The organism is Natrinema thermotolerans, assembly GCF_031165565.1.
Lineage (GTDB): Archaea > Halobacteriota > Halobacteria > Halobacteriales > Natrialbaceae > Natrinema > Natrinema thermotolerans.
Genome location: NZ_CP101873.1, coordinates 1448862 through 1899305, shown reverse-complemented (window position 1 = coordinate 1899305; position 450444 = coordinate 1448862). Strand labels below are relative to the sequence as shown.

Below are 450444 nucleotides of genomic sequence, written 5' to 3'. Positions count from 1 at the left end.
GTCGTAGCGCGGACAGGTCGGATCCTGTCGACAGCCGGCCGAACACTGCTCCTCGAGCGAGTCGGGACCGGGACCGTCTCGCGTGAAGATGACTTTGAACATGCTGTCGGTGCCGGTGACGGTGTAGCTCGGTGCCTGGTCGGCGACGATGTCGCTGAGCCCGCTCCGGAGCCGGTCGCCGAGCCCGTTGACGTGGTCGTAGACGTCGTTTTCCGCGGCGAATTTCAAGGTCTCGAGGCCGGCGGCCATCGTGACGGGGTGGCCCGAAAAGGTCCCGGCCTGGAAGACATCGCCAGAGGGCGTGAAGTTCTCGACGATTTCGGCGCGGCCGCCGATGGCGCCGACGGGGAAGCCGCCGCCGATGATCTTGCCGAACGTGGTCAGATCGGGGGTGACGCCGAACTCGCTTTGGGCACAGCCCAGTCCGCCCACGCGGAAGCCGGTGATCACTTCGTCGAAGATCAGCAGGGAGCCGTGTTCGTCGGTGATCTCCCGGAGGAACTCGTGGTAGCCCTCTTCGGGGTAGACGATGCCGTAGTTCCCGAGGATGGGTTCGGTCAGCACCGCGGCGATGTCGTCGCCGTGTTCCTCGAAGACTTCTCGGATGGCGTCCTCGTCGTTGAACGGCACGGGGAGGGTGTGTTCGGCAAAGGACTGCGGGATGCCGGCCGAGGAGGGTCGGGGGTTCTCGGCGTCGCCCTCGACCAGCGTCGACTCCTGTGCGCCGTGGTAGCCGCCCTGCATGACGACGATCTTGTTCCGGCCGGTGTAGCCCCGCGCGAGCCGCACTGCGGAGGTAGTCGCCTCGGTGCCGGAGTTGACGAAGCGGATCTTCTCGACGCTTGGGACGTGACGGACGACGAACTCCGCGAGGTCGACCTCGATCTCGGTCGGGGTGCCGTACATCGGCCCTTCGCTTGCCTTCTGCTGGACGCTCGCCTGGACGGGGTCGGGTAGGTCGTGGCCCAAAAGCAGCGGGCCGAGCCCCATCACCCAGTCGATGTAGCGGTTGCCATCGGCGTCGATGACGTGGCCGCCCTCGCCCTTCCGGACGAAAAACGGATAGGGTTCGATCGCTGCGCGAACTGCGGAGTTGACGCCGCCGGGCAGCACCGACAGCGCTCGATCGTACAGGTCACGCGAGTTGTCGTCGCTCATATCGCTGCCTTGGAAACCCGACGGGAAAGTAGTACCGAGGTCTCCTCGCTGGCGGTTCCGGACCGGCGGTTCAGACGGCTACGAGTCGATTTCGGTGCGGTCGAGACCCATCCATCCGTCACCGAGCCGACAGCCTGTCTCAGTAATCGCCGGCCTTCCGCTCGGATTGGCGCTGCCGGATCGTGTTCGCCACGTCGTCGTAGTTCGGCACGCCCGAGAGTACCAGCGAGTTCGTTCGGCTGAACCCCTGCGTGAACCCCTGCGGGATCACTGCGTTCGAGACGGCGATCGTTCCGAACCCCCGGTCGCGGCTGAAGGCGGTCGTACTCGTCTGTAGCCCGCGGATGTCTTCCATCCACGTCTCGGTGGTCTTTCTGGCGGTAAATCCCGCGATCACGACGATCCGTCGATCGGTGACGAGATAGCGGACCCGGTTCCGTCGATACCAGATATAGCCCCCGACCACGAGCGCCGTGACGAACCCGAGCAACGCCGCCGCCGTACTCCCGACTGCGAGGCCGACTACCCCGACCAGTCCGGCCAGTCCGCCGACGACGGCGTGGCCGATCCAGTTCCACCACGTCGGCTGTGCGTCGACGAGGACCTCCTCGCCCTCGAGAAGCGAAAGTGGGCTCGTCGAGTCGGTTCGATCCGACCGGTCCGGATCGCGACCGACCGTTTGAGCTTCGTCGTACGCTACGTTCGACCCGTCGCGTTGCTGACTCATTCACGATCCGTCTCGGCGGCAGATAAATCAGTGTACTGGTCGGTTCGCTCGAGCATCACGCGAGCGCTCGGGCGACACACGAGGGGGGAGGACCCACAGAAGCAGTGAAACGGGGTGTGGCCGCGATCAGACCGCGTCCCGGCCGGTCTTGCCGGTCCGGATCTGGGTCGCGCTCTCGACGGGCATGACGAAGATCTTGCCGTCGCCGGGTTCGCCGGTTTCCGCGCCCTCGCGGATGGCATCGACGACCTCTCCGGCGGGGATGTCGGCGACGACGCACTCGATCTTGACTTTCTGGTGGAGGTCGACCGTGTACTCCTCGCCGCGCCATTGGCCCTTCTTCGCGGGCTGGGAGCCGCGGCCGGAGACGTTGGTGACCGTCAGCGACGGCGCGCCGGCTTCGGCCAGCGACTGCTTGATCGCCCCGAGGCGGTCGGGGCGGACGATCGCGGTGACCATCTTGATCTCGCCGTCGTTCGGCTCGCCGCCGTCAGAGCGAAGCTCTGACGAGGATCGCGACTCGTCGAGTCGCTCACCCCCGTCCGCGCGGATGACTTCGTCGGAGCCACCGTCGGTGGCGACGTCGGGCTGGCCGAACTCGGGGTAGGTGTCGACGCCGTGTTCGGAGACGTCGAGCCCGTCGCGTTCGTGTTCCGGCGAGACGCGGGCCTGGCCGGTAGCCTTGAACGCGTACCAGATAACGCCGGTCGCGACGATCGTCCAGGCAGCGATGACGACGACGCCGATGACCTGGGCGACGAACGCGTTCACGATGCTATCGACGACCCCCGGTGCGGCGACGAAGGGGAACAGCAGCGTCCCGAGGACCCCGGCCGAGCCGTGGACGGGGAACACCGCACAGACGTCGTCGATCTTCAGGTACTGCTCGACGAACTCGAAGACGAGGGGCAGTTGCACGCCGGCGAGGCCGCCGACGACGAACGCGCCCCACCACGCCGTGGTGTCGGGGATCGCGGTGATCGCGGCGAGGCCGGCCAGCAGCCCGTTGGCGACGTACAGGGTATCGACTTTGCCGGTCTTGAGCCACGCGACGAGGCCGGCCCCCATCGCACCGCAGGCCATCGCGGCCGTCGTGGTCAAGGCGACGCGACCGAGCTGATCGCCGAGGAACGCGCCCTCGCCGATGATCGCCGAGGTACCGACGTTGAAGCCGTACCAGCCGAAGGCGAGGATCAGCGTGCCGAGCACGGCGAAGGTCAGCGAGTGACCGGGAATGACGTTCGCGCTCCCGTCACTGTTGTATCGGTCCATGCGCGGACCGAGGACCCACGCGGCGGTGAGACCGGCGATACCGCCCATGCCGTGGACGATCATCCCGCCAGCGAAGTCGTGGAACAGGACGTCGCCGTACGCGAGGTGTTCGCCGGCCCACGTGAGACCGGTGACGACCGGGTAGATGACCGCCGCCAGCAGGAAGGTGTAGCTGACGTACGCACGGAGTTTCGCACGACCGGCGACGGCACCCGAAACGATCGTCGCCGCGGTCATGGCGAAGACCGCACCGTACAGCCAGTCGAGCCAGCCCGCGGCATCGCCTTGGAAGGCCGGCACGAAGCCGTCACCGGCGACGACGCCCTCGACACCCACGCCGATGAGGAAAAACACCGTCACGCCGACGCTCCAGGTCAGCAGGTTCTTCGTCAGTTGGTTGGCGACGTTCTTCGAGCGCACCTGCCCCGCCTCGAGCATGGCGAAGCCGGCGTGCATGAAGAAGATCAGGAACGTGGCGACCAGGATCCACGTGTAGTTGACCGCCTCGATCAGCATCTCCGTCTCGGACTGCAGGAGCGTCGGCTCCATCACGCGTCCACCCCCGCTTTCCACGCACCGCCCCATTCATCGACCAAACGATCGTCTTCTTCTAATGCAATCGCGTTCATGTTTGACCTCTTAATCACGTTTGAGTTCGTTGCACTTACATCATTTAAGGGTTAGCGTTGACAAATGGCTAAAGTTACGGGTGTAATAGGGTCGTCCGTTCAAAGCTAAAGCAGATTTAATGTGTATAAGGGCATCAGAAATAACGTCTCTTTCGATCGGCGGTTATATTTTGCATGTTTGTAAACCGGCTTCGTTCGGCAGCTCCGCTCGATGTTGCGAGAATTGCCGGTTATCGACGCCCGAACGGGGCGTATCAGTGCGGCTACGCTCGCGCGCGGCAGATATTGCCACACCCTGGCCCGCGGCGGACTGCTAATTGACGATCGTCTATTATTCGGTCCAGAGCGGTCAAACGTGGTCGATTCGACGGTGGCAGACTACGGGCGGGTCGACCGGCAACCCGACCGATCTACAGTTGCTTTGCGATGTCTTCGGCGAAGTAGGTCAGAATCAGATCCGCGCCGGCTCGCTTGATCGACAGCAGCGACTCCGTCGCGACCGCCTCGAGGTCGAGCCAGCCCTTCTCGGCGGCCGCATGTAGCATCGCGTACTCGCCGGAGACGTTGTAGGCGGCGACGGGGTGGTCGAACTCCCGGCGGACCGAACTGATGATATCGAGGTAGGAAAGCGCGGGCTTGACCATCATCACGTCCGCGCCCTGCTCGGCGTCCAGTCGGACTTCCCGCATGGCCTCGCGGGCGTTGGCCGGATCCATCTGGTAGTGTCGGCGGTTCCCGAAGGTCGGCGCGCCGTCGGCGGCGTCCCGGAACGGCCCGTAGAACGCGCTCTCGTATTTGGCCGCGTAGCTCATGATCGGGACGTTCGCGAACCCCTCGCGGTCGAGCGCCGACCGGATGGCCCCGACCATTCCGTCCATCATTCCGCTGGGCGCGACCATGTCCGCGCCCGCCCGGGCGTGAGACGCCGCGATCTTCTCCAGGGCCGCGAGCGTCGCGTCGTTGTCGACGGTCATCGTGGGCTCGCAGGCCGGACCGTCCGCGGCGACGCCGCTCTCGCTTCGCAGCTCCTCCTCGAGCGGGCCGCAGTGGCCGTGGTCGGTGTACTCGCAGAGACAGACGTCCGTGATGACGTAGGCGTCGGTCTCGCTCGTGATTCGGCGCAGCGCCTCCTGGACGACGCCGTCCTCGGCCCAGGCGCGGGTCCCCTCGGGGTCTTTCGATTCCGGGATCCCGAACAGCATGACGGCCTCGACGCCCGTCTCGAGGACGTCCTCGACGCGGGCGACCGACTCCGCGATCGGGACCCGCTCGTGGCCGGGCATCGACTCGATCGGCCGGCGCTCGTCGGTCGTCGCGTCGACGAACACCGGGGCGATCAGGTCCGAGGGCTCGAGGCTCGTCTCGCTGACGAGCCCGCGAACCCGGTCCTGTCGGAGCCGCCGGGGGCGATGTGTGAGGTCCATACCCGAGTATTCGACGGGAGCCGCAAAAGCGCCTCGTTCCCGGACTCGTCGGTCAGAAGCCCGCGTCCCGGAGTCGCCGCGTGACGCTCGCAACCGTTGGCAGCCGCTGTTGGAGGCGCGCCAGCGCGAACATCCCGCGAGCGTACCACGCGGTCGGTACCCCCGGCGGGACGTCGAGCGGTCCGGTTCGGGAGGTGGCGATCGTCCGGGACTCGAGGTAGCGCTTGATTCCCTCGGGGCCGTGCCGGCGGCCGAGCCCGGAGTCGCCGAAGCCGCCCATCGGCGCGTCGACGGCCGCCCAGCCGGAGACGTAGGCGTCGTTGACACAGACGGTTCCACAGTCGATCTCGCGGGCGACGGCGACGCCGCGCTCGCGGTCGCCGGTCCAGACGCTCGCGTTCAGGCCGTACTCGGTGTCGTTGGCTCGCTCGATCGCGGTCGCAACGTTCGGGACCGACTCGACCGACACGACCGGGCCGAACGTCTCCTCACAGGCGGCCGTCGCCTCGGGTTCGAGGTCCGTCAGGATCGTCGGTTCGTAACAGAACGGCCCCACCTCGGGTCGGCGCTCGCCGCCGGTAAGTACCGTCGCACCGCGCTCGCGCGCGTCCTCGACGTGACGCTCGACACGCTCGAGTTGGTCGCTGTCGATCAGCGAGCCCACGTCGTCCTCGTAGTCGAAGCCGGTTCCGAGGGTCAGGTCCCGCGTCGCCGCGACGAAGGCCTCGACGAACTCGTCGTGGATCGAGTCGGCGACGTAGACCCGCTCGGCCGCGAGACACAGCTGGCCGGCATTCGAGAAACAGGCCTGGACTGCGCCGCGGGCGGCCTCCTCGATGTCGGCGTCGTCGAGGACGAGCAAGGGGTTCTTGCCGCCGAGTTCCAGCGAGCAGCCGATCAGGTTGCGGCCCGCCTGTTCCGCGACGAGCCGGCCCGTCTCGGTACTCCCGGTAAAGGAAATGTAGTCGACGCGGTCGATCAGCGCCGGCCCGACGGTCGCGCCGCGGCCGGTGACGATCTCGAAACAATCCGCCGGAAGCCCGGCTCGCTCGAGCAGGTCCGCCAGTGCCAGCGCGGTGTACGGCGTCTTCTCGTCGGGTTTGAGGACGACGCTGTTGCCCGCGATGAGCGCGGGGAGGACGTCGGTCAGCGAGAGCGTGAGCGGGTAGTTCCACGGGGAGATCGCGCCGACGACGCCGACCGGCTCGTAGGTCACGCGAGCGGTCGTCGCCGGCGGGATCGCGCCGCGTCGCCGCTCCTCGCGAAACGCCGCGTCCCCGCGATCGGCGTAGTACGAACACGTCAGCGCCACGTCGACGACTTCCTCGACGGCGTGGCGGCGGGATTTACCGGTCTCGAGTTGCAGGATATCGAGCAGCTCCGCCCGGTGTTTCAGGACGAGGTCGCCGAACCGGGCGACGATCTCGCGGCGTTCGTCCATCGCCGTTTCGGCCCACGACGATTGGGCCGCTCGAGCGCGGTCGACGGCCCGCTCGACGTCGGCGCCGTCGCAGTCCGGAACCGCACCGACTGCGGTGTCCGTCGCCGGCGCTCGTACCTCGATCGTCTCGCTGCCGTCGGCGTCGACTCGATCGGCCAGCGCCGCGAGTCGACTCGCGGAGATGCCCGTCGCCGCGAGGACGTTCGCTCGGGATTCGGTCTCGAGTGACATGTGTACTCATCTCGTCTGTGCCTGCACCCATACGCCTTTGTGTCGCGGAGGGTCTCGATCGGTCTCGGCCGCCGAAGCGGTTCCCGTGTCCCGTTTCGCTATAGTAGCCACTGACGGTCATTGCACACCTGACTGCACGACAGCGTTGCGATCAGTGTGTGAATCGTTTCAGTGGCTACTATAGCGGAGGCCCGGCCGACCGGAACGCGATCGGCCGTCCGGACCTACGGCCGGAATCACGGCTTCGCCGTCTGGACCCGCGAACTGCTCGACGACCGGGTGGCGGACCGCGACGCGGACCGGACGACGGGCGACTGCATTCCTGCGACCGCGTCCTGCGGTCGCTCGAGTCGGCGAGTCACGCGTCGCAACGAGTACGCAAATTTAAGTGCGCGTCCCGCATTGAACCTGTTAGCAATGGCCATAGATCCGCAGTTCAATGAGAACCGCGAACAGGTCGACGAACACGAGGGCCACGCGGTCTGGGGCCCGGTCGAGGAGCCGGAGGAACTCGGCATCCACGGCACCCACGTGGCGGTCGATTTCGACATCTGCATCGCCGACGGGGCCTGCGTCGAGGACTGCCCGGTCGACGTCTTCGAGTGGATCGACACGCCGGGGCATCCGGAAAGCGAGGAGAAAGCCGACCCGGCCAACGAGGCACAGTGTATCGATTGCATGCTCTGTGTCGACGTCTGTCCGGTCGACGCCATCGACGTCGACGCCGGACGAACGGCCTGATTACTCGGCGCGGTCGACGTCGACCTTCTCTTTGAGGCTCTCGAGCCCGTCGGCTTCAGCGAGTTCCTGGAGGCGCTCGCGGAAGTGTTCCTCACAGAGGCCGACTTTGAGTCCATCGGACTCGGCTGCGAAGGCGGCCTCGCGGTCGCAGTAGTGGCAGTTCATACTCACGCGTTGGGACCACGTCGCATTGAACCCTCCGCTAGCGGCCAACGTTTGGATCAATCGACTCTCAACTCGAGTCGCTCGAAGGCTTCTCGCGAGAGGCCCGCGACGCCGATTCGGTCGTCGTGGGCGTCGCTGCCGCCGGTGACCAGCAGACCGTGGCGCTTGATTGCCCGTTCGACGGGGGCGCGATCGACGTCGCGGCCGTACGGATATCGCAATTCGACGGCGTCGAGATCGGCCGCCAGCGCGAGCGCGCTCTCGGGGTCGCGATACCGCAACGGGTGGGCGAGCGAGACGAGCCGACACGACTCGGCCAGTGCCGCCCGCCCGCGCTCGAACGACGGCACGTCCCGCGGCACGTAACACGGGCAGTCCGAGCCGATGAGGTGATCGAACGCGCCCTGGTAGTCGTACGCGGCCTCGGGGTGGGCCTCGATCGCCCGCGCGATGTGGGGCCGTCCGAACCCGCCGTCGACCGTCACGTCCAGCTCGAGCCCCAGCCGGGACTCCACGCAGTCGACGATCGCCCGGCCGCGCTCGATGCGGTTCCCCTGAATCGTCTCGAGGATCGCCTCGAGGTCGCCGCTCGGCTCGAGGCCGTAGCCCAGCAGGTCGAGCCGCTGGCCGCCCGGCGTCTCGACGCGAAGCTCGATCCCGTGGATGAGCGTCACGCCGTCGCGTTCGACGACCGGGCCGTCGAACGGCTGGACCCGGTCGTGATCGGTCACCGCGACCACCTCGACGCCGCCGCGGCGCGCGGCCTCGGGCACCACCTCGAGATCGAGGCTCCCGTCCGACCGCGTCGTGTGAACGTGTAAGTCCGCGTGAGGCATACGCTATCCGAACCGGGCCGCTCCTAAAGGCATTTCTCCGTGCCCGCGTTCTGTTTTTCGCGATCTCTAGGGGTCTACTAGGTGTTCTAGGTCTACAGTGCGACTAGGAAACATAGATGGACAATGTTTATAATCATTGTTCACGGAGGATCTGGTGTAATGCTGCTCAATGGCACCGGCGACGTCATCGACGACCACGAGTACCCCGCCACGACCGAGGAACTGATCGAGGAGTACGGGGACCGCACGCTCGAACTCCCCAACGGGACCGAGACGGTCGGCGATGTACTCGCCCGCCTCGAGTCCGAAACCTTCGAAAACTCGGAGGACGCGCGCTTTGCCGTCTACTCCGCCGTCAGCGACAAGGCCGTCGGCCGCGTCGGATACAGCGACCGCGACCCGACGCCGGTCGGCAGCCCGTACGCGCCCGACGCCGTTTCCTTCTAGAACCGAACTTTTGCTCTGCGGGCGCGGCGAAGCCGCGCCCTCGGCAAAACTTCGATGAAAAGCACTCCTCCTTCCTTTCCGTTCGCGTTGCTCACTCCAAGTCAGTCGTCGGCCCGCTCGCTCCCTACGGTCGCTCACGGGTGGTAATAGTTGATTCCCACCTGTGGTAAGTACAAGTAGCTGTACTGAGCGCGAGCGAAGCGAGCGAGGATCCCGCGCAAAAAGTTTGGTTCTTAGAACTCGTCGATAACCGGAATGCCGACCGTCTCGAAGTCGGTCATCGACTCGAGTTTGTCGCTGACGTCCTCGAGGCCGATCGTCTCGGAGACGACTTTCTCGGGCTCGAGTTTGCCGGTCGAGACCATCCGGAAGATCTCGTCGTAGCGGGTCGGTGGCATCCCGAGCGAGCCGATGAACTCGATCTCCTGCATGACCATCGCGTCGGACGGCAGCGAGATCATCCCCTGTTCGTCCTGGGTCGTCAGCCCGACCTGAATGTGCTGACCGCGGGCGTCGAGGCTCGAGACGGAGTTTTGGCTGGTCGTCGCGATACCCAGCGCGTCCATCGAGACGTGAGCGCCGCCGTCGGTGATCGCCGAGACCTCGCCGGGGACGTCGCCGACGTCGTCCGCGTTGATCGTCTCAACCGCGCCGAGGGACTCGGCTTTCTCGAGTTTCTCGTCTTTGAGATCGACCGCGACGACGTTGGCACCGAGCGCGTCGGCGATGTGGACCGCCGAGAGACCGACGCCGCCGCAGCCGTGGATCGAGACCCAGTCGCCGGCACCGACGTCCGCGCGGTGGGCCAGCGCGTGGAACGAGGTCATGAACCGACAGCCGAGGCCGGCCATATCGACCGACGAGACGCCGTCGGGGAGTTCCACGAGGTTGTGGTCGGCGACGGGGACGTGGACCTGTTCGGCGAACGCACCCTGTGCCTGCTCGATGAACCCGAGCGGCATCACGTTCTCGCAGATGTTCGAGCGGCCGCGCTGGCACCGCGGACAGGTCCCGTCGCCGAGGTTGAACGGGACGGCGACGTGATCGCCTTCCGCGACGTTTTCGACCTCGTCGCCGACGGCGACGACGTGGCCGGCCGGCTCGTGGCCGAGGATCTGGCCGGGCTGGGTCTCGAGGCCGAGCCAGCCCCAGTCGCCCTGCCAGCCGTGCCAGTCGCTCCGACAGACCCCGCATGCTTCGAGTTCGACGACGGCCCCGGTCGGTGCCGGCTCCGGCGCGTCGACGTCTTCGATCGAGAGCGGTTCGCCGTGTTCTTCGAGGACTGCTGCGCGCATGGCTGTGGCTATCGTTGCCAGTGGTCAAATACACCCGACCCCGTCTCAGAACTTGATAATTCACGCGTCCGAACGGTCGGCGGCCGCGCTCAGTCCAGAAAGTCGATCGCGTCGGCCAGCTCGAGCGGGACCGCGCCCTTCCGGTAGCCCTCGACGTGGCCGTTCGGCCGGGTGCGGTAGACGACCGCGGGGCGGTGGCGTACGTCGGGTTGTTCGCCCCGAACGGCGGCCCACGCGTCGTCGCGAAAGCTCGAGCAGTCGACGAAAAGGGTCGCGCCGCCGCCGTGTTCCGCGAGTTGGCCGTTGGTCTTGGTCTCGGCGGTATCGCGGACGGCGGCCACGGGGCCGGCCGCAGCGCGGTTGATCGGCGGCTGGGGCCGCGTGACCTCCACGAGGACGTTCGTCTCGGCGTCTTCCGCCCGGAAGTCAAGCGAGTGGCCTGTCGTGACCTCGATCTCCGGGACCACGTCGTAGCCGGCCTCGGTGAGGATCTTCGCGGCGATGAACTCGGCCATCGCGGCGCTCATCCGGACGCGATCGACGTGGTCGCTGGTGCCGAGTTTGCCCGACATGACGTGTCGGTACTCGTCGAGGACGCCGGTCGAGAGGAAGTCCTCGAAAAAGCGGGTCGTCTCCCGGCGGCCGGCATCGGGGAAGCCGGCCGCATGCTCGCGGAAGAACGCGCGGGTCGACTCGCGGCCGTCCTTGGACATGAACACCGGGAGGAAGAACCACGAGAGATGCGGATACTCGGCGAGCCACGGATCTTCCTCGTGCAGCGTCGCGGTCAGTTCCCGCGTCGCCCACCTCGAGACGGGGTAGGGAATCTCGCGCCAGCCGAACTTGTCGGTCTTCCACAGCGCGGAGGGTGTTTCGGTGTTGCCCATCCAGTAGGCCTCCCCGTCGGTGCGCGCGAACAGCGCGATGTCGCCGTTCGCCATCTCGAAGCGGTGTGTCTGCCAGTCGCCGCCGATCTTGAACCACGGCGTGACCGACTGTGCGCCGATGTTCGACTGCAGCGGCTGGAGAATCTCGTTGTGAACTCGCCCGTCGCTCCACGACTGGGGCGAGTACCGAAAGCGAAGCGGCCGTGCCACGGCCGTCCCTACGGGTCGAGGTCGCATATATCGTTCGTTGCGCGTCTCGACGGCGCGCCTACGTTTCACTCGTCCGAGGGGTGTGAGGGACCGTTACATTCATACCTACCACGCGTCTACTATGTACATACCTACCATGTCAATGGGTGCCTATGACGAGGACGAACACGAGCGTCGCGAACAGCAAGCCTCGAAGGTGGACACCGATTTCGACGACGAGCGGACGATCTATCACGGCGAGGTCGAGTACGACTCCGGCGACTCCGCCGAGGACCTGCTAGACACTTTCGAGCAGATCAAATCCGAGTAACGACGGTCGTTCGCTTCTCCCTTCTTCGCCGCCGGACCTTCGACACACCCGTCGCCGCCCGCGGCGACGGACCGTCACTCGAGGGCGTCCCAGCCCGGCGTCTCGGGCGCGCCCCGATCGGTCTCGACGGCGTCGGCGACGGCCGGTGACGGTACCGTGCCGTCGGCGTCCCGAAAGCGGCGCTGCCAGTCGCGGATCGCCGGCCCGACCCACGAGGACCGCTCGTTGTCCCCCTCGAAACTCGCGTCGCCGTCCGCATCGCCGAGCATGCGCTCTCTGGCTCGCTCGTAATGGTGGTCGGAGATGGCCAGCGTTCCGGGGCTCGAGGCGGCTGCGATCGCGACGGGTTCTGCCCGATCGTCCCGCGTGAGTTCGCCCGCCGCAGCCCGGCCGACGATCCCCTCGAGTTCGGCGGGCTGGGGGTGACAGAACAGTTTCGCGCCGATTGCCTGCGAGCCCAGCAACAGCCCCTCGGGATCGTCGTGGTCGGCATCGAGCAAGCGTTCGCCCCCGACGGTCGCCTCGACGCGTTCGCATTCGGTCGTTCCCTCGAGCGCGAGATTGTGTTCGGGATACGCGCCGCACTCGTCGGGAAAGCGCTCGTCCCCGTGGATCCGACACTGCAGCGTCGTCGGATCGAGGAAGACGCAAGTCGGGAGCCAGACCGGCTCCGCGAGCCCGAACGGGGCGACGGGCTTTGGCGGCTTCCGGAGGCCGACGAAGAAGGCCGGCCGGCCCGCGACGGCGGCGAGGGTGTGGCCGTCCACGTCGACGCCGTCGTCCTCCTCTCGAGCCGCCCAGAACCGCGGCGTCAGGACCTCGCCCATCCCCGCCTCGAGGAACCCGCGTACCTCGTCGCGGGTCAGCGCCACGAAGTTGGTGTCGTCGTCGAGGGGCTCTCGAGACGGTCGTTCGCCCTCGCCGCCGGTGAACGGGTCGTCCCGCTGCCGGTGTCGGTGATCGGTTTCGCCGCCCTCGCCGTCGTCCTGAGGCGCGGATCCGTGTTCCTCGAGCAGCGATCGCCAGTCCATGCAACAGCCGGCACAGCCCTCGCAGTTCACCTCCATGTGCGGCCGTATGTCACTGGTACCCATAACCGCTCTGCGGGCCGTTGCAGGAGTCCGTCCCGGCTGGTGGTCGTGGGCGAACGACTTTCATCGTCGGGCACCGACGACCGTGTATGTCGAAGGACTCCTGTGACGGCTGTGGTCGTACCGTCACCGTCTCGGGCGGGATCGCCAACATCTGGTCGTTCGGGACCGACGCCGGCACCGTCGGAACCGCGATAACGCTCGAACTCGATGACGGGGGGTCGTACCTGCTGTGTTATCCGTGTCTCGAGGCGTTGCCCGATTATCCGACCGACGCGGACATCGATCAGCTGGAGCAGGTCGACGAGGAAACCTCGCGAGTCGGATCGCCGTAGGCCGCGGTCGGCAGTGTCGTGCCGTGGTCGCTACTGCTTCTGGTCCGTCGGCGCAAAAAATACGGAGTCGGCGGCCTCGAGAGACGGGTCGGTCCACCGCATCGCTCGAGCGTGAGTACGGCCGGGCCGGTCGGACCGCCGCGGTCCTCGCGGCCGGAAGCGGAAGGGGTGGGATTCGAACGCCACGAGGCGAAATGCCGCCGCGGACCCGGATGGTACCGCGGTACTCTACCGCTGAGCGACCCTTCCGTACCTGAACCGAAGGGCGGAGTCCGTATTTGTAATCGGTCGGTTACCGGCCCGGTTGTGGACAGCCGTCGGCGGTAGGCGGCTGCTACCGGCCGGTAGACGGTAGTTTCGGCCTCGAGCGTCGGTCGCCGTCGATCGACCGCTGGCTCTCGTCGACCGGTCGTTCGTCAGCGGGCGCGACGCTCCGTAGCCTTTAGGACGTGGCCGCGCCCTGCAACGAACGGTGAATCCCGAGCGGATCTTCGAGGAGTTCCCCGCGCCGAGTTACCGCGGGACGCAGGAACAGGCCCTCCGCGACGTTCGCGACGCCTTCGCGGCCGGCAACGACGTCGTCCTCGTGCGCGCGCCGACCGGGAGCGGCAAGTCCCTGCTGGCCCGCGCCGTCGCCGGCTGTGCGCGCCGTGCCGGCGCGGGCGATCCCAGCGACGCCACCGGGGCCTACTACACGACGCCACAGGTCTCGCAACTCGACGACGTGGCCGCCGACGATCTGCTGGCGGATCTCAACGTCATCCGCGGGAAGTCGAACTACACCTGTATCCTGCCCGAGGAACGCGAGACACCGGTCAATCAGGCCCCGTGCGTTCGAGAGCGGGGGTACGACTGTTCGGTCAAACACCGGTGTCCGTACTTCTCCGACCGCGCGATCGCCTCGAACCGCGAGATCGCGGCGATGACGCTCGCCTATTTCATGCAAACTGCCGGCAGCGACGTCTTCCGCAAGCGCGACGTCGTGGTCGTCGACGAAGCCCACGGCCTCGCCGAGTGGGCCGAAATGTACGCGACGATCCAGCTTGGCCCCCGGACAGTGCCGTTCTGGGACGACCTGCGGGTCCCCGAGGTCGACTCGATCGAGCGCGCCGTCCGCTACGCCGAGAGCCTCGCGGGGACCTGCGAACGCCGGAAAGACGACCTGCTCGCTCAGGACTCGCTGTCCCCCGCCGAGGTGCGCGAACGCGACCGCTTGCAGGAACTCATCGGCGACCTCGAGTGGTTCGTCTCCGACTTCCGCGACCCCCAGAGCCCGACGACGTGGCTGGTCGACCAGTCCGACCCGCGTTCCAGCGGGCGAGACGGCGGCGACGGGGACGACCCGCAGGGCGGCCCCTTGACGATCAAACCGATGAGTCCCGAGAAGTACCTCCAGCATACCGTCTGGGACCGGGGCAACAAGTTCGCCCTGCTGTCGGCGACCATTCTGAACAAGGACGCCTTCTGCCGGCAGGTCGGTCTCGAGCCCGACCGGGTAGCGCTGGTCGACGTCGACCACACCTTCCCCGTCGAGAACCGCCCGCTGTACGACGTGACCCAGGGGAAGATGACCTACGACGAGCGCGACGAAACGACGCCGAAGATCGCCCGGACGATCGTCCGGCTCATGCAGCACCATCCCGACGAGAAGGGGCTGATCCACGCCCACTCCTACGACATCCAGGACCGACTCGCCGACCTGCTTTCTGACTTCGGTGTCGGCGACCGGGTCCGCACCCACGACCGGGACGGCCGCGACGCCGCCCTCGACGCGTGGAAAGCGAGCGACGACCCCGACGTCTTCCTCTCGGTGAAGATGGAGGAAGCGCTGGATCTGAAAGGCGACCTCTGTCGCTGGCAGGTCATCTGCAAAGCGCCCTTCCTCAACACCGGCGACTCGAGGGTCGCGCATCGCCTCGAGGAGGGCCAGTGGGCGTGGTACTACCGGACGACGCTGCGGACGGTCATCCAGGCCTGCGGCCGGGTCGTCCGCGCCCCCGACGACTACGGCGCGACGTATCTGGCCGACTCGAGCCTGCTCGATTGCTTCGAGCGCGCGCGGACGGACATGCCTGACTGGTTCGCGGCGCAGGTCGACCGGATGGAGCGACCGGAGCTGCCGCCGTTCGAGCCCCGGGCCGCGCTCGAGGGGACGGACGCGGGCGGTCGCTCCGGCCGCGGGTCCCGAACCGGCTCGCGCACGGCGACGAGCGGGTCGAACGCTGATGGGAGCGGCGGCTCCGGGCGGTCGTCGCGCTCGAGCGGGTCGCGACGGTCCTCGGGCTCGAGCCCGCTGGCGGACGTCTGGGACACCGACGAGTAGTACGGGCTAGAAGATGGCCGTCGCGCCCCAGGCGACCATCGAGGTCACCATCAGCAGCGCGAAGACGACGGCGATGAGCTGATTCTTGTCCATACCCGGCCACAATCGTTGCTCGAGCATCAATGCCACGACACCTGGTGACCGTCACCGCCCGATTCTACGCGAACCGGGCGTCGACGACGACGTGTGTAACACCCGCACTGTGGCTCTTGACCCGTCGTTTCTCGAGGACCTCGAGATCGCGTCCGGCCGCGTCGGCGGCCGCCTCGAGGCGTTCTCTCGGCCGCTCCCACAGTAGCGATTCGGGCGTCGCCTCGTGGTAGTGAACGACGCCGCCGGGGACCAGTGCCGCGAGGGCATCCTCGAGGAAGTCGTGGGCCTCGTCGCTGCGCGTGCCGTGATCCGCGGTTCCGTCTCCACCGCCATCGCCGTCGGCGTGCCCGTAGTAGCCCATGACGACCCGATCGGCCTCGATCTCGCTCGCGAGGTCGCGACAGTCGGTCATGTAGGCGTCGACCCGGTCGTCGACGTCGTTGAGGACGGCGTTCTCGAGCAGGTAGCGGAAGGCGGTCGGGTTGATCTCGGTCGCGGTCACCCGCGCGCCGGCCTGGGCCATCGGGAGGGTGAAGTAGCCGATGCCGGCGAACATGTCGAAGACGCGTTCGTCGCTACTCCCGAGTTCTCCCATCCGGACCCGCTCGGCCTGGTTGCCGGGCGAGAACATCACTTTCGCGGGGTCGAGCCCGTACTGCGTCCCGTGTTCGGTGTGGACCGTTTCCGTGTTCGCGTCGCCGGCGAGCAGCCGTGTTCGGGGCTCGCGGTGGGCGCCGGCCGCACCGTCGTTTGCGATCCCTTCGTCGGCCAGCACGCTGTCGGCCTCGCCGTGGAGTTCGAGCAGCGCCTCGCCCAGCGCCCGCTCGTCGGGACAGCCTTCGGGCACCGTCACGAGGATCACCGACCCGATCACGGCCCACGAGCCCGGCACCGACTCGAGGTCGCGCTCGCTCCAGCCCCGGTCGGCGAGCAGGTCCTCGAGATCGGGGCTCCGGGATTCGGGCTCGAGTTGTCGGACGATCTCGAGGACGTCGGTCTCGGTCGGCGGCTCGGTGATCGGGAGCGCGACCCTGTCGGGGCCGTCTTCCCGGACGCGCCGCGTTTCGTCGTAGACTCCCTCCGCACGGAGCGACTCGGCGGCCGTCTCGGCTCGGGGTTTCGCGACGACCGCGGCCAGCGGGCCGTCGGCCGTCGCCCGCTCGAAGACCTCGTCGGCCGCCGGCTCGAGGTCGGCGTCCTCGTCAGTCATCGTCCTCGGGCAGGATGTGCAGGCCGGCACGGCTCTTCAGCACGGGGACGGTCTCGGCGTCGGGATCGAAGTAGTCCGGCCGAGCGACCGTCGTGGCCCGGAACGTCTCGGGATCGAGGACCTGCACGGCGTTGTCGTCCTCGACGGTGACGACTGTCGCCTCGGCCGCGTCCTCGAGGTCGCCCAGTTTCCGTGCGTCGGGGGAGTTGCCCTCCTCGTAGCCGGCCTCGTAGCGCTCACCGGTCGTCACGCGGACGCCCTTGAGGTTGCCGCGAGCGCTGCGGACGAGGACGGGGCCACCATCGTCGTCGGCGAGATCGATCACGTTGCCGGGCCTGTAGGGCGGCAGGCGGACGGCGAAGGTGACCCGGTAGACCTCGTTGCCGTCCTCGTCCTCCGTGACGAGGGTTTCGGCGTCGTTGACGGTGCCGCCGAACTCCTCGATCATCTTGTTCGAGATCTTCTTCCCGATCTTGTTGGTCGAGACCTTGATGTTCAGCCCGTCGTCTAGCTCGCCGATCTCGGTGACGAAGGCGTTGCGGTCGCCCGTGGCCTCCATGTCGGCGACGATCCCGTTCGCGATCTCCTTTGCCCGTTCGATCTCCTCGGTCGTCGGGGTCCGGTCCTCGGCGCGGATCTGGACGATGCTGGCGTAGTAGTCGCCGGCGATCCGTCCACAGCGGGTACAGGTCTGGCGGGCGATCTTGACCGGCACGGTCACCTCCTCCTCGACCGGCGTTTCGCGGACGACGCCGGTGAAAAACGAGTGCATCCGGATCGTGTTCTGATCGACCTGCTCGGGATCGATCTGCCAGGCGACGTCCTCGACGTCGACGTGGACGCCAAGCGCCTCGCTGACCTCCTCGATGGCGATGTCCGTGTAGTCCTGTGCGCCGACGTCGACCCATCGGTTCCCCCGGTAGACCGCGCCACATTGGGCACAGACCCGGACGTCGATCCGGTTCGGCGCATCGACGAAGTCGAAGTCCTCGAAGTAACAGGAATCGCAGAGTTCGACCTCGGCACCGGGGCGTAACGGATCGTTCGCGTCGGTGGTCGACCGCTCGGGGACCGGATCCCCACACCGGGGACAGAACGCGCGCGACTCACTCATTGGCCCCGTTTGGGACCTCGCGGAGTTAAGCGGCCCGTCTCCGTTCGAGAGCCGTCCGATCGGCCCCCGTCGCTTCCGGTCTACGACCGGTGCGGTTCCGTGACCCTCGCACCGCTCTACGCGGAACGGGGGAGAGTAGCAAAACGTCAGACAACCGTCACACTACAGCCGGTACGGTCGCGTCAGACGTGACTCCGTCACAGGGTCTCCATGCGAAACGAAGGGGTTCGATCGACCGACTCGCGACGTATCAACTGCGATTACAATACCGCCGGCGGGCACGACGCGGAGCCGTCGCCGGTCACTGCGTCCCGTCGCTTACCGCGTCGCGTTCGGCTTCGATACGCTCGACGTATGCGTCGGTGACGGCGTCGAAAATCGCCTCGCCGGCGTCGGCCGTGGCCTCGCTGGGATCTCCCAGAACGCCGTTCTCCGTGATCGATTCGAACCCCTCGCTGAGCAGTCGCGCCGTTGAGAACGATCCCTCCGGTCCCGTCTCGAGGCGGTCCGTCCGGACGAGCCCCTCCTCGATCGCGAGGATCATGGCCGTCTCGGCGGCACCGGCGTGGATAACATCCTGTTGATACTCGAGACCGGCCTCCCGAAGACCCTCGTTCAGCAGTTCCATGTGATCGTCGAGGTCCGCGAGGGCGATCACGGAGGCATCGATCTCGCGAGCGATTTCGGGCGCGACCGTCGAGACCGGCGCGAAGTTCCCGCCGTGGGTCGGGACGAGGACGACGTGGTCGAACCCGTGATCGTCCAGCGAGCGACAGTAGGCGCGGATCACGTCCATCAGCGTCTCCGGCGGCATCGTGATCGTCCCCGGAAACTCCATGTGGTGGCCCGAGCAGCCGGGGCGGATCGTCGGGGCAGCCAGCGCGTCGCCGAGTTCCGTGGCGATTCGGCGTGCGAGTTCGTCGCCATCGAGCGTGTCCATGTTCAGCGGCAGGTGCGGTCCGTGTTGCTCGATCGACCCGACCGCGACGATCGCCGTCCGCGTTCCGTTCTCGAGTGCCGTTTCGACTTCCGTCCACGTACACTCCTCGAGGCGTACCGACTGTGGGGAGGGCATTGCTGTTTCGTCGAAACGCGTCGACCAAAATATACGTTTTCACGGACTGGTCCGACGGCTCCACCCCTCGACGGGCCGGTGCGTTTCTCGGCCCGATGGTCAAGGTACTTATTTCGGCCCAGCCCGTTGCTCTAGGCATGAACTGGCAGGCGGACTGGGGATTGCGACTTCGGATGTTCGTGACGATGTTTCTGCTCTTTGCGCTGTATATCGTCTTCGCGGCCGTGATCACCGCCTACGTCGGCGGCGGATTGCTGGTCTTCGGGCTGTTCTTCGGCGGCTTCTCGCTCGTACAGTACTACTTCAGCGACACGCTGACGCTGAAGAGTATGGGCGCGAAGACGGTCTCGGCCGACGAGTACCCGCAACTGCACGCCTCGATCGAACGGCTCTCCCAGCAGGCCGACCTCCCGAAACCGAAGGTGGCAGTGGTCGACTCGAACACGCCAAACGCCTTCGCGACCGGCCGCAATCAGAAAAACGCGGCCGTCTGCGTGACGACAGGCATCCTGAACACGCTCGAGCAGGACGAACTCGACGGCGTCCTCGCGCACGAACTCGCCCACGTCAAAAACCGCGACATGATGGTGATGACTATCGCCTCCTTCCTCTCGACGATCGCGTTCATGATGGTCCGCTGGGGGGCGTTCTTCGGCGGCGGCCACAGACGCGGGGGCGATCGCCAGGGCGGGGGCGGTATCGTCGTCGCCATCCTCGTCTCGTTGCTGGTCTGGATCATCAGCTACCTGCTGATCCGGGCGCTCTCCCGGTACCGCGAGTACGCCGCCGACCGCGGGGCCGCGGCCATCACCGGCAACCCGTCGGCGCTCGCCTCCGCACTGTTGAAGATCTCGGGCGAGATGGACAAGGTTCCCAAGGACGACCTGCGCGAGGAGGCCGAGATGAACGCGTTCTTCATCATCCCGATCAAGTCCGGCGTCGTCGGCCGCCTGTTCTCGACGCACCCGCCGACCGAGAAGCGCGTCGAACAGCTCCGCGATCTCGAGCGCGAAATGCAATCGTTCTAAGGTACGGCGCCCGTCACTCGAGGTATGGGACTGCTGGACGGGCTGCGGGCTATCCTCGGCTCCCGGGCCGAGGCCGACGCCGGCCGCGACGCCGACCCCGACGACCTCTTCGGGATGAGTACCGCCTACCTCACGATGCAGGCCGATCTGGGCTACGAGTCGCTCGACGTCGGTGCGCTCTGTTTCTCCGGCGTCGACTCCGCGGATTTCCGCGACGCCGTCGACGAGGTCGAGGCGATCCTCGAGGCCGGCCGCGAGGAGACCGGCACCGAGTTTTCGGTCACCAGTGACGACCACGGCTATCACTGGGTCGTCCTCGCGGACGACGACCCCGAGGACCTGATCACGAGCATGCACTTCGCCGCGGACACGTTCATCGAACACGGCTACGGCTCGCGGCTGCTGGCGGCCGTCTTTGCGTACGAAAATCGTGACGGCGATCCCGCGTACTGGATCTATTCGTTTCGGCGCGGTCGTTTCTACCCGTTCGTTCCCCGACCGGGCCGCGAGCGCGACTCGAGCGCGGAGTTCACCCTCGAGTCGGCGCTGGACGGCGAACTCGAGATCGAGCGCGAGAAGGAGTACTGGTACCCCCTCTGGCCGAGCGAGGGCGGCACGCATCCCTGGGAGTGAGCGGCTTGAGAGGGAGTGGGTCAGCAGTCGTCGCAGACGCGCTCGCGCTCTCGAGCAGTAGAGTTCTAAATTGTGTTGGGAACACCGGTACTGCAGGTTGGTCCATCCCAGAAAGTACGCCGCAAGAGCCCCACAGACAACCATCGAAACTCCATTATTCCAACTGCGCCATACACCGGTGCTCCCTTTTCCTGCCGCTCCTCCTTCCGTTCTGTGATACCTTGATTAACTGACGCCGTTATTCAAATCTACAGGGCTGCGCTCCAAAGACCGAAGTCTTCTATTAGAGGCATATTTTAACCACATATAATATAGGAAAAACTAAGTGGCAGTAGAAAATAACATATATTATGGCTATTCAAAACGGATTCCGCATTTTATTCACTGCAGTTATATATGCTACTGCTATCTCTCTTGCCAGTTTTGTGTTTCTCCCAGACCAAACTAGTCTATTGTTCTTAGTTCCCATAATCTGCGTCTCGCTTCTATTTGTAAATGCCGTGATCACAAATCATGTAGATGAACTAGGATACGCGATTATGGCTGTATGGGTTACTATTCTGGTTATTTCTGTTTTTTCTGGTGTCTCAACTCGCCTTTTGGAAGTTGATAGCATAAACTCTGGAGGTCTACTTGGTATCGTTATAATCTCAATGATCCTGGTTTCGGTGTATTCTATATCTTCGTATTATCTTTAGTGCCCCTAACCTCAAATAGAAACTAATATATGTGTGTAGATTAAATGTAGGAAGTACATGCCTAAAAACATTAGCGAACGAAGAAGGAAAGTTGTGAAGGGTATTCTTGCAGTCGGCTCTACTACGATGGCAGGAACAGCTTCCGCTGGTTCAAGCCCAGATTTTGAATCCGGTCCTGAGAGCCAACTCCGTCGGCTTACTAAGAAACACGGAAAGTTCCGTATTGGGCGGGGATATTTCCTAAATGATGAAAATGAGGTCATTGTTGATACCACTGGCAAACGCCATTCTGGCTTTGATGCAAACTATAGAACTGATGTGGTAAAATTCAAACAACAACTGCACTTTGAGGACGGCTATAGTACGCACACGGAGACTGAACTTAGACTCGATAAAAAACAACAACTATCCACCATGTCTACAAGCGATTCTCTGTCTGATCCTCATTTCAATTCTGGTACCCTTGTCAGCAAAGTCGGTGACAAGAAATATGAAAACACCTTCTCAAAAGAAGAATTTATAAATAATAGTCATATATCCCGGGAAGTAGCACAGAGTAACGAGGGCGTCAATAGTAGTGGTAATGTAAACTCAAATGTTGTGACATCGAACAGCGGATTGCGGTATATTGGAACTTCTGATGACGGTACTGAAGACCTTGATCAGGGCCTCCCAGTTATTAACTCAGTAGGCGCTAATTATAAAACCAGTGACAACCGGTGTGGAGTTTCCCAACGAAGTACATACCTGACAGTAAACTCTGGTGCTACAGCAGAGGTTTATCAAACAATCTCGGTTGATCAAGACCTTCCTAACGCTACGGTCGAATACGAAGGCGATGTGGAAGGTGTCGTTTCAAGTGTTGGAATGGGCGGCTCCGTTACAGCAGAGGGTTTTGTTAGGGACAACTCCGGTGAAAGATCGACACTAATTATGGATATTAGTACAGGAATTGCTGAAATCCCGTTCATCACAAATTCTGGTGATGTTGATGAAGGGTTTGGACCTAATGCCGGTACCGTTGGAGATCAGTCATACCTTGACTATCAGATGACTACAGACATTGAGGCAGGTAACGTAGAGGTAGGTGTTCGAATGAATGTTGAATTTAATGGCCTACGTGGCGGCATCACTCAAACCAATTTCATGCCAGCAGAACAATTCTATCAGCCTAGCGGTTTAGGAACAAGATATTCTAGTATTACTATAGATTATTAACATAACTATTTACGAAAGGATACGACTGTTTGGTCTCCTTCGACAAGTGCCTCGATAACGGTGTCTGCTTCAGGTTCGAACCAGTATATGATTTGATATTCATATTCGTAGCGTTGGTATCGACACATAGTGATTGGGTGGCACCAATCTAGTGATACCCACAACTCCGGGCTCTAGCGCGACCTTGATGGCCCCTCCCGCGTGAGCGAGGCCTGAACGACCGATCTCGTCGGATCGCCTGTCTGTAACTGTAACATTGTCTATATGAGGGCGAGCCGCGGGAACTGCTCCCCGCTCGAGGCCGAGACGGGCGAACGGCTGTGGGCCTACGAGACCGAGTCGGCGGTCGTCGGCCAGCCAGCGATCGCTGACGGCCGCGAGTACGACCGGCCTCGAGCGACCCGTAGTCCGCTCTCCGAACCGCCCGACTCGGACCTGTTTGAGGACGAATAGTGAGAATCAGAACAGCGATGGATCGACGAGCGCGCGTTCGCCGGGACTGAGGACGGGACCGTGTCCACCCTCGAGTCGGCCTTAGACGGCGAACTCGAGATCGAGCGCGAGAAGGAGTACTGGTACCCGCTCTGGCCCAGCGAGAGCGGGACCCACCCCTGGGAGTAGCGGCCGTCTCCGAACCGGCGGCACTCGCCGCTGGCCGGCGAGGCGATCACGTCGTCGGGTTCTCCCCTGCGGGCCGGCCGACTCCCAAATCGTGTAGGAGTCAGCCGTATGCCCGTGCCCCGTATAGGTGGGAGTACGCGGCAGGAAGCCACATCATCATCATCACAACTGCGCCATACACCAGTTGCTCCCTTTTCCTGCCGCCCCTTCCACGACTCGGCGTAGCGCCGCCGCTGCCCCGCCGTGAGACGCGCCGTCCTCGAGTGGACCACGCGTGAGCGCCAGCGGAACGGCGACCGACGGCGTCCGCCGTGGCACCGTCGCCGGGCTCGATTCCTCGCTCTGACTGACTGTATCCGCGCTTGATAGCAGGCCAGTGGAGTTATGCCGGTCGCTTCGTACGGGTTAGTGAACGACTCGTAATGACCGGCCTCTCGAATCGATCCGTCGGGTGGGCCCTCGCCGCGGCGGGCGTCGTTCTCTCCGTCTTCCACCTGGTAAACATCGCCCGTCGCGGCGTGACGCCGCTCCAGTTGTTCATCGAGGGAATTCCGCTCGTCCTCTCGATCACGCTGGCGATCGTCGGCGCGCTCCTGGCTCGCGACCGGCTGATCGCGCCGGGGTTCGCCGGGCGGATGCTGGCGTGGATCGCCGCCGGCGTGGCGTCGCTCTGTGCGCTGGGCGCGTGGCACTTCTCGATCATCATCATCCTCGGCTCCTCGCTGCCGCTGTTGGCGGCGATGCTCGACGTCGCGACGTTCGGCGCGCTGGTCGGGGCGCTCGTCGGCATCTACGACGTCCGCGGCCGCGAGCGCCAGCAGTCGATCGAGCGGTTACACCGCATCAACGACACGATCCGCATCGCGACCCAGGAACTGGTCAACCGGACCGACCGCGACGCCCTCGAGCGGGCGGTCTGTGACCGGCTCGCCGAGTCCGACCCCTACGAGGGGGTCTGGCTCGGCCGGTACGACGCCGACGCCGCGCGGGTGCGACCGAGCGCGTGGGCGGGGCTCGAGGACGAGTACGTCGAGTCGCTCGACGTCACCGTCGACGACAGCCCGACCGGGACCGGGGCCGGCGGCCGCGCGATCAAGACCGGCGAGATCCAGTGCGTTCCCGACGTCTTCGCGGACCCGTCGATGGAGCCGTGGTGGGACGAGTTCGAGCGCCGCGGCGTCACGTCGATCGCGGTCGTCCCGATCGCCCACGACGAGACCGTCTACGGCTTCGTCAGCATCTACGCGGACCGCCGGACCGTCTTCGACGACTACGAGCAGGCGGTGCTGGCCGAACTCGGGGAGTCGATCGGCCACGCCGTCGCCTCGCTCGAGGCCCGCGACCGCCTCGCGAGACGCGAGGCCGAACTCGCGCGCCAGAACGACCGGCTGGACGCCTTCGCCGGCATCGTCTCCCACGACCTCCGGAACCCGCTGAACGTCGCGCTGGGCAACGTCGAACTCGCGCGCGAGCAACGGGACGGGGACGACGGCCCGCTCGAGGACGCCGCGGCCGCCCTGGAACGCATGGAGGCCCTCATTCGCGATCTGCTGGTCCTCTCGCGGCAGGGCGAGACGATCGACGACCTCGAGGCGGTCCCGCTCGGCGACGTCGTCGACGCGGCGTGGTCGACGACGGCCGGCTCGTCGGCGGCGACGCTGCGGATCGACGGCGACCTCGGGACGATCGCCTGCGATCGGGACCGGCTGCGACAGCTCCTCGAGAACCTGTTTCGCAATAGCGTCGACCACGCCGGTCCCGACGTGACCGTGACCGTCCGGCGGACCGACGCGGGATTCGAGGTCTTCGACGACGGTCCCGGTATCCCGTCGGACCTCGAGGACCGGGTCTTCGAGGCGGGCGTGACGACCGACGACGACGGCACCGGGTTCGGTCTCGATATCGTCCGGACCATCGCCGACGCCCACGACTGGTCGGTCTCGCTCCGTGAGAGCCCCGACGGCGGTGCCTGTTTCGAGTTCGCCGGGGTCGAGACGCCCGACAGTTATACCGATGGCGTCGGAACCGACACGCAGTGACCGAGTGGAACCAGTTCAAGGGCGATCCGCACAACTCCGGGCTTCGGCGTGAGATCGACGGGCCCGCCCGCGTGACCGAGGGCTGGACCGCCGATCTCGCCGGACTGCCGGGATCGCCGGTCTGCGACCGCGACACCGTCTACGTCGGGACGGCGCGGGGGAACTGCTACGCCCTCGAGCGGGCGACCGGCCGCCGGCGGTGGGTCGTCGAGACGACGGCCGCGACCGATACCGCGCCGCTCGTGACCCGCGACCGGCTGTTTCTGGGGACCGCCGACGGAACGGTCCGCGCGCTCGATCCCGGCACCGGCGAGGTGCGGTGGGCGGTCGACCTCGCGGACGAACTCGCGGCCGCGCTCGCGCTCTCCGACGGTCGGCTCTACGCCGGGCACGCGGACGGGCTGACCGCGCTCGAGCCCGAGACGGGGACCGAACTGTGGCGCCACGAGACCGAATCGGCCGTGGTCGGCGCGCCGGCGGTCGCCGACGGCCGCGAGGGACGGCGTCGTCGTTCGGCCCTCGAGCGGGACGACCCGTCAGCCACGGACTCGCTCGAGTCGACGCCCTCGGCCCCGCTCGAGACGGGCCGACCCGCCGACACCGACGGCGAATGGGCCGGGGATCGTCTCTTCGCCGGCACCGCGTACGGGGCCGTCGTCGCCGTCGATGCCGAGACGGGCGAGGCGGTCTGGACTGCGCCGGCCGACGGCGCGATCGAGGCCGGCCCGACCGTCGCCGACGGCCGGGCCTACGTCGCCGACGACGAGGGCACGATGGTCGCGATGGACGCCGGTACCGGCCAGTCGTGGTTCACCTACGAGATCCGCGACGCCTTCACCACGTCCGCGACCGTCCTCCCGGCCGCCGAGACAACCTTCGTCGGGGCCGCGGACGGCTACTGCCACGTCACCGATACGACCGTCGGCCGGCGGAAACTGCGGGGCTGGCTCTTCTCCCGAAAGGGGATCGAACTCGACGGCCCGATCCGGTCGTGTCCGGTCGTCGCCGGCGATGTCGTCTGCGTCGGCGACGCCAGCGGCTCGATATACGGGATCGATGTCGCCGACGACTGCGACCTCGCGTGGCACGTCGCTCTCGAGGACGGCGTGATCGGCACGCCCGCGATCGGGGACGGCCGGCTGTTCGTCGGCTGTGAGGACGCGCGCCTCCACTGCCTCGAGTGGGACGACGAACCGCGGCGCTGACCGCTGCCTGCTGACTCCGTCGACCGCGCCTTTCGTTCTAAACCCATTGCTTCCGTTCCCGTGTCCCCCGCTGCCCGCTTGCACTTTCACTTTCACTCCCCTGTAAACGAGGGTTTATGGGGGGTCCGGCACAACGGAGGAGTATGCCCGAAGCAGATCTCGAGGAACTCCCCGGTGTCGGACCCGCGACCGCAGACAAACTCCACGATGCAGGTTTCGACTCCTTCCAGAGTCTCGCCGTCGCCTCGCCGTCGGAGCTGTCGAACACGGCCGACGTCGGTGAGTCCACCGCTGCGGACATCGTCAACGCCGCCCGTGACGCCGCCGACGTCGGCGGCTTCGAGACCGGCTCGACGGTACTGGAGCGGCGGAACGAAATCGGCAAGCTCCGCTGGCACATCGACGAGGTCGACGACCTGCTCGGCGGCGGGATCGAGACCCAGTCGATCACCGAAGTCTACGGCGAGTTCGGGGCCGGCAAGTCCCAGGTCACCCACCAGATGGCCGTCAACGTCCAGCTTCCACAGGAAGTCGGCGGCCTCCACGGCAGCGCCATCTTCGTGGACAGCGAGGACACCTTCCGGCCCGAGCGGATCGACGACATGGTTCGGGGCCTGTCCGACGAGGCCATCAACGCGACCCTCGAGGATCGCGAGATCGAGGGCTCGGCCGACGACGAGGACGCAGTCGACGCACTCGTCGAGGACGTCCTCGAGAAGATCCACGTCGCGAAGGCGTTCAACTCCAACCACCAGATGCTGCTTGCCGAGAAGGCCAAGGAACTCGCGAGCGAACACGAGGACAGCGAGTATCCGGTCCGTCTCCTCTGTGTGGACTCGCTGACCGCCCACTTCCGCGCGGAGTACGTCGGCCGTGGCGAACTCGCCGACCGACAGCAGAAACTCAACAAGCACCTCCACGACCTCGACAAGGTCGGCAACCTCTACAACACCGCCGTCATCGTCACCAATCAGGTCGCCTCGAACCCCGACTCGTTCTTCGGTGACCCGACCCAACCGATCGGTGGCAACATCCTCGGCCACAAGTCTACCTTCCGGATCTACCTGCGCAAGTCCAAGGGCGACAAGCGGATCGTCAAACTGGTCGACGCGCCAAACCTCGCCGACGGCGAGGCCGTCATGCGCGTCCAGGACGGCGGCCTGAAGCCCGAGTAATCGGTTTGTCGCCTTTTTCTACCGATCTCAACCGTCTCGCCGCCCCGCCACTCACGCGGCGGCCGCTTTTACGCGCTCGCGTCGAAGCGCGACCATGACCGAGACGGTCGCCGTCACCGGTGGCAACGGTCGCGTCGGCCGGACCGACGACAGGCCGGTACTGGACCCGTCGCCGGCTCTCTGACTCCCCTCGATCCGGGGCCGACGGTGGACTGCGGCGTCCGAACCGATCCCTCAGTACGACGGCTACTTAAATTAACCCGCCCTGTTTCGCGGGTCGGCGTCGGGACGGTCCGATCCTGAACCCGGCCGGGTAGCGGTAGTTACCGCCTGCTACCGGTCGATCCGGCGACCGGCTGCCGGCCGCTGATTCCGCGGTTCGGACCCGATCACTGGCTGCTTCAGTGGGTCGATTCGTCCACTGTGATCGCCGCTTAGCTCCGTTCCACGCCGTTTTGCTTTCTTTCAGCACTTCCCGTATAAGCTTTAGGTTGGCCTAAAAACCGACACGCTTTTCAATATTTAGGCTGGCCTAAAACCTGCATGACGACGCGACGACTACTACCGACCCGACTCGAAGATCGGTCATCGGGTGAGCGACCGTGACCGACAGCAGTTCGTCGGCCGAGCAGCTCCTCGCACAACAGGCCCGGCGCGAATCGAACGCGCGGACCTACCCCCGATCGCTGCCGCTGGCGATCGAACGCGCCGACGGGGCGATCCTCGAGGACGTCGACGGCAACGAGTATATCGACTGTCTGGCGGGTGCGGGGACGCTCGCGCTCGGCCACAACCATCCGGCGGTCGTCGAGCGGATGGAGGAACTGCTCGAGCGGGGACGTGCGATCCACACGCTCGATCTGACGACGCCGGTCAAGGAGCGGTTCGTCGATCGACTGCTCGAGAGCCTCCCCGACGCGTTCGCCGAGAACGCGAACGTACAGTTCTGCAGCCCGGCCGGGACCGACGCGGTCGAGGCCGCGCTGAAGCTGGTCAAGACCGCGACCGGGAACCGGTCGATGCTGGCCTTCCAGGGCGGCTACCACGGGATGACCAACGGCGCGCTCAGCCTGATGGGTGACACGGCGGCGAAAGAAGACGTGCCGGGGCTGATGCCGGACGTCCAGCATCTGCCCTACCCCTACGCCTATCGGTGCCCGTTCGGGCTCGGTGGCGAGGACTGCTGGCGGACGAGCGCCGAGTACGTCGAGCGAACCCTCTCGAACCCCGATAGCGGACTGGTCGACCCCGCCGGCATGATCCTCGAGCCGGTCCAGGGCGAGGGCGGCGCGGTGCCGGCCCCCGCCGACTGGCTCCGCGAGATGCGCCGGATCACCCGCGAACGCGACGTGCCGCTGATCGTCGACGAGATACAGACCGGGCTCGGGCGAACCGGCGAACTGTACGGGATCGAACACGCCGACGTCGTCCCGGACGTGATGACGCTCTCGAAGGCCATCGGCGGCGGGCTCCCGCTGTCCGTCGTCGTCTACGACGAGTCGCTCGACGTCTGGGAGCCCGGCGCACACGCCGGCACGTTCCGCGGCAATCAGCTCGGCATGGCCGCCGGCGCGGCGACCATCGAGTACGTCCTCGAGAACGATCTCGAGGACCACGCCGCGGCGATGGGCGATCGGTTGCGGGGCCGTCTCGAGGAGACCGCGGCGACGTTCGAGGCGGTCGGGGACGTCCGCGGGCGCGGCCTCATGCTCGGCATGGAACTCGTCGATCCCGACGGCGAACCGGATTCGCTCGGTCACTATCCCGCCGACGGTGACCTCGCATCGGCCGTCCAGTCGGCGGCGTTCGATCGCGGCCTCGTCGTCGAGACCGGCGGTCGCGACGGGAGCGTCGTCCGGTTCCTTCCCCCGCTGACGATCTCGCCCGCCCGGATCGACACGGTCGCCGAGATCGTCCACGAGAGCGTTCGCGCGGCCCTCACGGCCGGACAGGATCGCGCGGAGGCCCCAGCATGACCGGCAGCGACCTCGCCGGGCGGCGTCGCCCGGCGGGCGATGGTCCGACGCCGCCGGACGCGGCCAGCTCATTCCTCGGCGACCCGGACGGCAACGCCGCGTACGCGGCGGCGATCGACCGGGCCCGCGACTGCCTCCTCGAGTCGTTCGCGACGGTCGATGGCCCCTACGCCGGAACCGATCACGAGACGCTCCGTGCGCGGATCGACGAGCTAACGGTCGTCCCCGAGACGGGCGATTCGCTCGCAGCCGTCCTCGAGACGGTCGGCGACGAGATCCTCACCGACTCGGTCCGGGTCCACGACCCCGACTGCGTCGCGCATCTGCACTGCCCGCCGACGATTCCGGCACTGGCCGCGGAGCTGTTGCTTTCGGGAACCAACCAGTCGCTGGACTCGTTCGATCAGGCTCCCGCCGCCTCCGTCCTGGAGGAACGGGTCGTCGACGCCTGCTGTGACCTGTTCGACTATCCGGCCGGTGCCGACGGCGTCTTCACCGGCGGCGGCACGGAGTCGAACCTCCTCGGGCTCTTGCTGGCCCGGGACTGGTACTGCCGGACGCGGTTCGACCGCGACGTTCAGTCGGCCGGGCTCCCGCCAGAAGCGGCCGACCTCCGGCTACTCTGTTCGGACGCCGCCCACTTCACCGCCGACCAGGCCGCCCACCACCTCGGGCTCGGCGAGGACGCGGTCGTGACGGTACCGACCGACGACGACCGCCGGATGGACCTCGCGGCGCTGGACGAGGCCCTCGAGGCCCTCGCAGCCGACGGCCGCCGCCCCTTCGCGATCGTCGGAACCGCGGGCACGACCGACTTCGGGAGCATCGATCCGCTCGCGGACCTGGCGGATCGGGCCGCGGAACACGACCTGTGGCTGCACGTCGACGCCGCCTACGGCGGGGCCTGTGCGATCAGCGACTCGCTCCGATCGAAGCTCGCGGGGATCGATCGCGCCGACTCGATCGCGGTCGACTTCCACAAGCTGTTCTACCAGCCCATCGGCTGTGGGGCCTTCCTGTTGCGCGATGGCGACCGCTATCGGTTCCTCGAGCGCAACGCGGCCTATCTCAACCCCGAGCGCGACGACGCGGCGGGGGTGCCGAACCTCGTCTCGAAGTCGCCGCGGACGACCCGCCGGTTCGACGCGCTGAAGCCGTTCGTGACGTTCAACGCGCTGGGCCGGGCCGGCGTGGCCGACTGCGTCGAGTACGTCTGCGAGCTGGCCGACGCCGTCGCCGCTGAGATCCGGGCCGAGCCGGCGCTGGAGCTGTGTTGTGGCCCCGAACTCAGCGCGGTGGTCTTTCGGTATCGGCCCTCGGACTGCGGCGCTCGAGCGGGCGAGTCGGACGACCGGCCCGGTTCCGCGTCTCGGCCCGCGCTCGATCGGCTCAACCGCGGGATCCGCGACGAACTGTTCGCCGACGGCGAGGCCATCCTCGCGCGGACCGAAGTCGACGGTACGGCCGCGCTGAAACTCACCCTGTTGAACCCGAAAACGACGCTTTCCGACCTCCAAGCTGTCCTCGCGGCGGTCGTCGACCGCGGCGAGGCACTCGAAGCGGAGACCGATTCCACATGACAGTACGACCCACGACACGGACGAGTACGTCCGACGACGGCGTCGACGCGACGCGAGTCGCACGCGACGCGACGGTGCATAGCTTCCTGAACTGCTACTGCCTCGAGACCGGTGCCGGCGAGTTCGTTCCCGCGGCCGAGACGCCGATCGACCGCCGGCCCGAGAGCGGGCTCGTCCTGCGGTGTTCGCTCGCGAACCAGGGGATCGACCTCTTCGTTCCGGTCAGGTACCGGTCCCCGACGGGCCGTCATCTGTTCGATCTGCCGGCCGCCTACCGGGCCGGCGACGGCGAGCCCCAGCCGTTGGACTACGCGACGCTCGCGACGCTCGCGACGAAGGAACTCGAACTCGCCCGCGGCGCGGACCCCAACCGCGACGACCTCCTCGAGCGGGTGGTTCGCTCCTGTCGGAACGTCGAGCGGTACGTCGAGGCCCGCGCCGACGACGGCGAGACCCTGTATGGCTCGGCGTTCACCTTCCGCGAGGCCGAGCAGTCGCTGGTCTTTGGCCATCTCCAGCACCCGACGCCCAAGAGCCGTCGGGGAATGGGCGCCGACGCCGAGCGCTACGCCCCGGAACTCGAGGGCTCGTTCCGGCTGCACTACGTCCGCGCGGACGCCGAGATCGTCGAGAGCGAGTCCGCCCGCGAGGACTCGGCCGCCGACTGGGTCCGCGAGGCGCTCCGGGCCGATCCGGCCGTCGCCGACTCGGTCCTCGAGGGGTATCTGGGGGACGACGACGTTCTCCTGCCCGTCCACCCCTGGCAGGCCGAGCGACTCCTCGATCGCCCCGACGTGCAGGATCTCGTCGCGGCGGGGAAACTCGAGTCCATCGGTCCGCTGGGACGGGAGTTTTCCCCGACGACGTCGGTGCGGACGCTGTATGCCCCCGAGTCGCCGTTCATGGTCAAGGGGTCGCTGGCCGTCGAGATCACCAACTCCCTGCGAACGAACAAGCGGCCGGAACTCGAGCGCGGGGTCGCGATCTCGACCCTGCTGGCGACCGAACTCGGCGACGACCTGCGCGACCGGTTCCCCGATTTCGACGTGATCCGCGATCCGGCCTACCTAACCGTCGATCCAGACGCGCTGGCGACCGACGGCGACGAGTCCGGCTTCGAGGTCGTCCTCCGGGAGAACCCATTCCGTGGCGAGGACGCCCGGCAGACGACGCCGGTCGTCGGGCTCTGTCAGGACGCCATCGGTGACGGCCGCTCGCGGCTGGGTCGGATCGTCGCTTCGATCGCCGAGCGCGAGGGCCGCGACCCCGCCGCCGTCAGCGAGGAGTGGTTCCGGCGCTACCTGTCGATCTCGGTGCGACCGCTGCTGTGGCTCTACCTCGAGCGGGGGATCGGCCTCGAGGCCCACCAGCAAAACAGCGTCCTGACGCTCGACGAGGCGGGGTATCCCGACGAGTTCCGCTACCGCGACAATCAGGGCTACTACTTCCCCGAGAGCGCCTACGACCGGCTCGAGGCGGTCTGTCCGGGGATCGGCGAGCGGGCGAACTCGATCTGTCCCGACGCGGTCGCCGACGAGCGGATCCGTTACTACGTCGTGTTGAACAACGCGCTGGGCGTGATCAACGCCTTCGGGACCGCGGGGCTGGTCGACGAGACGCGGCTGCTCGCGATCCTCCGCGAGGAACTCGAATCGCTCCGGGAGTTCGACCGGCCCGGCACGTCGATCCTCGACCCGCTGCTCGAGTCCGAGACCGTCCCCCGCAAGGCGAACCTGCTGACGCGGTTTCGCGGACTGGACGAACTCGACGCGCCGTCGCTGGACGAGCAGTCGGTCTACGCCGAGGTGCGGAACCCGCTGGTCGACGCCGGGGACGCGGCCGGTACCAGTACGGGGCAGTCGTCGGGACCGGAGGTGAACCGATGACGGCCCGGACGCCGGAACGTGGCCCCCACGCCACCGCCGTCGCCGAGTACGACTTCGAGTACTACGACCGGACCATCGACCGACACATCGGCTTCCGGCCGGTCGACCTCGAGCGCGACCTCGGTCGCCTGCACGCGTGGCTGGGTTCGGACCACGTCAAGCCCTCCTGGGACCTCGACGAGCCGCTGCCCGAGTTCCGCGAGACGCTCCGGGAGAAGCTCGCGGACGACCACCAGTCGCTGTATATCGGCTGTCTGGACCACGTCCCGATGAGCTACTGGGAGCGCTACTGGGTCGCCGAGGACGACCTCGCGGCGTACTACGACGCCGAGCCGGCCGACCAGGGGATTCACCTCCTGCTCGGTCCGCCCGAGTACGTCGGCGAGGGGGACGCGATCCCGTTGCTCCGGGCGATGACGGCCTTCCAGTTCAGCCACCCCGAGACCGACCGGGTCGTCGGCGAGCCCGACGCCCGCAACGACGCCGTGTTGACGGTCGCCCAGCAGTGTGGCTTCGAGTTCCGGCGACAGTTCGAGTTCCCCGAGGAGGAGAAGACGGCCAACCTCGTCGTCTGCACCCGCGAGCGGTTCGAACGCGAGGTCTGCCCGCCGACCGCCGACGGGGCCGCCGCGTCGCCGACCGAGGTGGACGACGATGACTGAAGGCAATGCCGACGACGCCGACGAACCAGTCGTCGATCGGGGTCACTACGACGTCCTCGGCGTCGGCCTCGGTCCGTTCAACCTCGGGCTCGCGGCGCTGCTCGACGGCGCGGACGCCGATCTCGAGGCGGTCTTTCTCGAGCGCGACCCCGCGTTCGCCTGGCACGAGGGGATGCTGATCGAGGGGGCCACCCTCGAAGTCCCGTTCCTCGCCGATCTGGTGACGATGGCCGACCCCACCAGCCCTCACAGCTTCCTCAACTACGCCCGGGAACGGGACCGTCTCTACGAGTTCTACTTCTACGAGACGTTCCAGATCCCCCGCCGGGAGTACGACGATTACCTGCGCTGGGTGTCCGAACGGGTCCCGACGACGGCGTTCGACCGCGAGGTCACGAGCGTCGAGTACGAATCCGACGGCGACTCGGAGGGAACGGAGCCGGACTCGAGCGGTGCCGACCCCGGCGATGGCGGGACCTTCGTCGTCGAGGCCCGCTCTCCCGAGACGGGCCGGCGCTACCGCTACCGGGCCGCCGACCTCGTCATGGGCGTCGGCTCCCGGCCCGCCCTGCCGGGGTTCGCCCGCGACTACGCCGACGGAGAGGCTCCCCTGTTTCACACCGCCGACTACCTCGAGCGCCGCGATGCGGCCCTCGAGCGCGACGCGATCACCGTCGTCGGCTCGGGACAGAGCGCCGCCGAGGTCGTACTGGACCTACTCGAGCGCCAGCCCGATGGCGGCTACCGGCTCGACTGGCTCACCCGCTCGGACGGGTTCTACCCGATGGAGTACTCGAAGCTCGGCCTCCAGCACTTCACGCCCGAGTACTCGCGGTACTTCTACGACCTCCCCCAGTTGGAGAAGGACGACCTGCTGGCCGACCAGGACCTGCTGTACAAGGGGATCGATCCCGAGACCAGCGAGCGGATCTACGACGCCCTTTACGAGCGCTCGATCGGCGACCGCGACCCCGAGTTCGGCATGCTCGCGACGACCGCGGTCCGGGACCTCGAGCGCCTCGAGGGCAGTTACTGGCTCGCCTGCGAACAGCGCCAGCAGGAGCGGTCGTTCGCCCTCGAGACCGACGCCGTGATCTTCGGGACGGGGTATCAGCGGCCGACGCCGACCTTCCTCGAGCCGATTGCCGACCGGATCGCCTTCGACGACCGGGGCCGGTTCCGCGTGACCGAGGACTACCGCCTCGAGGGCGCGTTCGGCGGCCCCGATGCCGGCCGCGTGTTCGTCCAGAACGCCCCGCTACACGCCCACGGGGTCGGGACACCCGACCTCGGGCTGGGCTGTTACCGGAACGCCATCATCGTCGAACAGCTCGCCGGGCGCGAGATCTACCCCGTCGACCGGGACACCGTCTTCCAGGACTTCGATGTCGACCAGTTCGCCGACCACGCGTCAGTTCGTGCCGACGCGCCCCAGTCGCTGTCGCTCAACACGGAGTAATCATGCAACACACACGACACACCACGGACCAGGAGTACGGATTCGACGGAACCGACACGCTCGAGACGGTGCTGACCGAGGCCCGCTGGGACGACGCCGGCCGCGAACTCCTCGCGAAGATCGTCCGGGAGTTCACCTACGAGGACATCCTCGAGCCGGAGCCGGTCGCCGACCCCGACGGCGAGTGGACGACCTACGAGGCCGACCTCGACGGGACCCGGTACCGCTTCGACGCCGTCGAGCGGTTCTGGGACTCGATCAGCGTCCGCGTCGACTCGCTCGAGCGCGACGACGGCGACGGGTTCGAGCCCGCCGCCGACCCGCTGCAGTTCGTCGTGGATCTCGAGCCGACGATCGAGATGGACTCGATCACGGCGGGGCATCTCGTCCGCGAGTACACCAACACGCTGCTTGCGGACGCCCACATCGACGCCGACGACGGGGCCGACGCTGACGCCGCCGATGCGACGGCCCGCTCCGTCCTCGATATGCCCTACGCCGAAATCGAGGGCGAGATGACCGGCCACCCGTGGCTCACGTTCAACAAGGGCCGGGTCGGCTGGGGGTACGACGACTACCGCGACTACGCGCCCGAGCGGTCCGAACCGATCCGGCTCTCGTGGTGTGGCGTCTCCCGCGAGGCCGCCACGTTCGTGGGCGTTTCGGGCCTCGATCACGAGGCGCTGCTCGAGGCTGAACTCGGCGACTACTACGGGCGGTTTCGGGACGACCTCGCGGACCGCGGGCTCGACCCGGACGACTACCTGTTCCTGCCGGTCCACGACTGGCAGTGGGAGAACGCGATCGTTCCCCTGTTCGGCCGCCAACTCGCGACCAACGACATCGTCCCGCTGGGTCCCGGCCCGGACGAGTACCTGCCGATGCAGTCGGTCCGCACCTTCGTCAACGCCGACGAACCGGCCAAACACAACGTGAAGCTCCCGCTGCAGATCGTCAACACGCTCGTCTGGCGCGGCCTCCCCGGCGAGCGCACCGAGGCTGCGCCGCTGGTCACCGAGTACGTCAAGGATGTCCGGGATTCGGACCCGTTCCTGCGCGACGAGTGCGAACTCGTCTTGCCCGGGGAGATCGCCGGCGTCAACTTCGATCACCCCACCTTCGACGCGCTCGAGGCACCGCCCTACCAGTACAACGAACTGCTGGGCTGTGTCTGGCGCGAGAGCGTCACCGACCTGATCGACGACGATCAGCGAGCGATGAGCCTCGCCGCACTCCTTCACGTCGAGGACGGCGAGCCGGTGGTCTCGAAGTTAGTCGAGCGCTCCGATCTGTCGCTGTCGGCGTGGCTCGACGAGCTGTTCGAGACGATGTTGCCACCGTTGTTGCACTACCTCTACCGGTACGGGACCGCGTTCTCGCCCCACGGCGAGAACACGATCCTCGTCCTCGAGGACGATCGGCCCGCCCGGCTGGCGGTCAAGGACTTCGTCGACGACGTCAACGTCGCCGATGCGCCCCTCGCGGAACTGCAGGGACTGCCCGAGGACCTCGACGACGTGTTGCTGTCGGTCCCGCCCGAAGAGCTGCGGCTGTTCGTCGTCTATGGGCTGTTCGTCGGCGTCTACCGCTATCTGGCCGACCTGCTGGCCCGCCATCACGATTACCCCGAAACCGAGTTCTGGGGCCGGGTCCGGGCCGCCATCGAGGACTACCACGACCGCTTCCCTGACCTCGAGGAGCGGTTCGAGCTGTTCGACCTGCTCGAGCCGTCGTTCCCGAAGCTGACGCTGAACCGCAATCGGATCGTCGACGTGGGGTACGGCGACCTCCCCGAGCGGCCCCACGCGATCGAACACGGCACGGTGCCGAACCCGCTGGCCGAGGTCGATCCCCAGCGGTGAACTGAGTCGGGAGGCGGCGGTTCACGTGCTGCTGGAGAAACCGATAGCACCCGCGAGCGAACGAGAGCGCGGCGCGCAGCGCCGCGCCGAGTGAGCGAGCGGCCGTCCTCGTGAACGCAGTGAACGAGGGCTCGGAAGAGCTGCGCTCTTCCGGTGTTTTTTTGGTCCAGATTTTTGCTTCGAGTGGTGCGCTCGCGCAGCGAGCGCACCCGAGAAGTAAAAAGGTGGGTTCTAGTCCTCGGTCGTCGTCTTCTCCACGTCGAGTTCGCCCTCGTAGATCTCCGCGCCGTCCTGTGCGACCTTCTCGGCCAGCACGGCACATTTGACTCGCATGGGCGAGACCTCGACCCCGAGCATGTCGATCACGTCGTCGCGATCCATCTCCTGGAGTTCCTCGAGGGTCTTGCCGACGAGTTCCCCGGAGAGCATGCTGGCGGAGGCCTGACTGATCGCACAGCCGTCGCCCTGGAAGGCGACCCGTTCGATCGTCTCTCCGTCGTCAGCGAGGTCGATGTCCATGCGGATCTCGTCGCCACACATCGGGTTCTCGCCGATGTGTGTGTACGTCGGATCCTCGAGTTCCCCGTAGTTGCGTGGGTTCTTGTAGTGGTCGAGGATCTGCTGTCGGTACATATCGGAGCCCAGTCCCATCGTTGGCTACGGATAGGCCAGTGAGTTGTAAAAGGGTTCCGGGGCCGAAACGGCCGATCGCGTCGGTTTCCGACGGGTTCGGGGCCGTCGGGTCCGGTCGGCGACCGGCCCCTATCGCTCGCCGACGACCTCGCTATCGAACCGCTCGAGGTACTCGCGAACGAACCCGACGCGGTCCGCAGCGAGGTCCCGGCCAACGTCGGTGTACATCCGCGCCGGCAGGTCGAGGATCTTCTTGTGGAAGTGGTTGTACTGTGTCGCGCCGGCGTCGGTGTCGTCTTCCGCGATCGGCTGGGCCGGATCGTGGATCGGATCGCCGATCTCGCCACCGTAGGCGAACACGCGGGCGATGCCGACCGCACCGAGCGCGTCGAGGTTGTCCGCGTCGGCGACGAGTTTCGCCTCGAGCGTCGCGGGCTCGAGGTCGTTCGAGTAGCGGTGAGCCCGAATACAGTGTTGGACTCGCTCGATCGTCGCCGTGCCGGCCCCGCACTCGCGCAGGATCCCCTCGGCTTCCCGCGCGCCCCACTGCGCGTGGTCGTCGATCTCGCCGCGGTCTTCCTTCGTCCGGCCGACATCGTGACAGTAGACGGCGAGGCGGACCACCCGATCGTCGACGGCGTCGGAGTGGCGCTCGCACAGCGTCTCGGCCAACCGCTCGACCCGCTGGACGTGGTGCCAGTCGTGGGCCGGTGACGCGTCGTCGAAATAGGTGCGGGCACGGTCGCGAACTGCCTCGAGCATCGTCCCCGCCTTTCGCCGGCCGGAAAATAAACGCGCCGTCCTCGCGGCGGTCACTCGGCGGACTTCTGGACGATCGCGAACCAGAAGTCCTCGACGGACCGGACGAACTCGACGAAGTCCTCTGGTTCGACGGGCTTTTGCAGGTAGGTGTCGGCCTCGAGGCCGTGGGACCGGACGACCTGCTCGCCCGCATCGGAACTCGTGAGGACGACGACCGGGATCTCGTTCAACACGGGGTCGTTCTTTAGTTCCGAGAGGACTTCGATCCCGCTCTTGCCGGGCAGTTGTGGCTCGAGCAGGACGATGTCGGGTCGGGGATCCTCGGCGAACTCGCCACGCTGGTGGAGAAACGCGAGGGCCTCGTCGCCGTCGGAGACGGTGTGGATGGTGTTGAGCAACTTCGCATCCGTGAACTGCTCCTCGAAGAGCCGGCTGTCGCCGGGGTTGGGCTCGACCAGCAGGATATCGATCGGATCGTCCGTGCCCTCGTCGTCCGTGGCCATCGCCGTTACGTAGCGAGCGAGCGGGTAAAACGTCCGTGTCACTCGCGTTGAACAGTGTTCGTTCCCGACCGGTCGCGATTCGGCTCGGCTCGAGTCGATCGTTCGTCCGTGCCGTCGCAGTACTGGTCGGTCACTGACGGTCGACGGGGGGAGCCGTCGCCACCCGCGCGAGCGGAGAACTACGCTTTCCAAAATCCACTGAAACACTCCCCAGGCGTCGACGAACGGTAGTTATGCGAACAGCTGCCGGGCGTCGTCGATCGCCGCGACCAGCTTGTCGATCTCCGCTTTCGTGTTGTAGATGTAGAACGAGGCGCGAGCCGACGCGGCCACCCCGAGCTTGTCGTGTAGCGGCTGGGTACAGTGATCGCCGGCGCGGATCGCGACCGCGTGGTCGTTCATGATCGAGGCCAGGTCGTGGGCGTGGACGCTCTCCAAGTTGAACCCAACGAGGCCGCCGCGTTCGGGGCCGGGTTCGGGACCGTAGATCTCGATGCCGGGCTCGGCGTCGAGCTGTTCGTAGGCGTAGCGGGCCAGTTCCTCCTCGTGGGCCTCGATGCGTTCCATGCCGATCTCCTCGAGGTAGTCGATGGCGGCCACGAGCCCGACGGCTTCCGCGATCTGTGGCGTGCCGGGTTCGAATTTCCAGGGGAGGTCGTCCCAGGTGGAGTCCTCGAAGGTGACCTTGCGGATCATGCCGCCGCCGTAGAGGTAGGGTTGCATGTCCTCGAGGATCGATTTCTTGCCGTAGAGCGCGCCGATGCCGGTGGGGCCGGCCATCTTGTGACCGGAGAAGGCGTAGAAGTCGGCGTCGATCGCCGCGACGTCGACGGGGCGGTTGGGGACGGCCTGTGCGCCGTCGATGAAGGCCAGCGCGTCGTGGTCGTGGGCGATGTCGACCAGGTCGGACACGGGGTTGACGGTGCCGAGCGTGTTCGAGACGTGGACCGCCGAGACCATCGCGGTGTCGTCGGTGATGATCTCGCTCGCGTGGTCCATGTCGAGGCGGCCGTCCTCGTCGATCCGGATATACTTCACCTCGGCCCCGGTGCGCTTGCCGATCTGTTGCCACGTGACCAGCGAGGCGTGGTGTTCCATCTCGGTCAGCACGATCTCGTCGCCGGGGCCGAGTTCGTTCAGTCCCCACGAGTAGGCGACGAGGTTCTCGGCTTCGGTCGTGTTCTTCGTGAAGACGATCTCCTCGCGGCCGCCGCTGGCCCCGATGAACTCGGCGACGCGGTCGTGGGCCTCCTCGTAGGCGATCGAGGCCTCCTGGCTGAGGTGGTGGATGCCGCGGTGAACGTTGGCGTTGTACTCGCGGTAGTAGTCGCTCATCGCGTCGACGACCGGGTCCGGCGTCTGGGTCGTCGCCGCGTTGTCGAGGTAGACGAGTTGCTCGCCACTGAACTCCCGCTGGAGGATGGGATATTCCTCCCGGATCGCCCCGACGTCGAGCGCCTCGAGGTTCTGTTGACTCATTGGCGACTAGCAGGGACCGCACGCAAAACACTCCTTCGGTCCAGCGGTGGCCGACGTTCCGGAATCGCGTCGAATCGGCCGCGTCGGTTCGGGGCCGCGATCGCCGGCCGGTCGGCTTCGGACGCGTGGGCGAAACGGACGGTGGGTGGGGAGGAAGGGGGTGGGGTGAGGCGGGGTTCGGGAGGTGACGGCAGGGGGGGAGTGGGGTCGGATCTGGTGGGTGCCCTGCCGCAGTGGGTACGTGGAGCGCCACGGGGATACGGCTACCTCCAAACGATTTTGGGACGCCGACGGCGCGAGTGACGAGCCCGGCTGCGGACCGACGGATGCGGGACCGGAGACGGCGAGCCACGGTGGCCGCGTGGTTCACTCCGTCGGCGGTTCGCTGAAGACCGACGGCTGGGTGCCGTCCAACACCAGTTCCGTGTACCGGGCAAACAGCCACGCGACGGCGTTGAGCAGGTGGAGGACGACTAGCCCGACGAGGACGCCGACGGCCGAGACGACGAGCGCCGACGGCAGCGCGTCGACGTACACCGACACCAGTTCGCCGTCGGTGATCGACAGCGGAATCGGCGAGGTCAGGTCGATGGCCCAGTCCTCGTGCTGGTAGGTGAGTTCGGGGACGATCTCGATCGGGTCGCCGATGTGGATCCCGACCAGCTGGTTCCGGTAGTGAAGCGGTGCGGCGACGAGGACGTACGTGAACGCAAACCCCATGATGACCGCGATAAACGAGCAGAGTCCGAACACGAACTTGCTGAACAGGTAGCCGACTCCCTTCCACGTCCCTCGATCGAAGACGAGCCGGCGGGCCCGCTCACGGATGCTGTCGGCCGGCTCGCCGGTTCGGACGTCCGCACCGAGCAACCGCGTCGCCAGCAGCCGCTCGAGGGCGGTCAGTTCGATCGACGCGAACAGGACGCCGGCCACGAGCGGGCCGCCGATACACACCAGGACCAACGAGAGCGGAATCCCGGCGATAAGCAACGCGATCGGCTCCGTCATGGCCATATCGACGACCGCGAACCCGAGCCCGATCGGGATCGCCGCGCCGGTCACGAGGACGGTGAAGTAGCCGATCCCGAGCGGGAACGACAGCAGCAGGTACGCGATGTTGGCGTAGGTCCGCTTGCGGGCGACGACGCCGAAGAACCAGCGGCTCCAGGCGCGGACGCGGTCGAATACGGTTCCGACTGTCGTACGTGCTGAAGTCATGGGTGTGGATGTCATGTCGAATCGGGCCTCCTGAACGAGCGAACGATCGCGAGCAGTCCGAGCAGGTGCGAGACGGTGACGACCAGCAACACCGTCGCATCGGTCGCGTCGGTGCCCCAGTCGACCGCGTACGACGAGACGAACGGTACGACCGTGAGGAGGGCGATGCCGACGGCCAGAAACAGCATCGGCCGACTGTCGTTTCGCGCGTACCCCCGATAGGCCGTCCACGCCACGACCGTTCCGAGCGCGGCGCTTGTCAGCCCCGTCAGGAAGATCGTCGTCGCCTCGTCGAGCCCGAAGACGGTCGTCTCGAGCGCGGCCGTCGCGAGCCCGGGCCCGGTCATCGGCCCCACCTCGCGCTCGCTCGAGCGGGTCGGCCGCTATCGGTCACGGCCGCCCGTAGACGGTATAGAGGATCGCGACCAGGCCCGCAATCTCGCTGCTCGTCGCGAGGACGGACGTCGTCACCGACGACGCACCGAGTACCGTCGGTAACAGGAACCGAAGGACCGTCGGCACCGCGGCCAGCAGCGTGATCCCGAGAGCGAGCCACAGCAGGGGCTTCCGGCGGACGTCCCGGTAGCCGTCGTAGGACCGCTTTGCGATCCAGCACGCGACCACGAACGCCGTCGCCTGCCCGAGGAAGACGGCGACGGCGATCGCCGTCGTCCCGCCTTCGCTTTCGACCGTTTGTAGTAGTGGTCCGAACATGACGCTCACAGGTCTTCGAACAGTCTGGTGAACCGGTCGGCGGGATCCTCGTCGCGGCGGTACACGTCCATCTCCATCGAGCCCTCGGCGATCTCGATCGCCACGCGCTCGAGTCGCGTGCTGTAGGTCTTGTAGTGGTGTCCATCGGGATCGAGTTCCTGATACTCGTCGAGGAACCCCTGGTCCGCGAGCCGCTCGATCCGCCGGTAGATCGTCGGCGGCGAAGCGTCGCAGCGTTCGGTGAGGCGGTCGACGGACATCGGTTCCTCGCTGGCCGCGATGAGGATGCGACGCGCGTACTCGTCGTCGAGTAAGGCGAGTACTTCTTGGTCCTCATCGTCGGTCATTCGATCGTTCGTATGACAGGATGATATAAAAGACCCCACAGTTTCCGACCGTGAAACCGTGGTTCCAGCCCTATACACGTGCCCGCTGTAGCCCCGCTCGAGATGGTTGCCATCGAAACGACCGGTCTGACCAAGGAGTACGGCGATCTCACCGCCGTCGACGATCTGGATCTGACCGTCGACGACGGCGAGGTGTTCGGCTTCCTCGGCCCCAACGGGGCGGGGAAGTCGACGACGATCAACATGTTGCTCGACTTCGCGCGGCCGACCGCGGGGTCGGCGACGGTACTCGGCTACGACGCACAGGCCGAGGCCGACGCGATCAGCCCCCGCGTCGGCGTCCTCCCCGAGGGGTTCGACGTCTACCCCCGGCTGTCCGGCCGCCGCCACATCGAGTTCGCCGCCAAGACGAAAGGGGCCGACGACGATCCCGACGACCTCCTCGAGCGGGTCGGGCTCGATCCCGCGGACGCCGAGCGGCCGGCCGGCGACTACTCGAAGGGGATGCGCCAGCGGCTCGCGACCGGCATGGCGCTGGTCGGCGACCCCGACCTGCTGATCATGGACGAGCCCTCGACCGGGCTCGATCCCCACGGCATCCGCGAGATGCAGGACCTCGTCCGTCGCGAGGCCGAGCGCGGGACGACCGTCTTCTTCTCGAGTCACATCCTCGAACACGTCGAGGCGGTCTGTGACCGCGTCGGCGTGTTGAACGAAGGCGAACTCGTCGCCGTCGATACGATCGCGGGGCTGCGCGAGGAGATCGGCGGGGGCGCGACGATGACGCTGACCCTGGCCGATCGGAGCGGGGCCGACGCCCGCGATCTCGTCCGCGACCTGGCCGGGATCACCGACGTCACCGCGTCCGGGCGTACCCTCGAGTGTACGGTCACCGAGCCGCCCGCGAAGGCCGACGTCGTGACCGCCGTCGCCGACGCGGGCGCGTCGATCGCGGACGTGCGGATCGAGGAGGTCTCCCTCGAGTCGCTGTTTACCGCCCTGACGAACGGCGACGCGGCCGAGAACGGGGGGATAACGGGGGCGGCCGAGGCGGACGCGACCGCGGTCGAACCGGAGGTGACCCGATGACCTCGCACATTCCGACCGTCGCCCGCAAGGAGTTCGACGACGCCGGCCGGTCGAAGCTCCTCTGGTCGCTGATCGGGCTGCTCGTCGGGCTGGTCGTGATCGGCTACACCGCGATCTGGTACACGGTCGACGACGTAACCGCGGCCGAGGTGCTGAACTTCCTCGGGCTCCCGCTGCAGGTGATCATTCCGGTCGCCGCGCTGATCGCCGGCTACATGGCCGTCGTCGGCGAGCGTCGATCGGGCAGTATCAAGCTCCTGCTCGGCCTGCCACCGAACCGGACCGACGTCGTGTTCGGCAAGCTACTGGGCCGCACGGCGGTCGTCGGGGTAGCGGTCGGCCTCGCGTTCCTCGCCTCGCTCGTCCTCGGTGCCGTCTTCTTCCGCTCGGTGCCGTTCGTCGACTGGCTGGGTTTCGCCGCCGTCTCCCTGCTGTTCGGGACGACCTTCGTCGGGCTGGCCGTCGGCGTCTCCGCGGCCGTCTCCTCGCGGGGCAAGTCGATGGCCGTCGTCGTCGGGTGCTACATGGTGTTCGTCGCGCTCTGGGAACTGCTCACTGCCGGGCCGTACTACCTCCTCTACGACGAGGGGCCGCCGATCGAGGCCGAGACGTGGTATCTCCTCCTCGAGCAGTTCAACCCCATCTTCGCGTACACCAACTTGGCCAGCAGCGTCGTCGAGGGGACGATCTATCCCTTCCAGTTCCAGTACGGCCTGCAGTCGCCGGAGGCCTATCAGATGACCCCTGCCGAGCGGTTCCCCGGCGACGCACCGTTCTATCTGCAGGACTGGTTCGGCGTCGTCGTCATGCTGGCCTGGCTGGCTGTGCCCGTCGCGATCGGCTACTACCGGTTCAAGCGAACCGATCTCTGAACGCTCGAGCCGACGGCTCTCCGGACGAATCCGCCATAGAACCCTCGATGACGCTCGTGTCGCTCCGATCGTAGCGGTCCCCGCTGACGCCCGACCGGACCGCCCTACTGCATCCGCAGCAACTGCGCGTGCAGCGTCGCCCCCACCTCGAGGACGTTCGCCTCGTCAATAAAGCCCTCCTCGACGGCGAGTTCGACGGCGCGGGTGCCGACGATATTGGCCACGTCGGCCTGCGCGAGGCTCTCGACGACCGCGGCTTCCTCAACGACGTCGCCGCCGTAGAACTCCTCGGTGACGGTTAGCGAGAGGTCGCCCTCCTCGAAGGTCTCGCCCAGCACGTCCTCGTCGCAGACCGAAACCAGCAGCCCCTCCTGAGTGTCGCGCTCGTTGACGATCATCCGATCACTCGAGTTCCCACTCGCGGTCCTCGTCCTCGTCGCCGGTGTCGAGGTCGCCCAGGCCCAGGTCCTCGAGCCCGATGTCGCCCTGCTGGGGACGGGACTGCCGGCCGGTTCCCAGTCCGGGCTGGCCGCCGGCGCCCGGTCCGGCACCCATGCCGCCGGCCCCGCCGGGGCCGCCCTGGCCCCCGCCGAGAGTCTCCTTGCGGTCGTCCATCATCTCCTGTTCGGCCCGCTCGCGCATCTCGTTCGCCTCCTCGGCGATCTCCTCGGCCTGATCGAACTCGCCGAGTTCCTCGAGGATCTCGGCCTTCTCCTCTAAGACCTTCGCGTTGCGCAGGCCCAGCCGGATCGCGTTGTCGATGCAGTGGAGCGCCTCCTCGGAGAGGCCGCGCTCCGAGAGGAAGAACGCGCGGTTGAACCAGCCGGCGGCGAAGCGCTCGTCGATCTCGATGGCGCGTTCGGCGTGTTCGAGCGCCTCGGTGGTCTCGCCGAACTCCCAGAGCGCGTAGGCGAGGTTCGTCTCGGCGGTGGCGGCGTGTTCGCTCTCGTCGTCGATCCGCAGCGCCTCGCGGTGGGCCCCGATCGCCTCGTCGTACTCCTCGAGTTCGGCGTGGGCGACGCCCTTGTTGACCCAGGCCTCCTGCTCGAGACGGTCGTCCTCGGCGTAGCGGGCGGTCCGCTCGAAGGCCTCGGTGGCCTGCTCGTAACGGTTGATCTGCATGTAGTTCAGGCCGACGTCGAGCAGTTCGGTGGCGTCGACCTCGTCCGAATCGATGTTGTGTTTGTCCAGCGTGTCGGTGACGACGCGGGAGTCGACGGGATCGACCTTCGAGGGGTCGACGCCGAGTTCCGGCGGATCCAGATCGAACTCCTCGTAGGGATCGCCGAAGCCCTCGCCCTCGGAGAACTGATGGTCGCGATCGTCGTCTCGGTCAGTCATTAACAGGAATTGGCGACGGCGACTGTTAAGGGCTGCGACCCGGGTAGCGGCGGGGCTCGGGCGTCAGATCCGCTCGCCGAGCCGTCTGGTCACGCCCCGCAGCGACTGGGTCACCGCGGCCGGATGGGGGAGCCCGAGCCGGTACCGGACCCGGTCCTGGCGCTTGAACGGTTCGAACACGCCGGGCTCCTTGAGGTCCCAGATCCGCGCCCGCGAGCAGCGGGCACCGCGTCGGTCGAGGACGGCGTTTGCCGCCCGTCGGCCGGCCTCGTTGGCCGACTCCATCGAGGCCAGATCCGAGTTCGTCCGCACGTAGTCGCTGGCCAGCGCGAGGTTTCGGACGCCGACGTCGGCCGGCGGCCGGTTCCGGAGCGAGCCGACGGTGTTGATGAGGAGCGGCGAGCGGTTCTCGACGCCGCCGTCCGCGCGTTGCGTCTCCGACGCAACGCTCTCGACGATCGACGGATCGAGGAACCAGTCGACGAGATGGTCGTCCCGCAGTCGCTCGTTGGGACCGTTCAGATGCGCTTTCAGCTGCGCCCAGATCTCCTCGGCGATCTCCTCGCGGGTACACTCCCGGGCCGGCTTCTGGTGGACGATTCCCGGCGTGTCCCAGTCGGAGGCGATCACCGACAGGACGCCCTCGACCCCGTCGGGACCGCGCCCCTCGAGGTCGTAGTCGGTCCAGAACTGCCGCTGTGAGATCGAGGTCAGCGCCCACGGGGCGTCCGCGTAGACCTGATGCCCCCGCGTCAGCTCGATGTCCGTCGAGAGGTAGAACTGGATCCCGTTCATCCAGGCCGTCTCGAGGCGTTCGATCCGCCCCAGCTCCGGTGCGGCCCGGCGCAGTTGGGGCGTGACGAACTCGGGAGCGACCTCGACCGGCACCGCCAGTACGTAGTCGTCGGCCGCGACCGTCTCACCGCCCGCCAGCGTGGCGCCCGTGACCCGGTGGCCGTCGAACTCGAGGGCTCGAACGGGCGTCTCCGGCCGGAAATCGACGCCCAGCGACTCGAGGTGGCGGACCCAGGGGTCGATCCAGGCCTCGTTGGTCGGTGCGTTCAGGATCCGCTCGGTCGGCGCGGTCGGGTCGAGCTGGCCGAACAGCAGCTGCAGGTAGATCGTCCCGACGGTCCGGGCGCTGCCGACCTGCGGTCGGAGCGCGACCAGCGCCTGCGTGGCGTAGGCGAGTCGGTCCCGGAACTCCGGCGAGCGGTTCTCCGCGTCGATGAACTCCCACCACGAGACGTCGTCGAGTTCCTCCTCGCGTCGCTGCTGACAGGCCGTCAGCAGGTAGAGCAGTCGCTCGAGGAGGTATCGAACGTCCTCACGGGGCAGGTCCTCGGCGAAGGCCGGGCGCAGCGCCGCGAGCCAGCCACGGACCGAGTCGGGCGTCTTCGTCTCGGCGGTCCGTTCCTGACCGTCGGTACTCGCGATCAGGGTCGCTTCGGTCTCGACGAGGTTGTCCGCGACGACCCCGTCGCCGTCGGGGATCCGCTCCATCGTCTCGATGACGTGCCGGTAGAACGCCGGGAAGAACCGGAAGCCGTGTTCGCCGTGTAACGCGTCCGGCTCGTCCGTGATCGGCATCGAGCGCGCTTTGCCGCCGAAGCGATCGTTGGCCTCGAAGACGGTCACCTCGAGTCCCCGCTCGGCGAGTTCGTGGGCCGCGGTGAGGCCGCCGATCCCGCCGCCGAGGACGGCTACGTCGGTCATTACCCTCTCTGGGGTCCCAGCCGTCATAACGCGACCCCCTAACTACGAACTGCCCGGGGCGGACGCCGCCGGTTCGGGTACCCGTCACGCTTGAGTGGCCCGCCGACGAGGCTCCGCGTATGCGACTGTTCGCCAGCGTCGACCTCCCCAACGACCTCGCTGAGCCGGTCGCCGATCTCCAAGACGAGTTCGCGGACGCGAGCGGCCTCGAGTTCACCGACCCGACACAGGCCCACGTCACGATGAAGTTCCTCGGTGACGTGGACGAGGACCGACTGCCGGCCCTCGAGCGGGCACTCGGGGCGGCGGTTGCCGACGCCGCCGTCGACCCCTTCACGGTTCGCTACGGCGGGCTGGGTGTCTTCCCGAGCCTCGAGTACATCAGCGTCGTCTGGCTGGGCGTCGCGGACGGCGGCGAGGAGCTGACCCGGCTGCACGAGGCCATCGAGGATCGAACGACGGCGATGGGGTTCGATCCCGACGACCACGACTTTACGCCACACGTCACGCTCGCCCGGATGACGCACGCCGGCGGGAAGGAACTGGTCCAAGAACTCGTTGAGGAGCGCGAGCCGGCGATCGGCGAGGCCCGCGTCGACGAGGTCCGACTCACCGAGAGTACCCTCACCGACGAGGGGCCGGTCTATTCGACCGTGGCGTCGTTCCCGCTCGAGTGACCGTCGGGGACGGACCGGCCACGCCGTACGTGACGCCCGTTCTCGGGCGGCGGTTCGAGAACCGAACCCCGTCTTCGGGACGTGTTCGCGCGGTCTCGTGCCCGTTCGAGGGCCGACCGGCCGGCCCCACCAGATGGACAAGATTTTAAGCCACCGCGGGCTACGTCCGGCTACTATGGGTAAGAAATCGAAGGGCAAGAAGAAGCGACTTGCCAAACTCGAGAACCAGAACAGCCGCGTGCCGGCCTGGGTCATGATGAAGACGGACATGGAAGTCCAGCGCAACCCCAAGCGACGCAACTGGCGGCGCAACGACACTGACGAGTAACGATGAGTGCAAGTGATTTCGAGGAACGCGTCGTCACCGTTCCCCTGCGAGACGTCAAGAAGGGCGCGAACCACGAGGCCGCCGACTACGCAATGCGACTGGTCCGCGAACACCTCGCGAAACACTTCGCGGTCGAGGAAGACGCCATCCGACTGGACCCCTCGATCAACGAGGAAGTCTGGTCGAACGGGCGCTCGAACCCGCCGCGAAAGCTTCGCGTCCGCGCGGCCCGCTTCGACGAAGAGGGCGAAGCGGTCGTCGAAGCCGAGGTCGCCGACTAAACTTGCAACGCCTCGCCTTCGCCGGGTCGGCCTACGTCGGCGTCTTCGCCCGCGCGACCGACTCGTGCGTACTCGTTCGCCACGATGTCGACGACGACGTCGTCGCCGATCTGTCCGACGAACTCGAGGTCCCCGTCGTTCCCACGACCGTCGGCGGCTCCTCGACGGTCGGTGCCCTAGCGACGGGTAACGAGAACGGCCTGCTCGTCAGCTCCCGGGTCCTCGAGTACGAACTCGAGACCCTCGCGGACGAGATCGACGTGCCCGTCGCCGAACTGCCCGGCAGTATCAATGCCGCCGGCAACGTCGTCCTCGCGAACGATTACGGGGCCTACGTCCATCCGGATCTGCCCCGCGAGGCGATCGGGATCGTCGAAGACACCCTCGAGGTCCCCGTCGAGCGCGGCGACCTCGCCGGGGTCCGGACCGTCGGCACCGCCGCGGTGGCGACCAACACCGGCGTCCTCTGTCACCCGAAAGCTACCGACGAGGAACTCGACGCGCTCGAGGAGGCCCTGGACGTTCGGGCCGACGTCGGCACGGTCAACTACGGCGCGCCGTTGGTCGGCTCCGGCCTGATCGCCAACGAGGCCGGCTACGTCGTCGGCGAGGACACGACCGGCCCCGAACTCGGCCGGATCGAGGACGCGCTGGGCTATCTCGACTGACGGTCAGTCCCCCCGATTTCGATTCTCACGTCTTCTCGAGCGGCCGCGATCGACGCCGCTTGACGCCGGTATTTCGTCTTCTCGAGACCGTTCCCGACCGATGTCTATATTTACTCGGTGGCGAGTACCCTCTGTATGGTCTGGCAGGATTTGCTTTTCATGGCCGGTAGTCTGCTCTCGGTGGTCGTTCTCGCGCCCGCGCTTCGGGACGTAAACGCGCGGATCCCCCTCGCGACGAGTCTCCCCAAGATGGCGTTGGGCGGCGTCTACGCGATCACGTTCGCGACGATGGGCATGTCGCTGGCCGCGGTCGGCCTCCTCGCAACCGGGCTCATGTGGGGGCTGCTCGCGGCGTATCGGTCGCCGTCGGCGACCGCGCCCGCTCGCTCTCGCCCGAACGCGCCGGTCGGTGCGGTCGCGAACGACGGACAACGGCCGCTTCGGCGACTCGAGGACTGAGGCCTACTGCCGTTCGAACCGATGGCGGACGACGTCGCTGTCGTCGTCCCACTCGAAGTTCTCGTGAGCGTGATCGAGCATGCGTCGATACCCCTCGAGGTCGTCCATCCCTTCGGCTCGGGCGTCCTCGTCGGTCAGGTCCCCGAGCGTCCGCTCCCGAACCGCAGTCACCTCGAAGGTCGTGTCGTCGATCACGAACGTGTCTCCTTCGTCGGCATACTGCTGGCCGCGATGGATCTGGGTGACCGCGCCCTCGAGGGCCTGCTCTCGCATTCGCTCGCTGGGCAACAACTCGTCGGGATCGAGTTCGCTCATGCGGCCGGGTTCGATCGCCCGTCGGAAAACGCTTGACCCTTCGCTCGTGGGGAACGTCGGGGAGAGACCCTCGCTCCGGCACCTCGCGTCGGTCGGCGGCCGTCGAATGGGAAGGGAAGATTCTTCCGACTGCCTGCCGGAGGGATAGGCATGAGTCAATTTACGGTCAGTGGTCGGTTCAAGAACCGCGACGGGTTCGCGGAGTTCGAGACGACCATCGACGCCGAGAACGAGAACGTCGCTCGCGAATACGCCTACACGCAGCTCGGAAGCCAGCACGGGCTCAAACGTACCGAGATCGAACTCGAGGAGGTATCCCAATAATGGGTCAGCAGCAACTCCAGCAGCTGTCCCAGGAGCTTCAGGAGATCGAAGAACAGATCGAAGGTCTGCAGGCGAACGTCGAAGCCCTGCGACAGGAACAGACCGAGGTCGACGAGGCCATCGAAGCGATCGAGACCCTCGAGACCGGCTCGACGGTCCAGATGCCGCTTGGCGGCGGTGCCTACCTGCGAACGACGATCGAAAACATCGACGAGGTCATCGTCGACCTCGGCGCCGACTACGCCGCGGAGTTCGAGGAGGGCGACGCCGTCGACGCCCTCGAGAACAAGAAGGATCACCTCGACGACCAGATCGACGAACTCAACGAGGAGATCTCGGAACTCGAGACCGAGAGCGACGAACTCGAGCAGCAGGCCCAGCAGCTCCAGCAGCAGGCGATGCAACAGCAGATGCAGGGAATGGGCCAGGGCCAGCCCGACGAGTAACGCGGCGTAGATACTTTCATCGCCAGCCATGTTCGATAACCTGAAGGACAAGCTCGGAAGCTTCCGCGACGACGCCGAAGAAGCCGCCGAGGAGAACGTCGAGGAGGTCGACGAGGAAGACCTCGAAGCGGACGAACTCGCCGACGGCGACGCCGATACCGAACCGACGGAGTCGGCCGACGCGGAACCGGCGAGGTCGGCGGACGCGGAAGCCACCGATACTACCGCCGACGCCGAGACGGCGGCCGCCGCGGTCGAACCGGACGCGTCGGTCACTTCCGAGTCGGGAACGGAGCCGACGACCGAGACCGCCACCGCGGACGCGGCCGAATCCGCGGGGCAGGAACCAGCGACCGGCCCCGATCTCGAGGCCGACGACGCCGGTTCGGCCCCGGACGAACCGGTCTCGGACGAGGGGCCGGCCGTCGACGAAGACGACGAGGCCGCGGCGGACGACGAAGACGACGGCGGTCGGACCGGGCTCGGTGCCAGAGCCCGCTCGCTCTTTTCGGGGTCGTCCGACGACGAATCCGATGCCGACGAAACCGGCTCCGACGACGAGCCGGTCGACGCCGCGACGCCGGACGAGGCGGCGGCAGAGACGGCGACGGTCGACGACCCGGCCGCCGAAACGGCGGTCGACGAGGGGCCAGTCGCCGGGGACGCCGACGAGACCACGGATGAGGCCGACGCCGACGAGGACGATGCGACCGCCGACAACGGCGGAACCGGCTTCGGCGCGAAGGCCAAGTCCCTCGTCAAGGGGAAGTTCGTCATCGAGGAAGAGGACCTCGAGGGGCCGCTGCACGAACTCGAGATGGCGCTGCTTTCCAGCGACGTCGAGATGGGCGTCGCCGAGGAGATCCTCGACAACATCCGCGACGAACTGATCGGGGAGACCCGGACCTTTACGACCTCGACCGGCGAGGTCGTCGAGGACGCGCTACACAACGCGATCTACGACGTGATCAGCGTCGGTCAGTTCGACTTCGACGAGCGCATCGCCGAGGCCGACAAGCCGGTCACCATCGTCTTCACCGGCGTCAACGGCGTCGGGAAGACGACCTCGATCGCCAAACTGAGCCGCTACTTTGAGGAGCGGGGCTACTCGACAGTGATGGCCAACGGCGACACCTACCGCGCCGGTGCCAACGAGCAGATCCAGGAACACGCCGACGCGCTCGAGACGAAACTCATCAGTCACGAACAGGGCGGCGATCCCGCTGCGGTGTTGTACGACGCCGTCGAGTACGCCGAGGCCAACGATGTCGATGTCGTGCTGGGCGATACCGCCGGCCGGCTCCACACCGACGAGGGGCTGATGGATCAACTCGAGAAGATCGACCGCGTCGTCGGCCCGGACATGACGCTGTTCGTCGACGAGGCGGTGGCAGGACAGGACGCGGTCAACCGCGCTCGGGAGTTCAACGACGCCGCCGAGATCGACGGCGCGATCCTGACGAAGGCCGACGCCGACTCCAACGGCGGCGCGGCGATCTCGATCGCCCACGTCACCGGGAAGCCGATTCTGTTCCTCGGCGTCGGGCAGGGGTACGACGACCTGGAGCGGTTCGATCCCGACGAGATGCTCGATCGGCTGCTCGAAGACGAGGAGTAACGTCGATCCATGCTTTCTTTGCCGCTGGACCCTCGAAATCGGTTACCCGAGGATTCAAGGACTGAACAGCGATTGCGTCGATTTCATGTCGGCCGACGCCGACTCCAACGGCGGTGAGCCGAGCGAAGCGAGGCGATCCTCGTCGGACCGGAGGTCCGACGTTGGCGCGGCGATTTCGATCGCTCACGTCTCCGGGAAGCCGATCCTGTTCCTCGGCGTCGGGCAGGGATACGACGACTTGGAGCGGTTCGATCCCGACGAGATGCTCGACCGGCTGCTCGAGGACGAGGCGTAACGCCCATTCGTCGCCGCTGGATTCTCGAAAGATCGTCCGCGGAGTCGAAGGCTTGAACGACGATTCTCCCGATCTCACGGCGGGTAACGAGACCCCAACGGCGGTGAGCCTCGTCGGACCGTCGGTCCGACGCTGGCACGGGACCTCGATCGACTGCTCGAGGGGTCGGAGACCCGACCGTACCAGTGGATCGATCGTTCTTTCAGAAGATACTTATTGTTAGTTTGAGACGTTAGCGTATGAACCGCCTCCGACCTCGCCGCGGGTTCCTCGCGTCGGTCGTCACGACCGTCGCGGTCACGACGGGCGGTTTCGAGTACGCGTCGGACGGGCCGACCGGCCCGCCGCTGGACTCCGGAACCGTCCCGGCCGATTGGTTCGAGTGTGACGACGTCAACCGTCCCGATCCCGATCCGCCGGACGACGCCCCGCTCGAGCCGCGGACGTATCCGTCGTCGCCGTCGTCGCTGGACGATACCATGGTCGAGTACGTCACGACGTTCGAGCGGGCGTATCGACACAACGCGTTTCTCGGCCAGTACGGTGCCGAAGCGCGGACCGTCGACCTCCGCCGAACGGACGGCCGTGTGGCTGCCGTCGGGTCGGCGACGAACCCGGACGCGGTCATGGTCGCGATCCGATACGACCTGACGACCGGGACCGGCCGCTCGAGCGTCGACTCGCGTGACAGGTGGGACATCCGCGCCGTCTATTACGTCGACGAGAACGTCGTCCTTCGATCCCGGTACCACGGACTCGCCGAGGAGTTGCGCTTCGAGCCCGATCCACGAACCCAGGGCGAACTCGTCGCCTGTTTCGACTAACCGTCCCTGCTCCGAATCCGGCGTCGCCGTCGGGTACGGTACCGGAATCAATTACCGCTACCGACGACGCGTGGCGTCCCGGTGTCGCCTCGTTCCCGCCCGTGCCGGTGTCTTGCCGACGATTTCCATCCGCCCCCCTCGTCGGTGGCACCACGTCGGGGCAATATTTACTGGTGGGAACGACCCACGTCATGATTCGCCGAGTTGCGGGGGTGTATACGAACGGGGTTGCATTACCCGCTAAACAATGGTCCTTGAAGATAGTCCGACCGCTCGAGCGGCTGCCGACCGGCGGTGGTCCCGATGAACACGGTCGAGCAGCACAAACAGGAGAAACATCCCCTCGACGTCATCGACGACGTCTACGACTACGCCGACGAGGAACTCTCCTTCGAGGAGATCGAAGCGCGCGCCGGCGGCGGCGAGTGGGAGCGTCTGAAGTGGGCCGGCATGTACGCCCAGAAGCAGGAGGGCTACTTCATGATCCGGACGAAGGTCCCCGGCGGGAAGCTCACGCCGGAACAGGCCGAGGTCATCGGCGAGGTCACCGACGACCTCGCGGTCGCCCCCGAGGAGTACGGCGGCGAGGAACAGAACGAACTCTGGGGCGACGCGTACCTCGACATCACGACCCGTCAGGACATCCAGAAACACTGGATCCGCGTCGAGGACGTCCCCGAGATGTGGGACCGATACGACGAGGTCGGTCTGACGACGGTCCAGGGCTGCGGTGACTCGGCCCGGAACGTCCTTGGCTGCCCCGCGGCCGGCCTCGACGATCACGAGTGTTTCAACGCACAGCCGGTCATCGAGGCGGTCTCGGACTTCTTCACCGAGAACCGCGAGTACGCCAACCTCCCCCGGAAGTTCAAGATCACGATCACGGGCTGTGCCCACGACTGCGCCCAGTCCCAGATCAACGACGTCGGGCTCGTCCCCGCGAAAAAGGAGATCGGCGTCTCCGGCGAAGCCGGAGGCTCGTCGGACTCGTCCGACGGTGGCGAGTCCCTCTACGGCTTCCACGCCCGCGTCGGTGGCGGCCTCTCCGACGGCCCGCGGATGGGATCGGAACTGGACGTCTTCATCAAGCCCGAGGACGCCGTCGAATTCTGCCGCGCCGTCGCCCAGACGTTCAAGGAACTGGGCGACCGGAACAACCGCGGTGTCTGTCGCATGCGGTATCTCGTCGAGCAGATGGGGGCCGAGAAGTTCGAGGAGGCCGTCCGCGACCGCTGTACGATCGACCTGCCGACCGGCGGCCAGAACCTGACCGTCGGCTACCAGAGCGACCACGTCGGCGTCCACGAGCAGAAACAGGACGGCCTCAACTACGTCGGCTTCAACGTGATCGCCGGCCGCATGGGCGGCGACGAGTTCGCCGCGGCGGCCCGCGCCGCCGAGAAGTACGGGACCGAGGACGCCTCCGTCCGCCTCGCGACCGACCAGAACTTCCTCATCACCCACATCCCCGACGAAAACGTCGACGACCTGCTGGCCGAGCCGTTCGCCCAGGAGTACAGCCCCGATCCGGGGGCGTTCTCCCGCGGCGCGGTCGGCTGTACGGGCAACGAGTTCTGTAACTACGCCATCATCGAGACCAAAAAGCGGACCAAGCGCTGGGCCCGTGAACTCGACGACCGCATCGACGTCCCCGACGACATCGAGTCCATCCGGATGCACATGTCCGGCTGCTCGGCCTCCTGTGCCCAACCCCAGATCGCCGACATCGGTTTCCGCGGCGAGACGGTCAAGCTCGAGGACGAGGACGGTGACGACATCGTCGAAGGGATGGACTTCGGCCTCGGCGGTTCGCTCGGTGCCGACAACGAGTTCCTCGACTGGGTGGAGAGCGCCGTGCCCGCCGACGCCGTGATCCCCGCCCTCGAGCAGCTGTTCGAGGCCTACTCCGCCGACCGTGACGACGGCGAGGAGTTTTACGAGTGGTGTCGCGGCGTCGACAACGGGCAGCTGCGGTCGATCATGCAAGGGGCCGACGCCCCGGTCGCACGGGGTGTTGCCCATGGGGATTGATAGCGAGGCCGACCGACGGGAGGCCTCGAAGAAGCGAGCGGGAGCGGCGGGATCCGAGCAAGGCGAGGAGCCCGAGAATGCGAGCGGTGAAACCGCGAGCGAGAAGCGACACGCGAGCCGCGAGGACGAACGCCGTTTCCCCCACGTTCCGGCCTCGGACGACGATGACGACGCCGTCGTTGTCCTCGACGCCGACAGCGGTGCGTCCCGGTCCCGGGAGAACACCGCCCACGCTCGAGAGGGCGCCATCGCTGCGGATGGCGGCGAGCGAACCGACGCAGGTACCGAGGGCGAGAGTTGCTCGCCGACCACCTGTACCTGCGGCGAGAAAACGCCCCCCGACGCCGAGTCCCAGACCCAGCCCGTCGCGACGGACGGCGGTGACGCGAACGCGGTGAGCGGGTCCTCGTCAGAGCTCCGCTCTGACGGTGCGGGCGTCGCGAACGTCGACGAGATGGGCGAACTCGGCGACCTCGAGTTCACCGAGCCCGCAGAGGACGTCAGTCAGGACGTCTACGACGACGCCCCCGACACGCGCGTCGGGATCCCCGAGGGCGTCGATCTGGACACGCCGGAGTATTCGATCCGGTCGCGAATGAACGACATCGAGACGCCCGACGAGAAGACCTGGTTCATGGAACTGGACGAGGCGGTCATCGACGAGGGCCGCTGTATCCAGTGTGGGACCTGTGTCGCCGCCTGCCCGTCGGACTCGATCGGCGTCGGCGACGACGGCCTGCCGGAACTGGTCAAGATGTGTACCGGCTGTTCGATGTGTTGGGACTTCTGTCCTCGCGGCGGCATGCGCTACGAGCGCCAGTGGAAGATCACCGGCGGCGAGGACAACGTCAAGGGCGCGGGTGACCCGATCACGGAGTTCTCCGCGAAGGTCGAGGACGACTGGACCGACGGGGCCCAAGACGGCGGCGTCGTCACGGGCGTCCTCTCGACGCTGCTCGAGGAAGGCGAGATCGACGGCGCGCTCGTCGCGACCGAGAGCGAGGAAGAGGAGTGGAAAGCGGAGAGTTACCTCGCGACCACGACCGAGGAACTCATCGAAAACGCCGGCACCGTCTACAACCAGACGCTGGCGCTTGGCAACCTCGACTTGGAGCAGTGGGAACACAAGCTCCCCGACAAGGACTGGGACGACCTCTCGCTGGCCATCGTCGGTACGCCCTGTGAGATCGAGGGTATCCGCGCCCTGCAGGACTTCGAGTGGGACTACCAGGCCCAGAACGAGGGTATTCGGGCCGTGGACTACACGATCGCGCTGATGTGTACGAAGAACTTCAACTACCACAGCCTCATGGGCGAGCAGTTGGAGGAGCAACGCGGCATCTCGCCGTCGGAAATCGGCAAGATGGACGTCCTCGATGGCAAGATGATGGTCTACGACCACGACGGCGAGATGATCGTCGAGGAGGACATCGAGAACTTCCACGACGCCGCCTTGAAAGGCTGTGACGAGTGTGCCGACTTCACCGGCTTCTGTTCGGACATCACCGTCGGCTCCGTCGGCTCGAGCGACGACTACTCCAGCGTCATCATCCGCACCGAACAGGGGATGAACGCCTGGGAACTGACCGAGCCGAAGCTCGACTACCACGACTTAGAGGACAAGTCGGCGGTCGGCAAGCTCCAGGGCTGGGACAAGAAGAAGGCCTTCGAGAGCTTAGAGCGGCCCTTCGATCCCGACGCGCCGCGGTTCATCGACTACACCGACCACGCCGAGAACTACGGTACGGCGCTGAACCCCCACGATCAGGGTCACTGAGCGGTCGGGTTCCGTCTTTTTCCGTCGTTGCGCTCCGGTTCGTATCGCGCTCCGATTTCCCTGTGTCGGACTATCGTAGCCGCTGAAACGATTTACACACTGATCGCAACGCTGTCGTGCGATCAGGTGTGTAATGACGTTCAGCGGCTACGATAGCAGTCGATACGTTCGGCGTGAAAGGAGCGGATGTCGAACGCTCGATATCGAGGTATCAGTCACTGGACCGAAATATTCGTAACGGAACCCATAGTGAATTGACGTATGAATAGAACGGATTGGTTCCTTGCGCTCATTACGTTTTTATTGGCCGTAATCGCTCTTGAAACCGTCTCGGACGCGACGAACGAACTCTTCCGAGATATCGGTGGCAGTGTCTCTCTATTGGTGATCTTTCTCTTGCCACTCTATCTCCTCGCCCATCTCGTGATGAACCATCACGACGAACCGGACTGGTAGCTGAATCCGCTTTACTGACCGTGGTTTCGGAACCGTTCCGAATACGCGAGGGGTCTCTCTACTGGTCCGTTCGGTCGCTCGAGCCAAAAGGGGGTATGAGCCCCGGTTCGCCGCCCCCAACGTCCCAATCGTGGCGCTCGCGGTGTCGGATCGGTCGGCGTGATCCACCTCCGGATCAGTGTCAGTTCCGGACGCGGACCATGGTTGACTGTGGGAACGAGACGCATAGTCCTTGGCCCGACCTATGCATGGACGGCGCGCAGGCACGCGATCTCGGGTCCGAGCGACGGCGAGGTGCCGTTCCGAGCCGGCCGAGTTACCGGTGGCCGCGAGCCGTCACCCACCGCCCTCGTTCAGATTACGACGCCGGACTGCAAGAGTGCGATCAGGGCGGTCAGTATCGGCACCGACAGCAGCGTCGTCAGGAGGACGCAGGTCGAGACGTACTCCGAGACGAGAACTCCCTCCGTTCGCGCGCCGTCCGCGAACTCGATGACCAACACCAGCGGCGTCACCGCGGCGGGCATGGCCGTCTCGAGGACGAACACGCGCGCAACGGTCGGGTTCTCGAAGCCGATCAGCAAGGCGACGCCGACCCCGACCAGCGGCGCGACGACCGTCTTGAGCGCGGTCGCGGGCCAGGCCCGGGAGACCGCCGCGGCGGTATCGGCTCGCGCGAGTTGGATCCCGAGGATGAGCAACATGAGCGGGATCGAGGCGTCACCGACGAGTCCCAAGGTCTCCATCGCCGCGGTGTCGGCGGGCGGAACGAGACCCAGCGCCCGCGCACCCAGCGCGGCGGCGACGGCGTAGACCAGCGGGATGTAAAACACCCGGCGGACGCCCTCGAGGCCGGCGGAGCCGCTGCTCCGGGAGGCGACGTAGACGCCGACGGTGTACATCAGTACGGACTGGACCGAGAGGAAGAGGACGGCCGTCTGGCGGCCCACCGCGCCGAACGCGAAGTCCGAGACCGGAACGCCGAGGTTGCCGGAGTTGGTGAAGATCGCGACGAGTACCAGCCCGCTCAGGGCCGGTTCCCGTTCGCCGACGGCGCGGCCGGTCAGTTCCGCGACCGCCCACATCGCCCCCGTGAAGACGCCGATCCCGACCGTCACTCGCACTAGCGTCGCCGCCTCGAGTTCGGTAGTAGCGAGGCTGTGAAAGACCAGCGCGGGCGCGAGGACGTAGACGACGGCGGTGTTCAGCGGCTCGGGATCGATCTCTTTGACGGTAGCCAGCAGATAGCCCACCGCCGCGATGGCGACGATCGGCCCGATCGCCGACCCGAAGATGGCGAGCAGGTCGGCCATCGGTCAGCGCGCCCCCTCGCGTCGCGCTCGTGGGCTCGCGGGACTCATCGATCGGTAGGCGGTCGCTCGCTGCATTCGCGGGCAGCTACTCGCCACGCCGGGTATGGCACTTGCGATGGCGGCGCGGCGCCGACCGCTGGGAGAGCGGTCCGCGTTCGTCGTTTAAGTGGCTCTGGTCACAAGATGTAGATACGACGGGAGAACGGTCCCTTCTCGAGGCAGTCACGATCGGCCAGCGACGCGTCCCGGCCGTCGTCGGAACGCCCGGCCGCATCGTCGGCGTCGTTCGGCGGACTTATTCGCCATCGCACGGGAGCCACGACCATGCCTTCCGACGTCCGGATTCGCGTCGCGACGCCGGCCGACGCGGCCGCCGCTCGCGACATCTACGCGCCTTTCTGTGAGTCGACGACAGTCACCTTCGAAGAGGCCCCACCGACCGAGAGCGAGTTGGCCGACCGGATCGAGTCCACCCTCGAGCGACATCCGTGGCTCGTCTGCGAACGTGACGGCGCGGTCGTCGGCTACGCCTACGCCGGCCCGCTTCGGAAGCGCCGCGCCTACGAGTGGGTCGTCGAACTGTCGGTCTACGTCGCCGACTCGGCCCGCGGGTCCGGCGTCGGCCGCGGACTCTACGAGTCGCTGTTCGCCGTCCTCGAGCGCCAGGGGATCCGCGACGTCTACGCCGTGACGACGGTCCCCAACCCCGAGACGGAGCGGTTCCACGAGTCGATGGGATTCGAGCGGCTGGTCGACTTCCCGGCGATCGGCTACACCCAGGACGAGTGGCAGGACGTGGCGTGGTGGCGCCGTCCCCTCGCCGAGAAGTCCGGCTCACCCGACCGACCGCGGCCGTTTCCGTCGGTCCGCGAGGACGACGACTGGGAGGCGCTCGTCCGGACCGGGGAAGACGCGCTCGAGCCCTCGCCGTAGCGCTCGGTCGGCGAGCGGGTGGCGGTCGCCCGCGGTCGGTGTCCGACCGACACCGCTTAGTGGCACTACCGACTGGTACCGCCCGTGAATCCCTCGAACTGGCGGACTTACCTCGTCACGCAGGCGTCGCTCTCCGACGGTCGGTCGACGCCCGAGATCGTCCGCGCGGCCATCGACGGCGGCGTCGACGCCGTCCAACTGCGCGAGAAGGACACGAGTGCCCGCTCGCGGTACGAACTGGGACTCGAGCTACGCGAACTCACTGCTGAGGCGGGCGTCGACCTGATCGTCAACGACCGGATCGACATCGCCGAGGCGATCGACGCCGACGGCGTCCACGTCGGCCAGTCGGACCTGTCAGTCGGGGTCGCCCGCGACCTGCTCGGACCGGACGCGATCGTCGGTTGTTCGACGTCGACGGTCGCCGAAGCCCGCGAAGCCGAACGCGAGGGTGCGGACTATCTCGGCGTCGGGGCCGTCTACGGCACCTCCTCGAAGGACGTCGAGGACGGAAAAGACGGAATTGGCCCGGAACGGATCGCCGAGATCGTCGACGCCGTCTCGATCCCGGTCGTCGGCATCGGCGGTGTCACGGCGGACAACGCCGCGCCGGTGGTCGAAGCCGGTGCGGCCGGGGTGGCCGTCATCAGCGCGATTACGGCGGCCGCCGATCCGGTGGCGGCGACCGCGGCGCTTGCCGAGACCGTCGAAACTTCGAAGGGAGTCGCCGACGGAGGTCGAGGCGCATGAGCGTTACCGACATCGCCGCCGTCGACCTCGCCGACTCCGTTCGGACCGTCCGGGAGACGGAACCGCTCGTCCAGCACGTGACCAACACGGTGACGATCAACGACGTCGCGAACCTGACGCTGCACTGGGGCGGACTGCCGGTGATGGCCGACTCCTTCGGCGACGCCGGCGAGATGACCGCGGCCGCGCGCGCCCTCGTCATCAACATCGGGCAGGTGCCCGACGACCGCGTCGAGGCCATGCACGAGGCCGGCCGGAAGGCCAACGACCGCGGGGTTCCGGTCGTCCTCGACCCCGTCGGCCTCGGCTCGACCCCCTCGCGCGAGGCGGTCACCGAGAGCCTCCTCGAGGCGGTCGACTTCGCCGCGATCAAGGGCAACTACGGCGAGATCAGCGCCCTGGCCGGGGTCGAAGCGAACGTCGAGGGTGTCGAATCCATCGGCGACTACGAGGCGATCGAGGAGACCGCTCAGTCGGTCGCCGACTCGACCGACGCGGTCGTCGTCGCCTCGGGCGTCGACGATGTCGTCGCCGACGCCGACGGCGCGGTCCGCATCACCGCCGGCCACGAGATGCTCGGCGAGGTCGTCGGCACCGGCTGTATGCTCGGCGCGACCGTCGGCACCTTCGCCGGCGCGCTCGAGGATCCCCGCGAGGCCGCCGTCTACGGGACGCTCGCGTTCGGCATCGCCGGCGAGCGTGCGGCCGCGATGGACTACGCTGGTCCGGGCAGTTACCGGACGAACTTCCAGGACGCCGTCTCCGGCGTCACCGGCGACGACCTCGAGTCGGCCGACCTCGCGGACCGGCTCGAACCGGCGCTGTAGCGCGACGCGAACCCGTTAGTTCGACCGGTGTTCCCGATTTCCGGAACGTACTGCAACGATTTTAGTCCCACCGGGCGAACCCGTTCGTATGGCTCGAGACGAACTCGAGAACGCGGCCGACGCCATCGAGGCGGCGGCAGCGGCCGCGGCAGACGACGAGGCACAGGAGCGACTCGAGAACCAGGCGGCGAAGTTCGCGGAGTACGCGGACGCCGACCGCGGGCCGGACCACGGCCAACTCGCCCGTCACGAACACATCTTAAACGACATCGCCGACGAGGAAGGCGGTGACGTCGCGTCGAAGCTCGCGGACGCGCTCGAGTCGATCAGCGCGTTCCGGGAGACGGTCGAGGGCGTGTAGCGATTCCGGCGATCGGCTTTCTTCGGTGTTCGTCTGGATAGTCAACTCATGGAGGCCCTCATAGAACTATTCACAAGGGGCTGATTTCACCGCAGAACTATCTGAACGCACTGGTGAGTGGATCTGCGAACTGAACACTTCAACTCCCGAAAACACTTACCAGTTGTACCAGAAGGCGGATTCATGAACCGGCGAACTCTCCTTACTTCGATTTCTGTGGGCGCGGCTACAGTCGCTGGCTGTACTGGAGGGGTCGAAAACGACGAAACTGGGAGGAAGTATGAGGAATGTAATCTACCCGCCCTCCAATATGGGACGTTGCCGGAGGATGTCAGGGCCGAGGTTGATACGGCATTCAATGAGGGGCAGTACGAGACCGACGGGGAGTTGCTATGGCAGCAGGTTGCAGGGCCGGGTGTGGAATTCCTCAAGAAGGGAGGGCCGTGGTATACTCCAGACGGGACGTACTATACTCCACAAGTGGATAGTGACAATGGTGTTCACACCCTTCAGTTTGAGGAGACGACGCCACAGCTTGATTCAACGAAATATCTCCATGTGGAAGACGTGCCGGAAGTGCCGGTGAATATTACTATTAAATATACGGATGGAACTGTTCTTGAGGATCATACTATCGAAGAGAAGGATGATTATCCGGAGGTGCCGGTCTCCAACAAGGTCGGGACATATTTAGTGGAAGTTACGGTCAAGGACTGGGGGACCGTGACCGAGGAGTTTGGAATCGATCATTTTACTCAAGAACTCAATTTTGGTATTCATAGAGAGTCTGAGTCATCCTTCTCGGTGTCGATACAAGATAACCCAGCCACCTATCCAGCCTCCTGCCCTTGGGAATAATAGCAGTGAGGGGAAACCGTGTTCAAGATACAGAGAATTAATTCAGCACGACGTTCTTGACAGAAGTCGATGAGACTAACCGACACTCCGTTACTTGCCTACCCTGTATTGATCGATTCTGGAGAGTTGGAATACAGGTGTGCCAACTGCTCTATGACACCCTCGACTCGCGTGGTGACCGGGCTGACGGTTCGATAGGACCGTGCAACGGGACGTGTTCTACTATCGTGGCGGAACGGAGTGGCCACGCCCTCCCCAACCGATTCGCTCGGTATCGCGCCGTGGCTCACCGGCGGTTCGCCACGACCCAGCGCGCGCCACCGCACGGCGGCTGCCCGGTTCGCCGGACCCCGCTAACAGACCGGCTTCGGGTTCGCGCCCATTCCCTCGAGCGTCTCGACGTACTCGTCGTAGGCGGCCTGGATCGCGCCGCTTGCGGCCTCCTGAGCGCGCTCCCAGTCGTCGTCGCTCTCGCAAACGTCGCCGAGGAGGTCTTTCGCGCGCTCGAGTTGGTCGTCCAGGTCCTCGCCGAACCCGCGGAACAGGCTGGCCGTCTGGGGGTCGGCGTCGCCGACGAAGTAGCCGACGACCTGGTCCTTCGAGCGCTGGCTCGCGAGGATGCGGCCGACGAGCGCGCCGACTCGTTCGACGGTGTCCTCGCGGTCGCGGAGGTACTCGTGGAGCTGGGGCGTCTCGGTCGGTTCGTAGTCGTCGGCGTCGAGTTTCCCGTCGACGGTCTCGTAGTGGTCCTGCTCCTCGTCGGCCGTTTGCTCGAAGGCCGCGCGCGCTTCGTCGTCGGCCTCGTCGTCGGCCCACTCGAGGAAGGTCTGCCAGGCGGCGTACTCGGCGTCCGCCGTCGCCTCGAGGACGGGCTCGGTGTCGATCTCGCCGCCGGTGTCGGCATAGAGCGACTTCGAGGAACCGAGTCGCGAGAGCGCGGTCTGGTTGTCGTCGTTGACGGTCTCGACGAATGCGTCCGGATCGGTCATAGGCGGGCATTCGGGCAGCCGAGTGTTAGGCCTATCGTCACGAGGGGGCATGCGAGCCCACCCGACGATTACTCGCCGTCGGTACGGAGCAACCACCCAAGAAACAGGACGATCGCCGCGACGAGTATCAGGATCAGCAGGCTCTCCGCAACGACCCGTATCGCCGCGGGGCCGATGTCGCCGACGCTGACGAAGCCCGCGGCGAGGACGACGATCGCGAACCCGAGCAGTCGGTTCGTCGTCTCGCGACTCGCGAGCCACGAGTCTTCGCCGTCGCTCATCGTTTCGGATAATTAATCGGTTCGTAATATCGGTTCCGGTCCGGGCGATCGGTCGGCCCCGATCGGGGACCGCGTCGGGAGACCCGTCGCCGGTAGTGATCACGTTCCCGTCGAGACGCTCCGCTGATCGATCGGAAGCAGGGAACGAAACGACGACGGGACGACCGCGATGGTCGTGTCCCGCGTCGGACGGGCGAAGGACCGCGTTAGTTGCCCTTCTCGATCGGCGCGTTGACGAGGTTGCCCCACTCGGTCCAGGAGCCGTCGTAGTTGACGGTGTCCTCGTAGCCCAGCAGTTCGTGCAGGGCGAACCAGGCGACCGACGAGCGCTCGCCGATCCGGCAGTAGGCGACGGTCGTCTCGTCGCCGTCGATGTCCTCCTCGGCGTAGAGGTCCTCGAGTTCGTCGGGGGCTTTGAAGGTGCCGTCGTCGTTGGTCACGGCGGCCCACGAGATGTTCTTCGCGCCGGGGATGTGGCCGCCGCGCTGGGCGGTCTCCTGGAGTCCCGGGGGCGCGAGGACCTCGCCGGAGTACTCCTCGGGCGAGCGAACGTCGACCAGCGGGACGCCGCGCTCGATCGCCTTCTCGACGTCGTCGCGGTAGGCGCGGATGCTCTCGCGCGGGCCGGCGGCGTCGTACTCGGTTTCGGAGAAGTCGGGCTCCTCGTCGGTGGTCGGGTAGTCGTTCTCGAGCCAGTATTCGCGGCCGCCGTCGAGCAGTTTCGCGTCGTCGTGGCCGTAGTACTTGAACTGCCAGTAGGCGTAGGCGGCGAACCAGTTGGAGTTGTCGCCGTAGAGGACGACGGTGTCGTCCTCGCTGATGCCGTGGTCGCCGAGCAGGGCCTCGAAGTCCTCTTTGTCGAGGATGTCCCGCTGGGTCTGGTCCTGAAGCTGGGTCTCCCAGTTGAACCCGATCGCGCCGGGTGCGTGTTCTTCCTCGTAGGCTTCCGTGTCGACGTCGACTTCGACGAGTCGGAGGTCGGAGTCGTCGTCCTGGAACTGGTCGAGTCGGTCCTCGACCCAGTCAGCCGAAACGAGTACGTCTTTGGCGTAGTCGTCTGCCATGGACGGTCCTACGATGGCGACACACAAAGGGACTTCTTAACCGGTCAATTCGGACACCGGTCGACCGTGGGGGAAACTTTTGCCGCGTCTTTTCGCCGTGATTCGGCTCGCGCTCGGGAAGAGCGACGCGTTCGGCGGTCAGACGCCGCTCTCGATAGATACCCGTATTTATAGGCTGGCTCCCTCGGCAAACAGGGGCAAGAGTTGCCACTGTCCCGGTATCCGCCGCTCGCCCCGAAACCGGTGCGTACTCGGGGCTTGGCTTCCTATACCGGCCCAATGGACGAATCCGTCGTCGTCTCCCCCGACTGGCTCGCATCGCGTCTCGACGATCCCGCCGTCCGCGTCGTCGACGTCAGGGACGCCTGGGAGTTCGATGGGATCGGACACGTTCCCGGCGCGGTGAACGTCCCGTTCGACAGCTACCGCGACGAGAGCGACGTCGACCGCGGAACCCTACCCGGTGCGGACGCCTTCGCGACCCTGCTCGGCGACGCCGGGATCTCGCCCGAGGACACCATCGTCGCCTACGACGATACCCACGGCGTCTTCGCGGCCCGCTTTGTCCTCACCGCCCTCGAGTACGGCCACGACGACGTCCGCCTGCTCGACGGCGACTACAGCGCCTGGAACCAGGCCTACGAGACGACGAGCGACACCCCCGAGATCGACCCGGTCGACTACGAGGCCGACCCGCTCGAGCCCGCGGAGAGCCCGCTGGTCGACTACGACGCCGTCGAAGCGGCCCTCGAGCGCGACGTCCTCTTCGTCGATACCCGCGAGCGCGACGAGTTCGAGGAGACCCGTCTGCCGGGTGCCGTGCGGTTCGACTGGCGCGACGTCATCGACGACGAGACGCGCCGACTGAAACCCGAAGACGAACTCGACGCACTGCTCGCCGATCACGGGATCACGCCCGATCGCGAGATCGTCCTCTACTGTAACACGGCCCGCCGGATCAGTCACACCTACGTCGTCCTCAAAGCGCTCGGCTACGAGGACGTCATGTTCTACGAAGGAAGCCTCACGGAGTGGCTGGCCAACGACGGCGAGACCGAGAGCGGACCGGTTTCGACCGAGTGACCTCGCCGTCCATCTGTTACTCGGCCGGTTCGCCGGCCGCTCGCTCGAGTCGCTCGAGGCCGATCCGTCGGTCACCGGTGATCGTGATCTCGTACCCGTGGTAGGTAAACGTCACTCGATCGGGTGTTCCGGCCGTTCCGAAGCCGTCGCTTCCGAACAGTGCGTCGAGTGCTTCCGGGTCGACGGCAGTGTACAGCGGGTCGAGCGCCGTCGTTCCACCGGCGGTACCGCCGGTCGGAACCATCTCGGCGTCCGAAGCGGTCGCAACCGCCGTCACGACCCCCGTACTGATCGACTCGTCGTCCGCAAGCTCGTACACCGTGGCCGTTTCCCCCCGCCGCTGGTCGCTCGTTTCCATCACGTGGGGATACTCCGGGTGGACTGGTGAGTCACCGTCTTACCTATGTAGTCTATTTATACGGCTGGTCGCTGCTCTGTGGGTCCCCGACGATCGTTCCCTCGATGAGGTTCCGATACCCCCGCCTGAGTCGGGACGAAAACGCCTGTCTCGAGATGCCGAGCTGGGAGGCGAGCGTTGCCTGATCGGTCTCACGCGTATCGCTGTAGTACCCCTGATTGTAGGCCAGCAACAGCGCCTCGCGCTGTTCCGGCGTGAGGCCGTACTCGGCTCCGGCCGTCATCTCCGAGAGGCGATTGAGCCGCGTGAGCGTCACCTCGATGTCGTGGTCCGCACAGTACTGCTGGAACGCCGAGAACCGATCGACGGACCCCGCACGGAGTTCGAACACCCAGCCCGTTCTGGTCCCGGTCGCCGAGACGACCGTGACGCCGGTTTCCGCGATCGCTCGCATGATCCCCATGTACTCCGGCTTCCACTCGGCGCGATAGAGGCCCCGGTCACCCAGGTCCTCCATGAGAACCGCCGAGCGAAGCTCCGGCAACCCCTCGAAGATATCCAAGATTGCCGCCAGTTCCTCGTCGGGATCTTGTACCCAGAAGTACGGCATGACCGTGTCACCGCTCGGGACGACGCGGTCGAGATCCAGCGTCACCTCGGGTCTGTCCTCGAAGACTCGCCCGAGTGGAAAGTCCGCCGGCGCGAGGGTGAACTCGGCGATCGAAGTCATAGTGACCCTTGGCGCTCTCGACTGTTAAGCCTCACCACGGGCGGGATCCTCGAGGGCCCTTACCCGTCGCCGACGTCCCGCCAGTCCGGGGCCGTGGAGTACGCCCGCGATGAGAGTTCGTCGAACGCCGCGTGGACGACCTCGTTCAGCGCGGGGTGGACGTGAACCGGCCCGGCGACGTCATCGACGGTGCCGCCGCCGTCCATCGCGACGACGACCTCGTGTAGCAACGTCGGGGCCTGTGGCCCGACGATGTGACAGCCCAGGATCTCGCCGTCCGGTCCGGCGAGGACCTTCACGAACCCGTCGTCGGCCTCGAGGATCAGTCCCAGCGGCGCGGCGTCGTAGGGAACCGTCGCGACCTCGTACTCCCGGCTGGCGTCCTCGAGGTCGCCCTCCGTTCGCCCGACGCTCGCCACCCGGGGCTCGGTGAAGATCGCGTGGGGCATCGCCCCGTAGTCGACCGTCCGGTCCGCGTCGTCGAGGACGTTCGCCATGACGAGCCGCGCCTCGTAGTCGGCCGCGTGCTTGTACGGCTGCCGGCCGATCACGTCGCCCAGCGCCCAGACGCCGTCCACGGCCGTCTCGAGGCGGCTGTCGGTCTCGATATACCCCTCGTCGTCGGTCTCGATGCCCGTCGCCTCGAGGCCGAGCGCGTCGGTGTTGGGCCGGCGACCGGTCGCGAGCAGGAGGTCGTCGGCGGCGAGTTCGACCGCCTCGTTGCCGTCGTTCCCGTCGTCGCTCGGCTCCGCGGTAACGACGATCCCCTCCCCGCCTTGCCTCTCGTCGGCCGGCTCCACTTCGGCCGCCTCGGAGCCGGTGTAGACGTCACAGTAGTCCGCGAGCGAGTCGGTCACGGCCGCGCTGACGGCGTCGTCCTCGCGGGGCACCAACCGCTCGCTTCGGCCGACGATCGAGACATCCGTCCCCAGCGCGCCGAAGAAGTAGCCCAGTTCGGCCCCGATGTAGCCGCCGCCGACGATCACGAGTTCGTCCGGCCGCTCGTCGAGGAACAGCGCGTCGTCGCTGGTGAGGAAATCGACGTCCTCGAGGCCGTCGACCGGCGGGACCATCGGTCGGCCGCCGACGGCGATAACGACCGTCTCGCCCGTTATCTCCGCGGTTCCACTTCCGTCGTCGGGGGCGACTGCTATCGTCCGGTCGTCGACGAACCGTCCCTCGCCACGGTAGCGCGTCACGTTCGCCGTCTCCCGCATGCTCGAGGTCTGGTTGTCAGCCTTCGCGTAGACGGTGTCGTGAATCGCGTCCGTAATGCCGTCGTAGTCGACGTCGTGTACCCCCGCATCGATACCGAACGCCTCGGCCCCGCGGATGTCCTCGATCACGTCCGCGCGGTGGATGAGCGCCTTCGAGGGAACGCACCCGCGGGTGATACACGCGCCGCCCAGCGGGCCGGGTTCGACGACCGCGGCCTCGAGGCCCCGCTCGGCCGCCGCGGTCGCGACCTGACTGCCCGAGCCGCCGCCCAGAACCACGATATCGTACCCCTCCATACCCCCTCCGACCACGGACGGCCGCCTAAAACGAGCGCCTGCTATGCGAACGCGGGTCGCGAGCCGGTCCGCGTCGCTCGTCGCTCAGAGCCAGTCGTCGCCGGTCTCGTCCGACTCGGCCTCGCGATGGGTCTCGACGGCGGCCGCGAGGTTCGCCAGCGCCGCCTCGGGAGTCTGGCCCTGACTCGAGATTCCAGTCGCCTCGTGGTCCGCGATGTGCAGTCCGTGTTCGTTCTGTCGCATGGTGACGTCATCGCCCGCGAGGGCCTCGTAGTCGTCGGGATCGACGTCCGCGTCGGAACTCATGGACGGCTCTTGTCGCGGTCGCGTGAAATACGCATCGACGCCGCTCGAGCGAGTCGTACGCCGCTCGAGACGGCAACCGCCGCCGTGATCGCACACATATTTGCGAACCCGCACACATATTACTGTGAACCACGTCGATACGACCATGAGCGAGTTCGATCCGGTACCGGATTCCGACGCCGTCGACGACGTCCGCCAGCGGTGGCGCGAGACGACCGATACGTTCGGCCGGGTCTACGAGACCGCCCTCGGGGTCACGGAGCCGACGACGTATCCCGAGATCGCGTCGACCGCGGACTGCTCGCCTAACGCGGCGAAGAAACACCTCGACCGGCTCGCGGAGATGGGCATCGTCCGGGCCGACACCGACGCCCAACCGGCCCGGTACGAGCGCGACGACGGCTATCTCGAGTGGCAGGAAGCCAGCCGGATCGCGAGGGAGCTGACCGTCGAGGAGATCATCGATCGCGTTCGCCAGCTGGAAGCCCGCCACGAGGCGTTCGTCGATCAGTTCGGAGCCGACGATCCGTCCGCAGTGTCGCTGCTCGAGCGCGACGACCACGAGGAAATCCACGAACTGATGGAACGGCTCAGTGACTGGGAGGCCGTCGAACGGGACATCCGCCTCTACGAACTCGCACGTCGGCTGGCACAAAACGACGGGCATCTCATTCCCGCATAGATGGGCCCGGAACGGGAGAGCGGGCCATCGTCACCGGGGCCGCCCGATCGTCGGACGCTTCGACTCCTCGAGCGTCGCCTCGCGGACGACCCCCTCGTCGCCGGGACCGCGTTCGATCCCGATAGCACCGAACCGCGGGTACTCGAGGCGCGTCTCGATAGTGACCTGTTTCCACCGTCGATCGACGGTGCCCGGTTCGATATTCGCTGGTTCACGACCGACGATTTCACGATCCATTACGTCGAGACCGGAGCCGATGGCCATCGATGGGAGTGTCGCTGGGATCGACATCCGAACCCGCACGACCCGCGATTGCACTTTCACTACCCGCCCGACGGAACCGAGACGGCCGCCCTCGAACTGCCGTCCGTCCATCCGCTAGATGTCATCGCAACGGCTCTCGCCGCTGTCGAGGAACGGATCGACCGAGCATGGGACGCTCGTGACTGATGGCAGTCACGTCGATCGCGATCGCCCGGTCCGGACGAAACTGAAGCGACTCGTTCGACGGACCGAACGATCGCGTCGCGCGTAGAAAAAGCCTTTAACGCTATCGCCTCGTACACCCAGCAAATGGTACTCGACGATCTCGGGAGTTCTCTGCGGGGCACCCTCGACAAGCTCCGCGGGAAGTCGCGACTCAGCGAGGAAGACATCGAGGAGATCGTCAAGGAGATCCAGCGATCGCTGCTCTCCGCCGACGTCGACGTCTCGCTCGTGATGGAGCTGTCGGACAGCATCAAGGAACGCGCCCTCGAGGAAGAGCCACCCGCCGGCACCCCCGCGCGGGACTTCGTCCTCCGGATCGTCTACGAGGAACTGGTCGATCTCATCGGCGACTCGACCGAACTGCCCCTCGAGGAACAGACCATCCTGCTGGCGGGGCTGCAGGGCTCCGGGAAGACGACCTCCGCGGCGAAGATGGCCTGGTGGTTCTCCACGAAGGGGCTGCGCCCGGCGGTCATCCAGACCGACACCTTCCGGCCCGGCGCGTACGACCAGGCCGAGGAGATGGCCGAGCGCGCGGAGGTCGAGTTCTACGGCAATCCTGACAGCGAAGACCCCGTCGAAATCGCCCGCAAGGGCCTCGAGGAGACGAGCGAGGCCGACGTTCACATCGTGGACACGGCCGGTCGCCACGCGCTCGAGGACGACCTGATCGACGAGATCGAGCAGATCGAGGGCGTCGTCGAGCCCGACACCTCCCTGCTCGTCCTCGACGCCGCGATCGGGCAGGGGGCCAAAGAGCAGGCCCAGCAGTTCGACGAGTCGATCGGGATCGACGGCGTCGTCATCACGAAACTCGACGGGACCGCGAAGGGTGGCGGCGCGCTGACTGCCGTCGACCAGACCGACTCCTCGATCGCCTTCCTCGGGACCGGCGAGGAGGTCCAGGACATCGAGCGCTTCGAGCCCGACGGCTTCATCTCGCGGCTGCTCGGGATGGGCGATCTCTCCCAGCTGGCCGAGCGCGTCGAGCGCGCGATGGAGCAGACCGAGATGGAGGAAGACGACTGGGACCCCGAGGACATGCTCCAGGGCCAGTTCACCTTGAACGACATGCAAAAGCAGATGGAGGCGATGAACAACATGGGGCCGCTCGATCAGGTCATGGACATGATCCCCGGGCTCGGCGGCGGGATCAAGGACCAGCTCCCCGACGACGCGATGGACGTCACCCAGGAGCGGATGCGGACCTTCAGCGTCATCATGGACTCGATGACCGACGCCGAAAAGGAGTACCCGAAGGCCATCGGTGCGAGCCAGATCCAGCGCATCGCCCGCGGCTCGGGCACCAGCGAGGAAGAGGTTCGGGAACTGCTCCAGCAGTACAAGATGATGGAACGCACCATCAAGCAGTTCCAGGGCATGGGCTCGGAGAAGGAGATGCAGCGCATGATGCAACAGATGCAACAGGGCGGCGGTGGCGGTGGCGGCGGGATGGGCGGCATGGGGCCGTTCGGGTAACGCCGCGCCCATCGACCCACTGCCACAGACCGCTCCGTCCTCGAATTCTAAGCGACATTGACACTCTCGGTGCCACTACGTTAATGCCCTTCTAGACGAACCCTCGAGTAGGAATGAATCGTCGGCAGTATCTCGCTCGGACCGGCGCGGCCGGTGCGAGCCTCGCGACCGTGACGGCGCTTTCCGGTTGTCTTGACGCCCTCGAGGAGTCGTCGGACGAGACCGACATCGAGGTCGCCGATCGCAGCGGCCAGCGGGCGCTCGACCGGGCCGCCGGAAACCTGAACAAGGCGGCCCAGCAACTGGACGAAGTCGAGGGGTTCGAGGACCCCGAAACCATCGAGTTCGACTCGACGCAAGCCCGAGAGTACCTCTCGGACGCACGAAACTACCTCGAGACCGCCGCGTCCGAACTGGGCGACGATCGGTCGGCCGATCTCGAGACCATCCGCGCGTACGCGTCCGTCCTCGAGGGACTGGTCTCGGTGACGGTGACCGTCACGGACGATACGATCGAGGACGATATCGACGAGGTCACCGCCGCGGTCGAAGAAAACGGGGACATCGAGGGCGCGAACCAGACGGTCGACGACCGCCACCGGACGGTCGTTTCGGCCGCCGATCGACACGCGCAGGTTCGAGAGACCGTACAGTCGATCGACGGCGAGCGGCTCGCCGCGCTCGCCGGCACCGAGATCGCCGATCTCGAGGACGGCGTGACGACCCTCGGAGACGTGGTGACGTCGCTCGAGACGCTGACCGGGGCCTACGATTCGATGCTGGATCTCGAGACGGGATACGGCGCGCTCGAGGACGGCCGAACGCACCTGGATAACGAGCAGTTCGGAGCGGCACAGGAGTCCTTCGAAACCGCCGAAGCGACCTTCGGCGACACGCTCCAGCGTCTCGAGGACGGGACCGAGAACGCGCCGGACGGACTCGCCGACTACTTCGAGACGGCTCGGTGTCAGAACGAGCATCTCGCGGCGGCGTCGGGGCACTTCGCCGACGCGGCGGCGGCGGCCGAGGACGGCCGCTATCGGACCGCGAGACGAAAGCGGACCGACGGCGAGGCGGCGCTCGACGACGTCGGCGACTGTACGAACTAGGCGTCGACCGGCCGCCCGTCTTCGGTCGGCGGCGCGATATGGTCGACGTACTCCTCGAGGCTGGGTTCCTCGACGCGGACGCGAACGGCTATCTCGCCGAGTTCGTCGGGTTTGCCCACCGAGAAGTTGATGTAGTCCTCGAAGGCCGCCTGCTTTTTCAGCGCGAAGGTGAAGGTGTCGCCCTCGCGATTGGCGAAGAACTCGCCGCGGGCAGTGTCGAGGATCTCCTGTTGGTGGAGCAGGTCCGAAAAGTGATCGAGGGCGTGGGCCTCGCCGCGGACTTCGCCGAACTCCTCCTCCAAGTCGGCGTTGGGGAAGATATTGGCCACGGCGTCGACCACTCGGTTCGTGACTTCGGTGTCGTAGATCGGTGCCGTGATCTCGACGTCGACGCGGTAGATCTCGCTCATGGGTCGGCTTCGGCCTCGGCGGGTTTCCCGTCGTCGGTTCGGATCACCGACCGGATCGACTCGTGGAAGGCCGCCAACGAGTCGGTGTTCTCGACGACGACGTCGGCCCGGTCCATCGCGTCGTCCATCCCGAAGCCCCGTTCGCGTTCGTCACGCGCCGCGAGGCTCTCGCCGCCGTCGGCCTCGCCTGCGTCCCGGCCGCGCTCGTCGATCCGCTCGGCCCGAGTCTCGAAGGGGGCCTCGATACTGACCAGCGTGAACGCGTCGCCGAACCGCTCCTCGAAGACGTCGACCTCGACGTCCGAGCGGATCCCGTCCACGAGGACGGTGTCGTGGTCCTCGAGGCGGTCCTCGATCATCGGGAGCGACCGCTCGGCGATGGCCGTCGGGCCGTTCTCCTCGCGCAGCGCCTGCGCGACCGTGCCGTGGTCCTTCGCGGGGTCGAGCCCGCGGTCGGCCGTCTCCTGGCGAACGACGTCGCCCATCGTCACTACGGGAATCCCGTCCTCGCGTGCGACGGTGGCCGCCTCGCCCTTGCCGCTGCCGGGGAGTCCCACCGTTCCGATGACGTGCATCGAGCCCACGTACCGGCGAGACGGGCATAAACGCTGTGTTCGCCGTTCGGCCGTCCGTTGTTTCCCTGCAACGGTTTTGCAGCCGCCAATTGCCACGCTGGGAACCGCCTCGGTGGCCGCTCGAGGCGGGGTCGGCGTGATCCGGCCTCGCTCGATGTCGGGCGCTTATGCGGGTGCTATCGGTCGGTTTGCCTGCGTCGAAACGATTATCTCGCCGGTAGCGACTCGCCCGCTCGCTCGAACTCGAGATAATTCAGGTGAACGCTGACTGATCGATGAAACGGAACTACGTCGTTATGTGGCTGTCCGTCGCGGAGACTGGTGTCGCACGATGACAGACACGCCACTCAACAGGCGGCGATTCACGGCCGGACTCGGTGCCGGACTGGTCGCCGCGGTCGCAGGATGTATGGACGACGGCGAATCCAGCGAGGCATCGCCGAGCGACGACTCGGACGGACCGAGCGATGGAGCCAACGACACCAACGGTCTCGGGCCCGATGACTCCGCGGACAACGGGTCCGACGGCAATATCGGAAACGGGTCCGCTGGCGGAATCGGAAACGAATCCGACGACGGAACCGATAACGAGTCCGACGATATGGGCGCGGACAACGAGTCCACTACCGACTCGACCGACGACTCGACGGAAAACGGGAGCGACGACGGTTCGGAGATCGATTACTGACGTCTCTCAGCGGCGTCGGTCACGTGGTTCAGGAGCGCTTCTCTTTTTTCCGTCGAGTCGACGAATAGCTCCGGCGACTCGTCGTCGAGTTTCGTTCCCGGACGGGCTCGAAGCAGGCTCGACTGCGACCGGAAACCCCAACTGCTTATACCGTTTCGCCGCCGACTCGGACTCGAGGGCGCGTAGCTCAGTCCGGAAAGAGCGTCGGACTTCTAATCCGACGGTCGTGGGTTCAAATCCCATCGCGCCCGTGCAGCGAACGAAGTGAGCGAACTGGCACGTGGGATTAAAGGAGGGAACGGCGAGCGATAGCGAGCCGTTCGCGTGGTTCAAATCCCATCGCGCCCTGGTTCTCGCCGGACTCGTCGCCGATCGCCGACGCTCGAGCGCGCTCTCCGAGGCGGTAGCCGAGACGGTTTGGTCGAAAATATACATCTAGTGACTGGTTCCGGTACACTAATGTCGGCAACTAACGTTATATACGGCGTCGGCAGCGCCGGCCGAACGGCACTACAGGGGATACGGGGGACACGGATCATCGCCACACGACGATCATTCCCCACTGCCGACTGTGTACACCCTTCGATACCCGACGAACCCTCGCCAGCGACTGCCTTTCTCGCATACGATTTCGTCACACCGATCGTGAATGGGCGATACCGGTCCGTCCGCGCTCGTCCTCGAGCCGGAACGCATGAATAGTCGGAGCAACGACACGACGGCATGACCGGTCGCTTGCGACGACTCCTCATCGAGCCCGCGGCGTTTTTCGACGCCGAGTCGCCCTCGCTGTCGCGGTCGGGCGGCGTGTTGCTGGCCGTCGGGGTGGTCTCGCTGGGAATCGTCCCGCCGGTCGTCTCGCTGTTGCGGTCGCCAGTGATCCCCGACGACGTGGTCCTCGATGCGTTTCCGTCGTTGCGATACGTCACGACCGGCTGGGAGGTGTCCGTTCCCGGTGTCGTCGGCCTCCTGGTCGGGGCCCTACTGGCGATGCCGGTACTCTTCTGTCTCCTGTTCGCGGCGTTGTTTTACCTGCTCTCGTGGCCGGTCGCGAGCGAACGGGGATTCGGCCGGACCGCCGGACTCGTCGCCTGGGGGTTCGTCCCGCAACTGGTCGCGAACGTCCCGGCGATCGCCGCCCTCCTCGTCGCATTCCCATCGACGCCGACCGAGGTCTGGGCCCTCGGAATGACCGTCCCCGCCCGGGTCTACGCGTCACCGCCCGCGTTCGATCCGCTGTTCGCCACGGTGACCGCCGTCGGCGTGATCTGTACGCTCTGGTCGGGCTACCTGTGGGCCCACGCCGTCGCGGCCGCTCGCGGACTGTCGCTCCGGCAGGCGATCGCCGTCGTCACCGTGCCGACGATCCTCGTTCTCGGCCCGATCTAGGGCGCTCGAGCCCGCCGCCGCTCGAGGTCGGCCTCGAGCCGGTCGGCGGCCCGGAGTCGCAGGCGTTTCGCCTCCCGGTCGGTGAGCCGTCCGTCGGGCATGTGATCGGCGATCGGGTCGTAGTCGGCGGGAGTGAATCCGAGCCCGCGCAGGTAGTGGCGGACGCCCGTGCCCTCGAGGCCGTCGCGGATGGCCGCGTCGGTGACCGACTCGACGGTGTCGAACGCGGGGAGCCGGAGGGGCTCGTCGGCCGCGTTCGAGTCGACGATTGCGTCGGACGCCGTCCGCGATCCGGATCCGTCGTCGACGACCGTTCCGTTCGCGTCGGCGCGGGCGACGACCGACCGGACCTCGCTCGCGAGGCGTAGCACCTGACTCGGCAGGGCCGCGTCGGGTGAGCGCCACTCGACCGTTGGCATCGCTTTGCGAAGGCGAACCGGGTTCCAGGCCGCCTCGTGGGGGTCGAACGCCTCGTCGAACCGGGCCGGATCGACGCCGCGCTCGAGCGCGCGCTCCCGGAACGTCTCGTAGTCGGCCTCGAGCCGCCGTTCCCAGTCGGCGACGCTGTCGACGTAGGGTCGCAGCTGGCCCTGTTCGGGACAGGGCCCGTAACACGAGCGCCGGTAGAGGAACGGCCGGGCACACTGGTGGAGCCGCTCGCCGCGGTAGTGCGAGGCGCTGGTCACCAGCGCGAAGGCCGGATCGATCGCGGTCAGGGCGTTGAGCTGGTCAGCGACGCTGGACTGCTCGATGTGGAGGTGGGTCCCGGCACAGACCCGGGCGTCGTCGAACGTCGGGCCGACGATCCGCCGCTGGAGGTCGGTGGCCGCCGTCTCGCGGTACGGGACCTCGGCGGGCGAGGCCGACAGCGGCGTCGCCAGCGGGACGAGCCGTTTGTCCTGTCGGCGTGCCGCGTCGGCGACCCGTTCGATTCGGCCGAGCAACTCCTCGCGGAGTTCGGGCATCGACTCGCAGGGCGTCGTCTTGATTTCGAGCATCGGCTCGACGAACTCGGGATCGACTCCCGGCGAGACGTCGAGCAGCGTCTCGGGCGCGACGAGGTCGCCGTCCGTATCGACGACCCAGTACTCTACCTCGAGGCTGGTTTTCATGGATGTCTCCGTTGGAGCGTTCCGAATGGCCCTCGAGCAAGCCGTCACTGGGCCACGTTAGTCGGGGACGATCGACGACCGAGTTTCGTGGGAACTCGGGTCGGCCGGACCGGTACCCCGTCGTCTCCTGTTGGATCCGCCGCTACGCCCGACTAATGCGAAGGGGTTGAGCCTGCGGCTGCTGGCAGTGATAGGTGGTACCGCCTCTCCTGAAACCCGTTCGTCCCCACTGACATCGGTGTTACGTGGTGGCCCGCGGGTTGCTGCTGGGTTTATACCGCTGGTAACACAATGTGACTACACATGAGCGACGAAGCGACTGCAGACGCGTCAGTGATCGTAGTCGGCGGCGGCCCCGCCGGACTGAGTGCGGCGCTGTTCACCGCGAAGAACGGCCTCGAGACGACGGTGTTCGACACCGACGGAACCTGGATGCACAAGGCCCACCTGTTCAACTACCTGGGCATCGGCTCGGTCGGCGGCAGCGAGTTCATGGCGACGGCCCGCCAGCAGGTCGACGACTTCGGTGCCGAGCGCCGACAGGGCGAGGAAGTGACTGCCGTGAGCGAGTCCGGTGACGGCTTCTCCGTCGAAACAGACGACGGCGAGTACGAGGCGGACTTCGTCGTCCTCGCGACGGGCGCGAACCGCGACGTCGCCGAAGACCTCGGCGTCGACTTCGCCGAGGACGGCACCGTCGACGTCGGCGTCGAGATGGAGACCAGCCTCGAGGGCGTCTACGCGACCGGCGCGATGGTCCGCGCCGAGGAGTGGCAGGCGGCAATCGCCGTCGGCGACGGTGCCGCCGCGGGACTGAACATCCTGTCGGCAGTCAAGGGCGAACACTACCACGACTTCGACGTCCCCGCCGACGCCGAGCGCCTCTTCGGCGAACAGCTCGCGGAGTAATCCGACCGACCCGGCCGCGGGACCGACCCGATACCCGATTCAGCTACCATGTCCGACGACCCAATCAATCCAGTCACCGCCGAACTACCCGACAGCCCCGTCCACACCACGGGGACCGACCACATCACCATCTGGGGCTCCAACGAGGAGGACACGATCGAGTTCTATCAGGACTTGCTCGGAATGCCGCTGGTGCTTCGCCAGCCGAACCTCGATGATCCGTCCCAGACCCACCTGTTCTTCGACACGGGCGACGGCCGCATCCTGACGTTCTTCGTCAGCGACGACCGTGCCTCCGCCCGCGGCCAGCGTGCCGGCGTCGGCGCGGTCCATCACCTCTGTTTCAGCGTCGACCCCGACGAGTACGAGGAGACGATGCAGGCCTTAGAAGACGCCGGCCACGGCTACAACGTCTTCGACCGCGGCATCTTCCACTCGATCTATACCCGCGACAACAACGGGCTCGTGATCGAACTCTCGACGGACAAATACGAGATCCCCGACGACCGCCGCGGCGAGGTCTTAGCGAAGGCACAGCAACTCCGCGAGGACGACGGCGCCGACTACGCCAAGGACGAACACCTCCGCGGCGCGATCGAAGCGCTCGGCCTCGAGGTGATCGAACACGATCTGCCCGAGGCCAGCTCGGGCGTCGGTGGTGTCGAATGAGCGCCGACGGCCCCCATCAGGGCCAGCCGCTCGTGACCGGTGGAACCGATCTCGCCGACGCCGAGGCTGTGCTGGTGCTGACCCACGGTCGCGGGGCAACCGCACAGGGGATGCTCCAGTTGGCCGACGAGATCCACCGTGAGGGCGTCGCCTTCCTCGCGCCGCAGGCGGCCCGCAAGACCTGGTACCCGAACTCGTTTCTGGCACCGGTCGAGCGCAACGAGCCCGGCCGGACCTCCGGCCTGGGGGCGATCCGCCACGCCATCGACGAGGCCACCGGTGCCGGCGTCCCCACCGAGCGGATCATGCTGGTCGGCTTCTCGCAAGGGGGCTGTCTCGCCAGCGAATACGTCGCGCGCAACCCGCGCCGCTACGGCGGACTGGCCGCCCTCAGCGGCGGCCTCATCGGCGAGGAACTCGACGACGAGTATCCCGGCGACCTCGAGGAAACCCCCGTTTTCCTCGGCTGTAGCGACGTCGACCCACACATCCCCGAGAAGCGGGTCCACGACACGGCCGCGGTCCTCGAGTCGATGAACGCCGACGTGACAACGCGGCTCTACGAGGGGATGGGTCACGGGGTCAACGAGGACGAACTCGAGTTCGTCGCCGGAATGGTCGCCGAACTGCTCGACTGAGTCGACGGGCTCGACTCTCCGGTTCGAATCGCGTCAGCGGATGACGGTCACGGGGACCGGCGAGCGGCGGACGATCTTTTCGGCGACGCTTCCCAGGAGGACTCGAGAGAGCCCCTCCCGGCCGTGGCTGCCGATGATGATGTGATCGATCTCGTCGTTTTCGTCCGCGAACGAGACGATCTCGCGGGCGGGGTCGCCGACGGTGGTCTCGGTCCGGAACTCCCTGTCGGGATCGCCGATCAACTCCGCGATATCCTTCGGGAGTTCCTTGGCGACTTTCTCCTCGCGTTCCCGAAACATCTCCTGTGCGAGTTTGATGCCGGCTCCGGTCGATCCCTCCGCCGCTTCGACGACGCGAATGAGGACGACCTCCTCGTCGGGATAGGTCGTAAACGCGTGTTCGACGGCGTCCTGTGCCGGTTCGGAACCATCGTAGGCGACGAGTACTGCCATACCTGTGGTCGGTCTTTCAGGAATATAAACCCGTCCGGTAGTTCCCGCCCGCTTTGCCCGCCACCGCTCGTGAAACACCGTCCGGAAAATCGGTCCGCTTTACCCGTTGCTTGCCGTCCCTACGCGTCGAAGCCGTCTTCGAACCGGAAGGTGCCGTTCCGCTGGACTACTTCGCCGTCGACTTCGATGAACGAATCGTCGCTCATGTCGACGATCATGTCGACGTGGACCGCCGAATCGTTGGCCTCGTTGCCCTCGCCGACGGTATCGTCGTAGGCGCGGCCGACGGCCATGTGGACCGTATCGCCCATCTTCTCGTCGAACAGCATGTTGTAGGTGAACTGGTCGATGTCGCGGTTCATTCCGATACCGAGTTCACCGAGTCGGCGCGCGCCGTCGTCCGTGTTGAGGACCTCCGTCAGGACGTCTTCGTTTTTCGCCGCCGAGTGGTCGACCACTTCGCCGCCCTCGAACTCGAGGTAGACGTCCGTGATCTCCCGGCCCTGATGATAGAGCGGCATGTCGAACAGCACCTCGCCCTCGACGCTGTCGGGCTGAGGGGCAGTAAAGACCTCGCCGCCGGGCAGGTTGTGTTCGCCGTGGTCGTTCAGCGTCGGGTTCCCCTCGACCGACATCGTTACGTCCGTGGTATCGCCGCTGACGATCCGGACCTCCTCGGCGGGATCCATGATCTCGACCATGTTCTCCTGGTGTTCGCGCTGGGCGTCCCAGTCCTTGTTGACGGCGTCCCAGACGAAACGCTCGTACCCCTCGGTACTCATCTCCGCGAGCTGGGCGTTTGCGGGCGCGGGGTACTGCGTGAGACACCACCGCTTGGAGAGGCGCTCCTCGAGGATGGGGCGGTGGGCCTGTTGGTGGGCCGCTTGCGTTTCGGGGTCGACGTCGCTCGTCTGGGTCATGTTGTCCGTCGCGCGGATGGCGATGTAGACGTCGGTGTTCTCGACGAGCGCGAGTTCGTGGTCGGGCGTCTCGAACTCCTCGTCTGATGCGCGTAGGTACGCGCGTTGCTGGCGTTTTCCGGTTCGCTGGCTCGTCGTGATCGGGTTCGCGCCCCGATCGCCGATCACTTCGTGGAGGGCGACGACGAGGTCCTCGGCGACCGGATGGGCGTCGATGATGACGTTGTCGCCTTCCTCGAGGTCGACGGAGTGGTTGGCAATGATCTCGGCGTGTTCGCGAATGCGCGGGTCCATATCCCGACATTACTCCGGGAGGAAAAAAACGGTTCGTAATGGCGACCCCGTCATCTAGTGGTCCGTCGTTGGGTCGATCCGCCGCGAACAGGACGTATTTCACCCTCGATCCGGTAGCGAGTTTCATGATTGACTTCCGAAGCGATACCGTCACCACTCCCGACGAAGCGATGCGCGAGGCCGCCGCCACCGCCGCGGTCGGGGACGACGTCTACGGCGAGGACCCGACGGTGAACGAACTCGAGGCCCGCGTTGCCGACCGCCTCGGTACCGAGGCGGCGCTGTACTTTCCGACCGGGACGATGGCGAACCAGACCGCCGCCCGCGTCCACACCGAGCCCGGGCAGGAAGTGATCGCCGATCGGGAGAGCCACGTCGTCAAATACGAACTCGGCGGGCTGGCACAGCACTCCGGGCTCCAGCTCCGGACGCTCGACGCCGACCGCGGGGTTCCTTCGCCCTCGCGGGTCGACGCGGCAATCGTCGACGAGGACCTGCACCGCCCCGGCACCGGACTGTGCTGTCTCGAGAACACGCACAACGCCCGTGGCGGGCTCGCGATCGAACCCGAGGCGATCGCCGCGGCGGCTACGGCCGCCCGCGAGCGCGGCGTGTCAGTCCACCTCGACGGCGCGCGACTGTTCAACGCCGCGACGGCGCTCGACGTTTCCGTCGCCGAACTCGCGGCGCCGGTCGACTCCGTCATGGTCTCGCTCTCGAAGGGACTGGGTGCGCCCGTCGGTTCGATGCTCGCCGGCAGCGACGAGTTCGTCGAACGGGCCCGCCGGACGCGGAAACTGTTCGGCGGCGGGATGCGCCAGGCCGGGATCGTCGCCGGGCCGGCCCTCGAGGCGCTCGAGAACGTCGCCGATCTCGAGCGGGATCACGAGAACGCGCGGCAACTGGCCGCGGGACTCGACGACATCGACGGGTTCGACGTTCGAGAGCCCGAGACGAACATCGTCATCGCGGACGTCTCGGGGACGGGCGAGGCTCCGTCGACCGTCGTCGACCGCCTCGGTGAGCGGGACGTGCTGGCGTCGCCGTTCGGCCCGACGACGGTCCGGTTCTGTACGCACCGTGACGTCTCCCGCGGGGACATAGAGCGGGCGCTCGAGCGAATCGGCGACGAGTTCGCCTGATCGCGGCCGCGTCGTTTGTGCTACCGCTCGCCGCGCATCCCGTCTCGAAACTCCAGGACGGTCCGTCGCAGGAGGAGATACGAGAAGAAGACCAGCGACAGGAGGATGACGACGACCGCGATGATGACGGGATCGTCGGGGACGAGACCGGTCAGGGTGTCCAGCATACGCGGGCGGTACACTGTCAGCGTGGTTAATCGTTTCGACCTCGATCGGTCGTATCCGTACGGCTACGTACCTAACTAAAACTCGAGTTTCAGCTTGCGCCGACTATAACGTGGGCCGGCGCGTATCCCCGAATGCGCCTCGATCGCCGGCCCGCTGCCCTCCACGCCCGTTCGGGTCGGCTCGGGATCGAGGCCAGCTTCCCCTGACATCCGTTCCGATCATCCCCCGACCGCCCGCGGCCCGCTCCGTTCGACAGCCAACCGCCGCGGGCGGTCGTTTCCCACTGCTGGCCGTTCCGCCCTGGACCCCCTGACGCTTGCACTCCCACTGACCGGTTCGCTGTCTACACGCTTCTCTGTTTCGTCGCCCGCTGATTTACGCAAGATTCGAGGCGAACGCCTCGCCGTTCACGGCGGGGACGAAACCACCCGACTGGCGCTCATTCTCCCGCGAACGCCACTGTCTCGAGGACCGTCCCGTCGGGCTCGCGGATCTCCCCCTCGAGTCCCCCGCCGCGCTCCTCGAGGACGGCGAAGCCGGGCCGGTTTCCCCGCGGATCGGCGTGGCTGCCCGGATTCAGCAGGACGACGTCCTCGGTCTCGACGACCGTCGGCCGGTGGCTGTGCCCGAAGACGACGAGGTCAGCCCCGCGTGACCGGCCGAACATCGCGAGTCCCGTTTCACCCCCGTCCCGTCGGTGGGTCACCGCGATCCGAACGCCGCTCGCCTCGACGACCCGGGCCGTCGGCAGCCGGTCCCTGATCGCCATGCTATCGGCGTTGCCGTGGACCGCGAACAGGCGGTCACACTCGTCTCGAAACGCCTCGAGCGCCGCGTTGCTGGTGAAATCGCCCGCGTGGACGACGACGTCCGCCTCGCGCGCGGCGGTCAGGGCCGCGCCCTCGAGTTCGTGGCCCGTGCTGCTGTGGGTGTCGGAAAAGATCGCGATCATGGGCGGGCTTCGGTCGGCGCCGACAGGTGGCTTTCGGACGCGACCGACCGGCGGGCCGTCGGCCACGTCCCGTCCGTGGCCTCGAGCCCTGCCGGAACCGGCTCTAGAACGCCTTACATTTTAGGGACGCCCCTTCGTAGTCCCCGCCGATGGCCAGTAGCACCTCCGTCGTCCTCGCCGCCCTGTTCGCGAACGGCGCGATCGCGGTTCTCAAGTTCGGCGGGTATCTGTTGACCGGCAGTCCGGCGATGTTGTCGGAGACGTATCACTCCATCTCGGACACGGGGAATCAGGTCTTCCTGTTGGTCGGGATCAAGTACGGCGCGCAGGAAGCCAACCGGTCCCATCCGTTCGGCCACGGGAAAGCGCAGTTCTTCTACAGCCTGCTCGTCAGCGTCATGCTCTTTGGCATCGCCGGTTGGGAGAGCGCGCGCCACGGCTACGACGCCTTGACTCACGGCGGCGTCCACCGCGTCGCCGAAGACGTTACCCTGTTGGGTCAGACCTTCGATCCGGTCTACGTCAACTACGCCGTGTTGCTCGGCGCGATCGCCTTCGAGTCCTACGCGCTCTGGAAGGCCTATCAGGGGATCAGCCGCCAGATGGACGAGTACGGCTGGACGACCCTCCGCGAGGCCTTCGCAAAGACCAGCGACGTGACGACCCTGACCGCGCTCACCGAGGACACCATCGCGCTGGCCGGCGCGGGGATCGCCCTCTTCGGGATCTACCTCACCCGGACCACCGGGAACCCGATGTACGACGCCGCTTCCGCGCTCCTCATCGGGATCATGCTGATGGGCTTCGCCATCGCGCTCGCCTGGCAGAACAAGCGACTCATCCTCGGCGAGAGCCTGCCGAAAGAGGACGAGGACGAACTGCGCGAAATCGTCGCGGGCTGGGACGATGTCACCGAACTCGTCGACTTTCGGACCGTCTACTTCGGTGCCGAGGAACTGCTTGTCACCGCCGACGTTGCCTTCGAACCCGATCTCGATGCCGAGACGGTTGCCGAACGCATCACCGAGATCGAACTCGCGCTGATGGACCACGACGGGCAGGTACAGAAGGTCTACATCGAGCCCGAGACCTAGCTCGCGGTCGTCCGACCGCGCTATGCGTCGCGTTCGTCGTCCGTATCGTCGTACCCCGCGACCACCGTCGAGCCCGGCGGCCGATCGTTCAACACCGCCGTCACCGTCGTCTCCTCCAGGTCGACCGTCGACTCGAGCGGTTCCCAGCCCGCCTCCGTTTCCACGGCGACGGCCACGTCGGTCGGGCTCGCGCCGGCCGGCAGCCGCGAGGGGTCGTAGACGAGCGCGATCCGGACGGCCTCGATCGCCTTCAGGTCCTCGCACGCCACGAGGTCGACCGGGTCGGCCAGCGCATCGACCGGCGGTTCCGTGCCGCTCTTTCGGAGGGCGAACGCGTCCGGGACGACGCCGGCCACGAGGTCGACGCGGGCTCCCACCTGCTCGAGTGTATACTCGGCGACGGTACTGGAATCGTATCCGGGAATCGTCATACGGGAGGCAGGTACTCGAGACGTATGGCCCTGTAGCGCGCGTTCGCCGGCCGGGCCGGTCGGCGAGTTGGCAGGTATCGCGTCGGCGTTTAAAGGGACCGACGGAATCGAGACGAATCCTTTTATCGGAGCGCGAACCTATCCTCCCATGTGTCCGAAACCGGGTATATGCGCTTTTTCCCGTACGATCGGCCGTACGAGAACCAGCGCGAGGCGATGGACCGCATCCACAACGCCCTCCACCGGGGACAGGACGTCCTCTTCGAGGGGGCCTGCGGGACCGGCAAAACCCTCTCGTCGCTCGTCCCCGCCCTCGAGGTGGCTCGCGAGCAGGACAAGACTGTCGTCATCACGACCAACGTCCACCAGCAGATGCGTCAGTTCGTCGCCGAGGCCCGCGCGATCACCCGCGAGGAGTCGATCCGCACGGTCGTCTTCAAGGGGAAGGGCTCGATGTGTCACATCGACGTCGGCTACGAGGAGTGTCAGACGCTCCGGGACAACACCCGCGCCGTCGTCGACGCCGAGCAGGATCGCGAGCAACTCGAACGCCGCCAGCGCGAGTTGCTCGCCGAGAGTCAGGACGGCGACGGCTCGGCGGCCGACGCCCGCTCGGCGGTGATGGACGAACTCGAGGCCATCGAGGAGCGGCTCGAGGACCTCGGAGACCAGAACGTCTGTGACTACTACCGCAACAACCTGACCGAGGACACGGACGACTTCTTCGGCTGGCTCTTCGAGGACGTCCGCACGCCCGACGAGATCTACGAGTACGCCGAGCGGCAGGAACTCTGCGGGTACGAACTCCTCAAGGAGGGGATCGAGGGCGTCGATCTGGTCGTCTGTAACTACCACCACCTGCTGGATTCGACCATTCGAGAACAGTTCTTCCGGTGGCTGGGTCGCGACCCCGAGGACGTGATCGCCGTCTTCGACGAGGCCCACAACGTCGAGGACGCCGCCCGCGAACACGCGACCCGGACCTGCTCCGAGCGGACGTTCGAGTCGGCGCTCGAGGAGTTGGCCGACAGCGACGACCCGCGGGCCGAGGACGCCGCGAACGTCCTCTCGGCCTTCCACCGCGCGCTCGTCGAGATCTACGAGGACTCCTTTGGATTCGGTGATCGGGAGGGAGTCGGTGAGAACTGGACGGACGTCCCCATTGCCAACGACGACCGCAAGGACGATCTCACGCTCGAGTTCCTCCAGCGCTACTCGGGTCGGGGAATCGACGACGATCTGGAGGCGGCGATGAAGTTGGGCCAGGAGTTAGACGAGGAGTACGAGGAGGCCTATCGGGAGGGCGAGACGGCCACGCGAACGGAGTGTCAGACCCTCCAGGCAGCGGCCTTCGTCAGCGCGTGGATGACCGAGGGTTCGACGGAGGGGTTGTATCCGGTCGTCGCCGTCACCCGCGACGCCGGTACGGACGAAATATACGGTCGCGTGGAGCTGTACTCCTGTCTGCCCCGGCAGGTGACCGGCCAGCTCTTCGACGAGATCCACGCGACCGTCCTGATGAGCGCGACGCTCCAGCCGTTCGAGGTCACCGAGGACGTACTGGGAATCGAGGACGCGGTGTCGATGGCCTACGGTCTCCAGTTCGCCGAGGAAAACCGCCGAACGTTCGCCGTCGAGACGCCGCCGCTTTTCTCCTCGGATCGCGACGACCCCGCGGTCCAGGCGGACGTGACCGAGACGATCCACGACGCCGTGCGGATGACGCCCGGTAACACGCTGGCCTTTTTCCCCAACTACGGCGAGGCGAGCCGGTACGCCGACCGACTCGTCGGTCGGACCGACCGGACGGTATACGTGGACGAGCCGGGCCAGTCGGCCGAAGACCTCCGCCAGCAGTTCGTCGCGGACGACGGGGCGGTGCTGTGTACGTCGCTGTGGGGCACCCTCGCGGAGGGGGTGAGCTTCGACGGCGACGACGCCCACACGGTGTTGGTCGTCGGCGTTCCCTACCCCCATCTCGATGACCGGGCCGAGGCGGTCCAGGAGGCCTACGACGCGGCGTTCGACGGCACCGATACGGGCTGGCGCTACGCCGTCGAGTTCCCGACGATCCGCAAGACGAGACAGGCGCTCGGTCGGGTCATCCGGTCGCCGGAGGAAGTCGGGGTTCGCGCCCTGCTCGACCGGCGCTACTCCCGGCAGGCGAAGCCCGATCTGGGCAAGTACAGCGTCAACGGCATCTTCCCCCACGCGGAGCGGGAGGAGCTGATCGATATCGAGCCGGGAAAACTCAAGTTCGCGATGCTCAACTTCTACGGCGGCCACGACGCCTACGACGGCGAGCCGCCGACGCCCTGACTCAGGACGGCAGCGAAACGCTGCTGACCGGTAGCTTGTGGGTCCCGTCCCAGAACTCGAGTTCGCCGACCGTCCAGCGGACGGGCTCGATCTCTCGGTCGGCCAATCGCCGTGCCGTCTCGCGGTCGCCGCCGCGCGCGAGGGTCACGTGGGGGACGTAATCGCTGCCCTCGAGTCCCTCGACGGCGTCGAAGGCGTCGGTGAGGTCGGCGTGGATCCGCTCGAGCCCGGGGCTCTCGACGGTCAGGTAGACGACGGGCGCGGAGCCAAGCGGCGGGTCCGCGAAGTAGTCGATGCCGGTTACCGCGGCCTCGACGGCGGGCTCGCCCTCGAGCGCGCGGTGGGCTCGGTGTTGGAGCTGTGCGACGTGGTCTGCCTCGCCGAGTCGCTTGAGCAGACAGGAGTGGTCCTCGCGGACGGTCTCGAACCCGATCAGCTCGGGGTGGAGCCGGTTCGCCAGTTGCCGGACGCGACCGGGGAGAGGGACGTTGACGCTGTACACTTCGTTCGCCTTTCGTTCGAGACGGCTATCAGTTTGCTGGTCTCTCTCTCAGAGTCGGTCGAGCAGCCAGAGGACGATCAGGACGGCGATCACCAGCGCGATCAGCGGTCCCAGCAGACCGATGATGGTCCCGACGATCGCCTCGAGAACCTCGATAACGAGCAACACGGCGAGCAGTCCGAGGACGATCTTCAGCAGCGTTTCGACCTCGAGTTCGCCGCGCGTGTCGAGCATACCGGTCGATACGCGTGACTGTCTCAAAAACGCACCGACGCGTTCGTCGGAAAACCTATCTGGACGGCTGAGGCATGTCCGATAATGGACGCGAGGGGGCTGCGAGCCCTGAGTATCGTGCTGGTGGTGGTTTGTTCGGTCGCCGCCGCGGTGGCTCCGATCGGTGCCGCGGCCGACCCGGGGAGCCGACCAGCGGCGCTGCAAGCGGAGGACGAACTGGCCCTCGAGGACGCCGATCAGATCGTGATGGACGTTTTCATCGCGGAAAACGGCTCGGCGCTGGTCACCGTCGACTACCAGTTCCGCTACGGCGAGAACGGGACGTCCAAGGCGGCGTGGGAACGGCTGCGGACGGACGTCGAGTCCGACACTGAGGCCTACGTCGACGCGGAGCGGACCAAGTGGAACGACACCGTCGCCGACGGGGCAAACGAGACCGGGCAGAACATGTCGCTGTCGAACCTCTCGATCGCGACGGAAAACGAGACCGCACTACAGAAAATCGGCCACGTCGAGGTCTCTTTCCGCTGGGAATCGTTCGCGGCCGTCGAGATCAACCAGCTCACGGCGGGGCCCGCACTCTCCGGGTTCACGCTGGACGACGATACGCGATTGCAGTTTCGCTGGCCGGCCGGGTACTCGATCTACGAGAACGACGGTCAGCCCCAGATCGATCCGTCGCCGAGCAATCGGACCGACGACATGGTCATCTGGCGGGGGAGCGAGGTCGGGTTTGCCGACGAGCGGCCGTGGATCGTCCTGATCGAGGACGGCGGCTCGAACGCGAACACGACCGCGACGCCCTCGAACGAGGGGCCGACGATGCCGTGGACGATCGTCGTTCTGGCACTGGCCCTGCTCGCGGCCGTCGGCGCCGGCGGGTGGCTGCTCGGCCGCGAACGGACCGCCGACAACGGGAGCAAACGCGAGGCCGAACGGCCGACACAGCCCGACGGATCGACCGGTTCGGCGTCGAACGCAGCCGACGGCCCGCCACCGGAACTGCTCAGCAACGAGGAACGCGTCCTCCGCCTGCTCGAGGAACGCGGCGGTCGGATCAAACAGCAGGCGGTGGTCTCGGAACTGGGCTGGACCGAGGCCAAGACGAGTCAGGTCGTCGGCGACCTGCGCGAGGCCGACGAGATCGAAGTCTTTCGGATCGGCCGGGAGAACGTACTGTCCCTGCCCGAAGAGGACGAGGAGTAGCCGGCCACCTCATCGACGAGCCGCTCGCGGCGTGTCGGCACAGTCGTCGCCGAACCGAACTCGGAAAGGTTTTAATACTCGGATTCCCCATCCCCTACCAATGAGCCACTCCGTCGGCACCACGCTCGCCGTTCTCGGTACCGACGGGACCGTCGCTCGGCGGCGACCGCGACGACTTCGACGGGCCTTTTGAGCCCGTCTACCCTTTCACTCCACGTCTCCGATTCGTTTCATCGATCCCGAAACTGCAGATTTTTCGGTTAGCAGACGCTCTACTGCTTATTTTCAAGCACTAAACCAATGGGCTTAAGGCCGTCCGCTGGTGTCGTTCGAGTACGACATGACCCGCGTTGCACTCGCGTTCTCGGGCGGCCTGGACACGACCGTCTGTGTCCCGCTGCTCGAGGAGGAATACGGATATGACGACGTGATCGGCGTTACCGTCGACGTTGGCCAGCCGGCCGAAGAGTTCGACGAAGCCGAAGAAACCGCCGAGGCGCTCGGCCTCGAACACTACGTCGTCGACGCGCGAGCGGAATTCGCTCAACTCTGTCTCGAGAGCGTTCGCGCGAACGCGACCTATCAGGGCTACCCGCTCGGCACGGCGCTTGCCCGTCCCGTGATCGCGGAAGCGATCCTGGAGGTCGCAGAGGAACAGGACTGTACCGGCATCGCCCACGGCTGTACCGGCAAGGGCAACGACCAACTGCGTTTCGAGGCCGTCTGGCGCAGTTCCGATCTCGAAGTGATCGCCCCCGTTCGCGAACTCGGACTCACCCGCGAGTGGGAACAGGAGTACGCCGCCGAGCGTGACCTGCCCGTCGAGGGTGGCAGCGGCGGCGACTGGTCGATCGACACCAACATCTGGAGCCGCTCGGTCGAGGGCGACGCCCTCGAGGACCCCAACTACGTCCCGCCGCGTGACATCTACGAGTGGACCGACGAGCCGGGCACCGAGACCGAGGAGATCGAGATCGCCTTCGAGAACGGCTACCCCGTCGCCGTCGACGGCCAGCAGTACGAGCCGGTCGCACTCATCGAACACCTCAACGACCTCGCCGGGAGCTACGGCGTCGGCCGCACCGACATGATGGAAGACCGCATGCTCGGGCTGAAGGTCCGCGAGAACTACGAACACCCCGGCGCGACGACGCTGCTGAACGCCCACGAGGCCCTCGAGGGGCTCGTCCTCACCCAGGAGGAACGCCAGTTCAAGCAGCAGATCGACCAGCAGTGGTCCCAGAAGGGCTACGAAGGCCTGATCGACGCACCGCTTGTCAGCGCGCTCGAGAGTTTCATCGACGAAACCCAACAGCGCGTGACCGGCACGGTCACGATCCGCTTCGAGGGCGGCCAGGCGCGCCCGGTCGCTCGCGACAGCAAGTACGCGGCCTACTCCGCCGAACACGCCTCCTTCGACACCGAGACGGTCGGGAAGATCAAACAGGAGGACGCGACCGGCGTCGCGAAGTACCACGGCTTCCAGCGCCGCCTCGCGAACGAGGCCATCGCCGCGAACGCGACCGACGAGGACGAGTAAGCATGACCGAGGAGAGCGCTCACGGGGGCGGTGCGGCCGAACGGGCGATCGCGACGGACGGCGGCGAGCCGACCGACGGCGACGAGGGTGTCGTCCGCCGGGACCGCTTCAGCGGCGGCCCCGCCCGGAGCTTCCTCTCCTCGCTCGCGGCCGATCGGCGCATCTTCGCGGCCGACCTCGAGGTCGACCGCGCTCACACCGTCATGCTGGCGGAACGGGACATCATCGGGGACGACGTAGCCGGCGAGATCCTCACCGCACTGGATGCGATCGAGGTCGACGGCCACGGCTCGCTGCCCGACGGCGAGGACGTCCACGAAGCCATCGAGACCGCGGTCATCGAACGCATCGGTGCCGAGGGCGGGAAGATGCACACCGCCCGCTCGCGCAACGACGAGGTCGCGGCCTGCATTCGCTACCGCCTGCGCGAGGATGTCCTCGAGGCGATCGAGACGACGCTCGCGCTGCGCGAGTCGCTGATCGACGTCGCCGACGACCATCGGGAGACGATCATGCCCGGCTACACCCACCTCCAGCCCGCCCAGCCGACCACCGTGGCCCACTGGGCGCTGGCCTACGAGGGTGCGGTTCGCCGCGACACCGAACGGCTGCTCGCGGCCTACGGCCGCATCAACGAGTCGCCGCTGGGTGGCGCGGCCTTCGCGGGCACGACGTTCGATATCGACCGCGAGCGGACGGCCGACTTGCTGGGCTTCGAGGGCGTCGTCGAGAATTCGATGGACGCCGCCTCGAGTCGCGATTTCCTGCTCGAGACGACCCAGGCACTGTCGACCCACGCGACGACGCTGTCGGGGCTGGCGGAGGACGTGATCATCTTCGCGAACCGCGGCTTCGTCGACCTGGCGGACGACTACTCCTCGACGTCGTCGATCATGCCCCAGAAGAAGAACCCGGACACGCTGGAACTGGTTCGTGCGGTCGCGGGCGACGCGGCCGGCGGCGTTCAGGGGCTGACGACGACGCTGAAGGGGCTGCCCCGCGCGTACAACCGCGACCTCCAGCGGGCGACGACCCACGCCTGGGAGACCGTCGACGCGGTGACCGAGGCCAGCGAGGTCGCAGCGGGCGCGGTCGCCACCGCCGACTGGGACGAGGAGACGCTGGCCGCGGAAGCCGGCGAGGGCTTCTCGACGGCGACCGGCGTCGCGGACCTGCTGGCGGCGAACGGGTTGCCGTTCCGGACCGCCCACGAGTTGGTGGCCATCGCTGCCGAGGGCGGTGCGGACTACGACGCCCTCGAGGCCGCGGCTCAGGAGGTCCTCGGCGAGTCACTCGAGGCCCACGTCGATCGCGAGGCGGTCAAAGCGGCCCTCGACCCGGTCGAGAGCGTCGCGAGCCGCGACTCGCAGGGTGGGCCCGCCCCCGAGGCGGTCGCCCCGCAACTCGAGGCTGCACGGGAGTCGCTGGCGACCGACGCCGACGACCTCGCGTCGTTGACCGACGCGCTCGAGGCCGCCCACGAGCGGTTGCGCTCGGAGGTGAACGGCTATGTCTGAGGTCGTCAGTTCGCCAGTGTCGGCGGAACACCGGCCGCAATCGCCCCCCGCCGACCGGCCGGTACGACGACGATCCCCGCGAGGGGATCAATTACCGAACACATGATATGTCAAAGTAGACCTGCCGTAATGTAGCTCCGACGGACCGTTAGCGTGGCGTGCAGATAATGTAATTTTGCTGTTAAGTTCGAAGGCTTTAAGGGATCCCGGCACCCACGTTGGGGTACAATGACCGAATGTGTCGAGTGTGGGGCTGAGGTGTCCCTGCACGACGATCTGGAAGTGGGAGAAATCGTTGACTGTACGACCTGCGGTGCCGAGCTGGAAGTCGTCGATACCGAGCCGCCAGTCCTCGAGCAGGCCCCCGAGCTGGAAGAGGACTGGGGTGAGTGACCTTGCAGACGGCTGGGAAACTGCCGTCCTCCGCTGCGACGGTTCGTGGGGCGCGTAGCGCCGCGGCCCTCAATCAGAGGTGGCTCGCGTGAACGTCGGCATACTCTACTCACGGATCCGCAAGGACGAGAAACTCCTGCTCAACGAGCTTCGCGAGCGCGATCACGAGATCACGAAGATCGACGTCCGCAAGCAGACCTTCGACATCTCGGACGCGCCCGCGGCGTTCGACGGGCTCGACATCGTCGTCGACCGCTGTCTCGCCACGAGCCGGAGCCTGTACGCCACGCAGTTCTTCGAGTCGTACGGCATTCCCGTGGTCAACAGCCACGAGACCGCCGACGTCTGCGCGGACAAGGTAAAGAACAGCCTCGCGCTCGAGGACGCGGGCGTCCCGACGCCCGCGACCAAGGTCGCGTTCACCAAGGAGACCGCGATGGCGGCCATCGAGGAGTTCGGCTACCCCTGCGTCCTCAAGCCGGTCGTCGGCTCGTGGGGTCGCCTGATGGCCAAGATCGACTCGGAGTCGGCCGCCGAGGCGATCCTCGAACACAAGGCGACGCTCGGCCACTACGAACACAAGGTGTTCTACGTCCAGGAGTTCGTCGAGAAGCCCGGCCGTGACATCCGCGTGCTGGCGATCGACGGCGAGCCCATCGCCGGGATGGTCCGGTCGTCGGACCACTGGATCACCAACGCCGCGAAAGGCGCGGAGACGGACGTCTTCGAGATCGACGACGAGGCGCTGGACCTCGTCGAACGAGCCAGCGACGCCGTCGGCGGCGGGTTGCTCGGCATCGACCTGATGGAGACCGCAGACGGATACACCGTCCACGAGGTCAACCACACGGTCGAGTTCAAGGCCCTCGACGAGGCCGTCGAGACCGACGTCGCCGGCACCGTCGTCGACTGGCTCGAGGCGAAAGCACAGGCCGCCGATCCGGAACTCGAGGTGTCCGCTCAATGACGGTAGGCAACGACATCGGTGCCGCGCCGGACGCCGAGGCGGTCACCGCGAGCGTCATCGGCGGCAGCGGCTTCACGGGCGGCGAACTCCTGCGACTGCTCGCCGGCCACCCCAACGTCGAACTCGTCGAAGTCACGAGCCGGTCGAAGGCCGGCAAGAGCGTCGGCTCCGTCCACCCGCCGCTTCGCGGGACGGACCTGCGCTTTACCGAACCCGACGACCTCGAGTCGGTCGACGTGCTGTTCGCCGCGACGCCCCACGGCGTCTCGATGGGACAGATCGACGACTTCTTCGAGATCGCCGACACCGTCGTCGACCTCTCGGCGGACTTCCGCCTCGAGAGCGAGGCCCAGTACGACGAGTGGTACGACGGCCACGAGGCCCCCGAGTACCTCGAGAAAGCGGAGTACGCGCTCCCCGAGATCAACCGCGAGAACCTCGCGGGCGCGGAACTCATCGCGGGTGGCGGCTGTAACGCCACCGCGACGATCCTCGGGCTCTACCCGCTGTTCGAACACGGGATCCTCGAGGGCGGCGAGCAGATCGTCGTCGACGTGAAAGTCGGCTCCTCGGAGGGCGGCGCCGGCGGCGGCGAGGCCTCGAGCCACCCCGAGCGCTCGGGCGTCGTGCGTCCGTACGCGCCGACGGGCCACCGCCACGAGGCCGAGATCGAGCAGTTCCTCGACACCTCGGTCGCCTTCTCCTGTCACGCCGTGGATATGACCCGCGGCGCGAGCGCGACGAATCACGTCTTCCCGTCGGGACCGGTCTCGAAGGGGGACCTCTGGCAGGCCTATCGGGGCTGTTACGAGGACGAGCCGTTCGTCCGCATGGCTGCCGGCGGCTCCGGCGTCTACCGCTACCCCGAACCGAAGGCGGTCGCCGGGACCAACCTCGCCGAGGTCGGTTTCGAACTCGACCCCTCGAACAAGCGCGTCGTCGTCTTCTCGGCGATCGACAACATGATGAAGGGCTCGGCCGGGCAGGCGGTCCACGCCGCCAATATCGCGCTCGGTCTCGAGGAGACGGCCGGACTCGAGTTCACGGGGCTGCACCCCGTGGGGGCACCGTAAATGACGGTCGTCGTCAAGATCGGCGGCGCACGCGCCGTCGATCCCGAAGGCGCGCTTTCCGACGTGGCTTCGCTCGTCGCGGACGGCGAGGACAGCGCGGAACAGAGTTCCGCTGGCCGTTCAGGCGGCGTTGAGCCGCCTGAAGACGTCGTCCTCGTCCACGGCGGCTCGACCGCCGTCGACGAGACGCTCGAGGACCTCGGCAAAGAGCCGACCTACGTCGAAACGCCCGGCGGCGTCGTCGGGCGCTTTACCGACGAGGAGACGATGGACGTCTTCAAGATGGTCATGCCCGGCAAGCTCAACACGGACCTCGTGGAGAGCCTGCACAACGAGGGCGTCGACGCGGTCGGGCTCTCGGGCACCGACGGCAAACTGCTGGAAGGCAAGCGCAAGTCCGCCGTCCGCGTCAAAGAGGACGGCAAGAAGAAGATCAAGCGCGGCGACCACTCCGGGAAGATCGAGTCGGTCAACGCCGACCTGCTCGAGACGACCCTCGCGGGCGGCTACACCCCCGTCGTCTCCGTTCCCATGCTGGGCAAGGAGAAGTCGGGCGGCTACACGGCGGTCAACGCCGACGCCGACCGAGCCGCGGCCGCGATCGCGGGCGCGCTCGAGGCCGACCTCGTCGTGTTGACGGACGTCTCGGGAATCTACGAGGACCCCGACGACGAGTCGACCAAGATCGAGTCGGCTGCCACGCCCGAGGAATTCGAGGCGGTCAAAGACGCCGCTGAAGGCTTCATGACGAAGAAGGTCATGGCCGCCGAGGAGGCCCTCGAGGGCGGCGCGTCGTCGGTCATCGTCGCGACGGCAAACGCCGACGACCCGATCACGGCCGCGCTCGCGGGCGAGGGGACGACCCTCGAGCCGGGCGTCCTCGCGGACGACGAACCGACACAGGAGGCCACAGAATGAGCGATCACGACTTCGTTTCCGGCGGCAAGCCGATCGGCATCGAACGCGGCGAGGGACCGTTCCTCTACGGAACGGACGGCACGGAGTATCTCGACGTCGGCGCGAGCTACGCCTGTACGCCGCTGGGTCACTCTCACCCCGCGGTCGTCGACGCGGTCCAGGAGCAGGTCGCCGATCTGACGTTCGTCGACTCCTCCTACCCCGTCCAGTCGCGCGAGGACGCCTACGCGGCGCTCGTGGCGTCGACGCCGGCGGGTCTGGATCAGGCGTGGTTCTGCAACTCCGGGACCGAGGCCAACGAGGCCGCGCTGAAGTTCGCCCGCTCGGCGACCGGCGAGTCGAAGATCGTCGCCGCGACCCGGAGCTTCCACGGGCGGACGATGGGGGCGCTCGCGGCTACCTGGAAGGACAAGTACAAGAAACCGTTCGAGCCGCTGGCCGGCGACGTGGAGTTCGTCCCCTACGGCGACGGCGAAGAACTCGCCGCGGCCGTGGACGATGAGACCGCGGCCGTCATCCTCGAGCCGATTCAGGGCGAGGGCGGGATCAACGTCCCGCCCGCGGGCTACCTCGAGACCGCCCGCGAGGTCACCGACGAGGCCGGCGCGGCGCTCGTCTTGGACGAGGTCCAGACCGGCATGGGTCGGACGGGATCGATGTGGGTCTGCCAGAACGCGGGCGTCACGCCCGATATCCTCACGACGGCGAAGGGCCTGGGTAACGGCCTGCCCGTCGGCGCGGTCGCGGTCCGTGACTGGATCGCCGACGGCGCGGCCTCGCACAACGCCACGTTCAGCGGCGGTCCCGTGGTCGGTGCGGCCGTCCACGCGACGATCTCGACGCTGGTCGAGGAGGAGTACCCCGCCCACGCCGCCGAAGTCGGCGATTATCTGGTCACGGAACTCGAGGCGGCACTTGGCGATTCGGTGCGTGAAGTCCGCGGCGAGGGCCTGCTCGTCGGCGTCGAGTTGAAACGCGGCGCGAACCGCGTCGCCCGCGATCTCGCGATGAACCACCAGGTGCTGGCGCTGCCGGCCGGTCGAACCGTCCTCCGACTGCTCCCGCCGCTCGTCCTCGAGCGGGCCGAGGCCGATCGAGTGGTCGACGCGATCGCCGACGTCCTCGGACCGACCGACGACTCATGAGCGCGAACGCCGACCCCTCGAGCGACGTGTCGACCGCGGCGGCCCGCGAGTTGCTCGTCGATCTCGTCTCGATCCCCTCGCCGACCCGCGAGGAACGCGAGGCGGCCAAACGGCTCGTGGACTTCTTCGAGGCCCACGACCGGGAGGTCTGGATCGACGCGGTCGGGAACGTCCGTGCGCCGGCGGACGATTCCGTCCTCCTGACCTCGCACATCGACACCGTGCCGGGGGACATCCCCGTCGAGGTCGAGGAGACCGGCGACGACGAGATCCTCTGGGGCCGCGGCAGCGTCGACGCGACGGGGCCGCTCGCCGCGATGGCGGCCGCCGCCGTTCGCACCGGCGTCTCCTTCGTCGGCGTCGTCGGCGAGGAGGTCGACTCGAAGGGGTCGCGTTATCTTGTCGACGACCGCGACGAGTCGCCCGAGGCCGTCGTCAACGGCGAGCCGTCCGGCGCCGACGGGATCACGCTAGGGTATCGCGGCCTGATCGCCGGGACGTACGTCGCGACCAGCGAATCCGGCCACACCTCTCGGCCGGACCCGAACGCGATCCAACACGCCGTCCGCTGGTGGTCGGCCGTCGAGGAGTACTTCGAGGGCGACGAGTACGAACCGGTCTTCGAGCAGGTGACGACCAAGCCGGTCGACATCGAGGGCGGCGTCAGCGACGACGGACTCTCCGTCGAGGCGACGATGGACGTCCAGTTGCGCGTGCCGCCGGCCCTCGACGTCGGGACCGTCCGCGAGGCCGCCGAGGCCGAACTCGAGGTCGGGACCGTGACCTGGAAGGACAAGGTCCCGCCGGTGATGATGAGTCCGCGAACGCCGGTCGCCCGGGCGTTTCGGGTCGCCATCCGGAAGGAGGGCGCCGATCCGCGTCTGGTGCGCAAGACCGGCACGAGCGACATGAACATCTACGCCGGGGCCTGGGACTGTCCGATGGTCACCTACGGGCCGGGCAACTCGGACCTCGATCACGCGCCCGACGAGCGACTGTCGCTGTCGGAGTTCGACCGATCGGTATCGGTCCTCGAGCGCGTCGCACGGACGCTCAGTGAGCAATAACGTTTCAGACGAGCTATCATACCATGACAACAGCAACGAACGAGACGGAGCCGAGACACTTCCTCGACGTCGATGACCTCTCCGAGGCGGAACTGCTTGCAGTGCTGGACAGGGCCGACGAGTACAAACGCGCCGTCGACGCCGGCGATGACCACGCGGACCTGTCCGGCCAGACCCTCGGGATGCTCTTCCAGAAGGCGAGTACCCGTACCCGGGTCTCTTTCGAAACGGGCATGACCCAACTCGGCGGGCACGCGATCTTCCTCGGGGAAGACGACATCCAGCTCGGCCGGGGCGAACCGCTGAAAGACACCTCGCGTGCGCTCTCGCGGTACGTCGACGCCGTGATGGCCCGCGTGTTCAAACACGAGAACGTCGAGGTACTGGCCGAGTACTCCTCGGTGCCGATCGTCAACGGACTCACCGACGACGCCCACCCCTGCCAGACGCTCGCGGACCTACAGACGATCCGCGAACACGAGGACGGCTTCGAGGGCGTCTCGGCGGCCTGGATCGGCGACGGCAACAACGTCGCCCAGTCGTTCGCGCTCGGTTGTGCGCTGACCGACATCGACCTGACGATCGCGACGCCGGAGGGGTACGAGGTCGACGGCGAGGTCCTCGAGCGAGCCCGTGAACTGGGCGGCGATCCGACGGTCACGACCGATCCCGTCGAGGCCGCCACCGACGCCGACGTCATCTACACGGACGTCTGGATCTCGATGGGCCAGGAGGACGAACGCGACGTCCGGATGAACGACTTCGAGGGTTTTCAGGTCAACACGGACCTGCTCGAGAACGCCCCCGACGCCTCGGTCATGCACTGTCTCCCCGCCCACCGCGGCGAGGAGGTCACGGATGACGTCATCGAGGGCGATCGGTCGATCGTCTTCGATCAGGCCGAGAACCGACTCCACGCGCAGAAGGCGTTGTTGAGTTGGCTGCTGGAGTAAGCGGCCGATCACGAACGGAGTGAGTGATCGGTTTTTTGGTCCAGATTTTTGCGTGAGCGGTCAGCTCTGCTGACCCGAACGGAAAAAGGTGGGTTGTAGAACCGACTCCACGCGCAGAAGGCGTTGTTGAGTTGGCTGCTGGAGTAAGCGGCCGATCACGAACGGAGTGAGTGATCGGTTTTTTGGTCCAGATTTTTGCGTGAGCGGTCAGCTCTGCTGACCCGAACGGAAAAAGGTGGGTTGTAGAACCGACTCCACGCGCAGAAGGCGTTGTTGAGTTGGCTGCTGGAGTAAGCGGCCGATCACGAACGGAGTGAGTGATCGGTTTTTTGGTCCAGATTTTTGCGTGAGCGGTCAGCTCTGCTGACCCGAACGGAAAAAGGTGGGTTGTAGAACCGACTCCACGCGCAGAAGGCGTTGTTGAGTTGGCTGCTGGAGTAAGCGGCCGATCACGAACGGAGTGAGTGATCGGTTTTTTGGTCCAGATTTTTGCGTGAGCGGTCAGCTCTGCTGACCCGAACGGAAAAAGGTGGGTTGTAGAACCGACTGCACGCGCAGAAGGCGCTGTTGAGTTGGCTGCTCGAGTAGGCGTTTGATCACGAACGGAGTGCGGGCGGTTTTTGATCCGTGTTTTTGGTGAGCGAAACGGGGTGCCGAATCTCAGCCACGGTAGGTGTCCAGCCGCGGGACGACGGCCGCGTACACGACTCCGAGGCCGAGACCGTAGACGATGTGATCGACGATCGGGCCAGCCGCCAGCGGATCGATCGGCGTCGACATCGAGAGCAGGTGTGGCGCGAGAACGAGGTTCCAGCCGATGACGATGTTGCCCAACCACAGGGCGACCCCGTAGCCAAGGCCGAGGACGGCACCCGTGGGAATCGATTCCGAAAACGGCCGCAGCCGGTGATGGTAGACGATCAGCCCGTATCCGGTCGCGAAGACGGCGCTGTATCCGATGTGGAGGACCCACCACAACTGCATTTCGGGCAGCGTCGTGAGGACTCCCGTGGTCGGTCCGATATCGGCAAAGATCGTCAGGGCCGGCCGAATCACTCCGACCAGTCCCCCGAGAAGGACTGCGTACGGCCAGTACGAGTGGACGACGAGCGATCGGTCGGCGTGGTGAGCATGGTCAGTCGACATACGCGATGCTTGGGATGGGATTCGAATATACGTCCAGTGACGTTTCCATATGCTGGGAACGAGCGCCCGGCAACCGGCCTCCGGCCCGTTGAACGGTGGCAGTATCATCCCGCCTGAACGTCCTGCTACTGATCACACGGTGGCTATTCGGTCGGCCGAACCGACTCGCTGCTCGGGGCTTCCCGCTTCGTGACCGTCAACCGATGACCCGCTCCGCTTCCGATTAATCGGTTGTTTCTCCGATATAACGTCTCCCATACCTGTTGAAACGAAAGGAAGTATTATACTGCGGGTGATAATCACTGAAATTTACAATGTGGTTTCGATTCGTACTCGCCGCACTGCTCATGCTACTGGGGCCGACGGCGGTACTCGTCGTCTACCTGTTGTAGCGGGGCGAACCCACGGCCGGAGCCGTTCGTACCGTTCCGACTGCAACGGGTATTTTGAGACGGTCGTCCATAGGGATCGTATGGCCGAGCCCCACCAGCATCGCCTCGGAGAACTGATGGAGGAATCGGACCCGGCGTTCGAAGCGGTGATGAGTTGCGTGTTTGGGATCGAGGATCACGAGACACGGACCTATCTCGTCCTGTGTGACCGGCCCGGGAGTACGATCGCGGAACTGGCCACGGCCCTCGAGCGCGACCGGAGTACGGTCAACCGGTCGCTGTCGACGCTCCGGGACCGCGGGCTCGTGTACCGGGACCGGCGGCTGCTCGACGGCGGCGGCGACGTCTACCAGTATACGGCCACGTCGCTGCCCGAGGCCAAGGCAATGCTCCACGAGGCCCTGGACGCCTGGACCGCGACGGTCCACGACGTGATCGACGAGTTCGACGACGGGGCCGACTGAGACGTCCACCGCGGAATCCACCCACTTTTTGCCCCTGCGGTCCTCCCCTCCGACAATGAGTCTCAGTCTCTCGGCCGAGCAACCCGATCAACCCGCCGACGCCGACGAGGGCGTTTGGCTCGAGTGCATCGAGTGCGGCGAAACCTTCGCTCCGTTCGACGACGTCCGCTACACCTGCGACGACTGCGACGGCCTCCTCGAGGTCCGCTACGCCGATTTGCCGACGTTCGACGATTTCGAGGGCGAGGGCGTCTGGCGCTATGCCGACGCCCTGCCGTTCGAGGCCGGCGTCTCGATTCAGGAAGGGGCGACCCCGCTGTACGAGGTCCCCCGTCTCGAGGACGAGATCGGGATCGAAGCGCTGCGGATCAAACACGAAGGGATGAACCCGACGGGGTCGTTCAAGGACCGCGGCATGACCGTCGGCGTCAAGGTCGCAAAAGAACTCGGCGTCGGCCGACTGGCCTGTGCTTCGACGGGCAACACCAGCGCCGCCCTGGCCGCCTACGGCTCCCGTGGCGGAATGCAGACGCTCGTCCTCTTGCCCGCGGGCAAGGTCGCCGCCGGCAAGATCGCCCAGGCCAGCCTCCACGGAGCCCGCATTCTCGAGGTCGACGGCAACTTCGACGCCTGTCTCGACATCGTCCAGGAACTCGCGGGGCAGGGCGAGGCCTACCTGCTGAACTCGCTGAACCCCTTCCGGCTCGAGGGTCAGAAGACGATCGGCCTCGAGATCCTCGAGGGCTTTCTCGCCGACTACGACGCCGTCCCGGACCGAATCGTGCTGCCGGTCGGCAACGCCGGCAACACGTCGGCGCTGTACAAGGCCTTCCGCGAACTCGTCCAGGCCGGCGCGCTCGACGAGGACGACGTGCCGAAACTGACCGGCGTCCAGGCCGAAGGGGCCGCGCCGATGGTCGAAGCGATCGAGAACGGGGCCGACGAGGTCCGCCGCTGGGATGACGTCGAGACTCGCGCGACCGCGATCCGGATCGGGAACCCGGTCAACGCGCCGAAGGCACTGCCCGGCATCCGGGAGACCGGCGGGACCGCCGTCGCGGTCTCCGACGAGGAGATCACCGAGGCCCAACGGGACATCGCCGCCGAGGGGATCGGCGTCGAGCCGGCCTCCGCGGCCTCCGTCGCCGGCCTGCGAAAACTCCGAGCCGAGGGGATCGTCGACGACGACGAGCGCGTCGCCTGTCTCACCACCGGTCACCTGCTCAAAGACCCCGACGCCGCCGCTGCGGCGGGGAGCGAACCCGAACCCGTGCCGGCCGACACCGACGGCGTCCTCGACCATCTCCAAGAGTGACGTCGGCCGGACGCACGACCGGCGTCGGACGCGTCTGACACTCGACTGACTGACCTTTTTCGGATCCAGTGTCGAACCCGTAAGCGAGCCATGTCCACCGAGCAACGAGGTCCCACTCCGGCCGCTCCCGCCGACGAACGGACTCGTCTCACCGACCACACCCCGACCGCCCGACACCACACCCGGCGGTCTCGTCCCCCGAACGGGTCCGCGGGCCGTCCCGATTCCCACGAAGTGCCACTCTCCGCTCGGATCGAACGAACCCGACTCCGACTCCGGATCGCCGCGCTCGAGCGACTCCTCGCGAGGAGCGAAACCCGCCGACAGGCCGTCATCGAACGGTACGAACGGTTGTTAGCGGACCGAGACGATTCGACCCAGGACGCCGCAACTTCGTCGTCGTCATCGCTGCTGGCTCAGCTACGCAGTCTCTGACCCTGCCCTATTTAATTCAAACAGTCCTACATTTTAAATATCAGGGGTTGTCAATCTATTGTAGGGAGAACAAATAACCGATGGCAGATACGGCTGCAGTCTGTCCCGAATGCGATGGCAGATTACGGCAGAGAGGTACCGAAATCGTGTGTGAGGACTGCGGACTCGTCTCCGGCGAGGATTCGATCGATCGCGGCCCGGAATGGCGGTCCTTCGAGGACGAGGACACCGATCGACGACGGACCGGCGCGCCGCTTACCCGCTCGAGACACGATCGTGGACTGTCGACGGAGATCGGCTACGGCTCCGGCTCCGATTCGGGATACAGCTCCCGGCTGACCGGCCGGAAGCGTCGACAGATCGCTCGCCTCCGAAGGGAACACAACCGCGCACGCATCTCCTCGAAAGTCGAACGGAATCAGGTCTACGGGTTCGCCGAAATCCGACGGATTACCGCCTCGCTCTCGCTGCCGGAATCGGCCAGAGAGCAGGCCTGTGCCCTCTTCGAGTCCGCACAGTCCGAGGGGCTCTTCCAGGGCCGCTCGCTCGAGGGGTTTGCGGCCGCCGCCATCTACGCGACCTGCCGGACCCGGTCGATCGCCCGGACGACCGACGAGATCGCCGAGACGGCCCGCGCCGACGGCGACGAACTCTCCGTCGCCTACGACGCGCTGAACCGCGAACTCGGGCTCCCGACCGGGCCGATCGATCCCGCCGAGTACCTGCCCCGATACGCCTCGAAACTCGAGGTCGGAACGGCCGTCGAGCAACGCGCCCGCGATCACGTCCAAACCCTGCTCGAGTCGGGACGGATCGGCGGGCGAAACCCGAGTGGCGTTGCGGCGGCCTGTCTCTACAAAGCCGCCGGGGAACGCGAGGACTGGCCCACACTCACGCAGGCCACGGCGGCCGAGGTCGCCGACGTCGCACCGGTGACGATCCGGTCGACCGTCGTCGATCTCAGGGAACTCGGGTCGGCCGAACTGGTATCCGCTCCGTCGGACTGACCGGCAATCACCGTTTCTCGGTACCGAGTGGCAGTGGCACCTCGCTCGACGCGTAAAAACACTCTCGTCCCGTTCAGCGGCCCCGCTTGATCACGTCGTCCGGAGCGTATTCGTACTCGGTTCGTAGACCTCGCCTTTCTGTTTGAGCTTGTCGATCTCGTGTTCGGCCTTTGACTGGTCCATGCCGATCTCCTCGGCCCGCTCCATGACGATGTCGACCGGCGCGCCGTCGTCGTATTCCTCTTCGATGTCCCCGATGAGCTGTTTGAGGTTCTTGATCCGGTCGCGCTGGGACTTCGAGGTCCCGGCCTCGACGATGTCCGCGTCGAACTCGCCGGTCTCGGGATCGACGCCGACGTCTTGCAGACACGAGCGGACGATCTCGATGACTCGCTCGGCGTCCGCCTCTTCGACCGTATCCGAGAGCCGAACGCGGGCGCTGGCCTCCGAGAGCCGCACCAGCGCCTCGAGCTTGCGGGCCGTGACCGGCACCGCGGCGTCCTCGTCAGTCCCTTTCGAGCGCAGATCGACGTAGAAATCCCGGATCGCGTTGCGGGCCGCCTCGGTCATCCGCGGGTGGCAGTTCTGCTTGGCGTAGGCGATGTATTTCCGCAGGAGTTCGGCGTCGATCTCCGGATCGACCTGGTCGGTCATCTCGTCGATCTCTCCCTGACTGACCTCGAGACTGGACATCTCCTCGCGCTGGGTGGTCAACTCGCCGGCGTAGTTGGTGGTGATGATGTGTTCCGCGAGGTTGCGGTCTTTCTCCTCGTCGGGCGTGTCCGTCACGGTAAAGATCAGATCGAACCGCGAGATCAGGGCCGGCTCGAGGTCGATCTGCTCGCTGATCGGCTCGTACTGGTCGAATCGGCCGTACTTGGGGTTGGCCGCGCCAAGCAGCGAACAGCGAGATTTCAGCGTGGCGTTGATGCCGGCCTTCGAGACGGAGATCTTCTGTTGCTCTAAGGCCTCGTGCATGGCCGACCGGTCCTCCGGTCGCATCTTGTCGAGTTCGTCGATGGCCGCGATCCCCTGATCGGCGAGGACGAGCGCGCCGGCCTCGAGGCTCCACTGCTGGCCGTCGCCGAAGTCGTCGCGAACGGCCGCGGCGGTGAGACCCGCCGAACTGCTGCCCTTCCCGGAGGTGTAGACGGCCCGTGGCGCGATGTTCTCGATGTATGCCAGCATCTGGGAGTTATGCGAAACGATGCCGTTCGAAACGTAGTTGTGCGTCCCTCCGACCTCGAGGTCGTATACCCAGTCGTAATCGGGGTCGACTTCGTCGATGGATTCGATCCGTTCCCAGCAGATATCGCCTTCGGCGAACTGCTTGAGAGCAGTGACGTCCTTTGCGACCGCCCCTCCGTCAGTCAGAACTGCACCCGTGTTCGGATGCTCGCTTTTCGGCAACGCATCTTCGAAAGCCGAAACGATCTGGCGGAGACTGTCTCGACTCGGATTTCGCGACCCCCGTTCGTAATGCTGGTACGTCGATCGGGGCAACCCACATTCGGCCTGTGTGAGCGAGAGCGCTTCACGAATTCGTCGAAGCTCCGTTCCGAGATTCGGGATGATGTCGAGATTGGTGTTCCCGTCCGTGTCAGCGTACTGTCGCGCGGTCCGCTGTTTCCGCTGAGTTACGAACCCGATATTGGAAACGTATTTCTCGAATTCATCGCCGCTTATTCTGAGCCGGTAACTCCCGTTCTGTCGGTCGTGAAGCTGTGAACGAATCCCCAGTGAGAGAAGCAGTGTCCTCACGTTTTCGAGGAGTTCACGACTCGTCGAGGCAGCAGTTATCTCTCGCTGAGATTCCGAGACGTGCCCTTCTCCTTCGATGAACGCTTTGAGGAATTCGGATCTGATCGACTCGGTGGTCCGGAAAATCGGATCGGGAACGCATTGATTGTCCGAGGACTGTAGAAGCTGTTCTGCTAATGTGTCGAGGAAGCTTACGAATTCGCCCGCTGAACAGAGCAGTTCGCGTGCGTCCTTGGACTCATGCGGGTCCCGTTCAGTAACATTCAGCCCCAAGTCCGCTAGTGCATTCGCTGCGTCATCTAACACTTCTCTATCGTTGTTCGTAATCGAAACGAAGCCTGTCTGATCGTCTCGCTGCTCGACGTATCCTTCTGCAACGATGTATCCGATTAGACGTGCCAGTGATGGAGTCCATTTCTCGGGCAAATCAAGCTGAACCGCATTTCGGGACTTGGATCGTCGGAAATCAACCTCAAGGGTATCGTCGCTGTTCGTCTCGACACTTCGCGGGGTTGCGATAAACTGTCCCTCGTTGAGTTCATCAGCAACGATCGGCATGAACCGTCCGTCCTGTTGGACGAACAGGGGATGCGACGGTGTCACCTCGAGTTCCCGCCCGCCTGCAGTCCGGAGTCGATACATCCGGTCGGGAGCCTCTCGTTTCCAGACCTTTGTCGCACGCTGTGGATCGATCTCCCCGTTTTCTTGCAAGGAGGGGACGTCGATATCGATCTCGTCGTACCAGCCGTCGTCGATCGGTTTCGGATCGTCGAGGTTCGATTCGACGAGGTCGCGGATGGGCACGTCACGCCCGTCTGCGAGCGTGACCTTCGTATCGCCGCGGACGCACTTCCCCGTCCCGGGGTCCCCGATGAGAAGCATGTGCAGGTCGCCCCGGATCCGCGAGCCGTCGGGCAACTGCTTCGTGACGCCGGAGAACAGCTGGAGGATCATCGAGAGCTTCTCCTGGTCGTAGCCGTAGATCGAGGGGGCGATGGAGGCGACCATCTTCTCGTAGATGTCCTCGGAACTCGAGAGACGGACGATCTCCTCTTTGTCCTCGCCGGTGATGTCCATGTCCTCGAACTGCTCTTCGTCGATCTCGACGGACATGCCCTCCATGTAGAAGTCGAAGACCGGCGACGGATCCTGTTGGTCGCCCTGTTGCTCGAGGCGGAGAACGCCGGTCGCGGAGACGTGGTCGCCGGGGGTGACCTCGCCGGTGATGTCGTCCTCGATGTTGATATCCAGTGCTTGTGGCGTCTCCCCGCCGCGAAGCCCCTCGGGACTCTCCTGGACGCGGAGCTTCTGGGAGTCGACGAACTCGGACTGGTCGAAGTTCACGCGGAAGGGACCCTGCCGCTCACAGCCCTGACATTCGTGGGGTTCCTGGAAGTCGCCGCTGGACTGGGGGACGCGAGTGAGCGTCCCACAGAGCTGGCACTCGAAGGCGGCCTCTTCGATCTTCGGGCGGACGTCGGTGGCCTTGCGGACGATGCCGTGGACCTGCACGAGGGAGTTCATATCGCGGGCGCGGATCTCGCGGATCTCGGGCGACTCCGTCTCCGGGAGGTTCCGCACGCGGACGTGGGCCTGGCCGAGGCTCACGTCGATCGGGAGGTCGTACAGCCGCAGCGCCTCCTCGGCGTATCGTTGCAGCTGTTCGGGCTGGTTGATGAAGTCGTCGGCAAGATCGGGATCGAACCGGTAGAGGTCCTGCCAGTCGACGTGCAGCGACCGCTGCTCGTTGGGGTACTGCTGGGCAAGCTGCTTGATCTCGCTGTCGTAGTAGTTCCGGAAGAACTGCTCGAAAGAGTCGACGAGTTCGGAGTTTCCCGCTTGCGCCATTGCACACCGCTAGGGCCGCCATCGGGTATAAATGGTCGTATACCGGGGCGAAACTGGTTCCGGACAGTCACGTCGCCTGCCGCCGCTCAGTCGCCGGCTTTGGCCTCGCCGAGGCTGTCGGCGGCCACGCCGAGCGTCGCGATCGACCGGAACGCCTCCTCGACGGTCAGGTCGACCTCGTGGACCTTCTCGGCGGGCATGTGCATGACGTAGCCGTTCGTGGCGGGGTTGGTCGCGAGCGGGACCATCAGCGTCACCATCTCGTCCTCGCCCGCGCTGGCCTCGACCATGGTGGTGTCTCGGCCGTGAGAAAGCCGAGCATGTACGCACCCTCGTGGGGAAACTCGACGAGTTTCACGTCTTTGAACTGGTCGGACTCGTCCTCGACGAGCAGTTTGCTGGCGCGGCGAACGCTCTCGTAGACGGTGCTGACGCCGGGGATCGTCTCCATCGTCGCGTGGACCTGTTTGGAGAGGTAGGTTCCGGGAGTGTATTCGGCGACCAGTCCGACTAGCAGGAAGACCCCGATCACCGACGCGAGCGTCGCGACCAGCGGAATCGTGATGATGACCCCGCTGATGAACAACCGCTTGACGCTCGAGGCAGGATCGGCCATGCGTCCTGTCACTTGCGGTGACGCCGAAACCGTTGGGCTTGCGGGCGGATCAAGCACGGACCTGTTCCGGTCGGAGTGTGTCCCCCGCAGTCATGTGTTTGGCCGCTGAGGGCTCCGGTTCCGTGGGTCGGCGCTCGGCCGTGGCCGCCGGCTCGAACTGATCGTTCTCGCGGACGGTCCGCTTTGGTCCTCCTTCACATTTTGGAACGACAGTGATTGCGATGGAGGGCGTTGTTGTACTCGATGTCGACACACTCCGACCCGACGCGAGCCGCGGTCCGCTGTGAGGGCTGTGGCGTGATCCTCGTCGCGGAAATCACGGGCGACGACTCGATCCGTCCACTCGGCACCAGCGAGGACTGCGTCTGCGGCGACGGGAGTTTCGTTCGACTCGAGCGACCCGCGACGGTCGCGCACTGACCCGGTCTGTCGGTCGGTTCCGTCGCAGTCGGTCGCCGTCCCCTGTCCTCGAGCGTTAATTGGTCACAAACACCAGTGTCCGTGTTCCAGAAATCGAACAGTGTCGTACTGAGCTGATCTGTATGGACATTCGTTTCTCTTCCCCGCATAGACTACATCTATTGCGCTAGTGGGAACCTTTATTATTGAACGGGCGATACAGTGGTGTGAGGTGATGACAACGAACACAGACACGACCAATGCAGCACCGACCCGCCCACTGTGGCCATTGTGACCGCTTGTCCATACACCCCTCGTGGTTTGACACTGGACGCCGCTTGTTCCCGCCGTGGAACGTCGCCATCCACGGTCGTTTACCCCGTCTGCGTTTTCGTCTGTCCCATCGAAGCGCCCGCTATCGGTATCTCCTGTTCCCACCGTGATCGTCGGTCGCCGTCGCACTCGAGACCGCGAGACGGTCCCGTCTCGAGCGTTCGATCGCTACCGGCCGGCTCGAGCGACCCCGCCGTTCGGTATCGTGACCGCGATAGTAGCCACTGCAAGTCATTGCACACCCGACCGCACGACGGCTGTGTGATCGGTGTGTAACCGTAGAGTACGGCGATCTGCCCCACCTCTGGACAAGAGTGATTGGTTCCATCGGATGGGTACCAAACCGGGGCAGATCACGCGAATCTTGCAAGCGTTCCTACAAAACCTCTCTCATTTACTGTCGGTGAACGACTCGTCCCCGCGCTGGTACTGGTCTCCTGTCGATACGTGTCGGCGGTTCCGACTCGCGGACTCGTCCACACGGGCCCTCGCTTTTCGGCGCACTATCGTAGCCACTGCAAGTCATTGCACACCAGTTCGCACAGTCGTCGTGCGATCGGTGCGTAAATCGGTTCAGTCGTTACTATCGCTGGTCGATCTCCCACCGGCGGTGCCCGGTCGAAGAATCAGAACCCGAGCGACACCAACCCGTAGTAGTCGGTGACGACATCGACCGCTCCGGACGCTACCGCCAGGATCACGGCCGCACAAAGCAGGAGGAACAACACGACGAGAGAGACGATATACGTGAGGCTCTCGGAGTCCATACTACTCGATCAGCGACTCTCCGACAAAAACGTGGTGTTGATCCGTTTCCGGGATCGCCTTGGGGTCATCCGGCGCACCTGGGGCACAGCGGACGTAGATCGGGCCCTGTAATTTTTCGGCATTGTCGGCCTCGGAGACTCCCAACAAGGGCCTTTCGCACGAAGCGCGAACCGGTTCTGCCGGCGTTGCCGTCGCTATTGGTCGGATTCACAGACTCGTACACACGCCCCCCGAAATCCGCGTGCTTTCGACTCACTGAACGGCCCCGTTTCAGTCCAACAACGACGGGCCCTCGTGGTCCAGTCGTACAGAATATCGTCTCGAGTGATGGCTCGACTCGAGAGATGCACACGCGGTGTCGCGACTCGTGTGCATATTCGGGGATCGGATTCTGTCGACGTACATCTTCAGGGGGTGGAAGGAGAGAGTTCATCAAAACACTATGAGTGGTAATTAGACGAAACAAATTTCTGACTTTGATCTCATCTATTGATATGGACAGTTTTGCGAATAAAGTGGTGATAGGTGGTGTGATGCTACTGGGCTTCTTCATCGTACTCAATACTATTGATAGTGTTATCGCTGGAATCATATTTTCCATAGCACTAGGTGTTCTTAGTTGGATGTTAGGACCTACAGTAGGAAAGATCATACAAGAATATTTCTCAAGAAAAAAGGATAAGACCAGATGGTTTCGAGAAGAATTAGCTCGTCCACTTCTTGACGAAGTTTCCGAGGCAGCAAACGGTAACTTGCCTGGAAAGCCCGGAGAATACCAATCAAAATGGACAACAGAATTGGATGAAGCAACTCGACAACGGGATACTGAAATCAGGGATCTGTTTGAAGAGTATACAAATTATCTCAAACAGGCTAATACATGTGTTGACCAGCAGTACAGAATAGCGCCGACATTTATTAATGACCTCCCAGGCGGTCGCTTTGGCCCTCCGTCATATATTATAGGTGATGTTATGACGACTGGTAACCACAGGCATCAATCAGAGACACAAGCAGTAGCTACAGGACCGGCTATGGCACCAGAACCAGAGGGTGAAGAAGTGATATTCAAGGATTGGATCCAAGACATATGGCCTGCTTTTGAGGAAGCCGGATCAGCTACTGAATTCAAGTCAGAGTTGCAGTCACAATATCATAGTTTACCCTATGACAACGAAGTATTCAGCTACTGGGAAGTACAAGAAGGGGATCCTAACTGGGAAGATACTTTCTGGGATTACTATGAAAATGACGTGATCGAGGAGTACTATGGAGCAGCAATGGAGAGAGAGGAGTATGAAGAAAAGGCAATGAATCTTGCGGATACGATAGAAGAGATAATGCAAGCAGAGATCAGAAAACGATATGGGTAGTCCTAAGTAGTGCGTATCCAGCGACTAAAAAAGGGTCTATAGGCACAAGAGGTTTGCTGGTTGAGTTCATAACTAAGCTAGCAAGCGTTGAACACCAGCTACAGTGAGTCCAACTAAATCGAATGTTCAAGCAACATAGTAAAACTGACTCTGACTTCGAAATCCCAAAAGTGGTTGACCGAGTGACCACTGTAGCTACTGTAACAATTTCTTTGTCGGGGGAGTTAGCAACCGAGGATTTAATCAGAGATCTTCGGGAGAAGGTGGGAGAGTTTGATGAGAGAGTTCACTACGGGGGAAGATTATGGACAAAGATTGATTCTAAGAAGGTATCCTCAGTAATAACAGTGAACTCTATAGCCAGTCAATCTCCGCAAACGAACCCATCTACAGAAAATACGGATCGATCAGATAGAATCCGAATCAATTCAAAGACTACTGTATCACCTGAAAACATCATGGATGGTCTACATATTTCACTTCGTCGTACCAGAAATATCTCTGAAGATCTTAATTCCCCTTCTCGGAAAAAAGGGGCATACAGCTTCCTTGTGAAAGTCCATTCAAATATTGATGGTGAGCTGTCTTTCGGCCGCAATGGCCTAACAGACCGGTCTAAAACCGACAATGGCTATTTAGCAGAATCTTTCGAAAACAAGATCAAAGTTAAACAAATCCCAGAATCTGAGTCAGAAGTTGCTCTTGTAGATTTGAAAACGCTCGTTGAGGAAAAGCTCCAAGATTTAGATTAAGACATCGTAAATATAATCCTCCATCTCATCACGATCCCAGCTATTTGTCCAGAAAACTACCGAATTCTGGTTCGCAGATAGGCCAACAGAACCAGGATAGTTTTGAGATTCGTATTTTAGATAAGTCACGTTACCAGCGTTATCGAAGTCAGCAGCGTAGGAGGATTGATCGACATCGCCATAAATTATCCCAGTGTCGGTGTCATTATCGATCCCTTCCCACGAACCTTGTTCTTCTCGTTGAGCATCTTGTCCAGCAGCACTAGCGATCACTCCCTGAGTGATTGAGAAGGGCGTGTAATCACTTTCAGATATTTTTAGTAATTCGCGTATTTCAGATAGTTCTCTACCAGTATGTTTTGATCCGATAATGATGAAATGGTCGGGCGTGAACCGTACTGGTGTTTGCTTTACATCGATATACCATTGCGACATTCCTGGTCGGGCTCCGCGTTTGGCGGCGTAGTCATACCTAAGTGTACAAGAGAATCCTCGAGATGTATCGTCTATATTTAAAAGATCAGTTTCTAGCGTGTTCCCAGAGGAATTATGATTTCGGGTATTACTGTAGTTATTTTCTGCCCGAGATTTGACTGCGCTGAGATCAACGGAGGTTTCAATTTCGTACAGTAGACACGATGTTGGCATATGACCTACAACTGGACTTTAACTATTTATTAGTTATCACTCCATATTTACTTTGAGACTGTGAAGTCAATAACTTCATCTAATATATAGTTGACAAATTCCTTCGAGTCATAACTACTAGGCTGATAAACATCAATATATCCACTTTCAGTGAGGAATACCTTTACGCTTTCCGAATCAAATGAGTGTTCTATGCCGATTTGGTTCTTTTCAGTTTGGCCTAAAACACCTCCAACTTCTTGATCCTCGAGCAAGTCATGTCCATGAAGAACACCATTTTCGGCGTTTGCTCCTCTATCTTTGAATCCGAGCTTCCAGACAAGGGCATCATCATGGTCCAAAAGATAGCCATTCAGATCGATATTGGTTGGTGTAACTGAATGGTCGGTTTTTACATTTAGTAGTTGGAACAAGAAGGTGCCAGCGCTATTTTCGACAGCTATGAAAGAATCTGGAACGAAAAGGAATTCAGTATATTTTGTTTCTTTATTTACTGTAGTGCTTGACGAGACTGTTCCATCCGAACTGATCTCAGACACTTCCTGCTCAGATAACTCCTCTATCGCAGCACGTCCTTGATAAATTGGTTTACCGCTTTCAAGGGTCAGTTCACTCCGGATTTCGATACATCTCTCCGATTCGGCGAAAGGAGCGTCGTTATCGAGCGGAACTGAATCATGAAACTCTTCTAGAGACCTTGGACCATCAACAGTCGCGATAACTCCCGATTCCATACTCACTGCCAACGAGCCAACTGTTATAAATCTTAAACTCCACCTCTAACCCCAAATTTTTCGCGCACATCAAAAGGGTGTGTTTCCCCTGCTTCAACTGGAGATTTTCATCCGTCGGTAGGGGGGATGTGCTGTAATTTTTTGGCACTGTCGCCTTGGCGACACCCGCCAAGGGGGCTTTCGCGCGAAGCGCGAAACGACCCCGCCGGTGTTGCCGTGCGATCGCGGTGCCGACCCCGCCCTCGAGCCACTGGCTACAACCAGAGTTGCATACGAAACCGTGGTAGTCAACCTAACTTGCAGAAAAGAGGGGTTCAGAGAGTGTTGCCACTACTCAGACCGGTTCACCGATCCGCGACCGCGCCGACGAATCCGGTTTCAGTCCCGCCGCCCGGAGTCTTCCAGGTCAGCTCGGCGCCGCGAAGAATCGTCGGATCATTCCCCGACTTCGCCCACTTCTCGAGGCCCTCGCTGGCGATCGTTGCGACGGTCTCGACGCTATCGGCGTTCAATTGCGAGCGGATCGTCTCGTCCGCGTCCGGCGCGGGTTCCCGTTCTCGTCGCACTCGAGGCCATACGCTTCTCGCGTCTCATTTGGAACTCGAGTCACGCTCGAGAACCTGCGCTCCGCGCAGAACCTTAGAATCCGATCTTGTAGCCACCGCTTACCGATCGGTCACGATAACGGAGGGATCGCCCGGATTTGAACCACGCGAACGGCTCGCTATCGCTCGCCGTTCTCTCGTTCGAATCCGGGCTCGTTCCAATTGCTGCTGCTCGCGATTTGCTCGCAGCAGCAATATGGGATCGCCCGGCGTTGATACGGGCTAATTTTCGCGGTTGTGCGGCTCTCAGGTTGGTGATTTCGGTGGACATAGGTCTTATTCGATGTCGAGTTTATGTAGGTGCGGTCGTCGGCGCTGTTCCATCCGCTCTTGGCGAGATGCCTTGTCGTAGTACTCGTCGATCACGTCTTGTGAGGCGTTCACCCGGTTCTCGGTGACCTCCTTGGGAACGCCTCGATCACGGTGCCAGGTGATCGAGCCGGTACGAACGTGGTGGGGGGCTCGCGAAGACGGGCACTGACTGCTTTTCGAATGACACCGAAACTCACAGGCTGCTTTCTCGTAGCCGTGCGGGCACTCTTCGTGCAGACACGGGAACGTCGCCATGTACATCCAGATCCGCACGGTATTCGAACTCGGCCGACCCTGCATCGACGTGAACAGCGGTTGCCGTCCATTCTCGTCGTGCTTGTCCCAGCGGTCGCTCTGAATGTACTCGACGATCGTCTTGCTCACCTGCTCGCTGATCCCGACGATTCGCTCACCGTTGTTCTTGTTCTTCAGCGGTGTGTCCGTCTCTGGCCGGTGGACGAATTCGAGCGTCCGTTCTTCGCGGTCAAAATCACGGAGATCGAGGCTTCGGAGACCACCGAGTCGAGCACCCGTATGCCAAGCTGTTTCAAGAAGCGCATGACTCCGGGTTCCGCTCAACGTATCGTCGTTGCGATAGTTCTGGATTAGCGGGATCGCTCGATCGGCTGAGAGCTTCGTCTCGCGGGAGCGTTCCCCGCGTGGAATATCGGGCACGTTCACCCGCTCGCCGAGATCGTCGTCGACCGCCTCGATTCGTTCGAGGTATTCGACGAACGACTTCAGCGTCTCCATTTCGTTATGGATGGTCGTTGAAGCGATGTTCTGTCCAGCTCGGAAGGATTCGTACTGGTCAAGGAGCCAGCCGTCCAGCTCGGCGACCGTCTCGATTCCGTTGTCTTCACACCACTCGGTGAAGAGTTTCAGCCGGTAGTGGTACGTCGACGCTGTTTCCTCGGTCAGCTCCGTCCGTCGACTGTTAAGATATCGGTGCCAAGCTTCGCGTGGTGTGAGCTTCCGCGGGCCCGACATGCTTAATCGCACTGCTCCGTAGCACAATCTCTGCATGATGCAACTGGCCTTTCAGCATCAATTCCTTCAGCCTGACCGCCGCAGTAGCTACACTTCCCATTGAAGTTATTTGCGTTGCGCCTGTTTCTCTCACTGGGGCTTTGCCCCGTACTGGTTCCACTCATGGATTCCTGATGGAACCACCTCAGGCCAGCGCTGGGACGCTGGCCCTTCTTCACCACCCTACAAAATCATCATCGCCCTACTGGGTAGTTCCGCATTTCGTGAATGTAATCATCGGCACATAAGTGTTATCACTAGATCGTGATCACGAATTAGGGAACAAAAAGAGGAGATCACTTTTTAGCGTTCACTGGCAAGGATGTCTCAATGAGTGACGAAGATCCATTTGAAGACTCCGTACCCGACGACTGGACGGTTCTTGGTCCATTTCGAGTGCTGAAGGAACCTGACTGGATGACGGGAACTGATCTCCAAATAATAGACGCACTGGGTAGAGGCTTGACTCTATCACCGACTATTATCTCAGATAACACCGACAAATCTCGTGAAGCCATCTCTCGCCGATTAAGCACTCTTCAAGCAGCTGGCTATGTAGAAAAAACTGGTCGAGGACGGTATGAGATCACAGAAAAGGGTATGGAGTTCCTTGAGGGCAGAGTATTACCTAACGATGATGATTGGGCTATCAATCCAGACGACGATCGAGCGAACGAAGAGAATGGGGAATGATTTTTGACAGTTCAGTAGGAGTTCCATGTATGGCTAAATACAGAGTATATTGCGAAGATTGTGGGCTTGATAAAACATATGACGACGAAGAGCCGCCACAAAGGGATATCAACTATTACGGAGATAAAGAGAGTGCAAAGAGAAACTGGTCAGCTAAGGCCGCAGCAAAAGGGAAACGAGATAATCACAAGTCATCGGAATTCCGTGATTACGAAGAAGGCACTCGCCACCGAGTGCACATGGAAAAAGTATAAATTGAGGAAATCTCCCTATCTTTGATTCTATTAAACTAAGTTCTGTCCATGTTCAATACCAGTCATGCATAGTGACATTGGGCGAACCTTCGATGTGATTTATAACAGCGGTTTCATTGTGCCTGTTATCGAGGAAGAATCATTTGGCACGGAGCCAACGGACCCTCAATATCCACGAGACCATCCGCTTGTATCTCCATCTAAGCCTCCTGCAGAGGCATTTCAGGACCTTGAACATTTGCGTGTGGTTGGCGCATTAACGTTAGAAGAAATATATGATGAGGAGATGTACGTACTCACTGAGAAGGGATTTGAAATCGCTCATGATAGGGAGATAAACAACAGAAAAATTGAGCTAGAAAAAAGGAAAGCGAAGCGGCAAAGAGAACTCAGTAAGGGTGTTGGGTTGGTATCCTTTGCATTAGTCTATGTAAGCACGATATCTTTGCTCTATCAAGATATGCAAAGATGGGCAGCGGACTGGCAAATATTGTTTATCCTTTCAACTACTTTCGGTATTGTGGTTGTATCGTATGTTTATCTCATAAAACAGTTCAATCAGGCAGATAACGCTGGCTGGGAGAACATATAGGAATATAGTGGTAAATTTTCCATGAGTCTATGTTTAACAGGTAGTTGTCACTAACGCTGCCAAATCCAACGGAACGACTCATTCCACTATTTGTGGAATAGGCCGTTTGCGGTGTTCAGTAGCTATCTAATCTCTGATTTTCAGATCTTGGTTGCGGTGGTGTATTGGGTTGTGAATTAGGTGGATCAAGGTGCCGGGCATCATCGATCGTCGCGAAGACTACACTTGAGCGAGCAACATCGTAGCGGTCTTCACCTTCTTCATCAACGCGCCCGATAGAGTCAATCGACCAGCCGGGATTGACGACCTCAAACGGGAGTACGTCACTCTCTGGATTCGCATGCTTGTCTGGTTTGAATTCCGGATTCGATAGCATGATCGTCTCTTGGTCGTCGCAATCGTCGCGTTCTCGCCTAATCAGTTCGTTCGCACCCGCACTGAATCGGACGAGTTGAGTACCGGTTGCCCAGACTGCCGCACGGAATTGCAGCTCGTCAAGACCACGGTCAAACAGCGGCTCCCCGTAGGCACCGATATATTCGCCGATGTAGCTCCCAACGTTCCCAACCACGTTGCCACGGTTGGTGTCGATATCAACTGGGTCGAGGCTCGGATCAACGGACCGAATCGAGACCGGGCGGTCTGAATCCTCGGAAGCGTGGTAGTTATGGGCGTCTCGATGAGCAATCTCGCACTGGCGGAGATGTGCGTCAATCACCGGATGGAAATCCGATTCGGTGACTGTGCCATCGACAAATACCGCACAGTGGACGTGTCCGTACCCGGATTTGTGTTTCTCCACGACGAGACCATATTCCCACTCCATTCCGCTGAGCGCGTCACGGAGCGCGTGATAGACGCCACGACCTCGGTTCGGTCGCCACGAATCCACGACGTCGCGCAGATGATCGGCCGGGCAGCGCCAGCCGCCGTTGGCGTTCCTCGTCGAGCCGGTGAACGTCAGCATGGCGATATGGAGATCGTCGTACTCGCGGATCATCTGGCGTTCGAGGGCCTTCAACCGGGCGTAGTACTTGTTCCCGTAGCGAGGCTGATGCGAGTTCGGCATCTGCGCGCGCACCTCGTTGCCGTCGGGATCGGTGAAGACGAGGTGTGCGTGCCGATACCCGTTGTACCAGTCGAGAAACTCGTTCAGCACGCTACTCCACGTCTTCGCCCGACGGCCGCCGTCGTGGCGCTCGGTCGTGCATTCCTCGCGGAGTTTCTGGTCGTCTCGGACGGAGATCGGCCGCGCAGCGCGGGCCGATCGAGACTCGATGAACTCGTCTACGATGTTGTTCTTCTGCCGCCACCAGTAGGCGTGCCACGAATCGGGAACGCCGTTTTCAGCGCCGCTATCGCCGGTTGTACAGTTAGTCTTGGAAGGCCGAGAAGCGGCGGATGCCAAATCCGCGTTACCGATAGCAGATGATGAATCGGTGTTTCGGCTCATCGATGATCCCCCGACTCAGCCGTCTCGATTGCGCTACGAACTTCCTCATCTGTGGCCTCAGTCGGTGACCGTAATGGTGAGAGGAGAATCAACCGCTGTACCCACACAGTCATCTGATAGCCACCGTCAGAAACCGCTGTAACTGAATCCCTCGCGCTCCCTCCCTCGCCGGAACGAGGCCGGTCGCTCGCTTCGCTGCGCTCCCTGCATTCCGGGCTTCCGCTCGCGTCCACGGCGCCGACGGACGCAGTTGCGTCGGCGCCGTTCCCGCTGCGCGTTCCGGGCATCTGCCCATCCGGCACTCGGTCGCGCTCGGTCATGCCACTCTCACCGCTTAGGGAACCGGACCGCCAGTGGGAGAGATCAGCCAGCCGGTCGCGGTCGTCCTCGAGGGCGATCGACAGCAAACGCAGCTCGGGATGGAGCCGCTCGGTGATCTCTTCCTGGAGCGCGTCGCGGTCGCGATCGTCGACGCAGTCAGAACAGAGTCTGAGCCAAGTGGTCAGTTCGTCGGCACGGTTAATGCATTGCTGCCGACAGCCCCCCATTCGGCATCGGTAGCTTACAAAGCGCGCCCAGTGAGTATTTTTGCAGACCGCGCGGGACCCGTTAGAGGGCCCCGCGGCGGTCTGCTCTACCCCGGTAGGTTGGGGGGCAGGAGAGTCGGGATCGGCACTCATGCTGACACCCTCTCGATGACAGCCGCTTTACGATCAAACACCAGACGACCGCAATCTGTGCAGTAGAACGACGGAGAACAGGTTTCCCCACCACTGTCTTTCTGCGTGCGGTTGGCGTCAGGGTGACCACAATCACTTGAATAGCTGCTGAAAGCTGGATCCTCACGCCGCTCGGCCGGCGACATTCCGGCGAAGCGGCTCATGCGCTACCACCTCTAAGCAGCACGTAGGGGTCCCTATGAGCAGACTTGGTTGCTGTGTCGAACCGGGTATTACGGGAAAACCCTCCGTAATACTTATTCTCGCTATGGGATCGCCCGGATTTGAACCGGGGTCACGGGCACCCAAGGCCCGAAGTATACCAAGCTAACCCACGATCCCGTACCATCCGCTACCGTCCCAACGCCATAAAGCGTTTCGTTACGGTCCGAACGGTTTTGGGGGCTGCCGTGATACCGCCGCTATGACCGGCCTCGAGATTCTGGTGTTGGTGGCAGTCCTTGCACTCGTTCTCGTTGCGGCCCAACTCGTCAGAGCGGCCAGCCCCTTCATCGTCAACGCGATCGTCGGCCTCGTCGTCTTGTACCTCGCCCAGGCGGTCTTCGGCCTCGCGATCGCGATCACGCCGGTCGTCATCGCCATCGTCGCCCTCGGCGGTCTTCCCGGCTCGATCGTCGTGATCGTCCTGTCGGTCCTCGAGATCGCGTTCGTCTGACTATCGGCTGAGGGTTCGCGCGATCTCCTCGTCGGTGGCCTCCGAGTCCGCCGTGGGCTCGAGGTCGTCGCTTGCCTCGTCCTCCCACTCTGCGAGGAGGTCGGCGACTTCCTCGTCGGTCGCTTCCGGGAGCGACTCGTCGGTATCGTCGGCGACGACCTCGTCGAAGATCGTTCCGAACGTCGAGACGACCCGGTCCTCGTGACGGGTGGGATCGAAGTGAAAGTGGGCGTAGGCGTCGACGTTCGCCAGCCGGTTCGTGAGGACGTGTGCGAACTGGAAGACCGCCTCGGGCGAGGTATGCCGGAGGAGTGCGTCCAGCGAGTCGAAACAGACGGCGATGTCCTCGTCGGCCGCGGACCAGTGCTTGCAGAACCGACTGATGGCGACGCCGATCTCGGAGAGATCGGTCGGATCGGTGACCGAGTCGGTGACGACTGTCTCGCCGAAGTTGGGGGACGACTCGGTCCCCGAATCGGCCAGCACGTCCCCGATGGTGAGCAGGCCTCGCTTGCCATCGACGTCGTCCGCGGCCGGTGGCTCCGGTGTCTCGTCCCCGAAGGTCACTATGAGTCGTGCCGTCTCCGCACCCTCGTGACACAGTTGTTCGCAGGCGTCGGGCTCGTCGCAGTCGGGATGGACGAGCAGGAGGTTCGCCGGCGGCTCGATCGCGGCTGGCGTAAGCGGATCCATGATAAGGCCGGGGAGATCCCCGCGTTGGCCTTCGATTGCGCGCTCTCGTTCTTTATGGTTCCGGCCGGATCGAGACCGCGGGCACGGCTGCCGTCACCGATCGTCGACGGTCACAGCTCCGCGTCGCGTAACTCGATGTCGGCGACGAGTTCGTAGGGGTGGGCGTCCTTCCGGATGCCGTCGAGCAGGGTAAACGCTTGGCCGGGCGCGAGGAAGTGTTCGGTGACGACCTGTCCCAGCGGCGTGGGCTCGAAGCCGTCGATGAAGTCGTACTCGAGCAGTTTTCCGATGGCGTGTTTCGTAGGGACTTCGCCGAGCATGCGGTCGTTCAGGGCCTTCGCGGCCTTGCCGCCGACCGCGACGTTCGCGAGGGTCTCTTCGACGGCGGCGGCCTCGTCGTAGTGGGTCATCACGGACTCCATCTCCCCTTTGAGGAGTTTGAACGCGACCTCGTCCTCGGTCATCTCCATCGAGTTGTGGTAGGCGGTGTCGGGTTCGACCAGCACGTACACTTTCCCCTCGTCGTGGTAGTCCGGCCGTCCGGCTCGTCCGAGCATCTGGTGGAACTCCTGGACGGAGAGCCACTCGATGCCCATCGCCAGCGAGTCGAAGACCACCTGCGAGGCGGGAAAGTCGACACCGGCTGCGAGCGCGGCGGTCGTGACGACCGCCGACAGCTCCTGCTCGCCGAACTTGCGCTCGACTTCCTTGCGGCGTTTGTAGTCCAAGCCGGCGTGGTAGGGCGCGGCCGAGTAATCGAGTTTGCGCGAGATTTCGTGACAGCGCCGCCGGGAGTTGGTGAAGATGATCGTCTGCCCCCGGTACCCCTTCGACGATTCCGTATCGAATTCGCGTTTGACGAGCTTGTTCTCGACCCGAACCTTCTCCTGGCCGTCCGCGAAGGTGACGTGGCGTTCGATTGGGACCGGCCGCTCTTCGAACTCGATGAGTGTCGACTCGAGTACCTCGGCGAGGTGTTCGGGGTTGCCGACCGTCGCCGAGAGGTAGACCCACTGCGCGCCGCCGTAGTCGTCGCGGCGCTTCGCGCGCTGCTCGCAGGTGTACTTGAGTCGGGAGATCAGCCCGTCCAGCCGGTGGCCCCGGTCGTCCTCTTTCAGGGTGTGGACCTCGTCGATGACGACGGTTCCGATGTCGCCCATCTCCTTGCCCGTCCGCAGAGCGTGGTCGATCCCCTCGTAGGTGCCGACGATGACGTCGGCCTCGGGATCGAACCGTTCGCCCTCGTCGGCGATCCGGCTCGCGCCCACGCGAATGGAGACGTCGACGAGGTGGCCGTACTCGTCCTGGAAGTCCTCGTACTTCTGGTTTGCCAGCGCCACGAGGGGCACGAGAAAGAGCATCGTCCCCTTATCGTTCAACACGCGGTTGATGCCGGCCAGTTCGCCGACCAGGGTCTTCCCGGTCGCCGTCGCGGAGACGACGAGCTGGTCGTCGCCCTCAAAGAGACCGTGTTCGACCGAGAGGCTCTGGACCGGTAGCAAGGTATCGAACCGGTCCTCGAGTAAGTTCTGCAGGCCTGGATGCAGGTTCAGCGAGTCGGTCCGGACGGGGTCGACCTCGTCGGTCGTCGCCGAGATGGTATCGAACTTCGTCAGATCGGGATCGAGCCGCCCCTTGAGGAGGTTGACGATCCGTTCTAGGTCCTGGACCTCCATCATGAGGTCCTCGAGGCGTTCCTTTGCGGCACCCGAGACCGCGCCACCGCCGGAAAAGGACAGTTGGCGCTCGAGTTCCTGCCGAGCGCAGTCGCGACAGATCCAGTCGTCGTCGTCCTTGACGGCGGTGTCGGTCGTGATCGGCGAGTACCGCCCCGCGCCGGCACAGTACCGACAGGTCCGGACGGTCTTGGTCTTGTCCTCGAGCTGGTAGCCCGCGAGCATCTCCCGTAGGTCCTGTCGGCCCGCGGCGGAGGTCTGTTCGGAGATACGGATCCGCTTGGCTCGGCGGGCCAGTTCGACGAACTCGTCGGGCTGGCGGGGCTCCTCGCTCGAGCCCTGTTTCAGCCGGAACTTCGCGGGGCGTGGCCCGGCCGAAGTCTCCGAGAGTCCGAGTTTTGCGCGGAATAGCCGTTTGCCGTCACGTTCGACGACGACGAGGTAGTCGTCGCCCGTCTCGTGACAGAAGATCGTTTCGACCTGCTGGACCTGCTTCGACACGGAACGGAGTAGGCCGTGACGGTATTTCAGCGATTCGGACTGCGGCGACGGCGATGGCGTCCATATCCGTCGGGACCGATCTATAGCCGTATATATAATTCTTAGCGAGGTACATATCGGGGGCGTCGGAATCCGACGCTGTATGGGGATACTTTCGTGGGAGACCGTGCCGGGAGTCCGCCGCAGCTACGCGCTCCGGTTCTTCGCCGCGCTCGTCGCCATCCTCGTGGTGATCGGGGCGTTCGGGGGCAGTATCTACGCACACACCGGGACCGAACTCGAGTCCGAGGTCGAATCGCAGCTGGTCGGCGACGCGAAACAGGACGCCGATCGGCTCGACATCTGGTTCCGGTCGACCGAACGGCAGCTGGAGTCGCTGCCCAGATCGGCGGCGTTTCGCGGCGACGACCGGGTCGCGATTGCCGATTCGCTCAACCGCCTGACCGACCGGACCGCCGTCGAAGGGGCCTACTACGTCGGGTCGGACGGCACCGTTCACGTCGACGCCGGGACGGACGCGGTCGTCGACGACGACCGGACCGTCAGTCCGGCGGTCGCCGACCGGCTCTCGAACGCGGCGGCGGACGGGTCGCAGGTCGTCTTTTCCGAGGCGTTCGAGACGGGCGACGGGCGACCGGCGATGCTCGCGATCAGTCAGGTCCCGGGCGAGTCCGACCGGGCCCTCGTGGCGCTCGTCGACCTCGAGTCGCTGTCCCGGTACATGGTCGGGGGCGACGACACGAACGAGGTCGTCGTCACCGACGCGAGCGGGACGGTCGTCCTCGCCGAGGACCGCTCGCTGTTGCTCGGAAACGATACGGTCGCGCCGACGGGTGACGGTGACGACGCCGGAACCACGTCGATCGAGGGCGAGGACGACGAGACGCTCGTTGGATACGCGGACCTCGGGAACGCGGACTGGACGCTGACGACCCGCGTGCCGGCCTCGCAGGCCTACTCGCTGCAGTCGGACATCTCGAACTGGATCCTCGCGATGCTCGCGGTCACCTTCGGGGGGATACTCGTCCTCGGCGCGACCGTCGGCCGGTCGACGGCCCGATCGCTCCGGTCGCTGTCCGACCGCGCGGCCGCGATCGAGGACGGCGATCTCGCGGAGCCAGTCGAGTCGGACCGGAGCGACGAACTCGGGGAGCTGCACCGCTCGCTCGATCGAATGCGCCGATCGCTGCGCGATCGCCTCGAGGAGACCGAGGCCGCCCGGACAGAGGCCGAACGGGCCCGTTCGGAGTCCGAGGCGTTCTCCCGGCACCTCGAGCGGACGGCCGACGAGTACGGCGCGACGATGCAGGCCTGTGCCGAGGGCGATCTCACGCGGCGGCTCGAGCCCGATACCGAGAGCGAGGCGATGGCGACGGTCGCCCGCGAGTTCAACGCGATGATGGACGACATCGAGGCGACGGTCGCCGCTGCACGGGCCTTCGCCGACGCGGTCGACGACGCGGCCGCGTCGACGGCCGACGGCGTCGTCGAGGTGCAGTCGGCCTCTCAGCAGGTGACGACGTCGGTCCAGGAGATCGCCGACGGGGCCGAGCGCCAGAGCGACCGGCTCGCGTCGATCAGCACCGAGATCGACGAGCTGTCGACGACGACCGAGGAGATCGCGGCGACCTCCTCGCAGGTCGCCACCCTCGCGGAACGGACCGCGACCACGAGTACCGACGCCCGCCGGGCCGCTCGCCGCGCCATCGAGGGGATGAACGCCATCGAGGACGAGGCCGACGCGGCCGTCACCGAGGTCGACCGCCTCGAAGCGGAGATCGAGGCGATCGACGACCTCCTCGAGTTCATCGGCGGGGTCACCCAGGAGACGAACCTGCTGGCACTCAACGCGAGCATCGAGGCCGCCCGCTCGAGTTCCGACGACGCGGAGTTCACGGCCGTCGCCGATCAGGTCAAGTCACTCGCTGCGGACACCCAGGAAGCCGCCGAAGACGTCGAGGAGCGCCTCGAGCGGGTCAGCCGCCGGACCGAAGCGGTCGCGGCCGTCGTCCGCGAGACCGACGACCGGATCGCCGACCACCGGGAAGCGGTCGAGACCACGGTCGGAGCGCTCGAGGAGATCTCGGACTACGCCGCGGAGACCAACGACGGCGTCCAGGAGATCTCGGCGGCGACCCAGCAACAGGCCGGGGCGACCCAGGGGCTCGTCTCGATGACCGACGACGTGACGGCGATCAGCGAGGAGACCAGCGCGGAAGCGGAGACGGTCGCGGCGGCCGCGGAGGAACAGACGTCGTCGCTCGCCGCGGTGTCCCGGACCGCGACGTCGCTGTCGGACCGTGCGCGGGAACTCTCGGACGCGCTGTCGACCTTCGAGGTCGACGCCGAGCCGGCGGACATCGTTTCGAGCGGGACCGAGGGCGAACCGCCGGCGGTCGACGATTACGCGGCCGACCCGGACGCCGACGAGCGCGGGGTCGCGGACGAATCGTCGGCCGAGCGGCCGTTCGACTGGCTCGAGGCGCAGTAGACTAGAAGTCGCCGTTGACGATGTCGCTGACTTCCTGCGGGTCGTACAGTTGCTCGTCGACGCCGTAGAGCTGCTCGGCCAACCGCTGCGTGGCGACGAGGTTGATGATCGGGCCCTGATAGAACGGGACGGTCTTGTATACGTTGTCGTTCTGGACGGCCGTCAGTTTCTGCCCGGCGTCGTGGCTCTGTATCGGTTCGATGTAGTTTTGCTGGAACTCCTCCTCGCTGAGGTATTGCTCGGTACGAAGCAGGATGTACTCCGGATCGACTTCGAGGAGCGTCTCGTAGTCGATCGATCCGCGGGTGCTGTGGAAGTTCTGGACGTCGGAGTTCGCGAGCGCGTCCTCGACTCCGAGGTCCCGTAGGTGTTTGTAACTCGTCGACTCGTCGATGGTGTAGGGGAGGAACGAGTCGTCCGCTATCTGCGGGTACAGGACTGCAGCCTCAGGTCGATCGCTCGAGGGAACGACGTTCTCGAGTTCCGACTGGAACTCGTCGTGTAGCGTCTCGAACTCGTCGTAGCGTTCCTGTTCCTGGAAGACTTCGGCGAGTTTCTCGAAGGCCTCGTACATCGTGAGGTAGTCGTAGTCCTCATGCCACGAGTAGCCCCGAGAGGTGATACTGTTCCCGAAGAACGGCGTCCCCGTCGATTCGATCCGCTCGATGGCGTCGCCGCTCCAGTCGGCCCGTCCCGTGAGGAAGTTCGGATCCATGACGAGGGCATCCACGTCCTCGGCAAGGTCCATGAACTTCTCGGGGCCGAACTCGTCGTCCCACAGTGTTTCGATATCGTCCGGGTCGACGCTCACGTCGGGAATGTCGTCGTAATACCCCGTATGTAATCGCCCTGCGATATAGAGTCCCACCGGCGGCTCCTGACCCAGTGCGACCCCCATGTCGGCCCAATCCGCGGTGCCGGCGGCCCACGTCTCGGGGACCGACTCGAACTCGACGTCGCCGACCGGCGGCATCGAGACCGTGTACGGATCGACATCGCCCTCGTCGTCCGATCCGTCACCGCTGATACAGCCGGCCAACGCGCTCACGCCCGCGATGGTCCCGCTCGTTCGAAGCACGTTGCGCCGCGTCCACGTCGGTTCGTCACTCATAACTTTTAGGCTGGCCTAAAACAATAAAAGTGTTCCGAACCCGACGCTGTCTCGCTCCCGCCGAGCATCACTCGCCGGTGACGATATCGCCGACGGCCTGCCGGTCGAACAGCTCCTCGCCGCCGAACTCGTCGGGATAAATCCCCTGTGCCGCCCGCTCGAGTTGGAACAGGTGGATAATCGGTCCCTGATAGGTCATGCCACCGTAGACGACGCGGTCGTTCCGGACCGCACGGAGTTCACTCGCGACATCGTGATCGCGCATGAACGAGACGATCCCCCGTTCGAAATCCGACTCGGTGGTTTCCCCTTGCTGTCTGATCGCGATGACGTCGGGATCGATCTCGAGCAACGTCTCGTAGTCGATGGTGCCACTCGCCGCCTGCGCGTCGCCGACGCCGTTCGCGGCGAGCGCGCCGTCGACCTGCAGATCGGCCCAGTGTTTGGACTGGGTATCGTCCTCGATGTGGTACGGGTAGAACGCGTCCGGCTCGGCCGAGGCGGGGACGAGGACCGCAACCTCGGGCCGCTCGTCGGGGAGTCGGGACTGCACGTCGGCCAGCACGTCATCGTGGAGCCGTTCGAACGCCTCGTAGCGTTCTCGCTCCTGAAAAACCTCCGCTACCTTCTCGAAGGCCTCGTAGAGGGTGTAGCGAGGGTAGTCGTGCCACTCGTAACTGGCCGAGAAGACGGTGTTGCCGACGAACGGCGCGACGTTGTCGGCGATTTCGTCGACCGCTTCCCGGCTCCAGCCAAGCCGGTTGATCATGAAGTTCGGATCGATGAGGTGGACGTCGGCCTCGAGTTCGTAGAACACCTCCTGCCCGGTCCCGTCGTCCCAGAGTTCGGTCAGGTCGTCCGGTTCGACCGAGACGCCCGGTAGTTCGTCGTAGTAGTGGGTTCCGTACCGGCTCTGCAAGCCGATTCCGACCAGCCCGTCGGCCCGTCCGAGCGCAACGCCCATGTCCGCGTAATCCCCTGTATAGGGGAGCCACGTCTCGGGCACGGAGTCGAACTCGACGGTACCGACGGGCTCCATCGTGACGGAGTACTCGCTCTCGCCGTCTCCCGTCCCCTGCGAGCCGAGACAGCCAGCGGTCATACCGAGCCCGGTGATCGCTGCTCCCGTTTTCATCAGGCGTCGTCTCGTCCGTTTCGATTCGGTGGCCATTGATGTTTAGGCTGGCCTAAAAATACAAAAACGTTCCGACTGGCGGCGTCAGCTCCGGCTATTCGAGAGCGCCCGCTTCGGCAGTACCTGCAGTTCGGGCTCGTACTCGACGGTGGCCTCGACGCCAAAGACGTCGGCGAGCAACTGTTCCGTCACGACTTCCTCGGGCGGCCCCCAGTCGTAGAGTTCGCCGTCGCACATCGCGACCAGATAGTCCGCGAACCGGGCCGCCTGTGAGATGTCGTGGAGAATGACCGCGACCGTCACGCCCCGTTCCTCGTTCAGTTGTCGAATCGTCTCGAGGACGCGGAACTGGTGGTGAATGTCCAGAAACGTCGTTGGCTCGTCGAGCAACAGGACGTCGGTGTCCTGTGCCAGCACCATGGCGATCCAGGCCAGTTGCTTCTGCCCGCCGCTCAGCTGACCGAGTTCCGACTCCCGGAGGTGGTCGATTCCCGCCAACTCGATCGCGCGTTCGACCGCCTGCTGGTCCTCCTCGCTGACGCCGTCGAAAAAGCCCCGATGCGGGTAGCGGCCGTGATAGATGAGATCCTCGACCGAGATCGAGCCGAGCGAGTCGTTCTCCTGCGAGAGGACACCCATTTCGCGCGCCAGTTCCTTGCGACTGAACGCATCGAGGTCCTTGCCGTGTATCTGTACGGACCCCGCGTTCGGCTCGAGATGCTTCGAGAGCGCCTTCAGCAGGGTACTCTTCCCGCTGCCGTTGGGTCCAACGAGCGCGGTCACCGCTCCCTCGGGGATGTCGAGGCGCGCGCAGTCGACGATGGTTTCCTCGCTCGTCGGATAACTGAGTTCGAGGTCATCGCCGACCAGTGCGCTCTCGACCGCGTTGCCGTCGTCGTCGGTGATCCGCTCCTGTTCTCGATCCCCGCTCTGCTGTGTGCGTGACATTATAGCTCACCCATTGATTGCTGCTTCCGCATCAGATAGAGGAAATACGGGCCGCCGATCAGTCCGGTGACGACGCCGACGGGCATCTGGGCCCCGCCCAGCGCGAGTCGCGCACCGACGTCGGCGGAAACCATCAGTGCGGGTCCGGCGAAGAGACACCCGACCATCAGGCGTCGGTAGTCCCCACCGACCGTGTTCCGGACGATGTGGGGGACGACGAGGCCGAAGAAGCTGACGATACCGGCGACGGCGATTGCGGCGCTGGCGGCCACGATCGCGACGGCCGAGAGAGAAAACCGGACCCGTTCGACGCGCATACCGAGCGAGCGAGCGGTGCTTTCACCCAACATGAGGACGTTCAACTGCCGCGCACCGGCGAGCGCGATCGCGATCGCCACGGCCGCTGGCAGGACTGCGATCCGTACTTCTTCCCAGCCGGTGCCCGTGAGCGATCCCGTCAGCCAGGCGATCGCCGTCTGGACGACACCCAGATCGTCCGCGAAGAAGAACAGCCCCTGCTGGAGCGACTGAAAGACCATGTTTACGACAACGCCTGCGAGTACGAGTCGGACGGGGCTCGTCCCGCCCTTCCAGGCGATCGAGTAGACGGTCACGAACGCGGCCGTCCCGCCCAGGGCGGCGATCAGCGGCAGGAACGGCGTGAGGCCGCTAAAGACGACCAACGTTGCCAGCACGGCGAATCCAGCGCCGGAACTGACGCCGAGTACGAACGGACTCGCCAGTTCGTTCCGCGTCACGGCCTGGAAGATCGCACCGGAAATCGCAAGCGTCGCACCGGCGATGATCGCGACGAACACCCGCGGCATTCGGAGGGTCCAGACGACGATGCTCGCGGTACTCATCTCCGGCAGGTCCGTCCCGAAGAGGAACGCCGACCAGGCGTGGAGGTTGAATATCACGCTGGGCTCGAACACCGCTTGCCAGGCCTCGAGGAACGTCATCGAGTACTCCCCGAAGCTCACCTGTACGAGTCCGGCGACGACGGTGATGACCGTACTCGCCAGACAAAAGAGGACAAGCCGCCCGGTTACCCATCCCTCCCGCTCTCGGGCGGACCTGTGTCCCTCGACCGACTGCGCTTCTCCCATCACATTTAGGTGTGCCTAAAAGACGTTTAGTAGTTGCGGTTGCAGAACGATGTGACAATCGCTGCCACCAGCCGGAGTCGGTCGGTTCTCCCGACTCGATCCCCACGACGGGCCGTGCCGTTACTCGAGCAACTCGATCTCGTCGTCGCCGTTTGGCACCGCACAGATGAACGCGCCCGGCCGGTCGCTCTCGTTGCGGTACCAGTGGACCGTCCCCGCGGGGATAAGCAGCGAGTCGCCGGCTTCGACCTCGTACTCCTCGTCCTCGAGCCCCACGGTGTACTCGCCCGCGAGGACGTACTGTTCGTGTTCGACGTCGTTGGTGTGTTTCGGTACCTCGGCGCCGGGCTCGAGGACGAACCGCCGGATCGCAAACGTCGGCGCGCCGTGATCGTCGTTGAGCAGGACGGCCTTCTCGAGGCCGTCGGCCGCCTCGACGGTCTCGTACTCGAGGTCCGCGCCGCGGCGAAGCAGTGGCTCGGTCATATCGGAACACAAGCGCCGTCGCTACTAAAGGCCAGTGTCACGGCCACGAGCGCTGCGGCTCGGGGATATAAAATACTGCAGTCAAGTGCCGATACCGTTACGAATCCGCTCTACAGGCGCTCGACGTTCGTCGCGCGCGGGCCCTTGGGGGCCTGCTCGATGTCGAACTCGAGTTCCTGTCCTTCTTCCAGGTCCGGGCCGCCGATGTCTTCCATGTGGAAGAACACGTCGTCGTCCGCGTCCTCAGTCTCGATGAATCCGTAGCCGCCAGTGTCGTTGAAGAAATCAACGGTTCCTTTCGCCATTGCTTCTAAAGAGAACGGCCGGGGAGTCTTAAACCCTGTGACTCCGGAGTCGTCTCGAGAACTGTCGGATACGACGCGCTCGGGCCCTCAGATACTGTCGCCGTCCTCGAGGCGCTGGACCGAGATAGCGATGAAGTACACCAGCATGAACACGAAAAAGCCCCCCGAGAGGCCGACCAGTTCCACCGTTCCCACGCCGTCGGGGTTGATAAGGGCGAAGGCCGCCATCCCGACGACGAACACGGCGATGATGAAGCCGCCGACGGCGTAGTAGAAGCCGAGATCCGACTCGAGTCGTTCGCGCATGCCTTCCCCTTTCGGCTCCCAGTATAAGTATTCGGAGTCTTGGGAGCCGAAGTACCTTATAGCCGCCGCGGCAACGAACGCGTATGGCGGAGTACGAGCTGGACGCGGTCGACCGGGAGATCCTCTACGCGCTCCAGGAGGAGGCACGGAACCTCTCCTCCAGCGAGATCGCCGACCGGACCGACGCCTCCTCGAGTACGGTCCGCAAGCGCATTCAGCGACTGGAGTCCGAGGGGGTCATCAAGGGCTACAGCGCCAACATCGATTACACGAAGTCCGGCTATCCGATCCGGATGCTACTGTTCTGTACGGCACCGATCCCCGACCGCGGGGAGTACATCGACGACCTGCTCGAGATTTCGGGCGTCGTCTCGGTGCAGGAGTTGATCACGGGCGAGCGGAACCTCCTCGTGACCGTGGTCGTCGAGAACGACAGGGCCGTCACGCCGATCGCACAGCAGATCGCGGACATGGGACTGACGATCACCGACGAAGTCCTCGTCCGCAGTCATCGATCGACCTCGTTCGACGAGTTCTCTTCCTAACGCGGTCGTCGGGAACCCCGACCTCGACGACCGGCGCGAGGGGACCGGGCCCGCGGGCTTCGTATCGACAGCCGGAGGCGACTTCGTCATGCGATTCAGCCGAAAGCCGCCGGCTCGGCGCTCGAGCGGCCGGTTACGAACGATCGTAACGGCCCGTGTCGCCGACTAACGAACGATTTGTTCGAACCGAAGGCTATAATAACCGCTCTGTTCACATATGGGGTAGAGACGACCGGTTACGCAAGTGTTGCCGCGAACGACACGTCGCGACGGGACCCGGTCCCGTACTGGTCGACTACGATACATGACCGAGGACACAGCAACGATCGACGACGACGTCGCACAGCGCCCCGAACCGACGCCGCCGAGTTCGGCCGTGCCGCGAGCGTCGACCTGGACGGTCTGGACGCTCTTTCTGGCCAGTCTCGGCGTTCTCGCGCTGACGGTTCGAGGGGGTGCCGGCTGGGAGTTTTCGACGCTCCTGCGGGTTGACGGATTGACCGCGGTCATGTGGGTCGTGGTCACGTTCTTCAGTGGGATCGTCCACAGCTACTCGCGGCGCTACATGGCCGGCGACCGTGACATCGAGCGGTTCTTCGGTCGCGTGTTCGGCTTTACCCTCGCCGTCATGACGATGACCGCGGCGAACCACGTCGCGCTGTTCGTGGCCGCGTGGCTGGCGATGGGCCTGCTGCTGGCCGGTCTCATCGGCCACGTTCGCGACTGGCCACAGGCCCAGGCCGCCGGCCGAGTCGCCCGCCGCTATTTCCTCGCCAGCAGCGCCCTGCTCGCCGGCTCGGTGGCGCTGCTCGCCTGGGCGACCGGCGCGATGACGCTCACCGGGATCCTCACCGGGCTCGAGGGCGTCTCGCCGACGGTCACGCTCGTCGCCGCCGCGGGGGTCGTCCTCGCGGCGATGGTCCAGTCGGCGCTCGTGCCGTTTCACGGGTGGCTGCTGTCGTCGATGACCGCGCCGACGCCGGCGTCGGCCCTGATGCACGCCGGGTTCGTCAACGCGGGCGGGGTCCTGTTGACCAGGTTCGCGCCGCTGGTCGGCAACGAACTCGTGATCATGTCGGCGATCGTCCTCGTCGGCGCGGTCAGTGCCCTGCTCGGGCAGGCGATGATCCTCGTCCAGACGGACGTCAAGCGCAAGCTCGGCAGCTCGACGATCGCCCAGATGGGCTTTATGTTACTCCAGTGTGGGCTCGGCTTTTTCGCCGCGGCCATCGCTCACCTCATCCTGCACGGTTTCTACAAGGCGTATCTCTTCCTCTCGTCGGGGGCTGGCGTCGAGCGCGTAGCTCCCAAAGATGCGGGCCACACCGAACTCGGCTTCCCCGGGATCGCCGTCAGCCTCGTGACGGCCGTCGGCGGCGGCGCGCTCTTTGGCATCCTCACCGGAAAGGCGACGAGCCTGACGCTGAACAGCGGCACCATCCTGACGCTGGTCGTGGTCCTGACGACGCTGACCGCGGCCCGCGATATCCTTCGCCGCTCGACCCTGCCGACGATGGTCCGGTTCGTCAGCGTTCCGCTGGTCGTCCTGACCGCCATCGGCGGCTACGCCGTGATGTTCAACGCCGTCTCGTCGATGCTGTCCGGCGTCCCGATGACCCACGTTTCGACCGAGCTGACCGTCGTCCACTACCTCGTCGTCGCCCTCTTCGTCGGGGCGTATCTCGTCGCGGAACTCGGCTGGTATCGCTCGAGCGAGCGTCTCTACGTCGCCTTGCTGAACGTCTCCCAACCCGATCCGTCGACCGTCCTCACCAACACGGAGGAATACAATGACGCGTAACACCGACGACGCCCGTCGCATCGAAGCGAGCATCGACAGCGCGGCCGAGCGCATCGGCTCGGTCTGGCCGCTGCACTCGTTCGTCACGGCCAACCCCCTCTCGGGGTTCGAGGACGAGCCGTTCCACCGCGCCGTCGCGGAAGCCGAAGAGCTGTTCGGCGGCCGGGGCTACCCCCACCCGTCGGTCTTCCGCCGCGCCTGGGAGTCGGGCCGTATCGACGCCGACACGCTCCGGGCGGAACTGGCGGCCCACGGGATCGACCGCGATCCCGAGACGCTGCTCGAGGAGATGGCCGACGCCGAAGCGGAACGCACGGCCGCAGACCCCGACGACGCGACCGAGACCGTCGATCGGGTCCTCTCGAAGTGGCTCGCTGCCTTCCTCGACGAGGGGCAGGCCAAGTGGCCGATGCCCAACCGTGAGGCGGGGTTCTATCGGGCGTGGCGCGCGGTGGCCCCCCACGACGGCGACGTGCCCGGCCCCGCCGACGCCGACGACCTGCCCGAGACGGCAATCGAGGCGCTCGAGTCGGTCCTCGGCGACTACCCCGAGGGGCGCTGGGTCGAGATCCTCGAGGCCCATCTCGCGGCGTTGCCGGGCTGGAGCGGGTTCATCACGCAGCGGACCGACGACGCCGTCGATCCGTGGCAGGAGCAGTACCCGATCACGCTGGCTCAGTACCTCGCCGTGCGGCTGACGATCACGGATCTGCTCGACGCGCCGATCGATCTCGACGCCGGCGACGGGATCGACGCCGATGCCGACGAGGTCCCGCTGCCCGAGATCTGGCTGACCGCCTGGGAGAAGAGCTACCGCGAGCGACTCCTCGACGGGATCGACGACGCCGTGACCGGTCCCGAAGCCGCCGGGGACGGTGGTCGTCCGGCGGCCCAGCTCGTGTTCTGTATCGACACGCGCTCGGAAGTGATCCGCCGCCACGTCGAGACACAGGGCCCCTACGAGACCCACGGCTACGCGGGCTTTTTCGGCGTGCCGATGCGCCACCGCGGCTACGAGGCCGCGGCCGATACCGACGCCTGCCCGCCGATCGTCGAGCCCGAACACCGGATCGTCGACCGGCCCGCCGACGCCGAGTCGGCGGCCGCCCGCGACCGCTGGACCGGACTCGCCACGGCCGCGCGCAAGCATTTCAAGACGCTCAAGTCCAACCTCGTCGCGGCCTTTACCTTCGTCGAGGGGGCCGGCAGCGCCTACGGCTCGGCGATGGCGGCCCGCACGCTGTCGCCGTCGACGATCGCCACGCTCGAGTCGGCTATCGCGGAGCGTGTTCCGAGCCGCCACGAGGCCGCCGCACCCGCCGTCGACTACGACGCGTACGACGATCACGACCACGCCGACCACGACCTCCCGAAGGGGCTGAGCCACGAGGCGAAAGTCGAGTACGCCCGGAACGCCTTCGAACTCATGGGCTGGACCGAGTTCGCCCGGCTGGTCGTCTTCACGGGCCACGCCAGCGAGACGACGAACAACCCCTTCGGCTCGAGTCTCGACTGCGGGGCCTGTGCCGGCAACCCCGGCGGCCCCAACGCCCGCGTCCTCGCGGCGATCTGTAACGACCCGGACGTCAAGGCGGCGCTGCGCGAACACGGGATCGATATCCCCGAGGACACCGTCTTCCTCGCGGGCGAACACAACACGACGACCGACGAGATCACGCTGTTCGACGACGACGTGCCCGAGAGCCACCGTGAGGACCTCGCGTCCCTGCGCGCGGACCTCGCCCGCGCCCGCGCCGAGGCCGCCGCCGAGCGCACCGCGTCGGCCGACGACGAGGCGGCCGTCGACGAAGTCGAGCGCAAGGCGGCCGACTGGGCCGAGACCCGTCCCGAGTGGGGGCTGGCCGGCAACGCCTCGTTCGTTATCGGGCCGCGCGAACTGACCGCCGACCGCGACCTCGACGGCCGCGCGTTCCTCCACTCCTACGACTGGTCGGTCGATCCGGACGGCGACGCCCTCGAGGCGATCGTCACGGGGCCGCTCGTGGTCACCCAGTGGATCAACAACCAGTACTACTTCGCGACGGTCGACAACGGCGTCTACGGGAGCGGCTCGAAGGTCACCCAGAACCCGGTGGGCAACGTCGGCGTCGTCCAGGGCAACGGCGGTGACTTGTTGACCGGCCTGCCGCTGCAATCGCTCAAACTCGACGACGAGCGCCCGTTCCACCAGCCGCTGCGCCTGACCGCGGTGATCCACGCGCCCCGCGAGCGCGTGACCGAGATCCTCCGCGACCACGAGGACGTCAGGGAACTGCTCGACAACGGGTGGATCGGCGATCTGACCGTCGTCGATCCCGAACGCGACAACGAGTCGTTCCACTACGCGGGCGATCTCGAGTGGGCGAGCCACCGCGAGGAGGCGACTCCGGAGGCGGCGACGCCGACGGAGACGACGCCGGTCGCGGAGTCGACGGCCGACGACTGACGCTGCTCGCGGTCGCCGTCACTCCACCGATCCGTCGCCGTACAGCAGACTTTTCACCGCTGACTCGTCGCCCGATGGCACCCGTTCGGCGAGGACGTCGGGATCGGTCTCGCCGTCGACGCTGACGAGATACGCACGCCCCGGTTCGTCGCCGTAGACGCCCTGAAAGTCGTAGACGAAGCCGTAGACGTCGACCCGGTCCGGGATCTCGTCGGCGGCACACAGCGAGCGGGCCTGATAGTCGACGTTGTACTCGACGAGCCGGTTGATGACGGCCTCGTCGTCGGCCGCGCGGTCGATCAGCCCGCTCCCGAGGGCCTCTTCGATCACGGGGACGAGCATATCGACCCACTTGTCGACGCCGCGCGGCCCGGGCGGATCCCCACCGGTCGCGACCCGATAGGCGGCGGTGACCGCTCCACAGCCGGTGTGGCCCACGACGGCGACGGCGTCGGTCCCGGTGTGGTGGATCGGATAGAGGACGCCGCCGTCGACGATCCGCTCCCCGTTGTCGTCGTCCCAGACCTGATTCCCGATGTTGCTGGGCGTAAACACCGTTCCCGGCCGATCGACGCCCCACATCCCCTCGTGAGAGACCCGCGAGTCGGAACAACAGACCGCGACGACGGACGGGTGCTGGCCGGTCTGGACGTCCGCGAAATGCTCCTCGGGCAGCGACTCGACGTGGCGGCGGTTCCCGGCGAGTAGCCGCTCGAGGGTATCGCGATCGGTTCCCATACTCGACCTACACGAACGGTGATGAAAAAGGTTCGAGGCCAGTATCCCGTCGTGGGAAGACGACGTCCGCGCCGACGCCGCGAGGTTCCGCGAGCCCAATCTTCACCTATGACCGTCTCCATGAGTGGGTATGGCAGAAACCAGACAGTGGCAACTTGCCAGTCGCCCCGTCGGCGAACCGACTCACGACAACTTCGAACTCGTCACCGTCGACCGGCCCGAACCGGACAACGGTGAGGTACTGGTCGAGACGCTCTATCAGTCGGTCGACCCGTACATGCGCGGTCGCATGCGCGACGCGGAATCGTACGCCGAACCCTGGGACGTCGGCGACCCGATGAAAGCAAGCGTCGTCGGCGAGGTCGTAGAGTCAAACAGCGGCCGGTTCGCCGAGGGCGATATCGTCACCGGCGACCTCCTGTGGGCGGAACACGCCGTCGCGGACGCGAACGAACTCCAGCGAGTCAATCCCGACCACGGGCCGATCTCGACCGCGCTGGGCGTCCTCGGAATGCCCGGCGTCACGGCCTACTGGGGGCTGAACGACGTCGGCGACCCGAAACCCGGCGACACGGTGGTCGTCTCCGCCGCGGCGGGCGCGGTCGGCTCCGTCGTCGGTCAGCTCGCCCGCCTCGCGGGCGCTCGAGTGGTCGGTACCGCCGGGAGCGAGGCGAAGATCGACTGGCTCACCGACGACCTCGGTTTCGACGCCGCGATCAACTACAAGGAGACCGACGACCTCTCGGCCGCGATCGACGAGACCTGTCCCGACGGCGTCGACGTCTACTTCGACAACGTCGGCGGTCCGATCACCGACGCCGTCTGGCCTCGGCTGAACGTCGACGCTCGCGTCGCGGTCTGTGGCCAGATCGCGCTCTACAACGAGACCGAGGTGCCGACCGGCCCGCGGAAACTCGCCAAGCTCATCGAATCCCGCGCGACGGTCGAAGGGCTCCTCGTCAGCGACTACCAGCCCCGGTGGGGCGAGGCCCTCGAGCGACTCTCGACGTTCGTTCAGAACGGCGACGTCCAGTACCGCGAGAACGTCGTCGAAGGCTTCGAGAACGCACCCGACGCCTTCCTCGGACTGTTCGAGGGCGACAACATCGGGAAGCAGTTGGTGCAGGTCGCCGAGTACGAGGGGTAAGCCGCGCCTCGCCGGCGGCGGTCGTTCCGGTTCTTCAGATGATGTCAGGAGTCGCCGGATACGACCACGCCTCGCCGTCGGCAGCCTTGACCGCGGCGATGGCACAGAACGCCAGATCGACGACCGGCAAGAGCAGTACCGGGACGATGCCGATGATCGCGAGGACGAAGACGGCCGAGACGAGCATGTAGAACGTGAACGCGATCTGCCAGTTCAGCGCGTTCCGCGCGTTCTCCTCGACGAACGGGTCGTCGGTCGCGATGAGGACGATCAGCGGCCCGATGGCCCACGTGAATATCGCGAGGACGTGGGTGAGCGCCGCCATCGTCGTGTCCCCGTCGGTCCGGCGGCTCGAGCCATATTCCGTCCGCGAGTCGCTCCGCGAACCGTCCGAGTCCCAGCTACTCTCCTCGCTCGAGACGCCCCACGAATCGTCGTCAACCGCGTCACCGCACTCGCTGCAGTAGTTCGCGGTCGGCGAGAGCGAGGCACCACAGTTCGGGCAGCTGTCGGGAACCATGGTCCCACATCGAGTCGACGGACAAATAATTGTATCCCGTCCGGTCCGTCGATCGCTATCAGTCGGTCAGCCCGTACCCGATCTTGAACAGGTAGACGTCGATCGCCAGCACCGCCGCAGTGGCGGTCGTCAGGATCCCCAGCGCGAACAGCGGCGCGAAGTCGGCGTAGGGCGCGGGCAACACGCCGACGCCGATCAGGTCCGAGTGGCCAAGCAGCCCATAGCGGACGCTGTCGACCATGTAGACCATCGGGTTCAGCAGCGAGAGGGTCACCTGCCAGCCCTGCTCGAACGTCTCGAGCGAGTAGAAGACCGCGCCGAAGAACACGAGCGGTCGGAGGATGAACTGGTTCATGACCGTCAGGTCGTCGAAGTCCCGCGCGACGAGCCCGCCGATAATTCCGAGCCCGGCGAACAGCGCCGTGATGACGACCATCGTCGCGATCAGGAACAGGCCGTGTTCGAACCCGATCGGGACGAACAGCCGGCCGACGGCGGCGATGATGATCCCGACGACCAGGCCACGCACCGCGCTGGCACCGACGTAGGCGACGACCATCTCCGCGTAGGACAGCGGCGAGGTCAGTGTCTCGTGGATGTACTCGTTCCACCGCCCGTGGAAGATCGAGAACGAGGCGTTCTCGAAGGCGTTCGAGATCGCCCCGAGGACGATCAGTCCGGGGACGATGAAAAGAATGTAGGGATAGCCCGCGATCTCGTCGATCCGGCCGCCTAGGATCACGCCGAAGACGGCGAAGTAGAGGACGTTCGTGATCGCCGGCGGCATGAACGTGTTCTTCGGCCGGCGGACGAACCGCAATACCTCGCGCCGAAAGAGCGCCCGGAAGCCGACTGACAGCATCAGGCGACCCCCTCCTGTTCGCGCTCCGGTTCACGGCCTTCGGCGGCGCTCTCGCCGTCCGCGCTCTCAGCCGACGATCGCGTGACGGTCCGGTCCTCGCTGCGGGTCAGATCGACGAAGATCTCCTCGAGCGAGGTGCGGGTGATCTCGAGGTCGGCGATCTCGAACCCGCGGGCCTCGAGGTCGTTGAGCAGCCGCGGCGCGGTTGCGCCGCCGTCGTCGACCCGGACCTCGAGCCGGTCGCCCGACACCGTCGTTTCGTGTGCGTAGGCCCCGAGATCCGGCGCGGTCGACGGCTCGGACTCGAGTCGCACGGCGATGGTGTCGGTGCCCCGCTGTTTCAGTTCGTCCGGGGTCGCGACGGTCACCTTCCGGCCCTCGTTCATGATCGCGACCCGATCACAGAGCCGTTCGGCCTCCTCGATGTAGTGCGTAGTGAGGAGAATCGTCGTCCCCTCCTCGTTGAGTTCGGTGACGAGTTCCCAGAGGTCGTGGCGGAGTTGAACGTCGACGCCGGCGGTCGGCTCGTCCAGAATGAGGAGATCGGGATCGGTGACGAGCGCTCGAGCGAGCAGCAGCCGACGTTTCATCCCGCCGGAGAGCCAGTCGAAGCGTTCGTTTCGCTTGTCGTAGATCCCGACGCGTTTGAGGACCTCGTCGGCCCGTTCGGCGGCCTCGTCCTCGGGGATTCCGTGGTAGCCGGCCTTGTGCATCAGCACCTCCTTGATGGGGAAGAAGCGATCGACGTTGAACTCCTGGGGGGCGAGGCCGATGGCGTCGCGAGCTTGCCGGTAATCGTCCTCGACGTCGTGACCGAAGACCCGTGCGTCGCCGCCGGTCTTGCGGACCAGGCCGACCAGCGTATTGATAAACGTCGTCTTGCCCGCCCCATTGGGGCCGAGCAGGCCGAAGAACTCGCCTTCCTCGACGGTCAGTGAGAGTTCCTGCAGCGCGCGGAGATCGCCGTACTCCTTCACGAGATCGACGGTTTCGATGGCCGGTGGCATCGCCATGGCATCGGCCCCCGCCGCGGTTAAGAATGTTGGTATCGGCACTCGAACCGGCCGATACGGCCGATATCGTTGCTCACACTGGGGGCGCTCAGTCCGCGGTTCGGGGCCGGCTCGAGGGCGCGATCGAACCGCTTTGCTGGACGATATCGAGGGCGGTCATCACGTCGCTGCGCGAGATCAGCCCGACGAGGTCGCCGTCTTCGGGTCGGGCTTCGCCGAACGACCCGCCCGCGTCGGGGGTCTCGACGACGAGGAGTCGGCCGATCCCGTGTTCCTGCATCCGTTCGATTGCGGTCATCGCGTTCGAGTCCGGCGTGATCGTCTGCAGGTCGGTCGTCATCACGTCCGCGACGGTGTAGGCCTCCCGTTCGACCTGATCAATCTCGCGGGCGTCGGACAGGGTCACGAGCCCGACGAGGCCCTCGCCGGTCGCACTGCGTTCGACGACCGGGTAGCCGGTGTGTCGCTCCCGGAACATCCGTTCGATCAGCACCGCGACCGTCGTGTCGGGTTCGACCGTGTGGAGGTCCTCGACCGGCGTCATGATGTCGCCGACGGTGACGTCCTGAAAGGCCGCCTTCATCGTCACCTGCTGGGCCTCGCTCGAGGCGGCGATGAAGACGAAGAAGGCGACGCCGATGAGGATGATGTTCAGTGCGAACAGTCCAAACAGGCCCATGAAGACCGCGAACAGCTTCCCGACGCTCGCGGCCTGTTGGGTCGCCTGCGCGTAGGGGCGGCCCCGGGCCAGCAGCGCGCGCAGCACGCGGCCGCCGTCCATCGGGAACGCGGGGAGCATGTTGAAGACGGCGAGCGCGACGTTCAGAATCGCGAGATAGCCGAGGACGAACCGCGTCCCGCTAAGCAGTCCCGGCGATGCTCCGCCGAGGACTTCGGGCGTGAGGACGAAGAGACCGTAGGAGCCGATGCCGACGAGGACGCTGACGATCGGCCCAGCGATGGCGATGTTCAGTTCCTGTCGCCAGTCTTCGGGCATCTCCGAGAACGAGGCGATACCGCCGAACAGCCAGAGCGTGATCGAATCGATGGGGAACCCGTACCGCTGGGCGGTCAGCGAGTGGCCCAGCTCGTGAAGGACGACGCCGACGAACAGGCCGACAGCGGCTGTCAGCCCGAGGAGCCACGGAATCGGCCCGCCGGTGATGGCCCCGATGTCGATCCCGGCTCCCAGCACCTCGTTGAGGATCTCGGCGACGGGTTCGATCCGTGTGCCGATCAGGTACGCAAACAGCGGCAACACGAGCAAGAACGTGAGATCGAGCTTGATCGGGATCCCGAACAGCGAGCCGATCCGGAAACTTCTCATAGTCGTTTCTTTCGGCGGCGGACCCTTAAGCGCGCCGACGACTCGACGTTTGCGGTCGAAGCCGCGCGGCGCTCGAGCGGTTCGACCGCTCGAGCAGGCTATCGGGACATATAATTGCAATAATACTACCTAGCGTCTCGATACTATGCCTCCCATAGCGTTATATGCGAGTTCGTGGTTTCGTGTTCGTACACTGATGGAAACGACCACCCACTCACCGCGCGTCGACGAGCTACCGGCCGAACTCGAGTCCGCCCAGTCGAAACTGGTCTACCTCTACCTCGAGGCGGCCGGCGAAGCGACCGCGACCGACCTACAGCAGGCGCTTGGCCTCCGAAAACTGGCGATTCTGAGCGTCGTCGGCTCGCTCTCGAGCCGGGGGCTGCTCGAGGAAACCGAGGCCGGCTACGTGACCGCGGCCGCCGCGACCGACCCGATCACGGCTTGACATCCTCCCCGCGCTAAAGCGCGAGGATTCCTCCGTTGGGGGTTCGGCTACCGACCCACGGAGGCAACTTGCGGGTTCGTGCGCACTTCTTTGGGACCTTCATGAGGGTATGGTTTCCCCGACCAGTCGTGGTCGTCCCACTCGAATCGCACGGGCCGTGCCATCGGCCTGACTTCGCAATCGCTGTTTTCTCGAAGGAACGTCTCTGACGCTGTGAGGTCGGCGTGCCCCTCGAACCCACACGGACACGACAGCGTATCCTCGTGGCGAACCGTCTCCTCGTGGTCGCCACACTCAGGACACGTCTGACTCGTCCATGCTTCCGACTCGACTTCGAGAGAGATGCCGTACTCCACACAGACACACGCGAGACGGTGGATGAACTTCTTGAACGCCCAGAAGTTGTGCGTCTTCTCGTTCACCCTGTCCGACCAATGTGTTTCCAGCACGTCGGTCAAATCGCCCACGTACACCGTCGCCACGCCCTCGTCGTACAACCGTTCAACGAGGTCACGCACTAGCGCGTTCTGCGCGTGGTCACGGCGCTTCGTCCGCTGTCGGTACAGCCGTCGAATCCGCTTGGAACTGTAGCGTCCCTCTCGGAGTTTCGACTGTAGGCGGGCAATTTCGTTGGTCGTCTCGCGGAACCGTCCGAACAACTCACGACCGTCGTAGAGGTACTGGGTACCAGTAGTTGTGGAACACGCGACGAGATTGTTCGCGCCAACATCGAGGGCGGCTTCTTCGGAAGCCAGTGGTGAATCCAGTCGAGAATCAGGGACAGTGACTGGTTGAAAAGCCCTGAACGTGTCGCTAACCCCGTCGTACTCGAGTTCCAGACGACCCTGTTCGCCGTTCCACTTCGGGTTGCCTCGGACTTCGAGGCGGAGTCGTTCGTGGTAGCCGAGTCCGTATTCGTCTTTCAGTTCTTGCCCGACAGGAATTTCGAGACGGCTACGATCGCCCCACTCAATCGTGTACTGGTTGTTGCGGATGTAGGTACGGAGTTCGCGTCCGTCTTCCTCGTTGCCCCAGTACGACGGTGGGTTGGCGTCCTCGCCTTTCTCTTTGAGGGCGAAGAACGACCGCCACGCTTCGCTGTTCTTGCGCGTGACCTGTTGGACGGTCGCGCTTCCGACGACGCCGTTGTAGCGCCCTCGATACTCGGAAGTGTCCCACACGTCGCCGTCACCGAAGTAGTTCTGACGACGTTCGTAGGTCAACTCGTTCCACAGAGAGGCGGAGGCGTCAAGTAGCCGTAGGAGGCACTCTTTGTCGTTCTCGGTCTGTGGAACCACCTCGAAGGTGTTGACGCGCTTCATTCGCCGTCACCTTCCTGTTCAGCGATGTACTGTTCGACAGCGCCCTTCGAGGCGCTTCCCGCTGTTCCGACGTAGTACGAACGAGTCCACTTCACGCGGTCATCGTACCGCTGATTGTACTTGCGGGCGGAGATGCCCTTCACCCAGTTGACGATGAGTGACGGGGCGTTCTTCGGTGGACTCCCGATGAACAGGTGTACGTGGTCAGGCATGACCTCGGACTCGGCCAGTTCGAGGTCTTTGTCGTCACAGATTTCCGCGAAGATGGTTTCGAGACGTTCCTTCGTCTTCTCCGTCAGGTGCGAACGCCGATACTTCGGCACGAACACTATGTGGTAGTAGAGTTCGTATTTCGCGTGACGGGTACTCTTTACCATCTATGCATACTATTACGGTCAGATGATTAAAGACTGCGTTGGAACCCCGTCTATGCCATCGTCGGCGGTTGAATACTGTTGGTCGTAACTCCCCGACAGCGACGGACGCGGCGCTTCGAAGCCTTTATCCGCTCGGTGGGCTTCCGTTTTCGTAAGTAACCACCATGTCCGACAAACCTGCCTCCATGTACCGGGAGATCAGTAAGCCGGCCTACACGCGCCGCGAATACATTACCGGCATCCCGGGTTCGAAGATCGCACAGCACAAGATGGGCGACGCCCAGGCAAACGCCGAGGACTACCCCGTCCAGATCAGCCTCATCACGGAAGAAGAGGTCCAGATCCGCCACGGGAGCCTCGAGGCCTCGCGCCTCTCGGCGAACCGTCACATGCTGAAAAACGCCGGCGAGAACAACTACAAGATGGTCCTGCGCAAGTTCCCCCACCACGTCATCCGGGAGAACAAGCAGGCGACGGGCGCAGGGGCAGACCGTGTCTCCGACGGGATGCGCCAGGCCTTCGGGAAGATCGTCGGCACCGCCGCTCGCATCGACGCCGGCGAGCGCATCTTCACCATCTGGTGTGACGTCGACGACGCCGAGTTCGCCAAGGATGCCCTGCGGCGCTCCTACAACAAGATCTCGCCGCCGTGTCGCGTCGTCGTCGAGCGCGGCGAAGAGCAGCTGATCGCGTAAAACGAAGTTTTGCTCTGCGGGCGCGGCGAAGCCGCGCCCTCGGCAAAAATTCGATTAAAAGCACTCCTCCCTCCGTTCACTCGCTCCTGATAGTCGCTCGTTCACATCGGTTGTCGGCCCGCTCGTTCGCTTCGCTCACTCGCGGTCGGTACCGGTGAGCGCCTGCCCTCCCCCGGGTTGTGCGTCTCTCGCAGTCGCTCGAGACGCACTCCCGGCCACTGCGGTTTGATTCCGGATCGCCGCCTCGAGCAGTTTTTTGCCTCCCTCGCCCCGAGTCCCACGTATGATCGATCTCGCGGTCGCGAACGACCAGGAGACGTTCGGGCGGATGCGAGAGCCGCTGGCCGAGCGGGGGATACGGGTTCATCACGTGCCCGCGAGCGAGCGCGTGATCCCGCTGGGGGACGACGCGCCGTGGGCGGCCGGCGACTACGACGTCGGCTTCGTCTACCCCGGCCGGCTCATGGAGGGCGGGGTCGCTGACGCCCTGCTCGAGATCCCGTGGCTCAACGACCACGAGGCCGTGTTGACCTCGCGGAACAAAGCCGAGGTGCTGGCCCGCCTCGAGCGGGCAGACCTCCCGGCGCCGCGGTCGGTCTACGTCTCGAACGACGTGAGCGAGGACGAACTGGCGGCGGTCTTCGACCGCTTCGAGCCGCCAGTGGTCGTCAAGCCCAACTCGACGACACGGGGGACTGGCGTGGCGAAAGCCCACGACCTCGATTCCTTCCTGGGGATCTGTGACTACCTCTCGCTGGTCCACGACTACCGGGCGACCGGCGACCGTTCCTTTCTCGTCCAGGAGTACCTCCCGAACGCGACGGACTACCGCGTCATGGTCCTCGAGGGCGAGTACGTCGGCGCGGTCGAGCGGCGACTACCCGACGACGCGATGCAGGAGGGCCAGTGGAAACACAACGTCCACCGCGGGGCCGAGGCCACCGGCGTCGATCTCCCCGCGGAGTGGCGCGCCCTCGCCGAATCCGTCGCCGCCGAACTCGAGATTCCGTTTCTGGGTGTCGATCTGCTCGAGACCGATGACCGGCTGGTAGTCAACGAAACGAACGCCCGACCGACGATCGACGCCGAGACGAAGTACGAGCCGGACTTCTACGACCGGCTCGCGGCTGCGATCCGCACGGCTGCGGAGTGACGGTCGTCGGAGCGCCGACTGGTCGTTCGAAACGCGGCCTGAAATGCTGCGCTTCCACGTACGCATACGGATGGAGATGCGGTGGCGCGCGCTGTCGACTGCCTGAACGATAGTGAAGGCAGTCGAGGACACCGTGCGAGGGATGAGCGAGGGAACGAAGTGACTGAGCGTTAGCGCGGAACCGACGGTTCCGCGAACCATACGAACGGGCACTTCGTGCCCGTGAGTAGAAATCGGCTGGGGAGGGCGTGGCCATTCAGTATTGCCACGATAGCAGGACGCTTTCTGCCCCAACCGTGTCAAAAGGGATCGTTCCATTTCCATTAGATCCCGCCGATCCGCCCGTCTTGCCCGTGAACTCCACAATCAGTTAGCCATAGAACCAGCTCCGAACGCCCAATGACGAGACGGAAAACGAGGGGTCGACCGCGACTGCCCGACTACTCGAGACTGATGTCCGAGGACTGTTCGGCCTGCTCGAAGACGACCTCGAGGACGCCGTTGTTGTAGGTCGCCGAGGCGGTGTGTTCGTTCACGGGCGACGGCAGGGAGACGCGCTCGTCGTACTGGCGGTGGTCGCTTTCCGCGGAGATAGTCAGGGTCGTCCCGTCACACTCGAGTTCGATGTTGTCCTTCTCGACGCCGGGGAGGTCGGCGACGACGCGGACCTCGTCGTCGGTCTCGTGGATGTCGACGTGGGTGTCCATGCCGAAGCCGTTGTCGACGTCGCTCGAGGAGTCGAAATCGACGTTTGCGTCCGCGCCGTTCATCATCTCGTTCATCATCCGCTCGATCTCGCGAAACAGGTCGTCGAAGGGTTCGTCGCGGTCGTCTCGGCGCATGTGGCGGTCTAGGGGACCGCGTGGCAAAAACTTTCTGTCGTCGCTATAGGAGCGGTGGCCGCGTCCGACCGCCGGCGGCCCGACCCGACGTCGTCCCGGCGTTCTCGACGCCTCGAGCGGGCCTCGACGTCAGTTTGAGAACCGGCGTTCGATCGCGTCTACAGTCCGATGCCGAGCGTCTCGTTGGTCGTTTCGATGCTCTCGGCGGCGTCGGCGCTGCCGGTCACGGCGCGGATCGCGTCGACGTTCTCGGGCACGACGTCGCTCTCCTGGTGGATCCCCTGGAAGAGATAGAGGTCGTCGCCGACGGTCGAGATCGACTCCTCCCAGATGCAGTTCTCCCAGATGTCGCCGCGCGGACGGCCCGCGTCCATCGCGTACTCCTTGAGCTTGCCGCTGCCGTCGATGTCCATCCGCTCGGGGATCAGGAACAGGCGCGACTCGTCGGCCAGCAGCTCGCGGACCTCGGCGGCGTCGACCTCCGCCTCGAGAGTCACGTTGAGGCTGTGCATGTGCATCAGCGTCGCGGGCACCTTCATCCCGAGCGTGTCGATGTCTAAGTCGTCGAAGATGGTCTCGACGTCGGGGCCGTGGTGGGACGGAATGGTGACCGGGTTCGGGAGAATGTCGTTGATCGGACCGCGGGAGGTCTGGCCGGGGTCGCCGCCGCGTCGAACCAGCGTCGCGCGGACCTTCTCGACGCCGTATTCCTCGCGCAGCGGGGCGATGATCCGCGAGAGCCCGGTCGTGTTACAGGAGACGACGCGGACGTGGTCGGCGTCGGCGGCGTCCTCGAAGTTCGAGCGCGCGTTGAAGCTCGTGTCGACGAGGTCGGCGTCCTCGCCGCCCTGATAGAGCGCCGGGGTGTCGTACTCCTCGTAGAGGGCCTTGTTCTGGGCACCGATGCCCGACGGCGTGGCGTCGACGACCACGTCGGCCTCGGCCACGAGGTCCTCGACGGGGCCGGCTATCTCGAGGCCGGCCTCGTCGAACAGGTGTTCGCGCTCCTCGACGGCCGCGTACAGCGGGAACCCCTTCTCGACCGCCGTCTCGGCCTCGAAGTTGGGGCGGGTCTTCGCAACGCCCAGTACCTCCATGTCGGGCTGCTGTCGGACCGCGTCCGCGACGCGTTTGCCGATCGTGCCGTAGCCGTTGATCGCGACCTGTTGCATATGCTCGGGAGTGGACCACCGAGCGGGATAATCGTTTCGAGCCGTCACAGTCGACGTTTACTCGGATCGGAGTTTTCGATCCCTCTCGAGGCCGATCTCGGCGCTCGGACGGCGCGCTCGAGCCGCCGGCCTACCGCGCCGGGACCGTGCGGACCGCGTGCCGGCGACGGGCCGAGGGCAAGACATATCGGCCCGCTTACCCCAGGGTAGTGTATGGCAGCACTTCGATCGGCGGCGGAGACGGCCGTCCGTCAATGTCTGGCTCTCGACGCGGCGGAGTCGTGTGCGATCGTCACCGACGACAAGCGCGAGCGGATCGGCGAGGCGCTCTACGAGGTCGCCTCCGAGATCACCGACGACGCCGTGATCGTCAGGTATCCGCCGGGCGACACGCACGGCAGCGAGCCGCCCGAGCCCGTCGCGGCGGCGATGGCCGGGGCCGACGTGGTTCTGGCACCGACGACGAAGAGCCTGAGTCACACCCGCTCCCGGACCGAGGCCAACGAGGCCGGGGCACGGGTCGCCACCCTGCCGGGGATCACCGAGGACGTGTTCACGACGGGACTCGAGGCTGATTACGAGTCGATCGCGGCCCATTGCGAGTCGGTCCGCGAGCAGGTCGCCGACGCCGACGAGATCCGGGTCACGACCGAAGCTGGGACCGACATCACCTTCGGCGTCGCCGGGCGGCGGTGGCTCTCGGACACCGGCATCGTCCACGAGTCCGGCGAGATGTCGAACCTGCCCGCGGGCGAGGTGTTCATCAGCCCCGAGACCGCCGACGGCACCTTCGTCGTCGACGGGACGATGCGGCCCCACGGGCTGCTCGCGGACGGCCAGCGGCTCACCTTCGAGGTCGAGGACGGCCTCGTCACCCGCATCTCCGACGACGAAATCCGCGAGACCGTCGAGGGCGCGGCCGAAGACGTCGGCGACGCCGCGCACAACCTCGCGGAGCTGGGCATCGGGACGAACGTCGCGGTCACCGAACTCGTCGGCTCGGTCCTGCTGGACGAGAAGGCGGGCGGGACCGTCCACATCGCGATCGGCGACGACGCGGGGATCGGCGGCGACACGGACGCGCCGATCCACCTCGACGGCATCCTCCGCGAGCCGACCGTCTACGCCGACGGCGACCCCATCGATCTGCCGACGCCGACCGACGCCTGACCGGCTTCGATGCGTGCCGGAAGTGTGCGAATATAGTGGATTCAAGTGATGGTGCCGTGTGGCCCCAATCATGAGCGATTCTCGAGCGTACGACATTCGGGGTCTCGAACTGACCGACGACCGCTACACGGTCGAGCAGGGACTCGTCCGGAACAAGTACAGAGCCCTCGATAGCGACGGCAACACCGTCCTCAAGGGGAAGCAGAAGATGCTGAAGATGAAAGACGAGTTCCCCTTCGTCGACGGCGAGGGCAACGAGGTCTTCACCGTGAAAGCCGGCGGGATCCTCGACGTCGCGGGCAACTACGTCCTCACCGACGCCCGGACCGGCGAGGACCTCGTGGTTCTGGACAACGACTACTCGCTGTTGCAGGACACGTGGACGATCCGCGACGCGACGACCGAAGAGAAACTGGCCGCCATCGCTTCCCGCGGCGCGATGGTGACGCTGGTCCGGAACGTCGTTCCGTTCGGCGAGCTGATCCCGCACAAGTACGAGATCACCGACCAGTCGGGCGCTCACGTCGGCTCGATCGACGGCCAACTCGGGCTCCGTGACCGGTACGAGATCTCCATCGACGACGCCAGTTCCGTCCCGAAAGAGCCGATCGTGGCCGCGGCGATGGTCATCGACGCGATCCAGGACAACTGACGACCGCCGTTCGAACGGGCGCGACGGGTTCAATCGCCTTTTCAGTGCGTAGCGTCTAGACAGCCTATGAGCGAGACACCGGATCGGGTTCCGACGCCCTGTCCCTCCTGTTCGCCGGACCTCGAGACGGTCCATGAGGTACTGACGGAAGGCGGCGGCACCTACACCGTTCGTTGCAGCGAGTGCAGTCACGTCCACAAGGTCCAGCCCGACAGCGAGCGCGAGGTCACGATAGACGTCGTCGTCTCCCAGGGCGGCGAGTCCTTTACTGCGAACGTCACCGCGCCCGAAGACGAGTCGATCGAGGTCGGCGACGAGTTCATCTTGGAGACCGAGGAAGTCCTCTCGACGGTTCGCGTCACGAGCGTCGAACTCGACGGTCACAAGCGGGTCGATGAGGCACCCGCGGACGAGATCGAGACCGTCTGGACCCGCGAGGTCGACAACGTGGCGGTCAACGTCACCGTCCACCCGCAGGACGGCTCGAAAGACGACAGCCGCTCCATTACGGTCCAGGTGCCCGGCGACTACGAGTTCGAGGTCGGCGCGGTCGACTCGTTCGGCGACGACGAGTTCGAGATCGACGCCTTCGTCGTCCGCGGCGACGCCGAGGGCTACCGCCGAGACCGCTTCGAGGAACCGGGCGACACCGGCTTCGCGAAGGACATCAAGCGCGTCTACGCCTACGACGAGCAAAGCAGCGCCTGGTCGGCCTGGTAGTCGGACGACATCACGAACCGTCCGGTTCGTGTCGGTCTCCCCACTGGTACCGACCGACGGGTTCTGCCTCGAGAGTCAAACCCGATCCCGTCAGCCGCGGCTCCGGTCGGTGCCGGTACCTGCTACCCGACCGCATACGTGGCCCGAGCCCGTACCCCCGACCATGTCCGACAGCTACGAGGCCGCCCGTCGGCGGATGCTCGAGACCGTCGCGGCCCGCGTCGACGACGACCGCGTCCTCGCGGCCCTCGAGGCGGTCCCGCGCCACGAGTTCGTCCCGCCGGACCGCCGGGACGGCGCCTACGCCGACCGACCGCTCCCGATCGGCGACGGGCAGACGATCAGCGCGCCGCACATGGTCGCGATCATGGCCGACCTGCTCGCGGTCGAGCCCGGCGACGCGGTCCTCGAGATCGGCACCGGCTGTGGCTACCACGCGGCCGTCACGGCCGAACTGGTGGGCGACGAGGGCGTCTACAGCGTCGAGTACAGCGCCGAACTGGCCGACCGGGCCCGCGAGCGACTCGCCGAACTGGGCTACGACGGCGTCTCGGTCCGGGTCGGCGACGGCCGCGAGGGCTGGCCGGCCCACGCGCCCTACGACGCCGCCTACTTCACCTGTGCCGCCGCCGAGTTCCCGGCTCCAGTCGTCGAGCAGGTCCGGCCCGGCGGACAGCTGCTGGCCCCCGTCGGCACCGGCCGCCAGACGCTCGTCGACGCGACGAAACTCCCGGACGGCTCGCTCGATCGGACCGAGCGCGGCGGCGTCCGGTTCGTCGAGATGCGCGGGTGACTGCCCCACCCTACTCGATCGCGCTCGCTGAGGAAGGGGGGAGTAGCGTCTCACTTCAGCTAACCGTGTGACGGCGTCCCCGCGCAAGCGCGCCATTCATAACCGCCGCCCCGATAGCTGACGTATGGACCCCGCGGTACTGCGCGAGGACATGGTCGACGGCCTCGAGTCCCCGCCCAGGGACGTACTGGGCGACGAGGACGTGGCCGTCGCGATGCGCGACGTCCCGCGCCACGCGTTCGTCGACGACGAGCGGACGGCCTACGCCGACCGCGATCACGAGGCGCTCGGGACGCGCGTCCTCGCCCCCAGCACCGTCGCCCGCCTGCTACAGGCGCTGTCCCTCGAGGCCGACCAGACGGTGTTGATCGTCGGTGCCGGCGTCGGCTACACCGCCGCCGTGACGGCCGAGATCGTCGGCGAGACGAACGTCCACGCCGTCGACATCTCTCGCCCGTTAGTCGTCGCGGCTCGAGGCAACCTCGCCGAAGCGGGTTACGAGGGCGTCCTCGTCGACCGCCGCGACGGCGCGGACGGCCTCCCCGAGTACGCGCCCTTCGATCGCATCCTGCTCGAGGCGGCCGCGGTCGATCCGCCCCGCGCGCTGCTCTCGCAGTTGACCGACCGCGGCCGGCTCGTCTTCCCCCGTGGCACTCAGCGACAGCGTCTCGAGGCCGTCTCGAGCGACGGCGGGATCGACCGGTTCGAGCCGGTTTCGTTCGATCCGCTCCTCGTGGAGGGCGAGCAGTCCGGCGCGGTCGAGCGCAACCGGACGACGCGCGAGGACCGCGAGCGCGCCCAGCGACGCGCCGAATCCCGCCGGGGCTGGGAACACGACTGGATCGAGTGGGAGGACGCAGGCGACGGGCAGTCCCGGCGACGAACGTCCCGTTGACGTCGTTGTCCTATAGTGGCCACTGAACGTCATTGTACACCTGATCGCACGACAGCGTCGCGATCAGTGTGTGAATCGTTTCAGTGGCTACGATAGCGCACGGCCAGTCGCACCGTTTTGCCGGTCGGTTTCGCCACTGATGCGGTCCGACGTCGCTGTCGCTGAACGGGTCGTGTCGGGAAAGGGGGTGGGGAAGGGGGAAAGGGGGTGGGGGGTGGCGACAGTCTGTCTCGTATCGCCACTTACGGATACGTGCCGGTTGGGGTTAAGAATGGCTTCTAATCTATTAGTGCTGCTGAAGCATCGATACTAATCAGTTAGTACCGTATTAGACAATAACTACTGGCAGCTACTATCCACCGTCGGGTTCGGGCGTCCATCCGACTCGATCGTCGGCACGAATGGCGAGAACCAGCGGTCTCTCTCGAGCGCGAGTTCGGCGAAAGGGTGGGGGGATTGGGGGTGGCGACAATCGATTGCGGATCGCCGGTCGTCGAGACGACCCGAGATTACGTAAGTATAGTCACTAATTCTTCGGTGTCGACACCGAACGGATACTATAGTAGCCGCTGAAACGGGTTACACACTGATCGCAACGCTGTCGTGCGATCTGGTGTGCAATGACTTTCAGCGGCTACTATAGTCAGGTAGAACTCCCGTCGAACGCCAACGAAACGAGCTTTCGTTCGGCCGCCCGGAGGTGGTAGTGGTAGGTCGGCGGCGACACGTCCAGTGCGTCCGCCAGCTCCTCGCCGGTACTCTCGCGCGGCCACTCGAAGAACCCGCTGTAGTGGGCCGCCTGCAGCGCTTCGAACTGTTTGTCGGTGAGTCGCTCGGCCAGATGCGTATCGAGCTGTCGCGCCGATATCGTCCCCGTCCGCTCGCGTTTGGCCACCAACTCCGTCTCGGGATACGTCTCCCCGATCGCCTCGACCAGCGACCGGGTTTCGACCCCCTGTGGCACCTCGAGGACGAGCGTCGCCGTCCCGCCCTCGGCCGTCGCCATCCGTATCTGTACGTCGTACGTCCGTACGACGTCGAGAAACGGCGTCGACGCGACGGTGAGTTCGAACAGCCGTTCGTCGTCGCCCTCGGAGACGACCGACAGCGTCTCGACCGACGCCCAGTCGGCCTCGAGGTCGGTCAGCGACGCCGTTGCCGGCGCGCTGATGAAAAGCACGATGCCGTCCTCACCGCGATCGACCACGCCCTCGAGCGTGATCGGCCCCGCGCTCGCGGCGTGGTCGGAGAGGCGGTTGAGTAACAACCGCGAGTCACCGATCGCGAGTTCGAGTTCGAGGCGGCTGTCGGTCACCATCGCGCGGGTCCGTTCGACCGACCGGATCGCGTGGCCGATCGTCTCCCCGAGTTCGCCGAGGACCTCGCGCTCGCTCTCGCCGACCGAATCGGCCCCCGCGACGTGGACCACCAAGGCGCCGTACCGGCGCTCGTCGGCGACCAACGGCACGCCGAGGACCGTCTGATAGCCGTAGGTCAACGCCTCCTTGCGCCGCGACTGCCACCCGTCGGCCTCGAGGACGTCCCGGACCGTCCGGACGCCGTCGCCCTCGAGCGTCTCCCGGACCAGTCCGATCTCGGGTGCGCGCTCCCCGTCGTCGCGGATCCGGTCGATGTAGGCGGCGTCGATGCCGGCCCAGCCGGTCGGTGCGGGCGGGTCGTCGTCGCTCGCGGCGATCCAGGCGAAGCGATACCGGTCCGTCTCGGCGAGTCGATCGCAGACGGTCACTTCGATTTCGTCCCGCGTCGACGCCTGTGCGATCCCGTGATTGATCTCCCGGACGATCTCGTTCGTGTGATTGAGTCGGGTCAGCTCCTCGTTTTGCTGGGTCAACGTCCGGTCGTGATCCCGAAGCAACTGCTCGCGCTCGGCGCGATCCAGTGCGGCCTCCGTGTTGGCCCCCAGGATGTGCAACAGCTCCGTCATCGTCTCGTCGAATCCGCCAGTCCCCTCCGTTCCCGCGACTAACACGCCGTGGGTTCCAAGCGGTACGATCGCCTCGCACCGACTCACCGCCTCGATGCCGTCTCCGCGAGTGACGTCCGTGTAACAGGCACTTTCCCCTTCGGAGAACACGTCCCAGACGAGCCCCTCGCCCCGCTCAAAGCGCGTCTCGGGATCGCCCAACTCCAGTGACTGCCCCGTCGATGCTGCGTGTTCGAGAACGCCCGCGGTCGGCTCGAACGCGTAGGCCGCGGCGACGGCTACCTCGAGGATCTCGTCGGCCGTCTCGACCGCCGACCGATAGATCTCGTCTTTGGTTTCCGCGCGCATCAGGTCCCGCGTCGTCTCGTGAAGCGTCGTCAGCGTTCGCTCGTACCGGCGCTCGCTCTCCCGGAGTTCCGTCTCGGTACGGTACTGGGCGACGGCGTTCGTGATCTGGTTGGCCAGCAGGGCATACTGCTTCGTGCCCGACTCTTTCTGGCGGTACTGTGTGACCCCCGCCGCGATCGCCTCGCTGGCGATCTCCTCCGATCCCCGCCCCGTAAAGAGAATAAAGGGGAGATCCGGATCGTCCTCGCGGACCCGCTCCAACAGCTCGAGGCCGGTCATCTCCGGCATCTCGTAGTCGCTGACGATACAGTCGACGTCCTGCCGCTCGATGACTGCCAGCGCCTCCCGGCCGTTCGTCGCCGCCTCGGCGACGATCGACTCGCGTTCGCGCTCGAGCATCTCGCCGGTGAGGTCCGCGAATCCGGGTTCGGTATCGACGATGAGTACGGTGATCGGGTTCGTCATTGCCTTGGACGCTACTCCTCGTTTTCCGACGTATTGGTGAGCGGGGACTAAATGATTAGCATTCCGTTCGGGCCGACTCGAATTATCTAGTGTCCGCATCGGTCGCGGGAGTCACGGCAGCCGCCCATCGAACTCGTACTCCGAAGCCCAGTTGATCGCAGGGTGATCGATCTCGCCGTCGAACCGCAGCTCCATCTTCTGTGCCGTCGCTTCGGCCGCGTCGATGCAGTAGAATCGTTCGGTCCCGGGATAATAGACGAGGAACGCGTCGACCGAATCGTGATACGTCGTCTCGTGGTACTGTCCGTCCCGCGTCATCTGGGAGTGCGTGTTGAATCGCAGCGTTTCCGGCTTGTTCGACCAGCCGGTCTTACACTGAATCCGCGTGAGTTCGGAGCCGTCGTCGGCGATGAGGTCGTACTTATCGTTATCGCCGAACGGAATCGAGACGCTGTACCCGTGGGCGACGAGCGTCGCGATGGCCCTCGCTTCGGTCTCGTTACCGATCGCTTTCGAGTTTCGCATGCTGCGATTCGCCGTCCGTTGGCAGAAAAACGATCGGACGGGACACCTTCCTCGCGGCCAGTAAGCTGACCGCTCGTGGACGTTGAGATTGGAAAAGCGCCCGAGGCGGGATTTGAACCCGCGTCACAACCGTGACAGGGTTGTATGATGGGCCACTACACCACCCGGGCTCGCAACTCTTCGTTTCGCCGTCGGAGTATTAAGGGTTTTGTTCCCCGACCGTTTTTGATACTGACTGACACGTTATTCTCGCGGGTCCCGTAACAGCGTACCGTGTCGTCTATATAATGTGTCTGCCGGTGGCAACTGTGACACGGTGCAGTTACTCGAGTGAGCGTTCGATCCGTTGACCCGTCTCGTTGTGATCCTCCATCGCGACGTTCTCCGCTTACGGCGTCGGGGTCGTCTTTGCGTGATACGTAGCGCTACACATTGCTGTCGGTTAGTTCATGAAAAACGCCCGAATACCGCTGTTCCGATCCCGGACTACTCGCGGCCAGTAAACTGGTCGCTGGTGGAAGTTGAGATCGGAAAAGCGCCCGAGGCGGGATTTGAACCCGCGTCACAACCGTGACAGGGTTGTATGATGGGCCACTACACCACCCGGGCTCGCAACTCTTCATTTCCCGGTTACAGTATTAAGGCTTTTCAATCGAACCCCGTGTGGTACGGTCAATCGATCCATGATCGCCGCCTCGAGCGCCCCTCTCGCCAGTATCGTGATACCGGATCACACGACCCACAAGGAATATAACTGAGAACCGGCTACTCTCGAGTGTGATCGTTCGCTCCGGTCAGGTTCGCCCGGCCGGGTAGCCCTGCTTGTGCCCCGAGTTAGTAACCGTTAAATGGTTCCCGCCGCTATCTGTCTGTAGTATCTCGTGACAGCCGCTTCTCTCCCGATAGCAGACACGCACACCCACACATGGTAGACGTAAGCCAACACGAACTCGTTCCGGAGCATACCGTCCTCGAGGACGACGAACTCGAGGAAGTGCTGACGGAATACAACATCGATCGTACAGATCTGCCGAAAATAAAGCGCAACGACGCCGCGCTCCCCGACGACGCGGCGGTCGGCGACGTCATTCGGATCGTACGCGACTCGCGGACGACCGACCAGTCAGTCGTATACCGACTCGTGGTGGAATAAATGGCAATGGAACTCAACCGCGACAAACGACGAGAGATCTCGCGCGAATATTTCTCGAAGGAACGGATCGCCGAACACCACTACCGCTCGTTCAACGCCTTCCTCAACCGGGGGATGCAGGAGGTCGTCGACGAGAAGGCGACGATCGACACGGACATCGGTGACAAGGAAGGCGAGGAGCCGGTCCACGTCGAGCTGGGCGACGTCCGCGTCGTCACGCCCCGCGTCCGCGAGGCCGACGGCTCCGAGGAACTGCTGTACCCACAGGAGGCCCGCCTCCGGAACATCACCTACTCCGCGCCCGTCTTCATGGAGATGTCGATCGTCAAGGGCGAGGAGGGCGACCAGCGGGTCGTCGACTCCACGGAGACGAAGATCGGTCGGATGCCGATCATGGTCGGCTCCGAGAAGTGTAACATCGCCGGCTTCTCCGACGAGGAACTCATCGAGATCGGTGAGGACCCAGCCGACCCCGGCGGCTACTTCATCGTCAACGGCTCCGAGCGGGTCCTGATGACCAGCGAGGACCTCGCACCGAACAAGATCCTCGCCGAATACGACACCAAGTACGGCGACGAGATCCAGGTCGCCAAGACGTTCTCCCAGCGCCGTGGCTACCGCGCCCTGGTGCTGTGTGAACGAACACGGGACGGCCTGCTCGAGGTATCGTTCCCGTCGGTCTCGGGCTCGATCAATTTCGTCACGCTCGTGCGCGCCCTCGGACTGGAGTCGGACGAGGAGATCGTCCACAAGGTCTCGAACGACCCCGAGGTCGTCAAGTACATGCTCGAGAACTTAGAGGAAGCGGAGGTCCAGACCGAAGAGGAGGCCATCGAGGAACTGGGCAAACGCGTCGCCTCCGGGCAGGGCAAGAACTACCAGCTCAAGCGCGCGAACTACGTCATCGACCGCTATCTCCTGCCGCATCTCCACGAGGACGGCGTCGAGGAAGAGGACGTCCGCATCAACAAGGCCCACTACCTCTGTCGGATGGCCGAAGCCTGCTTCGAACTCGCCTTGGGCCGGCGCGAGTCCGACGACAAGGACCACTACGCGAACAAGCGGCTGAAGGTCAGCGGCGACCTGATGAAGGACCTGTTCCGGACCGCGCTGAACAAGCTGGCCCGGGACGTCAAATACCAGCTCGAGCGCGCGAACATGCGCAACCGGCAGCTCTCGGTCAACACGGTCGTCCGCTCGGACGTCCTGACCGAACGGCTCGAGCATCCGATCGCGACGGGCAACTGGGTCGGCGGCCGCTCCGGCGTGAGCCAGCTGGTCGACCGGACCGACTTCATGGGCGTTCTCTCGCACCTGCGTCGCCTGCGCAGTCCGCTCTCGCGCTCGCAGCCGCACTTCGAGGCGCGGGACCTCCACGCGACCCAGTGGGGTCGCATCGGTCCCTCCGAGACGCCGGAGGGTCCCAACTGTGGGCTGGTGAAGAACTTCGCCCAGTCGATGGAGCTGTCCCAGAACGTCGAGGACGAACAGGAACTCAAACGCGAACTGGCATCCATGGGGGTCGAGGGCATTCCCGGCCTCGAGGGTATCGAACGAACGGCGGCCTCAGGGGACGACTAAATCATGAGCAGCCAAGAACGAGAGGCGAAAGTCTACGTCAACGGATCGCTGGTGGGGACCCACCCCGATCCGCACGAACTCGCAGAACAGATCCGAGAAGCACGACGCATCGGCGACGTCTCCGAGATGGTCAACGTCTCGGTCAAAGACCGCACCCGCGAAGTGATCGTCAACGCCGACGCCGGCCGCGCGCGACGACCACTTCTGGTCGTCGAGGACGGCGAACCGCGCATCTCCGAGCAGGAAATCGAGGCGCTCCAGGAGGGTGATCTCGAGTTCGAAGATCTGGTCGATCACGGCTACATCGAATTCATCGACGCCGAGGAGGAAGAGGACATCCTCGTGGGCGTCGACGAGGACGATCTGACCGAGAACCACACCCACCTCGAGATCGACCCGTCGCTGATCTTCTCGATCGGTGCGGGGATGATCCCCTACCCCGAACACAACGCCAGCCCCCGCATTACGATGGGGGCGGGGATGATCAAGCAGTCGCTCGGCCTGCCGAGCGCGAACTACCGCATTCGGCCGGACACGCGCCAGCACCTGCTGCATTACCCGCAGCTCTCGATGGTCAAGACCCAGACGACCGAACAGATCGGCTACGACGAGCGGCCCGCCGCCCAGAACTTCGTCGTCGCCGTGATGAGCTACGAGGGGTTCAACATCGAGGACGCGCTGGTCATGAACAAGGCAAGCGTCGAGCGTGCGCTCGCTCGCTCCCATTTCTTCCGGACCTACGAGGGCGAGGAACGCCGGTATCCGGGCGGCCAGGAGGACCGCTTCGAGATCCCCTCCCAGGACGTCCGCGGGGCCCGCGGCGAGGAAGCCTACAATCACCTCGACGAGGACGGACTGGTCAACCCCGAGACGACGGTCGACGAGAACTCCGTCCTGCTCGGGAAGACGTCCCCGCCGCGATTCCTCGAGGAGCCCGACGACATGGGTGGACTCTCACCCCAGAAACGACGCGAGACCTCCGTCACAATGCGCTCGGGCGAGTCGGGGATCGTCGACACCGTCACGCTCATGGAGGGCGAGGACGGCTCGAAGCTCTCGAAGGTCTCGGTGCGTGACGAACGGATCCCCGAACTCGGGGACAAGTTCGCCAGCCGCCACGGCCAGAAGGGGGTCGTCGGCCACCTCGCACCCCAGGAGGACATGCCCTTCACCGAGGAAGGTGTCGTCCCCGACCTCGTGCTGAACCCCCACGCCCTGCCGTCCCGGATGACCGTCGGCCACATCCTCGAGATGATCGGCGGCAAACTCGGCTCGATGGAAGGTCGCCGCGTCGACGGGACGCCCTTCCTCGGCGAGGACAAGGACGAACTCCGTGAGGGGCTCGAGGAGGCCGGCTTCGATTCCGCCGGCAAGGAGACCATGTACTCGGGCATCACGGGCGAGAAGATCGAGGCCGAGATCTTCGTCGGCGTGATCTTCTACCAGAAGCTCTACCACATGGTCTCGAACAAGCTGCACGCCCGCTCGCGCGGGCCGGTGCAGGTGCTGACCCGCCAGCCCACCGAGGGGCGGGCCCGCGAGGGCGGGCTCCGTATCGGGGAGATGGAACGCGACGTGTTCATCGGCCACGGGGCGGCCATGACGCTGAAAGAACGACTCCTCGACGAATCCGACCGTGAGTTCATCCACGTCTGTGCCAACTGTGGGATGAGCGCGGTCGAGAACGTCGAACAACGGCGTGTCTACTGTCCGAACTGCGACGAGGAGACCGATATCCACGAAATCGAGATGAGCTACGCGTTCAAGCTCCTCTTGGACGAGATGAAGGCGCTGGGTATCGCACCGCGACTCGAACTGGAGGACGCCGTCTAACCCATGCAAGACACGACACCCAAAGACATCGGAGCGATCAACTTCGGGCTCATGGAGCCCGAGGAGTACCGGGAGATGAGCGCGACGAAGATCATCACCGCCGACACCTACGACGATGACGGCTTCCCCATCGACATGGGGCTGATGGACCCGCGGCTGGGCGTCATCGACCCCGGCCTCGAGTGCAAGACCTGCGGGAAGCACTCGGGTTCCTGTAACGGCCACTTCGGTCACATCGAGCTGGCCGCGCCGGTGATCCACGTCGGCTTCACGAAGCTCATCCGACGGCTCCTGCGTGGCACCTGCCGGGAGTGTTCCCGCCTGCTGCTGACCGAGGACGAGCGCGACGAGTTCCACGACCAGCTCGACGAATCGCGGAAGCTGAGCCGGGATCTCAACGACGTGACCAAGGCGGCGATCCGGCAGGCTCGCAAGAAAGACCGGTGTCCGTTCTGTGGCGAAATCCAGTACGACATCGATCACGAGAAGCCCACGACCTACTACGAGGTCCAGCAGGTCCTGACCAGCGAGTACTCCCAGCGCATCGCCGGCGCGATGCAGGGTGACGAGGAAGAGGGCATCGAGCGGACGACGCCGGACGAACTCGCCGAACAGACCGAGATCGAGCTGACTCGAGTCAACGAGATCCTCTCGGGCTCGTTCCGCCCGCGCGAGAGCCAGCGCAAGGCCATCGAGAAGGCCCTGGACATCGACCTGACCGAGGAGGACACGAACAAGCTGATGCCTTCCGACATCCGGGACTGGTTCGAAGCGATCCCGGACGAGGACATGGAGGTTCTGGGGATCAACCCCGAGCGCTCCCGTCCCGAATGGATGATCCTCACCGTCCTCCCGGTACCGCCGGTCACCGCGCGGCCGTCGATCACGCTCGACAACGGCCAGCGCTCCGAGGACGACCTCACGCACAAGCTGGTCGACATCATCCGGATCAACCAGCGGTTCATGGAGAACCGCGAGGCCGGTGCGCCCCAGCTGATCATTGAGGACCTCTGGGAACTACTTCAGTACCACGTCACCACCTTCATGGACAACGAGATCTCGGGCACGCCGCCGGCACGACACCGTTCCGGACGGCCCCTGAAGACCCTCTCCCAGCGACTCAAGGGCAAGGAGGGTCGCTTCCGGGGCTCGCTGTCCGGGAAACGTGTGAACTTCTCCGCCCGAACCGTCATCTCGCCGGACCCGACCCTCTCGCTCAACGAGGTCGGTGTTCCCGACCGGGTCGCAAAGGAGATGACCCAGACGATGAACGTCACCGAGCGCAACGTCGCGGACGCCCGCCGGTTCGTCTCGAACGGCCCGGAAGGCCACCCCGGCGCGAACTACGTCCGACGACCGGACGGTCGTCGGCTGAAGGTGACCGAGAAGAACTGCGAACAACTCGCCGAGAAGGTCGAGGCCGGTTGGGAGGTCAACCGCCATCTGATCGACGGCGACATCGTCATCTTCAACCGGCAGCCGTCGCTCCACCGGATGTCGATCATGGCCCACGAGGTCGTGGTCATGCCGTACAAGACGTTCCGGCTGAACACCGTCGTCTGTCCGCCGTACAACGCCGACTTCGACGGCGACGAGATGAACATGCACGCGCTCCAAAACGAGGAGGCCCGCGCCGAAGCGCGTGTCCTCATGCGCGTCCAAGAGCAGATGCTCTCGCCGCGGTTCGGTGAGAACATCATCGGGGCCATTCAGGACCACATCAGTGGGATGTACCTCCTGACCCACGACAACCCCCGATTCAACGAGACGCAGGCACTGGACCTGCTCCGTGCGACCCGGATCGACGAACTGCCCGACCCCAGCGGCGTCGACGACGAGGGCGAGCCGTTCTGGACCGGCTACGACGTCTTCTCCGAACTGCTGCCCGACGATCTGAACCTCGAGTTCACGGGCACAGTCGGTGACGAGGTCGTCGTCGAAGACGGCCAACTGCTCAAAGGGACGATCGCCGAAGACGAGGTCGGCGAGTTCGGCGGCGAGATCGTCGACACGATCACGAAGGTCTACGGCAACACCCGCGCCAGAATCTTCGTCAACGAGGTCTCGACGCTGGCGATGCGTGCCATCATGCACTTCGGGTTCTCGATCGGGATCGACGACGAGACCATCCCCGGCGAAGCACAGGCCCGCATCGACGAGACCATCGAGGACGCAAATGACCGCGTCGAAGAGTTGATCGAGGCCTACGAGAACAACGAACTCGAGAGTCTCCCTGGTCGAACGATCGACGAGACCCTCGAGATGAAGATCATGCAGACGCTCTCGCGTGCGCGTGACAACGCGGGTAACATCGCCGACGAGCACTTCCAAGACGACAACCCCGCCGTCGTCATGGCAAACTCCGGTGCGCGTGGGTCGATGCTCAACCTGACCCAGATGGCCGGCGCAGTCGGCCAGCAGGCGGTTCGGGGCGAGCGAATCAACCGCGGCTACGAGGACCGAACCCTCTCTCACTACGAGCCAAACGACCTCTCGGCCGAGGCACACGGCTTCGTCGAGAACTCCTATACGAGCGGGCTCACACCTCGAGAATTCTTCTTCCACGCGATGGGTGGCCGCGAGGGCCTGGTCGACACGGCAGTCCGGACCTCGAAGTCCGGCTACCTGCAGCGGCGGCTGATCAACGCGCTCCACGAACTCGAGACCCAGTACGACGGCACCGTCCGGGACTCGAGCGACACCATCATCCAGTTCGAGTTCGGCGAGGACGGCACCAGTCCCGTGAAGGTCTCCTCGGACGATGACAACGACATCGACGTCGAGCAGATCGCCGGCCGCGTGCTCGACTCCGAGTTCGACTCCGAGACGGAACGAGACGAGTTCCTCGGCACGCGACCCGCGCCGACGAACCTCTCGGAACACGCCGACGATCGACTGACCGACGGCACGGAGGTGACCTCCGATGACTAACGTCGAGTACGCCGTCGACGACGACACGATCGCGGTCGTCGAGGACACCGATCTGCCCCGCCGGCTCAAAGACGAGGTCTACGAGACCCTCGAGGATCGCGGCGACGCGACCGTCGAGGACGCCGACGAACTGGCGAAGGCTGTCGAGACCCGGTATCTCGACACCCGCGTCGATCCGCTCGATCCAGTCGGTACCGTCTCGGCCCAGTCGATCGGCGAACCCGGGACGCAGCTGACGATGAACACGTTCCACTACGCCGGCGTCGCCGAGATCGACGTGACCCAGGGGCTGCCCCGGCTGATCGAACTGGTCGACGCCCGGAAGACCCCGGACACGCCGATGATGACCGTCTACCTCGAGGGCGAGTACGCCACCGAGCGCGAGAAGGCCCACGAGGTCGTCTGGAAGATCGAGGCGACGAAGATCCTCGCGCTGGGTGACGTCTCGACGAACGTCGCTGACATGCGCGTCCAGATCTCGCTCAACGAGGACACCCTCAAAGAGCGGATGATCACGCCCGACGAGGTCGCGGGGATCATCGAGGACTCGCTGGGCGTCCAGACGGTACAGCAGGGCACCGAGATCCAGTTCGGCCCCGAGGAGCCGTCCTACCGGGACCTCCTCCAGCTCGTCGAGGAGCTGCGCGACATCACGTTCAAGGGAATCGAGGACATCTCCCGCGTCGTCATCCGCCGTGAGGAACTGGACAACGGCAACGAGGAGTTCGTCCTCTACACCGAGGGGTCGGCCTTCGGCGACGTCTTGGAGATCGAGGGCGTCGACGCCTCACGAACGACGTGTAACAACATCCACGAGATCCATCGAAACCTCGGCATCGAGGCGGCTCGCGAGGCCATCATCGAGGAGACGAACAACACGCTGGCCGAGCAGGGTCTCGACGACGTCAACGTCCGTCACCTGATGCTGGTCGCGGACATGATGACCAACCGCGGCGAGATCGAGTCGATCGGTCGCCACGGGATCTCGGGCTCGAAGGAGTCCGTGCTGGCCCGCGCGGCGTTCGAGGTGACGGTCAACCACCTGCTCAACGCCGCGATCCACGGCGAAGTCGACGATCTCGACGGCGTCACGGAGAACGTCATCGTCGGCAAGCCGATCAAGCTCGGCACCGGCGACGTCGATCTCCGGATGGGGTCGACCACCTCCGGCAGCGGTCAGGCCGACTGATCGATGGGCGTTACCCTCGACGACGACGCCCGGCAGTATCTGGCGGCCTTCGAGGACGTGACCGGCGTCGACGGGCGGGACTGTCTCGTCACCGACGGCGGTGACAGTCTCCTGATCGTCGTCGAACGCGGCGGCATGGGCGAGGCGATCGGTCCCGACGGCCGTACCGTAAAGCGGTTCGAGGATCGTGCCGATGCGCAGGTCCGACTCGTCGAAGACGCCGACAACGCCGCGGAGTTCGTCGCCAACGCGCTCGCACCGGCGGCGGTCTACAACGTCACGATCAGCGAAAACGACGATACCGTCGCGTACGTCGAGGTCGCGCAAGCGGACCACGGCGTCGCGATCGGCACGAACGGTCGCACGATCGACGCCGCCCGCACCCTCGCAAAGCGCCACTTCGGAATCGACGACATCCAGCTGTTGTAGCCCGTTTTTGGTTTCTCTCTCGAGGCGGAGCGACGCGACCTCCGACGCGGAGGTCGGCCGATCAGAACGCTTTTCGCCGCGATTCTCAGCCCAAGTCGCCGACGTTCGCGCCGCAACCGCCACAGCCGCGGCCGGCGTCACCGAAGACGTCCTCGTTCCACTCGGTGACCTCGGGATCGTCCGGAACCCAGTCGGGGTCGAGGTCGAGGGTCTCGATCTCGTGTTCGACCAGTGCGGCCAGTAGTTCCGCGAGTGCGGCGTAGAACGTCCCGTCGTCGTGGCTGCCGACCTCGTCGGCGAGCCGCCAGTACCACCGGCCGAGGTGGTCCTCGAGGAACGAGCGCCGCGCGTCGACGACGATCGCGACGCCCTCGTCGTCGCCCCTCTCCCGGAGCGAGGCCTCCCGGAGACAGAGCGCACTCAGGAACACCGTCAGGTAGCAGACGTGATCCCCGCGGTCGGTCCCTTCGTCGGCCAGTGAGAGGTCGAACGCCTCGTAGCCGTCATCGTGCCCTCGTTCGAGCGGATCCGCCGGACGATCCCTTTCGAGATCGGATCGCTGCCGTCGGGCAGTTCGATCGCCCGGAACGGCTCGAGGGAGTCGCTCTGCTGTGCCATATCGGCGTGTAGGCCACACAGCGCGTAAAAACCGGACTCGCGTTCCCGCCGGGTGAAAAACGGCTGTCGCGGGTTTCGATCCACTGCGTGTCCGATCGTTTTCGGGACCCGCTCGCCCGGCGAGCGGCGCTGGGCCACCTTTTCCAGTCGCTCGAGCAGCGAAACTCCCAGCGTCGGCGGGGGCATGCATCTCGGACGATCCCGATAGTCCGCTATCGTGAATGTCGGATCCAAATGAATAAGCCGGGCCCACCGATAGGCAGACTCACATGACGAATACGAGTGCAGAATCAGCCGACGAGATCGCCGTCGATGACCTCGAGATCGCGCCGGAAACCGGCTGGAACGCCCTGTATCTCGACGGAGAGTGGGTTCCCGCGGGTGACCGTGACCTGATCGACGTCGAAAACCCCGCGACGCGGACGTCCCTGACGACGGTCCCCTCGGGCACCGAGGACGACGTCGACGAGGCATACGCGATCGCGGAGGAAGCGCAAGCGGAGTGGGCACAGCGACCGCCCCAGGAGCGTGCCGGGATCGTGTCCGAGGCCTGTCGGTTGCTGGGCGAGTACGCCGACGACCTCGAGACGTTGTTCGCGGTCGAGTGCGGCGGTGTCGGGCTGAAAGCGGACTTCGAGACCCAACTCGCACAGGGGACGATGGAGGTCGGTGCCGGACTGGCGATGCGCGACGGCGGTCGCCGCAAGGACTCGGTCACGCCGGGCAAGGAGAACCTGCTCGTGCGCGAACCGGCCGGCGTCGTCGGCGTCATCACGCCGTGGAACTTCCCGCTGTATCTCTCCAGTCGCGTCGTCGCACCCGCCATCGCGCTCGGCAACAGCGTAGTGCTAAAACCGGACGAACACACCCCGATAACGGGCGGCCTCGTCCTCGCGAAGGTCTTCGAAGAGGCCGGCCTCCCGGCGGGCGTTCTAAACGTCGTCCCCGGCTACGGTCACGAGATCGGCGACCACTTCTCGGGTCACTCGGTCCCGTCGGTGATGTCGTTTACCGGCTCCTCGGAAGTCGGACGCGGCGTCGGCCAGCGTGCCGTCGGTGCGTACACGGAACCCGCACTCGAGCTGGGCGGCAACAACGCCCACATCGTCCTCGAAGACGCCGACCTCGAGCGGGCGATCGACGCCGGCGCGTTCGGCTCGTTCACCCATCAGGGACAGGAGTGTATTTCGATCAACCGCCATCTGGTCCACGAATCGCTGTACGACGAGTACGTGGCGGGGCTGGCCGACCGCGCCGAGCAACTCCCCATTGGCGATCCGCTCGAGGAGGGGACCCTCGTCGGCCCGGTCATCAACGAGAGTCAGCGCGACAAGATCGTCGGCTTCCTCGAGGAGTCGGTCGAACGCGGCGCGACGGTCGAGGCCGGCGGCGACTACGAGGGACTGTTCGTCGAGCCGACGGTACTGTCGGACGTCACCAGCGACATGCCGGTCGCCTGCAACGAACACTTCGGGCCGGTCGCGCCGGTCGTTCCCTTCGAAACCGACGAAGAGGCGATTCGGATCGCCAACGACACCGAGTACGGGCTGTCGGGATCGGTTCACTCGGCGGACGTCGCCCGAGCGCGTGACGTGGCCGACGCGATGGAGACGGGCATGGTCCACATCAACGACCAGCCGCTGAACGACGAACCGCACGTCGCGTTCGGCGGTGTTGGCGCATCAGGAATGGGTCGGTACAACGACGAGTGGATCCTCGAGACGCTGACGTCGGTCAAATGGATCTCGGTCCAGCGCGAACCGAGAGAGTATCCGTACTGAGTCGGTCTCCTCGTTCCGAAACCGGAACGACTGGGTCGACCGGCTACGTCGCCGGTCGCGACACGACCCCCATCAAAGCCATTCGACGCGATACTCACAGCGGTGATCGCCGTCCGATCGACACTGGTCGCCGACTTCCTCGACCTGGACGGGGTTGTCGGCGAACTTCTTCGCGACGCCCTTGATGAGCCCCTTATCGAATTCACACGGATAGGGGTTCTCACAGATCATCACACCCGCGTTCGGACCCTCTTGTTGGAACTCGTAGGACCCGATCTCGCTGCCGCGGTGGTTCTGGTGGTAGGCCGTATCGATCGCCCGTAACGCGTTATCGACTTCGGACAGGTCCGGCGGAAATTCGACGTGTTCGGGGACGTTCTGGCCCATGTTTCGCATCCTGACGTCGCCGTATTCGTCGCGCATATCGTACAGCATGGCAAGCGGGACCTGGAGCGGATACCATTCGTCGGGTTCGATCTCCTCGAGTCCGTACTCGGCGAGTTTGGACGTGATCTCTTTCCCCACGAACGCGGAGATCGATTCGCCGGCAGCGATATACGACAGGGGACTTCGCCCGATCACTTCCGCGTCCTCGAGTGAGGCTTCGAATCCGATTCGGTCATCGACTGCCTGCAGTTCGTCGCTGGACTGGGACTCCTCGTCGGCGCTCCCGACGAGTCGCTTGATCCAACTGTTCAGTGTGGCCATAACGAGTACAGAACAGCCCTAGTCTATCTAATAACTTTAGCTATCGATCCGGTAAGATTATATGTCTTGGGTTGCCCCGACTCGCGATCGGCGACGTTCCGGTCGCTTCGGATCGCAGTTGTCGGACGGTTCGCGGCAACAAACTCACTCCCGATCGCGCTTCGAGACGAAAGGCGGGCCACGACTCGACGCGCAGCGAGGCGAACGAGGTGTCGATTGCCGGACTGCGTCGGGAACGAGTGGTCGTCGCGAACGGCACCGATACCGATCCGAACGCAGCCGATCCGACGCCAGCGAGCGCCTCCGGCGACGAAACGCGCTGAAATCGCTTCGTTCCCCCTCGTCGCCGATTCTCGAGCCGTAACGCGCGACTCGAAACGGGTCGCTTAAGTGCCTCCGTCGGATAGCGACGCCCATGGCAAACGGCAAATACGCCGCGCGCAAGCTCAAGAAGGACCGCCAGAATCAGCGGTGGTCCGACTCGGACTACGCGCGCCGCGCCCGTGGACTTCGCGAGAAGTCCGACCCCCTCGAGGGCGCACCTCAGGCCCGCGGTATCGTACTCGAAAAGGTCGGCATCGAGGCCAAACAGCCTAACTCGGCGATTCGGAAATGCGTCCGGGTCCAGCTGATCAAGAACGGCAAGCAAGTCACCGCGTTCTGTCCCGGTGATGGTGCTATTTCGTTCATCGACGAACACGACGAAGTCACCATCGCCGGGATCGGTGGGGCCAAGGGTCGTGCGATGGGTGACCTCTCCGGTGTCAACTACAAGGTCGACAAGGTCAACGGCGTCGCACTGAAGGAACTCGTTCGCGGGAACGCGGAGAAACCGGTGCGATAACCATGGCGGCAGAAGACCAACCCGACCCGGACGCGCCGGCCGGCGGCGCGGACGTTTCGGCCAAGCTGTTCGGCGAGTGGGAGATCGGCGAAATCGAGTACGCTGACCCCTCGACCGAACGCTACATCACGGTATCACCCGTCGCTCACACCGCGGGTCGCCACGCCAGCAAACAGTTCAAAAAGTCCGAGATCTCCATCGTCGAGCGCTTCATCAACCGCTTGATGCAGACCGAGGAGAACACGGGCAAGAAACAGCAAGTCCTCAACTACGTCAGCGACGCGTTCGACATCGTCCACGAGCGCACCGAGGAGAATCCGATTCAGATCCTCGTGACCGCTGTCGAGAACGCGGCCCCGCGCGAGGAAACCGTCCGCCTGAAATACGGTGGTATCTCGGTCCCGAAAGCCGTCGACGTCGCTCCCCAGCGCCGCGTCGACCAGGCCCTGAAGTTCCTCGCCGAGGGCGTCTACAACGACTCGTTCAAGACGACCACTGACGTCGAGGAGGCCATCGCGAACCAGCTCGTCGGCGCGTCCAACTACGACGTTGGCACCTACGCCGTCAGCCAGAAAGAAGAGAAAGAGCGCGTCGCGGCAGCCGCACGCTAACGCGTTATACCGTTGCGTTTCGGTTTTCTTCGGACGGGATAGCTTCGCCTTCCGGTAGCGAGCGGGCTGCTCGTGACCGCGGGCCATTTTCGACGGACATAGCGGTTCGAGATCGCTTCTCCGAGTCGAGCCGCTTCCGCCGGCCGACTCGAGGCCGAAGATAATTCCGGTCGGTTCTTGCACCCGCGTTCTACTGATGTTCCACATCATTGATATTATTAGTTTGGCATATCTTATATTAAGATAGATTTATGTCAACAGACAACTATTAGTCAAATGTACCATGACGGATGTTACACAGTACCTGAAGAACCACCCACGACTGATCGGCGCGCTGTTTACGATCCTGTTGTTACTCGGACAGACAGGCAACGTCGCAGCGACGAACGCGAGTACCTTCGTCGGCCCCTAAACCGGAAACCGCGGACCGGGAGCTGAGTTCGTGTGCCAGTGTTGACCGCCGTCGGGTATCGACCGCCGTGATCGATTCCGTCCGTCGGACTCGAGTCAGTCGTCGACGAGGTCGGTACTCCACTGGACGTGTCCGTTCCGTATTACAGGGAACAACGCCTCATCGAAAAGCGCCTCGAGTTCCGACTCCGTCACCGAAATCGGCCCCGTCTCACCGGGAACGACGAAATACGACTCGACCGAATCGATGTGTGGCGACAGGACGCTTCCGTGCCGTCTGTTTGCCGCCGTGTACGCGACGATGTTCGCCGTGAGCGTGTCACGTTCCCCGGAGACCAGACAGACGTTCGGGATTCGCGTTTCGGACTGTGTGATCGTCGTTCTTCCATCACCGACTAACTGGTACTGTTGCCCGACGATGTTTTCCTGCCGGGCGATGTCCAGCGTGCTGTAGAGGGAGAACCCGAGGTTCAACAGCTGGGAAACGAGGACGCCGACGCTGACTGCGCCGCTGTTGACGACGTTACTGAGCGTGACGATTCCGCCGATACTCCCCCGCTCGACGAGATGCAGTCCCTGCTCGTGGGATCGACATGCGTTCAATAAGAACGCTTTTATCCCGACGGTATCGACTGTGTGGGCATCTAACTTCCCGTCCGAACACTGGAATCCCTCGTCGTCGATGTGTCCGATGTAGTGTAAGAAGTCGCTGTCTTTCGCGAGAACGGCCGCGAGGTCGTTCGTGGTGAGATCGTAGTGGATCGTCGTCTCGAACGGGAGTCGCGTCCGGCTCCCGTAGGTTCCGTTGACGCTTTCGAGTTCCTCGCGCATATCCGGGTCGTTACAGACGACCTCGATTTCGATGGGGCCGTCTTTCGGCGTTCGCCCGATATCGTTCCGGTAGGCCGTGACAGACGTGGTGCTGACGATTTCCGTATCGTCGATACCGGTCCACGACTGCTGGACCGTCGGGACGGCCGACTGTTCCGTTGCCGTCTCGACGCGTGTGTCCCCACGGACGGAACTGGGCTGTGTGCTTCGCACGAAATCGTCCCGCGTGAACGCGTCGATCGCCCGTTCCGCGACCGGCTCCGGCCCCGCCCGGTCTCGGTCGCTTTCTCTCGTCGTGACGACCGCGAGATCGTCGGCGAGAAACGGGAGAAACGGCACGTGATCGGCGGTCGGCTCGAGTCGTGTCTCGAACTGCCAGTCCGGGAGATGGGGTTCCAGTTTCTCGTATGGAATCTCGAGATAGCGCTCGAGCCGTTCGGCCAACGGTCGGTCGTACGTGTCCGCGATATCGAGGTCGATCACCGGTTCGATCGATCGTCGTTCGCGTGACGGGAGCGGCGTGTTTCCTTCGGTCCTGACGACACAGTCGAGGAGGAACGTTCGTTGCAGGGCCCGCTTGACTGCCGGTTCGAACCCGTCCGAACCGTCGAGTGACTGCGTGTATCCGCTTTCGGTGACGATCCGTGGACTCGATCCCGGAACGACTTCCGCATCGAGATAGTACGCGAGCGGTGCGACGACGAACACGTGCCGGAGCGTCTCGGGAACCGCTATCCGAACGCTGTGATCTCGATCGAGTGGGGCCGGTATCCGGAGTTCGTCGCCGAGTTCGAGACGGGGCGGATGCCCCCGCAGCGTCGGATACGCCCGTTCCGGTGACGTCGTCTTCAACTCCGAGCCGAACGCCGACACTGCGGCCATCAGATCGGTCGGCGCAGTCGTCGTCGTAATCGTTCTCGCCGGGCGCTTGTGTAACGATCTGGCCCCGAGGTGGACGGCCGTCTCCGTCCCGAAGGTGAGATACGTCTTCTCCCGGTCCGAAAACACCTGTACGGAACCGGTAACACGAGCGTATACTTTCAGCGGACCGGACAAATCAAGCGTATACTCGTCCGGCGGGAGCCCCACCTGCTCGGTCGGGCTTACCTCGGTGAGCATCAGCCCGTCCGAGTCCCGAACGAGGACCGTATCGGGCTTCGGTAACGTGATCGAATCGGTCGTCACCGTCACTGCGGACCCGATCGGAAAGCCGATCCGATCAGTATCCGCTGCCGATGGGGTTACCGGACTTCCGGTCTCGAGATGGTAGCGGTGTCGTTCGATCGGATCGATTATTTCTACGCCGCGTCGTGTGGGCTCGAATTTCGGTTTCATTGGAACGGTCACTCGTGCGGTCGCCCGCGAACCGCCGGGGTCGTCGCTCGGAACTGGGCTGGCTCCGAGCCGTTACTCGGCGCCGACCGATACCCAACCGGAACGGCGGTCGCCGTCTTCGATCGTCCAGCGCTCCTGGTAGTCGCCGTTCCGCTCGCGGAGTTCGACGATAATATCGAAAAGCGGCGAGAGAGTCTGGACGATTCTGGCGTCGCGCTCGACCGGCAGGTGGTAGTGGGCCATCCCATTGACGTCCCGCGTTCGTCCGTTGATGAGATGAAGGAATTTGAACACTCGCTGGCGACCGTCCGCCTCGAGCAACGGGAGCAGCGAGTCGATCCCCAGCCTGACTTCGCCGGGTTCGAGCGCGGCGGTACTGGTTTCGAAGTTCTCGATCCCCTGTTCGATGGCGAGTCCGAGGTCGGCGAGCGACTCCGCTTCGGTCGTTTCTGTCCCGACCGACGGTGTCTCCCCCGGCTCGGCCGTTGTGACGTTGCGAGCCTGCGTCTCGTAAGCGATGACCGAGAGGGCCGCCGACCCGGCCTCGTCGATGTGGTGTGTGGCGTGGTGTGGGCCCGCCGTCGTCGAGACGAGGACGCGTCGCCGGACCCGATCGGCATCACAGCCAAGCAGCCGTCGACAGGCGTCCCGACACTGATCGGGTTGGACGGAGCCGACGACGAGAACGCTTGCCCCCCGGCGTTTCAACCGCGATAACTCGTCGGAGAATCCCCTGTCAGTAGCCCCCACGCCGTCCGTTCCCGAGAACATTCTCTATGTTCCACACGTTCTTGGCATCAAACAATAAACGTTCGGGCCGAACTGTAGGCTGGCTCGAGCGATGGGCGTCGCGTTGTGCGCTGTGGGTGTCGATGCCGGACCCGCACGTCACGACGGTACTCAATCGGCCGCAAGGCCGTCACCGCCGACGTACGACCGGGTCGCATCGACCAGCACCTGTCGGTACGTACTCGCGTCGGTCTCCCGCCCGAGTTCCCGGAACCGCCGTTTGAACCCTTCGAAGTCGATCTCCGGGGCGTCCATCGCTGCCGCGTGCGCGAGATCGTAGAGTCGGTGGTCCCTGTCGACGAGGTCGTGTCGCTCCGCGAGCGCGAGCGCGAAGGCCGCGTTCACCGCCGTGATCTCGGGGTCGGCGCTGGCGGACAGCCGCTCGAGGCCTGGACGGGGCGGCGTTTCGGGCCGATCGGCAACCGCCGCGGCCAGACTCGACTCGAGGAAGGAGAGCAGTTTCTCGCCGGGACCGACCGAGAGGGTGATGTCGTCGGCGTAGATGTCTTTCATGTGGTTGGCGATCTGGTAGCAGTGCGAGAGCTTGCGGCGTTCGACGCTCTTGCCGGCCAGTGCCAGGTAGAGAACCTCCTCGGTCGACTGGGTGTGTGAGGGGTGGTCCTGTTCGTGACGCGCCATGTGTGCGAACTCGTGGAGGGCGAGTTCGCGGGCCATCGCGCTCGAGGCGGCCTGTCGCGAGATGTTCAGGACGTGGCGATCGTCGTAGTGGGCGGCCCAGGTCCGTTCGTCGGGATCGTCCCGAAGCTGGACGTGGACCGGCAGCGAGAGGTCGTGTTCGGTTTCGAAGAGGTCCCGGGCGCTGAGGAATGGAGAGGTCGGGCCCGGTCCCTGCACGCGAATATCCATGTGTAGTTCTACCAAGAGCCGACGGGATTTGACTCTTTTGTGCGTTCGCACGTCATCGACTCCGTCGCGTTCGTCGTCTCACATCGCGGGCGGCAACCGACTCGCGGCCGGATCGTCATAATATTGGGAGTGATTCACTCACTCAAATTGGATATTCCAACGTTCAAACCGGGAACGACGGCGGATTTCGGCGCCGACGAAACACTACCCTTTTGACCCCGCTGCCGGTAATGAGGGGTATATGGGCCGACGCAAGAAGATCGTCCAAGAGTGTGAACGGCTGATGGACGAACCGAAGAACATTCGGAACATCGCCATCGCCGCTCACGTCGACCACGGGAAAACGACCCTTACGGACAACCTGCTGGCCGGTGCCGGCATGATCTCCGACGAGACCGCCGGTGAACAGCTCGCGATGGACACCGAGGAAGACGAGCAGGAACGCGGGATCACCATCGACGCGGCGAACGTCTCGATGACTCACGAGTACGAGGACGAAAACCACCTCATCAACCTCATCGACACGCCGGGCCACGTCGACTTCGGTGGCGACGTCACCCGCGCGATGCGGGCCGTCGACGGTGCCCTCGTGGTCGTCGACGCCGTCGAAGGGGCCATGCCCCAGACCGAGACGGTGCTGCGACAGGCACTGCGAGAGGGCGTCAAGCCGACGCTGTTCATCAACAAGGTCGACCGCCTGATCTCCGAGCTGCAGGAGGGTCCCGAGGAGATGCAACAGCGTCTCCTCTCGGTCATCCACGACGTCAACGAACTCATCCGCGGCATGACCGAGGAGATGGACGACATCGAGGACTGGACGGTTTCCGTCGAAGACGGTACCGTCGGCTTCGGCTCCGCGCTGTACAAGTGGGGCGTCTCCATGCCGTCGATGCAACGCACCGGGATGGACTTCGGCGAAATCATGGAACTCGAGCGCGCCGACAAGCGCCAGGAACTCCACGACCGGACGCCGCTGTCGGACGTCGTCCTCGACATGGTCTGTGAACACTTCCCGGACCCCCTCGAGGCCCAGCCCCGTCGTATCCCGCGTATCTGGCGCGGCGACGACGAGAGCGACCTCTCGGAGTCGATGCGCCTCGTCGACGAGGACGGCGACGTCGTCCTGATGGTTACCGACATCGGGATCGACCCCCACGCCGGCGAGATCGCCGCGGGACGTGTCTTCTCGGGTACCCTCGAGAAGGGCCAGGAGCTGTACGTCTCCGGGACCGCCGGCAAGAACCGCATCCAGTCGGTCGGGATCTACATGGGCGGTGAACGCGAGGAGGTCGACGAGGTTCCCGCCGGGAACATCGCCGCCGTCACGGGTCTCAAAGACGCCATCGCCGGCTCGACCGTCTCGAGTGTCGAGATGACGCCGTTCGAGTCGATCGAACACATCTCGGAGCCGGTCATTACGAAGTCCGTCGAGGCCCAGAACATGGACGACCTGCCGAAGCTGATCGAGACGCTGCGACAGGTCTCCAAGGAGGACCCGACGATCCAGATCGACATCAACGAAGACACCGGCGAACACCTCATTTCGGGACAGGGTGAACTCCACCTTGAGGTCATCACCCAGCGTATCGAGAAGAACCAGGGTATCCCGGTCAACACCGGTGAGCCGATCGTCGTCTACCGCGAGCAGCCCCAGGAGCCCAGCGACGAAGTGGAGGGCATCTCGCCGAACCGGCACAACCGCTTCTACATCTCCATCGAGCCGATGACGGACGACCTCGTCGAGACCATCAAGCGCGGCGAGGCCTCGATGGACATGCCCGAGCAGGAACGCCGTGAGGCCCTGCAGGAGGCCGGCATGGAGAAGGAGACCTCCCAGAACGTCGAACACATCCACGGGACGAACGTCCTCATCGACGACACGAAGGGGATTCAGCACCTGAACGAGACGATGGAACTCGTCATCGAGGGGCTCGAGGAAGCCCTCGACAACGGCCCGCTCGCCAACGAGCCGGTTCAGGGGACGCTCATCCGCCTGCACGACGCACGGCTCCACGAGGACACCATCCACCGTGGCCCGGCACAGGTCATCCCCGCGACCCGCGAAGCCGTCCACAAGTCGCTGATCGACGGCCAGATCAAGATGCTCGAGCCGATGCAGGACGTCCGCATCGACGTGCCCAACGACCACATGGGCGCGGCCTCGGGCGAGATCCAGGGCCGTCGTGGCCGCGTCGACGACATGTACCAGGAAGGCGATCTGATGGTCGTCGAGGGCATCGCGCCCGTCGGCGAGATGATCGGCTTCGCCTCGGACATCCGCTCCGCGACCGAGGGCCGCGCCTCCTGGAACACCGAGAACGCCGGCTTCGAGGTCATGTCCAACTCCCTCCAGCGCGACAAGATCATGGAGATCCGCGAGCGCAAGGGCATGAAGCTCGAACTGCCGCCGAGTATCGACTACATATAAGGCCGCCGTTCGAAACGGACAGCCTCGCACCCACGTGCTGATCGGACGCGTTCGGTTCTCTCCGATCAGCCGCGCTTTCTATCGACCGCGAGTGGAGACGCTCTCACGGCTCGTCGACACCGTGTTCCAGTTTCGCCCGTCGTTCCGACGAAACCCGTCGTGACGTGGAACTGCGTGATGGCTCTCGAGGAGTCCTGACGTTGTCGTGTCGCAGCCGTTGATTCGCCACGACCCGTTCTCGATGCATCGTCGATCGGCATATTGACTGGCTGTTACTTTAATAAATCTAAAAACGGTTGAAAATTATTTGTAATTTATAATCGAAAATATTTATCACTGGGGGCATAGTTTGTTGCGCCACTCACACGCAAATAAGTCGCGTTGCGAACGCGGTCGGTCAGTGCAGGTAACCGACGAGTGGCAATGCTGTGAGTCCGCCAGCGCCGGGCGTCGTACGGCGTCAGAGAGCAACAATGAATCGACGCAAGTTCATCGCGAGTACAGGCGGTATCGGCACGGCAGCTATCGGCACTGCAGTAGTGCTTTCGGGTTCAGCAGCAGCAGAAATCGGCGACTATCGGTTCACCGGAACTAGCATCAGCGGGGAAAGTGACGACGGGTCCCTCTCGGACATCCGTGCAGGTGCGACCAACGTCGTCTTCCAGTACGAAGGACTGGACGAGAACCCAGGGGAAGCGACGGTCGAACTCCAGGTAGTCCACGGCGGCAACGCGGCGACGATCGACGAGGCGACGACTTCGGTCAGCGGCACCAGCCAGTCGGACGTTTCCCTCGGAGAGGACCTTTCGGGGAGCGTCCTCGATCACGACGGTCTCTCCGCATCGGATTTCCGAGCGGCAGAAGACGGCAGTGTGACTGAAAAGAACGTCGCCCTCCGCCTCGTGGTCAGCGTCAACGACGTCAGCGGCTCGAGCGAGACCGATCTGAACGTCGTCATGCGCAACGCGGCCGCGGACGCCGGAATCGGTGGCGAAGCCGACGGTGAGGTCGTCACGGAAGAAGAGGACGAAGATCCCGGCGATGACGGCCCCGTCGCGGAGATCAACGCCATCATCGAGGACATCAACGCGGAACTCGCAAACGTCGAGCCGGTCGGGACGATCGAGGACACCGACGACGAGACGATCGGCGCGCTCATCGAGGAGATCTTCACGCAGGTCACGGCCGAGATCGAAGCGCAGGCCGGCGTCGAGTACGACGTCAGCACGCCCGCTGAGGCGCGGGAAGCGGCCGAGGAGGCCTCGTTGCCGCCGATCGCGGACGCGCTGAACAACGCGGCCAATGCCGTCGAGGAGATCGCGACTATCGCCGACTACACTATCGACGACGGCGGTGACGACGGTGGCGACGACGAACCGGTCGCGGAGATCAACTCGATCGTCGAGGACATCAACGCACAACTCGAGAACGTCGAGCCGGTCGGGACGATCGAGGACACCGACGACGAGACGATCGGCGCGCTCATCGAGGAGATCTTCACGCAGGTCACGGCCGAGATCGAAGCGCAGGCCGGCGTCGAGTACGACGTGAGTACGCCTGCGGAGGCACGGGAAGCGGCCGAGGAGGCCTCGTTGCCGCCGATCGCGGACGCGCTGAACAACGCGGCCGACGCCGTCGAGGAGATCGCGACTATCGCCGACTACACCATCGACGACGGCGGCGACGGTGACGACGGCAACGGTGAGGACGGCGATAGCGAAACGGTCGCGGAGATCAACTCGATCGTCGAGGACATCAACGCACAACTCGAGAACGTCGAGCCGGTCGGGACGATCGACAGCGCCGATGCCGAGACGATCGACGCCCTCGCCGAGGAGATCTTCACGCAGGTCACGGCCGAGATCGAGGCCCAGGCCGGTGTCGAGTACGACGTGAGTACCGTCGAGGAGGCCCGTGCAGCCGCCGAAGACGCTACGCTGCCGCCGATCGCGGACGCGCTGAACAACGCGGCCGACGCCGTCGAGGACATCCGGAACTTGGCCAGCCAGTAACGCCGTTAGTATCGGTGCGGGCGACTGACCCGGGGGCAGTAACCCGGCCATCGACGGTGATTCCGTCGCGGTGATCCCCCGAACTGGCCGCCGGCGCGCGTTCGCGGCGATCGTCCGCCGTCGGCACCCCTACCCGTCGAGTCAGCAACGGACGACCCAGTCGTCGACGAGGATCCGATCGCACAGTATTTCTCACCTCCACTGGTCAGCATATCCCGCCCCAGACGTATCGACTCCGGACCCGAGATCACCGTTCTGACGGGCTATCGTAGCTCTTGAAAGTCAATGCACACCCGATCGAAGGACAACGTTGCGATCGGTGTGTAAATCGTTTCAAGAGCTACTATAGGTGATTCCGGACAAGGGAGACCGGCGGGAGCGCGCTACTCGCGTTCGCCTGCACCCAGCGCCGACTCGCCGACCTTCTCGTGGCCTTCGATGACCTCTTTGCCGCCCATGTACGGCCGCAGGGGTTCGGGGATCGTGACCGTGCCGTCCTCGTTCTGGTAGTACTCGAGGATGGCCACCATCACCCGGGGGATCGCGAGTCCCGACGCGTTCAGGGTATGCAGGTACTCGGCCGACTCGTGGCGCTCGGGTCGGTAGCGCAGGCCGGCGCGTCGGGCCTGGAAGTCCTCGAAGTTCGATGCGCTCGAGACTTCGAGCCAGCGCCCGCCTTCCTCGGGGCCGTCGTCCATGTCGTCGCCGGGGGCCCAGACCTCGATGTCGTAGGTCTTGGCGGAGGCGAACGTGAGATCGCCGGTACAGAGTTCGAGGATGCGGTAGGGCAGGTCGAGCCGACGGAGGACCTCCTCGGCCTCGTCGAGCAGGTCCTCGAGGCGGTCGTAGCTGTCCTCGGGTTCGACGAAGTTGACGAGTTCGACCTTGTTGAACTGGTGGACGCGGACGATGCCCCGGGTTTCGGTGCCGTGTTCGCCGGCTTCACGCCGGAAGTTCGGGGTGTAGGCCTGGTGTTTCAGCGGGAGGTCGTCGTCCAGCAGGATCTCGTCGGCGTACATGTTGGTGACCGGGACCTCCGCGGTGGGACAGAGCCAGAGGTCGTCGTCGTCGTAGGCTTCCTCGTTGTTGCCGCCCAGTCGGTAGGCGTCGTCGGCGAACTTCGGCAGCTGTCCGGTTCCCTGCATCGACGAACTCTTGACCGGGACCGGCGGGAAGACGTCGACGTAGCCCTGCTCGCGGTGGACGTCCATCATGAACTGGATCAAGGCGTGTTCGAGCTGTGCGCCCTCGCCCTTGAGGAAGTAGAAGCCGGCACCGGTCGTCTTGGCGGCCCGTTCCTCGTCAATGATGTCGAGTTCCTCGCCGAGTTCGTAGTGGGGGGTGACCTCGTCGGGGAGGTCGTGGTCCTCGTCGAAGCCCCAGCGGCGGTCCTCGACGTTGTGGCGCTCGTCGACACCCAGTGGCACGCTCTCGTCGGGGAGCTGGGGGACCTCGAGCAGCCGCTCCTGGAGTTCGTCCTGCAGTTCGATGGCCTCGTCCTCGACGTCCTCGATCTCGGCTTTGAGGTCCTGGGAGCGCTCGATGGCCTCCTCCCGTTTCTCGTCCTCGCCGTCGGCGACGAGCTGTCCGATCTTCTTGGTGATCTGGTTGCGCTCGTGGCGCAGGTCGTCGCCGCGGGCTTTCAGCTCCCGCCAGCGCTCGTCGAGTTCGAGTAACTCGTCGATATCGACGTCGGCCCCACGGTCATCGAGGGCCGAGCGCACCTCGTCTGGGTTCTCGCGTAGATCGGTCCGGTCGAGCATGCTCGTGCGTTCTCTGTGCCCGGGCAAAACCGTGTCGGAAGGCTGGCTCGCGGTCGGCCGCGGGATCGGCGGGAAACGCTTTTTTCGTCGGCGGGCGGACTCTCGAGGTATGGACCCGCTCGAGGGCGAGACATCGTCGGCATCGATCGAGTACGAGCCGGTCAGTGTCAAGGACGTACTCGTCGAGATGAAAGACACCGCGGAGCTGTTGATCGACCTCTCGTACTCGGCGGTCCTCCATCGCAGCGAGGAACTCGCGACGGAGGTCCTCCGACTCGAGGAGCGAATGGACGTCCTCGAGATGCGCGCGCGGATGAGCCTGCTGATGGCCGCCCGGAAACCGGCCGACGCCGAACAGCTCGCGCCGGTGCTTGGCATCGTCGGGGCTGCCGACGAGATCAGCGATGCCGCCGGCGACATCGCGAAGATCGTCCTCGAGGATATGGGGCTGCCCGAAGCGATGCGGGCGGCCCTGCCCGACGCCGCGGAAGCCCTGCTCCGGGGGGTCGTCGCGGCTGACTCCCCATACGCCGGCCGGACGCTGCAGGACATCGACCTCGAGTCCGAGACCGGCGTCCGAGCCATCGCGCTCCGGCGGGGCAGCGAGTGGCTACTCAACCCGGGGCCGACGACGCGGATCGAGGCCGACGACGTCGCCTTTCTCCGGGGGCCCGAGTCGGCGATCGGCGACGTCTGTGAGACCCTGACCGGGGAGGTCTACGAAGCGCCCACGGTCGAGAGTCCCGATATCGACGATCTCGAGCGGGCGGTGGACACGATCATCCACATGAAGGACTTCTCGGAGCTGGCGGTCGATCTGGCCTACAGCAGCGTGCTGTTCGACAGCGAGGAACTGGCCGAGGAGGTCCGCAACTTGGAGGTCGAGGTCGACGCGATGCAGTCGCGGTTCGAGGCCTGGACGTTGCGGGCGGCCGCGGACGCGACGGATCCGGTCGTGTTGCGCGGACTGATCCAACTGGGCAGCAGCACCGAGCGGATCAGCGACACCGCGATCGAGATCAGCGAGGGCGTCCTGCGCGATATCGACGTCCATCCGGTCGTCCAGTTGGCGGTCCAGGAGAGCGACGAGATCATCGCCCGCATCCCGGTCGAACGGGGCAGCGAACTCGACGGGACCGCGGTGACCGAGGGCGTTCCCGACGCCGACTCGACGATGTCGGTAATCGCCATCCGCCGGCCGGACGAGGGCTGGCTGCTGGTGGCCGACGCCGATGCCGAACTGCGCGGCGGCGACGTATTGATCGCGAAAGGGACCCGGACGGCCGCCGCCGCCTTCCGGGATCTCGCGTCCGCGTAGCCACGCGGAGGGCGGGTTCGGGGCCCACCGGGTCGCTCGCCCTTTAAGTAGTTCTGGTCACAAGGTGAAGATACGACGGGAAAACGGTCCTTTCTCGAGTCGGCTGTGACCGGTGAGACGCCAGTCCGGCGTTCGAGCCTTGAGTTCCGTTCGGGACGGTCTCAGTTCAGGACGACGATCGCAACCCCCGAGAGGACGATCACGCCGAGGATGTCACAGACGTTCGTGACGACCGGGATCGTCGTGTCGTCGGGGTCCAGCCCCTGTTTGTAGGAGACGTAGGTCGCGAGGACGCTGAGGACGATCGCCAGCCCGGCCAGCACCATCCCGCTGACGACCGAGATGACCATGAGGTCGACGAGCGCCATCGGTTCGGCGATGAACTGGCCGACGAGCCAGGCGACGATCCCCAGCGCGGTAAAGATCGTCGCCGCGAGCCCGAGTATCGCCAACACGTTCGTCCACAGCACCTCGTCGCGGGGGTCGAACTCGAGCAGGCCCAGGTGGAGCCGCGTCGAGAGCCGCGAGGAGAGGATCGCGCCGAGGTTGCCGCCCATACCGATCATCACGGGCACCAGGACGAGCAGCGTGGGATTTGCGAGGTAGGTTGCCTCGAGTTCCTCGAGGACGTAGCCCGACCCCATCTCGAGGATCGAGAGTGCGATCAGGATGGGAAACATCGTGGCGACGATGCTCCGGACCGACCAGGTGTTGACCGACTCGTCGGGATCGGTCGCGCCCATCAGAAGATCACCCCGACGACGGTGATCGCGACGAACAGGAAGACGACGCCGAAGATATCGCCGAGTGTGGTGACGATCGGCCCGATCAGGTTGTCGGGATCGAGCCCGTACTTGTAGCTGGCAAACACCAGCGCCAGCATGCCGAAGATCAGCGTGAACGAGGTCAACACGCCCGAGACCAGCATGATACCGACGAGTTCGATCAGCCGCGCGGAGTCGCGACCCAGCAACTGGAGAATTCCCCACGAGAGGACGGCGATGAACACCGAGATGCCGATCCCGTTGATAAAGGAGGCCGCGACGGCGTTGACGAGTCGCCGGTCCCACGAGAACTCCGGATCGATCATCCCCTGATGGAGGCCACTCGAGATGCGCGCGCCGAGCGCCCCGTAGACGTTCCCCCGAGTCGCGAGGAATGCGGGCAGGAGCAACAGGAGGCCGGGGAACCGCTCGAATCCCGCAGTCATCCCCTCCGAGCCGAGGACTGAGCCGGCGAAAACCCCGCCGGCGAGGCTGACCACGAGGATCGGCAGTGACTCGCGGTAGATGCGCCACGCGTCTTGGCGAGCCGCCATAGCGTCGTCTAACGCAGGCCGGACATATACCTACCACGGGTCGAACCCGAGCGGATCGCGCGAACCCATGGGGATAGGTACCGTATCTGGGGGATCGCTAACGTGTTTCGACCGGGCCGGCGTGGTGCCCGGAGCCGGGCCTCAGAGGGCGGCGACGAGTCCCCACGCGAGGCCGATCGCGGCGAGCGACCCGGCGAGACCGGCCGCGGCGTTGCCGATCGCGAGGACGCGGTCGCCGTCCTCGTACAGTCGAACGGTCTCGACGGAAAACGAGGAAAACGTCGTGAACGAGCCACAGAACCCGGTCGCGACGAGTCGTAGTGTCGACTCGCTCGCGCCCGCGAAGACGACGAGCCCGAGCAGGAAGCTCCCGACGACGTTGACGACGAACGTCGCCAGCGGGAGCCGCCCGCTCTCGAGGCGACTCGAGACCCAGTGGCCGACCAGGTACCGACAGACCGCCCCGATCGCGCCGCCGGTGCCGACGACGTGGGCCGGCTCGGGGTCGACGGTGACGGTCGCGCGGGCGAGCGCCTCGAGCAGCGGGGCGCTCAGCAGTGCCGGGCTCACGCCGTCTCACCACCGGCGGGTCGGGGACCGCCGAGGCGACGCGCGAGCGAACGACCCGCGAGTACCCCGGCAAGTCCGAAACCGTAGTTGGCGGCGACGATGCCCAGCAGGGCAAGCGGCGTCGACGCGAGCGCGGCCTGCAGCGCGAACGTGCTGTAGGTCGACAGCGAGGAGAGGAATCCGGTCGTAAAGACGAGTCGCGCCCGCGACGACAGCCGGCCGGCGGCCTCGGCCTCGTAGACGACGACGGCGAGGACGGCACTGGCGACCGCGTTGACGAGGACGATCGACGCCGTATCCGGGACCACACCCATCGCGAAGAGCCGGAGGTTCGAGCCGGCGAACCCGCCGATAGCGATCAGTGCGACCGTCTCGAGTCGAACGAGGGGATGTGAGTCTGCCATGGCTGGTGGTGGCAGGGACCGTCAGCCGACCGGCGCCCACGACGCGGGGGCGTCACGGCCCGGTCGCGACGGTCGGCAGTTGGGTCAGGCGGGCCCCATCGCCCGGATACGACGCGGTTCGTCCAGGCGCGAAATGAACGTTGCGAACACCGTCACGCCGTGACGAGCGAGGAGGGAAAGACCCAAGGTTAGACTCGCTCTAAACCGAGCCATGGCCGAAGACGTCCCCGCGGACGGTGGTCGGTCGGCGTTCGCGCGAGCGTCGTGGGCGAACGTCCTCGGTAACGTCGTGAAGATCGTCGCCGAGGGAAGCGCGGGGCTTGCCTTCGGCAGCGTTGCCCTGCTCGCCGACGCGGCCCACTCGCTGGCGGATCTGGTCGCCAGCGTCGTCGTCCTCGTCTGGGGGCGGAGTTCATTCGACGAACCCGACACGACGCATCCACACGGGCACGACCGGATCGAACCGCTGACGGCGCTTTTCGTCGGGGCGATGATCGCACTGCTCGGGCTGAACCTGCTCTACCGGTCGGTCGAGGGACTCCTGGCAGGCCCCGATATCGAGTTCAGCGTCCTGTTGCTCGCGGCGCTTGGCTTCTCGATCGGCGATATGTACCTGGTCTATCGCTACACCGTCCGGATCAACGACCGTCTCCAGTCGACCGCACTCGCCGCGCTCGCGAAGGACTGTCTGAACGACATCTACACGTCGATTGCCGCCATCGTCGGCGTCCTCGGCGTGCTGGTGAACTACCCGATCCTCGACCCGATCGCCGGCGGCCTCGTCAGCCTGCTCGTCGTCTATCAGGGCGTCGAGATCGGCCGGGAAAACGTCGACTATCTCATCGGTGCTGCTCCCGGGCCCGAGAAACGGGGGGAGATCACTGGGGCCCTCCGTCGCCACCCGGCCGTCGAGGGCGTCCACGACCTGACGGTCTTCTACGACGGTACCGTCCTCGAGGTCGAGGTCCACGTCGAGGTCGACGGTGACATGCCGTTCCGGGAGGCCCACGACATCGAGTCGGCGTTGGTCGATCGCCTCCGGGGCCTCGAGGACGTCGGTGACGCACACGTCCACCTCGATCCATCGGGGATCGGCGAGTGGAAGGAGTCGGCCGAGCGGTGACGGGCAGTCGCCTCACTGCGAACGCTCGGCCGCATCGACGTCCGCGTCGGTGGACGCCGCGCGCTGTAAGGTCACCCCGAAGACGCTGCCGTCCGGGCCGGTCTCGACGAGTTCGACGCCGCCCCCGTACCTGTTCGCGAGGATCCGCGAGAGGTAGAGCCCGAGCCCGTGGTTGGTCGATCTGCGTTCGAACAGCGTTTCCCTGTCGGCCTCGGCAATTCCCGGGCCGTCGTCGGCGACCCTGACGACGACGGTTTCCGGCCCCCGCTCGGCGGTGACCCGAACGCGGGCCCGCCCCTCGTTGTGTTCGATCGCGTTCTCGAGGAGGTTCGCGAAGATCCACTTGACGCCTTCGTTAGCGCTGACGTGGGCAGTTTCCGGCAGGTCGGCCTCGATGTCGACGTCGTCGAACCGGGTGCGATACTCGAGGAGTTGGGCCTCGAGTACCGCGACGAGATCGACCGCGGTCCCGCTCTGTGGCCCCCGATTCGCGTCCAGCATCGCCCGAACGTCCTCGATGACGCCGACGAGGTTGTCACTCTCGCGTTCGATCGTCTCGAGGCGGTCGCGGACCGCCTCGCGGTCACACTCCGCCTGCAGGAGCGTCGCATGCCCTCCGATGATCTGGGAGGAGTTGAGGACCTCGTGTCGCAACAGGTCGTTCAGGTACGCCAGCAGCTCCTGTTCGTCCTCGAGTTGCCGGGCGCGGACCGTGGCGGCCGTCGCTTCGACCTCCCGCTGGATGGCCCGCGCTTCGACGTAACCGACGGCGAACCCGCCGACAGCGCCCGTGTTGAGCGCGAAGTGGGCCCAGGTGGTGTTGGCGGCCACCGAGTCGGCGGGAAAGAAGACGATCGATAGCATGTTGACCGCCAGAAAGGCGACCGCACCGCCGAAACACCACTTGCATACTCGGCCGTACCGGCTCTCATCGATGTCGCTTTCCGTGAGCCGGTGGCCGCCCCAACCCAGTCCGACGGCGGGGACGCCGATCGAGAGCAGGGTGGTCAGGTAGGCGGTGGCCCCGATCGTGTCCGCGAAGGCGAGCCACCAGCCGACGAGGCCGGCGATCGAGAGCCCGCCGAACGCGGTGACGAGCCAGGGCAGCGACGACCGCTCGAGCCACAGTGGGGTGCCGACGAGTCGGCTCGAAGCCGGCGTATCGTGGCTCATATCGGCTCCGATGACGGTGGCGATTCGCGGACGATGCGGGTCATTTACACTGTCCATGAGAGCGAGGTGTGAAATCTGTACCGGCTCTGGGCCCAGGGTCGCCGCGACGCGAGCTTTTATCGGGTCCCATGACGGCGTTTCGATATGGCAATCGGAGACGTCCGCGAGGTCACCGCCGGCGACTGTTCGGACTGCTACTACCTCGATACGGGAATGTACGAAACCAGCGGCTACGGTGCCGTTTACATCCTCGACGATGACCGCCCGGCCGTCGTCGATACGGGCATCGGTACGAACTACGACCTGCTTCGGGAGGCGCTCGCCGAGGTCGGCATCGACCGCGAGGACCTCGCGGTCATCGCGCTGACGCACGTCCACCTCGATCACGCCGGCGGGGCCGGCTTTCTCGCCGCCGACTGTCCGAACGCCGACGTCTACGTCCCCTCGCTGGGGGCCGATCACATCGCCGACCCCTCCCGACTGGTCGCGGGGACGAAGGCGGCCGTCGGCGACCAGTGGGACCACTACGTCGAACCCGAACCCGTCCCCGAGGACCGGATCGTCGCGATCGAGGACGGGGACCATATCGATCTCGGGACACACGAACTGCGAGTCCACGCGGCACCCGGCCACGCCCCCCATCAGGTCGTCTACGAAGATCCCGCAAACGACGCGGTCTTCGTCGCCGATGCCGCCGGCATCTGGGTCCCCGACGTCGAACGGATCAGGCCGACCTCGCCGCCCTCGAACTTCGACCTCGAGCAGTGTCTCGCGGACGTCGAAATGCTGCAAGCCCTCGACCCAGCCGTCCTCCTGTACCCGCATTTCGGCCCTCGATTCGTCGGCGACGACGCCGAACGGGCCCTCGACGAATACGCGACCGTCCTCGAGGAGTGGGTCGACCTGGTCGCCGACAAACGCCGTGAACTCGCCGACGACGAGGCGGTGCTGGAGTACTTCGCCGACGAGGCCGAGCTGGCCGACGTCTGGGGCAGGGAGAAAGCCAGCGAGGAGGCGAAACTGAACACGCGTGGCGTGTTGGGCTATCTCGACCACCGGGAGTGACCGGGTAGCGTCGCCGCCATGGCGACTCGGTTCCATCGCTCGGAGCCGATTTCGAAACCAGCGCTCGGATCTTTTCGGTTGAGCGCCCGGTTTCGGGGCGCTCGCGGGTTCTCTCCCGTACGGCAGCGACGAGCGATAAACGTAGTGATAGATGAAACAAGTTTCATCACGTTTTATCGCACGGGAGCAACTCTCACACACATATGAACTGGCGGGACGCGGAACGAGAGTACGAGGACGAGGTCATCGGCGAGACGAATCTCGCACGCATGTTCGAGGACGCGGCCGAGCGGTACACGAACCGTCCAGCCCAACAGTACAAGGGCGGTATCTACGATCGGTCGCTGACGGACGACGTCGTCCCCGCCGCGACGCCCGGCGAGTTCCGGACCCTCTCCTATGCCGAGATGCGCGACATCGTTCGCAACCTCTCGGCCGGCTTTCGCGAACTGGGGGTCGAAACGGGCGATCGGGTCGGTATCTTCTCGAACACGCGCATGGAGTGGGCCCAGACCGACTTCGCCCTGCTGTCTGCTGGCGCGGCCGTCACGACGGTCTATACGAGTTCCTCGCCCGACCAGGTCGCGTACCTGCTCGACGACCCCGACGCCGACGGCGTCGTCGTCGAGAACGAGGACCTGCTCGAGAACGTCCTCGCGGTCGAGGACGAACTCGACCTCGAGTTCATCGTCACCATCGACGAGGTCGACGGCTACGACGATCGCGACGACGTGCTGACGCTTGGCGAGGTCTACGACCGCGGTGAGGACGCCTTCGACCTCGAGACCTACCAGGAGCGCATCGATGGGATCGATCTCGACGATCTGGCGAGCCTGATCTACACAAGCGGGACGACGGGCAAGCCAAAGGGCGTCCAGCTGACCCACTGGAACTTCCGATCGAACGTCAACGGCTCCCGGAAGCGGTTCGGTCCGCGGCCGGACAAGGACGACGACGTCCCCGTCCTCGACGAGGAGTCGGTAGCGATGTCGTATCTGCCGTTGGCTCACGTCTTCGAGCGGACTGCAGGCCACTTCGCCCTGTTTGCCGGCGGCACCTGTATCGCCTACGCGGAGAGCCCGGACACGCTCCAGGAGGACTTCAGCACCGTCCAACCGACGACGGCCACGAGCGTTCCCCGCGTCTACGAGAAGATCTACGACGGCATCCGCGAGGAGGCCAGCGGCTCGAGCGTCTCCCGGCGGATCTTCGAGTGGGCGACCGACGTCGGCGTCGCGTACCAGCAGGCGGAGTCGCCGGGGCCGATCCTGAAGGCCAAGCAAGCCCTAGCCGACAAGCTCGTCTTCTCGACGGTTCGGGAAGCGCTCGGCGGCAACATCGAGATCCTGATCAGCGGCGGCGGGAGCCTCTCGCCGGAGCTGTGTCGGCTCTATCACGCGATGGGGCTGCCGATCTTCGAGGGGTACGGGCTGACCGAAACCTCGCCCATCGTCGCGACGAACCCGCCCGAGGGCGCGAAGATCGGGACCATCGGGCCGACGCTGTCCAACGTCGAGGTGAAAGTCGACGAGGCCATCGCCGATCAGGACGCCTTCACGGACGACGCCGGCGAGGTCGGCGAACTCCTCGTCAACGGACCCAACGTCACGCAGGGCTACTGGAACAAGCCCGGTGCGACCGAGGGCGCGTTCACCGAGGACGACGACGGCACGCGCTGGTTCCGTACCGGCGACATCATCCACGTCCGCCCCGACGGCTACCTCGAGTTCCGCGATCGCGTCAAACAGATCATCGTCCTTTCGACGGGGAAAAACGTCGCGCCCGGCCCGCTCGAGGACGCCTTCGCGGCCAGCGAGGTCGTCGAGCAGGCGATGGTCGTCGGTGACGGCGAGAAGTTCATCGGTGCCCTGCTGGTACCGAACACGAACCACGTCCGCGAGTGGGCCGACGCGGAGGGAATCGACCTGCCCGACGACCCGCAGGCGATGTGTGACGACGAGCGCGTCCGCGATCATATTCAGGAAGAGGTCGATCGCGTCAACGAGAACTTCGAGAAACACGAGACGATCAAGCAGTTCGAACTCGTGCCCCAGGAGTTCACCGAGGAAAACGACATGCTCACCCCGACGATGAAAAAGAAGCGACGGGTCATCCTCGAGCGGTTCGAGGATCGGGTCGACCGGATCTACGAGGACGCCTGATCGGTCCGGCTTGCCGACGGCCGACGCGTTCGATCCCGCTCGGCCGCGATCGACGCGGCAGCAGTTACCCTTCGGCCATTCGTACGGATTTCTCACAGGAGTTAACCGCATGGACTGATTCCTTCCAACCGAATGGACGGACGAGTCGCACCGGGACGGCGATCGGGTATGGAGCGCCGGGTCCGACAATGACGGGTGCAGAGGCCAGTGGCGACCTTCTGATACTGGTCGCCATGATCGTCGGACTCGGTGTCCTCTCACAGTTGTTGTCGGCACGGTTTCGGGTGCCGAGTGTTCTCTTTCTCATCACCGCGGGGGTCGCGATCGGCCCGGAGGGGCTCGGCGTATTGACCATCGACTCCTTCGGCGAGAGCGGACTCTCGACGATCGTCGGGCTCTCGGTAGCCATCATCGTCTTCGAGGGTGCGTTCCACCTCAAGGCCGAGAAGATACGGGAAGCGCCGGCAGCCGTGATCCGATTGACGACGGTCGGTGCGGCGATCGCCTTTCTGGGAACCGCCGGCGCAGTCCGCTTTTTCCTCGGGGCGAACTGGGACATCGCGCTGTTGATCGGCGCACTCTTGGTCGCGACGGGACCGACGGTCGTCACGCCGATCCTGAAGGTCGTCCCCGTCCGTGACCGGGTCGCAGCGACCCTCGAGACGGAGGGGATCGTCAACGACGTGACGGCGGCGATCCTCGCGGTCGTGCTGTTCAAGTCGATGACCGTCAGAGAGGCCCACGCGGACGTCTACCTGCAACTGTTCGCCGAGCGGCTCGGAACGGGCCTGCTCGTCGGCGTCGTCGTCGCCGCGGTCGTCTGGGCGGTGTTGCAGTACGTCGACATTTCGCCAGACGATGCGCCGCGGAACGCACGATTGCTGACGTTAGCGGGGGCGATCGTCGCCTTCGGGACGGCCGATTACGTTTTCGCCGAGGCGGGCGTCGCGGCCGCGGCGACGGCCGGCCTGATCCTGGGCAACGCCAACCTCCCCTACGAGGAGGAGATCGAGGCGTTCAAGGGCGATATCACCCTGCTCGTTCTCTCCTTCGTCTTCATCACCCTCGCGGCACTGCTCGAGTTCGACCAGCTGTTCGCGCTCGGGCTCGGCGGCGTGGCGGTCGTGGTGGCTGTCATGCTCGTCTTGCGGCCGTTTCTGGTCTTTCTCTCGACACGGGGTGGCCGGTTTACGTTCAGAGAGCGGCTCTTTATGAGCGCCGTCGGGCCGCGGGGGATCATTCCGGCCTCGGTTGCGACGCTGTTCGCGATCCGACTCCAGACCGACGCAGCGCCGACCAACCCGGCCGGTGCGGACCTGCTCGTCGGGACGGTCTTTCTCGTCATCCTCGTGACGGTCGTCCTCGAGGGCGGCCTGGCCCGGCAGATCGCGGAGACACTCGACGTGATACCCATGCGTGTACTCATCATCGGCGGCGGCCGCGTCGGTCGCTCGCTGGCAGAACGACTCGAAGCGCGCGGCGAAAACGTGGTCCTGATCGAGGCGGACAAGACGGTCCTCGAGGAGCTTCGCAACGACGGGTTCACCGCCCGCGAAGGCGACGGCACCGACACCGAGGTGTTACGCGAGGCGGGCGTGGAGAACGCCAAGACCGTCGTCGCGGCGTCCGGCGACGACGACGTGAACCTCCTCGTGGCCCAGCTCGCGAAATCGAACTTCGACGTCGAGAACGTGATCGCTCGGGCGAACAACCCGTCGAACGCGTCGGCGTTCGAGGACCTCGGCGTCCAGACGATCTCGGCGGCCGAGTCGACCGCGTGGGCGATCGACAATCGGATCGAGCGGCCCGCGCTCTCGGACTGGATGTCCGAACTCGGTCGCTCCGGCGACGTACAGGAGATCGAGATCACCGACGAGGATCTCGTCGGGCAGCGGATCGTCGACGTCGGGGGCGAACTCCCGAACGGCGTTCTCATCGCGCTCGTGAGCCGGAACGGGACCAGCGAAGTGCCGACCCCCGACGTCGAACTGCAGGCGGGGGATCACATCACGCTCATCGGCCGCACGGAGGCCGTTCAGGAGGCGATCAACCAGTGTGGCAAACCGGTCTAACACTCGGCTTCTCGCGGACGGACTGACTGATCAGGTCGCGACGAGGCCGACGGCGACGACCGCGAGGACAAGTCCCGCGACGTTCGTCGCGCTGAGCTGTGCCCCGAAGTAGAAGACGCCGACGATGGCCGGGATCACGAAGTAGAGCGCGGCGATCGCGGAGACGATCGCCATGTTGCCCCGGGCGAGGCCGGCGTAGAAGCAGATGGAGGCGGCCGCGAGGAACGCGCCGGAGACGAGGGCGGCGGCGACGTCGACGCGGGTGCCGGAGACGGGACGGCGAAGCGAGAGGACGTAGCCGCCGGCGATGACGAGGCTCGCGACGTACGAGAGGAACACGGCGTTGACCGGCGAGAGCGAGCGGGTCGCGACGCCGCCGGCCACCGCCCAGCCGCCATAGAGGAGCAACGCGCCCAGTGCGAACAGGATCGACGTACTGACCATGCGGCCGGCTTCGCCGTGATTCGGAAAAACGTTGCGTTCGCGCCGACTGTCTTACGCGTCGTCGCGATCGTCCCCGCGACGATCGGGGGCGTCTATCGGCCGATGCTCGGCTTCGCCGGGGAGAATATCGCCCAGCGAGCCGCCAAGCGCCATCGCGGTGAAGACGACCGAGACCTGACAGAGATTGACCCACGGCTCGTCCCACGCGATCCGCCCCCACAACGTCATGAGCCCGGCCGCGGTCGAGAACGCGATGAGCAGGACCCAGACCGGGCGACGCGGCACGAGGCCGAAGTAGGGGTTATGGATCTGCACCTCCCTGAAGTCGGCGACGTAGAGAATGCCGACGACGAGCCCGACCGTAAACAAGAGGTTCGCCGCCAGCAGCGCCGGATGGGTCGCGAGGAACGCGCCGATACTGAAGACGCCGTCCTCGACCAGCATCGGGAGCCCGATGACGACGCTGCCGACGAACGCCTCGGCCTTGTCCTTGTAGGTGAACCGGGTGATGACGTTCCCGACCGCCGCATTGTGCGAGAGCCGGCCCAGTAGCCGCATCGTCCGCCGCACCTCCGTCCGCTCGTCGGCCGTGTCGACCGTCTCCTCGAGCGTCTCGAGTTGCTCGTAAACGTCGTCGATGGTCGCGCCCTCGAGCGACTCGTCCGGTTGGGACATACCGGGACCAGACGTTGCGAGTGGATAAATCCGGGCCGACTCGGGATCCGCCGGCCCGATCGCAGCCGCCGCCCGAACGGCTCAGCGTCGAATCCCGCCCGAAAAACCGATACCGTTTTGCGGCCGTGTCCACCACTGTGGTACTATGAAACACTCATGGGGACCGCTGTGTTCGATCGATGTCGGGGACCGAACCGTCGAGACCGAGGACATCGACGACGTCCTCGAGTCCTATGTCGGCGGTCGGGCGCTCGGGACGAAACTCGCCCACGAGCGGATCCCGTTCGATGTCGATCCGCTCGGAGCCGACAACCGCCTGTTCTTCGCGACGGGGCCGCTTCAGCACTCGACGATGAGCTTCACCGGGCGGACGTCGGCGACGACCGTCTCGCCGCTGACCGACGGGCTGCTCTCCTCGAACGCCGGCGGGTTCGTCTCGCGGAACTTTACGGGGACCGGCTACAGTGCCGTCGAGATTACCGGCGCGAGCGACGACCTCGTCGTCGTCCACGTCACCGACGACGGCGTCGAGTTCGAGGCCGTCCCCGACCTCGAGGGGGCGACCGTGCCCGAGACCTGCGAGTACCTCGAGGACGAACACGATCTCGGGCCGGAACACACCGCCGTCATCGGGCCGGCCGGCGAGAACGAGGTCCGCTTTGCCTCGGTCATGACCTCGGAAGAACGGGCCTTCGGCCGCGGCGGGCTCGGCGCGGTGCTGGGGTCGAAAAACGTCAAGGCGATCACCTTCGACGGCGACTCGACCCGCGAGGTCGAGATCCCGGCCGTCCAGATGGAGATCCACGGCGAGGCCGCGCAGGCCGACCACCCGATGAAGGCACAGGGGACCACCTCGGTCGCCGAGTACGCCAACATGGTCGAGGCCCTCTCGAGTTACTACTTCGAGGACCTGTCCTTCGAGGGGATCGACGGGATCAGCGGCGACCGCGTCGAGGAGAAGAAGTACAAGAAAGGCACCTGCTCGTCGTGTGCCTTCGCCTGCAAGCTGCCGACCCGCGACGAGGAATCCGGCCTCGAGACGGAAGGGCCGGAATTCGAGACGCTGATGGCCTTCGGCTCGAACTCGGGCGTCGACGACATCGTCGACGTGATGCAATCGAACAAGCTCTGTGACGTCTACGGGCTCGACACCATTTCGACGGGTGACACCATCGCGGCCTACCTCAAGAGCGAGGACGAGTTCGGCAACGTCGATCTCATCCACGACCTCGTCGAGCAGATCGCCCACCGCGAGGGCGTCGGTGATACGCTCGCGGAGGGCGTCGACCGGATCCACGACGACCTCGGGGTCGAGAACTGGTCGGTCAAGGGCATGGAATTTGCCGCCCACGACGGCCGCACCCTGAACGGACAGGGGCTGGCCTTCGCTACCTCGAACCGCGGTGCCGACCACATGTACGCCGAGTTCTACCCCTACGAGTACCCGCTAGTCGGCGAGGAAGACGCGTTCCAGAAGGAGGGTCTCGAGGGCAAGCCGCCCAAGCTCGTCGAACTCGAGAACCTAAACGCCGTCAAGGACAGCGCGATCTTCTGTAAGTTCTCCCGGGACTTCCTGACCGAGGAACGCATCGAGACGCTGCTCGATGCCGACTACGACGACCTGCTCGCCCTCGGTGGCGAAGTCGTCGCCATGGAACGGCACTTCAACAACCAGCGCGGCTTCGACCGCGGCGACGACCGGCTCCCCTACGAGCTGCCCGACTTCGAACAGGGCCTCGAGGAGTACTACGCCGAGCGCGGCTGGAACGACGACGGCACCGTCCCCGACACGAAAGTCGGCGGAGGCAGCGCGGCACCGGCCGACGACTGATCGCGACTCGATTTGCCCCGGTCGGCGCGAGCGACTCGAGCCCGCTCACTCGATCGGAATTCGCGTTACCGTCCGTGCGGGCGTTCTGATCGGGACCGACTCGGTCCGCTCGGCGGCGTTGCGCTCGCCCTCGAGCGTCGCGAGCAGCCGCTCGATCCCGTTGTGGTGGCCCGCGCCGACGACTGCGACGACGTCGTGACCGTCACGACGGAGCGCGTGCAGTCGCCGCGCCATCGCACGATCCCGGCGGTCGATCAGTACCGCCGCCACCTCGGGGAACAGCCGCCGTAGGTGGTCGATCGCCGGCTGGACGTCGTCGCCGTGTGAGATCTCCGCGACGGGTTGCTCGAGCAGCGCCAACTGGTCGACGTACGCGTCCGGTCCCATCGACTGCGCACGGAGCATACTTCGAGGGATCGTCAACGGCCCGACGCGACGGGCGAGTTCCCGCAGGGTCTCCGCCACCGGATCGTCGATCAGCGCGACGTCGGTTCCGCGCTCGGCGGCCGTCTCGATGGCGGCCTCCATATCGGTGTAGTCGGGATCGAGTCCGGCGAGGCGAACGACCGTCCGCTGGAACGCACGCACCGCGCTGTAGGCAGCCGCGGCCGGCGGCGACAGCTCGCGGGTCAGTTCGGCGAGGTCCGGCCCGCTATCGGCCTCGAGGCGCTCGAAGCGCGACTCGTCGAGTTCGACGGCCACGAGGTCCGGCTCGACCGCACGGATCCGTTCGCGGACCCGCCGGCAGTGGCTCGGCGAGAAGTGGACGCTGGGGACGAGGGTGACTGTGCCGTGGTCGGACATCCCCTGTGGGTTCACCGGCCAGCGGCTTGAAGCCACGACCCCGCCCGCTACTCGTCGTCGGTTTCCTCGAGTTCCGGCTCGAGGCGGTCGTCACCGCGTGACGGCAGCGACGTGTCGTCGGCGCGCGAGGGGTGGATGTTGACGTTGTGTCCCCGATAGGGGTCGCTCTCGGGGTCGTAGGAGAGTTCGCTGCGCTCGAAGATGTAGATGAAAAACCCGATCAGCGGGATACAGAAGGTGATCGCCGCCCACTTCCACTGGGGCTCGAGTCCCACCCGACCGGCGTCCCAGTAGGCGACCGCGGTGAGCCCGAGATGCCAGGCCAGCGGGATGCCGACGATGATCGCGAGGAGGCCGATGCGCATACGCGGCCTACGGACTCGAGGCTACTAAACGACCCGCCACCTGACGGTGGCTCGAGGACGGTGGCAGTGAGAGGACGGGGTGCTGTTAGCTCTCGTTGGCCCCGAATCGTCCGAACGCGTACTCCAGACCGAACATGACAAGCGCCATCGTGAGCGCTCGAAGGAGGAGGAGGTCTCGACTCAACAGGAACCCGGCTGCGAGGACGCCGATACCGGTCATTAGCCCCAACACGGCCGCATACGGTCCGCGAGAGAGCCCTCGGAGCCACGCATCAGTGCGCTCGTAGAGACGTTTCACACCGCGCATCTGTAACTACAACAACTCGAGCGTGAATATCCTATCGGAGCAACAGTACTTTTGTCTCGGACGACGCTCCCGTGTTGTCCTCGCAAAATCTGGACCAAAAAGTCCAGTCCCCGCTGCTTAGTTGACGTCGAACTCGATCGCCGCGCCCTGGCCGAAGCCGACACACAGCGTCGCCAGCCCGAGGCCGCCGCCGCGCTTCTGGAGTTCGTGGATCAGCGTCACCGGCAGACGCGCGCCCGAGGCCCCCAGCGGGTGGCCCAGCGCGATCGCCCCGCCGTTGACGTTGAAGATGTCGGGGTCGATGCCGAGTTCGTCGCGGGAGTAGAGCGACTGGCTCGCGAAGGCCTCGTTGAGTTCCACGAGGTCGTACTCGTCGATGTCGCGGTCGTTTCGCTCAAGCAGGCCCCGCGTCGCGGGCACCGGACCGATCCCCATGACGGTCGGGTCGACGCCGGCGACGTTGTTCCGGCCGACTTCGGCCATGATCTCGAGGTCGTGTTCCTCGGCGAAGGCCTCGCTGGTGACCAGCAGGGCGGCCGCGCCGTCGGAGATCTGGGAGGCGTTACCGGGCGTGACGCTACCGTCCTCCTTGAAGACGGTGGGGAGTTCGGCGAGTTTCTCGGGGGTCGTGCCCGGTCGGATGCCCTCGTCTTCCTCGACGGTGCCGTCCTCGGTTTCGATCGGGACGATCTCGTCGTCGAAGCGGCCCTCCTCGGTCGCCTCGGTGGCGCGTTGCTGGCTGCGGGCGGCGTACTCGTCCTGCTCTTCGCGGCTGACGCCGTACTCCTCGGCGACTTTCTCGGCGGTCATCCCCATCTGGAGATCGCCGAGGTCGTACAGTTCGGAGATCTTCGGGTGAATGTGGCCGTAGCTCTCGCCCATCGCGACGCGGCTCATGCTCTCGACGCCGCCGGCGATGATGGCGTCTCGGTTGCCGGCCGCGATGGCGTCGGAGGCGGAGATGACCGACTGCATCGAGGAGGCACACCAGCGGTTGATCGTCGTCGCGGGAACCGACTCGCCCAGCTCGGAGAGCAGGGCGATGACGCGGGCGAGGTTGTTGTCCTGTTCCTCGCGCTGCTGGGCACAGCCCCACATCAGGTCGTCGATCTCCTCGCCGGAGAGGCCGGTTTCGGCCAGGATCTCGTCGATCAGTGGCACCGAGAGGTCCTCGCTGCGAACGTCCGCGTACACGCCGTCTTCTTTCCCCTGTGGCGTCCGTACCGCCTTGACTACGACTGGCGTCTGTGACATATACTACCGCATGCCCCTCACGGACTTAAATCCGGTCGAACTCCGGCTGGCGGGAAAAGTGTTTACGGGCCGAGTTGCGGGTCCGCCGGCCGGCCGTCGTCGCCGACCTACGACCCGCCGGAGTCGACGGCGGGGGTCGATCGCGCCGCCCTCGAGCCGGTCGGCTCGAGAACAACCCTTATCTCGGATAGCTGGTAATACGCGGGCATGGACGAGGACGGACTGGACGCGTCTCGGTTCGAGGGCGACGACGCCGAATCGGACCGCGATCCCGAACCCGAACCCGCTGGGACGGCAGACGAGGACGGCGACGGCGGCTCGATGCCGGGGGTGCCGGACCCCGACCCGCAGGACGACGACGTCCCCGAGGACGTACAGAAGTATGCCCGGTTCACGAAGATGGACGGCGCGCAGTACGACCGGGTCAACGAGTTCCTCCGGGACCGCACGTACATCACCGCCCGCGAGTGGGCCATCGCGCGGCTCTGTTCGGACTTCCGGACCGAGACCGGCGTCGAGATGACCAAGATCGGCGAGAACCTCCCCGAACTCGTCCCCTTCATGACCGACACCTACTCCCCGCAGGCGGTCAATCAGGCACGAGCCTCCTTCGAGGAGAAGGTCCGAACCGCCGGCGCGACCTTCCTCTACGGCGCGATGTGTGATTTCTTCACCGCCGAGGAACTCGACGACGTGATGTACGAGGCCACCGAGGTCGCCAAGTTCCTCCTCGAGGTCGAGGGCGTCGACCTCTCGGTCGAGGAGGAACTCGAGGCCGAAGAGCGCATCTCGAGCGTCATGCGGGAGGTCCGCGAGGCCAGCGAAGAGTTGCGCGCGGCGGACCTCGCCGAGAGCGAGGAGTAGGCGAGTGACAGAAAACGGTAATATGGCTGTAGTGAGTCGACACGGATATGAACGACTCTCGTGACGAACGGTCGGGCTCGGCCGACGACGGCGACCGCTCGCCCGGACTGATCGGTGCCGGCATTGGCGTCCTCGAGTTGCCGGTGTTTGGCTATCTCGGGCTCGTACTGTTCGGCCAACCGATCTTCGGCGCGTTCGTCGGGCTCGTGATGGGGCTCGGAACGTACCTTTCTTTTCCCGCCCTCGTGGCGGACGACGACTCCAGCGAGATCGAGACGACTCCGGAACCCGTCGGCGACCAGCTCCGTCGATTCCACCGCACGGCGGCCGGGCTCGCGCTCCCGCCGGCGGGGATCCTGTTGCTCGCGTGGCGGTTCGTCAACGAGAACGTCCTGCTTGGGGTCCTCGCGACGGCCGTGATCGGCCTGGCGATTTACGCCCCGCTTGCAGTGTTGCTGCCGCGCCGACTCTCCTGACGCGGCCGATCGTTGCGCTTGCGCGTCCGCTACTTATGCCCGCTCGAGGGCTATGCCACTCGCATGACGGACCTTCCACTGGCACCCGACGGCGGCTGGGAATCGCTCTATCTCGCGGGCGACTGGACCGACAGCGGCGATCGCGACGCGATCTCCGTCGAGAACCCCTACACGCGCGAGGCGATCGCGTCCGTCCCGGCGGGGACCGAGGACGACGTCGACCGGGCCTACGAGACCGCCGCGTCGGCACAGGAGGCGTGGGCCCAGCAACCGCCGCAGGCCCGCGCGGGCGTGATCAACGCGGCCGTCGAGTTCGTCGGCGACCACCGCGAGGAGGTCGCCGAGCTACTGGCCCGCGAGTCGGGGAGTACGCGAGTCAAATCCGAGGCCGAGTTACAGACGGCGAGGGGGATGATGCAACAGGCGGCCAGCTACCCGTTCCGGATGGACGGCCAGCACGCGGACTCGATCACGCCGGGCAAGGAGAACGTCGCGGAACGAGTGCCGGTCGGCGTCGTCGGCGTCATCTCGCCGTGGAACTTCCCGCTGCATCTCTCGATGCGGGCGGTCGCGCCCGCGATCGCGGCCGGGAACGCGGTCGTCCTCAAACCCGCCTCGAACACGCCGATCACGGGCGGGCTGCTGCTCGCGCGGATCTTCGAGGCCGCGGGCGTCCCCGAGGGGGTCCTCAGCGTCGTCCCCGGCCGCGGCTCCGAGATCGGCGACGCGGTCGCCGGCCACGAGGTCCCCCGGACCATCGCCTTCACCGGCTCGACCGAGATCGGACAGGGGGTCGCCGCCACGGCGGCTCGCAACTGCGCCCTGCCCGCCATGGAACTCGGCGGGAACAACGTCCACGTCGTCACCGACGACGCCGACCTCGAGCGGGCCGTCGACGGCGGCGTCTTCGGTTCCTTTCTGCACCAGGGCCAGATCTGCATCTCCATCAACCGCCACCTGGTCCACGAGGACGTCTACGACGAGTACGTCGACGCGCTGGCCGACCGGGCCGCGTCGCTGCCGACCGGCGATCCGACCGACGACGACACCGTCATCGGTCCCATCATCGACGAGAGTCAGCGCGATCAGATCCTCGAGTACGTCGAGGAATCGGTCGACGCGGGCGCGACCCTCGAGACCGGCGGCGACCACGATGGACTCGTCGTCGAGCCCACAGTCCTCTCCGACGCCGACAACGACATGGCCGCGGCCTGCAACGAACACTTCGGCCCCGTCGCGCCCGTGATCCCCTACGCGAGCGACGACGAGGCGATCGAACTGGCCAACGACACGATCCACGGTCTCTCGGGGTCGGTCCACAGCGAGACCATCGAACGGGCTCGCCGGATCGCGGACGGGATCGAGACGGGGATGATCCACATCAACGACCAGCCGGTCAACGACGAGCCCCACGTCCCCTTCGGCGGGATGAAGCAATCGGGCATGGGCCGGTACAACGGCGAGCAGATCCTCGAGGAAGTGACGACGACGAAGTGGATCTCGATCCAGCACGAGCCTCGCGAGTACCCGTTCTGAGTGCCACTTGGTCCACGGATCCACGGCGGTTCCGACCGTCTCGGTCCGTCGCTGTGTCCGATTCGATCGGGGTCCGCCCTCGCCGCTTCGTCTCGCTTCTCCCGGTTGGAAGCGTGGTCCTTATGACAATATAAGTTCACCAACTAGTAGGCATGGAACGCCGAACCTACCTGGTCACCGCTGGCATCGGCACCTCGTCCCTCCTTGCGGGCTGTCTGAGCGACGGTCCGAGCGACGACGAATCCGACGGCGACGACGAATCCGACGGCGACGACGAACCGGACCCCGATGGCGACGAGTCCGAACCCGAAAGCGAACCGGACCACGAACAGGTCATCGAAACCTACCTCGAGGCCGCTCAGGCCGAAGACCCCGACGCGATGGCCGCGGTCGTCCACAGCGCGAGCCCGTTACAGGGGCTGCTCACCGATCCGGAGTGGGAATTCGAATCGAGCGGCTCCGCCGATCTCGACGCCCTCGAGACCGAGGTCGTGACGGCCGACGGCTCCGTCGCGGACGTCCGCGAACTGGAGGGTGCCGAGTTCTGGTTCGCGGAGTCCGACCTCGAGTCCGAGATCGACGACGCGGAGATCGTGCTGGTCCGCGCCGAACTGGACGATGCGGCCGTCGGCGACAGTGCCGGCGTCTACGCGCTCGTGACCGAAGGCGACGAGTGGAAGATCTTTTGGATCGACAGCGAGGACGACACCCCGGAAAACCCCGAGGAGGCGTTCGAGCCGGAGATCATCGACACCGACGACGACGTCGTCGAGCGGATCGAGTGGGGCGTCGACGCGGTGAACGCCCCCGAAGGCTCCGACTCCGACACCGGATACTACGCCCGCGTCCACCTTACCGACGAGCCCGGCCGCAAGGCCGATCTGATCCGCATCGAATCGACGATCGCCGACTCGAAGTTCGAGTTCTACGGTGAAGACAAGACCGAGCCGTCGACGTCGTGGGCGGGGACTTGGGCGAACGTTCGGCTCAACGCCGACGGCGATCAGATCGTCGTGACTGCCGTCCGCGGGGATACCGAGACGGTCGTCCATCGGGAACACTACGAGCCGTCGGACTGATCCCGTCGATCGGGATCGCGGATTTCGGCTCGAGGGCTGTCGTTGTGCTGCTCGCGGATTGCTCGCAGCGACATGCGAGGGTTGGGATTTGAACCACGCCCGAGAACCTGCTCGCGTATTCGCAGAATCTCGGTCTGATTCGAATCCCGCGTCTCGCAGACACGACTCTCACTGTCGTTCGAGTCGGTATGCGAGGGTTGGGATTTGAACCCAAGGACTCCTACGAGAGCGGGTCTTAAGCCCACCGCCGTTGGCCTGCTTGGCTACCCTCGCACAGAAGGCGTTCGATGGTTGTTCCGGGGTGGGGATGTGCGTTTCGGTGTGCGTTCGCGCCGTCGGCCTACCAGTCGACGCTCAACGTGCCGTCGCCGTGGGGATCGGGCGCGATCTCCTCGTCGGTCCGGCGGTCGACGACGTGGATACAGCCGTCGTCTTTCTTGGCCGGACAGACCTCCGCGGCGCGGACGTTGTGATCGAGGTCGTCCTCGGCGATGAAGTACTCCTCGGGCTGGGCCATTCCGGAGGCGATCGACATCTCCCAGTTGTCGCTGACCTCGGCGCACTTGCCCGCACCGAAGCACTTGTTGGCCTCGAAGATGATCTTGTAGGGTTTCTCGTCGACCGGGGGCGCGTCGCCGGAACCGACGTCGCTGGCCTGCTGGATACCGTCGTCGTCGCTCATGTGTCCCCGTTCGAGCGAGCGGCCTTTCGCGTTACGGTTGGCGCGAGTCACGGTATCGATTCCACCCGCCGTGAACCAGCGACGCCACTGCTGGGTTCGATTCGAGACCGGTTCGGCCGCTCGTCGTCGTGGCTGCTCTGTGGCGGGTGATTCGTCTCTCGGTATCGGGTGGCCGATCGCATCTCCCAGAAGTACCAATACGGTCATGTTATTGCACAACGCACAATATTGTTTCTAAAGAACAATACAATATCGGGGACAGGATCGCTGTTGCTACAAAACCTGCTGAGTGCGTTCACACTTTGGCCTAGTCGTGAAACGCATGGATACTGTGTCGAACCTCGTTTTGTTTCGGCAGTATTGCCCAGAAGATGTGTTTATACAGTGAATAAGGAATTGAGGAACTCATATACTCGACAAGGCTTATCGAGTGTCGGTACGTCTGCCGTTTCAAAATAGTTTTATGGTCTCTATCTCTTTGCCAGCTATTGTTTGGTAAATATGCAATAGTGTATGCGGGCCTCGGTATAGTTGTCGGATAGCTATATTACCACATGAGAGCCTCCGTTTCCGTGACGTGACCCCGCCGCATCGACCGGGACGGAGCAGCTGACCCGGCGTTGAAACCCACGATCACGATTACAAACATATGTGTGTAATGGGTGTCAGAACAGCGTGGACTCGAGCGATCCGATTTCGTCTCGAAGCAGTTGTGCCAACTCCTCGGCCGTCGACTCGTCGGTCGCCATGCGATAGGTCGGTCCGCCGACCGAGAACGCCCCGACGACCTCGCCGTTGGGGTCGGTTACGGCCGCCCCGATGGACCGATAGCCGTCGATCAACTCCTCGTCGTTGACCGCATATCCGCGACGGCGGATCGCCTCGAGTTCGTCGAACAGTTCGGCCTCGTCGGTGATGGTGTGGTCGGTCGTCGCCGGCAGCCCCCAGCGCTCGAGAATCTCGCCGACCCGGGATTCGGACATCGACGCCAGCAAGGCCTTTCCGGAGGCGCAGTTGTGCATGTAGAACCGGTTGCCCGCCCGGAACGGGCTGGATTCGGACAGACTCCGTCGGGACGACTCGCCGATCGCGTACTCGAGGGAGTACGCGCGGCCGTTCTCCTCGACGATGAAGTCGGCTTCGTGGCCGGTCGTTTCGGCGAGGGAGTAGACGTGCCGGCGCGCCGTCGCGTACAGCGGGTTTCGTCCGCGTGCGTGTTCGCCGAACGCGAGGAACTGGAGACCGACGTGGAAGGTGTCGCCGTCCCGGACGAGGAACCCCTCGTCGACCAGCGTGTGGAGGTGGTTGTGGACGGTGCTTTTCGCCAGCTCGAGGCGGTCGGCCAGTTCGCTCAGCGTGGCACCGTCGCTCTCGCGGACCGCGCGAACGAGTGCGAGCGACGTTTGCGTCGTCTTGACCGGCCGAGGGCGATCGTCGGTCATCGTTCGAAGTCGTCGTGTCGTCCGTGCATAAGGGTTCGGAATGTGTGAACCGTGTTCTGGGAGGATCGTCGAATTCACGGTTTATTTCTTGATGATTTACGATGCCAAATCGGTATTTGGGTAGTACCCTATCCGTCTATATATGCGTCACAGTACCACAGGCGATCGGTGGTGTGGCGTGCCGGGCTCCGGCTCCCGTCGGTGGCCGTCCGTTCGGAATGCGTGAACGGAAGACGGCGAACTCGATCGGCGCGGTCGATTCCGGCCGTTATCTCCCTCGTCGGCTCGGATTCGGTGTTCCGGCGTTCGCACCTTCGGAACGCGCTGCCGTCGGCGACCGCGGGCGGATCCGCACGACTGGTTCGGGCGGTGATCCGGTCGACCGGCGCTAATCGGCGCCGCAGTGGTTCGTCCACCCGCAGTGCTGACACCACTCCTCCGGTGTGTCTGTCAGTCGCCCACAGAGCGGACAGTTCGTCTCAGTCATCGTCGGTCGTAATGTCGGCGGACAGTCCCTGAGCCATCTCGATGTCTTTGGAGTTGTTCAGCGTCCAGGCGGTGCGCTCGGTGACGGCCTCGATCACTTCGCGACCGCTCGGGTAGCCGTTCCCGGACTTGTTGACGCCGCCAAAGGGCAGGTGAACCTCCGCGCCGATACACGGCAGGTTCCCGTACGCGAGTCCGACCTCGGCGTTGTCGCGGTAGTAGTTGATCTCGCGGTAGTCCTCCGAGATGATCGCTCCCGCGAGTCCGTACTCGGTGTCGTTGTGGATCTCGACGCCGTCCTCGATGTCGCCCGAGTACGTCATGAGCGCGACGTGGGGGCCGAAGACCTCCTCTTGTGTACATCGGAGGTCGGCGTCCGGGTCGGCCTCGTAGACGAACGGGCCGATCCAGTGGCCGTCCTCGTGGCCGTCGGGCACTTCTGCGTCGGCCAGTTCGTCGCGGTCGACGAGGACGTTCACGTCTTCGCTTCGCGCGAGTTCGTTGTACTCGAGGACCTTCTCCTTGTGTTCGCCCTCGACGAGCGGCCCCATGAACGTGTCTTCGGCCAGCGGGTCGCCGACCGCGATGTTCTCGGCGATCTCGACGAAGCGCTTTTTGAACTCGTCGTAGACATCCTCGTGGACGATCAGCCGTTCGGCGGAGACACAGCGCTGGCCGGTGGTCTTGAACGAACTCATGACCGCCGAGTGGACGGCCGTATCGAGGTCGGCCTCGTCGCTGATGACGACGGCGTTCTTGCCGCCCATCTCGCAGGCCGCGAGCTTGCCGGGCTGTTCGGCGACGGTTTGAGCGACCTCTTGACCGACCTCGGCCGAACCGGTAAAGAGAACGGTGTCGACGCGTGGGTCGTCGACGATCGAGGCCCCAGCGTCGCCGAAGCCCTGTACCATGTTGAACACGCCGTCGGGGATCCCCGCGTCCTCGAACATCTCGGCGATGATCTGGCCACACCACGGGGTCTGCTCGGCGGGCTTCCAGACCACGGTGTTGCCCTCGACCAGCGAGACGGCCATGTGCCAGAACGGGATCGCGACGGGGAAGTTCCAGGGCGTGATACAGCCGACGACGCCCCGGGGCTTGCGGCGCATGTACGCGTCCTTGCTCCCGATCTCGGAGGGGACGACGTCACCGTGTGGGTGGCGGGCGTTGCCCGCGGCCCACTCGACCATGTGTGCGGCTTCGACGACGTCGGCTTTCCCTTCGGAGATCTCCTTGCCACACTCCTTGGTGACGATCTCGCCGAGTTCGTCCGTCCGCTCGCGCAGTTCGTGGTAGATATCCCAGAGGAACTCCGCGCGGTCGATGTGCGACAGGTCGCGCCACTCCTCCTGTGCCGCCTCCGCGGCCTCGAGGGCTCGATCGACGTCGGATTGCGTTCCGCGGTGGAAGGTGCGCAACGTCTCGCCAGTCGCCGGGTTCTCGCTTGCGAAGGTTTCCTCGCCCTCGCCGTCCGTCCATTCGCCGTCGATGTAGTGTCGGTCGGGTTGCTCTGTCGTCTGCTGGCTCATACAGTACGGATGACGGATCACGGCGGAATAACCACGGCCTCCCATGGTCGGGCGCGCCGTCCCCGGTGACGATCGACGATGGAGATCGCGACGCGACCCGTGCTTTCGGCTCGCGGCGCGGTACGGGTCCGACACGAGTCCACGACCGGTCCATGATATCGGTATTCAGTATGTTTATAGTCCTCACGGCGTACTGTCCGAGTAGAATCGACACATGAGCAGTACGAGTTCGACGACGACCACGACAGGGGCGACCGACGGGACGCGACTCACGCTCGATATCTGGCATCCGAACTGCTGGGGCCTGCAGGCGACCGAGGCAGTCGACGCCGGCTTGCTCGTCCACACCGTCCACCGAACCGTCGAGGAGACGGTCAAGGGTCACTTCACCGTCTACGCCGACACGACGGCACAACTCGACGAGTTCGTCGCGTTCGCGGCCGAGTCTCCGCTAACGCACTCGACGGTTGAACTCGGCCAGCGCCCCACGACGGCACCGAACCCGGGGAACGCGACGCGCGAACTGTTCGTCGAGTACGAGCCCGAACACAGTATCAGCGACACGCTCGTCTCGCATGGCTTCATCCACGACGCGTCGGTGCGCGTCGAGGGCGGCGTCGAACACTGGCCGGTCTTCGTCGCCGGCGGTCGCGACGAGATCCGGCGTCGACTCGAGGCCATCCGGGCCGAGACGGACGCGGAGATTTCGATCAGTCGGGTCGCCACGCCCGACGGCGGTCCGTCGGAGACCGCCGATCGGACGGATCTCCTTACGCCGCGCCAGCGTGAGGCGTTCGAACTCGCCTGCGAGCGGAACTACTACGCGTGGCCCCGCGAGATCAGCACGCGCGAACTCGCGGACGAACTCGGCGTCTCGAAGACGACGCTGCTCGAGCATCTCCGGAAGGCCGAAGCGAAACTGCTCAACCCCGACGACGTCTGATCGCTATGTATTATTTCGCGTTTTGACGGGCGAATCTTTTGGTCGGGTATCCATTTAGGTGCCTGTCGTCCCAGCAGTCCGGTATGATACCACCGATCGCGAGCCGGTTCGTCGCCGGAACGACTGCGTCAGGCGCTCTGGACCACGTTTCGGAGTGTAACGAAGCGGGGATGGGCGGCATCCTGAACCTCCTCGGCGAACACTACGACGATCCCGAACCCGCCGCGGAGGACGCCGACGCGTACTGTCACCTCGTCTCCGAACTGGCCAGTCGTGGCCTGAACGGCAGCGTCTCGGTCAAACCGTCCCAGATCGGTATCGACGTCGGACCGGACGTCTTCAGGGAAAACTTCGAACGAATCGTCGAGACGGCGGCGGCCGAGGACGTGTTCGTCTGGTGTGACATGGAAGACCACACGACGACCGACACGACGCTCGACGCCGTCGAAGCGACGGCCCGGGACCATCCCCACGGCGTCGGCGTCGCGATTCAGGCGAACCTCACGCGGACGCGCGATGACCTCCGTCGCCTCGCTGACGTTCCCGCCGCCGTCCGGCTGGTGAAAGGCGCCTACGACGAACCGTCGTCGGTCGCCCTCGACTCGAAATCGGCCGTCGACGACGCCTACGAGGACCACCTCGAGTTCCTGTTTCGCGAATTCGACCAGGGTGTCGCGGTCGGGAGCCACGACCCGGCAATGCTTCAGGTCGCGGTCGACCTCCACAAGGAGTACGGGACGCCGTTCGAGATCCAGATGCTGATGGGGGTCCGCGAGGACGCCCAGCGCGAACTCGCCGCGAAGGGGTACGAGGTCAATCAGTACGTCCCCTACGGCGACAAGTGGATGCAGTACTTCTACCGACGGATCCGCGAGCGCAAGGAGAACGCACTGTTTGCGCTCCGCGCCGTTGTCGGCGTCTGATCGGACTACGGGGTTCGCGACGGCGTCGTCTACCAGCTCGCTCGAGCGTCGGCTCTCTGATTCTTCCGCGCTGATACGTGCGATATAAAGGGTGCAAATTCGGTATATTTATTTGTGGGTAGTAAGCACACGCCACTATGCCAGAGAGTGGATCAGTCGAATTGATCTGGTTATTCGGACCGTTCGTCCTGTACCTAGCGATGCTCGTCGTCTACTACGTCTGGGAAGGGAAGCGAGAGAAACGACTCCGCGAGCGCTACGAGGAGGCGAAACATGGCCAGTGAGGGGTTAGCCGGCTCGGCCGGGAGCTGGGTCCTCGGAACGTTCGCCGTCTACCTGCTTGTCCTCCTCGGTATCGGACTGTACTCCTCGCGTCTCATGGATTCCGTCGACGACTACGTCATCGGCGGTCGGAGCGTCGGCCCGGTCGTCACCGGCTTCTCCGAACGTGCCTCCGAGATGAGCGGCTGGCTCACGCTCGGTGTCCCGAGTGACGCGTTCGGGACCGGCGTGATGGCCTTCTACAACGGGCTCGGGATGATCCCCGCCGACCTGTTCGCGTGGGCCGGCATCGCGAAACGCCTCCGGAAGTACACCGAGATCGTGAAGGCAGTTACGTTACCGACCTTCTTCGAGACACGTCTGCAGGACGACACCGGCTACGTCAAAGGCGTCTCCGCGTTCGTCCTGATGCTCTTCGAAGGCGGATACGTCGGCGCACAGATCGTCGCCGCCGGGACGTTGCTCGAGGTCCTCACCGGCGTCTCGTCGCTGGTCGGGATCCTCGTCGGCGGCGTCATCGTCGTCGGCTACACCATGCTCGGCGGCTACTTCGCGGTCGCGTGGTCGGACTACGTCCAGGGTGCGATCATTCTGGTCGCGTTCATCATCCTGCCGATCATCGCCTTTACCAACTACGGGCTCCCGTTCGGCGACCTCGCGTCCGTCGGGAGTTCGTACACGAGCGTCACGGCCGGCATGACCGGTTGGGCCGCGATCTTCGGGATCATCAGCTACGCCGCCATCGGGCTCGGCATTCCCGGGAACCCGCACGTGATGGTCCGATTCATGGGGATCGACGAGGTCGAGAACATTCGTCTCGCGGCGCTGGTCGCCCAACTGTTCATGTTCGTCGCCTACATCGGCGCCGGCTTCGTCGGGCTGTACGCGCTGGTCGTCTTCGGGCAGGGCGGCATCGAGGACCCGAACAACGTCATGCCGCTGCTCACGCTCGAGTTCTTCCCCGGTGCGATCGCGGGGATCATCCTGGCGGCCGCTCTCGCCGCGATGATGTCCAGTGCCGACTCGCAGCTGCTAGTCGCGACGAGTGCCATCGTCGAGGACGTCTATCACGGCTACGTCAACCCGGACGCGAGCCAGGAGCGGCTCGTTCGCTACTCCCAGTACGTCACGCTCGGACTCGGCGCAGCCAGCGTCGCGTTTGCGCTCCTCGCACAGAACACGCCGATCTACACGCTCGTCCTCGACTACGCGTGGGGCGGCCTCGGCGCGGCCATCGGACCGACGCTCATCGCGGCCGTGTGGTGGAAACGGGTCACCGCGACGGGCTCCGTCGCGAGCATGATCGTCGGGACCACGACGATGGTCATCTGGACGCAGCTGTCGACCATCCTCGAACTGCTCGGCCTCATGGGGGCCATCGAGGGGTCGTCGTTCCTCACGGGGCTGGTCGGCGTCTACGGGCTCTTCCCCGCGTTCATCCTCTCGACGGCGACACTCATCGTCGTCTCGCTGCTGACGACGCCGCCCGAGGGCGTCGACGATCACTTCGATTCCTTCAACAAACCGCTCTCGTCCCTCTCGAGCGCCGACGATCCGACCGGGACTCCCGACTACGTGACCGACGGCGGTCGCGACGTCGAACCAAAGGCCGTCACGGAAACCGACACCATTCGCGCACACGTGACCGCCAGCGAGTACTGGGACGAGGGTGACGAGTAAATGAGCGACGCGCGCCGACGCTCGGTCGAGCCCGCGACGCTCACGGGCGAGTCGCATGACCGAGCCGCCCTTACCGTCATCGAACCGACGGTGACGCGCGAGGACGTCGACTCGAGCGGTCGCGTCGGCGCGGTCGCGTACCCGTATCGGATCTACGACGCCGTCGCGACGATCGAACGACCGCTGCTTTCGGACCGCGACATCGAGTACGTCGTCAGCGTCGACCGCGCTCGCCGGCTCGCCGTCAGGGCCGACGTGTTTCCCGACACCGTCACGGAAACCGTCGACGACGTCCTTCTCCTCCCGTCGGAACTCTCCGACGCGCAGGTCCGAGACAAGGCCGAAGACGCGGTGTTCACGTGGACGCTCCGGAAAGTCGCCGTCGGCTCCGCGCCGGACCTGACCTTCGAACGGTCGGTCGACGCCCACAAACTGTTCTGGATCGCGTCCCGCCCCGACGGGGACGTCATCGTCGATAGCGTCCGCGGCACGGAGATGCCACTGACGGAGTGAGCCGGGACGGGGATCGACTCGGCCGCCGCCCCACGCGGCGCTCGTCTCGAGTCTGCCCGTCTCCACCGACCCTGAGAAGTCGAGATCCGCGTGCTGATTCCGCGTTCCGGTTCGCTTCTTCCACAAACCCACCATTCTCAATCACATATTGGAATATTGGTGTTATCTGACCGTAGCGAACCAAGCAGCGATACACACCGATCGATCGTGTACCGTCGGTGAAGACTACGCTAAGGGCACAAGCGCACTGTAAAACTCTTCTAACAGAGTTTTGCTCGGTTTCTTGAGACGAGGACGAAAGTCGGTCGCCACGTCTCGGAACGGAGGCCCTACTTTCGTCACTTCCCTCGAGATATCGGTGGCTCAAGGCCGGAAGGCCCGTATCTCTCTCGACGCCTGGTCGACTACATCGAGCGATCCCACGTCCGTCGCCGACCGGGGACCTGCGAGCGGTTGACGGCCCTCGAAAATGAACTCAAAATGGTTGGTAAGAGGACGTCTACTCATGCCGACATACTTTCGTGACAGTCGTCGTCGGTCCGCAGTTCTAGTGTCACTATAGTAGCCACTGAAACGATTTACACACTGATCGCGACGCAGTCGTGCGATCAGGTGTGCAATGACTTTCAGTGGCTACTATAGGTATCGAACGCAACCGGTCTCGTTCATGGAGGGCAGTTCCGGGCGATCCGGCCGGTGCCGAAGCGGCCCTCGGTTACGCCGGAACGTCTGCTGCCGGCGTCGGCAGATCGTACGTGACGCCGGTCAGTTCGCTCGAGACGCGCCAGAGCCGTCGGGCGGTGTCTTCGTCGTAGGAGCGGTCCGAGGAGGCCTGGCGTTCGGGCGTACCGCGCATGTTCATCAGGCCGCCAGGGCCGTAGTAGGCTCCGCCCTCGGCTTCGGGCGCGGTGGCGGCATACAGGGTCGGGAGCGCGCCCATCGCGGCCGATTGGGCTGCGACGGTGTTTAGTACCCTCATCGCGGCTTTGCGGAGTCGGCTGCCGCTCTGCTCGGGGCCGCGCAGCTGTAACTGGGTGTTCGCGTAGCCGGGATGGACCGCCATGCTCGCCGCGTTCGCGTCGGCGGTGAGCAGCCGGCGCTCGAGTTCGTAGGCGAACAGGACGTTCGCCAACTTCGACTGGGCGTAGGCGTCCCACTTGTCGTAGGACGTCTCGTGCTGGAGGTCGTCGAAGTCGATCTTGCCGTTCTCGTGGACGCCGCTCGAGACGGTGACGACCCGCGAGTCGGGCTCGGTCTCGAGCCCGAGGTTCTCGAGCAAGAGTCCGGTCAGCGCGAAGTGGCCGAGGTGGTTGACGCCGAACTGGGTCTCGAAGCCGTCGTCGGTCTCCGAGCGGGGAATCGCCATGACTCCGGCGTTGTTGATCAGGACGTCGATCGATTCCTCGAGCCGGCCCGCGAAGTCGCGAACGGACGCGAGGTCGCCCAGATCGCAGGCCTCGACGCGGAGGTCGGCACCGGGGATCTCCCCGCGGATATCGTCGGCCGCGTCCGCGCCGCGCTCGGTGCTGCGACAGGCCATGATCACCGTCGCACCGTTGCGCGCGAGTTCGCGCGTGGCCTCGAGGCCGATGCCGCTGTTCGCGCCGGTGATAACGATCGTCCGTCCGCTTTGGTCGGGGATGTCGTCGGCTGTCCAACCCATGGTGGTCGTACGGGCCGGCGGCCCTAAAACGGACGCGTCGATCACGCCTCGATTCCACGCGACGCCCACGGCGTGCGTGCGGTCACATCGCCCGGCCGAACGGCTCGAGCGAGTTTACTCGTAGTCGACGGAGACCGACTCGAGGACGACCTCTTCCTGAGGCTGGTCGTTGGCGTCGGTCTCGACGTTTCCGATCTCGTGGACGACGTCCATGCCGTCGGTGACCTTGCCGAACACGGCGTGGCGGTCGTCGAGATGGGGCTGGGCGTCGAGCGTGATGAAGAACTGCGAGCCGTTGGTGTCGGGCCCGGAGTTGGCCATGCTCAGGATCCCCTCGTCGTCGTGGCGTAGTTCGTCGTGGAACTCGTCGTCGAACTGGTAGCCGGGACCGCCGCGGCCGGTCTCGGTCGGGTCGCCGCCCTGAATCATGAAGCCCTCGATGACGCGGTGGAAGGCGACGTCGTCGTACAGGGGCTCGCCGTCGATCTCCTCGCCCGTCTCGGGGTCTTCCCAGGTCTTGCCGCCGGTCGCGAGCCCGACGAAGTTGTCGACGGTTCGGGGGGCCCGCTCGTCGTAGAGTTCGACCTCGATATCGCCGCGGTTCGTATGCAGGGTGGCAGTAACGTCTCCCATACCATGCGCGACGGCGGGCCGAGGGAAAACGGTAGTGGTCTCGAGACGGCGGGTACCGATTCCGACGGCGCTGTGACGGTCTCGAACGACGAGGGCCGGCCGCAGTTACATACCGTCGGCCGTGGAACGACCGATATGACTGACGGCGCACACACGGCGGAACGGGTGACGCTCGCGCGGCTCCCGTCGGGCGTGGCACTGACGACCACCGTCCACACCTATCGCGGCGCGGAGCCGGGGCCGACGCTGTACGTGCAGGCGGCCCAGCACGGTCGCGAGATCAACGGCACCGAAGTCCTCCGGCGGTTCCACGAGCGACTTCCCCTCGAGTCGCTGTCCGGAACCGTGATCGCCGTCCCCGTCGCGAACCCGCTAACGTTCGACCGGGTCTCGTATACGACGCCGAAGCAACTCGACAGCGTCCACCCGAACATGAACCGGATCTGGCCGGGCGACGCCGAGGGCAGCCTCCACCAGCGGCTGGCCGCCCGCCTCTGGGAGTACGTCACGGCGGCTGACGCCGTCGTCGACCTCCATACGGGGAGTCCCGACATGCTACCCCACGTCGTCTATCGCGAGGGCGACGAGCGCTCCCGCGGTCTCGCGGCGGCGTTCGGCACCGATCTCCTGCTGGCCGAGGGGGCCGGCGAAGACGCCCCCGACGAGTGGCATCGACGCGGTTTCGAGGGGAAGCTTCGGGTCGCCGCCGCCGAGGCAGGTATCCCGTCGATCACGCCGGAACTCGCCCACAACAAACAGATCCTCGAAGACGTCGTCGAGACGGGCGTGACGGGGCTGGTGGACGTCTGTCGACACCTCGACGCGCTCCCCGGTGCTGTCCCCGAGCGCGACCAGCGGAGCGCCCGCAACCACCTCGGACAGGTTTCCGCGGCCGACGCCGGACTCTTCCGGCCGACGCCCGGGCTCGCCGTCGGCGACGAGGTCGCCGAGGGTGCGCCGATCGGAACGGTGTACGACCCGACGACCTACGACGCGCTTCAGGAGGCCCGCACGGACCGTGGCGGGCTCCTCTACGCGCTCACGCGCGAGGCGACGGTGACCGCGGGCGATCAGCTCGCAAGCGTGGCCATCCCCGCCGAGCGGTGATCGGATCGGCGCTCAACCGTCCACGATAGCCGGGAGCGCCGACAGCGTCTCGATATCGTACGTCGGCGTGACCGAGAGTTCGTCGTCGCGACAGTGCCGGCGACGGACGAACGCGGAGTCGATGCCAGCGCGGTGGGCCGCGATCACGTCGTGTTCGCTGTCGCCGACGTAGAGTGCCGAATCGGCCTCGAGATCGGCGAGAGCCCGCTCGAGGAAGTGGGGATCCGGCTTCTTCACCTGCAGGCTCTCGATCGTCTTCGGGCGACCGTAATAGGTCTCGAACAGCGAGTCGAGTCGAACGCATCCAGGACGAATTCGATCGTACTGTGGTGGTTGTTGCTCACGACGCCTCGGTCCTGTGGAAGGTCCGCGATCGTCGCCACGTCGTCGTATCGGTCTCGAGTACCGGCCCTGAACGCTGCGAACTGGGAGCGTTCGTCGTGGCGTTCGCGGGCTTCCCAGAACGTCGTCGGCTCGAGGTCGTACTCGGCACAGATCTCGTGTAGGACTTCGACGGTCACGCCGCTCACGATGTCGTCGAGGTGATCGGGGGCGACGTCGTCGACGCCCGCTTCCCAAAATGCAGCCTGCGTCGCCTCGAGTTGGGTTTCGGACGCCGGCGGCTCGACGAGTATCCCGTCGCTGTCGAATAGCACTGCGTCGTATCCTGTCACGTGGTTACGCAATTCAGAACGGCGAATTGGGCGTTTCGATTCACCGGCTTGCAGCGGTTCCGAACGACGACACGGGGTCGCCGTACTCACGGAACGCCGTTAGCACGTCGAGAATCCGCCGTCGACGACCAGCCCGTGGCCGCTGACGAACGAGGCCTCGTCGCTGGCAAGAAAGAGGATGGCGTTCGCGATCTCCTCGGGCTCGCCCAGTCGCTTGAGCGGGTAGTCCTCGATCATCTCCGCTCTGGCTACCTCCGGGTCGTCCTGCTGTGCGAGAAAGCCCTCGAGCATCTGTGTCTCGGTGAAGCCGGGACAGACGGCGTTGGCGCGGACGCCGTAGGGGCCGGCCTCGGCCGCGACCGTCCGAGTCATGTTCAATACGGCGGCCTTGGTCGTCGAGTAGGCCGCCTGCTTGGGGAGCCCGAGAATGCTCGCCAGCGAACCGACGTTGACGATCGAGCCGTGGCCCTGGTCTTTCATGTGGGGCAGCGCGGCCGAACAGCCGTTCCAGACGCCCTTGATGTTGATGTCGATCACGAAGTCCCGGGTCTCGTCGTCGAGGTCCTCGAGGTTCCCGCCGGGATGGCCGGTGCCGGCGTTGTTGACCATCACGTCGATGCCGTACTCCTCGGCCACGGTGTCGACGACGTCGTGGAACCCCTCGCTGTCGGTGACGTCGAGTTCGGCGAACTCCGCCTCGCCGCCGGCCGCCTCGATTCGCTCGACGGTCTCCTCGCCGCCCTCGATATCGACGTCCGTGACGATGACGCGTGCCCCTTCCTCGGCACACCGCTTGGCGGTCGACCGACCGATCCCCGACGCCGCGCCTGTGATAACTACTGTCTTGTCTTCGAGTCGCATACCGTCCGTATCGGACGGCCGCCACATAAATTCGTTCATAATTTGCCGGCAGTACTCTGCCGATGTTCATCGGAACTCTCCGTCACGAAAACAGTGTAATCCCTTGCTCGAGTCCGACCGGCCACTCGCGGTGAGTCCGGCCAGTACCGTCAACAAATACTGGATAGTCGATACTATTCGAAACCACTATTTTATTTATAACTTTGATGGATCGGACCGCGGCCGCTCGGTCCTCTCCCGGATCGATGCCACAGTGGCTATACGATTTTGCCCGGAAAGCCGTTGTTGACTGTGGAAATACGTACGAACAGTGTGGCGGTAGCGACGAATAGGGGCTGGAACGCCGTCCGAGCCGATTGCCCCGTCTCGTTTCCGAGTAGTCCGGTTAAAGGACTCCATTCGTTCGATTTGGAACTATTTGGAACGACCCACGGACGATACCGGATTTTCGAACCAATCGCTCGAGGAGGAAGTTCTATCAGTAAAATAGTATACTTTGTACTCCGTTAGATAGGGTTTCGAACACCACTCGATGGGACCGGCGCCCCGGTCGCTCGTCGGCCGGCGACTGCCTATCGAACGCCGGCGGGGCCGCGGCGACCACCGGCCGACCACCGGCCGACTACCGGCCGACCACCGATGTCCTATTACAATCGTATGGCTGTAAATCCCTTGGGGAACGACCGCTTTTCGTGCCCGTCCACGGTTGCTGGGTTCCAACCGGCGTTCGTCTCGCTCTGTACTGCTGCGTTCGGCCTGACTGAACGGCTACGAGAACATCACGTTCACTTCGATCGTGTTCGCCGTCGACAGCAACCGGTCACGCAGGTCGTTTTCCTCCCACTCGTTCTCGAGGCGGTGTTGTGGGCCGGCGACGGTGACCGCCCCGTAGACGGTGCCGTCGTTGCCCAAGATCGGAGCGCCGATCGCGCTGATTCCCCGGAGGTACTCCCCGTTGTTGTACGCGACGCCGTCCTCCCGGATCGCGTCGAGTTCGTCGTAGAGCGTCTCTCGGTCGGTAATCGTGTTTTCGGAAAATGCCGGGAGCCCCCACTGTTCGATCACGTCTTCGACGCGCTCCTCGGGAAAGTGAGCGAGCATCGCCTTGCCGCCGGCCGAACTGTGGAGATAGGTGTGCGTGCCGACATCGATGTCGCTGGTAAAGGAACGGGTCCCCTCGCTGACGTTGATGACCGTCCCGAGCCCGTTCTGGTGTGTCGAACAGAGGACTCGCTCGCCGACCTGCGCCGACAGTTCGTCGATCGGCGCGTCGGCGGCCTCGTACAGCGGCTCGGCGTGTTTGACGTGTTCCCCGAAGGAGAGAAACCGGAGGCTTAGCCGGTATTCGTCGCCGTCCTGGACGACGTATCCCTTCGACCGCAGTGTCGTCAGATGGGCGTGTACCGTACTCTTTGCCACCCCCGTTCGCTCGGTGAGTTCGGTGACGCCGGCCCCTTCGGCCTGCCACAGTGCCTCGAGAATATCGAGGGTCTTCACCACCGCTTCGACCCGATTCCCTCCATCTACGCCCGGTGTTGTCATACACCACGTTCAACGATGGGTGCCAAAACTGTTCCGCTCTGCTGAACGCCGGTTACGGACGAAAAAATCGATTCAACTCCGAACCGACGCGGTTTTGGGCCCGAACCGGCGGATTCACGGCGATCGGCCCACTGCATGTCGACTGAAAACGAGTGTCATGGTAACGTTTATGTAGGGCGTCATGTGACGTAGATTATGGACTTCAGCGAACCGTCCGAAGCCGTCCAGATCAAGAAGGCACTCGACGAGTTCATCGATCAGGAGGTCGCCCCGCTCGAGAACGAGTACGACGAGTTCCTCGGCGCGGACTACGAGAAGGAGATCGTCGACGACGAGCATCGGCAGGTCCCCGAGTACCGCAATATCGTCGAGGAGATCCGCCAGAAATCCGTCGAGGCGGGCTTTTACGGCATGACGATGCCCGAGGAGGTCGGCGGCGGCGACGTCGACATCCTCACTCGCGCCATCGTCGGCGAACACATGTCCAATCGGCCGCCGGGCTTCCACAGCTCGATCTTCGGCGGTGCGGGCGGTCCGACGCCCATCCTGCTCGCCTGTGACGACCGACAGCGCGAGGAGTACCTCGAGCCGCTGATGGACGGCGAGATCACGACCTGTTTCGCGCTGACAGAGCCGGGCCACGGCAGCGACGCGCACTACATGGATACCACTGCGGAGAAAGACGGCGACGAGTGGGTCATCAGCGGGCAGAAGTGTTACATCACGAACGGACCGTACGCCGACTTCGCGATGGTGTTCGCTCGCACGAGCGGAGAGGACGGCGATCTGGGCGGGATCACCTGCTTCCTCGTCGACAAGGACAACCCGGGCTTCGAGGTGGGCAAGATCCACCGCGCGATGGGGATGACCCCCGGAACGCACTCGGAGTTGTACTTCAACGACTGTCGCGTCGGCGAGGAGCAGGTGCTGGGCGAGGTTGACAAGGGGTTCCAGTCCGCGATGGACTGGATCGGCGGCGGCCGGATCAACATCGCTGCCGGCTCCGTCGGGACGGCGCAGTTCCTGCTCGACATGTCGGTCGAGTACGCCCGGGAACGGGAGACGTTCGAGAAAAAGATCGGCCACCGACAGGGGATCTCCTTCCAGCTGGCCGAACTCGCGACCGACATCGAACAGGTCCGCCAGCTCTACCGCTACGCCGCCTGGAAGATGGACAACGGCGAGCGCGCTCGGAAAGAGGAGTCGATGGCGAAGCTCCGTGGCGCGAAACTGGCCAACGACGCCGCCGACATCGCGATGCAGGTCCACGGCGGGGCCGGCTTCATGAAGGACCTGCCGATCGAACGCAACTACCGCTCGGCGCGGGTCTTCCGCATCTTCGAGGGGACCGACGAGATCCAGAAACGGACGATCGCTCGCGAACTCATCTGAGATGGGTGAGTCGACGGAGCGGGGCGCAAGCGCCGCCACGGGGCAGGTGTCGCGAATCGACTTCGACATCGAGTGGCCGCCGAAACACGCCGCGGCCTATCTCATCGAGGAACCCGCGCCGATCCTGATCGACACCGGCGACCCCGAAGCGCGCGCCGAGGCGACGATCCGCGACGGGCTGGCGGCGGCGGGGTACGACCTCGAGGACGTCGCTGCGGTGGTCGTCACGCATCCCCACAGCGATCACATCGGGCAGGTCCCGCTGTTGCGCGAGGCCGGTGCGACCGTCTACGCTCCCCGGCCCGTCCTCGAGCAACTCGAGCGCGAGCCGACCGACCTCGCGGCGGGGGTCCGCGAGATCGGCCGGTCGGCGGGGTACCACGGCGAGGCCATCGAGCGCGAGACCGAACGCGCGAAATCGTCGCTCGAGCGCAATCGCCGGCTGCTCGAGCCAGAGGCGGCAGTGCCGTTCGCGTTCGACGAGCCGGTCACCGTCGCGGGACGGGCGTTCGACCCGATCCACACGCCCGGCCACCAGGTTCACCACGCCAGTCTGGCGACCGAGGTCAACGGCGAGCGCGTCCTCTTCTCGGGGGACGCGCTCATCGAACCGTTCCGTCCGGGCGCGATCAACGTCGGCCTCGACTACGGTGCCTACGACGCCGTCGACGACTTCCACCGCGCGATGGAGCGGCTCGAGGGCCGCGCGGTCGATCGGGTCTTCCCCGGGCACGGTCCGGTCTTTACCGACTACGAGGGAGCCATCGAGAGTACGCGGTCGGCCCTGGAGTCGCTCACGGCCGAAACCCTCGAGGCGGTCAGCGCCGTCGGCCCGGCGACGCCCTTAGAGATCACCCGGCATCGCAGCGGCGAGGTTCGACACCCCGCCCAGTTGCTCGACACGCTCGGAGCGCTCGGCACGCTCGAGGGGCGAGACAGGATCGAACACGAGGTCCGCGACGGCGCTCGCTACTACTCGTTCAGGAAGGCCTCCCCGTGATCGAGCGGGAGGACGACCCGATCGGCGATCCCGCCGTAGACCGCCCGCGCCTCCGCGAGTAGTTCTTCGGGCGGCGCTTCGATCGCGAACGTCGACACCATCTCGTCGGTCACGAGGTCGGCCATCTCCTCCCACTTCCCGTCTTTGGAGAGTTCGTGTAACTCCTCGCCGACGGACTTCCAGCCGTGGTGTTCGAGGACGTCGTGATAGGTCCGGGTGCTGCCGTAGAAGGCTATTCGCCGGCGCACCTCCCGGCGAGACTGCTCGCGTTCGTCCTCGGTCTCGCCCGTCACGACGAACGGACTCGCGGAGAGGGCGACGTCCTCGAGGGACCGCTCCCCGCGATCGGCCCCCTCGGCGACGGTCGGCGCGATGACGTCGTCGGTGTAGCCGGGGGTATTGAAGACGTGCATGTCCAGTCCGTCGCAGAGTTCGCCCGCGAGTCGGATGTTGTACTCGTTGACGCCGGCGATGTAGATCGGGACGTCGGGATGGTCGATCGGCCCCGGATTGAAGTTGTCCGTCATGAGCGAGAACGAGTAGTGGTCGCCCTCGTAGTCGAGGTCGGCCTCGCCCTGGAATACGTCGAAGATGTGACGCAACGACTCGACGACCTCGCGCAGTCGCGGGCCGGGCGACTCCCAGTCGATGCTGAAGCGGCGTTCGTTGTGGCCTTTGACCTGCGTGCCGAGGCCGAGGACGAACCGGCCGTCGGTGTACTGTGCGAGGTCCCAGGCGGTGTAGGCCAGCGCCATCGGGCTGCGGGTGAACGAGAGTGCGATTCGCGTCCCCTGCTGGATCTCCTCGGTTCGGTTGGCGATCACCGGGTGCGGCAGGAACGCGTCGTTGTCCATCTCGGGGGTCCAGACGCCGTCGAACCCGAGTTCCTCGGCGCGGGCGGCGGCCTCGCCCGAATCGTTCGCCAGCTTCGGTACCATCGCGTCGATGCGAAGGTCTGACATACCCGATGGTCGACGGGTCGACCCTTCAATCTATGGACGGGTGCAGCCGCGAGCGGAGTGGAAAAATCAGACGACGCGGTTCTCGAGCGCCTCGCCGTCGCGGAACCGATCGTAGTTCCGGAGGAAGACGTCGGCACAGCGCTCCCAGTAGTGGGGCGTGCTGCCGGCCATATGCGGCGTCACGAGGACGTCGTCGCGGTCCCACAGCGGCGATTCCTCGGGGAGGGGTTCCTCCTCGAAGACGTCAAGCGCCGCGCCGCCGAGGTCCCCGGCCGCGAGCGCCTTGACGAGCGCTGACTGATCGACGACCTGCCCCCGAGCGATGTTGACCAACACGGCGTCGTCCGGGAGTGTCGCGAGCGCCTCGTCGTCGAGCAGCCCCCGCGTCTCGTCGGTCAGCGGACAGGCGACCACGAGGTAGTCGCTCTCGGCGAGGACGGACTCGAGGCCGTCGGGACCGTAAACCTCGTCGACGCTCTCGGGCGCGTCGGTCGGGTCCCGCTTCGTCCCGATCACGCGGGCTTCGAAGGTCCGGCAGTAGTCGGCCACGTTCGAGCCGATCGCGCCGACGCCGACGATCCCGACGGTTCGGTCGCCGAGTTCGCCGCCCATGTAGCGCTCCCACTCGCGGTCGTCCTGCTGGGCGATCGCGCGGTCGAACCCGCGCTCGAAGTGCAACAGATACCCCAGGACCTGCTGGCCGATCGGCTTCGCGTGGATTCCCGAGACGTTCGTCAGCGCCACGCCGCGGTCGGCCAGCGCGTCGCGATCGAAGCGGTCGGTGCCGGCACTGAGCGCCTGTACCCACTCGAGGTCGGCGGCCGCCTCGAGAACCTCGTCGGGGAGCCGGTGGGTGACGAGGACCTCGGCATCGGCGACCGCCGCCGGGAGGTCGTCCGCGTCTTCGACGTACTCGAGGTCGATCCCCGGCCGACGCTCGCGGATCTCGGCGGTGACCAGCGGCCCGCCGCCCGCGAGGACGTGCGGGGAGACGACGACGCGCACGAGTTACCGGTCCTCCGTCCCCTCGCCGTCCTCGAGTTTGTACTTCTGGATCTTCCCCGAGGTCGTCCGGGGCAGTTCCTCGATGAACTCGACCTCGCGGGGGTGTTTGTAGGAGGCGACGTTGTCGAGGAAGTACTCCGTGATCTCCTCGCTCGTGATATCTTCGCCGGGCTCGACGCCCGGTGCGGTGACGACGTATGCCTTCGGCACCTCGTTGCGTCGTTCGTCGGGAATCCCGACCACAGCGCCCTCGGCGACGGCCTCGTGTTCGGCCAGCAACTCCTCGAGTTCGCTGGGGTAGATGTTGTAGCCGGCCGAGTTGATCATGTGCTTTTTCCGGTCGACGATCTCGTAGTAGTTGTCCGCGTCCCGTCGAGCGATGTCGCCGGTCCGGAAGAAGCCGTCCTCGGTGAAGGCCCGCTCGGTCGCCTCCGGCATCCCGTGGTACCCCTTCATTACCTGTGGGCCCCGAACGAGGAGTTCCCCCTCCTCGCCGATCCCGACCGTCTCCCCGCTCGAGTCGACGATCTTGGCCTCGGTCATGCGGGTCGGCTGGCCGATCGTCCCGTGGCGCAGGCCGAACGTCGAGTTGCGCTGGGAGTGGGTCGCGCCGTTGGTCTCGGTCAGCCCGTACCCTTCGGCCATCTCGACGCCCGCGGTCTCCTCGAACTCCTCCTGGACCGCGACGGACATCTTCGCACCACCCTCGCCGGCCGACTCGAGGCTGGTGAGGTCGTACTCGCCGAAGTCGTCGCTGTTGATCATGTCGACGTACATCGCGGTGACGCCGACGTAGTGGGTGATTCCTTCTTCCTCGATCAACCGCATCGCGGCGTCGCCGTCCCAGTTGGCCGCGCTGCGCAGATAGACGCTCCCGCCGCGGACGAGGGGCTGCCAGGCGGTGTGCGTGAAGCCGGTGATGTGATAGAGCGGCAGCCAGACGAGGCTCTTGACGGCCTCGCCCTCGAGGGTCTGCTCCTGTGCGAGGACGGAGAACGTCTGGGCGCGGAAGTTCCGGTGGGTGAGTTGAACGCCCTTCGGTTTCCCGGTCGTCCCCGAGGTGTACGGCAGCAGCGCCACGTCGTCGTCGGCCCGCTCGACGAACCGCTCTTCGCCGCGGACGTCGTCGAAGGCGTGGACGCCATCGTCGTCGGTGTCGCTATCGACGGCGATGACGATCGGATCCCAGTCGATCGCCTCGAGTGCCTCCTCGAGGTGGGGTTCGAGGGCCTTGTGGGTGAGAACGGCCGCGGCCTCGGTGTCCTCGAGCTGGTAGGTCAGCTCGCGTTTGCGGTACTGAGGGTTGACCGGCGAGACGATCACGCCGGCTTTGAACGCGCCGAGCGCGCCGATCAGGTACGGCGGGCAGTTCGGCAGGTACTGGAGCATGACGTCGCCCGGCTCGAGCCCGAGGTCGGCCAGACCGCCGGCGAAGCGTGCGCTCTCGGCCCTGAGGTCGTCGTGGGTCAGTGTCTGCCCGTGGTACTCGATCGCCTGCGCGTCGCCGTGTAGCCGAGCCGTCTCGTCGTGGAGCCGCGCGACGTTCCCTTCCCTTGCACTCTCGCTAACGCTTGCCAAATCCATGTCACACGATATCACGGAATGGTATAAAATAGTATCTCTCGGTAGCCGACGACGGCGGGGTCCCACTGCTGTGTGACTCGATGGCCCACGACCCGTGGTATCTTCTACCACAACTTATTTGCGTTCGGTCGAGATATCGGGAGACGATGATACGACCGGTACGACGGAGGGACACCCGTGGCTGAACCGATTCTCGCGGGCGTCGCCGAGAGCGACCTCGGCGAGACGCCCGACCGGAACTGGCTGGACAACGCTGCGATCGCGACAGTGCGAGCCCTCGAGGACGCCGGCTGCCAGCTAGCGGACGTCGACGGCGTCGCGGTCGCGGGCGGCAACGACTACATGCCCGCGCTGGTACTGTCCGAGTACCTCGACCTCGACGAACCCTCGTTTCTCGAGGGGACCGAGATCGGCGGCTCGTCGTTCGAACACTTCTGTGGCCACGTCCGCGACGCGATGGCCCGCGACGAGGCCGACGTGGTGGTCGTCGCCTACGGCTCGACGAGCAAGACCGGCCCCGGCAGGGACCAGTCGCTCGAGGAGACCCACCCGATCGACGGCTTCGTCCGGCCGACCGGGCTCTTCCGGCCGCCGGGGGCCTACGCGATGGCCGCGCGCCGGCACATGCACGAGTACGGCACCACCGAGGAACAGCTCGCGGAGGTCGCCGTCGCGACCCGCGAGTGGGCCGCGATGAACCCCAAGGCGGCCCAGCGCGAGCCGATCACCGTCGACGACGTCCTCGAGTCCCGGGAGATCGCCGCGCCGTTCAACCTGCTGGACTGCTGTCTCGTCTCGGACGGCGGGGGCGCGGTCGTCCTCGTCAGCGAGGCAAAGGCCGCGGAACTGGGCGTCCCGGAGATCGCCGTCGCGGGCGTCGCCTCGACGAGTACTCACCGTCAGGACATCAGCGAGATGCCCGACATGACGACCACCGGGGCCGCGGTGACCGGCCCGAAGGCGTTCGACCAAGCCGGGATTACCCACGACGACGTCGACGTCGCCGAGATTTACGACTCGTTTACCTACACCGCCCTCGTGACCCTCGAGGATCTGGGCTTCTGCGAGAAGGGCGAAGGCGGCGAGTTCGTCTCGGGCGGCACCACCGCGCCGGGCGGCGAGTTACCGATGAACACGCAGGGCGGCGGCCTCTCGTACTGTCACCCCGGTCACTTCGGGATCTTCGTCCTCATCGAGGCCGCCCGGCAGCTCCGGGGCGACTACGAGGGCGACCGACAGGTCGACGACGCCGAGGTGGCGGTCGCCCACGGTACCGGGGGCTTACTCTCCTCGAGTAGCACCGTCGTCCTCCGGAGGGAATCATGACGGGACGCGTCGAGGACCGCCGCGAGGAGTGGGAGGGGCCGGTACCGGTCCCGAGCGGCGCGACGGCCCCCTTCTGGGCGGGCACGCTTGAGGGCGAACTGCGCTATCAGGACTGCGAGTGCGGCCACCGCCAACTGTACCCGCGGGCGGTCTGTACCGCCTGCGGGGCCGAGGACCCGCCGTTCGCCGACAGCGAGGGCGTCGGGACGATCTATACCTACACCGTCTGCCACGTCCCCGGCGAACCCGGCTTCAGCGAGCGGACGCCCTACGTCGTCGGCGCGATCGACCTCGCCGAGGGACCACGCCTGCTCGCCCTGCTCGACGCCGATCCCGACGACCTCGAGATCGGCGCGGCCGTCGGGGTGGCGTTCTGGCAGGTCTCAGAGGAAGCCGCGATTCCGGTGTTCGTACCGGAGTAACGGTCCGAACGCGTCTTTTTACTCGAGGTCGGCCGTCGCCGTCCCGGCCAGCAGCGTCTCGCCGTCGGTCGTCCGGGCCTCGAGTGCCGCCTCGACCGTGCCGGCGTCGGGATCGACCTCGGCGACCTCGCCGCTCGCGACGACGGTGTCGCCGGGGAACACGCGGGACTGGAACCGGACGCCGAAGCTCGTCACGTCCCGCAGATCGAACCAGTTGGCGACGACCCGCGAGGTGACGCCGGCGGTGAACATCCCCTGGCCGAAGACGCTCTCGTTGCCCGCCCCGGTCGCGTACGGTTCGTCGTAGTGGATCGGGTTGAAGTCGCCGCTTGCCCCGGCGTATTTGACGAAGTGCTGGCGCTCAAGGTCCTCGACGACGACCGTCGGGCCGGCGTCGCCGGGCTCGAGGCCGTCGACGGTCCGGACGCGCTCGAACTCGTCGACGGTCGGCGAGGGCGTCGTGGGGTCCGCTTCGGCGGTGCCGCCGTCGGGTTCGGCCGGCTCGCCGTCTCTCGCGGAGTCCTCGGCCGCACTCTCGTCGCCGCCGTCGTCGATCGCGCCCTCGGTTTCGATCGCCGTCGAGCGGTCGGTCAGGACGAGTTCGCCCTCCGGCGTCCGGTACTCGGTCTCGAGGACGGCGAAGGTCATCGTCCCCGCCCGACCCCCTTCGCGCTGGAAGACGTCGGCAAGGGTGGTCGTCCCCTCGAGGACGTCGCCGACGTAGACGGGGCGTTCGTACTCGTGGGCCTGTTCGCCGTGGATGACGTACTCCGGCTGGAAGGCGAGGTCGAAGCCCTTGCCGTCGACGTCGGCGGGGGTGTATCGCGGGAATCGGGCGACCTGCGAGTAGGTCAGCGGCGCGGGAACGCGATCGTGGCCCCGCTCGGCGGCGACCGACTCGTCGCGGAAGACGGGATCCTCGGCGGTGATCGCCCGCGCGAACTCCTCGACTTTGCCCGGCTCGATCCGGAACGCCTCGGCCGTGACCGTGGTGTCGCCGACCATCGCCTCGAGTTCCTCGATCGGTCTATTCGGCATCGTGGCCCTCCGTGGCTCTTCCGGTCGTCGCGGGCTGGTCGATCGTCGCGTCGCGTCGCGCCTCGGTGCTGTGTCCGCGCTTCATTGCCGCCATGGTTTGCGGACGACTGACATAACAGTACCCCTCTCGGACGCCCTTCGTGCTGACCGGTCGAATAGCTTATACCGACGGTCGATGAACCCGCATACGCTCATGGCAGTGACTGTCACACTCGGGTATGGAGACCGGTCAGTAGAACGAACACACATCGTGGAGGGCGACCGATGACAGTCGACCAGTTCAGCGTCGACGGTGAGACCGCGATCGTCACCGGCTCCTCGAGCGGGATCGGGAAAACCATCGTCGAGCGATTCGCCGACGACGGCGCGAACGTGGTCGTCACCTCGCGGGACATCGATAACGTCCAGCCGGTCGCCGACGACATCAACGAGAGCGAGCGGCCGGGCGAAGCGATCGCGATCGAGTGCGACGTGACCGACCGCGACGCGGTCGGGGACCTGATCGACGAGACGGTCGAGACGTTCGGCGGGCTCGACATCTTGATCAACAACGCGGGGGCGAGCTTCCAGGCCCCACCCTCGGAGATCAGCGAGAACGGCTGGAAGACCATCGTCGACATCAATCTCCACGGCACCTTCCACTGCTCGCAACTCGCCGTCGAGTACATGCGGGACAACGGCGGCGGCCGGATCGTCAACTTCGCCAGCGTCGCGGGCACCCGCGGCTCGAAGACGATGAGCCACTACGGCGCGGCCAAGGCCGGCGTCGTCAACTTCACCACATCGTCGGCGGCCGACTGGGCCGAGGACGGGATCTGGGTCAACTGCATCGCACCCGGACTCGTCGCCACGGAGGGCGTCCGTACCCAGATGGGGGTCGAGGACGACGCCGACGAAATCGCCCGCACCTCGCCGGATCGTACCATCGGCAAACCCGAGGAAGTCGCCGACCTCGCGCAGTTCCTCGCCAGCCCCGCCTCATCGTACATGGTCGGCGAAACCATCGAGATCAAGGGCATCCCTCGCCTCGGCGAGTAACGACGCGTCGCCGCGAGCGCCCGACTCGAGTTCACGGTGGCCTCGGAGCCGACGCCCGACCGTGCGAGACGGGGCCGAAACACGAACCGTGTTACCAGTACCCATATACTTTTCAGGTCGAACGACAAATCAGGGCCAACATGGAGCTCGATATCGTTTCCGCGGAGACGCTCATGGAGCCGCCCTACGACGGCAACGTCGCCAACCTCCTCGAGCGAGCGGTCGCGGAGCATCCCGACACGATCGCGATCGAACACGCTGGCGAGACCATCACCTACCGTGAGTTCGGCGACCGCGTCGCGCGCTTTGCCGACGGTCTGCGGGAACTCGGCCTCGCGGCCGGCGACCGCGTCGGCGTCTACATGCCCAATGGCATCGACTTCTGTACCGTCGTCTGGGCCTGCTGTCACGCCGGGATCATCGCCAGCCCGCTGAACCCCGAGTACCGCCGCCGCGAGATCGAATACCAGCTCGACCACGCCGACGCCGAGGCGGTCCTCGTGGAGGGGTCGGCCGACGAGTACGTCCGCGAGGCCGTCGCCGACATCGAGACCGACATCGTCAGCGCGACGGCCGGCAGCGACCACCCCTCCCTGCCTGAACTGGGTACCGATACCGAGGCGGCGGTCGTCGACCGCGAGGACGAGGACGTCCTCCTCCAGCCCTACACCTCGGGAACGACCGGGAAGCCGAAGGGTGTCCTGCTGACCCACCGCAACTTCCGGGTCCAGATCGCTCAGGCCGTCTCGAGCTACAGCGCCGGCCCGATCAAGGGCGACGGCATCATCGTCCTGCCGATGTACCACATCACGGGGATGGTCGGCATGATGTCCTCGCTGTGTGCCGGCCGGACGCTGCACCTGCTGCGGCCCGATCAGTGGGACCCCGAACTCGTCCTCGAGAAACTCGACGAACACGACATCCCGGCCTTCGTCGGCGTCGCCGCGATGTTCGTCGACTTGCTCGAGGCCTACGATCCCGACGAGTACGACCTGTCGACGCTCGTCCGAGCAGGGCAAGGCGGCGACAAGCTCCCGCAGCCGACCCGGGAGGGGTTCGAGGAGGCACTCGACGTGCCCCTCACCGAGGGGTACGGGCTGACCGAGACGACCGCGACGAGCCACACCATCCGGTGGTCGTCGCTCGGCAACCGGCCCGGCAGCGTCGGCCAACCGGTGGGTCACACCCGCTCGAAGGTCGTCGACGAGGACGGCGAGGAGGTCGAGCCCGGCGAGGAAGGCGAGATCCTCATCGCCGGCTCGCAGGTGATGAAAGGCTACTACAAGAACCCCGAAGCGAACGAGGACGTCTTCACCGAGGACGGCTTCTTCCGGACCGGCGACATCGGGACCCGCGACGAGGACAACTACTACTACATCAGGGGTCGCGAGAAGGAGATGATCCTGACCGGCGGCTACAACGTCTATCCACGCGAGATCGAGGACCTGCTGTACGACCATCCTGAGATCCACGAGGCCGCGGTCTTCGGCGTCCCCGACGAGCGCCGGGGCGAGACCGTCGCCGCCGCGATCACGCCCGCCGAGGGAGCCGAGATCTCCGCCGAGGACGTCGAGTCGTACGTCCTCGACGAACTCGCACCCTACAAACACCCCCGCATCGTCGAGGTGCGCTCGGAACTCCCCAAGACCGGCAGCGGAAAGATCCGCAAGACGAAGTTGCGCGACGAGATCGCCGACGAACGCGGGCTCGAATCGTGAGACGGATACCCGTGCGCGCTCGAGTCGTCGCCCACTGGCACCATGTCTGAGGAGGCCACCTACTCGACGGGGGAGATCCGGACGATCGCGCTCGCGGTTATCGCGGGGGTTTTCTTCGGCGGCGTCGCGACCGGGGTCGCGTTCCCGACGCTGCCGTTGCTCGACGAGAAGCTCGTCATCTCCGCGGTCATGCTGAGCGTGATCCTCTCGGCCAACCGGATCGGGCGGCTGTTCATGAACACGCCCGCCGGGACGATCATCGACCAGTACGGCGCGCGGACGCCGATGATCTTCGGGCTGTTCACGCAGGCGCTTGCCCCCTTCGGCTACGTCGTCGGCCTGCACACGCCCCCGACCCACCTCGGAACGGTGCCGCTGCTGGGGGACGTGTCGCTGCCGGGGCTGGTCTTCGTGCTGGCGCGGCTGTTCTGGGGGGTCGGCAGCGCCTTCGTCTTCATCGGTGCGTTCGCGACGATCACCTACGTCACCACGGCGGACAACCGCGGCCGCTGGGTCGGCTACATGCGCGGCGGGCAGTCGCTGGGCTTTCCCACCGGCCTCGTCGTCGGCGGCCTGTTGACCGACCTGGCCAGCATGCAGACCGCCTTTCTCACGGCGGGCGTCCTCGCGCTGGTCGCCGGCACCGTCGCGACGCTCGTCCTGCCCGACGTCCACGGCGGTGCCGACGGGGGCAGAGCCGCCAAGCTCCGGGAGGTCCCCGCCCTGCTCGCGGCCAACCCGACCGTCGTCCTGATCGGCTACGGCAACTTCGCCGTCCGCTTTCTCTGGGGCGGGATCATCCTCTCGACGCTGGCCCGCTACGCCAGCGACTACGGCCTCGAGCTGTCGGCGCTGGGCGCGGCCGGCATCAGCGGGATCGTGATGGGACTGGGCGTGATCACCTCGGGATCCATGACGATCGTGACCGGCTGGATCTCGGACATGGTCAGCGATCGGACGCTGCTGACGGTGCCGGCGTTTCTCGCGATGGGGGCGGGCTTTCTGGTGATCGCCTACGTGCCCACCATCGAGGCGCTGCTCGGGGCGATCGTCCTCGTCGGCGCGGGGATGGGGGCGGCCGCGCCCGCATTGCTGGCGATCATGGGCGATCTCACCCCCGGCGACGAACTCGGCCGGATGGGCGGCGTCTATCAGGTGATGGGCGACGTCGGGCTCAGTCTCGGCCCCCTTGTCGCCATCCCCGCGGTAGACCTCTGGTTCGGCTACCAGCTGACCTACGTCCTCTGTGCGGCGCTCGTCTTCAGTTGCCTGACGATCGTCTCGCTGCCGCTGCTGCGCAACCCCGAAGTCTCGCGGGCGGGCGTGAAAGCGGACTGACGACGCCGGGGGCTCGGACCCGTAACCGCCCGTCCCTACTCACGTGCGCGAAGCTTTCATGTTCGGGCAGGAGTATTGCTATATGTTACCATGGTGGGTTCACGCGTACGGAGTGCGGTCGTCCGGGTGCGACCGTGGCTGCCCGCGGTCGCGGTGGCGCTCGCTGCGGGACTGGCTGCCGTCGCGGGGTCGTATCTGGCCGTCGGCCGGCGGCCGGCGTTCGTCGTGACGCCGTTCGACCGGCTCGTCGTCGCGCTCAGCCCCGACGCGCTCATCGCGTTCGCGATCACGCAACTCGGGACGCTCGGGCATCAGCTGGCGTTTCTGCTGGCCATCGCGGTGGCCTGTCTCGCGTTCGGACTGGCCGCCCTCCCCGGGGTGGCGCTCCTGCTGGGACGCGGTCCCGCCGCCGGGCTACTGGACCGGGGACGTGGGAAAGCCGTCGTCGGCGTCCTCCTCGGGCAGGCCCTGCCGTCGGCGCTCGCGTTCGGACTCACGCGGTCCCGGCCGTCGGCGCTTGGCACCGCCGCCGGCGTGGGGATCGTCCTGCTCGTGGCCGCCGTGGCGACCGTCCTCGCCGCCGGTACGGATCGCCCACTCGGCTCGCTCGAGCGGCGACGCGTCCTCGGCTCCCTCGGGACGGCGATCGGCGTGAGCGCGCTCGCCGTCTTCGTCCACGGTACCGGCGAGGAGTCGTTCCCCTCGCCCCTCGAGATCCCCGAGGACGCCCGCCCCGCGGTCCGGGAATCGCTGACGCGCGCGAAAGAGCAATCGCTCGCAGTCGAGGGCCTCGAGCCGCTCGTCAGTACGGACTTCTATCAGGTCGACATCGGCAACGTCGACCCCGCCGTCGACCGCGACGAGTGGTCGCTTTCGATCACGGGGGCGGTCGCCGAGGAGCAGGAGTACGACTTCGCCGACATCGAGGCGATGGCGCTGGAAGACCGCTTCGTCACGCTGCGGTGTGTCGGCGATCGACTCAACGGCCGTCAGATGGACACCGCCCTCTGGAGCGGCGTGCCCGTCGCCGACCTGCTCGAGGCAGCGGAGCCGTCGGGCGATCGTGTCATCCTGCACGGTGCCGACGACTACTACAACGAGTTCCCGATCGATGCGCTGTGGCCGGGGCTGTTGGCCTATCGGATGAACGGGCGGCCGCTGCCCCGGGCACACGGGGCACCGTTGCGCGCGCTCGTGCCGGGCCACTGGGGCGAGATCAACGTGAAGTGGTTGACCGAGATTGAGGTCCGGGACGAGGACACCATGGGCTACTGGGAACACCGCGGCTGGCACGGCACCGGGCCGGTCGAGACGGTCGCCAAGCTCTGGCAGGTCAATCGCTTCGACGGCGGCCGGTACGAGGTCGCCGGGCACGCCTACGCCGGCACCAGGGGGATCGAGGCCGTCGAGGTGTCGACCGACGGCGGCGACACGTGGACCGAGGCCGACCTCTCCGAGCCCCTGCCCGGCGACGACGTCTGGCGACAGTGGCGACACGAGTACGGGGCCGGCGGGCGCCACGAGGTGATCGTCCGGGCCCGCGATGGGGACGGGAACCTCCAGATACCCGAGGAGGACGGCCCGAAGCCGGACGGCGCGACCGGCTGGGTGTCCGAAACCGTCGGCCCGCAATGACCGGCCATGACCGGGTGTTTCCCCGCCTGACCGTCGGCCGCCCGCCCCCGTGACCTGTCCGCGTCCACGTTTTATACCTATACGAGATATTATGATAACTCTCCGTCAGGACGGCTAACGGAGGTGCTTCGGGTGAATCCTCCGAGTAAACTGGTGGAAAAAACATGAACGTTTATATGGGAGTAGCAGGATGTTAGCAGTGGACAAGAGTGATTGTGAACCAATGACACGGGATTCCATCAACAGGCGACGGGTGCTTACGGGTGCAGGTGTAGGACTCGCGGGGGCAATGGCCGGTTGTCTCGGTGGCGGTGGCGGTGACGACGACGTCCAATTCCTGACGGACTACTACAACGACGCGTGGCAATCGGTCTGGGACGACCTCGAGCCCCAGTTCGAGGACGAGACCGACATCCCGGTCTCCATCGAGGAAGCGGGGATGTCCGGGAGTCAGGAGTCGCGGCTCTCACAGCTGATTCAGTCGGGCAATCCGCCGGAAGCGAACACGTCTACGTTCGACCAGGTGGCCGACATCTGGGAGACGGACCAGCTCGAGACCGTCAACGACGTCGTCTCGTCGATCGAGGAGGTAAACGGGGAACTGAATGCTGGCGGCGCATTCCTCGGTGAGGGAGACGACATCTATCAGATCCCCCACGGCGTCTACGTCTCGAACTTCCAGTACCGCCAGGACGTCTACGACGAACTCGGACTGGACGAGCCCGAGACGTTCAGCGACGTCCTCGAGAACGCCGAGGTGATCGACGACGCCGGCGGTGATCTCGAGGGTATGCGCGGCTACGGGCTAGCCGGGGCGAAGACCGGCAAGAGTCAAGACGAAATGCTCGTCCTGCTCGCGAGCGCGGGCATCTCCGGCATCGGTCTCCGTTGGAAGGACCCGGACGCCCGCGACGAACTCGAGATCTGGTGGCCCGAAGACACGGTAATCGAGGTACTGGAGTACGTGGACGAACTCTCACAGTACTCGCCGGATCCGACCAATATCGGCTGGGCCAGCTCGCTCAGCAGCTGGGTACAGGGTGAATACGCCCAGTGTTACCACCTCAACGCGTGGCCGATCGGCGTCACCGCACAGGCCGCCGAGGCCAACGACAGCGACGGGCTGCGTTCGGTCGCCGAGAACACCGAGATCATCCCGTACCCGATGCAGGACGGCGTCGATCCGAGCGAGAACTGGCTGTCCTCGCCGGCCCCTGACGGCTACCACATCTTCGCGAACTCCGAGCGGCCGGGCGACGCCAAGGAGTGGTTCGAGTGGCTCTACGCCGATAGCATGGAGCGCACCGTGAGCTTCTACGAGACGGACCCCGGTCGGTTCCTGCCGACCTACTCCGACGTGCTGGAATCGGACGCGTTCCAGAACCAGGACATCTTCGAGAATCACGGCCACTTGCTCGAAAAACTCCAGTACGTCCAGGACGAGATCTGGGGCAACCACTACGGCAGCGTCGATGCGGCAAACACCTCTTCGCCGGTGTCACTGTACATGCAACGGCAGTGGTTCTACGGCGAGATGATCAACCGAGTGGTCACCGACTCGATGACGCCACAGGAGGCCTACGACTGGGGGTACGGGGAACTCGAGGACGCCTTCGCAGAGGCACAGGACACGTTCGGATAATCGGTGCCGGACAGCCGACCCTCTTTCGGCCGTGTGAGCGCCGGAGGGAATCGTTTATAGCCAACCGTGAGATTAACATACATGCACGCAGAGGAAATCTAGATATGGCCAGTGAAACCGGAGAATCGATACGGCCTGGCAGGGCGTACATTCCGTGGGACGACCTGCCGGTAAAGCGGGAGACGGTCGCGGGAATCGGGACCGTGCTTCCGGTCGTCGTCCTGTACTTGCTCATCGCGGTGTTGCCAGTCGCGTTCGCGTTCTGGGCATCGTTACACGAGATCCACACGCTCAATCCGGAGTGGCAGTGGGCCGGCCTCGCGAACTACCGGGAGGTCCTGAACATCTCCACGTTCTGGGGCTCGCTGTGGCGGGGGATCGTCTACATGGTCGGCAGTACCCTCCTCCAGCTCGCCGTCGGGCTCTGGATGGCGCTGGTGCTGAACCGCATCACCCGCGGACAGAAACTGCTCACTGCGGTGGTCTTTACGGCCTACCTGATCCCGACGATCATCGTCTCGCTGGTGGCGCTGCGGGTGTTCGATCCGGCCGGCGGCGTCTTCCAGATGATCGGCGCTGAGTGGCTCGGCCTATGGGGCGGACGGGAGGCCCCGCTGGGCTCGCGCGACTGGGCGATGCGGCTGCTGATCCTTGTCGGGACCTGGAAGTTCGCCGTCTTCGTCACCATCTTCACGCTCGCACAGTTGCGCGCGATTCCCGATCGGTTCTACGAGGCGGCGAAGGTCTGTGGCGCGAACCGCTGGCAGATGTTCCGCGACATCACGCTGCCGCGTCTCATGGGGATCGTGACGGTCGTCGTCCTGCTCCGTTCGGTCTTCATGTTCAACAAGTTCGACATCATCTGGCAGCTCACTGAGGGTGGCCCCGGTAACGCCACGACGACGCTGCCCGTGCTGGCCTACAAGACCGTGTACACGGACCAGGCCTACGGCCTCGCCAACGCGATCGCCGTGGTCATGTTCCTGTTCCTGCTAGCGTCGGCGATCATCTACTTCAAACTCTTCAACCCCAGCGAGGAGGTTGAGACGACGACATGAGCCAAAGCGAACCACCGGGAGGCGTCTTCGGCCTCTCATACGACCGCGAGACGCGTGTTATCGAATCACTGAAAGTCGTCAGCACCGCGATCATCGTCCTCGTCGGTGCCTGGCCGATCTACTGGATGACCCAGTTGGCCTTTACCGAGTACGAGACGGTCGAAGACACAGTCACCGTCTTCCCCACGCCGGACATCTTCACGCTGGACAACTTCAACGTCCTGACCGAACCGGAGATGTACACCTACATGTTCAACACGGTCGTGGTGGCTATCGGGACCATCGTGACGGTCGTCCTCGTCTCGCTGATCGCCGGCTACGGCCTCGCGCGACTGGACTTCCCGCAAAAGGAGAACTTCGCGCGGATCCTCCTGATCGGCTACCTCTTCAGCCCGATCGTCATCGGGATCCCGCTCTACCAGATCTGGCAGAACATCGGCCTGCTCGGGACCCGATTCGGGCTCATCATCGCCCTCTCGGCGATCTCGATGCCCTTCGCGGTCTGGCTGATGTGGAAGTACATCATGACGATCCCGGAAGCCCACGAGGAAGCCGCGTGGGTCGACGGCGCGTCGCGGTGGCGGGGCTTTCGTGACGTCGTCGTGCCGCAGTGCCGACCGGCGATCATCGCCGCGGCGCTGTTTGCCTTCGCGCTCGCGTGGAACGACTTCACGTTCGCGCAGATCCTCCTGCCCCAGACCGATACCACGACGTTCGCGCCCGGTATCCTCCGAGCGATGGGACAGGCACAGTTCCTGCCGCAGGCCTACCTGATGGCGATCTCGCTGGCCATGACGCTGCCACCGCTGCTGTTTGCCTACTTCATGCAGAGCTACCTGCTGAAGGGGTTCCAGGTCAGAGCCCTCTGAGCGTGCATCACCTTTACAACTAACACCACGAGACATACCAACATATGCCAGACATCGAGATCCGGAACCTGACGAAAGTGTACAACGAATCGGGTAACAGCATCGTCGCCGTCGACGACGTCGACCTCACCATCGAGGACGGCGAGTTCGTGACGCTGGTCGGCCCCTCGGGCTGTGGCAAGACCACGACCCTACGCTGTGTCGCGGGGCTGAACAAGCCGACCAGCGGGACGATCAAATTCGGCGACCGTGACGTAACACAGAAGCCGGTTCAGGAACGCAACATCGCGTTGCTGTTCCAGGACATCGCGCTCTACCCCCACATGAGCGTTCAGGAGAACATGGCCTACGGGCTCAAGATCTCCGGCTTCTCCCGGGAGGAACGCATGGCCCGCGTCGAGGAGGCCGCCGAGTTGCTCCAGATCACGGACCAGTTAAAGAAGATGCCCGCGGATCTCTCGGGCGGCCAGCAACAGCGCGTCGCACTCGGGCGATCGCTCGTGCGGGACCCGGAGATCTTCCTGTTCGACGAGCCGATGTCGGACCTGGACGCGAAGCTCAAGGCCGAACTGCGGCCGGTCATCGAGAAGGTGACCGACGAGATCGGCTGTCCGACGCTGTACGTGACCCACGACCAGGAGGAGGCGATGACCATGTCCGACCGCGTCGCCGTGATCAACGACGGCGAACTGGCACAGGTCGCTCCACCGAAGGAGGTCTACGACGAGCCGGCCTCGCAGTTCGTCAGCCAGTTCATCGGCCAGCCGTCGACGCAGTTCTTCGAGGGCAACGTCGGCGCGGTCAACGGGACCGCCGAACTCGACGTCGGTGGCTACGAGTACGCCCTCGCCCGCGACGGTCTCGAGGGCTGGGCCGGCGAGGACGTCCGCGTCGGCCTCCGGCCACAGTACATCCGGGTCAGCGACGATCCTGACGCCGGTATCCCGGCGACGCACCTGCTCGACGAGCCGCTGGGCGATGCGACCCACAGCTTCTTCGACACCGAGTTCGGCGAGATCGTCGTCGTCACCGATCCCGACTTCGAGGGCAACGGTGGGGAGTACGGCCTCGTCTTCGAGGACGACTACATCCAGCTGTACGACAACGACTCCGGCGTACGGATCGCCTGATTCCGGTCAGTTCTTTTCGTCGCGGCTCGCTCGAGCGGCCGCGCTCGTCTCCGTGTCGGCAGCGACCGCCGTCTCGAGATCCGCCGGTGCCGTCGAGCGAACGACGATCGTGCCGGCGGCGAGATCCCCGACGCGTCGGCCGTCGGCCACCAGCGCCGAGACGAGCCCGAGTACCAGCGGCGGGACGCCGAGTAGATCGACGTACCGACAGAGGTTTCGGACGGCGCTTGCCCGGAGCGTACACTCGCGACCGTCGGCCATGACGACCAGCAGGCCGCGGTTGACTTTCCCCGGCGTCCGCCCGTAGCGCCACTCACAGACGAAGGAGTAGGTAACATAGAGCGGCAAGAGCGCGACCAGCGACAGGAAGACGACGTATCCACCCAGCGCCTCGTAGGGCCCGCTGAGGACCACGCTCGCGGCGTAGATCAGCGGGAACTCGAGCAGGACGTAACAGAGAACCAGGTCGATCGCCGCCGCCGCCACGCGGGCGAGCAGCACGTCTCGGTCGGCCGCAGTTTCGACTCTTGGGGCCGGTTGTCGCCGGGTCGGGAGGAACCCGTCCAGCGTCCAGTCGATCACGGTGCGACCGCCTCGGCGTTCATGCGGGAGTCATTCAGTAGCGGACGGGAAATAGCTGCCGTCGTCCGACGGCGTTACTCCATCCGGATGTCCGTTCGCAGCGTCACGAGGAAGTAGGCGAAAAGAGCGAGCGTGATGCCGCCGAACACCTGCGAGTCGATCGAAAGGTAGCCGTCGATCTGGTACAGCAAGACGCTAGTGATCGCCAGCACGACGATGGCACCGAGCGTCCGCCAGCGTTCGATCGTTTTCTCGACGGCGATCCCCGCCGTGGACTTCTCGACCGCATCCGACGCCTTGCGGATGTTCTCGAGCCCCGCGCTATCGGATTTGCGTGATGTGGTATCTCCACTCATATAGTGTCGTTATTCCCACCGAGAAGTAAATATCTATGGGTACAGGTGACACGATTTCGCCGACGGGGTTACACGGGCAGACAGGCCAGCGGCTCGGCAATGGCAATCTGCCCCGACAAAACCGGCCGACGGCGACAGCCGTCGAGTCGGCGACGATGGGGCACGTGGAACCCGGCGGCGAGGCCGGGGACTCGAGGCGAGCGTTACTCCTTGAGTTCGTCGTTTCGCAGCTCTTCGTCGAACTGGAGGGTGTTCTCGATCTCGGTCTCGTCGACGTCCTCGAACGCCCAGCGGGCGATCGAGCGACGGTGGACTTCGTCGGCCCCGTCGACGATACGGAACGCGCGGACGTTCTCGTAGAAGTGTGCGATCGGGATGTCCTTCCCGATCCCGTTGCCGCCACAACACTGCAGCGCGAGGTCGATCGTATCGTTGGTGACGTTCGCGGTGAACATCTTCGACATCGCGACCTCGATGCGCGCGTCGCTGCGATCGAGTTCCCGCGCGGCGTGGCGAACCATGGTTCGCGCGGCGTGCAGGCGGGTTTCGGCGTCGGCGATGCGGTGGCGCAGCGCCTGCTTGTCCTCGAGTTTCGAGCCGAAGGCCTCCCGTTCCTGAAGGTAGGCCTTCGCGATCTCGAGCGAGCGCTGAGCCATTCCGGAGTAGCGCATACAGTGGGTGAGCCGACCGCCGCCGAGGCGCATCTGGGCGATGCGGAACCCGTCGCCTTCCTCGCCGAGGGTGTTCTCGACGGGGACGCGGACGTTGTCGAACTTCATCTCGGCGTGCCCGCCCTCGCGCTCGGTGATCCCGTGGCCGCCCAGGTGATCGACGTTGCGGACGACCTCGACGCCGTCGGCGTCACGCGGCACGAGAATGATCGAGGCACCCTCGTAGGGATGGGCGTCCAGATCGGTCCGGACCATCGTCAGATAGTAGTCCGCACCCAGCCCGTCGGAGGTCCACCACTTGTGGCCGTTGATGACCCACTCGTCGCCGTCCTTGACGGCGGTACTCTGGAGCATCTTCGGGTCCGAGCCGGCACCCACCTTGGGCTCGGTCATCGCGAAGGCAGTGGAGATCTCGCCCTGGACGAGCGGGCGCAGGTACTCCTCTTTCTGCTCGTCCGTGCCGACCATCTCGAGGGTGTGCATGTTCCCTTCCTGGGGCGCGTTGGCCCGGATCGCGATCGCGCCGATCAGCGAGCGGCCGACCTGCTCGAACGACGGCAGCATGTCGCTGAAGTCCAGTCCCTGCCCGCCGTACTCCTCGGGGACCTGGGGCGCGAACAGGTCGCGCTCCTTGGCCATCTCCCACATCTCGTGGATCTCGTCCATGGAGATCGTCTCACCCGTCGCGAGTGCCTCTCGCTCGCGTGGAATGACGACTTCGTCCATGAAGTCCGCTACGCGGCCCGCAACCTCTTTTGCTTTCTCGGAGTCGTGGTACTCCATATCACCCATAACCGCATACAGCATTGTAAAGCTATAGGTAAGGAAACGCATACATTGGCAACGAACGGGTGGCGAATCGACTACGCGTTCCGAAGCGATGCCCGCTTCCAGTCGGCTCCCGACGGCGGTCGTCCGCTCAGACCCGTTCGAGGATCGTCGCGACGCCCTGGCCGAAGCCGATACACATCGTCGAAAGCGCGGTGTCCTGGCCGGTGCGCTCGAGTTCGTGGGCCAGTTTGGTCAGCAACATCGCGCCGGTCGCGCCCAGCGGGTGACCGTGGGCGATCGCCCCGCCGTTGACGTTGACGTCCTCCCAGGACGCGCCGGTCTCCTCGAGCCAGGCCGCGACGACCGAGGCGAAGGCCTCGTTGACCTCGAAGAGATCGATATCGCCGACGCCCATGTCGGCTTTCTCGAGGACGTTCTCGGTCGCCGGGATGGGGCCGCGAAGCATCGTGACGGGGTCGACGCCGACGACCTCGGTCTGGACGATGCGGGCCATCGGCTCCCAGCCGTGTTCTTCGGCGGCCGCCTCGCTGGTGATCAACAGCGCACAGGAGCCGTCGACGATCCCCGAGGAGTTGCCGGGGTGGTGAACGCCCTCGCCTTCTTCGCGGAACGACAGCGGGAGTTCGGCGAGCGTTTCCTCGTCCGTGCCCGGCCGCGGGTGTTCGTCCTGTTCGACGACGATCTCCTCGCCGTCGAGTTCGGTCTCGACGGGCGTGATCTGGTCGTCGTAGCGGCCCTCGTCCCAGGCCCGCTTCCAGCGCCGTTGGGAGTCGGCGGCGATCTCGTCGAGTTCCGAGCGCGTGAGGCCGTAGTTCTCGGCGATGCGTTCGGCCCCTTCGCCCTGCGTGGTCAGCTCGTCGAAGTACTCGAAATACGTGTCGGTCGGCGCGTCGCCGTCCGACCCCATCGGCACGCGGGTCATGTGTTCGACCCCGCCGGCGATGAGGACATCGTGCTGGCCGGCCATGACGTTCGCGGCGGCGAAGTTCGCGGCCTGCTGGCCGGAGCCACACATCCGGTTCAACTGGACGCCGGGGACGACGTCGCCCCAGCCGGCGACCATCGGCGCGAGCCGCCCGATGTTCAGCCCCTGTTCGTCGACGGGCGTGACACAGCCGTAGATGACGTCCTCGATCGTCTCCGGCTCGAACCCGTTGCGCTCGCGCAGAGCCTCGAGCGGTTCGGCGGCCAGGTCCTGCGGGTGCGTGTCGCTGAACGACCCGTCGCGTTTCCCGAACGGTGTCCGGACGGCGTCGACGATGACTGCGGAGTTCATGACGTGGACTTGAGTATTCCGCGATCCGTCATAGAAGTTGTGCATATATTCGTGATCGACCGTGCTGGACTCTTTTCGGGGTACTCAGGTTCGCTGATCGGCGTGTCGGTTGGTAGCTCCCCACAACGATTAAATCAGATCGTGTAGTATTCGCTCGGGCGATGGATTTCGGACTACAGGACCGGACCGCCGTCGTCACCGGCGGGGCCGGACGCATCGGAAGCGCAGACTGTCGACTGCTCGCCGAGGAAGGCGCGGACGTCGTCGTCCTCGACGTGGACGCCGACGGCGCAGGGGAGACCGCCGCGGCAATCAACGAGACCGCCGGGGGCGGCGAGGCGATGGCCCTCGAGTGCGATCTGACCGACCGCGCGGACGTCGCCGACTCGATGGCCGAGGTCCGCGACGCGTTCGGTGGCGTAGACGTCCTCGTGAACAACGCCGCGATGGTCGACGCCCGCTCGCGCGTCGGCGACTACGACGACGACGTCTGGGACCGCGACATCGAGATCAACCTCACCGGCACCTACAACATCAGCAAGGAGCTGTTCCCGCGGATGTGCGAACGCGGCTGGGGCCGGATCGTCAACATGTCCTCGATGGCCGGCTGGTACGGCGGTTTCGGCCAGTTTTCCTACTCCGCGACGAAGGCCGCCATGATCGGCGTCGGCCGGACGATGGCGCTCGAGGGGGCCCAGTCGGGGGTCACCTCCAACGTCATCGCGCCAAACATCGTCGTCGGCGACTGGGCCGACATGGATCCCGACGAACTCCGGGAGAACGTCGACGAATACTACGCCCGCATCGCCGACGCGACGCCGATGCGCCACCTCGGGACCGAGGAGGACGTCGCCAATATGGTCACGTACCTCTGCTCGGAACAGGCGAGCTACGTGACCGGGCAGGTGATCGGCGTCACGGGTGGGATCGACCTCTTTAGCTTCTGACGGCGACCACGAACCGACTGCGGACAGTTCTCTCCTACTCGGGATACGCGTCGTGCCACGGCCGCTGTCGTTCGACGGCGGCGCTGGCCGCGATGACCGCGTCGTCGTCGTGTCGCTGCCCCGCGATTTGCATCCCGACGGGGAGCCCGTCGACGAGGCCGGCCGGGACCGAGGCCGCCGGCTGGCCGGTGAGGTTGAACGGCTGGGTGAGGACCCAGCCCCGATACGGTTCGATCTCGACGCCGTCGATCTCTTCCGGTTCTTGGTCGTGGGGGAACGGCGTCGTTCCCGCCGTCGCCGTCACGAGGAGGTCGTACTCCGCGAACAGGTCGACCAGCCCGTCGAGAACGTGGGTCCGGACCACGTCAGCGCGCTTGTACTCCCGCGTCGTCGGCTCCTCGGCGTCGACGATCAGTTCGACGAGATACGGCCGCAGGCGGTCGCGGTCCTCGCCGAGCGGGTCGAACCCCTCCGCCCGGAGGTTCTCGAGCAGCGACCCCCACCGCACGGTCGCCATGGTGTAATAGGCCTCCAGTATCTCCTCGTTGTCGTGTCCCAGGTCCGGATCGACCCGATCGACCGTCGCGCCGGCGCGCTCGAGCGCCGAGACGGCGTCCTCGAGGACCTCGCGGACGGCGGGATCGACGGGATAGACCCCCATATCGGGACTGAAGGCGATCTCCATCTCGTCGATCGGCCGGTCGACGGCGTCGCGGTACTCGTCCCCCTTCGGGACCGAGAACGGGTCCCGCGGGTGGGATCCCGCCATTACGTCCAGCGAGAGCGCCGCGTCCTCGACGGTTCGGGCCAGCGGCCCGTGCGTGGAGAAGGGAGTGTGGCTCGCGAACCCGTTCGGTCGACTGACGTTTGGGATCACGCCCTGCGTGGGCTTGAGCCCGTAGACGCCACAGAAACTCGCCGGAACGCGAACCGAGCCGCCGGCGTCGGAGCCGGGTGCGAGCGGGACGAGCCGGTCGGCAAGCGCCGCGCCGGCCCCGCCGGAGGAGCCCCCCGAGACGCGGTCGGGATCGAACGGCGTCCCGGTCGGCCCGGCGACGCGGTTGTCGGTGGTCGTCCCGAGCCCGAACTCGGGCGTGTTGGTCTTGCCGACGACGATCGCGCCCGCCGCCTTCAACCGGGCGACGAACGGCGAGTCCGACTCGGCGACGCGGTCCTCGAAGAGCAGGGAGCCGGTGGTCGTTCGGACTCCTTCGACGTCGTCGAGGTCTTTGATCGCGACGGGGACACCGTGCAGCGGCCCGAGCGGCTCGCCCTCGTCGATCGCCCGCTCCGCGTCCGCGGCCATCTCGCGGGCGAGGTCGTCGGTCACCGTCACGAAGGCGTTCGTCCGCTCGTTTCGTTCGTGTATTCGCTCGAGGACCGCGTCGACGACCGCGGTCGGCGAGAGTTCGCCGTCGCGGATCGCCCGCGCGAGCCCGGCGGCAGTCCGGCCTGTGTGCCCTGTTACCATGATACGAGTCATAACCGTACCGAGTGAAAAGCGTTCGTCTCGGCGAACCGCAGTTGCGACCGCGAGCTGGGACGCGAACCCCCCTCCCCAACGAGCGAGCGGGGCCATCCCCTCGAGCGGAGCAGTGGAAGGCAGTTACTCCGTGATGCCCATCGTCTTCGCGATCGTGTTGAGCTGGATCTCGTCGGTTCCCTCGACGATCCGCAGGATCCGCGCCTGGTGGACCAGATCCATGTAGGGGCTCTCCTCGGCCAGCCCGTTCGCGCCGTTGACCTGCACCGCCGCATCGGCGACCTCCCAGAGGACGTTCGTGGCGAACCACTTCAGCACCGACGAGTCCATGATCGTCCGTTCGTCCTGGGCCATCTTCCAGGCGAGTTTCAGTCCCGCCGCGTCGGCCGCGTAGGTCTTCGCCTTCCCCTTCGCGAGCTTCGCGGAGACCTGCTGGAAGTTCCCGATCGGCTCGCCGAAGGCCTCGCGCTCGGTGACGTACTCGCCGGCCTCTTCGAGCAGGTACTCGCTGTACCCCACGGCTTCGGCACCCAGCTCGAGTCGCCCGAGCGAGAGGAACTCCATCGCGGCGTAGAAGGCCTCGTCGACTTCGCCGAGGACGCGGTCCTCGGGGACGCGAACGCCGTCGAGAACGATTTCGGCCTGTGACCCCTCCGCGCCGACGGCGTTGTTGTACGACCCGATCTCGTACTCGTCTTCCTCGACGATGAAGCAGGTGATACCGCCGTAGCGACCGCCCTCGTCCTGTGGCGTGGTCCGGGCGAACAGTTGGACGAAGTCGGCGTAGGGCGCGTTGGTGATCCACTGCTTGCGCCCGTTGATGAGCCACTCGTCGCCGTCTCTCTCCGCGGTGGTCTCCATATTCGGCGAATCCGACCCCACGCCGGGCTCTGTCTGGCCGAACGCCGTCGACTTCTCGCCGCGGACCACGGGCTCGAGATATTTCTCGCGTTGGTCGCCCTCGGCCTGTAACAGCAGTGGCTTCGGTCCCTCGGGGCCGGCGAGGACGTACCGCTCGAGGCCGCCGCCGTGGCTCGCGAGGTGTTTCTTCGCCCGATACCAGGTGACCGGTGAGATGCCGTCGCCGCCCGCGTCCTCGGGCAGGTTCATCGCGTAGAACCCCGCCTCGGCCGACTTCCGCCGGATCTCCTCGCGGGCCTCGAGCAGCTCGTCGGTCCACCGGCCGTTCTCGTGGTGGCCCTTTCGGGGGTTGGTGTAGGTGTCGCCCAACTCCTCGACGATCGGCTCGACCTCCCGATGGATGAACTCGTCGATGCTCTCGAGGATCAGTTCGGTCTCGTCGTCGGTGTCGAAACTCACGCCGTCTGTGGTGTTTGCTACCATATGAGATTTCGTGAGGTCGCTTACTGCTGTGGTGCCTGTTCGTCGTCTTCCGCCTCGAGGACCACGTCGAACTGGTCTCGGAGCGTCTTCTTGTCGAACTTGCCCGTCGAGGTCTTCGGAATCTCGTCGACGATCTCGTAGACATCGGGCAGCCACCACGAGGGGAACGTCTCGGCGAGGTGGGCCTCGAGGTCGTCCGCGTCGACGGTCGCGCCGTCCCGCGGGACGACGACCGCCATGGGCCGTTCCTGCCAACGCTCGTGGTCGACGGCGATGACCGTCGCCTCGCTGACGGCCTCGTGGCCGATCAGTTCGTTCTCGAGTTGGACCGAGGAGATCCACTCGCCGCCGGACTTGATGACGTCCTTGTCGCGGTCGACGACGTCGATGTACCCCATCTCGTCGCGGGTGGCGATGTCGCCGGTCCGCAGGTAGCCGTCGTCGGTAAACGCCTGCTCGTTCTCCTCGGGCCGATTGTGGTAGCCGTCGGTCACCCACGGGCTGCGGACCTGCAGTTCGCCCATCGTCTCCCCGTCGGCGGGGACCTCCTCGCCGTCGTCGTCGATCACCCGGGTCTGCATCCCCGGGACGGGGATACCGGCCTTCGCGCGGTACTCGTATTGCTCGTCGCTGGGCAGTGCCGCCGTCTCCTTCCGGAGCGTACTGAGCGTGCCAAGCGGCGAAGTCTCGGTCATCCCCCAGCCCTGGAGGATCGGCGCGTCGTACTCCTCGTCGTACTTCCGGATGAGCGACTCCGGTGGCGCCGACCCGCCGACCGTCAGCCGGTCGATGTTCGAGATGTCGACCTCGGGGTTCTCGTCCAAGAACTCCGCCATCTCGAGCCAGATCGTCGGTACGGCCGCGGAGAAGGTCACGCCCTCCTCGTCGATCAGCCGGGCGATCGTCTCGGGATCGGTGTGGACCGAGGGAAAGACCTGCTTTGCTCCCACGAGCGTCGCGCCGTAGGGGAGCCCCCAGCCGTTGGCGTGGAACATCGGCACGACGGGGAGAATCGTGTCGCGCTCGCCGATCCCGTTGGCGTCGACGTGGCCGCCCATGATGCTGTGGAGGTACATCGCCCGGTGGGAGTAGGCGACGCCCTTGGGCAGCCCCGTCGTCCCCGAGGTGTGACACATGCCGTACTCCGCGTCCTCGTCGATGTCCGGCCACTCGTAGTCGGTCGGCTGGCCCTCGAGCAACGACTCGTAGTCGGTCACCGGCTCGAGGTCGGTATCGGGGACCTCGTCGTCGAGGACGACGTACTGCTCGACGGTATCGAGGTCGTCGGCGTTGGCTTCGACCTTCTCGATGAGGCCGGGATCGACGAAGATCACCCGGTCCTCGGCGTCGTCGATCGTATGGACGAAGTGGTGGTCGGGCAGCCGCATGTTGCACATGTGAATCGACCGTCCCGAACACGCCGGCCCGAAGTACAGTTCGTAGTGGCGGTAGTGGTTCGTCGCGACGACGCCGACCCGATCGCCCCGATCGAGTCCGAGGTCGTCGAGCGCGGACGCGAGTTGATTGATCCGGTCGTACGCGTCGCCGTACGTGTACCGATGGACGCTCCCGTCGGGCAGTTTCGTCACCAGTTCCCGATCGGGGTAGAGGTCGACCGCCCGCTCGAGTACCTTGTCAAGTGTTAACTGGACACCCATCATGGTCGTCGCCACTATTCTGTCCAGTACCTTATGATTTGGGGCGAGACGGCGGTTGCGCCGTCGACGCGGCGATTAACGGATCGCACCGCGGTCGCGAAGCGCGGCACGTTCGTCCGCGTCGTATCCCGCGGCGGCGAGCAGTTCGTCCGTATGCTCGCCGTGGCCGGGGACCGATTCGTCGCGGCCCTCGGGGGCGTTCGACCCCAGCGCCGGGAACCCGACCCGCGGCGGCGCGTCGTCGGGCCGTTCGACCAGCCCGCGGGCCTCGAGTTGCGGATGCTCGAGCGCCTCGGCGGGCGTACAGACCGGCCCGGTCATCGTCTCGTCGCTCAGTTCGTCGAGCCAGTCGTCCCGCGTGCGGGTCGCGAACAGGGTCTCGAGTTCCTCGCGGACGGCTTCGAGTTCGGCCGGATCGTCCGTTCCGTGTAGGTCCGTCAGGTCCTCGCGGCCGACCTCCTCGCAGAAGGCCGTCCAGAACTTCGGCTCGAGGGCCGCCAGCGTCAGATAGCGGCCGTCGGCGGTCTCGTAGACGTCGTACCAGGGGAACCGGCCAGTAAGCGCCGTTTCACCCGGTCGAGGATTGTCGCCGGTCAGCGCCTCGTGACTGATCGCCTGCGAGAAGGAGGCGACCACGTCGGTCATGGCCACGTCGACGTACTCGCCGCCGTTGCCCAGTTCCCGCGAGAGGAGCCCGCCGACGATCGAAAACGCCGCGAACAGCCCGCCGCCGAGGTCGCCGATCTGATAGCCCGGGAGCTGCGGGGCCATTTCCTCGTCCTCCCGGGTCATATCGAGTAAGCCGGCCACCCCGACGTAGTTGAGGTCGTGGCCCGCGCGCTGGGCGTACGGGCCGGTCCCCCCGTAGCCGGACAGCGAGCAGTAGACCAGTTCCTCGTTGTACTCGACGAGCGTCTCGTAGTCGATCTCGAGCCGGTCGGCGACGCCGGGCCGGAACTGTTCGAAGACGACGTCGGCCTCGGCGACGAGGTCATAAAACGCCTCGCGGCCGCCCCCCGATTTCAGGTCGAGCGCGACGCTGCGTTTGCCGCGGTTGACGCTGTCGAACAGCGCGCCGACGTCACGCTCGGTCGTCGGCGGCGTATAGCGGGCGTAGTCGCCCGCATCCGTGTCCTCGACCTTGATCACGTCGGCACCCGCGTCGGCGAGCAGTTGCGTCGCGTACGGGCCCGGCAAGAGCCGCGACAGGTCGAGTATTCGAACGGAATCGAGCTGCATGGTACCACGTTTCGATCCGGTCCCAAAAGTCTACTGTCGGCGGTCGGTCAGGGCTGTGGCCCCGCAGCCACGACCGGACGCGGATCGCTCAGTCGTCGCCCTCGAGTGCCACCAGGTCGTCGACGTCCGGAATATCGGCCGCGGCGTCGGTGATCTGTTGCATCCGGTCGGTGTGTTTCTCGATCGCGTACTCGGCCAGTTCGCCGGACTCGAGGCCGCGGCGATCCGCGGGGTCGTCGGGCTGGAACCGCTCGTCCTCGGTGATCCCCTGGACGAGCGGGAGCAGCTCCTCGACGGTCTCCTCGATGAGGTGGGGGTCGACCCCCTCGGCGATGAGCTTCTTGAGCTGGTTCATCCCGAAGCCGACGTGGCGGCCCTCGTCGCTGCGGATCTTGGTAAAGCCCTGGACGAGCCCCGGCAGGTGCGGCAGCCCCTCGAACTCGCCGCCGTAGGAGGTCTGCATCCCGTAATAGCCCGTCTGTGCAAGGATGCCCTCTACCGTGAGGTGATAGTGACAGTACGCTTTCGCCCTGTTTTCGGGTGTGTCTTCCTCGAGCAGCCGGAACTGCGCTTTCCGATTGCGGTCGAACAGCTCGATGTAGGGGTCGTTGAACCACCGCTCGTGGCGCGGGTTCGATCGCTCCCAGCCCAGTTCGTCCTCGACCGTCCAGATGACCTCTCGCCAGTAGCGATCGAAGAAGTCCGCGTGCTTGGCCTCTTCATACAGTTGGGTCGTCAGGAACAGCTGGTCGTCGATGTTATCGAGGACGGCCCCCAACGGCGCGAGATCCTCGGTGACGGCGTCTTCCCCCGCGCCGAACTTCGCGATGCCGTTGAGGGTGCCATACCACGACTCTCGGTCGTAGCCGTCCGTCTCCTCCATGAACGCGAGCAGGTTCTCGACGTCTCGCTCGAGGGCGATCTCGCCGGGGTCCCAGTGGCGCTCGACCGCGTTGCGGTAGTAGCGGTTCGATCGGGACTCCCGGTCCATCATCTCGGTTGGCGTGTACTCAGTTGCCATACCACATACTACTCGTCGCGGCTATTAAATGTGCAGTCCCTGTCACGCGGATCGAGTCCGTCGGGGTACCCGGACGCCGCTCGAGCGGTCAGTCGCCGCCCTCGCCGGCGTCCGCTCGCGGGGTATCCCCGCTCGCGTCACCCGAGGCGTGGTGTGCCTCGCTCTCCTCGACGCGCTCGTGGCGGTCGAGGGAGGTCATCGTCCGGTAAGTCTCGGCCCGGTCGGTCTTCGCGAGCCGGTAGCGGTAGTAGCCGTAGGCGACGACGAACCAGCCCACGAGGACGACGCCGACGATCGGCCGCTGGAGCAGCGTGACGATCCAGAACGCGCCGGTCGCGACGGCCCCGCCGAGGACCGCGAGGAGGAGCCCCCGGTATCGCCGGAGTCGGAACGGGGCGTTGGCGTAGTGGGCGGGGAACTCCCGGGGCAGGTTCCAGAGCCCGATCGCACAGAAGAAGTACGCGGTGAGGCTGGCCAGGCCGATGAACACCGAGAGCCCCACGATCTCGTCCGCGATCGGCACGAGTACGAACGGCGGGAGGCCAAGCAGCGCAACGGCGTAGTGGGGCGTCTCGAACCGCGGGTGGATCCGGGCGAGCGACGCCGGGAGGATGCCGTCGCGGCTCGCGCGCATGAGCGTCCGGGAGAAGACCAAAAGCGTCGTGTTCACGGTCGTGACGACCGCGAAGACGGCACCGGCAGCGACGACGTACTCGCCCCACCACGGGAGAAATTGCGCGGCAGCCATCGCGAGATCGGCTTCGGCCCCCAGTTCGGTGTAGGGAACGACGCCGACGAGGACGGCGATCAGCGCCACGTAAAACAGGGCGACGATCCCGATGCCCAGACCGAGCACTATCGGGATCGTCCGGCCGGGGTTCTCGATCTCCTCGCCCAGTTCGATCAGCAGTCCGAAGCCCAAGAACGGGTAGAACAGGGCGACGACCGCGAGCCCGAACGCGCCGTAGTCCGGGAAAAACGGCGCGTAGTTGGCGGCGTCGACCGCGGTCGCGCCGGGGACGATAAAGGTCAGGAGCGCGATCACGAGGCCGGCGAAGAAGACGAGCTGGACCTGCGCGACGACCCTGAGCCCGATCAGATTGATGAGCAGGACGAACGCCAGCAGGACGTAGATCAGCGGCGTCGACGGCACGTCGACGAAGATCCGGGTGTACTCCGCGAAGCCGGTCGCCGTGATGAGCAGTGACGCCCACGCGACCAGCGGGATGGTAAACGGCACCAGAAACCCCCAGTACGGCGCGGTGAGCCGGGAGATATAGACGTACAGCCCGCCGGCGACCGGCATCGCCGACCCGAGCAGGGCGTTGTAGAGGACGACGAACGACGCCGGGATCGCCGCCAGGAGGATTGCCACCACGAGCGACGGGCCCGCGGTCCCCGCCAGCGGCCCCGGCAGGACGAATATCGGCACCGAGATCGCGTTCCCGACCAACAGCGCGAGGACGCCGACGATCCCGATGCTCGAGGACAGCGTCGCCGCGTCGGCGTCGCCGGAGGCACTCATTCTGCCGTCGTTCGATCGGCCCGCAGGCGTCGGACGGCGGCGTCGCGGACCCGTCGACCGAGGGCGAACCCGACGACGCCACCGAGAAACGGTGTCACAGCGAGCAGCGCCGGGGCCGTAACCAGCGGGAGGACGATTCCGAGCCCGAGGCCGACCACCAGCCCGCCCTCGGGATACTGCGCCGCGGCGACCTCGCGCTCGACGTCGTCCATCTCCGCCGGCTCGTCGCGGTACTCTCCGATTGCCATGTAATGCCCCACCATACCACGGGTAAAATAGCTTCTGGACGTTGACACCAGCTGAACGTCGGTCGGCGGTGTCGGGACCGCGTCCGCCTCGCAGCGTCGCGTCGCGCCAGCGATCCCGTCGGCGGGTCGGTGAGCGGCTCGAGCCGGCAAACGACACCGGCCTCCACGCACGTTGATAAGAACTAAGTCGGTACCCGTGAAGGTTGGTGCCATGGCACAAAAGAGTGCTGCCGTCGTCGGTGGCGGCATCATGGGCGCCGGTATCGCACAGGTACTCGCACGGAACGGCTACGACGTGACCGTCCGCGAGATCAACGAGGAGTTGGCCGACGAGGCTCGCGAACGCGTAATCTCGGGCAATTACGGGCTCGAGGACGCCGTCGAGGGCGGGTATCTCTCCGCGGACGAGAAAGACGCTGTCCTTGAGCGGATGACGTTCACGACGGATCTCGACGCGGCGACCGACGGGACCGACTTCACGATCGAGGCGGTTACCGAAGACCTGGCGATCAAGGGGCAGGTCTTCCGCGATCTGGACGAGGTCACGGACGATCAACCACTGTACTCGAACACGAGCGGGTTCGCCGTCACGTCGATCGCCAACGCCGTCTCCGACCCCTCTCGGGTCGCGGTGACGCACTTTTTCAACCCGGTCGCGGTCATGGACATGGTCGAAATCGTCCAGGCACCGGAGACTGACGAAGCCGTCGTCGAGCGCGCCGAGGAACTGGTCGACGAACTCGGGAAGACGCGGGTCACCATCGACGACGATCCCGGCTCCTACGGCTTCCTCGCCAACCGCTGTCACGCGGCGATGCGCGAGGAGGCCAAGAAGATCGTCGACGAGGGGATCGCCACGGAGGAACAGGTCGACAAGGCGCTCGAGGACGGCTACAACCTCCCCGTCGGCCCGTTCTCGCTGACCGGCATCGGTGAGGAGTGGGACTGACGATCGGTTTCGGTCCCGGACGGACTCGGTCCTATCCAGATCGACGAACCGGTTGCAGTGGCGTGCGCTGTCGATCGGTCGGAGCGGTAGCGACGGCCGATCGATGACCCCGCGCGAGGGATGAGCGAGTGTACCGAGCGAATCGGCTGGGGAGGGTGTGGTTATTCCGTGTAGCCACGATAGCAGCGCACTCTCTCGGTCGAAGATATATAATGACCGGTCGTTAGAATTGACAATCGAGTACGTCCTGCTATCGTGGCAACTAGGGATTCCACGTCCTCCCCAGCCGATTCGCTCACGCCCTTCGGCGCTCGCTCATCCCTCGCACAACGTCGTGTCGCGGTTCGTTCGCCCTCACCGCGACACAGCGCGCGCCACTGCAGATCGTGAACTCAATCCGAAGTGGAACGCCGTCCGTTCGTCCGTCGCCGTTACTTCCCGTCGAACTCGGGCTCGCGGTCCTCGGCAAACGCCGCCGCGCCCTCCGCGTGGTCCTCGGTCTTGAGCAGTTCCTGAAAGAGCTGGTTGTCGTAGGCCAGCCCTTCCTCGAGCCCGCTGTGAACTGCCATGTCCGCGGACTTCTTGATCGCCTGGATCGCAAGCGGTGCCTGCCCGGCAAGATCGTCGACGAACGCGTCGACTTCGTCCTCGAACTCGTCGTCGGCGTAGACGTGGTTGACGATGCCTTCCTCGCCCGCCCGTTCCGCGGAAATATGCTCGCCAGTCATCGCGAGTTCCTTCGCGACGGCGGGGCCGGCGATCTTCGTGACGTACTGGACGCCGCCGGCACCCGGCAGGATACCGAGGTTCACTTCGGGGAAGCCGAACGTACTGCCCTCGCTGGCCAGTCGGAAGTCACAGGCCAGCGCGGTCTCTAAGCCGCCGCCCAGACAGTAGCCGTCGATCTTCGCGATGACCGGCGCGGGGAAGTCCCGAATGAAATCGTAGTGGCTCCGGGCCGAGGTGCCGCCGGCCGACGCGTCGGAGAAGCCGCCGATATCCGCGCCGGCACAGAAGGCCTTCTCGCCGGCCCCCTCGAGGACCACGGCACGTAAGGCGACGCCGTCGGCACCCTCGTTTTGCTCCTCGAGCAGTTCGAGGCCCGCGACGATGTCGTCCCTGAGCTGGGCGCTCAGCGCGTTCAGCGCGTCCGGCCGGTTCATCGTCAGCGTGCCGACGCCGCTGTCTTCGTCGAACTCCACTAGGACTGTCTCGAGTGATTCGTCCATGGGTGACGGTCACGGCCACCGATCAAAAAGGTGTCCCGTTTCACACCCCGGCCGGCGGACGACCGCAGTCACTGGCCGGCACGTACCATCCTGCTGTCGTCGCCGTCGGTTTCGGGATCGAGTCCGCGCCGGGAGCGACCGCTCGAGCGCTTGTAGTCGCTGAAAACATACTGAAACTAGTCTTTCGGACGATGGGTGTCGGAGTTACCCGAATACGCGTTCCGATCCGATTGCACAACTGAGAGACGATCCGTCTTTTCCGAACGCGGCCGAGAGGTCGGCCCGGCAACCCGTTCCCATCGGACCGATCGATCGGCGAGCGGACCGGCGCTCGGTCAGAACGCCTGCAGGTCCTCGAGGACGGCCTGTGCGCTGCCGTCGTCGATGACGTCACGAGCCCGCTCGAGGCCCGCGTCCAGGCTCTCGACGTCCTGGCGGGCGTACATCCGGAACGCGCCGTTGAGCGCGATGGCGTCGGCGAAGTGGTCCTCGCGGTCGCCGGACAGTACCTCCGCGGTGATCGTCGCGGAATCGACCGCGATGTCGTCGACGGCGAGGTCTTCGCGTTCCATGTCCATCCCGTACTCGGCGGTCTCGATCTCGTAGTCCTCGAGGTCCTCGCCCTCGTCCCACTCCGCGACTTTGGTGTAGCCGGGTCGGATATCGTCGTAGCCTTCCATTCCTTGGAAGAAGATGGCCCGCGAGTAGTCCAGCCGATCGCTCTCGCGGACCAGGTCGATCATCTTCTTCGCGAACGCGAGGTGGTAGAACGACCCCAGGTGGACGTCCGCGTTCGCCGGGTTGGCGACGGTCTCGATCGTGTTGACGAACGTTCGGACGCCCATCTCGTCGCGACGGTCGAAGAGGTCGTCGATGACGGGGTTGAACGCGGGCTGGTAGTAGAAGCCGAAGCCGGTCTCGTCGACCATGTCGGCGCTCTCGCCCGGCTCGAGTTCGGTCCGAACGCCGAGTTCCTCGAGGACGTGTTTGTAGGGGGTCGCCTTCTGGGAGGGAACACGGTCCCCGGAGTGGACGACGACCGGCGTGCCCGCGGCGGCGGCGACGACGCCGGCACCGACGCCGAGGATGGCGGAGGTGTCCTTGCCGTCGTAGTTCGCGCCGCAGTCGACCGGGTCTGCCTCGGGCTCGGCGGTCACGACCGACTCCTCGCGCATGACGTCCGTGTAGGCCGCCAGCTCCTCGGAGTTGTTGCGCTTCCAGCGATTCGCCAGCCAGAACGCGCCGAGGGTGGTCTGATCGGGCTCGCCGGCCAGGATCCGCTGGAAGGCCTCGCGGGCCTGCTCGCGGTCCATGTCGTCGGCCGATTTGGGGCCGGAACCGACTACCTCCGTCATCAGGCGTTTCAACGGCCAATCGCCGAACTCCTGGGATGCCTGCGCCATGGGCGAGGCTTCGGACGGCCACCGCAAAAACCCCGCGTTTCCGGGATTCCCACGGCCGTCAAACGACGGGTTCGATGTCGCTCGAGCGACGCGGCGCCACGGCGATCGTCCGCCGTTCCCGACCGCCGAGACGACCCGAAAACGATACGGTCCCCTTCTCCCTAGGACGACCAATGAGTGCCCTGTCGGGGAACTGGCGCGACGCCATCGACGACGTGGACGCGGCGCTGATCGACGGCTATCAGAGCGGGTTCCCGATCGAGGAACGCCCGTTCGACCGCGTCGGTGCCGACCTCGGGATCGACGAGTCCGCCGCGGTCGACCGCGTTCGAGCCCTGCGAGAGGCGGGGATCGCCCGCCGGTTCGGAGCCGTCCTCAACCCGCCCGTGATCGGCTCTTCGACGCTTGCCGCGATCCAGGCCCCCGCGGACCGCTTCGACGAGATCGCGGCGATCGTCAACGAGTACCGGCAGGTCAACCACAACTACGCCCGCGACCACGAGTGGAACATGTGGTTCGTCGTCACCGCCGGCTCCCGCGAGGCCCGCGACGAGATCCTCGCCGAGATCGAGACCCGAACCGGCTGTGACGTGTTGAACCTGCCGATGCTGACCGACTACTACATCGACCTCGAGTTCCCCGTCGTCAACGCCGACCGCTTTGCGCGCGAATCGCTCGAGGCCGGCACCGACTCCTCGGCGACCCGGATCAGCGAGGCGGCGACGGGCGATCTCTCCGCGCTCGAGGCCGACCTCCTGCTCGAGATTCAGGACGGCTTCCCCCTCTCGGCGACGCCGTACCGGGACATCGCCGCGGAACTCGACGCCGCCGTCGAGGACGTCCTCGCGGCCGTCGAACGCCTGCTCGCGACCGGCTGTATCAAGCGGATCGGCTGCGTGATCAACCACGTCGCCACGGGCTTCGACGCCAACTGCATGGTCGTCTGGGACGTTCCAGACGAGGACCTCGATGCGTGGGGCGAGCGGGCTGGCGGGTTGCCCTACGTCACCCTCTGCTATCATCGGCCCCGCCGGCCCGAGCAGGACTGGCCGTACAACCTGTTCACGATGATCCACGGCCGCGATCCCGACGCGGTCGACGAGAAGATCGACGAACTCGCCGCCGATTACCTCCCCGTCGACCACGAACGACTCTACTCCACCGAGACGCTGAAACAGACCGGCGCGCGCTACGACGCCCTGCTCGGTACGTAGCCGGGACGACCGCTCTCGTCGGTGTCGACGCCGCTACTCGAGCAAGTCGGGAGGCGGGAAACGTATTTCCCTTCTCGTCGCTTACGAGGGGACACAATGATGGCGACGACCCACGCGCTGCTGGGACTGCTCCTGGCGTTGCCCCTGCTAGCGGTCGCTCCGGACCTCGCGCCGGCCGCGTTCCTCGCGGGACTGGTCGGTGGGGTGGTTCCCGATCTCGACCTCTACACCGGCCATCGGAAGACGCTTCATTACCCCGTGTACGGCTCGATCGCGACGGTGCCGGCGGTCGTCATCGCGGCGCTCGTCCCCACGACCGTGACGGTCGCGATCGCCGTCGGTCTCGCGGCCGCGGCGCTTCACGCCGTCGCCGACGCGGCCGGGAGCGGCCTCGAGTTGCGGCCCTGGCAGGGGACCTCCGAGCGGGCGGTCTACAGCCACTATCACGGTCGCTGGGTTCGCCCGCGACGGTGGGTCCGATACGACGGCGCTCCCGAGGACCTCTTCGTCGCCGGGGTCGTTGCGGTGCCGCTCGTCATGCTCGGCGACGGCCCCGTGACTGCTCTCGCAGTCGGCCTCGTCGCGGTGTCGGCCGTCTACGTCCTGTTGCGCAAGCCGCTCGCGACCGTCGCCGAGCGACTCGTTCCGTTGCTCCCGGCGGCGGTTCGCCCTTACGTCCCCGCGCGGTATCTGTGACGGGTCGGCACGACTGAACGGTATTTTTATCAGTCAGCGCTCCAACCGATTCCGCAATGAACGGAGAACGGACGGCCGAACGCGGCGTCCGAGCGGCACTCGTCGCCGTCCTCGTCGCGGGCGTACGCCAACGCGATCCGGGTGCGGTCGTCAACGCCATCGTCGCGTTCGCGGCGACCTACACTCCCGACGTCGTCGAACGCGTCTTCGGGCTCGAGTTTCGCCCGTGGCAACGCGCGTACGTCGACGGTGCGATGCTTACCCACGCCATCGGCATGCTCGGCCCCTACGACGACGTCTGGTGGTGGGACCACCTGACTCACGCCTACTCGTCGACGCTCGTGGGCAGCGCCGCCTTCGCGGCCGCCCGTCGCCGCGGTGACGATCCCTCCCCGCGCGTCGTCGCCGCCGTCGCCGTCGCCGGCTGCTGCTGGGAACTCCTCGAGTACGTCATCCATGCGACCGCGAACCGGCTCGGTCTCGAACCGGTACTGGTCACCTACGGCAAACGTGATACCGCGCTGGATCTCGTCTTCAATCTCGTCGGGGCCGCCGTCGTCCTCTTGCTGGGCGACCACGCCCTCGAGAACTTCGCCCGAGCGCCCGCAACCGACGACTGATCGGCCGCTTCGGAATACGGACTTCGAAGTCGTTCCGGCGGACCGTCTCACTCGAGCGCCTCGGCGACGACTTCGATCGGCGTCGGCGGTTCCTCGGTGGCGTCCGGCCGGTTCTCGAGTTGCGTGCGACAGGACGCGCCGGGAGCGACGACCCGGCCCCCGGGACTGTCCTCGACCTGCTCGTAGAGGATCTCGGCGATGGCGTCGCTCATCGAGGCGTGTTCGGACTCGTAGCCGAAACTGCCGGCCATCCCGCAACAGCCCGAATCGAGCGGATCGACGGCGTAGCCCGCTCGGCGAAGGATGCCGACGGCGTGGTGGTCTTTCGCGACCGACTGCTGGTGGCAGTGGCCGTGATAGACCAAGTCGTCGGTGGCCGCTCGCTCGTCGAAGGCGATCCCCTCGTCCAGTCGGAAGGTGTCGAGGTACTCGCAGACGCCGTACGTACCCCCCGCCAGCCGCTCGGTGGCGTCCGAGCCGAGCAGGTCGAGGTAATCGGACTGGAACATGACCGCGTCGGAGGGCTCGATGACGACAACGTCCCAGCCGTCGGCGACTCGCGGCGCGAGCGCAGTGACGTTCTCCCGGGCCGTCTCTCTGGCTTTCTCGAGGAACCCCTTCGAGAACGCGGGCCGGCCGGTGTCGCCGAGGTCGTCCGGGACCGCGACGTGAACGCCCGCGGCCTCGAGGACGCGGACGGCTGCCTTCCCGGCCTCGGGGTGGCTGTAGTTGGTGTAGGTGTCGGGGTAGAGGACGGCTCTACGGGTGGCCTCGGCCTCGCTCGCGCGGCACCCTCCGCGCTCTGCTCGCGCCTTCGACGCTCGCTTTTTCGAGGCGGCTTCGCCGCCTCGCTCGTGGAACCAGTCCCGGAACGTCTTCGCGCGGAACGTCGGCAGCGGCCGGTCCGAATCGATCCCGACGACGGCCTCGAGGGCCGTCCGAGCGCCCGGCAGTTTCGGGAGGACGTTCGACAGCGGCGCGAGCCGGCTCCCCCACTTCGAGAGGGTCCCGACGTTGGCGAAGAGTCGATCGCGCAGCGTCGCGCCGTTTCGCTCGTGGTACTCGTGGGTGACTTCGGCCTTGAGCTTCGCCATGTCGACCTCGCTGGGGCAGTCGATGGCACAGCCCTTGCAGCCGATACAGAGGTGCATCACCTCCTCGACGAACTCGTCGGAGACCGCCTCGTCCGGATCGAGATCGCCGCTCATCGCCCCCCGGAGCGCGTTGGCCCGACCGCGGGTGGCCGTGATCTCCTCGTGGCTCGCGCGGTAGGTCGGACACATCACGCCGCCGGTCGTCGACTGCTCGCCCCGACAGCCGCCACAGCCGTGACAGAGTTCGACCATCCCCTGCATCCCGTTGTCGGTGTCCCACTCGAGTGTCGGCTCGAAGCCGGCGTCGAACTCGTAGTCGGGATCGAACCGCAGGTTCTCCCGGAGGTCGGTCGGTTCCGCCTCGCGGAAGACGACCTGTCCCGGGTTCAGGATCCAATCGGGATCGAACGCCGTCTTGAGGTCCTGAAAGGTCTCCCAGAGGTCGTCGCCGTAGCGCTTGCGATTCCACTGGGTACGGGCGCGGCCGTCGCCGTGTTCGCCCGAGACCGATCCCCCGAGTTCGACCACGAGGTCCGTCACGTCGTCCGCGATGCCGTGGAGTTGCTCGAGGCCGATCTCGGTCTTCGTGTTCACCAGTGGCCGGACGTGAAGCACGCCGGGCCCGGCGTGGGCGTAGAAGCTCGCGTAGGTGTCGTGGGCCTCGAGGATCGCCTCGAAGCGCTCGACGAACTCCGGGAGGTTCGCGGGCGGGATCGCCGTGTCCTCGATAAACGAGATGTGCTTCGCGTCGGTGGTCCGCGAGAGCAGGATCGGGAGGCCGGACTTCCGGAGCTTCCACAGCTTGGCGCGCTCGGGTGCGTCGTAGGCCTCGAGCGCTGCGAGAGCGGGGGTTTCGGTATCGCTTCTCGGTGCGTCGTCGGCCGGCTCCCCCGCCGGCGTCGCCGACGGGACGCGGTCGGCCAGCAGGCCCGCGACCTGCGCTTTCCCGTGGTCGGCGTCCGCGGCGTAGAACTCCACGAGCAACACGGCGTTGGTCCCTTCGGGGAGGGTCTCGGTAACGGGGCCGAACTCCGCCGTGTCGCGGGCCAGATCGAGCAACACGTCGTCCAATACCTCGACCGCCGCGGGATCGTGTGCGAGGATCGGCTCGACGTCTTCCATCGCCTCGTGGAGGTCACGGTAGCAAAGCAGGGAGACGGCCTTCGTCTCGGGGACCGGCTCGAGCGAGACCGTCGCCTCGGTGATGATCGCCAGCGTGCCCTCGCTGCCGGCCAGTAGCCGCGCGAGGTTGACAGTGCCCGGCTCGCCGGTGTCCTCGCCGCCCGGCAACGTCTCGCCGCGGGCCTCGGCGACGAGCCGGTCCAGATTGTACCCCGAGACGTTGCGCTTGAGGTCGGGGTAGGTGTCCGCGATGCGGTCCGCGTCCTCCTCGAGGATCCGCTCGACTTCGGCGTAGATCCGGGCCTCGAGGTCGCCGTCGGGGTCGGCCCGCTCGCCGATCTCCTCGCGAGTACTCTCGCCAAAGCGCGTCACGGTGCCGTCCGCGAGGACGGCCTCGACCGCTTCGATGTAGGCATCGGTCTTGCCGTATTGCAGCGAGTGAGCGCCCGTCGAGTTGTTCCCGATCGCGCCGCCGATCGCGCTCTTGTCGCCCCACGCCGGATCGGGGGCGAACTTGAGATCGTGTGGCTCGAGGGCTTCGTTCAGCGTCCCGAGGATCGTCCCTGGCCGGACCGTCGCGGTCCGGCCCTCGGGATCGATCTCGCGGATCCCGTCCATGTGCCGGGTGAAATCGAGGACGACGGCCCGGTTGACCGTCTGTCCGGCGAGGCTCGTTCCCCCGCCCCGCGGGAGGACCGGGATCTCCCGCGCCGCACAGTACTCGAGGATCCCCGCGACGTCGGCCGTCGACTCCGGGAAGGCGACGGCGATCGGCGTCAGCTCGTAGGCGCTCGCGTCGGTCGCGTACAGCTGCCGGGAGTAGGAGTCGCCCCGCACTTCGCAGTCGACGACGGCCTCGAGGTCCGCGACCAGCGCCGGGCGGTCGACGTCGTCGCTCCGGTAGTCGTAGTTCGCGCGCCGGTCGGCGGCCGGGTCAGCGCTCGGCTCGAGGGACATGCGTTATCCTTCCACAGGCGCGGCTAAAAGCGCCCGCATTGCCGACAGTACTGGGGCTCGCTGGCGTCCGGTCACTCACGAGTCAATGGGAAGCGACCGGACGGCCGCTCTCGAACCGTCCGGCCCGCACGTGGGGGCGAGGTGCTGGGAGTGGTGACCGAGCGAAAAGTGGCCCCGTCGTTTTCCCACGTGCGCCCCCGGGGCCGCCGTCCGATCTCGCGGACGGTATCCGCTTCTATGGGGGACGCCGCAACAAACGATCTGCCTAACTAGTTGGGGGTTGTGCGCGCTCGAGCGGCGACGACTGCGGCTGTTACACCACGGCCGTCATGTCGCCGTTACTCGTCCCAGTCACCGCTCGTGCCGACGCGTTCGCCGTCCTCCCAGACGTAGTAGCCCTCGCCGGTCTTCTTGCCGAGCTTGCCGGCCCGAACCTTCCGGCGCAGCGACTGCGGTGGCTTGAACCGCTCGCCGAGTTCCTCGCGGAGGTATTCGGCGATGTGCAGGCGGACGTCCAGTCCGACGTGGTCGGTCAGCTCGATCGGGCCCATCGGATGGCCGTAGCCGATCTCCATCCCCTCGTCGATGTCCGCCGGGCTGGCGACGCCCTGTTCGACCATCCGGATCGCCTCGAGCCCCAGCGCCAGTCCCAGCCGCGAGGTGGCGAAACCGGCCGTGTCCCGGACGACCACGTCCTCCTTCTCGATGTCCCGGACGTAGTCGATCGCGAACTCCTCGGTTCGCTCGTCGGTCTGCTCGGCGATAATGATCTCGACGAGATCCATGATATGCGGCGGGTTGAAAAAGTGCAGGCCGACGGCCCGTTCCGGGTTCTCGAGGGCGCTTGCCATCTCGGTCACCGACAGCGAGGAGGTGTTCGACGCGATGACCGTGTCCTCGCCGGTCGCGTCCTCGACGGCCGAGAACACCTGCTGTTTGAGGTCCATGTCCTCCGGTACCGCCTCGATGACCAAGTCGGCGTCCGCGACCGCCGCCTCGAGGTCGGTCGTCCCCTCGATGCGCTCTAAGGCCGCCGCCATCTCGTCTTCGGTAAGCTTGTCCCGGTCGACGCCGCCCTGAAGGTTCTCCCGGATCCCCTCGAGGCCGTCCTCGACGAGGTCGTCCTCGACGTCACGGAGGACCACGTCGTGGCCCGCCGTCGCGGAGACCTGCGCGATGCCGTGTCCCATACTCCCGGCTCCGAGAACTGCGATTTGCATGTGCGAATCCACAGACGAGTTGCGATCAAAAGCGTTCCTATCACTCCCCAGCGGCCGGCTGCCGACGCCTTCCTGTGGACGACTTCTGGCGATGTCAATAATATCAGTATGATGGCCAAAAAGAGATACTATATTATTTCTTTGATTATGCAGTCAATACGTCGGGCCATCCATCGAACGTAGTATACTCCCTTAGCTGGCCGCGTTCGCCAACAACTGCCGGTCTGCAGCCGTACTGTACTCCGGGCGGTCCACAGTGACTCGGTCGACGATTCGAGACCGTTTCAACTCGAGGTGATCGATAGTCCGACGATAGCGCCTCGAACGGTCGTTTCGCCACGAGGCGTTCGTCCCGTCGCGTGAGTCGGGCCCTCGGTCGCCTCGAGTTATCTCCGATGACATGTCTGAACCATATGTATTATGAATAGATTACAGCTTAGTTCATCGACGACCATCGAATGCGTTCGTTGCCACTGGCGGTCGGGTTTGCCGGCGTTCGCCTTGGGTCGCCGGTCACCGGCCGTTATCTGTCTCCGTACACGTGCTTTCGGTTTTACAGGCTCTGTTCGGACCCTTTGCTGACGCGCGATCAATTGGCGCCCGATAACAGCCACAGTTCGTACGCTACAAAGAGAGGTGACCGGATCCGGAATGTACGAAACAGTGAGCGGTTTTCGACGTCGTTCTGATATCGACCGGTATCCCTGTCAACTGGACACTGCTTCGATGTTCGAGAGGCAGTCTGCTGCGTATTTCGCCGAATTACCGACGTATCGAGTCAGGTCCGGTTCCACTCTCCGTATCACGGAACCCCGTCGCCGCGGAGCGATTGGCTACACGAATCCGTTCTGGCAAACAACTGCATCTCACTATTCGAAAACTTCCGTCACGCATACCCATGCCCGTCGATTTGGCTGGCATCAAACGCCTCTCCAACCGTCTCGTCTGATTGCTGTGACAGAGCGACCAGGAGTTTGATTCGGGCCTTGTGGGCGGGAAGGTTCGATGCGAACAGCACGCCCTCTTCCTCGAGAGCTGCGCCACCGCCTTTGGACCCGTACACTGGCGAGACGACACCGTTGCGACACCGCGTCGCAATAACGACGACAACGTCGTTGTCAACGGCGTCACCGATGGCATCTGCAACGTTTGCGGGAACATTTCCGAGTCCGAGCGCGTCGACGACGATTCCATCGACGCCGCGATCGATGGCGTGACTGATCTGTCTTCCGTCGGTGTCCGTCGACGTCGGTACGACCTCGACGGTCGCCGTGATATCTCGTGTGGGGAGCGTCACCGATAGACTCTCGGGTCGCCGGTAGAACCAAAGACCGTTCGGTGTCCGATCGGCGACCGGTCCGTAGTTGCCCGAACCGTACGCGTCGGGATTGCTGCTATGTTCTTTCGTTACTGGTCGCGCTGCGTGAAGACGATCGTTGAAGAAGACGTAGGCACCCGTCCGAACGTGATCGTGACTCGCTGCCGCGAGGGCCCCGTGAATGTTCGCCGGCCCGTCGGGACTACGACTATCGTACGGTCGTTGTGCGCCAGTGAGGACGACTGGGACGTCGACGTCGAGTACGAGATCGAGGTAGTACGCGGTCTCTTCGATCGTATCGGTTCCGTGGAGGACGACGACTCCATCGATATCGTCGGCAACGGCTCGCACACGATCACTCAGTGTCACGAGATCGTCGATTGTCAACTCCGAACTCGGGGCTTGCGTGAGTTGCTCCAGTTCGATCTCGACGTGTTCGAACGTCTCCGGATAGGCCTGCACTAACTCCTGTACTGACTCGGTCGGGACCGTCCCGGTGTCGCTCGAGGTACTCACGATCGTGCCGCCGGTAGCAATGACGTACACAGTCGACATACGTCGTACTGCCCGAACAAAACCTATATCGGTTATGATTGACATTGGTCACGACGATCCCCGCTCGGTAAGAGAACCCTGCCGGTTACCGCACGGAGAATATCTCGACGAATCGGTCGTGCTGTCTCTGGTACCCGGACGATGCGTAGCCGGATACACTTTCGTCACCAAAAACGCTGCGACGGAAGTCCCGATCCTCGCCTAGAAGCCGAGGGTCATAAACCCGAATACCAGGCAGAGATAGGCGATAACGATCCCGACTGCGGTCAGCGGAATCGATTCGACGAAACTGTACCGTCCGTTGATCCGGGTTCCGTCGGTTTTGCTTCCGTTCTCGATCGCATCGACGTCGATTTCACCGTTGTCGATGGCGTCGGTCGTCGGCATGACTTCGGGCAGATTCTTGCGGCGAGCATCGAACTTGTTCAGTGCGATGACAGCGCCCGCAGTGAGGACGACTGCTAGCGGGAGCAACACCAGCGGCGACGTCACACCGACTGCGTACAGGAGCAACATGAGGACCGTCACGCCGGCTGCGGTCATCGCGAACGGAATCTGTGTCGTCACGTGATCGATGTGGTCCGAACCGGCGAAGATCGACGACATGACGGTCGTATCGCTGATCGGTGAGACGTGATCGCCCCAGATCGCGCCGCCGAACAGCACTCCCATGAGAACCGGCAGGATCGACAGTCCGGACATTTCGTAGCCAAGCGGAATCGCGAGCGGGGTCAGAATAGCCATGGTCCCCCACGACGTTCCCGTCGTAAACGCGATGAACATCGCCGCAAGGAAGATCAGCAGCGGTAGGAACGAGCCGGGGATGCTACTGTCGACCATGACGTCAACGATATACTGGGCGGTTCCGACCTGCTCAGCGGCGTGACCGATACTCCACGCGAGGACGATGATCGCAGCCGCGATCATCATCGTCTTGAATCCGCTAATCACGGTATCGCTCGCTTCCTCGAGGTCCATGGTTCCGAATCCGACGGCACCGAGCATGCCGACGGCCATGAACGCGAACGAACCGTATAGGAGACCGAGTGCGACATCGGTTTCCTGGAACGCAGTCGCGATATCGACACCGGACTGGTGGCCGCCACCGAGCCACCACATCGAGACGAGTCCGACGACCAGCAGCGACAGAATCGGTGCGAAGAAATTGATCAGCGTCGGGTTCTTCTCGCTCGGCTCACCGACGTCGGTCGTGATGTCCGAGAGCGGCGTCGCGTCGTCCCGTCGAGTTTTCTTTTCTTTGCGCGCCCGCCACTCCGCGTTCAGCATCGGCCCGTAGAATCGCTGCGTAATCGAAATGAATCCGACCATAAAGAACGCTAGGAAACAGTAGATGTTCCATGGAATGCTCTGCAGGAAGAGTCCGAATGCGGTGATACCGACTTCCTCGGCGGTGAATCGGGCAGCTTCGAACCCAACGATGATCATCGATACTTGGTACCCGATCCAGTTCGAGACGGGTCCGAAGGTCGTCACCGGCGATGTCGTCGAGTCCAGCACGTAGGCGTGCATCTCTCGAGAGGTGTTGTTTTCCTGAGACAGCTCACGAGTCGCGTTTCCAGTCACGATGGTACTCGTATACGAGTCGAAGAAAATGAAAATCCCAATGAGCCATGTGAGGATCTGCGAGTCTCGTGCCGTGTTCACCCGATGACCGATCCAGTTCTGGAGTGCGATGATCCCGCCTGACTTGTAAATAAACGCGGCACCAGCGCCCATGAACATAATCAGGATCAGAAACTTGGTGTCAAACGGTGATCTGACGACCTCGACGATCCAGTCCATTGACAACGCTGTTGCTGCGATCGGATTCCAGTCGGCGATCATCAACGCCCCGATCCATACCCCGGCGAACAACGACACGAGTACTTGGCGCGTATACATCGCGAGTGCGATCGCGATAATCGGCGGTGCTAGCGCTAGTGCCGCAATCGGAAGGGATTCGTATGACATACACACCCACTGTCTGAGTTGTACTATTTTAATCTTTTGAAGGAAAATCGGGAGAGCGCGCGGATGGGTGCCTGTAGTGCCGTCTTTGCGGGATATTCAACGGATATCGCGGCAAAATCTATACGGACACCATTCGAGTTGCCCGTATAGCGGCTACAATCGATCGATCATCTCCTCTCTCGTCGATCCCGGGGTCGATTACAGGAGTCCCTGTGAGACCAGTTCTGTCTCGAAATTCGGGACGACTCGCTGCAGGATGTCGGGAAATTCCTGGTGAAGATCGGCGTCTTCGATCCGGTACGCCGGACCGGAGACGGTGAATCCGCCGATGACGGCCCCATTGGGGCCCTCGGCGACGACACCGGCAACGCGTTTGCCCGGAATCGACTCTTGATCGTTGATCGCGTAGCCCCGTTCCCGGATGCGCTCGAGTTCGGCATCGAGTTCCGCCCGTGACGTGATCGTCTCCTCGGTGAGTTCCGGGAGGCCCCACCGGTCGTCGATTTCGTCGATGCGTGACTCCGGCAATCGAGCGAGGATCGCCTTCCCGATGGCCGTCGTATGCATGTACTCGTAGTTGTTGAGCCGGGAACTTGGCTTGGCGGAACTACCGACCGAATCGAATAGCGTCACGATGCGACCATTCTCCTCGATTCCGAAATCGGATTCCTCGTTCGATTGCTCGGCGAGTTCAATGACGTACTTGCCCGCCAACTCGTATACTTTGCTGCGGTTTCGAACGTACATCCCGATGTGATAGAACCGCGCCCCGAGTCGGTATTCGTCGCCTTCGGAGGTGACATAGCCGTGTTTCGCGAGGGTATAGAGGTGTTTGTAGACCGCACTCTCGGATAACTCGAGTGCCGCCGCGAGTTCGGCTGGCGTCGCCCCGTCGAGTTCCTGAATCGCCTCGATCACTGCTAACGATGTTTCGGTCGTCGTCAGCAGTTGGCTGTCAGTCATACTTTCTCCGTCCGTTCGAGCCCCTATAAATCCATGTATCATGGAACCACTGCCATTCAGTACAGCGACAACCCCACGATGACGTCGATAGTTGTGTCCCTCCCTTGCTCAATACGAGCAGCCTGGTAACCGTGTGTCGTGATTTGTCGCTTTCCGCTTCTTGGGAGAAATCGGCCGTCTTCGGTATCCTACCTGAATCGCTGAACCGGAAGATGGGTACTCCATCCTCCCTGTCCCATCGCTTCGATCCACCACTGCTATTACATTCATATATGTGTAAATACGATCTCCCGATCCATCGCAAAACTGCGCCGGAAGCAATCCATGTATGGTAGAACGAACCCGCGATCGGCGTGGACACAGCCCGAAATCAGGTCTCACCCTGATTTGTATTTATGTGTATCCAGCAACCTCTCTCATTATCGATGGTTGGGAACTATCTAGTTCTGTACCCCCTCGACTATCACTTTTCAACCAAGAGTTCAATGTGGTCATTGATGGTGGCAGTATTGTATAAAAACTTCAAGAATGGGGCCCGATGCTTATCCGATTTCCCACTGACGAAGTATAGGCGCGGTCAACTCACTGTGATAGCCACATCGACCGACGAGAAATCTGTCCTCGGAACGATCGTTCTTTCGCGGAGGTTCTGTGGAAATTCAGCTGCCGATCCGTCCCATACCGACCAGCTAATACAACATCGAAAATCAACTTTGTCTCGAGGTGTATTGTAACATACAACCAAGACCACTTTTCGTTGATATTGTCAGGAATTCGCTAATAGGGGCCTACAATGGTGTCGCTGTCCTCAGACTGATTAATGTCATTTTGTATATTGTATTACTTTGGGAACATTTCGTATCGAGTGGCGAGCGAACCGCAGCGATGATGGCAATCGACAATACTGTCGTCACCGGAGTATCTATCGGATGGCCAAACGGGGTCGCTCGAGGGCGGAGATGGCCGGTATTCTCTGCCGGTTGTGCGAGCAGGTGCGCAATGACTTCCAGTTGCCACTTAGCGGTTCGCCGTTCAGGCCACTGATGCGGCACAGAACGGTGCGTCTTTACCGCTGTAGCGAGAGGGAACAGTTACCAATGAGCGACCGCCAGCCAGTCGTCGTGCAGGCAGTCAGAACTCCACAGGGGAAACACGGTGGCGTCTTCGCCGAGACCGGCAGCGAGGAGTTGTCGGTCCCGCTCGTCGACGAGATGCTCGAGCGGACGGGCCTTACCGGTGAGGACGTCGACGACATCCGGTGGGGCTGTGCCAAACAGGTCAACGAGCAGAGCAACAACATCGCGCGGGTGATCGCTCTCCTGTCCGATCTCGGTGAGGGCGTTCCCGGCACGACGATCGACCGGCTCTGTGCCTCCTCGGCGGAGGCGATCATGAGCGCCAGCGACGCCGTCCGGGCGGGCCAGCGCGACGTCATCGTCGCCGGCGGCGTCGAGAACATGTCCCGCAACGAGCGCCGGAAGGGGATCGACTCCTACGCGGGCATCGCCGAGCAGTACGACGCGGCCGGGCTCGCGATGGGCCAGACCGCCGAGAAAGTCGCTGAAGAGTTCGACATCGGACGGGATCAGCAAGACGAGTACGGTGCCCGGAGCCAGCAGCGCGCGGTCGAGGCGACCGAGGACGGGAAGTTCGACGAGGAGATCGTCCCGATCGAAACCGAAGACGGCACGATCACCGAGGACGAGGGGCTCCGTCCCGGCACGACTAAAGAGAAGATCGCCGGCCTTCCGCCAGCGTTCCGCGAGGAGGGTACCGTCACCGCCGCCAACGCCTCGCAGGTCTCCGACGGCGCTGCCGGCGTCCTCATCACGAGCAAGGCGTTCGCCGAGGAGCAGGGCCTCGAGATCATGGCCGAGATCGAGGACCACAACGTCGCGGGCGTCGATCCGACGATCATGGGTGTCGGCCCGGTCCCCGCGGTACGGGGAATCTGGGAGCGCAACGGCCGCTCGGCCGACGACTACGACCTCGTGGAACTCAACGAGGCCTTCGCGAGCCAGACGATCTACTGCCGAGACGAACTCGGCTTCGACGACGATCGGTTCAACGTCAACGGCGGGGCGATCGCCATCGGCCATCCGCTCGGCGCGTCGGGTGCCCGCTTGCCCGTCACGCTGATTCACGAACTCCAGCGCCGGGGCGGCGGGCTGGGGCTCTCGACGATGTGTGTCGGCTACGGGCAGGGTGCGGCCGTCGAGTTCCGCGTTCCGGAGCAGTAACGACGCCGTTCCGTCTGCGGTCCTTCTCCGGGTTCCGTGCCGGAAAACCCGTTTCAACTCGGTTGATCGCTCCTCGAGAGCCGTGGGACGGCCCTCTCGGCGGGCGGCAACCACCGCGAAAAAGACGGCGTGGATCCGTGATCGTCGTGCCGGTCTAGAGGATCTGGTCGGCGATGATGTTCTTCTGGATCTCGCTGGTGCCCTCGTATATCTTCGTAATGCGGGCGTCGCGGTAGTAGCGCTCGGCGGGGTAGTCCGTGACGTAGCCCGAGCCGCCGTGGACCTGAATGCCCTCGTCGGCGACCTCGACCGAGATCTCGCTCGCGAAGTACTTCGCCATGCTCGAGTACTGCGCGGCGACGTCCTGGTTGTTCTGCTCGACCTGGGTCGCGGCGCGGTAGGTCAGCGAGCGGGCGGCCTCGACCTTGGTGGCCATCTCGGCGATCTTGTGCTGGATGGCCTGGAACTCGGAGATCTTCTGGTCGAACTGCTCGCGCTGGTTGGCGTACTCGATGGCGGCGTCGAGTGCGCCCTGGGCGGCACCGACGGCCTGTGCGGCGACGCTGGTGCGGCCGGAGGCGAAGAACTCCATCAGCTGGTAGAAGCCCTTGTCGACCTCGCCGATGACGTTCTTCTCGGGGATGCGGACGTCGTCGATGACGACTTCCGCGAGGTCCGAGGCACGGATCCCGAGCTTGTTGCTGATCTTGTCGGTCGAGACGCCGTCGCGGTCCATCTCGACGAGGAAGGCGGTGATGCCCTTGTGGCCCTCGCCGGGGCTGGTCTTGGCCATGCAGACGCCGACGTCGGCGACGGTCCCGTTGGTGATCCACATCTTGTTGCCGTTGAGGACGTACTCGTCGCCGTCCTTCTCGGCGACCGTCTCGATGCCGGCGACGTTCGAGCCGTGGGCGGGCTCGGAGATCATCGAACAGGAGGCGGTCTCGCCGTTGGCGATCTGGGGCAGCCACTCCTCTTTCATCCACTCGTCACCGAACTCGACGATCATGTCCGTCCCGAAGCCGGCCGAGCCGACGGCGGAGCCGATCCCGGGGTCGGCACGCCAGAGTTCCTCGGTGACGATCGTCGAGGAGATCTTGTCCATCCCGGCCCCGTCGTACTCGAGCGGGATGTTCGGCGCGACGAAGTCGTACTCGGCGGCCTTCTTGCGGAGTTCCTCGGGGTATTTCCCCTCCTGATCGTGTTCCTCCGCGACCGGCTTCATCTCGTTCTCCCCGAACTCGCGGACGGCCTCACGGATCGCTTCGTGTTCGGCTGACAGCTGGAACGTCATAATAGATTGCTTGGGTTCGTCTTACAAAGTAGCTTCGGATACAATCCCCGGTTGGTGTTGTTAACCCGACTGCCGGATCGTCGGTCACGATGGAAACCGGCGACGGCCGGCGGCGGGCCGCCCGCGATCAGGCTGTCGGGGCGGGTCTCAGCCGTCTATTGCTCGTTTTCGCCTTCGCCACGGAGTTCGAACTTCTGGACCTTCCCGGTCGTGGTCCGGGGCAGTGCCTGCACGAACTCGACCTCGCGGGGATGTTTGTACTCCGCGAGGTTCTCGAGGCAGTACTGCTTGATGTCTTCCGGCGTCGCCTCGGCGTCGGGCGTCGTCACGACGAACGCCTTCACGGTCTCGCCGCGGCGCTCGTCCGGCACGCCGACGACGGCGGCGTCGGCGACGTCCTCGTGTTCGAAGAGGAGTTCCTCGACTTCGCGCGGGTAGACGTTGTACCCGCCCGTGACGATCATGTGTTTCTCGCGGTCGACGACGTAGAAGAAGTCGTCCTCGTCCCAGTAGCCGATGTCGCCGGTGTGGAACCAGCGCTTGCCGTCCTCGTTAGTGAAGGCCTCCTCGTTGGCCTCCGGCAGGCCGTAATACTCCTTCATCACGTTGGGGCCGTGGATGACGAGTTCGCCGGTGATGTCGTGGATCGCGGCCTCCTCCTCGTCGATCGGGCCCTCCGCAACGCGGGGGACCTCCTCGAAGTCCTCGTCGACGATCTTCGCCTCGACGCCCTCGAGGGGCTGGCCGATGCTGCCCTTCCGACGGCTCTCGTTGGTGTTGGCGTGGGTGACCGGACTCGTTTCGGTCAGACCGTAGCCCTCGTTGAGCTGGACGTCCCAGAGGTCCTCGAACCGCTCGAGGACCTCCAGCGGGAGACTCGAGCCCCCGGAGTTGGCAAAGCGCAGGGACTCGAACTCGTAGCTCTCGGCGTCCGGGTGGTTGATCATGTCGTTGAACATCGCGGGGACGGCGAACATGATGGTGATCTCGTCGTCCTCGAGCTGGTTCATCACCTCGGTGGCGTCCCACTCCGGCACCGGGTAGTAGGTGCCGCCGCTGTACATCGCGCCGTTCATGACGACGGACATGCCGTAGATGTGAAACAGCGGGAGCGTCCCGATGAGTCGGTCGGAGGCCTGGAAGCCGCCCGGTGGGATGACGGCGTTGGCCCGGGTCGTAAAGGCCAGGTTGTGGTGGGTCAGCAGGACGCCTTTCGGCGTGCCCGTCGTCCCGGAGGTGTAGGGCTGGACCGCGACGTCGTCGTCCGCACGATCGACGACGGCTTTGGTGTCCTCGGCGAGGAAGTCGTCGAACTCGGTCGCGCCATCGACGTCGGCCCCGACGCTGACGACCTGCTCGACGTCCGTATCGTCCTGTACCTCGAGGACGTTGGGGACGAGGTCGGCAAGCGCCACGACCGCTTTCGCCCCGCTGTCGCCCAGCATGTGGCTGATCTCACGGGACTTGTACTGGGGGTTCATCGGGACGATGATCCCGCCGGCACGCAGGGTCCCGTAGAAGGCCGTGACGAACTGCGGCAGGTTCGGCAGGTAGATGCCGACGCGGTCGCCCTCGCCGATGCCACGATTCTCGAGGGCCTGTGCGAACTGTCCGGCTCGCTGCCAGAACGCCTCGTAGCTCAGTTCGGTCCCTTCGTACGCGATCGCGGGCGATTCCGGGTTCGCATCGACGGTCTCGACGACCTCCGTCACGAGGTTTGTCATACCTTGTGTATGGTTACCCCGGTCGCAAAAGGGTTGTCACTCGGCGCTTCCATTTACTTCGGTTGTTTTCGAGAAAGCGCGACTCGAGTGCCCTGTCGGGCCTCGATCAGTCGAGCGTCGTCGGATCCACGCCGGACTCGGTGCCGGTGTCGTTCGGCAGGTCGTAGCCGACGACGTATCGGGCGTGTAGCAACGCGGCGACGATCGCTGCTGCGGCGACGAGTTGGACGGCGATGTGGACGATCGAGCCGAACATCGCGATTAACGCTAGGACGAGATAGAGCGCGCGAGTGATCGCGGAGAGACTCTGCGCTCCGTCGAATCCGATCGTCGTGACGATCAGACCGACCGTGCCGGCCAGCACGACGGGAAACGCGAGCAGCGTCTCGCTCGACCAGTAGATGAGACTCTCGTTCGCGATGAACGCGTAGGGGATGACGAACCCGGGCGCACCGAGCCGGAGCGCCTGCTTACACGACTGGAGGAAGCTCGCGCCCGCGATCCGTGCGCCAACCGCGACCGAGATCGCGACCGGCGGCGTGATCGCCGACAGCATCGCGAAGTAGAACACGAACATGTGCGTCGCGATGACCGGCGTCCCGAGATCAGTGATCGGCTTCGCGACCAGGATCGCCACGAGGATGTACGCCGCGGGCGTCGGCATCCCGAGCCCGAACAGGATGCTCGCGATCATCGCGAGGAACAACACGACGAACAGCCCGCCGCCGAACCCGAGGAGGCTCACTTCGCTCATCCCGATGATGCTCGTCGCGACGCGGGCCGTCAACCCGGTCCCCTCGAGGAGCTTGATAATCACACCCATGGCTGCAAGGACGCCGACGAGCGGTGCCATGTCGATGCCGCCCTGTTTGAACCCGTCGAGCGTCTGTTTGGTCGTCCGGGCTACACTTGCGGCGATTTCGTAGCCCGAGACGTCTTTCGTCTCGAGTTCGACTCCGTCCTCGAGATCGACTTCGAGGAATCTGACGACGAGGTTCCGGACGTACATCACACCGATGGTCGTGAAGATGGTGTACATCCCCGCCGCGAACGGTGAGTATCGGAGTACTACGAGCGTCACCAGAAGCACACCCATCGGGATGGTAAAGTGCAAGCCCCGGAGGAGGAGCCGCCAGTTGAACGACGTCAGGTCGCTCGAGATCCAGCCGAATTTGAGTATCGTGAAGTGAACGGCGAGACAGACGCTGAAGTAGAACAGCGCCGCCGGAATGACGCCTGCCTGCACGATGTCCAGATACGGGACCTGAATGATGTCGGCCATCAGGAACGCCGCGACGCCCATCACCGGGGGCAGCATCTGCCCGCCCGCGGAGGCGACCGCCTCGATCGAGGCGGCGACGTCGTCGCCGACGCCCTGGTCCTTGATCATCGGGATGGTGAAGCTGCCGGTCGTCGCGGTGTTGGCCGCCGCGCTACCGGTGATCGAACCCATGATCATGCTCGAGATGACGGCGATCTGGACGACGCCAGTCCGGAGACTCGTCCCGAGTTCCTCGCCGATCTCACGGACGAAGTCCATCAGACCGTAGGTCTTCGCGAGGCCGGCGAACATGATGAAGATCGCGACCCACGTCGACCCGACTCGCATGAGCGTGGGGTCGTAGACGCCACTGATCCCGACCGCGCCGTTCTCGGCGATCTGTTGCCAACTCATCCCCGAGTGGCGAAACACGCCGAACAGCTGCGTGCCGACCATCGAGTGAGCGTACAGGACAGAGAGGACGGCGACGGCCGCGATGACCGTCCCGAACGCTCGGCGAGTCACGTCGATCGCGAGTGCGATCAGTATCCCGCCGATGATGTGATCTGTCGTGTTGTATCCGAGGATGAACGCGTCTCCCTGAAGCCGGGTGAAGTTGAAGTAGACGTAGGCCGTCGCTGCAACGGCTGTCACGGCTAACGCGACGGCGACGTAGGGGTCGATCACCGCATAGATGCGACGGAGTCTCGCTTTGGCGTCCAAATCCGGCGATTGCGATGGCGATTCGACCGTTACATCGTCACCGGCTCCGTCGTCAGCGCTCTTCCCCGTCACGCCGAACCGATCCCCGGCGTAATCGAGATAGTACAGCGCCGTCCCCATCCCGAAGAACAGGATCATGTACCGTTCGACCCGCGTCACCCACGCCGGCTCGCCGACGATTCCCTCTAGCGGCCATCCGAACACGAGCGAGACGGCGTACAACAGAGTGAACAGCGTCAGACTGGCCCCTAACGCGTAGGTGGTGAGGTCGAATGCGCGCAGGGGAACCCCTCGTTCGGAACGCCGATTCGTTGGAGACATCGATACTACTTCTCGTCGGCTCGCTCGAAGTCCTCGTTCCAGACGCCGAGTTCGTCCTTGTAGAAGTCTGCCGCGGCGGGGTGGAACGGAACTCCGTCGTACATGTTCTTGACCCAGAAGTCGTTGCTCTCGAAGGTTCCTAGGAGACCGTGGTAGTCTGCGAGTTCCGCCTTCTTCTCGTGCATCGCCGTGAGGAAGTCGTAGACGGTATCATAGTCGAGGTCGTTACGCGCGACGAAGTTGTATGCGAACGTCGGAGCGGACACCTCGCCCGGCGTCGTCGCGTTCTCGATCTGGCCGGTGTCGACCGTCTGGGACAGCAACCGTTCGTCGTCCTCCCACGACTGCGCGGTCGAGTCTTCAACGTCGAGGACCTTCATGTCGACCTCGCTCGCGATCTGCTGGAGCCAGCTCGGTGTTATCGAGAAGTTCATCAGCGTCCCCACTCCGACGTCGAGTTGGTTCTCGTTCATCGCACCGCCCTGGCTACCGTAGCTCACGCTCGCGCGCTTGTAGCCGTCCGTAGCGTAGCCGAGCGCCTTCTCGAGGGCAGGTGCGGTCCCGGACCCCTCCGGCGTCGGCGAGACGTTCGTACCGGACCCGATGTCCGACAGCGTCTCGAGATCCGAGTCGTTGGTGATGAAGAACCACGGTAGGTCGTAGTAGTGGAAAATCTGGACCATGTCGAAGTTGAGCTGGCCGTACGGGTCGTTGCCCTGCTGAACGTCGTAGGCCGACCAGTTCTGGATGTAGACCATCTCGGCGTCCTCGCTCTGGAGAGCGCCGATGTTCGCTTCGGTCCCCTGGCTCGTTTGCGCTTCGACGAAGAGGTCGTCGGTCTGATCGTTAACCGCACTCGCGAGACCCTGGTTCGCACCGTAAGCCGTCGTATTCGAGGTCGAAGTTCGCATCCGGACGGTCTGCTCGTCGCTGTTTCCGCTCCCGGAACAGCCAGCCAGTGCCGTCGCCGCACCGACGCCTGCAGCTGCGAGAACTGATCGTCGAGTCGAATGCCTATCCGTGTGCTTGTGTTCCTTCGCCATGGGGCATCTCTTCATAGTTACCTGTTATAGTCCTTCCGCTATCTGTTGGAATTGGATCCTTATTGATGGCGCCGGATTGCAGTCATCCAGCCGACAGTATTGCTGACGGACGGGCTCCCTGTTCGGTCAGTGACGGTTCTGAGCGGCCGTCCGCCGTCGTTTCGGTGATCGCTAACGTGGCAAGCGGTATCGCAATACCTATTGTGCCATTCCCGTAGGTCTAGGTATGCTGGATTTCGTTCAGCTCGAAGAAGACCTCGATCAAGAAGAACGGATGATCCGGGACACGGCCCGGGAGTTCGTCGAAGAACACGTCAAGCCCGACATCGGCGACCACTTCGAGGCGGGGACGTTCCCGAAGGAACTCATCCCGAAGATGGGGGAACTCGGCTTCTACGCCCCCAATCTCGAGGGCTATGGCTCGCCGAACGTCTCCGAGACGGCCTACGGCCTGTTGATGCAGGAACTCGAGGCCGGTGACTCCGGGCTGCGTTCGATGGCGTCGGTCCAGGGCGCGTTGGTCATGTACCCGATCCATGCTTACGGGAGCGAGGAACAGAAAGAGGAGTGGCTGCCGGAGATGGGACGGGGCGAGGCGATCGGTTGCTTCGGCCTCACCGAACCCGAACACGGCTCGAACCCGTCGGCGATGGAGACTCGCGCCGAGCGCGACGGCGACGGCTACGTCCTCAACGGCTCCAAAACCTGGATCACGAACTCGCCGATCGCCGACGTCGCTATCGTCTGGGCGCGTGACAAGTCGGCCGAGGACGACCCCGTTCGCGGGTTCCTCGTCGAGACCGACCGCGACGGCGTCACGACCAACAAGATCGACGACAAGCTCTCGCTGCGGGCCTCGATCACGGGCGAGATCGGCCTGAACGACGTCCACGTGCCCGAGGAGAACGTCCTCCCCGGCGTCGCCGGGATGAAGGGGCCGCTGTCCTGTCTCACGCAGGCCCGCTACGGCATCGCCTGGGGCGCGGTCGGTGCCGCCCGCGACTGTTTCGAGGAGGCCCGACAGTACGCGAAGGATCGCGACCAGTTCGGCGGCCCGATCGGTCGGTTCCAGCTCCAACAGCGCAAGCTCGCGGAGATGGGCACCCAGATCACGCTGGCACAGTTGCTGGCTCACCGGCTCGCTGAACTCAAAGAGCGCGGCGAGATGCGGCCACAGCACGTCTCGATGTCGAAGCGAAACAACGTCCGCATGGCCCGAAACCAGGCCCGCATCGCCCGCGAGATGCTCGGCGGCAACGGCATCACCACCGACTACTCGCCGATGCGGCACATGTCCAACCTCGAGACGGTCTACACCTACGAGGGCACCCACGATATCCACACGCTCGTCCTCGGCGAGGAGTTCACCGGCATCCCCGCCTACCAGTAACGCCGCGTCGCCGGTTCGCGTTCTCTCCCGTTTTCTCTCCTCCGTCCCAACCACTGATTCTACTCCGGCGGGGATCTCTCCGACCGAACCGACTCGGCTTCGGAAACGGCCGTCCCGCTCGCCAGTACTCACGTTCCAGTATCCGAAATATTAATTGCGCTGTCCGAACAGTATCCCACATGGGCATGGATCGAGATGGGGACGACGGGGCCGGGGTTTCCACGACGCGGAAGACGTTCCGGCTCCTCGAGGCACTCAAAGACGAGGAGGGGGTCACCATCGCCGACCTCACCGAGCGGACGGATCTTCCCAAAAGCACCGTCTACCGCCACCTTCGGACGCTGACGGAGTTAGGGTACGTGATCGAACGCGACGGTCGCTACTACGTCGGGTTTCGGTTCGTCGAACTCGGGGAACAGGCCCGGTCCCGGAAGACGGGATACTCGGCCGCGAAGCGAGCGGTGTTCGAACTCGGCACGGAGACCGACGAACGCGCGGTATTCATCGTCGAAGAGGACGACGACGCGGTCTACGTCCACCGCTACGGCAGCCTCTCGAATTCGATGATCGGCCAGCGTCGACCGTTGCACTCGATGGCCTCCGGCAAAGTGATTCTCGCGGAGTGGGACGACGACGCCGTCGCGGCCTACGCCGAGCGGAGCGGCCTCGAGGCACACACGGCGAACACGATCACCGATCCCGACGCGCTCTTCGACGAACTCGAGCGGGTTCGGGACCGCGGCTACGCGGTGAACGAGCAGGAACATATGGACGGCCTTCGCGGGATCGCTGTGCCCGTCTATACCCCCGACGACGAGTTCCTCGGCTCGCTGGCCGTCTTCGGGCCGACGAGTCGGTTCACCGACGCCTACGTTCACGACGATCTGGCGACTCGCCTCCGGGACAAGGCGGGCGAGATCAAAGTCACGCTCGCGTACGGGTGATTGTGCCATCTCGCTGCCCGACTACCGTTCGGTCCCCCTGTTCCGCTGGCTGGAACGTGATCGATTCTTTCGTCTCGAACGACCAACAATCCGTCACGCGACCCGATTCTCGGGTTGAGTGTTCCGCTATGTGAAACACGTCTTTCGAAATGTTCGAAGGCCGCCGTCGGCACCGATACGCTTTTCCTCGCTCCGTAATCGGTCGCACGATGACCGAGACGACGGATCCCGGGCCCAACGGTGTCTACCGGACGGGTAGGCGGTGGCCCCCAGCCGAGAGTTTATACGACATTCCGCGGCCAAGCGGGGTATGTCGGACCACACCCGACGACCGCGACGCACGATCCTTCAAACGCTCAGTACCCTCGGCATCGGGGCAGCCGCCACAGTGACGACTGCCAGTGCGGCTGACGACTCTCACCCCGATGCTTCCCCAGCTCGTGGACGGCCGCCAGTCGACGACGCGGCGACCGGCGATGGAATCGACGGCAGCGATCTGTACGTCGGCGTCGTGGATCGGATCGTCGACGGTGACCACGTCGTCCTCCTGCTCGAGGACGGTGAGGCAGTCGTCGACCAACTCGTGTTGCCGGCCGAACGATTCGACGGCATGGAACCGGACGACGTTTTCCTGACTGCCGTCATCGACGGCGAGTTACGCGCCCGCCGACGCCTGCCGTCGAAACCGACTGACTGTCACGACGACAGATTCGACCGCATTTCGGAGGAGTTGTAAGCCGGTTTCACGGTCGCTCCGATCCGATCGTCCCGGAACAGTCCTACCGGCTGAGCGGTGTGAACTGCCCACAGGGCCGGAATCAGCAAGTCCAAGGCGTAATGCTTGGCGGCCCTTCGATCCGACCACGATGGTGGACACAGCGGACGCGTTCGGAATCGGATTGGATCGACCCGGGACCACCAGCCTCCGTACCGCTTTCTTTGCCGTCTGGTTCGTCGACCTCGTCGCGACAGTGGGCTTTTTCACCGTCCCGTACGCCTACGAACTCAACCCCGTGACGGTCTTCCTCCACGATCTCTTCGGGCTCGCCGGTGTCGTCCTCGCCGCCGTCATCTACGCCGGTGCCGTGATCGCGATCGGCTACGTCCTCTCGAGGCCGTTCGACGTCGGCTTCGTCGTGGCCATCGTCTGCTGCTACGCCCTCTTCGCGAGCAACAACGTCGTCCTGTTGGTCTCCCGGGAACCGCTACTGACGCCGTTGATGCCGTGATCGGCATCGACTGTGGCGACCGGCCGTCACTCCGTTTCGGTTCCCCTCGAGTCGCGGCCAGCATCGGGAAACGCATATCCCCTGTCGCGCAGGCGGATCCAGTCCGGTGTTGCCGGTCGAGACAGTCGCCCGACCGTCACTCAAACTATTACAGATATATGCCTGTATAACTCGGCTGGCCGGGCGTCCCTTTTCGATGATCGCTCGATCGTCCGTACCGTACGCGTAGTCGGCGAATCCGATCGATTTCGCCGCTGTTGGCCGCTGTTTCACGGTGGGCAGATACACTGGCGATCGGTTCTGGAGAACCGATCGATACCTGCCTCCGTTCGCCGTACTGCCCCACGTTGGTCCCGGGTCGTAACGGGGACTAATACTGTCCACCGACTCGGTACGGCCGATTCGGCGAACACAGTTTGAATGTCTTATATCCGACTATACATAGATACTACCAGAATTAATATACTAAAGACTCTCTATCGCTCTGGCGATTCGTGCGTGACTAAGATGCTGATAAAAGTCTCAAAACGGCAGTATTCAGTGCTTGACGTAACCAGTGTTTCTCATTGATGTGAGTCAACTCGTTTCGAGATCGGCAACCTATAACCGGCAGAGAGTACGCTATTTAGCTTTTGGCATCCATAGGACCTTCTTCGGCTCCTGGGCCCTCGAGATCGGTGCCTCCTTCTATCTACTCTTTCGTAATTATCTCTAAATCTGGTATGATTATGTCACTCACGTGGTTCGGACTACGGATTGTCGCGTTCGCGTGAGTGGTGCCCTGTGTTTTAAGCGGCCACAGCTGTCGCTCAGCGACAATTGGATCTTCCGCCGGCTCACGTCCGTCGCCTCGAGACGCGGTCCGGTCGCGCTCTCTGTGTGGCTCGAGGAATCGCTCGCCGCAACCGTCTAGATCGACTCGGAGTCATCTCGGAGACGGACGGCCCGGTCACCAACTGCGGCTGCTATGGCACAGGTCCTCGTGGCAGCGCGTATGCATGACTTTCGTGGTCGATCGTCGCGAGAAGTGGGTCGATTGTCGTTCCGCCGCTCACAGCTCTCTACGTTCGCGTTGTTCGCAGTAGAAATAGGCTAACTCGGATTTGAACTACGCGAAGACGGTCCTGCTCGCCTCGCTACGCTCGGCTGTGCGAGCGTGCGACTTCCGTAATTCAAATCCGAGTTGATTGTATTTCCGCTGCTCACGGCTCACTACGTTCGCGTTGTTCGCAGCAGAAATGGGCCAACTCGGATTTGAACCGAGAGCCTCCACCTTATCAGAGTGGCGCTCAACCTAATTGAGCTATTGGCCCGCGTCCGTCCTTCGCACTCAGTAGTTGCTCGGTGGGACGTTTAAGCGTTTCTTTCTTCCCGACCCGTGCGAACCGCTACCGAGCGAGGGGATCGTCCTCGTCGTCGCCGTCGTCCGGCCGCTCGTCCTCGAAGTCGATCGTGTAGGCGTCCTCATCGTCGACGCTGTAGGCGTCCTCACCGAGATCATAGGTTTCGCCGTCGCTCGAGTCGCCGACGTCTCGAGTCGGGTCCTCGTCGGGGAAGCCGAACGTCCAGACCCCGCCGCTGGCGAACCCGCCGGTCTTCTTGTCCGCGTAGGGGACGACCACGTAGCGTTTGAGGGCCATCCGGATCGGGACTCGGGTCAGCGGAACGGCCAGTAGGAACCCGAGCAGGTCAGTCACCAGTCCGGGGGTCAGCAGGAACGCTCCGGCGGCGATCAGCAGGCCCCCGTCGAGCAGTTCGTTCGTCGGAGGCTGTCCCTGAGCCATCGACCGTTGCATCTTCCGGATCGTCCGCCGGCCTTCGGCGCGGACGAGGAGCATCCCGACGAGGCCGGTCAGGACGACGAGCAGTATCATCCCGACCCAGTTCAGGAACCCGAACTGGGTGACGATCACCGCGAGCAACACGGCGTCGAGAAACGGGATGAGCAACAGCGCGAAGATCCACCGGAGCATACGACGATCTAGCCGCCGACGGGTGAAAATCTTTTACTCTCAGCCTGGCAACGGAACCGAGCCGCGTCGGGCCGACTGCGATACGCGAACGAAGGGCTTACGCCCGCGACTCCCGTCGCCCCGGTATGGACGATACGACCCGCGTCGAGTGGCGCGAGTGGGGACAGGCGGCCTTCGACGAGGCCGCCGAGGCCGACCGCCCCGTCTTGCTCTCGCTGACCGCGACGTGGTGTGACCACTGCCACGAGATGGACGAGGAGACCTACGCCGAGCCCCGGATCGCGGCCAACCTCAACGACAGTTTCGTCCCCGTCCGGGTCGACGTCGACCGGTACCCGCGGGTCCGCGACCGGTACAACATGGGCGGCTTTCCGTCGACGGTCTTTCTCGCCCCGAACGGCGAGGTCCTGACCGGTGCGGGCTATCTCGGCCCCGACGGGATGCGTCAGGTCTTAGACAGCGTCCGGACCATGTGGGAGACGAAAGGCAGCGGCGCGGCCCGCGTTCCCCGGCCGCTGCGGGAGGACAACCCGCCGGCCGGCGAGCTGACCGCCGAGATCGAACAGGGGATGCTCGGCCATCTCACCGACACCTACGACGAGACCGCCGGCGGCTGGGGCCAGAGCCCGAAGTTCCCCCTGCCCGACGCCCTCGAGTTCGCGCTCAAACGCGACCGCGAGATGGCGCTGCGGTCCTACGACGCGGTCAGTGCGAACCTGTTAGACGAGTACGACGGCGGGTTCTACCGGTTCGCGACCGACCGGGACTGGTCGGGACTCCAGCGCGAGAAACTGCTCGACTCCAACGGCGCGTTGGTCCGGGCATTCGCCAACGCCTACCTGCTGACCGGGAAAGACGAGTACCGCGACCCCGCCGCCGACACTATCGACTACCTGACGACGACGCTGTGGAACGACGAGGTCGACGCCTTCGCCAACAGTCAGGCCCCGGGCGACGCCGACGCCCACAGTCTCGACGCGACCGATCGCGCGGCCGCCGACGAGCCGCCGGTCGATTCGGGCGTTTTCGCCGGGCCGAACGCGCTGGCCATCGACGGCCTGTTGACCTACTACGCCTACACCGACGACGAACGGGCCCGCCGCTACGCCGAACGCGCGCTCGAGACTCTCCGGACGGACCTGCTCGCCGACGGCGTGGTCGCGCACGCACGCGAGGACGCGATCGAACGCGACGGGGACGGCGATGCGCTTCCATTGCTCACCAACCAGGCCCGCACGCTGGCGGCCCTGACGACGGTCGCGAGTACCATCGAGACGGACGCGCTCGCGGACGCGGCGGCGGTCGCCGACGCGACGATCGACCGACTCCACGACGGGGACTCGTTCCTCGACGGCCCTGCCGAGGGTGTCGGGCTCTGTGATCGCCCGCTGCGGCCGCTGGACGCCAACGTCGCCCTCGCGGACGCGTTGATCGATCTGGCGGCGCTGTCCGGCGAGGACCGCTACCGCGAGTACGCACGGAACACGCTCGAGGCCTTCGCAGGGGCCAGCGAGCGCTTCGGCGTCCAGATCGCCCAGTACGCGACGGCGACCTCCCGACTGCTCGAGGGCCCGCTGGTGATTCGCGTTGGCGACGACCCCGGCTCGGACCTCCATCGGGCGGCGCTGCGGATGGCCGACCACGAGAAGGTGGTCGTCCCCGATGCCGACCGCGAGTCGGGGACGGCGCGGGCCGAACTGGGCGAAGCCGTGTCAGCCACTGCCGAAACTCCAGCCGAGTTGAGCGACGCGGTCCAGCAGCTTCTCGACTGACGTTCGGTCCCCTCACGGCCGACGCCGTCGAAACGCCAAACTACCACAGTGTTTATGTCTCTTCAGCGGGTTGCTCTCGGACATGGCCAGTCTCAGGGATCTCGGGCTCTCCGAGTACGAAGCTCGAGCTTACCGATCGCTACTCAACACCGGCCCCACAACGGCCAAAGAGTTGTCCCGGGCGAGCGACGTCCCGATGGGGCGGATCTACGACGTGTTGAACAGCATCGAACAGTACAATCTCGTCCGCAGCCAGACCGCCAGCCGGCCGAAGAAGTACGTCGCCGTCGAGCCCTCGACGGCGCTGGACCGGCTCCTCGAGGACAAGAAACGCGAACTCGAGGAGAAGGCCGACCAGTACGAGTCGATCGTCGACGACCTGGCCGACGAACTGGACGCGGCCGAGCCAGTCGAGGAGCAGTTCTGGACCGCTGCGGTCGGCCCCGAGGAGACGAAGGACCTGCTTCTGGAGCGGTTGGCGGCCGCCGACCGTGACATCGTGATGGTTTCGTCTCACCCGTCGCCCCAGTGGGACATGCAGGCCGCCAGCGAGGAGATCAACGCCCAGCTCGAGGACGCCCTCGATCGAGGCGTCTCGATCGACCTGTTGATGACGCGGGAAATGGTCGGCTCGATGTCGGAGGAAGTGGGGCGGCGCTACCGGGAAACCCTCCAGCAGCGAGACGACTTCGACGTCCGTACGAACGACGACATTACGGGCTCGTTCAACATCATCGACGGCGTCGAGGTCTGTATTCAGGTCCCTAACCCGCTGTCCTCGGGCGAGGCCTTCGCCATGATCGATCTGAAGGATCCGGAGTTCGCCGCGAACGTCCACGAGGAGTTCGTCCCGCGGTGGGACGAGGCCGAGTCGCTCGAGTTTTAACGGTCGATCTCGTCGCGCAGCGTTCCCAGCTTGACGACCCGCTCGGCGTGGGCGTTGTGCTGGTGGATCGACTCGTCGTTGGACTGACTCATCGTGATCACCGCGTCGTCGTCGAGGTGGTCGAACTCGTCGACGACGCCCTCCGCCAGCGCGCGCACGCAGTCCTCGACGAACTTCGCGTCGGCGTGGGCCGCGTAGGTCATGTGGTCCTCGTCGGGCCGTTTCGCGAGGTTGTAGATCCGCGCGCTCATCGAGTCCCGGGCGATGTCGATGATGTCGTTTAGATCGACCTCGGGGTCGCCGCTGGCCTCGACGGTCAGCGTCGCGTGCCCTCGCTGGGAGTGGCCCGGCTGCGGGACTTCATCTAAGAACTCCGTGATCGTTCCCTCCTCGACGCCTAAGTCCTCGAGGGTCTCCTTCGCGCGGGCGGCGGACATCCCCTGCGAGCAGGGACAGACGGTCATCCCGGTGACCGTCGCGCCGATCTCCTCGCGGGTCCCCTCGTCGGTCGCCGTCGCCGAAGCGACGATGTCGACGGTGTGTTGGGTCTCGCGGTCGCTCGCGGGGGTCTGCTCCCGGCGCATGAACTCGGCTTCCATCGAAACCTCGGTCTTCGAGGTGTAGTCGTGTTTCTCGAGCAGCCGTTCGGCGGCTTCGCCACAGACCTCCTCGACGCCGTAGGCCTCCTCGCGGGTCGCGTCCTCGAGGATCTCGTCGATGACCTCCATATTGCGGCTCATGTCGGCCCCTTTGCGCCAGCCCGGAAGGTCGACGAAGACCTCGAACTCGGCGGTGAGGACGATCGGTCGTTTGCCCTCGCGGGCGATCTTGACGAGCTTGTCGACGCCGGTGACGCCGACCTGACTCAGGCCGACGGTGACGTCGGGTGACGTGGCCTGCACGTCCGGCAACTGATGACTCATTGACCGCATTCAGGGTAGCGGGCGATTCAACCTTTCGGAACCGGGGGTCGCTTGCGCCTCGATCTCGACGGCGGCTCGAGCCGTCATCTCTTTAAGTATCTCTGGTCACAAGGTGGAGCTATGACGGGAGGTCGTCGTTCTCCGGGATTTCGTTCGACAGTCACGACGCCGTTCTCGGCCGGCGTCGGACGGGGTGGCGCCGACATCGGTACTCACGAGTCGCGCGACCGATCTGCCAGACGCTCCGCTATGTTCCACGGGATCGAGAGGGCGACCAGAAAGACCACCATTGCACCGAGGCCGATGAGGACGTCGTCCGTGACGCGTCGTGCGAGAAAGACGGCCAACGCGGAGCAGCCGATCCTCGCCACCCGGCTCAGGTCCCACTCGAACAGTGCGGCCCGGAGAGCGGACATCGATACAGCTAGCACGGCACGAGTTATAACGCTTCTTGACTGGCCGACATGTTTCCGCCGGGACGCAGGGCTCGTCTCCGCAGTCTCTCACTCACAGCCGTCGTTTCTTTAAGTATCTCTGGTCACAAGGTGGAGCTATGACGGGAAGACGACGGCCGTTCTCCGTGTGTTCCGTTCGGCAGTTGCAACGCTCCCTCCGAGCTATCGCGACGGCCGGGGGTCGGCCTTTAAGTGCCTCTGGTCACAAGGTGAAGCTACGAAGGGCATTCGTCACCCGGTCTTCTCGCGGTGTCGTTCTCACCGGCCTCGAGCGACAGCTATGACTACCGTCTCGGCAGTCGCCCGTACGACCGTCGACGACCACTTGACGACGATCGAGCGCGCCCGCGACGTCGCGGTCCCGTTGGCGGTCGCCCGCGGCAGCCACGCGTGGGGTGCGGCCAGTCCCGACAGCGACTACGACGTGGGGTTCGTCTTCGTTCCGACCGACCTGCGTCGGTACGCCCACCTCGAGGGCCCGCCGGAGACGATCGTCGAGGACCGCGGCGAATTCGAGTATCAGGGCTGGGACGTGCGGACGTTCGCGGGGTTGCTCGCGGACTCGAACGACGGCGCGATCGATCTGTTGCGGAGTCCGATTCGATACCGTCGCGCGTACGACCCCGCCCCGCTTTGGCAGTACATCGAGCGGACGTACAACCCGATCGACCTCTATCACGCGTGGCGCGGCATCGCGACGAGCAACTACCGGAAGTACATCTCGTACCATCTGGTCCGAAGCGACGACGAACTGTTCCCCATTCTGGAAGCGCGCGACGACGAATACGTCGTCGAGACCGACGACGGGACGACGGCGGTCGCGGCTGCCGACGAACGCTTTCGGGAAACCCAGACGAAACCCACAGTGAAGCGAAACCTGACCATCTACAGGGCGGCGATGGCCGCGCGGTACCTCATGGCGACCGGGGACCGCGGCGACCACGACCTGCCCGCGCTCGAGTTCGAGTCGTTTCTCACCGAGCAGGCACCGGCCGTCTTCGACGCCGACCGGATCGAACGGGCTCGAGACCTCCTCGAGCGAAAACGAGCCGGCGAGGGCGGCGAGCGAGTTGGCGACGCCGTGGGTCGGCCGTTCGCCCAGCCGCCGCGGGAGATCGATCCGGACGTTCACGCGCGGGCCGGCCCCGACCCGGCCCGACTCGACGGGTTCGTCGACGACCTGATCGCGGCGGTCCGATAGCTCGCGCCGGCGTCGTTCTTTAAGTGTCTCTGGTCACAAGGTGAAGCTACGAAGGGCTTTTCGCGAACCGCCAACACCCTCGAGCGACGGCGTTGCTCTCCGAACCGGCAGTGAACCGTCCGCTCGAGGTTCCGCCCGCCCCGGAAAACCTGTTAGCGGACCTGTCAGTCCGTCCAGCCGATCGATCCCACGGAGCGAGCCTTTTTCACGCTCCCTCTCCGAGCGACAGACGATGCAAGACGACGGTGCCGACTCCGGTCCAGCTACCGAGCCAGTCGCGGCCGAGACCGACGGCTCCCACGCCGATCCGGACGGCGAGCGCCGCCTCGAGACCCGACCCGGCTCCGGCTCGCTCTCGCGGGCGGACGTCCAGCGCGACTCGACGGTCCGCCAGTGGGGCGTCGTCACGCCGAGTGCGACGGTCATCGGGCGGGCGGAGTCACCCGACGCCGACCTCTCCGAGAGCGTGCGCCGTCTCCACGACGAACAGCACGCGGCCACGCCGGGCTACAGCGAGCGCGCCCACCACCTCGATCGACTTCGGACCACGCAAGCGCTGTGTAACGCCTTAGAGGTGACGCCGTGGCAGCGCGATCTGGCACTCGGCGTCATGGACGAGATCGATCTCACCGAGTTCGGTAGTCAGCGCGCCATCGAGAAGGTCGCGCTGGTGGTGATCCGCCACGTGGTCGACGTCGACCGGAAGCAGTACTTCGGGCTCGAGGAGATCGACGCGCAGGCGCTGTCGGCCGACCGCATGGAGGAGCTGTTCGCCCAGTACCGGGCCCACGACATCACTGACGAGGAGACGTTCGAGCGGCTCGCAGCCGACTACGGGCTGGATACGACGAGCCTGAACCGGCTCCGTCGTGTCCTGAAGGAGCAACTCGAGGACGAGTTGCCGGCCTACGGCCGCAATCCCTACCGCGATCCGAACCTGCCGGACGCGACCGAGACCGGTGACGCATCGCCGTCCGAATCGGAGTCGTAGGCGGCGTCCGCTGGACTCCGTTCGCACCGTCTCTCCGGCCGCGGCCTGAGCCGCGGCCGCCGCTGCCGGGGACCGGCGACTTTTCCCTCTCAGAACCCTACCGGTGTTATGACCGACGCTGACACCGGCCCGACTACCGAGGCGACTGATCGTATCGAGATCTACGCCGACTACGTCTGTCCGTTCTGTTATCTGGGGACCCGCTCGCTCGCCCAGTACCGCGAGGGCCGCGACGAGCCGCTTGCCGTCGAGTGGCACCCCTTCGACCTCCGACGCGGGAAGCGAAACGCGGACGGCTCGATCGATCACGACGTCGACGACGGCAAGAGCGACGAGTACTACGAGCAGGCCAGACAGAACGTCCGCCGGCTGCAGGAGGAATACGACGCCGAGATGGCCCAGGAGATCGCGACCGACGTCGACTCCTTCGACGCGCAGGTCGCCTCGTGGTACGTCAAGGGGGAGTACCCCGAGCAGTGGGGGGCATTCGACGAGGCGATCTACACCGCACTGTGGCAGGACGGGCGTGACATCGGTGACGTCGACGTGCTGGCCGATCTCGCCGACGACTGCGGGCTACCGGTCGATGAGATCCGCGACGCGGTCGCCGACGACGGCATCCGGGCGGAACTCGAGGACCTGTTTGCGGAGGCCCAACAGACGGGCGTCACCGGCGTTCCGACGTTCGTCTCGGACGGCCACGTCGCCCGCGGCGCGGTGCCGCCGGAACACGTAGAGAGACTCGTCGACGGCCAGTAGTCACTCGAGTTTGTCGAGGCCGTCGAAGAAGTTGGCCTGCGGGCCGACGAGCGTGACCGGGTCGGCCGCCAGCGAGACCGTCACCGTCGCGGGCGGCTCGAGTTGCTGTCTGTTGCGGCCGTCGCTGATCGCGTAGGCGGTGTCGGCATCGGTGACCGTGAGGCTGATTTCGGTGTCCGGTTCGACGACCAGCGGCGGCATCGACTCGGTCGCGGCCATCTGCGTGACGATGACGGCGTTCGTCGCGGGGTGGACCAGCGGCCCGCCCTCGCTCAAGTTGTAGGCGGTCGAGCCCGTCGGGGTCGCGACGAGGACGCCGTCGGCGTGACTCTCCGCGTACGACTGGCCGTCGACCCGGACCTCGATCGTCGCACCGCCGCCGTGGCCGCGTCGCCGCCCGTGGACGACGATCTCGTTGAGCGCGGGCGCGAGCGTCCAGTCCTCGTCGACGCCGGTCGCCCGGAGCCGCGCCAGTTCCCGGCCCTCGACGCGGCCCGTCCGCGCGATGTCCGCGACGACATCGGTGACGACGTCGACGGCGTTTTCGGGGGCGACGGCGTTGAGAAAGCCGACCTCACCGAGGTTGACTCCCATGATCGGCACGGGGCTGACCTCGCGGGCGACGAACAGCAGGGTCCCGTCGCCGCCGATGCTTACGACGAGGTCGCGATCGTCCATCGAGTCGACCGGTACGGGGGTCGCCGCGATCGCCGCGCCCGTGGCCTCGTCGACGACTGCGCTCGCGCCGGCCGCCTCGAGTGCGTCGACGAGGGCGGCGGCGAGGTCCTGTGCACGCTCGTTGTCGCGCTGGGCGACGATTCCGACGGCGACGTCCATCGGCGGCGGCTACCCGCCGCTACGTCAAAAACCCACGCTTGTCCGGCCAGCGGCAACAAGCTTAATCCGGATGGAACGATTCCGGTCAGGTGAACCCCTGCGACGACCCCGTCGCAGTGTCCAGTATGGCGTCGGCTTTCCCGTCTCCCACCGGCGATCGCAGTCGACACCAGCGACCGCTTTCTCCGAGGGCCGCGCTCGACAGGTGGTCCCCGTGAGCGACGACGCGGACGATCCGGACGACGACTGGTTCGAGCGCGCACTCGACGACGAGGCCGATGCCGCGGGCGACCCGGACTCGAGCGCGGGCGACGATCCGGCGGCCGTGGACGACGACACCGGCGACCCCACTCCCGAGGACGGCGACGAGTCCCTCTTCGAGGAGGACTTCGGCTCTGCCCTCCACGATACTGACGCCCCGGCCATCGACGCCGACGTCGGCCCCGGGACCGACGGCCCCGAGGGGTTCGACGACCTCGATTTCGTCCTCGGCGGCGACGAACCCGACTTCGACGAGGCGGTCGACTCGGATCTCCCGCGACTCGACCTCGGGATCGAGGGACTCGACCGGATGATTCAGGGCGGCATCCCGGAGCGGTCACTGCTCGTCGCAATGGGCAGTGCCGGCACCGGGAAGACCACCTTCGGCCTGCAGTTTCTCACCCACGGCCTCGAGCAGGGCGAACGCGCGGTCTTCATCACGCTCGAGGAGAGCCGCGAACGCGTGATCAACAGCGCGACCGAGAAGGGGTACGGCTTCGACGAGTACGTCGCTGACGGCCAGCTAGCCGTCGTCGACGTCGACCCCATCGAGATGGCAAACAGCCTCGCCTCGATCCGCAACGAACTCCCCGCGCTCGTCGAGGAGTTCGACGCCTCGCGGCTCGTCCTGGACTCGGTCTCCCTGCTCGAGATGATGTACGAGGACCGCGCGAAACGCCGCAACGAAATCTACGACTTCGCCCGGAGCCTGAAGGAGGCGGGCGTCACCGCCATGTTAACCAGCGAGGCCTCCGCGGAGACCGCCTACGCCTCGCGGTACGGGATCGTCGAATATCTCACCGACGCCGTCTTCGTCCTGCAGTACGTCCGTCCCGACGACTTCCGGGAGACGCGGATGGCGATCGAGATCCAGAAGATCCGCGACGCGAACCACTCCCGGGAGAAAAAGCCCTACGAGATCACCGGCGAGGGGATCTCGGTCTACCAGCAAGCGAACCTGTTCTAATGACAGTTCACATATTGGTACATTCAATCTGGTCGGTACAGGCGTTCATGGCCCGGTAAGTGCCACTTATCGATGTGTTCAAGCCCCATACTTTTGCGGGCGGCAACCGGATATGCCCGTATGGCGCAACGGACGACGGCCGACGAAACACTGCCACGAGAGGAACTCGCGGCCTACCTCGAGGAACTCGCGACGGAGTTCGAGGGCGAGAGCGAGGCGGTCTCGATACGGGTCGGCAACAAGAACGTGTCGCTCAACCCGCCACAGAACATCGACGTCTCGGTCGAGACGGTCGAGCGGTCCTCGATGCTGCGGGGCGACCGCGAGACGGTCGAGATCGAACTGAGCTGGAAACCCTAACATGGCTGCCGCAGACTCGATCCTGATCTTCGTCCTGAGCCTGCTGGTCGGGACGATCGGTATCCTCGCTGGCGCGCGGTTGGTGCTTGACAGGGACGCGAGCTTCGTGAACGCGGCGATCACCGCCCTCATCGGGGCGGCCGCCTGGGGGATCACGAGCTTCTTCGTCGGCTGGGTCCCCATCCTCGGCGTGTTGCTGATGCTGGTCATCTGGGTCGGCGTCATCAACTGGCGCTACCCCGGCGGCTGGGGGTCGGCGGCCGCGATCGGCTTCGTCGCCTGGATCGTCGCCGTCGGCATCCTCTATGCGCTGGCTGCCGTCGGCTTCGTCACCCCCGACGCGCTCGGCATTCCGGGCATCTAGGACGTCCGCCCGGATCGCGTCGGTGTTCCCGTCGCCGGAGACGGAGGGAAACCCCTTTTTCCGTTCGGGCGAGTGGTCCACCTAGACAGCAATGTACGAGACGATCCTGCTTCCGACGGACGGCAGCGACCACGCGGCGACCGTCGCGGCCCACGCCATCGACGTCGCGGCCACCCGTGACGCAACCCTCCACGTCCTCTCGGTCGTCGACGACCGTGCCTTTCTCGTCCTCGACGACAACCGCGTCGAGCAGGTCCGCGACGACCTCGAGGCGACCGCCCGCGAAGCCGTCGACGAGGCGGCGACCCGTGCCGCCGACCGCGGCGTCGAGACGACGACGGCCGTCGACACCGGAAACCCCGCCGAGTGCATCGTCGACTACGCCGCGAGCGAGCCCGTCGACCTGATCGTCATGGGGACCAGCGGCGACGAGTACGAACGGAACGTCGTCGGTAGCGTCTCCCAGCGGGTCGTCCGCGAGGCCCCGGTCCCGGTCACTACGGTCGGCCCCGACGTCTGAGTCCCGGCCCGCCGATGGTCGTCCGGGGGCGGTCCGAACCGTGCCCGAAACGGTCGGCATAATTACACACGGTTTGATATATACCCCGTCGCTAGTCCTTGAGAGATGCGTCGCTCGATCGTCATCGGAGCGGTACTGATCGTCCTCGCGTTCGTGTTCGTCGGCGGTCCCTCGATGTTGCTGTCGCTGTCATCCGACCAGACCGCGGCCGGCGGACCCACGGACGGGGAATCGAAGCCGACGCCGGAGTTGGTCACGCCCGAGGACTCCGAGAGCAGCTTCTGGGAGTATCTCAGCCCGCGAAAAGGCTTCCAGAAGCGCAGTCCGATCAACGTGATCGTCCGCGGCGATACCGAAGACGTCGAGCGAGTCCTGATCGAATCCGACGGCGGCGACTGGTCCGAAGTGAACGAGTCGGAGGAGGTGGCTCTCCCCGATACGTACGCGATTACCGCCGGCAACGAATCCGACAACGAGACGGACCCGATCGCGGAGTCGGGAGCGAACGACACCGCGGGTAACGTGACCGCCAACGACACCGAGAACGCGACCGCCAACGACACCGAGAACGACTCGTCCGGTCGCTCGGGCGTCCTGCCGAACCTCAACTGGGGCCAGGCCGACGGCGGCACCCGCTACGCCTACGTCGATCCCGGCGGGAACGAGAGCGGCTACTGGACGACCGAGACGCGCCAACTCGAGGACGGCACCTACTACGGCCAGCGCTATCACATCAGGCTCTACGAGAGCCCCAACGAGGACGACGACTGGGTCATCATGCAGACCCACTCCGAACACTTCGACTGGTTCACGCTCAGACACCGGGTCCACGGCTCACAGGACGCCCAGACGAAACTCGAGCAGGAGTTCATGGAGCATCCGGGCGTCGACGTCCAAGACGACGTCCGACGGATCTACCTCGACAACAGCAACTCCTCGGACGCCGACGGCTGGGCGACGCTCGTCGAACTCGCCGGGCTGATCGTCGTCCCCACGCTGGTCGGCGTCGGAACCGGACGCTGCCGCCTCGAGGCCGGCGGGAGCGCCGAGGGATCGACCGAAGAGCGGGTCGAGCGGCATACCCCCCATGCGATCGACGATCACCTGACCGACGTCGACCGCCAGCGACTCGCCGCCGCCTACGACCGCCTCGAGGCCGGACACGTCCTGTTGGTCCTGGCTATCCTTGCGCTGTTCCTGGGGGTCCGGATGGGCGGCCTCGTCCTCGAGCGCCGAGCCGCGTCGCTGACGCCCCACCAGATCGCCGCGATCCTCTATCCGGTGATCGCGATCGGGATCCCGACCGCGACGTACCTGATCGCACGCGGGCTTACGCGGCGACTCGACGCCGCCGTCATCGCCGCGGGCTCGCTCGCGGCCGCCATCTGGATCGATTACGGCTGGCTCGGCATCACCGCCCTGCCTGTCGACGTCGTCCTCCAGCGGATGCTCGTCGTCGTCGCGCTCGGATTGATCGCCGGCGGCGCGGCCAAACGCGCCGCGCGCAGTTCGAAGTTCAACGACATGCTGCTGGTCGGCTCGGCGATGTGGGTGCTGGTACTGGCCGGCACGCTGTTTGGCTACTTCTGAGCCCGCTTCCGGTCGTTTTTCGACCCGACAGTGACCCTCTCACCCGTTCGAGGGGGTGCGTCCTGTGCCGAGACCTTAAGTCCTTCCGCCGTCGTTACCAACATGACATGGCAAGCCCCACCCGCCAGCGCGAACGCGATCCTGAAACGACAGAAAAAACGCAGGAACCGGAGCGCGAGCGGGTGTGTGACGAGTGCGACGGCGGGACACTCGTCAAAAGCGAGGACCAGGGCGAACTCGTCTGTGACCAGTGCGGCCTGATCGTCGAGGGGAGCAACATCGACCACGGTCCCGAGTGGCGCGCGTTCAACCACTCCGAGCGCCAGAACAAGTCCCGGGTGGGCGCGCCGACGACCCAGACGATGCACGACAAGGGCCTGACGACCGCCATCGACTGGAAGAACCAGGACGCCTACGGCCGCTCGATCTCCTCGGACAAACGCAGCCAGATGCGCCGCCTGCGCAAGTGGCAGGAACGCATCCGCACCAAAGACGCCGGCGAACGGAACCTCCAGTTCGCCCTCTCCGAGACCGACCGGATGGCCTCCTCGCTGGCCATCCCCCGCTCGGTCCGGGAAGTCGCCTGCGTCATCTACCGTCGAGCCCTCGACGAGGACCTCATCCGCGGACGCTCGATCGAGGGCGTCGCCACCAGCACCCTCTATGCCGCCTGCCGGATGGAGGGCATCCCCCGCTCGCTCGAGGAAGTCGCCGCCGTCTCCCGCGTCGAGCGCAAGGAGATCGGCCGCACGTATCGGTACATCGCCCAGGAACTCGGCCTCGAGATGGAACCGGTCAACCCCAAGAAGTACGTCCCGCGCTTTTGCTCGGAACTCGAACTCTCCGAGGAGGTCCAGGTGAAGGCCAACGAGATCATCGACGTCACGACCGAGAAGGGACTGCTCTCGGGCAAGTCCCCAACCGGCTACGCCGCGGCCGCGATCTACGCCGCCTCCCTGCTCTGTAACGAGAAGAAGACCCAGCGGGAGGTCTCCGATGTCGCCCAGGTGACCGAGGTAACGATTCGGAACCGGTATCAGGAGCAGATCGAGGCAATGGGGATCCACGAGTAAGCCGGTCAACCACCGTCCTATCGCCGGTTTCTTCTCTCAGTGACTGCTTGTCAGAAATCGGAATCACAGCGGCTGTAAGACCATTTTATCGGAAAAATGCGCCGGCCGGGAATTGAACCCGGGCCGCGAGCTTGGGAAGCTCGAGTCCTACCACTGGACCACCGGCGCTCACGTTGTTCGCGCCGTAGATCGCAGTTCCGAGGGAACTGCTCACCACCGGCGCACTACGCTCACTTCGTTCGCTTGTGCGCCGAGGATCGCAAATCCGTCGGATTTGCTCACCACCGGCGTCACTCACGTCGACACTCGAGCATACCCACCGATCCCACTTCAACGTAGCGCTCTCGAGCGAGTCCGACGACCCGCGAAAAGAACCCGGTCTCGAGTTGCGGGTTCTGCGGACGGTCCGTGCCCTTACCGATCGGCCGTGGTAGCGAGGAACGGCGAGACAGTGTGTCCGGGTTGGGGTAGTGGCCATCCTTCATCCCGTCTCGGCTGCGACGCGCAGTTCGTTTCTCGCACCCGGACCTCCCCTGTTCGATCGGCACAACCGTCACACAAGCCGTTCAGTGACGACAGAACCGTTCCATCGAAACCGAACGGCCGGTCACTTTTTTCCGGTTAGGCGAGCCTATTAGGTCACCGCAGCCGTACCCTCATGTATGATCGATCTTCGGTTTTCGGAGTCGGAACTCGAGCGGCAGCGCGAACACATCACGTCCTTCATCGACGAGCGGGTCGCGGCCGCGGGTGCCGACGGTGCCGTGCTGGGCCTTTCGGGCGGAATCGACAGTACGCTGACGGCCTATCTCGCCGTCGAGGCGATCGGCACCGAGAACGTTCACGGGCTCGTCCTCCCGGCGACGGTCAGCAGCGCGGAGAACATGAGCGACGCCGAACGGGTCGCCCAGGATCTGGGGATCAGCTACGACGTCCTCGAGGTCGAGCCGATCGTCGACGCCGTGCTGGCGGCCTACCCCGAGGCCGAGGGCGACCGCGAGGCGGTGGGCAACGCTCGTGCGCGCGTTCGGGCGGTTCTGAACTACCTCGTCGCGAACCACGAGGAGCGACTCGTTCTCGGGACGGGCAACCGGAGCGAGGCCGCGGTGGGCTACTTCACCAAGTACGGTGACGGCGCGGTCGACTGTCATCCCATCGGCAACCTGTATAAGGGGCAGGTCCGTCAACTGGCCCGCCACGTCGGCGTCCCCGAGGAACTCGCCGCCAAGACCGCTACCGCGGAGCTGTGGGCCGACCAGACCGACGAGGACGAACTCGGGATCGGCTACGATACCCTCGACTCGATCCTCGCGACCCACATCGACGGCCCGCTGTCGGTCGCGGCGACTGCCCGACTGCTCGAGGTCGACGAGGACACGGTCGAACGGGTTCGCGGCATGTACGAGCGCAGTGCCCACAAACGCACCGCCCCGCCGGCTCCCGAGCAGCTGGACTGACTACGACTGCCGGTCTCGCCACTCGTCCTCGAGCAGCCCGTACCAGTGAGTGTCATGGTACTCCCCGTCGACGAACTCGGACTCCCGGCTGGTCCCTTCGCGGGCGAACCCGACCGACTCGAGGAGCCGCTGTGAAGCCTCGTTGAACTCGAACACGTGGGCCTCGATCCGGTGGAGACCCAGCTGGTCGAAGGCGTACGCGACCATCAGTTCGGTCGCCTCGGTGCCGTACCCCTGCCCGTGTTCGTCGGGGTCGATCCAGTAGCCGATCTCGCCGCGCCCGGCCTCCCAGTCGATCTCGCGGAGGCCGATCGTCCCGACCGGCTCGCCGTCGGCGGTGATCAGCAGGTGGACGCCGTCGTCGGCACAGACGACGTTCTCGAAGAACTCCTGTTCCTGTGTGCGGTTGATCGGACGAGAGCCGCCGATCGGTCGCCAGATCGCCGGATCGTTGATCGCATCCCGTAAGTACTCGAGGTCGTCTTCCTCGATCGGTCGGAGATCGACCCTGTCGCCGGGGAGGAACGTCGAATCGGGCATGGTCCCGGATCTCGTCACATGGAGAAAAAGATTATGGACAGCTCACATGTCTCGTCACTCGAGCAGCGCGTCGACGTCGTCGGCGTGGGCGGCCACGAGGTCGGCGAAGGCCGCGGCCTCGCGTCGCTCCTGGGTCGCGCGCTCGCCGTCGTCTCGGAGCCGGCGTTTGAGGACTGCCAGCGCGTCCGTCGCGTTGTCAGCGATTTCCGCGGCGACCGCACGGGGCTCGTCCTCGATTCGCGAGATCAGTCCCATCCGCAGGGCCGCCTCGGCGTCGATCGCCCGTCCCGAGAGGGCAAACTCGAGGGCGTCGCCCTCGCCGAGGACGCGGGGCAGCCGGACGGTCCCGCCCCAGGCCCCGAACAGGCCGAAGCTGACGCCGGGTTCGCCGTAGGTCGACTCGGGGGTTCCAACGCGGACGTCACAGGCCAGCGCGAGTTCGAGGCCGCCGCCCCGTGCGGGGCCGTCGATGCCCGCAACGACGACTGCGGGCGAATCCTCGATCGTTCGGGCGACCCGCTGTCCCAGCCGCGCGAACTCGGCCGCGCGGTCCCGATCCCCATCGAGGGCGGCAACCTCGTTGAGATCGGCACCGGCGGAAAAGGCCGGTCCGCGCCCGCGCAGGTAGATTACGGGTTCGTCGGCATCGGCGACCGCCGCTTCGAGGGCCTCGAGCCCGTCGACGGTGAGTGCGTTGCGGGCCTCGGGGCGGTCGATCGTCACGGTACGAATCCGTCCGTCGGCGTCGATGTCGATCATGCCAGCAGTCGATCCGGCGTTTCCAAAGGTCTTTGGCTCCCCCGTCGTAACCCCCCGCTAATGGACAAGGCCGACAGCTGTCGGCGTGCCGCCGCCGAGGCCGTCGCGGACGTCGAACCACCACAGCTACACGAGTATCTCGGATCCGTTCTCGATCGAGCGTCGATGATACCCGCGGCGCTCACGCTCGAGAGCGCCGCCGCGATGGCGACCGAGGGCCACGGTTTCGACGAACAGCACGACCACGGGTTGGCCGACGGGACGACCCCCGACCGGGACTACTCATCTAGCGGTGACCACGACGTCGTCACCCACGCAGCCGGCGTCCAGCTCATCTACGAGGGGCTGCGACTGACGCGGGCGCTCGCCCACGACGAACCCTGGACGGCCAACGACGCCGACGCGGGCGACGGCGACCTCGCGATCCTGGCCGCCGACATCCTCGTCGCGCGGGGCTTTTACCTGCTGGCTCGCACCGAGGCCGCCGGTACAGCCGTTCGCACCGTCCAGTCGTTCGGCCGCGACCAGACGCGGCGGGCCGACCTCCTAACGGATGACGATCCCGACCCGACCGGCGCGATCGACGACGACCCCACGGCGATCGACGCCAACCTCGAGCGCGACGTCCTCGAACTCGCGGTCCGCACCGGAGCCGTCGCCGTCGGCGAGACGCCCTCGCCGCGGCTGCTGGCCGTCGCCGAGGACCTCGCCGACGCCGCCGGCACCTCGTTTCCCGCCGTCGAGGACTGTCTCACCGATCTCGGGCCGTCGGTCTCCGACCGCTCGCTCGAGGACCACGCGACCGACCGGGCCACGTCGGCGACCGATCCCTGATCCGGCCTCGAGACTCCGAGACGGCACCGCGACACACCGCCGCATGGCTCCCGTGGATCGAAACGCATAAAGACATCTCCGATCAACGAAGAAGTACGCGCCTGGGTAGCTTAGCGGTAAAGCGCGTCCTTGGTAAGGACGAGAGCCCGGGTTCAAATCCCGGCCTAGGCTTTTCGTTTTCGTCGCCTCGAGTCACCGAGCCCTAGCTATCGGGTTCGAGTCCTGATCAGCGCGGTATCGGACGATCCTCCTCGAGGAGCGTCGTCGACACCGGGCCGTTCTCGGAGAACTGCAGTTGCACGGCGCTTACGAGTCGGTTGCGATCGCAGGCAGTTCGGTAGTGATCGTTCCGCCGGTGTCTCGTGTTGGTGTCTCGGATGCCCGTTTGTACGTCCTGTCAGCAGCCGGTTTCGTACGACTTCGTGCGCGCACACGGCGATAGCAACAGTGTCGACTGGTGTCCGCGCTGTCGGACGGCATAAAACGACCTCGAGCGGCTGCCGATCAGTGGTCGGTCAGCAGGCGTCGCAGGATGTCCCCGTAGGCGGGCCGGGTGATGAGGACCCCGATGAACACCCCGAGGATGGTGATGATAGCGAACCCGCGGAGATCACCGAGGCTCAGCACCGCGAGCGGCGAGAGGGCGACGACGGTCGTCGCGGCGGCGGCCCCGATGACCCAGAACGCCTTGCGGAACCGCGATTGGAAGACGCGTTCGGAGCTGACGTCGCCCTCGTCCATCACCTCGTCGGCGATGATCACGAGGTCGTCGACCCCGGTCCCCACGACGGCGATGAACCCGGCGACGTGGGAGAGATCCAGCGGCATGCGTATCAGCGCCGCGAAGCCAAGCAGGATGACCACCTCGGCGATGGCCGTGACGATCATCGGGAGGGCGACGCGGGTGTCGGTGTATCGAGCGTAGACAACGCCGCTGACGGTGAGGACCGAGAGCAGCCCGATCAGCAGCGAGTACTGTTTGAACTGGTCGGCGTGGCCGGGCTCGATCGAGTAGACCTGTTCCTCACTGAAGTCAAGCGGTGCGCGCAGGCTCCCCGCCCGGAGGTTGACCGACAGGCTCTGTGCGTCCTGTTGGTTCTGTGCGCCCATCTGGAACGTCGGGTCGTTCACCCACGTCTCCTCTCGCATATCGGTCGCGAGTCCGTTACCGCCCCGGTCGCCCATACTGTGTGCGTCGACGACCTCTCCGTCGACGACGGTCAGGAGGCAGTAGTGTTCTCCCTCCTGGTCGAAGTCGATGCTCTCACCGTCGCCGCGGAGGCCACACCGCCCGACCCCTTCGCTGGTGAACCCGAGGTCGTTCATCTGCTGTTGGAATCCCGGCGCGGCCTCGTCGCTGACGAGTACCGGCACCGCGTAGCTGTCCTCGCCTTGCTGTTCCGGTGGGTCGACGTCGACGATGTCGCCGCCCCGCAGGACTGTGTCGTTCGTCTGTGTCCCGTTCTCCGGATGGTAGGCGACGACCTCGACCTGGCCCCGCTCCGAGAGGATGGTCCGGAGTTCGTCGGCGTCCATGTTGGGGACCTCGACGACGATGTAGTGGTCACCACTTACCGTCGTCGACTCGTAGGCCGTCCCGCCCGAGAGGCCCGCGGCGTTGATCTTCGTCTGGATCGTCCTGATCATATTGTCGCGGGTACTCTGGGTGACGCCGTCGCGGATGTCGTCCTCGGTGGCGTCGACGTCAGCCGTCTGCAACGCCGCGGCGAACTCCGACTGGCTGACGTTGTCGTTGAACACTTCGGCGGTGACGGTCCCGTCGTCTTGGACGTCGACGCTGACGTCCGCCTGATCGAGCTCGAGTTCGCTCTGGAGCGTCGACTCGACGCCGTCGAGCCGCTCCTGATCGACTGTCCCGTCGTCGCTGACCGCGCCGGTGTCGATGTCCTCCGCGGTCATACCGGCGACCGGGACCCGGATCCGGGTCCCGCCCTCGAGCCCGAGCCCGAACTCGAGGTTCGTCGGGCCGCTGTCGACGCTGTCACTGGCCAGACCGTCGTCGGCGACGATCCCGCCGGGGATAAAGAGCGCGACGACGGCGAACACGAGAAACGCCCCGAGCAGGAGGACGCGCCAGTTGCCCTTGATGGCGCCGATCGGACTCATGAGCGGACCCCCTCGAACTTGTACCAGCGAAGCAGGCTCAGGTTCAACATGTAGGTGTTCAGCAGGTCGGCGGCGAGACCGACGAACAGGATGATCCCGATCGATGCCAGCAGGCTGATCCCGAAGACGTACGCGGAGACGCCCATGACGAGCATCGCGACCATCGACGTGACCGTCATCGTGACGCCGGTCCGCATCGCACGGTGAGTACTCTCGTAGAAGTCACCGCTCCGGCGCAGGACGTGGTTGTTCAACAGGATGTCGGAGTCGACGGAGTACCCGATGAGCATCAGCAGGCCGGCAACGGTGCCAAGCGAGAGCGGGATGCCTGCCAGCCGCATGAACGCGAGCGGGATCACGAGGTCGGAGAACGCGGAGATGACGATCGCGATCGAGGGCACGAACGTCCGAAAGAGCAGGAAGGCGATCGCGCTCATGCCGACGAACGCGATGACGAGCCCGAGCATGGCCGTCTGCTGACTGTTCTGGCCGAAGCTCGCTGACGTCGACGACACCGACTGGACGACCTCGGCGCTGCCGTCTTGCTCGAGATTGCCCTCGGCCTGATCGCTCAGGGCCTGCGAGTCAGTCGACGAGAACTGGACGATGTACTGGTTCTCGGTGCCCGTCCCGGTCACCGACTCGGGCTGTTCGTCGAACGCCGCGCCGATGTTGCCTTCCGCCGTCGTCGTCTGGACGGTCAGTTCCGTCCCGCCGGCGAAGTCCATGCCAAGCGGCACCGGCGTTCCGTACGCGAGGAACGCGCCGCTTAACACGAGCAGTGCGACCGCGAGAACCGCCAGCGGAACCGCTGCGAGCTGGCGATTACTGTACCGGGTGTAATCGATCTCCGGTACGTCGAAATACCCCATATACCGGACTACTTACAGCCCCTCGAAGTAAGCCTTCTCAATTCGGCACGGGCGAGCGGCCGATCGGACCGTGGTCAGTCCGGCAGGTAGCGGACGCTCAACACGCCCTCGTCGGCGGCCGACCGGACCTCGACCCGGACCGCCTCGAGTCGGGCGGCCCGGGCGATCGTCTCCTCGTCTTCGAGGACGTCGTCGGCGGCGGCCACGACCTCGTCGCCGGGGACCCGGAAGACGTGGATCTCGCCGGTGCCGGCCCGCTCCTCCTGGACGAGGTCGCCGATCTCGGCGTCGGCCGCCAACTCTTTCTCGTAGGTGGTCGGCTCGAGGTCGCTGTCGACCAGTTCGATCGAGCGCCGATCGTCGACCTCGATCACCTCCCAGGTGACTTCCATCGGCGGCTCGGGAGCGACTGTCGCCTCGAGGACGTCGTGGACCTCGAGGCCGGGGTTGGACGCGAGGGTGTGTACCTGTGCGGTCTGGACGTCGCGGACGACCGCCGAGTCGGGCTCGGCGTGGGTCACGACGAACGTGCCGGTTCGTTCGGTCATAGGCGCTCGTAGCCGGCGGATCGGTTTCCGGGTTTCGGCTTTCGATCGCCAGTCGACCCTCGGTTCGGTGGTCGATCCCGCTTCGACGATCGCTCGAGCGGTGTTCGGACCGGGGCGCGAGTCATCGAACGGCCGTCAGGGCGACCGCCCGGAACCGACGGCAGTCTTTTCAGCGCCGTCGTGTAAGTCGGTCTCATGGTCGATGCCGAACCGGAGGTCGTGCCGGCCGTCGAATCCACCGCCGACGCCATCGCCGCGATGGAGATTCGGGGGGCGGCGACGATCGCCGACGCGGCCGCGGCGGCGCTGGCGACCCAGGCCGAGGGGAGTCCGGCCGAGACGCCGGCGGCGTTTCGCCGCGGGCTTCGGGCGGCCGCCCGAACCCTCTACGAAACCCGTCCGACCGCGGTCAGCCTGCCGAACGCGCTCCGATACGTGCTTCGGGGAGCCGACGGCGACACCGTCGGCGAGTTACGGGCGTCGACGATCGACCGCGCCGAGTCGTTCCGTCGCGACCTCGAACACGCCCGGGAGACCCTCGGCGGGATCGGTGCCAACCGGTTGCGAGACGGCGACGTCGTCCTGACCCACTGCCACTCGACGGACGCGCTGGCCTGTGTAGAGGCCGCCCTCGAGGACGGGAAGGCCCTCGAGGCGATCGTCAAGGAGACCCGACCCCGCAAGCAGGGTCACATCACGGCCGCGCAGTTGCGCGAGTGGGGGGTGCCGGTGACGCTGATCGTCGACGGGGCGGCCCGGCGGTACCTGGACGCGGCCGACCACGTGCTGGTCGGGGCCGACAGCATCGCGGCCGACGGCAGCGTGATCAACAAGATCGGAACCAGCGGACTGGCGGTGACCGCCCGGGAACGCGGCGTGCCGGTGATGGTCGCGGCGCAGACGATCAAACTGCACCCGGACACGCTGACGGGCCATACCGTCGCGATCGAGACCCGCGACGAGCGCGAGGTGCTGTCGGACGAGGAGCGCGCGTCGATCCGCTCGAGCGACGCGCCGGACGGGTCGGCCGGCGAACCCGGAAGCGAGGACGGGCTGACCGTCGAGAACCCCGCGTTCGACGTGACACCGCCGCGGTACGTCGACGCGATCGTCACCGAGCGCGGTCAGTTCCCGCCCGAGAGTATCGTGACGCTCATGCGAGAACTGTTCGGCGACACGACCGACGAGCCCTGGGCGGAGTAACCGACGGCCTCTCGGTGGTCGGAACGTCGACACGGCCCCTCGAGATCTCGCCATCGTCCGGACGGTCGATACGCCGGTTCTCGGGCGTCTAATGGTCCGAACCACGTTCCGCGACGACGGGAGCGCGGCCGAAAGCTTCAACACTGTGAATCGTCCGGGATCGGAAAGTGTTAGTCACTGGTGACAGCCATTGCCCCGTATGGTGTTACCCGAGGGGTTCGTCGTTCCGCCGTGGTACATGGTGGTGCCGGCCGCCGTGATTCTCGGGGGGGTGATCGCGCTGCTGTGGGCGATCGAACCACCCGTGACCGACCGGACCGTGTTGGCCTTCGCCCCGTGGATGATGTTCGGCGCGACGTTACACGTCCTCTACAAGATGGGAGCGTTCCCATCGACCATCGAGCCCCTGTTTACCGCGCCGATGGTCTACGTCGTGACGGCGATCATCGCGGGACTGGCCTGGGTCGTCGGCGTCTTCCTCCACGTCGGCGGCCTCCAGCCGACGATCCCCCGTTTCGTCGGCGTTGCCGGGACGGCCTTCTTTACCGTTTTCACGATGTTCGCGCTCTTCCGGAGTATCCAGACGGGGACGTTCGACCCCTTCTGGCCGGTCATCACGGTCGTCATCGCCGGCATCGTCACTGCACTCGCCTGGCTCGTCCTGAGCCTCTGGTTTACCGACGTCGCGGCGACCACGGGTACGACCGGCGCGCTCGTCGTCTTCGCACACACGCTAGACGGCGTCACGACCGCCGTCGGCTACGACGTCCTCGGGGCCGGCGAGAACGTCCCGCTGTCGCTGCTGTTGCTCGAGGCGGGGGAGGCGCTGCCGACCGCGGAGTACGTCGGTGCCGGCTGGCTGTTCGTGCTGGTCAAGGTCGCCCTCGCGCTGGTCATCGTCGGGCTGTTCCGCGAGTACGTCGCTGACCGGCCACAGCAGGGTCGGACGGTCCTCGCCCTCGTCGCCGCGGTCGGGCTCGGTCCGGCCGTTCACAACGTCCTGTTGTTCACCGTGATGTGACCGTGGGCCGGTTTCCCCGCGTCGTTCGCGTCCGTCCCTCAGCGTCTGCCACCGAAACCTAGGTTTTTGCCGGCCGGTCCCGTCCCTTTACTATCGGCGAATGGATTCGATCACCGTACTCACGGCCGGCCACGTCAACTGGGACGTGACCCTCCGTGTCGACAGACTGCCCGAGAGCGACGGCGAGGCGGCGATCCGCTCGCAACGCCAGTCGGGCGGCGGCAGTGCGGCCAACGTCGCCGCGGCGCTTGCCGGCCTCGGCGTCGACGTCGGCCTGATCGGCAGCGTCGGCGACGACGACAACGGCCTGCTCGCCCGCCGCGAACTCGAGGCCGCCGGCGTCTCCCTCGCGGGGGTCCGCGTCGTCGAGGACGCCGCAACGGCGGTGAAGTACCTGCTGGTCGACGACGACGGCGAAGTCGCGATCCTCGGCAACGACGGCGTCAACGAGGCCGTCGGGCCGGCGGCCCTCGAGCCGTCGCGGATCCGGGCGGCCGATCACGTCCATCTCACGGGACAGCGACCGGAGACGGCCGCCGCGATCGCACGGATCGCCGACGAGGCCGGTATCGGGATCAGCTTCGATCCCGGTCGGCGGCTCGCCGACCGCGAGTACGGCGAGCCGCTCGCGCTGGCTGACGTCGTCTTCGTGACCGACCGGGAGGCCGCCGCCCTGTTCGACGACGACCCCGACGGGGCCGCCGACGACCGGATCGTCGTCGTCACCTGTGGGGCCGACGGCGCGGAAGCGTACGCGCCGTCGGGAACCGTCGTTCACGCGGGGTTCGACATCGACCCCGTCGATACCGCCGGTGCGGGCGATGCCTTCGCCGCCGGCTTTCTCACGAGGTGGCTCGCGGACCGCGATCTCGAGCGGGCGCTTGCGACCGGCAACGCCTGCGGGGCCGTGACCGCGAGCCGCGAGGGGGCCCGGAGCGCACCGACCGACGCGGAACTCGAGGCGCTCCTCGAGCGCCGCCCCTGAAAAGGCGTAACGATCGGTCGCGCACCGTCACGTCGCCGCCGTGTGGTTCTCACCCGGTGTCGTCTGACGGTAGGTATATGGGCCGGGCCGTTGGCCACTCGACTGAACAGTCACGATCCCGTGACTGAGAGACATGACGGAAGGAAGGGTAACCGAGTCCCACGGATGCGGCCTCAGACGGCGCATCCAGTACGACCGAGACGCTGACGAACCGCCGAGTATCGCCGCTGCGACCGCCCTGGCCCGCTATCACGGTCACGATGTCACGGCGGCCAGCACGCAACTGTACGACTACGTCGACCCCGACGCGCTCGACGCACTGTTCGCCGACACCAATCGCGGCGACGCTCGAGCGACGGGGATCGTCGAGTTCGAGGCCGACGGCGCGATGGTCACGATTCGGCCCGATTGCGTCGAAGTGCGTCCGACGGGCTGATCGGGGACGGGAAGGGGGTGGCGTCGAGAGTTGCCGAGCCGAACCGGTCGCTTCTCGACCCTTCCTCGAACCTTTTTTCTCACCGCCCGCGGAATCCGAGGGTATGGCGACGCAGCCACACCTGCTGGTCGACGACGGCGACCTGACGGACATCGCATTGCTCCCGGGCGATCCCGGCCGGGTCGATCGCATCGCCGACCACTGCGACGAGTCGGAGACGATCGCACGCAACCGCGAGTACAAGGTCGTCAACGCCACCTACGAGGGACGGGAGCTGACGATCTGTTCGACGGGGATCGGCTGTCCCTCCGCGGCGATCGCGATCGAGGAACTGGCGAACGTCGGCGTCGAGACGTTCCTCCGGGTCGGGACGACCGGGGCACTCCAGTCGGGGATCGAGATCGGCGACATGATCGTCGCGACCGGCGCGGCAAAAAACGAGGGGACGAGCAAACGGTACGAGGCCGTCGAGTACCCCGCAGTACCCGACTACGACGCGCTGTCCGCGCTGGTCGACTCGGCGGAAGCCAACGGCGAAGCGGTCCACGTCGGCCCGATCGCCTCCGACGACGCCTACTACGCCGAGACCGACGACGCCGTCGACGACTGGGAGGCCGCGGGCCTGCTGGCGGTCGAGATGGAGGCCGCCGCCGTCTTCTCACTGGCCCGCCGCAAGGGACTCGCCGCCGGCGCGATCTGTACCGTCGACGGCAACCTCGTCGAGGGCACCCAGAAGGGCACCGACACCGAGGACGACGAACTCCCGGACAAGGCCAAAAACAACGTCGGCCGCGCGATCGACATCGCGCTCGAGGCCGCGACCGAGCTGTAACGGCCGCGACGGTGCTTTCACTCCTCCGAGCGACCGAACAGCCGTTCGCGTAGCGACCGCTCGGTCGGTCGTTCGGCCAGCAGCACGGAACACTCGAGGTCGTCGACGACGTCGGAGACGAGCGAGCCGCGGACGAGCCGCGAGAGTAGCCCGCGCTCGGTCGCGCCGACGATCACGAGCGTCTCGTCGGCGGCCTCGCGGGCGATCGCGCCCTCGACGTCGCCCGAGGTGTCGACGGTCAACACGGCGTCGCCGATGTCGTGGTCGGCGGCCCACTCGGTGAGGAACCGTTCGCCGGCCTCGCGCTCGCTCTCGTCGTCGACGACGTGGAGCAGGTCGATCGAGGCTCCCGTCGCCGAGCGCAGCGTCCGCGCGACCTCCGCGCCGAGATCGGAGTCGGGGCCGCCGGCGGTCGGCAGGAGGATCCGGCTCGGATCGTACCCGCGGTCTTTCAGCACGAGGAAGTCACACGGGAGGTCGCGGGCGACTTCGTCGAGCGGCCCTTCGGCACGGCCCGCAGTCCACGGTCGGTCGCCGCCCCAGCCCATGACGACCAGATCGGCGTCGTGGGTGCGGGCGGCGTCGAACACCTCCTCGAACGACCGGTGCGAGACGATCGTCGTCGTCTCGAGCGGTGCGTCGTACTCCGCGGCGTGGTCGCGGGCCCGCTCGAGCAGTTTTTCCGAGTCGGCGTCGATCCGTTCGAGTCGCTCGGCACCGCAGTCCAGCGGCGTCTGGTCGGGGACCTGCACGATGTGGACCGCGTGGACGACGCCGTCGCGGTCGGCCGCGAGCGTGCTGGCTAATTCGATCAGGTGTTGTTCCGTTCGTGGGTTGGCCAGCGGGACCAGCACGCGGTACTCGCTCGAGCCGTCGGGCTCGACCGTCGACTCGGTCATTCGACTCCCTCTAGGCTCGAGACGGCAAAAAGAACGAGGGACCTACGCCGCCGTTAGCCGTTCGGCCAGCGTCGTCGTCCGATCGGTCAGCGTTTCCGTCGTCGCCGAGGCTTCCTGCAGGCGGTCGTTGATCGTCGCGAACAGCCGATCGAACGCGAGGGTCCCGTCGTCGTCCTCCCAGTCGGCCGTCTCGCGGACCGCGAGCCCGCAGGTGTCACAGGTCGGCCCCGACTCGAGCGCGTCGAAACAGCCGTGACAGCGATCGAGCCCGGTCGCGACGGTTTCGCTCAGCGTCACGACCTCGCGAAGCGCCGACTGGAGGTCGGTCGCGGTCTCGGAAAACGCCTCGAGGGCGTCCGCGGCCGCCGGCTCGTCGGCGTCGCCCTCGAGCGCGGCCAGTCGCTCGAGGCGGGCGTCGACGACGGCGATCGAGAGCAACACGTCGCGTCGGTGTCGCCGGTACTGTGCGATCGATTCCTCGAGGGCGGCGTCTTCCCCCTCGTCGTCGAGTGCGGACTCGAGGTCGCCGGGGAGTGCGGTCGCGACGGAGGCGAACGAGGCGACCGTCGAGATCGTCTCCCCTTGGATGCGGGTCGTCTCGCGGACGTGGTGAAACAGCTCTTCGGCGCCGGTCGGCGTCGCTGACGGCGAGTCCGACAGCGTCCCGAAACAATCCGCACAGACGGTTACGAGCGCGCTCTCGTGGACCTCCCCCTCGAGCGCCACGTCGCCGACGGGGTAGGCTCGAAGCGCCTCGGTGTCGTCGGCAGTCCCGCAGTGTCGACAGGTCCGCGCGTCGCGGTCGAAGACGGCCTCCCGATCGGCGTGCCAGTCGCGTGCAGTCACGAGCGAGCGAAGGAAGGGCGTCGACAAAAACGCACCGACAGGGTGCCCGGCACGAATCGAGGCCAGCGCGTGGGAAACACTAACCCGTCGCCTCCAGTACACGTCGGTATGGTGGCTTCCGACGAACCCGACGACGAGTTCGAACTCGAGCGCGCACACGACCGAACGGAACTCGCGGCCGTCTTCCGCGAGTTCGCGACCGCCTTCGAGTCCGGCCGCCCGGTCCGGCTGAACGGCGAGGAACGAAGCGTCAGGGTCGCCGTCCCCGAGCGGGTCGTCGCGGCGTTCGAGGCCGGACTCGGGGTCGACGAACCCCAGGTCGGTGAACTCGAGATCGAACTCGAGTGGGACGATCCGGCCGGCTCGAGCGTACGGATCACCGACCGCCCGGCTGACGGCGACGCTGCGGGTGGTGATCGGGACGAGACGTCGGCTGCGGCCGACGTCGACCCCGCGGCAGCGGTGATGCCGCTCGAGGGACTCGCCGGCGACGGCTCGACGGGGGACAGCGGGACGGACGAGACGCCGGTGACGGCCGAGGGGGACGACACGGCAGAGGCCGACGAGACGAGCGAGACCGGCCGGACGAGCCGGTTCGAGGTCTACGAGGACAGGGGCGGCGAGTGGCGCTGGCGGCTCGTCCACTGGAACGGCAACATCGTCGCCGACAGCGGCGAGGGGTACGCCTCGCGGTCAAACGCCGAACGCGCGGCCAGAAGCGTGATGCGAATCGCGCCGAACGCGACGATCGAACGCCTCGAGTGAGGGCCGGACCGTCTGCCGACTCGAGCGTCGACCTGCGGGGTCTAGGCTACCGCCGGACCTCGTCGCCCTCGAGATCGACGTCCAACTCGGCGGAGTGGTCGACCCGTTCGTATTCGAGCGAGGGGCCGGCGTCGGCCGGGACTGCGTTGTACTCACGGAGAAACGCCACGATGCCGCGGCGGCCGCCGAAGTCGCCGCGATAGCGTCGGAAGAGTCGGGGGACCGTCGCCGTCTCGGTTTCCCGGTCGTAGCTGACGTTTTCCTCTAAGAACCACTCGATGGCGATGTCGAGTTCCTCGTCGACGTCCTGGGGCGAGTAGACCGCGATCGGCGGACAGTGATCCGTTGCGTGACTGATCGCGAAGTGGATCCGGGGATCGCAGTCGTCGAGGCGAAACTGCCGTTCGAACGAGGAGGGAAACGGGCGCGGGAGATAGCCCATTCCCCACGGCAGCTTCGAACTCCGGAGCAGCCCGTGTTCGATGTCGTTGAGACTCAGCCAGACGCCGCCGACGGGGACCCGATCGCGGGCGAAGAACTTCCACGCCTCGAGCAGCCCACCCTCGTGGAGGTCCGGCTCCTCCGACTCCAGCAGGAGCTGGGCGTAGGCGTTGTAACAGTTGAGCCAGAAGGCGAGTTTCCCCTCGCGGCTGGACAGCGCCCGCTCCAACCGCGACCGATCGATCGTCGCGAGGTGGTCTCGCAACGGCTCGGCGTCGCCCTCGGTCTTGACCGTATACAGGAGATCAGCCGAGAGGGAAAGGGGATCGATCTGAGTCGACATTCGGCTAGAAATACACGTACCAGCCTCTTGAAGCCGTGTGACGCCTTGCTACGACAGTCCAGAGTGGCGATACGTTCATGCCGTGGTTTTATGCCAGCGAACGGAGAAATAATGGGCGTGAATATCAGCAAGGGATTTCTGCTCGTTCTCGTCGGGCTCTTCGCCTATCTCTCCCTGTTGCTCGTGTTGCCGTTCTCCCAGTACGTCCTCGGCGCTATCCTCATCGCGTACGTTCTGTATCCGCTCCAGCAACGCCTTGAAGAGCGGGTCGCGCCCCCGATCGCCGCGTTCGCGCTCGTCGGACTCGCGGTCGCCGGCTTCGTCGTTCCGCTGGTCGTCATCGTCGCCGCGATCGCCAGCGATGCCCGGCGGCTCCTCGAGCAGGTCAACACCGACTCCATTCAACTCGGCGAACTCGAGCGTGCCATCGAGGAACAGACCGGGCAGTCGGTCGATCTCCCGTCGGCGCTGGCCGACGCGGCACAGAACGTCGGGACGATGGTTCTGGAGAGTTCGACCGAGTGGTTCAGCGCGATCACCCACACGCTGATCGGGCTCGGGCTCGCGATCTTCCTGCTGTACTACCTGCTCAAGGACGGTAGCGACCTGCTGAGGTGGATGCGAGAGCTGACGCCGCTACCTGACGACGTACAGGACGACTTTTATCAGGAACTGGACGAGGTCATGTGGGCCGTCCTCGCCGGCCACGTCATGATCGCGATCATTCAGGGGACCATCGCGGGACTGGGACTGCTGGCGACCGGCGTCCCGAACGCGGCGTTCTGGACCGCGATCATGATCGTCCTATCGCTGATCCCGCTGATCGGGTCGTTCATGGTCTGGGGGCCCGCCGTGATCTATCTCTTCCTGATCGAGGAGCCGCTGCTTGCGGTCGCGCTGTTCGTCTACAGCATGATCGTCGTGGGCCTGTCCGACGACTATCTCCGCCCCATCCTCGTCGATCGGTACGCGGAACTCAACCCCGCCGTCATCATCCTCGGGGTCCTCGGCGGCGTCTACGCGTTCGGCGTCATGGGGCTGTTCTACGGGCCCGTCGTCCTCGGCGCGCTGATCGCGGTTCTCGACGTGATGAACGACCACTACGACCGGCTCGAGGACGAGCCCGGGATGCGGTGATCGGCGACCGACTCGAGCGAGCCGCTACGACGAGTCACCGGTCCCTGCAAGCAGTTCGTCGACGAGCCGCGTGAACCGGTCGACGAGCCGATCGGGAACCGTCGGCGTCACCGTCGTCAGGAGCCGTCCCGTCGTCTCGGGATCGGCGAGGTCGAGGACGACGCGGTTCCGGTTGTCGTAGCGTTTCTCGACGATGTCGTGTGCGACGAGCCGATCGACGTGGTACTCGAGGGTGCTGCGTGCGATCCCGAGGTCGTCGGCGATATCGGCCGGCGCGGCGTCTTCGGTCTCCGCCAGTGCGACGACGATCTCGCGGGCCGTCTCCCGGCGAAACAGTGCCAGCGCGGCCCGCTCCCACTCGTCGTAGGTCGGCGGATAGTAGTGGGTCCGGCCGTAGAACTCCTCGCGGACGAGCCGGCCGTCCTCGAGCAGCCGCCGGATGTGGTACTGTATCTGTCCCGGCGCGAACGCCGACTCCCTGACGAGTTCGTTGAAGTGGACGCCGGCGTTGTCGTCGACGTGTGCCCGAATTCGCTGTCGCGTGTCGGTCATATGAGTCCCCGCAAACCCTGGCGTCGGCTAGCGCCGGGGGGCATATAACGGGTGGCTCGCGTTCCCGGCCGCCGAGAACCGCGGCCGATCCCGGTCCGATCGGGCCGACGGTCGTGGTATCACGACTCTCGGAAGGGTTATCCGTGTATTGCTCCTCTCTTTGGTTGTAATGGCGAAAGGCAACGTTGATTTCTTCAACGACACAGGCGGCTACGGTTTCATTTCGACTGAGGATGCGGACGATGACGTGTTCTTCCACATGGAAGACGTCGGCGGCCCGGACCTCGAGGAAGGCACCGAGATCGAGTTCGACATCGAACAGGCCCCCAAGGGTCCCCGCGCGACGAACGTCGTCCGCAACTAACGTCGCCGTCAGTGTCGGTTCGACGGCGCTGTACGACGATTCGATTTTTCGAGACGCTCCGTATCGAGCCGCGGCTCCCGACTCCGGTGAGTGAGAGCCGAGCCCGACGGCGCGGGGGCGACTCGAGCCCGACACCGAAGCGAATAGGTAGCCACCGGTCCGAGTAGCGGTATCGATCGCATGGTGCCCGCAATGTCGGTCGCCGAGGGGTGGCTCGACCCGCAACTCGCGCCCGTCCTCGTCGCGATCATCGTGCTGGCCGCGCTCGGGACGACCGCGCTGTTCGTCGTCGGCGTCGCCGCCTACGCCCGGCGTCGAACGGCTCGTTACTGTTTGATCGCGGTCGTACTGGGTGTGCTTGTCGTCCGGTCGATAACCGGACTGGGAACCGTCCTCGGGCTCGTCCCGATGACGGTCCATCACCTCGTCGAACACGGCTTCGACTTCCTGATCGCACTCTTGCTTCTCTATGCGGTCTATCGGAGCGGCACGGCCGGCGACGGCCGAGCCGCCGAGTTCGACGACTAGAAACCCGTCGGGTCCGTACCGCGACCATGCGCGTCCGTCGTTACATCTACGACTCCGATCGCGCCGCCGACCACGTCGACGACGTCCTCGAGCGGCTCGCCGCCCGCGAGGAATCGATCGACCGACAGGACGTCGCCGCGGCCGCGGACCGGGACGACGCGATCCGGGAGGCGATGCTCGCGGTCCGTGAGTCGGTCCGGATCGGTTCGAACCCCGACGAGATCTACGACGAGAACGGCGACCCCGACTTCTCGGCTGGCGTCCTCATCACCCAGGCACCGACGGGCCGGCGACACCTCTACACCGGCCGGGACGCGCTCGAGGCGCTGTCCGAAGCGACGGGGGCCGATTCCGACGGCACGTGATCGTCGCGTCGACACCGCGTGAACCGATCCCGGAGCCGTGACGACCGGGATCCGTCGGGCTTTTGGCCTCCCGCGCCCGATGGATCATCGAACGGATGGCCCGGTATCACATCGAAACCTACGGCTGCACGTCCAACCGCGGGGAGAGCCGCGAGATCGAGCGGCGACTCCGAGACGCGGGCCACTACCGGGTCGACGGCCCCGAACAGGCCGACGTCGCCATCCTCAATACCTGTACCGTCGTCGAGAAGACCGAGCGCAACATGCTCCGGCGGGCCGAGGAACTGGCCGACGAGACGGCGGATCTCTTCATCACGGGGTGTATGGCCCTGGCCCAGGGCGAGGAGTTCGCGCGGGCCGACGTGGACGGACAGGTACTGCACTGGGACGAGGTCCCCGAGGCCGTCACCAACGGCGAGTGTCCGACGACGACCCCCGACGCCGAGCCGATCCTGGACGGCGTCGTGGGTATTCTCCCGATCGCGCGGGGCTGTATGTCCGACTGTTCGTACTGCATCACCAAGCAGGCCACCGGCAAGATCGACTCCCCCTCGATCGAGGAAAACGTCGAGAAGGCCCGCGCGCTGATCCACGCCGGCGCGAAGGAGATCCGCATCACCGGCCAGGACACCGGCGTCTACGGCTGGGACGAGGGCGAGCGCAAGCTTCACCGCCTCCTCGAGCGGATCTGTGCGATCGAGGGCGACTTCCGCGTGCGAGTGGGGATGGCCAACCCGAAGGGCGTCCACGGCATCCGCGAGGACCTCGCCGACGTCTTCGCCGAAAACGACGAACTCTACGACTTCCTGCACGCGCCCGTCCAGTCGGGCAGCGACGACGTCCTCGGGGACATGCGCCGCCAGCATCAGGTCGAGGAGTATCTCGAGGTCGTCGAGGCCTTCGACGAGCGACTGGACTACTGGACGCTGTCGACGGACTTCATCGTCGGCTTCCCGACCGAGACCGATCACGACCACGCGCAGTCGATGGCCCTGCTTCGCGAGACGCGGCCGGAAAAGATCAACGTCACGCGCTTCTCGAAGCGGCCCGGCACCGACGCCGCCGAGCTGAAGGGACTGGGCGGGACGATCAAGAAGGAACGCTCGAAGGAGATGAGCGAAGTCAAGCGCGAGATCGTCGGCGAGGCCTACGCCGACATGGTCGGCGAGGTCCGCGCGGACTGTCTCGTCGTCGAGGACGGCACCGCCGACTCCGTGAAGTGTCGCGACTCGGCCTACCGGCAGATAATCGTCCAAAACGCCGACGACTACGGCATAGCGCCCGGCGACTTCGTCGACCTCGAGATCACGGCCCACGAGACGATGTACGCCTTCGGCGAGCCCGTGTAGCGAGTCGGTAGCCGACCCGACTCGTACAGACCAATCCTCAGTTGCCGGGAACCGGCTCTGGGAGCAAAGTGGCTCCGGTGCGTATCAACGAATATGAACGAGTCAGCCGACCGGCCGACCCGCTGTCCGCGGGAGAAACGGGACGGCGAGATGGGCTGTGATCCCTATCGGGTCATGGACCTGCTCAACGACGACGACGCGCGAGCGGTGTATCTGTACGCCGAGGAGCCGACGACGGTAAACGAGATCGCCGAGGCGCTGGATCTCCCGCAGTCGACGGCCTATCGGAAGGTCGAGAACTTGGAGGAAGCGGGACTGCTCTCACAGCTCAACGAGCGGTCGCGGACCGGCATGCCCGCCCATTACACGCAGGCCATGGATCACGTGTCCGTGACCTACGACGATCCGCTCCGGATCGAGTGTGAGTGCAACGGCAGGACGCTGTACTGTGAACACTGAGACGGTCGCCTGTCCGTCAGTGTCGGTGGGATCGGCTCGTCCTGGGCCCACCGGGAACGGGACAGCAACCCGTCTGCCGTCCCTACAGCTCCGCGACGGCGGCCTCGATCTCCTCGCGGGGGAGCGGCGAGATCCAGTCGTCCGCGACGAAGGCGTACTGGACCTCGCGATCCGCGTCGAGGACGAACGCCGACCGCCACGGCGTCGAGACGTTCGCCATATGGTCGCGGTCGGCCAGCAACTCGAGCGACTCGCTGACCTCACCGTCGACGTCGGCGAAAAAGCGGAACCCGGGCTCGTCCAGCCAGCGCAGGAACTCGTTTTGTGCGTACGGGCCGTCCCGACTGATCCCGAGGACGGCGACGTCCTCGAACTCGCCCCAGCCGGCCCGAACGAACTGTTTCCACCAGTTCTGTGCGATCGCGCTGAACGCGAAGCCGGTACAGATCAGGACGCCGCCGCGGTCCTCGAGCGCCGCGGACAGCGCCGTCGACCGGAACGTCTCGCCGTCACACAGCAGCGCCTCGAACTCCGGTACCGTCTCGCCCTCGGTCGGTGGCATACCCCGAATCGACCGCCGACCGACTAAAACCTCCGTGCCGCGGCAGCCTCCCACTCGCGACGGGCACCCACGCTTTTATCGCCGCGACCCGAACGGGCGGGTATGGTTACCCTGTACCAGCTCGAGGGCTGTCCGTACTGCGAACTCGTCGCCGACCGCCTCGACGAACTCGACGTCGAGTACGACAGCGTCTGGGTCGAAGGACTCCACTCGAAACGCAACGAGGTCAAGCGCGTCTCCGGCCAGCGGCAGGTCCCGGTCATCGTCGACGAGGACCGTGGGATCACGATGGCCGAGTCCGAGCGGATCGTCGACTATCTCGACGCGACCTACGCCTGAGACGGGTTGCTGTACCGATTTACCGGCGCAACTGCGACCGCTCTACAGTTGCACCGGTACTGACATACAGGAGACCGTATGGGAACCCCGCCTCGCTACTCCTCGTCGAGCCCGTGGGGATCCAACCCCGGGTCCTCGACCGCAGGTGCGCCGATCGCGAGGACGACGCCTTCCTCGTCGCCGACGTTGCGGTGGCCGTGGCCGACCTCCGGCTTGGCGACCCAGAACGTTCCGGGGCCCGCGTCGACGTACTCCGCCTCGCCCGAGCGACCGAGTTTCAGCGAGAACTCCCCCTCGAGGACGTAGTATAACTCCTCCTGCTCGGCGTGGGCGTGATACTGGATCTCCTCGCCGGGCTCGAAGTACCACAGCTTCAGGTTGACCGCGTCGGTGTCGAAGAAGTCATCGAGCGCGCGGATCCGCAGGTCCGGCGGGATTTCCTCGACCTCGGAGAGATCGGTCATCGGGACATCGTCGGTGTGGACAACGTCGTAGTCCATGCTACCGTATGGCACTACCGGGACCAAAAGCGTCCGGTCGTCCCGCACGGATTGCTGGCTCTCCGGGAGCGCCCGTTCGCGACCGCCCTCGAGCCGTCGTCGCTACTCGAAGCTGATCGCGTCGTCTTCGCCGGCGACGGTCGCCCCCTCCTGTGCGGCGAAGGCCTCGCGCACGCGCTCGTACGTTTTGTCGAGCGCTTCGACGATCACCGAGGTGTCGCCGATGACCGGCATGAAGTTGGTATCCCCCTCCCATCGCGGGACGATATGGGTGTGGAGGTGGTCGTCGATGGAGCCGCCGGCCCCGTCACCGAGGTTCAAGCCGGCGTTGAACCCGTTCGGCTCGAGTGCGGCATCGAGCGCGTCGAAGGTGCGCTGTTTCAAGCGGGCGTGATCGAGCAGGATCGGGTCTTCAAGGGCCGCGTACTCGCCGGTGTGGGTGTGTGGAATCACCATCGCGTGGCCCGGGTTGTAGGGGTAGTTGTTCAGCATGACGAACGCGTGTTCGCTTCGCGCAACGATCAAATTCTCCCGATCCGAGTCCTGATGGGGCAGTTCACAGAAAACGCAGTCCTCGATATCGGCGTTTTTGTCCTCGCGTTCGATCCACTCGATCCGCCACGGTGCGAACACCTGCTCCATGTCGGATACCACTCGAGGCGCGCCTAAAGCGTTTCAGTCCCGCCGCTCGGGGCGATTGTAAGGGAATTTGTTGCCGCTTTCCGGCCGTTGTCTCGGGAATAAACGCTCGTAACGCGTCGAGCGTTGTCGATAAACGAAATAGGACGCTCTCGTCCGGTCTCTCGAACGAAGGCAACGCCGTCTTGCGGTTTTGACGACTCACCCTTCAAAATGAAGCGTGGGTTTAAGATGGGACTACTGCAAGTAATCAGGTAATGGCAACGACTGACGACTCCTTTAACGGGATGACCGAACACTGCGAGGAGTGCGAGTTGGAAACGCTTCACGAGGTTTCGGTCCAGATCAGAACCGAGAGCATCAAACAGGAGAACGCCCAGTTCTCCCGCGAACCGTACCGCGTGAGCGAGTGCCAGCGCTGTGGCAATCGCTCGAGCCAGCGGATGAACAACGCCTGAGAACGCCGCACTGACCGCGGCCGGTCGGTCTCCCGTTTTCTCCCCCTCCGCGGATCCCTCGTTTCGGCCCAGTGCCGATTTCGGTTCGAAACCGACTGCGTTATTCAGTCGTTACTTCGCAGCCGTCCTCGGTGACGATGATCGTGTGTTCCTTCTGGCTGACGAGGAAGCCGTCGTCTTCCTTGAGAACCGGATAGCTGTGGACGATGTCGTTGCGCTTGAGCCGCCGCAGCGCCATCTCCGGCCGGTCCGTCTCGAGCCAGCGGGTCGCAAACGGCAGCGTCCGGAACTCCTCGGTGATCTGCTCCAGGGCATCGCGGGCCTGCCGGTTGCGGACGGTGCCCTCGCGCTCGAGCGAGAAGATCTCCTCGCTCGCGCCCTCCGAGACCTTGCCGCCGCCGTCGGTCGCGAACGGTTCGATCGCGACGACATCGCCGGCCTCCAGCGTCGTCCCCTGCGAGACGGCGCGGTTGGGGATGTTCGGACTGGTGTGTTGCTCCCAGTGGCCCAGCCCGTGTCCGGTGAGGTTGACGACGGGGTTGTAGCCGTAGCCGTCGATGACGTCTTCGATCTCGGCTCCGATCTCGCCGGTCCCGACGCCGGGTTCGACGATGTCGAGCGCGGCCTCTAAGGCCTGTTCGGAGGCCTCGGCGAGTTCCGGATTGCCGGAGAGGTCGACGGTGACGGCGGTGTCGGCCAGCCAGCCGTCGACGTGGACGCCGATGTCTAAGTTGATCATCTCCTCGCCGAATGTCGTCTCGTCGTCGATCGACGGCGTCGCGTGGGCCGCCTCCTCGTCGACGGAGATATTGACGGGGAAGGCGGGTTCGCCGCCCAGTTCGCGGATGCGATCCTCGGCCCACGTCGCGACCTCGAGGTGGCTCGTGCCGACCTCGACGCGCTCGGCGGCCTCCGCGCGTACCTGCGCGAGGATCTCGCCCGCCTCGCGGTGTTTCTCGTACTTTTCGGACTCGAGGTCCACGTCGGATTCGGCCATGCACCGGGGTTGTACCGGTCGACAAAAAGAGGTTCCGTCTCTCCGACGGCCTCGGTCGGACCGATCAGTCACAACGCGGCCGATCCGGTCGGTCGGTGATCCACTGACAGTCGGGACAGGCGTCGATCCCCTGGACGTTCGCCAGCGGTAACCCACACTGCGGACACCGCCGGATCGCGTGCTGTGGTACTCGGAGCATGGTTCCCCAGATGAATACGTCGATAATAAAACTACTTCACGACGATCGTCGAAACGCAGGCGATAGCGTCCCGCTCGTCGGGAGAGCAGTCGAGACGGTCCGGTCGCGAACCCGACCGTTCGAGGAAGAAACGACGTGTATACCGCGTGTGGCAACGATAGAGACTGCGCCGTTAGGTGCTTTCCGGCCGGAAATCCCGCGACTGGGAATCTCGCTTCCGGTAACCCCGAAACGGCCGCCACGCGTTATACCGATCGGCGGACTCGTCCCGAGTAGCGTGAGAGACGCCAGCCGGGCGCGTCACTGGCACGCTGATTCGTCCGAAACGCTCGCCGTCCCGAGGCCGGCAGCGAGGACGACCTCGGCGGGTGGATCCCGGGTTCGGGACGGCACCCACGGCCGGTTCGCGGTGAAGTGCTGGTTTTGCGGCGAACGCACCCATCATTTAGTGGATTTTTATCCCGTGGTGGACAGTCATCGAGAGCGATTCCCCGCTCGTCGGCCGTTCTCCGTCGGTTTCGGGCCCAGTAAGTCGACTGCGCATCGGTCAAGTTTTGCCGGCCCGCGATGGAAATGGTAGACCTTTTACCCCCATCGAAGAACCGTATAGACGAGATGAGCTACGACAAGATCGAAGTCCCCGAAGACGGGGCGCAGATCACGCTGAAAGAGGGTACCGACGACGAACTCGAGGTACCTGACAACCCGATCATCCCGATTATTTACGGCGACGGCGTCGGCAGCGACGTCGGCCCCGCCGCACAGAAGGTCCTCGAGGCCGCCGCGGAGGAGACCGGCCGCGAGATCAACTGGATGCGTCTCTACGCGGGCGAGTCCGCACGCGAGAAGTACGACGAGAACCTGCCCGACGAGACCGTCGAGGCGATCAAGGAACACCGCGTCGCGATCAAGGGCCCCCTGACGACGCCCGTCGGTGCCGGATTCCGCTCGCTGAACGTCGCGCTGCGGAAGAAACTCGACCTCTACGCGAACGTCCGACCGACCTACCACCTCGACGGCGTCCCGTCGCCGGTCAAGAACCCCGGCGAGATGGACATGGTCACGTTCCGTGAGAACACGGAAGACGTCTACGCCGGCATCGAGTGGGAGGCCGGTACCGACGAGGTCCAGGAGGTCAAGGAGTTCGTCGAGAACGACATGGGCTTCGACAGCACCATCCACGACGGCCCCGTCGGCATCGGCGTCAAGCCGATCACGGAGTTCGGGACGAAGCGACTCGTCCGCCGCGCCATCGACTACGCCCTCGAACACGACCGCGACTCGGTCACGCTGGTCCACAAGGGCAACATCATGAAGTTCACCGAGGGCCAGTTCCGCGACTGGGGCTACGAGGTTGCAGAAGAAGAGTACGGTGACGAGGTCATCACCGAGGACACGCTCTGGGAGGAGAAAGACGGCGAAGCGCCCGACGACGCAGTCGTCGTCAACGACCGCATCGCGGACAACATGCTCCAGCAGATCCTGACCCGGACCGACGAGTACGACGTCGTCGCGACGATGAACCTGAACGGGGACTACATGTCCGACGCCTGCGGTGCCCAGATCGGTGGCCTCGGCATCGCCCCCGGTTCGAACTTCGGCGACGGCCTCCTGCTGGCCGAACCCGTCCACGGCTCCGCGCCCAAGTACGAGGGCCAGGACAAGGTCAACCCGACCGCCATGATCCTCTCGGGCCGCATGATGCTCGAGTACCTCGGCTGGTCCGACGCCGCCGACCTCGTCCGCGACGCCGTCGAGGAGACCATCTCCTCGGGCAAGGTCACCTACGACTTAGAGCGCCAGCTCGAGGACGCCGAGAAGCTCGCCACCAGCGAGTTCGCCGAGGAAGTCGTCGCGAACATCGAGAAGCTTTCGTAGAAAGCTTCTCGCGCAGTCAGAACGCCGTCGCGTTCTGACGATATCGAGAAACTCTCGTAACGGGTTTCTCTCACTCACGCGGCATCTCTCTGTCTCGATTTCTTTTGCCATCGCCATCGACCAGCGATGGCCGACTCGGTCCGTTCACCCGTCGAATCCGCTCGAGCGACGGCCGCTCCATTCGCTTCGTAACGCTCTCACGGGCGGCCGTCGTAGCCCCCGTCGATGGACGAACGCGACCTCGCGGTCCGGATCGCCGACACCGACCGAAAACGAACGGACGCCTTCGACGTTCGCCACGCGGTCTTCGTCGCGGAACAGGGCGTCGACGAAGAACTCGAGTACGACGACCACGACGAGACGGCGACCCACTTCGTCGCCTACGACGGCGCGGAGCCGATCGGCGCGGCCCGGCTGCGCGAACCCGAGGACGGCGTCGGCAAGGTCGAACGCGTCGCCGTCCTCGAGTCCCGCCGCGAGGAGGGCGTGGGACGGGCGCTGATGGCGACGCTCGAGCGTCGGGCCGCCGACGAGGGACTCACGGCGCTGAAACTCCACTCCCAGACTCACGCCGCCGACTTCTACCGCGAACTCGGCTACGAGCGCCACGGCTCGGAATTCGAAGAGGCGGGGATTCCTCACGTGGAGATGCGTAAGTCGCTAGCGTGATCCGTCGGGGCCGCGGTCGTCCGTCGGCGCTCGAGCGAGTGCCGTCCCGCCGCCGGCGTCGGCCGCCCGTCTGACTGACTTTCAAGAGTGCGGCCGTGGGCATCGGAGCTATGCAACAGGACAGCTACGTCCCCCTGACCGTCCCCGAAACGACGCTGACGAGGCTGCGAACGACCGGCCGAATCGTCCTCCCGCTCGCGGTCGCGGCCGCCATCACCTGGCTCGGGGTCGTCGTCTTCCTCGAGGTCGTGACGACGTTGCTGACGTAGGGGACGGTGGACTGGCGAGGCACGCTCGAGGCGGTTCGTCGAACCGCTCTCGAGTACGACGTGGGAGCCGCTGGAGCGACCGACGGCGGTTCCGCGTCGAGACGGCGGTGATCGACGGCGTCATTCCCCGCGCCAGCTCGGGTCCTTCCGCGGCGGGCTGAAGACGTCGATGCCGCGGACGACTTCGTCGCCACGGTTTTCCGCGGCATGGGGCTGGTCGCCCGGAATCGCGTAGGAGTCGCCCGGACCGCAGACGATCTCCGTTCGCCCGTCGCGGTCGTCGCCACCGACGAGAAAGGTCAGTTCTCCCGAGCAGATGTACCCGGTCTGTTCGTGTGGGTGGCTGTGTTCCTCGACGACCGCGCCCGGTTCGATCTCGAAGTGCTGGACGTTCATCGAGTCGGTACCGGCAAGCAGCGCCAGATGGACGCCATCGGCGGCCTCGGCCGGCTCGCGGTCGGTCAGGGAGACGCGTTCCATACGACCGTCGAACGATGATCGCCGATATAATTCCACGGGTTCCGATCGATTCTGGCACCCACCGATCGACCCGGGCCGGGACGTGGGTCGCCGACGACGGATCGCGACCGGAAAGCGTATCAACTACATGTGATAACGGAATAACATGAATCCGTACGTACTGCTCGCCGGGGCGATCCTGTCGGAACTCGTCGGTACGACGGCGCTCAAACTCTCCGAGGGGTTCTCTCGGCCGCTCCCGAGTCTCGTCGTCTTGCTCGGCTACGGCGTCGCCTTCTACCTCCTCTCGTTGACTCTCGAGGAACTGCCGGTCGGACTCGTCTACGCGACGTGGGCCGCGCTCGGAATCGTCGGCGTCGCGTCGATCGGCGTCGTCGTCTTCGGCGAGCGCCTCGATCCGGCGGCCGTCGTCGGGCTGGGACTCGTCCTCGCTGGCGTCTACTGTCTCAACGTCGTCTCGGACGTGGCCGCCCACTGACGCCCGCGGGGCAGTAGCGAACCGCTGGCGATCACGTTCGCCGTGCGTGGCGAAGGTTGAACTGTCCCGAGGAGCCATCTCGAGGCATGTACGCCGTCGTCGGCTGTAGCGAGTGTTCGAACCTCTGGATCATCGAGGGCCGTTCGGAGACGACCCAGTGTCCCCGCTGTGGCGCGCGCAAAGCCTACGAGAAACGCAAGAAGTTCGTCGAGACCGACGATGCGGCTCACGCCCGCGACGTGCGCGCCTCGATGCTCGCGAACCGACAGGGCGAGGGCGAGGCCTTCGCCGAACTCGATTCCTTCGACGCCCTCGAGGACGAGGTCGCCGACGGCGTTGTCGACGACGAGGAGTACCTCGCGGAGTCCGGACTGGACGTCGACGCGGTCGACGCCGCCGGCGAGCGCGACCCGCGCGGCCCGACCCGAAGCGGGAGCAAGCGAGAAATCGTGGAGGCGGCCCTCGAAGCCCTCGAGGAGCCGACTGAGGGCGAAATCATCGATTACGCTGCCGAACGCGGCGTCAAACCCGAGTACGTTCGGGACGCTCTCGAGAAGCTGACGCGCCGGGGCGTCGTCAGCGAGAGTCGCGGCCGGTATCGGCTGCTGTGAGTCTCCCGTCGCGGTGCCGGCCTACCGACCGAGGTCCTCGTGGGCACTCGCGAGGTGGTTCGACGCCAGCGCGCCGAGCAGGGAGAGTTCGCCGGCGAGCGCGCCGACGGCGATGATTTCGGCCAGCGCGTCGGCGTTCGATCCGGGCGGGTCGCCCCCGCCTCGCAGCCCCAGAACGTCCAGCGCCTCGGCCTGGGTCGGGAGTTTCGTGCCGCCGCCGACGGTCCCGACCTCGAGCGAGGCCAGCGAGACGCTGGCGTAGAGGTCGGTGGTGCCGTCCTCGCGCTCGCGGGCGTCCATCGTCGTGATGGTGTTGGCGGCCTCGACGACCTGGGCCTCGTCCTGTCCGGTCGCGAGGAAGGCCGCGCCGACGACGTTGGCGGCGTGGGCGTTGAACCCCAGACTGCCCGCCTTGGCGCTCCCGACGAGGTTCTTGCGGGTGTTGGCCTCGGCGATGGCGTCGGCGGTCGTGTGCAACCGGTCCTCGACCAGTTCGCCGGGGATCACGGCGTCGGCGGTGACCGAGCGACCTCGTCCCTCGACGGCGTTGATGGCGGCGGGTTTCTTGTCCGAACACATGTTGCCCGAGAGCGCGACGAGCGAGGCCGGCGTCTCGCGCTCGACGAGTTCGCAGGCCTCGCCGGTGGCGATCGTGGCCATGTTCATGCCCATCGCGTCCTTGGTGTCGTAGGCGAAACGTAGGTAAACGGAGTCACCGACGACGTAGGGCTCGATGTCGAGCAGTTCGCCGTGGCTGGTGGTGGACTCGGCGGCCTCGGCCAGCGCCTCGAGGTTCTGAGAGACCCAGTCGACCGTCTCGGCCGCCTCGGCGACGCCCGCGACCCGAAACACCGGCGCGCGGGTCATCCCGTTTTTCGTCACGCGGGCATCGGCACCGCCCGCGGACCGGATCACGCCCAGCCCGCGGTTGACCGACGCCAGCAGTGCCCCCTCGGTCGTCGCCAGCGGCAGGTAGTGATCGCCGTCGGCCGCACCGCCGTCTACCGGGACCGGCCCCACGACGCCCATCGGCACCTGTGCCGCGCCGATCATGTTCTCGATGTTGGGCTCCGCTCGCTCGGCGTCGAAGGCGTAGTCGCCGATCGCCTCGAGGTCGGTCCCCGACTCGCGTTCGACCAGCAGCCGTCGGGCCGCGGCCGCGGTGTCGTGGTCGGCGTGGTCCTCGAGTTCGTGAATGCGGAGGTCCCCCTCCTGCACCCGGTCGGCGAGGGTCTCGGGATCTGTCATGGGTAGGCCGAGACGGGGCCGGCCCCTAACAGTTGCTGATTGGCCGCGGTCACTCCGAACCGAGATCGAACGAGAAGTCGCCGCCGGCGGCCCGATACCCCGTGACCCCCTCGTAACAGACCAGCGCCAACAGCGCGCCGGTCCCGATCGTGGCGATGACGAGTTCCCGGAGTCCCTCGGCCTCGGCGGCGAACGCGACCGCGAACACGGCCGTCGCGAGCGCGGCGAACCGGAGCCTGCTTCGGGGGCTGATCGCCGCGTCGGTGACCGCGAGATACAGCTGCGGGACGGCGACGGCGACGCCGGCAAACAGCAGTACCGCGACCACCGGGCCGTCCCGAAGCGAAACCCCGAACTGTCCCTCGAGGACGACCGAGACGGCGACCGCGAGGACGAACACCAGCAGCGAGCCGAAGAGGACGCGACCTTCGCGATCGATCATACTGGCCGGTCAACGCGGGGCCGGGTCAACGTTGCGCTCGGTTGCAGTCTCGGCGACTGTCGGCGTCGCAGTCGCGGGCGGGGGCGGTCCCGTGTCACCGATCCACGGGACCGCTCGAGGGGGTCGATTTTTGCCGCTGGATCGAGAGGACGGGAGCATGGACGTCGGACTCATGGTGACGGACTTCGGCGAGACCGATCTCGCGGACGTGGCTGTCCGCGCGGAGGACAGCGGCTACGACGCCGTCTGGCTCGGCGAACTCTGGGGGGCAAGCAGCATCGTACAGGCGACCGAGATCGCCTGCCGGACCGACGAGATCGGCGTCGGCACCGCGATCGTGAACGTCTACTCGCGGACGCCGGCCGTCCTCGCGATGACCGCCGCCTCGCTTCAGGACGTCTCGGACGGCCGGTTCACACTCGGCCTCGGAACGAGTACCGCGACCGCCGTCGAGGGGCTTCACGGTCTTGACTTCGACCGCCCGGTGCGACGCGCCCACGAGACGATCAAACTGGTCCGCGACCTGACTGCGGGCACCGGCGAGCCGGTCGACTACGACGGCGAACTGCTCGAGTCGTCGGCGTTCCCGTCGATCGACGTCTCGGTGCCGATCTATCACGCCGGACTCGGCCCGGCCAACCGCCGGGTCGTCGGCCGATTGGCCGACGGCTGGATCCCGCACAACGTTCCGTTCTCGCGGCTCGAGACTGCCTTCGAGGAGGTCGCGGCGGCCGCACGAGAGCGCGACCGCGACCCCGACGCGATCGAGATCGCGCCGTACGTTCCGGCGGCGGTCAGCGACGACCCCGAGGAGGCCCGCGAGACGCTGCGTCGGCACGTCGCCTACTACGTCGGGAGCGGCGAGGGGTACCACCGGGCGGTCGCGACCGAGTTCCCCGACGAAGCCGATCGGATCGCCGAAGCCTGGCGGGCGGGCGAGAAGGGCGAGGCGGCGGCCGCGGTGACCGACGCGATGATCGCGGATCTGGGGGTGGCCGGCACTCCCGAACGGGCCCGCGAACGGCTCCGAGAACTGGTCGCCGAGACCGGGATCGACCACCCGATCGTCGTCGTTCCCGAACCCGCTTCCGACGCCGTCGCCGAGGCGACGATCCGGGAACTCGCACCCGAGCGGCTGTAGACGGCTCGAGCGACGCCGGAGGCGGGGTATCGCCCGAGGCCGATTCGCCGACCGATCCCCGGCGGCGCTATCGCGACCGTCGGTCCGCTACTCGAGCCCCACCCGACGCCCCGTCTCCGCCGACTCGTAGGCGGCTTCGATCGCTTCGAGGTCCGCGACACCGTCTGCGCCGTCGGGTTCGGGGTCGGTCCCGGTCAGTACGCAGTAGCCGAAGTAGTCGAACTCCTCGCAGACCTCGTCGACGGACGGGCCGGTGTACTCCATACAGACGTCCCCGCTCTCGACGACCATCTCCTGTGGAACGACGCCGCCGAACGGCGACTCGATGTGGACCTTTCCGTCGGTGCCGACCAGCTCGAGCTGGCTATTGGCGTGGGCGTCGAAACTGGCGGTACACGAGGCCGTCGCGTCCGTCCCGAACTCGAGTTGGACGGCGACGTGTTCGTCGACGGCCGCGAAGGGGCCGCCGCTCGAGTGTGTGGTCGCGTACACGCCCGTCGGCTCGCGATCGAGCAGAAACCGGATCGTGTTGAGCGGATAGATCCCGAGATCGACCAGCGCGCCGCCGCCGGCGAGGGCGGGATCGAGCCGCCAGCTGTCGGGCCCCGCGGTCTCGAGCAGCGGGTTGGAGAAGCAGCCGTGGAGCTGGACGACATCGCCGATTGCACGCTCGCGGACGAGTTCTCGGGTACGACGCACCGTCGGTTCGGTCTGGAGCCGGTAGGCCGTCATCAGGGTCACGCCGGCGTCGGCACACGCGTCGACGATCTCGCGAGCGCGGTCGACGGTCGTCTCGAGCGGTTTTTCGCAGATAACGTGCTTGCCGCGGTCGGCGGCCGCGATCGCGTACCGTCCGTGGGTCGCGTTCGGCGTCGCGACGTAGACAGCGTCGTAGTCGTCCGCGCGATCGCCCGCGAGGAAGGCGTCGTAGTCGACGACGCCGTCGACGTCGTACGTCTCGGCGACGTCCGTCGCCCGATCGGGGGAACTCGTCACCAGCGTCGTCGTCTCGCAGTAGGCCCCCACGTCGATCGCCGGCAGCGCGCGCTGGCGTGCGAAGCCGCCGATCCCGACGACGGCGAGGCGAACCGTGCCCGCCGCCGATTCACGCTCCCAGTCCCGTCGGGTGAAGTCCGCGAAGGCGTCCTCGAGTGCCATACCGTCGCTAGGGCGGCGAACGGAAAGGCTCCAGTGTCCCGATCACGAACTGTCTCGGCTACGGACCGGTCGGTTCGCCCGAACAACTGATAGCTGGTTTTCGATCGTTCTACCAGCCGATGGTATTCCCCCGGAACGCAGTATCGAAGGAAAAAATTATTCAATATGCGTCTCTGAGTTGTAGTCACTCACAGGTGACGTCCAATGGCTAACATGGAAACGGCGGAGCTGGAAACCGACCTAAGTCTGTTCAAATACGACAACCTAGAGCAGTTGCCCCCCCAGTACCGGGATCTCGAGGAGTCGGAACGAACGGACCGCATCGAGGCGGCCCTCGAGGAGTTGGGCGACGACGTCGTCATCCTCGGGCACAACTACCAGCGACGCGAGATCGTCGAACACGCCGACTTCATCGGGGACTCCTACCAGCTCTCGACGGAGGCGGCCGAGGCCGACGCCGAGTACGTGATCTTCGGCGGCGTGACGTTCATGGCCGAGAGCGCGGACATCATCACCGACGACGACCAGTCCGTGATCCTCCCGAGCATGGAGGCCTCGTGTCCGATGGCGGGGATGGCCGAGGCCCTGCAGGTCGACAGCGCGTGGGCCGAGATCACGGCCGCCGCGCCCGACGACGACATCATCCCGATCACCTACATGAACTCCTACGCGGACCTGAAGGCTTTCTGTGCGAGCCAGGGTGGGCTCGTCTGTACCTCCTCGAACGCCCACAAGGCCTTCGAGTACGCCTTCGACAAGGGCGATAAAGTCCTCTTTCTCCCGGACAAACACCTCGGGGAGAACACGGCCCACCGGCTCGGTATGGAAGACGAGATCGCCCAGTGGGACCCCTGGGATCCGGCGGGGAAAGACGCCGATGAGGTCGCCGAGAGCGACATTATCCTCTGGGACGGCTACTGTCAGGTCCACGAGCGGTTCACCGCCGACCACATCGCCGAGATCCGTGCGGACCACCCCGACGCGAAGGTGGTCGTCCACCCCGAGTGTCGCCGCGAGGTCGTCGAGGCCGCCGACCGGGTCGGTTCGACCAGCACGATCTGCGAGACGGTCGAAAACGCCGACCCCGGCGAGACGTGGGCCATCGGCACCGAGATCCACCTCACGAACCACCTCCAGCGCTGGCACCCCGAGGTGAACGTCCTTCCGCTCTGTGGCGACGCCTGCATGGACTGCAACGCCATGCGACAGATCGACCCCAACTACCTCACCTGGGTCCTCGAGGAACTCGTCGCGGGCCGGGAACACAACGTGATCGAGGTCGCCCCCGAGGAGAAGGAACTCGCGGAAGTGGCCCTCGACCGCATGCTCGAGATCTGAGATGACCGAAACCGACACCAGCACGGCGACGACGACCGACGGCGAAGTTACGGACGTTCTCGTCGTCGGCAGCGGCATCGCGGGCTGTGCGGCCGCTCTGTCGGCCGCCCGGGAGGGCGCGGAGGTTCTCCTCCTGACGAAAGCGACCAAACCCGACGACGCCAGCACCGACTGGGCCCAAGGTGGTATCTCCACGACGCGGGGCGACCCCGACTCGCTCAAATCGGATATCATCGACGCCAGCGACGGTACCGCCGATCCCGACGCCGTCGAGACGCTCGTCGCGAACGCCGACGACGCCGTCGAAGACGTTCTCGTCGACACCCTCGAGGTCGCGTTCGACGAGAGCGAGGACGGCGAGTTCGACTACACCCGCGAGGCGGCCCACTCCGAGTACCGGATCCTCCACGTCGACGCCGCGACCGGCTCGCACATCCTGCGCCCGTTCCTCAACTACGTCGACGCCCACGAACACATTGAGGTCCGTCAGGACACGGCGGCGCTCGAGTTGATCACCGCCGAGGGGCGGGTCCATGGCGTGGTAAGTGACGAACAGTTGGAGGGTCACCCGATCTACGCCGGCGCGACGGTGCTGGCGACGGGCGGCATCGGCGCGCTCTACGGCCGGTCGACCAACCCCGACGGCGCGACCGGCGACGGCATCGCCATGGCAGCACTCGCCGGAGCCGACGTCGAGGACATGGAGTACGTCCAGTTCCACCCGACCGCCTATGCTGGCGACGATCCCTTCCTGCTCTCGGAAGCCCTGCGCGGCGAGGGTGCGGTGCTTCGCAACGGGGACGGCGAGCGGTTCATGACCGAGTACCACCCGCAGGGTGATCTCGCGCCGCGGGACGTGGTCGCTCGCGCCGTCGAAACGGAACGCGAGGAAACTGGCGAGGTCGTCCTCGACGTGAGTCCCCTCAAGTTCGAGGCGGAGTACCCCGCCATCGCCGAGAAGTGCCGGGATCGGGGTATCGAGGGCGACGAGATTCCCGTCGCGCCCTGCGAACACTTCCTGTGTGGCGGCATCGCCGTCGACGACCGCGGTCGCACCTCGCTCGACCGGCTCTACGCCGCCGGGGAGTGTGCCCGCACCGGCGTCCACGGTGCGAACCGGCTGGCGAGTACGAGCCTGCTCGAGGGGCTCGTCTGGGGACTGCGCGCGGGTGAGGACGCTGTCGGGTTCGATCCGGAGCCCGTCGAGGCCCCCGAACTCCGAAACCGCGACCCCGACCTGCCCGACCGGTTCGCCGCCGAGAAATTCACCCGTCTCACGCGGACGATGGACGAGTACCTCGGCCTCGAGCGCGACCCCGAGGAGATCGCCCGCGCGGGTTCCGTCCTCCGGCGGCTCAAGGGCGAGGTCGACGCCTACGTCCGCACGCGGACGACACGCAGCCTCTACGAACTGCGCAACGCCAGCGTCGTCGCGCTGTTGATCGCGCGTGCGGCGAGCGAGAACACCGAGTCGATCGGCTGTCACTACGTCGTCGACGCGGAACGTCCGCCTCGAGCCTGACCGGACGACTCCTGGTCGCAGTTCCCGTTCCGCTTTCGGAACGCTTGAAGTCACCTATGGAGAATGTCGTGCGTGGCCCGCGCTCGCCTCTTCGCCTCCCTCTGTGGACTCGTCTTCTTCGTCAACCTCGCCAGAATCGTCTTCGCACCGCTGCTCGACGTGTTCATCGGCGAGTTCGCGATCGGCGAGGCGACGGCCGGACTCATCGTGACGCTCGCGTGGGTCGGGAGCGCGTCGCCCCGATTGCCCACCGGCTGGCTGCTCACGAAGGTCCCGAGACACTACGTCGTGATCGGTGCGGGCACGATCCTCGCGGTCGCGTCCGGCCTCGCCGCGACCGCGACGACGGTCCGTCATCTCATGATCGGCGCGTTCCTCATGGGTATCGCCTCCGGGGTGTACTTCGTCTCGGCGAACCCGCTGTTGAGCGAACTGTACCCGACGCGGATCGGCCGCGTCATGGGGATCCACGGGGCCGCCAGCCAGCTCGCCGCGGTGGTCGCCGCCCCGTTCGTCGCGCTCGCCCTTCTCGTCGACTGGCGGCTCTCGCTGTGGGCGATCGCCGTCGGTGCGGCGGTCGTCACGGCCTACGCGTGGTACGCCGCGAGCGGGACCGAGATGCCGGCGGCCGGACGGGACGACCGCGACTTCGTCGCCGGCGCGCTCTCGGAGTGGCGGATCATCGTGACGGCGCTTGCCATCGTCGGTGCCGCGTCGTTCGTCTGGCAGGGCGTGTTCAATTTCTACGAACTCTACATGCAGTCGAAGGGGCTCTCCGACCGCGCCGCGGGGACGATGCTCACGGTCGTCTTCGCCGCCGGGGTGCCCGCGTTCTTCTTCGGCGGCGACCTGGCCGACAGACTCCCGAAGGTCCCGTTTCTGCTCGGGATCGTCGGTGCGTTCTCGGCGTGCCTGCTCGCGCTCACCGCCGTCGACGGACTAGTCGTGCTGGTCGCGCTCTCGGCGGTCATCGGGTTCGTCATCCACACGCTGTTTCCGGCCACGGATACGTATCTCCTCGATACGCTCCCGGACTCCGCGCGCGGCAGCGCCTACGCCGTATTCAGTTCCGCGTGGATGCTCACGCAGGCACTCGGCTCGTCCACGCTGGGGCTGTTCATCGAGCGGGGATACACCTACGACGCGGTCTTCGCCGTCGCCGCGCTTGTTCTCGCCGCTACGATCGCGGTCCTCGTCGCCCTCGAGCGGACGGGCCGACTTCCCGAGTAGCCCGTAGATCGCAACGAACCGACTCGGTCGCGAGTTCGAGGCCGCACCAAGCGGGTCGCTTTTTTGCCGGGCGCTCACAGACTCGCGTATGATCACCGACGTGCAGGTCGAACGCTGGCTCCGCGAGGACGTGGGCCATCACGACGTGACGAATCAGGTGCCCGGCGAAACGACCGGGCGACTCGTCGCGAAAGAGTCGGGCGTCGCTGCCGGCCTCGAGGCCGCGACGGCGGTCTTCGACTACCTCGACGTACCCGTGACCGACCGCCTCGAGGACGGAACCGAGATCGAACCTGGCGATGAACTCCTTCGGGTCGAAGGGGCCGCACGCGAGGTGTTGCGGGGCGAGCGCGTCGCCGTGAACCTCGCGGGCCACGCGTCGGGAATCGCAACGCGGACCCACGAGGCCGTCACCGCGGCGCGAACCGAAACGGACGATGTCGCGATCGCCGCGACCCGCAAGACCACCCCCGGCCTCCGCGGGGTCGAGAAGCGTGCGGTCGTCGCGGGCGGCGGCGACACCCACCGGCTCGATCTCTCCCACATGGTCATGGTCAAGGACAATCACATCGAAGAGATGGGCCTCGAGGGGGCGATCGCCCACTTCGACGAGCGGACGTCGTTCGCGACGAAGATCGACGTCGAGGTCGAACGCGTCGAAGACGCCCCGCGTGCGGCCACAGCGGGTGCCGATATCGTCCTGCTGGACAACATGACGCCCGACCGGACGCGGGACGCGGTCGCGGAACTCGCCGACTACGACGGCGTGTTGGCCGAGGCCAGCGGCGGGATCGCCGTCGCGGACGTGCCCGACTACGCCGCCACCGGTGTCGACGTGATCTCGATGGGGTCGCTGACCCACTCGGCGCCGTCGCTCGATCTCTCCTTTCGAACCGGGAACTGACGCCCACTTACTCCTCGCTCCAGGCCTGAACGTCCGACTCCTCGAGGAAGAGCGAGGGATCGTCGTGGGAGAACGTCACCCAGCCCGCGACCGGATCGGCCGCGACGTGAACCAGCAACTCCGCCTCCAGCAGCGCGGTTTCGAAGACGGATCGACACGCCGAGACGTCGTAGACCAGTGGGACGAGGACGGCCGTCTCGGTTTCCTCGTCGCGTTCGACCGCAAGCGCCACCCGCCGATCGCCGTCGCCCTCCTCGAGGGGCCGGTAGTAGACATCGGCCGCGGAAATCGTTACGTCGCCGTCCTCGATCAGTCCTTCGACGAGTTCGTACGCCGACTGCGAGACCGCGACGTCGAGTCCGGTCCGGTCGTCGCTCTCGACCGGTGAGACGTCGGTCGGTTCGAGGACGACGGCGTCCCAGCCCTCCTCGCGGTACTCTTCGGCGATTCCCGCCGCGTCCTCGAGGAGGTCGTCCCAGACGGCGTCCGTCCCCATCGAGTCCTCCGCCGTCATCGCCGCCCCTCCGGTCCCGTCGGTGTGTGCATACCCGGGGGAACGGCGTGGAGACGAAAAACGTTACCTCACTTCGGGGATCGTGGTAGTGGTCCGATATTATTAGGTGATGGCGAATCGACACGTTACGTATGTCCGCCCGCGACGACTCGGGACGCGATCGCAAACCGTTCCCGAAACGACTGGGTGAACTCGCCGTTTCGATCGTCGTCCTGACCGGCGTGACGGTCGTGGTCGGCTACGGCGGCTGGGCCGTCCTGACGCTGCTCGCCAAGCTGGGCGGTCCCGATCCGGAGACGGCCGACGGGGACCCGCTCAGGGAGCGACTACTGGCCTGGCCCGAACGGAACCGCGAGTTCATGCGAAACGACGGCTGGGGGGAACTCCCGCTGAAACCGTAGCCCGACGCGAGCGGCCGACTCGTTCCGTCACGGCTCGGACTCCGCGTCGTCGATCGAACCGACAGTCGCATCGCCGACCAGTTCGTCCTCGAGCGCCCGGCGGACGGGCTCGGGATCGGCCGGGCCGTCCGCGTCCGCGACGGTGCCGACCGACGCCGGCTCGAGCGAGAGCCCGAGCGTGCCGTAGACTCCCTCGAGAACGTCTGCGAGTCCTTCCCGGTTCGCGACGAGGACGACGCCAGCGACGAGCGCGGCGTCCTGCCGGACCCGCTGGGCGATGCCGACGACCTTCCGTCGCTGCCCGTCCCTCCCCTCGGTCGACAGCGAGTGGGTCCCCGGACAGAACGCGTCGTCGGGCTCGCCCCTGACCGGCGAGGGGCCCAGTCCCTCGAGCGCGCGCTCGACGGCGGCCGTGGCGCGCTCGTAGCGGTCGGTCGTCCCCTGCCGATACTCCGCGACCGGCTCCGCACGGGCAAAGGCCAGCGTCGTCTCGCCGTCGTAGGCGACCGCCCGCCCGCCGACCGACCGCTCGATCGGCGGGAACCCCCGGTCGTCGGCCGTCTCGCGGGCGCGGTCGTACCCCTCGAGTTCGGCGTCCCGGCGGCCGAACGCGACCTGTCGGTGGGGGACCCAGACCCGGACGGCGGGCTCGCCGTCGGCGGCGCTCGAGAGCAGTCGGCGGGTCGCGTCGCGATCGGCGGGGATCGAATCGGCCCGTCCACGAAGCACGCGCATATCGGCCGTTCGACTCGGTGGGTCTAAACGGTCACGCCACCCAGCGTCGGACGACCGATGGCCGTTACGCTCCCCGAAGCAGTCCTGGCCCAGTACGAGCGCTTCTCGCTGTACAACTCGCCCTATCCCGCCCACGACGGCGGCTGTGCGATCGACCTCTATCCGGGGACGCTCGCCGACGGGCGGACGACCGCCGCGCCGAGCCCGGTCGCCGGCACCGTCCGGGAGACCCGCACCGTCCGCGCGCCGCCGAAACCCTACGCGCCCGACCACGACCACCTGATCCTGCTCGAGCCAGCGGCCTCGAGCCCGCTGGCCGGCCGCACGGTCCGGATCCTCCACGTCGAGCCCACCGTTGCGGCCGGCGACCGCGTCGAGCGGGGCGACTCGCTGGGGCGGCTCGTCCGCGCGGGCTTTTTCGCGCCGTGGGTCGACAACCACCTCCACGTCGGGTTCCGGAGGCCGGATCAAAACCCCTACCGGGCGTCGGGGTCGCTCCCGCTCGAACTCGGGGTCTCGGTCCGGCCGCTCGAGTGGGACGGCACCGGCCGCGTCCGATCGGCCGGCGACACCTACGCGGTACTGGATGCGCCAGTGCATCCGAATCCCGGCGCTGAATTCGTCGGCGTGGGGGCCGACGGCGGCGTCATAGACGGCGGTCTCCCCCACTACGACGGCGGCGGACTGCTCGAGCGCGGCGAGTCGCTCGAGGCCGACGACCCGGCCGAGACGGTCGTCTCGCTGAACGGCGATCGCCTCGGCGTCGCGACCGGCCGGACGATCGCGTGGGACGACCTGACCGTCACGGCAAACGGCGAGCCGATCACCGGGGTGTCGCTGTTCTGTGCCCGCGACGGCGCGTTCGGTGCGAAACTGATCTGTCCCGATCGCCGCTTCGAAGTCGGGACGGACGTTCGCGTGCGGGCCCGCTCGAGCGACGAGCGCTGATCGATGCCCGTCCCGGACCGCGGTCCGCGAACCAACGGCGGACAACGGGAACGACTAGAAACGTAGCTGTCAAGAGCGTCGCCGAGAGACGGGCGGCTATGACCGAGGACACCCCGACGGAGGCCATGCTCGAGGAGTTCGACGATCGCGAGAGCATGCTGCAACACTTCCTCGACGAGAACCAGGAGTTCCTCTCGTGGCTCGGGACGAGCATCGATCACGTCGGCGACGGCACGATGACGATGTCGATCCCCTACGACGAGAAGTTGACGAACACGCGGCCCACCGCCGCCGACGACGAACGGGCGGACATGCACGGCGGCGTCGCCGCGACGCTGATCGATACCGTCGGCGGCCTCTGTCTGCGGACGGCCATGGACGATCCCTTCGGCGCGCGGATCGCGACCATCAACCTGAACCTCAACTATCTCCGACCGGCGACGGGGGATCTCGTGGCGACGGCGGACGTCGTCCGGGTCGGCGGCAGCGTCGGCGTCAGCGAGATCGTTGTCGAGAGTACGACGCCCGACGGGGAAACCCACGAGGTCGCGATCGGGCAGGGCGCGTATCGGGTCTTCCGGGGCGACTGATCCCGGTCACGGCCGCGCTCGTCGCGGCTCCGCCTCGTTCTCGCTCTCCGTCGGTCACCGATCGGCGTCGTCTACGAGTCGGCGGTCAGTATCCGCAATCGAGCCACGAACGCCGCGGTAACGAGTCCGAAGACGAGCGCGGGCAGAAACGCACTCGCCGAGACGTAGTACCAGAACACGTACGCGCTACCGGCGGCACCGAGCAGGTACACCGGCAGTAACCGCCGTTCGTTCATTCGGACGGTCCCTCCATCGTCGATCCGTCGCTCGAGTTATCGCCGACCACCACACGTACCGATCGAACCCCGCTCATACCCCTTCGTTCGACTGACGGGGGTAAACATCTGCGGACCGACAACCGTCGGCCGAGCGTCCCGCTCTCGCGAGCGACCGTGTCCCCGTCGATGGCAGTCCTCGAGTGTCGGCGGCGCAGCGACTCAGCCGTCGGTGGATACCATCCGCAGCCGAACGACGAGATAGCCCGCGACGAGGGCGAACGCACCGGCGTACAGCCACGTCCCGTTCGTAATCGCGTAGCTGAACGCGATAGCGTTGAGCGCGATACCGACCAGATACAGCGGACGCAGTCGCCGCCGGTTCATGTGCGATCACCGCCCGTCGCCGACTCGAGGCGCGGACCGTCCGCTTCGTCGTCGAGTCGTGATCGACCGGAGTCCATAGCCGACCCTTGGATCGACGGCCGTGAAAAGGCAGGGGCCGAGCGAGCCACCGTCGACGGGCGGTTACGCGAACGCGATCTCCGCGCTCGGTTCGACCTCGCCGAACAGCCACGCGGCGTGATCGAGGGCGTACTCGCGGTGGTCGTCCTCGATCGCGCCGATGCAGTCCTCGAGCATGATCGGCCGGAAATCCCGTAGCCCCGCACTACCGCCGGTGTGGAGAACACAGACGTTCGCGAGGGTCCCACAGATCACCAGGTCGTCGATCCCGCGGGCGTTCAGCCATCCCTCGAGTTCGGTGTTGTAAAAGGCGTCGTAGGTGTGTTTCTCGATCACGTGGTCCCCGTCTTCGACGGGCAGCTCGTCGACGATCTCGGCCTCCCACGAGCCCTCGAGGACGTGTTCGCCCCACTGGTCGAACTCGTCGTAGTAGTGGGCGTCGTCGAACTGTTCCGGTGGGTGGACGTCGCGTGTGAAGACCACCTGCGTCCCGGCCTCGCGAGCGCGCTTGAGGAGGTCCGCGATCGGCTCGATGACGGCCTCGCTGCCCGGCGCGTACAGCGAGCCGTCCGGATGACAGAATCCGTTTTGCATGTCGACGACCACTACCGCCGTGCGCTCCGGCTCGAGTTGCATGCCTGGCGGTACGAACGGGATCGTCAAAACGTTCGCGCCGGCCTCGAGGCGGTTCGCGTATCGCCCACAACTCGCGGCTCACCGCCCGACCGCCTTTCATGCGACTGCCGAATACGGAACCCGCTGGGACGAGAACATCGCTCCGTTCCGCGAACCCCTTCGATCCGATCATGAAGTACGAACGCCTCGAGGAGTACGGCGCGATCGGCGACGGAAACACGGTCGCCCTCGTCGGCCGCGACGGCTCGATCGACTGGTGTCCGTTGCCCCACGTCGAGTCGCCGAGCGTCTTCGCCGCCCTGCTCGATGCCGACCGCGGCGGCCGCTTCGCCGTCCGCCCCCGGCAGTCGTTCGAGTCCGTCCAGCGCTACCGAGATCGGACCAACGTCCTCGAGACGACGTTCCGGACCGCCGGCGGCGCGGCGACGGTGACCGATTTCGTGCCCGTCACCGACGCCGACGACCGGCCGCCCGCCGTCTACCGGAAACTGGACTGCGAGGACGGCCCGCTCGAGGTCGCGATCGAGTTCGACCCCCGATTCGACTACGCGCGGGACGTGCCCGAGATCGAGTCGACGGCCGACGGCGTCGTCGCGACCGGCGACGACGAGCGGGCCGCCCTCGCGAGCGACCTCCCGCTCGAGCCCGCGAGCGACGGCCCCGGAGCGACCGCGACCGCGACGCTCGCGGGCGGCGAGACGCGCTGGCTCGCGCTCGGGTACGGCGAGGGAATCGCCTTCGAACCGTCGCGGTATCGGGAGGCACTCGCTGGAACGATCGACTACTGGCGCGACTGGGTCCACGACTGCGACGGCGGGGAGCGTCCCGTCGGCGACCGGTGGCACGACCTCGCGGTCCGGTCGTCGCTCGTCCTCAAACTCCTGATTCACCGCGAGACGGGCGCTGTGTGTGCGGCCCCGACGACCTCGCTGCCCGAGGACGTCGGCGGCGTCCGCAACTGGGACTATCGCTACAACTGGATCCGCGACGCAGCCTTCACCGTCCGGGCGCTGGCCGAACTGGACCACCTCGAGGAGGCGCGGTCGTACTTCCGGCTGTGTCTCGACCACTGTCGGCACCACGACCCGGCCGACGTGCCGCCGGTCTACGACCTCCACGGCGGGGCCGACCTCGAGGAGCGCGTCCTCGATCACCTCGAGGGCTACCGCCGTTCGGCCCCCGTTCGCGTCGGCAACGCGGCCCGGAAGCAACACCAGCTCGACGTCTACGGCGAGTTGATCCTCGCGATCTACGAGAGCGTCCGCTACGGCGAGCCGATCCGGGCCGACGACTGGGCGGTGGTCCGTGACTTCGTCGAGTACGTCTGCGACGGCTGGGACGACCCCGACGCCGGGATCTGGGAGGTACGGAGCGACCCCGAGCAGTTCGTCTACTCGAAGGTGATGTGCTGGACGGCGCTCGATCGCGGGATCGAACTCGCCGCGGCCGCCGACGGCGTCGACGCGCCCCTCGAGCGCTGGCGGGCCCGTCGCGAGGACGTCCGCGAGGCGATCCTCGAGCGGGGGTTCAGCGAGGGAACGAACAGCTTCGTGCGCGCTTTCGACGACGAGGACACGCTCGACGCGGCGAACCTGCTCGTTCCGGTCGTCGGGTTCCTCCCGCCCGACGACGACCGCGTCCGGGGGACGATCGACGCGACGCTGGACCGGCTGGCGACCGACGACGGACTCGTCCGGCGCTACGAGGGCGACGACGGCCTGCCGGGGGTCGACAGCCCGTTCGTCGTGTGTTCGTTCTGGCTCGTCACTGCGCTCGCGCTCGCCGGGCGGACCGACGAGGCCCGCGACCGCTTCGAGTCGGTCCTCGAGTACGCCAGTCCGCTCGGCCTGCTGTCCGAAGCGATCGACGAGGAGACCGGCGAACAACGGGGCAACTATCCGCAGGCCTACAGCCACATCGGGCTGCTCAACGGCGCGCTGTACCTGGCGGACGCGACCGGCTCGGGCGACGCGTCGCCGGCACCGCTCGGGAGCGAGGCTGACGGCCTCGATTCGGAGACGGAGATCGTCCGGCGATCGAACGACGACGAGTGAGACCAATGAGCGACGACAACACCAACGACTCGAGCGAGGAATCGACTGCGGTGACGACAGACGCGCGAGAGCGCCGTTCGCGACCCGACGACGGCGACGGAAGCGGAGCGGACGGCTCGAACGGGAGCGGCGCAAACGACGGTGGCGACGGAAACGGCGACGGCGGCGACTCGATGCGGCCGGGCGAGATGATGCTCAAACATCCAGTAAAGGAGACCTGGGTCCAGTACGCCGTCATCTCGCTCGGTATCTGGCTCGTCGCGAGTACACCGGCCCTGAACTACGGGAGCGCGTTGATGGTCTGGAACGGCGTCGTCAGCGGGCTCCTCCTGATCGCGCTGGCCGGGCTCACGATCTACCGCGAGAGCGGCTACGCCAACTACGCCAACGGCTTCGTCGGTCTCTGGCTCGTGTTCGCGCCGATCGCGTTCTGGGCCCCGACGGCCGCGGCGTACGCAAACAACGCGCTCGTCGGGACCATGGTGATCACGTTCTCGGTGCTGATCGTGATGCGCTCCGAGATGGACGGCCCGACGATCCCGCCGGGCTGGTCGTACAACCCCTCGACGGGGGCCCAACGCGCGCCGCTGATCGCGCTCGGCATCTTCGGCTTCTTCGCCTCGTGGTACATGGCTGCCTTCCAACTGGGCTACATCGAGCGCGTCTGGGACCCGCTGTACGATCCGGGAACCGCGGCGATACTGACCTCGAGCGTCTCGGAGGCGTTCCCGGTCTCCGATGCGGGTCTCGGCGCGGTGGCCTACTCCGTCGAGGCCCTGATGGGCTTCATGGGTGACCGTCGGCGGTGGCGGACGATGCCGTGGATGGTCGCCTTCTTCGGTGTCGTCGTCATCCCGCTGGGCTTCGTCCAGGTGCTGCTTGTCATCAGTCAGCCGATCATGGTCGGGACCTGGTGTACGCTCTGTCTGCTCTCGGCTTTCGGCATGCTCTGGATGATCGCGCTGACCGTGGATGAGGTCGTCGCGATGGGGCAGTTCCTCGTCCGGCTGATGCGACAGGGCGACAGCCTCTGGACCGCGTTCTGGATGGGTGGAACGTTCCCTGAAGACGAGGCCGGCGTAAGCGAGAACGCGATGAGAGAGATCGACGACCGTCCCGCCAGCGAGCCGTTCTGGGGCGTCTCGACCCCGTGGACGCTGCTGGGAGCGATGGCGCTCGGCGCGTGGCTCATGCTCTCGCCGACCGTCTTCGGAACGACCGGACTCATGGCCGACAGCAGCCACCTCGCCGGCTCGCTGATCGTTTCCTTCACCGTGATCGCGACCGCCGAGCCCGCTCGCGCGGTCCGATTCTTGAACGTGCCGCTGGCCGCGTGGGTCGCCGTCGCCCCGTGGCTGCTCGACGGCGTCCCGACGCTCGCCGCGATCAACGCCGGCGTCGCCGGGGCGCTCGTGGTGCTGCTCAGCGTCCCGCGGGGCTCGTTCGAGGACCGCTACGGCGGCTGGGAGGAGTATGCAACCCTCCGGACGTTCGATCGGCTCAACCCACTCAGTAGCTAACGATGGCAGGATCCACTGACTCCGAAGTCGTCGTCGTCACGGGTGCATCGGCCGGCGTCGGGCGAGCCACCGCTCGCGCGTTCGCCGAACGGAACGCGAAGGTCGGTCTCCTCGCACGCGGCGAGGACGGTCTCGAGGGCGCGCGCGAAGACGTCGAGAACGCGGGCGGCGAGGCGGTCGTCGTCCCGACCGACGTCTCGAACTACGACGAGGTCGAGGCCGCGGCCGAGACGGTCGAAGACGCGTTCGGCCCGATCGACGTCTGGGTGAACAACGCGATGGTGTCGGTGTTCTCGCCGGCCGCGAAGATGACCGCCGACGACTACCGCCGCGTCACCGCGGTCACCTACCTCGGCTACGTCTACGGCACGCAGGTCGCCCTCGAGCGGATGCGCCCCCGCGACGAGGGGACGATCGTCCAGGTCGGTTCGGCGCTGGCGTATCGCGGCATCCCGCTCCAGTCGGCCTACTGCGGCGCGAAACACGCGATCCAGGGCTTCACCGAGTCCGTCCGGACCGAACTCATCCACGACGACTGTGACGTGCAGTTGTCGATGGTGCAGATGCCCGCGATGAACACCCCGCAGTTCGAGTGGTCGAAGAGCCGGATGCCGAAACAGCCCCAGCCCGTGCCGCCGATCTATCAGCCCGAGGTCGCGGCTCGAGCGATCACGTGGACCGTCGACAGCGGCGAGGACGAACTGTGGGTCGGGCGGTCGACGGTGAAAGCGATTCTCGGGAACCGTCTGATCCCGCGACGGCTCGACAACTACCTCGCCAGCGGCGGCTACGACTCCCAGCTGACCGACGAGCCGACCGATCCCGACCGGGAACACAACCTCCACGAGCCGGTGGCGGGCGATTTCGGTGCGCACGGTCCGTTCGCCGACCGAGCGCGCGACCGGAGTTACCAGCTCCAGGCGTCGATGCATCGGCGGGCGCTCGCCCTGCTCGTCGGGCTGGCGGTCGCGATCGCGAGCGCGGTCGTCGGCCGCCGACTCGTCTCGCGCGATACCGACTGGTGACCGCCCGCGTCGGCGGGCGCGCGGCGTAACCATTGTCCTTTTTACATTCCTGTTCAAACGGATAGCTATCACATCGTATGAGATCGACCTCCGCCCGTTCGTCCGTCGCCCTCCTCGCAGTCGTCCTCGCCGCAGTGTTGGTAACCGGCGGGGTCGCCGGACCGGTCGTAGCGACGACCCCGACTGCCGACTCGAGTAGCGCGATCGATGCTTCGCCCGCCACCGAGTCGATCGCTGCCTCGAGCGCAGTGACGGAACCGCAGGCAGACCGCCCCGCCGACCCCTCGACCGAGGACACCGTCGGCTACGTCGAGGGCTACTGGTACGACGACGAACTACCGGTCGACGACCGCAGTGACGCCGTCGTCGACGAGTCCGAACTCGACGCCGTCGTCTACCGGTCGATGGCCCGCGTCGAGCGGATCCGGAACCTGACCTTCGAAGACGGCGTCGACGTCGATGTCGTCACCCGCTCGGAGTATCAGGAAACCAACGACGACCGGTTTACCAATGTCACCGACGCCGACCGTCTCGAGGGCAACGTCGGGTACGAGGCGCTGTTTATGGTCGACCGGGACACCGACGCGATGAACTCGACGAAGTCGGTCTACGGCGGTTCCGTCGCCGGCTACTACGACCCCGAAACCGACGAGATCGTCATCGTCTCGAACAACCCCGAGACGCCGGAGTTAGACGAACTCACGCTCGGTCACGAACTCGTCCACGCCTTGCAGGACCAGCGGTTCGATCTCGAGTCGCTCGAGGGGACGACCCAAGACAGCGATACCGGGATAAGCGGCCTCGTCGAGGGCGACGCCAGTCATGTCGAAAACGAGTACGAGCGTCGGTGTCGTACCGACTGGGACTGTCTCACGCCCAGCGGTAGTGGTGGGCAGGGCGGCGTCGGCGACGTCAACTGGGGGATCTACTTCAGCATCTACCAGCCCTACAGCGACGGCCCCGACTACGTCGACCACCTGCGCGAGCAGGGGCCGGGCTGGTCCGCGGTCAACGCCGCCTACGACGACCCGCCGACGACCACGTCGGCGGTGATCCACCCCGGAACCGACCGCGAACCGGCGACCGTCTCGGTGCCGGACCGCTCGAGCGAGGACTGGCGACAGCTCAGGATCGACGGCGAGGTAGCCAACGACACCGTCGGCGAGGCGGGGATGGTTGCGATGTTCGCTGCCGACACGGTCGATCGGAACCGCGAGTCGGTGATCAGCGCCGACGACTTCTTCCGGGGCGGCACCGGGGAGTACGACTACGACCAGCCGGCCACCGACGGCTGGGCCGGCGACGAACTGGTCGTCTACACGAACGACGACGCCGACGCCGCGAGCGGCCCCGGTGCGGCCGGCGACGCCGGCTACGTCTGGCGGACACAGTGGGACACGGTAGACGACACCGAGCAGTTCGTCGACGCCTACGGTCAGTTGCTCGCGACCCACGGTGCGGAATCGGTCGAGGACCGACAGGACACCGCCGTCATCGAGGACGGCGGCTACGCCGGCGCGTACTACCTCGAGCGCGACGGCCGAACGGTGACGATCGTCCGCGCGCCGTCGGTCGCGGAGCTGCCGAACGTCGAGGCCGGTGCCGCGCCGGCAGGCGAGAACGAACTCCTGACCCTCGAGGAGGGAGCCGAGACCGTTCCCGGCTTCGGCGTCGGGGTCGCGGCGATCGCGCTCGCACTGGCGGCGGTTGTCGCCCGCGTCGCCGCCGGCCATGGACGGAACTGACCCTCGGGCGGATCCCGGTACGGCCCCCCGACCGATGACTCTTTGATCGCGTCGCCGAATACCCACCCAATGTCTCGAGTGCGGCTGTTCGCCGTCCTCGCGCTCGTCGTCCTCTCGGGCTGTGCCGTGCCCGGCACCTCCGACGGGTTCGACACCGATCGCGACCTCGGCTACGTCGACGACTACGCCCACGACGACGTCTTTTCGTTCGACACGAGCGACGGCCTCACCGAATCCCAACTCGAGGCCGTTAAATACCGCTCGATGGCGCGGATCGAGGTCGTTCGCGGGCTCAAGTACGAGCGCGACGTCGACCTCGAGATCGTTACGCGTGAGGAGTACCGCGCCCAGCGAGGGGCGACCCGCGGGAACGGCTCGGCGTTCCGAAACGAGGTCTGGCGCGGTGCCTTTCTCGTCGACGGCGAGACCGACGTCGACCAGGCGTTCGACGACCTCTATGCCGATTCGATCCAGGGCTACTACGTGAACGATCGGATCGTCATCATCGCCGACGACGCCGACGAGATCCGGATCGACCGGCGGACGCTGGTCCACGAACTGACCCACGCCCTGCAGGACCAGCACTTCGGCATCGGCCGCGAGAGCGAGACGATCGACGGCCTACGTGCCGAGAACGGGCTGCTCGAGGGCGAGGCGGGCTACGTTCCCGCTCGGTACGATCGACGCTGTGGCGCGGCGTGGCAGTGTCTACCGGACCCACAGCCGCCGGCAGCCAGCGGCGAGGCGCTCACCCGGCGGCCGTTCAACGCCGGGCTCTTCCTCTCGATCTACGCTCCCTACGCCGCGGGGCCGCCGTTCGTCGCCGATCTCCACGACCGTGGCGGGTGGGCGGCCGTCGATCGCGCTCACGACGATCCGCCCCGGAGTACCGCACAGCTGCTCCACTCCGAGCGGTATCCCGACACCGAGCCGGTTTCCGTCGAACTGACGGATCGCTCGAGCGACGGCTGGGACCCCGTCTCGGACGACGGCGAGCCGCGAACGGAGACGATCGGCGAGGCGACGCTGTTCGCGACGCTGTGGGCAAACGGCGTCGTCGACCGGCCGCTCACCCGCGGAGCCGGCGAGCGATCGCCGTACAACTACAGCCATCCGGCGACCGCGGGCTGGGCCGGCGACGGGTTGCAGGTCTATCAGGCGACCGACGACACCGACCGGACGGGCCACGTCTGGCGGCTCGCGTGGGACAGTTCGGCCGACGCACGCGAGTTCGCCGACGCCTACCGCGGACTCCTCGAGACACGCGGGGCCGAACGAGTCCGGACGGCCGGCGACGGCGTCTACCGCATTCCCGATGGCGAGTCGTTCGACGGCGCGTATCGTGTCTCCGTCACCGACGACCGCGTCGAAATCGTCGGCGCGCCGACCGTCGACGCACTCACGGCGATCCGCCCCAGGGAAACGGACACGCGGCCAACGCCGTCGCTCGAGGCGGCGGACCGACCGTTGTCGGCCGCCGCTCCCTCGGTCTCGCCGGCGACCGTCGCGGCGCCGTAGACGGGCAGTTTTTTTGTCTCCCACGGGAAACCGACGATATGTCAAACCCGTTCGGCACCGTTCCCCCGGACGCGATTCTCGCGGGGGAAGCCACCGACGCCTACTTCGAGCGGACCCGGGCGACGCTCGAACACGCGGACAAGAACCCACACGTCGTCGCCGAAGTCACCGCCGATCAGTTCCCGACCGGCGATTTCGACGTTTTCACCGGCGTGAAAGACGTCGCGACGCTGTTCGAGGGCCGCGACGTCGACGTCGACGCGCTCCCCGACGGCCAACTGTTCGACGGCGGCCCCGTCTGCCGGATCGAGGGTCCCTACCTCGAGTTCGCCGCACTCGAGACCGCGCTGCTTGGCTTTCTCTCCCAGCCCAGCGGGTTCGCGACGGCCGCGCTCGAGGCGCGGGTGGCCGCGCCTGACTCGCTGGTGCTTTCCTTCGGTGCGCGCCACGTCCACCCCTCGATCGCGTCGACGGTCGAGCGGGCCGCGCTACTGGCCGGACTGGACGGCTTCTCCCACGTCGCGGCCGGCGAGATCCTGGGAAGGGAGGCCGGCGGCACGATGCCCCACGCGCTCATGTTTTGCTTCGGCGAGGGCAACCAGGCCGACGCCTGGACGGCCTTCGACGAGGCCGTCGGCGAGGACGTGCCCCGCATCGCGCTGGTCGACACCTTCTGGGACGAGAAAAGCGAGAGCCTGCTGGCCGCCGAGACGCTCGGCGACGACTTGGACGGCGTCCGGATCGACACCACGGGATCCCGCCGGGGCGACTTCCGCCACATCATCCGCGAGGTCCGCTGGGAACTCGACGCCCGCGGCCACGAGGACGTCGACGTCTTCTGTAGCGGCGGGCTCGTGCCCGAGACGATTCGCAACCTACGGGACGTCGCCGACGGCTTCGGCGTCGGAAGCCACATCACCGGCGCGGACTCGGTCGACTTCAGCCTCGACATCGTCGAGATCGAGGGCGAGCCGATCTCCAAGCGCGGCAAGCTGTCGGGGGTCAAAGACGTTTCCCGAACCCCCGACGGCGGCCACCACGTCGCGCTGGCCGATCGCGAGGCACCCGACGACGCCGAGTCGCTGTTCGAGCCGCTGGTCCGGGACGGCGAGGTCGTCCGGGAGTTCGACCTCGAGGCGGCGACCGATCGCTGTCTGACCGACGCCGCTGCCGTCGACTTCGGCTCGACACTCGAGGAGTAGTTCCGGACGACAGCCGTCGCTGTGCGTTCGAGACGGATCGAGCGGCGGAAAACAACGTGGCGTCTAGATCTCTTCGATGCTGCCGTCGGCCTCGCGCTCGCGGAAGACCTGCCCCTCGAACAGCGTCACGACGACGTCGTCGTTCTGCCAGGCCCCCGGGGCGAGCTTCGCCTTCCGGCAGGTCCGATCGAGGTACTCGCGGGCGCTCCAGTCGTTTTCGACGGGTACCGTCGGGTAGAGCCAGCCGCCCTCGCCGCCGTCGATGGCGACGCCGTGGGTCCCCAACTCGAGGTCGGCCAGCGGATCGTCCGTCAGGACGACGCTCTTGACCGTACAGACCGACACCGTGAGGTTCGGCAGCTCCGAGGGGCTGACCTCGGAGCCACAGGAGTCCTCGCTGGCGGCCTCGATGGCCGCGTCGACGATGACGTGGCCGAGCTGGTCGTCCGAGTGGTAGCCGCCCGCACAGCCCCGCAGGCTCCCCCGGCCGCGGGTCGACTCGAGGCGGACGAACGCCCCGGTCCGCTCGTAGAAGGCTTCGCGCATACTGCCCGGTTGTTCTCGTTGCCCGTGTTGTACGTAGGATTCGACGGATTCTCGCGCGAGTTCGACCGCGCGAGCCCCGTCTTCGTAGGAGAGGTCGACGCCCTGTCGCTGGGACATACAGATGGACAAGGGGATAGTCGTCCTAAAACGCTTCCATTCGTCACTGGGTGGTTTTTGAGACCCCGATCGGGGGACTTATTCGCCCCACGAGCCTATACCCAGTGGGAGAGAGAGCCCGGCCGCCGCGATGGTCGTACCGGTGACGGTATGACCACCCAACGTGATCCATCCCGACGGGATGCATCACGCTCTAACGTGGCCCATCTCTTCGAGATGCGCCACGCCCGCGAGGAAAGTCCCCCCACCTGTTCGGGCAGGTGACCGGACGCAAGTCCGGAGCGGGAGACCGCTGGCTCTGGAACAGAAACGACACGTCTCGGCCCGACCGATGACGCGTGCGAATCCGACCGAGAGGAAGGAGAGTTGACCCGCAGAGGGCGGCGGTCGCAGTGACGTGGTTCGAAACCACAGGTCGTGTTCGTCACGGCCGACCGCTCACGGACGGCCGAGGAACGATGGAACGGCGAACCCTCACCGGTGCAAGTCCGCGCCGTGGTAGCCCGAACGCCCCGCGGCACCGCCGCGGACGGCGCGGACGCTCAGCCGAATGCCGGGCCGAACAGAAGGGGGCTTACTCCTCTCACCCTGTTTTCGCCCTCGAGCGGTCGCTATCCTCGCAGAAACCTCTGACAGAAGTTATTTATTCGCTGTCACGCTCGGTTCTGATATGAACAGCCGCGAAGTCGTCGTCTATCTCGGAGCCATACTGCTGGCGTTCATGGGGTTACTCGTAGCTGGTTTTGTGGCGTATGTCCTCGAGTTCAACTCAGACATGGTGGAAATCGCAATGTTGCTCGTGTTCTACGGGATCGCACTCGGCGGCGGCCATCTGTACCTCGCGCTCCGAAACGAGGGCAGCGACGTGCCACCGTCCGCACGATGGCGATATCTCGCGGTTCTCATCATCCTCCTCGTCGCAGGTGCCGCACTCGCCGTTAACGGTGAGCAGACCATCGCAACGATCAAACTCAGGACGATCGGACGGGCCGTTATCGGCGTGACGATCGTCGGCTACGTCCTGACTGAAGCCGTCGACGGCTATCGGACGGTTCGCTCGAGTTGATTCGCCAATTTCCGCGGACACGTTTCATCGACATCAGCCGCTCGCTTCGCTCTCGGGTTGTCTTGGCAGAAACGCGTCCTGACGGAGTCCAACGCGAGCGCTAGCGAGCGTTGGGCACGGAACGTCGGAGACGTTCCGAAGATTTGAACACGGGAAGACGGTCGCTCCCTTCGGTCGCGCTGTCGTTCGAGAGAGCTTCGCTCTCTCGTGACTGAGCGAATCGAAGATTCGCGAGGTCCGCGAAACCGAAGGTTTCGCTTGATGACGAAAGACGCCTTTGGCGTCTTTCGAACCACGACTTCCCTGCTCAAATCTCCGTGTTAGAGTTTCGCCGACACCAGCCGCTCGCTCCGCTCGCGGTTTGGTGTCGGCAGAAACGCGTCCTGACGGAGTCTCACGCGAGCGATAGCGAGCGTGAGGCACGTCAGGACCGAACACGAGAGCGGATGCTGAACAACGTGAAGCATCCGCGATAAGTGAGCGTCCTGACGGAGATTTGAACTCCGGTCCCTGGCTCCGCAAGCCAAGAGGATAGTCCACTACCCTATCAGGACTCATCTCTTCATACCCCGGTGAACATTAAAGCCCTTTCGAAAGGCCCCCGTCGTCGTCCCTGATTCACATGGTCTGCACGTGAAGGTTTATATACAGAACCGGGGCCAGTCGAGGGCGTGACTCCCCACTGGCACCCCCTCGAGCGAGCGGTCGACCGCGGCGGTTCGACGCGATCAGAATCGACCGACGGAGCCGGATCGTCGGCCGCCGTCCGGGCCTGGCCGGGACGCCGAATGGATAACGCTTATGCGCGGGCTACCCATGCACGAGCATAGAATGAGCGATATCGAGGGCGTATACGAGGACCTCGAGGCCGACGTCTCCCTCGAGGAGTTTCGCGAGGCCGTCGAGCAGAAAGTCGAGCAGATGGGTGGGCTCGCGGACGAGGAGACGGCGGCGATGCTCATCGCTCACGAGATCGGCGAGAGCGAAGTCGGCGGGATCGCCGACATCGAGCCCGGCATGGAGGAGGCGAAGTTCGTCGCCAAGGTGATCTCGATCGGCGAGAAACGAACGTTCGAACGCGACGGCGAGGACGAGGACGGCCAGGTCGTCAACGTCGAGGTCGCCGACGAGACCGGCTCGGTGCGGGCCGCCTTCTGGGACGACCACGCCGAGGCCGCGATCGGGGAACTCGAGGAGGGACAGGTCCTCCGGATCAAGGGCCGTCCCAAGGAGGGCTTTTCCGGCGTCGAAGTCAGCGTCGACGACGTCGAACCCGACGACGACACCGAAGTCGAGGTGCAGGTTTCCGACACCTACGCCATCGAGGACCTCTCGCTCGGCCTCTCGAACGTCAATTTGGTCGGTCTGCTGCTCGATACCGACAGCGTCCGCACCTTCGACCGCGACGACGGCTCGGAGGGGAAGGTCTCGAACCTCGTGCTGGGCGATTCGACCGGCCGAATCCGCGTCACGCTGTGGGACGAACGGGCCGACCTCGCGACCGAACTCGAGGCCGGGACGACCGTCGAGGTCGTCGACGGCTACGTCAAGGAACGCGACGGCCAACTCGAGTTGCACGTCGGCAACCGCGGCGCGGTCGAGGAGGTCGACGAGGAAGTCGAGTACGTCCCGGAGAGTACGCCCATCGAAGACATCGAGATCGGTCAAACGGTCGATCTCGCCGGCGTCGTCCGTTCGGCCGACCCAAAGCGGACCTTCGACCGAGACGACGGCTCGGAGGGACAGGTCCGTAACGTCCGCGTTCAGGACGCGACCGACGACATCCGCGTGGCGCTGTGGGGCGAGAAAGCCGATATCGATATCGGCCCCGGCGACGAGGTCGCGTTAGGCGACGTCGAGATTCAGGACGGCTGGCAGGACGACCTCGAGGCCTCCGCGGGCTGGCAGTCGACGGTGACGGTCCTCGAGTCCGACTCGGGGGCGGCCGGCGAGGGGGAGGCCGACGGCTCGAGCGACGAGAACGCGGGCCTCTCCGCGTTCGCCGGCGACGGAAGCGCGGCCGAGGAGACCGCGGCCGACGGAACCGGTACGGCGGACTCGACTGGTGACGGCGAGTCCGGCGACGCGGCGGCTAAAACCGCCGCCACCGACGGCGCTGCCGTCGCCTCCGACGAGCCGACCGACGGCGAGGAACTCGAGTTCACGGGCGTCGTCGTGCAGGCCGGGAGCCCGGTCGTCCTCGATGATGGAGAGACGACCATGAGCGTCGCGACCGACGTCGACGTCGGGCTCGGCGAGGAGGTAACCGCCCGAGGGGTCGTCCGCGACGGCCGCCTCGAGGCAAACGACGTGTTCTGAGGTCGCGAGCAACCTCATCGAGCGCCTAGGAAAAGCGTTAAGGGAGTTAGCTTCGCCTATGAATATATGAACGTCGAACTCCCGTTCGCCCCGGTGGATACGATCATCCGGCGGAACGCGGGCGATCTTCGGGTGAGTGCCGACGCGTCGAAGGAACTCGCAACGCGGATCCAGGAACACGGGAGCGAACTCGCGATCGACGCCGCCGAGGAGGCGACGGCGGACGGGCGCAAGACGCTGATGGCCCAGGATTTCGGCGTCGAACGCGTTGTCGACAAGGACGACCTCGAGTTACCGGTCGCACCGGTCGACCGCATCGCGCGACTCGAGATCGACGACCGATATCGCGTCTCGATGGACGCCCGGGTGGCACTGGCCGACATTCTCGAGGACTACGCCGACAACGTCGCCCGCGCGGCGGCGATCCTCGCGCGCCACGCCGACCGGCGAACGATCACCGACGACGACATCGAGACCTACTTCTCGTTGTTCGAGTGAGCAGATGCAGTTCGGCTACAGCGAGATCTGTCTCGCACACGATCCCGGTTCGCGCCACCCCGAGTCGCCGGACCGGCTACGGGCGATCCGCAAACGGCTGCAGAAGAAACACGGCGTCGAGTACGTCGAGGCCGACCCCTGCGACCTCGATGCGATGGCGACCGTCCACGAGCGCGAGTACCTCGAGTCGGTCCGGGAGTTCTGTGCTGACGGCGGCGGCAGCTGGGACCCCGACACCACCGCCGTCGAGGAAACGTGGGACGCGGCCGCCCGGAGTGCGGGGTTAGCCTGTTGGACCGCCGAAGAAGCCCTCGAGGGAGCGACGGGCCGCGAGACGCCCTTCTCGATCGGGCGTCCGCCGGGCCACCACGCGGTCTACGACAACGCGATGGGGTTTTGCTTCGTCAACAACGTCGCCGTCGCCGCCCAGCACGCACTCGATCACGACGCCTACGACGTCGATCGGGTCGCGATCATCGACTGGGACGTCCACCACGGCAACGGCACGCAGGACATCTTCTACGACCGCGGTGACGTCTTCTTCGTCTCGCTCCACGAACAGGGGCTCTATCCTGGCTCCGGCGATATCGACGAGACCGGTGCGGGCGACGGCGAGGGGACGACGATGAACATTCCCATGCCGGCCGGTACCGACGACGGCGAGTATCTCGCCGCCGTCGACGGCCCAATTGCCGCCGCACTCACCGACTTCGATCCCGACCTCCTGTTGATCAGCGCGGGCTTCGACGCCCACCGTCACGACCCCATCTCGAGGATCCGACTCTCGACGGAGGCCTATGCCCTGTTGAGCGACCGGGTTCGAACCCTCGCCGAAGATACCGACGCCGCGCTTGCTTTCATTCTCGAGGGAGGATACGGCCTGGACGTCCTCGCCGACAGCGTCGCGATGGTCCACGAGACCTTCGACGGCCGCGAACCGATCGAGCCCGACGACGAGCCCGACGACAACGCCGAATCGACCCTTGAGGACGTCCTCGAGGCACACGACCTCGACGTCGAACTGGACGATCACTACTAGCGATCCGGCTCAGGGTCGCGGCTCGAAATAGGCCGCGAGTTCCGCACCGAACGTCGCGATCAACGCCGTGACCTCCTCGCCGACCAGCACTTCGTATCCGTCCTCGAGCGCCGTCTCGACGTGTGCGCCCAGTCCCACGTCGAAGAGCCGGTCGCTCTCGAGGAACTCGCGGGCGGTCGTGAACTCCCGCTCGCGCTCGGTGACGTACCGGTCGTCCTCGATGAACGGGCCGTACGACTTGGGATCGTCCGCGTAGGCGCCGTAGAACCCGTCGGCATGGTCACGAACGTGGACCGGTGGCCCCTCGTGGCGCTCGACCCCGGGCCGTTCGCTCACTGCGAGTTCGACGAAGACGACAGCGGTCCCGTCGGCCATCGTCGTCGCCCGGAAGACATCGAACCCACGATCGTCGAGCCCTCGCGTGATTCCCTCCAGTGACTTCCGGAGCTGTGGATAGAGCTGGTCCTCGACGAGGTCCGGGGCGTCGAAACGGACGGCGACGGGGGTCGTCCCCCGGCGCTCGAGGTGGTCGCGCAGCTCCGCTTCGGTCAGCGGCGCAACCGTCTCCGGCTCGAACCATGCCGACCGCGGCGATTCGAGGAACGCCCGGGCGTAGTGTTGGAACCGGGCGACGTTCGCCGCCGAACAGACGGCGGCGACGTTGCGCTCGGGATCGGTCGGATCGATGATCACCAACGGATCGTCGAACGTCTTCGTCCCGTGGTCCTCGGGATCGAGTTCCACCGGCGGCCGCCAGTCCGCTGCGGCCTCGAGCAGCGGTCGAAAGCCGCCGTACTCACACACGAGGAGTTCCGTGAGATAGCCGCTGAACCCCCGCGTTCGGAGGTCACTCCCGTAGACGCCGATCCCCTTGAGGAACTGCTTCGTGAGCCGAACGTCCCCCGCAAGCTCGTCGTCGAGCCATTGCTGGAGATACTGCGTATGAAACGGCGTGCGGTCGACGGCCGACCGAATCTCCGTCGCGGACTCGAGCCGGAAACAAGGGACCACGTCGATATCGAACCCCTCGACCTCGCCCTTGACGTAGGGGTGTTCGGCGTACTCCTCGTGGCCCGACGGCAGGGTCGCGTGGCCGACCGCGAGGCCGTACTCCTCGAGAGTCTCACGGTCGAGTTCCGGCGGAAACCGAACGAAGATGTCGATGTCGCGATCGCCGGCGATCCAGGTGTTCCGGGCGGTCGAGCCGACCTGCAAGACGTCGGCCCCGTCACAGCGCTCGGTCGCCGCGGCCTCGGCCCGGTCGATGAGATGGTCGGCGACCTCGCGAAGCCGCGTCCGTTCCGCCTCGTCGGGGGTCACGCGATCACGAACCTCGGCGAGTACCGCCTCGAGATCGCGATCTCCGTCTCCATCCTCGGGTCCGTCCCGGTCAGCGTCCTCCTCGCTCATCGACCGAGCGTACTCGAGCGGTGCGTGAAAGGGTGTCGAACCCGCTGCAGGCAAAACGAAAGCCCTATCAAATACACCCGACTATCGGAGGATAGGCCGAAGTAGCTCAGATGGTAGAGCACCTCGCTGTTAACGAGGTTGTCCCAGGTTCGAGTCCTGGCTTCGGCGTCTTCTTCCCAACGCCGTGATCGATAGCATCGACTCTCCTCGCAGGTCGTAGTCGCCCGCCGGAGCATGGCGCAGATGCACTCCCTGCGTCTCAGCGATGGCAGCCGATGCATAACCCTGCCTTCGGGGGAGGGATTAACCACCTCCGCCAGCCATGTGTACCTATGACCGCCGATCACGACGATCGCCGGAGTACCGACGACCACGGCCACGACCTCATCGACCCGCTCCACGTCGGCATCGTTACCGTCTCGAGTTCGCGCGCACGCGAAGACGATCCTGACGACCCGGGCGGAGACACTATCCGTGACTGCTTCGAGGGCGACGGCCACGAGGTCCGAGCCCGACTACTGGTCCGAGACGACTACTCGGCGATCCGAACCGCCGTCCGGCGGCTGGTCGCCCGTCAGGACATCGACGTCGTCTGTACCACTGGCGGGACCGGTGTCACCGTCGACGACGTCTCGCCGGAAGCGACGTCGTCCCTGTTCGAACGTGAACTGCCCGGCTTCGGTGAACTGTTCCGCTCGCTCTCCTGGGACGAAGTCGGCACGCGGGCGATGGCATCACGCGCGACCGCAGGTATCGCCGTCAACACGCCGGTCTTCTGTCTGCCCGGTAGCAAAAGCGCCTGCGAAACCGCCTGCGAGGAACTGATCGTCCCCGAAGCGCCACACCTCGCGGGACTGGCGACTCGCCATCGGACCGGGGCGACCGATCAAACGCTCGCGGAGTACCGAGACGAGTAGCCGGCACGTCCACCGGGCAGTTGGATCCCCTACGTTTCCCTCGAGCGGACCGGACAGCAAACGTTAATTAGTGCGCACGATTGGTCCCGACTGGAGGGCCCTTAGCTCAGTCCGGTGAGAGCGCTCGGCTCATAACCGAGTGGTCGATGGTTCGAATCCGTCAGGGCCCATGGAGTGCTGCTCGCGTCTGCTCGCAGCACAGAATGACTCCCTATTGATTCGAAGCAGGGAGGTACTTTGCTCCGACCGGGATTCGAATCCGTCGGGGCAATGATTACTGGAGACCACACGCTTAACCCTTAAATCGGAGATATTCGTTATTTTGTCGGCTTCGGCCCAATGATCAGCCATGACTTGCAGGGTCTGAGACGGCTATCTTCGAAGCAATTCTCGATCTTCATACCCGTACGTATACAGTGTCTTAGGACGATCGTTTCGGGAGATGAAGCCCTATACCGAATGCAACGTCCTCTTATTGCCTCTGTCGAAGACCGTGCTGGCTCACTGCGACACCAGGTGGAGTTACAACTGAAATGGTAGACGTGTCCCAGTCACCGATCCCCCGATCGTACCGGCTCGCATCGCTCGCGACGCTGGTGCTGACGACAGTTGCCACCAGCGTCGGACTGTTCGTCCCGAACTTCTACCGCGATCACCCAGTATTGCTCCCCCAGATATACGGGCAAGACCTGTTAACGCTCGTGGTTGGCGTCCCAGCTCTCGCTATCTCGCTGTACTACGCGAACCGTGGGTCGCTACGGGGCTACGTCATTTGGCTCGGCGTGACTGGCTACCTATTGTACACCTACGCCTCGTACGCCTTCATGACCGCGTTCAACGAACTGTACCTCGTGTACACGACGTTGCTCTGGCTGACGTTGTTCACGTTCGTCGGTGGGATGGTTCGACTCGACGCAGCAACGCTGAAACGCGACCTAGGCAAGGCGTCCGTTCGCCCCTACGTCGCCTTCCAGCTCTCGCTGGCCGTCTTGGTCTCGTTGCTATGGCTCTCGGAGATTTTGCCGGCGACCCTTGAGGGGACGTCGCCGCTGGCCATCGGCGAGGCGGAACTCCCTACCGCAGTTATTTATTCGCTGGATCTGGGCATCATCGTCCCTGCATTTGTTCTGACAGCCTACTGGCTCTGGAACCGTCGGGCCTGGGCATACGCGTTCACCGCCGTTTTGCTCGTGAAGATTGCCACACTCGGTGGCGCCGTCCTCGCAATGATCGTTTTCATGACCCTCGAGGGGCAGGCTGTGCCGCTGCCCCAGATACTCATCTTCGGAACGCTAACGGCTATCAGTCTGTGGCTGATGGGTCGATTTCTGATGGCGATCGGTTCTGAGTCCAACCCGGTCCGGGAAAGAACATCGTAGATGGGCCTCGGGTATCCGACGACTGTCCGTGAAATACGCTTAAGACGCGGGCCGCGGTCCTGTACCTATGCGATACGTACGTATTCTCAAACGCATTATCAGTGTGTCCGTCGCTCTCTTCATCGTCGCTCTCGCCGGAACCGTCTGGCGCCAGCATGAGACGGCCCGCGCGTGGACGAACTTCGTCAGTCCGCGAACAGTGGGTTCGAGGCGGCGTTCACGGACGACGACGTCGAAGGAGTACCTGGCCCTGTCCGTGAGTACCTGACTAATGTACTCCCACAGGGACAACCGTATGTTGACCAGGTCCGACTCGAACAGACCGGTAAACTGCGCCTAGGTGATGCGTCGTCACCGTGGAAGCCGTTCACCGCGACACAGCACGCCACCGTAGATCCGCCGGGATTCTACTGGGACGCGTCGATCAGACTCGCCCCGCTTCTCTCGTTGCGCGTCCGTGACCTGTTCTGTGACCGCGAGGGCACTGCGAGCGTGTCCCTGTTCGGTGTCATCCCACTCGACAGCGCCACTTCGAGTCCGGAGTTAGAAGAAGCAGAATTGATGCGCTATCTCGCCGAGGCGGTCTGGTATCCGACTGCGCTCCTTCCCGCAGCGGGTATCGAGTGGGAGTCGATCGATGACAGTACGGCAAAAGCGACCGTCGAGGACGGGGAGTATCAGCCTCCCTTCCGTTCTCGTTCAACGAAGACGACGAGGTGACCAGGGTCTACGCCGATCGATATCGACGCGTGGACGATGGCTACGAACTGATGCCCTGGTCCGGTTACTGGCGGAACTACGAGACACAGAACGGCGTGACCGTGCCAACAGAGGGGGAGGTCGTTTGGCACCTTCCGGACGGTGACGTACACGCATGGCAGGGAAGGGTCACGGATATACAGTACGACGAACTTCGTTCCTGTCGTGGACGTAACCGATGACCCTGACTCTCTTTGCCTCGTCCGAATCCGATACCGGACAATGACTCCCCCTTCGTCCACCGACACTGCACGAGGCGGTCACAGCCCATGACGGTCTGTGAGTCGACTCGAACGGCACGGATCAGGCCGACAAGCGAAGCGAACTGTCTCCGATGTTTGATCGGCTCTCAGTATGAACGACTGTCATTTCGGGGGAGATAATTGGAATACTGTCCCATAACCGTGTGTGGGACTCCCTCTCTGTGAAGTATCGGTTCGTAGGCCTTAAGTAGTAACCAGCGATTGTGAATATATACGAAGAAAGAGGCGGCGTGCGTGACGCACTCCGTCTCCACGGATGATTCGAACCCGAAGGGGTTATATACTCCAGACGGTCTACGAATACATCCGAAGGAAATGAGGATTCCACCCCTGCGGTCCGCCGTACAGATGGGATCTGATGTTAGCCTTGGTAGTTCGGTGACGCTCGATCGGTCAGACGACCGGCGTCAGCGAACGTGGACCCATGTGTGAGTGTGTACCAACATTCACCGCCAAACAGACCCTCCCCAACTGGGGAGATCATATAGCATTCCGGTTGATCCTGCCGGAGGTCATTGCTATTGGAGTCCGATTTAGCCATGCTAGTTGCACGAGTTTAGACTCGTAGCAGATAGCTCAGTAACACGTGGCCAAACTACCCTATGGATCCGAATAACCTCGGGAAACTGAGGCTAATTCGGAATACGATTCACTGCCTGGAGTGGCATGAATCCGAAACGCTCCGGCGCCATAGGATGTGGCTGCGGCCGATTAGGTAGACGGTGGGGTAACGGCCCACCGTGCCCATAATCGGTACGGGTTGTGAGAGCAAGAGCCCGGAGACGGTATCTGAGACAAGATACCGGGCCCTACGGGGCGCAGCAGGCGCGAAACCTTTACACTGCACGAAAGTGCGATAAGGGGACTCCAAGTGCGAGGGCATATAGTCCTCGCTTTTTGCGACCGTAAGGTGGTCGCGGAATAAGTGCTGGGCAAGACCGGTGCCAGCCGCCGCGGTAATACCGGCAGCGCGAGTGATGACCGCTATTATTGGGCCTAAAGCGTCCGTAGCTGGCCATGCAAGTCCATCGGGAAATCCGCGCGCTTAACGCGCGGGCGTCCGGTGGAAACTGCATGGCTTGGGACCGGAAGACCAGAGGGGTACGTCCGGGGTAGGAGTGAAATCCCGTAATCCTGGACGGACCACCGGTGGCGAAAGCGCCTCTGGAAGACGGATCCGACGGTGAGGGACGAAAGCTCGGGTCACGAACCGGATTAGATACCCGGGTAGTCCGAGCTGTAAACGATGTCTGCTAGGTGTGGCACAGGCTACGAGCCTGTGCTGTGCCGCAGGGAAGCCGTGAAGCAGACCGCCTGGGAAGTACGTCCGCAAGGATGAAACTTAAAGGAATTGGCGGGGGAGCACTACAACCGGAGGAGCCTGCGGTTTAATTGGACTCAACGCCGGACATCTCACCAGCATCGACAATGTGCAGTGAAAGTCAGGTTGATGACCTTACTGGAGCCATTGAGAGGAGGTGCATGGCCGCCGTCAGCTCGTACCGTGAGGCGTCCTGTTAAGTCAGGCAACGAGCGAGACCCGCACTCCTAATTGCCAGCAACACCTAGCGGTGGTTGGGTACATTAGGAGGACTGCCAGTGCCAAACTGGAGGAAGGAACGGGCAACGGTAGGTCAGTATGCCCCGAATGTGCTGGGCGACACGCGGGCTACAATGGCCGAGACAGTGGGATGCAACCCCGAAAGGGGGCGCTAATCTCCGAAACTCGGTCGTAGTTCGGATTGAGGGCTGAAACTCGCCCTCATGAAGCTGGATTCGGTAGTAATCGCGCCTCAGAAGGGCGCGGTGAATACGTCCCTGCTCCTTGCACACACCGCCCGTCAAAGCACCCGAGTGGGGTCCGGATGAGGCCGGCGCAACGCCGGTCGAATCTGGGCTCCGCAAGGGGGCTTAAGTCGTAACAAGGTAGCCGTAGGGGAATCTGCGGCTGGATCACCTCCACAGACCGGGACCGGGGCGCTGCCCCGGCCCACCTTAACTCGTGGCGCTTTGCGCCACGTGGTTTCACGTTCGATCGAGCCACGTCGTGGCCGATCGGGCACCTTTGAACTACCAAGGCTAACGTTTCACGCTCTGTCCGCCCTCGTGGCGGACGTGGGCCCATAGCTCAGTGGTAGAGTGCCTCCTTTGCAAGGAGGATGCCCAGGGTTCGAATCCCTGTGGGTCCATGTCTCGGAGGAAATCTCGGATCGTGCCCCTTAAGTGGGAGACGACCCGAGGATTGAATCCGAACGAACCGATGCACCACCCCGCGCAAGCGTGGGTGGGAAGGGTTAATGCAGGCCGGCCGTCTACCGGCGTGCAGATGATACCGTGTGTACGTGTAGTCCAGGCGTCCACTGGACCCGTTCCCGGGTCACGATGTTGCGACTCTGTCGCAACGCCGATCCGATGAACGTGGCTACTGTGCCAGCTGGTGGATCGCTCGGCTTGAGAGCTGAAGAAGGACGTGCCAAGCTGCGATAAGCCCAAGGGAGCCGCACGGAGGCGAAGAACTTGGGATCTCCGAATGGGAATCCCCACCGCAATTGCTTCGCGCAATGGGGAACGTCGAGAATTGAAACATCTTAGTACCGACAGGAAAAGAAAGCAAACGCGATGTCGTTAGTAATGGCGAATAAACGCGACACAGTCCAAACCGAAGCCCTCACGGGCAATGTGGTGTTCGGACTGACGATCACTTCCCGAACGGCGACGCGAAGTCTCTTGGAATAGAGTACGAGACAGGGTGACAGTCCCGTACCGTCGGCAAGTAAGGAACGAGTCAGCTCCAGAGTATCGGGGGTTGGATATCCCTCGTGAATATCGCGGGCATCGACCGCGAAGACTAAACACTCCTCAAGACCGATAGCGAACAAGTAGCGTGAGCGAACGCTGAAAAGCACCCCACGAAGGGAGGTGCAATAGGGCGTGAAATCAGTTGGCGATGGAGCGACAGGGCACACAAGGTCCCGGACAAAATGAATCAGGTGCGAACCTGTAGTAAGAAGTTTGGGAAGCCGGTGTTCTGTCGTACGTTTTGAAAAACGAACCAGGGAGTGTGCCTGTTTGACGAGTCTAACTCGATCATCGAGGAAGGCGAAGGGAAACCGACATGGCCGCAGTGCTTTGCACGAGGGCCGCCGTGTTCAAGCGCGGGGAGTCAAACGGGCACGACCCGAAACCGGACGATCTAGGCGTGGGCAAGGCGAAGCGTGCCGAAAGGCACGTGGAGGCCTGTTAGAGTTGGTGTCCTACAATACCCTCTCGTGACCTACGTCTAGGGGTGAAAGGCCCATCGAGTCCGGAAACAGCTGGTTCCAACCGAAACATGTCGAAGCATGACCTCTGCCGAGGTAGTTCATGGGGTAGAGCGACGGATTGGGGGACCGCACTCCGAGAGGAGTGTGCCCCCCTGTCCAACTCCGAACCTATGAACGCCGCTTGACGCAGGGAGTCCGGTGCACGGGGTAAGCCTGTGTACCGTGAGGGAGACAACCCAGAGCTGGGTTAAGGTCCCCAAGTGTAGACTAAGTGCGATCGAAGGTGGTCTCAAGCCCTAGACAGCCGGGAGGTGAGCTTAGAAGCAGCTACCCTCTAAGAAAAGCGTAACAGCTTACCGGCCGAGGTTTGAGGCGCCCAAAATGATCGGGGCTCAAGTCTACCACCGAGACCTAGCAGCACCACTCAGACTGGTGATCTCGTAGGTTGGCGTTCTGTTCGGGTGGAAGCACGGCTGAGAAGTCGTGTGGACCGTTCAGTAACGAAAATCCTGGTCATAGTAGCAGCGTTAGTCGGGTTAGAACCCCGACGGCCGAACGAGTAAGGGTTCCTCAGCAATGCTGATCAGCTGAGGGTTAGCCGGTCCTAAGTCAGCCCGTAAGTCGAAGCTGACAACAGGGAAATAGGTTAATATTCCTATGCCAGTGTGTACTCAAAGCCAACGCTTTGGGGCCGCCTCTGCCGGGCTTTCGCCCGGTCGAACAGTCGAAGTTCGTGGAAGCCGTAATGGCACGAATCGACCGAATGGCTGGATAGCGTAAGAGAGGTCAACCTAGAGCCCGTGAAAAGGCGAACACACTGTCCGTACCGAGATCCGACACAGGTACTCGTGGCGGCGAAAGCCAAGGTCTGTCGGGAGCAACCGACGTTAGGGAATTCGGCAAGTTAGTCCCGTACGTTCGCAATAAGGGATGCCTGCCCTGCAATGGGGCAGGTCGCAGTGACTCGGGCGCTCCGACTGTCTAGTAACAACATAGGTGACCGCAAATCCGCAAGGACTCGTACGGTCACTGAATCCTGCCCAGTGCAGGTATCTGAACACCCCGTACAAGGGGACGAAGGACCTGTTAACGGCGGGGGTAACTATGACCCTCTTAAGGTAGCGTAGTACCTTGCCGCTTCAGTAGCGGCTTGCATGAATGGATCAACGAGAGCGCCACTGTCCCAACGTTGGGCCCGGTGAACTGTACGTTCCAGTGCGGAGTCTGGAGACCCCCAAGGGGAAGCGAAGACCCTATAGAGCTTTACTGCAGGCTGTCACTGAGACGTGGTCGCCATTGTGCAGCATAGGTAGGAGCCGGTACACAGGTACCCGCGCTAGCGGGCCACCGAGGCAGCATTGAAATACTACCCGATGGTGACTGCGACTCTCACTCCTGGCGGAGGACACTGGTAGCCGGGCAGTTTGACTGGGGCGGTACGCGCCTGAAAAGATATCGGGCGCGCCCCAAGATTTCCTCATCCGCGTCGGAGACGCGGAAAAGAGCGCAAGAGCAAACGGAAGTCTGACAGTGTCCGGCACAACGACGGACGCTGACGCGAAAGCGTGGTCTAGCGAACCAATTAGGCTGCTTGATGCGGCCAATTGCTGACAGAAAAGCTACCTTAGGGATAACAGAGTCGTCACCCGCAAGAGCACATATCGACCGGGTGGCTTGCTACCTCGATGTCGGTTCCCTCCATCCTGCCCGTGCAGAAGCGGGCAAGGGTGAGGTTGTTCGCCTATTAAAGGAGGTCGTGAGCTGGGTTTAGACCGTCGTGAGACAGGTCGGCTGCTATCTATTGGGGGTGTTACGGTATCTGACGGGAACGTTCGTATAGTACGAGAGGAACTACGAATGGGTGCCACTCGTGTACCAGCTGTCCGAAAGGGCACGTGCTGGGCAGCGACGCACCACGGGGTAAGAGCTGAACGCATCTAAGCTCGAAACCCACCTGAAAAAGAGATACCACCGAGGCCACTCGTAGAAGACGAGATCGATAGACTCGGGGTGTACGCACCAAGGCAACGAGGTGTTGAGCCCGCGAGAACTAATCGGCCAAGCCACACACTCATACACTACATCGCATTGGATCCGTGACGCGTGAACGGGTCCGGACGCAAACTGGACTACACGTACATTCGGTCTTGGACACACCACCGATATTGGCATGATCGCGGTTCGATTCCGTGAATCGGCATTACGGCGGCCATAGCGGCGAGGTGCCTCCCGTACCCATCCCGAACACGGAAGATAAGCTCGCCTGCGTTTCGGTCAGTACTGGAGTGGGCGACCCTCTGGGAAATCTGATTCGCCGCCACCATTCATATCGGCCAATAGAGCCGAAATATACCGATCGTGGTCTGACGGCGGTTCGATTCCGCCGGTCGGCATTACAGCGGCCATAGTGGCGAGGTGCCTCCCGTACCCATCCCGAACACGGAAGATAAGCTCGCCTACGTTACGGTCAGTACTGGAGTGGGCGACCCTCTGGGAACCCCGTTTCGCCGCTTCCATTCATACTTCAACCCGCATAGTCGCTACTATGCGGGTTTTCGTATTTATTGTCGCACACTCTATGCTGTTTGTAACTGAGAGAAGAGAAACCGCTGTTGGCTAACTCAGACGAGTTCGATGATATTCCCGTTCGAGGTGACGTGCAGATCCCGTCCGAGCTTGTATCCCTGATTCGTGGCCAGATCGACGTATCCCGAGAAGCCGCTCATGTTCTGGTGTGCCGGAATCACGTGTTCGGGCTGCAGCGCATCGAGCATCTCGTAGTGACCCTCCTGACAGAGGTGCCCCGAGACGTGAATATCGTCGTAGATGCGCGCACCTTGCATGCGGAGGAGTTTCTCGGCCTGGTAGCGCTGGCCCTCGTTGGTCGGTTCCGGAATCACCCGTGCCGAGAAGACGACTTTGTCACCGTCCTCCAGTTCGTAGGGCGTCTCGCCGCGGCCCATACGGGTGAGGGTCGCACGCGGCTCGCCCTGATGACCGGTAACGACGGGGAGGAAGTTTTCCTTGCCCTCGTTCATGATCCGCTCGAACGTCTGCTCGATGGATTGGCGGTAGCCGACCATCTCGACGTCGGAGGGGAAGTCGATCCCGATTTGTTTCGCGGTGCCGGAGTAGGTTTCCATCGAGCGGCCCAGCAGGATCGGCTGCCGGCCGATATCTCGAGCGAACTCGATGAGAGACTTCACCCGTGCGATGTGACTCGAGAACGTCGTCGCGACGATGCCGCCGTCGTAGTCCTCCATGCTGTAGAGGACGTCACGGAGGTGTTCGCGGGCGACGCTCTCGGAGGGAGTCCGCCCCTTCTTGTTGGCGTTGGTACAGTCTTCGATGTAACAGAGGACACCCTCACCTTCGCGACCGATCTCACGGAACCGTTCCATGTCGATCGGGTCGCCGATGACGGGGGTGTGGTCCATCCGTTTGTCCAGCCCGTAGACGACGGCGCCTTCGGGCGTGTGGAGGACGGGGTTGATCGCGTCGACGATGGAGTGGGTGACGTTGACGAACTCGAGATCGAGGACGCCGCTGTCGCCGATCGACGTCGTTTCGCCGGGATCCATCGCGATCAGATCGTTGTCGGCGTCGAACTTGCCCTCCTCCTCGAGTTCGCCTTTGACCAGTTCGAGCGTGAACGGGGAGGCGATGATGGGGGCGTCGTATCGGTGTGCGAGTTTGCTGATCGCACCGATGTGGTCGAGGTGGCCGTGCGTCGGCACGATCGCCTGAACGTCGCCCTCGAGATCGCTCATGATCCGGTCGTCCGGAATGGCACCCATGTCGATCAGATCGAGACTGTGCATGCCTTCGGTTCGGATGTTGTCGTGAATGAGTACCTTCGACAGGTTCAGACCCATGTCGAAGATCACGATGTCGTCGCCAGCGCGGACAGCCGTCATCTGTCGGCCGACTTCCTCGTAACCGCCGATCGTCGCAATTTCGATTTCCATTGGTGGGACCGATCAGAGCAGTCCTGTGGACAGTCATGCGGCCAGAACGGTTGCCGGACGGATGTGCTGCACGGCGAGAACCGGCTTCGATCACGTCTCGGGCGGTCGAACCGATATCCGGCCCCGACTGCGCCACGGACAGCGCCTTTTTCGGATAGTATAGCAACCGCTCTCCCGACGTAAGTAGCCCCGGGTTTCAGCGAGCGAGGGAGCGATCAGCCGGGGGTCGATTGGTGTGAAAACTGGTAGTCGCGGGAGCCGGGAACCGAGACGCGACGGTGAATCGCATCGGCACCACATTTTGGGTCGGATGGCGGCTCGAGGCGGTGCTGACTGGGTCGAGCGGGATGGTCGGGACAAGGGCCTATTCGGTACTCGTGGCGTCGGGCGGTTGCCGTCCGTGGCGGCCCCGTGGTATCGACCTCGTGTGGCGGTCGGCGGAGATTAGTCGCTGATATATTGTTGCTCCCACTCGCGGCGTCGTTCGATGGCTTGTTGGCCGCTGTCGCTGATCTCGTAGTAGTTCGTCCGGCGGTCGAGTTGCCCTTTCTCGACGAGATCCTTGTTGACGAGCGTATCGAGGTTCGGATACAGCCGCCCGTGGTTTATCTCGCTGTTGTAGTACGTTTCGACTTCGTCTTTGACGTCTTGGCCGGACGGCTGATCGGCCCCCGCGATCACGTACAGAAGGTCTCGTTGAAACCCAGTCAGATCGTCCATTGTGTACTCGGGTGGACGAACGGGAATCCGACTATTTGTTATCGATTTCGTATCAACCGTTCCGAAGTCGTTTCGGGCAACTAATTGAGGCTCTCGGATCGATGGGTCCGATTTCACTCGGTAACGACCGACTATATCCGAGCGACGAGGGGGTCGTTCTCCCTCGCTCGGGCGAACGCAGTCGCTCGAGGCGTCTGCGTTACGAAGAATGGTATTCGAACTGTGAAACCCGTTACCGAACGCAAGTAGCCGTATTACAGGCGGGTGACGTTGGTGGCGCGGGGGCCCTTGGGGGCCTGTTCGATGTCGAATTCGATCTCTGTGCCTTCTTCGAGGTCCGGACCGCCAACGTCTTCCATGTGGAAGAAAACGTCATCGTCCGCGTCGTCAGTCTCGATGAAACCGTAGCCGCCTGTGTCGTTGAAGAAATCAACGTTTCCTTTCGCCATTGCAATTCCAGAGAGACCCGCGATGCGTATAACAGTTGTGCAATTATTCCGCAGCCGAAAGAAAAATACTGAGCTATAATAGGAAACGGGTGACGAGCGAACTGCAGAGAAACAGCGGAACCTGTTTTTCTCGAGTGGCGAGTGGCGGAATCGGACGGAAACCCACGGAACAACTCTCCAACTGGATGTACTCCCCAACTGTCCCCGTAGTCGTCCGTTAAATACGTCCCGAGAGTTCGTGACACTGGCGATATCGTTGGGTCAGATTCGAAGCGGAGTGACCGTCCGTCAAGAACGCCTTCGGACCGCTTTCGTCTCGAGGGCGCGCGTTCGATGGGGGGTCGAACAGTGGACGCGGATTATCGTCGATGCGTCCGACCGCCGTTCGAGGAGACGGGCGGCGCGATCGCGGGGGCGAAGTAGCATCGTTTAGGTGAGTCCGACGGATACGCGGCGGCATGAGTCAGGAACGATCCGTCGGCGTCCCGACGACCGCACAGGTCGCGTTGATCGGGCTCTTCGTGACGGCGCTCGTCACCGCACAGTTGACCGCGTCGAAGGTGTTGGCCTTCGAACTGCCCGTCGCGATCCCGATCACCGGGGCACAGCTCGCGTTGCCGGGGGCCGCGCTCGCCTACGCACTGACGTTTCTCGCGAGCGACTGTTACACCGAACTGTACGGTCGCCGCGCCGCACAGGTGCTGGTCAACGTCGGCTTCGTGTTGAACTTCGTCGTTCTCGCGCTGGTCTGGTCGACGATCGCCGCGCCCGCCGCCCCCTCGAGCGTCGATCCGGGCGCGTTCGAGACCGCGCTGGGGGCGTCGACGAACGTGGTACTGGGGAGCCTCCTGGCCTACGTCGTCAGTCAGAACTGGGACGTTCTCGTCTTCCATCGGATCCGCGAGTACACCGGCCCCGAGAAGCTCTGGCTTCGGAACATCGGGTCGACGGCCTCCAGTCAGGCCATCGATACCGTCATCTTCGTCGTCGTCGCGTTCGCCGTTGCACCCGCCGTCCTCGGCGTCGGTACGGTCCTCAAGCCCGACCTCTTGCTCTCGTTGATCGTCGGCCAGTACCTGCTGAAACTCGCGATTGCCTTCCTGGACACCCCGGTCGTCTACGCCATCGTCTCGCTCGTGCGCTCGCGCGAGGGGGTCCCGGCCGAAGACGCCAGCACCGCCTGATCGCTCGCGGCTCGCAGTCACCCTCCTCACAGCCCCGGAGTTTTCGGTCCGAACGGGGAGCGTTTAGTAGCCCGCTCGAGAGGTGCGGGTATGGACGAACGGGTCCGCGAACACGCCGAGGTACTGGTCGACTGGAGCGCGCGGGTCGAGGCGGGCGACGACGTGGTCGTCTCGGTCGGGCCGGACGCCCACGAACTGGCCGTGGCCGTCGCCGAGAAACTCGGCGAGCGGGGCGCGAACCTGCTCGCGACGTACAGTTCGGGCGAGGTCACGCGGGCATATCTGCAGGCCCACGACGACGCGTTCGACGAGGCCCCCGCCCACGAACTCGCGCTCGTGGAGAACGCGGACGTCTACCTCTCGCTGGGCGGCGGGCGAAACACGAGCGCGACGGCGGACGTGCCGGGCGAGCGCCGGCGGGCCTATACCGAGGCCAGAAACGAGATCCGGGAGACGCGACTGGGGACCCGCTGGGTGTCGACGGCGCATCCGACGCGCTCGCTGGCCCAGCAGGCGAACATGGCCTACGAGGAGTACCGGGACTTCGCCTACGACGCTATCCTGCGCGATTGGGAGTCGCTGGCCGACGAGATGGCGCAACTGAAAAACCTCCTCGATGCGGGCTCAGAGGTGCGGCTCGTCTCGAGCGATACCGATCTCACGATGTCGATCGAGGGCCGAACGGCGGTCAACAGCGCCGCCTCCGTCGCCTACGATTCCCACAACCTGCCAAGCGGCGAGGTCTTCACCGCGCCGTACGCGACCGAGGGCGAGGTGACCTTCGACGTGCCGATGACGATCCGGGGCGAGTCCGTCCGGAACGTCCGCCTCGAGTTCGAGGACGGCGCGGTCGTCGATTACGACGCCGAACAGGGCGAAGGCGTGATCGGCGATGTCCTCGAGACGGACGACGGCGCGCGCCGGTTGGGCGAACTCGGTATCGGGATGAACCGTGGGATCGACCGCTACACGGACAACATTCTCTTCGACGAGAAAATGGGCGATACCGTCCATCTGGCGCTTGGCCGAGCGTACGACGCCTGTCTTCCCGACGGCCAGTCGGGCAACGATTCGGCGGTCCACGTCGACCTGATCACCGACGTTAGCACGGACTCCCGCCTCGAGATCGACGGCGAGGTCGTCCAGCGAAACGGGATCTTCCGGTTCGAGGACGGGTTCGATGCCTGAACGCTCGAGCTGACTGGCCGGTAGGGAATGCTTACCGTCCTCGAACGCGCTCGGAAACGCCGGAAGCAATACCATACTAATCCGTACGGAGCCCCTCACAACGGATACCGCCGCACCGGTGGCGGCCAGTAACCGGTTGGGATCACACGTCCCGGAATCGACCCGTCCACAGTCGTCTGCCCGCCCTGCCGGAGGCGGTACGCGTCGTCGGGCGGCGACGGGGCCGTTCGCTCCCGGTGCGTCCCCGGTCGCTCCTCGACGAGGTATCCGGCGGTCTCCGTTTTCGTCACGTTCTCGAGTTTCGAGCCCCAACCACGGCTATGCGCGATCACCTTCGATCGGGGGCCGCGATCTTCAACGCCGGCCACTACCACGCCGCCCACGACGCCTGGGAGGACCGCTGGCTCGAGTGCGAGTCCGGCAGCGACGACGAACGGTTGCTTCATGGACTCATCCAGTACAGCGGTGCGGTCTACCACGCCCGCGAGCGAAACTGGGAGGGCGCGGTCGGGCTCGCCGAGAGCGGCGGCGAGTACCTCGCGGGGCTGCCCGCGGACTACCGCGATCTGGGACTCGAGCCGATCCGGACCGCGCTGTCCGAACTCGCGACCGATCCCGAACGGATCGAGCGAGGCCCGCCAGTCCCGATCGAACACGAGGACGGGCCCCCCTCGCTTTCGGGGCTCGCGTTCGAGCCGACGGCGATCGCGGCGGTCGTCCTCGCCGAGGAGTTCGGCTACGACCCGGAGCCGGTCGCACGGGCTCGGGAGTACGCCGAGGACGCCCTCGAGGCCGGCGAGGACGGCAGTCAGTTCATCACGCTGGTGTTCGATTTCGTCCGAGAGGACGAGCATCGGGGGATCATTTATCAGCGCCTGACGGACCACGTCGGCCGGCGGCGGGCTCGCGAGGAGGACGTCGAGGGACTGTTCTGATGCGTCGGCGCTCGAGTCTCGGGTGACGATTCGCCAGGTGACGTTCTGAGCGGCACGTGGTCGGCCAGCGCGCCGATAGCCGCCGTCGTTCGCCGGCGGCCGGAGGTTCAAGTCGGCCCCGTCCGAACGCCGGGGTATGGAAATCGGTACCGTGTTACCACAACTCGAGATCGGCTACGACCCGGAGACGCTCGCCGACTACGCACGGCGGGTCGAGGCCTCGGGGTACGAACACGTGCTGGCGTACGATCACGTCCTCGGGGTGAACCCGGACCGGGAGGGATGGGACGGCCCATACGACTACGAGAGTACGTTCCACGAGCCGCTGACGACGTACTCCTATCTGGCTGGGCAGACGGAGGCGTTGACGTTCATGACGGGGATTCTCGTCCTGCCACAGCGCCAGACGGCGCTCGTGGCGAAGCAGGCCGCCCAGCTGGATCGGTTTACCGACGGCCGATTTCGGATGGGGGTCGGCGTCGGCTGGAACGAGCCCGAATACGTCGCGCTCGGCGAGGACTTCTCGCGACGCGGGCAGCGCATCGAGGAGCAGGTCGAGGTCCTGCGGTCCCTGTGGACCGACGAACTCGTCGAGTTCGACGGCGACTTCCACGAGATTCCCGATGCCGGTATCCGACCGCTGCCGGTCCAGCAACCGATCCCGCTCTGGATGGGCGGGATGGCAGAGCCGGTCAAGCGCCGGGTCGCCCGGCTTGCGGACGGCTGGTTACCCCAGTTCCAGCCGGGCGACGACGCCGAGGCCCACCTCGCGGACCTCGCCGAGTACGCCGAGGAAGCGGGCCGCGATCCCGACGACATCGGCCTTGCCGGCCGGATGTACGCCGTTCCCGACGAGGAAGACGAGTGGATCGAGCGCGCCCAGGCCTGGCGGGAGCTGGGGGCCGACTACCTCTCGATCACGACGATGTACCAGGGTCTCGAGGGCGAGGAACACACGGCCCACCTCGAGCGGGTCGCCGAGGTGTTGACCGAGACCGGCCTGCTATAGTTTATTGGTGTCCGGCCACCGGCAACGGCTCGTACGGTTCCTCGAGGTACTCCATATCGGAATCCGAGAGGTCGATCTCGAGTGCCTCGACGGCGTCTTCGAGGTGTTCGACGCTGGTCGTCCCGACGATGGGCGCGTCGACCCACTCCTTGTGGAGCAGCCAGGCCAGCGAGATCTGGGCCATCGAGACGCCCTTGTCGGCGGCCAACTCCTGAATCCGTTCGTTGATCGCCTCGCCGCCGCCCTGGAGATAGGACATCTGCTCGAGGTACTGGTCAGTCCGACCGCGCGTGGTCGACTCGATCTCCTCGTGGGGGCGGGTCGCGACGCCGCGGGCCAGCGGTGACCACGGGATGACGCCGACGTCTTCCTTGTCACAGAGGGGTAACATCTCGCGTTCCTCCTCGCGATAGAGGACGTTGTAGTGGTTCTGCATCGTTGCGAACCGCTCGAGGTCTAACGCATCGCTCGTTTGCAAGGCGTCGGCGAACTGGTGAGCCCACATCGAGGAGGTGCCGATGTAGCGTACCTCGCCGCGGCGGACGGCGTCGTCGAGCGCCCGCAGCGTCTCGTCGATCGGCGTCTCGTAGTCCCAGCGGTGGGTCTGGTAGAGGTCGATGGTGTCCATCCCGAGTCGCTCGCGGCTGGCCGCGAGTTCCTGCTCGATGGCTTTGCGGGAGAGGCCGCTGGCGTTGGGGTTGCCGGGATCCATCTCGCCGAAGACTTTCGTCGCGACGACCTGTGAGTCGCGGTCGTAGCCCGCGAGCGCGTCGCCGAGGATCTCCTCTGACTCGCCGGTGGAGTAGACGTTCGCGGTGTCGAAGAAGTTGATGCCGAGATCGATCGCGCGGTCGATCAACGCCTTGCTCTCCTCGGGGTCGAGCATCCACTCCCGTTCCGTACCGAAGCTCATACAACCGAGACAGATTCGGCTGACCGTCATCCCGGTCGAGCCGAGCGTCGTGTACTCCATGGATCACGATCCGACCGGCGGCGACAAAAAATCGGGCTCGTCGGAGTCGGTTGCCGGCTCTTGTCAGGCGTCCGGTTCGACGACTTGCTCCTCGCCATCGTAGTACGCGGAGTTGTCCTGCGGGTCGTAGCCCAGCGCCGCTCGAGCGCGCGCGATCGAGTAGTACTTGCGGTCGTTGTCGGAGATGCCGTAGACGATCTCGTAGTCGTAGTCGGCGCGGATACAGCGGTCGAACAGGTGCGCACAGTCGCGGTAGGAGAGCCACATTGCTTGCCCGCGCTCGTAGTCGATCGGCGGGTGGCCCTGCGTGAGGTTGCCGATGCGCACACAGGCAACGGAGAGGTCGTGTTCGTCGTGGTAGTACCGACCCAGCGTCTCGCCGGCGGCCTTGGAGACGCCGTAGAGGTTGCTCGGGCGGGGGAGTTCGGTCCCGTCGAGCAGGTAGTCGTCGTCTTCGCGATACATCTCGGGCGTTCGCTCGTCGGTCTCGTAGTTGCCGACGGCGTGGTTCGAGGACGCGAAGACGACCGCCTCGACGCCGGCGTCGACGGCCGCCTCGAAGACCGTCTGGGTCCCGTCGATGTTGTTCGTCAAGACGCTGTTCCACGGCGCTTCCGGCCGCGGGTCGCCCGCGAGGTGGATCACGACGTCGATGCCGTCCATCGCCTCTCGGACGGCCTCCGCGTCGGTGATGTCCGCGACGACGAACTCGCCCGGCTGGTCGTCGGTCGGCGGCTCCCGATCCAGTAATCGCCACTCGTAGTCGTCCGCGAGGCCGCCGAGGATGGCGTCTCCGACCCGCCCCGCAGCCCCGGTGAGCAGGACTGACTGTGCCATTCGTTCGGTGGAAGGGAAAGCGTCGATAAGTACCATGCGGTTTGCCCGGCGTGCGGTCGGCGATGGCACACGCCCCCCGATCGACTCACTCTCGAACCGACTCGAGTCGCATCAGCGGATAGCCGTCCTCCATTTCCATGCGGGTGACGACCGTACAGCCTTCGTAGTCGACGACGATTTCGACCTCGAGGAAGCGCCCCGTCAATTCGGTGTAGTCGGCCGTCGACTCGGCGAGTGCGGCCTCGAGTTCGTCGGTTCGGACGTCGACGGTGACTTCGCGACAGTGGGGCTGGTTCTCGATCGATTCCGCCATCGCCGTCGCGAGGCTGGGCGCGCTTTCGGGCGAGACGGGCGTGCCGGCGAACTGGTGGTACAGCGAGCCGAACTTGATGCCGGCCTCGAAGCAGGCCGTCTCGGCGTCGGTCGGTGTCTCGGAACTCATACGATGGGTCTCGTCTGCGGCCGGCAAGGGGATTCCGATGTTCGTGGAGCGACGATTGCGACGGTCCGGACACGTCGCTTGCGTCTGGCCGTCCGTCCGGAGCGGTCGTCGGCTCGCTGCCGACCGGGGCGGACGCGAGCGATCCGCCGCCGGACCGAGGACCTCCCTTTCGAAATCGTGCCGCCGTTCGACCGATATCGACCCGCTCGCGACTGATTTCACTTTCACTTTCGGGCTATCTTTTAACCCCCGTGCCCGCAAAGACGGTGACATGAGCCAAGCGACGCTCGGCGACGACGAGGAACTGTTCGGGGAAGCCGCCAACGAGATGCGCGAGGACGTCGAGTCCTCGCTCGAGGCGGCCTGGGCGGCCCTGCCCGACGCCGACGACGTCTGGGAGACCGACGCGGACAACGTGTTGGGCGCACTCAACGGGCTCAACTCCGCGCTGGAAGTCGGCGACGCCGAGGATCACCTCCGCGACGCGAAGAAGTGGTTCACGATGGGCCAACGCGCCGACGCCTTCGACGACGCCGACGACCTCGAGGCCGAGATCGAGGCCCTCGGGGACGCGATCACGGACATCGCCGAGGCCGGCGAGCAGGTCGGCGAACTCACGTCGACGATCCCGGCGCTTCGGGGCACGCTGCAGGACGCCGGTCCCGCCGACGACGAGGCGGCCGACGCCGCGGACGAAGCGGACGACGAGGAAGACGAGGAGTAATCGGCCGCCCTCGGGTTCGCCGACCTATCGGTCCGCGGGCCGCGAGACGTCGCGTTCGGCGACCGCCTCGAGCAGCCGAGCGAGCGCGTCGCCGGCGAGATCGAGCAGTTCCGCGCCGCGAGCAGCGTCGCCTTCACCCGGATCACCGACGACTCCGTTCTCCGTAAACTCGGCCGCGTCGTAGGCCAGGTTGGCGTGACTCGTCCACTCGCCCCAGCCGTCGGCAGCGCCGTCGCGGGCCTCGTCGATGCGGTCCTCCCGAACCGAGTCGGGATCACAGTGACGTAGTAGGGCCGTCTCGAGGGGGCCGCCGTGGCCCATATCGGCGCTGTGGTCGCCGACGGCCTCGAACCAGGTGAACGGGGCGACGTAGGCGTCGCCGTCCCGCGTGAGTCGCCCGCCGACCTCCCGGAGGGCGTCGACGTTGCCGCCGTGGCCGTTGACGAGGACGACCCGGTCGAAGCCGTGGTGAGCGAGGCTCGCGACGGCCTCGCCGACGTAGTCCCGGAACGTGTCCGCCGAGACCCACATCGTGCCCGGGAACTGGCGGTGTTCCTCGGCGATCCCGACCGGAATCGCCGGCGCGCGGACGACCTCGCGCTCGCAGCGGTCGACCCCGGCGTCGGCGACCGCCTCGGCCGTCGCCACGTCCGTCCCGAGCGGGGCGTGGGGCCCGTGCTGTTCCGTGCTTCCAACGGGGACGACCGCGAGGTCGGTCTTGAGGTCCCGAACGTCGGTCCACGTGTTCTCGGAGAGGTGCATGGCCGAACACTCCGACCGCGCGGGCATCAAACCCGCGGTGACGGTGACCGCGACTCGCCTGCGTCACGGCGAACGCAGGCCCAACCCGTTTGCGTCGCCGACTCCTTTCACGACCCATGCCCGACGATAGCCGCGAACGCGGCGTCGAACTCGGCGGCTTGCAGGAGACCCTCGAGAGCGAGTCGTACCCGATCAGCCACGACGAACTCCTCGAGAAACACGGCGACGAGACGATCGAGATGAGCGGCAACACGACGACACTCGAGGACCTTATCGGCCCGCTCGGCGAGGACGAGTACCGCGACTACGAAGAAGTCGAGGGGGCGATCATGAACATGGTCAGCGACGAGGCCATCGGACGGAAGAACTACAGCGATCGGACCCCGCCCGCCGCGGGCGAGGATAGACAGGACGAGGGCGGCCCGGATCAAGACGACCAGGACGGACAGGAATCGTTTTAGTTCAGACCCTCTCATACGGCCTACTGCAAGTCATTGCCGGTGGGACCGCAGGACGTTCGCGGCCCAACCGGTACATCGTTACAGCAAACCGTTTCAGTCGTCGCCGGCTTCGGTTCGGGCCTGTCGTTGCTGGGCGCGTTCGATGAATTCCTGCGGTAACTCGTCGATCTCGCCGGCCTGGACACCCCAGAGATGCGAGTAGAGCCCGCCGTTTTCCAGCAACTCTTCGTGGGTACCCCGTTCGACGATCTCGCCGCCCTCGAGGACCAGCACCTGATCGGCGTCCTTGATCGTCGAGAGCCGGTGGGCGATGGCGAAGGTGGTCCGGTCTTCCGCGAGGTCGTCGATCGAGCGCTGGATGAGCATCTCCGTCTCGGTGTCGACGTCGCTGGTCGCCTCGTCGAGGACCAGAATGTCCGGATCCTTGAGGATCGCGCGGGCGATCGAGAGTCGCTGGCGCTGGCCGCCCGAGAGCTTGACGCCGCGTTCGCCGACCTCGGTGTCGTACCCCTCCGGCAAGTTCTGGATGAACTCGTGGGCTTCGGCCATCTTCGCGGCTTCGATTACGTCCTCCCGGTCGGCGTCGAAGGTGCCGTATTTGATGTTTTCCTCGACGCTGCCGTAGAACAGGAACGTATCCTGGCTGACGTAGCCAAGCGACTCGCGCAGGCTCCGCAGCGTCACGTCCTGTACCTGCTGGCCGTCGACGCGGATCTCGCCCTCGTCGACGTCGTACATCCGCAAGAGGAGTTTGAGGACCGTCGACTTGCCGGCCCCGGTCGGACCGACCAGTGCGAGCGTCTCACCGCCCTCGACGGTGAAGTCGATGTCCTCGAGGATCGGCTCCTCGTCGTAGCCGAAGGAAACGTTGTCGTACTCGACCCGGCCCTCCGTTACCTCGAGATCGGGTGCGTCGGGCTCTTCTCCGACCCGGTTGGGTTCGTCCATCAGCCCGAAGATGCGGGCGCTCGAGGCGCGGGCCCGCTGATACATGTTGATTATCTGTCCGAACTGGGCCATCGGCCAGATAAAGCGCTGGGTGTAGAGAATGAAGACGACGAACATCCCGGTCGAGAGGCCGCCGGTGAACGGTCCCGGCGGGCCCTGTGTGACCCAGAGTCCGCCGACCGTGAAGGTGATGACGAAGCCGATCCCCGCGAGGACCCGCAGGCCGGGGAAGAACTTGATCCGGGTACGGATCGCCCCCCAGTTGGCGTCGAAGTACTCCCGGGAGACGTCCTCGACGCGGTCGGACTCGTAGGACTCGGTCGTGCTGGACTTGATCACCTGAATGCCGCCGAGGTTGTTCTCGAGTCGGGAGTTGACCTTGCCGACGGTCGAGCGGACTGCCGCGTACTTGGGTTGGATGGTCTGGATGAACAGGTAGGTGAAGACGGCGATCAGTGGCACCGGAAGCAGGGCGACCAGCGCGAGCTGTCTGTTGATCGCAAACAGCAGGCCGCCGATCCCGACCACCATCACGAGCAGCCGAAAGAGGGAGTTCATCCCGTCGTTTAAGAACTTCTCGAGGCGGTTGACGTCGTTCGAGAGGATCGACATCATCTCGCCGGTCTGTTTGTCCGCGAAAAAGCCCATGTCCAGACGCTGCATCTCGTCGTAGGTGTCGGTCCGGATGTCGTGTTGGACGTTCTGGGCGAAGGTGTTGAACCCCCAGTTTCGGGTCCAGTGAAAGACCGCCGACAGCAGGAAGGAACCGGCGATGATTCCGACCGTCAGCCAGAACTGCGCCATTCGGCCGTCGGGGACGTACGGGCCGACGAACCCGCTGCCGATCGGGAACGCCTCGGCGTACGGGATGTCCTGTCGGATCACGGCGTCGATCGCGATCCCGAGCATGAGCGCGGGGAGCAGATCCAGGATTCGGGCGAAGAAGCTCGCGATGATCCCGACGACCGCGGCACCGGTGTAGTTCGATCCGTACTCGAGGAACAACCGCTTCATCGGGTTCTCGATCTCCTCGCGTTGTTCCTCGAAGGGATCGTCCTCGTCCAAGTCGGCGCCACTCATTGCACACGGCTCCGGGATCGCCGGCAATAAGGGTTATCTACGAATCGAAACACGTCAGGGGCGAACGGCCGCCGTCGGGGCTGCGTCGGGATCGGCCAGCGCCCACTGCTCGAGCGTGTCGAAGCCGGGGGTAACCTCGAAGATCGACGTCCGGTTCGACTCGAGGTCGATCTCGACCCGATCGCCGACCTCGATCCCGGTTTCGTTCGCGTAGCCGCGGGGCACCTCGAGGACCCACTTCCCGCGGCCCGAGTACTCGAGGTCCTCGCCGTCCTCGCCGGGTTCGGGTGCGCGGGCGTGGTGTATCTGAGTTATCTCGCCGTCGGCGTCGATGAAGATGATGTCGATGTCGAAGTCCATCTCGCGCATGACGTATGTGAGTTCCTGCTCCCGATTGTGGACGAACAGCATGCCGTTGCCTCGCTCGAGGGTGTCGTGATCGCTCAGGCCGGTGTAGCGTTCCGAGCGGTCGTCGGCGACTTCGACGTCGACGACGGCTTTGGGTTCGGCGCTGGTCCCGTCGTCCGTGGCACCGTCGTCGCTGGCACTCGAGCCGTCGTCAGCGTCAGTGGAACCGCTGTCGTCCGTGTCACTACTGGCATCGCCGTCACCGTCGTCGGTGGCGCTGCCGCCGTCAGTCCCACCGCTGGAGCCGTTCCCGCTGTCGGCTTCGTTCGCGGTGCCGTCTCCGGTATCCGATCGCGTCGTCGACTCGCCGTCGGTCTCGTCGTCGAAGATCCGGACTTCGCCCTCGTCCGGTCCCCACGGAACCGAGACCAAACCGGCTTGCACGAGGACGACGCCGATGATCGAGACGGCGGCGATCACCAGCAGCCCCTTCCAGACGGACTCGAGCGCCATGCACGATTCCTGTGGGGCCAGAGAGTAAAGGTTATTCGGACGGACCTACTCGTCTCGGGTGCGGGCTCGTGGTCTAGCTGGTCATGACGCGGCCTTTACAAGGCCGAGGTCGGTGGTTCGAACCCGCCCGAGCCCACTTCCTGCTGCGAGCAAGTTCGCGAGCAGCAGGTATGTGGACCGAGGGCGGTTCGAACGAGAGAAGGCGACGCGAACCCAGTGAGCGAGTCTTCGCGTTGTTCGAACCCACCCGAGCCCAGCCGAGACTTTACCGTGTTCAAACCCGCCGCTCCGAGCGGTCCGGCAAACGGGGAGAAACGACCTCGAGTCGAGACGTCTGACCGACCAACGCCGGCCGTAGTGCTGGCGTTACTGTTTGAGTCGGGCGACGTTTTCACGGATCTGACCGAGCAGGCCCTCGCCCGACTCGGTCTGGAGGGCGGCATGCAGCGTCGAGTTCTCCGGTTCGTCCTTGACGACGATCCGGAGGTACGGCTCGAGTTGGTCGAAGTTGTCCGCGAGGACGACGGTGTGGTTGTCCTCGTCGTGGTCGACGACGCCGGCGTCGTCCAGTTTCGGGACGTGACACTGGACCGACGACACGTAGACGCTCTTGTACTCGTTTTTCGCGACCTCGTCCGGCGGGACGTCGTGTTCCCAGCCCGCGACCGTTTCGGCCAGCGTCGAGAGTTCGATCGGGTCCTCCCGACCGCGAAGGGCATAGAGGAGGTAGCGACGCCGGCGGTTCGCTAACAGCTCGAGAATCGTGTCGGCGTCGAGTTCATGGGCCTCCTGACTCGAGGTAAGGGCTTCCATAACACGGTATTACCTCCCGGGGCGCAAAAGGGTGTCTTGAATATCCGAAATTCCAACAGACGCCGGTAATGGCATGTAGAGTCGCGTGTATCGCCTCCATTACTCACGAATCACACCCGTACTCGAGCGGTCCGGTCGCCGGCCGGCCACCTGTAAGCCGATCGGAACGACGATCGCGATTCGAAATCCTTTTTTATACGATGGACGGAGAAAGAGATGCGCCGCCTTAGCTCAGACTGGGAGAGCACTCGACTGAAGATCGAGCTGTCCCCGGTTCAAATCCGGGAGGCGGCATACTCCTACGGTTCGTTGTGTATTGACCGTACAGCGGCGGATTTCGGCAGTGTTACCCCCGCGATTCCGGAGAGATTTGAACCGGCTCATGAACGCACCCTTCGCTGGCGGGCGTTTCATTCCATTGTACGTACCGTCGACCAGCATTCTCTGTCGGAATCGCTCGAGTCGGGAACGGAACTCGAGGCTGAACGGCTCGTGAACGAGGCGTAGTCGCTCTCTCACTCGAAGAAGGGCCACTACTCGTCGGTCGTCGTGTCGATCCCGAGCGCCTCATTCAGCCCGCAGAAACACGTTGTCGCGTTGAAGCCGAGCCCGAGCGCCCCGACGAGGGCAAGCAGGCCGGTCTTGCGCTTGCCGTTTCGGAGCGTGGTTGCTGCGACGAGCGTCAGCACAACGGCGAGTAGTGCGCGGACGAGTCTGTCACGGCCACCGACGTTCTGGTCGACCATATCCGACTCATGGGCCGCCTCGGCCTTGTATTTTCCCGAGCGGATGCTAACTCCACATCTAGCCCCTGCAGCGAAGCAAGCCGGACCCCCGGATCAAATCCAGGACGGTGTTTCCGTTCGGTCCATCTCCGAGAGCCTGCTCTGTGAGGCCAGGTATCGATTCATATCGTCGAAACTGCCGTGTTCTCCAGTCGAACTGATGATGATCGATTAATTTATTGTATTTGTATTCGAGAACGAATGCTATGGACGCGCTCAAAACCGTCGCCGAGATGATCGAGGGATACCTCTCGGGTGGGACCGAGGAGGCAGTGTCTGAGGGTGTCGAAGAGACGGCGGAAGAAGCGACGGGAGAGGACCTCTAACGCGAGCGGTCGGCTCGGATCCGAGCCCGTCCGTGAAAGGCGCGCCGCCGTGCGCGGACGACCGACAGTGTCGAAACCGGGGTATCGAACGCGTTCGATCGGCCCTCCCAGCGCTCAGTCGTCCGGCTCGTAGTCGAAGATGTCTTCGATTCGGCAGTCGAAATAGCGTGCTAACTCGAACGCAAGCTCGAGGCTCGGGTCGTACCGCCCGCGTTCGATCGCGTTGATCGTCTGTCGCGAAACACCGACCTGATCGGCGAGTTCGGCTTGCGTGATGTCGGCTTTCGCCCGCCAGACGGTGAGATCGTTCTCCATCGTTCACATGACCCGTCCGTAGTACCAGATCGTACTCGGCAATACGAGAAACGGCACGATCATGAGCCACGTCAGCGGTTCGAGTACCGGCGTCGTGAGATCGGTACTGCGCTCGAGGGTCGTCCAGACGGCGACCGCCCAGAAGAACACCCAGAGGGAGACCGCCGTTCCCCGGAGGCCGATCTTGAGATACCGTTCGTCGTAGTCGTTTCGTCGCTCGGCGAGGCGAAACGACCAGACACCGACGAGCGTGATGAGGAGGCCGCCGCCGATCGCGAGGGCGGTGCTGATCTCCGGATCGGGTGCCACGTCGGCACCGACGGTCAATGCGATGACGCCGGCGATCATGAGTCCGATCCCGACGGAGAGCTTACGGGAGTACGTTTCTGCCATCTCGTGTAAAGCATACTTTCCAATACGTTATAAGAATTTTCCATACTATCGGAGAGATACGACGCTCGAGTGACGACGGCTCACGGAACTGACTGCAGAACGGCCCACGACGAACGGCCCTCGATCGGTTACCTCGATCCGTTCGAGAGCGGTCAAAGCGGCGTCGTACAGCGACGACAGTACGTGAACTCGGCGTCGTTTTCCGTACCGCAGCGACGACACGTCACGCGCGTTCGATCCGCCGTGTCCGCCTCGAATGCTCCGGGGGGCCTGCGGTCGAACTCCTCGTCGTCGGTGTCGCGCTCCAGTTTACCGGCCCGTCGCTTGCGGTGGCGCTCGAGGCCATCCCGTGCGATTCCGACGAGAACCGGGACGCTGACTCCCAACGCGACGAGCAGGAGAACGCCGATGATGACGGCATACAACTGCCCGGGGTCACCCATATCGCCGTTACGGTCGCTCGACAGTTAGCGATTGGGGCATGATACCATACGATACTAGTCCGGCGAGACGAACGGTGGTATCCCTCGAGTCGGACGGCGAAACGGAGCCAACTGGCGTAACCGGCACATCGTTCGGGAAGCCGACTTCTCAAGGGGCCCGAGGCTGACATACGGACGTGAGCAGTAACTCGATCACAAACGAGAGCGACACGTTCGAGATCGGCGAGACGACGGTCCATCGGCTCGGGTTCGGGGCGATGCGGATCACGGGCGAGGACATTATCGGCGCGCCCGACGACGAGGCGGCCGCCCGTGAGGTCGTCGAACACGCCGTCGACTGCGGTGTCGACCTCATCGACACGGCCGACTCCTACGGCCCGGCAACCAGCGAACGACTCATCGGCGAGGCGATCGGCGATCCCGACGACGTGCTGGTCGCGACCAAGGCCGGCCTGTTGCGCAACCGCGAGGGCGACTGGCTCGCCCACGGCGACCCCGACTACATCCGGAATCAGGTGCTGACGTCGTTGGACCGGCTCCGGACCGACACCATCGACCTCTATCAGTTCCACCGGCCAGACGACGACACGCCGTTCGAGGACTCCGTGGCGGCGTTTGCGGAACTCAAAGACGAGGGATTCGTCGATCAGGTCGGCCTCAGCAACGTCTCCCCGGAACTCATCGATCAGGCCCGGGAACAGGTCGAGGTCGCGACCGTCCAGAACCGGTACAACCTGAACGACCGCGGCGCGGCCGATTCCCTCGAGGTCTGTGCCGAGAACGACATCGGCTTCATCCCGTGGGCCCCGATCAACGGCGACGACCTGGCCGAACACGGCGACCTCTTAGACGAGATCGCCGAGACCTACGACGCGACGCGCCGACAGGTCGCGCTGGCGTGGCTCCTCGAGCGCTCGCCGGTCATCCTCCCGATTCCGGGTACCTCGGATCCCGACCACCTCGAGTCGAACGTCGCCGCCTCGCAGCTGTCGCTGTCCGACGACGAGGTGCAGCGACTGACCGACGCGGCCGAGTGAGTTACGAGGCCGCGAGTCGGCCGGCGATGCGCTCGGAGAGGTCGGTGAGATAGAACGAGCCCCAGACCGCGGCGACGACGGCCCCGACGGTATCGTAGACGAGATCGCTGATCGTGTCGTCGAGCCCGTGCTGGGCCAGCACCGCCTCGAGGCCGAGCCGCTGGGCGCTCCAGTCGATGCCGAACTCCATGAGTTCCCAGACGACGCCGAAGGCCAGTACGAACACGAGGATGAACGCGAACAACATCGCGGGCGGGACGTAGATCTCGTCGGTATGGAGGTCGATCGCTCGGACGACCGCGTAGCCGCCCGCGGCGACGATCGACGCCGAGACCGTGTGCGTCATGCTGTCCCACTGACCGACGAGCGCGTACATGCCGGCCGATCCGAGGACGTGCAGGAAGACGGCCGCCGTGAGCCAGAACACCAGCCCCGGCTCGAGGGGCAACTTGGCGTCGCGCTCGAGGAGCGCGGGGAGGAACGTGATCGCGAGCGCGATGGCGGCGTTCGAGACGGTCGTCAGATCGCGGCTGACGACGCCGTATACGAGGAGGATCGCGAGCGCCGCCTGCATGCCTCGGGAGAATCGGACGACGATCCCATCGGGGACGTTCAGCTGATCGCGGATCAGCGTCGGGACGGGATCCGGCTCCTCGTCGGGCGAGGTGTCCCGCGGCGTCTCGACCACCTCGTCGCCGTAGGACCCGAAGTAGCGGCCGAAGAGGACGCCAGCGAACAGGCCGGCCACCGCCGCGTACCCGAAGTCGATCATCAGCGTGCGGTTGGCCGCGTCCTGTGAGCGCCCGTTCAGTATGTACTCCGTCCCGAACGTTACGTCGGCCAGCCACTGGGCGACGTTCCACGCGCCGGCGACGGCGAGCGTCGTCAGTACGACGAGCGCGACCGCGAAGGCGTGGTTCATCCGGACGGCGGTGAACTGGTCGATCTCCACGGTGACGACGAGCGCGACCGCGGCGACGGCGACGTAGACGGCGATCGACGTCAGCGCCGACTCGCCGAGGACCGTCGCGTCGACGACGGGGAGCAAGACCAGCACCAGCAACTCCCACGGCGGCATCACGAGCGGATCTCGAAACGCGACGACGGGAAGCAGGACGATGGCGACCGCGAACGCGGTAAACGCGAACCAGCGGTACGAGTCCGCGAACCCGTGATTGATCGCCAACGCGACGAGCGCGATCGTCAGCGCCCACGCGAGTACCGCGTTTCCCTGCGTGTCGTCGAACAGGCCGTCGAGTCGAGCGTCCGCCATACGACGCTGTACGGGCCGACGGCCCTAAACGCGAGAGCATGACAAAGCCACCGCCCGGCTCGACTGCCTCGAGCGACTCCGAACGGCCCGACTCGCCACCCCGTTTCCGACGGAAGCCTGATACGTCAGTCCCGCAATGGTGACGTATGGTTGCACGTGACGACCTCGAACACGGACAGGCCCGCGTCAACGACACGAAACTCCACTACGTGACCGCCGGTGACGGCCCGCCACTGGTGCTGTGTCACGGCTGGCCACAGACCTGGTACGAGTGGCGGGACGTGATCCCGTCACTCGCCGACGACTACACCGTCATCGCGCCCGACCTCCGTGGGCTGGGTGATTCCGCGACCCCGACCTCGGGATACGACAAGGACACCGTCGCGACCGACGTCCGGGAACTCGTCGCCCACCTCGGCTTCGGCGACGATCGGATCGCGCTCGTCGGCCACGACTGGGGGATGCCGACGGCCTACGCCTACGCCGCCCAGTACCGCGACGAAGTCCGCGCGCTCTGTGTCCTCGAGGCCGGCCTGCCGGGGATCAACGAAGACGGAAAGAAGAAACTCTGGCACACACGATTCCACGGCGTTCGTGACCTGCCCGAGCGGCTGGTCGCCGGCCGGGAACGGCTCTACCTCGACTGGTTCTACAAGGAGGGCGCGTACGATCCGTCGGCGATCGACGACGCGGCCCGCGACGAGTACGTCCGCTGTTACTCACAGGCCGGCGGCCTGCGGGGCGGCTTCGAGTATTACCGTGCCTACGAGACCGATGCCGAACACAACCGTGCCCACGCCGAGGACCCGCTCGAGCTGCCGGTCCTCGCACTCGGCGGCGCGGCCTCGTTTCGGGAGCTGCCGATCAGAGACATGGAGGCGGTCGCGACCGACGTCGAGGGCGAGGTCGTCGACCGTGCCGGCCACTGGATCCCCGAGGAACGGCCGGCATACTTCGTCGATCGGTTGACGACGTTTCTCGACGACGCCGCGTGACCGACGCTCGAGCCGGTCGTGACTACGCGCTCAGTACTGTTCTTTGACCCTGTCGATCTGGCAGTCGAGACAGAGATCGTCGGCAAAACAGGCGACGTTGTCGTAGGGACAGTCGTACGCCTCGACGTCGACGGAGAGGCGGCGTTTCGCGCGTTCCCACTCGGTCTCCCAGTCGTCGATCGTCATCTCCGCGGAGGTAAAGACGACATCGCCGCCCCGGTCGACGATCTTCGCGACCGTGACCGAGCGGTGGTTGGCTTTGACGACGTCGATCGCCTCCTCGTAGGAGCCACAGCGGATCTCCTCCCGGCCCGACTGATCGTCCAGCAGGTGGACGGCGATAGAGCCGTCGTATTCCTCGGTCGGCTCCAGTCCGTGGGTCATGTGGTCCACTGTCGGAGTCGCACGATAAAAAGTCCCGCTTCGGGACTGGAGGTCGCTTTCTTCCGGGCGGCGCATTGCCCGGTGAGTAGGCCATCGCCGGCGCGTGGAGCGTGGTCCCGATCCGGCGGTCTTTGAACGCCGCCGCCGTTGGCCACGCGATACTGGTATCGTCCTCGACTCACAGCACTTCCATCGACGCACTCCCGTTCGTCGATCACGCATCGCGATCACGTGGTGCCGGCAGCGTAAACGAGAACGTCGACCCGTCGCCCGGTTCGGAGTCGACCCAGATCTCACCGTCGTGGCGCTCGATGATCCGCTCACAGAGTGCCAGCCCGATACCGGTGCCAGCGTGTTCGTCGGGGCCGTGGAGCCGCTGGAACACCTCGAAGACGGCCGCTTGGTCGTCAGGATCGATCCCCATCCCCTCGTCGCTGATCGAGACCACCCAGTCCCGTCCGGCCCGCTCTGCAGAGATGGCGATCCGTGGCGGCTCGTCTCCCGCGTACGTGACTGCGTTATCCAGTAGATTCTGAAAGAGTTGGCGCAGCTGGCTGGCGTCTCCCTCGACACGGGGCAGTGACGCCGCCGTGATGTCGGCGTCCGTTTCCTCGAGTTGCAACTGTAGATCGGCGAGAACGTCGTCGAGTACCGCGTTCAGATCGACCGGTTCGGGCGGGTCTCCCTCCGTATCGACACGAGAATACTGCAGCAATCCGTCGACCATCGCACGCATCCGGTCTGCGCCGTCGACAGCGAACTCGAGGAATTCCTCACCCTCCTCGTCGAGCGTATCCTCGTACCGCCGTTCGAGGAGTTGCAGGTAGCTCGAGACCATCCGCAGCGGCTCCTGCAGATCGTGGGAGGCGGCGTAGGCAAACTGCTCCAATCGCTCGTTCGATTTTTCGAGTTTCTCGACCGTGTCCTCCAACTGTTGTTTGCGCTCGTTCTGTTCGGTGATGTCCTGGGCCATCGTCATTCCGGCAAAGACCTCACCATCATCGTCGGTCACCGGCACGGCGTGAACTCGCCAGTCTCGGTTTACGTACTGAAACTCGACTGACGTCTCGTCGCCGTCAAGCGCCGCCCGGAGTGCAGGTTCGAGGTCGGCAGCAACCGTGTCACCCCACACCTGTGCTGGTGTCCGCTCTTCGACGTCGGCCGGCGAGATCGGTAACTCCGCGAACGCCTGTCCCGCGGCGAGCGTGTACTCGAGGTCGGCACCGAACAGCGTGACGATCCCGTTCGGGAAAAACTCCGCCAGCGTGCGATACCGACGTTCGCTCTCTTTGAGTTTGCGCTCTCGCTCCTTGCGTTTCGTGACGTCTCGAAAGTAGACCGAGAGTCCGGATTCGGAGGGATAGGCGTGAACCTCGAACCACGTGCCAAGCGGCGGGTAGTACTCCTCGAACGATGTGGGTTCCTGCGTTCGTACCGCCTCCCGGTACTCTTCCTCGAACGTCGTTCCGAGCGCCGGTTCGAACACCTCCCAGAAGTTCTCGCCGACTAAGCCCTCGTCTTCGGGGTCGAGGACGTTCTTCCCCCGCTCGTTCGCGTACGTAATGGTCCAGTCCTCGTCGAGACCGACGAATCCGTCGGTGATCCGTTCGAACGTCCGCTCGAGTTCGGTCTCTCGCTCCTCGAGTTTCCGTTTGGCTCTCGTTTCCTCGATCGCTGCTGCGAGGACGTTCGCGACGTTTTTGACGAAGGTAACGTCGTGGTCGGTGAACTCGTGCTTCTCGGTGGCGTGTACACCGAGGATCCCCCACGGGTTTTCGATCGAGCCGATAATGACGCTGATCCCGCCGACGACGTCGTGACTGGTGAGGAGTTCGGGGCCCGAAAAGCGTTCCTCGGTACGCAAGTCGTCGACGACCACGGGCTCTTCAGAAAGCAGCGTGTAGCCCGCCTGTGAGCCCCGGTCGGTCGGGACTATCGCGCTCCCGACGAGACCCTCCCGCCAGCCGACACCCTGCCGAAGGAAGAGTTCGTCACCGCCGGGCAGCAACTCGAGGACCTTACAGTAGTCGTTGCTCAGCGTCTCGGCTACTGCAACGCATGCGTCGTGCATCAACTGATCTATGTCATCGGTTTCGAGCGCCTGTTGGCCGAGTTCAGCGACAACCACTTGGTGTCGAATTCGGGGGTGTGGATCTGTATCGGCCGATGAAGCCATGCCCAATTCAAACGGCGTGAGACGGGTAAAGCCTTCTCCGGGTATCGCCAGTCGACGAGCTATCGTTCGGAATCGAACACAGTCACCACGGACCGCAGCAAGCACTCGACGGAACCGTGCCAGTCGGGGACACTCGTCTCGCGTGGTTCGATCTCGGTCGGATTTGCGCCGCTCACGGATTTGTTCGCGGCGACAAAGTCCGGGTGCGAGAATCGAACCCGCGTCTCAGCCTCCACAAGGCTGAAGGATAACCACTACCCCAACCCGGACACGCTTACACCTGAACCTACAGCCGGTTGGACTAAAATACGTTACGACTCCCGGACGCGGTGTGTGATGCCCTCGCTCGGTTTCGGCCGGCGGATCTCGGCTGCCCCCGCGGGCCGTTCGCGACCGAGACGTTTTTCGATCCGCGGGCGTTAGTCCCGCCAACGCGTGGCCATCACCGACAAGATCTACGTCAAGAATCACCGCCAGCTCAGCTCCCAGCTCGAGACGAACATCCCCAAAGGGGCGTTCAAGGGGGCGACGCTGGACATGCTCTTCCAGGGCGAGGGCCTCGAGAAACTCGACGACGCGACCCGCGAGCGGGTGCTGGATTTCACGCAGGACTTTCTGGACTGTAGCTGCGACAACAACCCCTACTGTGGCTGTCCCGAGCGCAAGTTCATGACGTACCTGCTCGAGTTGCGCGCCGAGGGACTGGGCCCGGACGCGATCGTCGACGTGATGACCGACGACTACATGGTCTATGCCTACTCCGGGGACGTTCTCTCCTTCCTCGATAACGCCGTTCGAACCCTCGAGGCCGCCGAAGGGTTGGCGCGAGTGGACGGTGCCGGGGAGAAACACGACGAGATCCGGCGGGCGAAACGGAACCTCGAGCGGTAACCGACTGTTGTTCCGTTCTCCGATTCCGCCCTTACACCCTGGTCGACACGCCGTCTCTCGGTTGTAGTGGCCACCTACGCGTTTCGAACATTATTAATAATCTATAATCATCGAGCGCGACATCAGTGGTCCTCCCCTATCGAGAATCGATGCCGGACACGACGATAGAGACGATCAACACGATGCTCGATAGCGTCCAGGAGGAACTCGAGGACCCGGACCTACGGTTCAAGCTCCGGACTGTGCGGCAGTTGCTGTTGGTGGTCGAAGAACGACACGACATCGGACGAGACGCGCTCGCGGACGCCGATCTCGACGACTCGACCCGCGAGGACTTACAGCAACTCGGGTATCTGGGCGCGGACGACGACCGCTAGGTGCGTTCCAACCGGGACCGATCGTCAGCGCAACTGGTAGGATTCGTCTTCGTCGTCGAGTTCGTCGAGCAACAGGATCTCCTCTTCTTCGTCCTCGAGGCGGTCCTGGAGGTCGTTGACGTAGGCCTTGTACTCCTCGAGTTGCTCCCGGAGGTGTTCGGCCTCGAGTTCGAGCCGCTCGTGTTCGCGGACGAACCGCTTTGGCACCTCGACGGTCGGTGGGAACGACACGTCCTCCCCCTCGTCCGTGCGGGCCTCGAGGTCGGCCTCGGGGACGACCTCGACCTGACCGTCGTGTTCGACCAACTGGTCGACGTAGTCCCGGAAGACGGCCGACAGCGAGATGTCGCGCTCCTCGGCGATCGCCTGCAGCGCCTCGAAGGCGTCCTCGTTGACCCGGAACGAGATGGTCTTGTTCTTGTTCCCCATCGATACCCCTAGTCGTCGTTCACGGAACTTAACTATTAGTCAGACACGGGGCGTCGCGGTGACCGCTGACCGCGCTCGAGCGCCGGGCGAGAACCGCCATGACCACTCGGGACCCGACACGCTATGCGCCTCGAGTCCCAACACGGCGTATGCTGACTGACACGGCGGGACTCCACCACGTGACCGGGATCGTCGGGGACGCCCAGTCGGCGATCGATTTCTACGGCGGCGTCCTCGGGCTCCGGCTCGTCACGCAGACGGTCAACTTCGAGGATATCCTCCAGCATCACCTCTACTTCGGCGACGCCGCCGGCCGGCCGGGGACGGTCCTGACCCACTTCGCGGACCCCCACGGCGAGCCCGGCCGGTTCGGGGCTCCCCAGCCCGAATCGGTCGCGTTCGTCGTCCCCGACGGCTCGCTCGCGTACTGGGCGGATCGGCTCGCGGACCACGAGGTCGCGGTCGAGGGGCCCCTCGAGCGGTTCGACGAACGCGTCCTGCGCTTTGCCGACCCCGCGGGAACGCGACTCGAACTGGTCGCCGGCCCGCCGGTTCCGGGCGACGTCGAGCCGTGGACCGAAGGACCGATCCCGACGGACCGCGCGATCCGCGGTCTCCACGGCGTCGCGACGCTGTCGGTCAACCCCTACGCGACCGCGGGCGCGCTCGAGACGCTCGGGTTCGAACACGAGGCGGAAGACGGCGATCGGATCCGGTATCGTGCGTCCGGCTCACGAGCCGCAGTCGTGGATGTCCTCGATCGCGACGCGGCGTTCGGCCGCGAGGGACAGGGAACGCTGCATCACGTCGCGGTCCGGGTCGAGAGCGAGGACGCCCTCCACGAGTGGCGGGACCTGTTCGACGAGCGCGGCGACGACGTGTCCCGCGTGAAAGACCGGCACGTCTTTCACTCACTGTACGTCCGTGAACCAGGGGGCATCCTCCTCGAACTGGCGACGGAGACCGACGGCGTCGCCGCCAGCGGGCCGACCGGGGGTCCCGGCGAGTCGCTGTACCTGCCCGAGTGGTTCGAACGCGACCGGGAGCTGATCGAGAGCCAACTCCCCGAGTTGACGGCGCCGACCGGGAGTGAGACTGACGAGAGCGGCGACTCTCCAACGGACCGATGACCGACTCCGGCCGCTCGATGGACGGCGTCTCGGGACCCCACGCCGGCCGACCGCTGCTCACTGCCGGCGCGCCCGCGCTGGCCGCCGACGCCGCGCTCGTCGCCTGTCACGGCCGCGGCGCGACCGCGCAGGGCGTTATCAACCTCATGGAACCGGCCGTCCGCCACGGCGTCGCCGTCCTCGCGCCGGACGCCGAGCGAAGCCGCTGGTACCCCCGCCGGGCGACCGCCCCTCGAGCCGAGAACGAGCCGTGGCTCTCCTCGAGCGTCGACTGCGTGGCGGCGGCCCTCGAGGCGGCAGCCGAGATCGGCGTCCCGCCCGAGCGTACCGTCGTCGCGGGCTTCTCGCAAGGGGCCTGCGTCGCCGCCGAGTTCGCCCGCCTGAACCCGGCGCGGTACGGCGGGATCGCCGTCCTCTCGGGTACGCTTCCCGGGACGCTCGCCGAACTCCGTGCGACCGCGATCGACAGCTCGCTCGAGGGGACGCCGGTACTCTTTGGCTACGGCGCCGACGACCCACACGTCGATCCGGACCACGCCACCGAAGCGGTCCGGATCTTCGAAGAGGCGGCCGCCGCGGTCGACGAGCGGTGGTATCCCGAGACCGGCCACGAAGTCACCGACGACGAGTTCGACGCGATCGGGGCGATGCTCGAGGCCGTGCTGTAGCTCGCGGTTCGATCGAAACGAAAAATCGCACGGACCCGTTCCCGTCAGACCGTCGCTTCCGCGTCGTCGGGCTCCTCGATGTCCTCGAGTTGCTCGAGCGCCTGAATGACGTCGTTGCGGTAGTTGACGACCGGCGAGTCGTAGCGCTCGCGGGCCATCTCGGCGTACTCGTTCGTGGGTGCGGTCGAGCCGCTTTCGGGCGCTTCCTGCTCGGCCTCCCAGGCCTCGAAGGCCTCGATGCGATCGAGGGTCCGTTCGGCGGTTTCGACGACCCAGCGATCGCGAGTGGCATCGTCGACGACCGCGATGGACTCGGGTCGCAGGGAGACGTTGACCGTGCCGTCGTCGGTCTCGTAGGTCCGGGGTTTGCCGACGATGGAGACGTAGGCCGGCGGTTCGGTGTCCCGCAGGACGGCGGCGGCCTCGGGCTGGTACTGGCCGGCGTAGACGAAGAACGTCCCGGTCGGGTCGACGACCCGGCCGCGCCAGTACTCGCTTTCGTCGCCGACGTCTTCGGTCTCGGTCAGGGTACCGGTGACGAACACGCGGTTCGCGCGGTCGCCCGTCGGGAGGAGCGCGTAGTTGGGCGCGCGCTCGTCGTCGCTCTCTTTGAAGGTGTACGTCGAGTCGTTGAATTCCGATGCGAAGACGCGGCGGGCGACTTCGCGGGTGAGTTCTGCCTGGCTCATATCACATCGACCTCGCTTTGATCAGCAGTTCCTCGCCGTCGATCGGCCCGTCGAGTTCCTCGACGTCGTCGGCCAGCACGTACCGGCCGAAGGTCGGTCCCTCGATGCGGTAGTAGGTGCCGACGATGTCCTCGCGGATCTCGTCGGCGACGATGGTCGTGTCCAGGGCGTCCATCGCCATCTCTTTGGCCTCCTCGAGGCTCAGTCCCGTCAAGTTCTCCGTGGCGTCCTTGTCGAAGATGACCTCGTGGGCGTCGATACCGTCGTCGACGACGGCCTTGATACGGAGGTCGAACTCGCCTTCGCCCTCGCCGTGTTCGTTACAGCGGCCGTTCTGGAGAACGCGGGTACAGCCCTCCTCCGGACAGCGCTTGATGAGGCCGCTGCCGCTTTGCATGTCGACCAGCGCGCCCTCGACCTCGCTGGTGTCGTTGCCGACCTCGAGGTCTTCCTCGAGCTCCTCGATCACCGTCGTCGAGTTGAGTTTGACCGAGTACCGGCCCTGATACTCGTCCGTGACGACGTTGCGAAGCTCGTAGACCGTCCCTTCCTCGAGTGCCGGGAGGTCGGACTTGGCCCATTTGGTGAACTTGATCGTCCCCGTCGGGTCGCCGAGCAGGCCGACCTGCGCGACCGAGTCGCTGCGGGGGTCCCAGAGTTCGATGACCTTGGCCGTCAGGTCGATCCACTCCTCGGGTTCGTCGACGTCCTCGACGCTGGCTTTCTCGCTGTCGCCGCTCGAGATATCCTCGCGCTCGAGGCCGGCCTCCTCGAGGTAGTGGTTAGTGACGCTCCGGCGTGCCTCGTCCATCGGCACTTTGTACTCGTCGACGAGCGTCGTCAGGCGCTCTTCGACGTCCTCGACATCGACGTCGAGGTGGTCCGAAAACTGCTCGTGGATGTCGTCCGCGTGTTGTCGTACGTCGCTCATTGGCTTCACGCCTCCTCTTCGGTTTCAGTGGGAGGCATACGTCCGTTCGCTCCCGATGGTATTTAAACTACCGCCACCGGAGCGAAAGTGAACGCCCGGGGAAGAAACCGCAAGAAGGCGTTGCGGAGCCGATTCGGAGCGCCGGTCGGCGGCGGTTGTATAGTAGCCACTGAAAGTCATTGCACACCTGATCGTACGACAGCGCTGCGATCAGTGTGTGAATCGTTTCAGCGGCTACTATAGCCGGGTTTCGCCGGCCGTAGCCGGCGGTTACTGCCCGCCGACCTCGAGCGCCGCCTCGAGGGCGTCGCCGATCGCCTCGGTCCCCGCGTCGTCGACGGCGACCAGCGGCGGGCGGACCTCGTCGGACGGGACGACGCCGCGCTCGGTGAGGGCCGTCTTCGTCGCGGGCGCGAAGCCGTGGCTCGTACAGGCCTCGAACAGCGGCGAAATCGCGTCGGACTGCAACTCTCGGCCGCGCGCTTCGTCGGCTCGGTCGAACGCCTCGCCCAGCACCTCGGGGACGACGTTCGACAGCGCGTTGATCCCGCCGTCGGCCCCCATCCGCAGGGCGGGGACGAGCAGGGCGTCGTACCCCTGCAAACACAGGAACTCGTCGGGCGCTGCCCGCAGCACCGAGAGGAAATAGGCGAGGTCGCCGCTCGAGTCCTTGATCCCGAGGACCCCGTCGCGATCGGCGACGGCGGCGACGGTCTCGGGCTCGATGCGCCGGCCCGTACACTGCGGGATGTTGTACAGCAGGACGGGGAGCGCGGCGTTGTCGAGAACGGCCTCGAAGAACCGCCGGTTGCCCGCGGGAGCGTTCGCGGTCGTGAAGTAGGGTGCGACGATCGCGGCGGCGTCGGCTCCCGCCTCGGCCGCCCGATCGATGGCCGCGACAGTGTTGGCGACGCTCGTGGCGGCCGCACCGGCGACGACCGGGACGTCGACGCGGTCGACGGTCGCCTCGACGACCCGGCGCTGCTCGTCGGCGGTCAGGCTCGGAAACTCGCCGGTCGTCCCGCAGGGAAAGACCGCGTCGATGCCGCCGTCTTCGAGATGGGTGAGCAGATCGGTCAGGGCCGCCTCGTCGATCGCGCCGTCGTCGAAGGGGGTCACCGTCGGTGCGGTGATCCCGCGGAGTGCATCGCGGATAGCCATGCTCGTTGCCTCCGTCGGGACGATGAAAATCGTTCGCATCGGTTCCGCGAGCCGTCGCCGCGCCTCCGACCACCGGCGGGCCTATGTGTCCGGCGGTCGAACCACGGGGCAATGGCGGATCGGCGTCGACTCGAGCGGTTCCTGCGTACGACGCTGCAGGGAGCCGGCGAGCAGTTCGAGGAGCTTCGCAGATCGACCGACGACCAGCTCGAGGAGGCCCGCGAGGCCTACGAGGTGGCGCGAAACGCCCGCGAGTTACCCACCGACGAGGCGGGCCGAGCGAAGATCGTCTGTCGGCGTTACGCCCAACAGCGGGCGGCGAAGTTGGACGAGGAGTACCGACCGGCCTGTTACGAGGCGGACCACCCCGACTGCGAGGGCTGTGCCGAGGACGTCCGACGCGGGCGGATCGAGACCTGGTAAGATGGATCGGCCCATCGTTGCCTGTGTCCTCGCCGGGGGTATCGGCAGCCGGCTCTACCCCGCGAGTCGCGGGGAGCGCCCGAAACAGTTCCTCGAGTTCGGCGGCGACCGCTCGCTCCTCTCGCAGACGATGGATCGGACGGCGTTCGCCGACGAGCGCTTCGTCCTGACTCGCGAATCGTTTGCCGACGAAATCCACGAACACGCGCCGGAGGCGGGCCTGCTGGTCGAACCCGCCGGCAAGGACACCGGACCGGCGCTGGTCTACGCCGCATGGCGGCTCCGAAAACGGTTCGACCGCGACCCCGTCCTCGTCTGTCTCCCCAGCGACCACCACGTCGGCGACGACGCCGCCTTCGCCGCCCACCTCGAGCGCGCCGCCGAGATCGCCGCCGAGACCGACGGCCTCGTGACGCTCGGCGTCGAGCCGACGCGGCCGGCGACGGGCTACGGCTATATCGTCCCCGCGAGCGACGACGGCGGCCTCGAGGGGGCGAGCGCGGACTACGACGCCGTCGAGCGCTTCACCGAGAAACCCGACCGCGGGGAAGCGCGGCGGCTCCGCGAGGCGGGCGCGTACTGGAACGCTGGGATCTTCGCCTGGACGCCCGCCGCCCTGCTGCGGGAAGCGCGGGACTCGCCGCTTGCCCCGCTGGTCGAGGCCCTCGAGGCCGGCGAGCCGGAACGCGGGTTCGACGCGGTCGATGCCGTCAGCGTTGACTACGCGATTATGGAGCGGGCGAGCGACGTTTTCGTGACGCCGTTGCCGGTGGACTGGGACGACCTCGGGACGTGGGACGCCGTGGGGCGGACCCGCTCGGACCGCGACGCGGCCGCGACGAACGACCGCGTCGCCGGTGAGATCCTGTCGGTCGACGCGGCGAACAACGTCGTCGCCGCGCCCGACCGGCACGTCTCCCTGCTCGAGGTCGAGGACCTGATCGTCGCCGCCGACGACGACCGGATCCTCGTCGCGCCACGGACGTCGTCACAGCGGGTTCGCGAAGTCGTCGATCGGCTTCGCGAACGCGACGCCTTCTGAGAAACAGCGACGGAACGCAGCGAAACGAGTTCGGCTGTCAGCTCGAGTCGGCCGTTCCCGTCCCGCCGTTACCGTTTTCCGGCCATACCGCCCAGAGCAGGAGCCCGAGGACGAGGACGCCGGCGAGGGCGAGCGACTCGAGGATGGTGAGTTTGATCCCGAACCACGACAGCGCCGTTCGGAACTCGACGACGAACGGGACGAGCAAGGCCACGACGACCAGTAGCGCCCCCTTCGAGATACGCATCTAGCGAATCACCTCACCGAGGGATTCGATGACGGCGGGGTCGACCCACGTCGAGAGCCTGACGCCCTCGATGCCGGGCCCGAAGAGGCCGCCGGCGTCGATGATGCTCGCGAGCGGGAGCGTGTACGCGATGATCACGAGAACGACGGCGATCGCGGTCCAGAGCTTGAGGTTGTCGAGGATGCGCGGCGAGTCCTCGGCCCCGGAGAGCGTCCCCGCGTAGGTGTTGTCCGGGATCGACTCGCTGTCGTCGCCGATCGACGTCATGATCATGTTCAGGAGGAACAGGGCCAGCGACAGCGTCAGGATGACGCCGCCGAGGGCGACCTGCATGTTGATCTCGCCGACGGTACCCACGGCGGGTTCGAAGTCGAAGCCCTGATACTGCGGTTCGGCGGTCCGGCGGGGCATCCCGAACAGTCCGGAGCGGTGCATCGCGTTGGACATGAACGTCATGCCGATGAACCAGAGGAGGACCTGTCCGAGCGCGACCGACCGGTTCCAGAGTTCCTTGCCCGTCAGCTGCGGGATGAACCAGTAGGACGCCGCCATGAACGTCAGTGCGACGGCGGTGCCGACGGTGAGGTGGAAGTGACCGACGACCCACCACGTGTTGTGGACGAGGTAATTGATGTTCATGCCGGCGTTGATCATGCCGGAGAAGCCGGCCGCGGCGAACATCAGGCCCGCGAGCGCCATCCCGGTGAAGATCGGGTTGCGCCACGGGAGCGCCTTCAGCCAGCCGAGGTAGCCCTCGCCGCCACGCTGGCGCGCGCCGTGTTCCATGCTCGCGACGACAGTGAAGGCGGTCAGCAGGCTCGGCAAGAGGAGGAACATCGTGTTCGTCATCGCGATGAACTTGTACCCCTCAGCGATGCCCGGATCCAGATACTGGTGGTGGATTCCGAGCGGCGTCGAGAGCAGCAGGAACAGCACGAAGACGACGCGTGCAAGCGGGTCGCTGAACAGCTTTCCGCCGGAGAACTTCGGCAGCATGATGTACCACATCATGTACGCCGGCATCAGCCAGAAGTAGACGACGGCGTGGCCGAAGTACCAGAACAGCGTCCGGGTCAACAGCGGGTTAACCGACTCGGTGATCCCCAGCGACCACGGCAGCAGGAACACGAGGATCGACAGGGCCACACCGAACGTGCAGATGTACCAGAACAGCGTCGTCGTCAGCACCATGAAGGTCGGCAGCGGGATCCGCTCGTCGGGGTTCTCGCTCCGCCAGGCCAACCACGTTCGGAACCAGTCGACACCGGCGAGCCAGGAACCGACCACGAACAGCACCAGTCCGATGTAGAAGATCGGATGGGCCTCCAGCGGCGCGTAGAACGTAAAGAGGACGTCGGCGTTCAGCTCCGAGCCGAGTACCGACGGCGCCGACTCGAGGAAGCCGCTAAAGATCGCGATCGCGACGAGTACCGTGCCGACGACCATCATGATATACCAAGCCCAGGTGAACCGGACGTCGACGACGCCCCGGTCCAGACTGGTCGTTACCGCCCACGTGAAGGTCCCCACGAGGAAGAAGATCGTGAACGTGATCGCCAGCAACACGCCGTGGGCGGTCAGGACGGTGTAGTAGTCGGGTGATTGAATGAACCTGAAGACGTCGGTCCGGTGAAGCGCCTGCACCAGGCCGAGCGTCCCGCCGATCGCCAGCGCGATGAAGGAACTCCAGAAGGCGGCTTTGATCACTCGTGCCTCGTCGGGGAACTGGTCGACGTAGGCGTTACGCATCGCCGTCACCTCCGTCGGCGGACTCGTTGCCATCGGGGGTCACGACCGACAGCGTTCCGCTTTCCTCGTAGTCGTCGACGGTCACGGTCCAGTCGTGGTCGCCCTCGCCGAGGTCGGCGCTGTCGACGGTAAACGCGACTTCTTCGCTGCCGTCGCCGGGGACGGTGACGGCTTCTTCACGCGTCTCGTCGCCGATCTCGAGGGAGACGGTCGTCTCGAGGTCCTCTTGCATGCCGTTTTCCACGTTCGCGGTGATCGTCGTCTCGTTGCCCGATTCGACCTCGTCGTCGGCCTCGACGGACAGTTCGGTCATGTCGAACTCGTCTTCGGGAACGACGTTCAGTTTGCCTTCCATCGTGTGGTGATACTCGCCGCAGTACTCGTTACAGAGGATGCCGTACTCGCCGGGTTCGTCGAACTTCACGGTCATCTCCGAGACCTGCCCGGGAATGACCATCGTGTTCACGTTCGTTCCCACGACGGAGAAACTGTGTGTCACGTCCCGGCTGGTGACATAGAAGGTCACCTCGCTGTTGGCTGGCACCTCTATTTGGCTCGGCGTGTACGACCACGCCTGTGCGACGACCGCGACTTCGTACTCGTTGCCGCCGACGTGTTCGACGCCGGGCTCGGCGAACCGTTCGTCGTCGTTGATCTCGTCGGGGTTGATGTCGCCGCCTTCGTCGTCGATCATCGCGATACCCGGGCCGACTGCCCCGTAGGTGATCGTCGCGATGAAACCAACGATTAATACCATGGCGGCGACGAGCCATACCTTCTCGTAGGTGTGAATGTTCATGCCAGTCCCACCACCGTCAGGGCCATTCCGACGACGGTCGGCCCGTTGCCGAGGAACTCAACGAAGTACATGAATATCCACAACAATACCAGTATCAGGAAGTAGATTCCGATCAGGATCGCCGTCCCGATCGGATCGTACTCCTCGTGCCCGAGTGTTTGAACATGATCGGGCTCCCGTTGTTCAGTTCTGGAACTCATACGGACGAGTAGGGAATAGGGACGACTTACTATCAACCTTGGTTCCCGTTCGATGGGAAGATGGTGGGGTATTAAGCGCTCGTCCCGCCCAGTACCGAGTATGAACCTCGAGACAGTACCGCCGCGGCTGGCTGCGATCGCGGGGCTACTGGCGATCGTTCCGCTGCTCGTCTATGGGCTCACCAACTCGACGGTCGCCGGCGCCGTCAGCGCGGTTAACGTCGTTCTTATCGTCGGCTCACTGTACCTCGCGATGTCCCCGGTCGAGGGCTCGCACGGCGATCACCACGGTGACGGCAACGGAACTGCCGGGTGACCGCCGCCCGCGAGATGACCCTCAGTTCACTTTCCCCGGAGCTACTGACGACTAGCGCGGGGTACGGAGCCGTCCGGTTCCCCGTCGGAACACCGCTGATGGCGAGTCCGGGCCCCGGACTCGCCCCCGAACACGTGAACCTGTTCGTTCTCTTCGTCGTCGGACTGCTCGCCGGCGCACACTGTCTGGGTATGTGCGGCCCGCTGGTGACGACCTACGCCGATCGGATCGGTGACGCCAGTGACAAGCGCCGCGACGACACGCTGACCGGCTACGAGGTGCGCCAGCACGCGCTGTTCAACCTCGGTCGGACGGCCAGCTACGCCGCGATCGGTGGCCTGTTCGGTCTCCTCGGTGCGGTGACGGTCGCCTCGAGCGAGGCCGTCGCCGCGGTCGGGGATAGCGTCAGGGGGGCGACCGGAATCCTCGTCGGGATCGCGATCGTCGCGAGCGGTCTCTACTATCTCCGGGGCAAGACCGCCGTTCCCGGCCACGGGCTCCCGATCGTCGGCACGCTGTTTCGCCGGCTCTCGGAGCTGCTCTCGAGCCGCGTCGATCGGCTCGCGACGTCGCCGGGGATCGTCGCGCTCGGAGCGGTTCACGGGGTCATGCCGTGTCCGATCATCTATCCCGCGTATCTCTACGCGTTCGCGCTGGGATCGCCGGCACGCAGCGCGCTCTCGCTGGCCGTCCTTGGACTCGGAACGATCCCCACGCTGTTCGTCTACGGCACCGCCATGACCGCGATCGATGTCGACACGCGGGTGCGACTCCACCGCGCGCTGGGCGCGGCGTTTATCCTCCTCGGCTATATTCCCCTTTCGCACGGCCTGATGCTGTACGGCATCCACCTGCCCCATCCCCCGCTCCCGTACGAACCACTATTCTAACGATGGCACCGGAATCACCACCCGCGCCGGATTCGCTGTCGCCGTCGGCCGAGACCGACGGCTCGAGTGCGACCGGCGGGGCGGCGGTCGACGACGCGGCCGCCGACACCTGCGACCTCTGTGACCTGCCGACGCCGGCGGAGCCGATCACCGACCCGGACGTCGACGGCACGTACTGCTGTCGTGGCTGTCTCGAGGTCGCTCGCACGCTCGACGGGACCGACGACGCGCCCGACGAGGCGGCGGTACGATCCCGCCTCGATTCCGGCGACGACGGGCCGGACCTCGACGATCTCGACGGCGAAGACGCCTACCTCGCGGTCGACGGCATGCACTGCTCGACCTGTGAGGCGTTCCTCGAGACCACCGCCGAGCGAGAACCCGGGGTCCGCGGCGCGACGGCGAGTTACGCGACGGATACGATTCGGCTCGTCTACGATCCCGATCGACTCGATTCCGACGACCTCCCCGAACTCGTCTCCGGCTACGGGTACACCGCGTCCGACCGATCGGCTCTTGATGATGCGAGCGGATCGGACGACGGGCTTGCACCGCTCCTGCTTGGTGGGTTCTTCGGCATGATGATTATGGTGTGGTACGTCCTGTTCCTGTACCCGAGGTACTTCGGCTACGAGCCGGTCGCCGACTTCGGCGGGTACGAGACCGCCTTTCTGTCGGCGAACATCTGGGTGTTCGCCTCGATCGTCCTCTTCTATACCGGCTATCCGATCCTCCGGGGTGCGTACGTCAGCCTCCGGGCCGGCAGCCCGAACATGGACCTGCTGGTGGCGACGGCGGCGCTTGGCTCCTATAGCTACAGCGCCGTCGCGACGCTGCTCGGCAGCAGTCACCTCTACTTCGACGTCACCGTCGCCGTCGTCCTCGTCGTCACCGCGGGCGGGCGCTACGAACGGATCGTCAAGCGCCGCGCGACCGGCCTGCTCTCCGACCTGACCGAACGACAGGTCGACGAGGCCCGCCGCGAGAGCGGCGAGACGGTGCCCCTCGAGGCGGTCGAGCCCGGCGATCGTTTGCTCGTTCGTCCCGGCGAGCGGGTTCCCCTCGACGGCGAGATCGTGGAGGGATCGGCCGCGGTCGACGAGTCGCTGGTCACCGGCGAGTCGCTGCCGGCCGAGAAGGAGCCGGGCGATCCGGTCCGCGGGGGGACCGTCGTCACTGACGCCCCGATCGTCGTCGCGGTCGGCGACGAGGCGGAAAGCACCCTCGACCGGCTCGTCTCCCTGCTCTGGTCGATCCAGAGTTCCCGGCCGGGCGTCCAGCGGCTCGCGGACAAGCTCGCGACCGTCTTCGTCCCGCTGGTTGTCGCCCTCGCCGCCGGGACGGTCGCCGTCTCGCTGGCGACCGGCTCGAGCCCGTCGACGGCGCTGTTGCTCGGGCTCACGGTCGTCATCGTCTCCTGTCCCTGCGCGCTGGGGCTGGCGACGCCGCTTGCCATCGCTGCGGGGGTCCAGTCGGCCGCCGAACGGGGGATCGTCGTCGCCGCCGAGACGATCTTCGAGGACGCCCCCGAGGTCGATACCGTCGTCCTCGACAAGACGGGGACGCTCACGACCGGGACGATGACCGTCGACGCCGTCCATGTGGCCGGCGGCGACGCCGCGGGCGACGGCCCCGGGCGCGAGGAACTGCTCCGACGGGCCGGCGCGGTCGAGTCCCTCTCCGAACACCCTGTCGCGGCCGCCGTCGCCGACGCGGCACCCGACGACGCGACGGCAGCCAGCACCGTCGCGGACTTCGAGCGGGCGAGCCGCGGCGTCAGCGGTCGCGTCGACGGCGACCAGGTCGTCGTCGGCCACCCCGACTTCTGTCGGGAGCGCGGGCTGGCGATCCCCGACGCCCTCGAGCCCCGGATCGAGGACGCGAGATCGGCGGGTCGCGTGCCCGTCGTCGTCGGCTGGGACGACCGGGCTCACGGCGTCGTCGTCGTCGGGGACGCACCGCGAGACGATCTCGAGGCGGCCCTGACGGACCTCTCGGCGGACCACGAGGTCGTCGTCCTCACCGGCGACGAGGGGGCGGCGGCCGAGCGCTTCCGCGACCTCGAGGGCGTCGACGAGGTCTTCGCGGGCGTGCCGCCGGAAGCGAAGGCCGAGACCGTCGACCGGCTCCGGGCCCGCGGGACGGTCGCGATGGTCGGCGACGGCAGCAACGACGCGCCCGCGCTGGCCGCGGCCGACGTCGGCATCGCGATGGGCGGGGGAACACAGCTCGCGACCGACGCGGCCGACGCGGTGATCGTCGGCGACGACCTCACGGCCGTCGGCGAAACCTTCGACGTGGCGACGGCCACGCACCGACGGATCCGCCAGAACCTCGGCTGGGCCTTCGCCTACAACGCGGTCGCGATCCCGCTGGCAGTCGCCGGTCTGTTGAACCCGCTGTTTGCCGCCGTCGCGATGGCCGCGAGCAGCCTGCTCGTCGTCTGTAACTCCGCCCGCTCGCTGTGAGCGACGGCGTGCCGTCGCGCCTCTACTCGTCCGTTTCGTCGGCCGTCACGACCCGTTCGACTTCTCGCCGCTCGCCGTCCTCGTAGACGTAGGTCGTGCCCTCGTCCTCGTCGCGGGTCCGCCGGTGGCTCCCGTCACAGAAGGGAAAGTCGTCCGAGAGTCCGCACTGACAGACCGCCACGTCGCCTTTCTCGTCGTCGATGTCCTCGGGCTCGAGCTTCCGTGGGCCGTTGGCCTCGAGTTCGACCAGTCGCGTCATGAGTGTGTCTCGCGTCGCCGTCGGCAAAACGCTTCGCTCGCAGCCGTCTCACGGCGGTGTGATCCGCCAGTGTGCCGTCACACGGTGTACAGCAGTCACGAACCGCCGATCCCTGAGACCGGCGTCGACGCCGACTATCAGTACCGGCGACTGATGGTGTGGGGTGGTGGCACGGAACACCGTCTCCGGGAACGGCAAGGTTCTTGGTTCGGCTGTTGAAAATCAGGATAGGAATAGTCATGTGGGTCTCCGCCGCGACAATGCCGACCGCGATCGCCCTCGCGGTCGTCAAGACGCTCGTCCTCATCGTCGGCGGCGTCATCACGTTCTTCGCCTACAAGGCCTACCGACGCACTCGTCAGTCCGCGCTGGGCTATCTCTCGCTCGGCTTCGGCCTCGTTACCCTCGGACTGGTACTGGCCGGCATGCTGTATGAAATACTCGGCGTCCCGCTGATGACCGGCATCCTCCTCGAGAGCCTGCTGGTACTGGCCGGCTTCTTCGTGATCGCATACTCGTTGTACGTGACTTGAGCCGCGTCGATGTCGCGCTCGGCCAAATTTATTTGGGAGTAACGGTATCCGTGATCGGCGAATAACCGAAGGTACGGCAGGGACGATCGGCGCTGAACCATGGAGCTTCACGCCCCCTGCCGTCGTACCCCCTCTTCCCCCATCCACTCCCCCTTTCGTTCGACGCGCCGGTCTTCGCACAGGCGATGCGTTCGCTTGGATCGCGGAATCACCCAGAGGTAAGTGGTCCGCCACACGAGTGACCGCTATGCGAACCGAACACGCAGCCGACGGGCAGTCGCCGAGCGGATCGGCCACCGCGTCGGTGGGGGATCGACGATGAGCAGCCCGGACGACGCCGAGCTGGCGGTCGGTGCGGACGCGTTCACGCGCGAGGGCAGGGGCCTCGAGGTCGCGGTCGTCGGCGCGGGTGCCGTCGGCGCGACCGCGGCCTACGACCTCGCACGCGAGGGTGCCGACGTGACGGTCTACGACCGCGGGAGCGTCGCCAGCGGTGCCAGCGGCCGGGCGGCGGGGATCTGTTACGACGCGTTCGCGGACGGGCTCGACGCCGAGATCGCCGGCGACGCCATCGAGCGCTTCCGCGCGCTCTCGGGCGACGACACCTTCGAATTCGTCGAGTGTCCCTACGTCTGGCTCGCCCGCGAGGACGATCCCGAACGCGCTGACGCGATCCGAGAACAGGTCCGACGAATGCAGGAAAACGGCACCGTCGCGCTCGAACTCGAGGGCGACGCGCTCGCGGACCGGTTCCCCGCCCTGCGGACCGACGACGTTGCCGTCGCCGGGATCGCTGGCGCGGCGGGCTATGCCGATCCCGCCGAGTACACCGCCTGTCTCGCGGCCGCGGCCACCGGTGCGGGCGCGACCCTCGAGACCGAGACCCCGGTCGAGGTCCGGGCCGATCCGAGCCGGGTGATCCGTCCGGACGGCGACGTTCACGAGGTCGACGCAGTCCTCGTGGCAGCCGGGGCCCGGACCGGCGGATTGCTCGCGGACGCGGGTCTCGAGTTGGCCGTGAAACCCTATCGCGTCCAGGCGCTGCTCGGGGACGGCGACCTCGCGGAGCCGATGTGTTACGATGCGAGCGGTGACTTCTATCTGCGACCGCACGCCGGCGGCATTCTCGCGGGCGACGGGACCGAAGAACGCGAGGCGGATCCCGACGGCTACGACCGCGAGGCCGATCCCGAGTTCCGGACCGATCTCCGCGAGCGGGTCTCACACCGGGTTCCGGCGATCGATCTCGGAGGTGAGAACGCTATCACGCGCTCGTGGGCCGGTCTCTGTACGGCGACCCCGGACCGGGATCCACTGGTCGGTGCGGTTCGGGACGGGGTCTACGCCGCGACCGGCTTCCAGGGTCACGGGTTTATGCGCGCGCCGGCGATCGGGCAGCGACTCGCGGCCGAGATCCTCGGCGGCGACGGGATCGACGCGTTCGACCCGACTCGGTTCGACGGCGACGAAGAATTCGAGATCGCGGAAGGAATGTCGACGGAGCCGAACTGACTTAGTCGTCGACGGTGACCGGTTCGGTCTCGGGGTCCGTCTCCGCGGATCCGGTCCGGTCGGTCTGCTCGAGCGACTCGGGACTCGGCTCCGTCTCCTGTGACGGCTCTTCGAGCGACGATCCCTTCGGGATTTCGACGCTCAGCGTGCCGGTTTCGGTGAGTCGGGCGGTCCCGGCGTCGGGATCGACGACGGCGTCGCCGGGCAGTTCGGCGGCGCCGGATAACGACATCCCCCGGCCGGGGAACCGCATCTCGTAGCCCTCGTGGAATCCCCGGAAGCGATCGATCCGGATCTTGACGGTGCCATCGAGATATCGGACCTGCACGTCGTCGGGTTCGGCACCGGGTGCGTCGAAGACGACCCGATAGGCGTCGTCGTTCTCGAGGATGTCGACGGGGAGCGAACGGTGGTTCTGGACGCGGCCGCTCGCGCGCCCGATCTGTCGATACAGCGTGTTGCCGACCGATTCCCCGAGGTCTTCGAGGCTCACGGGACCTCACCCCGGGCGAGACGGCCGGTGCGGGCGGCGGTCGTGGGGACCGAGAGAAGGGACTGACAGTACGTGGGAGACATGGCCGTACGAACGGATACGTGAGCCCGTTTCATATCTCTTTTGCCCATGCCAAAAGAAACGTCAGACGCGCGGCTCGACACCGTCCCAGCAAGGCGACGGACGGACGCCACTCCCCCGTCAGAGTTCGACCCGCTCGAGGCAGTCGGTCCCCCCACAGACCGGACACGACAGGTCGGTGACCTCGAGGTCGTCGGGAACGTCGTAGGTGTAGTGGTTCTCGAAGATATCGAGAAAACAGTCGTCGTCGGTACACACGATCTCTTCCGTCGGCGGCATACCCGTCCGTTCGGTCGGGAAACTAATCAACATTGGCTTCACCCACGACGACTGCAGGCTCCGGTGGCTCACTCCTGCTCGAGGGCTCGCTCGACGCCGGGTGCGAGGCTCGTGATGACCGCCGGGCCGTCGCGGTCCCTGACGACGAGCCCGTCCTCCTCGCGGACCGGCGGCGGTAGCGATCCGGCGGCGGCGACCGTCGACCGAGGGCGTGTAGTCACCGTTTTACCCCTCGAGGCGCTACCGGGAGCCATGACTGACCCCGAGACGCTGTCGGTGACGATCGTCGACGGCTACGTCGACGAGCCCGCACACTTCGGGGTGCCGCCGTACATCTCGACGTATCCCCGGTACGCGGCGGGTGCGCTCGTCGACGCGGGCGTCCCGCGCGAGCGGATCACCTACCACACGATCGATCGGCTCCGCGACGAACCCGATTACTGGCGGGACGTCGACGAGGCCGACCTCCTGCTCTATCTGGGCGGGATGACCGTTCCCGGCAAGTACGTCGGCGGGACGCCGGCCGAACCCGACGAGGTCCGCAAACTGGCCTGGACCGCCACCGGCACGAGCCTGATGGGGGGCCCCGTCAAGTTCGGCGTCGGCGACGAAAACGCCGGTGCAACCGAGACCGAACGGCAGGACCTGGACTTCGATTTCGTCGCCAAGGGCGACGTCGAGGCCGCCGTTCACGACCTCGTCGAGAGCGGCCTCGAGGGCTTCAACAACCGGATGCGAGACATCGAGGAGGTCTCGCGGTGGGCACGGGAGGGCGCGTTCGTCGTCGAACAACACCCCAACCACCCGGAGCATCTCATCGCCGAACTCGAGACCTCGCGGGGCTGTGCGTATCGGTGTTCGTTCTGTACGGAGCCGCTCTATGGCAACCCCGAGTTCCGACCGCCGCCGACGGTCGTCGGCGAGGTCGACGCCCTCTCCGATTACGGCGTCAAACACTTCCGGCTCGGCCGGCAGGCCGACATCCTCGCCTACGGCGGCGACGGCGAGGCGCCCAATCCCGACGCCCTGCGCCAACTCTACGGCGGCATCCGCGAGGTCGCGCCCGACCTCGAGACGTTGCATCTGGACAATATGAACCCCATCACGATCGTCGAGTGGCCCGAGCAGAGCCGCGAGGGGATCCGGATCATCGCCGAACACAACACGCCCGGCGACACGGCCGCGTTCGGTCTCGAGTCGGCCGATCCGGTCGTTCAGGAGGAGAACAACCTCAACGTCACCGCCGATGAGTGTTTCGAGGCGGTCAAGATCGTCAACGAGGAAGCGGGCTGGCGACCCGGCGAAGGCCCCGGGGACGGCCCGAGCGTCGGTCGGGACACCCCGAACCGGCTCCCCAAGCTCCTGCCCGGCATCAACCTCCTGCACGGCCTCAAGGGCGAGCGCGAGGAGACCTACGAGCGCAACCGCGAGTTCCTCCAGCGGGTCTACGACGAGGGCTACATGCTCCGTCGGATCAACATCCGGCAGGTGATGGCCTTCGACGGCACCGACATGAGCGACACCGGGGCCGAGATCGCCAACGACCACAAACAGCTGTTCAAACGCTACAAGAAGCGGGTCCGCGAGGAGATCGACAACCCCATGCTCGAGCGGGTCGCCCCGCTCGGCACCGTCCTCCCCGACGTCCACCTCGAGTACCATCAGGACGGCAAGACCTTCGGCCGCCAGCTCGGCACCTACCCCCTGCTGGTCGGGATTCCGGGCGAGCGCGAACTCGGGCGGACGATCGACGTCGCGGTCGTCGACCACGGCTACCGCTCGGTGACCGGCGTCCCCCACCCGCTGGATCTCAACGCGGCCTCGATGGACGAACTCACCGCCATCCCCGGCATCGGGGACAGTACCGCCGGCGACATCGTCGTCGACCGCCCCTACGAGACCCTGTCCGATGCCGACTTCGGTACCGAGGTCGACCTCTCGCGGCTCGCGACGGTTCGCCCCCTCGAGCGCGCGGACTGATTCCGTGCGTCTGGGACCGTCACACACTCGCATGGTCCCTCGAACCCGCCGGTCGAACGGGTACACAAGCCTCTTTCCCCGTCAATCGACGGCTCGGTGTCGGTAGTTCTATTATGGATGGGTCTCTGCAATGAAATAGAGGGTCTACCTGTGGAGATATCTGAAAAGCTGCTGTGTCTGTTCAGTACGGACGTTTCGGAGGAAGAGGATCGCTACGTCATCGAAGTACCCCGTCAGGAGGTCGAAACCGGCGACATCGACCCCGGCGAGGTCTACCGCGTCGCGCTCATTTCGCGGGACGAGGCGGCCACCGAGGACGACTCGGGGACGGCGAGCCAGCCCCAGAGCGCACCGTCGGAGCCGCAGCCACCGGTCGACGTCGGGGAAACCCGCTACGTCGAGATCGAGGACATCGGCAAGCAGGGCGACGGCATCGCCCGCGTCGAACGCGGCTACGTCATTATCGTGCCGGGTGCCGACGTCGGCGAACGGGTCAAGATCGAAGTCACCGAGGTCAAGTCGAACTTCGCGGTCGGCGAGATCATCGAGGACACCTTCTAGGACCCACCTTTTTTGCGCGAGTGGTCGGCTTCGCCGACCACTCGCGCAAAAAATCTGGACCAAAAAAGACCGAGCGCGAGCGTCGCTCGCGCTCGGTGAAACGGCGCGCTTCGCGCGCCGTACGATGACCGCTCCTGCGGTGCCTTCGTTCTCGAGCCGTCGGATTCTTCCTTGTGTTACTCCTCGAGCGGCGTCCCGTCCGCCCGCTTCGCACCTTCGGAGTCGTGGACGACGACCTCGCCTGGGTCGGGATCGACCGGCGCGTACTCGTCGCGGACGGCGATGGCTTCCTCGAGTTCCCGCACGGCCCGTTCCTTCAGCGCTCGAGCCAGTTCTTCGGCGTCGTCACGCGAAATGTCCCGACCCAGGCCCTCGCACTCGTGGGCGCGGACCATGCCGGCCTCGTCGACCGCTTCGCCCATGGGCTGGCTGGTGCCCGCGAGCGCGACGCTGAACGGGTAGGTGCGACAGATCAGCGGGCGGTCGTCGTGAGCGGTACACGCGCCAGTGCCGGCGTCGTCTTCCTCGTAAAAGGTACAGTCGCCGCAGTCGTCGGTTTGGAGCGCCCACTCGAAGGTCTCGCCCTCGAGGCCGCCGTCGTCGGTCTCCGAGAGGCCGTACGGCATCGGTCGGGCGATATCGCGCCAGTCGTACTCCTCGTCGTACTCGTCGCTTTCCTCGAGATTCCGAACTTCGTCGGGAAAGACGGTCGCCGTGTGGTCGTCCGCGTCGTCGGCTTTGCAGCAGGCCCCACAGCGGGTACACTCGAAGCCGATCGACTCGATCGCGTCCGCGAGGTCGGCGATCGAGAGCTGGCGGGCGTCGTCGAGTTCGGCCTCGAGCGATTGCACGCTCGAGGGGAGGCGGTCGAAGCGGAAAAGTCAGTCGTCCGCGGACGGTGCAGCGCGCTCGCCGTCCCACTCGACCCGCCCCTCGACGGCGAGTTTCTCGAGGTGGGCCAGGACCGTCGCTCGCGCGAGGTCTTCCACCCCTGAGAGGTCCTTGTCGTAGGCCGCTTCGAGGATCCCCTCGAGCGTGTCCGCGCCGCCGGTGACGGCCTCGCGGACGCGTTGCTCGCGGTCGGCCCGGTGGGTAAGCAGTCGCTCGAGGGTCTCGCGGGGCGCGTCGATCTCGGGCCCGTGACCGGGATACAGCGCCGGCGGATCGGCCGCCCAGAGGCGACGGAGAGTCGTCACGTACGCGCGCATGTCCCCCTCGGGTGCGCCGACGACGACGCTACCCTCGCGGACGGCACAATCACCACAGCAGATCGGGCCGCCGTGGCCGGCCTCGAGGGCGACGTGGTCCGGCGCGTGGCCGGGCGCGTCGAGAACGCGAACGCACTCCTCGCCGAGCGGAATTTCGGTCCCCGGCGTGACGGTGCGGTCGGGCTCGATCCCGGTCGCGTCGCGAAAGCGGTCGACGCGGCCGTAGCGGGCCCAGACCGTCGCGTCGGTTTCGGCCGCGTAGGCCGCGACGGCACCGACGTGATCGGGGTGGGTGTGGGTGACGAGGACGTGATCGACGGATCGGTCGCGGACCGCCCGGTCGAGGGCGTCGGTTCGAGCCGCGGGGTCGACGAGGATCGCCGATTCGGGGCTGGATTCGCCGTCCGAGGACGGTTTCGCTCCCTCGAGGAGGTACGCGTTGGTGTCGCCGGACGGCGCGCGCGTCGCGACGGGGACGGACCACCGAGTAACGTGCATGTCAGGACAGTACGACCGGGTGAAAAAAGACGTATCGGCGGCGACCGGCACTCGACCCCTCCCCGCTCCCCCGAGCAGTGGAGACGTGGGCGGCGAGTCGGTCAGTGATTCAGGTAGTAGACCTGTTTGCGCGCGTCGCGGAAGCTGTATCGGGAGCCGACCAGTCCGACGTCCTCGAGGCGATTGAGGGCGTAGCGGACGGTGCGGTCGGGCAGCAGCGACTCCTCGGCGAGTTGGCCCTGCGAGAGCGGCGAGTCGGTCTCGAGAACTTTCGCAACGAGTTTCGCGCTCGGGGGCAGATCGCGGAGTCGGTCGCGGTATTCGTCCTCCGACAGCGTTTCTTCGGCAGCAGCGCCACGGTCCTCGGCTGTACTCATGCTCATACCCACTTGAGTGCAATCGCCAGTGGTAAAGCTTCCCTATATGTGGATACGAACAATGCAGTTTGTATAAGGCATATGAATGAGGTATTAACACAATATATTGTGCCCGGCTCCGATCGACCGCAGGCGGGTGGTCGACCGCCGTCGACACCGATTCGTCAGTCGACTCCAGTATCGTTTTATCCCATCGCGACAGTAGATTCGCTCAGTGTGAAAGGACAGGAGTGGTACCAAGCCGACGACATCGCCGAGGAATACGACGACAAGCGGTTCTCCCGGGGCGGCCAGCTGATCGACCGCCGGGAGAAAGAGGCCGTCCTCGAGGCCATCATGCCGGTCGAGGACCGCAAGGTCCTCGAGATCGCCTGTGGTACCGGGCGGTTTACGGTCATGCTGGCCCACCAGGGGGCCGACGTCGTCGGACTCGACATCTCGGCGGCGATGTTACAGCAGGGACGACGGAAGGCGAAACAGGACGAGCTTTCGGGAACGCTGGAGTTCCTCCGGGGGGACGCGGGGCGGCTGCCGTTCCCGGACGATCACTTCGATACCGTCATCGCGATGCGGTTTTTCCACCTCGCTGACGACCCCGAGGCCTTCCTCGAGGAGATGCGACGGGTGGCCCGCGATCAGATCGTCTTCGATACGTTCAATCGGTTCTCGAGCCGGAGCGTCTACAACTGGGCGCTGCCGATGGGGTCCCGACTCTACTCGAAGAGCGAAGTGGCGGTCCTGCTCGCGAAGACCGATCTCACGCTCGTCGACGTGGAAGACGACTTCCTCCTCCCCTACGGGTTGTATCGATCGATTCCGAACGCGCTCGCCTCGCCACTTCGGGCGATCGACGAGGCGGTTGGGAAGCTCCCGGTCACCGATCACTTCGCGTCGGTATCGTACTGGAACGCGCGCGTTCGGTGACGGCATCGGGGTCAATCCAATCTATTTACTATCAGGAGCCCGTACCGGGACGTATGGAGCTCTCGGTAGTCGTCTCGACGCTGAACGACCGGGAGCGGTTGCCGTCGTGTCTCGATGCCCTCGGGGGGCGAACGCCGTCGTCGACGGAAATCATCGTCGTCAACGGCCCGTCATCGGACGGGACCACCGGCGTCGTCCGTGATCGCGACGACGTCGACGTCCTCGTCGAGATCTCCGAGCGAAACCCCGGCGTCTCCCGGAACGCCGGCCTCGAACTCGCGACGGGAGACGCGATCGCCTTCCTCGACGGCGAGTACACGATCGATCACAGCTGGTATCCGGCCATCGAGGGGGCGATGGCCGACGAGACCGACGTCGTCACCGGCCCCATCACCGGCGGTTCCGATCGTGAGCGCGATCGCTCGCCCCGGCGGATCGGCGGCCGGACGGTGACGGAGTTTCACGGCGACAACGTCGCCTTCGAGCGATCCGTCCTCGAGGCATTGGACGGGTTCGACGAGTACCTCGTCCAGGAAAGCGAGTGCGACTGTGCCCACCGCGTTGCCGGCCTCGAGTACGAGGTCTCGTGGGACGCGGCGATGGCCGCCCGCCGTGAGGTCGGGACCGACGGCGGCCGGGCCGACCCCGACTGGGGGGCGACCTACCGCTCGCTGTCCTACCGACTCGCGAAGAACTACGGCCCCCGACCGAGCGTGTTCGCCCGGACCGTCGGGAGCGCGCTCCGGGACGGTGCCGGCGGCGTCCGTCGACTGGCCGCCGGCGAGGCGACGCCGACCGGCTGGGTCTCGGACGGCGTCGATGTCACCGAAAACATCGCACGCGGGCTCTGGGACGGCGTCCGCGCCCGCTATGCCGACCGCTCGAGCCGACGGAACCCCAACGGGCTCTCGGAGCGCCACGACCGGGCGGTTCGGGTCTACGACCGGCGCTGACGTGGTATCGCGGGCCCGCCCCACCACCTGTTATTCGCCGCGGAACTCGGGTTCCCGGCCCTCGAGTCGCGCCTCGAACCCTTCGCGGTAGTCGTGGGTGTCGTCTATTTCGTAGGCCAGTTGGCGCTCGTAGGCCAGCCCCTGCTCGAGGGGGGTCTCGAGGGCGGCGTTGAGGGCTTTCTTCGCGTTTCGAAGCCCGAGCGGCGCGTTCTCACAGAGGTCGTCGGCGAAGGCCTTCGCCCGCTCGTCGACGTCGTCGGTATCGACGACCTCGTGGGTCAGGCCGATGTCGGCGGCCTCCTCGGGGTCGATGAACTCGCCGGTCAGGACGATCTCTTTGGCCTTCGAGAGTCCGACCAGCCGGGGGAGCCGCTGCGTGCCCCCTGCATGGGGGAAGGTCCCCAGTTGGACCTCGAGCAGGCCGTACTTCGCGTTCCGGCCGATGATCCGGAAGTCACAGGGAAGCGTGAGTTCGAACGCGCCCGCGGGCGCGGCGCGTTTGATGCCGACCACGACCGGTTGGCGGGTCTCCTCGATCGTCTCGAGGACCTCGGGGAACTTGTTGCGGTCGATCTCGGCGTCGGGCTCGACCCGGTCGCGCATCATCTCGAGGTCCATCCCGGCACAGAAGACCGGCCCTTCGCCGAGCAGGGTGGCGGCACGGATGTCTTCGTCGGCGTCGACCCGCTCGAAGGCCGTGATGAGATCGTCCATGAGCGGGACGGTCATCGCGTTTCGCTTGTCGGGTCGCGAGAGGTAGACATCGGCCCGGTCGTCGTGCCAGTCGATCGCCGCGAGGCCACTGCCAACGGATTCCATGAGCGATGCATTGCACGGGACCCGGTTAAGTGTGGCTGGGGCCGCACGTCCTGCCGATATCGTCACTCGAGTGCGACGCGATTCCCGGATCAGTCGCGCCCGAGGCGAGTTCCGCGACTCGAGTCCGCGGTCAGTCCTCGATGTCGTAGAGGTCCGTCGAGAGGGAGCGTTCGCCGGTGTCGGGGAGGACGACGACGATCAGTTCGTCGGGGTTGTCGGCGGCGTAGTCGGCGGCGGCCGCGATCGCTGCACCGGCGGAGATGCCCACGAGCAACCCCTCCTCGTGGCCGAGTGTCCGGGCCGCGGCTCTGGCGTCGTCGGCCTCGACGGCCCGGACCTCGTCGACGAGTTCGGTCCGGAGGATCTCCGGGACGAAGCCGGGGCCGATCCCCTGGATGTCGTGGCCGTCGGAACTGAGTTCCGAGAGGGTCGGCGACTCGGCGGGTTCGACCGCGACCGACGTGAACTCGGTCTTCCCCCGCTCTTCCTTGATATACTCCGAGACGCCCGTGATCGTGCCGCCGGTCCCGACACCGGCGACGACCGCGTCGACTGCGCCGTCCGTGGCCTCCCAGATCTCGGGGCCGGTCGTCTCCCGGTGGGCCGCCGGGTTGGCCTCGTTTTCGAACTGGCCCGCGAGGACGGCGTTCTCCCGATCGGCGACGATTTCCGCGGCCCGCTCGTTGGCGCCGCCCATCCCGTCCTCGGCGGGGGTCAGCTCGAGGTCGGCCCCCAGCGCCCGCAGGAGTTGGCGGCGCTCGGTCGACATCGATTCGGGCATCGTCAGCACACAGTCGTAGCCTCGAGCGGCCGAGACGGCCGCCAGCCCGATCCCCGTGTTGCCGCTGGTCGATTCGACGACGGTGCCGCCGGGCTCGAGAGCGCCCTCGCGCTCGGCGGCGTCGATGATCGCCCGTGCGATCCGGTCTTTGACGGAGTAGGGGTTGGCCGCCTCGACTTTCCCGACACAGTTGTCGGCGACGGCATCGAGTCGCAACAGCGGCGTCTCGCCGATCAGTTCGTCGACGGTCGCTGCGGCATCGATCTCGGCTGCAGCGGGAAGCGATGAGTCCATCACCCGAATCACTGGCGAGGACGCCAGTCCGCGTTATCCCGAACAGGTTCGTACGGGTTCGTGACTCGCGGCCCTGGCTCAAAGCCACGTTTGAGCTTGGGGCGGGCTTTTTTCCGTTTCCGAACGACCGTTCAGTATGGATCGACGACGATTCCTCGCGGCCTCGAGCGTCGGGCTCGTGGCCGCAGTGGCAGGGTGTACCGGAAGCGCGACCGAGGGCGACGACGACCCCGAACCGGGATCGACTACGGGCTCGGATGCGAACGGCACCGACGCCGACGGCGAGATCACGGTGAGTGCCGACGGCGAGGTCGAGGCCGAACCGGATCAGGCGACGGTCGATGTCGGGGTCACTGCGACCGGCGAAAGCGCCGACGCGGTCACCGACGAACTCGCCAGCGGTGCCGAACGGCTCCGCGAGATCTTCGACGACCTCGGCATCCCCGACGAGAACGTCGAGGAGGGGCGGTACCGCGTCCATCCCGCTCGCGGGCGCGAGACCGACGGGTTCGAGGGGTCTCACTCATTCGACGTGACCCTCGCGGACGTCGATCGGGTCGGCGAGGTCATCGACGCCGCGATCGAGGCCGGTGCCGACGACGTCGGCCGGGTCCGGTTTACGCTACAGGAAGAGACCCGATCGACGCTACGCGAGGACGCGATCGACGCCGCGCTGGAAAACGCCGACGCGGAGGCGGCACACATCGCCGACAACCGCGAGGTCGAGATCACGGGAACGGCGGCCGTTACGACCGGTGACGTGCAGGTGCATGCGGTCCGTACCGAAGCCAGCGACGACGCGGCCGGAGGTGCCGGCGGGGCCCCGCCGACCGAGATCGATGCCGATCCGGTCAGCGTGACCGCGAGCGTGACGGTCACCTACGACTTCGAGGCGTGACCGTTTCGGCGGGCCCGTCCGGCGGACCGCAACGTTTTCGGCCAGCCTAAAACCGAACGCTTTTTGAATAATTAGGCTCGCCTAAAACGTATGGATCCGACCCCACACGCGGACCGGAGCCGTCGCGCGTTCGTCGCGACGGGTATCGCGGCCGGCAGTGCGGCAGTAGCCGGCTGTATCGGCGGAATCGATTCCGAATCGACGAGCGATGGCGACTCCTATACCGTCTCGATGGCCCCGATGGGCGAGGTCGAGTTCGATTCCGTGCCGCAGGACGCCTTCGTTACCTTCCCGCAGTACGCGGACATGGCCGTCGCGCTCGGCCACGGCGACGCGGTCACCACCCTCTTTGCACCCGACATGTCCGGCGCGACGATGAACACCTACTACGACCGACTCGAGGGCGTGTCCTTCGAGTGGGAAGGGCTCGAGAACCCCCTCGCGGAGGGACTCAGCGAGGAGCGACTCTACGCCCTCGACAGCGACGTTCACTTCCTCGATCCCTCGTACCCGGTCAAGAACAACGACGACTGGGATGCCTCGACCGTCGAGGACGTCGCCGATCAGATCGGCCCGTGGTTCGGCAACTTCCACAGTGGGGTCCACAGCGAGCCCGCGTCGGTCTACGCCGACAGCTACGAGTACTACACCCTCTGGGAGCTGTTCGAGCGGGTCGCGGCGGTCTTCCGCGAGGAAGAACGCTACGAGGCGCTCGCCGAGGTCCACGCGGATCTGCGCTCGCAGATCGAGTCGAACCTCCCGCCGGAGAGCGAGCGGCCGACGGTCGCCCGCGTCACGTTGGGCCAGGGTCAGTTCTACGCCTACCACCTCAACGCGCCCGGCTACTGGCAGGCCGACACCCGGCCGCTCGGGGCCCGCGACGTCTTCGCCGACCGGGACTGGGAGCGCGACTGGGGCACCGTCGGCTACGAGGCGATGCTCGACGCCGATCCCGACGTGATCCTCCACCTCTGGGGGATCACGCCTCGATACGCCATCGGCAACGTTCGCAAGCGACTGGAAAACGACTCCGCCGGCAGCCAGCTCACCGCGGTTCAGGACGACCGGGTCGTCCCCGGCGGAATGCGCTATCAGGGGCCGCTCATGAACCTCTTCCAGCTCGAGATGACGGCCAAGCAGCTCTACCCCGAGCGGTTCGGCGAGTGGCCCGGCTACGAGTCGGGCGAGTCCTACCCCGAGATTCCGGCCGACGAGCAGCTGTTCGACCGCCAGCGCGTGGCCGAAATCGTCACCGAGGGCGCGTAGGATGGGCACCGACGGCGACGACGCGACTGGCGGTACTGACCGCGAGTTCGACGCCGACGTGGCCGTCGTCGGCGGCGGGCCGGCCGGCTGCGCCGCCGGCGTCTTCACCGCGCGAGCGGGCCTCGAGACGGCGATCTTCGACCGCGGCCCCTCGTCGCTACGGCGGTGTGTCTCCCTCGAGAACTACCTCGGGTTCCCCGGCGGGATCGACGTCGGGACCTTCCTCGATCTCGCGCGGGATCACGCCGAGACGGCGGGCTGTCGGTTCAACGAGGACCTCGTCGAGTCGGTCGCGTTGCCGGCCGACGGCGGGTTTCGACTCGAGACGCAAGACGGCGGCACCTATCGAACGCGGTACGTGATCGCCGCGACCAAGTACGACGGCTCGTACCTCCGCGGGCTCGACGACCCCGACGCGCTGTTCGTCACCGAGGAGCGCGACGGCGAGACGGTCGAGCGCTTCGACGGGACCTATCCCGACGACGACGGGCGGACGCCGGTCGACGGCCTCTACGTCGCCGGCCCGCTGGCCGGCGGTGGCGACCAGGCGATCATCGCGGCCGGCCACGGCGCGACGGTCGCCCGGTCGTTGCTCCGGGACCGCCGCGAGGACGCGGGCTACTGGGGCCGGTTCGCCGAGCGCTACGACTGGCGACGCGACGCCGCGGACAGGGCCGAGGAGTGGGCCGATCCCGACCGCTGGGTCGAACTGTTCGAATCGGACGCTCCCGAGGAGTACGACCCAGCCGAGATCCGTCGCCTCGCCGAGGCCTACGCCGAGGAGCGCGACGACAGCTATGTCGACCCCGACACCGCGAGTCGGCGGGCCGACCGCGGACAGCGCCGGCTCGCGGCCGCGCTGGACGACGCGGTGCTGCTCGAGGCCGTCGACGACGCGGCGATCCGCGAGTACGTTCGCGACGCGGACGGCGACGATCCGACGGAGGACTGACCGCGTCGACGAGCCGCGAACGTCGACCGGGGGTTTCGATCGCACGCTCGAGTGACCGGGTTCGCGTCGCTATCGATTTCGAAGGGGGACTGAAAAGCGGCTATCGAACGGAAAACGAGGGTCGCGGCCGTTAGTCGTCGGCCGGAACCGCCTGCGAGTCTGCTCGCCCGGAAGCCATGGCGAGGACGTCGTCGAAGAAGTCGAGGGTGTCGTGCGGGCCGGGGTTGGCCTCGGGGTGGTACTGACGGGTGATCACGTCGTACTCGACGCCGTCGATTCCTTCCGGCGTGTCGTCGTTGACGTTGATCTGGGTGACCTCGAGGTGTTTCCCGGGGTCGGCAACGGTGTAGCCGTGGTTCTGAGTGGTCATCACGACCTGCCCGGACTCCAAGTCGAGGACGGGCTGGTTGACGCCGCGGTGGCCGAAGGTCATCTTCTCGGTCGACCCGCCGAGGGCCTCGGCGACGATCTGCTGGCCGAGACAGATGCCGGCGACGGGCGTGTCCTCGACGAACGCCTCGACGAGACTGATCGCCTGCCCGAAGTTGACCGGGTCGCCGGGGCCGTTGGAGATAAAGAGCAGATCGGGGTCGACGGCCTCGACCGCGGACACGTCGGCGTCGTAGGGCAGCACGTGAACCGTCGCGTCGCGCTCGAGCAGCGAACTGATGATCGACCCCTTCGCACCGCAGTCGACCAGCGCGACCGTCTCGCCGTCGTTGTCTTCGCCGTAGACTTCGGGCTCGTCGACGCTGACCTGCGCGCCGATCTCGGTGTGGTCGCTCATCGCCTTGCAGGCCTCGAGTTGCTCGAGGGCGTCTTCCTCGGTGACGTCCTCGCCCACGGCGATGCCGCATTTCATCGCGCCGCCGTCGCGGATGTCGGTGACGACGTCGCGGGTGTCGAGGTGGTCGACCGCCGGGATACCCTCGCGCTCGAACCAGTCGACGATCTCGTCGGTGAACTCCTTGGCGATCGCGGCGCGGGGGTGGATGCGGTCGTCCTCGAAGCGCTCCTCGCGGACGCCGTAGTTGCCGATCAGCGGATACGAGAACGTGAGGATCTGCTCCTCGTAGGAGGGATCGGTGAGACTCTCCTCGTAGCCGGTATACGCTGTCGTGAATACGATTTCGCCGCGGGCCGTCCCGTCGGCACGACCACGTCCCTCGAGTACGTGGCCGCCTTCCAGTGCGACGTAGGCTTCCGTCATTACGATCTACGTATCGGATGGACCGGCATAAGTGTTGTCTTCGAAGCTCAGTTACGATTTTCGTAATCGGTAAGTGCGGGTTCGCCGTAGGTACGCATCTCCATGGACGACCTGGACCGACAGATCCTCGATATTCTCCGGCGAGACAGCCGCACGCCCTACACGGAGATCGCCGACGAAGTAGGGACCAGCGAGGGGACCGTCCGGAACCGCGTCGAGCGGATGCTAGACGACGACGTGATCGAGCGCTTTACGATCTCGACCCGGACGGGCAACGTCCAGGCGATGATCGAACTCAGCGTCGCGGTCGATGTCGATACCAAGGCCGTCTCCGAACGGATCGCCGAGTGGGACGAGGTCGACTTCGTCTGGATGGTCTCTGGCGAACAGGACGTCGTCCTCGTGGTCGACGCCGCGGACACGCGCGGGGTCAACGATCTGATCACCAAGGCCCGCGATCAGGAGGAGGTCGTGAGTACGAAAACGCGGCTGATTCTGGACGAGGAACTCGGCTGAATCCGCCGCTTGCTTCGCTCCGGTCGGGAGCGGGCGACTCGAGTCGCGCCGGTGTTCCCGTTCGGTAGGCGAACTCCCTCGCTTTTTTGCCCGATGGGCCACATTCCGTTCTAATGACCACCGAGAAACGCTCCGGAAATCGAAACGAGTCGGTCGCGGCCGATCGAACGGGGGATTCGAATCGGGACCGATCGGTGGCCCTCGACGAGGCCGAAACGCTGTTTCACGCCGTCGAAGAGGCCGTTTTTCTGATCGATGTCGAACGGACGGAGCGGGATCTCGAGTTCACGTTCCGACGCGTCAACCCGGCCTACGAAGCGGCCACCGGCCTGACCGACGCGTCGGTCACGGGGAAATCCCTGCAGGACATGTTCGAGTTGTCCCCCGACGGCGACACCCTCTGTCGATACCGGGAGTGTGTCGAGGGCGGAGAGCCGGTCGACGTCAGCGCGACGCGTTCGTTGCCGGTCGGGCAACGAACCGTCGAGACGACGCTGCACCCGGCCGACTCGAGCGGTCCGGTCCGCCGGATCGTCGGTATCGTTCGTGACATCTCCGAACGGGCGACGACGGAGCGTGAACTCGAGCGGGACCGGGACCTCCTGCCGAAAGCGGAGGACCTCGCGGCCGTCGGCGGGTGGGAACTCGATCTCCGAACGAACGATCTCCGGTGGACCGACGGGACGCGAGCGATCTTCGAGGTCGACGACGACTACGAGCCCACGCTTTCTGACGCGATCGAGTTCTATCGGCCCGCCGATCGGCCCACGATTCGCTCGTTCGTCGAGGCGTGTCGATGCCGCGAGGAGTCGTACGACGGCGTCCTCGAGATCGTCACGGCCGAGGGGAACGACCGCTGGGTCCGGACCGTCGGGGAACCCGTCACGGAGGACGGAACCGTCGTCGCGTTACGCGGCGCGATTCAGAACGTCACGGCTCGGAAGGAACGCGAGCGGGAGTTGCAACTCTTCCGAAAAGCGGTCGAACAGGCCGGTCACGGGATCATCATCACGGACCGCAGCGGGACCATCGAGTACGTCAATCCGGCCTACGAACGGGACACCGGATACAGCCGCACGGAGGCCGTCGGTCTGAACCCACGGATCGTCAAGTCGGGAAAGCACGACGAGGCGTTCTACGCGGACCTCTGGGACACGATCCGCTCGGGCGAGATCTGGGAAAGCGAACTCATCAACCGGCGCAAGTCCGGCGAACTGTACCACGTCGACCAGACGATCGCACCGATCACCGACGACGCGGGCGAGATCACGCATTTCGTGGCCATCGAGACCGATATCACGGCACAGCGGTTGCGGCGACAGCGTCTGGGCGTCCTCAACAGAATCTTGCGACACAACATCCGGAACGCGATGAACGTCGTCGAAGGGAACGCGACCCGGCTCCGGACGGTGTCCGCCGAAGAGGACCGTCACACCGCCGTGACGGCGATCGAAGAGCAGGCGGCCGACCTCCTCAAGATCAGCGAGAACGCGGCCGCCGTTCGAGACTTGTTCCAGAGAGAGCAGGACGCCGACGCGACCTGCGACGTCGGCGCGATGGTCTCGAGGCTGGCGGCCGACTTCGACGAGCAGTACCCGGACGCCGCGATCACGGTCACGGCCCCCGATTCCGTCTCGGTACAGGCCGACGACCGCCTGGAGATGGCGATCCGGGAAGCGATCCACAACGCCGTCAGTCACAACGACCGCCCCGTCCCGGACGTGACGGTCGGCGTCACCCCGCCCGAGGCGACCGACAGCGGTGACTGGGTCGACATCGTGATCGCCGACAACGGCCCCGGCATCCCGGCGGAAGAACGACCGATGATCGAACTGGGTCACGAGACGCCGCTCGTCCACGGCACCGGCCTCGAGCTGTGGCTCATCTACTGGGTGACGAAGAACGTCGGGGGCGAACTGCGGATCAGCGAGAACGAGCCGCGTGGCACGATCGTCACGCTCCGGGTGCCGCCGGCGACGTAGCCCGCCCGCGGTGGGGGCGACTGTGCCGCTGCGGTTCGGAGACACGAACCGTCAGCGAGGCGTTGCATGCGGCCTCGAGCGGGCCACCGGCACCTCGAGCGGCGGTCAGACGGCCTCCTGTCAGTCCTCCCGATCGGGCGTCAACAGGGCCGGCGGCAGCGAGCAGCCACAGGGTTCGACGGTGCCGGTTGACGGCCCCGTGGCGACGACGAACGCGACCGGCTCGCCGCAGGTCGGACAGTCGGGAAACGGCGTGTCGTCGCCGGCCTCGGGATCGCTACTCATCGGCCCGCCTCCGCGGGTTCTCGAGCGAGTGGAGACGGACTCGAGCGCGGTCGTGACTGGCGATGCGACCGTCGTGCGGGACGTTTATATCCCGGTAGAACGAACTGAATCATGGCTTGCTAACCCTCTCGGGTTGGAAGCCGAGTCTCGGGTGCTAGGTCCACCCGGGACGTTTCGAGACGTCCCCTGTCGGAGATCGGCTTCCGTACTAATTGTTGGTCAGTGGTCACTTATATCTACTGCTGGCGTGGTGGAATCTGTCGGCGTTCGCTCGAGGCGGTCGGGCGGAAATAGCGCTCGGGCAACGGTGTCTCCGAACGGAGTGTTCTGCTATCGTGGCAACACGGAGTAGCCACGCCCTCCCCAACCGATTCGCTCGCTCCAGAGTCGCTCTCTCATCCCTCGCACGGTTTCGAACTGTGCCTCACTTCCGCTCGGCACAGTTCAGCGCGCGCCACCGCATGGCGGTTCGTCGATCCGCTGTGAGAGAGCAGTCGCTACTGTTCGACTGTCCCCTCGTCCTCGCCGGGCGGTGTGCCCACGCCGGGCGTCGGGCGGTCGATTGCGTCGATCACGCCCTTGCGGTCGTGGATCGCACGGTAGGCCCGCCGCAGCAGGCTGTCGAACCCGGATCGAGAGACGGTCGCGCTCACCCGGCCGTCGCGGATCGCCTCGACGATCGACTCGGGGGTAAGCCGGTCGGCCTCTACGACGGTGTAGGCCCGCCCCACCTCGACGGGGTAGTGGGCGTCGCTGCCGCCGACCAGCGGCAGGTCGCGGTCGCCGGCCAATTCCTCGACCAGCGGCTGCGATCGGGGGTGTTTGCCGTTGACCTCGATCGCGTCGAAGGGGACGTCCTCGAGTTCCCGCACCGTGCTGTTCCGGAACGGGTGGGCGACGATGGCGGCACAATCGCGGTCGTGGGCCAGCGCGACGGCCTCTTCGGGCGAGAGCGCGCCGGGTTTCGTCGCACGGGGCGGATCGGGGCCGACGACGAGGACGTGGCCCCGATCCGTGGTGATCTCGATGCCCGGTAGCGTCGCCACGTCGGGCGCGGGATCGAACGGCGTGTAGTAGTCGTGATTGGTGGTCGCGACCCCGTCGAGGCCGCGGCGTTCGGCCACCTCGGTGAGGAGTCTAACGCCCAGCGGGTCGAACCGGTCGCCGAGCGCGCGGCGACCGTGGAAGAATCGCGTGTGCGCGTGCAGGTCGACGGTGTACACGGATACGCAGACGCCGGCCAGACCCTTTTGCGCTCGGCCGGCGTCTCCCATGGTATGCAATCGGAGGGGCCGGACGACGGTCGTTCGAGCGACCGCGTCCTCGTCTGCAACCCCGTCAGCGGCAGCGGGGACCACGTCGACACCGTCGCCGCGCTCGCGGACCGACACGGCTTCGCGATCCGGACGACAGAGGAGGCGGGCGACGCGACCCGGCTCGCACACGAGGCCGCGCCCGACGCCGACCTCGTCGCCGCGGCCGGCGGCGACGGCACGCTCAACGCGGTCGTCAACGGCGTCGCAGCCGCCGACGCCCTCGGGTCGACGACGGTCGCCGTCGTCCCGGCGGGCACGGGCAACAACTTCGCGACGAACGTCGGGATTCGGGGGATCGAGCATGCCTTTTCGGTGATCGAAGAGGGCCGCCGCCGGGAGATCGACGTCGGCTGGGCCAACGACCGAACCTTCGTCAACTCCTGTGTCGGGGGGATCACCGCCGAGGCCAGCAGCGAGACGACCCCCGAGAGCAAGGCCGAACTGGGGGTGCTGGCCTACGTCAAGAATACGATCGAGACGGTCGGGGAGTTCGACTCGCTCCCGCTGCGCGTCGAGACGGCCGCGGGCCCGAACGGCGAACGGGCCCGCGCCTGGGAGGGCGAGGCGATGTTCGTCCTCATCGGGAACTGCCGGCGTTTTACCGGCGCACGGACCGCACAGGCCGATGTCGAGGACGGCCTGCTCGAGGTGACGATCGTCGAGGACGCCGCGACGACGGACCTGCTGAGCGGCGCGGCCCTCGAGGGGTTGTTCGGCGGCGATAGCACGCATATCGTCCGCCGACGAACGCCGACGCTGTCGATCGAGAGCCGCGGGGACGCCGTCGAGTACAGCCTGGACGGCGAGACCCTCGAGACCGAACGGCTGCGACTCGAGACCGAGCCCGGCGCGCTCACGATTCCCGTCGGGGAGACGTACCGGCCCGATCCCGACGGGGGCGAGCTATGGTCGCTCGAACCCGCCGGATAGGGAGCATATCGATTCGAAACGGCCGTCACGAGACGATACTGGTTTCAGGAGTCACGGTAATTGTGCGGATATGAGTACGCCGGAGGAAGACCTCCAACACGAGAACGCCGGACAGGACGTGATCGCCGTCGACGCCGACGATACCGAACTCGAACTGGTCAACCGGCTCGACGCCCACACCGGCGACGGGATTCGTCACCGGGCATTTACCTCGCTCGTCTTCGACGGGGAGGGCAATATTTTGCTCGCACAGCGCGCGCCGGACAAGCGCCTGTGGGGCACCTACTGGGACGGCACCGTCGCCTCCCACCCCGTCGAGGGCCAGAGTCAGGAGGAAGCGACCCGCCAGCGTCTCGAGGAGGAACTGGGGATCTCCCCGGACCAGTACGACGACCTGCAGCTGACCGACCGGTTCGAGTACAAGCGCTACTTCGAGAACGCGGGCGTCGAACACGAGGTCTGTGCCGTCCTGCAGCTGACGCTGTCCGACCGGAGCCTCGATCCCAACGAGGAGGAGGTCGCCGGCCTGATGTGGGTCCCGTACGAGCGACTCCACTCGAACCCGGAGTGGTACCGCCAACTGCGACTCTGCCCGTGGTTCGAAATCGCGATGCGACGGGACGTGCGATAACGAAACGCACGACGAAACACCCTCGAGAAACAGTACACGAGCGGGAGGTTTATAGGGGAGTGCCCACACATGGCGGATAGACTGCGATGGTGATGGGTACGCTCAGACGGCTTCTCCGGGGGAGTATCAGTACGTCGGTCGCGTCGACGGGGGAGTCGACCGCCACGGCGGCGACGGCGGAGCCGTCGGCCGAGGCGAAGCGGCCCGCCGAACAGCTCGATATCTGTCTGTTGAGCTACCGCTCGAACCCCTACTCCGGGGGACAGGGCGTCTACGTCAAGTACCTGAGCCGAGCGCTGACGGAGCTGGGCCACTCCGTCGACGTCATTTCGGGCAAACCGTATCCCGACCTCGACGACGACGTCGGACTGGTGAAACTCCCCGGCGAGAACGTGGTCGACGAACTCGACCGGCTGGGGCAGTTCGAACCCTCCTATCTGCGGGAGCCGCTGGCGCTCTACGAGTGGCTGAGCGCGCTCACCGGCGGCTTTCCCGATCCCTACGCCTTCGGCCGCCGGGTCGTCGACTACTTCGAGACACACGATCCCGACTACGACGTGATCCACGACAACCAGTCGCTGTGTCACGGCCTCCGGACGCTTCGCGAGCGCGGGCATCCCGTCGTGGCGACGGTACATCACCCGATCACCGTCGACCGCGACGCCGCGCTTGCGGCCGCCGACGACTGGACAGAACGGCTCCTGATCCGACGGTGGTACCGGTTCCTGCGGATGCAACGCGAGGTCGTTCGGGAGCTGCCCCACGTCCTGACCGTCTCGGAGTCGGCCAAACACCGCACCGTCACCGACTTCGGAGCCGACCCCGACTCGATCCGGGTCGTCCACAACGGGATCGACACCGACCTGTTTCGCCCCGTCGACGGCGATCACGACCGCCCGCGCGTGATGACGACCGTCAGCGCCGACGTCCCGCTGAAGGGGGCCCGACACCTGCTCGAGGGGTTCGCGACCGTTCGGGAATCGATCGACGCCGAACTCGTCGTCGTCGGCGAGTTCGACGAAGGCGGCGACTGCGATCGGCTGGTGTCGGAACTGGGGATCGCGGACGCGGTCGAGACCCACAGCGAGATCAGCTACGAACGGATGGTCGAACTCTACGGCACCGCCGACGTCGCCGTGGTCCCCTCGATCTACGAGGGCTTTGGCCTGCCCGCCGGCGAGGCGCTGGCCTGTGGCGTCCCGGTGGTCGCCACCACCGGCGGCGGCCTCCCCGAAGTGGTCGGCGATGCGGGGGTCCTCGTCGAACCGGGCGATTCCGACGCTATCGCCGACGCCGTTCGCGACCTGCTGACCGACGACGAGCGTCGACGGCAACTCGGCCGGCGCGGCCGGGAGCGCATCGTCGAGGAGTTCGACTGGGAACGGGCCGCCCGCGAGACGGTCCGGGAGTATCGGGCCGCCATCGAAACCCGGTCGCGGGGTGTCTGAGATGGAGACGATCGACTTCGATCGGCTGACGCTGACTCCCGGTATGCGGGTCCTCGACGTCGGCTGTGGCGAGGGCCGTCACGTCAACGCCGCCGCCCTCGAGAACGTCGGCGAAGTCGTCGGACTCGACCTCGAGCGGGCGAACCTCGAGGCGGCCCGCGACGATCACGACGAGTACATCGCGCCCGAGTCGGACGTGCCGGTCACGTTCCTCTCGGGGGACGCGCTCAGACTGCCCTTCGAGGACGGCGCGTTCGACGTCGTTCTCTGTACCGAGGTTCTCGAACACATCCCCGACTACGAGGCGGCCCTCGACGAACTTCGGCGGGTCTGTGCGCCGGGCGGGACGCTGGCGGTCAGCGTCCCGCGGGCCGGCCCCGAGCGGGTCTGCTGGGCCCTTTCCGACGAGTATCACGAGGTCGAGGGCGGCCACGTTCGGATCTTCGACCGCGAGGAACTGCAGGCGGCGATCGAACGCCGCGGCTTCGAGCGGGTCGACGGCCACTTCGCCCACGCCCTGCATGCCCCCTACTGGTGGCTGAAGTGTCTCTGGTGGGACCGCGACCAACAGGGTGACGCGCCGCTGCCCCTGCGGGCCTACGACCGGTTCCTCGAGTGGGACGTCCTCGAGTCGCCCCGGCCCGTGCGGCTGCTCGAGCGCGGGCTCGACCCCGCGCTGGGCAAGAGCGTCGTCTACTACTTCGAACTGGAGGGGTCGGCGTGAGCAACGCCACGCTCGAGTCGCTTTCCGACTGGGGGCTCGAGCCCGCACTCGAACACATCGAGCGCGCCCAGCGCTCGGACGGGCTCATCCTCTGGTATCCCGAGGGGCCGGCCGATCCGTGGGACCACGTCGAGAGCGCGATGGCGCTGTCGATCGCTGGCCGCGAGCATGCAGCCCGTCGCGCGTACCGTTGGATCGCCGACGCCCAGCACGACGACGGGGCGCTGTGGGCGACTTACGGTGAGGCCGAGGACAACGACGGGGCCCACGCCGGCGACGAGCCGCGCAAGGAAACCCACCGCAGCGCCTACGTCGCCGTCGGCGCCTGGCACCACTATCTCTGTACCGAAGACCGGGCATTTCTCCAGGAACTCTGGCCGACCGTCCGGGACGCCCTCGCGTTCGCGTGCCGCCAGCAGGCCCCGACCGGCGAGATCTACTGGACCGTCGGCCCCGACGGCGAGCCCTACGAGGACGCCTTGATTTCGGGCTGTGCCTCCCTCTACAAGAGCCTGGCCTGCGGCGCGGCGATCGCGGACGCGCTGGGCCGCGACGAGGCCCGCGAGCGCTGGCTCGCGGCCCGCGCCGACCTCGGCGAGGCGATCCGCGAGCGGCCCGACCGCTTTGACCGCACCTGGGAGAGCAAGTCCCGCTACGCGATGGACTGGTTCTACCCCGTCCTCTGTGGGGTCCTGACCGGGGACCCGGCGCGCGAGCGCCTCGAGGCCGGCTTCGATCGGTACCTCGAGGCGGGACTGGGCTGTCGTTGCGTCGCGGACGAGCCGTGGGTGACCGTCGCCGAGTCCTGCGAACTCGTCGTCTCGCTGGCCGCGGTGGGCCGGACGGAGCGCGCTCGCGAGATCTACGACTGGCTCTTCCAGTGGACCGACGATGAGGGGGTCTTCTGGACGGGCTACCAGTTCGAAGACGAGGAGTTCTGGCCGGGCGAGCGGCCGACGTGGACCGGCGGAGCGGCGGTGTTGGCTGCGGATGCGTTGTCTGGGATGTCGGAGGCTTCGGATCTGTTTACTGATTCATTGTTTGAATGACCCGATTCAGGTTGGTGTGTCCTAATGTACTGGAAGAGTCACAAATAGAATGACGATAGAGACATCAGGAACTGGTGAGCAGACATCTTGCTTCAGCAAATCATATCATTAAGAAGCGTGAACAAAACATGATACCCATCTACCTCCGAGCGAAAATCACCAATTGGAATTCACGTGTACCGATAAATTGAGGTATTATCACTTGGTAGATAGTGGTATCAGACAGAGATGGATCCTATAAGTAGAGAGAACAAGTTCACTTACGACGGATACCTCATATTTACACCGTTCTCTACTACCGTTAGGGATGAGAATATATCTCAGACTGAGATAGTCGACACTCTATTAGACGAGATTCCTAATTATTCACTAGGCACACCACAAAACCCTGGTAAAGGCATTCAGAAAATCCCCTTCCAAAAACACCTCCAAGGTTCATCATCAGAATTCCCTGATGACCTTTCTTCTGTAATAGCGCTTAGATACAAGTATGAAGAATTCGATAAAATCAAAGCAGTTGTAGATGGCAGTCGACGTATGGTTTCTGTCCCAAATGAGAGATCGGTTGATATTTATTGGAATTATCCCAATTATATGTCTTTTAGAGGTGCTAAAAAAGACATTAAGGAAGTACAATCAATAATTCGATCCGCCCTATTTCAGACAGCAACTATTGACCCAATTAGACTTGAGAGTGATTTCTTTTTGTGGCTATTTTATCAAAACTTCTCATCAGATGGGCGAATATCGAAAATGATGATAAGAATAACCGACGTTGAACTCCAAGGAGAGACGGATCTTTTTGGCAAAAAGAGTACTGTTCGCAATTCCACAGATGCTACAAAATCAATACCTATATTGATAGGCCTTTTGCAGAACAAATCTATCTCTGGAATTGAAGTAGAGTTTGCTATTCAGAACCAACGAATAACGGCGTCAATTCAAAGAGACCAAGTGCAGGTAAAGGCGTCGCAAGGGAGTTTACCTAACCAAGAATCAATAGAAAGGATTGCTAGTTCCCTGATGTTACTGGACTTCCTTTACTCACTGTATGATGAATGGCTCGACCTCCCAAACAATGAAAAGTATCCCCCATTGACCTTCTTTGAGGAACTGTATAATATGAGCAAAAATCAGGGAGTAAAAGTAGAGACGCAGTTGACACAGCCGCTTAAAGAGTATGCAGCGAAACGTGGTGAAGATCCGTCTGACTACGGGTATGAGTTCCAATGAGGGAAATTCGGAAAATATCGGGTCCGTTGACACCGGATAGTTTCTCCAACTCTGATTTTTCTAATCTAGATGTGGGTCAGAAGAGTCCTCATAAAGAGGAGATAGATAAAGTTAATATAGAATGGAATACATATGAGATATCATATCGTCCTGAGAACCCATTTGGTGATTCCACGACAACTATTGAAAGTCAATTAGATGTCTATCCAAATATAGACTTGATCAGTATTCAGGGAGATAGTACCCGTGTAATCCGTGAGATTATTGAATGTATAAACTCAGTCATGTATGATGAGGCGCGGATTTTGCCAAATATCGGGCTTTCCAGAAATGAAATATGGGAACTTGTCGAATCTGCAGAATTGGTGGTTGAGGTTGTGCACGAAGATGACCTAACTACACATGAGCAAACTTTGCAGTCTCTGGACAAAGACAAACCGATAGAAAAAGCAGTTGTACACTTTACACGAGAAGATGAGAGGATATCAGTAGTCTATAATAAAGGTCATTTATGGATATCTGCCAATTCGGACCAATCCTATCAATCCATAATAAAAAATTTGATAGACATAATTGATTGAAATGCCGTTGGAATGGAGATCAACCGTAGTTAAATTCGGGAGAAATAAGCTCTTAGTAGTGGCTGGTATTCTTCTTAGCTTCTTATCTTTTTTATCTCCTTTATTTTCAGATAGCGTTCGTATAGTGATTGCGGGTGTGATTTTGTCTACTGTTCTTGCCTTCTTGATATACTCATACCGATTTGCATCTTCAGTAGGAATTACTTGTGTACCAAAAGAAGAGAGTAATACCGCTAAAGAACAGCATCATGGCGAATACCGTGTCAAAGATGGACATACAAAATTTAATACTTACGTTTGTATCCCAGAATGGCAATCTGAGCCAGAAGTAGAGATTAGTTTGAGTGATAGCTTTGAGATTGCTGCATGGAATTACCCAGACGACGTTGAATTCAACGAATCATATACAAAGTTTGAGGGATCTAGAAGGGACAATTTCAGCTTTGATCTTGAATTAGATGGCAAAGAAGAGGAATTATATGGGGGAGACTTTACTATTGAGTTTGTTGATAAAATGACGGACAATACAGTCCAAAAAATAGTACTAGATCCGATTTAGGTGTACAACAAGACCCGCTTCAGCCAGATATTCATTATGAGTGCTCGAGATCGTCGCTCTCTAATTCGCCCTCGAGATATGCCCGCCCCTGTTCACTGATCCGATACAGGCCTCGATCTTCGTCGTAATACTCTACCAGCCCACCATCCTGTAATGCCCTCAATCTACGCCGTACGTGCGAAATCTTGTAATCGATGTTGGCCTCGACGGTGGACGGATTCGCGACGAGAGGCCGGTTTCCCTCGTTGAGCAGGAACTCGAGGATCGCATCGTCGGCCCGCGTCATCCAGTCCACCCGTGGCCGTCGCATTCTGTATCCAGTCACCGGATCACCGCTACTCAGTCTTCACTCGGTTCTAAGTCCTCGGCATCAAGTTCGCCCTCGAGATAAGCACGGCCGCGATCCGTAATCCGGTAATAGCCCCGGTCGTCGTCGACTTTCTCCAGTAAGCCGTGGTCCACTAACACCGGAAGACGTCTTTTTACTGTGGATTTCGAGATCCCTACCAAATTGTATTCTGCAACCGCTGGCGGGATCGCAATCCCTGCTTCCTCGAAGACCTCGAGAATTGCAGGATCAGACTTTGTCATCCATGAAACCAGCGGACGCATTCAATCGGTAGTCTCGCTTTCCTATGATAACTTCTAGTGGCATGCAAGTGATGGCTACTATTTGAGTCCTTGATGAACCCATATGGGGTAATTATAATACCTTTCCGTTTGTTAGTGGAACATGGAGGCCAGACGGACCCACCGCTGCCCGATTCGGTCCTCGAAAATGCGGACCCGGTGTCTCTACCACCGGTCCGCGTGGCTTCCGTAACCCACCCGAAAGCCATGTCGGATCACGACTCGCGGGACGTTGAACCTCCCGCTCGAGCGGACGCATCAGCAGCCGACTACCCGTCAAAAGACGGCCGGCGCGCGTGGATCGAACTCACCGGCTTCCAGCGCGACTGCCTCGAGGCGGTCGCCCGCCGCGAGCGCGACGGCAAGTCCTGCTACCCGTCGGGGATCGCGTGGACCCTCGAGCACTGGTATCCGGCAGTGAGCCGCGCCCGACTCGAGCCGAACCTGCGCGCGCTCGTCGGGCGCGGCCTGCTCTCGAAACGCGACGATCAGGGGGTCACCTACCGGCTCACCGACGCCGGGCGCGCGCTGTTGCTCCAGCGCGCCGAACGCCTCGCGGGGCTCTACGAACGCCGGCTCGAGCCGATCGACGGGGTCGCTCGAGAAAAACCGAGCGGATAACCGACGGCGCGCTATCGCGGGATCGACTCGATCTGTATCGACCACCGACGCCCGGTGGGACAGAACCCGATCGGCGGCCTCGAGCGCCGGCCGAATTCCGGTCGGGCGAGTGACCGACGCGATCGTCGTGACGGCCGGCGTCGACGGCGAAGCCGAGACGGGCCGACTACTACCGCGGATCGACGGCGGAATTCACTCGTGTTACGCCGTCTACTGAGTCGAAGTCGTCGTCGAACGAGTAGAGATACTCGATCCCCGTTCGCTGCATGTACGCGACGATCGACGCGTCGACGAAGGAGAGATGCGGATGACGGCGGAAGAGGGCCTGCGTGGAATTGAAGTCCGTTTTCGGGGTGTGTAGAAGTCGAAAGTGGCTCCCTTCGATAAGGAGATCCATCGTCTGCGTCGCCTTTCGGTGGGTCCCCTTGTTGAGGAGCAGGTTCAGCGTCTCAGCGAGGACGTGATCCGTGATATGCAGTTCCGGTAACTGTCCGTGATCTACCCCTCCGATGATCTCCGTGGCCCGTTCGTGAAACTCGTCGTGCGCGCTTCGATGGGCGAAGAGAACGCTCGTATCGACGGCCGCCGTCATTCGATCCCGAACTCCTCTTTGGCGTCGACGGCGTTTGTCTCCCCCATGTCGATCGGTTCGATGTCGTCGAAGACGCCCTCTCGCTGGTGAACGACCTCGATCTGTAGATCGTCGTCGTCGTCGAGATGCCAGCGGAGTTTGTCCCCTTCCTCGATGCCGAGCTGGTCCCGAACGAGGGACGGAATCGTGACACCGCCGCGTGCACTGACTGTCGTCTCCTCCTCTATCTCCGGTGTCATGGGTGACGTGTGGTTCTCGACGGACATAAATAACATGTGGGTGTACATGAGCGGTTTCACTCGTTGGTCGTCGGTGTCAGGCCGCTCCTGTTCCCCGACGGACTCCCGCGGCGGCAGCGATCGCCCTCTTCGCGTTTATCCGGACCGGGATGATCGTTCGGACGTTCGGTACGCGTGTCGTCCTCAAGCGTCGCCTCGATATCTATAGTAGCCACTGAAACGATTTACACACTGATCGCGACGCAGTCGTGCGATCAGGTGTGCAATGACTTTCAGTGGCTACTATAGTTACGGGACCGACCGGGACACCCGCACCGCACTGACAGCTGTGAACGGCGACTCGGTCACTCCGTCACGGTCGCGACGGAACCCGCGCGATCCCCGTATCGCAGATCACACACGATCGCAACCCGTTTGCCTCGGTAAACCGGTCGAACAGCCCGGAGAGCCGCACGTCGTGGCTGGCCAGGACCCCGCCGGACTCGAGCTGCCCCAACGCCGTCTCGTACTCGAAGCGCATGTGGGGCAGCCGGTGGTCCGAGTCGTGCAGGAACAGCTCGACGGGGCCGACCGACTCGAGCAGGTCGGGCAGCACCTCCCGTGCGTCGCCCCGATGGAGTTCCCATCGGTCGCGACAGCGATCCGGGATCAGGTGGCCGTACTCGAAGGGACCGGGCGGGCCGCCGGGCAGGTCCACCGAATGCAGGGTACCGCCGCCGTTCTGTTCCATCGCCGCCAAAATGTGTGCGTCGAACGAGCCGAACAGCACGCCGGTCTCGACGGCCGTCTCGACCTCGAGCGCGCGACAGACGACGTAGATCGTCACGCCGTCGCGCCAGTGGGTCGTGTCGGTGGCGACGCCGGCGTCGTGGATCTCGGTGACGCGGTCGGCGTAGGCATCGTGAAACCACTCGAGGTCGTCGTACTCGCGCTCGTATTCGCGGAGTTCGTCGGCCGAGGCCGGCAGCACGTCGGCCAGTCGGTCGGCCCGTTCGCGCGTCTCCCGGCCGTAATCGAGCCGGCGGCGCTCGAGGCCGAGCCGGGCCTTTCGGAGGGCATAGATCGCGTCTCGGATCGGGGTCCCGTCCATTATCGGTACCCCAGCGCCTCGAGGCGCGATTCGATCTCGCCGTCGTCGTCTCCGGCGGCCGAATCGCCCTCGCGGATCCCCGCCGGAAGGGCGGGGTCACAGGTCTCCCGGTCACGGCCCTCGCGGACGACCCAGGGGACCCGGCGCACGGCGGGGACGGGGGTACCCGGCGGGTGTGACCAGACGCCGAACTCGCCGAGGCCGTTGCCGTGGTCGCTGGTCAGTGCGAGCCGGCCGTCGCAGTTCTCGTAGAGTCGGGTCAGGTCGTCTAAGACCCACTCGAGGTTGTCCCGGTAGGCCGCCCAGACCGCCTCGCGGGACAGGTCGCCCTCGCGGACCCGCAGCCAGGGGTCGTTCATCGAGTCATCGTCGTCGTCGGCCTCGGCGAAGGCCTCGAGCGCCTCGCGTTCCTCGGCGGTCAGCGATTCGGGGTCGAACTCCTCGTCATCGTCGTCGGCCTCGACGAACTGGCCCCAGTGTTCGATGTCGGCCGAGCCGAAGAACCAGTCCGGCTGGGACCGGAAGGGGGCATGGGGCTGCATGTAGTGGACGAGAACGCGATCGATCCCCAGTCGATCGCGGGCGCGCCAGACGGCGATCGCGGCGTCGGTCAGCGGCGCGGGCGGAATCGTCGAGATATCGTCGTCGACCCACTCGTCTCGCCAGGCCTCGTGGAGGACGCCGAAGTCGTCGGCCGAAAGCGGGAGGACCTCGTCGGAGGTCACGAGGATGTGGTCGCAGGGTTGCGAGGAAAAAGGGTTGCCGGTCACGTAGGCGGTCCGGGCCATCCGCTCGCGATGCTCGGGGGCGAAGGTCCGATCCATCCATTCTGCCGACTGGGAGCCGACCGACCACAGCGAGCCCACCCCCTCGGGCCCCGGCAGCAACTCGTGGCCGGCGGCCGCGGTTTCGCGCATGAGATCGTACCGGCAGCCGTCGAGGACACAACAGACGTCCCACTCACGTTCCCAGACGGCCGTCGACGGGACGAGACGGGAGATCGCGTGTCCGACGCGGCCGGTCGCGATCGATTCCGTCAGCCTCGTGAGATCCATTCGGTCGTCCCGTTCCTCGGGGCGATTCTGTTAGTAGCTTTTGATCGACGGCCGACCCGTTGTCGGCCGTGGGTCCGTCGGTCACCCCCGCGTGGCACGCGACCGTTGTAGTTTAGCGGAACGCGGCAATCATGCCACTCGGTAACAAGGCTTATTATCACGCTGTTCGTAGCGTTGCCTGAGGACCGACACCATGGTCCCGTCTGACGAAATGAGTTCCTCACCACAAACCGAGACGTACGAAGTCACGCTCTCCCGAGACGAGCAATGGGTCGCCCATCACGTCCTGTCGAACCGGCTTGACGAGGCTCTCGACGGCGACGAGACACCGCCGGAGTGGGTACTTGAGTCGATCGACGCGGTCGAAGCCGACGGCGAGACGCGACTCACCGGTTCCCAGGCCGACCGGCTCTATACCGCGTTGGCCTCGTACGTCGACCGCGAGGACGCTCCGGAACGGGACGTCAGCCACGGGGCGGCCGTCCTCGAGACCCTCGAGGGCGTTCGCGAGCCCTAAGGGACCGCTTTTTCAGGGGCGCGTCGTCGCCCAGACGGCAGTCACAGCGAGCAGAATAGCTGGAGCCAGCGGCAGGATTAGTAATGCGAACCGATATCCCTCCGCGCCGGGCGGGAAGAGATAGATCGCGGTCGGGGCGATCAGGAAGGCGAACACGAGGACGCCGACGAGGACCCAGCCGCGCCAGTCGAACTCCCGGTCGGCCGTCTCTGGGTGGGACGGGTCCCACCCATCGTCGTCGTCGGCCGACTCGTCGGTTTCCCCGTCGTCGGCGTCGAACGCCGCCGGATCGTGGACGTAGCCGCCGTCGTCGTTCGAACTCACTATCGGACCCTTTGACCGCATCGTAAAAGCCCTCACGGTTGGCCAACCGGGTCGGCCGTGATCGAGACGGGGTTTAGAGTTCGCTGTCCGGCCGAACGACGACCTTGCCAAAGCCCTCCCGGTTCTCGATGATCTCGTGAGCGCGGGCCGTCTCGCTCATCGGCAACTCCTCGCGGATCGCGGGTTCGAAGGTGCCGTCCCAGACCAGTTCCATCACGTCGTCGACCTGCTCGGGCGTGGCCATCGTCGAGCCGATGATCGTGAGCTGTTCCCAGAAGATCCGCGGGATGTCCGTCTCGGGGTTGCCCCCGCCCGTGCCGCCGCAGGTCACGAGCCGGCCGCCCTTGGTCAGGCTCTTCAGCGAGTCCCGCCAGGTGGGCGCGCCGACGTGTTCGACGACCACGTCGACCCCGCGGCCGTCCGTCTCCGAGAGGACCCAGTCTGCGAAGTTCTCCTCCTCGTAGTTACAGACGTGATCCGCGCCGTGTGCCTCGGCGTACTCGAGTTTCTCCTCGGTGCTGCCGGTGGCGTAGACCTCCGCGCCGGCGTAGTCGGCGATCTGTAAGGCGGCGTGGCCGACCCCGCCGCTTGCCCCCAGCACGAGGACGCTCTCGCCGGCCTCGAGGTCCGCCCGCTCGATGAGCATGCGCCACGCGGTCTGGAAGACCAGACTGCTGGAGCCGGCGACCGCCCAGTCGACGCCCTCCGGGACGGGGATGAGGTTGTCCTCGGGGACGGCGGCGTACTCGGAGTGGACGCCCCGGACGTGTTCGCCGATGATGTGGAACTTCGGGTCGAGCGTCGGGTCGTCCATCCGGAGGTCGCCGACGCCGGCCGAGACCGCGACGCGGTCGCCTTCCTCGAACCGGGTCACGTCCTCGCCGACCTCCTCGACGACGCCCGCCGCGTCGCTGCCCGGAATGTGGGGCATCTCGAGGTCCAGTCCCGGCATTCCGCGGCGCGTCCAGATGTCCAGATGGTTGAGCGCGGCCGCCTTGACGTCGACCAGTACCTCGTCCCGATCGATCTCGGGGTCGGGGAACTCGCCGTACTCGATGACGTCGGTGTCGCCGTGTTCCGTGATTTGGACTGCCTGCATATACAGCAGCCAACGGAAACGGCGTGCATAACAGTTGGGCTACCAGCACTCCGGCGACGCCCCTTTGTTTGTACTGCAAAGTGACTTTGCAATGCAAAATACTTTCCGTGGGCCGTCCGTCGGGTCGACGCGAAGCCGATGGCGACCGAGACACCGACGACGGAAGCGGCGGACGGCGTATCGACCGGGAGCCGCGGCGTCTGGTTCGCACAGGCCCGCGCGTTCACCGACCGGAGTCTCCGGGAAGTCCGGAACAGCGGTCTCATGTTGGCGTGGGTGATCGCGTTCCCCGCGATCACGTACCTGCTCCGGGTGACGCAAGGGACCGAGACGTCGGCCGCGGCCGACGCGAGCGTCGCGATCGGCACCGGCGTCCTCGGGGCGATGTTCGTCTCTTTGTTCCTCTTCGGGAGCCAGCTCGCGACGGACCTCGAGGACCGGCGGTACGCGGCCTACCGGTCGATGCCGATCTCGTCGTCGGCCGAACTGGCCGGCCGGATGGCGGCCGGGCTCGTCCTCGCCGCGGGGTCGTTCGCCGTCACGATCGTCGTCGCGGTCGCGACCGGCGCGGCATTCGGGCTCCGCGGGCCCGCGTCGGTGCCGGTCGTCCTGCTCGCCGGGGTGGCGGCCTGTCTGTTCTGGATGGTCGTCGCCGTCCCGTTCGTGGTCGTCGCGGGGAACAAACGCGTCGCGTCGATGGCGACGACGCTCGTGGCCGTCATGGCGTTCGTCCTCACCGGGCTCAACGGGGTCGTTCCGGCACAGTCGCCGATCGACGGCCCGGCGTTGAACTACCTCCCGAACACGCTGGCGACGCGGCTGCTCGTAGCTCACCTCGTCCCCGCCGAGAACTGGACCGAACTCGGCGTCTCACCGCCCCAACTGCCGACCGAACCGGCGTTCCTCGCGTTGCTGACCGGCTACACGCTGATCGCGGTCGTCGCCGGCTCGGTACTGGTCACCCGGACCCTCTACGACCGGGGGTGGTGGACGTGACCGAGCCGGTCGCGACCGCCGACGGCGTCAGCAAGTCCTTCGGCGACGACGGCGTCCTCGAGGCGGTCGATCTCATCGTCGAGGCGGGCGAACTGCTCGTGTTGATGGGGCCGAACGGGGTCGGCAAGTCGGTCTTGCTGTCGTGTCTCGCCGGCAGCCAGCGGCCGTCGGCGGGCGACGTCGAGGTCTTCGGCGAGCCCGCGACCGCCCGCGCGGACACCACGAGCTTCCTCCTGCAGGACGCGCTGGCGCTCGAGAAACTCACTGGCCGCGAGAACGTCAATTTCTATCGACGGCTCCACCCGCAGTTTACCGACGCGTGGCGCGACCACGTCGCGAGGCTGGGCATCGCGGACGACCTCGACAGGCCCGTCGCGGACTACTCCGGCGGGATGGTCCGGAAGCTCGAACTCGCGATCGCGGCCAGCATCGACGTGCCGCTGTACCTGTTCGACGAGCCGACGGCCGCGCTGGATCTGGCGACGGTCCCGACGGTCCACGAACTGTTCCGCGAGAAGCGAGCGGCCGGAAAGACCCTCGTCGTCACCAGCCATCGGCCGATGAACGCCGACGTCGCCGATCGACTCGCCTTCCTCGCCGGCGGCCGGATCGTCGCGACGGGCGCGCCCGAGGAGCTGCTGGCGTCGGTCCCGCCGGTCCTCGAGACCCGCGCGGCGAACGCGAGCGCGCTGGCCGCCGTCGCCGACGGCGAGCCGTTCGCGGTGGCCGGGAACGTTCGGGCGGTCGTCCCGAGCGAATACGGGGCCGCCGCCGATCCCGAAGGGGTCCTCGCCGACCTGGCGGCCGAGACGGGGATCGATCGGGCCGATCTGTCGATCGTCGAGCCGACCTACACCGCCCTGTTTAATTACTATACGAACGGTGTACCGACCACGAACGGACAGTAACGATGGCCCGGAACGTCTCGGACGACGTCGATCCCGACCGGCTCGAGGCCGAAATCGCGGAGATCAAGGGAGCCATGGGGCTCGCGTCGGACCACCCCTACTGGTGGCGGTTCTGGATCGTGGAGGGTGTTTGTACCGGGCTCCTCTTCACTATCGTCCAGTTCTGGCTCCGCGAGGGGTTTCGGCCGTGGATCGCCGTCGCGTTCGCCGGCGTCGTCGGCTGCTGTGAACTCGCGAAGCGACGCCTCCGGTCGAGCTACGAGCCGCCGGCCGCGGGGCTGCCGAGCCAGCGGCGCTGGTTCGTCGCGGTCCTCGCCGGCGTCATCGCCCTGGTCGTCGGACTTCGCCCGGTCTTCGAGTCGCTGGGCCCGACGAACGCGGTTCGGCTGGCGATCGTCGCCGCGGGCGCGGTCATCGGCGTCGGCTACGTCCTCATGGGCCAGTTGCTCGCCGCGTACGACGTCAGGCCCGCCGACCGGTACGCGTTCGTCGTCGGCGGCGCGTGGATCATGGTCCTCTCGGCGGCCATCCCTTACATCCCCGCCTTCGAGGGCTGGGAGTACGCGGCGTTCGGCATCGGCATCGCACTGCATCACGTCGCGACCTACGTTGCTCTCTTCCGATACTGACATGGAATTCAACAAACTAGTCCACCAACCGACGCGACTTCGGATCTTCGCACACCTCTACGCGAACGGTCCGACGGGGTTTACCGCCCTCACGTCGACCCTCGAGGTGACCAACGGGAACCTCGCCAGCCACATCGACCGCATGGCCGAGGCCGACTGCGTCGCCGTCGAAAAGGAGTTCGTCGACGACACCCCCCAGACGACGTATCGACTCACCGACCGCGGCGAGGAACTGTTCGAGGACCACGTCCGCACCCTCGAGTCGCTCATCGCCGATCTCGACACCGACTCGGGGTCGGACCCGCCGTACGATCCCGACGCCATGCCGGACCGGGAGCGGGATCCGAACGGCGGGCCGGGGCCCGACCCCACGCCGTAACCCGCGTGCGTAGCTTTTACCCGCCGGCTTTCGAAGGCGGCGTATGGACGAGACGGACGCGGACACGCTCTGTACCGGCGTCATCACGATCGCCTCGGACCGCGGTCTCGAGGAAGACGCGGCCGGGGAGACGGTCACCGATCTCCTCGAGGCCGACGGACACGAGGTCGCGGTACGGGAACACGTCAACTCGGATCACGATACGGTCCAGTCGATCGTCTCACGGCTGCTCGACCGCGACGACGTCGATATCGTGATCACGGCCGGCGCGACCGGTGTCGAGCCCGGCGATATCACGATCGAGGCGGTCGAACCGCTCCTGAAGAAGGAACTGGCCGCGTTCAGCGAACTCGTCACCGTTCTCGGCTACGAGCGGGTCGGCACGGCGGTCGTCGGCGCACGGACGCTCGCGGGCGTGGCCGACGGCACGCCGGTCTTCTGCCTGCCGGGGCACGTCGACGCGGTCCAGCTCGCCCTCGAGGAGATCGTCCTCGCGGAAGCGTCCACCCTCGTCGAGCGCGCCGGGTACGAGGCGGCCGACGCCGACGAGGAGTCGTCCGATGCCGACGAGGAGCCGACCGACGCGAACGGGGCCGAACCCGCCGACGGAGGTGCCTGACGTGAGCGAACCGCTCGACAAGGCGGCCGTCCGCGAGCGGGTCTGGGACGATCTCGAGGACAGCGGCGAAGCGCGGTTCCCGTTCCCGCCCCACGGCCGGATCCCGAATTTCGCGGGGGCCGACGCCGCCGCCGACCGACTGGCCGAGCAACCCGAATGGGAGCGGGCGACGGCGATCAAGGCCAACCCCGACGCGCCGCAACTGCCCGTCCGCCGGCGGGCGTTACGCGAGGGCAAGACCGTCTACATGGCGGTCCCCCGTCTCCGTGACGAGGAGTGTTTCCTGAAGCTCGATCCGGACGACCTCGCGGACTACGACGCGGCGACGACCGTCTCGGGCTCGTCGAAACACGGGGAACAGATCGGCCCGGACGAGGTCGATCGGGTCGATCTGATCGTCTCGGGAAGCGTCGCCGTCACCGAGAGCGGGGGCCGCATCGGCAAGGGCGAGGGCTACAGCGACCTCGAGTACGCCGTCCTCCGGGACCTCGGCCTCGTCGACGACGCGACGCCGGTCGCGACGACGGTCCACGAACGGCAGCTGATCGACGGCCCGGTCGAGATCGGGAGCCACGACGTCGCGATGAACCTCGTGGTCACGCCCGACCGCGTCGTTCGGCCCGAGACCGGCGACCAGCCGACCGGCATCGACTGGGAGCTGCTCGCGGACGAACGACTCGCGGAGATTCCGGTCCTCCGGCGGCTCCGGGAGCGGTAGTTCGCGTCGAGGAAAGGGGATCCATCCCCGGGGCACGGTCGAGCCGTGCCCCGAATGCCAGGGTCGCAGGGTGTGACGCGAGCCGGTGGGGCGGGCTCGCGTCGGCGAGAATCGGTTGGCAGTGGTGGGGGAAGGGTGCTGTGGTGGGGTTGCTGGAAGTCGCGGGAACAGGTGGTGGGTGCCTTGGGGTCTGCCCGTCGACCTCCACGCGGTAGTAGCGGCCGATCCCACTTGAACGGCGGTGATGGTATACCGCTCTTACGCCGAGTTTGACCGAATTCAACGCGGCTTTATCGGCTCGAGATCCGCCGTCAGACGGTTTATACTGGACGTCTCGGACGTAATGAAAGCGAACGCTGACGGTCGCCGGAACGGACGCTTCGCCGGCGTTCGGACGACGACGAATTCGGCTGCCATCGCCCCGGCTCCTCGTGACCGGTGTTCCGGCGGCTGCCTCAGTCGACGAGTTCCTCGACGACGATGTCGGCGTCCATCAACTGCGGGTCGATCGCGATGTCGAGTTGGCCCTTGACGAACTCCGGGACCGTCCGGTTGGCGTAGACGACGGTCCGGACGTCCTCGTTCAGATCGCAGACGATCGGGATCGTCGTCGCCTGCCCGACGTCGGTCAGGACGTAGAGGTCGGCCTCGACGACGCCGGCCTCCTCGAGTTGGGGACGGGAGACGACGCCCGTGACGCGGGTCACGTCGACGCCTGCGTTCTCGAGGGCCGCGCCGATGCCGTCCTCGTCGTCGCCGGCGACGACCGCGGTCGTGGCGCTCATTCGTACTCGATGGTCGCGGGCGGTTTGTGAGTCACGTCGTAGACGACGCGGGCGACGTTCTCGTGGGACCCCGTAATTCGGGACTGAATGCGCTGGAGGGTGTCCCAGTCGATCTCTTGGGCGCGGGCGGTCATTCCGTCGCGGGACTCGACCGAGCGCACCGAGACGACCCAGCCGTGGACGCGGTTGTCACCCTTGACGCCGGTGGCCTTGCCGATGACGGCCGCCAGCGCCTGCCAGGGCTCGTACTCCTCGAGTTCCTCCTCGACGACGTGGTTGGCCTCGCGGGCGACCTCCAACTTCTCCTCGGTGATCTCGCCGATGATCCGCACGGCGAGGCCGGGGCCGGGGAACGGCATGCGTTCGGAGACGACCTCCTCGAGGTCGAGCGCGCGGGCGACCTCGCGGACCTCGTCCTTGTAGAGGTCGCGCATGGGCTCGACAATGCCCTCGAAGTCGACGACCTCCGGGAGGCCGCCGACGTTGTGGTGGGACTTGATCGTCCCCTCGCTTTCGATGCGGTCGGGGTAGATCGTCCCCTGCACGAGGTAGTCCGCGTCGACCTCTTTCGCGACTGTCTCGAACTCCCGGATGAACTGCTCGCCGATGATGTGGCGTTTCTCCTCCGGGTCGGTGACGCCCTTGAGCGCCTCGAGGAAGCGGTCTTGGGCCTCCACGATCCGGAGACTGTCCATGTAGTCGAACGTCTCGCGGATCTCGTCGGTTTCGCCTTTCCGCATCAGGCCGGTGTCGACGTAGACGGCCGTAAGCTGGGTGCCGATCGCCTCGTACGCCAGCGCGGCGGCCGTCGAGGAGTCGACGCCGCCCGAGAGGGCGATGACGGCGTTTGCATCGCCGATTTCGTCTTCGATCTCTGCGACTGCGTCGGGAACGAACGTCTCGGTATCTACCATCAGTGGGTTACCTCTGTTTCCGCGTCGGTGTCGTCGTCTGCGGGGTCGGTGTCGTCGTCATCGGCCGGTCCCTCGAGAACGGCCTCGACCAGCCCCAGGAACGGCGGGCTCGGCTGGCCGGGTCGGGACGTGTACTCGGGGTGGAACTGCGTCCCGACGAAGAACGGATGATCCTCGAGTTCGAGGATTTCCATTCGGTTGCCCGCGGTCCCGGAGAACGTCAGCGGCTCGTCCTCGAAGGCGTCGAAGTACTCGGGGTTGACCTCGTAGCGGTGGCGATGGCGCTCCGAACAGGAGGTGTCGCCGTACAGGTCGTAGGCCAGCGTCTCGGGCTCGATGACGGTCGTGTGTTCACCCAGCCGCATCGTCCCGCCCATGTCCTCGACCTCGTATTGCTCGGGCAGGATGTCGATGACGGGGTGGGGCGTGTCTTCCTCCATCTCGGCGGAGTGGGCCCCCTCGAAGCCCAGCACGTTCCGTGCGTATTCGACGACGGCCATCTGGAAGCCCAGACACAGGCCCAGGAACGGCACGTCGTTCTCGCGGGCGTACTGGACCGCGCGGATCTTCCCTTCGGAGCCGCGCATCCCGAAGCCGCCGGGGACGATGACGCCGTCCATCCCCTCGAGTTGGCCGTCGTGGCCCTCGCTCAGTTCGTCGGCCGCGACCCAGTGGACGTTCACGTCGACGCCGACCTCGAAGCCGGCGTGTTTCAGCGACTCGTGGATCGACATGTACGCGTCCTCGAGGTCGTACTTGCCGACCAGCGCGATATCGACCGCACCGTCCTTCTCGCTCGTGACGATCTCGCGCCACTCGTTGGCACGTTCGCCTTCCGGTAGGGCCTCCTCGGCCAGCCCGAAGTGTTCGAGGACGTACTGGTCCAACCCTTCGTCCTCGACCATCAGCGGGACGTGATAGACGTCCTCGACGTCGGGGTTCGAGAACACTGCCTCGGTCGGGATGTCACAGAACAGCGCGATCTTCTCTTTGGTCTCGGGATCGAGTCGATCCTCACAGCGGCCGACGATCACGTCGGGCTGGAGGCCGATCGAACGGACTTCCTTGACCGAGTGCTGGGTCGGCTTGGTCTTCTGCTCGCCGTTTTTCGAGTACGGGACGAGGGTCACGTGGGTGAAGAGGACGTTCTCCTCCGGTTCCTCGTGGGCGAACTGGCGCAGGGCCTCGAGGTAGGGCATCCCCTCGATGTCCCCGACGGTGCCGCCGACTTCGATGATACAGACGTCGGTGCCTTCGGCGGCCTCCCGGATCCGCCGTTTGATGTCGTTGGTGATATGCGGGATGATCTGGACGGTCTTGCCCAGGTAATCGCCGGCGCGTTCCTTCTCGATGACGTGCTGGTAGGTCTTCCCCGTCGTGATGTTGTGATCCGAGGTCATGTCGATGTCGAGGAACCGCTCGTAGTTCCCCAGATCGAGGTCGACCTCGCCCCCGTCTTCCAGTACGTAGACTTCCCCGTGCTGGTAGGGGTTCATCGTCCCCGCGTCGACGTTCAGGTACGGATCGATCTTCACTGCGGTGACGTCGAACCCGGCGTTTTTCAGGAGTCGGCCGGTACTCGCGGCCGTAATCCCCTTGCCGAGCCCCGACATGACGCCGCCGGTGACGAAGATGAACTTGTTCCCCAGCGAGGGGTCATAATGAGTGTCCGATTCCGTCGGCATACCGAGTGTGCGCGCGACCGCTTGAAAACGATTTCGGGAGCGAACCGCCCCGATAGGGGTTGTCACTCCCCATTGCCGTTGGAGACAGTCACTATCACGGCCACGACAGCCACGGTCGTCCACCGGCGACTCTCACCCGGGGGCTTCGTCCTGTACGTCGACGATCTCGGCCCCCTCGAGGGATTCGTTCCCGCCCTCCATTCGTATCTGGATCGTCCGTCCGGGGAGTCCCGGATCCCCTTCGTCGGCGTCCTGTAGCACCGACACGGCGGTGACGCCGTCGATCGTGACCGACCGGCGCTGGATGGGGTCGCCCTCGTACTCGACGGTGTCCCACGTCTCGACGTCGAACTCGTCCATCTCGGCCCCGAAGTAGTCGTCCGCATCGGGATTCACCGCGTCCTCGGTCTGGGACTCACCGGTCGTTCGGTTGTCGTCGAACTGGACCTCCTCGTGTTTGTACTGGTGGAGCTGTACGAGCATACGCTAGCCACGACCTGCAGTGTGGTAACTCTCATACTGGAACTCGCCGGGCGGTCTCGAGTCGCCGGTACGCCGTCGACGAGAGCATACAGCGGCGGGTGAGTCGAGACCGGCGGGCGTGTCATCGGACTAAGGGTACCGGTTTTATTTTATGCCCGGGAATCGAAATCGCGAACACCGTGGCATCATACGACCGGCACCGTCCCCTCGAAGTGAGCGACCCCGACATTGGCTTCCAGGCCGGGTTCGGCTTCTATCTCGGGATCGTCGTCACCGGGATCGTCGCGATCGCGGGGGTGTTCGCCGACGTGGGGACGGCGGCGCTGCTTGGCATCCTGCCGAGTACAGTGACTGCCGTCGCCATCGTCGGCCACATCTACGCCAGCCGGGCGCGGGGACTGCCCGAGCGTATCGGCCGGAGCCGCTGGCGACGACTCGGCTGTTACGCCCCGGCGGCGGCGTTTACGGCGCTTCTCTTTACCGCCGGGACCATGCCGATCGCCGACACCGGTCGGTTCATCGTCCTGACCGTCGCCGCGGCCGTTCTGGCCGGCGTCTCGGGCTTTGGCCTCGAGCGGATGGCGAAAAACCGGTACGTCGACGCGCTCACGACCGACGAACCCGCCGCGACGTGGACGTGGCAGCGAAGCGGCGGGTGGACCGGCGAACCGGCCTACACCGTAATCATGGCGTTCATGATCCTCGCCGGACTGGTCAGCATCTGGCAGGGCGAGTGGTACCTCGGGCCGTTCTGGGTCGTTTACGGGGTCGTCATGATCCTCTCGAGACGGTACGACTGGTACGACCTCGAGGAGACCGACCGCTGGAACCCACCGGAGATCCGCGTTCACGAGGCCGGCCTCGTCGTCGACCGGTCGTTCTGGAAAGGGTTCATTCCCTGGGCGACGGTCGACGGCGTCCGGCTGACCGACGACGAACTCGTCGTCGAACGGCGGCGCTTTGGCCTCGACAGTAGCGTCTTCGATCTCCGCTGTGACCGCTCGGCGATCGACGACGCCGACGCGGTCGTCGAGGCGCTCGAGCGCGCCCGCGAACGGGCCGCGCGTCGCGGTTCGCGGGTCGTCGATATGACGAACTGACACGAGTCACGGGTCGTCATCGGGCCATGGTATCCGCTCGCGGCCCCGCCGGAATCGAATTCCATGTCCCTGTCTCCGCCCGCAACTTCGTCGCGATTTGGAGCGACGACGAACTCACTGTCGCCGGGACCTGAAAGCGTAGCAGCCTCCGATCCGGCGGACTCGTATTCACCGCGGTGATGACCATAACGTTCGCCTGCGACCACGCGAAATTATCGGGGCGTTCCATGGACTGCTCATGGCTGGTTACGGTACGCCCCTGTTTTTCTCGCAGCAACTCGTGGACGGGAAGTGGGGAATCGAGTTCGACATGAGCGAGCGGTAGAGCCTGTCACGAATCAAGGACAATTGATCGGAACAGGTCAGTACAACTCGTACCGTACGAACCGGACCGTCGCGTAGCGATACGAGAGGATGCTGATCGCAGTACAACTCGTCAACAGGGCAAGCCCACCCCACGTTTGAATTGTGTCGGCAGGTACGGACGGTACGACGATCGTGAACGCTTCCGGAAGAAATACGAGGAGCAAGCCGACCAAACCACCGGCTCCGACGAGAAACGAGTAGAGCCCGAGTACGGTGAGGTGCGGAGTGACGACGGTCCGGCCGTCGGCCCGGGTCGATCGATGGGTTGCCGGTACCAGACAACCGAGACCGCTTCCAACTGCTGTCGCACAGATTGCAGACAGCACAGTGACCCCGGTCAGTATCGCTGTCTGTGGGATCGTAATCGGGCCTACGATGCCAGCCACTGCAAGCAGTATCGTTGCCGGTGGAAGCGTAATGACAAGCCCCGCGAGCATCCGACCGTCGACGAAGCACCGATCGGGAACGGTCGCGAGGACGAGCTGTGAGTACATCGGTCCGCTGTCGCCGATCGGGTTCAGACAAAAGAGCGCGCCAGCGACCCAGACGGTTGCCACCGAAACGATAGGCGGGCCAACGAGCAGCGCGACCGGAAGCGGTTCTCCAAGGAGCGAGACTCCTGTCGGGAGCAACACGAACGCAGCGACGAACACGTGTGCGAGACCAGCGGGGTTTCGAACACCGCGAAGTATCTGTATCCGAGCAACGCGAACTGACGGGTGACTCTTGAACGGGACGTGTCCCGTTGCGGCCGCTCGCGTCGGTTTGGCGCCGGCGGATCGCTGGGAGGATCGCCACCAGACTGCAGGCGCGACCGTTCGGACCGCGCCGAGGAGACAGAGCGGAAGCGCGACCGCCGTAGCGATCGAAAGGATGGACCCCACCGGACTGGCCGTCGAAACGGCGGGCGAACCGAGAAGCGCGAGGTTCGTATACACGGACAGGGGCGTCTGGATTGCCTCGAGGGAACGGACGGCTTCTGGAAATGATGCGAGGGGCGACGGAGTCCGCTCGAGACCGGCAATGACGACTGCGAGAACGACGGCAAGAAGACCGTATAGCACTCGATGTCCGATCCGTCGGACGACCGGCGTCACACCGAGCCCGAGTAGGTACCCGCCGAGGACACACGCGAGGAGAAACAATGCAACGGATATCCCGCCGGTGACGACGAGCAGTGGCGCGCCCATCCCGAACGCAAAGACGGTCCAGACGGCAGTTATCGGTACACCGAGGACGAACACGACGCGAACGCACTCGGCGAGTACCAATCCGGTGGCGACGTCCGGTGCGGGCGTGGCAAGCAGGACGAACGCTGGTTCGTCCGGATAGCCGATCTCTAGGGCCGTTCGAAGCACGGTGAGTCCGACGATGAGAATTGCTAAGAAGGACAGTTGGTTCCCGAGAAGGTCGGGAAGCGGGATCGGTGGCTCACCCGTCACCCATCTTCGGCCGTACCGATACACGAGGCGAGTACCGCGATACCAGACCGGCGTCGTAACGAGGAAACTCGCGACCAGTAACAACAACCGTCGGCGATCGGCTGTTAGCCGACGGATACTCCGACGGAGTGTCGTCGATAGGACGAGACGGACGTGATTATTCCCCATGCTCATCCGGCGTGTTCAGACCCGCTGCTTCGCCGAAGAGCGGAATTGCGACGACGATCCAAACGCCGGCACCGACGACGAGCAGCGCATCATCCGTGGTAATCGGTGCGAAGAGAACCACGAATCCTGCAGCCAGAAGGAAGCCGAAACCACCACCCGCGAGCGAGCGCGGTCGGTGATCGAAAAGTACGATACCGACTCCGTGGCAGAGGCCCGACAAAATGACGAAAACCCCTGCCACCGCGTACCAAGACGAAACACCGATCTCGACGAGTCCGTACAGTACGGTTCCGGAAAACGCAAGCAGAAGCGCGTTTCCGATGAGAAGTTTATTTGTCGTCAATAACGAGAGGCGCTCTTGAAACATTGTGTCCTATCTGTATTATACTTGGAAATGAATTAACAAATACATTTCGATCATTCGGCCGTACTCGATTCTGAACCGTCAGCAGAGGTCGAGTTCCGAATGAGAGCAGATATCTTCGGCAGGGGAATCACAGCCAACATGGCTGATCGCAGCACAAGCGGCCTGCGTGAATGCGAAGCACCCACCGCCCGCGATGTAACCGAGTCCAGTAAGAACGCCACAAATGAAAGCAGTTGATGCTCCGCATCCGATCCGACAGATTTGCTTCACCGCAGTTGTACATCCTGCACACCCGACATCAAACGCCACCGAGATTTCGCCCGATTCGGCGGCCGGACCGGCGGAGTCAAGCGATACGTCGTGTACCGTCTCTTCCATCCCATCGAGCGCGTCGACGACGCGTGCGGTAACTGTTCCCTCTACGTCGTCAATAGACTGTATATCGGCGGACGGTTGTTCGATCGATCTCTCGACGTACTCGAGCGACGCAATCGTCACTTCCGCTGAATCAAGCGATCGTCCGATCGTGAGATAGGCCTCGTCGGCGCTCGAACCCGCTATCGGGACCGAGACGAGTTCAAGTTGGTTCATTCCCCGGAGAGAATTGACGAAGGACAGGCTTTGCTTCGATAATCTGTTCTGTCTTTGTTATTGCTTCCATATATACTTCAAGTATGTGTGATCCTGCAGCAGTGAGGTCGTATTTGCCGTTGTTCTTTATCACCCACCCATAATTCTCGAAATCCGTAATAATTCTTTGAACAGTTGCTCGCGAGATAGAACACCGTTCGACGAGATCCGACGGAGTACTTGGGTGATCTGCGATCGTTCGTAACAGTTGAGGCCGGTTCGCAGACCTGGACAAGTACGCTATTTTTTCATAGGCTCCCTCCATTATTAGAGCATACTATATGACAATTAATAAAATCTTCTATAATTGTATATATTTCATACACCATCCAATAGGAAGAGTCAGCCATACACTGCATTGATTAATCCATATACCTGTGTTTGCCTGGAACGAATGTGGCAAAATAAGCATTAGTTCTATCGAAGCGTGCTGAATTATTTGCCCCAGAACGGATCGCGGTTGCGCTGCTTGTCGAGGTACATGTTCAGCGCCTCGAGTTCGTCGCCGGGGATCTCGCTGGCGAGTTCCTGCTCTAAGATCTTCGCGTGTTTCTCGGGGATCTCGGCCCAGAGTTCGTCGTCCTCCTCGATCCCGCGGCCGACGGTGGGGCCGTCGATGGCGACCGAGACGCGGTTGCCCGCGCGGGCCTCGTCGACGTCCTCGCCCTGTTCCTGAATGCCCTTGACCTGCCCGACGCGCTCGGGTTCGTTGCCCTCGAACTTGACGACGTTGGCGTTGGTCTGGATCGTCCCCGAGTTCACCTCGACGCCGACGACCGCCGGATCGTTCTGGCGGAAGGTGTGATCCGGCAGGATCCGGAATCGGGCGGGCCGGGTGATGTTCTCGAGGATGGTGTCCTGCTGGGCCTGCTCGATGTTCTCGACGTACTCCTCGTAGCCCTCGACGAGCTGGTAGATGACCTCGTCGGTGAAGATCGAGACGTCCTCGATCTCGGCGCGCTGCTCGGCGTCGTCCAGGGCGTCGACGTTGAACCCGAGGATCACCTGCTGTTTCGGGTCCTCGGCCGTCGAGGCGACCGAGACGTCACGCGGCGCGACGTCGCCGACCTCCGCGCGGACGATCGGGACCTCGGCCTCGCCCAAGGCGTCGGCCATCGCCTCGAGGCTGCCCAGGGTGTCTGCCTTGACGACGACGCCTTCTTCGGCCGTGTCGACGGCGATATCGGCCAGTTCGGCCTGGACTTCCGCGATGACTTCCTCGAGGTCGCGGTCGCGGACGACCCGGACCGGCGCGCCGGCCATCGCGTCCGTGAGGTCGGGCGCGGCGACCTTGATCCCGGACGCGGCCGACACCTCATCGACCGTTTCGAAGCGGCTCTCGGTACGAATCTCGGCCAGTGGCCGCGGCTGGAGCAGGGCCCGGACCTCGGTAACGATCGGCTCGTTTTGCCCGCCGACGACGAGCGTGTCGTCGGCCCGGATCGTCCCGTCGTACAGCACCGTGTCGATGGTCGTCCCGAACCCTTTCTCCTCTTTGACCTCGAGGACGGTGCCGACGCCGGGGCCGGCGACGTCGATCTCCATCTCCTCTTTCATGTAGCGCTGGGACAGCCCCATCATGACGGTCAGGAGGTCGGGGACGCCCTCGCCGGTCATCGCCGAGACGGGGACGACCCCGACGTTGCGCTGGAAGTTCTGGACCCGCCAGTAGAGGTCCGCGGAGAACCCCTCGTCCGAGAGGTTGCCGATGATCTCGTAGAGACTCTCGTCGAGTCGTTCGCGCACGCGATCCGTTTGGGACTCGTAGGTGTCGTTGATCGGCGTGTCCTCGTGTTCCTTCCAGCCCGGGACGGTGTCGATCTTGTTCGCGGCGACGATAAACGGCGTTTCCGAGCGCTTGAGGATGTCCAGGGCCTCGAGCGTCTGGGGCTGGAAGCCGTCGTTGACGTCGACGACGAGGATGGCGATGTCGGCCAACGCGCCCCCGCGAGATCGCAGCGTCGTAAAGGAGTGGTGACCCGGCGTGTCGATAAAGAGGAGGCCAGGGAGGTCGAAATCGTCCGGGTCGACGAGATCGCCCGCGATCGTCGAGATGATGTCCAGCGGCACGGCGGTCGCGCCGATGTGCTGGGTGATCGCGCCTGCTTCGCCCTCGATGACCGCGGAGCCGCGGATCTTATCGAGGAGACTTGTCTTGCCGTGATCGACGTGTCCGAGGACGGCGACGATCGGCGTTCTGAGGGATGTGGGGTCGCGTGTATCCGTGTCCGACATGATGAACCACCCGAGAAGGTCTTACCTAAATCGTCCGTAGCGCCGTAGTTAAACCCATCGTCATCCGCGTTCCGGACCGCCGCGATCGACCGCCGAGTCTCGGCGGTCGTCGGCTCGAGTCGAGGGCGGCCGCTCCGGCGGTCCGCTCGCCTCGAGAGCGGTCCCAATCGTTTAATACCGATTAGTAAGTACGGGCATGCATGAGCGATATACTCGCTGAAAACCTCTCGGGGAAGTCCGTCATGGGTTCCGACGGCACCGAGCTTGGATTGCTCTATAACATCACCATGGATCTCAAATCGGGCACGCTTCACGATCTCGTCATCGAGCCCGACGAGGAGCTGTCGACCCGCGCCGTCGACTTCGATCTCGACGAGGGCGGTCACTTCCTCGTTCCCGTCAACCGTGTCCAAGCGGTGAAAGACTACATCGTCGTCCAGCGCTAACGGTATGTACGTTCTCGACTCCTCGGCTTTTATCCACGATTTCCATACGACAGAACAGACTGCGACGATCCCGCTCGTCCGCGAGGAACTCGAAGACGAGAGCGCCTATCGCTACGACGCGATGGAGGGATCGGGCATGCATATCCACATCCCGAACGACGACACCACCGAAAAGGTCGAACGCGCGGCCCGGGAATCCGGGGATCTCGGCGTCCTCTCGGACACCGACGTTCGGCTCGTCGCTGCGAGTTTCGAACTCGACGCCACCTTGGTGACCGACGACTACGCGATGCAAAACGTCGCGGAGAAGCTCAACGTCGCGGTCGACGTGATCGCCCGGGAGGGAATCGACGAGCAGCGCCACTGGACCTACCAGTGTCAGGGCTGTGGCCGCGAGTTCGACGAGGAGAAAGAGCGGTGTCCGATCTGTGGGTCGGAACTGGCCCGGAAGAACCCCTCGTAGCTCGCGATCGTTTCGGTCGCGGTCGATGTCCCCGTAAGCGTCGGCAGTCCCGCGCTCAGGCGTGAATGAAATAGAGGTTCAGGAACGTCAACGCGTTGTACAACCCGTGGACCAGCGCCGGGATCAGGAGGTTCTCCGTTCGTTCGTAGATGACACCGAGGACGATCGAGAGCCCGAAGATCGTCCCCAGACTGGCGATGACCGCGCCCAGCCCGTTGGTGGCGTACGCGAGGACGTGGACCGCCGCGAAAATGACGCTTGCTACCGCGACGGCACCGAATCGCGAGAACGTCTCGTACAGCGACTTCTGGATCACGTTCCGGTAGAGGACCTCCTCGAACGGCCCGATGATCAGAATCGCGATCGGCACCATGATCAGCATCAGTTCGGGGTTGTCCGCGGCCCGCTGGGTGGTCGAGTGGTCCGCGCTCTCGACGCCGGTCGACTGCATGAGCGTCGAGATGGCAAACAGCGCGCCGAAGAGGACGATGAGGCCGCCGACGGTCCAGGCGACCTCCCGCAGCGTGGGCCACCGGAGATCGATGAACGACAGCCCCCGGTCCGTCCAGCGAAGAAAGGCGACGACCACGATCGCCGTGCCGATGACCACGCCGAGTTGGGTGATGAGCTGGGTGGCCACGAGCCGCTCGATCTCCGGCAGCGTCTCGAGGAACGGATAGACCGGTGCGGCAAAGAGAATCATCAGTAGCTGCGGCAGGATGAGCCCGACGAGGCCGACCCCCGTCATGACGAGGGCCTGGCTGGTCCGGCGCTTGAGCCCGACGACGCCGATGCCGAAGAAGTCCGCGACCGCGACGCCGACGGTCAGCCCGGCGGTCACGAACGCCACGAACACGATCGGTATCGAGAGCAGCGACGTCGTGACCCCTTGATTCAACGCGTAGCCGGCGAGCAGGACGACGCCGACGCTCGAGCCGGCGGCGACCGCCGCGAGGAGCCGGGGTTCGCGCGAGCCGTGGCGGCGAACGAGGAAGGCGAGGACGGCGGCGACGGCCAGGCCGGTGCCGGCCCAGACACTGGGGTCGTCGACGCCGTTGCGAACGGGGACGAACATGGCGACCAACGTGAGCCCGGCCAGCAGGGTTCCGATACCCGGGATCGCGCCGGACGCGACCGGGCCGGCGTCGTCGGCCCGTGCAGTCTCGGTCATACGTGAGTGTTCGTCCGAGGGCCCATATGCACACCGCAACCGGACGACGGGTTCAGGTCGGCCCGGTCGGCTACCGCTCGACTCGAAGCTCGGTCTTCTCGGCGACCGCTTCCGCCTCTTCGAACTCGCCGCCGACGAGTAGCCCGCGGGTGGCCTTCTTGGCCCATTCGACGGCCGGCTGCTCGAAGGTGTTCACGCCGTAGAGTTCCCCTGCGAGGACGCAGGCGGCCTCCATCCCGTAGAGGAAGCCGCCGAGTTCGTACTCGTCGACGGCCTCGAGTTCGACCCGGACGTTCGGCCGGCCGGCCGCGGCCAGGCTCGCCTCGGTGGCCTCGAACTCCGCCTCGAGGAGGTCGCCAAGCGTCGCGTCGCCCAGGTACGCGAGTTCCTCGACGTCGGTCGCGGGGATCGACCGGTCCGCGTCCGCGTCGGCCGTCACGAAGGTGACGAGCTTGTCCCGCGGGCCCGCCCGGTAGAGCTGCAGTTGGGAGTGCTGGTCGGTGACCCCCAGCGCCCGCACCGGGGTCTGACCGAGGTCGTCCTTTCCGAGGCTCTCGGCCCACAGCTGGGCGAACCACTCCGCCGAGGTCTCGAGCGATTCCGCGTACGGCATCACGGCGTTGATCCCCGCGCCGCGGCCGTCCAGCGCGTAGGTCGTCGCGCCGTAGGCGTAGGCCGGACACTCGAACAGCGAGCCCGAAAGCGACTCGCGCTCGGCGGCCGCGCCCGCGAGCAGCGCCTCGAGGTCGTGGCCACAGACCGCGGCGGCGACCATGCCGACGGCCGACAGCGCCGAGAAACGGCCGGGGACGCCGTCGGGGACTTTCAGCGACGGCAGGTCGTGGCGATCCGCGAGGTTCCGCAGCGGCCCCGACTCGCCGGTCGTGACGATCGTCCGCTCGGTCCAGTCGACGCCGGCGTCCTCGAAGGCCGCTCGGACGACGAGGAAGTTCGCCAGCGTCTCCGCGGTCGTCCCCGACCGCGAGACGACGTTGATCGCCGCGTTCTCGAGGGCGATCCCGTCGAGGCGACGCGATACCCACTCGGGGTCGACGTTGTCCAGAAAGACCGTCTCGGTGTCGGACTCGAGGGCGTTCACGATCGTCGCCGCGCCCAGCGAACTGCCGCCGATACCGACGGTGATCAGGGCGTCGGCGTCGGCGACCGGCTCGACGGCCGCCCGGATCTCGTCGGGGTCGGTCCGCTCGGGGAGGTTCAGCGCTTCGTAGCCGTGATCCGCGTTCGCCATGCCGCGCTCGATGCGCTCGTGGGCGGCCGCGACCTGTTCGTCCAGTCGCTCGAGGGACGCACGCGAGACGCCCGGCGAGGCGACCGACGCGAGCGCGTTCCCGATGTCGACGTTCATACTCGAGGAGGCGACCGCCGGGGCCAAAGGCGTTCCGAGACGGCCACGGACCGCACTGCGAGCGGCCGTTGGACTCGAGCCGACCGACCGGCTTTTTGCCCGTTCGCCGAGTCGCCCCGCGTATGGAGCGCAGCGAACTCGCCCCCCTGATCGATCACACGGTGCTTGGTCCCGAGACGACGCCGGCCGACGTTCGGCGGGTCCTCGACGAGGCGACCGAGTACGGGATGAACGCCTGTATCCCGCCGTACGCGGTCGAGATGGCCGCCGACTACGCCCCCGACGTGACCCTCGCGACGGTGGTCGGCTTCCCCCACGGCCAGCACGCGCCCGCGGCGAAACGCAAGGAAGGGGTCGGAGCCTGGCAGGACGGGACGGACGAACTCGACGTGGTGATCAACGTCGGCCGGCTGCAGGCCGGTGCGGACGAGGCCGTCGAAACGGCACTCGCCGACCTGGTCGCGGCCGTTCCGATTCCGGTCAAGGTCATCATCGAGGCCCCGCTACTGACCGACGCGGAGAAACGGCGGGCCTGCGAGGCCGCGGCCGCCGCCGACGCGGCGATGGTGAAAACTGCGACCGGGTTCGGCGGGGGCGGCGCGACCGTCGACGACGTCGCCCTCATGAGCGACTTCCTCCCCGTCAAGGCCAGCGGCGGTATCGGCAGCTACGACGACGCCGTGGCCATGCTCGAGGCCGGGGCGGAACGCATCGGGGCCTCGAGCGGGGTCGAGATTCTCGAGGGCGCACCCGAATAGTTCGTGGATCCTCGCTGGATTCGCTGATCGCCCGTGCGAGAAGCCAAACGGTTTTGGTCGTCGCTCGAGCAACGCATCCCATGCTCGAGGGGGTACGTGCGCGACTCCGCGCGCTCGCAAGGCGGCTTCGACGACTGGAACGACGTGAACTCGAGGCCGCCGTCCGATGGCTCGAGCAGACGGGAAACCTGCTTCACCTGTCGGTGCTGGTCTTCGTCCCCCTGCTGATCGCCGCGGTGACGTGGCTGGCGAACGCGACCCCCGTGATCTCGTTTCTGCTCTTTCCGCCGCTTGCCTCGGGGACCTTCACCCTCTTTGCGGAGCCGGAAGGGAAGTACGCCTCCCCGGGGAAGTTCGTCGGCGGGATGACCGTCGGGGCCTGCTGTGGCTGGCTCGCGCTCGCGCTGACGGCGGCCGTCGGACTGGGTGGCGGCATCAGCGCCTGGGGTGCCGCACTCGGGGTCTTCTGTACCGGCGTCTGCACGTGGGCGCTCGATCTCGAGGTGCCGACGGCGTTCTCGACGGCCCTGCTCGTTCTCGTGACCGGCAACGCACAGGTGGCCTACGTCCTCGGGATCGTCATCTCGAGTTCGTTCGTCGCGGCCGCGTTCGTCGTCTGGCGCGACCGGTTCTACGAGCAACGCGCCCGCTATCTCTATCGGACGACCAGCGGCGACGATCACGTCCTCGTCCCGATGACCGACTGCGAAGAGACGGTCGCTCGCTTCGCCGCGTCGATCGCCGGGGCCCACGACGCCGGCAAGGTGGTCCTTTTCGACGTCGTTGAGACGGTCGACGACGAGCAACCGGACGCGTCGGCCGACGGCGACCCGGACGAACCGACGCCCGCCGAACGCGCGGCTACCGACGCCGGCCGCCGCCTCGAGTCGCTCGCGACTGACCTCCAGAGCGCATACGACGTCCCCTGCGAGGTCGTCGTCGCGGCCGACAGTGACCTCTCGTCGGGGCTCGTCCTCGAGACCGCGCGAGCGGAGAACTGCGATCTCATCGTCACGCCCTACGCCGAACGCGAGGGTGGCGGCCTCTCGTCGTTTATCACCGGGCTGTTCGAGGGCGAAATCGATACGATCGTCTTCCGCTCGAACGGCGTGCGGCGGACGCGCTGGCGGAGCGGCCTCGTCGCAGTTCGCGGTGCGGGCGACACCGCTCGCGCGATGCTCGATTTCGCGATTCGGGTGACCGAGTCCGGCCGGCCGATCAGCGTCTGTACCTGCATCGATCGGGAGTCGCGCCGTCGGGTGGCCGAGGGGACGCTCGCGGATCTCGTCGATGCCTTTGCCGGTCCTTTCGAAACCCACGTGGTCACCGCCGCCGTCGAGGACTACCTCGCCCGCATCGCGCCCCGCTATGACGTCTGTTTCGTCGGCTCGAGTACCGACCGCTCGGCGGCCTCCCGCTTTGTCTCCCCGCCGACGTTCCGGAAGCTCAGCGATCTGGAGGCGGACGTGGCGATCGTCCATCGGGGTCGCCGACGGTAGGTCACTCGCGCTCGAGAATGCGGTCGATCAGCACGCTCTCGTCGCTGCCAAGCGCCGATCGTACGAGCAGGTGCCCCCCAAGTACCGAGGGGCTGATCACCGCGTCCGCGCCGGCCCGGTCGAGTTTTTTCGTGTTCTCGCGGTCGGTCGCGGCGGCGACGATGCGGGTGTTCGGCGCGAGTTCGCGGGCCGTTAGGATCGCCAGCGCGTCCTCGGCGTCGTGGTTCGTGGCGACGAGGATCGCGGCCGCCCGGTCGATCTTTGCACGCCGGAGCGGCTCCTCGTCGCTGGGGTCGCCGGTGACGACCGAGATGCCGCGGTCGGTGAGGTCCGTCGCGACCTCACGATCGCTGGTCACGACGACGAACTTGCGGCCGCCGTCGGCCAGTTCGTCGACGATCGGTTCCGTCAGTTCGCCGTAGCCGAGGACGAGGATGTGGTCCTCGAGGAGTTGCAGCTGTGAGTCGGTCATCTTTCCGAGTGTCTTCGAGATGCGGTCCTGAATGAGCGGGCCGACCAGCGCCCCGATGGCGATACCGAAGCTGGCCACGCCGAGGATGAGGACGGACATCGTAAACAACATCCCCTCGATCGACTCCTGATTCGGCGTGACGTCGCCGTAGCCGACCGTACTCGAGGTGATCAGCGTAAAATAAAAGGCATCGAGAATGTTGTTGATCCCGTCGAAGTGTTCCCGCATGGCGTAGCCGCCGATGGTGCCGTACAGCTGGACGCCGACCAGTGCCGCGCCGGCCGCGATCTGTGTCGTCGTCAGCGAGAGCGGTTTGTCGAACCGGCCGCGGGTCAACAGGAGGGCCGGAATCGACACGATCGAGAGGACGACCAGCGGAACCGAGTACTGGCTCGACTGGAGGAGGCCCTGTCCCGCGGTCACCGGGAGCAACAGCAGCGTCGCCCACCAGCCGGCGCGGAGCCCGCGTCGGAGGGCAAGCGCACTGCCGACCATCATGAACCCGGTGAGCGCCCCGGTGAACGCGGCGGCGCTTTGAATCGCTTCGGGAACGTACCCGTGGAGCGGCCCCGGGTTCGGGGTCCAGATGTTGATGACCGCAGTGGCGACCGAGAGCAGCGCGACCAGCAGGACGAGGATCACGGTCGCCCGCGTCGTCAGCACGTGCTGCCAGTCGTCCGGGAGTCGCCCTCGAAGCGACCGGTCGTCGGCCATACACACCGGTGAGCGACGGCGTCAGTTAAACGTCTCCGTTCGGAATTCGGGGGATCGCCGCTCGAGCCGGAGACGGCTGCCGGTGCTAATTTAACCGCTCCGGTCCACTGGCCCACAATGCCATCCCTTCCGGTCGAAGTGTTGCTCGGTCTCTATCTCGGCCTCCTGACCGGTATCGTTCCCGCCTTCGTCGCCGGTTCGCTCGGCTTTCTCGTCCGGTATTTCACCGGCGTTACCCTGCCCGGGTTCGGTGTGGTCGTCCTCGCGCTGTCGATCGCCAGCGTCCAGGGCGGACTGCTCGGGCTCGTCGAACCCACCATCGCCCAGTCACCGCGGCTGCTCGTTGCCGTGCTGGTTGTCCTCATGCTCGCGCTGTACGCCCACAACCAGGGCGACAAGCTCGGCGCGGAACTCCCGCGTCGGCTCTCGCTGACCTCGCTGCGCCAGCGGACCCTCTCGGCCGACGTCGTCGAACTCGTCGGCTCGGTCGGCCAGGTCACGGTGCGTCCCACCGGTGAGATCCACGACATGGAAGGCTACCCGCCGCTGTCGGCCGACCTCCGCCGGACGTTGAAGGCAGGGTCGTGGCGGCTCCCCGCCGACCTCCCGCTCTCGGAACTCGAGGCCCGCCTCGAGGAGCGCCTGCGGACCGATCACGATCTCGCGGACGTCGCCGTCGCGATCGACGAACGGGCTCGGGCGACCATCACGGCCGCACCGCCTTCGGGTGGTCTCTCCCGGCGCGTCCCGGCGGGCCGGCGGGCCGTCTCGCTGACGACGCTCGTCCCGACGGGACTCGCGGGCGGGGACGTGGTGAGCGTCCGCGTCGGCGACCGCTCGATCGGGGGAACCGTCGTCAGCGCCCGTACCGAGACCGACGACGAGATCGACGGCGACGACGGTTCGTCGGGGCCTGCCGACGCGGTCGCGCCCGACGGCGGCGCGGACCCCGAGCCCACCCCCGCGGCGAAACCGCACGCGGCGACGGCCGGCGGCTCGGGCCGCGTGACGATTGCCGTCCCCCGTCGGGACGTAAAGCCGGTCCTCGAGGCCGAGTCGCCGCGGCTCGTCGTGCGCTCGCGGGGCACCAGCCGCGAGTTCGAGGCGCTCTCGCTGGTCAAACGCGAGGGGTACGCCATCCGACGACTGACCGTCGGTCCGATCGGGGCGACCGACGAGACGATCGCCGGGACCGACGTGACGGTCCTTGCGGTCCGTCGACAGGGCAGCGAGACCGGTGAACGTCGCCACGGCTGGGTGTTCGCCCCCGGGATCGAACGGCGGCTCGAGGCCGGCGACGAGGCGTTCGTCGCGGGCCCCGACGACGCGGTCGAGGCGTTCGCGGAGGCGATCGCGCAATGACTGCGATCGTCGCGGCGGCGGTCCCGACCGAGACGCTGCTCGAGGCGGTCGTCCGGATCCTCGGGTTCGCCCTGCTCGCGGCCGGCAGCGGGGCCGGCGTCGCCTTCGTCTATCGGTGGTACAGCGCCGACGGGATCCCGGAGGGCATCGCGGTGTTGTTCGGCGTCGCGCTCGTCGCGATCTGGCTGAACACCCAGACGGCGCTCCAGCAGGCGATCATCGGGAACACGGGCCTGCTCGAGCCCGGAACCGCGATCTACACGGTCGGTGCCTTCGCCGCCAGCGCGGTCGCGGCCGACGGCGGCCGGCGGCTCGGCGATTACCTCGCCCGGGACGTGTTCATGGTTGCGACCCCGCGGACGATCACCGAGGTCACCCAACTCGTCCGCTCGGCCGGCCGGGTCGTCACGGTCGAACTTCCCGACGAGATCGACGACATCGAGGGCTACGACCCGGTCGACGAGTCGGTGAAGGCCGACCTCGCCGGGCAGACGTTTCTCCTCCCCCGGCGGCTTACCGACGAGGAACTGCGCGAGCGGCTCGTGGCCCGCCTCGAGCGCGACTTCGGGATCGGCCACGTCGACGTCGATCTCGAGCCCGACGGCACGGTCGCGTTCCTCGCCGTGGGTAGCCGGCCGGCCGGTATCGGCCCGACGCTCGCGCCGGGGACCGTCGCCGTCGCGCTCGAGGGCGATCCCGCGGCCGACGCCAGCCCCGGCGACGCGGTCCGTCTCTGGGCTCGCGGCGAGGACGGCGGTGCCCGACGGATCGCGGGCGGGGAACTCCGCGGAACCGCCGGCGACGTCGCGACCGTCGCCATAGACGCCGAGGACGCCCGCGATATAGCACCCGATGGGGACTACCGGCTCGTGACGCTGCCGGGCAGTCCCGACGCCGAGCGCGACCTCGTCTCCCTCTTGCGGGCGGCCGACGAGACGGTCCGATCGATCACCGTCGAGGCCGACGACCCCCTCGTCGGACTGGCGGTCGACTCGCTGCCGGTACTGGTCCTCGCGCTCGAGCGCGAGGGCGACGGTGACGCCGAACATCGGCCGCTGCCGGCCGGGGACGTGCGACTCGCGGCCGGCGACGTCGCGTACGTCCTCGGCCGGCCGGACGCGCTTCGCCGGGTGACCGAACGGTCGCTGGCTGACGCGGACTCGTCCGCGACACCGCCGGCCGACGACGGCCAGCGGGCGGCCGCCGATTCGGATCGCGGCCACGCGCCGGAACGGCCCCGAGAGCGGTAGCTACTTGCCGCCGGCACCGATACCGCCACGTATGCCCACGGAGTGGAAACTGTTCGCGGATCTGGCCGAGCGCGCCGGCGACAAGCACGTGACCGTCGACGCCGAGGCCGGCGACACCGTCGGCGACGCCTTCGAGGAACTGCTCGAGGAGGCCCCCGCCCTCGAGGGCCGCGTCCTTGAGGACGGCGAACTGCGCTCCCAGATCAACGTGCTTCGCAACGGCACGAACGTCCTGGTCGAGGAGGAGGGGCTGGCGACGGTTCTCGAGGCGGGCGACGAACTGGCGCTGTTCCCGCCGGTCAGCGGCGGGTAGCCGTCAGCGAGTCGCCGTCAGGTCGATCCCCAGCACGAAGTCCGGTTCCTCGGCGATATCGACTCCTGCGTGGGGCGTGTCGGTGACGAACCGGGCTGTTTCGGGAATCAGGACGCGCGTCTTTTCCGCGCCGCAGTCGGCCGCGTCGCGAGCGATCGCGGCGAACAGCGAGCGGGCGGCCTCGACCCCGTCCCATGCGGCGACGCCGTACTCGACCCACCGCTCGGTTTCGGGATCGTCGCTCGAGCCGTCCGTCGCGTCGCCGTCGACCGGCCGCTCGTAGCTTCGGGTGCGGTAGGCAGCGCCAGCGAGTCCATCCTCGCTCTCGACGGCGAAAACCGCCGTTTCGTCGGCCAACCGATCGAAATCCTCGCGCGTGAGTTCGCGGACGGCCCACGATTCCTCGGGCGCGAGACCGAGCCCGCGCAGGTATTCGCGGGCGTCGCTGTGTGTCCAGTAGCGCCACGCCTCGGTCGGATCGCTC

At 65.4% G+C, this 450444-nt stretch carries 446 protein-coding genes, 16 tRNA genes, 4 rRNA genes, 1 other RNA gene and 8 pseudogenes (2 of these 475 running past the window's edge); 254 read left to right on the top strand and 221 right to left on the bottom strand.

Annotated features, from left to right (window positions below; all coding sequences use genetic code 11):
• The 5 genes from hemL to NP511_RS09805 all read right to left on the bottom strand — a co-directional run.
• On the bottom strand, positions 1–1158 hold the 5' portion of the coding sequence (hemL, locus tag NP511_RS09825; protein WP_049965325.1) for a glutamate-1-semialdehyde 2,1-aminomutase. Its footprint begins 189 nt before the window's first position; only the first 1158 of its 1347 coding nucleotides appear in the window; its start codon is at positions 1156–1158; the stop codon falls past the left edge of the window.
• 139 nt (positions 1159–1297) lie between these two features.
• A complete protein-coding gene (locus tag NP511_RS09820) occupies positions 1298–1885 on the bottom strand; it encodes a PH domain-containing protein (RefSeq protein WP_049965326.1) in 588 nt (195 codons plus the stop codon).
• 126 nt (positions 1886–2011) lie between these two features.
• Entirely contained in the window at positions 2012–3706 is a 1695-nt protein-coding gene (locus NP511_RS09815; protein WP_049965327.1) for an ammonium transporter, read from the bottom strand.
• Between the two features lie 490 nt (positions 3707–4196).
• Positions 4197–5210: a porphobilinogen synthase gene (hemB, locus tag NP511_RS09810; protein ID WP_049965328.1), complete on the bottom strand. Its 1014-nt coding sequence runs from the start codon at positions 5208–5210 to the stop codon at positions 4197–4199.
• Positions 5211–5262: 52 nt separating this feature from the next.
• Positions 5263–6882, bottom strand: coding sequence for a succinic semialdehyde dehydrogenase (locus tag NP511_RS09805; protein ID WP_049965330.1), 1620 nt, complete (start codon positions 6880–6882; stop codon positions 5263–5265).
• Positions 6883–7299: 417 nt separating this feature from the next.
• On the opposite strand from NP511_RS09805, the gene NP511_RS09800 reads away from it, so the two are divergent.
• On the top strand, positions 7300–7623 hold the full coding sequence (locus NP511_RS09800) for a 4Fe-4S dicluster domain-containing protein (protein ID WP_006648373.1): 324 nt from the start codon (positions 7300–7302) through the stop codon (positions 7621–7623).
• Here NP511_RS09800 and NP511_RS09795 read toward each other — a convergent pair whose 3' ends face one another.
• Both NP511_RS09795 and NP511_RS09790 read right to left on the bottom strand, forming a co-directional pair.
• Positions 7624–7788, bottom strand: a complete 165-nt coding sequence (locus NP511_RS09795) for a DUF6757 family protein (protein ID WP_006183007.1) — start codon at positions 7786–7788, stop codon at positions 7624–7626.
• 56 nt (positions 7789–7844) lie between these two features.
• Positions 7845–8624 carry a PHP domain-containing protein gene (locus NP511_RS09790; protein ID WP_049965331.1) on the bottom strand — a complete coding sequence of 260 codons (780 nt, stop codon included), beginning with the start codon at positions 8622–8624 and terminating at the stop codon, positions 7845–7847.
• 159 nt (positions 8625–8783) lie between these two features.
• On the opposite strand from NP511_RS09790, the gene NP511_RS09785 reads away from it, so the two are divergent.
• Positions 8784–9071 (top strand): DUF5789 family protein, encoded by a 288-nt coding sequence (locus NP511_RS09785; RefSeq protein ID WP_006648371.1) that lies wholly within the window; start codon positions 8784–8786, stop codon positions 9069–9071.
• A 233-nt stretch (positions 9072–9304) separates the two neighbouring features.
• On the opposite strand, the gene NP511_RS09780 is transcribed toward NP511_RS09785, so the two are convergent.
• Positions 9305–10366 (bottom strand): zinc-dependent alcohol dehydrogenase family protein, encoded by a 1062-nt coding sequence (locus NP511_RS09780; RefSeq protein ID WP_006648370.1) that lies wholly within the window; start codon positions 10364–10366, stop codon positions 9305–9307.
• Positions 10367–10455: 89 nt separating this feature from the next.
• On the bottom strand, positions 10456–11463 hold the full coding sequence (locus NP511_RS09775) for a DUF5784 family protein (RefSeq protein WP_049965332.1): 1008 nt from the start codon (positions 11461–11463) through the stop codon (positions 10456–10458).
• A 136-nt stretch (positions 11464–11599) separates the two neighbouring features.
• Between NP511_RS09775 and NP511_RS09770 the strand changes: the two genes are divergently transcribed.
• Positions 11600–11773 carry a DUF5786 family protein gene (locus NP511_RS09770; RefSeq protein WP_006183001.1) on the top strand — a complete coding sequence of 58 codons (174 nt, stop codon included), beginning with the start codon at positions 11600–11602 and terminating at the stop codon, positions 11771–11773.
• 74 nt (positions 11774–11847) lie between these two features.
• On the opposite strand, the gene NP511_RS09765 is transcribed toward NP511_RS09770, so the two are convergent.
• A complete protein-coding gene (locus NP511_RS09765; protein WP_049965334.1) occupies positions 11848–12840 on the bottom strand; it encodes a zinc/iron-chelating domain-containing protein in 993 nt (330 codons plus the stop codon).
• A 113-nt stretch (positions 12841–12953) separates the two neighbouring features.
• Between NP511_RS09765 and NP511_RS09760 the strand changes: the two genes are divergently transcribed.
• Positions 12954–13199: a DUF7561 family protein gene (locus tag NP511_RS09760; RefSeq protein ID WP_049905478.1), complete on the top strand. Its 246-nt coding sequence runs from the start codon at positions 12954–12956 to the stop codon at positions 13197–13199.
• Positions 13200–13359: 160 nt separating this feature from the next.
• Here the strand turns inward: NP511_RS09760 and NP511_RS09755 are convergent.
• Positions 13360–13448: transfer RNA gene (locus tag NP511_RS09755), tRNA-Gly, on the bottom strand.
• Positions 13449–13671: 223 nt separating this feature from the next.
• Between NP511_RS09755 and NP511_RS09750 the strand changes: the two genes are divergently transcribed.
• The gene (locus NP511_RS09750; protein ID WP_049965335.1) at positions 13672–15522 is read left to right on the top strand and encodes a helicase C-terminal domain-containing protein; all 1851 of its coding nucleotides are present in this window, start codon (positions 13672–13674) and stop codon (positions 15520–15522) included.
• Between the two features lie 6 nt (positions 15523–15528).
• Here the strand turns inward: NP511_RS09750 and NP511_RS09745 are convergent, their stop codons facing one another.
• From NP511_RS09745 to NP511_RS09730, 4 genes are all read right to left on the bottom strand, one after another.
• A complete protein-coding gene (locus NP511_RS09745) occupies positions 15529–15642 on the bottom strand; it encodes a surface glycoprotein (protein WP_211249104.1) in 114 nt (37 codons plus the stop codon).
• A gap of 37 nt (positions 15643–15679) precedes the next feature.
• Positions 15680–16825, bottom strand: coding sequence for a class I SAM-dependent methyltransferase (locus NP511_RS09740; RefSeq protein WP_049965336.1), 1146 nt, complete (start codon positions 16823–16825; stop codon positions 15680–15682).
• Positions 16818–17939 carry a 60S ribosomal export protein NMD3 gene (locus NP511_RS09735; protein ID WP_049965337.1) on the bottom strand — a complete coding sequence of 374 codons (1122 nt, stop codon included), beginning with the start codon at positions 17937–17939 and terminating at the stop codon, positions 16818–16820. Before NP511_RS09735 ends, NP511_RS09740 begins: the two co-directional genes overlap by 8 nt.
• A gap of 301 nt (positions 17940–18240) precedes the next feature.
• On the bottom strand, positions 18241–19014 hold the full coding sequence (locus tag NP511_RS09730) for a creatininase family protein (protein ID WP_049965338.1): 774 nt from the start codon (positions 19012–19014) through the stop codon (positions 18241–18243).
• A 137-nt stretch (positions 19015–19151) separates the two neighbouring features.
• On the opposite strand from NP511_RS09730, the gene htpX reads away from it, so the two are divergent.
• The 14 genes and pseudogenes from htpX to NP511_RS09665 all read left to right on the top strand — a co-directional run bounded on the left by htpX (position 19152) and on the right by NP511_RS09665 (position 37056).
• On the top strand, positions 19152–20042 hold the full coding sequence (htpX, locus tag NP511_RS09725; protein WP_006648361.1) for a zinc metalloprotease HtpX: 891 nt from the start codon (positions 19152–19154) through the stop codon (positions 20040–20042).
• Between the two features lie 24 nt (positions 20043–20066).
• Positions 20067–20675, top strand: a complete 609-nt coding sequence (gene pspAB / locus NP511_RS09720; RefSeq protein WP_049965339.1) for a PspA-associated protein PspAB — start codon at positions 20067–20069, stop codon at positions 20673–20675.
• A gap of 755 nt (positions 20676–21430) precedes the next feature.
• A complete protein-coding gene (locus NP511_RS09715; protein WP_136396879.1) occupies positions 21431–22591 on the top strand; it encodes a hypothetical protein in 1161 nt (386 codons plus the stop codon).
• A gap of 264 nt (positions 22592–22855) precedes the next feature.
• Complete coding sequence (locus NP511_RS09710; RefSeq protein WP_049965340.1) at positions 22856–23044, top strand: PQQ-binding-like beta-propeller repeat protein; 189 nt, start codon at positions 22856–22858, stop codon at positions 23042–23044.
• 69 nt (positions 23045–23113) lie between these two features.
• Positions 23114–23212: pseudogene (locus tag NP511_RS22965) on the top strand (PspA-associated protein PspAB); the annotation flags it as partial.
• Positions 23213–23634: 422 nt separating this feature from the next.
• Positions 23635–25251 (top strand): receiver/sensor box histidine kinase, encoded by a 1617-nt coding sequence (locus NP511_RS09705; RefSeq protein ID WP_049965341.1) that lies wholly within the window; start codon positions 23635–23637, stop codon positions 25249–25251.
• Positions 25248–26456 carry an outer membrane protein assembly factor BamB family protein gene (locus NP511_RS09700; protein WP_049965342.1) on the top strand — a complete coding sequence of 403 codons (1209 nt, stop codon included), beginning with the start codon at positions 25248–25250 and terminating at the stop codon, positions 26454–26456. The genes NP511_RS09705 and NP511_RS09700 overlap by 4 nt, the downstream gene beginning before the upstream one ends.
• 143 nt (positions 26457–26599) lie before the next feature.
• Complete coding sequence (gene radA / locus NP511_RS09695; RefSeq protein WP_006182991.1) at positions 26600–27631, top strand: DNA repair and recombination protein RadA; 1032 nt, start codon at positions 26600–26602, stop codon at positions 27629–27631.
• 602 nt (positions 27632–28233) lie between these two features.
• On the top strand, positions 28234–29607 hold the full coding sequence (locus NP511_RS09690; RefSeq protein WP_049965343.1) for a diaminobutyrate--2-oxoglutarate transaminase: 1374 nt from the start codon (positions 28234–28236) through the stop codon (positions 29605–29607).
• Positions 29604–31187 (top strand): pyridoxal phosphate-dependent decarboxylase family protein, encoded by a 1584-nt coding sequence (locus tag NP511_RS09685; RefSeq protein ID WP_049965344.1) that lies wholly within the window; start codon positions 29604–29606, stop codon positions 31185–31187. The genes NP511_RS09690 and NP511_RS09685 overlap by 4 nt, the downstream gene beginning before the upstream one ends.
• Positions 31184–33073: an IucA/IucC family protein gene (locus NP511_RS09680; protein WP_049965345.1), complete on the top strand. Its 1890-nt coding sequence runs from the start codon at positions 31184–31186 to the stop codon at positions 33071–33073. The genes NP511_RS09685 and NP511_RS09680 overlap by 4 nt, the downstream gene beginning before the upstream one ends.
• The gene (locus NP511_RS09675; RefSeq protein WP_049965346.1) at positions 33070–33735 is read left to right on the top strand and encodes a GNAT family N-acetyltransferase; all 666 of its coding nucleotides are present in this window, start codon (positions 33070–33072) and stop codon (positions 33733–33735) included. Before NP511_RS09680 ends, NP511_RS09675 begins: the two co-directional genes overlap by 4 nt.
• Positions 33728–35194 carry a lysine N(6)-hydroxylase/L-ornithine N(5)-oxygenase family protein gene (locus tag NP511_RS09670; RefSeq protein WP_049965347.1) on the top strand — a complete coding sequence of 489 codons (1467 nt, stop codon included), beginning with the start codon at positions 33728–33730 and terminating at the stop codon, positions 35192–35194. Before NP511_RS09675 ends, NP511_RS09670 begins: the two co-directional genes overlap by 8 nt.
• Before the next feature lie 2 nt (positions 35195–35196).
• On the top strand, positions 35197–37056 hold the full coding sequence (locus NP511_RS09665; RefSeq protein WP_049965348.1) for an IucA/IucC family protein: 1860 nt from the start codon (positions 35197–35199) through the stop codon (positions 37054–37056).
• Positions 37057–37287: 231 nt separating this feature from the next.
• Here NP511_RS09665 and sufU read toward each other — a convergent pair whose 3' ends face one another.
• The 8 genes from sufU to NP511_RS09625 all read right to left on the bottom strand — a co-directional run bounded on the left by sufU (position 37288) and on the right by NP511_RS09625 (position 42712).
• The gene (gene sufU / locus NP511_RS09660; RefSeq protein WP_006182984.1) at positions 37288–37707 is read right to left on the bottom strand and encodes a Fe-S cluster assembly sulfur transfer protein SufU; all 420 of its coding nucleotides are present in this window, start codon (positions 37705–37707) and stop codon (positions 37288–37290) included.
• 111 nt (positions 37708–37818) lie between these two features.
• Entirely contained in the window at positions 37819–38451 is a 633-nt protein-coding gene (locus NP511_RS09655; RefSeq protein WP_049965349.1) for an HD domain-containing protein, read from the bottom strand.
• Positions 38452–38501: 50 nt separating this feature from the next.
• Complete coding sequence (locus NP511_RS09650; protein WP_049965414.1) at positions 38502–38954, bottom strand: response regulator; 453 nt, start codon at positions 38952–38954, stop codon at positions 38502–38504.
• Between the two features lie 231 nt (positions 38955–39185).
• Complete coding sequence (locus NP511_RS09645) at positions 39186–40433, bottom strand: aminotransferase class V-fold PLP-dependent enzyme (RefSeq protein ID WP_049965350.1); 1248 nt, start codon at positions 40431–40433, stop codon at positions 39186–39188.
• A gap of 366 nt (positions 40434–40799) precedes the next feature.
• Positions 40800–41651, bottom strand: coding sequence for a sensor domain-containing protein (locus NP511_RS09640; RefSeq protein WP_049965351.1), 852 nt, complete (start codon positions 41649–41651; stop codon positions 40800–40802).
• An 11-nt stretch (positions 41652–41662) separates the two neighbouring features.
• A complete protein-coding gene (locus NP511_RS09635) occupies positions 41663–41998 on the bottom strand; it encodes a DUF7521 family protein (protein ID WP_049965352.1) in 336 nt (111 codons plus the stop codon).
• A 43-nt stretch (positions 41999–42041) separates the two neighbouring features.
• Positions 42042–42365, bottom strand: coding sequence for a hypothetical protein (locus tag NP511_RS09630; protein ID WP_049965353.1), 324 nt, complete (start codon positions 42363–42365; stop codon positions 42042–42044).
• A gap of 5 nt (positions 42366–42370) precedes the next feature.
• Positions 42371–42712 (bottom strand): ArsR/SmtB family transcription factor, encoded by a 342-nt coding sequence (locus tag NP511_RS09625; protein ID WP_006182977.1) that lies wholly within the window; start codon positions 42710–42712, stop codon positions 42371–42373.
• 102 nt (positions 42713–42814) lie between these two features.
• Here NP511_RS09625 and NP511_RS09620 point away from each other — a divergent pair, with 102 nt between their 5' ends.
• Positions 42815–43801 (top strand): ABC transporter ATP-binding protein, encoded by a 987-nt coding sequence (locus NP511_RS09620; RefSeq protein ID WP_049965354.1) that lies wholly within the window; start codon positions 42815–42817, stop codon positions 43799–43801.
• Positions 43798–44673: an ABC transporter permease gene (locus NP511_RS09615; protein WP_049965355.1), complete on the top strand. Its 876-nt coding sequence runs from the start codon at positions 43798–43800 to the stop codon at positions 44671–44673. Before NP511_RS09620 ends, NP511_RS09615 begins: the two co-directional genes overlap by 4 nt.
• A 104-nt stretch (positions 44674–44777) precedes the next feature.
• Here NP511_RS09615 and NP511_RS09610 read toward each other — a convergent pair whose 3' ends face one another.
• The 3 genes from NP511_RS09610 to NP511_RS09600 all read right to left on the bottom strand — a co-directional run bounded on the left by NP511_RS09610 (position 44778) and on the right by NP511_RS09600 (position 47730).
• Positions 44778–45071, bottom strand: a complete 294-nt coding sequence (locus NP511_RS09610) for a DUF424 domain-containing protein (protein ID WP_049965356.1) — start codon at positions 45069–45071, stop codon at positions 44778–44780.
• Between the two features lie 4 nt (positions 45072–45075).
• Positions 45076–46014 carry a tetratricopeptide repeat protein gene (locus tag NP511_RS09605; RefSeq protein WP_049965357.1) on the bottom strand — a complete coding sequence of 313 codons (939 nt, stop codon included), beginning with the start codon at positions 46012–46014 and terminating at the stop codon, positions 45076–45078.
• Positions 46015–46077: 63 nt separating this feature from the next.
• A complete protein-coding gene (locus NP511_RS09600; RefSeq protein WP_049965358.1) occupies positions 46078–47730 on the bottom strand; it encodes a hydroxysqualene dehydroxylase in 1653 nt (550 codons plus the stop codon).
• Positions 47731–47849: 119 nt separating this feature from the next.
• Here NP511_RS09600 and thpR point away from each other — a divergent pair, with 119 nt between their 5' ends.
• The 5 genes from thpR to NP511_RS09575 all read left to right on the top strand — a co-directional run bounded on the left by thpR (position 47850) and on the right by NP511_RS09575 (position 50143).
• Complete coding sequence (gene thpR / locus NP511_RS09595) at positions 47850–48407, top strand: RNA 2',3'-cyclic phosphodiesterase (RefSeq protein WP_049965359.1); 558 nt, start codon at positions 47850–47852, stop codon at positions 48405–48407.
• A 175-nt stretch (positions 48408–48582) separates the two neighbouring features.
• Positions 48583–48735, top strand: coding sequence for a 50S ribosomal protein L39e (locus tag NP511_RS09590; protein ID WP_004267621.1), 153 nt, complete (start codon positions 48583–48585; stop codon positions 48733–48735).
• Positions 48736–48737: 2 nt separating this feature from the next.
• Positions 48738–49016 (top strand): 50S ribosomal protein L31e, encoded by a 279-nt coding sequence (locus NP511_RS09585; RefSeq protein WP_006182969.1) that lies wholly within the window; start codon positions 48738–48740, stop codon positions 49014–49016.
• 2 nt (positions 49017–49018) lie between these two features.
• The gene (locus NP511_RS09580; RefSeq protein ID WP_006648335.1) at positions 49019–49684 is read left to right on the top strand and encodes a translation initiation factor IF-6; all 666 of its coding nucleotides are present in this window, start codon (positions 49019–49021) and stop codon (positions 49682–49684) included.
• Positions 49685–49819: 135 nt separating this feature from the next.
• Complete coding sequence (locus NP511_RS09575; RefSeq protein ID WP_049965360.1) at positions 49820–50143, top strand: hypothetical protein; 324 nt, start codon at positions 49820–49822, stop codon at positions 50141–50143.
• Between the two features lie 3 nt (positions 50144–50146).
• On the opposite strand, the gene NP511_RS09570 is transcribed toward NP511_RS09575, so the two are convergent.
• Positions 50147–50458: an ASCH domain-containing protein gene (locus NP511_RS09570; RefSeq protein WP_006648333.1), complete on the bottom strand. Its 312-nt coding sequence runs from the start codon at positions 50456–50458 to the stop codon at positions 50147–50149.
• A 150-nt stretch (positions 50459–50608) separates the two neighbouring features.
• Here NP511_RS09570 and rpl18a point away from each other — a divergent pair, with 150 nt between their 5' ends.
• From rpl18a to NP511_RS09530, 8 genes and pseudogenes are all read left to right on the top strand, one after another.
• Entirely contained in the window at positions 50609–50782 is a 174-nt protein-coding gene (gene rpl18a / locus NP511_RS09565) for a 50S ribosomal protein L18Ae (protein WP_006182965.1), read from the top strand.
• Positions 50782–51228 (top strand): prefoldin subunit alpha, encoded by a 447-nt coding sequence (pfdA, locus tag NP511_RS09560; protein ID WP_006648332.1) that lies wholly within the window; start codon positions 50782–50784, stop codon positions 51226–51228. Before rpl18a ends, pfdA begins: the two co-directional genes overlap by 1 nt.
• A 28-nt stretch (positions 51229–51256) precedes the next feature.
• A complete protein-coding gene (gene ftsY, locus NP511_RS09555; protein ID WP_049965361.1) occupies positions 51257–52846 on the top strand; it encodes a signal recognition particle-docking protein FtsY in 1590 nt (529 codons plus the stop codon).
• 91 nt (positions 52847–52937) lie between these two features.
• Positions 52938–53141: pseudogene (locus NP511_RS22960) on the top strand (signal recognition particle-docking protein FtsY); the annotation flags it as partial.
• Between the two features lie 239 nt (positions 53142–53380).
• Positions 53381–53965, top strand: coding sequence for a hypothetical protein (locus NP511_RS09545; RefSeq protein ID WP_049965363.1), 585 nt, complete (start codon positions 53381–53383; stop codon positions 53963–53965).
• Between the two features lie 303 nt (positions 53966–54268).
• On the top strand, positions 54269–55996 hold the full coding sequence (locus NP511_RS09540) for a nitrite/sulfite reductase (protein WP_049965364.1): 1728 nt from the start codon (positions 54269–54271) through the stop codon (positions 55994–55996).
• A complete protein-coding gene (locus NP511_RS09535) occupies positions 55986–57773 on the top strand; it encodes a Coenzyme F420 hydrogenase/dehydrogenase, beta subunit C-terminal domain (RefSeq protein WP_049965365.1) in 1788 nt (595 codons plus the stop codon). The genes NP511_RS09540 and NP511_RS09535 overlap by 11 nt, the downstream gene beginning before the upstream one ends.
• 261 nt (positions 57774–58034) lie before the next feature.
• On the top strand, positions 58035–58229 hold the full coding sequence (locus NP511_RS09530) for a hypothetical protein (protein WP_049965366.1): 195 nt from the start codon (positions 58035–58037) through the stop codon (positions 58227–58229).
• Between the two features lie 353 nt (positions 58230–58582).
• On the opposite strand, the gene NP511_RS09525 is transcribed toward NP511_RS09530, so the two are convergent.
• Positions 58583–59542, bottom strand: coding sequence for an AEC family transporter (locus NP511_RS09525; RefSeq protein WP_049965367.1), 960 nt, complete (start codon positions 59540–59542; stop codon positions 58583–58585).
• A 324-nt stretch (positions 59543–59866) separates the two neighbouring features.
• Between NP511_RS09525 and NP511_RS09520 the strand changes: the two genes are divergently transcribed.
• The 5 genes from NP511_RS09520 to NP511_RS09500 all read left to right on the top strand — a co-directional run bounded on the left by NP511_RS09520 (position 59867) and on the right by NP511_RS09500 (position 63271).
• Positions 59867–60475, top strand: coding sequence for a GNAT family N-acetyltransferase (locus tag NP511_RS09520; RefSeq protein ID WP_049965368.1), 609 nt, complete (start codon positions 59867–59869; stop codon positions 60473–60475).
• 84 nt (positions 60476–60559) lie between these two features.
• The gene (gene thiE / locus NP511_RS09515; protein WP_049965369.1) at positions 60560–61225 is read left to right on the top strand and encodes a thiamine phosphate synthase; all 666 of its coding nucleotides are present in this window, start codon (positions 60560–60562) and stop codon (positions 61223–61225) included.
• Positions 61222–62052 (top strand): hydroxyethylthiazole kinase, encoded by an 831-nt coding sequence (gene thiM, locus NP511_RS09510; protein ID WP_049965370.1) that lies wholly within the window; start codon positions 61222–61224, stop codon positions 62050–62052. The genes thiE and thiM overlap by 4 nt, the downstream gene beginning before the upstream one ends.
• An 88-nt stretch (positions 62053–62140) precedes the next feature.
• On the top strand, positions 62141–62413 hold the full coding sequence (locus NP511_RS09505; protein ID WP_049965371.1) for a DUF7553 family protein: 273 nt from the start codon (positions 62141–62143) through the stop codon (positions 62411–62413).
• 183 nt (positions 62414–62596) lie between these two features.
• Positions 62597–63271: a hypothetical protein gene (locus tag NP511_RS09500; RefSeq protein ID WP_136396878.1), complete on the top strand. Its 675-nt coding sequence runs from the start codon at positions 62597–62599 to the stop codon at positions 63269–63271.
• Between the two features lie 353 nt (positions 63272–63624).
• Here NP511_RS09500 and NP511_RS09495 read toward each other — a convergent pair whose 3' ends face one another.
• From NP511_RS09495 to NP511_RS09485, 3 genes are all read right to left on the bottom strand, one after another.
• Positions 63625–64260, bottom strand: coding sequence for a hypothetical protein (locus NP511_RS09495; RefSeq protein ID WP_006648320.1), 636 nt, complete (start codon positions 64258–64260; stop codon positions 63625–63627).
• A 68-nt stretch (positions 64261–64328) separates the two neighbouring features.
• Positions 64329–64541, bottom strand: a complete 213-nt coding sequence (locus tag NP511_RS09490) for a hypothetical protein (protein WP_006648319.1) — start codon at positions 64539–64541, stop codon at positions 64329–64331.
• Between the two features lie 206 nt (positions 64542–64747).
• Positions 64748–65605 (bottom strand): sulfurtransferase, encoded by an 858-nt coding sequence (locus NP511_RS09485; protein ID WP_006648318.1) that lies wholly within the window; start codon positions 65603–65605, stop codon positions 64748–64750.
• A gap of 279 nt (positions 65606–65884) precedes the next feature.
• On the opposite strand from NP511_RS09485, the gene NP511_RS09480 reads away from it, so the two are divergent.
• Positions 65885–66688 (top strand): sulfurtransferase, encoded by an 804-nt coding sequence (locus NP511_RS09480; RefSeq protein ID WP_049965373.1) that lies wholly within the window; start codon positions 65885–65887, stop codon positions 66686–66688.
• A gap of 16 nt (positions 66689–66704) precedes the next feature.
• Here NP511_RS09480 and NP511_RS09475 read toward each other — a convergent pair whose 3' ends face one another.
• The 4 genes from NP511_RS09475 to NP511_RS09460 all read right to left on the bottom strand — a co-directional run bounded on the left by NP511_RS09475 (position 66705) and on the right by NP511_RS09460 (position 69596).
• Positions 66705–67046 (bottom strand): HalOD1 output domain-containing protein, encoded by a 342-nt coding sequence (locus NP511_RS09475; protein WP_006648316.1) that lies wholly within the window; start codon positions 67044–67046, stop codon positions 66705–66707.
• 52 nt (positions 67047–67098) lie between these two features.
• Positions 67099–67776, bottom strand: coding sequence for a helix-turn-helix domain-containing protein (locus NP511_RS09470; RefSeq protein WP_049965374.1), 678 nt, complete (start codon positions 67774–67776; stop codon positions 67099–67101).
• Positions 67777–67835: 59 nt separating this feature from the next.
• Positions 67836–69290 (bottom strand): dihydrolipoyl dehydrogenase, encoded by a 1455-nt coding sequence (locus NP511_RS09465; protein WP_049965375.1) that lies wholly within the window; start codon positions 69288–69290, stop codon positions 67836–67838.
• Between the two features lie 84 nt (positions 69291–69374).
• Positions 69375–69596 carry a type II toxin-antitoxin system HicB family antitoxin gene (locus tag NP511_RS09460; RefSeq protein ID WP_049965376.1) on the bottom strand — a complete coding sequence of 74 codons (222 nt, stop codon included), beginning with the start codon at positions 69594–69596 and terminating at the stop codon, positions 69375–69377.
• A 145-nt stretch (positions 69597–69741) separates the two neighbouring features.
• Between NP511_RS09460 and NP511_RS09455 the strand changes: the two genes are divergently transcribed.
• The 4 genes from NP511_RS09455 (at position 69742) to NP511_RS09440 (ending at position 73355) form a co-directional block, all read left to right on the top strand.
• On the top strand, positions 69742–70278 hold the full coding sequence (locus NP511_RS09455) for a DUF7342 family protein (protein ID WP_049965377.1): 537 nt from the start codon (positions 69742–69744) through the stop codon (positions 70276–70278).
• On the top strand, positions 70279–70728 hold the full coding sequence (locus NP511_RS09450) for a toxin-antitoxin system TumE family protein (protein ID WP_049965378.1): 450 nt from the start codon (positions 70279–70281) through the stop codon (positions 70726–70728).
• Positions 70729–70851: 123 nt separating this feature from the next.
• Positions 70852–72246 (top strand): signal recognition particle protein Srp54, encoded by a 1395-nt coding sequence (locus NP511_RS09445; RefSeq protein WP_006648310.1) that lies wholly within the window; start codon positions 70852–70854, stop codon positions 72244–72246.
• Positions 72247–72359: 113 nt separating this feature from the next.
• A complete protein-coding gene (locus tag NP511_RS09440) occupies positions 72360–73355 on the top strand; it encodes a hypothetical protein (protein ID WP_049965379.1) in 996 nt (331 codons plus the stop codon).
• On the opposite strand, the gene NP511_RS09435 is transcribed toward NP511_RS09440, so the two are convergent.
• Together NP511_RS09435 and NP511_RS09430 are read right to left on the bottom strand one after the other, a co-directional pair.
• A complete protein-coding gene (locus tag NP511_RS09435) occupies positions 73352–73765 on the bottom strand; it encodes an RNA-binding domain-containing protein (RefSeq protein ID WP_049965380.1) in 414 nt (137 codons plus the stop codon). The two genes, NP511_RS09440 and NP511_RS09435, sit on opposite strands and share 4 nt — an antisense overlap.
• Positions 73762–74340 carry an AAA family ATPase gene (locus NP511_RS09430; protein WP_006648307.1) on the bottom strand — a complete coding sequence of 193 codons (579 nt, stop codon included), beginning with the start codon at positions 74338–74340 and terminating at the stop codon, positions 73762–73764. The genes NP511_RS09435 and NP511_RS09430 overlap by 4 nt, the downstream gene beginning before the upstream one ends.
• Positions 74341–74671: 331 nt before the next feature.
• Between NP511_RS09430 and NP511_RS09425 the strand changes: the two genes are divergently transcribed.
• From NP511_RS09425 to NP511_RS09415, 3 genes are all read left to right on the top strand, one after another.
• Positions 74672–75028: a hypothetical protein gene (locus tag NP511_RS09425; protein WP_233274329.1), complete on the top strand. Its 357-nt coding sequence runs from the start codon at positions 74672–74674 to the stop codon at positions 75026–75028.
• 176 nt (positions 75029–75204) lie between these two features.
• Positions 75205–75279, top strand: a tRNA-Arg gene (locus NP511_RS09420).
• A 472-nt stretch (positions 75280–75751) separates the two neighbouring features.
• Positions 75752–76417 (top strand): YIP1 family protein, encoded by a 666-nt coding sequence (locus NP511_RS09415; RefSeq protein ID WP_049965382.1) that lies wholly within the window; start codon positions 75752–75754, stop codon positions 76415–76417.
• On the opposite strand, the gene NP511_RS09410 is transcribed toward NP511_RS09415, so the two are convergent.
• Positions 76414–77529 carry a glutamate--cysteine ligase family protein gene (locus NP511_RS09410; RefSeq protein WP_049965383.1) on the bottom strand — a complete coding sequence of 372 codons (1116 nt, stop codon included), beginning with the start codon at positions 77527–77529 and terminating at the stop codon, positions 76414–76416. The genes NP511_RS09415 and NP511_RS09410 overlap by 4 nt on opposite strands.
• 303 nt (positions 77530–77832) lie before the next feature.
• Between NP511_RS09410 and NP511_RS09405 the strand changes: the two genes are divergently transcribed.
• The 3 genes from NP511_RS09405 to NP511_RS09395 are packed head-to-tail and all read left to right on the top strand — an operon-like array spanning position 77833 to position 79745.
• A complete protein-coding gene (locus NP511_RS09405; RefSeq protein ID WP_006648303.1) occupies positions 77833–78438 on the top strand; it encodes an NAD(P)/FAD-dependent oxidoreductase in 606 nt (201 codons plus the stop codon).
• A gap of 48 nt (positions 78439–78486) precedes the next feature.
• On the top strand, positions 78487–79107 hold the full coding sequence (locus tag NP511_RS09400; RefSeq protein ID WP_049965385.1) for a VOC family protein: 621 nt from the start codon (positions 78487–78489) through the stop codon (positions 79105–79107).
• A complete protein-coding gene (locus NP511_RS09395; protein ID WP_049965386.1) occupies positions 79104–79745 on the top strand; it encodes an alpha/beta hydrolase in 642 nt (213 codons plus the stop codon). The genes NP511_RS09400 and NP511_RS09395 overlap by 4 nt, the downstream gene beginning before the upstream one ends.
• A gap of 33 nt (positions 79746–79778) precedes the next feature.
• Here the strand turns inward: NP511_RS09395 and NP511_RS09390 are convergent, their stop codons facing one another.
• Together NP511_RS09390 and NP511_RS09385 are read right to left on the bottom strand one after the other, a co-directional pair.
• Positions 79779–80198: a universal stress protein gene (locus NP511_RS09390; RefSeq protein WP_006182934.1), complete on the bottom strand. Its 420-nt coding sequence runs from the start codon at positions 80196–80198 to the stop codon at positions 79779–79781.
• Positions 80199–80317: 119 nt separating this feature from the next.
• A complete protein-coding gene (locus NP511_RS09385; protein ID WP_049965387.1) occupies positions 80318–81412 on the bottom strand; it encodes an aminopeptidase in 1095 nt (364 codons plus the stop codon).
• Between the two features lie 125 nt (positions 81413–81537).
• Here NP511_RS09385 and NP511_RS09380 point away from each other — a divergent pair, with 125 nt between their 5' ends.
• Positions 81538–82554 carry a threonine aldolase family protein gene (locus NP511_RS09380; protein ID WP_049965388.1) on the top strand — a complete coding sequence of 339 codons (1017 nt, stop codon included), beginning with the start codon at positions 81538–81540 and terminating at the stop codon, positions 82552–82554.
• 20 nt (positions 82555–82574) lie between these two features.
• On the opposite strand, the gene NP511_RS09375 is transcribed toward NP511_RS09380, so the two are convergent.
• Both NP511_RS09375 and NP511_RS09370 read right to left on the bottom strand, forming a co-directional pair.
• Entirely contained in the window at positions 82575–82721 is a 147-nt protein-coding gene (locus tag NP511_RS09375) for a DUF7859 family protein (protein ID WP_006182931.1), read from the bottom strand.
• Positions 82722–83161: 440 nt separating this feature from the next.
• Positions 83162–83674: a metallophosphoesterase gene (locus NP511_RS09370; protein WP_049965389.1), complete on the bottom strand. Its 513-nt coding sequence runs from the start codon at positions 83672–83674 to the stop codon at positions 83162–83164.
• Positions 83675–83823: 149 nt separating this feature from the next.
• Between NP511_RS09370 and NP511_RS09365 the strand changes: the two genes are divergently transcribed.
• Positions 83824–84768 carry a cation diffusion facilitator family transporter gene (locus NP511_RS09365; RefSeq protein WP_049965390.1) on the top strand — a complete coding sequence of 315 codons (945 nt, stop codon included), beginning with the start codon at positions 83824–83826 and terminating at the stop codon, positions 84766–84768.
• 20 nt (positions 84769–84788) lie between these two features.
• Here NP511_RS09365 and NP511_RS09360 read toward each other — a convergent pair whose 3' ends face one another.
• Entirely contained in the window at positions 84789–85199 is a 411-nt protein-coding gene (locus NP511_RS09360; protein WP_049965391.1) for a hypothetical protein, read from the bottom strand.
• Between the two features lie 150 nt (positions 85200–85349).
• Here NP511_RS09360 and NP511_RS09355 point away from each other — a divergent pair, with 150 nt between their 5' ends.
• Positions 85350–87518 (top strand): ATP-dependent DNA helicase, encoded by a 2169-nt coding sequence (locus tag NP511_RS09355; RefSeq protein ID WP_049965392.1) that lies wholly within the window; start codon positions 85350–85352, stop codon positions 87516–87518.
• Between the two features lies 1 nt (position 87519).
• Here NP511_RS09355 and NP511_RS09350 read toward each other — a convergent pair whose 3' ends face one another.
• Together NP511_RS09350 and NP511_RS09345 are read right to left on the bottom strand one after the other, a co-directional pair.
• Positions 87520–88020, bottom strand: a complete 501-nt coding sequence (locus tag NP511_RS09350; RefSeq protein ID WP_006648294.1) for a 2'-5' RNA ligase family protein — start codon at positions 88018–88020, stop codon at positions 87520–87522.
• Between the two features lie 48 nt (positions 88021–88068).
• Complete coding sequence (locus tag NP511_RS09345) at positions 88069–88254, bottom strand: DUF7554 family protein (RefSeq protein WP_006182922.1); 186 nt, start codon at positions 88252–88254, stop codon at positions 88069–88071.
• Between the two features lie 84 nt (positions 88255–88338).
• Here NP511_RS09345 and NP511_RS09340 point away from each other — a divergent pair, with 84 nt between their 5' ends.
• From NP511_RS09340 to argF, 10 genes are all read left to right on the top strand, one after another.
• Positions 88339–89460, top strand: coding sequence for a helix-turn-helix transcriptional regulator (locus NP511_RS09340; protein WP_049965393.1), 1122 nt, complete (start codon positions 88339–88341; stop codon positions 89458–89460).
• A gap of 340 nt (positions 89461–89800) precedes the next feature.
• The gene (locus NP511_RS09335) at positions 89801–91000 is read left to right on the top strand and encodes an argininosuccinate synthase (RefSeq protein WP_049965415.1); all 1200 of its coding nucleotides are present in this window, start codon (positions 89801–89803) and stop codon (positions 90998–91000) included.
• A gap of 2 nt (positions 91001–91002) precedes the next feature.
• Positions 91003–92517 carry an argininosuccinate lyase gene (gene argH, locus NP511_RS09330; protein ID WP_049965394.1) on the top strand — a complete coding sequence of 505 codons (1515 nt, stop codon included), beginning with the start codon at positions 91003–91005 and terminating at the stop codon, positions 92515–92517.
• A gap of 228 nt (positions 92518–92745) precedes the next feature.
• A complete protein-coding gene (lysW, locus tag NP511_RS09325; protein ID WP_006182918.1) occupies positions 92746–92910 on the top strand; it encodes a lysine biosynthesis protein LysW in 165 nt (54 codons plus the stop codon).
• A gap of 88 nt (positions 92911–92998) precedes the next feature.
• Positions 92999–93877 (top strand): lysine biosynthesis protein LysX, encoded by an 879-nt coding sequence (gene lysX / locus NP511_RS09320; protein WP_049965395.1) that lies wholly within the window; start codon positions 92999–93001, stop codon positions 93875–93877.
• A complete protein-coding gene (argC, locus tag NP511_RS09315) occupies positions 93874–94950 on the top strand; it encodes an N-acetyl-gamma-glutamyl-phosphate reductase (protein WP_049965396.1) in 1077 nt (358 codons plus the stop codon). Before lysX ends, argC begins: the two co-directional genes overlap by 4 nt.
• Positions 94951–95868, top strand: coding sequence for an acetylglutamate/acetylaminoadipate kinase (locus tag NP511_RS09310; protein ID WP_049965397.1), 918 nt, complete (start codon positions 94951–94953; stop codon positions 95866–95868).
• Positions 95865–97013 (top strand): aspartate aminotransferase family protein, encoded by a 1149-nt coding sequence (locus NP511_RS09305; RefSeq protein WP_049965398.1) that lies wholly within the window; start codon positions 95865–95867, stop codon positions 97011–97013. The genes NP511_RS09310 and NP511_RS09305 overlap by 4 nt, the downstream gene beginning before the upstream one ends.
• The gene (locus NP511_RS09300) at positions 97010–98080 is read left to right on the top strand and encodes a [LysW]-lysine hydrolase (RefSeq protein WP_049965399.1); all 1071 of its coding nucleotides are present in this window, start codon (positions 97010–97012) and stop codon (positions 98078–98080) included. The genes NP511_RS09305 and NP511_RS09300 overlap by 4 nt, the downstream gene beginning before the upstream one ends.
• A 23-nt stretch (positions 98081–98103) precedes the next feature.
• Positions 98104–99033, top strand: a complete 930-nt coding sequence (gene argF, locus NP511_RS09295; protein WP_136396877.1) for an ornithine carbamoyltransferase — start codon at positions 98104–98106, stop codon at positions 99031–99033.
• Between the two features lie 660 nt (positions 99034–99693).
• Here the strand turns inward: argF and NP511_RS09290 are convergent.
• A complete protein-coding gene (locus NP511_RS09290; protein ID WP_049965416.1) occupies positions 99694–100179 on the bottom strand; it encodes a hypothetical protein in 486 nt (161 codons plus the stop codon).
• 472 nt (positions 100180–100651) lie between these two features.
• Here NP511_RS09290 and NP511_RS09285 point away from each other — a divergent pair, with 472 nt between their 5' ends.
• From NP511_RS09285 to NP511_RS09275, 3 genes are all read left to right on the top strand, one after another.
• Positions 100652–101035, top strand: a complete 384-nt coding sequence (locus tag NP511_RS09285) for a helix-turn-helix domain-containing protein (protein WP_049965417.1) — start codon at positions 100652–100654, stop codon at positions 101033–101035.
• 55 nt (positions 101036–101090) lie between these two features.
• Positions 101091–102350, top strand: a complete 1260-nt coding sequence (thrC, locus tag NP511_RS09280; RefSeq protein WP_049965418.1) for a threonine synthase — start codon at positions 101091–101093, stop codon at positions 102348–102350.
• 515 nt (positions 102351–102865) lie between these two features.
• The gene (locus tag NP511_RS09275) at positions 102866–103792 is read left to right on the top strand and encodes a transcription initiation factor IIB (protein ID WP_015299249.1); all 927 of its coding nucleotides are present in this window, start codon (positions 102866–102868) and stop codon (positions 103790–103792) included.
• A 90-nt stretch (positions 103793–103882) separates the two neighbouring features.
• Here NP511_RS09275 and NP511_RS09270 read toward each other — a convergent pair whose 3' ends face one another.
• Positions 103883–107401 (bottom strand): LAGLIDADG family homing endonuclease, encoded by a 3519-nt coding sequence (locus NP511_RS09270; RefSeq protein WP_049965420.1) that lies wholly within the window; start codon positions 107399–107401, stop codon positions 103883–103885.
• A gap of 86 nt (positions 107402–107487) precedes the next feature.
• Positions 107488–108017, bottom strand: a pseudogene (locus tag NP511_RS09265) (DUF502 domain-containing protein).
• Between the two features lie 243 nt (positions 108018–108260).
• On the opposite strand from NP511_RS09265, the gene NP511_RS09260 reads away from it, so the two are divergent.
• Positions 108261–108437, top strand: a complete 177-nt coding sequence (locus NP511_RS09260) for a hypothetical protein (RefSeq protein WP_006182904.1) — start codon at positions 108261–108263, stop codon at positions 108435–108437.
• A 938-nt stretch (positions 108438–109375) separates the two neighbouring features.
• Here NP511_RS09260 and NP511_RS09255 read toward each other — a convergent pair.
• On the bottom strand, positions 109376–109516 hold the full coding sequence (locus NP511_RS09255) for a hypothetical protein (RefSeq protein WP_158413754.1): 141 nt from the start codon (positions 109514–109516) through the stop codon (positions 109376–109378).
• 495 nt (positions 109517–110011) lie between these two features.
• Between NP511_RS09255 and NP511_RS09250 the strand changes: the two genes are divergently transcribed.
• Both NP511_RS09250 and NP511_RS09245 read left to right on the top strand, forming a co-directional pair.
• Positions 110012–110890, top strand: coding sequence for a hypothetical protein (locus tag NP511_RS09250; protein ID WP_136396876.1), 879 nt, complete (start codon positions 110012–110014; stop codon positions 110888–110890).
• Positions 110891–111012: 122 nt separating this feature from the next.
• Positions 111013–111642 carry a hypothetical protein gene (locus tag NP511_RS09245; protein WP_136396875.1) on the top strand — a complete coding sequence of 210 codons (630 nt, stop codon included), beginning with the start codon at positions 111013–111015 and terminating at the stop codon, positions 111640–111642.
• Here NP511_RS09245 and NP511_RS09240 read toward each other — a convergent pair.
• The 4 genes from NP511_RS09240 to NP511_RS09225 all read right to left on the bottom strand — a co-directional run bounded on the left by NP511_RS09240 (position 111634) and on the right by NP511_RS09225 (position 114931).
• A complete protein-coding gene (locus NP511_RS09240) occupies positions 111634–112290 on the bottom strand; it encodes a hypothetical protein (RefSeq protein WP_136396874.1) in 657 nt (218 codons plus the stop codon). The two genes, NP511_RS09245 and NP511_RS09240, sit on opposite strands and share 9 nt — an antisense overlap.
• A gap of 47 nt (positions 112291–112337) precedes the next feature.
• On the bottom strand, positions 112338–113024 hold the full coding sequence (locus NP511_RS09235; RefSeq protein WP_136396873.1) for a hypothetical protein: 687 nt from the start codon (positions 113022–113024) through the stop codon (positions 112338–112340).
• A gap of 344 nt (positions 113025–113368) precedes the next feature.
• Positions 113369–113590, bottom strand: coding sequence for a hypothetical protein (locus tag NP511_RS09230; RefSeq protein WP_049965422.1), 222 nt, complete (start codon positions 113588–113590; stop codon positions 113369–113371).
• Between the two features lie 315 nt (positions 113591–113905).
• On the bottom strand, positions 113906–114931 hold the full coding sequence (locus NP511_RS09225; RefSeq protein ID WP_049965423.1) for a tyrosine-type recombinase/integrase: 1026 nt from the start codon (positions 114929–114931) through the stop codon (positions 113906–113908).
• Between the two features lie 369 nt (positions 114932–115300).
• Here NP511_RS09225 and NP511_RS09220 point away from each other — a divergent pair, with 369 nt between their 5' ends.
• The 3 genes from NP511_RS09220 (at position 115301) to NP511_RS09210 (ending at position 116509) form a co-directional block, all read left to right on the top strand.
• Positions 115301–115663 carry a winged-helix domain-containing protein gene (locus tag NP511_RS09220; protein ID WP_211249107.1) on the top strand — a complete coding sequence of 121 codons (363 nt, stop codon included), beginning with the start codon at positions 115301–115303 and terminating at the stop codon, positions 115661–115663.
• Positions 115664–115692: 29 nt separating this feature from the next.
• The gene (locus NP511_RS09215) at positions 115693–115917 is read left to right on the top strand and encodes a hypothetical protein (RefSeq protein WP_136396872.1); all 225 of its coding nucleotides are present in this window, start codon (positions 115693–115695) and stop codon (positions 115915–115917) included.
• Positions 115918–115981: 64 nt separating this feature from the next.
• Positions 115982–116509, top strand: coding sequence for a hypothetical protein (locus NP511_RS09210; RefSeq protein WP_136396871.1), 528 nt, complete (start codon positions 115982–115984; stop codon positions 116507–116509).
• Positions 116510–116624: 115 nt separating this feature from the next.
• Here NP511_RS09210 and NP511_RS09205 read toward each other — a convergent pair whose 3' ends face one another.
• Positions 116625–117962, bottom strand: a complete 1338-nt coding sequence (locus tag NP511_RS09205; RefSeq protein ID WP_233274330.1) for a replication protein — start codon at positions 117960–117962, stop codon at positions 116625–116627.
• A gap of 988 nt (positions 117963–118950) precedes the next feature.
• Positions 118951–119023 (bottom strand) — tRNA-Pro (locus tag NP511_RS09200).
• An 82-nt stretch (positions 119024–119105) separates the two neighbouring features.
• Here NP511_RS09200 and NP511_RS09195 point away from each other — a divergent pair.
• A complete protein-coding gene (locus tag NP511_RS09195; protein ID WP_006182897.1) occupies positions 119106–119357 on the top strand; it encodes a pro-sigmaK processing inhibitor BofA family protein in 252 nt (83 codons plus the stop codon).
• Here the strand turns inward: NP511_RS09195 and NP511_RS09190 are convergent, their stop codons facing one another.
• Both NP511_RS09190 and NP511_RS09185 read right to left on the bottom strand, forming a co-directional pair.
• Positions 119358–120050, bottom strand: coding sequence for a DUF7504 family protein (locus NP511_RS09190; protein ID WP_049965426.1), 693 nt, complete (start codon positions 120048–120050; stop codon positions 119358–119360).
• A gap of 110 nt (positions 120051–120160) precedes the next feature.
• Entirely contained in the window at positions 120161–122227 is a 2067-nt protein-coding gene (locus NP511_RS09185; RefSeq protein WP_049965427.1) for a DEAD/DEAH box helicase, read from the bottom strand.
• Between the two features lie 142 nt (positions 122228–122369).
• Here NP511_RS09185 and NP511_RS09180 point away from each other — a divergent pair, with 142 nt between their 5' ends.
• A complete protein-coding gene (locus tag NP511_RS09180; protein WP_049965428.1) occupies positions 122370–124718 on the top strand; it encodes a methyl-accepting chemotaxis protein in 2349 nt (782 codons plus the stop codon).
• A gap of 1 nt (position 124719) precedes the next feature.
• Here NP511_RS09180 and NP511_RS09175 read toward each other — a convergent pair whose 3' ends face one another.
• The 7 genes from NP511_RS09175 to NP511_RS09145 all read right to left on the bottom strand — a co-directional run bounded on the left by NP511_RS09175 (position 124720) and on the right by NP511_RS09145 (position 130118).
• Positions 124720–125829: an ABC transporter substrate-binding protein gene (locus tag NP511_RS09175; protein ID WP_049965429.1), complete on the bottom strand. Its 1110-nt coding sequence runs from the start codon at positions 125827–125829 to the stop codon at positions 124720–124722.
• Positions 125830–125896: 67 nt separating this feature from the next.
• Positions 125897–127000, bottom strand: coding sequence for an ABC transporter substrate-binding protein (locus tag NP511_RS09170; RefSeq protein WP_049905741.1), 1104 nt, complete (start codon positions 126998–127000; stop codon positions 125897–125899).
• A gap of 48 nt (positions 127001–127048) precedes the next feature.
• Positions 127049–127912 carry an ABC transporter ATP-binding protein gene (locus tag NP511_RS09165; RefSeq protein WP_049965431.1) on the bottom strand — a complete coding sequence of 288 codons (864 nt, stop codon included), beginning with the start codon at positions 127910–127912 and terminating at the stop codon, positions 127049–127051.
• Positions 127912–129021: a FecCD family ABC transporter permease gene (locus NP511_RS09160; protein WP_006649759.1), complete on the bottom strand. Its 1110-nt coding sequence runs from the start codon at positions 129019–129021 to the stop codon at positions 127912–127914. The genes NP511_RS09165 and NP511_RS09160 overlap by 1 nt, the downstream gene beginning before the upstream one ends.
• Before the next feature lie 120 nt (positions 129022–129141).
• Positions 129142–129507 (bottom strand): cupin domain-containing protein, encoded by a 366-nt coding sequence (locus tag NP511_RS09155; RefSeq protein ID WP_006649760.1) that lies wholly within the window; start codon positions 129505–129507, stop codon positions 129142–129144.
• Positions 129508–129617: 110 nt separating this feature from the next.
• Positions 129618–129812 carry a cold-shock protein gene (locus NP511_RS09150; RefSeq protein WP_005554588.1) on the bottom strand — a complete coding sequence of 65 codons (195 nt, stop codon included), beginning with the start codon at positions 129810–129812 and terminating at the stop codon, positions 129618–129620.
• An 87-nt stretch (positions 129813–129899) separates the two neighbouring features.
• A complete protein-coding gene (locus tag NP511_RS09145) occupies positions 129900–130118 on the bottom strand; it encodes a hypothetical protein (RefSeq protein WP_006182887.1) in 219 nt (72 codons plus the stop codon).
• An 83-nt stretch (positions 130119–130201) separates the two neighbouring features.
• On the opposite strand from NP511_RS09145, the gene NP511_RS09140 reads away from it, so the two are divergent.
• The 3 genes from NP511_RS09140 to NP511_RS09130 all read left to right on the top strand — a co-directional run bounded on the left by NP511_RS09140 (position 130202) and on the right by NP511_RS09130 (position 134910).
• Positions 130202–130663, top strand: a complete 462-nt coding sequence (locus NP511_RS09140) for an Lrp/AsnC family transcriptional regulator (protein WP_006182886.1) — start codon at positions 130202–130204, stop codon at positions 130661–130663.
• A gap of 304 nt (positions 130664–130967) precedes the next feature.
• Complete coding sequence (locus NP511_RS09135; RefSeq protein WP_049965432.1) at positions 130968–132464, top strand: proton-conducting transporter transmembrane domain-containing protein; 1497 nt, start codon at positions 130968–130970, stop codon at positions 132462–132464.
• Entirely contained in the window at positions 132454–134910 is a 2457-nt protein-coding gene (locus NP511_RS09130; protein WP_049965433.1) for a DUF2309 domain-containing protein, read from the top strand. The genes NP511_RS09135 and NP511_RS09130 overlap by 11 nt, the downstream gene beginning before the upstream one ends.
• An 18-nt stretch (positions 134911–134928) precedes the next feature.
• Here the strand turns inward: NP511_RS09130 and NP511_RS09125 are convergent, their stop codons facing one another.
• A complete protein-coding gene (locus NP511_RS09125; RefSeq protein WP_049965434.1) occupies positions 134929–135648 on the bottom strand; it encodes a carbonic anhydrase in 720 nt (239 codons plus the stop codon).
• 130 nt (positions 135649–135778) lie between these two features.
• Here NP511_RS09125 and NP511_RS09120 point away from each other — a divergent pair, with 130 nt between their 5' ends.
• On the top strand, positions 135779–136795 hold the full coding sequence (locus NP511_RS09120; protein ID WP_049965435.1) for an NADP-dependent oxidoreductase: 1017 nt from the start codon (positions 135779–135781) through the stop codon (positions 136793–136795).
• A gap of 34 nt (positions 136796–136829) precedes the next feature.
• Here the strand turns inward: NP511_RS09120 and NP511_RS09115 are convergent, their stop codons facing one another.
• From NP511_RS09115 to NP511_RS09100, 4 genes are all read right to left on the bottom strand, one after another.
• The gene (locus tag NP511_RS09115) at positions 136830–137315 is read right to left on the bottom strand and encodes a zinc ribbon domain-containing protein (RefSeq protein WP_049965436.1); all 486 of its coding nucleotides are present in this window, start codon (positions 137313–137315) and stop codon (positions 136830–136832) included.
• 58 nt (positions 137316–137373) lie between these two features.
• A complete protein-coding gene (locus NP511_RS09110) occupies positions 137374–138177 on the bottom strand; it encodes an ABC transporter permease (RefSeq protein WP_049965437.1) in 804 nt (267 codons plus the stop codon).
• Positions 138177–139184, bottom strand: a complete 1008-nt coding sequence (locus NP511_RS09105) for an ABC transporter ATP-binding protein (RefSeq protein WP_049905774.1) — start codon at positions 139182–139184, stop codon at positions 138177–138179. Before NP511_RS09105 ends, NP511_RS09110 begins: the two co-directional genes overlap by 1 nt.
• A 94-nt stretch (positions 139185–139278) precedes the next feature.
• Positions 139279–140517: a CBS domain-containing protein gene (locus NP511_RS09100; RefSeq protein ID WP_049965438.1), complete on the bottom strand. Its 1239-nt coding sequence runs from the start codon at positions 140515–140517 to the stop codon at positions 139279–139281.
• A gap of 196 nt (positions 140518–140713) precedes the next feature.
• Between NP511_RS09100 and NP511_RS09095 the strand changes: the two genes are divergently transcribed.
• Complete coding sequence (locus tag NP511_RS09095; protein ID WP_049965439.1) at positions 140714–140965, top strand: hypothetical protein; 252 nt, start codon at positions 140714–140716, stop codon at positions 140963–140965.
• Between the two features lie 47 nt (positions 140966–141012).
• Here NP511_RS09095 and NP511_RS09090 read toward each other — a convergent pair whose 3' ends face one another.
• Positions 141013–142287, bottom strand: a complete 1275-nt coding sequence (locus NP511_RS09090; RefSeq protein WP_049965440.1) for an RNA-guided endonuclease InsQ/TnpB family protein — start codon at positions 142285–142287, stop codon at positions 141013–141015.
• Complete coding sequence (tnpA, locus tag NP511_RS09085; protein ID WP_006649773.1) at positions 142284–142664, bottom strand: IS200/IS605 family transposase; 381 nt, start codon at positions 142662–142664, stop codon at positions 142284–142286. The genes NP511_RS09090 and tnpA overlap by 4 nt, the downstream gene beginning before the upstream one ends.
• A 164-nt stretch (positions 142665–142828) precedes the next feature.
• Here tnpA and NP511_RS09080 point away from each other — a divergent pair, with 164 nt between their 5' ends.
• On the top strand, positions 142829–143359 hold the full coding sequence (locus NP511_RS09080) for a 50S ribosomal protein L16 (protein ID WP_006182876.1): 531 nt from the start codon (positions 142829–142831) through the stop codon (positions 143357–143359).
• 283 nt (positions 143360–143642) lie between these two features.
• Positions 143643–144512, top strand: a complete 870-nt coding sequence (locus NP511_RS09075) for an ATP-grasp domain-containing protein (protein WP_049965441.1) — start codon at positions 143643–143645, stop codon at positions 144510–144512.
• Between the two features lie 440 nt (positions 144513–144952).
• Here the strand turns inward: NP511_RS09075 and NP511_RS09070 are convergent, their stop codons facing one another.
• Together NP511_RS09070 and NP511_RS09065 are read right to left on the bottom strand one after the other, a co-directional pair.
• A complete protein-coding gene (locus NP511_RS09070) occupies positions 144953–145354 on the bottom strand; it encodes an Hsp20/alpha crystallin family protein (RefSeq protein ID WP_049965442.1) in 402 nt (133 codons plus the stop codon).
• A gap of 158 nt (positions 145355–145512) precedes the next feature.
• Positions 145513–146526 (bottom strand): type II glyceraldehyde-3-phosphate dehydrogenase, encoded by a 1014-nt coding sequence (locus NP511_RS09065; RefSeq protein ID WP_049965443.1) that lies wholly within the window; start codon positions 146524–146526, stop codon positions 145513–145515.
• A 213-nt stretch (positions 146527–146739) separates the two neighbouring features.
• Here NP511_RS09065 and NP511_RS09060 point away from each other — a divergent pair, with 213 nt between their 5' ends.
• From NP511_RS09060 to NP511_RS09040, 5 genes are all read left to right on the top strand, one after another.
• A complete protein-coding gene (locus NP511_RS09060; protein ID WP_049965444.1) occupies positions 146740–147696 on the top strand; it encodes an aminopeptidase in 957 nt (318 codons plus the stop codon).
• A gap of 70 nt (positions 147697–147766) precedes the next feature.
• A complete protein-coding gene (locus tag NP511_RS09055; protein WP_049965445.1) occupies positions 147767–148348 on the top strand; it encodes an LURP-one-related/scramblase family protein in 582 nt (193 codons plus the stop codon).
• Positions 148349–148414: 66 nt separating this feature from the next.
• Positions 148415–149068, top strand: coding sequence for an HVO_0476 family zinc finger protein (locus NP511_RS09050; RefSeq protein ID WP_049965446.1), 654 nt, complete (start codon positions 148415–148417; stop codon positions 149066–149068).
• A 163-nt stretch (positions 149069–149231) separates the two neighbouring features.
• Positions 149232–149861, top strand: a complete 630-nt coding sequence (locus NP511_RS09045; protein WP_049965447.1) for a protein-L-isoaspartate(D-aspartate) O-methyltransferase — start codon at positions 149232–149234, stop codon at positions 149859–149861.
• Positions 149862–149985: 124 nt separating this feature from the next.
• The gene (locus NP511_RS09040) at positions 149986–150756 is read left to right on the top strand and encodes a protein-L-isoaspartate O-methyltransferase family protein (protein ID WP_049965448.1); all 771 of its coding nucleotides are present in this window, start codon (positions 149986–149988) and stop codon (positions 150754–150756) included.
• A gap of 643 nt (positions 150757–151399) precedes the next feature.
• Here the strand turns inward: NP511_RS09040 and NP511_RS09035 are convergent.
• The 4 genes from NP511_RS09035 to NP511_RS09020 form a co-directional block, all read right to left on the bottom strand.
• Positions 151400–153514 carry a bacterio-opsin activator domain-containing protein gene (locus NP511_RS09035; protein WP_049965449.1) on the bottom strand — a complete coding sequence of 705 codons (2115 nt, stop codon included), beginning with the start codon at positions 153512–153514 and terminating at the stop codon, positions 151400–151402.
• A gap of 111 nt (positions 153515–153625) precedes the next feature.
• Positions 153626–154039 (bottom strand): group I intron-associated PD-(D/E)XK endonuclease, encoded by a 414-nt coding sequence (locus tag NP511_RS09030; RefSeq protein ID WP_049965450.1) that lies wholly within the window; start codon positions 154037–154039, stop codon positions 153626–153628.
• 97 nt (positions 154040–154136) lie between these two features.
• Positions 154137–154209, bottom strand: a tRNA-Asp gene (locus NP511_RS09025).
• A 366-nt stretch (positions 154210–154575) separates the two neighbouring features.
• Positions 154576–154648, bottom strand: a tRNA-Asp gene (locus tag NP511_RS09020).
• 316 nt (positions 154649–154964) lie between these two features.
• Here NP511_RS09020 and NP511_RS09015 point away from each other — a divergent pair.
• Genes NP511_RS09015 through NP511_RS08990 form a run of 6 tightly spaced genes read left to right on the top strand, consistent with a single transcriptional unit; the run spans position 154965 to position 163155 of the window.
• Entirely contained in the window at positions 154965–155192 is a 228-nt protein-coding gene (locus NP511_RS09015) for a DNA-directed RNA polymerase subunit H (RefSeq protein ID WP_006649783.1), read from the top strand.
• On the top strand, positions 155193–156773 hold the full coding sequence (locus tag NP511_RS09010) for a DNA-directed RNA polymerase subunit B'' (protein ID WP_049965451.1): 1581 nt from the start codon (positions 155193–155195) through the stop codon (positions 156771–156773). It begins immediately after the preceding gene.
• A gap of 3 nt (positions 156774–156776) precedes the next feature.
• Positions 156777–158606, top strand: coding sequence for a DNA-directed RNA polymerase subunit B (rpoB, locus tag NP511_RS09005; RefSeq protein WP_006649785.1), 1830 nt, complete (start codon positions 156777–156779; stop codon positions 158604–158606).
• A gap of 3 nt (positions 158607–158609) precedes the next feature.
• On the top strand, positions 158610–161537 hold the full coding sequence (locus NP511_RS09000; protein WP_049965452.1) for a DNA-directed RNA polymerase subunit A': 2928 nt from the start codon (positions 158610–158612) through the stop codon (positions 161535–161537).
• Positions 161530–162726, top strand: coding sequence for a DNA-directed RNA polymerase subunit A'' (rpoA2, locus tag NP511_RS08995; RefSeq protein WP_049965453.1), 1197 nt, complete (start codon positions 161530–161532; stop codon positions 162724–162726). Before NP511_RS09000 ends, rpoA2 begins: the two co-directional genes overlap by 8 nt.
• A gap of 3 nt (positions 162727–162729) precedes the next feature.
• Positions 162730–163155 (top strand): NusA-like transcription termination signal-binding factor, encoded by a 426-nt coding sequence (locus NP511_RS08990; protein WP_006649788.1) that lies wholly within the window; start codon positions 162730–162732, stop codon positions 163153–163155.
• Positions 163156–163240: 85 nt separating this feature from the next.
• On the opposite strand, the pseudogene NP511_RS08985 reads toward NP511_RS08990, so the two are convergent.
• Together NP511_RS08985 and NP511_RS08980 are read right to left on the bottom strand one after the other, a co-directional pair.
• Positions 163241–163654, bottom strand: a pseudogene (locus NP511_RS08985) (molecular chaperone TorD family protein); the annotation flags it as partial.
• Positions 163588–163773 (bottom strand): hypothetical protein, encoded by a 186-nt coding sequence (locus NP511_RS08980; RefSeq protein WP_162472657.1) that lies wholly within the window; start codon positions 163771–163773, stop codon positions 163588–163590. The pseudogene NP511_RS08985 and the gene NP511_RS08980, both read right to left, overlap by 67 nt.
• Before the next feature lie 269 nt (positions 163774–164042).
• On the opposite strand from NP511_RS08980, the gene NP511_RS08975 reads away from it, so the two are divergent.
• Positions 164043–165554, top strand: a complete 1512-nt coding sequence (locus tag NP511_RS08975) for an aldehyde dehydrogenase family protein (RefSeq protein ID WP_049965454.1) — start codon at positions 164043–164045, stop codon at positions 165552–165554.
• A 72-nt stretch (positions 165555–165626) separates the two neighbouring features.
• On the opposite strand, the gene NP511_RS08970 is transcribed toward NP511_RS08975, so the two are convergent.
• On the bottom strand, positions 165627–166262 hold the full coding sequence (locus NP511_RS08970) for a 4-vinyl reductase (protein WP_049965455.1): 636 nt from the start codon (positions 166260–166262) through the stop codon (positions 165627–165629).
• A gap of 415 nt (positions 166263–166677) precedes the next feature.
• Between NP511_RS08970 and NP511_RS08965 the strand changes: the two genes are divergently transcribed.
• The 3 genes from NP511_RS08965 (at position 166678) to NP511_RS08955 (ending at position 168129) form a co-directional block, all read left to right on the top strand.
• Positions 166678–167106 (top strand): 30S ribosomal protein S12, encoded by a 429-nt coding sequence (locus NP511_RS08965; protein ID WP_004267302.1) that lies wholly within the window; start codon positions 166678–166680, stop codon positions 167104–167106.
• A gap of 2 nt (positions 167107–167108) precedes the next feature.
• Positions 167109–167717, top strand: coding sequence for a 30S ribosomal protein S7 (locus NP511_RS08960; RefSeq protein WP_006649796.1), 609 nt, complete (start codon positions 167109–167111; stop codon positions 167715–167717).
• A gap of 283 nt (positions 167718–168000) precedes the next feature.
• A complete protein-coding gene (locus NP511_RS08955; protein ID WP_006182851.1) occupies positions 168001–168129 on the top strand; it encodes a DUF7503 family protein in 129 nt (42 codons plus the stop codon).
• A gap of 95 nt (positions 168130–168224) precedes the next feature.
• Here NP511_RS08955 and NP511_RS08950 read toward each other — a convergent pair whose 3' ends face one another.
• The 3 genes from NP511_RS08950 to NP511_RS08940 form a co-directional block, all read right to left on the bottom strand.
• Positions 168225–170294, bottom strand: a complete 2070-nt coding sequence (locus tag NP511_RS08950; protein ID WP_049965457.1) for a hypothetical protein — start codon at positions 170292–170294, stop codon at positions 168225–168227.
• 72 nt (positions 170295–170366) lie between these two features.
• Positions 170367–171065, bottom strand: coding sequence for a DUF7504 family protein (locus NP511_RS08945; protein ID WP_049965458.1), 699 nt, complete (start codon positions 171063–171065; stop codon positions 170367–170369).
• A 129-nt stretch (positions 171066–171194) separates the two neighbouring features.
• On the bottom strand, positions 171195–171950 hold the full coding sequence (locus tag NP511_RS08940) for a DUF5781 family protein (protein ID WP_049965459.1): 756 nt from the start codon (positions 171948–171950) through the stop codon (positions 171195–171197).
• Between the two features lie 241 nt (positions 171951–172191).
• Between NP511_RS08940 and NP511_RS08935 the strand changes: the two genes are divergently transcribed.
• Both NP511_RS08935 and NP511_RS08930 read left to right on the top strand, forming a co-directional pair.
• A complete protein-coding gene (locus NP511_RS08935; protein ID WP_006649801.1) occupies positions 172192–174378 on the top strand; it encodes an elongation factor EF-2 in 2187 nt (728 codons plus the stop codon).
• 473 nt (positions 174379–174851) lie between these two features.
• A complete protein-coding gene (locus NP511_RS08930) occupies positions 174852–176390 on the top strand; it encodes a hypothetical protein (RefSeq protein ID WP_233274331.1) in 1539 nt (512 codons plus the stop codon).
• Between the two features lie 383 nt (positions 176391–176773).
• On the opposite strand, the gene serS is transcribed toward NP511_RS08930, so the two are convergent.
• Positions 176774–178153 (bottom strand): serine--tRNA ligase, encoded by a 1380-nt coding sequence (gene serS / locus NP511_RS08925; RefSeq protein WP_049965461.1) that lies wholly within the window; start codon positions 178151–178153, stop codon positions 176774–176776.
• Between the two features lie 109 nt (positions 178154–178262).
• Here serS and NP511_RS08920 point away from each other — a divergent pair, with 109 nt between their 5' ends.
• Complete coding sequence (locus NP511_RS08920) at positions 178263–179471, top strand: potassium channel family protein (RefSeq protein WP_049965462.1); 1209 nt, start codon at positions 178263–178265, stop codon at positions 179469–179471.
• A 161-nt stretch (positions 179472–179632) separates the two neighbouring features.
• Here NP511_RS08920 and NP511_RS08915 read toward each other — a convergent pair whose 3' ends face one another.
• The 4 genes from NP511_RS08915 to NP511_RS08900 all read right to left on the bottom strand — a co-directional run bounded on the left by NP511_RS08915 (position 179633) and on the right by NP511_RS08900 (position 181763).
• Positions 179633–180214 (bottom strand): magnesium transporter, encoded by a 582-nt coding sequence (locus NP511_RS08915; RefSeq protein WP_006649805.1) that lies wholly within the window; start codon positions 180212–180214, stop codon positions 179633–179635.
• Positions 180214–180789, bottom strand: a complete 576-nt coding sequence (locus NP511_RS08910; protein ID WP_049965463.1) for a magnesium transporter — start codon at positions 180787–180789, stop codon at positions 180214–180216. Before NP511_RS08910 ends, NP511_RS08915 begins: the two co-directional genes overlap by 1 nt.
• Positions 180790–180930: 141 nt before the next feature.
• The gene (gene crcB, locus NP511_RS08905; protein ID WP_049965464.1) at positions 180931–181359 is read right to left on the bottom strand and encodes a fluoride efflux transporter CrcB; all 429 of its coding nucleotides are present in this window, start codon (positions 181357–181359) and stop codon (positions 180931–180933) included.
• The gene (locus tag NP511_RS08900) at positions 181356–181763 is read right to left on the bottom strand and encodes a CrcB family protein (protein WP_049965465.1); all 408 of its coding nucleotides are present in this window, start codon (positions 181761–181763) and stop codon (positions 181356–181358) included. The genes crcB and NP511_RS08900 overlap by 4 nt, the downstream gene beginning before the upstream one ends.
• A 211-nt stretch (positions 181764–181974) precedes the next feature.
• Between NP511_RS08900 and NP511_RS08895 the strand changes: the two genes are divergently transcribed.
• Complete coding sequence (locus NP511_RS08895; protein WP_006649809.1) at positions 181975–182886, top strand: cation diffusion facilitator family transporter; 912 nt, start codon at positions 181975–181977, stop codon at positions 182884–182886.
• A gap of 12 nt (positions 182887–182898) precedes the next feature.
• Here NP511_RS08895 and NP511_RS08890 read toward each other — a convergent pair whose 3' ends face one another.
• On the bottom strand, positions 182899–184059 hold the full coding sequence (locus NP511_RS08890; protein ID WP_049965466.1) for an ATP-binding protein: 1161 nt from the start codon (positions 184057–184059) through the stop codon (positions 182899–182901).
• A 144-nt stretch (positions 184060–184203) separates the two neighbouring features.
• Between NP511_RS08890 and NP511_RS08885 the strand changes: the two genes are divergently transcribed.
• The 3 genes from NP511_RS08885 (at position 184204) to NP511_RS08875 (ending at position 189358) form a co-directional block, all read left to right on the top strand.
• Complete coding sequence (locus tag NP511_RS08885) at positions 184204–185124, top strand: MBL fold metallo-hydrolase (protein WP_049965467.1); 921 nt, start codon at positions 184204–184206, stop codon at positions 185122–185124.
• A 203-nt stretch (positions 185125–185327) separates the two neighbouring features.
• Positions 185328–187286 carry an AMP-dependent synthetase/ligase gene (locus tag NP511_RS08880; RefSeq protein WP_049965468.1) on the top strand — a complete coding sequence of 653 codons (1959 nt, stop codon included), beginning with the start codon at positions 185328–185330 and terminating at the stop codon, positions 187284–187286.
• Between the two features lie 188 nt (positions 187287–187474).
• The gene (locus tag NP511_RS08875; protein ID WP_049965469.1) at positions 187475–189358 is read left to right on the top strand and encodes a cation:proton antiporter domain-containing protein; all 1884 of its coding nucleotides are present in this window, start codon (positions 187475–187477) and stop codon (positions 189356–189358) included.
• A 30-nt stretch (positions 189359–189388) separates the two neighbouring features.
• On the opposite strand, the gene NP511_RS08870 is transcribed toward NP511_RS08875, so the two are convergent.
• Entirely contained in the window at positions 189389–189802 is a 414-nt protein-coding gene (locus tag NP511_RS08870) for an EamA family transporter (RefSeq protein WP_006649814.1), read from the bottom strand.
• Positions 189803–189853: 51 nt separating this feature from the next.
• Positions 189854–190477 carry a DUF2391 family protein gene (locus NP511_RS08865; protein WP_049965470.1) on the bottom strand — a complete coding sequence of 208 codons (624 nt, stop codon included), beginning with the start codon at positions 190475–190477 and terminating at the stop codon, positions 189854–189856.
• A 145-nt stretch (positions 190478–190622) separates the two neighbouring features.
• Here NP511_RS08865 and NP511_RS08860 point away from each other — a divergent pair, with 145 nt between their 5' ends.
• Positions 190623–192308 carry an aldehyde ferredoxin oxidoreductase family protein gene (locus NP511_RS08860; protein ID WP_049965471.1) on the top strand — a complete coding sequence of 562 codons (1686 nt, stop codon included), beginning with the start codon at positions 190623–190625 and terminating at the stop codon, positions 192306–192308.
• A 45-nt stretch (positions 192309–192353) separates the two neighbouring features.
• Here the strand turns inward: NP511_RS08860 and NP511_RS08855 are convergent, their stop codons facing one another.
• The 4 genes from NP511_RS08855 to NP511_RS08840 form a co-directional block, all read right to left on the bottom strand.
• Positions 192354–193112 (bottom strand): TraB domain-containing protein, encoded by a 759-nt coding sequence (locus NP511_RS08855; RefSeq protein ID WP_049965473.1) that lies wholly within the window; start codon positions 193110–193112, stop codon positions 192354–192356.
• Positions 193113–193159: 47 nt separating this feature from the next.
• Complete coding sequence (locus NP511_RS08850; RefSeq protein WP_049965474.1) at positions 193160–193477, bottom strand: hypothetical protein; 318 nt, start codon at positions 193475–193477, stop codon at positions 193160–193162.
• Positions 193478–193562: 85 nt separating this feature from the next.
• Positions 193563–193784, bottom strand: coding sequence for a hypothetical protein (locus NP511_RS22890; protein WP_006649819.1), 222 nt, complete (start codon positions 193782–193784; stop codon positions 193563–193565).
• A 117-nt stretch (positions 193785–193901) separates the two neighbouring features.
• Positions 193902–195038, bottom strand: a complete 1137-nt coding sequence (locus tag NP511_RS08840) for a thiolase family protein (protein WP_049965475.1) — start codon at positions 195036–195038, stop codon at positions 193902–193904.
• A gap of 207 nt (positions 195039–195245) precedes the next feature.
• Between NP511_RS08840 and NP511_RS08835 the strand changes: the two genes are divergently transcribed.
• From NP511_RS08835 to NP511_RS08820, 4 genes are all read left to right on the top strand, one after another.
• Positions 195246–195902, top strand: coding sequence for a DUF5806 family protein (locus NP511_RS08835; protein WP_049965476.1), 657 nt, complete (start codon positions 195246–195248; stop codon positions 195900–195902).
• Between the two features lie 47 nt (positions 195903–195949).
• Positions 195950–196378, top strand: coding sequence for a hypothetical protein (locus NP511_RS08830; protein WP_006649822.1), 429 nt, complete (start codon positions 195950–195952; stop codon positions 196376–196378).
• 63 nt (positions 196379–196441) lie between these two features.
• Complete coding sequence (locus NP511_RS08825; protein ID WP_049965477.1) at positions 196442–197914, top strand: aldehyde dehydrogenase family protein; 1473 nt, start codon at positions 196442–196444, stop codon at positions 197912–197914.
• A 152-nt stretch (positions 197915–198066) separates the two neighbouring features.
• Positions 198067–198993: a hypothetical protein gene (locus NP511_RS08820; RefSeq protein ID WP_049965478.1), complete on the top strand. Its 927-nt coding sequence runs from the start codon at positions 198067–198069 to the stop codon at positions 198991–198993.
• Positions 198994–199182: 189 nt separating this feature from the next.
• Here NP511_RS08820 and NP511_RS08815 read toward each other — a convergent pair.
• The 4 genes from NP511_RS08815 to NP511_RS08800 form a co-directional block, all read right to left on the bottom strand.
• Positions 199183–199266, bottom strand: a tRNA-Leu gene (locus NP511_RS08815).
• Positions 199267–199333: 67 nt separating this feature from the next.
• Positions 199334–199675, bottom strand: coding sequence for a ferredoxin (locus NP511_RS08810; protein WP_049965479.1), 342 nt, complete (start codon positions 199673–199675; stop codon positions 199334–199336).
• A gap of 665 nt (positions 199676–200340) precedes the next feature.
• Positions 200341–201117: an IclR family transcriptional regulator gene (locus tag NP511_RS08805; protein ID WP_006649825.1), complete on the bottom strand. Its 777-nt coding sequence runs from the start codon at positions 201115–201117 to the stop codon at positions 200341–200343.
• A 479-nt stretch (positions 201118–201596) separates the two neighbouring features.
• The gene (locus NP511_RS08800) at positions 201597–203132 is read right to left on the bottom strand and encodes an aldehyde dehydrogenase family protein (RefSeq protein WP_049965480.1); all 1536 of its coding nucleotides are present in this window, start codon (positions 203130–203132) and stop codon (positions 201597–201599) included.
• A gap of 214 nt (positions 203133–203346) precedes the next feature.
• Between NP511_RS08800 and NP511_RS08795 the strand changes: the two genes are divergently transcribed.
• From NP511_RS08795 to NP511_RS08775, 5 genes are all read left to right on the top strand, one after another.
• On the top strand, positions 203347–204075 hold the full coding sequence (locus NP511_RS08795; RefSeq protein WP_049965481.1) for a helix-turn-helix domain-containing protein: 729 nt from the start codon (positions 203347–203349) through the stop codon (positions 204073–204075).
• Positions 204076–204158: 83 nt separating this feature from the next.
• Positions 204159–204998: a proline dehydrogenase family protein gene (locus NP511_RS08790; RefSeq protein WP_049905748.1), complete on the top strand. Its 840-nt coding sequence runs from the start codon at positions 204159–204161 to the stop codon at positions 204996–204998.
• A gap of 137 nt (positions 204999–205135) precedes the next feature.
• Positions 205136–205282: a hypothetical protein gene (locus tag NP511_RS08785; RefSeq protein WP_162834893.1), complete on the top strand. Its 147-nt coding sequence runs from the start codon at positions 205136–205138 to the stop codon at positions 205280–205282.
• Complete coding sequence (locus NP511_RS08780; RefSeq protein ID WP_049965482.1) at positions 205272–206960, top strand: sodium/proline symporter; 1689 nt, start codon at positions 205272–205274, stop codon at positions 206958–206960. Before NP511_RS08785 ends, NP511_RS08780 begins: the two co-directional genes overlap by 11 nt.
• The gene (locus tag NP511_RS08775; protein WP_006649831.1) at positions 206961–207473 is read left to right on the top strand and encodes a hypothetical protein; all 513 of its coding nucleotides are present in this window, start codon (positions 206961–206963) and stop codon (positions 207471–207473) included.
• Positions 207474–208188: 715 nt separating this feature from the next.
• On the opposite strand, the gene NP511_RS08770 is transcribed toward NP511_RS08775, so the two are convergent.
• Together NP511_RS08770 and NP511_RS08765 are read right to left on the bottom strand one after the other, a co-directional pair.
• Positions 208189–209136, bottom strand: a complete 948-nt coding sequence (locus NP511_RS08770) for an oxidoreductase (RefSeq protein ID WP_049965483.1) — start codon at positions 209134–209136, stop codon at positions 208189–208191.
• 114 nt (positions 209137–209250) lie between these two features.
• Entirely contained in the window at positions 209251–209769 is a 519-nt protein-coding gene (locus NP511_RS08765) for a peptidylprolyl isomerase (protein WP_049965484.1), read from the bottom strand.
• 135 nt (positions 209770–209904) lie between these two features.
• Between NP511_RS08765 and NP511_RS08760 the strand changes: the two genes are divergently transcribed.
• Entirely contained in the window at positions 209905–210876 is a 972-nt protein-coding gene (locus tag NP511_RS08760) for a succinylglutamate desuccinylase/aspartoacylase family protein (RefSeq protein WP_049965575.1), read from the top strand.
• 12 nt (positions 210877–210888) lie between these two features.
• Here NP511_RS08760 and NP511_RS08755 read toward each other — a convergent pair.
• The 3 genes and pseudogenes from NP511_RS08755 to NP511_RS08745 form a co-directional block, all read right to left on the bottom strand.
• Positions 210889–211550: pseudogene (locus NP511_RS08755) on the bottom strand (HAD family hydrolase).
• Between the two features lie 99 nt (positions 211551–211649).
• Entirely contained in the window at positions 211650–212411 is a 762-nt protein-coding gene (locus tag NP511_RS08750) for an SDR family NAD(P)-dependent oxidoreductase (protein WP_049965577.1), read from the bottom strand.
• A gap of 768 nt (positions 212412–213179) precedes the next feature.
• Positions 213180–213953, bottom strand: coding sequence for an IclR family transcriptional regulator (locus NP511_RS08745; RefSeq protein WP_049965485.1), 774 nt, complete (start codon positions 213951–213953; stop codon positions 213180–213182).
• Positions 213954–214148: 195 nt separating this feature from the next.
• Here NP511_RS08745 and NP511_RS08740 point away from each other — a divergent pair, with 195 nt between their 5' ends.
• Complete coding sequence (locus NP511_RS08740) at positions 214149–215345, top strand: acyl-CoA dehydrogenase family protein (RefSeq protein WP_006649838.1); 1197 nt, start codon at positions 214149–214151, stop codon at positions 215343–215345.
• A 1-nt stretch (position 215346) separates the two neighbouring features.
• The gene (locus NP511_RS08735) at positions 215347–216345 is read left to right on the top strand and encodes an MBL fold metallo-hydrolase (protein WP_049965486.1); all 999 of its coding nucleotides are present in this window, start codon (positions 215347–215349) and stop codon (positions 216343–216345) included.
• Here NP511_RS08735 and NP511_RS08730 read toward each other — a convergent pair.
• The 3 genes from NP511_RS08730 to NP511_RS08720 form a co-directional block, all read right to left on the bottom strand.
• Positions 216318–217307, bottom strand: a complete 990-nt coding sequence (locus NP511_RS08730; protein ID WP_049965487.1) for a TIGR03617 family F420-dependent LLM class oxidoreductase — start codon at positions 217305–217307, stop codon at positions 216318–216320. The two genes, NP511_RS08735 and NP511_RS08730, sit on opposite strands and share 28 nt — an antisense overlap.
• Before the next feature lie 66 nt (positions 217308–217373).
• On the bottom strand, positions 217374–218312 hold the full coding sequence (locus NP511_RS08725; RefSeq protein ID WP_049965488.1) for a D-2-hydroxyacid dehydrogenase: 939 nt from the start codon (positions 218310–218312) through the stop codon (positions 217374–217376).
• Between the two features lie 3 nt (positions 218313–218315).
• Entirely contained in the window at positions 218316–219896 is a 1581-nt protein-coding gene (locus NP511_RS08720; RefSeq protein ID WP_049965489.1) for a class I adenylate-forming enzyme family protein, read from the bottom strand.
• A 177-nt stretch (positions 219897–220073) separates the two neighbouring features.
• Here NP511_RS08720 and NP511_RS08715 point away from each other — a divergent pair, with 177 nt between their 5' ends.
• Complete coding sequence (locus tag NP511_RS08715; protein ID WP_049965490.1) at positions 220074–221222, top strand: acetyl-CoA acetyltransferase; 1149 nt, start codon at positions 220074–220076, stop codon at positions 221220–221222.
• Positions 221219–221644, top strand: a complete 426-nt coding sequence (locus NP511_RS08710) for a Zn-ribbon domain-containing OB-fold protein (protein WP_049965491.1) — start codon at positions 221219–221221, stop codon at positions 221642–221644. The genes NP511_RS08715 and NP511_RS08710 overlap by 4 nt, the downstream gene beginning before the upstream one ends.
• 18 nt (positions 221645–221662) lie before the next feature.
• On the opposite strand, the gene NP511_RS08705 is transcribed toward NP511_RS08710, so the two are convergent.
• On the bottom strand, positions 221663–222682 hold the full coding sequence (locus tag NP511_RS08705; RefSeq protein WP_049965492.1) for an FAS1-like dehydratase domain-containing protein: 1020 nt from the start codon (positions 222680–222682) through the stop codon (positions 221663–221665).
• A 264-nt stretch (positions 222683–222946) separates the two neighbouring features.
• Between NP511_RS08705 and NP511_RS08700 the strand changes: the two genes are divergently transcribed.
• The 8 genes from NP511_RS08700 to NP511_RS08665 all read left to right on the top strand — a co-directional run bounded on the left by NP511_RS08700 (position 222947) and on the right by NP511_RS08665 (position 233110).
• Positions 222947–223720 (top strand): SDR family NAD(P)-dependent oxidoreductase, encoded by a 774-nt coding sequence (locus NP511_RS08700; RefSeq protein WP_049965493.1) that lies wholly within the window; start codon positions 222947–222949, stop codon positions 223718–223720.
• 140 nt (positions 223721–223860) lie between these two features.
• Positions 223861–225438 carry a class I adenylate-forming enzyme family protein gene (locus tag NP511_RS08695; RefSeq protein ID WP_049965494.1) on the top strand — a complete coding sequence of 526 codons (1578 nt, stop codon included), beginning with the start codon at positions 223861–223863 and terminating at the stop codon, positions 225436–225438.
• Between the two features lie 42 nt (positions 225439–225480).
• The gene (locus tag NP511_RS08690; protein WP_049965495.1) at positions 225481–226776 is read left to right on the top strand and encodes an MFS transporter; all 1296 of its coding nucleotides are present in this window, start codon (positions 225481–225483) and stop codon (positions 226774–226776) included.
• Between the two features lie 90 nt (positions 226777–226866).
• Positions 226867–228411 carry a molybdopterin-dependent oxidoreductase gene (locus tag NP511_RS08685; protein ID WP_049965496.1) on the top strand — a complete coding sequence of 515 codons (1545 nt, stop codon included), beginning with the start codon at positions 226867–226869 and terminating at the stop codon, positions 228409–228411.
• A 223-nt stretch (positions 228412–228634) separates the two neighbouring features.
• On the top strand, positions 228635–230053 hold the full coding sequence (locus tag NP511_RS08680) for an ABC transporter substrate-binding protein (protein WP_233274332.1): 1419 nt from the start codon (positions 228635–228637) through the stop codon (positions 230051–230053).
• A gap of 104 nt (positions 230054–230157) precedes the next feature.
• Positions 230158–231111 carry a carbohydrate ABC transporter permease gene (locus NP511_RS08675; RefSeq protein WP_006649851.1) on the top strand — a complete coding sequence of 318 codons (954 nt, stop codon included), beginning with the start codon at positions 230158–230160 and terminating at the stop codon, positions 231109–231111.
• On the top strand, positions 231108–231980 hold the full coding sequence (locus tag NP511_RS08670; protein ID WP_006649852.1) for a carbohydrate ABC transporter permease: 873 nt from the start codon (positions 231108–231110) through the stop codon (positions 231978–231980). Before NP511_RS08675 ends, NP511_RS08670 begins: the two co-directional genes overlap by 4 nt.
• Before the next feature lie 44 nt (positions 231981–232024).
• Positions 232025–233110 carry an ABC transporter ATP-binding protein gene (locus NP511_RS08665; protein ID WP_006182791.1) on the top strand — a complete coding sequence of 362 codons (1086 nt, stop codon included), beginning with the start codon at positions 232025–232027 and terminating at the stop codon, positions 233108–233110.
• Positions 233111–233116: 6 nt separating this feature from the next.
• Here NP511_RS08665 and NP511_RS08660 read toward each other — a convergent pair whose 3' ends face one another.
• The 4 genes from NP511_RS08660 to NP511_RS08645 form a co-directional block, all read right to left on the bottom strand.
• Positions 233117–233692: an RDD family protein gene (locus tag NP511_RS08660; protein WP_049965498.1), complete on the bottom strand. Its 576-nt coding sequence runs from the start codon at positions 233690–233692 to the stop codon at positions 233117–233119.
• Between the two features lie 74 nt (positions 233693–233766).
• On the bottom strand, positions 233767–234048 hold the full coding sequence (locus tag NP511_RS08655; protein WP_006182789.1) for a hypothetical protein: 282 nt from the start codon (positions 234046–234048) through the stop codon (positions 233767–233769).
• 203 nt (positions 234049–234251) lie between these two features.
• On the bottom strand, positions 234252–235502 hold the full coding sequence (locus tag NP511_RS08650) for an acyl-CoA dehydrogenase family protein (protein ID WP_049965499.1): 1251 nt from the start codon (positions 235500–235502) through the stop codon (positions 234252–234254).
• Positions 235503–235638: 136 nt separating this feature from the next.
• Entirely contained in the window at positions 235639–236787 is a 1149-nt protein-coding gene (locus NP511_RS08645) for a thiolase family protein (protein WP_049905777.1), read from the bottom strand.
• A 161-nt stretch (positions 236788–236948) separates the two neighbouring features.
• On the opposite strand from NP511_RS08645, the gene NP511_RS08640 reads away from it, so the two are divergent.
• On the top strand, positions 236949–237734 hold the full coding sequence (locus tag NP511_RS08640; protein ID WP_049965500.1) for an SDR family NAD(P)-dependent oxidoreductase: 786 nt from the start codon (positions 236949–236951) through the stop codon (positions 237732–237734).
• A 34-nt stretch (positions 237735–237768) separates the two neighbouring features.
• On the opposite strand, the gene NP511_RS08635 is transcribed toward NP511_RS08640, so the two are convergent.
• The 7 genes from NP511_RS08635 to NP511_RS08605 all read right to left on the bottom strand — a co-directional run bounded on the left by NP511_RS08635 (position 237769) and on the right by NP511_RS08605 (position 246252).
• On the bottom strand, positions 237769–239205 hold the full coding sequence (locus NP511_RS08635; protein WP_049965501.1) for an amidase: 1437 nt from the start codon (positions 239203–239205) through the stop codon (positions 237769–237771).
• A gap of 135 nt (positions 239206–239340) precedes the next feature.
• Positions 239341–240561: an acyl-CoA dehydrogenase family protein gene (locus NP511_RS08630; protein ID WP_049965502.1), complete on the bottom strand. Its 1221-nt coding sequence runs from the start codon at positions 240559–240561 to the stop codon at positions 239341–239343.
• Positions 240562–240581: 20 nt separating this feature from the next.
• Entirely contained in the window at positions 240582–242219 is a 1638-nt protein-coding gene (locus NP511_RS08625; RefSeq protein WP_084158269.1) for a long-chain fatty acid--CoA ligase, read from the bottom strand.
• 75 nt (positions 242220–242294) lie between these two features.
• The gene (locus NP511_RS08620) at positions 242295–243458 is read right to left on the bottom strand and encodes a CaiB/BaiF CoA transferase family protein (RefSeq protein ID WP_049965504.1); all 1164 of its coding nucleotides are present in this window, start codon (positions 243456–243458) and stop codon (positions 242295–242297) included.
• Positions 243459–243546: 88 nt separating this feature from the next.
• Complete coding sequence (locus NP511_RS08615) at positions 243547–244479, bottom strand: ferritin family protein (RefSeq protein ID WP_049965505.1); 933 nt, start codon at positions 244477–244479, stop codon at positions 243547–243549.
• A gap of 88 nt (positions 244480–244567) precedes the next feature.
• The gene (locus NP511_RS08610) at positions 244568–246004 is read right to left on the bottom strand and encodes an APC family permease (RefSeq protein ID WP_049965506.1); all 1437 of its coding nucleotides are present in this window, start codon (positions 246002–246004) and stop codon (positions 244568–244570) included.
• Complete coding sequence (locus NP511_RS08605) at positions 246001–246252, bottom strand: hypothetical protein (protein WP_049965507.1); 252 nt, start codon at positions 246250–246252, stop codon at positions 246001–246003. The genes NP511_RS08610 and NP511_RS08605 overlap by 4 nt, the downstream gene beginning before the upstream one ends.
• A 211-nt stretch (positions 246253–246463) precedes the next feature.
• Between NP511_RS08605 and NP511_RS08600 the strand changes: the two genes are divergently transcribed.
• Positions 246464–247201 carry a 3-hydroxyacyl-CoA dehydrogenase family protein gene (locus NP511_RS08600; protein ID WP_006649864.1) on the top strand — a complete coding sequence of 246 codons (738 nt, stop codon included), beginning with the start codon at positions 246464–246466 and terminating at the stop codon, positions 247199–247201.
• 431 nt (positions 247202–247632) lie between these two features.
• Here the strand turns inward: NP511_RS08600 and NP511_RS08595 are convergent, their stop codons facing one another.
• Both NP511_RS08595 and NP511_RS08590 read right to left on the bottom strand, forming a co-directional pair.
• Positions 247633–248430 (bottom strand): enoyl-CoA hydratase/isomerase family protein, encoded by a 798-nt coding sequence (locus NP511_RS08595; protein ID WP_049965508.1) that lies wholly within the window; start codon positions 248428–248430, stop codon positions 247633–247635.
• A gap of 335 nt (positions 248431–248765) precedes the next feature.
• Entirely contained in the window at positions 248766–249833 is a 1068-nt protein-coding gene (locus tag NP511_RS08590; RefSeq protein ID WP_049965509.1) for an anthranilate phosphoribosyltransferase, read from the bottom strand.
• 173 nt (positions 249834–250006) lie between these two features.
• Here NP511_RS08590 and ahbB point away from each other — a divergent pair, with 173 nt between their 5' ends.
• The 3 genes from ahbB to NP511_RS08575 all read left to right on the top strand — a co-directional run bounded on the left by ahbB (position 250007) and on the right by NP511_RS08575 (position 252363).
• Positions 250007–251047 carry a siroheme decarboxylase subunit beta gene (ahbB, locus tag NP511_RS08585; RefSeq protein WP_049965510.1) on the top strand — a complete coding sequence of 347 codons (1041 nt, stop codon included), beginning with the start codon at positions 250007–250009 and terminating at the stop codon, positions 251045–251047.
• A 96-nt stretch (positions 251048–251143) separates the two neighbouring features.
• Complete coding sequence (locus NP511_RS08580; RefSeq protein WP_084158270.1) at positions 251144–251743, top strand: hypothetical protein; 600 nt, start codon at positions 251144–251146, stop codon at positions 251741–251743.
• A 56-nt stretch (positions 251744–251799) separates the two neighbouring features.
• On the top strand, positions 251800–252363 hold the full coding sequence (locus NP511_RS08575) for a DUF2238 domain-containing protein (RefSeq protein WP_006649869.1): 564 nt from the start codon (positions 251800–251802) through the stop codon (positions 252361–252363).
• A gap of 47 nt (positions 252364–252410) precedes the next feature.
• Here the strand turns inward: NP511_RS08575 and NP511_RS08570 are convergent, their stop codons facing one another.
• The 5 genes from NP511_RS08570 to NP511_RS08550 all read right to left on the bottom strand — a co-directional run bounded on the left by NP511_RS08570 (position 252411) and on the right by NP511_RS08550 (position 261563).
• Complete coding sequence (locus NP511_RS08570) at positions 252411–255536, bottom strand: FAD-binding and (Fe-S)-binding domain-containing protein (protein WP_049965512.1); 3126 nt, start codon at positions 255534–255536, stop codon at positions 252411–252413.
• Positions 255537–255874: 338 nt separating this feature from the next.
• Complete coding sequence (locus NP511_RS08565; RefSeq protein ID WP_049965513.1) at positions 255875–256756, bottom strand: 3-hydroxyacyl-CoA dehydrogenase family protein; 882 nt, start codon at positions 256754–256756, stop codon at positions 255875–255877.
• Between the two features lie 886 nt (positions 256757–257642).
• Positions 257643–258629, bottom strand: coding sequence for an asparaginase (locus NP511_RS08560; protein ID WP_049965514.1), 987 nt, complete (start codon positions 258627–258629; stop codon positions 257643–257645).
• Positions 258630–258830: 201 nt separating this feature from the next.
• Entirely contained in the window at positions 258831–260600 is a 1770-nt protein-coding gene (locus tag NP511_RS08555) for a Na+/H+ antiporter NhaC family protein (RefSeq protein ID WP_172704576.1), read from the bottom strand.
• Positions 260601–260798: 198 nt separating this feature from the next.
• Complete coding sequence (locus NP511_RS08550; protein ID WP_049965515.1) at positions 260799–261563, bottom strand: IclR family transcriptional regulator; 765 nt, start codon at positions 261561–261563, stop codon at positions 260799–260801.
• Between the two features lie 1097 nt (positions 261564–262660).
• On the opposite strand from NP511_RS08550, the gene NP511_RS08540 reads away from it, so the two are divergent.
• Positions 262661–263803, top strand: a complete 1143-nt coding sequence (locus NP511_RS08540; protein WP_006649874.1) for a thiolase family protein — start codon at positions 262661–262663, stop codon at positions 263801–263803.
• Between the two features lie 154 nt (positions 263804–263957).
• Here NP511_RS08540 and NP511_RS08535 read toward each other — a convergent pair whose 3' ends face one another.
• The 4 genes from NP511_RS08535 to NP511_RS08520 form a co-directional block, all read right to left on the bottom strand.
• The gene (locus tag NP511_RS08535) at positions 263958–265097 is read right to left on the bottom strand and encodes an acyl-CoA dehydrogenase family protein (protein WP_049965516.1); all 1140 of its coding nucleotides are present in this window, start codon (positions 265095–265097) and stop codon (positions 263958–263960) included.
• Positions 265098–265252: 155 nt separating this feature from the next.
• Positions 265253–266821 carry a long-chain-fatty-acid--CoA ligase gene (locus NP511_RS08530; protein ID WP_049965517.1) on the bottom strand — a complete coding sequence of 523 codons (1569 nt, stop codon included), beginning with the start codon at positions 266819–266821 and terminating at the stop codon, positions 265253–265255.
• A 106-nt stretch (positions 266822–266927) separates the two neighbouring features.
• Positions 266928–269126 carry a TRAP transporter permease gene (locus NP511_RS08525; protein WP_049965518.1) on the bottom strand — a complete coding sequence of 733 codons (2199 nt, stop codon included), beginning with the start codon at positions 269124–269126 and terminating at the stop codon, positions 266928–266930.
• Positions 269127–269131: 5 nt separating this feature from the next.
• Complete coding sequence (locus NP511_RS08520; protein ID WP_049965519.1) at positions 269132–270169, bottom strand: TAXI family TRAP transporter solute-binding subunit; 1038 nt, start codon at positions 270167–270169, stop codon at positions 269132–269134.
• Between the two features lie 226 nt (positions 270170–270395).
• Between NP511_RS08520 and NP511_RS08515 the strand changes: the two genes are divergently transcribed.
• From NP511_RS08515 to NP511_RS08500, 4 genes are all read left to right on the top strand, one after another.
• Positions 270396–271559 carry an acyl-CoA dehydrogenase family protein gene (locus NP511_RS08515; RefSeq protein WP_049965520.1) on the top strand — a complete coding sequence of 388 codons (1164 nt, stop codon included), beginning with the start codon at positions 270396–270398 and terminating at the stop codon, positions 271557–271559.
• 179 nt (positions 271560–271738) lie between these two features.
• Positions 271739–272503, top strand: a complete 765-nt coding sequence (locus tag NP511_RS08510; protein WP_049965521.1) for an IclR family transcriptional regulator — start codon at positions 271739–271741, stop codon at positions 272501–272503.
• 310 nt (positions 272504–272813) lie between these two features.
• Positions 272814–273239 (top strand): hypothetical protein, encoded by a 426-nt coding sequence (locus tag NP511_RS08505; protein ID WP_049965522.1) that lies wholly within the window; start codon positions 272814–272816, stop codon positions 273237–273239.
• A gap of 130 nt (positions 273240–273369) precedes the next feature.
• The gene (locus NP511_RS08500) at positions 273370–273732 is read left to right on the top strand and encodes a hypothetical protein (RefSeq protein WP_006182752.1); all 363 of its coding nucleotides are present in this window, start codon (positions 273370–273372) and stop codon (positions 273730–273732) included.
• A 1239-nt stretch (positions 273733–274971) separates the two neighbouring features.
• On the opposite strand, the gene NP511_RS08495 is transcribed toward NP511_RS08500, so the two are convergent.
• Together NP511_RS08495 and NP511_RS08490 are read right to left on the bottom strand one after the other, a co-directional pair.
• Positions 274972–275045, bottom strand: a tRNA-Ile gene (locus NP511_RS08495).
• 75 nt (positions 275046–275120) lie between these two features.
• Positions 275121–275705: an FxsA family protein gene (locus tag NP511_RS08490; RefSeq protein WP_006649881.1), complete on the bottom strand. Its 585-nt coding sequence runs from the start codon at positions 275703–275705 to the stop codon at positions 275121–275123.
• 125 nt (positions 275706–275830) lie between these two features.
• Between NP511_RS08490 and NP511_RS08485 the strand changes: the two genes are divergently transcribed.
• Positions 275831–277477 carry a DUF255 domain-containing protein gene (locus NP511_RS08485; protein ID WP_049965523.1) on the top strand — a complete coding sequence of 549 codons (1647 nt, stop codon included), beginning with the start codon at positions 275831–275833 and terminating at the stop codon, positions 277475–277477.
• Between the two features lie 82 nt (positions 277478–277559).
• Positions 277560–278363, top strand: a complete 804-nt coding sequence (locus NP511_RS08480) for a TrmB family transcriptional regulator (protein ID WP_006649883.1) — start codon at positions 277560–277562, stop codon at positions 278361–278363.
• On the opposite strand, the gene mptA is transcribed toward NP511_RS08480, so the two are convergent.
• Together mptA and NP511_RS08470 are read right to left on the bottom strand one after the other, a co-directional pair.
• Positions 278360–279286 carry a GTP cyclohydrolase MptA gene (gene mptA, locus NP511_RS08475; RefSeq protein ID WP_006649884.1) on the bottom strand — a complete coding sequence of 309 codons (927 nt, stop codon included), beginning with the start codon at positions 279284–279286 and terminating at the stop codon, positions 278360–278362. The genes NP511_RS08480 and mptA overlap by 4 nt on opposite strands.
• A gap of 212 nt (positions 279287–279498) precedes the next feature.
• On the bottom strand, positions 279499–279702 hold the full coding sequence (locus NP511_RS08470) for a hypothetical protein (RefSeq protein ID WP_049965524.1): 204 nt from the start codon (positions 279700–279702) through the stop codon (positions 279499–279501).
• 319 nt (positions 279703–280021) lie between these two features.
• On the opposite strand from NP511_RS08470, the gene NP511_RS08465 reads away from it, so the two are divergent.
• The 3 genes from NP511_RS08465 to NP511_RS08455 all read left to right on the top strand — a co-directional run bounded on the left by NP511_RS08465 (position 280022) and on the right by NP511_RS08455 (position 282692).
• On the top strand, positions 280022–280942 hold the full coding sequence (locus NP511_RS08465) for a nucleotidyltransferase domain-containing protein (protein ID WP_049965525.1): 921 nt from the start codon (positions 280022–280024) through the stop codon (positions 280940–280942).
• Positions 280943–281174: 232 nt separating this feature from the next.
• Entirely contained in the window at positions 281175–281933 is a 759-nt protein-coding gene (locus NP511_RS08460) for a hypothetical protein (protein WP_049965526.1), read from the top strand.
• A 108-nt stretch (positions 281934–282041) separates the two neighbouring features.
• On the top strand, positions 282042–282692 hold the full coding sequence (locus NP511_RS08455) for a DsbA family oxidoreductase (RefSeq protein WP_006649887.1): 651 nt from the start codon (positions 282042–282044) through the stop codon (positions 282690–282692).
• On the opposite strand, the gene NP511_RS08450 is transcribed toward NP511_RS08455, so the two are convergent.
• Positions 282693–283529 (bottom strand): NAD(+)/NADH kinase, encoded by an 837-nt coding sequence (locus NP511_RS08450; protein ID WP_006649888.1) that lies wholly within the window; start codon positions 283527–283529, stop codon positions 282693–282695.
• Positions 283530–283734: 205 nt separating this feature from the next.
• Here NP511_RS08450 and NP511_RS08445 point away from each other — a divergent pair, with 205 nt between their 5' ends.
• The 6 genes from NP511_RS08445 (at position 283735) to NP511_RS08420 (ending at position 288664) form a co-directional block, all read left to right on the top strand.
• Positions 283735–284757: a KaiC domain-containing protein gene (locus tag NP511_RS08445; protein ID WP_006649889.1), complete on the top strand. Its 1023-nt coding sequence runs from the start codon at positions 283735–283737 to the stop codon at positions 284755–284757.
• 120 nt (positions 284758–284877) lie between these two features.
• Positions 284878–285117 carry an amphi-Trp domain-containing protein gene (locus NP511_RS08440; RefSeq protein WP_049965527.1) on the top strand — a complete coding sequence of 80 codons (240 nt, stop codon included), beginning with the start codon at positions 284878–284880 and terminating at the stop codon, positions 285115–285117.
• Position 285118: 1 nt separating this feature from the next.
• A complete protein-coding gene (locus tag NP511_RS08435) occupies positions 285119–285481 on the top strand; it encodes a hypothetical protein (RefSeq protein ID WP_049965528.1) in 363 nt (120 codons plus the stop codon).
• A gap of 91 nt (positions 285482–285572) precedes the next feature.
• The gene (locus NP511_RS08430) at positions 285573–286001 is read left to right on the top strand and encodes a universal stress protein (RefSeq protein ID WP_006182740.1); all 429 of its coding nucleotides are present in this window, start codon (positions 285573–285575) and stop codon (positions 285999–286001) included.
• 105 nt (positions 286002–286106) lie between these two features.
• Complete coding sequence (locus NP511_RS08425) at positions 286107–287591, top strand: hypothetical protein (RefSeq protein ID WP_049965530.1); 1485 nt, start codon at positions 286107–286109, stop codon at positions 287589–287591.
• Positions 287592–287698: 107 nt separating this feature from the next.
• Positions 287699–288664, top strand: a complete 966-nt coding sequence (locus NP511_RS08420; protein ID WP_006649893.1) for a transcription initiation factor IIB — start codon at positions 287699–287701, stop codon at positions 288662–288664.
• Between the two features lie 97 nt (positions 288665–288761).
• On the opposite strand, the gene NP511_RS08415 is transcribed toward NP511_RS08420, so the two are convergent.
• A tRNA-Gly gene (locus NP511_RS08415) sits at positions 288762–288832 on the bottom strand.
• 494 nt (positions 288833–289326) lie between these two features.
• Here NP511_RS08415 and NP511_RS08410 point away from each other — a divergent pair.
• Positions 289327–290121, top strand: a complete 795-nt coding sequence (locus NP511_RS08410) for an NAD+ synthase (protein WP_049965532.1) — start codon at positions 289327–289329, stop codon at positions 290119–290121.
• Here NP511_RS08410 and NP511_RS08405 read toward each other — a convergent pair whose 3' ends face one another.
• The gene (locus NP511_RS08405; protein ID WP_049965533.1) at positions 290122–290661 is read right to left on the bottom strand and encodes a GNAT family N-acetyltransferase; all 540 of its coding nucleotides are present in this window, start codon (positions 290659–290661) and stop codon (positions 290122–290124) included.
• A 54-nt stretch (positions 290662–290715) separates the two neighbouring features.
• Complete coding sequence (locus tag NP511_RS08400; RefSeq protein ID WP_049965534.1) at positions 290716–291420, bottom strand: enoyl-CoA hydratase/isomerase family protein; 705 nt, start codon at positions 291418–291420, stop codon at positions 290716–290718.
• A gap of 60 nt (positions 291421–291480) precedes the next feature.
• On the opposite strand from NP511_RS08400, the gene NP511_RS08395 reads away from it, so the two are divergent.
• The 3 genes from NP511_RS08395 to NP511_RS22955 all read left to right on the top strand — a co-directional run bounded on the left by NP511_RS08395 (position 291481) and on the right by NP511_RS22955 (position 292736).
• Positions 291481–292254 (top strand): DUF7114 family protein, encoded by a 774-nt coding sequence (locus NP511_RS08395; protein ID WP_049965535.1) that lies wholly within the window; start codon positions 291481–291483, stop codon positions 292252–292254.
• A 99-nt stretch (positions 292255–292353) separates the two neighbouring features.
• Positions 292354–292425: transfer RNA gene (locus tag NP511_RS08390), tRNA-Thr, on the top strand.
• A gap of 206 nt (positions 292426–292631) precedes the next feature.
• On the top strand, positions 292632–292736 hold the full coding sequence (locus tag NP511_RS22955; protein WP_419894490.1) for a DUF7563 family protein: 105 nt from the start codon (positions 292632–292634) through the stop codon (positions 292734–292736).
• 22 nt (positions 292737–292758) lie between these two features.
• Here NP511_RS22955 and NP511_RS08385 read toward each other — a convergent pair whose 3' ends face one another.
• From NP511_RS08385 to NP511_RS08375, 3 genes are all read right to left on the bottom strand, one after another.
• On the bottom strand, positions 292759–294381 hold the full coding sequence (locus NP511_RS08385) for a preprotein translocase subunit SecD (RefSeq protein WP_049965536.1): 1623 nt from the start codon (positions 294379–294381) through the stop codon (positions 292759–292761).
• Positions 294378–295253: a protein translocase subunit SecF gene (gene secF / locus NP511_RS08380; RefSeq protein WP_006649899.1), complete on the bottom strand. Its 876-nt coding sequence runs from the start codon at positions 295251–295253 to the stop codon at positions 294378–294380. Before secF ends, NP511_RS08385 begins: the two co-directional genes overlap by 4 nt.
• A gap of 74 nt (positions 295254–295327) precedes the next feature.
• Positions 295328–295801: a DUF5812 family protein gene (locus tag NP511_RS08375; RefSeq protein ID WP_049965537.1), complete on the bottom strand. Its 474-nt coding sequence runs from the start codon at positions 295799–295801 to the stop codon at positions 295328–295330.
• A gap of 195 nt (positions 295802–295996) precedes the next feature.
• Between NP511_RS08375 and NP511_RS08370 the strand changes: the two genes are divergently transcribed.
• The 5 genes from NP511_RS08370 to NP511_RS08350 all read left to right on the top strand — a co-directional run bounded on the left by NP511_RS08370 (position 295997) and on the right by NP511_RS08350 (position 300278).
• Positions 295997–297004, top strand: coding sequence for a ribose 1,5-bisphosphate isomerase (locus tag NP511_RS08370; protein ID WP_049965538.1), 1008 nt, complete (start codon positions 295997–295999; stop codon positions 297002–297004).
• 199 nt (positions 297005–297203) lie between these two features.
• Entirely contained in the window at positions 297204–298025 is an 822-nt protein-coding gene (locus NP511_RS08365) for a DUF63 family protein (protein WP_049965539.1), read from the top strand.
• Between the two features lie 100 nt (positions 298026–298125).
• A complete protein-coding gene (locus tag NP511_RS08360) occupies positions 298126–299010 on the top strand; it encodes an ATP-dependent ribose-1-phosphate kinase (protein WP_049965540.1) in 885 nt (294 codons plus the stop codon).
• Positions 299011–299143: 133 nt separating this feature from the next.
• Positions 299144–299446, top strand: a complete 303-nt coding sequence (locus NP511_RS08355; RefSeq protein WP_006649904.1) for a HalOD1 output domain-containing protein — start codon at positions 299144–299146, stop codon at positions 299444–299446.
• A gap of 103 nt (positions 299447–299549) precedes the next feature.
• Positions 299550–300278, top strand: a complete 729-nt coding sequence (locus NP511_RS08350) for a guanosine phosphorylase (protein WP_049965541.1) — start codon at positions 299550–299552, stop codon at positions 300276–300278.
• A 17-nt stretch (positions 300279–300295) separates the two neighbouring features.
• On the opposite strand, the gene NP511_RS08345 is transcribed toward NP511_RS08350, so the two are convergent.
• Both NP511_RS08345 and NP511_RS08340 read right to left on the bottom strand, forming a co-directional pair.
• Complete coding sequence (locus NP511_RS08345; protein WP_084158271.1) at positions 300296–301177, bottom strand: universal stress protein; 882 nt, start codon at positions 301175–301177, stop codon at positions 300296–300298.
• Between the two features lie 42 nt (positions 301178–301219).
• On the bottom strand, positions 301220–302023 hold the full coding sequence (locus NP511_RS08340) for an HNH endonuclease (RefSeq protein ID WP_049965578.1): 804 nt from the start codon (positions 302021–302023) through the stop codon (positions 301220–301222).
• A gap of 108 nt (positions 302024–302131) precedes the next feature.
• Here NP511_RS08340 and NP511_RS08335 point away from each other — a divergent pair, with 108 nt between their 5' ends.
• Positions 302132–302788 (top strand): amphi-Trp domain-containing protein, encoded by a 657-nt coding sequence (locus NP511_RS08335; RefSeq protein ID WP_049965542.1) that lies wholly within the window; start codon positions 302132–302134, stop codon positions 302786–302788.
• A gap of 46 nt (positions 302789–302834) precedes the next feature.
• On the opposite strand, the gene NP511_RS08330 is transcribed toward NP511_RS08335, so the two are convergent.
• Positions 302835–303572 (bottom strand): DUF547 domain-containing protein, encoded by a 738-nt coding sequence (locus tag NP511_RS08330; protein ID WP_049965544.1) that lies wholly within the window; start codon positions 303570–303572, stop codon positions 302835–302837.
• Positions 303573–303683: 111 nt separating this feature from the next.
• On the opposite strand from NP511_RS08330, the gene NP511_RS08325 reads away from it, so the two are divergent.
• The gene (locus NP511_RS08325) at positions 303684–304709 is read left to right on the top strand and encodes an AI-2E family transporter (protein WP_049965545.1); all 1026 of its coding nucleotides are present in this window, start codon (positions 303684–303686) and stop codon (positions 304707–304709) included.
• A gap of 24 nt (positions 304710–304733) precedes the next feature.
• On the opposite strand, the gene NP511_RS08320 is transcribed toward NP511_RS08325, so the two are convergent.
• Positions 304734–305261 carry a winged helix-turn-helix transcriptional regulator gene (locus tag NP511_RS08320; RefSeq protein WP_049965546.1) on the bottom strand — a complete coding sequence of 176 codons (528 nt, stop codon included), beginning with the start codon at positions 305259–305261 and terminating at the stop codon, positions 304734–304736.
• Between the two features lie 169 nt (positions 305262–305430).
• Here NP511_RS08320 and NP511_RS08315 point away from each other — a divergent pair, with 169 nt between their 5' ends.
• The 5 genes from NP511_RS08315 (at position 305431) to NP511_RS08295 (ending at position 308326) form a co-directional block, all read left to right on the top strand.
• Positions 305431–305625, top strand: a complete 195-nt coding sequence (locus tag NP511_RS08315; protein ID WP_006182717.1) for a cold-shock protein — start codon at positions 305431–305433, stop codon at positions 305623–305625.
• 192 nt (positions 305626–305817) lie between these two features.
• Positions 305818–306153, top strand: coding sequence for a DUF7471 family protein (locus NP511_RS08310; protein WP_006649911.1), 336 nt, complete (start codon positions 305818–305820; stop codon positions 306151–306153).
• A gap of 26 nt (positions 306154–306179) precedes the next feature.
• Positions 306180–306518: a hypothetical protein gene (locus tag NP511_RS08305; RefSeq protein ID WP_006649912.1), complete on the top strand. Its 339-nt coding sequence runs from the start codon at positions 306180–306182 to the stop codon at positions 306516–306518.
• A gap of 95 nt (positions 306519–306613) precedes the next feature.
• Complete coding sequence (locus NP511_RS08300; RefSeq protein WP_049965547.1) at positions 306614–307867, top strand: tRNA (N(6)-L-threonylcarbamoyladenosine(37)-C(2))-methylthiotransferase; 1254 nt, start codon at positions 306614–306616, stop codon at positions 307865–307867.
• 93 nt (positions 307868–307960) lie between these two features.
• Positions 307961–308326, top strand: coding sequence for a winged helix-turn-helix domain-containing protein (locus NP511_RS08295; RefSeq protein WP_006182713.1), 366 nt, complete (start codon positions 307961–307963; stop codon positions 308324–308326).
• 82 nt (positions 308327–308408) lie between these two features.
• Here NP511_RS08295 and NP511_RS08290 read toward each other — a convergent pair whose 3' ends face one another.
• A complete protein-coding gene (locus NP511_RS08290) occupies positions 308409–308888 on the bottom strand; it encodes a redoxin domain-containing protein (RefSeq protein WP_049965548.1) in 480 nt (159 codons plus the stop codon).
• Positions 308889–308990: 102 nt separating this feature from the next.
• On the opposite strand from NP511_RS08290, the gene NP511_RS08285 reads away from it, so the two are divergent.
• On the top strand, positions 308991–309227 hold the full coding sequence (locus NP511_RS08285; RefSeq protein WP_006649915.1) for a glutathione S-transferase N-terminal domain-containing protein: 237 nt from the start codon (positions 308991–308993) through the stop codon (positions 309225–309227).
• A 95-nt stretch (positions 309228–309322) separates the two neighbouring features.
• Here the strand turns inward: NP511_RS08285 and NP511_RS08280 are convergent, their stop codons facing one another.
• Entirely contained in the window at positions 309323–309727 is a 405-nt protein-coding gene (locus NP511_RS08280; RefSeq protein ID WP_006649916.1) for a cupin domain-containing protein, read from the bottom strand.
• Positions 309728–309829: 102 nt separating this feature from the next.
• Complete coding sequence (locus NP511_RS08275; protein ID WP_049965549.1) at positions 309830–310369, bottom strand: HIT family protein; 540 nt, start codon at positions 310367–310369, stop codon at positions 309830–309832.
• Between the two features lie 254 nt (positions 310370–310623).
• Here NP511_RS08275 and NP511_RS08270 point away from each other — a divergent pair, with 254 nt between their 5' ends.
• Complete coding sequence (locus NP511_RS08270) at positions 310624–310824, top strand: DUF7835 family putative zinc beta-ribbon protein (protein ID WP_006182708.1); 201 nt, start codon at positions 310624–310626, stop codon at positions 310822–310824.
• A gap of 100 nt (positions 310825–310924) precedes the next feature.
• On the opposite strand, the gene map is transcribed toward NP511_RS08270, so the two are convergent.
• Together map and NP511_RS08260 are read right to left on the bottom strand one after the other, a co-directional pair.
• Positions 310925–311821, bottom strand: a complete 897-nt coding sequence (gene map, locus NP511_RS08265; protein WP_049965550.1) for a type II methionyl aminopeptidase — start codon at positions 311819–311821, stop codon at positions 310925–310927.
• 64 nt (positions 311822–311885) lie between these two features.
• Entirely contained in the window at positions 311886–312020 is a 135-nt protein-coding gene (locus tag NP511_RS08260; RefSeq protein WP_006649918.1) for a hypothetical protein, read from the bottom strand.
• 615 nt (positions 312021–312635) lie between these two features.
• Between NP511_RS08260 and icd the strand changes: the two genes are divergently transcribed.
• From icd to NP511_RS08245, 3 genes are all read left to right on the top strand, one after another.
• The gene (gene icd / locus NP511_RS08255) at positions 312636–313898 is read left to right on the top strand and encodes an isocitrate dehydrogenase (NADP(+)) (RefSeq protein WP_049965551.1); all 1263 of its coding nucleotides are present in this window, start codon (positions 312636–312638) and stop codon (positions 313896–313898) included.
• Between the two features lie 225 nt (positions 313899–314123).
• A complete protein-coding gene (locus NP511_RS08250) occupies positions 314124–314567 on the top strand; it encodes a GNAT family N-acetyltransferase (protein WP_049965552.1) in 444 nt (147 codons plus the stop codon).
• A gap of 110 nt (positions 314568–314677) precedes the next feature.
• Positions 314678–314836 carry a hypothetical protein gene (locus NP511_RS08245; protein WP_015299215.1) on the top strand — a complete coding sequence of 53 codons (159 nt, stop codon included), beginning with the start codon at positions 314678–314680 and terminating at the stop codon, positions 314834–314836.
• A 120-nt stretch (positions 314837–314956) separates the two neighbouring features.
• On the opposite strand, the gene NP511_RS08240 is transcribed toward NP511_RS08245, so the two are convergent.
• Positions 314957–315316 (bottom strand): cupin domain-containing protein, encoded by a 360-nt coding sequence (locus tag NP511_RS08240; RefSeq protein WP_006649921.1) that lies wholly within the window; start codon positions 315314–315316, stop codon positions 314957–314959.
• Positions 315317–315461: 145 nt separating this feature from the next.
• Between NP511_RS08240 and NP511_RS08235 the strand changes: the two genes are divergently transcribed.
• Both NP511_RS08235 and NP511_RS08230 read left to right on the top strand, forming a co-directional pair.
• Positions 315462–315794, top strand: coding sequence for a DMT family transporter (locus tag NP511_RS08235; protein ID WP_006182703.1), 333 nt, complete (start codon positions 315462–315464; stop codon positions 315792–315794).
• A gap of 86 nt (positions 315795–315880) precedes the next feature.
• Positions 315881–316405, top strand: a complete 525-nt coding sequence (locus NP511_RS08230) for a DUF5817 domain-containing protein (RefSeq protein WP_049965553.1) — start codon at positions 315881–315883, stop codon at positions 316403–316405.
• A 21-nt stretch (positions 316406–316426) separates the two neighbouring features.
• Here NP511_RS08230 and hmgA read toward each other — a convergent pair whose 3' ends face one another.
• Positions 316427–317653: a hydroxymethylglutaryl-CoA reductase (NADPH) gene (gene hmgA / locus NP511_RS08225; RefSeq protein ID WP_049965554.1), complete on the bottom strand. Its 1227-nt coding sequence runs from the start codon at positions 317651–317653 to the stop codon at positions 316427–316429.
• A gap of 49 nt (positions 317654–317702) precedes the next feature.
• Positions 317703–318095: a hypothetical protein gene (locus NP511_RS08220; protein WP_049965555.1), complete on the bottom strand. Its 393-nt coding sequence runs from the start codon at positions 318093–318095 to the stop codon at positions 317703–317705.
• A gap of 157 nt (positions 318096–318252) precedes the next feature.
• Here NP511_RS08220 and NP511_RS08215 point away from each other — a divergent pair, with 157 nt between their 5' ends.
• The gene (locus tag NP511_RS08215) at positions 318253–319236 is read left to right on the top strand and encodes an LLM class flavin-dependent oxidoreductase (protein ID WP_049965556.1); all 984 of its coding nucleotides are present in this window, start codon (positions 318253–318255) and stop codon (positions 319234–319236) included.
• Between the two features lie 87 nt (positions 319237–319323).
• Here NP511_RS08215 and gfo6 read toward each other — a convergent pair whose 3' ends face one another.
• Positions 319324–320394: a D-xylose 1-dehydrogenase Gfo6 gene (gene gfo6, locus NP511_RS08210; protein WP_049965557.1), complete on the bottom strand. Its 1071-nt coding sequence runs from the start codon at positions 320392–320394 to the stop codon at positions 319324–319326.
• A gap of 204 nt (positions 320395–320598) precedes the next feature.
• Between gfo6 and nadA the strand changes: the two genes are divergently transcribed.
• The 4 genes from nadA to nadC all read left to right on the top strand — a co-directional run bounded on the left by nadA (position 320599) and on the right by nadC (position 325388).
• Entirely contained in the window at positions 320599–321732 is a 1134-nt protein-coding gene (gene nadA / locus NP511_RS08205; protein ID WP_049965559.1) for a quinolinate synthase NadA, read from the top strand.
• Position 321733: 1 nt separating this feature from the next.
• Positions 321734–323254, top strand: a complete 1521-nt coding sequence (locus NP511_RS08200) for an L-aspartate oxidase (protein WP_049965560.1) — start codon at positions 321734–321736, stop codon at positions 323252–323254.
• A 72-nt stretch (positions 323255–323326) separates the two neighbouring features.
• The gene (locus NP511_RS08195; protein WP_049965561.1) at positions 323327–324484 is read left to right on the top strand and encodes an MFS transporter; all 1158 of its coding nucleotides are present in this window, start codon (positions 323327–323329) and stop codon (positions 324482–324484) included.
• An 88-nt stretch (positions 324485–324572) separates the two neighbouring features.
• Positions 324573–325388 carry a carboxylating nicotinate-nucleotide diphosphorylase gene (nadC, locus tag NP511_RS08190; protein WP_049965562.1) on the top strand — a complete coding sequence of 272 codons (816 nt, stop codon included), beginning with the start codon at positions 324573–324575 and terminating at the stop codon, positions 325386–325388.
• A gap of 7 nt (positions 325389–325395) precedes the next feature.
• On the opposite strand, the gene NP511_RS08185 is transcribed toward nadC, so the two are convergent.
• Entirely contained in the window at positions 325396–325902 is a 507-nt protein-coding gene (locus NP511_RS08185; RefSeq protein WP_049965563.1) for a DUF7529 family protein, read from the bottom strand.
• Positions 325903–326033: 131 nt separating this feature from the next.
• Between NP511_RS08185 and NP511_RS08180 the strand changes: the two genes are divergently transcribed.
• Positions 326034–326303: a hypothetical protein gene (locus NP511_RS08180; protein ID WP_006182691.1), complete on the top strand. Its 270-nt coding sequence runs from the start codon at positions 326034–326036 to the stop codon at positions 326301–326303.
• A gap of 27 nt (positions 326304–326330) precedes the next feature.
• On the opposite strand, the gene NP511_RS08175 is transcribed toward NP511_RS08180, so the two are convergent.
• Positions 326331–327038 carry a lipoyl protein ligase domain-containing protein gene (locus tag NP511_RS08175; RefSeq protein WP_049965564.1) on the bottom strand — a complete coding sequence of 236 codons (708 nt, stop codon included), beginning with the start codon at positions 327036–327038 and terminating at the stop codon, positions 326331–326333.
• 57 nt (positions 327039–327095) lie between these two features.
• Between NP511_RS08175 and NP511_RS08170 the strand changes: the two genes are divergently transcribed.
• Entirely contained in the window at positions 327096–327986 is an 891-nt protein-coding gene (locus NP511_RS08170; protein WP_049965565.1) for a DUF8155 domain-containing protein, read from the top strand.
• A gap of 98 nt (positions 327987–328084) precedes the next feature.
• On the top strand, positions 328085–328576 hold the full coding sequence (locus tag NP511_RS08165) for a PaaI family thioesterase (protein WP_006649935.1): 492 nt from the start codon (positions 328085–328087) through the stop codon (positions 328574–328576).
• Positions 328577–328647: 71 nt separating this feature from the next.
• Here the strand turns inward: NP511_RS08165 and NP511_RS08160 are convergent, their stop codons facing one another.
• The 3 genes from NP511_RS08160 to NP511_RS08150 all read right to left on the bottom strand — a co-directional run bounded on the left by NP511_RS08160 (position 328648) and on the right by NP511_RS08150 (position 329892).
• On the bottom strand, positions 328648–328812 hold the full coding sequence (locus NP511_RS08160) for a hypothetical protein (protein WP_006182687.1): 165 nt from the start codon (positions 328810–328812) through the stop codon (positions 328648–328650).
• A gap of 201 nt (positions 328813–329013) precedes the next feature.
• Positions 329014–329178 (bottom strand): hypothetical protein, encoded by a 165-nt coding sequence (locus NP511_RS08155; protein ID WP_006649937.1) that lies wholly within the window; start codon positions 329176–329178, stop codon positions 329014–329016.
• A 141-nt stretch (positions 329179–329319) separates the two neighbouring features.
• A complete protein-coding gene (locus NP511_RS08150; protein WP_049965566.1) occupies positions 329320–329892 on the bottom strand; it encodes a cysteine hydrolase family protein in 573 nt (190 codons plus the stop codon).
• Between the two features lie 170 nt (positions 329893–330062).
• Here NP511_RS08150 and NP511_RS08145 point away from each other — a divergent pair, with 170 nt between their 5' ends.
• The 6 genes from NP511_RS08145 (at position 330063) to NP511_RS08120 (ending at position 338956) form a co-directional block, all read left to right on the top strand.
• The gene (locus NP511_RS08145; protein ID WP_049965567.1) at positions 330063–331946 is read left to right on the top strand and encodes a glycoside hydrolase family 15 protein; all 1884 of its coding nucleotides are present in this window, start codon (positions 330063–330065) and stop codon (positions 331944–331946) included.
• A gap of 5 nt (positions 331947–331951) precedes the next feature.
• Positions 331952–333466 (top strand): vitamin K epoxide reductase family protein, encoded by a 1515-nt coding sequence (locus NP511_RS08140; protein ID WP_049965568.1) that lies wholly within the window; start codon positions 331952–331954, stop codon positions 333464–333466.
• A gap of 2 nt (positions 333467–333468) precedes the next feature.
• On the top strand, positions 333469–334491 hold the full coding sequence (locus NP511_RS08135; protein ID WP_049965569.1) for an SDR family oxidoreductase: 1023 nt from the start codon (positions 333469–333471) through the stop codon (positions 334489–334491).
• Positions 334492–334568: 77 nt separating this feature from the next.
• On the top strand, positions 334569–336236 hold the full coding sequence (locus tag NP511_RS08130; RefSeq protein WP_049965570.1) for an Hvo_1808 family surface protein: 1668 nt from the start codon (positions 334569–334571) through the stop codon (positions 336234–336236).
• A 69-nt stretch (positions 336237–336305) separates the two neighbouring features.
• Positions 336306–337754, top strand: coding sequence for an Hvo_1808 family surface protein (locus NP511_RS08125; RefSeq protein ID WP_049965571.1), 1449 nt, complete (start codon positions 336306–336308; stop codon positions 337752–337754).
• Positions 337755–337792: 38 nt separating this feature from the next.
• Positions 337793–338956 carry a nicotinate phosphoribosyltransferase gene (locus NP511_RS08120; protein ID WP_049965572.1) on the top strand — a complete coding sequence of 388 codons (1164 nt, stop codon included), beginning with the start codon at positions 337793–337795 and terminating at the stop codon, positions 338954–338956.
• Positions 338957–339019: 63 nt separating this feature from the next.
• Here NP511_RS08120 and NP511_RS08115 read toward each other — a convergent pair whose 3' ends face one another.
• Complete coding sequence (locus NP511_RS08115) at positions 339020–339619, bottom strand: TIGR00296 family protein (protein WP_006649945.1); 600 nt, start codon at positions 339617–339619, stop codon at positions 339020–339022.
• A 213-nt stretch (positions 339620–339832) separates the two neighbouring features.
• Here NP511_RS08115 and rnpB point away from each other — a divergent pair.
• From rnpB to NP511_RS22950, 3 genes are all read left to right on the top strand, one after another.
• Positions 339833–340204: RNase P RNA component (gene rnpB, locus NP511_RS08110), an RNA gene on the top strand.
• 85 nt (positions 340205–340289) lie between these two features.
• Positions 340290–340685 carry a hypothetical protein gene (locus NP511_RS08105; protein ID WP_049965573.1) on the top strand — a complete coding sequence of 132 codons (396 nt, stop codon included), beginning with the start codon at positions 340290–340292 and terminating at the stop codon, positions 340683–340685.
• 317 nt (positions 340686–341002) lie between these two features.
• Positions 341003–341161 carry a hypothetical protein gene (locus tag NP511_RS22950; protein ID WP_425608231.1) on the top strand — a complete coding sequence of 53 codons (159 nt, stop codon included), beginning with the start codon at positions 341003–341005 and terminating at the stop codon, positions 341159–341161.
• Between the two features lie 5 nt (positions 341162–341166).
• Here the strand turns inward: NP511_RS22950 and NP511_RS08100 are convergent.
• Positions 341167–341239, bottom strand: a tRNA-Arg gene (locus tag NP511_RS08100).
• A 277-nt stretch (positions 341240–341516) separates the two neighbouring features.
• Between NP511_RS08100 and NP511_RS08095 the strand changes: the two genes are divergently transcribed.
• From NP511_RS08095 to NP511_RS08085, 3 genes are all read left to right on the top strand, one after another.
• Positions 341517–343004, top strand: a complete 1488-nt coding sequence (locus NP511_RS08095) for a single-stranded DNA binding protein (RefSeq protein ID WP_049965579.1) — start codon at positions 341517–341519, stop codon at positions 343002–343004.
• Positions 343005–343070: 66 nt separating this feature from the next.
• Entirely contained in the window at positions 343071–343502 is a 432-nt protein-coding gene (locus NP511_RS08090) for a histone family protein (RefSeq protein ID WP_006182678.1), read from the top strand.
• Between the two features lie 4 nt (positions 343503–343506).
• Positions 343507–344541 (top strand): histone deacetylase family protein, encoded by a 1035-nt coding sequence (locus tag NP511_RS08085; RefSeq protein WP_049965580.1) that lies wholly within the window; start codon positions 343507–343509, stop codon positions 344539–344541.
• A gap of 9 nt (positions 344542–344550) precedes the next feature.
• Here the strand turns inward: NP511_RS08085 and cca are convergent, their stop codons facing one another.
• Positions 344551–345951, bottom strand: a complete 1401-nt coding sequence (cca, locus tag NP511_RS08080) for a CCA tRNA nucleotidyltransferase (RefSeq protein ID WP_049965581.1) — start codon at positions 345949–345951, stop codon at positions 344551–344553.
• 95 nt (positions 345952–346046) lie between these two features.
• Here cca and NP511_RS08075 point away from each other — a divergent pair.
• From NP511_RS08075 to rrf (NP511_RS08025), 10 genes and pseudogenes are all read left to right on the top strand, one after another.
• Positions 346047–346119 (top strand) — tRNA-Asn (locus tag NP511_RS08075).
• Between the two features lie 164 nt (positions 346120–346283).
• Positions 346284–346868 carry a MogA/MoaB family molybdenum cofactor biosynthesis protein gene (locus NP511_RS08070; protein ID WP_006649950.1) on the top strand — a complete coding sequence of 195 codons (585 nt, stop codon included), beginning with the start codon at positions 346284–346286 and terminating at the stop codon, positions 346866–346868.
• Between the two features lie 95 nt (positions 346869–346963).
• A tRNA-Ile gene (locus NP511_RS08065) sits at positions 346964–347038 on the top strand.
• Positions 347039–347401: 363 nt separating this feature from the next.
• Positions 347402–348247, top strand: a complete 846-nt coding sequence (locus NP511_RS08060) for a hypothetical protein (protein ID WP_049965582.1) — start codon at positions 347402–347404, stop codon at positions 348245–348247.
• A gap of 171 nt (positions 348248–348418) precedes the next feature.
• Positions 348419–349188 (top strand): annotated as a pseudogene (locus NP511_RS08055) (DUF6920 family protein).
• A gap of 570 nt (positions 349189–349758) precedes the next feature.
• A 16S ribosomal RNA gene (locus NP511_RS08045) occupies positions 349759–351231 on the top strand.
• A gap of 155 nt (positions 351232–351386) precedes the next feature.
• Positions 351387–351458: transfer RNA gene (locus tag NP511_RS08040), tRNA-Ala, on the top strand.
• A gap of 224 nt (positions 351459–351682) precedes the next feature.
• Positions 351683–354604, top strand: a 23S ribosomal RNA gene (locus tag NP511_RS08035).
• 129 nt (positions 354605–354733) lie between these two features.
• Positions 354734–354855 (top strand): 5S ribosomal RNA (gene rrf, locus NP511_RS08030).
• Between the two features lie 71 nt (positions 354856–354926).
• Positions 354927–355048 (top strand): 5S ribosomal RNA (gene rrf / locus NP511_RS08025).
• The 16S, 23S and 5S rRNA genes sit together here with 1 tRNA gene alongside, the layout of an rRNA operon.
• 105 nt (positions 355049–355153) lie before the next feature.
• Here the strand turns inward: rrf (NP511_RS08025) and NP511_RS08020 are convergent.
• From NP511_RS08020 to NP511_RS08010, 3 genes are all read right to left on the bottom strand, one after another.
• Positions 355154–356500, bottom strand: coding sequence for a ribonuclease J (locus NP511_RS08020; protein WP_049965095.1), 1347 nt, complete (start codon positions 356498–356500; stop codon positions 355154–355156).
• 444 nt (positions 356501–356944) lie between these two features.
• Entirely contained in the window at positions 356945–357220 is a 276-nt protein-coding gene (locus NP511_RS08015; protein WP_006182671.1) for a PadR family transcriptional regulator, read from the bottom strand.
• A 254-nt stretch (positions 357221–357474) separates the two neighbouring features.
• Entirely contained in the window at positions 357475–357669 is a 195-nt protein-coding gene (locus NP511_RS08010; RefSeq protein WP_006182670.1) for a cold-shock protein, read from the bottom strand.
• A 458-nt stretch (positions 357670–358127) separates the two neighbouring features.
• Here NP511_RS08010 and NP511_RS08005 point away from each other — a divergent pair, with 458 nt between their 5' ends.
• The 4 genes from NP511_RS08005 to NP511_RS07990 all read left to right on the top strand — a co-directional run bounded on the left by NP511_RS08005 (position 358128) and on the right by NP511_RS07990 (position 361985).
• Complete coding sequence (locus NP511_RS08005) at positions 358128–358853, top strand: queuosine precursor transporter (RefSeq protein ID WP_049965094.1); 726 nt, start codon at positions 358128–358130, stop codon at positions 358851–358853.
• 90 nt (positions 358854–358943) lie between these two features.
• The gene (locus tag NP511_RS08000; protein ID WP_006649961.1) at positions 358944–360041 is read left to right on the top strand and encodes an aminopeptidase; all 1098 of its coding nucleotides are present in this window, start codon (positions 358944–358946) and stop codon (positions 360039–360041) included.
• Positions 360042–360361: 320 nt separating this feature from the next.
• Positions 360362–360976 carry a DUF309 domain-containing protein gene (locus tag NP511_RS07995; protein WP_049965092.1) on the top strand — a complete coding sequence of 205 codons (615 nt, stop codon included), beginning with the start codon at positions 360362–360364 and terminating at the stop codon, positions 360974–360976.
• A 136-nt stretch (positions 360977–361112) separates the two neighbouring features.
• A complete protein-coding gene (locus tag NP511_RS07990; RefSeq protein WP_049965091.1) occupies positions 361113–361985 on the top strand; it encodes an LLM class F420-dependent oxidoreductase in 873 nt (290 codons plus the stop codon).
• A gap of 1 nt (position 361986) precedes the next feature.
• Here the strand turns inward: NP511_RS07990 and NP511_RS07985 are convergent, their stop codons facing one another.
• The 3 genes from NP511_RS07985 to NP511_RS07975 all read right to left on the bottom strand — a co-directional run bounded on the left by NP511_RS07985 (position 361987) and on the right by NP511_RS07975 (position 364237).
• Positions 361987–362958 carry an aldo/keto reductase gene (locus tag NP511_RS07985; protein ID WP_006649964.1) on the bottom strand — a complete coding sequence of 324 codons (972 nt, stop codon included), beginning with the start codon at positions 362956–362958 and terminating at the stop codon, positions 361987–361989.
• A gap of 63 nt (positions 362959–363021) precedes the next feature.
• Positions 363022–363795 (bottom strand): NAD-dependent glucose-6-phosphate dehydrogenase Azf, encoded by a 774-nt coding sequence (azf, locus tag NP511_RS07980; RefSeq protein WP_006649965.1) that lies wholly within the window; start codon positions 363793–363795, stop codon positions 363022–363024.
• 85 nt (positions 363796–363880) lie between these two features.
• Complete coding sequence (locus NP511_RS07975; protein ID WP_006649966.1) at positions 363881–364237, bottom strand: dihydroneopterin aldolase family protein; 357 nt, start codon at positions 364235–364237, stop codon at positions 363881–363883.
• A 271-nt stretch (positions 364238–364508) separates the two neighbouring features.
• On the opposite strand from NP511_RS07975, the gene NP511_RS07970 reads away from it, so the two are divergent.
• Positions 364509–364961 (top strand): DUF5790 family protein, encoded by a 453-nt coding sequence (locus NP511_RS07970; RefSeq protein ID WP_006649967.1) that lies wholly within the window; start codon positions 364509–364511, stop codon positions 364959–364961.
• Positions 364962–364985: 24 nt separating this feature from the next.
• On the opposite strand, the gene NP511_RS07965 is transcribed toward NP511_RS07970, so the two are convergent.
• Positions 364986–365723, bottom strand: a complete 738-nt coding sequence (locus NP511_RS07965) for a creatininase family protein (protein WP_049965103.1) — start codon at positions 365721–365723, stop codon at positions 364986–364988.
• A 116-nt stretch (positions 365724–365839) separates the two neighbouring features.
• Here NP511_RS07965 and NP511_RS07960 point away from each other — a divergent pair, with 116 nt between their 5' ends.
• On the top strand, positions 365840–366184 hold the full coding sequence (locus tag NP511_RS07960; RefSeq protein WP_049965090.1) for a DUF5789 family protein: 345 nt from the start codon (positions 365840–365842) through the stop codon (positions 366182–366184).
• 93 nt (positions 366185–366277) lie between these two features.
• On the opposite strand, the gene NP511_RS07955 is transcribed toward NP511_RS07960, so the two are convergent.
• The gene (locus NP511_RS07955; RefSeq protein WP_049965089.1) at positions 366278–368212 is read right to left on the bottom strand and encodes an ABC transporter ATP-binding protein; all 1935 of its coding nucleotides are present in this window, start codon (positions 368210–368212) and stop codon (positions 366278–366280) included.
• Between the two features lie 54 nt (positions 368213–368266).
• Positions 368267–368722 (bottom strand): annotated as a pseudogene (locus NP511_RS07950) (DUF192 domain-containing protein); the annotation flags it as partial.
• A 413-nt stretch (positions 368723–369135) separates the two neighbouring features.
• On the opposite strand from NP511_RS07950, the gene NP511_RS07945 reads away from it, so the two are divergent.
• A tRNA-Val gene (locus NP511_RS07945) sits at positions 369136–369209 on the top strand.
• A 230-nt stretch (positions 369210–369439) separates the two neighbouring features.
• Here NP511_RS07945 and NP511_RS07940 read toward each other — a convergent pair.
• Positions 369440–369886 (bottom strand): DUF7344 domain-containing protein, encoded by a 447-nt coding sequence (locus tag NP511_RS07940; protein WP_006182656.1) that lies wholly within the window; start codon positions 369884–369886, stop codon positions 369440–369442.
• Positions 369887–370106: 220 nt separating this feature from the next.
• Between NP511_RS07940 and NP511_RS07935 the strand changes: the two genes are divergently transcribed.
• Positions 370107–370180, top strand: a tRNA-Phe gene (locus NP511_RS07935).
• Positions 370181–370419: 239 nt separating this feature from the next.
• Here the strand turns inward: NP511_RS07935 and NP511_RS07930 are convergent.
• From NP511_RS07930 to NP511_RS07915, 4 genes are all read right to left on the bottom strand, one after another.
• Positions 370420–370632 (bottom strand): YgaP-like transmembrane domain, encoded by a 213-nt coding sequence (locus NP511_RS07930; RefSeq protein ID WP_006182655.1) that lies wholly within the window; start codon positions 370630–370632, stop codon positions 370420–370422.
• Between the two features lie 479 nt (positions 370633–371111).
• Positions 371112–371312 (bottom strand): helix-turn-helix transcriptional regulator, encoded by a 201-nt coding sequence (locus tag NP511_RS07925; RefSeq protein ID WP_006649982.1) that lies wholly within the window; start codon positions 371310–371312, stop codon positions 371112–371114.
• 3 nt (positions 371313–371315) lie between these two features.
• Positions 371316–371705 (bottom strand): hypothetical protein, encoded by a 390-nt coding sequence (locus NP511_RS07920; protein ID WP_136396870.1) that lies wholly within the window; start codon positions 371703–371705, stop codon positions 371316–371318.
• A 152-nt stretch (positions 371706–371857) separates the two neighbouring features.
• On the bottom strand, positions 371858–372148 hold the full coding sequence (locus NP511_RS07915; RefSeq protein ID WP_006649984.1) for a DUF7577 domain-containing protein: 291 nt from the start codon (positions 372146–372148) through the stop codon (positions 371858–371860).
• A gap of 176 nt (positions 372149–372324) precedes the next feature.
• On the opposite strand from NP511_RS07915, the gene NP511_RS07910 reads away from it, so the two are divergent.
• Complete coding sequence (locus NP511_RS07910; RefSeq protein ID WP_049965087.1) at positions 372325–373185, top strand: aldo/keto reductase; 861 nt, start codon at positions 372325–372327, stop codon at positions 373183–373185.
• A 1-nt stretch (position 373186) separates the two neighbouring features.
• On the opposite strand, the gene NP511_RS07905 is transcribed toward NP511_RS07910, so the two are convergent.
• Entirely contained in the window at positions 373187–374458 is a 1272-nt protein-coding gene (locus tag NP511_RS07905; protein WP_049965086.1) for a DUF2238 domain-containing protein, read from the bottom strand.
• 146 nt (positions 374459–374604) lie between these two features.
• Here NP511_RS07905 and NP511_RS07900 point away from each other — a divergent pair, with 146 nt between their 5' ends.
• Complete coding sequence (locus tag NP511_RS07900) at positions 374605–375453, top strand: alpha/beta fold hydrolase (RefSeq protein ID WP_049965085.1); 849 nt, start codon at positions 374605–374607, stop codon at positions 375451–375453.
• A gap of 30 nt (positions 375454–375483) precedes the next feature.
• Here the strand turns inward: NP511_RS07900 and NP511_RS07895 are convergent, their stop codons facing one another.
• The 3 genes from NP511_RS07895 to NP511_RS07885 all read right to left on the bottom strand — a co-directional run bounded on the left by NP511_RS07895 (position 375484) and on the right by NP511_RS07885 (position 378282).
• On the bottom strand, positions 375484–375837 hold the full coding sequence (locus NP511_RS07895) for a hypothetical protein (protein ID WP_006649988.1): 354 nt from the start codon (positions 375835–375837) through the stop codon (positions 375484–375486).
• Between the two features lie 214 nt (positions 375838–376051).
• The gene (locus tag NP511_RS07890) at positions 376052–378013 is read right to left on the bottom strand and encodes an ATP-binding protein (protein WP_211249098.1); all 1962 of its coding nucleotides are present in this window, start codon (positions 378011–378013) and stop codon (positions 376052–376054) included.
• 197 nt (positions 378014–378210) lie between these two features.
• Positions 378211–378282 (bottom strand) — tRNA-His (locus NP511_RS07885).
• 166 nt (positions 378283–378448) lie between these two features.
• On the opposite strand from NP511_RS07885, the gene NP511_RS07880 reads away from it, so the two are divergent.
• Together NP511_RS07880 and NP511_RS07875 are read left to right on the top strand one after the other, a co-directional pair.
• Positions 378449–378904 carry a DUF5814 domain-containing protein gene (locus NP511_RS07880; protein ID WP_006182646.1) on the top strand — a complete coding sequence of 152 codons (456 nt, stop codon included), beginning with the start codon at positions 378449–378451 and terminating at the stop codon, positions 378902–378904.
• 149 nt (positions 378905–379053) lie between these two features.
• A complete protein-coding gene (locus NP511_RS07875; protein WP_006649990.1) occupies positions 379054–379281 on the top strand; it encodes a hypothetical protein in 228 nt (75 codons plus the stop codon).
• A 24-nt stretch (positions 379282–379305) separates the two neighbouring features.
• Here NP511_RS07875 and NP511_RS07870 read toward each other — a convergent pair whose 3' ends face one another.
• On the bottom strand, positions 379306–379710 hold the full coding sequence (locus NP511_RS07870) for a DUF8146 domain-containing protein (RefSeq protein WP_006182644.1): 405 nt from the start codon (positions 379708–379710) through the stop codon (positions 379306–379308).
• Positions 379711–379859: 149 nt separating this feature from the next.
• On the opposite strand from NP511_RS07870, the gene NP511_RS07865 reads away from it, so the two are divergent.
• Both NP511_RS07865 and NP511_RS07860 read left to right on the top strand, forming a co-directional pair.
• Positions 379860–380840 (top strand): VOC family protein, encoded by a 981-nt coding sequence (locus tag NP511_RS07865; RefSeq protein ID WP_049965083.1) that lies wholly within the window; start codon positions 379860–379862, stop codon positions 380838–380840.
• On the top strand, positions 380837–381508 hold the full coding sequence (locus NP511_RS07860) for an alpha/beta hydrolase (protein ID WP_049965082.1): 672 nt from the start codon (positions 380837–380839) through the stop codon (positions 381506–381508). Before NP511_RS07865 ends, NP511_RS07860 begins: the two co-directional genes overlap by 4 nt.
• Positions 381509–381552: 44 nt before the next feature.
• Here NP511_RS07860 and NP511_RS07855 read toward each other — a convergent pair whose 3' ends face one another.
• The 3 genes from NP511_RS07855 to NP511_RS07845 form a co-directional block, all read right to left on the bottom strand.
• Positions 381553–382197, bottom strand: coding sequence for an RPA family protein (locus tag NP511_RS07855; protein ID WP_049965081.1), 645 nt, complete (start codon positions 382195–382197; stop codon positions 381553–381555).
• 1 nt (position 382198) lies between these two features.
• The gene (locus tag NP511_RS07850; RefSeq protein WP_049965080.1) at positions 382199–383128 is read right to left on the bottom strand and encodes a replication factor A; all 930 of its coding nucleotides are present in this window, start codon (positions 383126–383128) and stop codon (positions 382199–382201) included.
• Between the two features lie 270 nt (positions 383129–383398).
• Positions 383399–384289, bottom strand: a complete 891-nt coding sequence (locus NP511_RS07845; protein ID WP_049965102.1) for a dihydrodipicolinate synthase family protein — start codon at positions 384287–384289, stop codon at positions 383399–383401.
• Between the two features lie 111 nt (positions 384290–384400).
• Here NP511_RS07845 and NP511_RS07840 point away from each other — a divergent pair, with 111 nt between their 5' ends.
• Both NP511_RS07840 and NP511_RS07835 read left to right on the top strand, forming a co-directional pair.
• Positions 384401–384712, top strand: coding sequence for a DUF7091 family protein (locus NP511_RS07840; protein ID WP_049965079.1), 312 nt, complete (start codon positions 384401–384403; stop codon positions 384710–384712).
• Between the two features lies 1 nt (position 384713).
• On the top strand, positions 384714–385754 hold the full coding sequence (locus NP511_RS07835) for a mannose-1-phosphate guanylyltransferase (RefSeq protein WP_049965078.1): 1041 nt from the start codon (positions 384714–384716) through the stop codon (positions 385752–385754).
• A 37-nt stretch (positions 385755–385791) separates the two neighbouring features.
• Here the strand turns inward: NP511_RS07835 and NP511_RS07830 are convergent, their stop codons facing one another.
• Genes NP511_RS07830 through NP511_RS07815 form a run of 4 tightly spaced genes read right to left on the bottom strand, consistent with a single transcriptional unit; the run spans position 385792 to position 388749 of the window.
• Positions 385792–386001, bottom strand: coding sequence for a hypothetical protein (locus NP511_RS07830; RefSeq protein ID WP_049965077.1), 210 nt, complete (start codon positions 385999–386001; stop codon positions 385792–385794).
• The gene (locus NP511_RS07825; RefSeq protein WP_049965076.1) at positions 386002–387783 is read right to left on the bottom strand and encodes a b(o/a)3-type cytochrome-c oxidase subunit 1; all 1782 of its coding nucleotides are present in this window, start codon (positions 387781–387783) and stop codon (positions 386002–386004) included.
• Positions 387743–388549 (bottom strand): cytochrome c oxidase subunit II, encoded by an 807-nt coding sequence (locus tag NP511_RS07820; RefSeq protein ID WP_006649999.1) that lies wholly within the window; start codon positions 388547–388549, stop codon positions 387743–387745. The genes NP511_RS07825 and NP511_RS07820 overlap by 41 nt, the downstream gene beginning before the upstream one ends.
• The gene (locus NP511_RS07815; protein WP_049965075.1) at positions 388546–388749 is read right to left on the bottom strand and encodes a hypothetical protein; all 204 of its coding nucleotides are present in this window, start codon (positions 388747–388749) and stop codon (positions 388546–388548) included. Before NP511_RS07815 ends, NP511_RS07820 begins: the two co-directional genes overlap by 4 nt.
• A gap of 100 nt (positions 388750–388849) precedes the next feature.
• Here NP511_RS07815 and NP511_RS07810 point away from each other — a divergent pair, with 100 nt between their 5' ends.
• The 3 genes from NP511_RS07810 to NP511_RS07800 all read left to right on the top strand — a co-directional run bounded on the left by NP511_RS07810 (position 388850) and on the right by NP511_RS07800 (position 392423).
• The gene (locus tag NP511_RS07810) at positions 388850–389065 is read left to right on the top strand and encodes a DUF8131 family protein (RefSeq protein ID WP_006182632.1); all 216 of its coding nucleotides are present in this window, start codon (positions 388850–388852) and stop codon (positions 389063–389065) included.
• A gap of 98 nt (positions 389066–389163) precedes the next feature.
• Positions 389164–389955 carry a sulfite exporter TauE/SafE family protein gene (locus tag NP511_RS07805; RefSeq protein WP_049905818.1) on the top strand — a complete coding sequence of 264 codons (792 nt, stop codon included), beginning with the start codon at positions 389164–389166 and terminating at the stop codon, positions 389953–389955.
• 2 nt (positions 389956–389957) lie between these two features.
• The gene (locus NP511_RS07800; RefSeq protein WP_049965074.1) at positions 389958–392423 is read left to right on the top strand and encodes a heavy metal translocating P-type ATPase; all 2466 of its coding nucleotides are present in this window, start codon (positions 389958–389960) and stop codon (positions 392421–392423) included.
• Between the two features lie 22 nt (positions 392424–392445).
• Here the strand turns inward: NP511_RS07800 and NP511_RS07795 are convergent, their stop codons facing one another.
• Positions 392446–392682 carry a CDGSH iron-sulfur domain-containing protein gene (locus NP511_RS07795; protein ID WP_049965073.1) on the bottom strand — a complete coding sequence of 79 codons (237 nt, stop codon included), beginning with the start codon at positions 392680–392682 and terminating at the stop codon, positions 392446–392448.
• A gap of 260 nt (positions 392683–392942) precedes the next feature.
• On the opposite strand from NP511_RS07795, the gene NP511_RS07790 reads away from it, so the two are divergent.
• On the top strand, positions 392943–393215 hold the full coding sequence (locus NP511_RS07790; protein WP_015299206.1) for a DUF7521 family protein: 273 nt from the start codon (positions 392943–392945) through the stop codon (positions 393213–393215).
• Between the two features lie 318 nt (positions 393216–393533).
• Complete coding sequence (locus tag NP511_RS07785) at positions 393534–394727, top strand: NAD(P)/FAD-dependent oxidoreductase (RefSeq protein WP_049965072.1); 1194 nt, start codon at positions 393534–393536, stop codon at positions 394725–394727.
• A 1-nt stretch (position 394728) separates the two neighbouring features.
• On the opposite strand, the gene NP511_RS07780 is transcribed toward NP511_RS07785, so the two are convergent.
• The 3 genes from NP511_RS07780 to NP511_RS07770 all read right to left on the bottom strand — a co-directional run bounded on the left by NP511_RS07780 (position 394729) and on the right by NP511_RS07770 (position 395801).
• Positions 394729–395220, bottom strand: coding sequence for an Hsp20/alpha crystallin family protein (locus tag NP511_RS07780; protein WP_049965071.1), 492 nt, complete (start codon positions 395218–395220; stop codon positions 394729–394731).
• Between the two features lie 201 nt (positions 395221–395421).
• Positions 395422–395580, bottom strand: a complete 159-nt coding sequence (locus NP511_RS07775; RefSeq protein WP_162834890.1) for a DUF7559 family protein — start codon at positions 395578–395580, stop codon at positions 395422–395424.
• 68 nt (positions 395581–395648) lie between these two features.
• On the bottom strand, positions 395649–395801 hold the full coding sequence (locus NP511_RS07770; RefSeq protein ID WP_233274321.1) for a hypothetical protein: 153 nt from the start codon (positions 395799–395801) through the stop codon (positions 395649–395651).
• Between the two features lie 31 nt (positions 395802–395832).
• Here NP511_RS07770 and NP511_RS07765 point away from each other — a divergent pair, with 31 nt between their 5' ends.
• Together NP511_RS07765 and NP511_RS07760 are read left to right on the top strand one after the other, a co-directional pair.
• A complete protein-coding gene (locus NP511_RS07765) occupies positions 395833–397560 on the top strand; it encodes a radical SAM protein (protein WP_049965069.1) in 1728 nt (575 codons plus the stop codon).
• Positions 397561–397710: 150 nt separating this feature from the next.
• Positions 397711–398121 carry a TRAM domain-containing protein gene (locus NP511_RS07760; protein ID WP_006650007.1) on the top strand — a complete coding sequence of 137 codons (411 nt, stop codon included), beginning with the start codon at positions 397711–397713 and terminating at the stop codon, positions 398119–398121.
• A gap of 176 nt (positions 398122–398297) precedes the next feature.
• Here NP511_RS07760 and NP511_RS07755 read toward each other — a convergent pair whose 3' ends face one another.
• The 3 genes from NP511_RS07755 to NP511_RS07745 form a co-directional block, all read right to left on the bottom strand.
• Complete coding sequence (locus tag NP511_RS07755; protein WP_049965068.1) at positions 398298–398972, bottom strand: YkgJ family cysteine cluster protein; 675 nt, start codon at positions 398970–398972, stop codon at positions 398298–398300.
• A 30-nt stretch (positions 398973–399002) separates the two neighbouring features.
• Positions 399003–399827: an MBL fold metallo-hydrolase gene (locus NP511_RS07750; RefSeq protein WP_049965067.1), complete on the bottom strand. Its 825-nt coding sequence runs from the start codon at positions 399825–399827 to the stop codon at positions 399003–399005.
• Positions 399828–399928: 101 nt separating this feature from the next.
• The gene (locus NP511_RS07745) at positions 399929–400210 is read right to left on the bottom strand and encodes a helix-turn-helix domain-containing protein (RefSeq protein WP_006182618.1); all 282 of its coding nucleotides are present in this window, start codon (positions 400208–400210) and stop codon (positions 399929–399931) included.
• A gap of 210 nt (positions 400211–400420) precedes the next feature.
• Here NP511_RS07745 and NP511_RS07740 point away from each other — a divergent pair, with 210 nt between their 5' ends.
• Together NP511_RS07740 and NP511_RS07735 are read left to right on the top strand one after the other, a co-directional pair.
• Positions 400421–401128 carry a class I SAM-dependent methyltransferase gene (locus NP511_RS07740; RefSeq protein WP_006650011.1) on the top strand — a complete coding sequence of 236 codons (708 nt, stop codon included), beginning with the start codon at positions 400421–400423 and terminating at the stop codon, positions 401126–401128.
• A 53-nt stretch (positions 401129–401181) separates the two neighbouring features.
• Positions 401182–402081, top strand: a complete 900-nt coding sequence (locus tag NP511_RS07735; protein WP_006650012.1) for a glycosyltransferase family 2 protein — start codon at positions 401182–401184, stop codon at positions 402079–402081.
• A 30-nt stretch (positions 402082–402111) separates the two neighbouring features.
• Here the strand turns inward: NP511_RS07735 and NP511_RS07730 are convergent, their stop codons facing one another.
• Complete coding sequence (locus NP511_RS07730) at positions 402112–402900, bottom strand: enoyl-CoA hydratase/isomerase family protein (protein WP_049965066.1); 789 nt, start codon at positions 402898–402900, stop codon at positions 402112–402114.
• A gap of 130 nt (positions 402901–403030) precedes the next feature.
• Positions 403031–403975, bottom strand: a complete 945-nt coding sequence (gene cysK / locus NP511_RS07725; protein ID WP_049965065.1) for a cysteine synthase A — start codon at positions 403973–403975, stop codon at positions 403031–403033.
• Positions 403976–404111: 136 nt separating this feature from the next.
• Between cysK and NP511_RS07720 the strand changes: the two genes are divergently transcribed.
• From NP511_RS07720 to NP511_RS07710, 3 genes are all read left to right on the top strand, one after another.
• Positions 404112–404873, top strand: a complete 762-nt coding sequence (locus NP511_RS07720; RefSeq protein ID WP_049965064.1) for an SIMPL domain-containing protein — start codon at positions 404112–404114, stop codon at positions 404871–404873.
• A 90-nt stretch (positions 404874–404963) separates the two neighbouring features.
• Positions 404964–406139 (top strand): ABC transporter substrate-binding protein, encoded by a 1176-nt coding sequence (locus NP511_RS07715; RefSeq protein WP_049965063.1) that lies wholly within the window; start codon positions 404964–404966, stop codon positions 406137–406139.
• A gap of 1 nt (position 406140) precedes the next feature.
• Entirely contained in the window at positions 406141–407091 is a 951-nt protein-coding gene (locus NP511_RS07710; protein ID WP_049965062.1) for an FAD-binding protein, read from the top strand.
• A 130-nt stretch (positions 407092–407221) separates the two neighbouring features.
• Here the strand turns inward: NP511_RS07710 and carA are convergent, their stop codons facing one another.
• On the bottom strand, positions 407222–408301 hold the full coding sequence (carA, locus tag NP511_RS07705; RefSeq protein WP_049965061.1) for a glutamine-hydrolyzing carbamoyl-phosphate synthase small subunit: 1080 nt from the start codon (positions 408299–408301) through the stop codon (positions 407222–407224).
• Positions 408302–408403: 102 nt separating this feature from the next.
• Between carA and NP511_RS07700 the strand changes: the two genes are divergently transcribed.
• Both NP511_RS07700 and NP511_RS07695 read left to right on the top strand, forming a co-directional pair.
• Positions 408404–408817 (top strand): Lrp/AsnC family transcriptional regulator, encoded by a 414-nt coding sequence (locus tag NP511_RS07700; protein WP_006650019.1) that lies wholly within the window; start codon positions 408404–408406, stop codon positions 408815–408817.
• 113 nt (positions 408818–408930) lie between these two features.
• Positions 408931–410799 (top strand): PAS domain-containing sensor histidine kinase, encoded by a 1869-nt coding sequence (locus tag NP511_RS07695; RefSeq protein WP_049965060.1) that lies wholly within the window; start codon positions 408931–408933, stop codon positions 410797–410799.
• Between the two features lie 120 nt (positions 410800–410919).
• On the opposite strand, the gene NP511_RS07690 is transcribed toward NP511_RS07695, so the two are convergent.
• Together NP511_RS07690 and NP511_RS07685 are read right to left on the bottom strand one after the other, a co-directional pair.
• On the bottom strand, positions 410920–411084 hold the full coding sequence (locus NP511_RS07690; protein WP_162834889.1) for a hypothetical protein: 165 nt from the start codon (positions 411082–411084) through the stop codon (positions 410920–410922).
• A 497-nt stretch (positions 411085–411581) separates the two neighbouring features.
• Positions 411582–412307, bottom strand: coding sequence for a PHP domain-containing protein (locus tag NP511_RS07685; protein ID WP_049965101.1), 726 nt, complete (start codon positions 412305–412307; stop codon positions 411582–411584).
• Positions 412308–412361: 54 nt separating this feature from the next.
• On the opposite strand from NP511_RS07685, the gene NP511_RS07680 reads away from it, so the two are divergent.
• The 8 genes from NP511_RS07680 (at position 412362) to NP511_RS07645 (ending at position 419555) form a co-directional block, all read left to right on the top strand.
• Positions 412362–413330 carry a diacylglycerol/lipid kinase family protein gene (locus NP511_RS07680; protein ID WP_049965059.1) on the top strand — a complete coding sequence of 323 codons (969 nt, stop codon included), beginning with the start codon at positions 412362–412364 and terminating at the stop codon, positions 413328–413330.
• A 70-nt stretch (positions 413331–413400) separates the two neighbouring features.
• The gene (locus NP511_RS07675; protein WP_006182604.1) at positions 413401–413961 is read left to right on the top strand and encodes an NUDIX hydrolase; all 561 of its coding nucleotides are present in this window, start codon (positions 413401–413403) and stop codon (positions 413959–413961) included.
• Between the two features lie 86 nt (positions 413962–414047).
• Positions 414048–415409 carry a glycosyltransferase family 4 protein gene (locus NP511_RS07670; protein WP_211249097.1) on the top strand — a complete coding sequence of 454 codons (1362 nt, stop codon included), beginning with the start codon at positions 414048–414050 and terminating at the stop codon, positions 415407–415409.
• A gap of 1 nt (position 415410) precedes the next feature.
• Positions 415411–416133: a class I SAM-dependent methyltransferase gene (locus tag NP511_RS07665; RefSeq protein ID WP_049965057.1), complete on the top strand. Its 723-nt coding sequence runs from the start codon at positions 415411–415413 to the stop codon at positions 416131–416133.
• A complete protein-coding gene (locus NP511_RS07660; protein WP_049965056.1) occupies positions 416130–417182 on the top strand; it encodes a glycoside hydrolase family 15 protein in 1053 nt (350 codons plus the stop codon). The genes NP511_RS07665 and NP511_RS07660 overlap by 4 nt, the downstream gene beginning before the upstream one ends.
• A gap of 228 nt (positions 417183–417410) precedes the next feature.
• A complete protein-coding gene (locus NP511_RS07655; protein ID WP_136396869.1) occupies positions 417411–418415 on the top strand; it encodes a hypothetical protein in 1005 nt (334 codons plus the stop codon).
• A gap of 71 nt (positions 418416–418486) precedes the next feature.
• A complete protein-coding gene (locus NP511_RS07650; RefSeq protein ID WP_136396868.1) occupies positions 418487–418996 on the top strand; it encodes a hypothetical protein in 510 nt (169 codons plus the stop codon).
• Between the two features lie 58 nt (positions 418997–419054).
• A complete protein-coding gene (locus tag NP511_RS07645) occupies positions 419055–419555 on the top strand; it encodes a hypothetical protein (RefSeq protein ID WP_136396867.1) in 501 nt (166 codons plus the stop codon).
• Between the two features lie 34 nt (positions 419556–419589).
• On the opposite strand, the gene NP511_RS07640 is transcribed toward NP511_RS07645, so the two are convergent.
• Both NP511_RS07640 and NP511_RS07635 read right to left on the bottom strand, forming a co-directional pair.
• Complete coding sequence (locus NP511_RS07640) at positions 419590–419841, bottom strand: hypothetical protein (protein ID WP_049965100.1); 252 nt, start codon at positions 419839–419841, stop codon at positions 419590–419592.
• A 53-nt stretch (positions 419842–419894) separates the two neighbouring features.
• On the bottom strand, positions 419895–420167 hold the full coding sequence (locus tag NP511_RS07635; protein ID WP_049965054.1) for an IclR family transcriptional regulator: 273 nt from the start codon (positions 420165–420167) through the stop codon (positions 419895–419897).
• 225 nt (positions 420168–420392) lie between these two features.
• Here NP511_RS07635 and NP511_RS07630 point away from each other — a divergent pair, with 225 nt between their 5' ends.
• The gene (locus NP511_RS07630) at positions 420393–420806 is read left to right on the top strand and encodes a PadR family transcriptional regulator (RefSeq protein ID WP_049965053.1); all 414 of its coding nucleotides are present in this window, start codon (positions 420393–420395) and stop codon (positions 420804–420806) included.
• Positions 420807–420975: 169 nt separating this feature from the next.
• Here NP511_RS07630 and NP511_RS07625 read toward each other — a convergent pair whose 3' ends face one another.
• The 4 genes from NP511_RS07625 to NP511_RS07610 all read right to left on the bottom strand — a co-directional run bounded on the left by NP511_RS07625 (position 420976) and on the right by NP511_RS07610 (position 423782).
• Positions 420976–421398, bottom strand: coding sequence for a type II toxin-antitoxin system VapC family toxin (locus NP511_RS07625; protein ID WP_049965052.1), 423 nt, complete (start codon positions 421396–421398; stop codon positions 420976–420978).
• On the bottom strand, positions 421395–421637 hold the full coding sequence (locus NP511_RS07620) for an AbrB/MazE/SpoVT family DNA-binding domain-containing protein (protein WP_049965099.1): 243 nt from the start codon (positions 421635–421637) through the stop codon (positions 421395–421397). The genes NP511_RS07625 and NP511_RS07620 overlap by 4 nt, the downstream gene beginning before the upstream one ends.
• A gap of 352 nt (positions 421638–421989) precedes the next feature.
• Positions 421990–422727: a class I SAM-dependent methyltransferase gene (locus NP511_RS07615; protein WP_049965051.1), complete on the bottom strand. Its 738-nt coding sequence runs from the start codon at positions 422725–422727 to the stop codon at positions 421990–421992.
• Positions 422727–423782 (bottom strand): alkaline phosphatase family protein, encoded by a 1056-nt coding sequence (locus NP511_RS07610; protein WP_049965050.1) that lies wholly within the window; start codon positions 423780–423782, stop codon positions 422727–422729. The genes NP511_RS07615 and NP511_RS07610 overlap by 1 nt, the downstream gene beginning before the upstream one ends.
• A gap of 211 nt (positions 423783–423993) precedes the next feature.
• Between NP511_RS07610 and NP511_RS07605 the strand changes: the two genes are divergently transcribed.
• Positions 423994–424299, top strand: a complete 306-nt coding sequence (locus tag NP511_RS07605; RefSeq protein ID WP_006650029.1) for a DUF7853 family protein — start codon at positions 423994–423996, stop codon at positions 424297–424299.
• Between the two features lie 12 nt (positions 424300–424311).
• Here the strand turns inward: NP511_RS07605 and NP511_RS07600 are convergent, their stop codons facing one another.
• Complete coding sequence (locus tag NP511_RS07600; RefSeq protein ID WP_006650030.1) at positions 424312–424623, bottom strand: DUF7977 family protein; 312 nt, start codon at positions 424621–424623, stop codon at positions 424312–424314.
• A gap of 73 nt (positions 424624–424696) precedes the next feature.
• Positions 424697–425722: a zinc-binding dehydrogenase gene (locus NP511_RS07595; RefSeq protein WP_049965049.1), complete on the bottom strand. Its 1026-nt coding sequence runs from the start codon at positions 425720–425722 to the stop codon at positions 424697–424699.
• A 138-nt stretch (positions 425723–425860) separates the two neighbouring features.
• Here NP511_RS07595 and NP511_RS07590 point away from each other — a divergent pair, with 138 nt between their 5' ends.
• The 6 genes and pseudogenes from NP511_RS07590 (at position 425861) to NP511_RS07565 (ending at position 429971) form a co-directional block, all read left to right on the top strand.
• A complete protein-coding gene (locus tag NP511_RS07590; protein WP_049965048.1) occupies positions 425861–426718 on the top strand; it encodes an ABC transporter permease in 858 nt (285 codons plus the stop codon).
• On the top strand, positions 426709–427626 hold the full coding sequence (locus NP511_RS07585) for an ABC transporter ATP-binding protein (RefSeq protein WP_049965047.1): 918 nt from the start codon (positions 426709–426711) through the stop codon (positions 427624–427626). Before NP511_RS07590 ends, NP511_RS07585 begins: the two co-directional genes overlap by 10 nt.
• Before the next feature lie 2 nt (positions 427627–427628).
• A complete protein-coding gene (locus tag NP511_RS07580; RefSeq protein WP_049965046.1) occupies positions 427629–428255 on the top strand; it encodes a hypothetical protein in 627 nt (208 codons plus the stop codon).
• A gap of 1 nt (position 428256) precedes the next feature.
• Positions 428257–428547, top strand: a pseudogene (locus tag NP511_RS07575) (transcriptional regulator); the annotation flags it as partial.
• Between the two features lie 130 nt (positions 428548–428677).
• Complete coding sequence (locus NP511_RS07570) at positions 428678–429253, top strand: MogA/MoaB family molybdenum cofactor biosynthesis protein (RefSeq protein ID WP_049965045.1); 576 nt, start codon at positions 428678–428680, stop codon at positions 429251–429253.
• A complete protein-coding gene (locus NP511_RS07565; protein WP_049965044.1) occupies positions 429195–429971 on the top strand; it encodes a 5-formyltetrahydrofolate cyclo-ligase in 777 nt (258 codons plus the stop codon). Before NP511_RS07570 ends, NP511_RS07565 begins: the two co-directional genes overlap by 59 nt.
• A 455-nt stretch (positions 429972–430426) precedes the next feature.
• Here NP511_RS07565 and NP511_RS07560 read toward each other — a convergent pair whose 3' ends face one another.
• The 4 genes from NP511_RS07560 to NP511_RS07545 form a co-directional block, all read right to left on the bottom strand.
• A complete protein-coding gene (locus tag NP511_RS07560) occupies positions 430427–430756 on the bottom strand; it encodes a DUF7126 family protein (RefSeq protein ID WP_049965043.1) in 330 nt (109 codons plus the stop codon).
• Positions 430753–431670, bottom strand: a complete 918-nt coding sequence (gene guaA, locus NP511_RS07555; protein WP_049965042.1) for a glutamine-hydrolyzing GMP synthase — start codon at positions 431668–431670, stop codon at positions 430753–430755. The genes NP511_RS07560 and guaA overlap by 4 nt, the downstream gene beginning before the upstream one ends.
• Positions 431670–433355, bottom strand: coding sequence for a glutamine hydrolyzing CTP synthase (gene pyrG, locus NP511_RS07550; protein WP_006650040.1), 1686 nt, complete (start codon positions 433353–433355; stop codon positions 431670–431672). Before pyrG ends, guaA begins: the two co-directional genes overlap by 1 nt.
• A gap of 132 nt (positions 433356–433487) precedes the next feature.
• Positions 433488–433838, bottom strand: a complete 351-nt coding sequence (locus NP511_RS07545) for a hypothetical protein (protein ID WP_049965041.1) — start codon at positions 433836–433838, stop codon at positions 433488–433490.
• A 179-nt stretch (positions 433839–434017) separates the two neighbouring features.
• Between NP511_RS07545 and NP511_RS07540 the strand changes: the two genes are divergently transcribed.
• On the top strand, positions 434018–434938 hold the full coding sequence (locus NP511_RS07540; protein WP_233274319.1) for a PH domain-containing protein: 921 nt from the start codon (positions 434018–434020) through the stop codon (positions 434936–434938).
• A 362-nt stretch (positions 434939–435300) separates the two neighbouring features.
• Here NP511_RS07540 and NP511_RS07535 read toward each other — a convergent pair whose 3' ends face one another.
• From NP511_RS07535 to infB, 5 genes are all read right to left on the bottom strand, one after another.
• Positions 435301–436746: a hypothetical protein gene (locus NP511_RS07535; protein WP_049965039.1), complete on the bottom strand. Its 1446-nt coding sequence runs from the start codon at positions 436744–436746 to the stop codon at positions 435301–435303.
• Between the two features lie 157 nt (positions 436747–436903).
• Positions 436904–437281, bottom strand: coding sequence for a hypothetical protein (locus NP511_RS07530; RefSeq protein WP_049965038.1), 378 nt, complete (start codon positions 437279–437281; stop codon positions 436904–436906).
• Positions 437282–437359: 78 nt separating this feature from the next.
• Complete coding sequence (locus NP511_RS07525) at positions 437360–437872, bottom strand: halocin C8-like domain-containing protein (protein WP_049965037.1); 513 nt, start codon at positions 437870–437872, stop codon at positions 437360–437362.
• Positions 437859–438176 (bottom strand): MarR family transcriptional regulator, encoded by a 318-nt coding sequence (locus tag NP511_RS23035; RefSeq protein WP_084158254.1) that lies wholly within the window; start codon positions 438174–438176, stop codon positions 437859–437861. Before NP511_RS23035 ends, NP511_RS07525 begins: the two co-directional genes overlap by 14 nt.
• A gap of 170 nt (positions 438177–438346) precedes the next feature.
• On the bottom strand, positions 438347–440146 hold the full coding sequence (infB, locus tag NP511_RS07515; RefSeq protein WP_049965036.1) for a translation initiation factor IF-2: 1800 nt from the start codon (positions 440144–440146) through the stop codon (positions 438347–438349).
• A gap of 200 nt (positions 440147–440346) precedes the next feature.
• On the opposite strand from infB, the gene NP511_RS07510 reads away from it, so the two are divergent.
• Both NP511_RS07510 and NP511_RS07505 read left to right on the top strand, forming a co-directional pair.
• Positions 440347–440592 carry a PRC-barrel domain-containing protein gene (locus tag NP511_RS07510; protein WP_006182585.1) on the top strand — a complete coding sequence of 82 codons (246 nt, stop codon included), beginning with the start codon at positions 440347–440349 and terminating at the stop codon, positions 440590–440592.
• Between the two features lie 4 nt (positions 440593–440596).
• A complete protein-coding gene (locus NP511_RS07505; RefSeq protein ID WP_006182584.1) occupies positions 440597–441055 on the top strand; it encodes an NOB1 family endonuclease in 459 nt (152 codons plus the stop codon).
• 55 nt (positions 441056–441110) lie between these two features.
• Here the strand turns inward: NP511_RS07505 and NP511_RS07500 are convergent, their stop codons facing one another.
• On the bottom strand, positions 441111–442226 hold the full coding sequence (locus NP511_RS07500; protein ID WP_049965035.1) for a CPBP family intramembrane glutamic endopeptidase: 1116 nt from the start codon (positions 442224–442226) through the stop codon (positions 441111–441113).
• Positions 442227–442296: 70 nt separating this feature from the next.
• Positions 442297–443592, bottom strand: a complete 1296-nt coding sequence (locus tag NP511_RS07495; protein WP_049965034.1) for a hypothetical protein — start codon at positions 443590–443592, stop codon at positions 442297–442299.
• 122 nt (positions 443593–443714) lie between these two features.
• Here NP511_RS07495 and deoC point away from each other — a divergent pair, with 122 nt between their 5' ends.
• Entirely contained in the window at positions 443715–444350 is a 636-nt protein-coding gene (gene deoC / locus NP511_RS07490) for a deoxyribose-phosphate aldolase (RefSeq protein ID WP_049965033.1), read from the top strand.
• Positions 444351–444430: 80 nt separating this feature from the next.
• Positions 444431–445849 carry an HPP family protein gene (locus NP511_RS07485; RefSeq protein WP_049965032.1) on the top strand — a complete coding sequence of 473 codons (1419 nt, stop codon included), beginning with the start codon at positions 444431–444433 and terminating at the stop codon, positions 445847–445849.
• A gap of 1 nt (position 445850) precedes the next feature.
• On the opposite strand, the gene NP511_RS07480 is transcribed toward NP511_RS07485, so the two are convergent.
• Positions 445851–447035 (bottom strand): NAD-binding protein, encoded by a 1185-nt coding sequence (locus NP511_RS07480; protein ID WP_049965031.1) that lies wholly within the window; start codon positions 447033–447035, stop codon positions 445851–445853.
• 117 nt (positions 447036–447152) lie between these two features.
• Here NP511_RS07480 and NP511_RS07475 point away from each other — a divergent pair, with 117 nt between their 5' ends.
• Genes NP511_RS07475 through NP511_RS07465 form a run of 3 tightly spaced genes read left to right on the top strand, consistent with a single transcriptional unit; the run spans position 447153 to position 449960 of the window.
• On the top strand, positions 447153–448397 hold the full coding sequence (locus tag NP511_RS07475) for a DUF8167 domain-containing protein (protein ID WP_049965030.1): 1245 nt from the start codon (positions 447153–447155) through the stop codon (positions 448395–448397).
• Positions 448394–449647 (top strand): TrkA C-terminal domain-containing protein, encoded by a 1254-nt coding sequence (locus NP511_RS07470; RefSeq protein ID WP_049965029.1) that lies wholly within the window; start codon positions 448394–448396, stop codon positions 449645–449647. Before NP511_RS07475 ends, NP511_RS07470 begins: the two co-directional genes overlap by 4 nt.
• Before the next feature lie 31 nt (positions 449648–449678).
• The gene (locus tag NP511_RS07465) at positions 449679–449960 is read left to right on the top strand and encodes a ubiquitin-like small modifier protein 1 (RefSeq protein ID WP_006650051.1); all 282 of its coding nucleotides are present in this window, start codon (positions 449679–449681) and stop codon (positions 449958–449960) included.
• Between the two features lie 3 nt (positions 449961–449963).
• Here NP511_RS07465 and NP511_RS07460 read toward each other — a convergent pair whose 3' ends face one another.
• Positions 449964–450444: the 3' portion of a GNAT family N-acetyltransferase gene (locus tag NP511_RS07460; RefSeq protein WP_049965028.1), read on the bottom strand. 482 nt of this gene lie beyond the right edge of the window; only the last 481 of its 963 coding nucleotides appear in the window; its start codon lies off the right edge, out of view; it ends in the stop codon at positions 449964–449966.

Coding starts and splice junctions, on each gene's coding strand:
- NP511_RS09820 (WP_049965326.1), bottom strand. CDS start 1,885: ATGAGTCAGCAACGCGACGGGTCGAACGTAGCGTACGACGAAGCTCAA.
- NP511_RS09815 (WP_049965327.1), bottom strand. CDS start 3,706: ATGGAGCCGACGCTCCTGCAGTCCGAGACGGAGATGCTGATCGAGGCG.
- hemB (WP_049965328.1), bottom strand. CDS start 5,210: ATGGACCTCACACATCGCCCCCGGCGGCTCCGACAGGACCGGGTTCGC.
- NP511_RS09805 (WP_049965330.1), bottom strand. CDS start 6,882: ATGTCACTCGAGACCGAATCCCGAGCGAACGTCCTCGCGGCGACGGGC.
- NP511_RS09800 (WP_006648373.1), top strand. CDS start 7,300: ATGGCCATAGATCCGCAGTTCAATGAGAACCGCGAACAGGTCGACGAA.
- NP511_RS09795 (WP_006183007.1), bottom strand. CDS start 7,788: ATGAACTGCCACTACTGCGACCGCGAGGCCGCCTTCGCAGCCGAGTCC.
- NP511_RS09790 (WP_049965331.1), bottom strand. CDS start 8,624: ATGCCTCACGCGGACTTACACGTTCACACGACGCGGTCGGACGGGAGC.
- NP511_RS09785 (WP_006648371.1), top strand. CDS start 8,784: ATGCTGCTCAATGGCACCGGCGACGTCATCGACGACCACGAGTACCCC.
- NP511_RS09780 (WP_006648370.1), bottom strand. CDS start 10,366: ATGCGCGCAGCAGTCCTCGAAGAACACGGCGAACCGCTCTCGATCGAA.
- NP511_RS09770 (WP_006183001.1), top strand. CDS start 11,600: ATGTCAATGGGTGCCTATGACGAGGACGAACACGAGCGTCGCGAACAG.
- NP511_RS09765 (WP_049965334.1), bottom strand. CDS start 12,840: ATGGAGGTGAACTGCGAGGGCTGTGCCGGCTGTTGCATGGACTGGCGA.
- NP511_RS09760 (WP_049905478.1), top strand. CDS start 12,954: ATGTCGAAGGACTCCTGTGACGGCTGTGGTCGTACCGTCACCGTCTCG.
- NP511_RS09745 (WP_211249104.1), bottom strand. CDS start 15,642: ATGCTCGAGCAACGATTGTGGCCGGGTATGGACAAGAATCAGCTCATC.
- NP511_RS09740 (WP_049965336.1), bottom strand. CDS start 16,825: ATGACTGACGAGGACGCCGACCTCGAGCCGGCGGCCGACGAGGTCTTC.
- NP511_RS09735 (WP_049965337.1), bottom strand. CDS start 17,939: ATGAGTGAGTCGCGCGCGTTCTGTCCCCGGTGTGGGGATCCGGTCCCC.
- NP511_RS09730 (WP_049965338.1), bottom strand. CDS start 19,014: ATGCCCTCCCCACAGTCGGTACGCCTCGAGGAGTGTACGTGGACGGAA.
- htpX (WP_006648361.1), top strand. CDS start 19,152: ATGAACTGGCAGGCGGACTGGGGATTGCGACTTCGGATGTTCGTGACG.
- pspAB (WP_049965339.1), top strand. CDS start 20,067: ATGGGACTGCTGGACGGGCTGCGGGCTATCCTCGGCTCCCGGGCCGAG.
- NP511_RS09715 (WP_136396879.1), top strand. CDS start 21,431: ATGCCTAAAAACATTAGCGAACGAAGAAGGAAAGTTGTGAAGGGTATT.
- NP511_RS09710 (WP_049965340.1), top strand. CDS start 22,856: ATGAGGGCGAGCCGCGGGAACTGCTCCCCGCTCGAGGCCGAGACGGGC.
- NP511_RS09705 (WP_049965341.1), top strand. CDS start 23,635: ATGACCGGCCTCTCGAATCGATCCGTCGGGTGGGCCCTCGCCGCGGCG.
- radA (WP_006182991.1), top strand. CDS start 26,600: ATGCCCGAAGCAGATCTCGAGGAACTCCCCGGTGTCGGACCCGCGACC.
- NP511_RS09685 (WP_049965344.1), top strand. CDS start 29,604: ATGACCGGCAGCGACCTCGCCGGGCGGCGTCGCCCGGCGGGCGATGGT.
- NP511_RS09680 (WP_049965345.1), top strand. CDS start 31,184: ATGACAGTACGACCCACGACACGGACGAGTACGTCCGACGACGGCGTC.
- NP511_RS09675 (WP_049965346.1), top strand. CDS start 33,070: ATGACGGCCCGGACGCCGGAACGTGGCCCCCACGCCACCGCCGTCGCC.
- NP511_RS09670 (WP_049965347.1), top strand. CDS start 33,728: ATGACTGAAGGCAATGCCGACGACGCCGACGAACCAGTCGTCGATCGG.
- NP511_RS09665 (WP_049965348.1), top strand. CDS start 35,197: ATGCAACACACACGACACACCACGGACCAGGAGTACGGATTCGACGGA.
- sufU (WP_006182984.1), bottom strand. CDS start 37,707: ATGGGACTGGGCTCCGATATGTACCGACAGCAGATCCTCGACCACTAC.
- NP511_RS09655 (WP_049965349.1), bottom strand. CDS start 38,451: ATGCTCGAGGCAGTTCGCGACCGTGCCCGCACCTATTTCGACGACGCG.
- NP511_RS09650 (WP_049965414.1), bottom strand. CDS start 38,954: ATGGCCACGGACGACGAGGGCACGGACGATCCGATCGATATCCTGCTG.
- NP511_RS09645 (WP_049965350.1), bottom strand. CDS start 40,433: ATGAGTCAACAGAACCTCGAGGCGCTCGACGTCGGGGCGATCCGGGAG.
- NP511_RS09640 (WP_049965351.1), bottom strand. CDS start 41,651: ATGACTTCAGCACGTACGACAGTCGGAACCGTATTCGACCGCGTCCGC.
- NP511_RS09635 (WP_049965352.1), bottom strand. CDS start 41,998: ATGACCGGGCCCGGGCTCGCGACGGCCGCGCTCGAGACGACCGTCTTC.
- NP511_RS09630 (WP_049965353.1), bottom strand. CDS start 42,365: ATGTTCGGACCACTACTACAAACGGTCGAAAGCGAAGGCGGGACGACG.
- NP511_RS09625 (WP_006182977.1), bottom strand. CDS start 42,712: ATGACCGACGATGAGGACCAAGAAGTACTCGCCTTACTCGACGACGAG.
- NP511_RS09620 (WP_049965354.1), top strand. CDS start 42,815: ATGGTTGCCATCGAAACGACCGGTCTGACCAAGGAGTACGGCGATCTC.
- NP511_RS09615 (WP_049965355.1), top strand. CDS start 43,798: ATGACCTCGCACATTCCGACCGTCGCCCGCAAGGAGTTCGACGACGCC.
- NP511_RS09610 (WP_049965356.1), bottom strand. CDS start 45,071: ATGATCGTCAACGAGCGCGACACTCAGGAGGGGCTGCTGGTTTCGGTC.
- NP511_RS09605 (WP_049965357.1), bottom strand. CDS start 46,014: ATGACTGACCGAGACGACGATCGCGACCATCAGTTCTCCGAGGGCGAG.
- NP511_RS09600 (WP_049965358.1), bottom strand. CDS start 47,730: ATGACCGACGTAGCCGTCCTCGGCGGCGGGATCGGCGGCCTCACCGCG.
- thpR (WP_049965359.1), top strand. CDS start 47,850: ATGCGACTGTTCGCCAGCGTCGACCTCCCCAACGACCTCGCTGAGCCG.
- NP511_RS09590 (WP_004267621.1), top strand. CDS start 48,583: ATGGGTAAGAAATCGAAGGGCAAGAAGAAGCGACTTGCCAAACTCGAG.
- NP511_RS09585 (WP_006182969.1), top strand. CDS start 48,738: ATGAGTGCAAGTGATTTCGAGGAACGCGTCGTCACCGTTCCCCTGCGA.
- NP511_RS09575 (WP_049965360.1), top strand. CDS start 49,820: ATGGTCTGGCAGGATTTGCTTTTCATGGCCGGTAGTCTGCTCTCGGTG.
- NP511_RS09570 (WP_006648333.1), bottom strand. CDS start 50,458: ATGAGCGAACTCGATCCCGACGAGTTGTTGCCCAGCGAGCGAATGCGA.
- rpl18a (WP_006182965.1), top strand. CDS start 50,609: ATGAGTCAATTTACGGTCAGTGGTCGGTTCAAGAACCGCGACGGGTTC.
- pfdA (WP_006648332.1), top strand. CDS start 50,782: ATGGGTCAGCAGCAACTCCAGCAGCTGTCCCAGGAGCTTCAGGAGATC.
- ftsY (WP_049965361.1), top strand. CDS start 51,257: ATGTTCGATAACCTGAAGGACAAGCTCGGAAGCTTCCGCGACGACGCC.
- NP511_RS09545 (WP_049965363.1), top strand. CDS start 53,381: ATGAACCGCCTCCGACCTCGCCGCGGGTTCCTCGCGTCGGTCGTCACG.
- NP511_RS09540 (WP_049965364.1), top strand. CDS start 54,269: ATGAACACGGTCGAGCAGCACAAACAGGAGAAACATCCCCTCGACGTC.
- NP511_RS09535 (WP_049965365.1), top strand. CDS start 55,986: ATGGGGATTGATAGCGAGGCCGACCGACGGGAGGCCTCGAAGAAGCGA.
- NP511_RS09530 (WP_049965366.1), top strand. CDS start 58,035: ATGAATAGAACGGATTGGTTCCTTGCGCTCATTACGTTTTTATTGGCC.
- NP511_RS09525 (WP_049965367.1), bottom strand. CDS start 59,542: ATGGCCGACCTGCTCGCCATCTTCGGGTCGGCGATCGGGCCGATCGTC.
- NP511_RS09520 (WP_049965368.1), top strand. CDS start 59,867: ATGCCTTCCGACGTCCGGATTCGCGTCGCGACGCCGGCCGACGCGGCC.
- thiM (WP_049965370.1), top strand. CDS start 61,222: ATGAGCGTTACCGACATCGCCGCCGTCGACCTCGCCGACTCCGTTCGG.
- NP511_RS09505 (WP_049965371.1), top strand. CDS start 62,141: ATGGCTCGAGACGAACTCGAGAACGCGGCCGACGCCATCGAGGCGGCG.
- NP511_RS09500 (WP_136396878.1), top strand. CDS start 62,597: ATGAACCGGCGAACTCTCCTTACTTCGATTTCTGTGGGCGCGGCTACA.
- NP511_RS09495 (WP_006648320.1), bottom strand. CDS start 64,260: ATGACCGATCCGGACGCATTCGTCGAGACCGTCAACGACGACAACCAG.
- NP511_RS09490 (WP_006648319.1), bottom strand. CDS start 64,541: ATGAGCGACGGCGAAGACTCGTGGCTCGCGAGTCGCGAGACGACGAAC.
- NP511_RS09485 (WP_006648318.1), bottom strand. CDS start 65,605: ATGGCAGACGACTACGCCAAAGACGTACTCGTTTCGGCTGACTGGGTC.
- NP511_RS09480 (WP_049965373.1), top strand. CDS start 65,885: ATGGACGAATCCGTCGTCGTCTCCCCCGACTGGCTCGCATCGCGTCTC.
- NP511_RS09475 (WP_006648316.1), bottom strand. CDS start 67,046: ATGGAAACGAGCGACCAGCGGCGGGGGGAAACGGCCACGGTGTACGAG.
- NP511_RS09470 (WP_049965374.1), bottom strand. CDS start 67,776: ATGACTTCGATCGCCGAGTTCACCCTCGCGCCGGCGGACTTTCCACTC.
- NP511_RS09465 (WP_049965375.1), bottom strand. CDS start 69,290: ATGGAGGGGTACGATATCGTGGTTCTGGGCGGCGGCTCGGGCAGTCAG.
- NP511_RS09460 (WP_049965376.1), bottom strand. CDS start 69,596: ATGAGTTCCGACGCGGACGTCGATCCCGACGACTACGAGGCCCTCGCG.
- NP511_RS09455 (WP_049965377.1), top strand. CDS start 69,742: ATGAGCGAGTTCGATCCGGTACCGGATTCCGACGCCGTCGACGACGTC.
- NP511_RS09450 (WP_049965378.1), top strand. CDS start 70,279: ATGGGCCCGGAACGGGAGAGCGGGCCATCGTCACCGGGGCCGCCCGAT.
- NP511_RS09445 (WP_006648310.1), top strand. CDS start 70,852: ATGGTACTCGACGATCTCGGGAGTTCTCTGCGGGGCACCCTCGACAAG.
- NP511_RS09440 (WP_049965379.1), top strand. CDS start 72,360: ATGAATCGTCGGCAGTATCTCGCTCGGACCGGCGCGGCCGGTGCGAGC.
- NP511_RS09435 (WP_049965380.1), bottom strand. CDS start 73,765: ATGAGCGAGATCTACCGCGTCGACGTCGAGATCACGGCACCGATCTAC.
- NP511_RS09430 (WP_006648307.1), bottom strand. CDS start 74,340: ATGCACGTCATCGGAACGGTGGGACTCCCCGGCAGCGGCAAGGGCGAG.
- NP511_RS09425 (WP_233274329.1), top strand. CDS start 74,672: ATGACAGACACGCCACTCAACAGGCGGCGATTCACGGCCGGACTCGGT.
- NP511_RS09415 (WP_049965382.1), top strand. CDS start 75,752: ATGACCGGTCGCTTGCGACGACTCCTCATCGAGCCCGCGGCGTTTTTC.
- NP511_RS09410 (WP_049965383.1), bottom strand. CDS start 77,529: ATGAAAACCAGCCTCGAGGTAGAGTACTGGGTCGTCGATACGGACGGC.
- NP511_RS09405 (WP_006648303.1), top strand. CDS start 77,833: ATGAGCGACGAAGCGACTGCAGACGCGTCAGTGATCGTAGTCGGCGGC.
- NP511_RS09400 (WP_049965385.1), top strand. CDS start 78,487: ATGTCCGACGACCCAATCAATCCAGTCACCGCCGAACTACCCGACAGC.
- NP511_RS09395 (WP_049965386.1), top strand. CDS start 79,104: ATGAGCGCCGACGGCCCCCATCAGGGCCAGCCGCTCGTGACCGGTGGA.
- NP511_RS09390 (WP_006182934.1), bottom strand. CDS start 80,198: ATGGCAGTACTCGTCGCCTACGATGGTTCCGAACCGGCACAGGACGCC.
- NP511_RS09385 (WP_049965387.1), bottom strand. CDS start 81,412: ATGGACCCGCGCATTCGCGAACACGCCGAGATCATTGCCAACCACTCC.
- NP511_RS09380 (WP_049965388.1), top strand. CDS start 81,538: ATGATTGACTTCCGAAGCGATACCGTCACCACTCCCGACGAAGCGATG.
- NP511_RS09375 (WP_006182931.1), bottom strand. CDS start 82,721: ATGCTGGACACCCTGACCGGTCTCGTCCCCGACGATCCCGTCATCATC.
- NP511_RS09370 (WP_049965389.1), bottom strand. CDS start 83,674: ATGATCGCGATCTTTTCCGACACCCACAGCAGCACGGGCCACGAACTC.
- NP511_RS09365 (WP_049965390.1), top strand. CDS start 83,824: ATGGCCAGTAGCACCTCCGTCGTCCTCGCCGCCCTGTTCGCGAACGGC.
- NP511_RS09360 (WP_049965391.1), bottom strand. CDS start 85,199: ATGACGATTCCCGGATACGATTCCAGTACCGTCGCCGAGTATACACTC.
- NP511_RS09345 (WP_006182922.1), bottom strand. CDS start 88,254: ATGCTCGACACGCGCGGCGAACTCGAGGTCGAAACGCTGCTGAAGATC.
- NP511_RS09340 (WP_049965393.1), top strand. CDS start 88,339: ATGGACGCGAGGGGGCTGCGAGCCCTGAGTATCGTGCTGGTGGTGGTT.
- NP511_RS09335 (WP_049965415.1), top strand. CDS start 89,801: ATGACCCGCGTTGCACTCGCGTTCTCGGGCGGCCTGGACACGACCGTC.
- argH (WP_049965394.1), top strand. CDS start 91,003: ATGACCGAGGAGAGCGCTCACGGGGGCGGTGCGGCCGAACGGGCGATC.
- lysW (WP_006182918.1), top strand. CDS start 92,746: ATGACCGAATGTGTCGAGTGTGGGGCTGAGGTGTCCCTGCACGACGAT.
- argC (WP_049965396.1), top strand. CDS start 93,874: ATGACGGTAGGCAACGACATCGGTGCCGCGCCGGACGCCGAGGCGGTC.
- NP511_RS09310 (WP_049965397.1), top strand. CDS start 94,951: ATGACGGTCGTCGTCAAGATCGGCGGCGCACGCGCCGTCGATCCCGAA.
- NP511_RS09305 (WP_049965398.1), top strand. CDS start 95,865: ATGAGCGATCACGACTTCGTTTCCGGCGGCAAGCCGATCGGCATCGAA.
- NP511_RS09300 (WP_049965399.1), top strand. CDS start 97,010: ATGAGCGCGAACGCCGACCCCTCGAGCGACGTGTCGACCGCGGCGGCC.
- argF (WP_136396877.1), top strand. CDS start 98,104: ATGACAACAGCAACGAACGAGACGGAGCCGAGACACTTCCTCGACGTC.
- NP511_RS09290 (WP_049965416.1), bottom strand. CDS start 100,179: ATGTCGACTGACCATGCTCACCACGCCGACCGATCGCTCGTCGTCCAC.
- NP511_RS09285 (WP_049965417.1), top strand. CDS start 100,652: ATGGCCGAGCCCCACCAGCATCGCCTCGGAGAACTGATGGAGGAATCG.
- thrC (WP_049965418.1), top strand. CDS start 101,091: ATGAGTCTCAGTCTCTCGGCCGAGCAACCCGATCAACCCGCCGACGCC.
- NP511_RS09275 (WP_015299249.1), top strand. CDS start 102,866: ATGGCAGATACGGCTGCAGTCTGTCCCGAATGCGATGGCAGATTACGG.
- NP511_RS09270 (WP_049965420.1), bottom strand. CDS start 107,401: ATGGCGCAAGCGGGAAACTCCGAACTCGTCGACTCTTTCGAGCAGTTC.
- NP511_RS09260 (WP_006182904.1), top strand. CDS start 108,261: ATGTCGACACACTCCGACCCGACGCGAGCCGCGGTCCGCTGTGAGGGC.
- NP511_RS09255 (WP_158413754.1), bottom strand. CDS start 109,516: ATGGACTCCGAGAGCCTCACGTATATCGTCTCTCTCGTCGTGTTGTTC.
- NP511_RS09250 (WP_136396876.1), top strand. CDS start 110,012: ATGGACAGTTTTGCGAATAAAGTGGTGATAGGTGGTGTGATGCTACTG.
- NP511_RS09245 (WP_136396875.1), top strand. CDS start 111,013: ATGTTCAAGCAACATAGTAAAACTGACTCTGACTTCGAAATCCCAAAA.
- NP511_RS09240 (WP_136396874.1), bottom strand. CDS start 112,290: ATGCCAACATCGTGTCTACTGTACGAAATTGAAACCTCCGTTGATCTC.
- NP511_RS09235 (WP_136396873.1), bottom strand. CDS start 113,024: ATGGAATCGGGAGTTATCGCGACTGTTGATGGTCCAAGGTCTCTAGAA.
- NP511_RS09225 (WP_049965423.1), bottom strand. CDS start 114,931: ATGTCGGGCCCGCGGAAGCTCACACCACGCGAAGCTTGGCACCGATAT.
- NP511_RS09220 (WP_211249107.1), top strand. CDS start 115,301: ATGAGTGACGAAGATCCATTTGAAGACTCCGTACCCGACGACTGGACG.
- NP511_RS09215 (WP_136396872.1), top strand. CDS start 115,693: ATGGCTAAATACAGAGTATATTGCGAAGATTGTGGGCTTGATAAAACA.
- NP511_RS09210 (WP_136396871.1), top strand. CDS start 115,982: ATGCATAGTGACATTGGGCGAACCTTCGATGTGATTTATAACAGCGGT.
- NP511_RS09205 (WP_233274330.1), bottom strand. CDS start 117,962: ATGAGCCGAAACACCGATTCATCATCTGCTATCGGTAACGCGGATTTG.
- NP511_RS09195 (WP_006182897.1), top strand. CDS start 119,106: ATGACCGGCCTCGAGATTCTGGTGTTGGTGGCAGTCCTTGCACTCGTT.
- NP511_RS09190 (WP_049965426.1), bottom strand. CDS start 120,050: ATGGATCCGCTTACGCCAGCCGCGATCGAGCCGCCGGCGAACCTCCTG.
- NP511_RS09180 (WP_049965428.1), top strand. CDS start 122,370: ATGGGGATACTTTCGTGGGAGACCGTGCCGGGAGTCCGCCGCAGCTAC.
- NP511_RS09175 (WP_049965429.1), bottom strand. CDS start 125,829: ATGAGTGACGAACCGACGTGGACGCGGCGCAACGTGCTTCGAACGAGC.
- NP511_RS09170 (WP_049905741.1), bottom strand. CDS start 127,000: ATGGCCACCGAATCGAAACGGACGAGACGACGCCTGATGAAAACGGGA.
- NP511_RS09165 (WP_049965431.1), bottom strand. CDS start 127,912: ATGTCACGCACACAGCAGAGCGGGGATCGAGAACAGGAGCGGATCACC.
- NP511_RS09160 (WP_006649759.1), bottom strand. CDS start 129,021: ATGGGAGAAGCGCAGTCGGTCGAGGGACACAGGTCCGCCCGAGAGCGG.
- NP511_RS09155 (WP_006649760.1), bottom strand. CDS start 129,507: ATGACCGAGCCACTGCTTCGCCGCGGCGCGGACCTCGAGTACGAGACC.
- NP511_RS09150 (WP_005554588.1), bottom strand. CDS start 129,812: ATGGCGAAAGGAACCGTTGATTTCTTCAACGACACTGGCGGCTACGGA.
- NP511_RS09145 (WP_006182887.1), bottom strand. CDS start 130,118: ATGCGCGAACGACTCGAGTCGGATCTCGGCTTCTACTACGCCGTCGGC.
- NP511_RS09140 (WP_006182886.1), top strand. CDS start 130,202: ATGGCGGAGTACGAGCTGGACGCGGTCGACCGGGAGATCCTCTACGCG.
- NP511_RS09135 (WP_049965432.1), top strand. CDS start 130,968: ATGACCGAGGACACAGCAACGATCGACGACGACGTCGCACAGCGCCCC.
- NP511_RS09130 (WP_049965433.1), top strand. CDS start 132,454: ATGACGCGTAACACCGACGACGCCCGTCGCATCGAAGCGAGCATCGAC.
- NP511_RS09125 (WP_049965434.1), bottom strand. CDS start 135,648: ATGGGAACCGATCGCGATACCCTCGAGCGGCTACTCGCCGGGAACCGC.
- NP511_RS09120 (WP_049965435.1), top strand. CDS start 135,779: ATGGCAGAAACCAGACAGTGGCAACTTGCCAGTCGCCCCGTCGGCGAA.
- NP511_RS09115 (WP_049965436.1), bottom strand. CDS start 137,315: ATGGTTCCCGACAGCTGCCCGAACTGTGGTGCCTCGCTCTCGCCGACC.
- NP511_RS09110 (WP_049965437.1), bottom strand. CDS start 138,177: ATGCTGTCAGTCGGCTTCCGGGCGCTCTTTCGGCGCGAGGTATTGCGG.
- NP511_RS09105 (WP_049905774.1), bottom strand. CDS start 139,184: ATGCCACCGGCCATCGAAACCGTCGATCTCGTGAAGGAGTACGGCGAT.
- NP511_RS09100 (WP_049965438.1), bottom strand. CDS start 140,517: ATGAGAAGTTTCCGGATCGGCTCGCTGTTCGGGATCCCGATCAAGCTC.
- NP511_RS09095 (WP_049965439.1), top strand. CDS start 140,714: ATGGAAACGACCACCCACTCACCGCGCGTCGACGAGCTACCGGCCGAA.
- NP511_RS09090 (WP_049965440.1), bottom strand. CDS start 142,287: ATGAAGCGCGTCAACACCTTCGAGGTGGTTCCACAGACCGAGAACGAC.
- tnpA (WP_006649773.1), bottom strand. CDS start 142,664: ATGGTAAAGAGTACCCGTCACGCGAAATACGAACTCTACTACCACATA.
- NP511_RS09080 (WP_006182876.1), top strand. CDS start 142,829: ATGTCCGACAAACCTGCCTCCATGTACCGGGAGATCAGTAAGCCGGCC.
- NP511_RS09075 (WP_049965441.1), top strand. CDS start 143,643: ATGATCGATCTCGCGGTCGCGAACGACCAGGAGACGTTCGGGCGGATG.
- NP511_RS09070 (WP_049965442.1), bottom strand. CDS start 145,354: ATGCGCCGAGACGACCGCGACGAACCCTTCGACGACCTGTTTCGCGAG.
- NP511_RS09065 (WP_049965443.1), bottom strand. CDS start 146,526: ATGCAACAGGTCGCGATCAACGGCTACGGCACGATCGGCAAACGCGTC.
- NP511_RS09060 (WP_049965444.1), top strand. CDS start 146,740: ATGGCAGCACTTCGATCGGCGGCGGAGACGGCCGTCCGTCAATGTCTG.
- NP511_RS09055 (WP_049965445.1), top strand. CDS start 147,767: ATGAGCGATTCTCGAGCGTACGACATTCGGGGTCTCGAACTGACCGAC.
- NP511_RS09050 (WP_049965446.1), top strand. CDS start 148,415: ATGAGCGAGACACCGGATCGGGTTCCGACGCCCTGTCCCTCCTGTTCG.
- NP511_RS09045 (WP_049965447.1), top strand. CDS start 149,232: ATGTCCGACAGCTACGAGGCCGCCCGTCGGCGGATGCTCGAGACCGTC.
- NP511_RS09040 (WP_049965448.1), top strand. CDS start 149,986: ATGGACCCCGCGGTACTGCGCGAGGACATGGTCGACGGCCTCGAGTCC.
- NP511_RS09035 (WP_049965449.1), bottom strand. CDS start 153,514: ATGACGAACCCGATCACCGTACTCATCGTCGATACCGAACCCGGATTC.
- NP511_RS09030 (WP_049965450.1), bottom strand. CDS start 154,039: ATGCGAAACTCGAAAGCGATCGGTAACGAGACCGAAGCGAGGGCCATC.
- NP511_RS09015 (WP_006649783.1), top strand. CDS start 154,965: ATGGTAGACGTAAGCCAACACGAACTCGTTCCGGAGCATACCGTCCTC.
- NP511_RS09010 (WP_049965451.1), top strand. CDS start 155,193: ATGGCAATGGAACTCAACCGCGACAAACGACGAGAGATCTCGCGCGAA.
- rpoB (WP_006649785.1), top strand. CDS start 156,777: ATGAGCAGCCAAGAACGAGAGGCGAAAGTCTACGTCAACGGATCGCTG.
- NP511_RS09000 (WP_049965452.1), top strand. CDS start 158,610: ATGCAAGACACGACACCCAAAGACATCGGAGCGATCAACTTCGGGCTC.
- rpoA2 (WP_049965453.1), top strand. CDS start 161,530: ATGACTAACGTCGAGTACGCCGTCGACGACGACACGATCGCGGTCGTC.
- NP511_RS08990 (WP_006649788.1), top strand. CDS start 162,730: ATGGGCGTTACCCTCGACGACGACGCCCGGCAGTATCTGGCGGCCTTC.
- NP511_RS08980 (WP_162472657.1), bottom strand. CDS start 163,773: ATGGCACAGCAGAGCGACTCCCTCGAGCCGTTCCGGGCGATCGAACTG.
- NP511_RS08975 (WP_049965454.1), top strand. CDS start 164,043: ATGACGAATACGAGTGCAGAATCAGCCGACGAGATCGCCGTCGATGAC.
- NP511_RS08970 (WP_049965455.1), bottom strand. CDS start 166,262: ATGGCCACACTGAACAGTTGGATCAAGCGACTCGTCGGGAGCGCCGAC.
- NP511_RS08965 (WP_004267302.1), top strand. CDS start 166,678: ATGGCAAACGGCAAATACGCCGCGCGCAAGCTCAAGAAGGACCGCCAG.
- NP511_RS08960 (WP_006649796.1), top strand. CDS start 167,109: ATGGCGGCAGAAGACCAACCCGACCCGGACGCGCCGGCCGGCGGCGCG.
- NP511_RS08955 (WP_006182851.1), top strand. CDS start 168,001: ATGACGGATGTTACACAGTACCTGAAGAACCACCCACGACTGATCGGC.
- NP511_RS08950 (WP_049965457.1), bottom strand. CDS start 170,294: ATGAAACCGAAATTCGAGCCCACACGACGCGGCGTAGAAATAATCGAT.
- NP511_RS08945 (WP_049965458.1), bottom strand. CDS start 171,065: ATGTTCTCGGGAACGGACGGCGTGGGGGCTACTGACAGGGGATTCTCC.
- NP511_RS08940 (WP_049965459.1), bottom strand. CDS start 171,950: ATGGATATTCGCGTGCAGGGACCGGGCCCGACCTCTCCATTCCTCAGC.
- NP511_RS08935 (WP_006649801.1), top strand. CDS start 172,192: ATGGGCCGACGCAAGAAGATCGTCCAAGAGTGTGAACGGCTGATGGAC.
- NP511_RS08930 (WP_233274331.1), top strand. CDS start 174,852: ATGAATCGACGCAAGTTCATCGCGAGTACAGGCGGTATCGGCACGGCA.
- serS (WP_049965461.1), bottom strand. CDS start 178,153: ATGCTCGACCGGACCGATCTACGCGAGAACCCAGACGAGGTGCGCTCG.
- NP511_RS08920 (WP_049965462.1), top strand. CDS start 178,263: ATGGACCCGCTCGAGGGCGAGACATCGTCGGCATCGATCGAGTACGAG.
- NP511_RS08915 (WP_006649805.1), bottom strand. CDS start 180,214: ATGGGCGCGACCGATCCCGACGAGTCGGTCAACACCTGGTCGGTCCGG.
- NP511_RS08910 (WP_049965463.1), bottom strand. CDS start 180,789: ATGGCGGCTCGCCAAGACGCGTGGCGCATCTACCGCGAGTCACTGCCG.
- NP511_RS08900 (WP_049965465.1), bottom strand. CDS start 181,763: ATGGCAGACTCACATCCCCTCGTTCGACTCGAGACGGTCGCACTGATC.
- NP511_RS08895 (WP_006649809.1), top strand. CDS start 181,975: ATGGCCGAAGACGTCCCCGCGGACGGTGGTCGGTCGGCGTTCGCGCGA.
- NP511_RS08890 (WP_049965466.1), bottom strand. CDS start 184,059: ATGAGCCACGATACGCCGGCTTCGAGCCGACTCGTCGGCACCCCACTG.
- NP511_RS08885 (WP_049965467.1), top strand. CDS start 184,204: ATGGCAATCGGAGACGTCCGCGAGGTCACCGCCGGCGACTGTTCGGAC.
- NP511_RS08880 (WP_049965468.1), top strand. CDS start 185,328: ATGAACTGGCGGGACGCGGAACGAGAGTACGAGGACGAGGTCATCGGC.
- NP511_RS08875 (WP_049965469.1), top strand. CDS start 187,475: ATGACGGGTGCAGAGGCCAGTGGCGACCTTCTGATACTGGTCGCCATG.
- NP511_RS08870 (WP_006649814.1), bottom strand. CDS start 189,802: ATGGTCAGTACGTCGATCCTGTTCGCACTGGGCGCGTTGCTCCTCTAT.
- NP511_RS08865 (WP_049965470.1), bottom strand. CDS start 190,477: ATGTCCCAACCGGACGAGTCGCTCGAGGGCGCGACCATCGACGACGTT.
- NP511_RS08860 (WP_049965471.1), top strand. CDS start 190,623: ATGAAACACTCATGGGGACCGCTGTGTTCGATCGATGTCGGGGACCGA.
- NP511_RS08855 (WP_049965473.1), bottom strand. CDS start 193,112: ATGTCCGACCACGGCACAGTCACCCTCGTCCCCAGCGTCCACTTCTCG.
- NP511_RS08850 (WP_049965474.1), bottom strand. CDS start 193,477: ATGCGCATCGGCCTCCTCGCGATCATCGTCGGCATCCCGCTGGCCTGG.
- NP511_RS22890 (WP_006649819.1), bottom strand. CDS start 193,784: ATGCGCGGTGTGAAACGTCTCTACGAGCGCACTGATGCGTGGCTCCGA.
- NP511_RS08840 (WP_049965475.1), bottom strand. CDS start 195,038: ATGTCACAGACGCCAGTCGTAGTCAAGGCGGTACGGACGCCACAGGGG.
- NP511_RS08835 (WP_049965476.1), top strand. CDS start 195,246: ATGGACGAGGACGGACTGGACGCGTCTCGGTTCGAGGGCGACGACGCC.
- NP511_RS08830 (WP_006649822.1), top strand. CDS start 195,950: ATGAACGACTCTCGTGACGAACGGTCGGGCTCGGCCGACGACGGCGAC.
- NP511_RS08825 (WP_049965477.1), top strand. CDS start 196,442: ATGACGGACCTTCCACTGGCACCCGACGGCGGCTGGGAATCGCTCTAT.
- NP511_RS08820 (WP_049965478.1), top strand. CDS start 198,067: ATGGAACGCCGAACCTACCTGGTCACCGCTGGCATCGGCACCTCGTCC.
- NP511_RS08810 (WP_049965479.1), bottom strand. CDS start 199,675: ATGAGCGACGACGACGGTATCCAGCAGGCCAGCGACGTCGGTTCCGGC.
- NP511_RS08805 (WP_006649825.1), bottom strand. CDS start 201,117: ATGACCGACGATCGCCCTCGGCCGGTCAAGACGACGCAAACGTCGCTC.
- NP511_RS08800 (WP_049965480.1), bottom strand. CDS start 203,132: ATGAGCCAGCAGACGACAGAGCAACCCGACCGACACTACATCGACGGC.
- NP511_RS08795 (WP_049965481.1), top strand. CDS start 203,347: ATGAGCAGTACGAGTTCGACGACGACCACGACAGGGGCGACCGACGGG.
- NP511_RS08790 (WP_049905748.1), top strand. CDS start 204,159: ATGATACCACCGATCGCGAGCCGGTTCGTCGCCGGAACGACTGCGTCA.
- NP511_RS08785 (WP_162834893.1), top strand. CDS start 205,136: ATGCCAGAGAGTGGATCAGTCGAATTGATCTGGTTATTCGGACCGTTC.
- NP511_RS08780 (WP_049965482.1), top strand. CDS start 205,272: ATGGCCAGTGAGGGGTTAGCCGGCTCGGCCGGGAGCTGGGTCCTCGGA.
- NP511_RS08775 (WP_006649831.1), top strand. CDS start 206,961: ATGAGCGACGCGCGCCGACGCTCGGTCGAGCCCGCGACGCTCACGGGC.
- NP511_RS08770 (WP_049965483.1), bottom strand. CDS start 209,136: ATGGGTTGGACAGCCGACGACATCCCCGACCAAAGCGGACGGACGATC.
- NP511_RS08765 (WP_049965484.1), bottom strand. CDS start 209,769: ATGGGAGACGTTACTGCCACCCTGCATACGAACCGCGGCGATATCGAG.
- NP511_RS08760 (WP_049965575.1), top strand. CDS start 209,905: ATGACTGACGGCGCACACACGGCGGAACGGGTGACGCTCGCGCGGCTC.
- NP511_RS08750 (WP_049965577.1), bottom strand. CDS start 212,411: ATGCGACTCGAAGACAAGACAGTAGTTATCACAGGCGCGGCGTCGGGG.
- NP511_RS08745 (WP_049965485.1), bottom strand. CDS start 213,953: ATGACAACACCGGGCGTAGATGGAGGGAATCGGGTCGAAGCGGTGGTG.
- NP511_RS08740 (WP_006649838.1), top strand. CDS start 214,149: ATGGACTTCAGCGAACCGTCCGAAGCCGTCCAGATCAAGAAGGCACTC.
- NP511_RS08735 (WP_049965486.1), top strand. CDS start 215,347: ATGGGTGAGTCGACGGAGCGGGGCGCAAGCGCCGCCACGGGGCAGGTG.
- NP511_RS08730 (WP_049965487.1), bottom strand. CDS start 217,307: ATGTCAGACCTTCGCATCGACGCGATGGTACCGAAGCTGGCGAACGAT.
- NP511_RS08720 (WP_049965489.1), bottom strand. CDS start 219,896: ATGGATTTGGCAAGCGTTAGCGAGAGTGCAAGGGAAGGGAACGTCGCG.
- NP511_RS08710 (WP_049965491.1), top strand. CDS start 221,219: ATGACGGGACGCGTCGAGGACCGCCGCGAGGAGTGGGAGGGGCCGGTA.
- NP511_RS08705 (WP_049965492.1), bottom strand. CDS start 222,682: ATGCCGAATAGACCGATCGAGGAACTCGAGGCGATGGTCGGCGACACC.
- NP511_RS08700 (WP_049965493.1), top strand. CDS start 222,947: ATGACAGTCGACCAGTTCAGCGTCGACGGTGAGACCGCGATCGTCACC.
- NP511_RS08695 (WP_049965494.1), top strand. CDS start 223,861: ATGGAGCTCGATATCGTTTCCGCGGAGACGCTCATGGAGCCGCCCTAC.
- NP511_RS08690 (WP_049965495.1), top strand. CDS start 225,481: ATGTCTGAGGAGGCCACCTACTCGACGGGGGAGATCCGGACGATCGCG.
- NP511_RS08685 (WP_049965496.1), top strand. CDS start 226,867: ATGGTGGGTTCACGCGTACGGAGTGCGGTCGTCCGGGTGCGACCGTGG.
- NP511_RS08680 (WP_233274332.1), top strand. CDS start 228,635: ATGACACGGGATTCCATCAACAGGCGACGGGTGCTTACGGGTGCAGGT.
- NP511_RS08675 (WP_006649851.1), top strand. CDS start 230,158: ATGGCCAGTGAAACCGGAGAATCGATACGGCCTGGCAGGGCGTACATT.
- NP511_RS08670 (WP_006649852.1), top strand. CDS start 231,108: ATGAGCCAAAGCGAACCACCGGGAGGCGTCTTCGGCCTCTCATACGAC.
- NP511_RS08665 (WP_006182791.1), top strand. CDS start 232,025: ATGCCAGACATCGAGATCCGGAACCTGACGAAAGTGTACAACGAATCG.
- NP511_RS08655 (WP_006182789.1), bottom strand. CDS start 234,048: ATGAGTGGAGATACCACATCACGCAAATCCGATAGCGCGGGGCTCGAG.
- NP511_RS08650 (WP_049965499.1), bottom strand. CDS start 235,502: ATGGAGTACCACGACTCCGAGAAAGCAAAAGAGGTTGCGGGCCGCGTA.
- NP511_RS08645 (WP_049905777.1), bottom strand. CDS start 236,787: ATGAACTCCGCAGTCATCGTCGACGCCGTCCGGACACCGTTCGGGAAA.
- NP511_RS08640 (WP_049965500.1), top strand. CDS start 236,949: ATGGATTTCGGACTACAGGACCGGACCGCCGTCGTCACCGGCGGGGCC.
- NP511_RS08635 (WP_049965501.1), bottom strand. CDS start 239,205: ATGGTAACAGGGCACACAGGCCGGACTGCCGCCGGGCTCGCGCGGGCG.
- NP511_RS08630 (WP_049965502.1), bottom strand. CDS start 240,561: ATGGTAGCAAACACCACAGACGGCGTGAGTTTCGACACCGACGACGAG.
- NP511_RS08625 (WP_084158269.1), bottom strand. CDS start 242,219: ATGGGTGTCCAGTTAACACTTGACAAGGTACTCGAGCGGGCGGTCGAC.
- NP511_RS08620 (WP_049965504.1), bottom strand. CDS start 243,458: ATGCAGCTCGATTCCGTTCGAATACTCGACCTGTCGCGGCTCTTGCCG.
- NP511_RS08615 (WP_049965505.1), bottom strand. CDS start 244,479: ATGGCAACTGAGTACACGCCAACCGAGATGATGGACCGGGAGTCCCGA.
- NP511_RS08610 (WP_049965506.1), bottom strand. CDS start 246,004: ATGAGTGCCTCCGGCGACGCCGACGCGGCGACGCTGTCCTCGAGCATC.
- NP511_RS08605 (WP_049965507.1), bottom strand. CDS start 246,252: ATGGCAATCGGAGAGTACCGCGACGAGCCGGCGGAGATGGACGACGTC.
- NP511_RS08600 (WP_006649864.1), top strand. CDS start 246,464: ATGGCACAAAAGAGTGCTGCCGTCGTCGGTGGCGGCATCATGGGCGCC.
- NP511_RS08595 (WP_049965508.1), bottom strand. CDS start 248,430: ATGGACGAATCACTCGAGACAGTCCTAGTGGAGTTCGACGAAGACAGC.
- NP511_RS08590 (WP_049965509.1), bottom strand. CDS start 249,833: ATGGCGCAGGCATCCCAGGAGTTCGGCGATTGGCCGTTGAAACGCCTG.
- ahbB (WP_049965510.1), top strand. CDS start 250,007: ATGAGTGCCCTGTCGGGGAACTGGCGCGACGCCATCGACGACGTGGAC.
- NP511_RS08580 (WP_084158270.1), top strand. CDS start 251,144: ATGATGGCGACGACCCACGCGCTGCTGGGACTGCTCCTGGCGTTGCCC.
- NP511_RS08575 (WP_006649869.1), top strand. CDS start 251,800: ATGAACGGAGAACGGACGGCCGAACGCGGCGTCCGAGCGGCACTCGTC.
- NP511_RS08570 (WP_049965512.1), bottom strand. CDS start 255,536: ATGTCCCTCGAGCCGAGCGCTGACCCGGCCGCCGACCGGCGCGCGAAC.
- NP511_RS08565 (WP_049965513.1), bottom strand. CDS start 256,756: ATGCAAATCGCAGTTCTCGGAGCCGGGAGTATGGGACACGGCATCGCG.
- NP511_RS08560 (WP_049965514.1), bottom strand. CDS start 258,629: ATGTCGACTGTGTACGTCATTGCTACCGGCGGCACGATCGTGAGTACC.
- NP511_RS08555 (WP_172704576.1), bottom strand. CDS start 260,600: ATGTCATACGAATCCCTTCCGATTGCGGCACTAGCGCTAGCACCGCCG.
- NP511_RS08550 (WP_049965515.1), bottom strand. CDS start 261,563: ATGACTGACAGCCAACTGCTGACGACGACCGAAACATCGTTAGCAGTG.
- NP511_RS08540 (WP_006649874.1), top strand. CDS start 262,661: ATGAGCGACCGCCAGCCAGTCGTCGTGCAGGCAGTCAGAACTCCACAG.
- NP511_RS08535 (WP_049965516.1), bottom strand. CDS start 265,097: ATGACGTTCCAGCTGTCAGCCGAACACGAAGCGATCCGTGAGGCCGTC.
- NP511_RS08530 (WP_049965517.1), bottom strand. CDS start 266,821: ATGACAAACCTCGTGACGGAGGTCGTCGAGACCGTCGATGCGAACCCG.
- NP511_RS08525 (WP_049965518.1), bottom strand. CDS start 269,126: ATGTCTCCAACGAATCGGCGTTCCGAACGAGGGGTTCCCCTGCGCGCA.
- NP511_RS08520 (WP_049965519.1), bottom strand. CDS start 270,169: ATGGCGAAGGAACACAAGCACACGGATAGGCATTCGACTCGACGATCA.
- NP511_RS08515 (WP_049965520.1), top strand. CDS start 270,396: ATGCTGGATTTCGTTCAGCTCGAAGAAGACCTCGATCAAGAAGAACGG.
- NP511_RS08510 (WP_049965521.1), top strand. CDS start 271,739: ATGGGCATGGATCGAGATGGGGACGACGGGGCCGGGGTTTCCACGACG.
- NP511_RS08505 (WP_049965522.1), top strand. CDS start 272,814: ATGTCGGACCACACCCGACGACCGCGACGCACGATCCTTCAAACGCTC.
- NP511_RS08500 (WP_006182752.1), top strand. CDS start 273,370: ATGGTGGACACAGCGGACGCGTTCGGAATCGGATTGGATCGACCCGGG.
- NP511_RS08490 (WP_006649881.1), bottom strand. CDS start 275,705: ATGCTCCGGTGGATCTTCGCGCTGTTGCTCATCCCGTTTCTCGACGCC.
- NP511_RS08485 (WP_049965523.1), top strand. CDS start 275,831: ATGGACGATACGACCCGCGTCGAGTGGCGCGAGTGGGGACAGGCGGCC.
- NP511_RS08480 (WP_006649883.1), top strand. CDS start 277,560: ATGGCCAGTCTCAGGGATCTCGGGCTCTCCGAGTACGAAGCTCGAGCT.
- mptA (WP_006649884.1), bottom strand. CDS start 279,286: ATGAGTCATCAGTTGCCGGACGTGCAGGCCACGTCACCCGACGTCACC.
- NP511_RS08470 (WP_049965524.1), bottom strand. CDS start 279,702: ATGTCCGCTCTCCGGGCCGCACTGTTCGAGTGGGACCTGAGCCGGGTG.
- NP511_RS08465 (WP_049965525.1), top strand. CDS start 280,022: ATGACTACCGTCTCGGCAGTCGCCCGTACGACCGTCGACGACCACTTG.
- NP511_RS08460 (WP_049965526.1), top strand. CDS start 281,175: ATGCAAGACGACGGTGCCGACTCCGGTCCAGCTACCGAGCCAGTCGCG.
- NP511_RS08455 (WP_006649887.1), top strand. CDS start 282,042: ATGACCGACGCTGACACCGGCCCGACTACCGAGGCGACTGATCGTATC.
- NP511_RS08450 (WP_006649888.1), bottom strand. CDS start 283,529: ATGGACGTCGCCGTCGGAATCGTCGCCCAGCGCGACAACGAGCGTGCA.
- NP511_RS08440 (WP_049965527.1), top strand. CDS start 284,878: ATGGCGCAACGGACGACGGCCGACGAAACACTGCCACGAGAGGAACTC.
- NP511_RS08435 (WP_049965528.1), top strand. CDS start 285,119: ATGGCTGCCGCAGACTCGATCCTGATCTTCGTCCTGAGCCTGCTGGTC.
- NP511_RS08430 (WP_006182740.1), top strand. CDS start 285,573: ATGTACGAGACGATCCTGCTTCCGACGGACGGCAGCGACCACGCGGCG.
- NP511_RS08425 (WP_049965530.1), top strand. CDS start 286,107: ATGCGTCGCTCGATCGTCATCGGAGCGGTACTGATCGTCCTCGCGTTC.
- NP511_RS08420 (WP_006649893.1), top strand. CDS start 287,699: ATGGCAAGCCCCACCCGCCAGCGCGAACGCGATCCTGAAACGACAGAA.
- NP511_RS08410 (WP_049965532.1), top strand. CDS start 289,327: ATGATCGATCTTCGGTTTTCGGAGTCGGAACTCGAGCGGCAGCGCGAA.
- NP511_RS08405 (WP_049965533.1), bottom strand. CDS start 290,661: ATGCCCGATTCGACGTTCCTCCCCGGCGACAGGGTCGATCTCCGACCG.
- NP511_RS08400 (WP_049965534.1), bottom strand. CDS start 291,420: ATGATCGACATCGACGCCGACGGACGGATTCGTACCGTGACGATCGAC.
- NP511_RS08395 (WP_049965535.1), top strand. CDS start 291,481: ATGGACAAGGCCGACAGCTGTCGGCGTGCCGCCGCCGAGGCCGTCGCG.
- NP511_RS22955 (WP_419894490.1), top strand. CDS start 292,632: ATGCCCGTTTGTACGTCCTGTCAGCAGCCGGTTTCGTACGACTTCGTG.
- NP511_RS08385 (WP_049965536.1), bottom strand. CDS start 294,381: ATGAGTCCGATCGGCGCCATCAAGGGCAACTGGCGCGTCCTCCTGCTC.
- secF (WP_006649899.1), bottom strand. CDS start 295,253: ATGGGGTATTTCGACGTACCGGAGATCGATTACACCCGGTACAGTAAT.
- NP511_RS08375 (WP_049965537.1), bottom strand. CDS start 295,801: ATGACCGAACGAACCGGCACGTTCGTCGTGACCCACGCCGAGCCCGAC.
- NP511_RS08370 (WP_049965538.1), top strand. CDS start 295,997: ATGGTCGATGCCGAACCGGAGGTCGTGCCGGCCGTCGAATCCACCGCC.
- NP511_RS08365 (WP_049965539.1), top strand. CDS start 297,204: ATGGTGTTACCCGAGGGGTTCGTCGTTCCGCCGTGGTACATGGTGGTG.
- NP511_RS08360 (WP_049965540.1), top strand. CDS start 298,126: ATGGATTCGATCACCGTACTCACGGCCGGCCACGTCAACTGGGACGTG.
- NP511_RS08355 (WP_006649904.1), top strand. CDS start 299,144: ATGACGGAAGGAAGGGTAACCGAGTCCCACGGATGCGGCCTCAGACGG.
- NP511_RS08350 (WP_049965541.1), top strand. CDS start 299,550: ATGGCGACGCAGCCACACCTGCTGGTCGACGACGGCGACCTGACGGAC.
- NP511_RS08345 (WP_084158271.1), bottom strand. CDS start 301,177: ATGACCGAGTCGACGGTCGAGCCCGACGGCTCGAGCGAGTACCGCGTG.
- NP511_RS08335 (WP_049965542.1), top strand. CDS start 302,132: ATGGTGGCTTCCGACGAACCCGACGACGAGTTCGAACTCGAGCGCGCA.
- NP511_RS08330 (WP_049965544.1), bottom strand. CDS start 303,572: ATGTCGACTCAGATCGATCCCCTTTCCCTCTCGGCTGATCTCCTGTAT.
- NP511_RS08325 (WP_049965545.1), top strand. CDS start 303,684: ATGGGCGTGAATATCAGCAAGGGATTTCTGCTCGTTCTCGTCGGGCTC.
- NP511_RS08320 (WP_049965546.1), bottom strand. CDS start 305,261: ATGACCGACACGCGACAGCGAATTCGGGCACACGTCGACGACAACGCC.
- NP511_RS08315 (WP_006182717.1), top strand. CDS start 305,431: ATGGCGAAAGGCAACGTTGATTTCTTCAACGACACAGGCGGCTACGGT.
- NP511_RS08310 (WP_006649911.1), top strand. CDS start 305,818: ATGTCGGTCGCCGAGGGGTGGCTCGACCCGCAACTCGCGCCCGTCCTC.
- NP511_RS08305 (WP_006649912.1), top strand. CDS start 306,180: ATGCGCGTCCGTCGTTACATCTACGACTCCGATCGCGCCGCCGACCAC.
- NP511_RS08300 (WP_049965547.1), top strand. CDS start 306,614: ATGGCCCGGTATCACATCGAAACCTACGGCTGCACGTCCAACCGCGGG.
- NP511_RS08295 (WP_006182713.1), top strand. CDS start 307,961: ATGAACGAGTCAGCCGACCGGCCGACCCGCTGTCCGCGGGAGAAACGG.
- NP511_RS08290 (WP_049965548.1), bottom strand. CDS start 308,888: ATGCCACCGACCGAGGGCGAGACGGTACCGGAGTTCGAGGCGCTGCTG.
- NP511_RS08285 (WP_006649915.1), top strand. CDS start 308,991: ATGGTTACCCTGTACCAGCTCGAGGGCTGTCCGTACTGCGAACTCGTC.
- NP511_RS08280 (WP_006649916.1), bottom strand. CDS start 309,727: ATGGACTACGACGTTGTCCACACCGACGATGTCCCGATGACCGATCTC.
- NP511_RS08275 (WP_049965549.1), bottom strand. CDS start 310,369: ATGGAGCAGGTGTTCGCACCGTGGCGGATCGAGTGGATCGAACGCGAG.
- NP511_RS08270 (WP_006182708.1), top strand. CDS start 310,624: ATGGCAACGACTGACGACTCCTTTAACGGGATGACCGAACACTGCGAG.
- map (WP_049965550.1), bottom strand. CDS start 311,821: ATGGCCGAATCCGACGTGGACCTCGAGTCCGAAAAGTACGAGAAACAC.
- NP511_RS08260 (WP_006649918.1), bottom strand. CDS start 312,020: ATGCTCCGAGTACCACAGCACGCGATCCGGCGGTGTCCGCAGTGTGGG.
- icd (WP_049965551.1), top strand. CDS start 312,636: ATGAGCTACGACAAGATCGAAGTCCCCGAAGACGGGGCGCAGATCACG.
- NP511_RS08250 (WP_049965552.1), top strand. CDS start 314,124: ATGGACGAACGCGACCTCGCGGTCCGGATCGCCGACACCGACCGAAAA.
- NP511_RS08245 (WP_015299215.1), top strand. CDS start 314,678: ATGCAACAGGACAGCTACGTCCCCCTGACCGTCCCCGAAACGACGCTG.
- NP511_RS08240 (WP_006649921.1), bottom strand. CDS start 315,316: ATGGAACGCGTCTCCCTGACCGACCGCGAGCCGGCCGAGGCCGCCGAT.
- NP511_RS08235 (WP_006182703.1), top strand. CDS start 315,462: ATGAATCCGTACGTACTGCTCGCCGGGGCGATCCTGTCGGAACTCGTC.
- NP511_RS08230 (WP_049965553.1), top strand. CDS start 315,881: ATGTACGCCGTCGTCGGCTGTAGCGAGTGTTCGAACCTCTGGATCATC.
- hmgA (WP_049965554.1), bottom strand. CDS start 317,653: ATGACAGATCCCGAGACCCTCGCCGACCGGGTGCAGGAGGGGGACCTC.
- NP511_RS08220 (WP_049965555.1), bottom strand. CDS start 318,095: ATGATCGATCGCGAAGGTCGCGTCCTCTTCGGCTCGCTGCTGGTGTTC.
- NP511_RS08215 (WP_049965556.1), top strand. CDS start 318,253: ATGGACGTCGGACTCATGGTGACGGACTTCGGCGAGACCGATCTCGCG.
- gfo6 (WP_049965557.1), bottom strand. CDS start 320,394: ATGGCACTCGAGGACGCCTTCGCGGACTTCACCCGACGGGACTGGGAG.
- nadA (WP_049965559.1), top strand. CDS start 320,599: ATGGCTAACATGGAAACGGCGGAGCTGGAAACCGACCTAAGTCTGTTC.
- NP511_RS08200 (WP_049965560.1), top strand. CDS start 321,734: ATGACCGAAACCGACACCAGCACGGCGACGACGACCGACGGCGAAGTT.
- nadC (WP_049965562.1), top strand. CDS start 324,573: ATGATCACCGACGTGCAGGTCGAACGCTGGCTCCGCGAGGACGTGGGC.
- NP511_RS08185 (WP_049965563.1), bottom strand. CDS start 325,902: ATGACGGCGGAGGACTCGATGGGGACGGACGCCGTCTGGGACGACCTC.
- NP511_RS08180 (WP_006182691.1), top strand. CDS start 326,034: ATGTCCGCCCGCGACGACTCGGGACGCGATCGCAAACCGTTCCCGAAA.
- NP511_RS08175 (WP_049965564.1), bottom strand. CDS start 327,038: ATGCGCGTGCTTCGTGGACGGGCCGATTCGATCCCCGCCGATCGCGAC.
- NP511_RS08170 (WP_049965565.1), top strand. CDS start 327,096: ATGGCCGTTACGCTCCCCGAAGCAGTCCTGGCCCAGTACGAGCGCTTC.
- NP511_RS08165 (WP_006649935.1), top strand. CDS start 328,085: ATGACCGAGGACACCCCGACGGAGGCCATGCTCGAGGAGTTCGACGAT.
- NP511_RS08160 (WP_006182687.1), bottom strand. CDS start 328,812: ATGAACGAACGGCGGTTACTGCCGGTGTACCTGCTCGGTGCCGCCGGT.
- NP511_RS08155 (WP_006649937.1), bottom strand. CDS start 329,178: ATGAACCGGCGGCGACTGCGTCCGCTGTATCTGGTCGGTATCGCGCTC.
- NP511_RS08150 (WP_049965566.1), bottom strand. CDS start 329,892: ATGCAACTCGAGCCGGAGCGCACGGCGGTAGTGGTCGTCGACATGCAA.
- NP511_RS08145 (WP_049965567.1), top strand. CDS start 330,063: ATGAAGTACGAACGCCTCGAGGAGTACGGCGCGATCGGCGACGGAAAC.
- NP511_RS08140 (WP_049965568.1), top strand. CDS start 331,952: ATGAGCGACGACAACACCAACGACTCGAGCGAGGAATCGACTGCGGTG.
- NP511_RS08135 (WP_049965569.1), top strand. CDS start 333,469: ATGGCAGGATCCACTGACTCCGAAGTCGTCGTCGTCACGGGTGCATCG.
- NP511_RS08130 (WP_049965570.1), top strand. CDS start 334,569: ATGAGATCGACCTCCGCCCGTTCGTCCGTCGCCCTCCTCGCAGTCGTC.
- NP511_RS08125 (WP_049965571.1), top strand. CDS start 336,306: ATGTCTCGAGTGCGGCTGTTCGCCGTCCTCGCGCTCGTCGTCCTCTCG.
- NP511_RS08120 (WP_049965572.1), top strand. CDS start 337,793: ATGTCAAACCCGTTCGGCACCGTTCCCCCGGACGCGATTCTCGCGGGG.
- NP511_RS08115 (WP_006649945.1), bottom strand. CDS start 339,619: ATGTCCCAGCGACAGGGCGTCGACCTCTCCTACGAAGACGGGGCTCGC.
- NP511_RS08105 (WP_049965573.1), top strand. CDS start 340,290: ATGAACAGCCGCGAAGTCGTCGTCTATCTCGGAGCCATACTGCTGGCG.
- NP511_RS08095 (WP_049965579.1), top strand. CDS start 341,517: ATGAGCGATATCGAGGGCGTATACGAGGACCTCGAGGCCGACGTCTCC.
- NP511_RS08090 (WP_006182678.1), top strand. CDS start 343,071: ATGAACGTCGAACTCCCGTTCGCCCCGGTGGATACGATCATCCGGCGG.
- NP511_RS08085 (WP_049965580.1), top strand. CDS start 343,507: ATGCAGTTCGGCTACAGCGAGATCTGTCTCGCACACGATCCCGGTTCG.
- cca (WP_049965581.1), bottom strand. CDS start 345,951: ATGAGCGAGGAGGACGCTGACCGGGACGGACCCGAGGATGGAGACGGA.
- NP511_RS08070 (WP_006649950.1), top strand. CDS start 346,284: ATGACCGCCGATCACGACGATCGCCGGAGTACCGACGACCACGGCCAC.
- NP511_RS08060 (WP_049965582.1), top strand. CDS start 347,402: ATGGTAGACGTGTCCCAGTCACCGATCCCCCGATCGTACCGGCTCGCA.
- NP511_RS08020 (WP_049965095.1), bottom strand. CDS start 356,500: ATGGAAATCGAAATTGCGACGATCGGCGGTTACGAGGAAGTCGGCCGA.
- NP511_RS08015 (WP_006182671.1), bottom strand. CDS start 357,220: ATGGACGATCTGACTGGGTTTCAACGAGACCTTCTGTACGTGATCGCG.
- NP511_RS08010 (WP_006182670.1), bottom strand. CDS start 357,669: ATGGCGAAAGGAAACGTTGATTTCTTCAACGACACAGGCGGCTACGGT.
- NP511_RS08005 (WP_049965094.1), top strand. CDS start 358,128: ATGAGTCAGGAACGATCCGTCGGCGTCCCGACGACCGCACAGGTCGCG.
- NP511_RS08000 (WP_006649961.1), top strand. CDS start 358,944: ATGGACGAACGGGTCCGCGAACACGCCGAGGTACTGGTCGACTGGAGC.
- NP511_RS07995 (WP_049965092.1), top strand. CDS start 360,362: ATGCGCGATCACCTTCGATCGGGGGCCGCGATCTTCAACGCCGGCCAC.
- NP511_RS07990 (WP_049965091.1), top strand. CDS start 361,113: ATGGAAATCGGTACCGTGTTACCACAACTCGAGATCGGCTACGACCCG.
- NP511_RS07985 (WP_006649964.1), bottom strand. CDS start 362,958: ATGGAGTACACGACGCTCGGCTCGACCGGGATGACGGTCAGCCGAATC.
- azf (WP_006649965.1), bottom strand. CDS start 363,795: ATGGCACAGTCAGTCCTGCTCACCGGGGCTGCGGGGCGGGTCGGAGAC.
- NP511_RS07975 (WP_006649966.1), bottom strand. CDS start 364,237: ATGAGTTCCGAGACACCGACCGACGCCGAGACGGCCTGCTTCGAGGCC.
- NP511_RS07970 (WP_006649967.1), top strand. CDS start 364,509: ATGAGCCAAGCGACGCTCGGCGACGACGAGGAACTGTTCGGGGAAGCC.
- NP511_RS07965 (WP_049965103.1), bottom strand. CDS start 365,723: ATGCACCTCTCCGAGAACACGTGGACCGACGTTCGGGACCTCAAGACC.
- NP511_RS07960 (WP_049965090.1), top strand. CDS start 365,840: ATGCCCGACGATAGCCGCGAACGCGGCGTCGAACTCGGCGGCTTGCAG.
- NP511_RS07955 (WP_049965089.1), bottom strand. CDS start 368,212: ATGAGTGGCGCCGACTTGGACGAGGACGATCCCTTCGAGGAACAACGC.
- NP511_RS07940 (WP_006182656.1), bottom strand. CDS start 369,886: ATGGAAGCCCTTACCTCGAGTCAGGAGGCCCATGAACTCGACGCCGAC.
- NP511_RS07930 (WP_006182655.1), bottom strand. CDS start 370,632: ATGGTCGACCAGAACGTCGGTGGCCGTGACAGACTCGTCCGCGCACTA.
- NP511_RS07925 (WP_006649982.1), bottom strand. CDS start 371,312: ATGGAGAACGATCTCACCGTCTGGCGGGCGAAAGCCGACATCACGCAA.
- NP511_RS07920 (WP_136396870.1), bottom strand. CDS start 371,705: ATGGCAGAAACGTACTCCCGTAAGCTCTCCGTCGGGATCGGACTCATG.
- NP511_RS07915 (WP_006649984.1), bottom strand. CDS start 372,148: ATGGGTGACCCCGGGCAGTTGTATGCCGTCATCATCGGCGTTCTCCTG.
- NP511_RS07905 (WP_049965086.1), bottom strand. CDS start 374,458: ATGGCGGACGCTCGACTCGACGGCCTGTTCGACGACACGCAGGGAAAC.
- NP511_RS07900 (WP_049965085.1), top strand. CDS start 374,605: ATGGTTGCACGTGACGACCTCGAACACGGACAGGCCCGCGTCAACGAC.
- NP511_RS07895 (WP_006649988.1), bottom strand. CDS start 375,837: ATGACCCACGGACTGGAGCCGACCGAGGAATACGACGGCTCTATCGCC.
- NP511_RS07890 (WP_211249098.1), bottom strand. CDS start 378,013: ATGGCTTCATCGGCCGATACAGATCCACACCCCCGAATTCGACACCAA.
- NP511_RS07875 (WP_006649990.1), top strand. CDS start 379,054: ATGCCGGACACGACGATAGAGACGATCAACACGATGCTCGATAGCGTC.
- NP511_RS07870 (WP_006182644.1), bottom strand. CDS start 379,710: ATGGGGAACAAGAACAAGACCATCTCGTTCCGGGTCAACGAGGACGCC.
- NP511_RS07865 (WP_049965083.1), top strand. CDS start 379,860: ATGCTGACTGACACGGCGGGACTCCACCACGTGACCGGGATCGTCGGG.
- NP511_RS07860 (WP_049965082.1), top strand. CDS start 380,837: ATGACCGACTCCGGCCGCTCGATGGACGGCGTCTCGGGACCCCACGCC.
- NP511_RS07855 (WP_049965081.1), bottom strand. CDS start 382,197: ATGAGCCAGGCAGAACTCACCCGCGAAGTCGCCCGCCGCGTCTTCGCA.
- NP511_RS07850 (WP_049965080.1), bottom strand. CDS start 383,128: ATGAGCGACGTACGACAACACGCGGACGACATCCACGAGCAGTTTTCG.
- NP511_RS07845 (WP_049965102.1), bottom strand. CDS start 384,289: ATGGCTATCCGCGATGCACTCCGCGGGATCACCGCACCGACGGTGACC.
- NP511_RS07840 (WP_049965079.1), top strand. CDS start 384,401: ATGGCGGATCGGCGTCGACTCGAGCGGTTCCTGCGTACGACGCTGCAG.
- NP511_RS07835 (WP_049965078.1), top strand. CDS start 384,714: ATGGATCGGCCCATCGTTGCCTGTGTCCTCGCCGGGGGTATCGGCAGC.
- NP511_RS07830 (WP_049965077.1), bottom strand. CDS start 386,001: ATGCGTATCTCGAAGGGGGCGCTACTGGTCGTCGTGGCCTTGCTCGTC.
- NP511_RS07825 (WP_049965076.1), bottom strand. CDS start 387,783: ATGGCAACGAGTCCGCCGACGGAGGTGACGGCGATGCGTAACGCCTAC.
- NP511_RS07820 (WP_006649999.1), bottom strand. CDS start 388,549: ATGAACATTCACACCTACGAGAAGGTATGGCTCGTCGCCGCCATGGTA.
- NP511_RS07815 (WP_049965075.1), bottom strand. CDS start 388,749: ATGAGTTCCAGAACTGAACAACGGGAGCCCGATCATGTTCAAACACTC.
- NP511_RS07810 (WP_006182632.1), top strand. CDS start 388,850: ATGAACCTCGAGACAGTACCGCCGCGGCTGGCTGCGATCGCGGGGCTA.
- NP511_RS07805 (WP_049905818.1), top strand. CDS start 389,164: ATGGCGAGTCCGGGCCCCGGACTCGCCCCCGAACACGTGAACCTGTTC.
- NP511_RS07800 (WP_049965074.1), top strand. CDS start 389,958: ATGGCACCGGAATCACCACCCGCGCCGGATTCGCTGTCGCCGTCGGCC.
- NP511_RS07795 (WP_049965073.1), bottom strand. CDS start 392,682: ATGACGCGACTGGTCGAACTCGAGGCCAACGGCCCACGGAAGCTCGAG.
- NP511_RS07790 (WP_015299206.1), top strand. CDS start 392,943: ATGCCGACCGCGATCGCCCTCGCGGTCGTCAAGACGCTCGTCCTCATC.
- NP511_RS07785 (WP_049965072.1), top strand. CDS start 393,534: ATGAGCAGCCCGGACGACGCCGAGCTGGCGGTCGGTGCGGACGCGTTC.
- NP511_RS07775 (WP_162834890.1), bottom strand. CDS start 395,580: ATGCCGCCGACGGAAGAGATCGTGTGTACCGACGACGACTGTTTTCTC.
- NP511_RS07765 (WP_049965069.1), top strand. CDS start 395,833: ATGACTGACCCCGAGACGCTGTCGGTGACGATCGTCGACGGCTACGTC.
- NP511_RS07750 (WP_049965067.1), bottom strand. CDS start 399,827: ATGCACGTTACTCGGTGGTCCGTCCCCGTCGCGACGCGCGCGCCGTCC.
- NP511_RS07745 (WP_006182618.1), bottom strand. CDS start 400,210: ATGAGCATGAGTACAGCCGAGGACCGTGGCGCTGCTGCCGAAGAAACG.
- NP511_RS07735 (WP_006650012.1), top strand. CDS start 401,182: ATGGAGCTCTCGGTAGTCGTCTCGACGCTGAACGACCGGGAGCGGTTG.
- NP511_RS07730 (WP_049965066.1), bottom strand. CDS start 402,900: ATGGAATCCGTTGGCAGTGGCCTCGCGGCGATCGACTGGCACGACGAC.
- cysK (WP_049965065.1), bottom strand. CDS start 403,975: ATGGACTCATCGCTTCCCGCTGCAGCCGAGATCGATGCCGCAGCGACC.
- NP511_RS07720 (WP_049965064.1), top strand. CDS start 404,112: ATGGATCGACGACGATTCCTCGCGGCCTCGAGCGTCGGGCTCGTGGCC.
- NP511_RS07715 (WP_049965063.1), top strand. CDS start 404,964: ATGGATCCGACCCCACACGCGGACCGGAGCCGTCGCGCGTTCGTCGCG.
- NP511_RS07710 (WP_049965062.1), top strand. CDS start 406,141: ATGGGCACCGACGGCGACGACGCGACTGGCGGTACTGACCGCGAGTTC.
- carA (WP_049965061.1), bottom strand. CDS start 408,301: ATGACGGAAGCCTACGTCGCACTGGAAGGCGGCCACGTACTCGAGGGA.
- NP511_RS07700 (WP_006650019.1), top strand. CDS start 408,404: ATGGACGACCTGGACCGACAGATCCTCGATATTCTCCGGCGAGACAGC.
- NP511_RS07695 (WP_049965060.1), top strand. CDS start 408,931: ATGACCACCGAGAAACGCTCCGGAAATCGAAACGAGTCGGTCGCGGCC.
- NP511_RS07690 (WP_162834889.1), bottom strand. CDS start 411,084: ATGAGTAGCGATCCCGAGGCCGGCGACGACACGCCGTTTCCCGACTGT.
- NP511_RS07680 (WP_049965059.1), top strand. CDS start 412,362: ATGCAATCGGAGGGGCCGGACGACGGTCGTTCGAGCGACCGCGTCCTC.
- NP511_RS07675 (WP_006182604.1), top strand. CDS start 413,401: ATGAGTACGCCGGAGGAAGACCTCCAACACGAGAACGCCGGACAGGAC.
- NP511_RS07670 (WP_211249097.1), top strand. CDS start 414,048: ATGGTGATGGGTACGCTCAGACGGCTTCTCCGGGGGAGTATCAGTACG.
- NP511_RS07665 (WP_049965057.1), top strand. CDS start 415,411: ATGGAGACGATCGACTTCGATCGGCTGACGCTGACTCCCGGTATGCGG.
- NP511_RS07655 (WP_136396869.1), top strand. CDS start 417,411: ATGGATCCTATAAGTAGAGAGAACAAGTTCACTTACGACGGATACCTC.
- NP511_RS07640 (WP_049965100.1), bottom strand. CDS start 419,841: ATGACGCGGGCCGACGATGCGATCCTCGAGTTCCTGCTCAACGAGGGA.
- NP511_RS07635 (WP_049965054.1), bottom strand. CDS start 420,167: ATGCGTCCGCTGGTTTCATGGATGACAAAGTCTGATCCTGCAATTCTC.
- NP511_RS07630 (WP_049965053.1), top strand. CDS start 420,393: ATGTCGGATCACGACTCGCGGGACGTTGAACCTCCCGCTCGAGCGGAC.
- NP511_RS07625 (WP_049965052.1), bottom strand. CDS start 421,398: ATGACGGCGGCCGTCGATACGAGCGTTCTCTTCGCCCATCGAAGCGCG.
- NP511_RS07620 (WP_049965099.1), bottom strand. CDS start 421,637: ATGACACCGGAGATAGAGGAGGAGACGACAGTCAGTGCACGCGGCGGT.
- NP511_RS07615 (WP_049965051.1), bottom strand. CDS start 422,727: ATGGACGGGACCCCGATCCGAGACGCGATCTATGCCCTCCGAAAGGCC.
- NP511_RS07610 (WP_049965050.1), bottom strand. CDS start 423,782: ATGGATCTCACGAGGCTGACGGAATCGATCGCGACCGGCCGCGTCGGA.
- NP511_RS07605 (WP_006650029.1), top strand. CDS start 423,994: ATGAGTTCCTCACCACAAACCGAGACGTACGAAGTCACGCTCTCCCGA.
- NP511_RS07595 (WP_049965049.1), bottom strand. CDS start 425,722: ATGCAGGCAGTCCAAATCACGGAACACGGCGACACCGACGTCATCGAG.
- NP511_RS07590 (WP_049965048.1), top strand. CDS start 425,861: ATGGCGACCGAGACACCGACGACGGAAGCGGCGGACGGCGTATCGACC.
- NP511_RS07580 (WP_049965046.1), top strand. CDS start 427,629: ATGGCCCGGAACGTCTCGGACGACGTCGATCCCGACCGGCTCGAGGCC.
- NP511_RS07570 (WP_049965045.1), top strand. CDS start 428,678: ATGGACGAGACGGACGCGGACACGCTCTGTACCGGCGTCATCACGATC.
- NP511_RS07565 (WP_049965044.1), top strand. CDS start 429,195: ATGCCGACGAGGAGCCGACCGACGCGAACGGGGCCGAACCCGCCGACG.
- NP511_RS07560 (WP_049965043.1), bottom strand. CDS start 430,756: ATGAGCGCCACGACCGCGGTCGTCGCCGGCGACGACGAGGACGGCATC.
- guaA (WP_049965042.1), bottom strand. CDS start 431,670: ATGGTAGATACCGAGACGTTCGTTCCCGACGCAGTCGCAGAGATCGAA.
- pyrG (WP_006650040.1), bottom strand. CDS start 433,355: ATGCCGACGGAATCGGACACTCATTATGACCCCTCGCTGGGGAACAAG.
- NP511_RS07545 (WP_049965041.1), bottom strand. CDS start 433,838: ATGCTCGTACAGCTCCACCAGTACAAACACGAGGAGGTCCAGTTCGAC.
- NP511_RS07530 (WP_049965038.1), bottom strand. CDS start 437,281: ATGTTTCAAGAGCGCCTCTCGTTATTGACGACAAATAAACTTCTCATC.
- NP511_RS07525 (WP_049965037.1), bottom strand. CDS start 437,872: ATGAACCAACTTGAACTCGTCTCGGTCCCGATAGCGGGTTCGAGCGCC.
- NP511_RS23035 (WP_084158254.1), bottom strand. CDS start 438,176: ATGGAGGGAGCCTATGAAAAAATAGCGTACTTGTCCAGGTCTGCGAAC.
- infB (WP_049965036.1), bottom strand. CDS start 440,146: ATGTCGGACACGGATACACGCGACCCCACATCCCTCAGAACGCCGATC.
- NP511_RS07510 (WP_006182585.1), top strand. CDS start 440,347: ATGAGCGATATACTCGCTGAAAACCTCTCGGGGAAGTCCGTCATGGGT.
- NP511_RS07505 (WP_006182584.1), top strand. CDS start 440,597: ATGTACGTTCTCGACTCCTCGGCTTTTATCCACGATTTCCATACGACA.
- NP511_RS07500 (WP_049965035.1), bottom strand. CDS start 442,226: ATGACCGAGACTGCACGGGCCGACGACGCCGGCCCGGTCGCGTCCGGC.
- NP511_RS07495 (WP_049965034.1), bottom strand. CDS start 443,592: ATGAACGTCGACATCGGGAACGCGCTCGCGTCGGTCGCCTCGCCGGGC.
- deoC (WP_049965033.1), top strand. CDS start 443,715: ATGGAGCGCAGCGAACTCGCCCCCCTGATCGATCACACGGTGCTTGGT.
- NP511_RS07485 (WP_049965032.1), top strand. CDS start 444,431: ATGCTCGAGGGGGTACGTGCGCGACTCCGCGCGCTCGCAAGGCGGCTT.
- NP511_RS07480 (WP_049965031.1), bottom strand. CDS start 447,035: ATGGCCGACGACCGGTCGCTTCGAGGGCGACTCCCGGACGACTGGCAG.
- NP511_RS07475 (WP_049965030.1), top strand. CDS start 447,153: ATGCCATCCCTTCCGGTCGAAGTGTTGCTCGGTCTCTATCTCGGCCTC.
- NP511_RS07470 (WP_049965029.1), top strand. CDS start 448,394: ATGACTGCGATCGTCGCGGCGGCGGTCCCGACCGAGACGCTGCTCGAG.
- NP511_RS07465 (WP_006650051.1), top strand. CDS start 449,679: ATGCCCACGGAGTGGAAACTGTTCGCGGATCTGGCCGAGCGCGCCGGC.